Raw genomic sequence first — 461,373 nt, forward strand, 5'->3', positions numbered from 1 at the left:
CAATTGTACGAACATTTGTTTGCGAAGACAGTGTGTTAAATGTTATAGCAGATTTTACCCCAAACATAAGGATATTATGAAAACACCTGATACTGACATGACATCTTTTTTGGACCCTTAAATTGAACTAGCTATAAACATTAAGAAATTTACTAAATAAAAAAAAGAAAAAGATGTCCCGTGGTAGATAGTGTTTACTCTCTAATCCTGCAAATTGGCATATTATACTGTCTTAAACGCTTTAAAAGCGAGTTTTAGCTTATATAGGTAAAAACCTAGAAATGTTGTGAAGACATAAGGTACATATAGTGCAAAAAATTAAACATAAGACATCAACTATGTAATACTTTGTTATTTAATCTGCACAGATTGAAGGTAATTGAATACCTTTAGTACTATGGGGGCCGGCGAGGTTTGTCAAATAATTTTTGCATTTCTATGAGTCACTTAGATGACACCCCCTCATAACATTTGTACAGCTGCATAACCTTTTAGCTATATTATAGATCTTGCTTTAGCCACATATTCATATAGAATTAAAAAAATCAGAGTCATAAATAAAATGTTAACGAGATTCGCCCCAAGCCCAACTGGCTATCTTCATGTGGGAAACGCCCGCACTGCACTCGTTTGCTGGATGTACACACGTAGTCAAAACGGGAAATTTTTACTTCGTTTCGACGACACTGATCTTCAGCGTTCAGACGTTAAACATATAGATAGCATAGTGCAGGATTTGAGATGGATTTGCATAGATTGGGATGTAATTTTTAAGCAATCAGAGCGCTTTAAGCATTATAACGAAGTGTTTCTGCAGTTAATAACAAAAGGGCACATTTATGCATGCTATGAAACAAAAGAAGAATTAGACATTAAACGAAAATTGCAGTTAAAACATGGGCTTCCTCCGGTATATGATAGGAGTGCATTACTTCTCACTGAACAGGAAAAATTTTGTTATGAGCAAGAAGGACGAAAACCACATTTTAGATTTAAGTTGGATAGGAATGAAGTTGTCAAATGGAATGATGAGGTTAAAGGTGAAATAAATATTGCAACCAGCAGTATAAGCGACCCCGTGGTAAAAAGGGAGGATGGAATTTATACATACATGTTACCTTCTGTTATTGATGATGTCGACTTTAATGTAACCCATGTTATACGCGGAGAAGATCATGTAACTAACACTGCAGTTCAGATACAAATGATACAAGCATTAGAAGCAAAAGTTCCTGTGTTTGCTCATCTTCCCCTTCTACATTTTGATGATAGTAAAATATCGAAACGGAAAGGTGGACTGGACATCAAATCCATTAAAGAAAATGAAATTGAACCAATGGCACTCGCTAGTTATTTAATAAAACTTGGAACATCCGATCCAATCGAAGCTTACGTTAACATGCAATCTTTAATTGACTCATTTGACATTAAAAAATTTGGCTCAGCTTCTGCACAATTTAATTTGAGTGAAATACATAAGCTAAATAGTAAAGTCCTGCAACAAATGCCATTTGAAATGGTAAAAGAGCGTTTAAGTCAAATTGGAGTTAACTCTCCAGAGTTTTGGTACTTCATAAGGAACAATATAGAAAAATTTTCGGAAGTGGCTGAGTGGTGGCAAATATGCAAATCTAATATAGAACCTGTGGTTCTTGATAAGGAGTTTATAAAAATCGTACTCGATGCATTGCCTCAAGGTGATTGTAATGAAAACACATTGTCGGAGTGGGTGAAAGCTATTCAACAGACAGTGGATATAAAGTTGAAAGACTTGTTTATGCAGCTGCGTTTAGCCCTAACAGGTGCAAAAACAGGCCCAGAGCTTGCTAAGTTATTAATTTTTATTGGTAAAGAAAATATCATTGCAAGGTTAAAGAAGTATTAGCTAGGCACGTGTGATTCATAGAGGAATCCTAAACTACTATAACTTAAGGTTTCAGGCATAAACCTTGAACTAAAGATTGTTTTTTCGACAAGTAAAGAATGGTGAAAATTGTTTAAGGGATAACCAATAGCAAAAACTATAGAAAAAAATATACGAAATTTTTAAAGCAGCTAAAAGATCATATTACCACAAATCGTTATAAAGCAGCGCTTACAGCAAGCTCATTTACTTTATTATTATACTAGTATAGAAACTTTAAAGTGACAAAAAGAACATGGCTGGAAGCGAAAGTTTTGAATAACTGAGTAAGAATTTGAAGGGTGCATTTCCAGAAATGAAGGATTTTAGTATGAGAAATCTGAAGTATATGCACAAATTTGCTGAAGAATATCTCGATGTTGAATTTGTGCAACAGGTTGCTTGTAGAATTGCCTTAGTTTCATACTGTGGTGATTATGGATAAGATTAAAGAGCCTTACAAGAGAGGCTTTTCTACTTTCAAAGAGCTATAGAGCATTGCTGATCACGCAATATTACAGTGAAGCAGATAGAGTGAGCGCTATATAAAAGGCAGGGAAAGGCTATTATTAACCTTAAAGATAAGCTGTCATCTTTCCAATCAGACCTGGCACACTATACATTAAAAGATCTATATGTTTTTGATTTCTTAAGTATAGGAGATGATGCTCATGAGAGAGAAGTAGAAAAAGGGCTTGTAAAGCATGTTGAAAAGTTCCTACTAGAGCTGGGTAAAGGATTCGCGTTTGTTTGCAGACAAGTTTCACTTAGATGTTGGAGATAAAGACTTTTATATTGATTTATTATTTTACCACTTAAAGTTGTGTTGCTTTGTAGTAATTGAACTCAAAGATAAAGACTTTAAACCAGAATATGCTAGTAAAATGAATTTCTATCTTTCTGTAGTTGATGATTTACTAAAACATGCAACAGATTAATTTTCCATAGGATTAATTTTGTGTAAATCAGAGAATAGTGTGCTTGCTGAATATACACTTCGAGATATAACCAAACCAATATAGAGTTAGCAGAACATCGAATAACTGAAAATTTACCGAAAGACATAAAAACAGTTCTGCCAACGATAGAAGAATTGGAAACCGAGTTATTAAAAATTCCAGATAAGAAAAAGTGATTCTACGAAAATCATTTTTGCGAGTACACAGTTTTGCCGGACACAATAGTGCGTACTACGCGCCCTTTTACTTTGCGTCCGCCAAAAGGAGAATTTTTTGACTTACTAGCAAAGCTGTCAATTTTAATCTCCCACTCGTAATTCAAATCAACTAAAGTTAGGTCTGCAACAAAGTTCTTCTGTACACGACCACGTGGTACGTGTATTATATCTGCAGGCTTGTATGTCAGCTTTGCAAGTATATCAAATAGGTCTATCTGCCCACTGTGGTAAAGTTCAAGTGAAAGGGGTAGCATTGTTTCAAGGCCTACAATACCAAATGCAGCGCTCTCGAGTGGCAGGTCTTTAGAACTACGATCATGCGGCGCGTGGTCGGTTGCAATGCAATCAATCACACCTGTTTTTAAACCTTCAACCATAGCTAAACGATCTTCTTCGGTACGAAGCGGCGGATTCATTTTTGCAATTGCTCCGTGTTGTTTTACTATATCTTCAGTTAAAGTGAAGTGATGAGGAGTTACTTCGCATGTGACGTTCAATCCTAAATCTTTTGCACGTTTAACAGCGTCAAGTGAATCTTTTGAAGAGATATGCAAAATATGATAGTGCACATTCTCTATATCTTTCATGAGCAGTATATCGCGACTTACCATGACTGATTCTGATGCACTTAAGATTCCCTTTACTCCTAATGCTTCAGAAATCTTACCTTCGTTGATTGCACCGCCTGCTGATAAATTCAGGTCTTCAGCATGTTGAGCAATAGGAACATTCAGCATACTTGAATAAAGTAGCGCCTGCCTCATAATCATTGGATTCATGACCGGTATACCATCATCAGTAAACCCAACTGCACCTGCTTCTTTTAAAAGTGCCACTTCAGTTAACTTTTCCTCTGAAGTAGTGATTTTAGCATAAAATTCAATGTTCACATGTGAAGTTTCAAGCGCTCTATATTTTAAATACTTAGCCAAAATAACACTATCTATTGCTGGAGTAGTGTTTGGTTGGCAAACTACAGTTGTAACGCCCCCCGCAGCTGCGGATTTGCTACCTGTATATATAGTTTCTTTGTGCTCCTGGCCAGGCTCACGAAAATGCACGTGAATGTCAACAAGGCCTGGCATTAGAACAAGTCCTTCACAGTTTATCGTCTCATCAACTCCACTTGGCACTCCGTTCGAAAACAATGATTCACCAAAATCGATGATTTTACTCCCTTCAGTCAGCAGTGAACCCTCTATATCAAGTTTAGTTTCTGGGTCGATAATACGAGCATTTATATATGCTACCTTGTAATTTCTCTCCTGCCCTGCTTGCAATAAATTCCAAGTTTGAGTCATAAAATTGTAAGTACTGATTATGAAATTAATCTAAAGTTTTTTTTAACAAAGCACAATCAAATTAAAATGCGGACTACAGCCAAGGTAATCCGAAGATTTTGTTTGTTTATGCTTGTTGGCACGCGAGATACTGCAGCGGTACGACGTAGAGCTAATAGCAGTGGCATGTTTTGCAGAAAATATCAGATCTATTTTAGCTATATTTATTATTTTTTAAGATTAAATGGTTAAAATGGTAGATAAATGCTAAAGTGAGGTTTAACTAATGATGGCAAGTTTTCTAATAAAAACTAATTTTCTGCCTTTTCACCTATATTTCGATTACATATACAACATCTAGCTCAATTTAAAAGTCTAATTCAATAGGTTGTTAGTTTAAGCAAAAGAAGCTCCAGCGCTGACAGCCAAGAAGATACATAGCTTAATAGTGGGATTTTAGTATGAGTATAGATATAACTACACTAACTACTAATACAGATAAATTAGGTGAATGCACAGATAAAAATGAAAAGCGAGAGCAGGATAGAAAGGACGAGCAATTGTATGGTGCTATGGAGAGAAAGGTAAAAAAAGAAGAGCATGAGCGTAAAAAACCAAGAGTTCGAGATGGAATCATCAAGAAGTGTACAAGGTTATTCAAAGAAGGCGCTAGCCCTGAAGTATTAACTACATTGGAAGAATCACTTAGAAAACAAGAAAAATATTATAGGTATTATGTCCAGTGTTTCCTTCTGATATTGAATAGAAAAATACCAAAAGAATTAGACCCTATAAAAAAAGAGAGAATAGGACAAGTAATTTCTGAAATTACTTATAATAGCAAATATTATTTTAATAGTATTACCCACAACCAAAATGGCCATAGGAACAGCGAAGATAATGGAATTGGAAGTGATAGCAATCATAAACGTCAAACTAATGACAAAGAGCCTAAGAATAGGGAAAAAATTCTTAATATATTTACAGATGAGAACATTAATGATCGTTTATTGGAAGCAGCAAAACGAGACAATAAGAAAAAAATTAAGAAACTTGTACAAAAAGGCGCAGACATTAGCACAAAAGATGGTGACGATAACAACACTCTACACTACGTAGTTGCTTTACAGCAAGGAAAGCAAAGAGTTGCATGTTTAAATCTAATATTAGGTTTAGTGAAAAAAGAAAAAATATCTCAAGATAAACTTAGTAAAGCTATAAACCTTAAAGAAGGACAAACACCCTTACAAAAATTGTTATCTAAAAAAATAACTAAGGGAGAGCATAGCTCTGAAAGAGTACTCGGAAAAATTGGAAAATTTCTAAAAAAGCCATTTACGCAATATGATGATCATACGATAGAGTCTGCTATAAGCTTGTTTAAGCTAGGAGCTAACGTCAATAATTTGCAGTTATCTAAAGAGGAATTACAAAACTCAGATAAAAAGTACAGGAAGTATCATTTTAAACTCTTAGAAAAATTAGCAAAGTCAGTAGGGCGATCTACATTAGAGCAGAGAATCAATATAGAAAATAAAATTGAAGACATTACAGCGCGTATTATAAATACTCCAGATGCTAATGGTAATCATCTATTACATTCAATAATTGACAATTATGATAAAAATTTTTTAAAAAAACTATTGCGAAAAGGGGCAGATATTAGCCTAAAAGATGCAAACGGAAATAATATTTTACACCTTGCTGCACTGCTAAAGAAAAAACAAAAACGCAGATCTTTAAATGCCCTAATAGAAGCAATTTCCAAGAAATATCTAGCACAACTTGTTGATAGTGAAAATCAGGATGAAAGAACTCCGCTTCAGGTGGCACTCATTGACAAAATAACAAAAGGGAAATATGGACCCCACACAATCCAAGATAATGATAACACACTTAAGTTTTTTGTTACATTATTAGAGCATGAGGTTAAACCAGATCAGTTAGAATTATCTCAAGAAGCGCTACAAAATTTAAATGAAAAGCAAAAGGTATATTATCTTAATTTCCTAGAAAAATTAGCAGAGTCAGTAAAGAAACCTGAGTTAGAACTAGAGATAAAAACAAAAATTAAAGAAATTATAGCGCGTATTATAAATACTCCAGATGGTAATGATAATTATCTATTACATTCAGCAATTAAAAATAAAGATGAGAAACTTTTTAAGGAACTATTGCAAAAAGGGGCGGATATTAGCATTAAAGGTGCAAGTAACAACAATGCTTTACATCTAATAGTTATAGAATCAAAGAAAGAACAAAAGCTTGAATTTTTAAATATAGTATTAAATATAAGCGAGGAGAAAGGAAAAGAGCAACTTAAAGCACAGTTTAAAAAAGCTGTAGACACTGAAAATACAGCAAAACAAACGCCACTTCATCAAGTACTTCAGCACATACAAGAAAAGAGTAAAAAATCTTCGCTGGGAAACAAAATACAAAATGTAGTTAAAAAAGAATTTAATGCTACTAATAGATATCAAACTCTAGCACTATTCCTACAAAATGGTGCTGATATTAGCAAAAGAGATGGTGAAGGAAACAATGCTTTGCACTATATTGTGTCATTTAAAGGCAAACAAAAAGTTGTATGTTTGGAGTTAATTTCAGATAAAGATGGATTTAGTAATGCTGTAAATACTCCTAACAAAGAAGGGCGAACACCTCTTCATCAATTGCTTCAGTATATAGAAAAAAAAAGTGAAAGCCAGTCGCTTACAGATAAGAAATTTGAAAAAACTAACAGGTATAAAATACTAGAGCTATTCCTACAAAATGGTGCTGATATTACTATTCAGGACAAAGAAGGAAATAATGCTCTGCACTATATTATGTCATCAAAAGGCAAGCAAAAAGTTACATGTTTGGATCTAATATCAGGCAAAAGTGAATTAAGTGAGGCTGAGACAGACACCGACGATAAAGGTACGCTTATACAAGAAGCATTAAAGGGGAGAGCAATGAAAGAAAAATTTGAACACCTTTCTCAACATAAAAAAATTGTTTTCGGAAAGTCCGGTGGTGGCAACACAACAAAATTTTGTGCAATATTATTAAAAGAAGGTGCTAACCCTCATTCTTTATGGTTAGAAGATGAGAAATTTCATACTAAGAAGTACTATCTGGTTCTAAGAAATGCAAAGAATGATAAAACAATACCACAAAAAGCACGGGATAAAGCTAAAGAATTAAAAGAAAAGCTTGAAGCAAAATATGGTGTATGCACCATTTCTAAATGGTTTAATTCTCAAAGTAGAGCTACTGCAGACCGATTAAAAACCACTATGAAAAAAATAGGACATACTTCCAAAGCTGTATGGAAGTGCGTTGATTCTGGCAGGAGAGCTAGTATATTGTTAGCAATTACAGTAGTAACTACCATTAGTATAATGGTAACATTTTCTTGCTTCCAAGGGCAAATTGTAATCGGAGCAGCATTACCTATTATAGCTATTACTGGAATGGTCTGCCTAATATTCACTTTAGGGTTTAATGGTATTAAGAAGTCTACGAAAGAATTTACCACTGATAAACAGGGTGTGCTTAAAAGTAAAGATGATCACCTAGCTGCAGAGCAAGGCAAAGCTCTCAAAAGCACTGTTCAACAGAACGTAGAAAATAAACACAAAAATTCAGAGAAGGAAGAAATACAAGAGTCATCAGACCAATCAAAAGACACTGAAAGCCTTCCTAGTTCTAAAATATATGGTGTATCAATATTTCAAGTTATTAAGAGATTGTTAGGATTCAACGAGCAAATCAATAAACCCTCTTCTCTGGCGCGATGAAATCAATCTCATCACTCAGAGTGTTTTCAGCAACTTTCTTGTAATCAATTCTCGTATTGATTTGCCCTTCCTTTTCCTCGAGCCACGCTATAGTGTGCTTCATCCAGTTCTTGTCATCACGTTCAGGAAAATCTTCACGAGCATGAGCACCTCTGCTTTCCTCGCGATTGGCTGCACACTCCATAGTAATAACCGCTTGTGGAATCATGTTAGCAAGCTCCAACGCTTCAACTAAGTCGCTGTTCCATACCATGCTGCGGTCTTCAATTGCAATATCAGGCATCATTTTTGCTACTCCTTTTATAGCTCTTTTACCTTCTTCTAAAACCTCAGCAACACGGAACACTGATGCATATTTTTGCATAGTGTGCTGCATCTCGCTGCGTATTTTTGATACTCTGAGCCCTCCGGAAGCAAACCGCATTTTATTGAATCTATCTACTATCCAATCTATACAAGCTGAGTTTAATTTTTTGTGTGGCATATTAGGCTTTAGTTTCTTTTTTGCTCTGAGTGCTGCAGCTCTACCAAAAACTACAAGATCAAGAAGTGAGTTAGAACCAAGCCGATTTGCACCATGTACAGATATACACGCTGCTTCTCCGATTGCAAATAATCCTTCTACCACTTCTTCTTTACTTTCCTTCAGTGTAACCACTTCTCCATGATAATTAGTTGGAATACCGCCCATATTGTAATGCACAGTTGGAATAACAGGTATTGGATCTTTAGTAACATCAACCCCTGCAAAGGTCCTTGCAGTTTCGCTAATTCCTGGAAGTCTCAGTTTTATTATTTCCGGATCAAGATGCGCTATAGTTAAATATATGTGGTCTTTTTTCGGTCCTACACCTCTTCCCTCTCTAATTTCAATTGTTATTGCACGACTTACTACATCACGAGAAGCTAAATCTTTTACCTTTGGCGCATAACGCTCCATAAACCTTTCGCCCTGAGAATTAACAAGGTACCCGCCTTCACCACGACATCCTTCTGTCATTAAGCACCCTGAACCATATATTCCTGTTGGATGAAATTGCACAAACTCCATATCTTCAAGTGGTAATCCAGCTCTTACCACCATTCCATTACCATCACCTGTGCAGGTGTGTGCGCTTGTTGCAGAGAAATAAACACGTCCATATCCACCTGTTGCTAATACCACCGAATGTGCACGAAATTTATGTAATGTACCCTCGCATAGCGACCAAGCGAGAACTCCACAGCACGCCCCGGTTTCGTTATCTATGATTAAATCGATTACAAAATATTCGACAAAAAATTCAGTGTTAAATTTAAGACACTGCTGATATAGAGTGTGAAGGATCGCATGCCCAGTTTTGTCTGCTGCTGCACAAGTACGCTGGGCTGATTTTCCTTTGCCAAAATGAGTTGTCATTCCACCAAAGGGACGCTGGTATATTTTACCATTCCCTGTACGAGAAAAAGGTACACCGAAATTTTCAAGTTCAATAACAGCTTTAGCAGCGTTTTTACACATATATTCTATTGCGTCTTGATCACCAAGCCAGTCTGAGCCTTTTATTGTGTCATACGCATGCCAGCGCCAATCATCTTCAGCAATATTACCTAGAGCCGCACTAATTCCACCTTGTGCTGCAACTGTATGACTGCGTGTAGGAAAAATTTTAGAAATGCAAGCAACCGAGAAGTTAGTAGCAGCCATTCCAAGTGTTGCCCTGAGCCCTGCCCCACCTGCACCTACCACCACTACATCATATTCATGTTCTACGATTTCATACGCTGATTTATTCATATGTGCTTATCCATAACTACAGGCTTATGATATCACAGAGGTAGAAAAAATCTATATAAGTTTTCTAACTGTAATGAACCTCGCTAAATAGAGGAGCAAAAAATTTATGGACAGAATTGCGTTACGGAAACTGGATCTCAGTATCATCTATTTAGATGACACCAGTAATTGACATCTGTTTAGCTAGATCTTAAATTAGATAGAAAGAGGTAGTCTTGATAAAATTTACTTGCAGCAAAGCCTTTTCATACTTGGGCTATCAGTTTGCTTTTTTTGTATCCTAGCTTACAGCTTATTGTTTTGTATACCCTATTCATCTCTTTGGAACTAGCTATTGCGACACATAATCCTGTTACTACAGCAAAGGCTAATGTAGTAAATACTAAATTTTGTAAAAAATTCCTTCCACCAATTCTTTTTTCTTGCATACTAGCAGTGTGTATGCTTGTCAGGTTCTTGTCAATATTCATGCCATGCGTGATTGTAGTTTATACATTTTACTTTCCTCCCAGGTTTAACTACTTATCCGGGAAGTACTAAGTAGGTTTTAGTGCAATTATTATTACATTGTATTTTCACAGCCCTTACACGTGAAGCAGTAACAAGCTCAAGTTATACAAAATTATAAACTTATTGTTAATAAGTAATAAATGGAAGACTTGCAACTAGAAAAAATACAGAGTGACGTAGAAGATATTTGGAAAAATAGAAGCAAACTTAGCAATCGTAGCGTGAAAAGAGCAGCAAGAGTAATAATTAAAAAGGTAATTAAGCTCTTAGATAGTGGCAAAATTAGAGTAGCAGAAAGGCTATCAGATGGGAAGTGGATAGTACATACATGGATAAAGCAGGCAATATCGTTATATTTTCTTACTGAAGAGAGCAAAATGATAGATCATACCGGTTGGTGGTTTGATAAAGTCAATAATAAGTTTGACGGATGGAATGAAGAAGAATTTCACCAGTCAAAAATTAGAGCAGTTCCCGGATGCTTTGTTCGCCAATCTGCTTACGTAGGCACAAACGTTGTTCTTATGCCAAGTTTTATTAACGTTGGTGCATATATTAGTTCTGGTACAATGATAGACACCTGGTCAACAATTGGTAGCTGCGCACAAATAGGAAAAAATTGCCATGTTTCCGGAGGAGTAGGAATCGGTGGAGTTTTAGAACCTATTCAGGCCTCTCCAGTTATTATAGAGGATAATTGCTTCATTGGCGCACGCAGCGAAGTAGCTGAAGGCGTTATAATAAGAGAAGGATCTGTTTTAGGCATGGGAGTTTTCATCGGAGCGTCAACAAAGATCATTGATAGAGAAACCAATAAGGTGTTTTACGGCGAAGTGCCACCTTATTCTGTGGTGGTACCAGGATCTACTTTATCTGCAAATAACATTTCAATCTATTGTGCAATTATAGTAAAAAAAGTGGATGAAAAGACAAGACAGAAGACTTCTATAAATGAAATATTGAGAGATTAAGGCTATCTCATTTCTTATTGTCACTTTTTTCTATCATTATTATTAACTACAGTAATGGCATAAGCGCATAACTCTGAAAAGGGAATTCCATTTTCTTGAGATAGCTTATATAACTTCTGCAGGCTTTCTTTGACTTTATTAGGGATATTCCCTCCACGTTCTTTTACAAGCCATAGATCTTGATGATGTATTGGATGAGTATCACTTTTTGGATCCCCTATGTATATTGCAAAAGGTGAGCTTTGTCCTTTGAAATCACACTGCACAGTAAATTTTTTTATAGAATCAGCCATCTAAAGACCTCTGCCTTTCTTTTTGATCGATTTTACAGAAGGTAGAGAAGACAGTTTCTTTATAAAGTCTTGTCTGTGAAGGATACTTTCTTTGCCTTCTAAAGCTCGGCAAACATCAGCTTTGCTCAATTGTGACTCTTTTGCTAGCTTCATTCCATGCTTTGCCATAATATTAGCGTGCGCTAGCACTTTTTTTACCAACTCTAGATCATTATTTAGCATTTGAACTAGCGCTTGAAATACTTCTGCTAAAGTTAGCCCGTCAGAACTTATAACCTTGTTTTCTACAAAATTGACAGCTTCTTCAAGCTTATGTTCAATACTATCATCTTGAAACATAAGGGTAACGTTTTGTTCATCCATAACTGAAGCACTATTATTCATAAGCTTTTAAGTCTATACTATATATATAAATACTCCACTATTTTATATTATGGCACACTATAATTAAACATTTATTAATAATATGCTCACTTATATATACGAATTAATTGATAAAAGCCAAGGATCAATATCCATCAGTGATTTCATGAATGCTGCTCTATACCATAAAGAATATGGCTATTACATGAATAAATTACCGCTTGGCAATGGTGGCGATTTTATCACAGCACCTGAAATTAGTCAATTGTTTGGTGAAATAATTGCAGTTTGGGTAATGCACACATGGAAAAAATTGGGAAAGCCATCAAAATTTTCTCTAGTCGAACTTGGGCCAGGTAGAGGAACACTCATTCATGATATAATAAGAGTCACTAAAAAGTACGGTAGCTTTTTTAGTTCAATGGCCATTCACCTGGTTGAGATAAGTCCTACTTTGCAAAAAATACAAAAAGAAAAGTTAAAGGGTTTAGAAATCAGTTGGCACGAAAATATCGATAGTTTACCAGAACAACCAACCATTTTTCTAGCAAATGAATTCTTCGATGCTCTTCCAATAGACCAGTTTGTATATCGTAATGGGAAGTGGCACGAAAATAGGGTGACAAAGCAGAATGATGGGGCATCATCCCAGTGCCCCTTTCTTGTCACCCCATTGCTTAATACTAGAATCCAGAAAAAAGATCCAAGTAAACTGGCGTTGAAATCCAGAAAAAAGAATGTTGTCACCTCACTGTCCCTTTCTTGTCATCCTAGTGCTCCTTCCTTTTTATCCCATTGCTTGACACTTGGATCCAGAAAAATTGATCGTAAACAAGCACACTATTCAACATTTTCGATGAAATTACAAAAAAACTGGATTCCAGTGTCAAGCAATGGGATGACAGAGGGTTTTGATGGTGCAGTAGTGGAAGTATGTTCAGCTGGGATCGAAGTATTAAAAAAGCTTGAGGATAAGATAATGAATAACGGAGGAGCCGCTTTGATTATAGATTACGGCTATGTATATCCTTCTCACAAGAGCACTTTGCAATCGGTAAGACAACATAAGTATGCTAATTTTCTTGAAAATGTCGGTAATAGTGATATTACCGCGCTTGTAAATTTTCAAGCGTTAAGAGACTCACTAAGATACGTAGACTGTGAGATTTCAACTCAAAGAGAATTTTTATATCTTTTTGGTATAAAAGAAAGAACCCAGGCTTTAATGGAAAATGCAAGTGATGAACAAAAGAATAGGATCTTTAGCGAATTTCTAAGGTTGACTGAAAACATGGGTACTCTTTTTAAAGCAATACTGATTCATCATTCATAGTATTGTGTTGCCTTTACACTAAACTGCTTTAGCTACAAATATTTAAGAAATTTACTAGACAGAAAAAAAGGTAAAAGAAACCCCATGATAGAGTTTACTCTCTAATCCTGCAAATCGGCGGTTTATATTGTCTTAAACGCTTTGTAATCACGTCTCAGCTTATATAGGTAAAAACTTTTAAAGACATACAATGCACATAGTGCAAAAAAATTAAACATAAGACACTAACTATGTGACACTCCATCATTTAATCTGCACAGACTGAAGATAACTTAATACCATCAGTGCTATGGTGGGTTGGCAAGGTTTGTTAAGTAATTTCTTTTATTTCATTTAAACTGCCTGTAACCTCCTTATACATTCATCTTTACCAAGAATTATCATAATATCAATGATTCCTGGTGCATCCATCACCCCAGTTATAGGGGCTCGTAATGAATGGTAAATATCGCTTATTTTAGCACTGTGCAACTTTGAAAACTCCTTGACCTGAGAAGACAAAAAGCCCTTATTCCAGTTTTTATCCCCGATATTCGAGAGAAATGACGCAAGCAACTTGATTATATCAAGGTTAGATTTGACAACTTGCTCAGCTTCTTCGCTCAAATCAAAAGGTGGGTCTTTTATATAAAACTGCGCTAAATCCAGCAACTCGGTCAGGTAATTTGCTCTTTTTTTTAGTTCCGTTAACCCCTGTAATAAATAGTTCTTTTTCTTGTTAGTTAGAGTGCTTTCTCCAAGCATCAGGGTCAGAATATCTTCATTGCTCATATTATTAATATAATGGTTATTCAAATGTTCCAATTTTTTAAAATTAAGCCGTGCGGGCGAACGACCAATGCTTTCTAAATTAAACCACTTTACTGCTTGCTCATTGCTAATAATCTCGTCATTGCCGTGACTCCACCCAAGCCTCAGCAAGTAATTACGCATCGCTTTTGGCAATATCCCCATTTTTTCGTAGTCGCAAACACTTGTTGCACCGTGCCTTTTGGACAGCTTATTCCCATCTCTCCCGTGAATCAGCGGTACATGCGCAAAACGTGGAATATCAAAATCAAGAGCCTGGTATATCAGCACTTGCTTGAAGGTATTAGTGAGGTGGTCAGAACCACGTATTATATCAGTTATTCCTGCATCGTGATCGTCAACTACCACCGCAAAAATATATGTTGGAGTATTGTCAGAGCGTAAGATCACCATATCATCAAGTTGGTCACTATTCACTTTAATGTGACCGTATATTTTATCATCGACAATGATCTCCTGTGAATCTGGTACGTTAAAACGGACAACTGGCTTTGCGTCTGGTATTACACTAGTACATTTGTGCTTATATATTTTCCTTTCCTCTCTCGCTTTTGCCTTCTTTTCTGCAACTTTATCTTCAGGGCAACAACAGCAATATGCCTTACCTTTCTCAACAAGAAGATTTGCAACTTCGATATGCCGTTCTATTCTTTTCGATTGATATACTATTTCTCCATCATAGCTCACACCAAGCCATTTTAGTCCATTTATTATCGCATCAATTGCTTCCTGTGTTGAACGTTTTCTGTCAGTGTCCTCAATCCTGAGCAAAAATCTGCCACCATGGTGCTTTGCATAGAGCCAATTAAATAAGGCAGTACGAGCCCCACCAATGTGCAAAAACCCTGTTGGTGATGGAGCAAATCTGGTAACTATGTTTGGCATATTTGTTTATTATAGCAATGGTAAACGGATGATAGCTAAAATCCATGTCTATAACAATTTAGAATTACTATAAATTATTTATCCTGAAAGATTAATTTGCATTTATTTTTACAAATTGTGGTGTATAGTTCAATATCGGTTAAATATAGCCAGGTATGTTATGGGTGAACTTGAATATATAAAAGGTCTGCTTTCAACCAATACATGTGCACTTGACTGGTGTTATGCAGGTCCGTCCGATAAAGCAAAATTAATAGCGAATGGAGACAATCTCTTGCATTTAGCTGCAAGGACAAGAAATGTTGAAGTTTTTTTATCTATTTTCAAGAAAAGTATTAAAAGTGATGTCCGTTTATTAGGGTACAGCGAAGGCAACATAAATCCATTTCATATAGCAGCAAGAATGCAGATACTACTGAAAGTAATAGAAGGAATATTTGAGCACTTGAATTCAGAAAAAGCTAAATTGCAGTATGATCCAGAAAAGCTAGAAAAGTTCAAAAATTACGTCAGAAATGCGTTAAGTAGCAAATGTGCGTTAACTGACTCCACAAAAAGGACTCCCCTTGATATGGTTAGTAAGGAAGATAAAGACGACATAAGAAAAATTGCAGGCATAAAAGAGAGCTTCTTATGTAATAAGAAATTTCACCTGTGCCTATATATAGTAGGAACTATAGCGTGTATTGCTACCTTATGTTCATCTTTATATTTTCTGTGTCTGTGCTCTCAAGAGCTTGCACTAGCTTCAGTAGCAACAATAGCTTCTGGTGGAGTTGCATGTCTGTCTTTTAAAGCATTTAGCGAGATATACAACTCGAATGACATAAGCACTCTAATGGAGGATATTAGTGCTAAGTGTGCTGCAAAAATAGTAGCACCTGGTACTTATATATGAAGAAAGAAAATTACTTGTAGGCAATGACATAGAAATTATACTTATACGATGACAGAAAAGAAGTACAATAAGATTTTAATAGCAAACAGAGGGGAAATCGCCTGCAGGATTATCAAAACTGCTCGTAGAATGGGTATATCTTGTGTATGCGTGTACTCAGATGCAGATATAAATTCTGTGCATGTAAGGCAAGCAGATGAGTCAAAGTATATCGGTCCTTCGCCTTCTTGCCTTAGTTACTTAAATATTGAAAAAATATGTGAAGTAGCAGTTGAAACAGGTGTACAAGCTGTACACCCAGGTTACGGTTTTTTAGCAGAAAATCCAGATTTTCCATATGCTCTACAAAAATACAATATAGATTTCATTGGGCCAAGTGCAGAAACAATAGAAGTTACAGCTAACAAAATAACAGCAAAAAAAGCCGCAAGAAAGGCTGGGGTCAATATAGTACCAGGATATATGGGCAAGATTAACGATGCTGCCCATGCAGCTCAAGTTGCGGAAGAGATTGGGTTTCCCGTTATGTTAAAGGCAGCTTCGGGTGGTGGTGGCAAAGGTATGCGAATTGTAAATTCCAAAAAGGAAATTGAACTAGCATTTACATCAGCAAAAAATGAAGCGGAGAAGAGTTTTAAGGATGGTAGTATCTTTATAGAGAAATATATAGAGTTACCAAGGCACATCGAAATACAAATCATAGCAGATAAATATGGCAATGTAGTGTGTCTTGGAGAGAGGGAGTGCTCAGTACAAAGGAATAATCAGAAAATAATAGAAGAAACGCCAAGTCCATTCATCAGCGAGAAAGTAAGACAAGAGATGTATGCACAATGTGTTTCCCTGGCAAAGCAAGCTGGCTATTTTTCAGCAGGTACTATTGAGTTTGTTGCGGATAAAGACCAAAACTTCTATTTTCTTGAGGTAAACACGAGATTGCAAGTTGAGCATCCAGTAACAGAATTTGTAACTGGAATAGATATAGTAGAAGAAATGATACGAACTTCCTGCGGAGAAAAATTAAGGTTCGGTCAAGATGATATTAGACTCACCGGTTCCGCAATAGAAAGTAGAACTTGTGCTGAAGACCCATCGAAAAGGTTTTTCCCTTCTAGCGGAAGAATAAAATACTACGATAAACCAAATGAAAATGATCATGTGAGAGTAGATGACGGAGTTGCTGCAGGTTCAGAAATTAGCATGTTTTATGACTCGATGATTGCAAAAGTAATAACATATGGAAAAGATAGAATAGAAGCAATCAGCAGAATGCAAAAAGCATTGTCTGAATGCTATATAGGAGGGGTAACAAATAATATAGAATTTCTAGAATCCATTTTCCACCATCCAAATTTTGTTGCAGCAAAGCTCCATACAAGATTCACTCTAGACCACTACCCCAGTGGGTTTCATGGTGATTTTGTTACAGAAGAATATATTAAAATATTTATTTTCGCTGGGTTATATGTTCATTTAGAAAATAAAGAAAAATATTACGATAAGCCGATCGATGAAGTGTTCGTAGCTAGAATAAATGACAACGAACATCTTGTAAATGCAAAGTACCAAGATAATATTTTAACGACAATATACAATCATAACACGTATTCTGTAAGTGGTAAGTGGAAATCAAGTTATAGGTTGCTATGTATTACAATTAATGATGATACTAATATGACATTTAAAGTAGAAAAACAAGGCAGCAAATACTTCATAAGGCATGCCGGAATGCAAGCTGAGTGCTATATATTTAAACCTCATGTAGCTGAATTAAGTAAGTTAATGTTAAATAACGAAACAGAAAAAGCCTCAGTAGATGCTGTAAAATCTCCAATATCCGGTTTATTAGTTAAATTACACGTAAACGTAGGAGATCAGGTAGAAACAGGACAACCTTTATTTGTTGTGGAAGCAATGAAAATGGAAAATATCATATGTGCTGAAGCAGAAATGGTAATAAAAAACGTTCTCGTTCAAGAAGGAAAAAATGTACAGATTGGTGATGTAGTGTTAGTTCTGCTTTCTTAAATAACATAGGAAACATAAACCTGATCCAAATAAGATAAACGAGAACATTTGGTGAGATATAGCAATAGTTATTGGTATATGCAACAACAAAGTGACCACTCCTAAAATTATCTGGATGATGACGGAGAGTAGCATAACATACACAGATTTTACACTGGCATTTTTTATTGTGAGTACTGTTGTCAGGACCAAGATTAGCAATGCTAGTGTTCGGTGTATAAATTGTACTGTTGCTCTGTTTTCAAAGATATTTAGCCATGTAGGCTGTAAGAAAAATAAATCTTTCGGGATAATGTGTCCACCCATTAGTGGAAAGGTATTGTAAATTAAACCAGCATTTAATCCTGCAACAAAAGCCCCAAAAATTATCTGTACTACAATCAGGATCAGAATTATTCCTACGTAGTGTACAGTGCTACCACTAATCTTAAGTTTAGTTTGCTTTTGCCTAACTTGATAATTAAAAAATTGATATGATAATAATGCAAAAATAACCAATGCTAATAGCAAATGAAGTGTGAGCATATAGTGGCTCACATGTGGCTTAGCTACCAAACCGCTTTTAACCATATACCAACCAGTAAAAGCTTGCAAGACTCCAAATGATAGTGCTATAGATAACCTTATTACTACCTTTTTAGATATTCTTTTTTTTAGTGTAAAATATATAAATGGCAGAATGAAAATCAATCCCGTTAGCCTTGCAAACAATCTATGTACATACTCTATCAAGTATAGAGTACGAAACTCCTCCATGCTCATACCATAGTTAAATGTTTTATATTCAGGTGTAGTCTCATATTTTGATTTTTCTTGTAGCCAGTCTCGTTCGTTAAGTGGTGGAAACGCTCCAGTAATTGGGTTCCACTCTGTAATAGATAGCCCTGCTTTTGAGAGTCTGGTAAATCCACCAATCCCCACCATGAGGACTATCATGATAGAGCAGAGAAATAGCCAAATAGCTACGGATTTTGATTGTTTTTGTTCCATAAACCATGCTGAATTTTGTTCCATTGCTGAGGGCAAGTAATAAATTCCCACAGGGCAAGAAAAGATGCAACACTATGCAGCAGGTTATAGACAGGAGAAAATACCAATGCTACATAAAAGTGAAAAGGCATCTTTTGCTGCTTGATCGCTATTGTCGAAAGAATCAGATTAGTAATGTATACCACTGCAAAGTAGTACAAAAATAATTTATTTAAAATTTGAGTTAATATCAATAAAAGCAATAAAAAAGGAGTAGTGAAAAACATAAAAGCTGTAGAGCCAACAAAAAGATTCAATAGTAAAATTCCTTTGAGTCCAGTATGTTTATAAAGTGACTTCATATTTTTTTAATGAATAATATAAGTTTGCATGTAGCATTTGATCCAACGTGCTCATTTTTTTCTTAATCCAAGAAAACATAGTAGTTGGTAATTCTTCTAATGTTTTCAAATCAATAATTTTAGTTTTATATCCCATTTGTGCAAGTCTCAAAACTATTCAGCATCTTCAGTAATGTTATAAGCATCCCAAAAAAGTACTTTCCATAAAATCTCTACTGAAAAATGGGTACTGCTACCACCCAAAGGTATCTGTATGTTCATTTTTTGGAATCCAGGCAATAAGTACGGAAACAACTCATATATTTCAAAGAAAAGGATTTTGTCAGAAAATTGTGATTGTGATTATAGTAATTTAGTCTTGCCTGCACACAAGATAACTCATCGTTATCCCGGTCAAATTCAATCAGTGTTTTTTTTAACTGTAATGGGTCTAACTTGTCATCTACATCATACATTACTACATACTTTCCCCTTACAAGGCTCATAGCATAATTGTATAACCTGGCCTTTATTTTAGGTAAAAAAAGAGGTACCTTCATTACTTCAAAATATTGTGGTAAAGTATGTTTTTCTATAGCTGTAAGCATTTCCTGATTATTACTTTCTATAAGAAACTCTACTTCTAATTCCGATCTTGGGTAATCCAAACTTTCGATACTTTCAATCAATTGTTCTATTATTGCACTTTTTTCAAAAGTAGGCAATAAAATAGTATGTATAGGAAAATCTTCTCCGTTCATCTTATCATAACTCATTTTTCGGTTGGAGGTTTCATATAAGCTAAAAACCTTAGTTATAAATTTGAACAAATAATTAGAACATCCAACTATAAATATCAACGTCAAAGCAAAATATGTATATTTCTCTGCTAGCATTAAAATTGAAGTTGCAACAAGGAAAGAAGCAAAAAATACTGAGCCTAGTTTAATGTTCTTGACTAAAAAGTCATGGTTTTTATATTACAAATAATTGCTCGCAAATTCTGAAATACCAAAGTGCGAGTTAAAAAAATTTAAAACTTGTTCGCCACTTGCTTTTATTAATACATAGCCATCACCGTAGCTAGTCTTGATCCAATGGCTGATATCTCGACTTGCGTATTCAACCATAAAAAAAGTAGTGTTGCTTAATTTTTGCCAGGGTGCTATATTAAACTCATAGTAAAAGAGTTCTCCTTGCTCCCTACACAAATTGACACCGAACTTATTTTTTCTATGTTACTAGCTTGAAGTATAGGTAATTCCTGCATTAAACCTAATGCAGTTTCTTATTTAGGTTGCGCGAGAACGAAGATATAACCTCACTACTGCGCTTATCATCCTTATGTTCTTGCATTATTTTCTTTACAGCATCAGCAGCTATATTTGCTGTGTTAGCTTGCAAATCTCCAATGGCTTTTTCAACTTGATCAGTAACTTTCTCCAAGTAAGAACGGGCATTGTCATCTAATGTCCGATCTAGCTGCTTTCTATTATGCTTAATGATACTATCAGCCTTATCAAATGCTTCATTCATCATTTTATTAACTTCCTCATCTAATTTTTTGTATTTTTCAGAAGATTTTTTGTAATACTCCAACATATCTCTTCTGAATTTTTCAATCTCTTCATTCGTAAGCTTGCTCTTGTTGCGCTTGTCGTTAAGAGCGTTTTTTATCACTTTCTTTAATAACTTATATGAAAAGATAAAGCCTACAAAAAAAGCAAGACCAACAATTAGTGACGTAGACATAAAAACTCCTAAAATTCTTTAGACACCAAATTAGCAACAAATTCCTTTTTAATTTCAGAATTAGTCAACTTATTGTAATAAATCAAGGCAATATTAGTAGTCATTTGCTTTAACTCATCAGTGTACTCAGACTTAAACTTTGCAACTCCTTCTTCAATGAACTTACTTATTTTTTTGTCTTCCTCTTCTAATATATTCTTCACGTTAGCCTTCATCTTTTCTACCTGGATTAATGCATCATCTATAACTCTTTTTACCTGTATCTCAGCTTGATTCAAAGCTGTATTATATTTAACAGTCTGATTTTCTATGAGCCTTAGAAGACAAATAGAACTATTAAAAGAATCCAATGCCCTTTTACTTCTAGTATTTATTATTCCATCTAACTTTGGCAGAAATAAATAACGTACTACAAAAAACAGTAAAGAAAAAAAAATTAAAAACCAAAAAACTTGAGAAAAGAAAGTTGAAACATCAAGCTGTGGCATGTGTTAAGCAACGAACATCAATAACATTGCAAGAACAAACGCGAGCAACCCCGTAAATTCAACCATACCAGCACCAACATAAACGTAAATTTTCATTTTACCTTCCGATTCAGGGTTTCTTGCAAGCCCACTTAGCATAGTAGAAAATATATTTGCTACACCAAGACCTGCCCCAAGTATGCCAAGTACGCTTAAACCAATCGCTATAAACTTTAAAGCTACTAAATCCATATATCACCTTTAACTATTTCTTTAATGTATTAATTATAAAATATTCTAGAGAAAAGTCAATTACTTTACTGCATCCGATAAATATATACACGTTAATATAGTAAATATATAAGCTTGTAGAATTGCAACAAACACTTCAAATCCTATTAGTGCAATTATAAACAAAAACGGTATAGGGGTTAGAATCAAATGCATATTCATAATAAACCCTGCTACTACTTTGATAATTGTATGACCCGCAATCATGTTTGCAGCAAGCCTTATTGATAAGCTTATAGGCCTTGCCAGGTAAGCAAATAGCTTAATAAAAACCATCATGGGTGCAAGCCATGATGGGATACCTTCCGGTAACAGTATGCGTAAAAAATTTATTCCCTTTTCTTTGAATCCAACAATTGTTGTATAAGTAAAAACTATCATTGATAGGGCAAAAGTAACTATCACATGACTTGTAACTGTAAAACTATAAGGAAGCATACCAACCAAATTACACGACAAAGTAAAAGTAAATACTGTGAATACCAACGGAATGTGCTTTAGGCCTTTGCTTCCAGTATTACTTTCTATTATGGAAGTAATAAAATCATATACGTACTCAACCGCAGCTTGCAAATAGCCTGGTATTACTGCCCCTTTTCTTACCCCCAAGAGCAAGAAAAGTATAACCGATACTACTGAAATCATCATAAAAAGGGATGAGTTGGTAAAATTTATGTCATGCCCAAATAATTTAGGTAACTCTACTATTGTATGTATTTTAAACTGTTCTAGCGGATTTAACGCCATTTTTTGATCCTATAGACTTAGATTATAATAGTAAATAAAGTACTAATTTTATAGGATGAAGTCAAGAGTTAAGATAGTACAGGGCCATATAATACTAAACTTCTTGCAAACCATATAGTTTTTGCCTGGCCATCATTTAGGTAGCTCGAAAAACTACTTGACAAACCTCGCAGCCCCATAGCATTGAAGGTATTTAGTTACCTTCAATCTGTGCAGATTAAATGACAAAGTATTACGTAGTTGGCGTCTTATATTTAATTTTTTACACCATATGTACCTCATGTCTTCACAACTTTTCTAAAGTTTTTACCTATATAAGCTGAAATGCGCTTATAAAGCATTTAAGACAGTATAAAATGCCAATTTGCAGGATTAGAGAGTAAACACTATCTACCACTGGATATCTTTTGCCTTTTTTCCCACTTAGTAAACTCCTTAAATATCTATAGCTAAAGCAATTTAAGAGTAGCAGCGCTATAAAAAACGCCAATATTTAAAATAATAACTATTTGTCTCTTTTTCTAGGTTATGTAAGAAGCCTGTTAGTGATTAGTAAAATGTATACTAGAGTGCTGATTGCAGTTGTGCTGTATTTTAAAATTTAATAACTTTACTAAATTATTAAATAACTTTACTTTACACGTTATCTTATTTATAATTTAATTTTTTAGTAAGATATATCATGAATAAAATAAATTTTATTAATATTAATCAATCTTTAAATTTAGAACAGGAATTTGACAATGGACACATCAAGCTAACGGATAGTTCCTCTAACGAATATATTGGCTATTCCAAAGTGGAAAGTAAAATACTAGTGAAAGCCATGACATAATAGAAAACTTAACTATTGATGGTTACATCTACAATTTCCATGAAGACAATCATAATATAAATCTTGAGTACTATATGGGTATAGATTTAAAAAGTGATATAAACAAAATTCCTTCTCTTTGAAAAGATACATAATCACATATGTAAACTTCTCTATTGTTTCTTGCAATAGAGAAGTCATTTACTACAACAAACTTTAAAAGCATTATATTTTATATTACAATAACTTTTTTGTCTCTTTAAAGATTCATGAGATTTACATTATCTTGGTTACTAGAGCACTTAGAAACGAATGCTAGTTTAGAAGAAATCACTGATAAGTTAACTCATATAGGGTTAGAAGTAAAAGATGTGGTTGACAATACCAAATTAGCTGGATTCATTGTTGCAAAAGTGTTGGAAGTCACACCTCATCCAAATGTTGATAAGTTAAAGCTGTGTAAAGTAGATAATGGAAGTAAAATCTTACAAATAGTCTGTGGGGCAAATAACGTTAGAGAAGGCTTGAAGACTGTACTTGCATCTCTTGGCAGCACATTGCCAGAAAGTAATTTCACAATTAAGCCCACAAAAATACGAGGGGTGCTAAGTGAAGGAATACTCTGTTCCGCTTCTGAGCTTATGCTGGCTCAAGAGAAAAGTAAAGGAATAATTGAACTCTCTGATGATTATAAAGTGGGGAATAAATTTTTCAATTGTGATCCTGTAATCGATATAAATGTCACCACAAATCGTGGAGATTGCCTGAGTGTACATGGAATAGCTCGAGACTTGGCAGCAACTGGAATTGGAACATTAAATTCCTTAATTTATTCTAGCGCCATTCCAGCTCATGATACTGGAATCCAAGATAGATCCAAGTCTGGAATGACAAGGAGCTCTTCTATAAATGTTAAGGTCATCGATGGTGAGAGCTTTATTAGTGGAGTATACATTTCCAATGTGAGAAATAAGGAGAGCCCAAGATGGTTAAAAGATAGGCTGGAATCAGTAGGAATGCGTTCCATTTCTGCAATAGTTGATATTACTAACTATATTATGATGTCCTTTGGTCGCCCGATGCATGCGTATGATGCGAAAAAAATAGAAGGGAAACTCATAGTACGCAAAGCAAACAATGGAGAAAAATTTACTGGTTTAAATGGTAAAGAGTACTTATTAAATAATGATATAAGCGTTATTTCTGATAATAATAATATTCACGCAATTGCTGGAATTATAGGCGGTAAGTGCAGTAAATGTACACTTGAAACTACTGATGTCTTTTTAGAATCTGCTTGGTTTAATCCTATCTCTGTTACTAAATCTTCAAGGCAACTCAATATTTCCACAGACTCAAGTTACAGATTTGCACGTTCAGTTGATCCTGGATTTATTCTTGATGGGCTCCATTTTGCAGCTCAGATGATTGTTGATTTGTGTGGTGGAAAAGCCTCAAACGTAGTGTTTGCTGGCAGTTTGGATGAGGCTGATACCAAGGTGAGTTTTGATTATCAAGATGTAAACAAGTTTGGAAGTGTGTCTGTATTGCCTGACGAGATGTTTGATATCTTAACAAAATTAGGATTTAGCACTGATAAAAAAACTGAGAATAATTGGAATGTAAAAGTACCAAGCTGGAGATCGGATGTTACCATACCTGCTGACCTAGTTGAAGAGGTAGTAAGAATATATGGATATGATAAAATAAAAGAGGAACCACTAATAGACAACGTTGAGGTAGAAATTAATACACACGATAACTTGCGTGTTTTGATGATAAGCAGAGGATTTCATGAAGTGTTCACTTGGTCATTTATGAGTGAATCGATAGCTGAAAAATTTGGCTACTCAAATAAGTTATTTATCATCGACAATCCATTTAATAATAACTTCAATATAATGAGGCCAAGTATCGTTCCAAATTTGTTGCAAGTTACTGCTGACAATATCGTCCATGGAATGTCTGATCTTGCAATTTTTGAGATCGGACCAGTTTACGATAGTCTCGACCAACCTAAGTATTCTTTAAGTGGAATAAGAACAGGCAATAATTTGCCGCGAAACCATTATAATACTGATAGGAAAATAGATGTTTTTGATGCAAAGGCTGATTTAATAGCAGCTTTGGAGCTTTTTAATGTTAGTTATGGAAATTTAACAATAGAAAGAGCAGAAAAAGAATATTACCACCCAGGAAAGTCAGGCACTCTCTCTTTCAAGAATAAAGCAACAGGTTATTTTGGGGAGTTGCATCCTAATATATTAGACCTTTTTGACATCAAACAAAAAGTTGTAGGCTTTGAGATGATATTAGAAAATATGGGAAACCTACCTGTAAGCAGAGAAAAATTTATCGATTATAAGCATCAAAGCGTAAAGCGCGATTTTGCATTTATTGTGAATAGGGATGTAGAAGTTGGTAAAATAATTAACATGGTAAAAAAAAGCTCAGAGCTCATTACGGAAGTTTTCGTATTTGACGTATACCATGGAAATAACATGGAACCGAATAAAATGTCTATAGCATTGTCAGTTACTTTCTGTTCTCCAACTCACACCTTGATTGAAGAGGAAATTCAAAAAGAATCGAGTGCTATAGTCAACTTAGTGCATAAAAATACCGGAGGAATCTTGAGGTATACCTAATTCATACTTGACTAAAGAAGCTAACTATATTTTCTTTCACTTCCATACTATCTGTCATGTTATTTACTCTCACACGAAATTCAGATGAGTTCTTAAACCCGCTACTGTACCAACCTATGTGTTTGCGGGCGATCTTTATTCCTGCATCATTTCCGTAGTACTCAAGAATATTGTCATAATGCTCAAGTATGATGCTCAGTTTCTCTGAAGCTGTTGGCTCAGAAACTTCACTTCCACTTAAAAAGTTTATTGCTTGGTTAATCAGCCAAGGTCTACCATAAGCACCACGACCTATCATAACCCCATCTGCTCTGGATTCTTTAAGTGCATTTTGAATATCATTCAAACTTTTAATATCGCCGTTTACTATTACCGGGATCTTTACTTGCTCTTTAACATTTCTAATAAATTTCCAATCTGCTTGACCATTATAAAGCTGTGCTCTTGTTCTTCCGTGCACAGTTATCATCTTTGCTCCAAGATCCTCTGCAATTTTTGCTAAACGTGGAGCATTACGGTTTTCATTGTTCCATCCGGTACGAATTTTCACCGTAACTGGCACGTTCACTGCCTTGACTACAGCTTCAATTATCTCAGCAGCCTTTTTTTCATTACGCATTAGCGCTGATCCTGCATAACCATTCACAACTTTTTTAACTGGGCAACCAAAATTTATATCTATGATTTTAGCTCCCATATCTTCATTTAATTTTGCAGCTTCCGCCATTATATCTGGTTCGCACCCAGCAAGCTGCACAGCAGTTAATTCATCAACTTTTGCTTTTTGCATACTTTGGCGAGTTTGCATGATCATAGCTCTGCTTGCAATCATCTCTGAAACTAACAAACTTGCACCAAGTTTCTTCACAATGCTTCTGAATGGATAATCAGTAACTCCAGACATTGGAGCTAAGATTACCGGAGAACCAATCATCAAAATTCCTATTTGCAGGGACATGGAGTTAACGGTAATTCCTCATTGTAAACCCATGGTGTACAAGCTTGAACATTTTGCTCTTTTAAAGTAATAGATGTTTGTGTACTTGGCGGAAGATCACATAACAATCCGTATTTTAAATGTTCCTTCCATTCTGTATCATTCATAAGTGCTTCTGCAAATTCTTTTCTTTTCTCTTTCAATTGCTTTGAATCAGGTTTGTATTTCGATAGCTCTGCATCAATTTCATCAAATGACTTATTCTCCTTAAACATTTGTGTAATCTTATGAGCATTTTCTAATGCAAATATTCCGCAGTTATAGCCATCATTTTGCTGCTTAATCGAGGAGCTTCTTATATCATCATTTCCAATTTCTAAGGCTGCTTCCAGTGCACTTACTATACTATCGGTGTTTATTGGAATGTTAATTAGTTCATCTTTCCTTTTCTTACACGTTTGTGCTGTTTTTTGCACATCTTTGCTCATTTCTTTTCTTCCTTGCGTATTTAACGCACAAGCTTGCTTGTTAAGAGGAAGCATTAAATCGTTTTTAATTTCATTTGCATTTTCTATATTACTACGCTGACTACCAGAACGTGGTAGTTTAGCACTAAAAGAATCACAGTAATAGGCTCTAAATTGTCCATTGCCTGGATCATATGCAATAACTAATGTGGTCCAATGACGATTTCCTAAGTTCACCACTGAAGCGAACGTTACTTTTTGATCTTCCTGTTCCACCTTACTTTTGTATTCTATCAGCCTTTCATTCAAAGCTTCAAGATTGCCAGGAATACAGAAAAATACATCATCCGAAGAGCTTTCTGAATATCCATATTTAATCCTTGCAATGTGAGCAATATCATGCTGCTGTAGCCAGTAAGCATACTTACCTCCGTTTGTCTGATGTACAAGGGTTTGTAAATCTTCACTGAATTCTTTACTACCCAAACCACTATCTTTTGAAGCGATGGAAATAGAACTTCTACGACTATCGTCCCTTGAACCATGTTCACTATTAATACCACTATCCTCACTTAGAGTCTTTTGATCTTCTTGATTTGCTCCTCTTCCACTAATATAATCTCTCACTAAGTGGTATAAAGTTCCAATAATTTTATATGCTACTGCAAGAGCTATCCCGATCACAATCCAAACTATAGGACGAGAGTTTAGCATAGCAAGCAGTAAAATTAAGAGGGGAGATCCTATTGCCAATCCTAAACAGCTAATGGTAAACATAACTGCCAGATGTATACCAAAAGCGTAAATAGCAAATTTTCCACCGGCCTTGAGCTTAATAAGATAAGTGCTCTCTTCTATAGAGCCTGACATATTTATTCCGTAAATGCAAGTTAACCAAATTTTAACAAATTCTGAGGGTAAAGTCAACCATGATGATCTTAGCATTCATTCATGTTATGTGTAAAAATATTGAGTATTAAAAGCTTTTAAAGTACAGTAACAATATCAGTAGTAGCGCAATGTATGCATGATATAGAATATATACGCCAAAATTCTGAAGAATTCGAAAAAGCAATGGAAAGTAGGGGAATGAAAGAGTTTTCTGCAGAAGAGATACTAAAAGTTGATCACAAGAAAAGGTTGTTGACCACTAAATTGCAAGATTTAAATAGGCAACGCAACGAAATCACAAAAAAAATAAAAGAGCTTAAAATGAGCAAGAGCCCTTGTGAGAAGCAAATAAAGTCATCAAAAAATATCACAAATGAGATAGAAGCAATCAGCTTAAAAGAGCAAATGGAAAAGGATAAATTAGTTAATATCTTATCTAATTTACCGAATATCCCTGTGCAGGGTGTACCAATAGGTGCAGGCGAGAACTCTAATTTAGAGGTGAGAAGATATCGAGAAAAGAGGCAATTTGATTTCGTGCCAAAGTCTCATTATGAACTCGGAGAAAGGTTAGGTTTAATGGATTTCGAGCAAGCAGCAAAAATTTCTGGGTCAAGATTTGCGATATTAAAAGGGCAGCTAGCTAAGCTTGGACGAGCACTAATAAATTTTATGCTTGAAATGCATGTTAATGAATTTGGCTATACTGAGGTATATCACCCAGTCTTGGTAAAAAATGAGGCTATGTATAATGTTGGTCAGCTACCGAAATTTTCTGATGATTCATATCTAACTACCGACGAATTAAGATTAATCCCCACAGGTGAGGTGGTTTTAACAAATTCGGTTGCTGATAAAATAGTAGAAGAAAAGAAACTGCCTATTCGTTTTACTGCATATTCAGAATGTTTTCGTAAAGAGGCTGGTAGTGCAGGACAAAGCACGAGAGGCATGATAAGGCAACACCAATTTGGTAAAGTAGAGTTGGTAAGTATCACAACTGAAGATCAATCAAATGATGAACTTGAGCGTATGACAGGTGTTGCTGAAGAGATATTAAAAAGATTAGAACTGCCATATAGAGTAATACTATTATGCAGCGGCGATATGGGCTTTGCTGCACAAAAGACCTATGATATAGAGGTGTGGTTACCTGAGCAAAATAGGTATAGAGAAATATCGAGCTGTTCAAATTGTGGTAATTTTCAGGCAAGGAGGATGAACGCTAAATACTCTTTAGAAGCTAATAAAAAGGTAAAAAAATATGTTCACACTTTAAATGGCTCGGCTTTAGCTATAGGAAGAACGATTATTGCCGTAATGGAAAATTATCAAAATCCTGACGGGTCGATTACAATACCAAATGTGTTGCAAAAATACATCAGTAATGGTACTGTTATAAGCAAATAATAGTTTTGAAGTACAAAAGCGAGGAAATGGGGAGATGAAGGTTCTGGTTATAGGTTCTGGTGGACGTGAGCATGCTTTGCTTTGGACTTTAAAGAAGTCTCCTATCTTAACCGAGTTATATATCACTCCTGGCCGCCCAGCTATGGGAAATCTCGGAGTTCTTGTGAATATAAATATTCAAAATTCAATCGATATGACACGATTTTGTAAGAGAGAAAATATAGAATTAGTTATTATTGGTCCAGAACAACCAATAATTGATGGGCTTGCTGACAACTTAGTTGCAGAGGGAATAAATGTTTTTGCTCCAAGTCAAGCAGCTGCAAAACTCGAAGCATCAAAATCCTTTACCAAGGGAATATGTAAGCAATACGGCATACCAACTGCCAAGTACGAGTGTTTTGTTGACGAGAGATTAGCTAAAAGTTTTGTACGTAGTAATAAAATAAAATTTCCACTTGTAGTGAAAGCGAATGGAATTGCAGCAGGGAAAGGTGTAATAGTATGCAATACGGAAAATGAGGCTTTTTCAGCAATAGACTCAATGTTGGTGGAGAAAAAATTTGGTGAATCAGGTGAAGAAATAATCATAGAAGAATTTTTAGTTGGAGAGGAAGTAAGCTTCTTTGCTCTTGTTGATGGGTTAAAAGTAGTAACCCTTGGATGTGCGAAAGATTATAAGAGAGTTGATGAGAATAATGACAGTCGAAATACTGGAGGTATGGGGTCATACTCGTCACCTTCAATTATAAGTAAGGATATGGAACAAAAAATTATCCAAAGAATAATATATCCTACAATTCAAGCATTGGCTAACATGGGAACCCCTTATCGAGGAGTGCTTTTTGCTGGTTTAATAACTTGCAAAGATAGTCCAAAACTTCTTGAGTACAATGTTAGATTTGGTGATCCTGAAGCACAATCCATGTTACCTAGGTTTGATGCAAGTTGTGACTTATTGGAATTAATGTTGTCAGTTGCAAAAGGGAAGTTAAGTGCTAAAACGGTGGAGCTTAATAGCAAAGCTACAGTTTGTGTAGTTGTTGCAAGCAAAGGCTACCCAGGTGATTATCAAAAGGGAGAAATAATTAAAGGACTAGCTAAAATTGAAAGTATTCCTGGTGTACTGGTATTTCATGCTGGTACTAAGTTGGATGAAAGTGGCAATTGGGTTTCCGATGGCGGAAGAGTATTGAATATAGTAGGAGAAGGAAACACTTTAGAAGAAGCTAAAAGTAAAGTGTACTCTGCATTAAATTTTTTAGAATGGCCAGGAGGTTTCTTCAGGTACGACATTGGAAGTTAATATTAGCTGTGCTTAAGGATGTTATCCAAGTGACTCATATAGAAATGCAAAAAACTACTTGATAAACTTTGCCAGCTCTTTATTATGGCATTGGAGCTAATTATTTATCTTTGTAATCTGTGTAGATTAATGGCAAAAAGTTTAGGGTATTTGGTATCTTATGTTTAATTTTTCGCATTACACGTACCGTATGCCTTTATAAGACTTTTATGGTCTTACTTATATAAGCTGAAGTGTGCTTAAAAAGCGTTAAGACAGCAAAAAATGTCAAATTAACAGAAAGAATTTAATATTAGTTACCCTGGGTTTTTCTTACCTTTTTTCCTGCTTAGTAAATTTCTTAATATTAGATTGGTTGCAAAAAACAGCCGAACTGCAGCGTTTAGAATAAAAAACACCTATATTTGAGTACATATAACTAACCACCCACAAGGGTTCTTTTGCTTTTTTTAGGTTGATTGAAATTCTAATCTACTTTCGTTATGAAACTTTTTTGTTTAAGCAAGAGGTCTGGGTCTTTTTTTTTCTAGTGTAAGCTATTTAGATGATACCACAGAGGATTATAAAATGAGATACAAGTTGGTGAAGCAAGAAATCTGTCTTTAAACTCTCATCTTTTACTTTGGTTTCTTGGGTGAATTTTCTAAAAATAGCATATTACATTAAATTAATTTGAACAAGGGAGAGTTATGGCTCCAAAAACATGCGAAGAGGCATTTAAAGTACTAGGATTATTAGAGAGTGCAAGTATAGAAGAGACTAAAAGGCATATCACAAACTTGCATTGGAATGGTACTATAATAAACAGCGGAAAAGACTAAGGAAATAACAATAGCATACGGAATATTAACAAGTCAAGTTGAACAAGAATTCATCAGTAAAAAGTCTAATGATGATTTGGTTAACAGTTTAGCTAAATATTTTAAAAATTAGATAAAAGAATTTCGTAAAGAACGCTATGGTTCACATTCAAGTGAAGAAGAAGTTGATTTATTTGAGGCTCTTGACAATAGAGATCTAGCTAAAACAAAAACTCTGTTAGAAAAAGTTCAAGATACCAACGCACAAACTAAAATTTGTGATATATTTACTGGCAATTCAATATTACACTATATTGTAGAAAACTCTTGTAATAATCCTGAATCGGTTTGGATAGAACTTCTTGAAAAACTTCTATCCAAGTACAGCGCTAATAATTCAATACCAGTTTATAATAGTAGTGTTGATCCATGTCCAAAACTTAACATTAACCCTTAGAGGGATTATTGTGGTACCCTTTACTGCTGCGTGTGCACCAGGTAACCTTGATGTTGTAAATTTGTTTTTTAAGTACGAAGCAGACCATAATATATGTGGTATTTGGGCTTCACCACTTTAATTATACTTTAAAGAAAAATAAAAATGATGTTGCTAAGGCACTATTTGAATACGGTGCTAAAATTGATGTAGACTATGTAGAAGAAAGGTTAATTATCAGCGGTACTACAGAATATAGTCAGAGTACGGTGGAAATACTCTTACCGTATGCATCTATATAGACAAAAAACAGGATGTTACAATCAATTGCCTACAGCTATCATGAGAAAACTGATCACGATATTGAAAAAGCAAAATTACTATTGAAGGGAAGTGCTAACCCTAAATTTTTCGGTGAAATAGAAAAAGGAGAATTAAATACTAGTACATCATATTTGGCCTAGTCAAAAGGAAAAAGTAAGCTTGTGAAACTATTTAATGAACACAAAGAAAATGTAATTAACAACAATTCACATCCAGTAAAAAATAAGGTATTTAGCCACCTATAACAGATCATAACTCTCCATAAAAACGATCTTCAGAAAGAAGATAGATAATTATAGCTCTAGCGTTATTGTTTAGTGCTATAGGAGCCAAACTGGCTATAATAGGAATTATACATAAAATTGCTGCTATTGAAGCAGTTGTAACAGCCGTGTTGTCAGGAATTGCTGATGCTATAGCAGGTGGTGTAACAGGATATCTTATTAATGCAGCAATAAATCAATGCTGTAATAGTCAGAAATGTGCAACTCAGTAGTTCAAAAATGAGACCAATCTGGTAAATAGGCACTTGTAGGAGTAGAAATTATTTTATGGCTTTTCTTTGCTAAGTCTACTAAATACAGTTTAGAACTGCTCTGTGATTCTGTTTTTGTAAAGATATTCCTCTGCCATTTGACAGCCATGCTGGGATTTGATTTATGCTTCTCTGAAAGCAAACGTTCTTCTTTGTCATCTGACTTCATAATTCCTATATAAAAATTTCCTGGTTGAATCTTTGTAAAAACTATAAGACCACGCTTTGGTGACCAAACAGGTGTAGCATATCTCCACTTCCAAAACTAATTCTCTTAGATTCTTTACTTTTTTTTGTAAAATCAATAATGTAAAGTTGCTGACTTCCACTCACATCAGAACCAAAAACCATGTATTTCTGGTCTGGAGAAAAAGATGGGGAAGTACTTATAGCTAAACTTTTAGTAATTTTTCTCGTACGTTTACTGCTTAAACCTAAAGATAATATATTTGTCTCACCACCAAATGAATGAGAAATGAGAAGAGATTTGCAATCAGGAAAAAAACTAGGAGCAGAAATAACACCTTCAAATATACCAACTATTGATTTAGTATTTTTTTTAAACTCTTCCATATCATATAGCTTCTGCCATCCAAATATGAGATATAAACAATACTCTCCTCATTTGGTGAAACCCTAGTATTGACACAAATTTATCGCCGTTTGTTAAGTATTTTATATCGCTTTCATCTTGATTCACAACAGCAATTCTGCGTATGGACTTGTAATTACTATCTCTTTACTTCTGCAATGTACTCTATTTTCGTGTTAAAATGCCCCTTTTCACCAATTAATCTATCATGTACTGCATCCGAAATAAGATTAGTAATTTTTCTCTAGTCTTTTGCAGGAAAAACAACTGACTGGGTAAATAACTCTCCTTTTACAAAAGAATCAAACAAATGAAATGATAGCTCTAAGGCACTACCAGATACTTTGTTTAAACTTACTGTAACTAACATACCGCTCTTCCAAGGTTTTTGAATGACATGATTTTATAGCCCCTACGCCTTGTTCTATATTAAATAAACCGCAATTGGATAAATTTTTCTCAATCATTTTTGTAATGCTTTCACTTAATTCACTTTCCAGCTTTGTCTTGCATGTACATTTGGACACAACAAAGCTGATATTACCAACACTATCCTTTCTTACATCAACTACAAAGCAGCTTTAGTAAAATAAGAAATAAATAACGGAAGAAGTAATATTAGCTGAACAAGTAAATTCATTAGACTTTCTCCCTCCCAGCAAGCGTTTATTTTGAAGGTAAACTGCATACAGATGACGCCATGAAAGTAGCTGATACACGACTGTTCAAATCCTCGTATTACAGCACGTGGCATCAGCTTCTGGTGTTATTCCAGTATATGACACTGGAATTCAGTTTTTTGGTAATTTCATCGAAAATGTTGCGCAGTGCGCTTTTTCACAAGCAATTTTTCTAGATCCCAGTGTCACGCACTGGGATGACACCCTCCTGGTAAACTCAAACACAATGCTTGTACAGCTGTATGCTTGACACAGGTCCTTTGTTTCTAGATTTTAGCGCCACATACTGAAATGACAAGGAGTACATTGTTAACCTCTTACTTAAATAATGGTTAAAAAAAGAGGTTTATTTCATACCTGTTCTATCTGGACCTCAATTATAGGTCTTTTCAGTAAATATTCCTTTAAGATACTAAATATTAAGCTCTCAATCTTATTTCTTACTTTTTTTGTCGACTGTAAATTAAATGCTGACTCAACCGCCTTTATGATCCTTTGTATGATAGCTGCATCTTCTACTGCTTCTAAAACACCAGGCGCAAATACTTTTGGTTTAGCCAGCAATTTATTTCTCTTGTTTACAATTGCTGTCACTACAATAGTTCCAGCATCCCTCATCTTCTTACGCATTCTTATAACATTACTCCCCGGATGACGTAGCAAAATACCATCAACACCAAAATAGTTAACATTAATTGAATCAACTTTCTTTCCGTTCTCCAAGTTAACAATATCACCCGGTGCAATCATTATTGCTTTTTCCACACCACACTCTTTAGCAAATTTTACATGTGCATGCGTATGAATATACTCACCATGGACTGGAATAGACATTTTAGGTTTTATCAAAGAATACATTTCTCTTAGCTCTGCCTTGACTGGATGTCCAGAAGCATGAACACATTCTGTTTTCTCAGTAACAATCTCCACTCCCATTTCAATGAAAGCATTGAATATAACATGTGCACGAGTTTCATTACCAGGAATAATCTTTGACGAAAAAATTACTGTATCACCTTGTTGCATTTTAAATGCATGATGACTCTTATTAGCAAGTTTTGAGATTGCCGCCATTGGCTCGCCTTGGCAACCAGTGCAGATTAATAATAACTTTTCCCTTGGCAAATCTGCCACATCTTTTACTTCACAAAATTCAACAGAATCGGTTAAATACCCACTATTTTGTGCAACTCTTACTATTCTCCACAAGGACCTACCAAGCAAAACCACTTTTCTACCTAGTACCTTTGCAACTTGGCCTATCGTTTCAATCCGTGCCACGTTTGAAGCAAATAACGACACAGCAACTAGTTTTTTAGACCGCCTTATTATATTATAAATATTGTTATAAATTTCACTTTCTGATTCAGGATTATGCTTGCCTAACACATTTGTTGAATCACAAATTGCTGCAAGCAGATTACCTTTATCACCAATTTCTTTTAAACGACTTATATTAGAAGTTAAACCAACAATAGGTTTTTGATCGAATTTCCAATCACCAGTATGAAGCGCGCTGCCCACATCAGTGCTAACTAATATTGAATGTGCTTCAGGAATTGAATGAGTTACATTTATAAACTCAACAGTGAAAGGACTTAAATTTATACTGCCGTTTATATCCACCTCCTTCACAGATACCATACCTTCCAGCCGAAATTCCTTCAGTTTTTCCTTGAGAAAATTAGCTGTGAACTTTGTTGTATATATGGGACATTGTAACTCTTTCCACAAGTAAGGCACTGCACCGCAGTGGTCTTCATGTGCATGCGTAATTATTATTCCAAGCAAATCTTTCTTCCTTTGAGCAATAAAACTTACATCAGCAATTAATAGCTCAATACCTGGCATAGTTTCATCGGCAAAACCAATACCAAGGTCAATCATAATCCACTTGCCTCGGTAATGATACAGGTTAACATTCATCCCAATCCTGCCTACCCCTCCAAGTGGAAGAAATAAAAATTCGTTTTTGTTTATATTCATTAATTTTAAATTATTAAAATGTGAGGATAGCAAAACTTCGGTTTTAAATAAAGGAGTTTGTTACTTTCAATAACCCTAAGGAGAAAAAGAAATCCTCAAGATTTTAGCTACTCTATTTACCAAAACTTATATCCAATGCAAGGTCGATATATACTCAATTTGACCACAAACATTACTTTTAACCACAGTTGACTTTATCTAGTTAATATTCTAAATTGTAAAAAACAGATAGTTTTATGGCAATAAGTCTACTACAAGGCAAAAAGGGATTAATAACTGGAATAATAAACAAGAGATCGATAGCGTACGGTATAGTAAAAACTCTCTCAGAGCATGGTGCAGAATCTGCAGTCACTTACCAGAATGAAATAGTAAAAGAGAGATTATTATCAATAGCAGCTGAATTAAATGTGGAGCTAGTATTAAACTGTGATGTTGCAAATGAAGGAACTATAGATGATGTTTTCAAGTCAATAGAAGAAAAATGGGGTACCCTTGATTTTTTGGTACATGCAATTGCATTCTCTGACAAAAACGAATTAAGCGGCAAGTACGTTAATACTTCACTGAACAATTTCCAAAATGCAATGAATATATCATGCTATTCTTTCACTGCCTTAGCACAGAGGGCTGAAAAAATGATGCCAAATGGCGGCAGTTTACTTACTTTATCTTATTATGGTGCTGAAAAAGTTATGCCAAATTATAACGTCATGGGCTTGTGTAAAGCAGCACTTGAAGCAAGTGTAAAGTATCTAGCATGTGACTTGGGTCCACAAAACATCAGAGTAAATGCCATTTCTGCTGGTCCAATCAGAACTTTAGCGTCTTCTGGAATAAGTGATTTTCACTTCATATCAGAATGGAACAGAAATAATTCTCCTCTTAGACGCAACACTACTCTTGAGGATGTTGGAAAAGCAGCACTATATTTATTAAGTGACCTAAGTAGTGGTACTACCGGAGAAATTTTACATGTTGATTCAGGATATAATGTTGTAGGGATGAAGGCAATTGATTCAAATATAATTAATAGCTACCAAAATTGAAAATCGAGCATAAGAAAAAAGCCTTCTAAAAACTGGTAACATGATTTATAATTACTGTCATAAGCTTTAAATACTTTATGCTCAAGAAACTAGCTTGGTATTGGTCCTTCGTAGAGTTGATCAAAGGATTTATTATTACCCTCAGGTATGCGTTTAAACCGAAGGTTACGCTTAAGTATCCTATGGAAAAGGGTCCACTAAGCCCAAGATTTCGTGGCGAGCATGCATTGCGTAGATACTCAAACGGTGAAGAACGGTGCATAGCTTGTAAACTATGTGAAGTTATCTGCCCCGCCCAAGCAATAGTTATTGAAGCAGAGGAAAGAGAAGATGGTAGCCGCCGCACTACGCGTTATGATATTGATATGACAAAGTGCATATATTGTGGGCTTTGCCAGGAGGCATGTCCTGTTGATGCAATTGTCGAGGGTCCTAATTTTGAGTTTGCAACAGAAACAAGAGAAGAGCTAATGTATAATAAAGAAAAGCTATTGCGTAATGGTGAAATTTGGGAAGAAGCAATAGCACTCAGACTAAAAAAGGATGTATCGTACCACTAATGCTAGAAGTTTACAATATTAGACCTCTGTTATTCCAGCATCCTCTCATGTCATCCCAGTGCTTGACACTGGGATCCAGAAAAAAACGTGGTCACATACTGGCAAATACTGACCTCCGCTTATTACACAAGAGTTCCACTTATGATCAGAATTACTTTTTTAGCAAAACAAAAAGTAGAAGAATATAGTAGTAGAGTTACTGGTTTTGATATACTACAACCAGATATTTCAAAGGAAGCAATTGCCTTAAGGGTAAACGGTGAGTTGTATGATCTCTCACGTGAAATTGAATCTGATACAGAAATAGATGTGATACAACTTAATGATGAAGAGGGTTTGGATATAATAAGGCACGATGCTGCTCATATAATGGCTCAGGCAGTGAAAGAGCTCTTTCCTAATGCCCAGGTTACTATCGGCCCAACAATTCAGGACGGGTTCTACTACGATTTTGCTATAGATCATACTTTTACCACGGACGATCTTGCTGCAATAGAAAAGAAAATGAAAGAAATTATAAAAAGTAACCACAGATTTATTCGAGAAGTTTGGGCCCGTAAGCAAGCAATTAATTTTTTTAGTAGTATAGGTGAAAAATACAAGGTTGATATTATTTCCTCCATACCAGAGAGCGAAGATCTAACTGTTTATAGACAAGGTGATTTTGTTGACTTATGTCGCGGTCCACACTCTCCTTCAACTAGCAGAGTTAAAGCGTTTAAACTCATGAAAGTCGCAGGAGCATATTGGCGTGGCAATGTAAAGGGCCCAATGTTGCAGCGAATATATGGTACTGCATGGCGAAACAAAGACGAACTAAACATTTATCTTAAACGTCTGGAAGAGGCAAAAAAACGTGACCATCGCAGAATCGCTAAGGATATGGACTTGTTTCATATTCAAGAGGAAGCTGTTGGACAAGTTTTTTGGCATGAACAGGGATATACTTTATATAACGTTCTTGAGTCTTACATAAGGAAAAAATTAATAAACAATGGCTATGCTGAGGTAAAAACTCCTATCTTAGTAAGCAAGGAGTTGTGGGAAAAATCAGGGCATTGGGATAAGTTTCGTGAAAACATGTTTATCGTTGACGAATCTGAGAGTAAAAAACTAGCAATAAAACCCATGAATTGCCCTTGCCATGTGCAGATTTTTAACTCTTATACAAGAAGCTATCGTAATTTACCAATACGTATGGCAGAATTCGGCATGTGCCATAGGAATGAAAGCTCAGGTTCATTACATGGACTAATGCGAGTACGCGGTTTTACACAAGATGACGCACACATTTTTTGCATGGAAGAACAAGTTAATTCTGAGACTGTAAAATTCTGTGCTCTTTTAAAAGAAGTATATTCAGAGCTTGGATTCAATGAAATTTCTGTGAAATTCTCAGACCGTCCAAATGTTAGAGCAGGAGACAATGAAGTGTGGGATAGAGCTGAAAAAGCGTTGCTTGAAGCCGTTAAAGAAGCAGGACTCAGTTATGAACTTAACCCGGGTGAAGGTGCATTCTATGGTCCAAAGTTAGAGTTTATTTTGAAAGACGCAATAGGCAGAAGTTGGCAATGTGGAACGCTGCAAGTTGACTTCATTTTACCAGAACGTCTGGGGGCCTTTTACATAGGAGCAGACGGACAAAAATATCACCCTGTTATGTTGCACAGAGCAATCCTTGGAACTTTTGAACGTTTTATTGGAATTTTAATAGAGCACTATGCAGGAAAATTTCCGCTATGGCTCGCTCCAACACAACTTGTTATTTTAACCGTCACAAATGAAGCTGACAATTATGCCACAGAAATTAGTAACGTTTTAAAAGAACAAGGTGTCAGGGTTAAGACCGATTTAACCAATGAGAAAGTTAGTTATAAGATACGCTTGCATAGTTCAAACAAGGTGCCTATATTATGGATTGTAGGCAAAAATGAAGTTGCAAGCAAAACTGTATCAGTGAGAAATTTAGGATCAGAGAAGCAGGAGTCTTCTTCTTGTGAAAAGGCTGTTAAACTGCTATTAAAGAAAGTATTAATTTAAGTTAAGGGAGCTAAAACTTGCAAGTTAAAAAAAATAGAATTAATGAGTTCATTACAGCTAAGGAGGTACGTTTAGTTGACCATAATGGCGAAATGGTTGGAGTTGTATCAATAGGAAGAGCCTTGACATTTGCACAAAACGTCGGTTTAGACTTGGTGGAAGTTGCACCTGATTCAATTCCTCCAGTATGTAAAATACTGGATTATAGCAAACAAAAGTATGATGCAAAAAAGAAGGCAAGTGAGGCGAAAAAGAAACAAAAAACATTAACTATAAAAGAAATTAAACTAGGTCCCAACATTGGTGATCATGACTATGAAACAAAATTGCGTCACGCAAGGGATTTTCTTACACATGGACATAAAATTAAAGTTACAATGAAATTTAAAGGTAGAGAGCTGATAAATACTGAAGTTGGGCTGGAAAAATTAGAACGGCTAATTAGGGACACTGAGGATATTGCAAAAATAGAATCAGCACCTAAACGGGAAGGAAATCAATATTTCTTAGCTCTGACTACCAAGTAGCAGAATTTACTAAATAAAACCTTTGACTAGTTCTTATTTAAATAAACGACTACATTTTATAATTTTTAAGGGCGATCAAGGATTGGCTTTATCTTTCTTAAGCTCTCCATTAATTTAAAACAGATTTTGTTTTAAATTAAAAAGAAAACTGCTTGCATCTTGAAATTTGGTGCAAGTAAGATTGAATATTTGGAAAAAATAGTGTATTACTATTAATACCATTTAAGTTAATTTATTATAGCACTTTCTAAATTCCTTACCAAAATTGGACCTGACTTTCAAGAAGATCTTTGGCACGGAAGAAATAAGAATATTCTTGTCCATTTTTGAGCGATGTTTTAGGGTATACTGAAGTTAATACTATGCAAGAAATAGAATTCATCAGCGTCATTATGAATTCTAAATTTGCTTCTGAGAAACAAAGCATGGTTGGTGTTCTCTGCAAGGATTCTGTTGGTAATAAGTTTGTGGTTGAAGTGGAGCTCACTCGTGACAAGGACTTTGAAAAACGTATTCAATATTACGTTGCCAAAGCTTCTCAAGGCAATCTGGTGGATATCATAATTTACACAAAAGATTTTCTTTATTACAATATCAAATTGTACTTTATTTCCCGATGAGTCCAATTATATATCTAGCCATACCATAAGAGACGATGAAACTAATGAGCATGATTTACAAGATTTTCAATTCGTATTCATTGAACTATCTAAATTTCCTAAAGGTAAAGTAGACCAATTAACAAGCATAGTAGAACGCTGGTGTTTCTTTATTTAAGTATGCAGAAGAAACAACAGATAAAAATTTAAAGAAGATAGCAGGAGAAGTATTAATAATAAATTAAGCATATGATGAGTTAAACAAGTTTCACTGGGATGAAAAGGACCTAAACAGCGTATGAAGAAAGAATAATGGATCTGTACAAAGAGGAAGCTATCCTTGAACAGAAACTTGGAAGGTATAGAAGAAGGAAAAATTGAAGTAGCAAAGGCAATGCTGGCTGATAATGTTGACACCAACACTATTGTCAAGTTTACTGGTCTTTCCATTAGTGAAATTGAAAGGATTGCAAGATCAAGTAGAAATCAGTGACGGTGACAAAAGCTCTTGTTTTAATAAACAGAGAGTTTAGTAATTGCTCTCTCTTCGATAACGTGGCGAAAATGTCTGATTAATCCTTGAATTGGCCAAGCTGCAGCATCACCAAGTGCGCAAATTGTATTGCCTTCTATTTGAGTTGTAAGGTCAAGTAATTTATCTATTTCACCATGCTTAATATTTCCTGTTACCATTCTTTTCATAATTCTCCACATCCATCCAGTACCCTCGCGACATGGTGTGCACTGTCCACATGATTCATGCATATAGAAGTGCGATAACCTCTCTATTGCAGCTATTATATCAGTCGATTTATCCATCACTATTACAGCAGCAGTACCAAGCCCTGACTGTGCTGCTCTTAATGAATCAAAATCCATTTTAATAATATCACATATAGACTTTGGAATTAATGATACTGAAGACCCACCAGGTATTACAGCAAGTAAGTTATCCCAACCTCCTCGTACTCCACCCGCATATTCTTCAATCAACTCACGTAGCGGAATTCCAAGTTCCTCTTCAACATTACACGGGTTATTTACATGCCCTGAAACACAAAAGATCTTAGTACCAGTATTATTTGGTTTGCCAAGAGATGCAAACCACTCCCCTCCACGATACAGAATGTCTGGAACCATAGCTATAGTCTCAACGTTGTTTATCGTGGTTGGGCAGCCAAAAAGTCCAACACCAGCAGGAAATGGAGGCTTCATACGGGGAAAGCCCTTTTTTCCTTCGATCGATTCAAGCTGAGCTGTTTCTTCTCCACATATGTAAGCCCCTGCACCTCTATGGATAAACACGTTAAGATCATAACTTGATTTGCATGCATTTTTTCCTATTAGGCCTTCTTTATACGCTTCTTCAAGTGCTTGTTTTAAAACTAAATATTCATTATAAAATTCACCCCTAATGTAAATATATGCAACAGATGCACTAATTGCTCTGCTAGCCAAGAGAACTCCCTCAAGTAACTTGTGTGGCTCATACCGCAATATATCTCTATCTTTACATGTACCAGGTTCTGATTCATCCGCATTGACTACTAAGTATGTTGGCTGCTCTTTTGAAGGATTCTTGGGCATAAAGCTCCATTTAAGACCAGTAGAAAATCCTGCACCCCCTCGACCTCTTAAGCCAGATTTTCTTACTTCATCAATAATTTTTTCTGACCCTAAATCCAATAATTCTTTTGTTTTTTGCCAACTACCACGTTTTTTTGCACCCTTGAGTAGTGGAGTTTCTTTACCACTCAAATTAGTGAATATTTTGTCCTGTTCTTTCACTATGATTCCCGAGACCTTAGTGATCCCGGCGCGAATCGAACGCGCGACCCACTGATTAAAAGTCAGTTGCTCTACCGGCTGAGCTACGGGATCATTTTATTTTTCAGCTATATTAAACAGTAATACAGATTTTATCCGTTTTAATCAAACTAAAATTTTCATATGTGGTTAAATAAATTATATAATAGAATTTTTGCACTCAAATCAGTTTTTAGCAGCACGCTAAGCGCATAATAACGTGTCTATCCAAAGAAATAGAAAGCCCATTTTACAGGCCTTAAGAACCCTTATATGGGGATGTTTTAGACCTAAAATTTATCCTTAATCTTTATTTAAGTGACAAAAGCACATTATTAAACTAGGTGTGTTATGTTTAATTTTTCTTATATAGACACTCCATGTCTTTATAAATTTTTATCTACGTTAGCTGAATCTCGCTTATTAAGTAATGTAATAAGCGCCAAGTTTTTGAGAGAACAGTAAACAACTCACATTGCATTGTTCTTTTTGTCTTTATTTAAGAATTAGTTCAAAAATCAACTAATCTTCTTTTTTTATAAAGAAATTATTTGAAAAACTTCTGCATTACCCTTATCGTGACGTTATGGATATTTATAATTCCAAGGTTGACTACTTACCAAGCATATAAGACATTAATGTCAAGTTCCTACAAGAGATATCACTAGGGTTTCTTTTGCCCTTTTTCTTCCTAAGAAACTTCTTCAACCAACTCCTCTTGTTGAACCAACATATAACCAAATTCCTGTGCCCTTTTGATCAAATTTTTCACACTTTCTTTTTATAACGTGTTTCATAGTAGCTTATACCTCTTTCCACATATCCTTGTCCACATTTCAACATTTGATAGAAGATACGTGCTAACTTTCTTGTAGTAGCAGTAATTGCCTCTGGGGTTCTTAAAAACTTAAATTAAGGAGCTTCTTCCTGGTTTGACAGATTTCTTCCGTCCGGTGCTACTTGGTAAATTTCTTAACGCTTATAATTTAGACTGATTGCAGTTCAAAAGCAACTGAGTTGCAGTTATTAAGCATTTAGAATAGGAGAATGCCATGTTTCAAAGTTAAATGTAAATAACTAGCCGACCACGGGGATTCTTTTGCCTTTTTTTATTTAGTAAATTTCTTAATGTTTATGGCTAAAGCAATTTAAGAGAGAGGTCGCCCAAACTTGAGATCCAGAAAAAGTAGGGTGTCATTTCAGCATATGACGCTGGGATTTAGAAAAAAACAACCTGATTCCAGTACCAAGCACACAGCTGTACAAACATTACTTATGGAAAAGAATAAAGGTAATAATTGTAGACTTTTTCTGGGTCTCCACCACAATATTCAATGACAGATTTTAAGATTTCGAGCCTAAGTTCATTTATAAACGCTCTCCTTGCAAACTTGTAACTCTTGACTTCACTGCGTTTCTTGTATTTCATTAATAAAACAGAGGTGATGAGAATCATATACAATGTAACAAAAATTGTGTTTTTGCTGTACCTAAGAAAATGCCTGGTATTGAGCTTTTGCTTAATAAATTTGAAAAAAACTTCTATTGACCAGTACTTTTTGTAAAAAGCACAAATTTCCTCAACAGATATTTCGTAAATATTGGTTAAAAATGTGAGAATCTCACCACTTTCTTGGTTTTTTGTTTTAATTGGCCTGATTTCAAACTGCAAAAACGCCGAACCTTTTGCACTAACTGGACTATCATATTTTCTGTCAGTTCAAGCGTTTCCGTTTGTACACCTGTAGTCTTTGCATGAATACGAACCATTTTATTTGTCATTGCCATGATTGATAAAATATACATTTTTCCCTAAAAACTCCTCAAAAGGAGCACGTTTTTATAGCTCACGGTCAAACAGCAAATTGACTCTTGACCGTGATTTAAAATCATTTCCCGGAACGATTTATAATCCGAAAAACTTTCTGCCTGAGTACATAAATCAAACAATTTTCAAACCTCCCATCTGCTGCAACAGTGCACTTTATCACGTCTCTTTACAATATTTCGTGCTTCTGCAGGAAATACCAAGCCGTAGTAATTTACTTGATAGTTGAAGTGTCGTTGAATCTATAATCAGCAACTTTCGTTGATTCCCCCGGGCTACAAAAACTCTACAACATGAATAGAAAAATCCTCTTAAAGTACTCAACAGGTATTGTTTTTAAGCGGCTTGCTACTGATGAATGGCGTGTATCTAAGTTGAACATGCGGCGATAATTTTCCTCCAATTATCCGCAAGCTCATCTCATTTTTCTCTAGTATGCTATACAACAATAAATTGAAAACATTTTCCCCGTAAATTTGCTAACTCTATAATTTACGTCAACAGCCCCATCCATTTTTCCCAGCTCTTCTCTTGGCAATTTTGATATCATTTCTTTGTAGTAGAACATCACATTCCCAAAATTCCTACAATATTTCACTACTTTTACAATGCCTGTATAGCATGCTTTAGGCCTAACGACTGCAGGTAATTTTAAATGTTTATTTCAAAACACAATGTTCACGCAATTTATTCAAGGGATTTACTTAGTGGCAAAACTTGCCCTGATATGCTGCAATCCTCAGAAGCTAGCTCCACAAATTTGTCTGTTAGTTTATTAGGTAATATCAATTCAGATATATCTTTTCCGGGAAATGCTTGCTTATACATTTCACTATCAACAGGCCCTTCTGAATACACAGCATTCACACACAATTTTGTATGTTTTGTCTCAGATGCATATATCTTTACCATGATTTCCAGTGCAGCTTTACTTGCAGCATAAGGTACCCAATATGGATAAGAAGAAGGAGAAAGCGTCACTTCTGAGGTCATGAATATCACTCTTCCAGAATTGGATTTTTTTAGTACTGGATCTAAGTTTTTTAGTAAGTACCAATTGGCAGTAAAATTTGTATTCATTACATTCTGTAGCTCTTCAAGCTCGCAGTCATGAACAAGATTCAATTTACCTAAAATTCCAGTGCATGCAACTAATATATCAAGCGCCCCAGATTCTGATAATTTTAGGCTTTCTATCATATTTGCCAATATCTTTACGTTTTCAAAGTCCAAAAGATCAAGCTGAATTAGCTTAACAGAACCCTCTTTGAATTCATCAAGCTTTTCGATTTCATCATATAGCTGCTTGAGATTATCAATAGACCTCGAAATCAAAATTACATATGCACCTTCCCTCACAAATCTTTTTGCAACGGCTGATCCCATTCCACCTGAAGCCCCGGCAATTAAAGCTATTTTGCCTTCTAACTTACCCATTTCTTTTCCCTTAGCGAGATCCATTAAAACATTTTAGCTGAAAATTAAACTTTGCTCCATATATAAAAATTAAACTCACCATATAAAAAAACAGTAATGACACTACCACGCCACCCAAGCTTCCGTATATTAAATCCAGTTGGTCAAAGGAGGCTCTTAAGTATTGCTTGAAAGCTGAAGCAGAAACTGTCCAAAGCATAACAGCTATATAAGATCCAGGAAATACATCTGACACATTTTGTCTTATGTTGGGCAGCATAAAGTATAGCCAGGAAACTACTATGAAAAGTACGAATTCAATGAGAAGATACCTAGTATAACTTAGCCCATGGTAAGAAAAATCGATTAGCATTGGCACTAATGTAGAAAATACTATAGTTAGAGTTATAATAAACGTAATTATTAAGAATTGTAATATACTTAATATTCTCCTTAATACATAAGGAGGCGAAACCGGAACTTTATAGGCTTTATTTAATATCGTTCTTAACCCTTCAATTGTCGACGAAGCAGTCCAAATAGCACCCACAATTGCTAAAGTTAATAAACTTTGTGGTGGCCCTGATATTATCTCCCTAATGCGCGGCATTAAAGATGCTAAAATGTCCTGTGGCATGTTGTCAATTATAAATGTCCAGCCAATGTTATATTGGTCTAAGAAATTCGCAAATGTTGACGCCAAAGCCATTAAGACAATGAGAAACGGAAATATCGACAACAAGATTAAAAATGATAAATATCCCGCATGTTCCATCCCGTCATTATAAATTGTGTCAATCAAAGCATGATAAAGACAATAAATAATACCGTAAAATTTCTTCAGTAACTTATTCACTATATTACAAATAAACCAAGTAAAATATTCTAAATGAAATAAAATATATCTTTAAGCAAAAAACCCTCTAATGATACTGAGAATTGTTATGTATTGTCATTTTTTTGTCATCCATATTCTCTCTTTCAAACAACACAAAATTCATTTCATTTCAACACATAACCAGAAAAAATACTAGCGTCTACTTACTGAAGATGGTAAGGAGGTAGTGCAAGAAGTTTTATAATGTATGCGATTGATAGAGGTCACAACAACCAGATTAAGCCTAGTCTAGTTTAATTTTTGAGTTCTTAGCAGGTAGTTAAGCTTGGATTTAATAATACTGTATTGGCACCTTCGCTTTCTCCATCAATAAGATAAGCTCGATCGAATACCTTTGTTCCAAGATAATTGTTTTTTTCGTCAAAGAATAAGCTAATGACTTTACAAAGTTGCATTTCTTTTTTTCTAATCTCTTCTTGATCTTCTAAAGATATTCCTAGTAGCTTTTGTTCTAGTTACTCATTTTCTTCTTGTAATTGCTCTAAACTTTTCTTTAACTTTTTTATCTCCAAATTTTTCTCTCGATTTCCTCTTTCAAACTTCTTATTTCCTCACCTTATATCTACTTCTCTATTTTACCTACAGGTAACTTCTTACCTGTATTAGGTTGTTAAAATTCCTCCTCTAAAGCTTTTTTTCACAGTTTATTTAATCCTTCAGCTAATCGTTTTAATCTCTAATCGCTCTTTGTCTAGCTTTGATGAAAGTTCTGCTAAGCGTTGTTTATAATCATCCTTTATGTTTTCGGTCATCTCTTTCACTTCTTTCTCTAGTACATTTAATTGAGCTTTAGCTTCTTTCAATTCTTTCCCATTCTCTCCTTAACTTCTTCACCTTTCTCTAACTTTTCCGTAGCTCTTTGTTAATCTTGTCTGTTGATTAGGCTCTCGTTTTTTTCTTCTTTTAGTTGACTCTTCAATTCTGCTATTCCAGCATTTCTATCCCTTTGACTTTGTTCTAGTATGCCTTCTCTCGTTTTAATCCCTTAATGTCTCAATCCTTCCTAGCTAATTCTTTTATCTTTTTTTTCCAATTCAGCTTTAAACTTTTTAACTTTCTTTTCCAAAATTTGCTTTTCCTTGATTAATCCATTTGTCCTCTCACCACTTTTCTCTGTTATTTTTCCATTATGGCCTTCTAACCCTTTATTTTCCCCTTCAAGATGCTTGTTCTTTTCTTCTAATCTTTTACTCTATTCTCTAATTCATTTCCCCTCGTTCATGCACTTCTCTGTTATTATATGAATCATTCTCATATATTTCATCTTCACTGCTAACCTCGCTATTAATGAAAAAAGAACTTCTGCGCGAAGAAAACGCGGACAGGCTTCCAGGAGAAAAGAATACTCACTGTTATTTTGTGTAGGCAATTGCGGTGATGTAGGTGATTTCATGTAAACGTTTCCTTCTTCGATATTTGCTAATCGTCTACACTCTGGCCCACGTCAGTAAAAGCTTTATACAGAGTTTTTCCACTAATAAAAACTTCTTTATTCTGTTCAACCAACTTTAATATTTCACTTTTTTTCCCTTCTGGTAATGGACTTTTGAACTTCGAAACACCAAACCCACCAGTAGCACTTTGGATACCACCAGATCCTACCTTCACAGTCATGCTACAATTTATGCTATTCCCTTCAGGATCCTTAGCCTGCCAGTTAATGGTCATCTTGCATGGACCAAGCCAGTAAAATCATAGTACCTCTCATTGCCTTTTTCTTGTACGCAGCTATTTGACTGTCTTTTCCTAAAAACATGTGATAAACCTAATCTTCATTGTTAGCTCTTAAAACATCACTGATTTTTATTAATTCTTCTTTATTTTCAAACCTAATGTTAAAGTTATTATCTTTTGTCGAATACGCTAAGAATTTTTGGCTTGGTAAGAATGTTTCAAATTTCTTATGTGTTTTATTTATTGATTTTTTAAATTCTCCTTTCCACTTTAAATTTACCTGTTCTGTAATATTCTCATCTTCTTTCTTGTACAAAAGATCAATAAAATGCTAGACTAAATTTTTTCTTTCTAGTTGCTCTATAGTGCCCTGAAGGCTGCTAGAAGATTGAATAAAACTTAAAATATTATTTTTCTTTCATTCATCTACATCTAAACTCTGACCCTCAATAGATATATTTTCATTTTCTTCCGACATAGACGAAATCTCTGTTCTCCTCTAGCATAATTTTACATTTCTAGAGAATATAGAAAATATTAATATCTTTAACTTAAAAATTAATTAATTACGAGAGTAAATAAAGAAGAAACTTGAGCGCTTGTCCATAATGCTATATAGTAGTTACTCTGAGCAGTATAGTATGGACAATACCATTATAAGAAAATATGATATTAGGGGCGTGGTAGGCAAAGATCTACAGATTAACGATGGATATGAAATAGGCAGAAAGTTTGGCCAGACTGTAGCTAATGTTTGTGTAGGCTATGACAGTAGAATAGATTCACCAAGTATAGAAAAAGAATTAATTAGGGGCTTAACTTTATCCGGAGCAAATGTTATACGCATTGGATTATGCTCTTCACCTATGCTCTACGCTGCAACGCAAATCACACAGGCAGACCTTGGCATTATAATAACCGCCTCCCACAACCCAAGCGACTATAATGGCTTTAAATTTTTCAGTAGTGAAAAAGTTTACTTAGATCAAGAAACAAAGGAAATTATAAGTAGTTCAATTAAAAACAGTACAAAAATTGGAAGTTTAATCAATGTAAATATATATAGCCAATACATTCGCGTATTAAAAAGTGCGGTAAAGAACAATTCTACACAAAAACTAAAGATAGCCTGGGATTGTGGAAATAGTCCAGCAAGTGGAATCTTAAGGTATATTGAAACAATCTTACCTGGCCATACACATATTATAATCAATAACTCTATAGATGGAGTATTTCCATTGCATAATCCAGATCCCATAGAAGAAAAAAATCTTGTTCAACTTATTGATATTGTAAAGCAAGACAAATGTGATCTTGGCATTGCACTCGATGGTGATAGTGATAGGGTACGCTTAATTGATAATAAAGGCAGTATTGTTTCTAATGATCATTTATTTATGATTTTTGTACGTGAAGTATTAGAGGAATGTCCACGCAGCAAAGTTATTGCCAATGTAAAAATGAGTATGAAAGTGCATGATTTCGTTAGCAAGTTAGGGGGGCAGGTGGTTACCTGTGCCACCGGGCACTCACTAGTTAAGAAAAAGATGGTAGAGGAAGGAGCAAAGTTTGCTGGTGAATTAAGTGGGCATTTTTTCTTCTCCGAGCTAGGTTTTGATGATGGACTATATTCTGCTATTAAGGCCATTGACATTTTACTTAAGCAAAGTCAGGGCCTATCTCAGATGATTGAGGATTTACCAAAGCTATATATCACCCATGAAGTGAAGATTGTGGTTAAAGATGAAAAAAAATTTCAAATAATTGAATTAATAAAGAAAACACTAGAGCAACAAAATATTGCATTTTCAGATCTTGATGGTATTAAAGTAACCGGCAACGATAATAAAGGATGGTGGCTCCTTAGGGTATCAAATACACAAAACTGCATTACAGCAAGGTGCGAAGGAGATACCTTGGAAGATTTTGAACTTACTAAAAAGGTCCTGTTTCGTTATATTGATAAAGCAAAGTCTTTAGATTGTAATCTTTCATAAAAACAAAATTAATTTACAAAATTAGCATAACTACTACCTTGAAATATATCAACATAAATGAAAAGAAAATCAGCAATGCACAAGACTGCTTTGAATCAGTAGTTGAAACTGGTTCATAGATCTTGTGCCTAGAATCACCACTAACCTAACTATAACATACACAATTAAAGCCATTGCAGCTTGAACATTTATAATCCCATCGTTCTAGTTCTTTATTACAATTCTTACACTTCCAGCACGGATCAGGCAAAGCTTCTGAGCCCATCTTGCTTAGCCAATAAATTGTCTGATCTTGCTCTTGTAACACAACCTTGAGCTGCACCATAATGAGGTAGATTGACATGTAATTAGCTTTTTTTATAGCAGTATTTAGATATTGACTTGCAAGATCGTATTTACCTGAACTAATTGAGGATGAAGCAAGTAAACAATAACTAAAATAATAATCGGGGCGTAAGTTATATAACCTCTCAGCACCTTCACTATTCAAACTGATGTAAATTTTAGCTGATTGAGGAGTAGGGTTTACTGTGTACTCCGCCTCTAGTACTGCAGAAGCTTTTCTGATCTTTCCAAGCCTAATATACAACTCTGCCTTTAAATAATTGATAGGTTGAAAAGTTACACAATAACTTTGTGCCCTAAATAAAGACTTCACAGCCTCTTTAAAATTTCCTTTACTTTCATATTGTTTTGCCAAAGCACAATAAAAAACTGCAAGCATCTTTTTACAATCAAAGGGAAGAAAAACATTGAACTTAATAGCTTCCTTTAATCTCGAAATTGCATTGACCCAATCTTCTTGCAGTGCACAGTGTTCTATCTGAAAGGGAATAGATAGAATTCTGTCATTAACTGAGCTAGAGCAATACTCTATGAATTTTTGAAAGATTATTCTTTCCTGTTTGAGATGAGCAATCAGCTTATTAGTTAAAAGCAGAGCTAAGTTACGATTTTTACTTGCAATATCTGTTAAACCATTACTGAAAAAGCTGTAATTCCCCGTCTTACCTGAGTTAAAAATCTTTATTAGAGATAACCTATCGGTTTCCTGATTTAGACTTTTAACTAGCTTATGAGCATCTTCTATATTACCTAAATCTATGCTAAAAAATGCCTCAAAAAGAAGCAGTTCTTCTCTGTCTCTTTTTCTATTTCTTATATTGGCAAATATTGACGAAATGGAAGAAAAAAAGCGCGTAAGTGTAACTGATAAAAACAATAAAGCTACACAAGCAAAAATAATAAAACATAGATCAGCACTTATAGTGTAACTCCCTAATTCTAACTTTACTACTTCACCACTCACCTTGGCCCATATACCAAATAAAAATGAGAGGGCAAAAATTATAAAATAAATCATGAGACATATTGTAATAAGTGATGATATATTATTGAAATATTCTTAGAAGCCACAATAAAACTATTCAATCTATTAAGCCATGGTTTGAATTCTGGGTTTATTAAACTGCCTACTGCAGCGGCCACACTTTGCCAATCATTATCGTTTACTAACTTTTCAATTTCTGCAAATTTTGTTCTTAACGGGTCATTTTTATCTCGTATTTTTACCCAGTTTGAAATGATTTTTTGAAACAGTGTACCTTTATTGTAGTTAATAATAGCAATAGTTTTTTCAAAAGATAAATTCAATTCACGTAAAGTATTTATCTCTTCTAAACTTTCTAATTCATTCACTGCATTCTCTATCTCTGGATCATCAAGCTCTGATATCAAAGGTTTCATTGAATTTATATAATTATCAAATTTTGCTTCTTGCAATAATGAATTTTTCATCTTAACTACAAGCAAAAGTAATTTTGCAAGATTCCTATACCTTGCACTACCATTACCTATCTGCTCACATTGAGTATGCAAACTTCTTTTGAAATCAAATATCTTTTTTTCTATTCTTGACTGATTAATTTCAAGCAACGCCCTAAGCTCATCTATCTTTCCGGTCAAAGCCTCTATATTGTTCTCACTCTCCTGTTGATTTACTTTTAAAAACACTATGTTATTTATTGTAATATAACTAGCAAATAATAACGCAATTAAGAACCAGCCTATGCATTTTTGCCAAGTACTATTCATAACGTAGTATCTCCGCAGGGTCTTGCGCAGCTGCCTGTAATGCAGGAGCAACTGTCGCTAGAAATGATAAGAATAATGCAAGTGCAGAAATATTTACTATGTCTTGAGGGACTAATATTACTGGTAAACTTGAAAAAAAGTATACCATAGGATCAAGTAGCTTAACGTTAGTAATGCTTTCTAAAAATACTCTAATATTTTCAATATTAAGAGAAAAAACAACACCTATAATACAACCAAGACAAGTTCCTGTAAACCCAATTAGTAATCCACAAATGCAAAATATGCGCATAATGCTCCCACTTGTTGCACCAAATGTGCGCATAATTGCAATCGCAGATTTTTTTTCTTGCACTATCATCATTAAATTCGAGACAATATTAAATGCCGCTACAATTATAATCAAAGTAAGAATTAAAAACATCACATTTCTTTCAGTCTCCAAAGCATTAAAATAGTGGCTCTGTTGTAATTGCCAACTTCTAGCTTCCATTCCCGTTTCTTTTTCTATAATATTTGCTAGCTCATTAGCCTTAGTAAGGTCACTCACAAATACTTCTATGTTTCTTGCACTATCTCTATAGTGAAAAAAAGCTTGTGCTGATTTTATGGGCATGTATATCAAGGTATTATCATACTCAAACATGCCCATATCAAATATCGCTATGACCTCATATTCTTTCATTCTCGGCACCTCACTAAGCAATGAATCAAACCCCTCAGATGATATAAGCACAATTTTATCTCCATAACCAACGTCCAATACTTCCGCTAAGCGTGCCCCTATTACTACTCCTTTATCAAATTTTCTCACATCACCTACAATTACACTGTTTTTAATAGTAGTATTATTAAGCAAATCTTTAGCTGACACACCCCGCACTACAGCACCAACAATTCTGCTATTTGCTGTAATGATAACTTGATCATTGGTCATAAGGGTTGCTTTTAATACACCTGGAATCTTCTTAACAGATTCTAATACTGTACGGTAATCTGAATTTATGTTTCTATCAAAATAAACATTGATATGGCCATCAATGCCAAGTATTGAGTCAAGCAACCTTGCTCTAAATCCGTTCATTACAGACATCACCACTATTAACGTTGCAACTCCAAGAGCAATACCTATAATAGAGAACAAAGTCATTGCAGAGCAAAATTTGGCATTCTTTGCTCGCAAATAGCGAACAGCCATAGTAATTTCAAAGACAATGGACATTACTTGAGATTAAATATTATATTTTTAAGATTCATATAATCGTAGACTTCCCCTTACTTAAAAACTAGGTCGCCTTTAATCTAGCAGGCTTATAGGGTATATCCAATACTTTAATATTATAATCTTCCATATACATCATCTAATCTAACTATATTATTATTAGACAAAAGCTCACCTACTTGAAATTCAACTATTTCAAGTGAAGCGCTTGTGCTTCTATTTTCAATCCTATGGAAAAATTTCCTTAGAATTTCTATCACATAATCTTCTATTATAGCATGTGTTTTATTGTATAAACTAACATATCCAATTACTGACAGTACTATATGGTACTCATCCCTACAGTGATGGAACTGCCTAGAAATGTAACTTAATGGATTTATAAAAAGGCATTTTACAAGAAAATTCTCGCACATTAAAATTACACTATAAAATCCCCATGGTTTAACTTCTTTTCTTATCGCTTTTCCTTCCTTAACTCTATAATAAACGATATTAGGCTCTCATCTGAAACATTTCGCTGTTTATAAAAGCCTTACCTAGCAAATTTTCTGCATCACTTTCTGTTGTCAAAATCGGTTCTTTTTCTCTAGTTACGTATTGGGATGATACTCTGGTTCTTTATCAAACTTCTTACTTAATCCTAAAACAGAACTCCAAGTTCCAACATCTATCTAATCAAAATTAGCTTCTATTATTGCAATATTTCTTGCTCTTTTCATCACCAAATAATCAATAGAAATGCCTTCAATTTCTACACAATCTCGTTGTTTTAAATACAGCAATCTCTCTTGTAGAGAGAAATGCTTTATACTTGCACAATACAATTATAAAAATGCAGAACATATTTTTTAGTCTCACCTATATAGCGTTTCGCTTTAAATACAAATATGCCAGAGTTCCAGTAATGATAATTACTTAGTTTATGCTCAGGCTTTTTTATGAAATCTTTTACTACATAATATTTCTCTTTCTGATCATACACTACATCGATATAGCCGTATTCAGGATTAAACTCATGAAGTTTCACCCTAGATGTAACCATAGAGTCAGTTCAGAGGCTAGCTGAGATGCTTTCTCAACAGAAGCATAAAAATTATTTAAATCGTCTATAAAATAGATTGAAGGTAGAATTAACATTGTCTCGTTTTTATCGTAAAGAAATGCTAAAATCAGTAGCACCACTGCAGTTCCAATTTTTACTAGCCCGAAAATCACTTTATATTCCTGCAGCACATTTAACTCTTCCATTACCAACGATTCACACTGCATACTTGTGGCAATTATGGGTAGCATATAATCACTTTTTAATTTCAACAAAGTGCTCTGAAACATAGTGCTACAGCTAAACATTTTATGAAACTGCCTTGGGTTAGATAAAGGCCAAAGTCTACTACCACTACCACCACATAGTATTACAGGGCGCATTTAGTAAAAAATAGCTAAATAATTAATAACTTATATTAAAGGTAAAATGTGTGCAAGCTTTTGTTGTAGAACAGTTAAGGTAGAAAGTAAATATTAACTTAAAGTAATAGCAAATCAATTATGGATTTGTGAAACACATTTATCTTGGTCTCGCTCTTCGTTCAATTTACTAACATAATCAATTTTTCTTTGTATTAGGGTTCTTGGCTGCGTTGTGTCTTGCTCTAAGTCTTTTTCTTGTTTCCCAGAATCAGTCATATTTTCATCACCTTTGCTCAATCTGCCTTCCAACTCTTCCTCAATAATCGACCTCTTAGCATCAAGTTCTTTCCATGTACCTGCAACCTCACGTTTAGGGTAATCTTTTTTCTTTAGCTCTGATCTTTTCCCATCTTTAATGACCGAATAATCATTCTTTGCTTCCTGCCAACATTCTTTCAATTGGTATTTCCACATAGTCCAGTAAGCATCACCATACTCTTCTTTATTTGCTACAAATGCACAGATCGGCAACTTTAGCAAGGTAGCCAACATATTTACTGAATTCTTTACTGCCACTGCAGGAGTAAATAAAAAAAAATAACCAAAAAATTTTGCGATTAGACTTTGTTTACCTATTAAATACTCTCCCAACTCCATAGGAATATAGGTCAGTAATTTAGCACAAATCTTAGCTAAGCCCGCAGCAAAAACAATAGGAACAGATATAATGCTCTTGCCTAGTTCTAGGTTATTACTTTGATCTCTAATTTCAAAAAAACTAGTGCTTAGTTTCTTATAATCACTAGTATATAATAATTCTCCATTTCTTTCTTTTTCATCAACAATTTCTTTGACTTCATTGCTTTTCTTATTTTTAGTTTTCTTAGTAGGCACAGAAGAATTGGTGAATTCAAATGAACATGTAGACTTCTTAGTTTTTTGAGCTTCAAAAACTGGCAAATATTTTTCAAGATCTATTTTTAAAAACCCAAATGGCTTATAAAAGCTATGATAATCATTATTATCACACTTACCCTTACTGACCTTGCCCTTATCAACTAAAAATTTAATGGTAAAATAAGACTTGTCACCAATTTCCATAATTTTAGTTAATTCAAAAATTGGCCACCCATCTTTATTTTTATTTCCATATAAAAGCCTATAGGTTGGATTTCTATCCTTATCTAGCACAGAATTTCCATGCATATCCTTATTTTCTATAACTTTACCAGATTCTACAACCTGATCATAATTTTTTGGATATCGGCATTTTCGCCCATCCTTATATATCATTACTTTTCTAAGGTCTTTGACATAAACTTGAGATTCGGATGGAGTAAACAGATCCTTTGTTTTCAGTACAAAATCCGTTCCTACTCTCTTTAACGCCTCTAACATACTGTTAAACCAAGATCACTATAAGCACTATAGTTCAATAATAAAACTAGCACATTAATAATACATTAACATAGAACTAGCAATTTTATAAGAAAACATGCTTATAAAAGAAAAAAATTGTAAAGGCAAGAACTATATAAGTGATGCTTGACAAATACTTTATACATGTAATTGTAAAAATCCTTAGAGGTATACTGTGTATATAATCTTCACACACTACCTGCATTCCAAGAACTGCGTGCCAAAAAATACAAAACAGCAATACAACAAAAAATAGAAGATCTAGGGGGTGATTAATAGCCTGAAATAATTTTTCATTAAAAGATAAAGAATTATTAGCATAAAATGCGTAAGAAAATGAATAGATAAACCAAGGAAGTAAAAATAGTAAAATTACCGCAGAAATACGATGAACCCACCAATAATGTACTGCATTTCCAGATTGATTCATATAAACACAAATAAAAAAGCCATAGTAGAAAGAATTAGCATTACTGTCAGTAGCATAGCACTTTTTAAAACATCAGTAATCTCTAAGTTAAATCCAGCATCCCATAATAAATGACGAATACCATTAAGAAAATGGTATGAAAAACTTATAAAGCATAGAATGCAAACTAATTTAGCAATAAAAGTAGACAATAATACGTTTAAGCATTTTACTATAAATAGTTCAGGAAAATAAACATGTAATGTAAAATACCAAGAAAGCATCACCAACAAAAGGAATAGTAAGATACCAGTTAATCTGTGCATAATAGAGAAGAAATTAGTAACTTGTACTTTATATATCTGTAAATGCGGAGAAAGGGGCCTATCAATCATAAAACTTCATTATCGGGAAATTAAAAAACAAAGTAAAAGTAAAGACAGCAGTATAGTACATAATAGCGCCACTATTAAAAGTGGTGAATCATGCACAAAGCCCAAGGAGGTAATCCAGCTGCAGATTCCCCTACTGCTACCTTGTTACGACTTCACCCCAGTCACTGATCCCACTTTAAATAACTCCCTCCTTACGGTTAGGTCATTAGCTTCGAGTGAAACCAATTCCCATGGCGTGACGGGCAGTGTGTACAAGACCCGAGAACGTATTCACCGTGGCATGCTGATCCACGATTACTAGCGATTCCAACTTCATGCACTCGAGTTGCAGAGTACAATCCGAACTGAGATGGCTTTTAAGGGATTAGCTTGGCCTCGCGACTTTGCAGCCCATTGTAGCCACCATTGTAGCACGTGTGTAGCCCACTCCATAAGGGCCATGATGACTTGACATCATCCCCACCTTCCTCCAGTTTATCACTAGCAGTTTCCTTAAAGTCCCCAGCATTACCTGATGGTAACTAAGGATGAGGGTTACGCTCGTTGCGGGACTTAACCCAACATCTCACGACACGAGCTGACGACAGCCATGCAACACCTGTGTGAAATTCGGCCGAACCGACCCTATTCCTTCGAATAGGAATAATTCCCATGTCAAGGAGTGGTAAGGTTTTTCGCGTTGCATCGAATTAAACCACATGCTCCACCGCTTGTGCGGGTCCCCGTCAATTCCTTTGAGTTTTAATCTTGCGATCGTAGTCCCCAGGCGGAATGTTTAACGCGTTAGCTGTAATACAGAAAGTAAACTTCCCATATTTAACATTCATCGTTTACAGCGTGGACTACCAGGGTATCTAATCCTGTTTGCTCCCCACGCCTTCGCGCCTCAGCGTCAGATTTGAACCAGATAGACGCCTTCGCCACTGGTGTTCCTCCTAATATTTACGAATATCACCTCTACACTAGGAATTCCTCTATCCTCTTTCAACCTCTAGATTAACAGTTTTAAAAGCAATTCCAAAGTTAAGCTTTGGGATTTCACTTTTAACTTACTAATCAGCCTACGCGCCCTTTACGCCCAATAATTCCGAATAACGCTAGCCCTCTCCGTATTACCGCGGCTGCTGGCACGGAGTTAGCCAGGACTTCTTCTGTGAGTACCGTCATTATCTTCCTCACTGAAAGAGCTTTACAACCCAAAGGCCTTCTTCACTCATGCGGCATGGCTGGATCAGGCTTTCGCCCATTGTCCAATATTCCCCACTGCTGCCTCCCGTAGGAGTCTGGACCGTATCTCAGTTCCAGTGTGGCTGATCATCCTCTCAGATCAGCTATAGATTACTGCCTTGGTAGGCCATTACCCTACCAACTAGCTAATCTAATATAGGCTCATCTAATAGCAATAAATCTTTCCCCCGTAGGGCGTATACGGTATTAGTTGCCGTTTCCAACAATTATTCCGTACTACTAGGTAGATTCCTATACATTACTCACCCGTCTGCTACTCAGTTATACTATAACTCGTTATAATATAACTCCGTTCAACTTGCATGTGTTAGGCCTGCCGCCAGCGTTCATTCTGAGCCAGGATCAAACTCTCAAATTTAGACTTTAACCTATAAAAGGTTAAGGGTATATCGGATAAATCCGATAAAAAATAATTTAGCTTATACTGCTGTCTTTATTTCTACTTTAGAAATATTTTAACTTCCAACTATTCAAACAACTTTGAAAACATTATCATGTGATACAATAACTATGTCAATATGTTTTTGCAAATTAAAAAGTATTAAGATACAAATACATATCTATTGAGGATACTACTATGAAAAAATACATCTTTTTACTTGCATTGGTGTTAATATTAGTAGGCATTACATTACACTTATTGCACAATATTGATAACACAAAACAATCTATAACCGCAGGTAATCAGTTTTATGAAATACTATTCTCCAAAAAAGATAATAAGCTACTAGAAGAAACAGATTCAAATTGGAAGCATTTAGCAAACTTTGAAGGTGCATTTAATCATATATCAAATTTAACATTAACAGATGCAGTATCTATTTATAGTAGTATGGCAGATAATAAAGATGTTCCTAATATTTTACGCGAGTTAGCACAATATTTAGAAATAATGAATTTACTTCACCTAAATGGTGAAAAAATAAATGAAAATAAAATTAACAATCTAGAATCAAGCATAGTATACCCCTATTCAAGCCAAGAAGCCATCGCTATAGTAAAGATACATAATAATGATATTAAAGGTGCGATCAAAATATTGCATTTACTATTAAACGATAGAAAATGTCCTACTCTAATAAAGGATAGAGCACAAGAATTACTCCGGATATATGGGAATTAAAATTCATTAGATTTTTTGTATAACCGTACGGTTTTTAGTAGCACACCTGGGCATTCAGTCATCACTTAGGTAGCTGATAGAAACGAAAAAAATTACTTGGCAAGCTTCGTCAGCTTCCTTACTATAGAATTAAAGCTATTTACCTTCACAATTTGTGCAGGTTAATGACAAAAAATCTAGGATATTTTGCATCTTATGTTTAATTTTTTGCACTATGTGCACGTACGTCTTTATAAAACTTCTAAGTTTTTACCTAATATGAGCCAAAATGTGCTTATAAAGAGTTCAAAACAGCAAAGAACTTTAAATCGACAAAGGAGAATTTGAATACTAGCTATCTTAGGTTTTTCTTGCCTTTTTCCTATTTAGTAAATTTCTTAAATATTTTAGCTAAAGCAACTTAAGAGCAGCAAGCGCTACAAAAAAACACCAATATTTAAAACAGTAACTATTTGCCTTTTCTCTGGGATATGCAAGAAGCCTATTCAAATTAAGGCTTAAAAAAAATTTAAGCACTGGCTAGCAACACAAATTTAGAGTACAAAATTTTTATTCCTTCTCAATAAAACATAAAAAGCCCCTTTACCACCATGTTTTTTTGTAGCTTGTTGATAGTATAGAATCATATGCCGAATTTTAGTATCATTCAACCACTTACTTAAATTATTCTTTATAGTATCCGCTTTACCTGTTCCATTACCTTGTCCTGTAATTATCAATAAACCTCTACTCTCTGTTTGATAATTTTTAATAATAAAATCTATCAATTTACAGTAAGCATCTTCTATATTATAACCATGAAGGTCTAGTCTATCGCTTATAAAATATTTACCCTTATTAACTTTTGATTTTGTGTTATAGTCAAGGCAAAATGATAAGCTAATATTGTTGGTACTGAGAAATTTTTCTTGTAAGTCAGAAGTACCTTTATTGACTATAGATTTTGTGCCCACTTTATGGTCAATTTTCAAAGTAACCTTCCCACATTCTATTGGCTTAACGTTTTTTTTCCAATCTAACTCATCGTCTGACATAAACGCATTAATTAAATTGTATAATTTTACAACAATATCTAAGCATAGTAAAATGCTGCTTGTTTTATGGAAACTCGACCTTTAATAATACGATGAAATCATTAAAACTTAATAAGAATTTTTGGTTGTATGGAAAACATACCTGCATGTTAGCACTGAAGAACAAAAATAGGCTATGTATAGAACTGTTGGTAACAGAAAATTCTTATAGAGAATATGAAAAAGAAATTAGACAATGTGTAGATAGTAAGGGTATCAAAGTTCAGCTAGTAAAGAACAAAATACTTAGTGAAGTTCTATCTAAAAGCGCTAATCACCAGGGAATTGCTTTAAAAGTTGCTCCTATTCTTCATAGCTTAAGTATCAAGGAAATAGCTGAAAGCTCGAGCGACAGCTCTACCATAGTCATTTTAGATCAAGTTACTGATACGCACAACATTGGGTCAATTTTAAGAACATCAGCTTGTTTTAATGTCGACGCATTGGTTTTACCATATAACCATTCACCAAGCGAAAATGCATCTATTGCAAAAGCGGCAAGTGGGACATTAGACATTGTCCCGCTAATACATGTCACAAATGTAGTAAAAACTATGGAATATTTAAAAAAAGTCGGTTACTGGTGTTATGGGTTTGATAGCAATGCTAAAGAGAACATAGATGAAATAAAGAGCTTTGGGAAAAAAATAGTAATCATTTTTGGTTCTGAAGGGAAAGGAATGCGGAGGTTAGTTAAAGAAAATTGTGATTATCTTTTAAAAATCCCAATGTCAAATGTAATTGATAGTTTAAACGTTTCAAATGCAGCAGCAATAGGATTATACTCTGTCTATACTAAAACATTGCATATTAATTATAATAAAAAGTGATTTTATGCTTGATAAAAGTGCAGTTTTGTATTACAATATATTATTATAAGGATGAAAGGAGTATATTATGTCTTATATGAAAAATGAGCAAGATATCCGCTCTCAAGGCGTTTACTATAGCGCTGGGCTTAGAAGTTATCTAACTAAAGTATATAATTATATGGCTTTAGCTTTAGGTATAACAGGGCTTATTGCATTTCTAACGGTGTTTTTTGATCTCTTTCAGGTAATTTATTCTAACCCCGTTCTTTCGATTGTGGTAATCCTATCTCCAATTGTACTAGTATTTTACATGTCTCATAGACTTCAATACCTAAGTGCTCAGTCCACAGTCACTGTATTTTTCCTGTTTTCAGTCCTAATGGGGCTCTCCCTATCTTATATCTTTATAGTTTATACTACAGAAAATATAGCAAGAGCATTCTTCATCACATCAATTATGTTTGGTTCTATGGCTTTATACGGCAATAGTACAAAAAAAGATTTAACTAGTATGGGTTCCTTTTTGATTATGGGAATCTGGGGGTTAATTATTGCATCCATAGTTAATTTATTTCTTGGAAGTAGTCCTCTCTACTTTGCAATATCGTTCATATCAGTAATAGTCTTTACCTTAATGACTGCATACGATGCTCAGAGAATTAAAGATGTTTATTATAGATATAATGATGGTTCAGAAGCTGTAACCACTAAGCTAGCTATATTTGGTGCAACTAATCTTTATTTTGATTTTATCAACGTATTCCTCAATTTACTCAGGTTACTTAACTTGTTCAACAATAGGGATTAGATGGTCCCCTCTGTAAGGAGAAGCAGTAAGAGTTCTATAGTTTTCTTTCTAATATCTTTAGTGATATTGATGCTGTGTTTTGCATACGCATCGGTACCACTATATAGCATCTTCTGTAAAGCTACTGGGTACGGCGGTACAACAAGAAAAGTAACCAGTGCGACAACTAACATAGCTAACCAAAAAATTAGAGTTCATTTCAATGCTGATGTAATGCTAGATTTACCATGGAAATTCAATTCAGAAACTAATTATATCGATACAAACATAGGGGAACAAAGTTTAACTTTTTATTACGTAGAAAATCTATCTGATCAGCCCTTGCTTGGAATGGCAGTGTATAACGTTACACCTTTCAAAGCAGGTAAGTATTTCAATAAAGTTGCATGCTTTTGTTTTGAAGAGCAAATATTGCTACCCAAACAAAAAGTAGCTATGCCTGTATCCTTCTACATAGATCCTAACATAATGCTTGATGATAGCACAAAAGATTTAAGTGAAATAACACTATCATATACATTTTTTAAGCTTAAACAGTAGGGAAAGTGAGTTTCTTACTTAAAAAACCACAAATCTCTTATTTCAAAATGTGTGCGTAAATTGTGAACGCATAATCGATAAAAATTATGATCTGTGTAGCGAGTGCAATAAAAAAATTAACTTTTTAACTAAACATTACTGCAACGTTTGCAGTACAGCAATTTCAGACAACATTTATATGTGTGGTAAGTGCATCACTAATCTCTCACCGTTTAAAGTGTTAAAATCAGTTTGTGCTTATGATCAACACAGTAAAAATATGATCATAAATCTTAATTTTTAAGAATTTAAATTATGCAAAAGTCTATATGAAGTGGATATGTCAAGCTAACAAGGATATACTTCGCTTGCAAAGGAATTAAGTAAGTTATCCAACTTGTCTTATACACCACTTTTGCAATAAAACGTCCTCGCCATACCACACTTCAAGCTAGTCTTTGACTTAAATAGCGTAAAAAATTTAGAAAAGGCTTTTAAAACAAGTAATAACAAAATTATCAAAAATAAAATCGTGATATTGGCTGATGATATGGTAACAACTGGAGCACCTGTAAGGTCCTGTTCTCAAGAAATCTCAAATTCTAGTGCAAGGGAGTAAGAGTGTTGTCACCTGCAAAAACGGTGAATGATTAGGCCTCTTACGTAACTACATAAAAAATTAGCAGTCCACTCTTCGGTGTTATCCCAGTGCTTGATACTGGAATCTATTTTTTCTGGACTTAGCGTCACACGCTGGAATGACAGGAGGCAACGCAAGAAGCCCATTTGAAAATCAGTATGTTAAAATTTGATTTTTAATAACCTCAACATCACTAAATTCAAAAGTTTTGTTCCCTATAATTTGAAATTTTTCATGCCCCTTTCCTGCAACAAGCAGAACCATATTCTCGTCATAGGCAATATTTATACCTTTCTTTATAGCTTCTCTTCTATCCCCCACCTCTAGTGCATTGGGACAACATAGTAAAATATCGTAACGAATTTTTGCTGGATCTTCATCACGCGGATTATCATCTGTAACTATCACCTTGTCTGCATACATCTTCGCCATTTTACCCATTTTTGCACGTTTTGCCTGATCACGGTTTCCACCACAACCGAAAACCAGAACTACTTTTTTACTGAAGTGCCATTTTAAAGACAACAGAGCCTGTTTAAGTGCACTTGGAGTGTGAGCGTAATCCACGAATGCAAAAGGTTTAACTTTTTCCATCCTTCCCGGTAAAGAAACAAATTTATCTATACATATCCTCTGATAATCCAGCTTAGATGCAATAACTATACCGATTGCACACAGCAAATTATATGCTTGAAACTGCCCTAAAACTGGATAAAACATACCGTAAACCTCATCACCAATTTTAATCGTAAGGTGTTGACCATCGGGAGTGGGAATCTGCCTTAATAAAGTAATGTCAGAGCCTGTTTTTCCATATGTTATAACTTTGTTGCTACGTTTTTCAGCTATCTTAAGCAATGCATAGTATTCATCTATATCCGAATTTAATACTACCGTTTTTCCTTCTGGTAATACCTCGTAAAATAACCTTTTCTTAGCCTCGAAATATTCATTCACGTCTTTATGATAATCTAAATGATCTTGCGAGAAATTAGTAAAAGCTGCAGCATTTAATTCTAATCCATGGATTCTATACTGATCAATTCCATGGCTCGAAGCCTCCAATGCTAAATGTTCTATATTTTTACTATTTACATCACGCAGTGTAAAATAAAGGTCATCCGCATCTGGAGTAGTAAGATTACTGTTATTATCTTTTCTTTCATTATTAACACATGTTCCAAGCGTTCCCACAGATGCTGCATTACAACCTGCATTTTGCCAGATTTGACGGCAAAATTCTACCACTGAAGTCTTGCCATTCGTACCTGTTACAGCAGCAACACATTTGAGCTGCTTAAATTGATAAAACCTGCTAACTATTTTACCATATATCTCTCGAGGGTTTGGGTAGAAGATATAGATTTCAGCACCCTGCGCTGGGATTGCACTAAAGCTTGCTATTATTGCTGAAGCTTTTATGCCGCCTACACATCTCTCACCTTCCTCTGACACACAAACAAAAAGATAATCCTCTTTGACTTTCTTCGGATTACATGTAACACCCTTAATTTCAATGTTAAAATCAACAGTACAGTTGCCTAGTGTTATTCCAGTGTGTAACGCTAATTGTTGGATTCCAGTGCCAAGCACCGGAATGACAGAAAAATGGCCAATATCATGCAGTAATTCTCTTAGTATCATGTCCTACTTCATCAGCTTGAAAGCCCAAACATGGCAACCGTGCTAGTGCAGCATTCAAATCAGAAATTAAATCTTCAGGGTCTTCTAGTCCACAAAATATTCTTATGAAACTTCCACTATAATCTGAACTCATTACAGATCTTGACACAGATTTACGATCTATTGGCAATATCAAGCTATCACATCCTCCCCAAGAAGCACCAATACTAAAAATTTTCATATGATCAACCATACAGCTTAGTTCCTCACATGAATATTCTCTATCCAGTACTATACTGAATACGCCACTTGCCCCCTTGAAGTAACTTTTCCATAGTTCATGTTGAGGGTGAGAAGGAAGTGCTGGATATAAGACTTTTTTGATTTTTGAATGCTTTTCTAGCCACTTTGCTACTTTCATTGCTGTACTTTGATGCTTCCTCATGCGCGTGCCTAGTGTTCTTAGCCCTCGATGTGCAAGGTAACAGTCGTATGGTTGCACAGTAACTCCGTAATTCTTGCAGATCTCATAAAGCAATTTAAAAACTTCACCTTCAGCAATAATAGCTCCCATCAATAAATCTGAGTGACCGGCTATATATTTCGTAACCCCATACAACGCAACATCAATGCCATAATCAAGTGGCCTAAATAACAAAGGAGTAGCCCACGAATTGTCGCAAACAGTCACGATTTTATGTTCCTTAGCAATTTTTACTATATGTTCTATATTTGAAACCTCAAATGTTACAGAACCAGGAGTCTCAATCATTATTAATCTAGTATTACTCTGAATTAAACTAGCTATATCCTGTGTTGGATCATAGAAGGTTACCTCTACTCTTCTTTTTGGTAGCTCATTTTCGGCGAACCTCCTAAGTCGGTAATAGCTATTATCTTGAATTAAAACATGCGAACCTGCTCTAGCAAAAGTCAGAATAGCAAAAGTGAGTGCAAACAATCCGGAAGGATAGATTAATGCTTGTCCCCTACCCTCAATCTCAGCAAGTGCATTTGAAAAATAATGAACAGTGGGAGTACCAACACTGCCGTAGCTATAATCTCTTGCAATACCATCATTAACCACACCGTATATGTTTTTTCCATCTGCTGCATCTAAGTAGTCCTTGTAAGTAGGAAATAATATAGTAGAAGAATGATAAACTGGCGGGTTCATAGAACCTTTATAGTCCTCAAACTTTCTCCCCGCTTTAACTAATAAGGATTTCTCTTTCACGTTCTGTTATTTATTTTTTAAATTGTATTCGCTTTGTGTATATAAGTGAAGAGAAATTGCATGTATTAGCTCTATCTCACTCTTTAATAACTCATAAATCAACCTGTGCCTTTTGAGACTGTCCATTCCGGCAAAATTGTCAGATATTAGTACTAGCTTGATATGTGAAGGTAGCATTGAAGACGAAGAAAAATAATGATCTGCATGTTTTACGGACTCATCGATAATATCAACATCAATTACATCTATTGAACCACGTATTTTTTCTTCTATTGTCTTAATAATATCCATCCTGTCATTCAAATAGCTAATACTAGTTCTCTTTTCCTAAATTTTAGCACCACGCGCTGACAAAATACACTCTTATTTATTCTCTTCCTTATTATCTATGTCTTGATAATCAGAATCTACTACTTTTTCTTCCTCATTTGTTGTGGATGAACCAGCAGAGCTTTCTTTCCCCTGTTGCTGCTGAGATTCTTTATAAATAGTTTCTCCAAGCTTCATAGATAATTGAGAAAGATTAGTAATTTTCTGTTGTATTGAATCAACATCATCAATGTTATCAGACTTACTAGCCTCTTTTAATTCATTAACTGCATTTTCAATAGCAGATTTATCTTCTGGTGAAACTTTATCGCCATACTCTTTCAGAGACTTTTCCGTAGAATGAACTAAGCTATCTGCTTGGTTCTTCACTTCAACAAATTTTTTACGCTTCTCATCTTCTTGTGCCTTTTCCTCAGCCTCTCTTATCATGCGATTTATTTCACTCTCAGATAAACCACCTGAAGACTGAATACGTATTTTCTGCTCTTTTCCAGTAGCTTTATCTTTTGCAGAAACATGTACTATTCCATTTGCATCTATATCGAATGTCACTTCGATCTGAGGAATTCCACGAGGAGCAGGTGGTATACCCTCCAAACTAAATTGACCAAGCAACTTATTATCAACTGCCAATTTCCTTTCACCTTGATGCACTTTAATTGTCACAGCCGTTTGATTATCTTCTGCAGTTGAAAATACCTGAGATTTTTTAGTAGGAATAGTAGTATTACGCTCAATAAGTGGAGTGAACACCCCCCCTAAAGTTTCAATACCAAGAGAAAGCGGAGTTACATCAAGCAATAACACATCCCTTACATCACCTTGAACGATTCCTGCCTGTATTGCAGCACCAATTGCTACAACTTCATCAGGATTTACTCCTCTATGTGGATCCTTACCAAAGAATTCTTTAACTTTCTCTATTACCCTTGGCATACGAGTCATACCACCAACAAGCACCACTTCACCAATTTGGTTAGCGGATAAACCAGTATCCTCAAGAGCTTTTTTGCAAGGAGTCATAGTCCTTTCGATTAAATCATTTACTAAGCTCTCAAGTTTTGCCCTTGTTAATTTCATATTTAAGTGTTTTGGACCATTTGCATCAGCCGTAATAAATGGCAGATTTATTTCTGTTTCCATTGCACTTGATAATTCAATCTTCGCTTTTTCAGCAGCTTCTTTGATTCTTTGCATAGCCATTGGATCATTTTTTAGACCAATGCCATTACTTTTCTTAAATTCATCTAGTAAGTAACTTACTATTGCATTATCAAAGTCTTCACCTCCAAGATGGGTATCACCATTCGTAGCTTTTACTTCAAAAACTCCATCACCTATTTCAAGTATTGAAACATCAAATGTACCACCACCAAGGTCATATACCACTATTGTATGCCCATGCTTCTTATCAAGACCATAAGCAAGCGCCGCAGCAGTTGGTTCATTAACTATTCTAAGTACATTCAACCCGGCAATTTTTCCTGCATCTTTTGTTGCCTGACGTTGAGAATCGTTGAAGTATGCTGGCACTGTTATTACAGCATCTTTTACTTCTTCCCCAAGATAAGCCTCTGCTGCCTCTTTTAGATTTTGTAGTATAAAAGCACCAATTTGACTAGGGGAGTATTCTTTACCATCTGTTGTTTTAATCCATGCATCACCATTTTTTGCTGCAAACACTTTATACGGCACATTCAGATCTTTCATTTCAGGATCACCATACTGACGGCCTATTAATCTTTTAGTAGCAAAAAAAGTATTACTTGCATTGGTGGTTGCTTGCCTTTTTGCTGGAGCGCCAATTAATCTCTCCCCTGATGAAGTAAATGCAACTACAGATGGAGTAGTTCTTGCTCCTTCTTTATTCTCTATTATCTTGCCTTGTATCGCAACACAAGAATTTGTTGTTCCAAGATCTATACCTATTGCTCTTCCCATAATGAATACTCCCTTATAAATGTTATCTGATATAAGGATATATAAGTATAGGACTCGTCAATTACAAGTCTCTTTTAGGATCTCCAGTTAGCTATTAGAGTTCAAAATGCGTGAAAGCCACTTAGTTAACCAAAAACTGCCTTGTAACTTCTCTGAATTATCAGCCCTTTCATTACTGCTGCTTTCAATTTTGTAACCAGAGTTTTGTAATGGCTTACAATCACTTAAGTTAACTTCATCCCCTCGTTTTAAAACGAACGTATCTACACTCAAACTGCTATCAGCACTAACATTCAACTTAATATTAAACTCTTTTTCAATTGTAGAAACTGTGCCACGTTTGTTATTAAAAATATGTGCTATAATTGCACCATGAGCTACCAAATCAAATGACCTATTTCGATTTCTACTAGCAATGTGCTGCAAGTCTCTCAATATTGATGCAACAATCACCTCATTTGACTTCACCTTCCCAATCCCTTTACAGTGCAAGCACTCTGTAGTGTTAATTTCCTGTATGCTTGGTTTAATCCTTTGCCTTGAAAATACCATTAAACCAAAGTCATTTATGTAGCTAAATTGAACTCTAGCTTTATCATCCTTAAACGCCTGCCTAATAGCAGACTCAACAGCTCTACAATATTGATACCTTAACATGTCAATAAAATCTACTACTATTAATCCCGACAAGCCTCTTAAATTCACCTGTCTTGATATTTCAGGTACTGCTTCCATATTAGTTCTATAAGCTGTCTCCTCTATACTATCCTCTCCCGTCATCTTTCCTGAATTTACATCTATTGAAACAAACGCCTCAGTTAAAGTTATTATCAAAGATCCACCAGACGGCAGTTTTACCCTATTGCTGTATAACTCAGAAATTTGATCTTCGACTCCGTAGTAAGTAAAGATTGGAATAAAACCTCTATACAACCTATAACGTAACTTACTACCTTTTAATGCATTTCTAGCATATTGTCTTACCGTTTCAAAAGCTTCCTTTCCAGATACTATAACTTCCATACCATTGCTACAAAAATCACGAATAGACCTCATAATTAGGTCTGCTTCATTATAAATCAATGATGGAACATTTATAGAGGAAGCATTTTTTTGAATATTCTGCCACAATGAAGATAAATAATTGTAATCCTGCTCAATTTCCTTTTTACTTTTCCCTGAACCAATGGTTCTTATTATCAAACCTGACCTTTTTGGCAAGTCCATTGAACTTAATATATCCTTTAACTGCTTTCTGACATTAACATCTTCAATTCTGCGTGACACTCCACCTTTACTCATGGAATTAGGCATAAAAACACAGTACCTTCCTACTAAAGTTATGTACGTTGTAAACGAAGCTCCCTTGTTGCCTCGCTCTTCCTTAGTTAGTTGAACTAATAGCCTTTGATTTACTGAAATAACATCTTGCAACTTATATCTCTTATATAAAGACACTTCTCTTACAAAACCATTACCGGATTCGTTAACATTCTTATTAGTTAAGGAATCTGAAGAAATATTTGCTGAGGCATTGCCATTTTCCTCTGTACAATCATCATTCAGGCAACCCTCAAAGAAAGTTTCTTTCTCCTTTTCTGGAATATTGAAATAATCTGGAGATATTTCAGAAAAAGACAAAAAACCTTGCTTATTTTTTCCATATTCAATAAACACAGCTTGCAAAGAAGGCTCTACACGTTTTACACAAGCAATATATATATTACCTCTTAATTGTTTTTTTTCTTTGAATTCTTGTTCAAATTCCACAACTCTATTGTCAGCTGATAAAGCAACTCTTACCTCATCAGAACAGATAGAATTTTCTATTAATAGTAACCTCTTACCACTATTTGCCACTTATTTACCGTTTGCCTTGCGTTCTCAAATTAATTTTATGTTACTTAACGTACTGCCGATTGTCAAGAATTTGCAATCTACATTGTTCTAAGGCACAAAGTGATTGACTTTTAGCGCTTTACGTAATAAACTCACACAGGATTTATATTATTATATTAAGTATGGCAAAAAAAAATGCTTCTTTGCTTGTGAAGTTAGTTAGCAGCGCAACAAAAATAACAAGTACAGGTGAAGAAAAGTCAACAGGTTACTTTTACGTAAAAAAGCGCAATCCAAAAAAGCTTACTAGAAAACTGGAGTTTAGAAAGTATGATCCAGTAGTCAGAAGGCACGTATTATTTAAAGAAGAAAAATTAAAGTAATTTTTTCATAAGGAAGTTGTTATCATGCAAAATTCACAATTAAATTATCCTATAACAATAGAGTTGGATGATATAAAAGATACAAAACTGAAATTAATAAAGATTGTTGCACGGTTAATAAATAAGAGGTACAGAACACAGAAAAAAGCAGCAATTGCCCTAAAGATCGACCAACCTAAAGTATCTCAAATTAATAAGTCAAAAATTGAAGGGTTCTCTTTAGAATACTTGCTTAACTTATTAGTTGCATTGGATCAAGATATAAATATGAAAATAAAACATAATTCTCAGCATAACATACAATAAGGCTATACTCATTTTAATTTACAGCGTATGCTGTAATATTATCCACAAAAACTTCAACTGCAAACAATTTAGGGCACATTTCATTTTTTGAACATGGACAAGTACCGCTTCTTCATACTTTTCTTACGAAGAATCTGTCCAGCGTAAAACAGATACATAGACTATATAACATAAAGAGCTACACAGAAGTTACTTAGTTATAGGACCACATATACAAAAAGATTCAGAAAAAATGCAGCGTGCATTGGGTGGAAATGCATGTACACTTGCATATCACTTGCAAAAATACGCTACATTTTTCACTAAAATTTGGTTATTTAAGCCTGTAAACGAAAATAGATCTCAGATCCTAAAACACCTTCCTTGTCAGGGGAATAGAGCTATAAAAATGTGTCAAGCAATTTTTTTTGTTGCGCTGTTTTATCTTTTTCAAAATGCTATATATAGTTGTTTTTGATATTCCATTCACTTTAGCTATTTCCATAATATTTAAAGTTTTTAGCTACTCACATATAATTTGTCATTTTACAGGTAGTTTAGAAACTGTATCTTATATATCAATTTGGGTTATTATTCCAATTTCAGAAAAGTATTTCTTACCAACTATGTTATCCAAAGCAGCGGAATTTATAAATAAAATACAGCTTCACCACCACGCTTCACTCATAAACATTTGCTTATTAGATTAATAGCACAACATTCAGTAACTCGGCTTACGAAAGTTGCAAAATAACTCCTATCTTCTTTATACCTATCGATTGAAGGCCAAATACTATAAAAAATCCCTTGTTCAATATCATTAAGGCTATCATGAGTGAAATAACTGGAGCATTTCAGGCACTTTGCACGATATTTCACTTTTTAACAATTATAGGATCTATTTCTAAGTAATAGCTTTGTGATTCCATTATGCCTCTTTGTAAGTATTAAGATTGAGAATAGTTTAACATTACTAAGCAGGCATGGCATAGCATAAGATGTAGGAAATACATAGTGATAAATTCAGGTATTCTTAGTATAACTTTTAGCTATAAATATTTATAGAAATTTACCAAATAGGAGAAAAGGCAAAAGAATCCCTGATTAATACCTATTTAAAAACATTGCTGTTCTATATTGTCTCAAACGCTTTATAAGTGCGTTCCAGCTTATATAGATAAAAACCAGAAATGTTATAAAGACACAAGGCGCACATAGTGAGAAAAATTAAACACAAGATACCAAACTATGTTAATACTTCTATTGTTTAATTTGCACAGACTGAAGATAACTGAATACCTTCAGTGCTATAATAAGGAAGCTGGTGAAGTTTATCAGGTAGTTTTTTGTATTTTATGTTAGAACTGATAAACCATAAATAAGCTTTTGTTTTTATGAAATTATATCCTCATAAGTAAATTAATGTTATCCTTTTATTGCTAATCTAAAGTTTTTTATGTTCATACACTTGCGTGTTCACAGTGTTTATTCTTTACTTGAAAGTTCGGTCAAAATTGAGGAGCTGATAGGCCTTTGCTTGCGGAACAAAATGCCGGCAGTTGCAATTACTGACTCAGGTAACTTATTTGGCTCACTTGAATTTTCAGAATACGCGGCAAGTAGGGGAATACAGCTAATAACAGGATGCAATATTATAGTCAGATATTCAGAGCAAAATTTACCTATATTATTGCTTACAAAAAATGAGCAAGGATACACTAATCTAGTCACTTTGGTAAGTGAGTCTTTCAGAAAGCGCAAAAATAACAGCGATATTCCTTATGTTGATTTTGATGAGCTATTAAATTTAAGCACAGGTTTGATCACTTTAACCGGTGGATGTGATGGAATATTGGCTCAACTGTTATTTAGGCAAGATAAAGGAATAGTTGAAAAACTGCTTTTAGCATTCAATGGTCATTTGTATGTTGAACTGCAGCGTCATGGATTGAACAAGGAATTAGAACTTGAAGAAACCTTGATAGACTTTGCTTACCAGCATAATATACCACTTGTTGCAACAAACGATGTATTTTTTCCAAATAGATCTGACTATGAAGCTTATGATATATTAACGTGTATATCGGAGGGGAGTTATACTCTGGAGAATAACAGAAAGAAGCTAACTACTGAGCACTATTTTAAATCTGTGGCAGAAATGGAAAAGCTGTTTAGCGACATTCCCGAAGCAATTCATAACACTTTAGTAATAGCTAAGCGTTGCTCTTACATGCCAAGAAGCAGGCAGCCTATTTTGCCTAAATTTCCTTGTCGAGAAAATAAAACTGAGAATGAAGAATTAAAGGAGCAAGCAACTGCGGGATTAGAACTTCGTATTGCAAATAAAATAGACATAGACCTTAAGCAATACTACGATCGGCTGAACTATGAACTAAGTGTAATAACTTCGATGAATTACGCTGGCTACTTTTTGATAGTTTCTGACTTTATTCGCTGGAGCAAAGCAAATGGTATTCCAGTTGGCCCAGGAAGGGGTTCTGGTGCTGGATCAATTGTTGCTTGGGCATTGCAGATTACAGACCTCGATCCAATAAAATTTGGCTTGATCTTTGAAAGATTTTTAAACCCTGATCGTATATCGATGCCTGATTTTGATATCGATTTCTGCCAGGAAAAAAGGGACTTAGTTATTGATTATGTTCAAAAGAAATACGGTTATGTTGCTCAAATAATTACTTTTGGTAAGTTACAGGCAAGAGCCGTGCTGCGTGATGTGGGAAGGGTGCTACAAATGTCTTATACTCAGGTGGATAAGATATCTAAAATGGTTCCATTCAACCCAGTGAATCCTGTAACTTTATCACAAGCAATAGAGTTTGATCAAAACTTACAGAAAGAACGAGATAGTGATGAAGTAATTGCAAAACTCCTTGATATTTCTCTTAAGCTTGAAGGAATATATCGCCACGTTTCAACTCATGCTGCTGGAATTGTGATATGCGATCAAAAATTAGAAAATTTTGTTCCTGTGTACTACGATCCAAACTCGGCTCTGCCAATTACCCAATACAGCATGAAGTATGTTGAGAAAGCTGGGCTGATAAAATTTGATTTTCTTGGACTTGGTACACTAACGCTAATAGATCATGTCTGTCGTTTAATTAATCAAAATGGGAAAAAGATTGATATTGCCTCAGTTTCCTTGAATGACCGCAAAACTTACGAAATGCTCTCAAACGGTGATTCAATTGGAGTATTCCAACTTGAAAGTTCGGGGATGAGGGAAGCTTTAATCAAGTTAAAACCAGATTGCATTGAAGATATCATTGCGTTAATCTCTCTTTATCGTCCAGGACCTATGGATAACATTCCAACTTACATCGCAAGAAAGCATGGACTTGAAAAACCAGATTATATTCATCCATTACTTGAAAGGGTATTAAAAGAAACATTTGGAGTGATAATCTACCAAGAACAGGTGATGGAAATAGCACGTATTCTTTCTGGATATAGTCTCGCAGAAGCAGATTTGCTAAGACGTGCTATGGGTAAGAAAATCAAAGCAGAGATGGATAAACAACGTAAACTTTTTGTTCAAGGAGCAACAAAAAATGGCGTTGATTATGATAGGGCAAGCTACATTTTTGACCTTGTTGCAAAATTTGCTGGCTATGGGTTTAATAAGTCCCACGCAGCCGCATACGCGGTTATATCTTATCAAACAGCTTACCTTAAGGCTAACTATCCGTTAGAATTTTTCACGGCCTTAATGAATCTGAATATCGATGATAGAGATAAATTGAATTTGTTCTATCATGCTGCAAAATTCAGTGGGGTTTCTGTTCTTTTGCCTGATATAAGCAAATCTAAGGCTGAATTCTCAATAGAGGGCAAGCATATACGTTATGGTATTGCTGCTCTGCGCAATGTCGGTTTTTCTATAGCAGAGGGAATAGTGAACACACGTTCAAGCACTTATAAGGATATATGGGAATTCATTCAAAATTCAGGTCATATAACAAATAAAAGGGCACTAGAAAGCCTGATTAAGTCTGGAGCATGTGACAGTGTACATAAGAATAGAAAGCAACTATACGAGTCAATAGACACACTGGTTTACTTTGCAAATAAAAACAGACAGGATAGAGAATCAAATCAAGCTGTTTTGTTTGGTAATTTTAATGTTCTAAAGCCAAAACTTGAGAAGGTAAAAGATTTCAATGAAGAAGAAAAATTAGAGCATGAGTTATTTTCGCTAGGGTTTTACTTAACTAGCCATCCACTTGAAAAATTTAGAACTCTTCTCGAAAAGCTAAATATTGGGTTTATTGGAGAGAATAAGATAGCAAAAACTGCTGGTGTAATATTAAATGTGCGTATGAGAACTTCAGAACGTGGAAGGTTTGTTATACTTACGCTTTCTGATCCTCATAACGTTTCTGAAATAGCATTCTACAATAATGAAATAATAGAGAAGAAAAGAAATTTATTTTCGCCTGGAACATTTGTAGTAGTTGATCTTGAAACTTCGGAGAATACGACAAGATTAGTGGGAAGGGATATATCTGAATTTACAGAAAGGATTACTTCTGTAATGAAAAGTTTAGTTTTAACTACCGGATGTGCTGATTCACAAAAAGCCGCTATAGAATTAAACTCAGTATTGAAAGGCGATGGTAAAACTAAAATAATGCTCAAACTTCTCTTTGAAAAGCATACAGTGAACATCTTGCTACCAGGTGCATATTTGATCACCCCTCAAGTTGTTTATGAAATATCTAACTTAAGCTGGATTAAAGGCATAGAAATTGATACAAATAGCTTGCTTATATAAAAAAGTTTTATATAATGAAATACTTAATCAATATTAAAGGAAAATATAGTGAACCTTTACGAATTTACTTTTATAGCGCAACAGGGGTTATTGCAGCAAGAAGTAGAAGGAATGGCTCAAGAGCTAGGTGTTTCATTAAAAAATATTAAGGCAGATATTATGTTCCAGCAAATTAAGGGTATTCTGGAAAAAGGAAGTGACAAGTTTACAAAACGAGATTCAGAAATGCATGCTAAAGACATTCAAGAAAATCTAATTGCTTACTCTAGTTTCCTGGAAAGTTTTGCGAAAATTTTATGGATTGAATTAGAGGAAGATCTCTCAAATTTGAAAGAAGTGAAATTGAAAATTAGCAAAGAGTTGAAAGACGACCTAAAAGGTTTAGGAATAGCACAAGGTTTTATAAAGCTTCCAGAGGGTGGTAAGCAAATTGCTAAGAATGCATTTATTCACAATGCAGTAAGTGCTTTAAAGGAAGATATTTCAAAGCACCTAATAAAGATCTTTCAAGGAATTTTACAAAATTTTGGAATGGCAGAGCCAAACCAATCAAACAAAACATTGGAAATGCTTCTAGACAATATTGAAGCTTCAGGATTGATAAAATACGAATATTGGGGTTTACTGGATTTTGCGTATCCAATAAACAAGATGAAGAGTGGTCATTATTGTATAATGTGCATAAGTTCTACTTCAAACATTATGGATGAATTTGTGCGTAGAATAAAACTCAACGAGAACATTATCCGCCACTTGTCTGTGCATGTTGATAAATTTTTTGAAGGTAAATCTCATATGATGAATAAACAAGTTGAGGAACAAAGCGCATAATGACAAAGAAACGAAATAATTTTAATGATTCTTACGTATCTGTAAATAATAGAACAGGGTTTAAGCGTTCTAAAGTTTGCCCTCTTGCTACTTCTCAAGATGAAGACATAGATTATAAGAATACGGATTTATTATCCAGGTTTACCTCTGACTATGGTAGAATATTACCTAGAAGATTAACAGGGGTGTGTGCAAAAAAACAAAGAAAATTGCGCTTAGCAATTATAAGAGCACGTTTTTTAGCTCTTGTTCCTTACTGTACTAAAAAAGTTTAGGTAGTTTATGTTGGTAATTTTAAAAGAAAATATCAGAACACTCGGCAAATTAGGTGAAATTGTGAAAGTAAAGCCTGGCTACGCACGTAATTTTCTTTTTCCACAAAGGAAAGCAGTGAAAGCAACCAAGGAAAGCATAGCAAAACTGGAGGAGCAGCGTTCCTTTCTAGAAGAGGAAAATATAAGAAAATTGAATTTGGCAAGTGAGCTAGCAGCTTCTTTTGCTGGTAAGTTTGTAATATTGGTAAAGCAAGCTTCTGAGGATGGTAAAATTTTTGGTTCTGTAACAACAAGAGAAGTTGCAAGATCTTTGTCGCAAGAGTATGAAGTTGATCACCGTAAAATATCTTTTAATGGAGTAAAGATAAGAAATTTAGGTGAGTACCAGGCAAGTATAGAGTTTCATAGTGAAATAGTAGTACAAGTTGCTGTGCATGTTGTGAGGTCAGAAACAGATGCACATGAGTTGAGGCAGGTAAAATCGCAAAGCCAAAAGTCACAACAACAAGAGGCAAAACAGAATGAAGTTGGAGAAGCTACTGATAGTGATAAAGCTGATCAAAAGTGATATCTTATTATAATCGCAAGGAGATATTTTTCATAACTAAGTTGGTGTCATTCCAGTACGTGGCACTGGGGTTTAGTATACTCAGAAACAAAAAGGAGGTCATTCTATGATACCTCGTTATAGCCGTAAAGAAATATCCGCTATTTGGGAGGAAAACAATAAGTTCAACATATGGCTCAAAATAGAAAGGTTAGCATGTGAGGCTCAAGCAAAGTTAGGAGTAATTCCAAGTAATGTTGCTAAAAGGCTCTCTGGTGCTATTACATTTGATGTTGAACGTATCAACGAGATTGAATCCACTGTAAAACATGATGTTATAGCTTTTTTAACATATATCGCTGAAAAAGTGGGAGTTGATGTACGTTACCTTCACTACGGAATGACAAGTTCTGATGTGTTAGATACATGCTTTGCTGTGCAGCTAAAAGAGTCATGTAATATTCTACTTGAGAATCTAAAAAATTTACTTGCAGCATTGAAAAAAAAAGCTGAGGACTATAAAGGTACTATATGTGTTGGGCGCAGTCACGGAATGCATGCAGAGCCAACAACTCTTGGGTTGAAATTTACCAGGTTTTATGCGGAATTTAAACGCAGTTATCAAAGATTAATTAATGCACAAAAAGAAATTTCAATTTGCAAAATATCAGGCGCGGTAGGTAATTTTGCAAATGTCGATCCGTTTGTTGAGGAATATGTAGCAAAAGGGATGGAACTTGTACCTGAAACCATATCATCTCAAGTAATTCCTCGTGATAGACACGCCATGTTTTTTTCAGTTTTAGGAGTAATTGCAAGTTCAATGGAAAATGTTGCTGTTGAAATTCGTCACTTACAAAGAACTGAGATTGCGGAAATTGCCGAATATTTTTCTACTGGACAGAAAGGAAGCTCTGCCATGCCACACAAGTGCAATCCTATTTTAAGTGAGAATTTAACTGGGCTCTCACGTTTAATACGCAGTTACGTATCTCCTGCACTAGAAAATGTTGTGTTGTGGCATGAACGGGACATATCACACTCATCTGTAGAAAGATGTATTGCTCCTGATGCTTGTATATTAATGGATTTTGCTTTAGTGCGATTAACGGATTTGATAGATAAATTAGCAATTAATAAAGAAAACATTGAAAAGAACTTAAATTCTTCAAAAGGTTTAATTTTCTCACAGCGTATATTACTTGAATTAGTAAATAGTGGTTTAACAAGGGAAGAGGCGTATAAAATTATTCAGGGCAATGCAATGAAAGTGAAACAAAACAACAGTGATTTTCTGTTTGAGTTGAAACAAGACAGGTCCTTACTTGAAGTCATTAACTCTGAAAAACTTGAATCTTTATTTGATTTGAAATATTATACGAAATATGTAGACCATATATACAAAAAGGTCTTTGATTAGGCTGAGTAGCTCAGTCGGTAGAGCAGGAGGATCATAATCTCTTGGTCGTGGGTTCGATTCCCTCCTCAGCCACTAATTATATTAATTCCAATATACTACAAGATCAGCAACAATAGCTTGCTTCGATCACCTATACAGGTAATCTTTTGCATTTTAATTATCTGCCCAAATTCTCCTATCCTCTTTTTGTAATCTGTTAACTTTCTACTATCCTTCTCAAAAAGGTACGTACTTTTGCAACTTTGAAAAATAGAGAGTTAATGATTAAATCTTTCATTATACTAGTTTGCATCACATTTCATTAAATTAGAGAAACTATAAACATGTTTCCGCCTTAATCAGTGGGGAAAAGTACTCAGTTCAATAAAATGCTCAAAGAGATTTTAAGAGTAACATTAATTGAAAAAATAAAAGAGCAGTAAAAAAAAGAAATCTTAGACATATATCAAGAGTGACAAGGTGATAGATTATCCATTTAACGTAACACTCACTACACCAGATCGAATTTACATTACTATACATAGCTGCCTGTATTGGTCAACCAGAGATAGTTAAATGTCTTTAAGAGATAAGGGTTGATGCTAATGTAACAAGTAGTTAATTTGACTACACTCCTTTACACTTAGCTGTTGAAGGTCATATTTAGACATAATCAAATATCTTCTTATAGATGAAAAAGAGGTTGACGTTAATGCAAAGAGTAATGAGAGCAATGCTCCTTTGCACTTTGCTACTCAAACTGGTCGGTTGGACATAGTTAAATATCTTATAGATAAAGAGATTTATGCTAATATAAGAATAACAGCAGTGATACTTCTTTAGATGTTGCTGATAAAAATAGTTACTCAGATATAGTTGAGTATTTTAATAAAAAGAAGGTTACTGCTAATGAAAAGGACAAGATTGGTAAAAGTGAGGCAGAAATTATAACAGAAAAAGGAATAAGGTTTACACGGACCTTACAGATGATAGCGGTATAGTATTAATTTTCTATACCAGCCAGGGCGCATTAGAGGTGAGATTGTATACTGGCAAGCAAGATAAAGACCTAATAAAGGTAGAAGTAAAAGATCAAAAGAAGTAGGAATGATTAAAAGATTGCAACAAAAAAATAGGAAAGAATTGCTCACTAGGAGGGCTACCAGTTAATAAAGCCATATAACGAGTTTTTTTGCTAAATCTGGAAAACCAATACATTTTGAGACAATAAGTCAATCTAAAGAACAGAAAAAAAAGATGGGTGGTGGTGAAGGATAAGTAGAGCCTCAAGCCTTGAAGAAATAGGCCGTTTTGCATAGTAAAGATGGGAATTTTCACAAAGCCCTGTGGTGGTATATATTAGCTTAACAATTAGATATTAACATAAATAATGAATAAAATTTATCACGCATTTCTTGATCATCAGTTTTTTTTATGCTCTCTGAAGCAAAAAGAGCTTTATGAATAATAGTAAACAGCTTAGCTGGATACATAAAATCTGCAAGTCTTTACAATTAGCGATGACATAGAAAATGCAAAGCCCATTTTACAGGCCTTAAGAACCCTTATATGGGGATGTTTTAGACCTAAAATTTATCCTTAATCTTTATTTAAGTGACAAAAGCACATTATTAAACTAGGTGTGTTATGTTTAATTTTTCTTATATAGACACTCCATGTCTTTATAAATTTTTATCTACGTTAGCTGAATCTCGCTTATTAAGTAATGTAATAAGCGCCAAGTTTTTGAGAGAACAGTAAACAACTCACATTGCATTGTTCTTTTTGTCTTTATTTAAGAATTAGTTCAAAAATCAACTAATCTTCTTTTTTTATAAAGAAATTATTTGAAAAACTTCTGCATTACCCTTATCGTGACGTTATGGATATTTATAATTCCAAGGTTGACTACTTACCAAGCATATAAGACATTAATGTCAAGTTCCTACAAGAGATATCACTAGGGTTTCTTTTGCTTTTTTTCCTGCTTGGTGAGTTCCTTAATATTTGTGGCTGCCAACATCCCAGCGCGTGATACTAGCTTCTCATACTGGAAAACCATAGAATGATAGAAAATAGTAAATAAATTTACTAAGATTCTAGTGTCACGCACTGGAATGACATCGTTTACCATTAAACATCGATGTTACAATATCCACATACTTGACACTGGAATCTAGTATGATTTAATTAACCAAGAAATAGAGATATTCACATGAAAAAATTATGTAGTGAAGCTGAACGCCAGTGTCAGCTACTTTTATGACACCGAAGAAGGAAATATGGATAAAAAAACTAGAATAGAATCAGATAGTTTAGGGGAAGTAAAAGTACCAAGTGAACATTATTGGGGAGCACAAACGCAGCGTTCTTTGGAGAATTTTAAAATTGGTATGGAAAAAATGCCAGAGCCCATAATTAAAGCATTAGCAATGGTAAAACTTGCAGCAGCGCGTGTAAATGTGAAGCATGGTACTATTGATGAAAAAGTAGGAAATGCAATCTGTGTAGCTGCGAAGGAAATAATAGATGGTAAATTTAACAACGAATTTCCGCTCGTTGTGTGGCAAACTGGGTCTGGAACTCAAACTAACATGAACATAAATGAAGTGATAAGTAATCGCGCAATAGAGATTTTGGGCAGTAATTTGGGTAGTAAATTTCCAGTACATCCAAACGATCATGTGAATTACGGTCAGTCATCAAATGATACTTTTCCAACAGCAATGCACATAGCAGCAGCAAAGCAGATAAACCATTCTCTTATTCCAAATCTTGAAGTGCTGCACAAAGCATTGAATGACAAGGTTCAGGAATTTAAAAATATAATAAAAGTAGGACGTACTCATTTGCAAGATGCAACACCTCTAACACTAGGGCAGGAGTTTTCTGGCTATGCAGTTCAGATTAAAAAGGGAATAGAGAGAATAAAATCAACTCTGAGCAATTTATACGAGCTCGCACAAGGCGGTACTGCAGTTGGTACGGGGTTAAACACTAAAGAAGGTTTTGCTGAGGATTTTGCCAAAGAAGTTGCAGAAATTACCAATCTTCCATTTACTTCAGCAGACAACAAATTTGAAGCATTAGCAGCAAATGATGCTCTAGTTGAATTAAGTGGAACGCTTAATACAGTAGCAGTCAGTTTAATGAAAATTGCAAGTGATATAAGATTGCTCGGTTCTGGTCCAAGGTGTGGAATTGGAGAAATCACATTACCGGAAAATGAGCCTGGTTCTTCAATTATGCCAGGTAAGGTAAATCCAACTCAGTGTGAGGCTGTGACTATGGTATGCGCTCAAGTTATGGGGAATCATGTTGCCGTAACTGTCAGTGGTTCAAATGGCCATTTTGAATTGAATGTGTTTAAACCAGTGATAATTTACAATGTTTTGCAGTCTATAAGACTTTTAGCTGATGCAAGTTTGAATTTTACAGAAAAGTGTGTGATTGGTATTAAGGCAAATGAAAAGAGAATAAAAGATCTACTAAACCAGTCATTGATGTTGGTCACTATATTGAATACACATATAGGATATGACAATGCAGCAAAAATAGCAAAACTTGCTTATAAAGAAAATATCACTCTAAAAGAAGCAGCAGTGAAGCTTAAGCTACTCACTGAGCAAGAATTTGAAAGAATAGTAAAACCAGAAAAATTTATAAATCACTAGTTTTACTGTTAATGTCTAAAGCGGTTTCTTTTATCTCCTTTATTCTCTTACCTCCTAATATTTTTAATTTCTCATCTTATCTGTAATAATTTCTCCTTATAATGCATAGTTCATCTGTAGAATTGTGATTCAATTTAGGGTAATATTCACAGTTGCAGTTTTCTTCGACACACTCGGCATCTGTAGGTAATGCTAATAGTAAAATATAAGTGCAAAGCTTTTCACACTGAATATTTAAGACTAATTGCGTTATAAACCTATTAATAGTAAAGGAGAAGAACTTATCAATTTTCTGTCTTTTGGAGTATATATCTATTTAATTATATTTCGTATTAGAAAACATCCTATTAGTGGAATTACAAGTGGAATGAGCCATAAAATGTAAGTACTAAATTTTACAGGTGGGACAATTATAATTGAATCTCCATAAGAATTTCTTAGCTCTGAAGTTATTTGCTCGTCAGTATATCCATCACTGATTTTTTCACGAATCATTTTGCGCATATTATATGCAACTTGGGACCCGGACTCAGATAACGACTCACCAGAACATATTGGACATTTTATCATTTCAAATAAATTAGTTGCTCGTTTTTCCATATTTTTGTCTCTGAGTTTGTCATCCAAAGTAAAAGCATTTGCGCTTGAGTAGAATATCAATATGAAAAGTAAACTAATTAATATTTTCATTCTTGGTTAGTTTGGTGATTTTACTTAGTTGGTTCATAAAATCAGTGGTGGATAACTTCCCAATAAAACTTGACCCTAAGTTATCATCATATTTTATTGAAAATTGAATGCTGTCATCAGTTGTTTTTTCTGATAAGGAAGATATTAGTTTTTCAAACGCATCTGAAGTTTTTGAGTGATTTTTCTCACCAGCCAAAAGCAAGATTAATTCTTTATAATTGGATACGGCCACATTAACCTTGTTTGTGAATGAAGAGGTAATCAAGTTGTAATTTTGCACTCCACCATCTGCGGTAAGAGAAAAGTTATCACTCTGAATTAAAAATCTTTCTATATTGAAATTAACTCTGGAAGCTGAGATATGACTTATAAACTCATAATCTAATTTAGTATCAATACTAAGATAATGTTCAGGACTTGCAACATTCTTGTATCGGTAGGTATAAAAATCAAATCCTAGCTTAGTGTTTCCGCTAGGTTCTTTATTGAAATGAAATTGAATGTAGTTACTTTTACCACCTGCTTCAGTTATAACACTTTGTTGATTTCCTGAAACATTGCATTTTAATCCATAATCTTCGTAACGAAGTATGTTTACATAGTCTATCATGGTACTATTTTTAGTAAATCGCAACGAAGATGGTAAGTCGTTTAGCTTGATAACAAAATGGTTGTTATTACTTGTGTAGCATTTTATATTCTTTTTCTCATCATCATGAGTAGTAATATTGACTTCATTGCTTGGTATATAGATGTACACCGATTTATCGAATAACCTGTTTTTTATCAGCAAAGCTTCAGACGAAATAGTTAACTGCTCGTTAGAAAATTTTGGGTTTGTCATGTGGAAAGTTAGGCTAGAAGGAAATCCGCTGAAGTCATAGGAAACATCGAATTTTTCATCGTTAGTATATAATATTGTTTCAGCTAAAAGATTTTTTGTCTTCCATACAGAAAAATACCAAAAACCACTGTAAGCTATGGGGACAAACAGAAATAAAGAAATTATTGTATAGATGAAAACCTTACGCATAACTTAATCGTTCCCTTGTTTATCCAGTGATATATTTCTTGTACCCTTTGGTATGGTTACACATAAACCATCGATGTCTTTTGTAATTTTTATTTGGCATCCAAGCCTTGACGTCTCTGTTAAGCTAAAAGCTAGATCTAGCATATCATTTTCTTCATCAGATATAGGATTATGTGTTTCTACAGCATCATAAAAATTTTGATCAATAATTACATGACATGTAGAACAGGCAAGAGAGCCTTCGCATGCACCTTCAAGCAGATCAGGGTCACTTCTGTGAGCTAAATTAAGTAGAGTTTCCCCCTCTGCAGCTTCATAGCTTTTCTTACTTCCATCAGGTAAAATAAAAGTGACAGATGGCATATTACCTTCCTATTAAGATCCTTACTAATTTTCCTATATCTTACAGGTAATAACTAGTATTTGCAAACTCTTTACGTTAAGCCTATTAATAATTTATATGACGCCTTCCTAAAACAAGTAATGCAACTGAGCAAATACAAAAATCAAAGTGTTGCTGTTTTTGGCCTTGGCAAAACTGGTTTGTCTGTCATCAATGTTCTAATAAAGAGTGGTGCAAAAGCGTATGCGTGGGATGATAGTAAAGAACAAATGGCAAATGCAAAAACAATGTACAAAGAGTGTAATTTTATCCATCCAAAAAAATACGATTGGCACGAGATAAAAGCATTGATTTTAAGCCCTGGAGTACCAATTTCATATCCGAAGCCACATTGGATAGTAAAACTTGCAAGAAGTTTTGACTGTAAAATAAAATCGGATATTGAACTATTTCTAGAAGCTAAAGCTAAGAACCAGAAAATTGTAGGCGTCACAGGAACGAATGGCAAATCAACCACTACGTCATTAATAGGTCACATATTAAAATCTGCGGGGAAAAAAGTAGCTATTGGTGGAAATTTAGGTGTTCCTATTTTGGATCTAGAAAAAGATGCGGAAATTTATGTAATTGAAATTTCCTCTTTTCAATTAGAACTAATAAACATGCCTGCCGTTATTCCAGTGCATGACCATACCTTTTTTTCTGGATCACAGTATCGTGCTGCTTGGATGATAAAAAGGGTATCTGAGATGACAAAAAAGATGACCGAGGTGACGAAAAGGATGGCTGGAATGATAAAGGTAGATATTTCAGTATTGCTCAACATTACCCTAGATCATATAGATAGACATGGAAGTATGGAAAATTATATAGCAGTTAAATCAAAGCTAATAGGCGGTAGTAAGGTCGCAGTGATAGGATGTGATAATGAAATTACCGCTGATATATTTAATAAATTTACTGGAAATAAGATTCCAATCTCAGGAGTACGCTCCTTATTGGATGATAAAAAGGGCGCTGAGATCCAGGAAATTTCGTTAAAACTAGAAAATCATAACTTATCAGCAAGTGACGCGAAAATAAACTTAACATCCAATGCAGAAAACATAGCAGCTTCATGTGCTGTGTGTAAGTTGCTTAAAGTAGATAGCAGCACTATTATCGACGGGATCAAATCTTTTTCAGGGTTAAAGCACAGAAATGAACTACTTGGCAAAATAGAAAATGTGCTTTTTGTAAACGATAGCAAAGCAACTAACGCTGAATCGAGCAAAAAGGCGATTTTGTCTTATAAAAACATATATTGGATCGTTGGTGGAAGAAGTAAAGAAGGTGGTATAGAGTCATTAAGCAAGCATTTTGCAAGAATTAGAAAAGCTCTTCTTATTGGAGAATCAACAGAAGTTTTTGCAAGCACTATGGAAAATAAAGTGGATTATGTTAGATGTTGCAATTTAGAAGACGCATTTAGACTGGCTTTTGAAGAGGCTATAAAGAGCAAAGAAAAAACAACAATACTACTTTCTCCTGCATGTGCTTCTTTTGATCAGTGGAGAAATTTTGAAGAGCGTGGTGAAGCATTTTGCAGAATGTTTGAAAAACTCAGGGATTCATTTACAATTACACGTGTTGTTTAATACAATATTGTTGTGGAACAAGATGAAATAAGGTTGATAATAGATGAGCTAATCAGGATTATTCCATTTGAAGGGATAAGCGATAAGACTCTATTAAAAGTGTGCACAGACCTTAATCTAGCCAATAGCTTTTGCAAATTTCAGAATGGAATATATAGTGCTTTGGAGTGCATAGTAGAGGACTTGAATAGTTCAATGGAAGCTGAACTTCGGAATTTTAACTTGGAAGATATGAAAGTGCAGGAGCAAATAAAGTTAGCTGTTCAAATATGCCTATCAAACTATGCTACGCTACCAAATTACAGAGAGTTTTTAAAAAATATTCTATCCTTTTCTGTATTACCAAAAAATATATACTTTTCTAGTAAACTCTTATGCAGAATAGTCGATATGATTTGGTATGGTATTCACGATCAATCAACAGATTTTAATTACTATACAAAACGGGCAATATTGGCTGGGGTATATTTAAGCATAATACTCTTTTTTATTAATGACTATTCAGAAGGTTTTGCAGATACTCTATCATTTCTTGATAGGTGCATTAACAATGTCATGACGTTTCAAAAGTTTAAAATCCATCTAAAAGAAATTGTAGGAAGTTTTCTATAGGCCTTTTATTATATTAGGCTATATTTTAGAGCTACCTTGGTTTTTTTCAATTTTTATGTTAAAATGACTGAATATTCACTAATGGTAAATGAGAGTTATTTATTATACCGATGGTAATATTAAGCTAAAAGAAGGTACGCAACATATAATAAACTTTTTTGGAGTGCTTAAATGTATTAAGGTTAATACGTTTGGTAAAGGTGCACCTAAAAAGCAAGAAAGTAAATTAGTTAAGCATTATTTTGACTATCCTTATTTTTCTAGAATTGTTAATCCAAAATTCTTTGAAGAGGAACTGAAGGATAAAGCAAAAAATTTGTTGCAAGGATAATATCGCTATGGATCATGTTCTGCAATATTATCTACGCTTCTGCTACATTACTATACTTAGTGTATAATAATCAAAGATCAAAAAAGATACTTACTGGGTTAGCTTTTATGTCAATAGTGTTATTAATTTTAGCTACCATATATTTTTTTGTGATTTGCTTATGGATGTTTTTCGACCTTATTAAGGAAAGGTTTGTTGTACATAGAATAAAAAGCTTTTTAGAAAATGAAGTCAGCCCTGAGTAGATAAAGCGTTATGAAAAAGAACTTATAAAAAGTTCAGAAATGGGTACAAAAGCTCACAATCAAGAGTCGGAAAAAGATATAGAGGATATTATAGAGTTCCTTTTAAAAAGAGAAGGTCGTAGCACTATATAACTTTCCAACAAATGGAGAAGAATTAGTTCAAGCTGAAATGGCAATGGGGTAAACATGTTGCCTGTAAATGAGATACATCTAAACAACATAGTTTTAGATATTAACTCTATTGGAGCGAGAATTGCAGCAGAAGTTTTAAAAAGGTTTGAAGATCATGGTATTCATTTGACACTAATTCACAGTAATTCTTATAGTTTGCTTAAAGATGCAACTAATAACTTTCCTCATGGAATAAGGACTTTTTCACAAGGTGGCTTCCTATAAAATCCTTGAATTTTTGGTTTTGGTGTTACAGATTAGATTTTAATCCACGGGAAGTTGTAAAATACAAAATGCTCTGTATTAATTGCTAGTAGGAAAGGCGATAATGTAATTCCAAGGAAGCGCAATTTGTCGATAAACTTAGCGATCAACTAGCTGAAATAGGGTAGCTCAGAAGAAACATAGTGCTTAAACATGACCCTAAAGAAAAAGATTGTAAAAATAAAAATATTCATACCGATCATAAAGGACATTTAATTTATCGTGAGAGTAATAGTGGTATGGCAAATTACAAAGATATAGAAAATGGTATCCATTCAGCGGAGTAGCAAAATAAGATAGACAAGGTAGTATAAAAGATAACGATAGAGCAAAAGTGAGGTAATATGGTAAATCTTTTAGAACTTTACAGAAGTCTGGAGCAGAAAATAGCAAAGTTAGAAACAAAAATAGAAAGATTGGAAAGAGAGAATGAAAGTCTAAAGGCAGAGAACAAGACTTTGAAGATAGAAAATGCTGAGTTAAAGGAAAAGCTCGGTTTAAATTCAAAAAATTCATTATGTGATAAACCATACATCCACCAAGTTGATCTTCCGAAGATCGAGTCTTATGTAATGGAATATCAACTTACCGGAAGGTGTTATACCAGACACATTTAGGCCAAGGGTTAAGTTGATAATTGCAGCATTCAGCAAGTTTTATAAAAATTCGAAATATGGAATAGCGAATATTATAATGACATTTTCAATGTGAACATAAGTGTTGGTAGCATATCAAACAGTGAACATAGAATAGCTTCAAAATGTGAAGAAATGTATTAGCAGATTAAACAAGAAGTAAGTACAAGCAAAGTTCTTTATATTGACGAAACCAGCCATTACAATAAAGGTAAGCTTAGTTAGTGCTGGATGTTTACAAGTAATACGGCAAGTTTTGTAAAGTTGACAGAGTTAAGAGGAATGAAAGTTTAAAAAAATAGTAAATTCTGCAATTGTCATAGCTTAGTAATAACTAACAGGTATGCAGCATACGGTTATTTTACTGATAAAAAGAGACAGATTTGTTGGACTCATTTATCAAGAGATTTTGAAAGATTAGCCTATAGTTGTAACAGAGAAGTCAAAGTTCTCGCCTGTTATTTAAGAAACGTTGCTGCTGAGTTATTTGCACTAAAAGAGCCTTACTAAAGAATGAGATAGATATTTTAAGATTTGTCAGGCGTACCAGAAAATTGTGAAAGTGCACAAGGTATTACTTGAAGGAGATATCCCAGTTACCTAAAACAATTGGAGCCTCTCGAGTTGCAAAAAATATTTTGAAGTTGAAAGGACGATGTGGAAATTTTTGGATGAACCAGGAAACATTCTGCTAACGAACAACCATACTGAACGGCAAACACTGCATTATATCGTTTATACAAAAATCCATATTTTACATAATCGGGACAAAGAAATGCATTTTTTGAATGGGTAATTTCATTATACTTAACATGGAAACAAAAGGAGCTAAATCCTTTCCATAATCTCCTATCTATCGTCTCTCACACCGCTTAGCTGAATGGATACGAATTTACTAGGCAGAAAAAAGGCAAAAAAAACCTTTGTTAGATAGTGTTCACTCTCTAATCCTACAAATTTGGCGCACTATACTGTCTTAAATGGTTTATAAGCGCATTTCAGCTTATATAGATAAAACCTAGATGGTGTAAGACATAAGGTGCACATAGTGCAAAAGATTAAATATTAAGATGCCAAACACATAATAATTTGTCATTTAACCTGCACAGATCAAAGATAACTGAATACTTTTACTACTATAGTAAGAAAGCTGGCAGAGTTTACCAAGCAGTTTTTTCGGGATACTTAAATGACGGCTTGGCAAAAACTACATAGTTTGCAAAAAGTACAATGAACCATGGCTGTCGAAAACCTCATCTTCATTGGTCATAGATAAGGCAGTTTTTGTTCAAGTAATGCTGAAACTCTACGTATATAAAACTATTTTGGCTCTAGTATCTAAACGTTTTGTATTTGCTGTAATGACTTCACTTCCATCTCACTATTCTTTACATATTGAATTGCAAGCACTAATGCTTTACTTCCAGAAGCTGTGGTACTGTAAGCTATATTCTGCAAAATAGCAGTTCTGCGAATATCTCTGCTATCTGAAACTGATTTCACACCTTTTGAGGTATTAATCACTAGATTTATTTTTCCATCTTTAAGCATGTCAACTATGTGGGGTCTGCCTTCTCTCACTTTATTTACAGCTTTCGCAGCAATGCCATTATTATTCAGATATGAAGCTGTACCTTTGGTAGCATATATTCCAAAATTCATCTCTTTCAACATTCGTGCAATTGGCAATATATACTCTTTATCGTCATCTTTTACTGAAATTAGAGCTGTTCCTTTTGTTGGTAACTTATATCCTGCAGCCATGTGCACTTTTGCAAGTGCTGCTTCAAAGGACAAGTCAATTCCCATTACTTCCCCTGTTGACTTCATTTCTGGGCCAAGTAGAGTATCAATCCCTGAAAAACGCGTAAACGGAAAAACAGCAGCTTTAACTGCGAAGTGATTAAGAGATTTTTTTTCTTGGTCTAATTTTTTGCCCAAAATAACCTGAGTAGCAAGCTTTGCAATAGGAACATTAATTACCTTGGAAATAAAAGGAACTGTACGGCTAGCTCTTAGGTTCACTTCAAGTATGTATATATCATTTTCTTGTATGGCAAATTGAATGTTTATCAGACCTCTCACTTTTAATTCAAGAGCTACTCTTTCAGTCTGTAGCTCAATCTCTTTTACGACTTCATCATTTAACGTGTTTGTCGGTATTGAGCAGGTTGAATCACCAGAGTGAATTCCAGCTTCTTCAATATGCTCCATAACTGCCGCAATGAAAACTTTTTCTCCATCACATATAGCGTCAACATCAACCTCAACTGCATTAACTAAGAACTTATCAAGCAGCAGTGGTCCATGTTCAAAAATTTTAGTTTGACCCAGGACATATTCCTTAAAGCTCTCAATATCGTGCTTAATTGACATGGATTGACCACCTAAGACATAGGATGGCCTAACTACTAATGGAAAACCCACTTTTTCTGCGTTAGCCAACGCTTCTTCTACTGAATGACAAATAGAATTTTCAGGTTGTTTTAAATTAAGTTGCAAAGCAAGGTTTTTAAACCTCATACGATCTTCAGCAAGATCTATAGAGTCAAAAGACGTGCCCAGGATATTAAAACCCCTTTTATTCAGTACCTTTGCTAACCTTAAAGGTGTTTGACCACCTATCTGAACTATGGCACCTACTAGTGTACCATTTTCTTGCTCTTTACTTAGTATCTCAAGTACATCCTCTATAGTTAACGGAGCAAAATACAAACGATCAGCAGTATCATAATCAGTTGAAACAGTTTCAGGATTACAGTTAATCATTATTGTTTCGTATCCCATCTCTTTGGCAGCAGAAACTGCATGCACACACGCGTAGTCAAACTCAATACCTTGACCAATACGGTTTGGTCCACTACCCAAAATTACAACCTTTTTTCGATTAGAAACGTCCGCTTCGCATTCTGTCTTATTTACAACGTCTCCCTCATAACAACCATACATATAAGCAGTGCTCGATTCAAATTCAGCCGCACACGTATCTACACATTTATAAACTGGGCTAACACCAAACTTTTTTCTCATTTTTTCAATCTGTTCTATTTGGTCTACAGTGCATGAAGCTGGAATAGATTTATTGCTTAACTTTGCCAACCTTGCATCTGAAAATCCCATCTTTTTTAGTTCTAATATTTCGTACGCGGTTTCAGGTAGGCCAGTTTCTTTAATTTTCTGTTCAGCCAAGATGATTTGCTGTATGTTCTGCAAAAACCATAAGTCATACCCTGTAATTGAATTTATCTCTTCTATGCTAATTCCATGACGCATTGCGTCAGCAGCAATTAATAATCTATTTGGCAACAATTTCGCTAATTGAGATTTTATGTGATCAACATCCGTATCCTCAGGAAACACCTCATCAAGTCCTGTAAGGCCAGTTTCAAGTGAGCGGAAAGCTTTCTGTAGTGACTCATTAAAAGTGCGACCTATAGACATTACTTCTCCTACTGATTTCATGGAAGTTGACAGTTCACAGTCCGTTTCTTTAAATTTTTCGAACTCAAAACGAGGAACCTTAGTGACAACATAATCAACCACTGGTTCAAATGCAGCAGGTATAGTTGGTGCACAATCGTTGCGTATTTCATCAAGTGAATAGCCAATAGCAAGCTTAGTTGCAACTTTTGCTATGGGGTAACCTGTTGCCTTTGAGGCAAGCGCAGAAGAGCGGGAAACTCTTGGATTCATTTCAATTACAACAAGGCTTCCATCTTCTTTAGGATTAACCGCAAATTGAACATTTGCACCACCTGCACTAACATCAATTTCCCTAAGCACTGCTATAGATGCATTTCTCATTTGTTGGTACTCCGCATCACGCAGAGTCAAAGCGGGGGCAACGGTAATGCTATCACCTGTGTGAACTCCCATGGGATCAACATTTTCTATCGAACAGACTATTATACAGTTATCTTTGCAATCGCGAATAACTTCCATTTCATATTCTTTCCAGCCGATAATCGATTCATCTACCTGAACTTCATTTATCGGTGAAACTTTCAAAGCATTCTCCACAATGTTGAAAAACTCCTTCTTATTGTACGCTATGCCGCTACCTGCACCACCAAGAGTAAACGATGAACGGATGATCGCAGGTAACCCTACATAATCGAGAGCTTCCTTTATTTGTTCTCGATTTTTTATAATGATACTTCTAGGGTATTTTAATCCTATTTTATCCATAGATTGGCGAAATAATTCTCTATCCTCTGCTTTTTTAATTGCTTCTCTATTTACGCCAATTAACTTTACGTTATATTTATCCAATACTCCATCATCTGCAAGTTTCATTGCACAGTTCAAAGCAGTTTGCCCGCCCATTGTTGGTAATATTGCATCTGGCTTCTCTTTAATTATGATTTCTTCTATGATTTCAGGCAGTATAGGTTCAATATACGTTGCATCAGAAAACTCAGGATCCGTCATTATAGTCGCAGGATTAGAATTAACCAAAATAACCTTATAATTCTCGTTCTTTAATACCTTGCAACTCTGAGTTCCGGAATAATCGAATTCGCATGCCTGACCTATAATTATCGGACCTGCCCCTATTACTAATATAGATTCTATATCTGTACGTTTTGGCATAATTATAATAATGATCTCTCTAGGTAATGTTACCAATCTTTCCTATATATGTGAATTTTTATTAGACTTATGTGCCAACCACTTCAGGCCCACAACTATACAAACATCGTGATTTGATAACAGGATTCAAGTAGCTCATAAAAATGTAAAGCCCATTTTACAGGCCTTAAGAACCCTTATATGGGGATGTTTTAGACCTAAAATTTATCCTTAATCTTTATTTAAGTGACAAAAGCACATTATTAAACTAGGTGTGTTATGTTTAATTTTTCTTATATAGACACTCCATGTCTTTATAAATTTTTATCTACGTTAGCTGAATCTCGCTTATTAAGTAATGTAATAAGCGCCAAGTTTTTGAGAGAACAGTAAACAACTCACATTGCATTGTTCTTTTTGTCTTTATTTAAGAATTAGTTCAAAAATCAACTAATCTTCTTTTTTTATAAAGAAATTATTTGAAAAACTTCTGCATTACCCTTATCGTGACGTTATGGATATTTATAATTCCAAGGTTGACTACTTACCAAGCATATAAGACATTAATGTCAAGTTCCTACAAGAGATATCACTAGGGTTTCTTTTGCCCTTTTTCTTCCTAAGAAACTTCTTCAACCAACTCCTCTTGTTGAACCAACATATAACCAAATTCCTGTGCCCTTTTGATCAAATTTTTCACACTTTCTTTTTATAACGTGTTTCATAGTAGCTTATACCTCTTTCCACATATCCTTGTCCACATTTCAACATTTGATAGAAGATACGTGCTAACTTTCTTGTAGTAGCAGTAATTGCCTCTGGGGTTCTTAAAAACTTAAATTAAGGAGCTTCTTCCTGGTTTGACAGATTTCTTCCGTCCGGTGCTACTTGGTAAATTTCTTAATATTTATAGCCACCGATAACTGCCGCTTGTCAGCAGCTGAAGGATACCGTGAGTGAATCGCAGTATGACATAGGGGCTGCCGATATCCAGCACGTAAAGCTGGCTTCTCATACTGGAAAATCATGAGGCAACAGAAATAGTAAATAAATTTACCAGATTCCAGTGTCATACACTGGGACGACAGAGGAAAGAGGCACTGGAGCAATAGAGGGTAGCACAAAAAATTTAGTAATTTACATACAAATAATGTTTTCTATTGTAATTTAGAGTATATATTAATTTATTAATAAAATTAACCAATAGACATTATAATATTAATAACTGCAAACTTATCGAAAGATTTCCATGAGTGAAAAAAATGTGTTTTTAAGATAGCAAAAGGTAGCCTAATAGAAACTGATGGCAAAAAGTGTTACAAGGTAAAATTAGTAGAGAAAAATCTTCTCGGAGAGATAGAGCAAGAAGTCACATTCAATGAACATTTGCAGCACATTATAAAAATATATAATATCTGGGTGAGCATGATCCTAATGATGACTATAAAAATCAAATTTTCTGCTATTCTCATTGAAAATGAAACTTGATCGGTGTCCAACATGGTACGTAATGTGGCATATAATCCAATCGTAACTGATATAATATTAAGATTAGAATAGTTAAATACCATTTAAAGCTTGTTAACAAGTGAAATATTAATTTTTATAGGGAGATATAACTCTACCTGACTCGTCGTTAAAATCTCATGTAAATAACCTACAATTAAAAGAATATTATGAAAAGCAGTCTGAGAAGGGAAAAGCTATACTGTATATTGACTATGGTAATCCGGTACTGGCCGTTAGAGATTTACAAAAACAGATTGTTTGTGGACTACATGATAAAGCGTTGCCTGTAACAGATAAAATGAAACCCATGATTTATAGACAAGGATGCCCTAATCCAGGTAAAAAGTAGGAGATTCTAAGTATGTACTGTGATAAAAAATGAACCGGACTTAATGATTCCCTTATCTATTTTTCAAGATAGGAAAAGTACGTTACAAAACTCACAAAGCCCACTTGACATTATATTCCAATCTTGCGAATCTGTAATTATTGAAAATCTGACAGATATCCAAATCCAAAGTTTAGCAGATCAACTAACTAATCATCAATTAAAGATCCTTACAAAAGATCTTAATAGCTACCAACTTCAAGCCCCAGCAGAACACCTAACTGATGGTCAACCATATCTAACAAGAGATTTATCTGACCACCATTTAACCATCCTTTCCAAGGAACTGTAGCATGATCAACTTCAATTCCCAGTTCTACTTTAGAAGAAGATAAATTAAAGAATTTAGTTAACAACTGGATCATGAGAGCTCGCAGCAATAGCTCATGATTTAACCAATCATGTCAGAATCGGAGTTATAATCGATTACCTAACCACTAACCAGAAAAACTTCAGACTTTTGCTAACAGTATATCTGATCAACAATTTGCAGAACTTTTAAACAATCTAAATGCAGAAGATCTAAAAGATGTTCTTCATAAGCTGCCCTATGAGAAAGTCATATCTGTGGTTGTTCAATCAGGCGATAAAAGTCAACTTGATGCTGTTGCTGAGATGTTGATAGAAAAGTTTGAGGAGCAGAACAAAAAAAATAAAAAAGTTATTGAGATACTCAAGCAAATCAAGGAGGATACATCAGGTCTCTTAGAAGCTCAGGATTTTACAATAGCGGAAGAAATAACGATCCAATGCTACTTCCATAGTAGCAATTTATGAGAATTAATTTCTCATAGGAATAACTTATTATGAGTAAAAATAATGCAAAATTATATTCTAGTGAAGAAGTTTCACAGTAAAATAAAATTACAACAACTTCAGAAACCTAAGTTTGACAAACCAAATTTCGTAAACTCAGAAGTAGGGAAAACAATTGATACAAAGACCAGTAAGATATTTGACATAACTCAGGAAATGAAGCAAAAAGATATGGATGATATACCGTGAATGCAAGTGTAAGTGCAAAATACCTAAAAAAGCTTTACGATGGCTTGATGGGAAGTATTCATAAGTATAACGAAGATGCAAGAGCTGAGACTATAAATAAAATAATAAAACACTGTCATCAGCTATAGATAATATAGGGCAAAATACAAGCAAAATAGACAGTGAACTTAGAATATTCAAAATGAAGTTTAAGCAAGCTTCGTGATAAGATGCCAGGTCTTTTAGAAGCTCCCCAATTACCTTATACTATCGGAGAAGAGAATGGATTGTTTCAACAAAAAGTAATAGTCCTCTCTTCCCTTTTATTCTGGCATTGACGCTGAGTTACTTTGATAATAGTGTCATGAAAGTAACTGTTTTTTAATAGAGTATAACGTTTTTAATGATTATGAAAAACTGGATCTCAGTGTCAAGGCACTGGGATGATAAGAGAAGGAGGCACTGGAATAATACCCTTTCTAGCAAATCTAGGTGATAAACCCTTCCTGATTATTTTTCTATACATCTTTATCAACACATTATGTGGAAGTTAAAGGGCGCTTTTGTATATTCAATTGGCTTCCAGTTGCATCCCTCACATGTGTAGTCAAATTTCTCTAAAGACGTTTTTTCCCTGATTCTTTTTACTGCTTCACTCCAAGTCAAAGTTTCTCTAATTTTTATTCTTAAAACCTCATATACCTTCTGTCCAGTTCTAAAACTTTAGCTTGTGTAGTGCATTTATCTTGCTGAGTCTTGGTTTAGACAAGCACTACAGATACTATCAAGATTACCAGTTACTTTAATTTGAGTATTGGGATCAGTGATTACTTTACTGCTATCTTTCTGTAACTTTCTATAAAATCTTGAAGATATCCATATCCTTGCAACGCAAGAGCTTATATGAAATAGTGAGGACTAAATCTTATCATTCCTCAAATATCGTAAAGCTGCTACGAGTAGTAAAATCTTTACCAAACCAGAAAAGATAAACGGTAGCATGCCAACCATTATTGCTTGTTTCAGACCTACGTGAATAGCAAGCCAACTGACACCACAAATAAAGATTACGGCTGTACCAGCCAGGCAGTTCAGAGAATTGCATATAAGTGACTCATATTTAGAATTCAGCGATTCGTTCACTTTACTCATCACTATAACAGCAGCTAAAAAGCCAACTAAGTATCCACCTGTTGGCCTGAGAAAAGTGTGATAGCCACCAAGAAAATCTGCAAAAACAGGTAATCCTGCCGCACCAAGTGATAAATACGTAAGTACAGAAAAAAACGCTGCCCTGCAGTTAAACTTAAGTCCAATAAGCATCACTCCTAAACTTTGCAGTGTAATAGGCACGGGTTTTAATGGTATGTTTATTTGAGCTGTTAGAAATAAGAGCAAAACACAAAAGAAGACCTCGATTAACGCCGATTTACTGCTAGATTGCGTTGTAAACATACTCCTCTAAGTAAAAACATATTAAAGCTAATTATATTTTAGGAGCTTTGCAACTTAAATCTTGCTTTTGTTGCTCATAATTATATTCCTTGTGTGGAACAAAAAGGTTAAACTTTTTTTAATATTCTACTATATATAGTTAATTTTTTTGTTAAGGATTAAAAATGATAAGTAAAGAAGATCTACTGGAGTTGATGAAAATAAGGCACAGCAGACGTTCATATGGTCAAAGTAAATTAGCACATCAGGAAGAAATAAATATGCTGATAGAAACTGCATGGTTATCTCCCTCACGTTATGGTGACGAGCCCTGGAGACAAGTGATATGCAATAGACAAAGCAATCAAGATGCATGGGAAAAATTACTGAGTTGCCCTACTGAACCCAACCAAAAGTGGGCAAAAGATACACAAATACTAATTATATCATTGAGCACTAAAAATTTCCATGATCATACAAAAATAGTAAATTTTTGGGGCAGCCACGATACTGGTATAGCAAATTATACATTTATGCTACAGAGCTACATCTATGAATTTAATGCTCATCAGATGAGTAGATTTGATAGGAATAAAATAGTAAAAAATTCAATATACCAGATGATTTTAATATAATGTAAGTAATAGCGGTTGATTACGAAGAAAAGGGTGCTGAAATCAAGGAAAAGACAAGAAAGCCAATAGAGGAAATGTTTTTATAATGAGTAGCCAAAGTCCTAAAAGAATGTATGGTACTGGTAACAATTTCGTTATCATAGACTCACGCTCGATAAACAACTTGAATTGGAATTATAGAGAAATTGCCAATCAAAATGGCTGTGACCAAATTATAGTAATAACCAACTCCAGTGCAGCTGATTGCTTTATGCACATTTATAATGCTGACGGTGGTGAAGTCGAAATGTGCGGAAACGCAGCACGTTGCGTTGGATATTTAATAATGTCAGAAAAAAGTACTGAGTATGCCACCATCGAGTTAGTAAACAAGCGCATTTTAGAGTGCTTCAAAGTGGGTGGCAGATCCATAAAGGTCAATATGGGCAAACCACTGTTTAAGTGGCATGAAATTCCTCTTTCCGCTAAGTGTGATCCACTTCATTTACCCATAGAGCTTGAGATGCTAAAAGATCCAGTTGCAGTAAATATTGGTAATCCGCACATGGTTTTTTTTGTTGATAACATAAGCGAAATACCGTTGCAAAGCTTAGGACCAAAGCTAGAAAAGCATACATTATTTCCCAAGAAAGTGAATGTTAACATTGCGCAAGTTGAAAAATCTGGGGAAATATCTTTAAGAGTTTGGGAAAGAGGTACAGGTATCACTGCCTCATGTGGTAGTGCAGCCTGTGCAGCACTTATTGCATCCGTGCTTCGTGGATACTTGATTACTCGACAGACCTCAGTGAATTTGCCAGGAGGCAAATTACTAATCGAGTGGCCAGATAACATATTTATGACTGGCGATATAGGATTTCTATAGCCCCAGTTTAGGCAACATGAGCCTTATGCATCACTTCCAAAATTTTTTTGCCAATCATCGCAGGAGTTTCCGCAATTGCAATACCAGCACTGCTCATAACTTCTAGCTTTGCACCAGCACTTCCTCCACTAGAAGAGATAATTGCCCCAGCGTGTCCCATGCGTCTCCCTGGAGGTGCCGTTTGACCAGCTATAAATCCAACAATTGGCTTTTTAGTTTTTTCTGTCTTCACAAAATGTGATACATCCTCTTCCTCATTTCCGCCTATCTCACCAATGACTACAATACCATGAGTATCCTCATCTTTTAAAAATAGTTCCATACAGTCAACGAACGTCATACCATGAATAGGGTCTCCTCCAATTCCAATGCATGTTGACTGACCAGGTCCAACAGCGGTTGTTTGCGCCACTGCTTCATAAGTTAAAGTCCCAGAACGAGACATAATTCCTATATGCCCACGCTTGTGAATATGTCCTGGCATGATTCCTATTTTGCATTCTTCAGGTGTAATAATTCCAGGACAGTTAGGACCAATCAATCGACTTTTTGAACTAATAAGCGCATGCTTAACCCTTACCATATCAAGTATAGGAATACCCTCTGTAATACAAACTATCAACTCTATCTCTGCATCTATTGCCTCGAGTATTGCAGCAGCAGCAAACTTAGCAGGTACATATATAACCGTAGCATTCGCATCAGTTTTTTCTTTAGCTTCTGCTACAGTATTAAAGACTGGTAAATTGAGATGAGAGCTTCCACCCTTTCCAGGGGTTACACCACCAACCATCTTTGTCCCGTAGCTGATAGCTTGCTCTGAATGAAATGTACCCTGTGCACCAGTAAAACCCTGGCATATTAATCTTGTATCTTTGCCTACTAAAACAGACATGCTTTATTCCACCTCTTTTACTATCTTCTGCGCAGCTTCATCGAGTTCATCTGCAGCAATAATATTTAATCCTGATTCTTCCAAGATTCTTTTTCCTTTCTCAAAGTTAGTACCTGATAACCTAACCACTAGGGGAACTTTAATGCTCATTCCTTTTGCAGCTTCAACAATTCCACTTGCAATAATATCACAACGCATTATACCACCAAATATGTTAACTAAAATTCCTTTTACGTTACTATCAGACAATATAATTTTAAACGCTTCGGTGACAGTCTCTTTGCTTGCTCCGCCACCAACATCTAAAAAGTTGGCAGGTTCTGCTCCATAATATTTTATTATATCCATTGTTGCCATAGCAAGACCTGCACCATTTACCATGCAACCAATATTGCCGTCCATTTTTATGTAACTAAGCCCATGCTTTGAAGCTTCTATCTCTTCTTTCACTTCTTCATCATAATCACGGAGTTCCACAATCTCCGGATGGCGGTATAGAGCGTTGTCGTCAAAACTTATTTTAGCATCAAGCGCAATAAAATCTCCAGAATTTGTTTCAACTAGTGGGTTAATCTCGATTTGGTTTGCGTCAGTTGCAATAAATGTGTCATATATATTTTTTGCAACATTTGTTATTTTTTCTATTTGTTCTGGACTTAAGTTAAAAATGTTGCTTAGTTTTCTGCTATCAAAACTTGCGAAATCAGCAGCATAATCAATATCAAGCTTCACAATTTTCGTGGGAAAATTTTTTGCAACTTCCTCAATATCCATTCCACCTTCTGAGGAAAATATGAACGCCGGCCTACTGAGCTTTGGGTCAATTACTATGCTTAAATAATATTCCTTTTTAATGCTAGAGCCTTCTTCAATGTATACCCTTCTTACTTGCTGTCCATTTGGTCCTGTTTGATGAGTAACTAAAGTTATGCCAAGCATACCCTTTACAAACTGTTGAGCCTCTTCAGCCGACTTTGCCAATTTTACGCCACCAGCTTTACCCCTACCACCTGCATGAATTTGAGCTTTGACTACAAGCACATCGGACTTTAATTGATTTATTTTGGTTTCCGCTTCTTCTGCAGACATAGCAACAAAACCCTTTGGCACTGGAACATTAAATTTATGCAAAATCTCTTTTGCCTGATATTCGTGAATATTCATAAAACAACCAATGATAAATTATTAAAAATTACCAACCGTAGCGCTGCCTTCTACTTTCTTGTTGGCGCTTCTTTTTTTTAGCTTCAGCTTTCTTTTTAGCTCTCTTTTCTGACTTTTTTTCATGATATTGTTTTTTCATCTTCATCCCTCTTCCTTCCTTTTGAATTGTTTTTTTCAATACCGGAAAAGCCCTATCTACATTACCATAATGAACTGATACTTCAATCAAACTTTATACCTCCTTCGGTAATCATCTCAAAAGCTTATTTATAAATTAGAAAATTAACATTGTCAATTATTTTATAAACTTAACTGTAACATGGCCAGAATGTGAAGGCTCAAAAGCGTGAAGCTCCCCGCCAAAAATCGGGGCGGAGAGATTTGAACTCCCGACCCTTTGGTCCCAAACCAAATGCGCTACCAGACTGCGCTACGCCCCGACTTCTTTATTCAGAATATCAGTAACTCAGCAAAACGCAAGGGGCATTTATTTAATAAAAAACATTCACAATAAATATGTCCAGTTATTGCCTTTAGACTTGGTAATTCCTCTATTTTGTCATTTTTAGGGGAAACTACCACTTTTTCTTTCTCTTTATTTTTTTTTCATCCATATTATTTTATTAAGGCTGTGATGAAGATCTTTATGAAAGAAAAAATTACTACCTATTTATAACAATAATTGTAATGATGAGCGTTATAGGATTAATGTCTTCAGATATTTACCTATCCGCATTGCCAGTAATGGCAGAGTATTTCCACGTGGAACCACAAGACATACAGACCACTCTAAGTATACATCGCTTAATTTATCTCTTGTACAAATAACTTATGGTTCCTTATCAGATAGGTTTGGACACAGATTATTATTATAATTAGGTGCTGCTATTTATGTTGTATTTTCTGGACTTTGTATAATATCTACTAGCGTTAAAGCCTTGGTAATTTTCGCTCTTTTCAAGCAATAGGAGCATGCTCCGGTATGGTGTTAGGAAGAACAACTGTTGGTGATTTATTTAAATAAAAAAGAAGAAACAGCGCAAATTTTTGAAGTATATTTTCAATTATTGGCCATGTCACCAGCCATATCTCCTATAATTAGAGGACTCCTTGCAGCTTATTTTAACTGGCGGGCTAATTTTCTTTTTTCAGTAATCATTTGAATTATATTGATGGTTATCATAGTCATTCCGTTCAGAGAAACCTTACCCAAAAATAAAAGAATCAGCATATCCATTACAGGCCTTATAACACACCATAAGGAAATGCTATGCAACCGGATCTATTAGCATACAGTACAATTGTATTGTGCGGCTTACTGTACTTACTTCGCCCACTTAGTCAACTTTCCATTTATCTTTAGTAAATTAGAGTTCAATCCAGGTAGCATAGGTTTCTTCTATATTACCATAGCTTTATTATATGTATTAGGCAACGTGTTAAGTAAAAAAATAATAAAAACCAGCACTATAGATAACGCGTTGTTATTAGGTACAATAATCTTTACCATTAGTGGGTCAGTGATGTTTATTTTAGCTTGGAATACAACTAGTAATCCACTAGAAATTATTATTTCTATAACTATTCTAATATCAGGCAATAGATCTTTTTTTTCCACTTGGTGCAGCGAGCGTAATGTCAATCTTTCCTAAGATGGCTAGAACTGCTTCTGGTCTTAATGGGCCTCATGTCACTCAGTGCCGCCTCTATATTATCAGTAGCTGCAGGTCATATCTTAAATGAGTTAATTCTTTTTATTCTAATAATGAAGAATAGGTTGAAGCAAAAGAAAGAATTTTCTACAAAAAATCTTTAACTAGACAGGGTTTTGAAGGAGCCATGCTTCTTGTGATTAATTCAAAAGTAGGAATATTTTAAAGGTGACACTTTATTTACAGTTCTTCATTTGTTAGCTTTGTTTCCTATTGTTGCAATAAGGTCTATAAACTTACATAAATCCAAAACTTTATTTTTAGCGCATACTTCTATTACTATAACCTCCATGAATCATACAGTTAAAGTGATATATCAGTAATTGTATATCTACAACCTCCTACTATTCTATATTCAACATGAACTTATTTTAAAGTTGGGAATTTTAGGGTTCTTTCTTAACCATTTCATTTCTATATCAGAATGTCTAAAATTACAGCCTGTTTCATATTTGTACCTTATTCTTTCTACATTGGTACCAACAATTTTTCTAGTATTAGTCTTTAACTCTTCTTTTTTATTTATCACTGTGTTAGCTTCCAAGGATTTATATTTGTTTATTTTTTCTCTCATTGACTTTTTCTATCTTGCACTAGCCCATGGTAAGTTCCAGAATTAGCTTTTATAAATTTTGCCTGTCTTTCTGATCCTTTTGTAGTAAGATACGCTTTAGCATATGTGGATTCTTGTTGCAATGAATCGTTTGCCTTTTTCTGTGCTTTACACTCTTCTGTGCTGGTGTAGAGCTGGCTTTTACGTTTCCTAACATTAAGAAATTTTAGTGTAAATGTGTTTACTATCTCGTTCTCTTGTTTCTTGTTCTCCAGCAAAACTTGCTTCAGCATATTGTTGTGACAAATCAATTGAACCATCCTGTATTTTGTATTCTCCTGTGCTAGAATAATCACTGTCAAGTGAACTATTATCTCTTCTATAATGAGAGAATTCTTCATAAAAATGTTCACCATCTTGTTCCTTTGCTTCTTGTTTTGCAGTAAGATTCACCGGGATATATACGCGTGACAAATCGACCGTCCTTCTCTGTGCTCTAAGCTCCTTTATGCTAGAGTAGCAACTGTTGAGTGAATCATTATCTCAAAACCATCTATTTTCTCATAAATGTGTTTATTATATGCAAATTGTGTTCCAGCCTTCTGGGAAGACATTTCTTCGTAAGTGTGATTCAATTGCAAAGAATGCCTTACACTCCCCCTTATCATTGAGGCATACTTTCCTTCAATATTCGTACTGCCTGTATTGTAATATTCAGAGCCTCTTACCAACAAAAACTGTACTATAGGATGAGAGATTATTTCCTTTGCAAGTTCTTTGATAGGTCCAACTATAAATTTTAGGGCAGCTAGTCTTTCTCACAGCGTGTGTTATAGCATTTTATCATCTTTGTCTAATGAGTTAACATCAGCCCCTGCATTGATAAGTAATTCTACTATGTTGTAATTGAGATTTTCTATAGCAACGCAAGTGCATCGTTTAAGTGCTGATTATCCTTTCTATTGTTGGTGGATTCCTTTTTTTTAGCAGATCTTTTAGCAGATGAGAAGAGTTTATCTAACGCATTGAAGAGGCATTGAGTAAGTTTTATAATTCCTTTATTGTTGTATTTGGTAGCTTGAATTAATAGGTTGCTTTTGATACCCATTGGTTATACCTCACTGCCCATATTCTTAGAAATATATTATCTTATAGTGGTTAACTTTTCCTTAGCTTTTATAAGATCGTCTAGTCTGTACTGTGAAGTTTTATAAATTTTAGTCTTGCTTCCACCTTGCATATGGGTATTTTCTTACTCACATCCTTCAAATTTGCAGCCATGTTCAATAACTTTAGGTAGAATATTGCAGCATTTTTGAAATCTGATAATTTATCTAGAATAACAGCTAGATTATAGATATAAAAAATATTATTTTGATCAAGGGAAATTACAGTTACCATGTATTCCTTGGCTCCTTTATAGTTTTCCTTTTTCATATAGATCAAACCTAAGTTTGCTAATAAAGGAGCATAATTTTTTTGCATATCATACAATTTCAACATTCCACTTAACACCAGATCAGGATTATACTGTGAAATTATTGTTAGAAAGTTTTCTAATATATAAGAGTTACCAGGATATTCTTTTAAAAGTTTTATGTAGACCTCTATAGCTCTTTATATTCTTTGTTAGTATAATAAATATTTCCTAGCCCACAATTAAAGCATTTTTATGATAAGCAAATCCAACGACTTGACTAGAAGAGAAACAGCTGTCCCACTACCTTCTGACTCAAAGGAGTCCTTTACCCTCTCTAAGATAGAGTGCATACTAAAGCTCTTACCGGAGCTCTGTAAAATTTTAATATTGAATTTGTCACTCTTTTTTTCAATAACGTCAAAGTCTTTACATTTCTTGTCCGCTTTCATATACTTAGCAAAGCTATTAAAGGCTTTTTGTATCTACAAATTTTCGTTAGCATAGACAGCAGAAAATTCTAATAAAATCATGGTACAAATTAATATACAAGCAAGCACAGATCCAAGTATTGCAGCGTTGAGGTTACAATTGGTTCATTCCAGCACGTAACCAGTAAATCTTACTTTCCTGAGCTATACGTAACACAGTATAAATTTATAAATACTAGTCTGCCTATCTCATATAATAATAAAGATATTACTAATAATGGGGTCAAACATGAATTCCGCTATGCTGACTGCTATTTTATAGCATATATATAGTTAATATATTCATTTTATGATATGATATGTTAATGACCATATACTCTGGTAGTTTTTTTTCATCTACCCCAAATTAGTTGGGCAACAAAACCACCCTAAAAATAATTTTAGGTCTTTATTAATATAAAGTTAGCATTAGCACGTTAGCACGAATGTCTATTATTAAAATCTAAGGAGTTTACTTTATAACAAAATTTACATAAAGGACAAATGTTTAAAAGAACTGCCCGAATTTATAGATTCAGCTGCAGTGGAATCACTTGACTTTGCAAAAGCTATTTTAGCTTGTGCAAAATGCTCTTCTAATGAAGCAGAAGAGATAGCTTCTGCACCAGATGTCTTCAATGGTCACAATTAACTTATAGAGGAGTAGAAGATAGTGAAGGAGTAATTGATAATGATGTGATAGATGTAGCAGGCTGTACAGCAAGCACAGATATAATATAAACTACATAGATCAAAAAACACGCATTTACAACTTAATAAACTAAGAAATAATGCATTTTCAACCACAGTGGGGGTTTTTGCACTAGTACAAAAACCCATGCTTTACCCTGTTTACTCTTACCGTACCAGTTGACGACTAACAATTAGGCGTCTGAATCAGTTAACAAATTAAACACTTGGTAAGCATAATTTGGAGCTTCCTGCGTAATGATTATATCATGAGCATGACTCTCTCTTAACCCTGATGCAGTTATAATTACAAACCTGCAGTTTTTCTTCATCTCTTCTATATTCCTATTACCAGTATACCCCATTGCAGCTTGCAACCCACCAATTAATTGATGGATTACTCCCGAAGCTGGACCTTTAAATGGCACTCTTCCTTCCACTCCTTGTGGAACTAACTTGAGTTTTGAGTCTTTATCTTGAAAATAACGGCTAGCAGAACCTTGTTTCATCGCACTAATAGACCCCATTCCTCGATAACCTTTATATGCTCTACCCTTATACATGATAATCTCACCTGGACTTTCATCAGTACCAGCAAAAATTGAACCGATCATCACAGAATCAGCACCAGCTGCAATAGCTTTTGCAATGTCTCCTGAGTATTTTATACCACCATCAGCAATCAATCTTACTTTTCTTGCTTTACACGTTTCTGCAACACTTTGAATTGCAGAAAATTGTGGCACACCCACACCTGTAACTACTCTGGTTGTGCAAATTGATCCAGGTCCTATTCCAACCTTCACTGCATCAACACCTGCATCAATCAATGCTTCAGCAGCTTCCTTTGTTGCAATGTTTCCACCAACTAGCTGCGTATTTGGGTACATCGTTTTTATTTCTTTAATAGTATCAATAACATTTTCGGAATGACCGTGAGCAGTATCCACAATAATCACGTCAATCTCTTCTCCGATCAGAGCTTCACATCTTTCTATACCATCCTTTTTACCAGTACCAACCGCAGCGGCAACTCTAAGCCGCCCCTTACTATCTTTACATGAATTAGGGTATCTATTGTATTTTTCAATGTCTTTAACTGTGATCAAACCTATACAACAGAAGTTTTCATCTATGACCAAAAGCTTCTCTATTCTATTTTCATGCAATAGTTTCATTGCTGAAGCGCTATCTACCTCCTGCTCCCGTATTGTAACTAACTTCTCTTTTGTCATTACCTCGGAGACTTTTATACTCATGTTCTGATCTTCAATAAACCTTATATCTCTGTTAGTTAAAACTCCGACTAACTTGCGTTGATCAACCACAGGAATACCAGAATAATCATGCTTTTTCATTAATGAAATTGCTTCTGCAACTGTTTTATCTGGGGAAATCGTGATTGGATTGTACACAATCCAATTTTCATATTTTTTCACTCTTCTTACTTCTGAAACTTGCTCATCTACTGATAGGTTTTTATGTATGCAACCTATCCCACCATGTTGGGCAATAGTTATCGCAAAATCTGATTCAGTGACAGTATCCATTGCAGAAGATATGAGAGGGATGTTGAGTTCTATACTATTTGTCAAATAAGTTTTTGTGTCTGCATTACAAGGCAATATATTAGAATAAGCTGGCAAAAGGAGTATATCGTCAAACGAGTAACAAGCTTCCATTTTTTTCATAGGCTTTATTTAAAGCTTATACGCCAATTAAGTAAATTGCAATAGGGCATTACAAAAATTAGCTAGGTACATGGTTCCAAGCTGTATGATGGCAAGAGCAGGCTTTGTTGCATAGTTACCGGTCGTTCAAATAGCTCACAGAAATGCAAAAAATTACTTGACATACTTTGCCAGCTTTCTTATCCCAGTAGTGGATCTATTTTATATAACTTCCCAATCTGTACAGATTAAAATGACAAGAAGATCTTGTACCTGATACATTACTGTTTAATCTTTTGCACTACGTGTACCGTAATATCTTTAATAAAATTTCTAGTTCTTACCTATACAAGCTGAAACGTGCTTACAAAGCATTTAAGACATCACCCAACGTCAAATTTTTAAAATAAAGAGTAGTAACTAGCCACTCCTGGTTTTTTTGCCTTTTTTTTACTTAGTAAGTTTTTTAAATATTTGTAGCTGGAGAATATTAGTAACTTATCATTTTCTTTTATAATAAAAACTGTCAATGAATACCTAAATCTGAGTAAAAGAAATTTCACTATCATTCACTAATCCGGTTAAAATTCAAGTATTTCAATACTTTAGCTATTTTGAATAGGATTAAATTTATTAATATAAATAATGAATTACTATTCTTAAATTTGATCAGATTGATTACAAAAAACAAGATTTCCAATAAGTTGTTTATAATCCCAACTATAGTGAACTTTTTACACGTTGCAATGCAACAAAGTCCTGCAGGCATTGCCTCTTACTTAACAGGAAACAACTTAGAGCTAATACCATTAGGACTGGCTTATTTTTAATTATTCATAGAGTTAAAAAAGTCAGAGTTGCTCTTTGTCAAAAGTAGTTTGTCACGTAGAAACTCCATTGCTTCAACAGGTCCCATAGGGCTCAGTATCCTACGCAACACCCATATTTTATTTAATATAGCTTTGTCAATTAACAGCTCTTCTTTTCTAGTTCCAGATTTTGTAATGTCAATAGCTGGGAATATTCGCTTATCGGCAAGTTTTCTATCAAGTATAATCTCAGCATTACCTGTACCTTTAAACTCCTCAAAAATAACCTCATCCATTTTTGAGCCGGTCTCTATAAGAGCAGTAGCAATTATTGTTAAAGAACCACCATTTTCAATATTACGAGCTGCTCCAAAAAAACGTTTTGGTCTTTGTAGTGCATTAGAATCTACACCACCAGTTAGAACTTTTCCAGATGAAGGAATAATTGCATTATAAGCACGTGCAAGACGAGTTATAGAGTCGAGCAAGATTACCACATCTTTTTTATGTTCAACCATCCTTTTAGCTTTTTCTATTACTATTTCAGCAAGCTGTACATGACGGTAAGCAGGTTCATCAAATGTAGAGCTTACTACTTCGCCTTTCACAGAGCGCATCATATCTGTCACTTCTTCAGGTCTTTCATCTATAAGTAATACTATCAATTCTATTTCAGGATGATTTGTAGCTATAGAATGAGCCATTTGCTGAAGTAGTATAGTTTTTCCTGTACGTGGTGGAGCAACTATCAATGCTCTTTGTCCTTTTCCAAGAGGTGCGACTATATCCACAGCACGCATATTTATATCTTTTTTATTATCTCCGCTGCTGTTGTTTTCAAGGATTAAACTTTCCTCAGGATAAAGAGGAAGCAAATTATCAAAATGGACGTACTTTCTTAATTCACTTACTTCAGTAAAGTTTATACCTTGAACCTTAGTTAAAGTAAAATATCTTTCCTTATCACTAGGTGGTCTTATTTCTCCGCATACTATATCTCCTGTGCGCAAATTAAACTTTTTTATTTGTCCATTGGAAATATAAACATCATCAGTGCTTGGAGCATAATTTGCATTTGCTGAGCGTAAAAACCCAAAACCATCAGGTAATATTTCCACTACTCCACTTCCTATAGTAATACCTCCTTCTTCGCTCATTTTCTTCATCAAGTTGAATATCATTTCCTGCTTCAACATTCTGCCATTGCCTTTACCATTAGTTGAAATTTTTCTTTCTTCAGCTAGATTTAATAATTCTTCTGCTGTTTTTTCTCTTAGCTCGCTTAGGTTTAATGTTTTTCTGATTTCCTTTATACCTTCGTTCGTTGTTTGTTTTATCATACCGTTATCGAAAATTTGCTCACTTTTTTCTATTGGCTCAGGTGCAACTACAACCTTTTCCTTTGCTAAAACATCTTTATTGATCGTTACCATAGTCCTCCAAAAATTCTAACTGATGCTTACTAACCTAAAACGTGATTACAAGATAATAAATTAGGCTGAGCTAATCTTCAGGAAGTATCAAACTTAATTATCATTAAGCTACATACTTTACCTAAATACTATACCAATAAATACTGGCAAGTCAAGTTAATTTAATATTAACACAGCATGAAAATAAGTAAATGATTTGAAAAACTTTAATAATTTTTCTTTATATTTTTTAACCTTTCTCGTTTCTCTTCTTTCACTCTTGCCTTTTCCACTTCTGCTTCTAGGTTTTCTTGGCTACATAAGCCGAGTAATATGGGATCTTGAGGTTTTATATTTTGCATATTGTAATGAGATCCATCTCTTACCTGCTCCACCGTATAGCTTGTTGTACTGATTAGTTTAGCTATAACACCATTGTCCAAGATAGGGAATTTTTTTATTAAATAATAAATTGCATCAGGTTTATCTCTACGCCTTGCTGCAGAGGCAAAACCCAAAATATTACCAACTACCTTACTTCTTTTTTTTATATTTTTTGCAATCAAACTTGGAATATGATTTGGGTTTCTTCTACAGTTATCAATTTCTTTTTCAGTTATTATTCCAGAAATAACAGGATTAAACTTTTCTACGTCTATTTCTTCATCAGCTATACCTTGCACTTCTTCGAGAGCTAACCTACAACACTGCGCTATTTGATTAAAAGTTAAAGCAGTATTATCTACTAGCCAAGCAGCAATTTGCATGAAAAACTGTTTATTTCTATCATTATTGCCCTTAGAAAGTTCTGTTGACATCAAAGAAACATCTCCAAAATAAAATCAATTGTCGTTACATAGAGCTAAAATATAAGCTATTAAAATTAAAAAAGCATTAATTTTATCACTAGATGACTTTTTTTGGTTTTAACTTCTTAGGATAATCAAGCAGCCAGATCTATCTTAAGCGACTCAAAAAAATATTTTCTCTCCTTGGGCACGATAACTTAATCAAACGTATATTTTTACTTAAGGATTGGTTAATTTTAAAACCTAGTGTGTTGTAATACTATATACAGTAGTTAAATAATTAATAGATTTACAAAAACTAAATTATCACTATTCTATAATTAACCGCTAATCAACTTTCATTTATGAATGTCAAAAATTTTTTTACTAAAGTAACCGCTGTCATTTTAACTTGTTTGTTAATCTTTACGGGAGTTGGTAACTTTCTCTCGGATGAGAATAAAAAGGAAGAAGTAGCTAGAGTTGGAAAGGAAGTTATAACATTAGGTGAGTACAAATTGCTATATCAAAGTTATGGAAAGCAGATTTCTGGATCTGATATTAGTGAAGAGCAAGTGAAAAGATTGAAATACGATCTACTTAATGCACTCATAGAGCAAAAACTACTGTTTAACTTAATCAGTGATTTGGGGTTAGTAGTTGGGGAAGAATCCATAAAAGACCACATTAGAAATACCAAGTACTTTCAAAACGATAAAGGAAAGTTTGATAAAGAAAAATTTCATGAGGCGCTAAATAGTCTGCACATGACGGAAGGAGAATATGTAGCAAAGCTAGAGAAAATCCTACCTGCAATTATGTTCATAACTTCATTATTTCATGATAATTATCCAGTAACTTTTGGCGAAAAAATCGACGAACAGATATATAAGAACCGCCATCAAACTAGAGTAGTTAATATTGTTAAAATAACTCAAAATGCAGTTACAAACGTTACTGAACCAGATGATCGAGTTTTACTTGACTTGTATGAAAAAAATAAATCCCATTTTTATTACCCTGAATATCGAACTGCACAATATATTTCTTTAGGTCAAAAATACTTTGCAAACCAAATTCAAATTTCAGATAGAGAGGTTGACGATATAATAAAACAACAGGAGCTTAAAGATCAAAGAGATATATTTAACTTAATATTCTATACTAAAGAAGAGGCTGAAACAGCACGGAAAGAATTTGAGGAAGACAAAGTAAGCTTTGAACAGATAGTAGAGAAGTTTGGAAAAACAAAACTTGAGGAAACTAGGATAAATAATATAACTAAGGATTCTTTACCAGAAGACATGAGAGAAAAGGTGTTTGCTCTCAAAGTTGGTGAAGTAAGTGAAGTCTTAGCAAGCAGTTTTGGTTGGCATATAATAAAAGTGGATAGTGCACATCAAATCTCTAATGAGAACTTAGTTGATCTAAAGAAGAATATAAAGTTAGTTTTAACTAATCAGAAGTCCTTTGAAAAGGTCAACGATTTTATAAACCAAGTAAACTATAAGATATATAACGGTGCAACGATTGAAGGAATATCCAGTGAATATAATTTGCCTATGCAAACTATCGGTCCAATAGATGCTAGTGGAAAGGATCAAAGTGGCAATAGCGTGGAAAGCTCTAGTGATCTGGTTTCTTTTATCTTTTCACGAGAAAAAGACCAGAAAGGTTATTTTAAAGGCGTTGGAGATGCCGTTGTTAGTGTAAAGATCGTCAACATTGTTCCACCTAAATTGCAAAGCTTCGAAGAAGGTAAGGCATTAGCAATAGATCTTTGGCGTAATGGGTTTATAAAAGAGAAAATGTTTAAAATTGGACAAGAAGTTGCAGCTCGACTAAAAGAAAAGGCAGATTTAAAAAAAACTCAAGGTATAGAATTGATTAAGGATCAGCAGATACATCGCAATGAAGTAGGTCAGCAAAGTTACCCCTTTTCTTTTATAGAGGAGATTTTTAATATGAAAACGATCGGTTCAGTAACAGACCCTGTTCAACACAATAATGAAGTTATAGTAGGCGTTTTAAAAGAAATGTACTCATCAAGCGGCAAATTAAATACGTTCGATACTGGAAAACGTGTAATGATATCGCTAAAAGAGCAGTTAATTAGCTACTTAGAATCAAAGTATAAAGTTAAGGTTAACCACGCTATACTTGATGATACATAAAAAAAGTCCAATTATTACTATCTGACATAGATAATAAGAGCAGTTATATTGTCCTTGAATGGCAATGTGGCAATTAGTTTGACTAAAACTGCTTAATTATATAAAATTGTAACTAGTATAATAAATAAAGGTTAACATGGCAGTTAAAATAAGGTTGGCAAGATTTGGTGCAAAGAAACGCCCTTTTTACAGAATAGTTGTAGCTGATTCACGTGCACCAAGAGATGGACGTTTTATTGAGAGAATAGGGCAGTATGATCCAATGCTATCAAAAGACAACAAAAATTGTGTCGTGGTAAAAGCCGATAGATTAAAATATTGGCTAAATGTAGGTGCGCAAGCAAGTGAAAGGGTACTATGGTTCATTAAAAAAGGCATAATAACTTTAGAAGCAGAAAAAAAGAAAGTAGAAACAAAGAAAGCAGAGATAAAAAAAGTAAAAGAACAAGAGGTATAAGTCTCATTAATGCTGAACACCGGTTTAACAAATAATGATATATTAGACGATATCGTATCCTCTGACTTATCAGCTATGAAGAATTTTATCTTCAGGGATGTTAACAACGGAGATGTTAAGCTTGCTGCTGATATTATATCTCATCTTGTCAGATCAGGCGGAAAAAAAGTTAGGCCCAAACTTGTCTTTATCATATGTAAAATGCTGAACTATTCCGGAGAGGATAGGGTTAAAGTTGCCGCATCAGTAGAATTTATACATAACGCCACTTTACTTCATGATGATGTGCTTGATGAAAGTGAAGCACGTCATGGAGTTAAAACAGCAAATAAAATTTGGGGAAATAAGTCAAGCATTTTAGTTGGTGATCTGTTATTGACTCTAGCATTCAGATGGCTTATAGAATGTGGAAATTTAAACATTCTCTCCATTTTATCTGGAGCATCGCATTCACTTGTAAATGGCGAAATAAAACAAATGGCAGCACGCTTTAACTCTCACACTATTAGGAAAAACTATTTCGACATCATTGGAAAGAAAACAGCATCTTTATTTTCTGCATGCTGTGAAGCTGCATCTGTAATATCCAACGCTACAAGTAATGAAACAGAGAGGTTGAAAAATTTTGGTCTTAACTTTGGTATGGCATTTCAAATAATTGATGATACGCTTGACTATACTGCTGACCAACGTACTTCTGGAAAGCAAGTAGGAAAGGACTTCTTTGAAGGCAAAGTTACTTTACCTGCTATTATAGCGTACGAAAAAGGCAGTCCAGCAGAACAAAAATTCTGGGAAAAATGTTTTTCTTTGGCTGAGCGCAACTTTGACCAAGCATTACATTATATCAATCATCACAATGCTATTCAGCTTTCTATAGAAAAAGCTAGGCACTATGTTAATATGGCACAAAATAATATTAACACTTTTTCTGATTCTTCTTATAAAATTGCTTTAATTGACTTTTTAAATGCAAGCATAGAACGACAAGCTTAGCTAGTTCTTGATATTTTCAGATTAATTGTTATATATTTATTAGATTTTTAAGGATAATGATATGTCAGATAGTAGTAAAGAAAGAAAGAAGAAATTCACTGGCATGGTGAATAAACAAAAAAGCGAAGACCAACAAAATAATAGTAAACAAGCTGATGATTTAGATGAGCTCAAAACATTAAAAGAACGTGCAGTTCAGCTTGAAGATCATTTACGCCGTGCTGTTGCAGATAACGAAAACGTTAAACGTATAATGCAAAAACAAATTAGCGATGCAAACGACTACGCAGTTACAAAATTTGCCCGTGATATGATCGATTCGTGCGATAATTTAAAAAGAGTAATGGAAATTTTGAAGGACGATGATCCTGTTCATGAGGGAATTAAAGTAGCTTATAAAAAAATTATGAATGATCTCAAAAAGCATGGAATAGAAGAGATAGACCCAATCGGAGAGCTTTTTGATAGTAATTTACATCAAGCTGTTGTAGAAAGAGAGGATAATGAAAAAAAAACTGGCACTATTGTAGAGGTCTTGCAAACCGGTTACACTATCAAAAATAGGTTGCTTCGTCCTGCAATGGTTATCATTTCCAAAAAAAACTGCTAATTGTGGAAGCAGTTAGTAATACATATACAATAAGATAAATATGTAATGACAGGCGTAGTCTTTTCAGGCACTCAACCAAGTGGTGTACTACATTTAGGTAATTATCTTGGTGCAATTAAGCAGTGGGTGACTTTACAAGATAAATACAAATCTATTTTTTGTATAGTTGATTTGTATGCGATCACAGCCAATAAGCTTTCTGCAAGTGAATTAAAAAGTAATATTTTTAAAACAGCAGCAGCTTATATCGCGTGTGGAATAGATCCAGAAAAATCCATTATTTTTAATCAGTCTACAATTAGTAGTCATACAGAACTCAGTTGGCTGCTCGGGTGCTACACACCAGTTGGTTGGCTTAATCGTATGACTCAATTTAAAGATAAGGCTGGAAGTGATAAACAAAAAGCCTCTCTTGGGTTATATAGTTACCCAGTGCTTATGGCTGCAGATATATTGCTATATCGAACTAAATACGTCCCTGTTGGTGATGATCAAAAACAGCACTTGGAGCTCGCACGCGACATTGCATTAGCTTTCAATAATCACTATAAGCTTGGTCATTTCGTTATACCTGAAATCCTAGTTTTAGATCATGCATCGAGGATAATGAGCTTAAGAGATGGTACAAGCAAAATGAGTAAATCTCCCCCTTCAGAATATTCGTGCATTAACCTTGACGACACAGATGACTTGATTGTTAAAAAAGTAGGAAAAGCAAAAACAGATTCAATACTAGGCTTTGATTTTGCTACTTTAAAGTGTCGTCCGGAAATAAGCAATTTGATAAACATTTACTCAGTGCTTAGTAATTTAGATGTAGATAAAGTGTGTGAAGAAATGAATAAGTATGATATGCAGCACTTTAAAGGAGAGTTAGCTGATTTAATCATAAGTGTTATATCACCCATACGTGAAGAAATAAATGATCTTTTAAAAGATCAATCTCACTTATATAGAGTGTTAAAAAAAGGCACAGAAAAAGCAGCGGAAATTGTTGGCCATAACATAAAGGAAATCAAAAATATTATAGGGTTTGTTCAATAAGTTATAGCTATTTCTTTCCATGACTTTTAAATCGTGCAACTATTTCCTTTATACTTACATGTGTGAGAAGAGGTTTTTTGCTAATGGAGATTTAGGACCAGACTTTGCTGTTATAGAGGATTCAATTGCAGATCTTTCGTTCTCTGTTGGAAATAAACGAGATTGAGAAGCAGTTTTTAGTGAGAGTGTAGGATCTTGCTTTACACCAGTATCTACTTGTGCTGCTGGGGTGACTTTGCTTTCAACAGGTCATACACCTGCATTTTCCTTTACTTGATTTCGCTTAAATTTTTCTTTTAACGCTTTGACTTTGCTGTCCGTCTTGTGATTGACCCCTTCATAGTAACCGCTTCTACTTTTGGTATCGCTTTACTAGAAGCTTCCTGCATAGATTGCCTACGATCTTGATTTTTAGTTTTTTTTGACATTTCAGGTTTACTTTCAGCTGATTTTTCAAGAATCACATTCATTATTCCTGGCTTCGTATTTACTTCTTCTTTTTGATCAGCACGGCCTAGATTTTTAGACTTTGGCAGTATTTTAGGTTTATCTTTTCTCGGTTTTTGCCCAATCTTTTGATTAGTAGCGAACGTTTTCTTTAATACTGGCAGTGCTATTGATGGTTTTGGTGGTATTGAAAATTTAGATTGCTGTTTACGTTCTCTTTATTGCTTCTATATGTTTTTTAGAAACCGTTGCATAAATTGCCTCTTTCTCTTGATAATTTGACATTCTTTTATCAGGCTCTTCATCTAACAAACTTCCATAGCCTGAGTCCTTGTAACTATAAGAAAGCTTATTGCTATCTGAGGGTATAATCTCTACTTCTGATTAAAAACGTACCTTCTTCTCAGTAGCAGAAACCTTTTTCCCAGACTCAGGCTTAAGCTCATTTATGGAAAGATTAGCTTCTTCTAATGAGAAAGTTTTCTTTAAATTCGGAGCAGTTATGGGTAGTGGAGGTGCAGTTGTCGGTCGTTTTATTTTTCCCTTTGGCGATTACTACCTAATTCTTCTTTTGGCTGTTCTCCCTTTTATTTTAAAGCTATTTTGCTTTCCACATTTACTTCTTATAATTTATATTTTTCCTGAACTTTTTACCCTGTTCTGAATCCAAAATTTCTTTCAAAACATTGAGTTTTTCTTTAAGGAAATTAATTTTTCTCAAGATATTCGTGTATCTTACTGCTTTTTCTAAAGTAAAATTTGGCAATTTATCTTTAGCAAAATTTCTTATGTTGTCATCTTAATCGGAACATCTTTTCCTAAGATTGTGTTCCATATGTTCTTTAATGTTTCAAAAAGACCTGATGGCTTTTCATCAACCGGTTCTACATAATTATCCAAGTCAGTATACATAATAAACTTAGCCACGTCTTTGCCTTGTTTGTAAAATCTTCTAGTGCTTAAGATAAATTTCTTACTGTTTCAGTATATTGTTTGTCGACTTCCTTTGTATTTCCTAACCTTACAACTTTGACCAGAGAATCAAGTTTTTTTTCATAGTTGTCACTTTTGAATGGGTCACTCACACTAATTACAACTTACTATTTATTAAAATATAGACTTAAAAAATTAAGATCTAGTAAATATCATTTGTATAATCCATGGGATCCAGATTAAGCTCTATTGAGTACGCTTAAACAGTTTGATTTCATTAGCATGCAGACTTTACAATCTAATTGGCAAAGTTCACAATCCTATCTAAAAAGATGCCGAAAAAAAGTAGTAGTCCTATATAGGAATTATTTTTAAATATGGACATGCATTGACTAGAGTTGTCAGGATTAAAATGTTTGTACTGGCGATAAAATATAAATCCTACAGCAAGCAGAGCAATGTAAAAAATGTTGTTCAATGATGATAAAATACCGGCGTATAGCCACACCATGAGAGATATTAAGTAAAACCTTTTTAGCCAAGATTTTGTTTTATCACCAAAATATAATGCAGTTGATTTTATTCCGAGTTTTTCATCATCCTTTTTATCCTGATGGGCGTATATGGGGTCATAACTCAGCGTCCAAAAGATGCATCCTATATAAAAGAGCATGGGTTCTATACTGATCTGGTTCTTCACTGCTGCCCAGCCTATAAGTGATCCCATATTGAAAGTAAACCCTAGAAACAATTGTGGCCACCAAACATAACGCTTCAATAAGGGGTAAATAGTTACCATACACATTGAAATTACTCCAAGTATAAGTGTAGTTTTGTTAGTAAACAGTAGAACGACTAGGGCAATAGATAGTAACAGAAAAAGTAAAATCAAAGCTTGCTTTACGTTTAATTTGCCACTTGCAAGTGGTCTATATTTTGTTCGTTCAACATGCGCATCTATTTTTCTATCGAAAATATCATTGATTATGCAACCTGCAGGTCTCATTAAAAATGCACCTATGGTAAACAAAATAAGGAGAAGAAAAGTCTGCCAAGATAGAGAAGTTGAGGCTAGCACAATACCACTTAAACCAGGAAATAACACAAGCCACAAACCTGTTAAGCTGTGCAACCTCATCAATGAAAAGTAACAATTGAAATGCATTTATTAAGTATAATTACTTAGTATTTTGCTTATGTTAACAAAATTATCGAACGCTAAATCAGCCTTAAAAACTAACTTTGGTATAAATCGCAAATCAACATAACTCAATATGGATTTGCGTATTAACCACGCAGATTGGTTAATTTCATCAACAACAGTATTAATATTATATTTTTTTTTGCTTAATGAGGATAACACAATATATACATCTGCTTTTTTCAAATCTCCACTTAATTTTACATCAGATATTACTACATTTTTATTGAACACCTTACCCTCCATTAAGACTTTGGATATTGCTCTACGCAATACAGATGCTATTTTTAGGTTTCTGATTTCCTTTCTCATATTAAACTACTATAACACCCTTTCTTCTTGTACTAATTGATGAGCTTCAAGAATATCTCCAACTTTTATATCAACGTTACCATCCAGAGATACTCCACATTCAAAGTTTGTACCTACTTCCTTAACGTTATCCTTAAATCTACGTAAAGCTTTCAACTTTCCTTCATATATCAACTTATTATTGCGCATTACCTTAATTAAAGAATCTTTTTTTACAACTCCATCACTTACATAACATCCAATAATATTGCCTACTCTAGATACATTAAATATCTGCCTCACAGATGCAGAGCCAATACGCACTTCTCGTGTCACAGGCTTTAACATTTTAGTCAAATACATTCTCATGTCGTCGATAAGTTCGTATATTATACTATAAGTATGTATTTCTACACCCTTCCTTTTTGCTAAATCCCTTATTTTTGAATCTACTTTGACATTGAACGCTAAAATTACTGCACTTGATGCTTCTGCAAGCAGCACATCTGAATCTGTTATTCCCCCTACTGCTTTGTGTAAGATATTCAATTTTACTTGGTCTTTACCGAGCTTATCAATTGAATTCGATATTGCTTCAATAGAACCAGTTACATCGCACTTTAAAACTACAGATAATTCTTCTACTTCACTATCATTGCGACTGAACATGTCTAAATTATTGTTGCTTAAATCTTCTTTCTTTTCCTTAATTAACTCTAACCTATACTCAGCAATTTCACGTGCCTGCTTTTCAGAACTTACTACAACAAATTTATCTCCAGCATTTGGTATACCATTTAGACCAGTAATCTCAATTGGAGAGGATGGTAGTGCCACCTTTTCTCTTTGCCCAAGGTGATTAACCATACTGCGCACTTTACCATATGCTGTACCAACTACCAACATATCACCAACTTTTAGCGTTCCTTCCTCAACTATCAATGTAGCCGATATTCCCTTGGCTTTATCTATTTTAGATTCTATTACCCACCCAAGTGCCCTACAATCTTCTATTGCTTCTAGCTTCATTAATTCAGCGATCAATAAAATCGCCTCTTCTAGTTTATCCAAATTAATTTTCTTTTTTGCTGATACTGGCACAACTATAACATCGCCACCGAGCTCTTCAGGAATGAGATCATATTGAGGTAAACTACTAATTATCCTCTCTACATCACCAGACTGTGACCTATCAATTTTATTAATAGCAACTATAATAGAAACATTTGCCGCTTTTGCATGATTCATTGCTTCAATTGTTTGTTTCATGACTCCATCATCAGCCGCAACTACTATTACAACTATATTAGTGATGTTAGCGCCACACGCACGCATCGCAGTGAACGCTTCATGTCCCGGCGTGTCAATGAAAGTAATTTTTTTATCTTTTGTAATTATCTGATAAGCACCTATGTGTTGAGTTATTCCGCCTAACTCTCTTTCTGCAACATTAGATTCACGAAATGCATCAAGCAAGGAAGTTTTACCATGATCAACGTGTCCCATAAAGGTGACAATTGGTGGTTTAGGTTTTTTAGGTAAACTTTCTCTCTCTTCTATAAAAAACAAATTCTTTTCCTTGTTAGCACCGCTCACTCGTTTAGCCGTATGATTGAATTTCTCCACTATTTCGCATGCTACTTCTGGATCTACTAAACCATCCACTCCATAATTCTCACCCATTTCTTCTTTCAACATCTTTAGCACACTTTTGCTATCTTCTGCCATGCGAATAGATAATTCCTTAATTGTTATCTCATCTGGTATAATAACTTCCCTTGAGATATTTTTACCCTTAGTGAATTCTGATTTTCTATTTCTTATACCAAATCTTTGCTTAAACACAGAAGGTTGCTCAATTTTGTCATCTATTGATTGTGCAATTATCCGCTTAGAATGCTTGGAATATATATCTTTGTTAGTCTTTAAAGACTTTTTATTATTATCTTCGTTGTCAGTGTTATTCTCTATTAGCTCAACTAAGCTAACATCGTTCAAAACTTCCTTTCCAGTTTCTTTAAATGAAGTGTTCGTGGCGCTATCTCTGTCGTTAGTCTTTTCATTACTATCTTCTTTTACTATACTATCTTTTTTTACTATGGCTTCTTTTTCTTTTAGATTCCTTTCTTTCAGCAAAGCAGCGTTCTGTACAGCATTAATACGAGAAATTTGCTCTTTTTTTGTTAAAGAACCTAATAATTTATTTTCATCTTGTTCTTCTGTGTCATGAGTTTTTCTTCTTCTTTTTTTTACTATTGTAGCTCCCATACTTGGACTTGCTGAAGAGCTCAAATTGAAGTCTAATTTAAGCTTACTAAAGCCTTGGAGTGTTAATTTTTTGCTACTGATATCTTTACTATTCATATTATATTACACCAAGCTTCTTGCGCGCTTCCATGATTATTGAGTTCACTGTGTTTTTTAAGTTTTCTTTATCACTCGCTGAAGAAGAAAGTATACTACAAAATTCATAGCTTGACAAATCTGCTATGTTTTCTAAAGTTTTAATACCATGTTCACTAAGAGCAATTTTATCATCTATTGATAAAGGTAAATTGATCACATCACTTTCCATACCTAAACTTTTTAACTCTTCTATTTTTCTATCATTTTCTGCTTTTAGATATCTATTTGCCCTGTTACGCAGTTCACTTGCAATATCCTCGTTAAAGCCTTCTATTGAAGCAAGCTCTTTAATGGAAGCATTCGATATATCTTCTACACTTGAAAAGCCTTCTGTGACTAACAGTTGACCCATAATCTCCTCTAAGTTTAAAGCTTCAGCGAATAGAGCTGAACACTGACTAAGCTCTCTATTGCGCCTTTCCGATTCTTGTTGAGTGCTTAGTATCTCAATCTTCCACCCAATAAGCTCCGAAGCTAGTCTCACATTTTGACCCTTTTTTCCTATTGCCAAACTCAATTGATCTTCAGCGACTATTAGTTCTACGCAATTTTCACTTTCATCAATAATAACCTTCGATACTTCCGCAGGAGTGATTGCTTTAATAACAAATTGGCCTAAGTCTGAAAAGTAATGCACGACATCAATTTTTTCACCATTTAATTCATGTATGATGGCTTTTATTCTCTCTCCCTTAACTCCAACACATGCACCTACTGGATCAATATTCTTATCGGGAGAGAAAACGGCAACTTTGGACCTTGAACCAGCATCTCTAGCTATACCCTTAACTGTCACTAACCCATCAGCAATCTCCGGTATCTCCTGACTTAGTAATGCCTCCAAAAAGCCTTCACTTGCCCGAGAAAGAATAATTTGACGTCCATCGTCAGAGCGCTTAACAGTTTGTATATAAGCTTTAATCTTATCACCTTCGCGAAATAATTCACCACCGATTAAATTTCGCAATGGAAGATATGCCCTAGTACCATTTATGTCTATAATCAGATCTGAATATTCTACTTGTTTAACAATACCATACCTTATTTCCCCTACTTTGTCCTTAAATTCTTCATATTGCTTCTTTAACTCTTCATATTTAATTACTTGAGCAATCCTTTGCTGGGCAATTCTTGCTGAGGCAAGATCAGTATTAAGAGAGAGCAATTCATTAATAGTGTCTCCAACTTTTGCATCCTCCTTTATTAATTTGGCTTGTGTAAGCGTAATTGACCCATATCCGTTATGCTCTTCTCCATTTGGTTCATCATCAACGACCTTTAATTCTCTGTACGAAATAACCTCACCTGTGCTTCTATCTATATTAACCACAACCTTACTTTTGCTACCATACTTTTGATAAGCTACTGCTTCTATAGCACTTTCTAATGCTTTCATTATAACTTCAAAATCTAGACCTTTCTGAAGTGAAATCTCCCCCGCTGTCTTTATTATATCAAGATTTCCTACTAAGTTATTTTTGTCACTTTTCTGTTTAACACTTCTTTTGCGATCAGCAATCATACAAATAAATCCTATACAATTAGTTATAATTATAGTTTCAACGGGCAAAGAACTCTATTCTCAATATTAAATAATTACTAATTTAAGTCAAGTTTTTTCATGTCTTTGCATTACAAGCAATGCAGGGGAAAAAATAAAGTTAAAACCGTTGCAGTTAATATTCCATTTGCTATAGCCGTTAAAATATCAACCACCACTGGCTTGATGGTGCGTCATATATGATTTGTAAAGCAAAAAAATCGATATTTAACTTAGTAATCACAGGTATCAGCCCAAGGACTGTGGTTTCAACGGTAAGCAATATTGGTCTAATACGAGAAATCGAAGCATTTATTACACATCGCTTAATATCATTTTCATATATCTTGATTTGGCGATGGAAAGCATTGTGTACTAATACCAAGATCATTGATGTAATTGCCAATATAAAAGCCTTTAACAAAAAGGCTTCTGATTTTGTTGATCTTCTTTATCACCTTTAAAGTCAACTTAAACTTCCTTGTTCCAATCTCGAGCAATTGAATTTTGAATGAACTTAACCCTTTCATCAACTAAATAACCAGGGTCAACATCAGCAGAGATTGTCACTGTGCGTAATCCATTAATTCTACTCAGTTTATTTATCTTTTTTTCTGGAGCATATTTTACTACGTTGCCTATAGGGTACAGGCTGTTAGCCATATTAATAAAAAGATTTTCCACAGCCTTCATGTTGCGGTCCTTTTTAGGAAAGTAAAGTACAATGTCGATTTCTCTATTCAGGTTATTTGATCTATATTTTCCAATGAATACTCCATTTGTAATCATTTTTATAAAGTCGCCAATAGCTGCAACACTTACCCCAGAACTTGTAGCCTTATTTTTGTCAATACTCATGTTCCATTCTATTGCAGGTATTGATCTGCTGTCTTGAATCTTTACAAACTCTGATAAAGGCTGGTCCATAATTTTTAGAATTTCTCTGCTACTAAATCCAAGCCAGATACGTTTCCGCTGAGATTAATTTGTATTGGCTTATCAGCCGACGGCCCTAACTTCTCTCCTTGGAGATCAATTATTACTCCTTTCATACCCTGCACACTGCTTCTTATATCATCTAATATAACCTAACTTTGCACCTAAAACGCAATTCACAAGTTCCAATTGAATTCTGGCGACAACACTATCATCAAATAACCCTAACTTAGCATAGAAAACTTTAACTTCCTTCTTCATATTTAAAACACGATCCTCTACTTTTCTAAGTATCAGACCTCGTTCTTTGGTTTATAAGCTTTCTTTTGCTTTAACACTAATATAAGATATTGTCTGAGTCCACCTTCGAAAAAAAACTTTACCCCAAGGGCCAAAGGTAAAATACAACACACTAAACGAAAATAAAATTAATACACAGCACACACAAATTTTTTAGGATGGTCTAAACTTTCTCTAATATGAGTATGTAAGCTCTTATTACAGGTCCAGTATTCTTTATCTCACCACTTTCTATTGCATTCATTTTTTCAACTTCCTCTTTTGAAGCCACTGAAGGCTTGTCAAATATTGCACCAAGTGTTAGTATGAAAACCAAAGCCATAATGAGCGAACCAGTCAGAGTTAGAATTATTGTAATTGGTATACGCTGCATAAATTTACCGACCGCATTAGGCCACAAAAAACACTGCTAATTTTATCAACGTTGATGATAGAACTGGGCAGAATATATTATGGACTGCAGTGTGAAAGGCTTCTACTTTGTCCATTCCACAGATCATCTTTCTACCAGCATATTAGTTGACTACAATTGCATCATCAACTAGCATACCAATCGCCATAATTAAACTAAAAAGTACGATAATATTTAAAGTTATGCTCATAAAGTAAAGGGCTATTATTCCAATAAGAAAAGAGCCAGGTATCGAAAGTGCTACAAGGATAGCAATCCTTGTTCCCATAGAGAATATCATTATGATCAATATCAGCAATACAGTAAATATCATGCAGTTTTCTAGGTTATCCAATACATTACGGACATCTTTCAACTGGTCATTTAAATACACCACTTTTAGATTTTTAGGCAGCTGGTCTCGTACCTTATCCACTAAGTATTTTACTTGATTTACTGTATCTATTATGTTTTTTCCATTACGTTTTGAAATCTCTAATACTATGACAGCCCATTGATACGAGCAAATCCTTTGTGGTCTTCAAATCTAGGGTACACTTTTGCTATATCCTTTATTTTCAAAACTGCATTACCTTAAGACCTGATAAGAATGTTCATAATATCTTCTATGTCTTTTATAACTCTGATATTTTAATCGAGTATTTGCTTGTATCATTGTCAAGTGATCCAGCTCCGACCAGTTTATTATGCTTGATATAACATAAAATATTTTATCTGATTGAATGTTGTATTTTGTTAGGGCTATAGGTTCAACTATTACTTCTATGTTTCCTTACGCTACCTGCCATTTCAACTTTGAGAACATTTGGCAGAGATTCTATTTCTTTTTTCAAATTATGCGCTACCCCAGTTAAAGTCCTCTCTGGTGAATTACCAATTAATCCAACATTTAGTATAGGAAATAAGCTTAAATTTATTTCGCTGATTATCGGAGGCTCTGCTTCAACAAGTAGCTTCGATTTTATGTTTGAAAATTTTGAATGAACTTATCTAGCACTTCCTTATTACTATACTCTGCGCCAAATTTAAGTATTATATGTGCACCATCATTAGTTGCTAGGACTTTTAAGTTCCTTAATTCCTTCTATAGACCTCAGTTCATTTTCTATTGGAATAGCTAATAACTTCTCACTGTCTTCAACGAAAATTCCAGGGAGCCTGACGAACACACTGATTATAGGAATTTATATGTCATGGTTGCTTTCTCTTGGCACTTTTATATAGGCGTATGAACCAAAAATAAAAATTACTATAAGCAACAATATTACCGTCCTATTCCTCTCTACAAGTAAGCTTTTCATATTGATATTTTATTGAACATACATACTCTTGTACAACATTATAGCCGAGGTACATTATATATTAATTAACTCTTACATAATCTTTAAAATATTTACACTAGATATTGAAATCATCAAAAAAAATTGCAATTACAAAAGAAGCTTTGCATAGTAATAGTAGAGTAGTATTTGATGGATTATTATGGTGGCAATTCAAGCATAACAAAAGGCAAAAGTAAAGCAGTTACGTCTGCTTTAGCTGGAGCTCTGTCAGCTTTAATATTTTTAACAGCAATCCATATTGCTGGAAAAACAGCCATTGTTATTTTCGCTGCCATAGTCACTCACTTACTGCTTTCACCAACTCATAAAATAATAGCTAAAAAATTCTAGCCTACTAAAACTTGTACTCCAAAAAAACAAAGTTCTAGAAGATGAGGTTTCAAAAGATGAAGGATATAACAGTGAAGGTGAGAAAAATAACATTGTAGTACCTGTAAAGAGCCCAGAAGAAACTGAAGCTAATTTAAAAGAGAAAATGATAAGAAAAAGGTCAGAGGAAGAAATGAAAAATGGATTACCTAAACATATGGACTACGAAGGTAATGCACTGCCTGAAAATACTGAAGCTAAAACTGATAGTTGCTCTATTAATTATACAAAAACTATATGGTAGTACTTGATAGAATCGTCCTTTATATTCAAGATAGCGAGAAACAAAGTACTAGCCAAGATGACACAGGTCAAACTCAATTTAAAGCAAACTACATGGATTTGATGCAATCTCTTCCTGAACATATAGATGCATGCGGTAATCCACTTTTACTGCTGCAAAGCAAATTTACTTATATGGAGCTTGAATTTGAAAGGTACGCAGGATACAAATCATCACCCCTAAGTCTAATAAATATTCCATCCTATTAAAGAGAAAGACATCTGTGAATCAATCCAAGCACATAAGTTTAGTGTTACCGCCAAATGCTGCAGTGTTTACACTTACAACTTTTTCTGTAGAAAAACGCTGCAAATAATTAGGACCTCCAGCTTTCGGTCCAGTGCCAGATAGTCCTCTACCGCCAAATGGTTGCACGCCAACTGTTGCACCCACCTGATCGCGGTTGATGTACACATTTCCAACTGATATTTTTCTACTTATTGAATCGATTTGATTTTGTATGCGGCTCTGCAAAGAAAAAGTAAGCCCATATCCTGTATTATTTATATCACTTATAACTCCATTTAATTGCGACTTATTAAAACGTATGATATGCAAAATAGGGCCAAACACTTCTTGTTTTAATTGCGAAATCTTTTGTATCTCATAAATATATGGAGAAAAGAAATGACCGTTATGAGAATTTGTATCCATAGGCACCTTGGATAAAAGGCTTGAATCCCTATCTCCTGACATCTTCTCCGTATATTTAGTCAGCATATCAATAGATGCTTTGTCAATTATTGGACCAATATCAGTGCTAAGTTGTATCGGATCACCAACCTTTAACTCTTGAGCCGCATCACATATCATTTTTATCTGTTTTTCTGCTATATCTTCTTGAATAAATAGCACCTTAAGCGCAGAACAGCGTTGGCCAGCGCTGCGAAATGCAGAAAGCAGAACATCTACAGTCACTTGCTCCAAGAGAGCAGAGCTGTCAACAATCATAGCATTTAATCCGCCAGTTTCAGCAATAAATGGCACAATGGGACCATTCCTGCTAGCAAGCATTCTATTAATCATTTGAGCAGTTTGTGTTGAACCAGTAAAAGCTACACCAGAGATTCTATTATCTGGCACTAGTGCTTTACCTAAATATTGACCATCTCCTGGAATAAGATGCAGTACATCTTTTGGTATCCCAGCTTCGTGTAATATCTTAACAGCTTCATAGGCAATAATCGGCGTTTGCTCTGCTGGTTTTGCCAGTACTGCATTACCTGCTGCAAGTGCAGCTGAAACCTGCCCAATGAAGATAGCAAGTGGAAAATTCCACGGTGATATGCATAAGAAAACTCCTCTACCCTCAAAAAAGATGAAGTTATCTTCGCCTGTCGGGCCTTGCAGTTTTTTCCAATTACTCAGTTCATTTCTTGCTATTATTGCATAGTAACGCAAAAAGTCTACTGCTTCTCTTACTTCTGTTATTGCGTCGGATAGAACTTTCCCTGCTTCCACAATTAGAATGTAAATCAATTCTTTCATCTTTTCTTCAAGCAAATCTGCAGCTTTTTCAAGGTACACAGTACGCTTTTCTGCTGAAACATTTTGCCATTTAATAAAAGCACTATGGGCTACTTCAAGAGCATTTAAAGCCTGATCGCTAGTTGTATTTGACACTTCCCCAATTACGTTTTCCAAGTGTGCTGGATTAACCACTTCGATAAATTTAGCACTGTCAAACAGCGACTCTCCATTAATTATTGGTCCAACTTGCCATTTCTTCCCACTTAATTCTTTTATATCATTTGCAAATTGTGAAACTGTAACTGAATCACCAATGTCCATTCCTAAGGAGTTCTTTCTTTCCTCTCCAAAAATATCTTGTGGCAATGGAATGCTTGAGTGAGGTTCATACCCTAAGCTTTTAGCTTTTTCTAATGGATCTGAAATTAACTCTTCAATCTTAACATCAGAACCATTTATTTGATTGACAAATGAGCTATTAGCTCCGTTTTCAAGAAGGCGTCTAATAAGGTATGGCAATAAATCACTATGTTTACCAACCGGTGCATATATACGACAATCGATACTTGTTGCAAGTTCTGACATTGCATAATCATATAAATTCTTACCTATTCCGTGTAAGCGTTGGAACTCAAATCCAGGATGATTTTTATCAGCGAGCTCTACTATAGTAGCAAAAGTATAAGCATTATGAGTTCCAAAGCATGGATAAAAGTGACTTGCCTTACTCAAAAGTTTCCGCGCACAGGCAAGGTAGCATACATCAGTGTAGCTTTTTCTAGTAAACACTGGGTAACTACTTAACCCCAACTCTTGCGTGCGCTTGATTTCTGAGTCCCAATATGCTCCTTTCACAAGTCTTACCATAATTTTATGCTTTGATCGAATAGCAACATCCTCAACAAAGTCAAGAACAGACAAAGCACGTTTTTGATACGCTTGCACAGCTAAGCCAAGTCCTTCCCACTGTGAAAGTGACTCATCAAGACGCAATTGCTCGAATAAAACTAATGACATCTCAAGTCTTTCTGACTCTTCTGCATCTATACATAATGAAATATTGTACTTTTTTGCTTCATGACAAAGTTCCAATACCTTAGTCTTCAGCTCTCCGGCTATATTACCGAATTGACAGAATTCATAACGTGGATGCAACGAAGAAAACTTGATTGAAATTCCATGTGACTTAAAACAATCGCTTGTATCAGTGGATTCACCTATAGCTTTTATTGCATGCATATATGAATTAAAATATTCTTCAGCATTCTCAGCTGTGTGAGCGGCTTCACCAAGTATACTAAAAGAGCATAAAAATTTGCTATGGCTATCCGACCTTATACTCTCCAATGCTTCTTCTATAGTTTCTCCAACAATAAAGTGCTTACCAAGCATCAGCATCGCCTGCTTCACTGCCTTGCGGATTATTGGCTCTCCAAAATTTTTGAGTAGTTTAGAAATTACGTGATAGAATCTCGGACCTTCTTCATTGCCTCTTAATACACTACTTCCTATCATCAAGCTCCACGTAGAAGCATTAACAAACAATGAAGAAGAACGCCCTAAGTGTTTACTCCATTCTTGATTGGCAATTTTATCTTTGATTAGTTCGTCTATCGTATAATCATCTGGTATTCTAAGTAGTGACTCAGCAAGACACATTAGTGCTACTCCTTCGTCACTAGAAAGCGAGTACTGCTGCATAAAAGAATCTATGACATCTAATTTGCTGCCTTTAATTTTTTCAACAACTTGTTTTGCAATATTGTAAATCCTATTTTTCGAATCAGCAGAAAGCTCTATTTTTTCTACAAGATAACGTGCATAGCTTTTTTCATCAGTACGATAAAACCCCTGCAAACGTTTTCTTAATTCGTTAGGTTCTTGTATAGAGCTGATCATATATAATTATCTACAAAACACCCTTTACCATATGTAAGGTAGAATTATACCATAACCTCGCGTAGAATAAATTATTATTTATATAAAGGGCTAGGATCAACTAAAAAAGTCTACTGTCTACTGCGATAACTTCACTAAATCAAGAGGACTGTGCAAGTATGTAACTTAACACTCCACCGCTCATTAAGTATTTCACCTCAGTTGCAGTTTGTACACAGCATTTTAGTTGAATTGATTGCTCCGAATTGTCTTTTCTTTTAATGATACATTCTAGATTCCCACTTGGTACTATTTCACCTTTTATGCTTATAATCTCACTACTATCAAATATCCTTCTGGTCACTCCGCCTTGAAATATAAGCGGAAGAACACCCATGCCGACCAAGTTTGATCTGTGTATGCGTTCGAAGCTTTCTGCAATCACAGCTTTAATTCCTAGCAACAAAGTACCCTTTGCTGCCCAATCTCTGCTTGAACCTGCGCCATACTCTTTCCCTGCAATGACAACTAATGGAACAGCTTCTTCTTTGTAACGCATTGCTGTGTCAAAAATTGACATAGTCTCTTGAGAAGGAATATGTTTTGTATAGCCGCCTTCATTGCTAATCATTTCGTTTTTTATTCTGATATTAGCAAAGGTCCCACGCATCATCACGTTGTGGTTACCACGACGAGACCCATATGAATTGAAATCCTGTGGTTCAATTCCAAGATTTTTTAAATATATACCTGCAGGACTATTTGAGGCAATATTTCCAGCGGGGGAAATGTGGTCTGTGGTTACACTATCACCAAACATTGCTAGTACTCGTGCATTTTTTATATCAATTACATTATCTTTATCATTTCCAGCTAATAAATCATCAAAATAAGGAGGATTTTGTATGTAAGTGCTTTTCGTGTCCCAGTTATAAATTTCACCTCTCTCATACTTTATCTTTTGCCAATGTTCATCACCAGAAAAAACATCCTTATACTTTTGCATGAACATTTCACACGTTACAACACTTCTAACACAGTCCTCGATTTCATTGTTTGTTGGCCATATATCTTTGAGATAGACGTTATTTCCATTTTTGTCTTTGCATATAGAATCTTTTGTTAAGTCAACCTGCACAGTACCTGCAAGTGCGTACACAACAACAAGTGGCGGAGATGCTAAGTAATTAGCCTTGACTAAAGGATGGATCCTCCCTTCAAAATTACGATTACCGGATAAAACCGCAGCAACGGTCAAATTTTTGTTTTTAATATCGTCCTCTATATCTTTATTAAGTGGACCAGAATTTCCAATACAAGTTGTACAACCGTACCCAACCAAATTAAAGCCTAGAGTATTTAGATTTTTCTGTAATCCTGATTTTTCTAAATATTTTGTTACAACCCGTGATCCCGGGGCAAGAGAGGTTTTAACCCAAGGTTTTGATTTTATACCGAATTTTATTGCTTTACGGGCTATAAGACCAGCAGCAATCATCACACTTGGATTTGAGGTATTGGTGCAGCTTGTTATTGCAGCGATAACTACACTTCCGTCTTGAAGCTTATCATTTTCCTTTGATTCATTAACTGAAAATGATGTAGAAAAAGACTCTGCTACTTGTGAGAGAGAAACTTTATCCTGTGGTCTCTTGGGGCCAGCCATTACTGGCTCTACACCTGATAAATCAAGCTCCAATATGTCAAAAAACGCTAATTCTTCACCGCTGCGCCACAGTCCTTGCTCTTTTGCATAGACTTCAACTAATTTGATTAACCCTTCTGGTCTTCCTGTTAAGCTTAAATAGTCTAGTGTTTTCTGATCGATTGGGAAAAATCCACAGGTTGCACCATACTCTGGAGCCATGTTGGCTATAGTTGCTCTATCTGCCAAGGATAGGTAATCTAAACCATCACCATAAAATTCTACAAACTTACCAACAACGCCCTTTGCTCTTAAGATATTTGTGATTGTCAGTACCAGGTCAGTTGCAGTTACTCCCTCTGGAAGCCTTCCCATTAATTTAAATCCTACTATCTCTGGAATTACCATACTAATCGGTTGACCAATCATCACGGACTCAGCTTCTATTCCACCAACGCCCCAACCAAGAACTGATAAACCATTAACCATTGTAGTGTGGCTATCTGTACCTACTAAGGTGTCAGGATACACAACTCCACTTTCGTTACATACAACTTGCGCTAAATATTCGAGGTTCACTTGGTGACAAATTCCTGTACCAGGTGGCACTACTCTAAAATTTGTGAATGATGATTCTCCCCACTTTAAAAATTGATATCTCTCCAAATTTCTTTTTATTTCCAATTCAACGTTTTTACCAAATGCAGAAGTATTTCCATAACTATCTACTTGAACAGAATGGTCGATCACAAGATCAACAGGCACAGATGGATTGATTTTACTTGGATTACCCCCCTTTTTTTTTACATAACTACGCATTGAGGCTAAATCAACAATGGCAGGAACTCCTGTAAAATCCTGCATCAATACCCTTGCTGGTTTATAGCTAATTTCGTGATTGACATGTTTCTTAACACAACCTGCTAGTGTTTTTATGTCATCTAACCTTACGTTCACTTCATCTTCATTACGCAATAAATTTTCAAGCAATACCTTAAGTGAACAAGGCAATTTGGCTAGATCTATTCCTAAAAATTTACTAGCAGCGTTAAGACTGAAGTAGCCGTATGACTTTCCGCTAACGTTTAAAGTTGTTTTTGAATTTAAAGAGTTATTCATCTTACATAATCATTATTTGAGTGAAAAGTATTCATTATCCACAATAATGTCATTCCGGTATCATGTACATAACTATATAAATTCTCCGTGTTACATTAAAATAGCAAGTGTGCAGTGTTAACCACCTTTGACACTGGAATGACAAAAATAGTGTTGTATCAGTTAAAATTTTCATTACTAGCATTGCTTTTTTGTTGTCGACTTTGCTGCTCATACATGGCTTCAAAATCTATAGGATCTAGCATCAGTGGGGGAAATCCACCACTGCTTGTAACTCTTGCGATTACTTCTCGTGCGAAAGGGAAAAGAAAAGTAGGCCCGCCAATAAATAAGGCTCGATTTACCTCTTCTGTACTCAGCTCCGCAAAGTTTTCTACTGAAAAAATACCACAGTATTTTGTTTCACAGATGAAAGCAACACCATCTTTTATGTTTTCATCTTTTATCATCGCTTTAGCTTCTATATGCAAAGTAATCTCATGGAAAGACTTTTCTTCACTTTCCCCTTCTGTACCTTCAGATCCTTCTAATTTCACTGAATTGACATTAACCATTACATCAATATTGGGAACTTCTTTTAGAGAAAGGAATGGTGAATTTGGGTTTTCAAGCGATAGATCTTTAACATATTGATTGTGAATTCTCATTTTTTGTTGTGACATTTCCTACTCTCCCTATAATTAAGTTGAAGCATTTAATACTTTCTTGTACAATAAACCATTTACAAGTTAATAGCAAATCTAATTATAGATTAGTACAGGATAAGCACATCTTCATTAACAATGTTAAGATATTTTGTATACTAAGGAGTTGAGTTACTATGATAGAACTCGTAATATATGCTTTACTAGCTGCATTCGTTTTTTCACGTTTATACAATTCTTTAGGAAGATCAACAAGCCTCAACCTAAAAAAACTGACTAGTGTACTGGATATAAGCCAAGTCAGAGAAGATGTAGTAGAGAATATTGAAGATTACATTGATAGCAACGATAAAGATCCAATAAAAGCTACTTACGAGCAAATATTACAAAAAAACAAAGATTTCTCCATTTCCCATTTTATGGAAGGTTCAGGCGTAGTTTTCGAATTAATAATAAAATATTTTAACCAAGGGAATTTATCTCAGTTAAAACCTCTCTTAGATAAAGACTTATATAATAACTTTGCAGGGAAGATTAAACAACGTAAAGAGATATACGAGTCTATAATTGTCTCTATCGTTTCACAAAAGATTTTAGAAATAAAACTAGTAAAAAATGTAGTATTTATTGCAGTATATTTTCTTTCAGAACAAATTAATTTTGTCAAGAACGACAAGGGGGATGTCATATCAGGTAGCACATCCACTATCAATAAAGTTGAGGATGTATGGCAATTTAAAAAGAATGTTACCTCATCAAACCCAAGCTGGTTGCTTACTTCCATAAATTATAAAAAAGCAGATGATAGTAAAACGAACGGAAAGTATAATTAAATTTTATTTAATATGGAAAATAAATTACGCGAAATAGTACTTGATACTGAAACAACCGGCCTTGACATTGAATCCGGCCATCGCATTATTGAAATAGGATGTGTGGAATTAATCAACCGTATCCCAACAGGCAAGGTATTTCATAAGTATCTTAATCCAGAAAGAGATATACCTTACCATTCATTTAAAATTCATGGCATTAGTGAAGAATTTTTAGAAGATAAACCGTTATTTTCGGATGTTGTATTTGAATTTCTTGATTTCATATCTGGTGATATTTTGATAATTCACAACGCTGAATTTGATATTAAGTTCCTTAACATGGAGTTAGGCAAGTTGAACGCTAGGTTAATTTCTTCAGATAGAGTGCTAGATACATTGCCACTTGCAAGAAAGAAGTTTGTAGGGTCACCCGCTTCTTTAAGTGCATTATGTAAGCGTTTTGATATATCATTAGAGAATAGAGAATTGCACGGAGCACTAACTGATGCTGGATTGCTTGCAAAGGTGTACGTTGAACTTACAGGAGGATTACAAACTTTTCTGTTTGACAATGAATGCAAGCAAGATCATAACTCTGCATTTATTCAGCATAAAGTGCGTAATTTAACTTGCAGAGAACATTCACCAAGTAATGAAGAAATTAATGAACATAGGAAATTGTTAGGTAAAATTGACAATCCACTTTGGAAAGAACGTATTGAATAAATTAATTAATGAAGATATAATCTCATTTTATCCAAGGTGTTCCAATGATAAAGTTTGTAAGGTTATTATCTAGTATATTAGTAGCATTATCAGTCATTTTTCTCGGCTATTGTTATTTCACTAAAAAAGGCATATTTGCTCCAGCAGTAATTCACAACGCAGAAGTTAAAATAGGAGGAGATTTTTCTTTAATCAATCAAGATGGGCAGGTTATACGCAGTAATGATTTTAAAGATAAGTATATGATGATTTTCTTCGGGTTTTCTTCATGTAAAAAGATTTGTCCTATGAATCTTGGGATAATTTCAGAAACACTTGCAAAACTAGATGAGAAAACCAGTGACAAGCTACAAACATTTTTCATAACAGTTGACCCTGAATGCGATAGCACAGAAAAACTCAAAGAATTTCAACAGCAATTTGACTATAGGATACAAATGTTAACTGGTGAAAGAAAAAAAATAGATGAGGTAATTGCAAATTATAAAGTATACACTAGCAAAGTTGGTGGAGAAGAGGGAATCAATCATTCTTCAATAATATATCTCATTGGTCCTGGGGGAAAGTATGTTACACACTTTGCAGCCGATCTAAATTCGGATGAAAGTCAATCAGATAAAATTGCAGCTGAGATTAAAAAATATATAAATGAACTGTAGATTTCTTCCGCCCGGAATAACATCACCTGCAAATCGCAATTTCACGCAGATCAATTAGTGACTTCTTATCTGAGTTGTGCAATTTCGGCTTGAGGAAGATTAGTAGATTCAGTTATTAACTTGATAGATATGCTAGCTTTAAGTAGATTTTTTGCAACTTCAATCTTTCCTTCGTTGAACTCTTGTTCAAGGCAAGAAAGATAATTATCGGCATGTTTCTTAGCTTGATCACACGCAAATTGCTCTTCTTCACTTTAATTATATCTGTTCAATTCATTATAAGCTCTACTAATAATTACATCACTTCCTATTATTCTTTCTAAACTCCCTTCACTGCTCTCGCTTGCATACTTAAAGAAATAACACCGCTTTTCAACTACATTTTCTAATTGGCCCTCTTTTGTTTTTGGAAATTTCAGTAATTCTATGAAAGTAAAACTAAAGTCCTTCAGATCATGTTCATAAGTAATCTGATCAAGAGTAACGTAACCTGATTTGTAGGCTAATTTGTTAGAGAATAGAATAAAATCAGTAATAGCAATAAAGATAACTTCTTTAAGATCTTGATATTGTTTACCTACATCAGCTTGACTTAAATAAGTTTTGGCAGTACAATATCGTGCGCGTTTTTAAAAGCTAGTGATTTTAGTGACCTGCATTTCGCAAATAAATTGAACACCTGTAGAATCCCTGTATAGTACATCGACAATACTCTCTTTTTTAGCAGCAATTCCAGGATTTTGAACGTGACTTAAAAAGTTTACATCCTTTACTTCAGCTTCACCAGTGAGACCTAGAATATCATTAAAAAAATGAATGAGAATATCTCTATTTTTCTTAGTACTAAAGATATGATAGAACGCGAAACCATTTTTCGGATCAAAAAACTTTGAAAAAACCACAGTAAACGCAATTAAGAAAATTATACACTATTCTGCACAAATATTCAACTTCTTTACGTTTGAAATCGTTATCTCATAGCCATTCCCAGAAGATAGGGTGTGCTAAATGGTGAAAAGTAGGCTTTTTTTTAAAGCCTTCATAATGTTTCTTTCTGCTACATTAGAATAGATACAACTTTAAGAAACTTACTAAAGTGAAAAAAAGGCAAAAGATATCCCGTGGTAGATAATATTTACTCTCTAATCCTGCAAATTGGCATATTACACTGTCCTAAACACTTTATAAGCAAGTTTCAACTTATATAGGTAAAAACCTAGATGTTGTGAAGGCATAAGGTACATATAGTGCAAAAAATTAAATATAAGACGCCAACTACGTAATAATTTGTCATTTAACCTGCACAGATTAAAGATAACTGAATACCTTTAGTGCTATAGGGCTGCAAGGTTTGTCAAGTAGTTTTTTTGCATTTCTATGAGCTATTTGGATAACATCATTTTAAGAGTATCTGTAGAACCTAAGCTACTACACCATAAAACTTACTTTGGTGTGAAATTACTCGCGTAAGATTTCGGACGTCTCTTAACATCTTTTGGCATTTCAATTATATATTTAATACCGCACTTTTCTGCATATAATACTGCTTTTTCAAGGTAATCAAATTTTAGCACAATCTGTTTTTTTGGGTTTTTTGAGCCAACCCACCCCATCAGAGGTTCAATATAGTAAGACTCAGGCTCAATTTTTAGATACCAAAAACGCGTATTGCCCAAACCAGACTGTGTTGCAGTTCTTGTTGGTTTATAAATCCTAAAAATTATTTTACCATCAATGCCCATAGTTCTTATTAAATAAACTGAAATATATCTCTAAATAAATCCTCGCACAAGTAATTAGCACGATTTACCTTTCTCTTTATAATTGCATCAATATAGTTTTTACAAATTAAAAAATCAGTGTTAAATAGGAGTACAGATACAAAAAGAAAAGAAATGATTGAACTTAAAGGTCCAGAAATTTGCACAGATAGAAGTAGGGAAAATTTGATTGTTTGTTTACATGGCCGGGGATCAAGTGGCAATAATTTCGTTCATCTCGCTAAAGTTATGAGTAAGTCTTTACCCAATTCATGTTTTGTAGCACCCAATGCTCCGTCTAAAAGAGAAATAGGCAACGGTTACCAATGGTTCAGCTTAGAAGACCGCAGTGAAGAAGTATTATATAATGGAGTAAAGAATGCTGCATCGATAGTAAATCATTTTATTGACACGAAGTTAAAAGAGTTTAGCTTGAAAGATACACAACTTTCTTTAGTTGGATTTTCTCAAGGAGCAATGCTTGCAATACATACAGCCCTTACCCGCCCTCAGTGTTGTGCATCAGTTGTTGCATATTCTGGTAAGTTTCTTTCACCTTCAAGAGTTGCACCTAAGATTAAATCAAGACCTAACGTGTGTGTTATCCATGGCGACGCTGACAATGTGGTACCTTTCTCTTTTTTTGACTTGACGGTAAAAGCCCTAAAAGAAAATGGGGTAAATGTTGAAGGATACCCAATTCGCACACTGGGACATCTTATTAATAAAGAAGGAATAAAATTAGGTGTAGAATTTATTAAGAAAAATTTCAAAAAATAATTTCTATGCACTTATTTTGCTTTGGTTATGGATATGTGGCTAGGTTTCTATCAAAAAAATTACTAAGTTTAAGTTGGAAAGTTAGCGGCACTTCAAGAAATCAAGACGTACATAATACCAATTTTTTTAATTATGATAAAGTAAATAAGGATACGTTTCAAGACGTAACGCATGTTTTAGTTTCTATTCCACCAGATGGTGATGATGCGCTGGAGAGATATGGTCATTACTTTCAAAATACCAAATGGCTTGGCTATTTGTCTGCAGCTAGTGTCTATGGTGATCATGCTGGTAACTGGGTTAAAGAAGAATCTGAAACAAAACCTATAGAAAGCAGAGGGAAAAGCCGCCTTAGAGCCGAAAAAAAGTGGCTGAATAGTAAGTTACCTGTACACATTTTCCGCTTGACTGGAATATACGGTCCTGGTAGAAACGTACTAGTTGATTTACAGCTTAATAAAGCAAGAAATGTACAAAAAGAAGGACATTTTTTTTCTCGTATTCACGTTGAAGACATATCAAATATCCTGTTCTCTTCCATGCAAAATATAAAACCTGGTGAAATATACAATTGTGCAGACGATTTACCTGCTACGCAATCCGAAGTGGTAGCATATGCAGCCGAGCTTTTGAATGTTAGCGTTCCAGAGCCAGTAGAGATTTCTTCCCTGCCTGATCATGCACAGAGTTTTTATTTAGGCTCGAAAAAAGTAAGTAATATTAAAGTCAAAAGAGATCTTGGTATCTCTCTAGTTTACCCTAACTATAAAGTGGGGTTGGAAAATCTAATTTCTAACCAACAAGCTCCTATAGAAAGAGGAGAATAAAAGTCTTTTTTCATCGACATCTTAATACTTTTCAGTTGATGGATGAATAAGAAAGCAAATCCTTTGGTGCATCTCAATAATTGCCATTGATGTTTGTTCTGCCCCTTCCCCTATAACTAAAACAGCAGATGTTGCCAGTGCATCAAGAAGATTGACTTGTATCACCTTAAGTGGTTGATTATAAAGATTCGGGTTGCCTATATAAGAATAAGCGGTTCAAACCTACACCAAACAAGAGCGGTAGCTGTAACTCCACGACGCGTAGGTGTTACGTTACTATCTGTAATCAAGATAACAAGATATTTTATGCAATGTTTTGTCTTGAGATAGTTTTCTATATCAATACAGCCACTTTTTGAACATCTTTTAGATATAGAATGTACATTTCGTCACCATTTGACTCATCAATACCTGCAGATGGAATCAAGATATCATCTTTAATTGTCAGGTAGAGATCGTAAGGATTGTGGTTCACATCTATTAAAACAAGAATTTAACTTGTTACAAGAAAAAACAACAGGGATAAGATCCTTTAATAAACTTTGAGGTACTGTTTCAAATGTCTTTCTTCCCATAACAATGACTTGTTTGTCAGTTACCTGACAAAATGCTTCAACTTATTTGGATAACACCAAGGCAATTCATTATTTACTCCCATCACCCCATTGAGATTAATAGCCATAATACCCATAATTTTTTTAACCATCATCCCTGTAAGGCAGCTTGAGTTACAAAAATCGCATGTGATCATGCACATTATGCACTCAGAGGAAGATCAACCTTGTTTATAACATCGATTATGCAGAAATTGTTTCTAAATCTCGATTAAAGACAGGTTCTGTAGAAAAGGAAGAAATAAATGACTTCCTAGAATGACCACTAAACTTTGCAGCCAAATTTTTGTAATGCCTCTATATTGGGTAAAATTGAGATATTCTGATATAGATATTTTCCAAAACCAATGTCAGGATCAATAATTACCGAACTTTTATCAAAATCTAGAGCCAGTAGTCTTTTAATGCCCTTCTCTGCCCAATTATTTATGGTATCAGCTGGATCATGTCACCTAAAATAATTGTATCCTTATGTAGGTAGTATGGAGAGCGAATGCATAATAACAATACCACATCTACTAGTTAGCAATTGCTTTTAAAGTGTTATCATCTAGATCTCCTTTGATATCATTTATTCAGGTAATGTCGTAGTGTTCCAAAGTATTCAAAATAACATCTAGCCATAAACTACTAATGCTGACTTTAATATTGTCAGCTTTCATATAGTGATAAGCTTATCAAGCACTGGTTTTAAGCATGCATGTTCTGCCTTTGGAGTCTGCATAGGAGATCCAAGTCCTGTTGATTGAGCACCAAATTCAACTATGCTTGCATCATCAAAGTATTAGTTGCAGCGCTTGCTTCGTTGCATAATCTGCATCAAGATAAAGACCACCATCTGAAAATGAATCAGGAGTAACATTGACGATACTTACAAGTTTTAGTAGAAGCATAAAACTCTTTAGAAAGCAGTTTTGAGTATGAGGGATATTATGAGCAATATATTGAATGTTTTGCTAATTACTGGAGCATTACTCCCAGAATTAAGCATTGCTATCAAGTGAAGCAAAAATGGTCTATTCATTAATTCTGGATGAGGGATCTTAAGGTAGGGCGTATCAAGTGTCAAATCATCCCGTAATAAAATATTAAAACCAATAAGACGAGGTTCCCATTTTTCATAGACCTGTAGACGGCCTGTCACACTCAATTTGTCTTAGACCTTTTAATAGCTCTTCAGAAGAAGAACAACTTCCATACAAAACCATGTTTTAAAATGGCTTGTCCCACTCAACTGGAGCACCACTTGGTAGAATATCCTTAATTTCCAGAATAATTAAAAATTTTAGATCCTTAAAACAGCCTTCCTTCAGAAGGAAGCAGCCTTTTGTAAATTAGAAAAGCGATCCCCCTACATTTGAGCCAATAGAAATATAAACATTAGTCTATCTTTTTATTTTTGCAGTATATCACAATAAGTAAAAAGAGAACACCTACATGCACATTTGGAACGGATGGTGCAACTTTGTGAGTAGTCACTCTTACAGAAGAAATAATATGCTTTTTTTACATCAAAGGTTATTAATAATTATATACACACTACAAGTAAAATGCTCGATTAAATTGAACTGCTTGTCCTAAACGAGAGATTAAATATTCTATACTACCTGCAGATAGCAAACAGTATCCTCAAGTCGGTCAGTTGTAAGCCCAAGGAGATTTAAAGGTAAAATCAATATCAATACCAACTAACTGGAGATGAAATTTCTCTTCTGCACCATACCATAAATGAACCTAAAGCCATAAATTTCGGACAAGTAGGTTACACAAAGGTTTCGTATATTTAACTCCATTTCCTTATTTTATAGTTTTAAAACCCATATACCCCTGAAGTTAGCTCATTTGTTTACAAGAAGCCTTCCCTCTTATCAATGTAAAATTTTCAGCAATATGCATGCACGCTTAGAGCATTCCATCAAGAAAATCTCATAAGAGTTTCACACCCTTTCTAGCACTCCGCATAATCTTGTCTTGTTCCTCCTCATCTAAATCAGCAATAAGGTTTGTAGACTCCTCAGAATGCCACTTATCAGAATCCATATGAACAGTAAAAAATTGGAGAAGAACGCCCATCATTTATTAAATAGTGTTTTTTCAGACCTTCAATTTTAGATTTCGAAACCTTTAGAGCTTGACGTTCATAGGCATATAGAGCACCAAGGCCTATTGCAAAGTTTGATCGTACGATATCGAAGTAACCATCGACTAATTTCTTGTCTCCTTGCGTCTTCACGAAAATCAGACTGTGTAACACCAAAACCTTCAGCAAAACGTTGCCATAACTCGGGATGATTCTCATCACTTCGCTCTTCTTATATTAAACTACCAAGTAAAACCTACCGCATTTTAAGATTTGGACACAAAGAATGTATACCACCAATATAACGAGGAAACGCAGCAACATGATGATAATACTCCTTCGCATAGACCGTAAAGCCTCAAAGCTTAAATTTCCCTCATTCCATGATTGATAAAACTGATGTTTTAATAAGTGCAAATTATCTAATTCCTTATTAAATAACCGAATGAGTACCTAGCCCCTCCTTAATTAACACTAAAGTTACTTTAAGCTATTCACAGGCTTTTTAGATGTCAAGAGATATTATACCAGTTCTTACTATTACAAGCTTAAATCTAGCTTGTAATTTCGATAGACATAAAAATAGGTACATAAAAAGTTGACTTTTTAATAAAGATTGACTTTTTTCAAAATTTTATATATTACTAAATTAGTATGATAGGAAGTATGAAACGAAAGCAATAAAAGAAAACACAATAAAAACTAGGAAAGAGTTTATAGAAGTTCAAAACGGGATGTGGATTCAAAAGATAGTGATGTTGAACCCAAAGAGCAATGTAGATAACAGAAAGAAAAAGCATATAGTTTATTTCTCAGAACTTACATATACTTCCGCAAAAGAATCAGACGAAGATAAAAGCGAATTGAATTGAACCGCGTCGAAGCAGGTATGGATGTTCACTTCATTAATTTTCCTGGTTCTGGAAAAAGCAAAGGCCATTCTTTAAATGGGTAGATCGAGTAAATACAGGTATCGAAGTTATTTCAGATCTTTTAAAACGAGGCATTCGTTCAGACAACATAGTGTTATATGGTAGTTGCACTGGAAGACCGACAGCTGCTGAGGTTTATAAAAAGTTTAAAGATGACAATATCCATTTAAGGTGCATTATTAATAAATCCTTCAGCTCACTTAAAAAACTTTTAGTTAATTTATTACACATATCAAAACCTAAATAGCCATTTCCCCCTATAATAGAATTTGTACTTAAGTGTTTTGGGTAGCATTTTAAGCCACACACGACAACTAATGACATTACTCCATACACAATTTGTTCAATTTAGAAAACGACAGACTTATAAGTCAACAGGCAGCTATAGGTGCTAAAATTGCTGATATAGAAAAAAAGACTATCAGAAAAAAGAAAAATTTTGAAGGTTTTGAACAATTACAAAGAGTTTCTCATAGAGAATACTAACTTACCTGAAATACCCAGAGCAAAAAATCCTGAACCTAAAGTTGGAGTAACAAAAAAACGCCGAATAAGTTTTTATCATTACTACCTATTAAAACAACAACATTCACTTTTTTCTAATTACAGAGTTACATTCATCAAATAAACATAACTACACTCTCCCTAAGCTGATTTCACTCTTTTTAGAACTCACAGATAACTATTTTGAAAGGAAGGTTCACTCAATCAAGGGCATGCAAAAGAAAGACTCACACAAGAACAAGAATCCAAAATTTATTCCAAACATATAAACTAGATGTCAGAAGTAAATATTTCAGATTCATCAAAAAAGAACTCATGCGTGACTTCTTACATAACCCAAATTAAAATTTTAAAATTGGCGTTTTTTGTGTGCCCTTGAACTGCTTCAGCTATAAATATTAAGAAATTTATTAAATAAAAAAAGGCAAGAGAACCCCGAGGTAGCTAGTATTCACATTCTCCCTTGTCAATTAAGCATTTTCTACTTTCTTAAACGCTTTATAAGCGCGTTTCGGCTTGTATGGGTAAAAATCAGACATATAAAAGGTATAAGGTGCACATAGTGCAAAAAATTAAATATGATACCCAATACCCTAAGCTTTTTTTCATTAACCTGTACAGATTGCAAAGATAAATGATTAGCCTCAGTATCACGATAAGGGGCTGCGAGGCTTGCCAAGTAGTTTTTTCGTCTTTAATAACGTTGTTATATGCCTAATGCACTACCAAAAACTATGTAAGAGATCTAATGCTAGAGAAGCAGGTCTACCCCCAATAAGAGAACCCTTGTATGATTTATAATGTTGCACTAAACCCTAGAAATAAGATAACAAGTTAATAAAGAGTGCCTATAATCGGCAATTAGCCTTACTTATCTATAGAAATTGATATTAAAACTCGTGTACTACCTAAAAGGTATGGTTATTCGGACACTTCCGAATTTATCATTCTGTACCACTGGTCTTCATTCAAAATTCCTACACCTAATTCCACTGCTTTTTTGTACTTATTTCCTGGTTTTTCTCCTGCAACTAGGTAGTCAATTTTAGCAGAAAGATTTGAGCTGACTTTTGCTCCTAGAGCTTTGGCTCTCACTTTCGCCTCTCCTCTACTCATAGTAAGTAGTTTACCGGTAAACACTATGACTTTATTATTTAAAACAGAATTACTAGAGTTGGAGTTCACAGAAAGGATTTGAAGATAATCAGTAAGATCCTTCAACATTTTGATGTTATGTTCTTTAGAAAAAAAAGATTTCAAAGACTCAGCCACTTTTTCCCCTATGCCATCTATACCTACTAGCTCATCACTAAAAGACTTGGCTATTTTCTTCTCTACGCCACCTACACCCACTTCAGCATCATTTGATAACAGTTTTATCATCGAATTATACCAGTTATTATAAGAAACATAATAATTTGCAAGCAATTCTGCTGCAACTTGGCCAATAAATCTAATACCTAAAGAAAATATAAACCTATCTAGAGTTATTACCCTTCTGTTTTGTATAGCATTTAATAAATTAGCTATTGACCTCTCGCCCCAATCAGGCTGTTCTTTTAGACTAAACTCATTCAACCTTTCTTCTAAGTTAAAAATATCGGGAATTTGTTTTATTAGACCAAGGTCATAAAAAAACTTTATCTGTTTTTCACCAAGGCCAAAAATATCAAATGCACCTTTCGATACAAAATGACTTAATTTTCCTATTATTTGAGCTTTACAGGTTAATTCCTCAGAGCATCTTATTGCCGCTCCTTCAGCTTGCACTTTACCACCACATTCAGGGCATATCTCAGGAAATACAAATCCAGGTGCATCTGCGTGACGAGAACCTTTATCTACTCTAACAATTTGGGGAATCACGTCCCCTGCTCTCTTGATTGTTACAATATCTCCTTCTCTTACGTCTTTACGTTTTATTTCATCTTGGTTATGCAAATTTGCCCTACTTACTAGCACTCCGCCAATATTGACTGGTATTAAATCTGCAACTGGAGTTAATACTCCTGTCCTACCCACCTGTATAAATATTTTGTTCAACTTCGTCTTTGCATAAACTGCAGAAAACTTGTATGCAAGTGCTGAGCGCGGGGCTTTATGGGTACTTCCTAGACGACTTTGTAGTATCAAATCATTTACCTTATAGACTATTCCATCAATATCATAATCCAAACTATAGCGGCAATTATAAACCTTGTTATAAAACTCCAGCATTCCGCTCAGATTGTTCGTTAAGGACCGATGTTCATTTACGCAAAAACCAAGTGACTCAAGCCTATTCAGTACTTCACTTTGACTTTTCTCTTTTCCACCAATCAAAGAATAAGCAAAATATTTCAACGGTCTATTTGCTGTAATGCTTACATCTAATTGCTTTAGAGAACCAGCAGCTGCATTTCGAGGATTGGCAAATTCGTTGTCTTTATTTAATTTTAAAAAGTCACTGTTATTGATGTATATTTCACCTCTTACTTCTAACCTATCTTGTACATCTTGCAAAAATCTGGGAAAGCCTTTTATTGTTGCAACATTGCGTGTGACATCTTCTCCTATAAAACCGTCACCTCGAGTTGCAGCTTTGACAAATCTTCCATCTTCATAAACTGCAGAAAATGATAACCCATCAATCTTTGGCTCACAGAACACCTCTATTTCTTCTTCAATTAAAAACCTCTTTATTCTAGATAAAAATCGCTCTACACCTTGTTCATCATAAGCATTTTCAAGAGAGAGCATAGGTTCTCGATGCTTTATCTTAGAAAACTTCTCATCAGGTGCAGCACCAACACCATCTTGTGTTACACACGCTCCCGGAAGTTGTCCTTCCATTTCAACTAACTTTTGCTTCAGCTTATCATACTCAGCATCAGCGATTTCTGGCTTACTCTTTTGGTGATATAAAACATCATGATAACTGATCTGATCTCGCAGTTTAGTAAACTCTTCTATCATCTTTTCCAAATCAGCCATGCTTAAATTACATTAATATAATACCATGTTAGCTTCATCGTCAAGTTGCGAATTTCCTTTAATTCAGCGTATGATACTTGATAAAGTACTGAGAAACAACAAAAGAAGTTGCAGATATTAAACGGCTTAAGAGTGATATATTTATTTGCAATTGATGACCGGAATTATTTATCATAACTTTGGAACTATACAAAATTTTATATGATTATATTAATAACAAATGATGACGGTTTCGAAAGTGAAGGAATAAAATTACTTAAAGAGGTTGCACGAAATTTCGCATCAGAAATCTGGATAGTGGCACCAGATACTGATAGAAGTGGAGCAGCAAGATCTCTTGATCATCCAGTGAAGCAGTCTATTAGAATAAACCAACACAATGAAAGGGAGTTCAGTGTGTCTGGCACCCCTGCAGATTGTGTAATTATCGCACTAAATAAGATTATGGATAAAAAGCCAGACTTAGTATTATCTGGAGTAAACATTGGGTCAAATGTTGGAGATGATGTTTGTTATTCAGGAACAATCGGCGCTGTAATGGAAGGTGCTGCAAGATCTATACCTTCTATTGCGCTAAGTCAAGCATACCATGGTGGAATAAACTGGTACAATACAAAGATTTTTGCCCCAAAGGTTATTGCTAAACTAGTTAAGGTTGGCTGGCCTAAAAATATAGCGATGAGCATAAATTTTTCCGCTACAGAAAAAGTAAAAGGAGTAGAATTTGCTGAACAAGGTGAATACAACATTGATGGAGACTTAACTTTCACTGAAAATCCGGACGGTTCTTTAAGTTTAAATTGGTCTCGAGAACATTTAGGTAGCGGTAGTGTAGGCAAAATCAAAGAAGGATTTATTACCATTACACCAATAAAATTAGATTTTACAGATTATGATACACTGAATGCTATGAAAAATTCTTATGCAGAGGAATTTTCTTCTATAGTTAATTGAAAAAACATTTGCAAATCTTTTATTAGTTGAATAACATATGGTAGTCAGACATAATAACCTCCTACTTCGCACCTTTTAGGTGCGAATTGAGGCATTTGGCAGGTATAATTAGGTTTTTGAGCAACTAAAGGAAGAAGTATCACAATTTTCTCACTTATTATATAACACCTCACACCCTGGAACCATACACTAAGATTAAACCTTATCCCAAGTTCTACACTGTGAGAAAGTTTTTGCAGTTTCTATAACCTATAACCAGCAAAAATACTTGTCTTTAAAGAAAGTGGAAGATTAATACCAGAGCTTATCTGATAAGCGAAAAAAATATCATTATCTGTAAATTTTTTGTAAGATTGCTTGATTCCAGTAATACCTATTCTAGCAGTAATATATAGAGCGATATCTGTACCTTTAATCTTATAGTTATAATGTAATTTTGCAAGAAATCCCACTTCAGATCCTTTTCTGTAGAATCATAAGCAGAGCATAATGCCTAAGCTCCAATTGAAACTTTAGTGATGCCTGTATAATGATAGACGATATCAGCTACAAAAAAGTCATTATGATATAGAGGCACATCACAGTAGACCCTATCTCTAATCCAATCAACTCCAAAGCATGGCTAGACAAAAAAAGAAGTAAACAATGTATATAAAATAATTAAATTTTCATCCTAATTATAAAATATTAACATATAATAAATATATCATAAACATAAAAACAATACAAGATAAAATTTAACTACTTATTTTGATCTTACCCAGAAAAAGCGGTAAAAAATTAGTAATATTTTTACAAAAAGGGCAATAAACCAAATTACCCAGGAACGTAACAATTAATAGCAGAATACCTACACTGTCTATTAGTAAAAACTCCTATGTATTCAAATATAGCAATATTTCAACACTTGAGTATTTCTATAATCCAGGAAAATCATCTTTTTTATTTTTTATAGGGAAAAAAGTGCACTGCTTCCATTATCGCTTTCAATTGGAATAGTAGGTCGTATTAAAGCAATTTTTATAACTTCATCAATGTTCTTAACAAAAACTACGTTGATCTCTTTTTTAATATTTGCTGGAATTTCTTGCATATCCTTTTCATTTTCGCCAGGTATAATCACAGTCTTGATTGATCCTCTGAGCGCCGCAAGTAACTTTTCTCTCAGACCTCCAATAGCTAAAACTCTACCACGTAATGTTACCTCACCTGTCATAGCAACATTCTTGTTAATCGGTATATTTGTCATAAGAGAAACAATGGATGTACATACTGCACTACCAGCAGAAGGACCATCTTTTGGTACAGCACCCTCAGGTAGATGTAAATGTATATCATTATTTTTGAACTTTTCAGGTTTTATACCAAAAAATAGACAATTTGATCGAACATAACTATATGCAGCCTTTATAGATTCTTGCATAACCTCTCCAAGCTTTCCTGTGTATTTTATTTCCCCCTTGCCTGGAATCAGGACTGATTCTATCATTAAAATATCACCACCTGTTTCAGTATAGGCAAGTCCAGTTACTACCCCTACTAAGCTATCTTTTTCTGCAATACCAAAGGTGTATTTACGCACTCCCAAATAATCTTGTAAGTTATCAACTCCTACAGATATTTTCTTATTTTGACCTGCCAATATTTCTTTAACTGCTTTTCTCATGAGCTTTGCAAGCTCCCTTTCCATACTACGGACACCACTTTCACGTGTATATAAGCGTATTAACTCATATAGTGCATCATTAGTTATGCCCCATTCTCTCTGACGTAAGCCATGCTCTTTTTTTAATTTGGGAATTAGATGATATTTAGCAATATTGATTTTTTCATCCTCAGTATAACCAGACAATTGTATAATCTCCATCCTATCACGCAAAGGGTGTGGCAAATTTAAGCTGTTTGCTGTAGCTACAAACATTACACTCGAAAGATTAAATTCAACTTCTAAGTAATGATCAGTAAAGTGCTTATTGTGTTCAGTATCTAAAACTTCAAGCAATGCAGATGCAGGGTCACCACGCGAATCAGAACCCATCTTATCTATTTCATCAAGCAAAAAAAGCGGGTTACACGAATTAGCTTTTTTCATATGCTGAATGATTTTGCCAGGCATTGAACCAATGTAAGTTTTTCTATGGCCACGTATCTCAGATTCGTCACGTACACCACCAAGAGCTATGCGAACAAAATCTCTACCTACCGCTCTTGCCATAGACTTAGCTAAAGAAGTTTTACCAACACCAGGTGGTCCAACCAAGCAAAGTATAGGACCTTTTATCTCTTTTACTCTCTTTAATACTGCTAAAAACTCTATTATCCTATCTTTTACTTTTTCTATGCCATAATGATTTTCATCTAAGATCTTTTTAGCTGCATTTAAATTAATTTTCGCATCTTTATACTTTCCCCATGGTAGATCAAGCAACCAATATAGATAATTAGATATAACCGTAGCTTCAGGAGAAATGGGATTCATTTTCTTATATCTCTTTAACTCAGTCATAGCTTTTTCCCTTGCTTCCTGGGAAAGCTTTATTTCATTTATCTTTTTTTCAAATTCATTTATTATATTTCCCTCCTCTCCATTCTCAAATTCACCCAATTCTTTCTGTATGGCCTTCAACTGCTCATTAAGGTAGTAAACTTTCTGAGTACTTTCAACTTGTGATTTAATTGTTTTATATAAACGGTTTTGCGCATTCAAAATACTTATTTCTCTTTCAATAAAGGCAAAAGCTTTTTTTAAACGCTCTTCCAAGCTATAAGTTTCAAGTATACTTTGTTTATCTGATGCTTTTATACTTAAATATGAGATTACCGTATCTACAAGCTGATCAATTTTTTTGATCTGCTCGACGGGATTAACAATAATTTCAGGATGATTTTTTTTGTTTAGTTTACACCAGCTATCAAACGCATTTATAACAGCTCGCCTTAAAGCTTCCAGGTCAACATTATCCTCACTTTCCTCATACTCATGATAACTATCTAACTCTACCCTAGCTTGTAGTAAAGCATGAGAGTCAATATACTCTATAACTTTCCCCCTGCTCACTCCTTGGATTACAACTTTTACTGCATTATCAGGTAATTTTATCAAGGGTTGCACAATATTTGCCAACACACCTACTTCATACAGATCTTTTGGCTCTGGGTTATCAATAGAGCCATCTTGCTGTGCTACGAGAAAAATCTCATTTTGACGACTGCGATTATTAATTGCATACTCTAGTGCGCTAATAGATTTTTCCCTGCCTATAAATAAAGGCACCACTATATTTGGAAAAATTACTACATCTCTTAAAGGCAATACTGGCAATGTAGCAAAACCAGAATCTACAGCACATTCAACTTTCATAATACATGTCTCAAATTAATCATTAACTGTTATAACATTGCCCTTGTTATTATGATTAATCACTGCTTTCCCTAATTCTACCATTTCCTTAGTGATTACTATTGTACTACCCTCAAAACCCCCATTTCCAGCTGTATACATAACATCAAGCAAAAGTGATTCTAAAATAGCACGTAACATCCTTGCACCTGTTTTATAACTCATAGCTTTTTCAGCAATAGCTGATATTGCTTCATCTGAAAATTCAAGGTTTACCTTGCTAAAAGCAAGTAACGCCTTGTATTGCTTTATTAGCGCATTTCTTGGCTCTATCAATACATGTACTAGATCTTCATGGTCCAGCTCATCTAAAACAGCAGTTATTGGAACCCGTCCTACAAATTCTGGTATTAAACCAAATTTGATCAAATCTTCAGGTTGAACATCATGCAAAGTATTCTTTTTCTTTTGCTCTTTAGATTGACTTATATCTGCTCCAAAGCCAACTGATGTTCCCTTTTTTCTTGCTTCAATAATTTTATTTAGACCTTCAAAAGCTCCTCCACAAATAAATAGTATGTTATTAGTATCTACTTGTATAAACTCTTGTTGTGGGTGCTTTCGCCCACCCTGTGGTGGAACATAAGCAACTGTGCCCTCCATTATCTTAAGCAAAGCTTGCTGGACTCCCTCACCTGAAACGTCACGTGTTATCGAAGTGCTTTCAGATTTTCTTGTGATCTTGTCTATTTCATCTATAAACACTATACCACGCTGTGCCTTTGCAACATCATAATTTGCAGCTTGCAATAGACGCGACAACACGCTTTCTACATCATCACCTACATAACCTGCCTCGGTCAAAGTTGTCGCATCAGCCATAGCGAATGGTACATCTGAAACTTTAGCAAGCGTTTTAGCTAGTAAAGTTTTACCAGAACCAGTGGGACCAATGAGCATCACATTCGATTTTTCAATTTCGACATCACTTATGGCATTAAACTGTGCCATGGATTGACAATGGTTATACATAGCCACAGACAAAACGTGTTGTGCGTGCTCTTGACCTACAACATGCTTGCTAAGAAAAATTTTTATATCCTCAGGCTTTTTTAGTAATAACTTTACATCAGACATATAATCTGAATTAAAAGATCCACCTTTCTTTTGACTTATTGCTTTATGGGATAACTCTATGCACTCGTTGCAAATAAACACTTTCAAACCATCTGAAGAATTAGTAATCAACTTGTCTACTTCATTTTGTGCCTTGTTGCAAAAAGAACAGTAGTGTAAATCGTCATTGTTGTTATCCATTAACCTACCTTTTGTTCAACTTTAATATTCTCAACCTTAATATCCTTACGCTCAGCTATTACTCTATCAATCAAGCCAATTCTTCTCGCTTCTTCAGGATCCATGAATTTATCTCTTTCCATCATTCCTTCAATTTTCTTCAGTGAATTTCCAGTATGTTTTTCATAAATCTGATTCAGTTTTCTCTTAACCCGCAAAATTTCATTAGCATGTATTTCTATATCAGTTGCTTGACCCTGATAACCACCAGATGGCTGATGTATCATAATTCTTGAATGAGGTAGAGAGTAACGCTTACCTTCTGTGCCAGCTGCAAGTAATAAAGAACCCATAGACGCAGCTTGACCTATACACAAAGTTGAAACATCTGGCTTTATATACTGCATTGTATCATAAATCGACAAACCAGCAGTTACAACACCACCTGGTGAATTAATGTACATATAAATGTCTTTATCAGGGTTTTCCGATTCTAAAAATAAAAGCTGTGCTACTATTACGCTGGCCATGTTATCTTCAACAGGACCAGTTACAAAAATTATCCTCTCTTTTACTAGCCTAGAATATATGTCATAAGCACGCTCACCACGACTAGTTTGCTCAATTACAATTGGTATAAGAGTCATACCTTTTCCTACTAAATATTACCAAACAATTCTTTTAACTCTTTCACAGAAACAATTTGCTCTTCTTTATTAACTTTTTCTATTATGTAACTCGTAACTTTATGCTCTAGAGCTTGCCCTCTAACTAACTCTTGAAATTGTCTGTCTGACTTAAAATGCTTAAATACCCTATCAAATGGCACATCTTTACTGATATACTGATTTACAATAACATTTAAAATATCATTTTGAGTTAACGATATCTTATGCTCTGTACTAAACTTCATAAATAACATTGCAAGTTTTACACGCCTTTCAGCTTCCTTACAAGAGTCATCCTTAGAGCCCAACTCCCTTTCCACTCTCTGTTGCTCCTGTCTTACTACATCTGTAGGTAAATCAAAGCTATAATTAGCATCCAAATAGTCAAATAGCTCCTTCTTAATCAAGAGATCTCTCATTTCTTCACACTGACCACCAATTACTTCTTTTGCATGATTTTTTAGCGAAGAACAATCTCTAAACCCAATTTTCTTAGCCATTTCATCATCACCTCCAAAATCTTCAGCAACTTGAATATCATTAACTCGAACAGAAAAATTAGCCTCTTGTCCCGCAAGGGAAATGGTTTGATAATCCTCAGGAAATTTCAACTTAAAACTTTTTGTTTCTCCTTTTTTCATACCAGTTAATTGATTTTCAAAACCATTAATAAATGTGCCAGACCCTAAAGTAACTTTAAAGTTTTTGTTGCTCCCACCCTGAAAAAGCTTATTTCTAATTCGTCCTTCAAAGTCAATTACCAATTTATCTCCATTCTTTGCCTGATAAGAAGCATCATCAACAGAAACAAAGCTAGGAAATCTTGTTTTTATAGAATCGACAAACCCTTTTATGTCCTCCTCTTCAATCCTTGCTTCAACTTTTTTCAAATTTATTTTATCAAGATCTATTACTGGTACTTCCGGCATTGATTCAAAAGACAGTTTGTATACAAAATTGCTCTTCTCACCCTCTTCATTCAAATTTGGTAATGACATAATATCAACCTTAGGATAAATGTGAGACTTGACTTCAATTTTTTTCATTAAATCACTTGAGCAATAGTCAATCGTACTATTTACTACATATTCCAAAGCTTCGTTCTTATAATTTGTAACAACAAGATCATAGGGCATCTTTCCAGACCTAAATCCAGGCAATTTTGCGTTTTTTGCTATTTCTTGTAGTCTAGAATTCACCTTTTGTTCTATATAATTGCTACCAACCGTGATTTCATACTCATGCTTTAGTTTATCTATACTAAGTTCCTTATAAGTATATATACTACTTAATGTATCTACTTCTACTGCATTTTGAGGTATATTACTAGACATTACAATCCATTTATCAACATTTTAATTTATATTCTAACAGAGTCATTCTATCAGAATTTAAGTTAAATACAATCTTTAAGAACAGGTTTTTTCACACAGCTAAAAGTGTATTCAGTGATTATAAATTTTTTCTTAAAACCTAAGTTACATGATTTCAAGTGCGGATAGAGGGACTTGAACCCCCATGAGCAAGCTCACCAGGACCTAAACCTGGCACGTCTACCAATTCCATCATATCCGCAAAAAATCTTCAGTACTCCATTATAGGTACACTATTAAAATATTCAAGATTTAAAGTCTTACTTAATTTATGGTATTTACACAATCAAAAAAGCTTATTAACATTTCTTAATAAGAGCTCTAAATTCTAAAAACCAATAATGAAATTAATAACAAGTTTATTACTTGCAATTTTTCTGATCACACAGAGTGGCTGCACAACCCTTATAATAGGTGGTGTAGTGGCAACAGCAACAGCAATAACAATGCAAGATAAATCCCTGGGAAATATCGTTGATGACACAACCATGGTCATTAGAATCAACAAGGAACTTTTAAAACATGGGCTATTTTCATCTATTAAGGTTAGAGTAAGTGAAGGAAGAGTATTGCTTATTGGAAACGTTGACACTCCTGAGAAGCAACTCACAGCAGAAAAAATAGCTTGGCAGCAAAAAGAAGTTAAAGAAGTGATAAATGAGACAAGAGTAACACCAATTCAAACTACTTCCATGTTTGATACCACTGTGGATTATATGATAACGGCAGAAATAAGAACAAGACTCCTGGGAAAAAGAAACATCAAATCAATTAACTATAGCATCAATACGGTTGATGGAGTTGTTTATTTGATGGGTATAGCCCAAAATAAAGCAGAATTAAAAGCCGTAATAGCAATTGCAAGAAAAGTAAAGGGAGTAAAACAAGTCGTGAGCTATATACGGTATAGAAATAGCAAGTTACGTCATTAACGGACTTCTTTGAAACTTAGTTTTCAGCAGTAATTTTTATATCAAAAGTGATATGCAAACAAGAGTAGCTTTTCAAATGGATGAAAATATAAACTTTGAAACTGATACTACATTTGCATTAATAAAAGAGGCACAAAGAAGGAAGTACAAAGTTTTTGCCTATGCCCCTAGCAATTTAGCACTAAAGCTAAATCAGCCAATTGCTCTTGCTCAGAAAGTCAGTGTTGATGATTGTAATTTTACCTCTAAAGAAGATGTAGTTATTAACTTGAATGAAATGGATATCATATTTATCAGACAAGACCCACCTTTTGATATGCGTTACATTACAACTACCTATATTTTAGAAAAAACTAGAGCACTGGTAATTAATAATCCAACAGAAATGAGAAATTGTCCTGAAAAATTGATAACTTCATTATTTCCAGAGTTAATTCCTCCAACTTTGATTACTGAAAATATATCAATGATCAGAGATTTTTACCACGATTACAGAGGTATTATTCTGAAGCCATTGTACAGCTATGGAGGAAACGATGTAATAAGAATACAAAATGAAAACAGTATTCAAGTAGTAGTGGAACTTATGATCACAAAATATAAATGTCCTGTAATTGCACAAGCATTTTGTAAAAATGTAAACAAAGATAAAAGAATATTGTTGCTGGATGGTCAACCAATTGGAGTAATGAAACGAGTTCCAAGGGTCAGTGGAGAAATTAGAACAAATTTGCGGCTTGGAGCAAGTTTTGAACCCGTTGAAATGAACGATAGAGACAATGAAATATGTAATAAAATTGGCCCTGAATTAAAGAAAAGAGGGCTAATATTTGTTGGCATTGATATTGTAGATGACTTTCTTCTCGAAATCAACATAACTTCACCCACGGGAGTAGTTTACATCAATAAACTATATAATACATCACTAGAAAAAGACCTATGGAACACATTTGAAGAAAAAGCCAGCAGCCATATTAGTCAACCAAGTTTGTGAATTACTATTCTAATAAACTCAGTAACCCCATTCTTTATCCTTATTTTCTTAGTATTATTAGCCATATCACGTAGTTTTTGAGAATCACCTAACAGATTAACTAGTAACTTCGTTAGATTTTTTTTCACCTCACTATTTTGCTCAACTACTACAGCTGCCCCTGAATCTTTAATATATTCCGCATTATAAAATTGATGATCATCCTTTGAGCAAGGATAAGGAATATATATAGCAGGGCGTCTAGCAAGAGTGATCTCTGCTATTGAAGTTGCACCTGCCCTGCTAATTACCAAATGAGCATCGGTTAATCTGCTTCCCATATCATCAAAAAATTCACTCAACTCACAAATAACCTGTCCTCCTTTGTATAAGCCCTCTACCTTATTCATATTTTTCTTCATGCATTGTTGTACTACTCTAATCTTCTTTCTTATTTCAATAGGCAGGTTACAAATTACGCTACTTACTACATCATCAAAAAAATTTGCACCTTGGCTACCTGCTATGATTAATACAGTTAGGATTTTCTTAGTGCTAGAATGGCTCTTTGCTTTTATATCAACAAAATTTCCTATAAAAACACATTTATTGCCTTTTGCATACTTAGTTTCTGGAAAGCTAGTTGCAATCAATTCTGCACTATTGAAAAAGAATTTATTTACTCTCCCTAAAACCGCATTTTGTTCATGTAAAATTATAGGTATAGAAAGAACTTTTGCTGCAAGAAGAGTTGGAAAAGAAGCATAGCCACCAAAACCAATGACCAGTTTTGGTTTTAACTTTCTTATTTGATATAATGCTAACACACAACTATATATCAACAAGAGAAAAAACCTAAACTTATTGCCACCCGGTTTATTTAGTGGCAGGGTATAGTCCTTCACGTCAGTATTTTTACCTGTTTTTTTATCAGCAAATAATATGCTATCGTATCCTTGCCTTTTTATTGCTCTTGCTAAGGTTATAGCTGGAAAAATGTGTCCACCTGTACCACCTGTTGCTAGAACGATATCCATCTGTGAATAACAAAATGATGCTAGATTATTAACTATAATTTAATAACTTGCACGCAGAATCTTATTAAGCTTTATGATAGTTGAGTTACAATGCCCAAAAGTAGTAATAGCAAAAAAGAATCTAATGTGAAAAAAAAATAAACCTAAAGAACAAAGAGAAAGCAGGAGCGGAGTTTTTTTAAACTGTTAAAAACATAATAAAAGTTCTCCTCAAATCAACTGTTGATCTCCCTTAGCAAGCTCAAAATAAAATGAGAAATACTGATCAACAACAAGGTTTAGATAGCAAAGAAAAAAGCTCAGAAGACCTTAAACCAGAGAAAAAACGTGAAATGAAAGAAGCAGCTGCAGAGTTGAAAGAAGGCATAAAAAAATCTGGTGCTGGCAATCAATCTGTTGGAACTGAAGTATCAAATCAAGCTACTACTCAAGATATTGACAATTCCAAAACAATGGAACATTAACTCAACTGTTTAACGACTCATCATATGCAGCAAGTACTGATTCATGTATCATCTCTGAAATGGTTGGATGAGGGAAGACCACAGACTTTATGTCACAGTCTGTTCCTTCTAGCTGCTTTACAAGGACAAAATTGCTAATTAACTCTGTTACTCCTACTCCTATCATGTGAGCTCCAAGAAGCTCACCTGTTTTTTTATCTATAATCACCTTTACTAACCCTTCGGTTTCACCTAGCGTAATAGATTTACCATTAAAGTTGGAATGAAACTTCCCTATTTTTATATCATACCCATCTTTTATTGCCTGCTCTTCAGTAAGGCCAACACTTGCTATTTGCGGATGAGAGTAAGTGCAATTTGGTATGCATTCTTTTCTTAACGCACGAACATTTTTACCAGCAATTCTTTCAATGCAGATCACGGCTTCGTGGCTTGCTTTATGTGCTAAACATGGCGGACCAGCTATATCACCTATTGCATATACACTTGATTCATCAGTTTCATACCATTCATTCGTTTCAACAAAACCAGAAGCACTTAATTTAACTTTTGTATTTTCTAAACCTATACTTTCAGTGCTTGCCTGAATACCAACTGCAACAATTACCCTATCAAACTCTTTGCTTTCACCACTGCTTAGTTGCACTTTAATAGAGTTCTTACCTTTAGTAAAGGCTTTTACACTATTGTTTGTATATATTCTTATTCCCTTTCTTGTAAATATCTCTTGTGCCAAATTTGAAATATCTTTATCCTCCAGCGGCAAAATAGCGTTCTTTACCTCTATGATTGTTACATCAACTCCCAAAGTACTATAAAAACTCGCAAATTCTATTCCTATAGCACCAGACCCTATAATTAGTAGTGACTTTGGCAATCTATCCGGGGTCATAGCATGCTGTGCATTCCATAATAAATCTCCATCTGCTTCTATCCCATGCAGATTTCGCATTCTCACACCTGTTGCTAAAATAATATGTCTGGAAGAAATTTCTTGTTCCTCCCTACCACTAGAAACTTTTATAGTATGATTACCTGCAAGTTTACCAAAACCTTGGTAGACTTTAATGCCATTTTTTTTCATCAAATACGCAACACCGCTTGACAATTTACCAACAACGTTCCTTGAGGATTTTACTATCGACTGTATATCAAAGCTTGCATCCTTTACTTTTATACCAAATTCCTCCGATCTTTTTATAAGTTCATAGACTTTGGACGCTCTAAGTAGCGATTTAGTTGGTATACACCCCCAATTTAAACATATACCACCTAAACTTTTTTCCTTTTCAATAATTGCAGTTTTAAATCCAAGTTGTGCCGCTCTAATTGCTGCTATATAACCACCAGGACCGCTACCTATAACTACAATATCATACTCACTCACTAGTTTTCTCATATTCAAAAGACTATATATAACAGATGGAATACGTGTAATCAATGACGTTACCTCTTGTTACTTAAATAGTTAAAACTAGCATCTAGATCTTTCTAGCCACACAGAAACAGGACTAAAAAACTACTTGACAAGCTTTATCATTCCTCTTACTACGGAATTTAGTTATTTTATAACTTTCCAATCTGGGCAGGTTAAAATGACAAGAAGATCTTGCATTTAGTGTACTACTGTTTAATTTTTCGCACTATGTGCACCGTTTTATAAAAGCTTTAGATTTTTACCTATACAAGCTGAAACGCGCTTATAAAGCGCTTAAGGTATCACCCAATATCAAATAAAGTAAAGAGTTAATAATTAGCTACTTTGTTTCTTTTGCCTTTTTTCTATTTGGTAAATTTTTTAAATATCTATGGCTAACGTGAAGCCAACTTGTTAAATACAACAAATGATGTCAGTTACTCGCATGATACCTTGAAGATTTGAAAATCGTTATTCCTATAAAGAATGCAACTGATTTTTTGTGAAAAAGCCCTACACTTTCAACATGCAATAAGAACATTTTTATTGTAATTAAGATTTCTAGCATGTATATTAATAAATCTTGTTTTCAATAAGTAATGAAAGTAATAATTGTTATGATAATATTATCGTGTAGCAGCTACACAATGGCAAGTGAACGAATAAGTCTAGTGAATAAAAAATTATCCCAAGGATATGTGGCCCCAGTGCTCACAGAAAATAGTGTTATTCTGGCAGATAAGCATGGCACCTTGTATTCCTTTGATATTGACAACTCAAGGGTTATGAACTGGAAATTACACCTTCCACACAGAAAAAAGATTGGTAACATAAGCCTATCGCGTTATGGAAGAAATGTTTTCTTTGTAGTAGATAACGTTCTACATGCAATAGATGCAAAAACTGGAGAGATTCAATGGGAAAAAGAGCTGAGAGCTCCTGCAAGAGGAAAAGTAGTAGTAATAAATAATAAACTGATAGTTTTGACCATCGATAACTATCTGCATACGTTTGATGTAAAAGACGGCAGTCCTGCTTGGACTTACCAAATGGTATCAATGAGATTCGAGGTTTATACTCCATATCACCAGCAATTTTCAACGATAAAATAATAGCACCATTTTCAAACGGTGAACTAATAGCCTTTAATGAAGATGGTAAAAAATTGTGGAGCCAAAAATTGTTCACAAACCTTTTTGATACACCGCTCACAGATATAACTACCACACCAAGAGTATGTGACAACATTTTAATAGCCAAAAATAACTCTTACATTTATAGTATTGACGTAAAATCAGGAAATATTTTATGGTCCAAGCCACTAAAGGTAAAAAGTGTATCAGACATTGAGTCATATTATAGTCCACTTATCCCTGTAAAGGAACAAAAAACAGGTGGTAGAATTTTTATAGTGACTAAAGACAACAAAGTAATTGGCATCGATATACAAAGCGGAGAAGTAGTCTGGACGTCTGATTTAATAGAAAATACGCAATTATTTGCTCCAGTTATGTATGCTCATACGCTATGGGTTACAAGTAATAAAGGTTCAATGCTTGCTTTCCCTGGGTTTGAAAGTGTAGAAGAAACTATTAAAATACCGGGTAATGTGTTTCATACTCCAGTGTTTACCCATGGCAAGATATACATAACAACTGAAGGAAATGGTGTTTATTCTTTAGAAAATAGGTTCGTTTTTTATGAATAATTATGATCTGATTGTTATAGGTGGCGGTCCAAGTGGTTATAAGTGTGCTATCGCTGCTGCAAAACTTGGATTGAAAGTTGCTTGCATAGATAAAAATAGCATTTTTGGTGGCACATGTTTACGAGTTGGATGTATACCCTCTAAAGCGTTACTTCACTCCTCCTACCAGTATGTCTACACGAAAAATAACCTGCCAAAACTTGGCATAAAAACTAAAGATGTAAACTTCAACCTAAAAGAAATGCTAGGGTACAAGGACGCCAGAGTTCAGGAGCTTGGAAAAGGTATAGATTATCTGTTTAATCTTTACAAAATTACTAAAATCAACGGCCTTGGAAAAATTACTTCTTTTGATCAAGATAGCCTCAAAGTTTCAGTTGAAGACAAGGTGTTGAAGACAAAAAACATAGTAATTGCAACCGGTTCCAACGTCAGTTCTTTACCAGGAATTAATATCGATGAGAAGAATATTATTTCATCCACTGGTGCATTATCTTTAACTGAAGTGCCAAAAAAGCTCGTCGTAATTGGAGCTGGGGCAATAGGGCTTGAAATATCTTCCGTATGGAGCAGACTAGGGTCTGAAGTTATTGTAGTAGAATTTCTTGATAGAATTGCTGCAACAATGGATGGAGAATTAAGTAAGTCTTTGCTTTCCAGTCTACAAAAACAAGGAATAAAATTTATGCTTAGCACTAAAGTTGAGAAAATAAAACAAAATAGTAATTCTTTGAGTGTGAAAGTTTCCTCTATTAAAGATAATCAAACGAATACTATAGAAACAGATAAGGTGCTCATTGCAGTAGGCCGCAAACCATGCACTGAGGATCTTGGTATCGATGAAAAAATAGAGGAAGATAACCGTGGTTTTATTCAAGTCAACAATAGATATGAAACTAATGTGAAAGGAATATTTGCCATTGGTGACGTGATCGGTGGAGCAATGCTTGCTCATAAAGCAGAAGAAGAAGGAGTGGCAGTTGCAGAGATAATAGCTGGGCAGTCCCCTCACGTTGATTATGAAATCATACCGTCGGTCATTTATACTCATCCTGCAGTTTCTTCAATTGGTAAAATTGAAGAGGAATTGAAAAGTGCTGGTCGAAAGTACAAAGTTGGTAAATGCCAATTTGCTGCAAACGGCAGAGCAAAAATCACTGATGATGCTGAAGGGTTCGTGAAAGTGCTAACTTGCAGTACAACAGATACAATATTAGGTGTGCATATCATAGGTGCATATGCTGATACGCTAATTAACGAGGCAGCGGTGGCAATGGCATACGGTGCAGCAGCAGAAGATATATATAGAATTTGTCACTCTCATCCTGACATAAATGAAGCTTTCCGTGATGCGTGCATAGATGCTTTCTTTAAAAAGTAACTATGGACTTAGGTCCAATCATTGAAAATTGGCATGAGTGGCTAAGGTGCTATAGGTCTTATTCATCTAACACTTTAGAATCATACATGAGGGATCTAAAAGATTTTATCAGTTTCCTCAGTGCTCACATTGGTGAAGAAGTAAATGTTGGCTCTTTGGAAAAATTGAGCGTACCTGAGCTCAGGAGTTGGTTTAGTTTTCGCTATGCAAGAGGTATAAACGCAAGATCTAACACTCGTGCATTATCAGTAATCAGAAACTTCTTCAAGTATATAAAAAACAATTATGAAGTAAACAATGAGGCTGTATTTTCCCTGTCAAGGCCAATTCAAAGAAGAACTTTGCCTAAAGCATTATCAATATCTGATATAAAAACTTTAGTAGATTTCTTCTTGCATAACTATTCTTTACAAGAAACTCACTCCTCTTTGTCATTCCAGTATGCGACCAAAAAAAAAGAATCGGTGCTAAGCACACAACTGTACAAACATTGCAATTTCAGCTTGCCAGGATTCCAGTGCTCAGACACCAGAAAATTAATCATAAACAAGCGCACACTTTCGATCAAAAACTGGATTCCAGTGTTAAGCATTGGAACGACAGAAGGCAATACAAAAACTTCAGTGAAAGAAATAAAATTGCTTGATTTAGGCGAACCTTGGATAATAAAAAGAGAAATTGCGATTATTGTCCTGTTATATGGCACAGGTTTAAGAATCAGTGAAGCATTGAATCTTAAAGTCAGTGATATCAGCAATGAAAGTTTAATAGTAACAGGTAAAGGAGATAAACAAAGACAGGTATTTATTCTTCCAGTAGTAAAAATGTTTATACAAGAATACGTAAAAGCTTGCCCTTATCTTAGTGTTAACAATGAAGCACAACATCTCTTTGTGGGAGTAAGAGGAAAAAAATTAGGAAGAACTTATGTCGCTAATCGTTTGCAAAAAATAAGAAGAATGTTAAATTTGCCGGAAATTGTATCTCCACATGCATTCCGTCATAGCTTTGCTACTCATTTGCTTCAAGAAAATGTTGACATAAGATTTATACAACAACTTCTTGGTCATTCAAGCCTCGAAACCACTCAGGTTTATACTCACCTAAATTATCAGGATGTTTTTAATATGTATAAAAATTTCCAACAGAGTCTGGAAAAAGATAAAAAGTTAAAACTCTAAATCATCTTTTAGTCGATTGAGACAGCCTGCAACTTGATCGCGTTTAACATCCCTACTAAGCATTGTGTTAGCTTTAAACAACATTCTGCTGTAAGAAAAACCAATGTAGCCGGCAACAAGCGAAATGCATATTGCTTAAATCAGATATTGTTAAACATGCACCAACAGCGCATATTCCCAAACAACGTAAAAGATGCAAAAGCGTAGTTGCTTTGTTTTCTATTCTGAGCGCTTGCTTCTGAGGTTTTTGGGTTCCACTATTTAAACTTTGGTTTTGAGTACAAAGTTGAGCATTTTCATTAGTAAGCCGAGCTATTTGACTCGTTGATTCACTCTTTCTAGTTCTACTCGTTCCAAGTTTCTTTTTAATTGTGAAATTCTGCTAATTTTAACCGCTTCTTCATGCACAACCCTATTCAGCTTTTGCTCTTCTTCTATAAGTTGAGCTTTTGACTTTCAAGTTCATCTACAAGCTTTCACACAAACTGTTCAAAATCTACCGGTATATCATTTGTACTTGCAAAATGTTGCACTGCACTTGCAGAAAATTCTTCATCTAGATAATTTATAATAGATCCGATTGGATCACTAATATTCCTCAATATAGCAGTAACAATTGCACGATTCATGAAACAATTACCTTCTACCAACTTTTTTTTACATCATCTAAATTTTTCTACTAATAGCATCAGTTAATCGTTCTATAATAGCCAGTTCAATTATTTGCTTCAATTGTACATTAAGCTCTATTGGAGGTGTCGACTTTATTTGACTAAAGTATAGATTTTTATGTTCTAAAAGCTTTATCAATACTTCTTGCTTATCTTGTGTTATTCCTTCTAAACACGATTTGACGATCAGGTCAAGTGGTGTTTCTATTTCTCCATTTGGGCTATTCTTCAGCAATTAGGATTAAGTTTTGTATCCAATAGAACCTTCACTAGATAAACGTTTCTACTATGCAGAGGATTCAATAATTCTTTCCCTTTTTATGCTTTTTCAAATTCTAGTCTTATTGTATCCTCAAATCCTCTTGCAGTACAACCTAGAAGGTTCCTATATTCATAATCTCTAATATAAGTTTTTATCTTGAGGTGTGAGCAACATTTCTACTATATACTTAGCTCCAACCCAGCAAGCAATATGCAAGGCCTTATTTTTTTTCATATTAGAAGTTTCAACAGACTCCACCATATCATTGTATAAGTCACCTAAGTATACACACTCACCTTGATCATTTACACTATTCACAACTTGACCATTATTACAACATCTGTAATAACCTGGCCGTACCTCTGCCACTTTCCAACCACAAAATAAATATATTAGACGCCCAAATTGATCTCTCTTTCGTCTTTACTCACAAACAGATTGCTTACTTTGAGCATTAACATCGATATTTCTGTTTTTTGTATAAGCAACTTAGTCATTTCTTTCAGTGTAGGCTGATTACTGCTAGCTATGTAGGTATTAGCAACAGACATTAAAGGTGTCATACCTTCTTCATCAAACGTATTAACATCAGTACCTTCTGCTATAGCCCGTTCAAAATCTTCTAGGTTCTCATTATCAATAGCCTGAAATAGCTTTTGTGTTGACTCATTAAGTGGTCCAGGAGTTATCCAACTAAATCCGTAACCAGTAGTACTTGTTCTATTACTATGCACATCAAATCTACTTCAATAATTCACTATTACCATACAACAAAAAAAGAAAATAGTGATAAATCCTCCCTTCTTCTTAAAAAAGCAATCTTATACATTCCCTACTTTTTAACTCTTTATTTACTTGTGCATTCTAAAAACTTCTCTGCATCAAGTGCAGCCATGCACCCTGTACCTGCTGCAACCACTGCTTGACGATATACCTTATCTTGAACATCACCTGCAGCAAACACCCCTGCTCTACTAGTTAAAGTTGTTCCAGGTTTTGTAATTATATAACCCTGCTCATCCATTTCAATAAAACTTTTGAAAACACCTGTATTTGGTGCATGCCCAATTGCAATGAATACCCCATTCACTCTCAATTCCTGGATTTCATCAATTTTCGTTGATTTAATTGTAATACCAGTAACTTTCTTTGGATTCTCTTCTCCAAGAACTTGTTCTACAGTATGATTCCATATGACTTTTATTTTATTATTCGCAAAGAGCCTGTCTTGCATTATCTTTTCCGCTCTCAATTTATCGCGCCTATGTATTAATATAACTTCTTTAGCAAAGCGAGTTAAGAATATTGCCTCTTCAACGGCGGTATTTCCTCCACCAATCACGGCTACAATCTTATTCCTAAAAAACGCACCATCACAAGTTGCACATGCTGAAACTCCGTAACCTTGAAATTTCCTTTCACTTTCCAAACCAAGCCACTTCGCTTGTGAACCAGCTGCAATTATAACTGCATTGGAATAGTAGTCATCGTTATTACCAGAAGACCTAAATTTATACTCATTAGAATACTCAAGTTGTTCAACGCTCTTTATTTCATCATTTACTATTTCTGCTCCCACCTTTTCTACATGCAACCTCATTTGTTTCATTAGTTCTGGACCTTGTATTGAAACAAAACCAGGATAATTCTCAACACCCATAGTGATCGTAAGCTGGCCACCAGGCTGCATTCCTGTTACTACAACTGGCTCCAAGTTTGCACGTGCTGCATATATAGCAGCAGCGTAACCTGCTGCCCCAGATCCAATAATAAGAACTTTTGTACCAAATCTATAATTCTTCACTGTATGAGTTTAGATAATCAGTCACTCCTTCATCACTTGCCTGCATTGCTGGCTTGCCTTTCTTCCACCCAGCTGGACACACTTCACCATGCTCTTCATTATGTTTTATTGCATCAACGATTCTAATAAATTCATCCATATTACGCCCTAAAGGCATATCATTTATTGACTGGTGACGCACAATAAATTTATCATCAATAACGAAAGTTGCCCTCAGTGCAATTGAGTCATCATATAACACTCCATAGTCTCTTGATATAGACTTTTTAATATCAGACACCAAAGTGTAGCTAATTTCTCCGATACCACCATTGCTAACTGAAGTTTTTCGCCATTGATAATGCGAGAATTTTGAATCTACACTTATTCCTATTACTTCAACATCACGCTTTGCAAACTCACTTATTCTATTATTCAACGATATCAATTCAGTTGGACAAACAAAGGTAAAATCAAGTGGATAGAAAAGAAGGATAGCATACTTACCTTTTATGTGCTCACTCAGACAGAAGTCATCAACTATTTCCCCATTAGGAAGAACAGCTGGAGCAGTAAAATTGATAGCAGATTTTGTCACAAGATTCATAATTAACCTATTCATTTTAAAACATCTTTAATTTTACACCTTGAGAAATTTACATGCAAGTTTTCTTTAGTTTTACCACCTAAGGATCTTTTCCAATTAGCTGTCTCTACTAGCCTAAAATACACTCAAGCTAACAATGGGCTATCAGGTACATTACCAATTACATTAATCTGATTTAATATCCTATTAGTGGGGTAAAAATAACTTTTTATAAATTCCTTATATATAGCTGTTAATTTGTGTATATCGTTCACTAATACACACTCGTTTACCTGATGTGAGGTTTTATTAATCATCCCAAATTCAATCACTGGACAAACATCTTTAATAAATGCAGCGTCAGATGTGCCACCACTTGTAGCCAGCACAGCATCAATATTGGTAACTTTGTTTATTGCATCAAACATAACATCAGTATTTCTATCGGGAGTAGAAAGAAAAGCACCCCTGCTGCTATGCATAGAGAGTTTATAATCGTTAGTTACACTGAAGCATATTTCATCAATCAACTTATATAAACCATCAGGTGTTTGCATATTGTTGTATCTAATGTTGAAGCCTGCAGTTATTGAATCAAGTATTACATTGTCAGTACTGTTTCCAACATCGATAGTAGTAATTTCGCAATTTGAAGGCTGAAAATATTTATTACCGCCGTCAAAAGTAGTATCTTTTATCCTATTCAATATTGATATCATCTTATATATTGGATTGTCCGCTAGATCCGGATAAGCAACGTGCCCTTGTTTTCCATGGCAAATTAGCTCAAATGTTGCAGAACCTCTTCTGCCTATTTTTATAGTATCACCTAATTTCTCACTACTGGTTGGTTCAGCAACTACACAATAATCTATTTTCTTATGCTTACTCTCCATCCATTTCAAAACCGCCTTTGTTCCATATTCTTCCGTACTTTCTTCAGCACTGGTAATCAACGCACTTATCGAACCGTTGAATCTAAACTTTTCTGCAACTAAATCTACCATAGCAGTAATAAACGCAGCTATCCCGCTTTTCATGTCAGTTGCCCCTCTCCCATACAACAACCCATCCCTAACTTCTGGACTAAACGGGTCAGATATCCAATCTTTTAATTGACCTGGTGGTACAACATCAACATGGCCTGCAAAACACAAATTTTGTACCCCGTTTATATATTTTGCATAAAGATTTTTAACTTTAGTTTTATTATCACCAAACTCTAAAATCTCACAGTCAAAACCACTTTTCTCGAGGATCGCCGCTATATGCTCTATTGCTCCATCGTCCCTTGGTGTTATACTCTTAAAAGAAATTAATTTCTTAGTTAGCTCTACAGGATCAATTTTCATGTCACCTTAAAATACTGATATTACTATATTGTAAACATTTTATGCATTATTTAAAACAAATATTACATCAAACTAAACAAACCTCTATAGTAATAGTAGGTCATCACTTTGTAGACAATATCTATGAAATATGCACACAATACGAAAATGATATTTTTTTAGTTGTAGATAAAAATACAGCAGAGCTTTTAATAAAAACGTACTCAATAAAACTCCCAACTTAATTATTTCTGGCAATTCTACCGCCTCTCTTGACATCACAAATTCAGTCAGAAATAAGGTAGAAGATAGTGGTTTAATAGTTGCGTTCGGTAGCAGCACTGTTAATGATGTCTGTAAGTACGCAAACTACCTAGAAGGCAAAAATTACATATCTTTTCCAACAGCTGCTTCTATGAATGGATATACTTCTGCAAATGCCTCAATATTAGTAGATGGATATAAAAAATCGTTCAAAGCACATCTTCCTAAGCAATATATATCAACATTAATATAACCGCCAATGCACCACCGCGTCTTACACTAAGTGGATCTGCAGATTTCATTTGTCGTTCAACAGTGCAAGCAGACTGTTACTATCTCACCTATTACTTGGCACAGAATACAACGAATCACCCTTTACACTTGTCCGCTACCTGGAGCAAATTTTGCTAAGAGAGTATCTAGCGCTTGTTAAAAGAAGCAAAAAAGTCCTATTACTCATAGAAGCCTTACTGATCTCAGGATTTGGAATGGTAATATCAAAAGGTAGCTATTCTGCAAGCCAAGGAGAGCCATAATAGCTCACGCAAATGGTAACAAAAGATTACTCCTCACTACATGGTGAAAAATTGCCGTTACAACGATTACCATGGCTAATTTGCAGGAAAAAAGATTATTAATACAAAATCCCATCATCAAACCAACTACTCTAGACACAGAACATATAATTAAGTGTTTTGGTAATACTGAATTTACAAAAATTCTAGAACAAAAAAATTCTGCAGCAGAAAATCAAAGAGATCCTTCATAAGGAATGGAGTAATGTTTCCAGTTTAATCAAACAAAATTTATTACCTGCAAAATGTCTGCAGAAAATATTTGAAGATCTGTCAATTCCACATTTACCAGAACACCTCAATTGGAATGAAAGAGCAATATTGCAAAGTGGTAGATCTTGCATTTGCAACAAGAGATAGATTCACCTTTCTTGACTTGGCCAACTGCTTAAAAGAAAGTAAAGTATTGTAGCTAAAACAATAAAAAAAAATCATTGATACTTTATTCCTTGTTGATCGTTCTATTTTGCTTCCCAACTCCAGTTCTAAGAGAGCCATCAAAGCCAAGTTTAGATAACCCACTTATTGAGATGAGCCCATCTATACCAATGGAGACAGAGTTGACATGATTAACTATAACAGATCTTGTTTGTTATAATTTTTCTATTTTTGGTTAACAGGACAATGCTCAATATTAAACAGGCTTTTTTGCCAAGAAGGTAAATTAAACCTCACACTTTCTATTATATCATTAGCAGATTCGATAAGTTTAGCACCTTTCTTATTAGATAACTGCTACCAATAGAGCGCAAATCTAAAAGAAAACCAGAAACCACAAACACTTCCCTTACCTGATCCAAAGCAAAATTTGCTGTTATTAGGGAACCAGAACTTTTCGATGCTTCAATTACCGTTACACTTAGCAATAAATCAGATATAATCCGATTCTTCTGAGAAAAATGCTGAGGTTTTGGTTTAGTAGCAAATGGAAGCTCAGTAATTACTAATCTACCATTTTCAGCGATTTTCTTGTATAGATCAAAATTTTCTCTTGGATACACTACATCAATTCCGCTTGCTGTGACAGCAATAATTAGATGATTTTGTATATTATGCTGTTCACCACAGTGTCTATCCCTCTTACAAGCTCAGAAACAATAACAAAACCAGCTTCGCTTAAATCAAGTGCCAGCTTACTGGCAAAATTTCTTCCATTTACTGAAGAGTTACGTCTACCAATTATTATAATCATCTCACAGCTTAATAATGACACATCACCAAGCGCAGTTATTACAGAGGATAACCCGGTATATTCCCTAAAATGTTGGGGTAATCTAGACCACATTCAGGCATGATTTTAGCCAGAATTTTTCTGTATCATTGATTTCTTTTCGCGCATCCTGAATGCTATATACCTTTTTATCGTTTAGTGAGTTCATCGAAACATTCTAATGCCTCATCCAATGGCCACGTGTTTTTAGCATACTAAAAAACTTTTTCGGTCCCGAGGTTCTGTAGGCTCAGCCATATTTTCAATTTCTCACTGTTCAATTTATTTATCTTCATAAAAGAACGTTTTTCCAATTACTTAAAAGATACCCAATATTTATCAGCATTTAAGCTATAATACAACCAAAAGACTTGAATTTCTTATTAGTTCAGTGTACCTAAAATTATAAATATGTAGTACTTTATGACGCATTTTGTTACAGATAAATGCATAAAATGTAAATATACGGATTGTGTGGAAGTGTGTCCTGTCGACTGTTTCTATGAAGGCAAAAACATGCTCGTAATCAATCCTGATGAATGTATTGATTGCGGAGTGTGCATACCTGAATGTCCAGTAGATGCAATCGTAACCGACGACTCTATAAAAGACATTTTAGAACTAGATGAAGAGTTACTGAGCAATGAACAAAAAACCTTCAAATCATTTTATAACATAAACATAGAATACTCGCAAAAGTGGCCAAATATCACAGCTAAAAAGCAACCTCTCCATACTGCAGAAAAATATAAAGAAAAAAAAGACAAAACAGCTTATTTCAACGAAAATCTAGAGTAATGCTACTGAAGGAAAAAGAAACTTCTTGTACCTCATGGTTTGGTTGCTGATTATAGTTGTGTTATTTATGTTCTTGATAACATACAATATTAACTTGAAAATAGGTTAAGTAATACAGTAATTTTACTACTATTAACTGTTAACAGGTATATTAGACGATCATATGGAGGATAAAAATGGATGTTAAAGTAAACTAGGCGGAAATTACTAAACGTGTTGCAGCGCATATAGTTGACCATACGATATTCCTAATCTTCTATCCATCATCTTTATTAATTTCATTTTTTTATTAATTTCATTTCTATTACCAGAAGAACCTCTTGCTGACTCTTTAAATCATGTCTTTCCTGACACTGATACTGACCTTATATTAGAACGACATGAAATATTAGAAGACTTAAGTATATTAAGAAATTTTATTCTATATAGTATTAGAAGTATTAATGATAACAAGACTTGGCTGGACTTAGGGAAAATTGTTACTTGGTATATATAAAAGATGCAAATACACTTAAAAACACTGCTTTACTGCAAATAGTAGTAAGAAGTACTCTCAAGGTGCTTTTGTTTGTACTCTTCTATATTTCTGAGTGGTTTCTAATTTTATTAATATTAGTTTTAATATTTGCAGCACTTGATAAATACAAGCAGTTCTTTCACGATAAAATTGCAAACACATTAGTAATAGAGTATAAACCCCTGAAGAATATTATTTAAATCTAAGCTATGTGGGAGTAACTAGACGTGTACAGCACATATTATTGACCATCTTATTATTATGGGAATTTCTTCAGTCTGTTTGATTCTTGTAGGAACAATCTCTCACATCGCTGGATCTAAGTCATTCATTACACGTAGTTGCTTATCTTTTTTGCTATCGATAGTATTCGGAGCATTCATGATAAGAAGATTTGGTGGTACTTCAGGGCAATTGTTGTGCAATATTAATTAAAAGATGCAAATACATTTTTAAATATCACTCCAGTGCAAACAATAATTAGGCATGTCTCGTTTGAAGTTATTTACTTTCCTATATTTTTCATGAGAAGGAATTTTTTTATAAGTATATCTCTAATAGTAGTTTGACTCCTCATTAGGTTTAATCTTTATGATCATAATACTAATTTTCATATGTGCATATTTAACCGACGCAAGCAGTTTTTTCATGATAAAATTGCAAGGACAGTGGCAACAACCCATAAATCTTCAAGATAATTTTCTCTTCTATTTACGAAGTTCATGTATGTAGTCATAATTAATATAGTTCTTCTAAAAGTGCTTATGGTCCTAACTATAACAATTTTAAGCGGTGGATTTTCTCGTGAAAGGAAAATATCATTGATGAGTGGAAAAGCAGTAAAGAAGGCGCTTGATAGCCTTTCATATAATGCAATAGAAATAGACGTTAACAGCAACACTGCTGAAAAGCTTAAAAAAATTAATCCTGACCTTGCTTTTATTGCTCTACATGGGCCTTATGGCGAAGATGGCTGCATTCAAGGTTTATTGGAGATCTTAGGTATAAAATATACACACTCTGGAGTTATGGCTTCAGCTATTGCTATGAATAAAGCAATGTCTAAGCATATATTCCGATCCCTTGGTATTGATACTCCAAAAGGGTACATAATCAGTCGAGGAGATATACTAAAAAATAATATTAAAATTGATTATCCATATGTCTTAAAACCCATTAATGAAGGTTCAAGTATTGGAGTGCACATAACTTTCTCGCATGAGGATTATTTAAAATTAAAAAACATGTTTAGTGTCATTCCAGTGCATGACGCTGGAATTGAGGAAGAAGAACCAGTTTGGATAACAAGAGATTTGATGATCATAGAAGAATACATACCAGGTATAGAGTTACACACTGCCGTGTTACTAGATGAAGCAGCTGGCACTATGGAAATAAGACCAAAAAATAAATTCTATGACTATAAAGCAAAATACACAAACGGGTTTGCAGAGCACATATTTCCTGCTGAAATTCCTGACAACATATATGAAATGACCTTGGAACATGCATTGAAAGTTCATCGATTTCTAGGATGTAAAACTATTTCTCGCTCAGATTTTCGCTATAATCCTAAGGATAATACTCTAAAAATGCTTGAGATCAATACACACCCTGGCTTTACTGAATTATCGTTAGTACCAGAAATTGCAAAATTGACAAAAGGAATTGATTTTAATGAATTAGTTAAAATTATTATTGAAGATAGTCTACAGCACAAAAAAATATTAGAGATCAAGTAAATGTTGAGTAATATTACCAGAAGTCAAAGGAGTTTTTTACATAAGTGTGCTTTGGTTATCATAACAGCACTCTTTTTTACGTTAGTATTCTATAGCTCACTTGATAAAATCACAAGTCGATTTAATCATTATCTCACTTGGTGTAATGACTATTTATCTAGTCTACTACTCAGTAGTGGATTTTCAATCGATGAAGTAGTTGTAAATGGCAATAAATTTACAAATGAGAAGGACATTTTAAATCTGGTAAATAAAACGCAGCCAATTATATATATATCACCTTCAAAGCTTGCTGATAGCATACAATCCGTGAGCAAATGGATAAAGCACGTAAGAATTCATAGAATTTTGCCTAACACTCTATACATTAATGTAGATGAACATAAACCGTTTGCTCTATGGAAAGATAATAACAAAACTTCAGTAATTGATTCCGAAGGTAAAGTGATTGTAGATGATTATCCTACAGATAACTTTATCGTAATTACAGGACAAAACGCACTATCAAACCTAAAATTCATTAAAGATATACTAGAAAGCAAAACTCAATTAAGTGATCACATTTCTTCTTGTATTTATGTAGAAAATAGAAGATGGAACATCATACTTGATAACGGCTCCACAGTAAAATTGCCTGAAGATGATCCTCATAGTGCATGGAATTATTTAAATCACTTACAAAATACAACCGATTTTACTTTTAGCGATTGGAGTATAATTGATATGCGTATTATCGATAAAATCTTTATAAAGAGATAATCCTACTCCTTCCTCTTCATCTAAATTTTATGTAATAATGCTTCTATGATGTTATCCCAGCGTTACGCGCTACCATCAGCGGTAGATTTAAATTTACAAACATTAATAAACTTACCAAATAGAAAAAAAAGGCAAAAGACACCACATAGTAGATAGGGTTTACTAGATTAAATAACTAAACACCTTCATTGCTATGATAAGGAGGCTGGAGAAGTTTATCAAGCGGTTTTTTTGTAGCTTTGCTTTCTCATGGCTGTAATATTCATAGCAAAAGACCTAATAACATGTATACTTTATTAAGTAGCTTATGTAGTAAATCATCATGAAACTAGGCATTAATATCGACCACGTTGCAACCCTTCGCAACACACGTGGCCCCCTTATCCAGATCCATTGAAAGCCGCAGAAATAGCCATTAACGCCGGGGCAGATTTTATCACTGTACACTTACGAGAAGATAGAGGCATATCAGAGACGAAGATGTGTTTACCCTGAAAAAAAACACTAATACTGAACTAAACCTTGAAATTGCAGTCACGGAAGAAATGCTTGAAATAGCAAAAAAGTAAAACCTTATTCAATTAACATAGTACCAGAAAAAAGGGAAGAATTAACAACTGAAGGTGGTCTGGATATAATTAACATGTATAGTAAACTTTCTAGTATAATAGAAGAGGTGCATAATTTTGATATAAAGGTTTCATTGTTTATCAATCCAAATATTAATCAACTAAAATATCTTGAAAAGTCAGAAATAAAGCCTGACATAGTAGAAATCCATACAGGTGGTTACTGCAATAATCCATTAGAAAAAAAACTAAAATTAATTACCAATACTGCAGAGTATATTAATGCCATGCAGAGCATGGCATAACTTATAAACACGCTCAAAGAATGAAAGAAATACCCCACATTTCAACTCTGAATATAGGCTACTCTTTAATCAGCGAAGCTATATTTGATGGGTTATACAGCGTAGTAAAAACAATGAAGATGATAATATCTAACTAATTACTTCTTCTTTCTCCTTATTTAAAATACTTAAAAGAGTTTGGCTTGCTTTAAACTTCACTCTTGTCTTTTGAGGAACAGTCATGATTTCACCATTCTGAGGATTACGACATTGCTTCTCCTGGCTTATAGCAGTAGAAAATGTGCCTATTCCATGCAGGCGTATTTCACCTTCCTCATCTAGTTTACCCTTTATTATTTTCATAAGCGCATCAAAAATCTTGCTCAAATCAGACTTTGTTATTTCTACATCTTGACTAGAACAAGCTTGTTTTAATTTATTTATTATGTCTTCTTTACTCATAAATTACCTTAATATTGAAAAAATTACACAAACAGCATATTACGTTCATAACGATAGTCAACTAAATTTATCATGAAAATAGAATATACTATGCATTTTTTTTAACATTTGTATAATATACACAAAAAAAATATCACTACAAAATAATTATCTCTTAGAAAATTGATATTTTGCCCGAGCTCCACGTTGACCATATTTCTTACGTTCTTTAACACACGAGTTTCGTGTTAAATACCCACTCTTACGTAATATAGAATATAAATCTTGGCTTATTTTACTTAAAGCTTTGCTTATTCCATGAGCTAATGCACCTGCTTGACCAGATAGTCCTCCACCTTTTACAGTTGCAAATACATCATATTTATCTAGCGTAGATGTTACAATAAGTGGCATTTTCACTATTTGGCACACTGACTCTCTCTTAAAGTAAGAGAGCAGCTTGTCTTGCTGATTAACGCTGAACTTTCCACTTCCTGATTTTATCCATACTCTTGCCGCAGATTCTTTTCTTCGACCTGTAGCATATAAACAACCAAACAAATCAATTGCTGGCTTAGTTACTTTTTCTGATTGATTTATTACAGAACTTTCCATCTTATTCCATTATTTTTTATTTTTACGATTTAAAGAAGCAAAATCTATCTTTTTAGGCTGCTGCCCTTGATGTTTATGCTCTGGACCAGAATAAACATATAAATTTCCAAAACGTTTACGCGCCATAGGACCATCATCAAGCATTCTTTTCACCGCCATTTTTATTACCCTCTCAGGGAATTTACCATTAAGAACATTATTTGGGGTAGTTTTTTTTAAACCACCAGGATAACCTGTATGCTTGTAGTAAACTTTCTCTTTAAATTTTTTCCCGGTAAAATGCACCTTTTCTGCGTTGATGATAATTATATTATCGCCACAGTCCATATGAGGTGTATACTCAGGTTTATGTTTTCCACGCAACAGTGTTGCTACAAATGCTGCAAGTCTTCCTACTACTAACCCTTCTGCGTTTATAACAAACCATTTTTTATCGATTTGTCCCTCTTTTAGGAAAAAAGTCTTCATCACTCTAACTGAACAATAGTAGGCTATGATACACTTAATTTCTAAGCAGTGTCAACAATATTAGTTATTGATTATTAAAGCAATTTATGCTAGTAACTTAGTTGCACAGCCAATATATATGGGAGTAGAATGTTTCATTTGATTATTACACTTGCGGCTATTTTTAGTACTGTAAATTGCTATGCAATTGATCTTGAAGAAGCTGTAAATAAAGCCATTAAAAATAGTTCAAAGCTCAAGTCTCAATTTTACCAATATAAAATCGCTAAAAAATACTATAAATCTTTAGGAATAGCTGGGTTTTTGCCAGATATTAATCTTCGATACTATTTTGATAGTAATTTTAATATCATCAACAGTATACAAAACCCAGGAGAACTCCTTACATTAAGTCAGAGAATAATAGATGGAGGCGGTACTTTTGCTACATTCAGTCAATCAAATCATCTTCTCAAAGCAGCAAAGACTCAATTTCAAAAGTCAAAGCAAGAGCTTGCACTTAATGCCGTGAAAGTATACGTTGACGTTCTACGAAGTAGGGCAGTATTACAGCTTAAAGAGCATAAAGAACACGTCTCTTTGGAAAATTTATCAGAGGCAAAAAAACGTTTTTCTCTCGGGGAAGTGACCAATGCTGAAGTTTCGCTGGCAAAAGCAAAATTTTCATCTTCAGTATCAGAAAGAGTTGATGCCGAAGGCAAATTAAAATCGGCAAACATTGCTTACTTCCACCTAATTGGGGAAGAACCTGATGAACTTTCTGAAGCTAGTGATAAATTACCTTCTGTTCCAGAATTAAATGAATGTTTACAGTTAGCAAGAACCAATAATCTATCTTTGAAAACAGCAGTTTATCAAAAAAAAGCAGCAGGAATGGGAGTGTTTGCTGAAACTTCTAAGTGGCTACCTTCTCTGCACCTTAGTATAAATAAAATTTTTGACATAAGAAATATCAACATCAAAAAGCCTTTAGAAGGTGCTAGTGTTGCTTTTACTCTCGATATTCCAATTTTTAAAAGAGGAATAAATGCTTTTGGCATTAGTAAAGCTAGAATGGATGCAAAAAAATTTACTTACGATTATTATGAAACAGTGAAAAACATAGAGCAAATGGTTGTAAATGCTTGGAATGATGTGTTGACAGCAAAGGCTATCATTAAAGCAAGTCAAGAAGCTGAAAAAGCAGCAGCTCTAGCGTTGGAAGGGGTTGAACAAGAAGTAAGCTTAAACTTAAAGAGTATAACTGATCTTTTATACACTGAAGACACGTTATTCAAAGCACGTTCGGACTTAGTTGAAGCACAAAGCAATTATGTGATTAGTGTTTATAATTTACTTTTTATAATAAACAGTATAAATCTCTAAATTTGATGGCATTAGTGTTATGAATTATAAACAAAGCAATCAATCTGTAAAAGATATCCTAGAAGATATAAAGAAAGCTATATCTGGTAAAAGCTCAAGTAATGATGCAGTAGAAATAGAAAAGGAGAAGAAGGATGACGATGTTTTGTACCTTGAAGAGGAGTATTTAGAAGATTCAGAAAAAGATAGTAAAGAGCAGAATAACGAAAAACAAGATGTCAACAATGATCATAAGAGCGAGGAAATAGTTTTTAATAATACTCAATTTAACAACCACAGTTATAACTCACAGAGAAGAAAAGGACGTTCCGTTTGCACAATAATACCTCAAACAGATAACAACAAAGGAATAACAGTGGCTTACAAGGGTAAAATAGCGATCACCTAATTTAAAGAGAACATGGAAGAGATTAAAAAGCTACTTGAAAAAATGCAAAACGAACTACAGCACGAACAACAAAAAAAATCAAACCTCACTGTTGAAGAATTAGTTATATCTCTTTTAAAACCTCAGTTGCCGGAGTGGCTGAATAATTACCTCCATACATTGGTAAAAGAAGTAGTCGAAAAAGAGCTCAAAGATATCATCAATAATAAGTGATTTTTACAAGGTGTTAGCAATAAAAACTAGAGTAAAAACAGCTAAAGGTAGAAAACTATCCTCAACAAGGTGGTTGCACCGTCATTTAAATGACCAGTACGTACAAAAAACTAATAAGGATAGTTATAGATCACGCTCAGCATATAAGTTGATAGAAATAGATAATAAATTTAAATTACTCCAAGCAGGGCAAAAAATTGTTGACCTTGGTGCTTCTCCTGGTGGATGGTCACAAGTTGCATCTCAGAAAGGTGTAAAAGTGGTTGCTATTGATATAAAGCCAGTAAACACAATTAGTGGAGTGAAATATATACAATACGATATAAATGAACTTGAAACTTTAAGGGAAAGATTTAAAGATCAAAAATTTGATGTAATTCTATCTGACATGGCCCCAGAATCTTGCGGGTTAAAATCGCTGGACCATATTAGAATCATGCTTTTATGCGAAGCAGCACTGAACTTTGCAAAACATTTCCTAAATTACGGTGGTAAGTTTGTAGTAAAAATTTTTCAAGGAGAATCTGACAAAGACTTTTATAATGAATTAAAAAAAATGTTCAAAATAGTAAAATACTTTAAACCAAAATCAAGTAGATCTGAATCTACAGAAATGTATTTGGTAGGTTTAGGTTTTATCAGCAACAGTTTTCCTATATAGAGTAATGGCAAAAATTTCTAATTCTGCTCTACAGCAAATTTCAATGCCATATGAGTAGCTATAGTACCGTTAACCATTAAAATGGCAAAAATTAAAGCAGTAATAAGTAACATATGAATACTTAAGAACAAACCCTCAAAATGAACTAGTAATTTAAAATACACAAATGTTGGCATTATGATTGGCAAAACAAGAATTTGTGATATTCCCGACGCTAAATTGTTTCGACCAACCACTAATGCATTTCCAGTAGCTGAGATATTAATTATTATCAGCGTATTAAGTAATAAAGATAAGCCTACCACTATTGAGTGTTCAATGTTACTATCCAAAACTACGAAGCTAAATATGGAAGAAATCACTGAGATTGGCAGCCCGAACAATAACCAGTGAACAAAAATTTTATAAGCAACTACAAACCTAGGGGGAAATGGCTGTATAAAGATTTGCTCTAATATTCCATCATGATAATCAAAAACAAATAAATTACTTGTAGAGATTTGCAAAACAAACGTAGCGCATATCCATATTAACGTTAACATGATTTCTTGCTTATTGCTGCTTTCAAGTGCAAATGAAGATAGACTTAACATTATAATAAAAACACATATCGTATAGATAAAATTTTTACTATCTATCGCTAATCTTCCTATTGAGCTAATCATACTAGGTTTTTAAATGTTTATTATAAATTATAGTGTTTAATTTTAGATAGTATAATTTCTTACTCACAAATTATACAAGATTTATTAATTAATTAATAATATAATTATGAAAGAGTCATCAAAAACAAAATTATCAGAAGATTACACTCCTTCAGAAGATGAAGAATATATGAGCGTAAGACAGTTGGAATACTTCAACTTAAAGTTGGAATCAATCCTTGCTGAGCTAGAGAAGCAGGAACTAGAAGATAGTGCATACTATTTTGATGAAGACAGTGGAAATGAAAAATTAATTAAGCGTAGAAAAGATAGAAAAGAAAAAATTAAGGAGGCATTAGAAAAAATAAAATTAGGCACCTACGGCTATTGTGATAGAACAGGGGAAGAAATAGGAATTGCAAGACTTAAAGCTAATCCGCTTGCTGTATATTGCATTGAAGAGCAAGAGAGATTAGAAAAGGAAAAGAACGTATATAAGACTGATGATTAATTGCATATGGTCACCTAAACCCCTGATCTTTTAAGTCTTTCTTTATCTAATATAGAACTTATCTCTTCTACACTCTTATCAATATCATCATTGATTACTACATAATCATATTTATCGCGCTTGCTCATCTCTTTTTGAGCTTCGGCTAACCTGTGTTCTATTTCACTTGCACTGTCACTATTACGTTTTTGCAAACGCAACCTAAGCTCCTCCATTGAAGGGGGAAGTATAAAAACACTTATAACTTTTTCCCTCATAAGCTCAAATAAATGAAATGCTCCTTGCCAATCTATACTTAGTAAAACGCTTATTCCACTGCTCAGGTTCTGTTCTATAAAACTTTTCGGTATGCCATAAAAATTTTCAAAAACTCTGGCGTACTCAAGCATTTGACCAGCTTCACATAACTCATGAAATTCTTTCTTGGTAACAAAAAAATAGTCTTTTCCATTTATTTCGCCTGGGCGAGGTTTGCGTGTAGTCATAGAAACCGATCTAACTAAATTAGTCGATCGCTCAAGTAATCTCTCTAATATAGTAGTTTTGCCAGCTCCAGAAGGAGAAGATAAAACTAATAATACACCTTCATTCTCTACAGCCATTTTTTCTTCTAAGTATAAGTTAACAAGCACACTACAAGGTTCTTCATTTGATTAGGACTTTGCATTTTCTAATATGGCACTTTTTGAATCAGGTTTTAAAAAGCTAGAATGATCTAAATTGGAATCCGATAAATTGGTACCAATAAGAGAAGAATTATCAAAAATAGTATGGCGTAAATCAGCTTTTTTAAGGTTTGCCTTATTTAAATTAACATTTACAAATTTCGCTCTACTCAATATTGAATTGGAGAAATCGGCATTCTCTAGATTCATATTCTTAAATTCAAAGCAAGAATAATTTACATCAAACTTTTCACCCTGTAATATCTTTTCTTGCAAATTCTCAATTGAAGTTATAGCACCTTCTAAGCCAGCAAGTTTCTCCTGCCCTTCATTATCAATCAAAATCGAATGATCAAATTCACAATCTGCTAAATGAGCATCAACAACTGAGCCTTTATATATGCTAGAAGAACGAAAAGACGTACCACTGACCGTTGAATTATTGAAGTTGCTAAGAAAAAAACTGGCTTTCTTAAAGGCACTACCGCGAAGTAAAGAAGATTCAAAGTTACTTTCAACAAAATTTGAACTAGTTACTTTTAGATTAGACCAGATTGAGTTATTCGCTATTAAATTAAAAAAAGTTGAGCTTTCTATTTCACTAGAATCGATGCTATTGTGAAAAAGTCTACTATTATAAACCTGAGAGTCTCTTATTTTTACCCTATACATCGAAGTTGAGGAAAGGTCTGTACTTTCTATCTTCGCAGAGGTAAATAACGAATGGTCAAAAAACGAACCATTCATGTTAGAATGTACAACTCTAGTATTATGAAACTCTCCATGGCGAATATCAGAATCAGAAACATCAACTTGATGCAGCTCGCTAAAACTAAAACCAATATTGGATAAATCAGCATCTTGAAAACTGACTTCAGAAACATATGAATGTTTTATCTTGGAACCATTTAACATAGATTGAACAAAACTTGAATTATCACCATTTACATAGGAAACTCGAGTTTTGCTTAAATTAGCTCCACCAAAGTTGCTGTCAATTATAGCAGAAGAATCAAAGCAAACATTAGAAAGATTGCTGCCTGTGAAGTCTGATTCTTTTATTTCCGTGCCATATATATTAGCATTTTTCAATGAGGAAAATTGTATTTTTAGTTTATATGAATCCACTCCAAAAAAATTTGCATTATCAAGACTGCTTCTTTGCACAACAGTATTGTTTATTTCACTATCACTAAAACTTATATAGCCCACATTTGAGTCTGATAAGCTGGAAAAATTTATTTTTACATCTGAAAAATTAGTATGTAAACCGGTCATACTGTGCATTCTCACTTTTTTGAGGTCAGAGCTGACAAATTCAGCACAACTAACATCAGATTGATCAAGTATAATATCTGTCAAATTTGCAGAAATAAATTTTGCAAAACCCAAATTCGTACCTTTTACTTTTATACCTTGCAAATTAGCATTAGAAAAATTAGCACCACGTAAATCAGAATTAATAAAGGATACACCTGACAAGTCAGTATGAGAAAAATCAGCACCAATTAGACTCACTCCATTAAAAATAGATCCATTGAGGTACAATTTACTGAAATCTGCTCCATTTAAGTTAGAGCCAAAACCTTTTCTAAAATCCTCTTGAATACCTTTTTTGTGGCATTGCACTAGAAATTTAGCAAAGTCTTTTTTACTGTAAGACACATACTTTATCTTATGCAAAGCATCTAAAAAATCACTAACTGGATTTTTCGCATCATTTATTTCATTCCCGTAACACAAATGACCAACTAAAATTAATATCAAAAATCTAATTATTTGCTCAGTCTTCATTGCATTGTAATTCATTATCTTTTTTTGTCTTCACAGCCCAATCATACATTTGGCTTTTCTTATTATCTACTTTCTTATGTTCTAAAAGATGTGGTATCATTTCAGCAATTGCATTTATTATATCAACTTGTTCTCTTTCAATTGCTATATCAATAGGAGATTGAAAATTATTATTAACTACTTTAGGATTAGCACCTTGTAATAAGAGAAAGCGTATTATATCTATCTTACCTTGCTTAACTGCATAAATTAAAGGAGTATCTCCAAGTTTATTTCTAAATTCTAATATCTCTCGAACTGTTAATCCAAATTCTTCCAATTTATTTATTATTCCTCTTAAGCAAACCAAGTTATTCTTTTTAATACAGTAAAAAAGCTGCTTACTGTAGTCATCAATAAATATGATTGTCGGAAGATGCTCATTAAGATTATCGTATTGTCGCTTATATATTGACTTGCTTTGTGCATTTTTATGACACCATTCCTTTATTGGTTCTCTATCTAGCTTTGTCCATTTTTGTAGATTCTCCTTTTCCTCTTGTTTGCTTTCTTCATCTTTCTTAGTGATAGGTTTTTCTCGATTTTTTCCATTAAGGTCCCCAGTTACTTTTTCCACTTTTTCTTTTCCTGCCTGATCTTCTGCCTTTTCTTTTTTTTTCTTCAACAATTGACTTGCATTACTTTCCGAAGGTTTATTTTTCTCTACATCGACCTCTTTATCAACTTGTAGATCTATCTGTTGGTTATTCATATCTTCATTCAAATCAGCGCTTGAAGGCTCTTTTTTTACATCTTTTTTCACTTCCTCACTAGCAACATCCGGTAAACCTTGAGCAGATCTATCTGTACTTTTTTCCGGTGGATTATTACTAAGGTCTAGCAAATCTTTACCAATTTTCTCATCTCCGCTCACAATTTTCTCAACCGGAGGGACTTTATTTTTATCGTGTTGCAATTTTTTTTTATTGGTCGCTCCTTCGAACTTAGTATCCTGTATGCCTTCAGCGTTCAACTTATCAACGTTTGCAGAATCGTTCCTGGAAGATTTTAGTTCGTCTCCCCGTTGGGTCATGTTTTTCAGTAAATCTTGTTTCAGATTTTTCCTCATACCCACATCTTCATATACAGAACCAACTGATTCATCTACATCAAATCTTTTTTCTTTAGCCAGCAAATCTTGTTTTAGATCCTTCTTCACACCTACATTTTCATGTACAGAATCAACTGATTCATCTGCATCAGTTTTTTTTTCTTCAACTTGTTCCACAGCAAATAGGTTTAGTGATCCAAATACGACAAATAACAACGTAAAGTATAAAACACTTCTCATAAATATTCCAAGCATAGGCTTAATTAAGATAATACTATAATCAAATAATTAATCTATAGTAAAAAACGAGCATGAGGAACAAAGAGCGATTAAGAACTTTTATTTTATAGGAGCAGTATGGCCACAGGAAAATATAAGAACTCATCTGAACTCTATAGCTTCACAAAAAATCCAATAAAGTTAGGTATATTGTGTATGTCTAGATTAAGGTGAAAATAGGTTAACACAGTGAATCTTATAATGTGCTAATAACACGCGGAAGGAGAGGGATTCGAACCCTCGATACGACTTTTGATCGTATAACGGTTTAGCAAACCGCCGCCTTCAGCCGCTCAGCCACCCTTCCAAATCTTGAACTTCAAGACAAATACTCTATATAATACTAAGACTTTACAACCTGCCTAACCTTTTAATAATAGTATCTTATACTAAAAATCCTTCAAACCAGTTAATAACTATGACTTTACTATAACACAATAACTAAAATTAACATGCATTAATTTCTACTTTTAATAGCGCTCTCAACAATTTTTTTCGCTTTTTCTGCATCAACCCACTCTCCAACTGTCACTGTTTTCTCTTTCTCTAGGTCTTTATAGTGTAAAAAGAAGTGAGTAATTTTATCCAGTAGGTTTTTAGGCAAATCAGAACAGTTTTTCACATGATCATAATAGCTATCAACACTGGAAACAGGCACAGCTAATACTTTTTCATCTTTTCCCTTCTCATCCTTAGTAAGCAAAGCACCTACCGGACGCACCGATATTAAAACACCAGGCGCTAAGGGAAATTGAGTTAACACCAGAACATCTACGGGATCACCATCACCCGCACAGGTATTTGGCACAAATCCATAATTGCAAGGATAGACCATTGCAGTAGATAAAAACCTGTCAACCCGTAATAATCCGAGTTCTTTATCAAATTCATACTTTACGGGCTCAGCATTTGCACTTATTTCAATAATCACATTTACTGCATCTGATGCTATAGTTATCTTACTCAAATCCATAAATTATCTCTTAATCTTTAAGAGTAAGCATTATACAATAGACTTCTTGAATAATCTAGAAAAAAGGCAATTATTTTAAATATTGGCGTTTTTTATAACGCTGCTGCTTTTAAATTGCTTCAATTATAAATATTTAAGAAATTTATCAAGTGAAAAAAGGTAAAAGAAGCCCTGTAGTGACTAATTATCAACATTTTTCGTTGTCTATTTGACGTTTTTTAATCTCCTGAACGCTTTATAAGCGCGATTCATGATATTAGGTATAACAACCCTGCTATAGAAAAAGTTAAGAAAGAATATAATAAGGATACTCTGGAAATTAAGTACAATGCAATAAAAAATACACAACCCCAGATTTTGGCTTTCAATAGTCTTTAAATTATGAAACAGCTTTATTATTGATAATAATAAAGCTGGCAAAATGCGTCAAGCAATTTTTTTTCGTTTCTATTGAACAACAGTTATTATACGCTAGCGCGTTGCCAAAAACTATACAAAAGGTCTAATATATACTTTCGAGTTGCCATATTTACATAATTTCATCTTTATGAACAAAAAGCCGCCTGAAAATTAGCTAAATCAACTTAGATAAATAAATAGCAACTTTGCAGCCTGTTTTTACAAACGAAGATAAAATATTATAGCCAAGCGCACTTTCAGCGTTGTGTTCAATTGCAATATCTCTGTGTTCTAGCTCCTCATTGCAAAATTTACTTATTATTTCTTTTAATTCCCCATCTTCTAAATATGAAACCTGTTCTCTGTAGTGCTCTCCGATCACCTCCTCAACTGCAGCGGTGCAAGCCATAGCAGCTTTTTTGCCCATAATTGCAGTGATAACACCAAGTGACACTCCTAATACATACCAAACTGGCAATAAAACAGTAGGGCGAACTTTTTGCTCTTTAATTTTTCCGTTAAAATAGTGAAAATGTTTCTTTTCCTGCCCTTCCATTTCGATTATTTTATTGATTATAGAAGATTTCTTAAGAATAAATTTTTGACCGTAATAAATGCAAATAGCACCATATTCCCCAGCATGGTTTACTCTAATTGTTTGATGCAAGAACTTACTGTTGCTATACCTTAAGCTGTTCAGATTTCTTTCCTTCTCCACAATAAATTTTACCTGATAAGAACAGAGCTGCTATAAGATAAATAAGGTTCCATGTTGCTAGGGAAACACCTAAGATATAACGAGGCCTGTCACAAAATGGAGAGTAATCAGGGTTTAATAGATTATGTCTCAGCTCTTCTACGCTAGCGTTACTACTTGCTTGCTCCGCGCAGCCTAAAACATCATGAAATAAGTGGAATTCAAGACCTACATGATAAAAAGATATTACTGCACCTATAAGATAGCTGCAAAACATTGCATAAATTAGAACCTTGTTATTTTTGAGCATATAAACCACTGTAAGTAATCCTGCAACATAATAAATTATCCGCTCGTACATACATAACTTACATGGTAGCATATTGAAAAAATACTCTAGTACGTATGCAAAAACTAGAGCAATAGCACTTGATAATAAAAAGATTGCAGAAACTCTAGAGTTATTACACATAACTTTAAGTGAATTATTATACATACCTCTGAAAGTATAAAGCAGAATTTCATTTTACATAGGGATTTTTATTCTTTTTTAAAAGAAGCCTAACAGGTATACCATCTATAAAGAAATTCTTCCTGAGATCATTAGTTAAATAGCGTTTATAACTCTCATCAACACCTTCAGGCACATTACATGTTAAAGAAAAAGCCGGAGGTTTAGTACCAATTTGAGCAATATATTTCATCCTAATTGCTCTACCTTTTACAAACGGATGAGGATGCCTACCTAAAGCATCAACTAGCCACTTATTCACTTTTGCAGTGCTGATTTTCTTATTCAAGAATTCGTTCACTTCAAGACACTTGTCTATTACATCACTGCAACGAATGCCTTTCAGTGCAGAAATCGTTACAGTTGGCACTTCCAAGAACAACCTAGTTATCTCCTGTTGTCTTACAAATTTTATCAACCTGCTTCTATCATCTTTATTTATTAAGTCCCACTTATTTAAAACAATGATAATCCCCTTCCCTCCTTTGATTGCAGCTTCACCAATTGATAAATCCTGCTGCTTAATGCCAAGTAGAGAGTCTAGCATCAAAACCACCACATGAGAGCGCTTTATTGATTCCATACTTTTTTTAACAAACTTTAATTCTAGATTATCTATAAGATTTGCCCTTCTGCGAATTCCCGCAGTATCGATGAGAGTAATAAGTTTTCCATTATGATTGTATGTAATATCTACGGAGTCACGCGTGGTGCCAGGTTCTGAACTTGTTATTAGCCTATTTTCTGAAAGTAAACTGTTTAAAAAAGTCGACTTTCCAACATTTGGACGGCCAATTATTGCAACCCTAAGCCTATTAGGTTGATTAGATTGATTTTCAGCATGTAACGTTGAAATCTGCTCATTTTTTTCCTGGATCCCAGTTCCAGCTACTTTGATGACAGGCAAGGGTTTTGGAATAACAGAGGAGAAATTTGTAGAAGAATCAATAACGCCAGCCAATGCATTGTAAAGATCAACCATGCCAAGATTATGTTCAGCTGAGATGTATACTGGGCCTATGAAATCAAAAAACTGCAGGTAATCAATATTTTCAGATTTATAACTCTCACATTTGTTTGCTATAAGTATCACAGACTTATTTGTCCTTCTTTTTAACCATTTTGCAAATTCTTTGTTTTGCTCATTTTGCACTTTTGCATCAACAAGAAAGAAAATTATATCTGCACTAAATAAAGAAAATTCTATCTGTTCAACAATCTGAAGGAAGAAATTAGTTTGATCATTCCACCCCCCTGTATCTATAATTTTAAGCTCCAAATCACTAATTCTTCCGACTCCTTCTTGTCTATCCCTTGTTATCCCTGGAATGTTACTAACTACTGCTGCTTTTCTTCCCAATATCCTATTAAATAAGGTTGATTTGCCAGCATTTGGCAGGCCTACTATAGCGATTTTTAACATAGTTTAAAAGCATGTCCTGTATGAAGTAAATTATAACTGAAACTTTTCAACTTAACTATTGACTTTGTAAGATTACATCAATATCCTAAAATTAAGGTATTTTATTTTAACTTTATTATGTAAAGTAGGGGGTGGTTATGTCAGTGTTAGAGAAAATAGAAAGTGCAAGTAGTGAAAGATCAAAACAACTAGGATATTCAGAAGAAATGGGGAATTTGCAATCAAGCAAGACAATTTATGGACATGTTAATGAACATATGGAAGAAAATATTTCAAATACGCTGCGTGAAATATATAATGCTCTTATCTTATATAATGAATCGGAAAACTTACCTAATGATGTAGCCATAGAAAATATGGCAAAGGAATTTCGAAAATCTATAAAAGATGCAAAAAAGAACAAGATCATGTTTAGCGTGCCATGTCATATTGATGTATTTCGAGAAGGAGAAAAGTTATCAGTAATAGATTATTTAATGCTGGTTTTACAACATCTTATGGAAAGCGATGCCAATGTTACTGAGACTGGAAAAAGCAAACTACGGCCTTTTTGGTTAGAAATGTCTGATCTAGTTTCAAAAGGTAACGATATAAGCACAAGAGTCTCGAAAATACTACCAAGCGATATACTGCAAAAGCGTGAAGATTACTTATCAAATCTAAAACAGATTGTACGTGGCGGCATTGAAAAAAACAAAGAAAAAGATGTGATAAAAGGTGTTACGGTAGAAAGAGATAATGGATTTTATTATGTAAGATGTCCAGAAGAAAGTGTTGTGGTTCCTGCAAAGTTTCTGAACAATCCAGAATTTCAAGGTTTAGATGGAGCATTAAAGATTGGGAAAAGAGATAATATAATCCGAATACAAAACGGGCAATATTGTGATATGAAGGGCGTACTTCAGATGACTTTCCCAGTAGGTGAGAAAAAAATTGAAATGATTTTATCTTCTGAAAATACCTCAGGCTTTGGCAAAATAATGGTGTATATAGATGACAAAAATTGTGAAATTTTTTCAAAATATTGTGAAGAATTAGCAAAAGAACCTCGTATAAGCAAGGTTATTGAGGCTGCCAAAGGTTTCGTGCAAGCAAAAAAGAGTGAAGTTAGCCCACCTTCCTTTGCTTTAGAAAAAGTCAGTGAATCACAGCATTCTCAGAGCAATGGACAGGAGTTACCAGGAAATTAACCATTACTATATATACACTGTTGCATACAGCAAAGGTGTATGTGTATAGTTAATGGAGTTTATAAGCTTAATAAGGTTTACAATCAATTTGAAAGCTGTTCTACCACATGCAAGACTTTAAAGCACTGGAAAACTTACAGACCAAAACGTTAGAAGCTGAAAAAGGGGGTGGTCTTGATAGGATTAACAAACAACACGAAAAAGGGAAATTAACTGCTAGAGAAAGGCTTAGTATATTGCTCGACGAAAATTCGTTTGAAGAATACGATAAATTTGTAAAGCGTCATGTAACTGATTTTGGTATGCAAAACGCCAGTTTTTTAGGTGATGGTGTTGTAATTGGCCATGGTACTATTTATGGCAGAAAAGTTTTTGTTTATTCTCAGGATTTCACTGTTTTTGGTGGGTCACTCGGTGCGTCACATGCAAAAAAAATATGTAAAATTATAGATATGGCAATTAATGTAAGAGTTCCCATTATTGGACTAAATGACTCTGGTGGGGCCAGAATTCAGGAAGGAGTAAATTCTCTCGCTGGTTACGGAGAACTCTTTCAAAGAAATGTAAATGCATCAGGCGTGATACCACAAATTTCCTTAATTATGGGTCCATGCGCTGGTGGTGCAGTTTATTCCCCAGCATTGACTGATTTTACCTTCATGGTAAAAAACAGTTCATATATGTTTATAACCGGACCAGATGTAGTAAAAAAAGTTACCTACGAAGACGTAAATCACGAAGATCTCGGCGGAGCAAAAATTCACACAAGTAAGACAGGAGTGGTAGATTTTGCGTTTAATAATGATGTTGAAATGTTGCTAAAAATACGTGAATTCTTTACCTTTCTACCAGCAAATAATCAAGAATTACCGAAATCTGTACCAATCTGTGATGATGTTGATGACATTAATGAATCTTTAAATACCCTCATTCCTCACAATCCTAATACCCCTTATGATATGCATGAACTCATTGAAAAAGTTTGTGATGAAAGGAATTTTTTTGAACTAAAACCTGATTTTGCTCGTAATATTATAATTGGGTTCGGTAGAATTAAAGGAAATACTGTTGGCATTGTTGCAAATCAACCTATGTATCTTGCAGGATGTTTGGATATTGATTCTTCAAGAAAAGCTGCAAGATTTGTAAGGTTTTGTGACGCATTTAACATTCCTATTACTACACTTATTGATGTTCCAGGATTTCTACCAGGTACAAATCAAGAATACAATAATATAATACAACACGGAGCAAAGCTGCTTTATGCCTATGCTGAAGCGACTGTACCAAAGATTAGCCTTATTACCAGAAAAGCGTATGGTGGTGCATACATTGTGATGAATTCTAAACATCTAAAAGGCGATATAAATTATGCTTGGCCAACTGCTGAAATAGCTGTGATGGGCCCAGAAAGTGCAGTTGAAATTATATTTCGGCATGAAAAAGATCAACAAACTTTAATTAAAGAATATAAAGAAAAATTTGCTAATCCATTTTTTGCTGCATCACACGGGTATATCGATGACATAATAGTGCCAAGTAAAACGAGGTATCATCTTTACAAAGCATTAGAGCTACTAAAAAACAAAAAAATAGAAAGAATATGGAAAAAGCATGATAACTTACCTCTGTAACTCTTTTTCAAGTTTTTATTATGGAGCATGCAATACTATAAATACAATCAGCATGCCGTTACCAAGATTCGAACTTGGGACCTCATCATTACCAATGATGTACTCTACCACCTGAGCTATAACGGCAGAATTTATATACAATGATAATGAATAATATAAAAAAGAATAAAGAAAAAAAAGAGGGGAGAAAAAGGTTAGTAAAAGCTCTAAAGCAAAATATTGTAAAAAGAAAAAAACAGCAGCAGGGTAGGCAAGATGCCAGAGCTCCCAGAAGTGGAAATAATCTCTAATTTTCTGTTTGATAAGATTAAAAACAAGCAAATAAGCGGTGTTACAGTTAACAATTGGAATTTGCGTGTACCAATTACACAAAATATCGATGATGTAATAAAGGGTAAAGTAATAAATAATATCAAGCGTAGAGGCAAATATATAATTTGGCACATAGACAATGATATAGTTGTCACCGTACACCTTGGCATGAGTGGAAAGCTCATATATGCTAAAGGCGAGCAAGCACAGAATAAACATGACCATGTGATATTTTCATTTTCTGACAATACTTCAATAATTTTTAATGATCCAAGAAAATTTGGATTAGTCATTATTTTAAATAAAGAACAAGAAGTAAATTTTTTTAATGATTTTGGAATAGAGCCCTTCACAGATGAATTTAATGGAGATTATTTACAGAAGCTACTGAAGAGCAAAAAGGTCAATATCAAGTCAGCATTAATGAATAATAAATTAATAGTTGGTATAGGCAACATATACGCTTCTGAGAGTCTGTTTAGAGCTCGCATATCACCATTAAGATCAGCACAAGATTTGACGTATAAAGAGTGCGAAAAACTTGCTACTGAAATAAAAAATACTCTGAGTGATGCAATCATAGCTGGTGGGTCGACGTTAAAAGATTATGCACAGCCATCTGGATCTGTTGGATACTTTCAAAATAGTTTTTATGTATATGGTAAAGTTCAAAAACCTTGCAAAATTTGCAATAATACTATAACACTTATACGACAAAATGGTCGCAGCACTTATTTTTGCAATGCATGTCAGAACTAAGACTTCACTTTGGGTATGATGTTTTTGCCTGAAAAAGATCCGTTTGATTTGTTTTCAAAATGGTATAAAGTAGTACTTAATTCTCCATATAAACAACCAACTGCAATGATACTAGCAACTTGTAGCAAAGACTGCACTCCATCTGCAAGGGTAGTATTGCTAAAGGAATATAGCGAAGAAGGTTTTGTATTCTTTACTCATTGTAAATAGTAGAAAAGGGAAAGAATTGACCAAGAACTCCAAGGCTGCACTAGTATTTCACTGGATAGAGTTTTTTAGGCAAGTACAAATTGAAGGAGGGGTTAAGCTTCTAGGCAGTGAAAGAGCTGATCAATATTTCTCATCTCGAGCACGCAATAGTCAATTTAGTGCATGGTGTTCAAAACAATCGACGTTTTGAAAAATTGGCAAGACTTCGAGCAAGTTATCGGACTGAAGAAGAAAGAATTTTACAATACACAAGTTCCTCGTCCTGATTTTTGGGTAAGATTCTCCATAATTCCAAAAATAATTGAATTCTGGCAAGAAGGTAAGCACAGAAGACATACTAAGTTTAGGTACACTTTCTTTAAGAGAAAAAACTGGAAAATAGAGCAGTTGTATCCTTAAGTTATGTCATTTAAGATAAGTTCTTGAGTAGATCAGGCAAATTTTTCTGCACATCTCCCACCATTAATATATCACCATTTCCAAGATGTTTTGGCTGTATAAGATTCATTACAATTATCTTCCCTTAGGGTTGTGCTTTTATATAAAGCAAGAAACCCAAATTCATCACTATTTAGCCCAGCTGTAATGATAAAATCAACTTCTTTAATATACTGACCTCTCATATTTTCCTTTAACCAAGAAAAATCCATTTTATCTGCTATATTAGCATAGCATAAAAGTTCCATACCTGAACTCTGGTGAAGTAAGTCAGGGTTCTCAGTTAAGAGTTGCCAATTTTTTAGTAGAACTATATTTCTCACTGTATAATGAGCCGTAGTTGGTTTACCATACAAACAGCCTTCGTTAAAGTCACTTATGGTTTTGATAACCTTATCTGGTTGTACTAGTATCTTACGTATAAATTTGATTATATATTGAGACACATCAACATCACTACTTAGATTATGCAGTAATCTCAGTCGTGACACAAGATTCTGAATTAAAACAGGTAGTCCACTTCATTTCACTTAGAATAGTCTGAACAATTGTTTTATCGATAATTTCTTCAGAAATTTTGGTGGTGCTTTTGCAATAAGATATTTTTTGCATAGCCCAAGTTTGTAGTGCAGATTATAAATAACAATATAAGTAAATGCACCTTTTTTATGTTCAAAATTTTAGTCTTTTTTTAGTATTTAAATCCTGTATACCACCTCAAACATCACTTTTTCGAGATGCAGGTAAAAGTTGCGGAGGTAGGATTTGAACCTACGACCTTCAGGTTATGAGCCTGATGAGCTACCGAACTGCTCCACCCCGCATCGTTGTTTATTTAGTTATTATATATGAATAATAGGAAATAAAAGAATAAAATTACACTCGGTGTATATTTTGCGTATTTGTTAACTTTCCTTGACATAATAGTTAGTTATATACGTAACAGCTTACGCAATGAAAAATATAACTCAATACTGTAGTTTCCTGTTTTTCAGTGTGTGGGAACTTTAATTTACTTCTCTTAAAACTTTGAATCCAGCTTTGTTATACCTATTTTTCTTGCGCTTTTACCTACATTAATTTTGATTGCAACACTGCATAAAAGATATGCAATATTATATACTGCTTTAATTGCAGTGCTCATAGGATTTACAGTCAGCAAGTTAAGAACAGTTTTATAGTAGTTGATACTCAACATTCTTATGAAAGAGAGGTACGTAAAAAATATCGTTGCCACAGCGAAGGATGTTAATGACAGGGAGCTCATATAAACAATTTTGCTTTATGAAAAAAAAACACTAAGTTCAAGTTGAATAACATAAGAATATCAGTTAGAACTAAAGTGGAAGAAAGCATTAAAATAGGTCGATCAGGTAAAATTATCAGCAAAGCTTTTTCCTCCAAATTGCACCTTCAGAGTATGCATATGGTTTTGTAAGAGTAGCATATCATAAGAAAATAAGTGCAACAGGTTTTGCAACAAGTAAAATAGCTCTAGTACAAAAAAGCTAAAGCAAGGAAATTTCAAGAGCATATAGAATCTTTCGCCAATACATTTACGAAAACCCGAAGCAAAATACTTAAAGAACCACATGCAGACATAGTCTCTGCATTAATAATTGGTAAAAAAGATGGAATAGAACAAAAAACTATGAATAGCAATATAAGAATTCAGATATAGCACATTTGTTCGCTATACCTGGTCTATATTTATCACATTCGTTGATGGTCTATTTTTATAGTATTCTGTAATTTATTTGCAATATCTGAGATTTTGACTCTTAAGTACAATACTAAGAAAATATCTTCATTTCTTACCATTTTGCTAACCACGTTTTATTTATTAATCACTGGTATGCAAATTTCCGCTTAGCGTGCATACATTATGGTAATTTTAGTACTTGTTGCAATAATGATAGATAGAAAATATCGAGGGTTAATAGTAATTGCGTTTGCTGCTTCAGTGATACTCATAATAGAACCAGAAGCAATTTTAGAGCCTGGTTTTCAGATATCGTTTTCTGCTGTTTTGGTGCTGGTTACCAGTTATCAGATTAATGCCAACAATATTCAAAATAAAAATAATGAAATATTTTGTGTCAATAATGATTAGCTCAGTAATAGCAAGCTTAGCAACTGTTCTTTACACAATATACAATTTCAACTATTTTTCAATCAGTGGCATTATTACAAATTTAATTGCTATACCAATAGCCACATTGATCATTATTCCATTTGGAATAATTTATGTTTTATCAACTCCTTTAAGTATTGAGTGAATTATAGCGCCACTTATAGAGCGTCCTATTGTATAGCGTTTTGTATATAACAAAAGTAATCGTTAGCCTTCAATATTTAGTTATTCCTATTCGTGTTTTTCCTGCATCATCAATTTTCATCATAATATTTGGATTATTATGGCCGTGCTTATGGGAAAGGAATTGGCGTTTCTTTGGAGTTTTCTTTATTGTGCTGAGTATTTTCTCTAGTGCTATACATAGAACTCCTAACATCTTAGTCAGTTCTGATAATGTTGCAGTAAAGGAGAGCAACAACTTACTATATTCTCTTACCAGAAAAAGCAGAAACTTTGTTGTTAAAACTTGGGCAAAGCAAAATGGGCAGAATTAAATTTTGAATCATACCAAATATAACAATCCAGACAAAAGATTAAAATGCTATAATTATAGTTATATATAACAAGGGAAACGATAAATCAGTGCTGCTAGCTTATAAAAAAAGAAGATATGTTAGAAAATTGTAACAATGTTGGTCTAATAGTTCAATTAAGCAAATTTGACCACCCAGCTTGTAACACTCAAATTATTAAACATGCTGACCTAAGAAACATATAGCACACATTCAATTTAGTTAACAAATTACAACATAAAGATTAATAAAGTGCGTTCTAACCGTGGCCTCGGCATGTGCATTTGAGCCAAAAAGCTCGTTTTTGAAGTGTGCTTCATATACAATTAACCAAATTGAAGTATAAGAAAATTCATGGGTCCAGGCACTACAGAAAGTTTTTTTATCTCAAAGTAGATCACGATATAGCTCAGTTAATGAAGTAGGTTAGTTGCCACAAGATAAAACCTTAAATATCAATAGTGCTGAGAAAAATTAAGATTAGATACCTATATAGCTGAAAAACGCAATATATCATGCAGTAAAGCTCAAAGACTGATACAAAATAAGTAAGTAAAATTACTTAGCGTGCCCATAATTAATAACGATCACGTAGTAAAACTAGGTGAGGAGTATGTAATGCATCTTACTTTTCAACAACAAATCTACATTAATTGAGCCTAATCACAACATAAAACTTGATATCATCTACAAAAATGAGGACATTATAGTTCTCAACAAATAAAGTAGACTAACCGTTCACTCAGGGCTGGAACAAACAATGACACGCTCTTAAATACAATTATCGGCATCTTAGTAAAATCCTATATATTCACATAAGGCCAGGAATTGTTCATAGGTTCGATAAAGATACCAGTAGTGGACTAATGGTAATTGCAAAAAATGAGAAAATCCATGGTTTTCTGTCTGAAATATTATTAAATCGTGAAATAAAGCGCGAATATTGAGCAGTAGTTTGGGGAATATTACTTTTTAACCTGGAAACTATAAAAACCAATATTGCTCCCAACTTGGTAAACAAAGAAATGATGTACGTAACAAAAACAATTGGAAGTTAGCAGTCACCCATTACTCAGTGTAGAAAGTTATAGGGCAAGCAAGCCTAGTTGGATGTGTTTTAGAAACAGATAGAACACACCAAATCGAGTATACATGAGTCACATAGGACATTCCATTATCGGTAAACAAGTTTACGGAAAAAATAGTAGCAAAAGTGTAAAAATACGCCAAAGGCTCCGACTTTATCCGCAAATTCAATGGACAAGCATACATATCTATAAACTAGGTTTATATCATCCAAAAAGTAAAAAATATGTAGAATTTAAATCTGACTTACCAAAAGACATGAGAATTTTAATTGGCGAGTTTGAAGAAATGACAAATAAGTAGTACATAAGAGTCGATGCCTTAACAGTTGCAGTTTATGTCTCTCAATGATAAAATGAGGATTAGTATATAGTTTTAATATCATGATTAGTTTACTGCTTGTTGTACTGTTGTTTTTTTGTGGTGATGACGCATTTGCAAAACAGGAACCACGTTCAATAGCTGCAGATAGTCACATAAAGGTAATAAACTATAATCCACAGGCTATACATAAGTACACTGGTTTTTATGGTTACCAATCCAGTATATTATTTGAACCAGGTGAGACAATACAAAACCTTTCAATGGGTGATCCAACTGGTTGGCAGCTTGTTCCTCAAGGTAACAGGTTGTTTATCAAGCCTATAGATGATATTGCTGACACTAACGCAACTGTAATTACTAATAAAAGAGTCTATTACTTTGAACTTCATGCTGAAGAAGCAACCGGATTGGATGATCCAAGATTAGCATATGAAGTAAGATTTCTTTATCCACTATTTAGCAGTGATGAAATTTACACAACCAACAATGGTGATATCCTTGAACAAGCTAACCCCACCACTATTCCCGATATAAATGATATTGAAGTTGTAAAGAAGGGCATAAATTTTAATTATTCCATCTCACATGTTAAGGGCAGCCAGTCAATAATACCAACTAAAGCCTTCGATGATGGGAGATTTACATATCTGCAATTCAATAAGGTAAATTCTGATTTTCCGGCAGTTTTTATGGTTGATTCTGCAGGGTACGAGTCTCTAGTAAATTTTCGTACAGTCGATGATTACCTTATAATTGAAAGAGTAGGCTCGGTGTTTACCTTAAGAAACGGATCAAGTACAGTCTGTTTATTTAACGAAAACATGCCTTTTGCAAAGGGTAAGCGATAATATAAACTCAAAGTCACATCTATTCAGCAAAGTGGCAAAATAAATGGTGTCACAAGGAAAATAATAAAAGTACATATCGCAGTGATAACTGGTGGTAAAATTAGAAAAACAGGTATTTTTTTAATAAAAAAATTCTTGGAAGATTTTGAGAAAAAAGCGTTGTAAATTATTGGCAAAAAGTACATAGCATTGAGTACAGTGCCTACAGTTAATACTAGAGTGACAAATACAGAAAGCGCTATATTGCCAGAGTTAAAAACAGCTTGAAAAATGAGAAACTTACCCCAGAAAGTTGAAGCAGGTGGCACTCCTATCATAGATAACGCACCTATAGCAAATGCTACCATGGTAACTGGCATACTTCGTCCTATGCCGTGAATTCTATCTATATATTTTTCACCTGTTTTCGTTATTATACTGCCTGCAATGAAAAATAAAGTGATTTTTGCAAATGCGTGACAAACTAATTGGAAAATTGCAACTCTTGCACTGAGGTCGCTAAAAATTGAAGCAAATAGTATAATATATGACAACTGAGAAACAGTAGAGTAAGCAAGCAATCTTTTTAATTCTTTCTGCTTTAACGCAATAAGTGAAGCAGCAATGATGGTAAATCCTGCAGCATATGGAAGCCACCCTCCAGCAAACCAATTTTGTTGTGCAAAGCGCTGCAAATTATCGATACCGAAAGTGTATAATATGACTTTTACGATAATAAAAGCCCCAGATTTTACAACAGCAACAGCATGTAGCAATGCACTTACAGGAGTTGGTGCAACCATCGCTCTTGGTAACCAAAAATGCATTGGCATTAATGCAGCTTTGCCTAAGCCATAAATTAGCATAGTGAAACACACTGCAGTAAAAGTAACGAGTGAGGTATCAAATTCAAATATTCCACTGCTCACAAAGTCTAAAGTATGAAATTCATTATACAAGAGACCAAGAACTGGAAAAAACAGTACTAAGGAAGAAAAAAACAACACACCAAAATAATAACGTCCAGCTATCGTTGACTCATTTGTTGCGTTATAGGTAACAAGAGGGTAAGTACTGATAGTCAAAAGTTCATAAAAAACAAACGTAGTAAGCAAATCGCCGGAAAAAGCAATAAACATTGTACAGCTGATCGATACCAAAAGAAAGCATAGGAAATCTGAGTAATTACTATCAGGATAGTTGTTCTGCATATAATATATTGTGTATATACTGGTTAATATCCATAAAAATGATATTAATAAACTAAACACTACTCCAGTAGACTCTAGCTTTAAACTAACATGCAAATTGTTGCCAAAATTTATGAGGATAAACTGAGAATGATCGCCATATGCCCAATATAAAGTGCATAGACATGTATATACAAATAGAAGCACAGAAGAAGCAACAGTAATGCCATTACTTACCGTAGGCCATTTACCAGTAAAAAGAATAACTACTGCGCTTAAAAGCGGAACCAGTGCAGTAATTAACAAATAATTTTCAGTAATAAAAAATGGTAAGGAAAGAGATGCTAAAATATAGTCCACCAAATAATTCATCTTTTTAATTAGGTAAAGTTAGAATTATACTTAAATCACAGAAAACTGCTATGTTTTTATACTTCATAGTCAACTAACTATACTTCACCAACCCAATTACTTTTCTCCTGATCCAGCCTATCATCTAATATTGCTTGTCTTATCGACTTCATCAATTTATTCATAAAGAAAACATTGTGAATGGTAATGAGAGTATAGGCTAGCAGTTCTTTAGTTTTCAATAAATGATGTATATAAGCTCTCGAATATTTTCTGCAGGTAAAACATAAACAATCACCCTCAATTGGATTACCGTCTAGTTCAAATTGTTGATTTCGCAAATTAATATGCTCTTTGTACCTTGAAGAAATGGTATTTCTATTTTTCACTTTAATAAGTGCACCACCATGTCTTGCCAAGCGGGTTGGATGTACGCAATCAAATGTATCAATTCCAGCCTCTACTGCATAAAAAATATCCACAATTCTACCAATACCAAGTAAATGAGTAGGCCTATCTTTTTTTAAGTGCTCCATAGTAAAGGAAACTACATCATACATCTGTTCTTTACTTCGACCAAGCGATCCACCTATTGCTTGACCAAAAAATGGTAAATTATTAATAAAATAACAGCTTTCTCTACGCAAATCTCGGTATACTCCGCCTTGGCTAATTCCATACAGCGCTTGTTTGCCATTATCATCTTTTCCAAATTCATTCAAAGAACGCTCAGCCCACTTGTGACTCATGAGCATTGATCTTCTTGTGTATTCTTTGCTGACGTGAAACGGAGTGCATTCATCTAAAACTAGAATTAAGTCTGCACCTAATTTCTGCTGAATTTGTATAGATCTCTCAGGAGTTAAACAGTAAGCTTTACCATTAATGTAAGAACGAAAAATTGCCCCATCCTCATCAATTTTAATCAGAGTTTTTTGTTTTTTTCTTATTCCCTTTATCTCTTCCGAAACTGACCCGTGTCCCAAACTAAATATCTGGTATCCACCTGAGTCAGTTAGCATTGGCCCATTCCATCCCATCATCTTGCGCAGACCACCAAGTTTTGCAACAGTATTCTCCCCTGGTTGGAGCATTAGATGATAGGTGTTAGAAAGTATTATTTGAGTACCTGCTTCACTGATCCTTTCGATATCCGCAGCTTTAATTGCAGCTCTTGTTGCACAAAATATAAATGCTGGTGTTTCTATGTTTCCACTCGGAGTTTTAATTGTTCCAGCTCTTGCAGAATTTGATTGTTTAATTATCTTGAATGCAAAGTCTCCTCTCATCTATTTATTAGAAAGTTCTGCTATAATGCTTTCTACTTTTTCAGGAGTAAGATTTTCATAAAAATCATTATTGATCTGCACAACAGGAGCATTGACACACGCACCAAAGCACTCAACTTCTTTTAAAGTGAACAGATTGTCCTTAGTAGTTTCACCTATGTTAATTCCAAGTTTCTTTTTAAAGGTATTTAAAATTTCTTCACTACTGCATAACCAGCAGGGAGTTGTCCTACAAACTCGTATCAGATATTTACCCACTGGTTTTAAATTATACATGGTATAAAAATTTGCCACTTCATATACACGAATATGTGGAATATGCAGCATGTCAGCAACGTAGCACATAGCGGGTTCAGGAACCCATCCACATTGCTCTTGAACAAGATATAGTAAAGGCATAACAGCACTCCCTTCTTTGCCTTTTGGGTACACCTCTATAAATTTTTTTGCTTTTTTGAGATTTTCTGATGTAAAACTAAACTGCTCTTCTTTTCCTTTCATCTGTAAAGCTCATGTAAATCTCAATAGATTATACTTGAAGAGCTAACAATTGCAATTGCTGATTTTTGAGAAACAGCGTTCTATAGCATCATACTATCTGCAGAGTGATATTATTTATTTACCCAGTCTGTGAACTCTTTGTTTCTACTCATTTCTTATATTTCATTTTGCAGATCATGGTAACACTTATAATCTCCTTATGCAGTGCAGTAAAATTGTTTAACAATCGCCTCAGAATGCTGATCATTCAAGTATTTTGATACTATAATCCCTGTTTATTAAGGATTATCATGTGTTTGATCATAATAACCATAATATATATTGTATAAACTTAAGTGTTCGGATTTATAACCTTATCAACCCCTGCTCAAAACGAGACTTACATATAGCTTTTTTCAAGCCCACTATATGTTTTCTCACACGCCATAAAGTCTGCAGTTTCTTTAAAAACTGGTAATTGAAGTTTTGGCGGAAAATCCTCAATTACTGGCTGATAAAACTTAAGAAACTGAATACAATGGGTAAATTCATGAAAAATATGATATTTAACGTAATCACTCTACTGTCATTAAGAAAGAAAGACATATTTGAAGCTGAAGATTTTAAAAGCTCCTTATACTGAAGGTAGTTGTTATTAACTGTCAATCCAGTTCAAGTTTTGGTAGATCAAAGTCATATACTTTTTCAAAACCCAGCAAGTTAGTTCCCATTCTCCAGCATAAAAATAAGGAAACTTACATAATCGTTAACTTGAATATCAAAAAACCTACAGCATCTTTTTAAAGCATTGTTGGTAGTGTCTTCAATATCTTTTAGTTTCTCATCTTTAAGATTTTTATGAAGTACCTTTACTGTTAAATTACTTCTCTCAACATTATAAATATATTTATCAGAAAGAACTTTACTTATTTCAGCTTCAAGTTTATCTCTAGGCCAATAATTTGGCTCACTCTAGGGCTAAAGAATTCTTTAATGCTGCTAAAAAGGCCCATATAACCTCGTACTGCAAGTATACTCATTATAGAATGATACACGATTGCTGTCAAGAAGTATATCTAACTCAAACTATATAACTACCTGCAAAAATTGCGAGTGGTCCAGTAGACTTCTTGCGTAACTCAAACTCAGCAGAAAAAAGGCAATTTACTTATCTGTAGCTAACGCAGACTAGACGTTATACCGCCGCGGCACCAATAAGCAGCTGTTGTCAGTAAATTTTCAGCTACAAATATTTAAGAAATCCACCAAGTAAGAAAAAGACAAAAGAAGCCCTAGTTAATATCTATTTAAAAACACTAGCGTTTTTTTATGTTTTAAATACTTAGTAATCGCGACTTAGTTGTTTTTTATTGCAACTAACCTTTAGTCATAAATGTTTTAGAAATTTACTAGGCAAAAAAAAGGCAAAAGATATATTATGGTGATAGTATTTACTCTCTAATCCTGCAAATTAGTATATTATACTGTCCTAAACGCTTTATAAGCGAGTTTCAACTTATATAGGTAAAAAATTAGAAATATTGTGAAGACATAAGGTACATATAGTGCAAAAAATTAAACATAAGATGCTAACTATATAACACTTTATTATTTTAATCTGCACAGATTGAAGGTAACTTAATACCTCCAGTATCGGGATAAGGGGGCTAGCGAGGTTTGTCAGGTAGTTTTTGCACTTAATCCTTTCTATATATGCTAAAAAAACTAGACACTAGCTAGCCACTTGGATGACAGCTATAATGGTTGTACTTAGATGAGTAGGTAATGCAGGAAGTCTAGCTTCTAATATACTGCCTCAGAATATTGAAATAAGGAATTGATTTATTAATCTTAGTTAGTACTTTTATCGATATTGTTATATTAAAATAGTAATATAATAATTCTTTTTATTAAAAAATTATATAAAACTATATTTATATTAAGAAGTTACTCGAAATTAACTCGAATACACAGAAGTTAAAGAAGCAATAGATTCTAACCCCAAAACGCAGGGTTGATCGAGGATAACGGAGTTGCTTATGGACTTAGCTATCAAGATAACAGCAATGGAAGCAGCAAGGTAAAATTACTTACCAGCCCTTTATCTTAACCAAAAAAATACAAGTGTGATACAAGTATCAACATAGCAAATGAACTCAAAGACCAACTAACCTTACATTAATAGAAGATTCAGCCGAAATAGATAAAGTTGTGGTTATCTTTCTCGAAGAAGGGAAAAAATACATCAAAGGTTTAATGTTGGACACTTACAAAATTAAGCAGTCAACCAATGCTCCTTCAGTTGAAGGTTTAGGTAAAGCTAAACTAAAAAAAATATCAATAGTAGCAGTCTTGCAAATAAAGGCAGTAATTCCTCTAACCAAAGGCAGTTAAGGGTGATAATGCAATATTATTGTAATTGCCCATAATTTAAAGACCAAACTTTAGTCTCTTAGTATTTAAAATCAGACAAGAATGGAAAATTTAAAGTATCAGATAGAAAAAATAAGATTATAGAAAGGAAATTGTTCAAGTTTAACATCCGCGGCGGGGTAAATTGCATTAAACGAAAATACAATGCTCTATTCACAAGTGAGGAAAAGAATTATTGGGAATTAAGAAGTAAGAAAACGCACATTTTTAAATTTAATGTGGCTGAAGTAATTAAGGATCTGAAGGATGAAAAAGGAGTTAACGACTTTTTACTTGGTAATAGAAACGGTCAAATAAATAAAACGTCATCTTTCCCTAGTGAACATGAAATAAGCTTTTTACAGTACGCGAAGCAAACTAAAGACAAAGATCTAGTTGCTTTTCTTGAAAACTACCAATCAACTAACAAGCAGAGGTACGTATAGTAACTATATTTAAAAATGGATCAATATTGAACTTTCTTGATTATGAATTTGAAGATTATGTAGGGCAATTGTACATTAAAGATAGTGGCCAAGACAATTTTACTATAACCGCAATCAGTGGGAAAATATCATAATTTTTAGTCATAAAAACTCTGAAAAACATTAACAAGGTAATAATAATACCAACAAATAGTATTAAAGTTCTCAGCAATTTTGTTAGTATCATTAACGGTCAATTTACGCACAGCATTATTTCCAGCATTACCTTTGCCCCTATAAACTAATACAGAGAAAGTTGAGACTTCTACGAAAACGCCAACCACTGCAATTACTGATACAATAAAAGCTGACGCTGTAGAGGCTACTTAGCCTTCAACAACAGAATTAACAACTTAAACAAGTACTGAAAAGTCTACAACAATGGAACCTATAACAGTAGCTGTTACCTCACAAACAACAACAGTAACTGAACAAGTAACAACGTCAACTCACGTTTCAATAACAAATTTAGAGGAAACTACACAAACATTATTTACTATACCAAGTACTAGAAGAATAAAAGAATCAACAACTCCTATATTTATTACGACTTTATTTCCTTAATCCATCCCTTCTATACAACCGCTTGACGTGTATAGCAGGTAAACCTAATGAGGCAAGTTGGATCTGTATTTGGAGCAGTAAGTTTTATTGGAATAATAAGGAGGATTTATAGTATACAAATACGTAAAAGAATACCGCCATTGCAATACCATTCTTGTATCAGAATTAGCTAATTTGGATTATGAAAATCAATCACATTCAAATAGCAATAAGGAATTTTTTATCAGTAACAGCAGAACAAGCAGTCCTGAAATAGTGCTAAATGGCATATCAGTAGAAAGCAGTAGCCAATTAAGCAGTTCATCACCTGTAAGCAGTAGAAGTTTAGAGTCTAGAAGATTATCTTGTGACAGCAATGATATATCAGGACATCATCTCTAGCTATCGCTTGATGTTTAATAGCATACCATTGACTAGTAGGGAAATTATTTTACTTTCATGATTTTCATGTTAAAATATAATTTCTAGGTGAAATAAGTAGCTGCTGTTGTGTGGTAAACACAGCAGAGGAAAGTCCGGGCTCCAAGGAAAAATAGTGACGGGTAACACCCGCCGGAGGTAACTCCAGTTATAGGACTACAGAAAATTACCGCCTAAATATTCTTAGGTAAGGGTGAAAAGGTGTGGTAAGAGCACACCATAGCAATGGCAACATTGGTAGTCAAGTAACCAACATTAGGAGCAAGATTAAATAAGAGTAGACTTTATGTTTTCTTCATATCTACTCGGGTAAATCGCATGCAGTAAATGGTAACATTTACTCTAGATAAATAGCTACATAAACAGAACTCGGCTTATATTTCACCTAGACATTCATATAAACATAGGTCACGCTATACTTAAAAACATGCAAGCACTTTATGCATTGTCCTTAACCTGTTCTGCTTGATAGTCACTACTATTTTCCCCTACATTAATACTGGAATACTCTTCCTCATCAACATACTCTTTCAGGACATAACCCCTGCCCCAAACGGTTTCTATGTGGCTTTTTCCATCATTTGCACTTTCAAGTTTCTTGCGCAATTTGCACATAAAGACATCAACTATCTTATTATCTGAAGGTTCATCTAAGCCGTTATAAAGATGATCTAAAAACATTTCTTTTGTTAATACTGTTCCTTTACGTAACGCTAGCAATTCTATCATAGAATATTCTTTATTAGTAAGGTGAACTGTTTTACCTTTTACCTCAACAACCCTGTGATCAAAATTGATGTTTATATTACCAATCTTTATCACTGACTCAGGATGGCCTTTAGTACGACGTACTATTGCTTTTATTCGAGCAAGTAGCTCACTCTTATGAAATGGTTTAGTTAAGTAGTCATCAGCACCGTACCCAAGTCCCTTAGCTTTATGATTAACAGCAGATATACATGAAAGTATCAAGACAGGAACTTTAATCTTTGCACTTCTTAACCTTAACAGTATATCATACCCATCAATATCACCAGGTAAGTGTATATCTAGAATAACTAGGTCATAGTGATCTCCATTTGAGGAAACCATATTGTTGTTGTAGTCTTGCGCAGAAGTTACAACATCACAAAAGTGCCCATCAGAAGTCAAAGCGTTAACTACAGTCTTTGCACTGACTTGATCATCTTCAATTAGTAATATACGCATATTTTACACCCCGTAAATAATTTATAATTTTAGTAATATATATAACTAAGGAAAGTAACAAATCAAACTTTTATTGATAAACGGCCAAAATTACTAACAGTAAACATATCATTTCAAAATTATATCAACAGATCTAAAATATAATAGATATAATATATATCATAAAAATAACACTGTTTTTAGTAAACATTGAACTAAAGTTGTTGCTATTAAAAGAATACTTAGGTTAATAAATATTTAACTATCTTATAACCTATATTATATTTTTAATTTACTTATTCTGCTATTCTAAAGTATAAGTAATACTTTCCAGGAACACTGTGTGACAATATCAATTTTAGGTGCTGGTGCATGGGGTACAGCAATTGCAAATTCACTGAGTGGTAAGCAAAATGTAATTCTATGGACTCACAATAAAACCACATTTGAATCAATTAGCAGAACAAGAGAAAGCGACAAATTATTAGGCTGTCAAATTCCTGAAAACGTATCAGTAAAATTGGCTATTAAAGAAACAGTTAACGCTTCAGCAATGATTTTTGCTGTTCCTACTCAGTCTCTTAGGAAAGTATGTCAGCAATTACACGATTGTAACTTAAAAAAAGATGTAGCAATAATTTTAGCCTGTAAAGGGATAGAAAAATCTACATTAAAACTACCAAGTGAAATAGTAAATGAAGTTTTACCTAACAATCCGGTTGCTATTTTTTCAGGTCCAAGTTTCGCTATAGAAGTTGCAAAAAAATTACCATATTCAATGGTTCTTGCATGTCAAGATGACACATTAGGTTCAAAGCTAATATCAGAACTACAGCAGGAAAACATAAAATTGCACTTCAGTAGCGATGTTGTAGGAGTACAGATCTGCGCAGCACTAAAGAACGTTTTTGCTATAGCATGTGGAATTGTTCTGGGTAAAAAACTTGGATTTAATGCCCACGCAGCACTGGTAACAAAAAGCATGAATGAAGTAAAGACCTTATATCTAGCAAAAACAGATAGCGTTAGTATAGACATAGATACGCTACTTGGACCTGCATGTCTGGGTGACCTAATTATGACATGTACATCCTTAAATTCAAGAAACCTGTCCTTTGGGTTTAAAATAGGTAGTAGTAACAATAGCTTTGATGCTCAGCAGACTCTGTCAGAGGGTAAGTCAGTGATTGAAGGTTTTAGTACCGCTCAATCTGCATTTAATTTAGCAGAGAAACTAAAGATAAAAATGCCTATATGTGAAGCAGTATATAGATTATTGTATGAAAGTGCATCTATAGAGGATACTATTTCCGTTTTTGTAGGTTAATTTTATAGTTTTGTGTACTGTGAAATTTTTATATAAATTGATATCAACATGGTGGCTATCTGGGACAGTAAAAAAAATGCCAGGCACTGTAGGCAGCTTAGCTGCTTACCCAATTGTTCTCCTAGTACTAAGTGACAAAATTTTAGGTGCAGCAATTATCCTTTTCTTATTCTTAATCGGATTGTGGTCCACAGATAATTATATAAAACATTACCAGACTTCACATGATCCAAAGGAGGTAGTGATTGATGAAGTAGTTGGTCAATTTCTGACAATATTTCTAATTTCAGTATTGCTAAACCAAGAGGTGAGTTGCCCTTTATTGCTGTTGTGCTTTCTTTTCTTTAGGTTTTTTGATATAATAAAAACGTGGCCTATAAATTTGATTGATAAAAATATCAAAGGTCCTCTAGGCATTATGCTGGATGATATTATAGCTGCAATTTTAGCCTGTGTTCCTATAGGGGCTTTTTATTGTCTATTGTCTGTGTATGCGGGATAAGAAAATTTACTATTCAAGCTTAGTTATTCAAAATCTAAAGGATTATATACTTTATGCAGCAAATTTATCTAAGTGGGAAGTGCATGACAAATTCGATAATGTTACATTCACAATAAATGGTACTAGAGAGTCATTATTCAATTTTGTGTTTTGTGAAGACCAATGTACTGAGCTTTCTGTACAAAAAACTTTAGATTATCTTAGAGCAAGAAATATAGAAGCAACATGGGTAATGAATTCGCATACAAAGACACAGGGCATTTTAGAAAAGTGTGGAATAAAACACGTCAGCACACCAAAAAAAGTTTTACTTAACATGAAAAATTACTTCTTGCCCGCTGATGTTGTTCCAGGCTTAAAGTTGAACGCTGTAACTAGTAGCAACCTCTTAAAACAGCTAGATTCATATACTTCTAAGATTTTTCACCACAGTATTGGAATTGTTAGCACATTTTTTCGCGGATTATCAAATTATGATGATAAAAACTCAGGATTAAGATTTTTTCTTGTAACACTAAACGATGAAATTATTGGAACATGCGGCTTTTATATTCAAGACAGCGTAGCCGGTTTTTACAGTGATGGAGTTTTGCCAATTTATAGAAATCGTGGGATAGGTACACAAATGGTTTTAGATAGAATCAAAATAATTCAGCAGCTTGAATGCAAACATGTAGTAGCACATTGCATGAAACCTTCTGTCAACCTTTATAAGAGATTGGGTTTTCAGATATTAGGCAATCTTTACTTGTACACTTCTTCAGCGTAACTTAACATACCCTTACCAAGAGGTTATAAATTTTTACGTCTGTTTTAAAGGTACTATGTTTTTTCTGTACGAAGTAGTTTTATTGTTAATTTTAATATTATTCTTTCTTTCTTATTCTAAATTGAAAGTGGATAATAAAATTAAGAGCCTACAACACCAAAATATTATAATAAATAATTTAATTGATACTGTAGATGATGGGTTTTACATTTGGGATGCAAAAAAACGCATAGAAAAATTTTCTCCTAACTTATTAATTTTACTTAATACTGTTTTTTACTCATTCAATGAGTTCGTAAACTTTTTTGAGCAATCGGAAAGCTTAATTAAAAATTTCACCGAAGCAAAGGAAATAAATAAATCTTTCACTTTGGATTTAAAGTCAAAAGACGGTGAAGTTTATTGTATGTGTTATGGTAGAAGCATAATAGACGATTTTAACAAAGTGATTGGTGTGCTGTTGTGGATAAGAAATATCTCAGACTACAAGATAAAAGCCAATGCACTTGAGTTAGAAAATAATAAGCTCACACAAGAAATAGAGAATTATAGAAATATTTTCAACTCTTTGCCGTTTCCAATACTAAAATATGATGAAAATAAAAAAGTAAAGTTTCATAATTTGTTTTATGATAAATATATAAACAGTTCTCAGAGATTGGCTGTCATTAGCAGCGTCTACAACACAAAATTAGGAAAGCATGTGATCACTTGTAAAAATGAACGCAAGATCTTTGATTTTATTAAAATTCCAATACGAAGTTCCGGCAGTATGGTAATGTATGGAAAAGATATCAGTGATGCAGAGGGGTTACGTGCTGAATTAGATAGTTATCTAGCTACACAGAAAAATTTACTTGAGGAGCTACCAATTGCTATCGCAATATATAGTAAGAATCAAAAACTAAAGTTTTACAATAACGCTTTTGTAAAAACCTTTCAGTTTGACGCAAAATTTTTAGTATCTTATCCAACTTATTATGAAGTCATGCTTTATCTATTCGAACCTAAAAAGCTTTTAGAAAAAGAAGATTTCCAAACCATTAGTAACCAAAGGCATGAGTTGTTTAAAAAACTATTTGGGCCACATAATGATACGATCCATCTCACAAATGGAAAAGTATTCAGAATACTAACGATACCCTATGCTTCAGAAGGCTTGCTCTTTGCATACAAAGAGTACAAAAGATAAAATTTAAAATCCTTTTCTCTCTACCATAAGCTGTTTTATTTTCGCTATTGCTTTTGCTGGATTAAGCCCTTTAGGGCAGGTTTTTGTGCAACTCATTATTGTATGACAACGATACAACTTAAATGGGTCATTTAAGGCATCAAGTCTTTCATCTGTTTTATTATCACGACTATCAGCAATCCATCTGTAAGCTTGTAATAGTATTGCTGGTCCTAAAAATTTATCATTATTCCACCAATAGTTTGGACAACCAGTCGAGCAGCAAGCACATAATATACAATCAGAAAGGCCATCCAGTTTTTTTCTATCTTCAGGAGATTGCGAATATTCTTGATTTAGCAGGTTAGGCTTATCTGCCTGTAACCAAGGATTAACTGACTTATATTGCTCATAAAATTGGCTCAAGTCTGAAACTAGATCTTTTATTACATACATATGAGGTAATGGATATATTTTTACATCACCCTTTATATCTGGTATAGATTTAGTACATGCAAGAGTATTGGTCCCATCAATATTCATAGCACAAGACCCACATATTCCTTCTCTGCAAGAACGTCTAAAAGTTAAGGTAGGATCTATTTCATCCTTTATTTTTATCAATGCATCAAGCACCATAGAGCCACAATTATCCATATCAATGAAAAACGTGTCTACTCTAGGATTTTTTTTGTCATCAGCAGACCAACGGTAAATTTGAAATCTCCTAACATTTTTCGCTTTAGTAGGAGCAGGGTAAACCTTGCCCTTTTTATTAATTTTAGAATTTTTTGGCAAAAAAAACTGAACCATATTGCTTATCTTTTATCATCTATAGCTAAAAACCCTTTTGCTCTGTAGATAACATATTTTAACATCATCCACTATATTTTTATTAAATCCCTTTTAAATTGCACACATATTGTATCCAAGCGAAGCTAAAATCTTACCTTCCAGATTTTTCATTACAACTTCCTCACCTTTTTTCTGGTGATCATAGCCAAGTAAATGCAATAACCCATGCACTAACATATGTGCAACATGAGCTGGAATGGGTATATGATACTCATCTGATTCTTTTCTTACTGTGTCTATTGAAATAGCTATGTCTCCTAAGTCGCATTCACTAGATAATTGTTCACACGGAAATGATAGCACATTAGTTGGCTTATTCATCTGTCTAAATCTTAAATTAAGTTGATGCAGCAAATTATCATCAGCAAGAGCGATTGATATATTCGGTTTATATTGGTCTATTTTCAACTCTTTGAGAGAGGCATTTATAATGTTCAATGTAAAGCCCTTTGGATCTTCTACAATGCTGTACCACTTCTTATCAAGAATATTCACTTCTAACATGAGTAATATACCAAGAAAGATATTACACACTGGAACGACATCATTTGGAAACTGAAATGACAAGTATTACACATCACTCATTTTTATTATTTCATTCCACTCAACTTCTGAGACTGGAAAAATTAATAAGCGTGTTTGTTTTAAAATGACCATGTTTTTTAAAGCGGATTTCTTTTTATATCGCTTAAAGTTACTTGGTTAAGTAAAGGCTTAGAAAATTTCACATCTATCAACCCAAACCCAGAACCATTAACATGATAGTGTTCTTTAAATACTTCAACTACTCCAAATATCACTTTCTCTTTACCTGTATGATAAAAAAATGCAAAATCACCTAATTTCATAGTTTTCATACAATTTTGATGTTGATAGTTGCATATACCACTTCACCTGACTACCTGCTCTCTTTTCATCTTTGCCATGAATAATTTACTTGGCTTTGACTTAAGTAGCCAAAATTGCATTACTTCTTTCTTCTTAAATAAGCTGGTATATCATAGATATTGCTGCTCCACTTAACTCCTTCACTTACTTGTTCAGCTTGTTTTGCCTCTGGAAGTAGAGTTTGGCTGTAAGACCACTCGAACTTTTTCTCCTCTGAAGTCTCATCTTGATTTACAGATGAAGTTTCTTGCTTGTTATCATGAGTAACGCTACAATCAATGCCAGTTGCAAGAACAGAGACCCTCACTCTTCCTTCCATTGCTTGATCAAAGGTAGCACCAAATATTATATTTGCATTTTCGTCTACTTCTTCGCGCACTCTATTCGCCGCAGCATCAACCTCAAACAGAGTCATATCTCCACCGCCGGTAATATTAATCAATATTCCTTGCGCCCCTTTCATTGACACATTATCAAGCAAAGGATTAGATATCGCAGCTTCTGCAGCACTGATAGCTCTATCTTCTCCCTCTGCCTCCCCAGTACCAATCATTGCTTTACCCATTTCGCTCATTACTGTTTCTATATCAGCAAAATCAAGATTAATGAGCCCTGGCATAACCATTAAGTCAGTCACCCCTCTAATGCCAATATGCAGTACGTTGTCAGCAAGTTTAAACGCATCAGAGAATGTAGTTTTTTCATTAGCAACCCTAAATAAGTTTTGGTTTGGAATGACAATAAGCGTATCTACGTATTTTTGTAATTCTTCAAGCCCAAGTTCCGCAATACGCATACGGCGCACACCTTCAAAGCCAAATGGTTTGGTTACAACTCCAACAGTCAATATCTTTTTTTCTTTTGACGCTTTATCCTTAACTCCAGCTCTTGCCTCTCTTGTTGCTTTTGCAATTACTGGTGCTGCGCCTGTTCCAGTGCCACCACCCATCCCTGCCGTGATGAAAAGCATATGGCTATCTTTTATATGCTCCATAATCTCATCGATTGACTCTTCTGCTGCACCCTTGCCAACATCAGGCAAAGCACCAGCACCAAGACCCTTAGTTAAATTAATACCTAACTGAATTTTCTTATCACATAATGATTTTTCTAGTGCTTGAGCATCGGTATTTGCTACAACAAAATTCACTCCTTGCAAATTAGACTGGATCATGTTGTTTACAGCATTCCCACCAGCACCGCCCACTCCCACAACGGTGATTCTTGGATATAATACGGGTAGCTCTGGCAAACTAAGGTCAATTGACATTTAAATTACTCAAAATTTAGTGAATTCACTTGATAATAAGTTACTACCTTTTTAACAACATGCAAACACTTTTCATCCCTACAGACATAAATAGTAAACGGATTTACTTATTTTTAACATTTATACTAATATTTATAATCAATTAATAAATGGTGAATATTAAACAAGCAGTATTACTCAACAGTCTGCATCTTTTTCTATATAAGATATTATAGCTAAAATAGCTTAGCATAACCTTTAGCTATGAATACTAAGAAACTTACTAAGATGAAAAAAAGGTAAAAAAACTAGAGTAGCTAGTTACTAACTCTTTATTCTAAATTGACATCGAATGATGTCTTACAACACTTTATAAGTGCATCTCAGCTTGTATAGGTAAAAACCTAAAATTTCATAAAGATATAAGGTACACATAGTGCAAAAAATTAAATAATAGTAGACTAAACAGAAGATCTTCCTATCATTTTAATCTGCACAGATTGGGAAATTATATAAAACAGCTTCACTATCGTGGTAAGAGAAATAGCAAAGCTTGTCAAGTAGTTTTTTGCACTTTTATGAGCTACTTGAATTTCTGAAACCCAATGCCTATGCAGTTACTGTATTACCCCAAGTGATGCAAAAAATAGAAAATATTTAGAAGAAAAAGGGACAGAGACCTATCCCTTTTCACTGAAAGTTGCACTAATCTACGCAGGCGTTTTTTCTTCCTCTGTTGAGATTTTAAATATTTCCTTAAGCTCACCTATCTTGCTCGCTGGTTTTTCATCTTTAAGCAACTCGCGTACTTTCTCAATTTGGCTTGCTTTACTGCTGTTCATCCATGCATATATAGGCGCAGCTATTAAAGCCACCACTGAAGCAGCAACGATTAAACCAGTAACTAGTGGATGAGCAACTGCAAGTGCAGGCAATCCAGTAATAGCAGGGTTAACAAGCGTTGCAATTTTTGCTCCAGCTACACCAATAAAAGCTGTATAAGCTGGGCTCAAAAAGTAAGCGGCTGTAAGCGCTACCACTGAAAGTGTACCAAGAATAACCACAGCTGTTTTGTATGGATGATGGCATACGTATTGCCAATTCGCGTCAGCAATTCCTTTAGTTGTACTCCAAAATCCTCTATCAGAATCCTTATATCCTTTTTCATTAGCTTTAATAAAGGAATCATTTTCTAAAATATTTACTGTCATAATTCTACTCCTTAAATAGAATGTTAAATTTTTATTTATAATGGTAATATAATAAGAAAAACCCCCCTGTCAAGTATATTAGCTTGTTAATATACTCTTATTCTATAATTTAGCGCTTCAGCAATATGTGCTCTTTTTACCTTCTCACTTTTCGCAAGACCTACAATGGTTCTTGCAACTCTTAATATGCGTGTGTAGCCTCGATTGGAAATGTAGTTTTCTTTCAGCACGTATTTTAGCAATTCTAGTCCCGCTTGATTCGATTTGGTAAATTTATTTAATGTTTCATTACTTACTTCTGAATTGCAACAAATATTTAACCCACTATAGTGCTCAGGTTGAATTTTCTTACTGCCATTACTTTTTTCTTATACTGTCACAGTACTTTCTCCCCTAGGTAAGTTTTAGGAGAAAGTATGTTAATATTAGAACTTCAATGCACGTATCTATTCTATTAAGCATGGTTTTGATATTCTGTTTTTATAATCCGTGCCGCATTTCGTGGTTCTATTGCATGATCTACTTGTGCTTTCTAAGTAACCACACATATCTGCAGGGGTCCATTGCAGCGATTAGTTAAAAACGCGCTGTATAAGTAATGTGAGCGTTCACCCTTGAAATCTTAGCTTTTCTATCTTCAAGTGGTTGACGTAGAGAGTCGAGCACAAGTCTCAGAAACCCCAGTAATTCGTCAAGGAACAATATTCCATTATGAGTCATGGTGATTTCTCTAGGCTTTGCATTTTTTCCTTCTCTTATCATTGCAGGTATTGAACATGAATGATGAGGTTCACGAAAGGAACTAGTTATTTTTAATATCTCATTATCAACCTGCGTTATGCTAAAAATGATGTTTACATCAATCATCACCTGCTCAGTCAAGTCAGGCAGCAGTCCTATAAACCGTTTAGCAAGTATTGACTTTCCAGTACCGGAAGGTCTAATAAGAAGCATATTGCGCTACCTGCTGCTGCAATTTCAGCTGCCCTTTTTACCACAACTTGGCCTTTGATATCCTTCATATCAGGAATCGATTTCTTTTCTTTTGGTTTACTAAAAATCACTGGTTTAATTAACTGCTCACCCTTAAAATGCCTGATGATATTGGTTAATTTTTCTATAGCCAAAACTGAAACACTCTTTACCCACGAAGCCTCTACTCCATTTCCCCTAGGGCAAATTACTCCTTTATTTTTCCCTTGCATTAATTACCGCCAGCAAAACTCTGAAACTGAGATACCCTTGCCATTAAAGGCAAGCTCACCCATAATGATATAAGACTGAATTTCTTCAACTGGTATAATATACATTATAACAAGCAGTCTAACAGCAATAGTTAAGTTATAGTGACTGCCTTCTTTCAGCAAATCTACATAGGAAAAATTGACTGTGACTCTTTTAGGATATAGCAGTAGATTAATTAATTTAATACTGCTTTGATGTGCTCCTTAAACTCCGCAATGGTTTTATCTGGCAATCAACAATATTAAAGGCAGAAATACCATTTGCCATGGAATTTGCGCATTAACATTTACTACGTTAATCCCCTGAAGCGCGACAGTATTTATATTTGTAATCACAACATATTCTATAAAGTTATTAATATAATCTATTAAAGGAATTATAAAGCAAAGTTCACATATTTTGAACTCACATACTTGGGCTGTCATTAGACTTTTTGCATAGTTTTTGGTAATGCATTGGATGAAACGAGAAACTGACTTGACAAGTGTCAACAACCTTATTACTATAGCACCAAAGGTATTTTTGATCACAATTTGTTTTTGGCCTGCAGGTTCAATAACAAAATTCAGTAAAAAAACTCAGGTGTTTATTGGCGGGTTATATCAAATTATTACAGCTACACGTCCTTTAAATTTTTCTAAACTCAGCCAAGTTGCGTTTAAACTAAGCGTCAGCAAACTATCACAGTGCCAGCTAAAATTATTATAGGGGTCAAAAAAAACTTGTCACCCGTGGGGTTTTTACCTTTTTTCCCATTTCATACAAAATACCAAAAATCATTTATACATTTAAAAATTGACCAGCATTAAAAATGATAACAAATTCCTACCTTCAAAACTGTACATGGTAATACCAACTGTGCCAATTAGATATGGAGCTATCTCATAATCAACACCGATCTTAAGTTTGTATGAGATAACATTCTGCAGCTATTAATTGCAGCGCTCGACTAGCCAGATTCACTCTCACTTGTGTAGATTCATCTTTACCTGTAGATCCATCTCTACTTTTAGAACTAGGATCACTTGCAGATTTAGGCTTGCTTGGACTTAATACCAGATTACCAATGACAAAATTAGGCGCGAGCTGGATATGTCCATCCAAGCTTCCACTAACATATAGTTTAATAGGATTAATATTAAGATCAGTATAAAAACAGTAATTTGCCAATAAGCTAGCTCCTATCATCCTATTTTTATCAGTGATGTTATTAATATGTAGGAGAACCTCAAGTTCAAATTTAGAGTTCTTATCATGATGATAATTAAAAAAAATACTAGGTTTTCATCATAAAGCTATTATCCCAGCTAGCACCAAAGTTTAAGCCATAGTACTGACCTTCTAAATCAGCTACCACAACATTAGCTGCACTCGCTAAAGATAAAGTGAGCAATACAACTAAAACACATAATCTCTTCATTTTTATACAACTCTTCATACAAAAAAAATATATAATGCATAAGTATACATCTCTTATATTAAAAAAGATATAGTCAAGAAATTAAATAAACTATTCAGATTTTTTATGTAACTATATTTACTATCTTATTTGAAACAGCATATACAGCGCGAACTTTACTTTGATCGACCCTATTAGATACAGAATTTATTGCTATTTGCTTCAATTCTTCTTGATGCAAATTAATTGCCACCTCAATTGTTGCACGCAATTTTCCATTAATTTGCACTGCCACAGTCACCACATCATCAATCAGTAGTGACTTGGCAGCTTTTGGCCAAGGTTGCAGATATAGCATACCTTCACCTCCTATTTCCCGCCATAAGCTCTCAGCCAGGTGTGGTATAAACGGTTCAACTACTCTGATTAGTATACATATACCCTCATTGATGAGAGATTTTCCAGTTTTTACATCTATTTCAGCTATTAAATTTGTCATCTCACGAAATTTTGCCACTACACAGTTCAACCTGCAGTTTTCTAAGTCATCTGTAAGTCCGTGTAAGAGCTTATGTATTTTTTTTCTATATCCTAGAAACTTACCTGTAACATTTTTATCTGGTATCATTCCAGCATGTGACAACATGTCTTCTTTCTGGATCTCAGTGTCAGCTACTTGTTTGACGGGGGATTGATTTAGAATGACGACAGGCTTGAATTGCATTACCATACGCCATAATTTATTTATATAGCGAGAACAACCTTCTACGCCGTCATTAGACCATTCCATATCTTTCTCCGGAGGAGTGTCAGACAGCACAAACAAGCGAGCAGTATCAGCACCATACTTCTCTATGATAAAATTTGGGTCAACTGTATTCTTTTTTGATTTACTCATCTTCTCAACTTTTCCGACTTGAATCTTAGCACCTTGTGTTATCAATCTTTTTGCTTCTTCAGGAAACAGCCATTTACCATTCTTGTCTTTGTAAGTTACATGGCAGACCATTCCCTGAGTGATTAAAGTAGAGAAAGGTTCCTTAACATTAAAATAGCCACATTTGGTCAAAGCACGACAGAAAAATCGTGAGTAAAGCAGATGCAAGATCGCATGTTCTATCCCACCTATATAATAATCAACAGGCATAAAACGATTACATGCATTCTTATCGATGGATTTATTTTCACTACAAAATGCAGCAAAATACCATGAAGACTCAAAAAAGGTGTCGAACGTATCAGTTTCACGCTCTGCTTGCTCTTTGCATTTTGGACAATTAACAAACTTCCAAGTTGGATGTTTATCCAGCGGATTACCGCCACTTGTAAAGTCTACATCTGTTGGTAGAGTCACAGGAAGATCTTCTTCTGGCACTGGAACAGTACCACAATTTTTACAATATATAACAGGTATAGGGCATCCCCAATAACGCTGTCTTGAAACTCCCCAATCATGCAAACGATAGTTTATTGTTTTCTTACCTATTCCTTTTTCTTCAAGCTTTTCAACTATTACTTTCCTCGCTTCACTGACCGTTAATCCGTTTAAGAACTCAGAGTTAAACATTATACTATTATTAGTATACTCTTCATTTAGACCATCTGCCATCCTAGTAGCTTGACACTGGGATCCAGTATAAGAACCCTGATCACAAGCTGGAATGATACCCAAACGGGCTGAAGAAATAACCGGAATAATCGGCAAATCATATTCCTGTGCAAATTCAAAATCACGCTGATCATGTGCAGGGCACCCGAAAATCGCGCCTTCTCTATATTCCATCAATACAAAATTCGCTACGTAAAGCGGCAATTCCTTATCAAGAAATGGATGTTTGACGTTTAATCCAGTGTAAATTCCTACTTTTTCGTTATTTTTCCCCTGTATTTTTATGCTACTGATAAGGTCCTGTATTTCTTTGCTCATAAGATCTTGCACAATGGGATGTTCTATTGCCACTGCACAAAAAGAAGCTCCAAATAAAGTATGAGGGCAAGTTGTAAAAACCTTTAACTTCTTATTCAGGCCAACTATTTTAAACTCTATAGTCACTCCTTCAGACTTTCCTATCCAGCGATCTTGCATCATTTTGACTTTTTCTGGCCAATTCTCTAAGCCTTGCAAGCACTCAAGTAAATCTTCGGCAAAATCAGTAATCTTTAAAAACCATTGGGATAACTCACGCTTTTCAACAATTGCACCAGATCTCCACCCTTTTCCATCGACTACCTGTTCATTTGCAAGCACTGTTTGGTCTATTGGATCCCAGTTAACCCACGACTTTTTTCGATAGACAAGTCCCTGTTTTAAAAAATCCAGGAAAAACTTTTGTTCATGCTTGTAATAGTCAGCCTCACATGTAGAAAGTTCACGTTCCCAATTATAAGAAAGACCTATAGATTTCAATTGTGCACGCATATTATCTATATTCTCTTTTGTCCATGCTGCAGGGTTAACATTGTTATCTCTTGCTGCATTTTCAGCTGGTAATCCAAATGCGTCCCAACCAATTGGGTGCAAAACTTCAAATCCACAAGCTCTCTTGTAACGTGCTATCACATCTCCTATTACATAGTTGCGCAGGTGTCCCATATGAATTTTACCAGATGGATATGGGAACATTTCCAATACGTAACATTTCCCTTGTTCATTATTTTTGCCAATAGAAAAATCCCACCTATCTTGATAAAATTTTTCTACGTTTTTAAAGTCATATTTCATACAAACCCAAACCTAATCACAGCTCATATGCATCAAAGGATCGACTGCCTGGCCATTATGTCGTATTGTGAAGCACATCTGCGGGTCTTTATCTTGTGTACTTGACTTACCTGCAGACCCAATCACTTGACCTTGCTTTACTTTATCACCAATTTCAACGTGTATGTTCTTTAAATAGGAGTATACAGTCATGTAATTATCTTTGTGTTCCACTATAATCAAATTCCCATACCACCTCAGCCCTTTCCCTACATATATCACTTTGCCAGAAGCAGAAGCAACCACATTTGTTCCACCTTGAGCAGCGATTTTCACTCCATCTTTACACACCTCATCAGAAGGGGTAGCTGAAATAACAGTACCTTTTATTGGCATTACAAATTTACAACCTACCTTATTAACCGTTATATCCTGCACATTGTTATTATATACCTCACCTATGGCGACTTTTCTACTTCCTTTTTGTACCGAAGGATTAATATCCTCTCTAGTTAAATGATATTCTCTTATACATTCTAGGTCTCTCTTCCCATAAAATTCCTCGCCTTTAAGTAATACAAGTGCAGGTTTTTGTAGGCCACAACTTACTAATATTGCTGATAACACAAAGAACGAGGCTATATGCCACATAAACTTATTTAGACAGCTCAGACTATATTAAATAGCATACTTTTTAAGGTAATAAGATTTTTTTTGTTCACTGATTCTGGGCCACATCTTCATGAATTGGGCCACAAAATAAGCTCACCGCTTTTTGCAGATAAAACATAAACAATCATGCCTGCTTTTGAACTCGCTGCTTGAGTTTTCCCACCTGCTCTAATTCACTATTCAACAAAACTACCCTGCTGGGTATCGCTAATTGCTAAATGATCTATTACACTTACACAAACAAAAAAATTGTCAATATCTTTGGAGAGTGTATAAAGAGTTTTTCACAATCTTCTAATCAACAAGCTTTAGCTAAGATTCTATTGAGTCCATAAACCAGGGTTAAATATTCAATTTCCAGCTATATAAAGGGATTACACATTAAAGAAAGGTTAGTAGAAAAAGATTACGGGGTTCCAAAGAATACGCTGCTTCCAAAGGATCAAAATCATCTCTTCACAGCACTGTTTACCAATTAAAGCTATTGATGCTCTTCTTAAAGTGTAAGATAGACAAGGGATATTCTTTTCACTTAGCTAAAGAAATGGATACAGCGAAAAGTTTAACGATGTGATTTTTCAACATATCAAAGGTAATAAAAAAGTACACCTCTTTATACAAGCGAAACACAAACGAGAGAGAGTAACAGGAAAATTGAAGTAGGGAATTTGCTTATAGAAGATAAAAATGGTGAATTCCGATTAGAAAAGTATTTCGTTCTTCATCTACAAATTAAAAACGATCAAGATTTCACAGATGGTGACCTGGAAGATTTTATTATCTGTACTAATATTAGTTCTGATCTAGATCAGAATACAGTACAAGATATAATCAAAGAAAATGAAAGTGAAAACTTCAGGACCAAGTAAAGGAAGAGAAATTTCTGTTGAAGTAATAAACACTAGCGATGTCTTTTTTAAGGATAACAGTACAAGATATAAGGTTTTTTATGTTAATAAAAATATGATTTTAGTAATGAAACAGATATTAAAAAATGCTGTGGAAGGAACGATAGAAGAATTAGAAAAGGGAATAAAAAGACTTCAAAATAGATCGACCAAGCCCAAGAAAGAAATCGAAAAAAATCAAAGGTGGTAAAGTGAATTTAAGCAACTAATAAAAAAAAGGACAAGTTAGAAGATAATATAAAAGAAACTTTTACTAAATTAGTATTTGCAGTAAATCAACCTAATGAAATAGAACTAACAGAGATCATTTAAAATGAGCTAGGTGAGGAGTTTAATAACATTGATAAGCAGAATGTTTACGTTCATTTCAAGGAAGAAATGCTAAATTAGATAAAAGAAAAATAGGGATGTTTTTTAACACGCGAAAGCAGAGAAGAGTTTTTTAAAAAAGTAAAACAAGAAATTTTGAATCCTGATATTTTACTTGCTATATATGAAATGGCTGTAGTACTCAATTTCCAGGGAAAATATAAAGATGCATCAAAATACTTTGAAGAGGTGCTGATATACAAAGAAAAGAACTCGGAAGACAATTCTATTTCTTGTCGCGTTCTCAACCCAATACATAGGATGGCATAGCATTAAGTTACCAAGAAAAGTATGTGAGGAACGTTAGAAAAGTTCAAGAGGTGCTAGAGGAAAGAGAAAGAATCTTGGGCGATGATCATTGTGACACTGTAGAAACAAAGCGCATAATAGTTGAGATCACAGCTAAACTGCTGTGTAATTCATAGATATTATTCCAACGACAAAATATGTAAAATACACACATGAATAAATCAGAAAAAGCCCATTTAGGCTGGTTAAGTACAAAGGGACACATGACTTCACACAACTATAATGTAGATTGTGTTCAAAAAATGTTGAAGCAAGTATCCAGGTACTATCTCTTATGTTAAACAATTATTTCACTAAATTATGATTGAATAGTTGATTCTTTTTAAGAAGACCAAGAAAATGTGCTTTAAATTCCTCATCAATGCTAAAATTATAACTTTCAAGCACTTTCCCTTATTAGCGAGAAGTTGACAAAATTTTAAAAAGTGAAGATTATGGCTTTTGCCCACTGTAGCTGGCATGCAAAGAGCTTTTTGAACACGCTCAGATCCTATTGTGAAATAATCAGCCTTTTTTGTGCCTGTAATATACTCTAGCGAGCCTTATGATATACTAAACCAATATAATCAGTGGGATTGGTAGGTCTCGAACCTACGACCAATTCGTTATGAGCGAACTGCTCTAACCAACTGAGCTACAATCCCCTTCGTTAACACTTATAATACATACAAAAACAAATTTGTCTATTAGCTTATTTCATCATCAACCCAACTTGACAGATCATTTATGGTACCAATTTTGCGTGCAATTTCTTTACCGTCTTGAAATATGATTAATGTGGGTATAGATTGAATCCCATATTTACTTAACACTTCAGCTCCTCCATCTATATTGAACTTGCAGATTTTGATCTTACCTTTTTTATCTTTAGCCAATTGCTCAACACGCGGCATTAAATTTTTACATGGCCTACACCACTCTGCCCAAAAGTCTACCAGCACAAATCCTTTGTAATCAGCGACCTCAGACTTAAAATTTTGATCACTTACTGATGTAATATCATCACTCATAAAATACCCGATCTAATTTGTAAAATATAGCACATAAATCAGTAATTAATCAACTAAATTCTTACCAAAGAGCTTAAAAAACTGCCCAAGTGCTTTGATAAGTAAAAAACTCTTCACAAATCACTACACTTGGTGATTAAAGATATCCATATCTTCCCATCCCATTAAATCTAATTCAACACGAATAGGAAGAAATTCAAAGCATTTTTGTGCTAACTCCTTTCTGTTTTCACGTTCCAACATTAAATCTAGCTTTTCCTTTATCTTATGAAGATACAAAACATCAGATGCAGCGTAACTTTTTTGCTTGTCTGTCAAATTTTCACTTCCCCAATCAGAAGATTGCTGCTGCTTATTTAATTTAGTATCAAGTAGCTCTAAGCATAACTCTTTCAGGCTATGATTATCTGTATAGGTGCGAACTAAACGTGAAGCTATTTTTGTACAATAGCATGGAAGTGCCCAAGTTTCTAGATAATAACATATTATGCTAACATCAAATCGTGCAAAGTGAAATATTTTAGTTATATTTTTATCCCCCAATATTTTTCTTAAATTTGGAGCTGCATAATCATTTTTGAATTGAATCAGGTGAGCATTCCCATCATTAAAAGAGAGCTGTATAAGGCATAATCTATCTCTAACATGAAGTAACCCCATTGCCTCTGTATCAACAGCTATAGATCTTACATTATCTGGTATTGAACTAGCTGGCAAGTCATCTTTATATACAAATATCCTCATAAGGCTCTGTAGAATAACAAAACGTCAATAATAATTGAAAGTGAGTTTTAAGTATACAAATATATAGACATAGTTCCTCACATTTCGGTATGTATGGGGTTTACAAATTATTACATATACCTATAATTAAGAAGTAAATTTAGGTTAATTGCGGGAGTAGTTCAGTTGGTAGAACGCAACCTTGCCAAGGTTGAAGTCGAGGGTTCGAACCCCTTCTTCCGCTCTCTTTTCCGAGATAATGCCATAAAAAATTACTTTGCTTATCCAATTAACCTAATTACTCTGACAATAGAGAGAGTTTTAAAACTTTGAAGAATATTGTTATTATCAAAATTAGGGAAGTTGTATGGATAAAGATTTAATACTTTTAGGCATAGCATCAGTAATAGGAGCACTTACAGGTTTATGGTTAAGTTTCACAGCTTTATCACATTTAATAATAGGTGGAGTTATTGCCGCCATTCCTGTAATGTTATTGAGTGCATATTATATATGCGATAGTATAAGAAAAGGAAAGTTCTCCAAAAAAGATCTCTTCGAGTCTTACTTGTGCATGCTTCACAAGTGCCACGATTGGAGTTGGTCCTGTTGTAACCGCAACTGCTTTTTTCCTGGTGCAATGATTGGCATAGGTTATGCAACTTTAGCAGGTGGAGCAATAGCACCGATTATAGCGATATTTCCAATGTACAGTATTATAGTACCAATAGCTGAAAAAGTGAATGAATATATTATTTTTCCTATAATTGAGTATTTTTCTCTAAAAGGAAAAGAACATGAGCAAGTTTAAGCTCATCAAAAGAGTTTCTATTTTCTGTTATTCTAGTGTGCAACATTGGAGTAACAGAAGAAGCAACGCTGTATTACTAGTAAAATTTGACATTGATTGTTGATAATTAGAATAATAGTAGAGTAAGAATTACTCAAGAGGGTATGCATAGATATGACGTAGTGGTAGTAGGTGGTGGCCATGCAGGATGCGAAGCAGCTGCGGCTGCAGCTCGCCTTGGTGCAAGTACGTTACTTATAACCCATAAAATTTCAACTATAGGAGAAATGTCTTGCAATCCAGCAATTGGAGGAGTTGCAAAGGGTATTGTAGTCAGAGAAGTTGATGCTCTTGACGGAATAATGGGAAGAGCAATCGATCAAGCAAGCATACATTCAGTCATTTTAAATAGCAGCAGGGGCGCAGCAGTGTGGGGGCCGAGGGCACAGGCAGACCGAAAATTATACAAGAAAGCGATACAGGAAATTATTTTAAATCATGACAATTTGACAGTAAAAGAAGAGTCAGTGGATGATTTTCTGATCGAAAGTAATAGCAATGGAGAACCTTACATTAAAGCTATCATAACAAGCTCAGGAAAACAGATACTAACAAGCAAAGTTGTTTTAACTACGGGAACTTTTCTGCAAGGTATGGTTCATATAGGAGAACAAACAACCCCTTCAGGAAGAATGGGAGATAAATCTGCAGTGGAACTTGCAAATACATTGAAGAAGTATGATTTTAAATTAGGCAGATTGCGTACCGGAACCCCGCCGAGGCTTGATCGTAGTACTATAAACTGGTCAATATTAGAAGAGCAAGTAGGTAATAATCCACCCATGCCGTTCTCTTACCTCACAGAAAAAATTAATCAACCTCAAGTTTCATGTTTCATTACCTATACTAATGAGAATACACACAGAATAATCCAAGCGAATCTTCACAGGTCAGCTTCTTCTTATCTAAATGACATTGTTGCACCAAGATACTGTCCATCAATTGAAGCTAAAGTTAAAAAATTTGCAGAAAAAAATAGTCACCAAATATTTTTAGAACCAGAAGGACTTGATAATATTACTGTGTACCCAAATGGAATTTCAAATTCATTGCCTATCGAAGTGCAGCGTGAAATGATAAACAGTATCAAAGGGCTTGAAAACGCAGAGATATTAAGACCTGGATATGCGGTTGAGTATGATTACATTGACCCACGAGAGCTATTTCATACTCTCGAAACTAAGAAAGTTAAAGGCCTATATTTCGCTGGCCAAATTAATGGTACTACTGGATATGAAGAAGCAGCAGGGCAAGGAATTATCGCCGGAATCAATGCAGCACTCTCTGCATCTCAAAAAAAAGAAAGTTTTGTTCTCCATCGCACAGATTCATATATCGGCGTAATGATAGATGATCTGGTCACTAAAGGAGTGACCGAGCCTTATAGGTTATTTACTTCACGTGCAGAATATAGGCTAGCAATTAGATCAGATAATGCAGATAGAAGATTAACGCAAAAAGGTTATAACATCTCTCTTGTATCATATAAAAGATACTCTGCTTTACAAAATAAACTTAAATCCATTAAGCAGCTTGAAGAGAAGTTAGAAAGTCTGAAAATTACTCCTGAGCAGCTTAGGTTTTGTGGTATTAAAATATCTCATGATGGAATAAGAAAAACAGCATTAGATCTACTTAGCTACCCAAATATCGATTGGAACAAATTACAAGAAATATGGCCAGAGTTAACTAATGTTACACGCTGGAATGACAACAAAGCGGATCAAACTGTCATTCAAGTAGTTGACACTAGAATCCAGAAAAAAAATGCAGATTCTAGTGTCACGCGCTGGAATGACAAAACAGGGTACTGGAATGATAGTAAAACAACGAGCAACACAATTAAAAATGAAATATGTGAAGCAGTTGCAATTGAAGCAAAATACAAACCTTATTTAGTAAGACAAGAAGCAGATATGAAGTTTTTACGAGAGGAAATGAATACTCAAATTCCAACCAATTTCAACTATTCACAAATTAAAGGCCTGTCAAGTGAAGTAATAGAAAAATTGCAGGCAATTAAACCAGCAACGATTGGCATTGCAAAGCAAATACAAGGCATCACTCCAGCAGCAATAGTTAGCATATTGGTGTATTTAAGAAATAGGAAAACGAAGGTAGCTGCTAATTCTGCGTAAGGTATTCTATGTCAAAAATCGAAGAGTTTCGTTCTTTTATGTGTGAAATAAAAGTTGATGCATTTATGTTGCATACCAAAGACGAATATTTAAATGGACATTCAGACGAATTAACTAAATTGTGTGGCTTTACGGGAACACATGGGCTACTTATCGTTACAAAAGACAACAAGTGCCCATTTTTTACGGATGGACGCTATATCACACAAGCTCGCAATCAGCTCGACCAGGACAATTTTCAAGTACATAATATACAAGAAGAGAATCCATACGAATGGGTAAAAGCAAACTTAACATTGACTACCTCACTAGGTTACTACTTGCAATATTTTACCGTAAAAGAGATAAGAAAATATGAAGATATTTGTAAATTGGTACCATATTCAATTAAAAAAGAGATTAGCCGTAGAAAACAAACGATAGTTTCGCATGCAGTTGAGCATTCCGGTGAAAGTAGTAAGAGTAAATGTGAAAAAGTAGCTAAAAGCATAAATAAAGAAGCTGAAGCAGTACTTTTAACTGATTCAAATTCAATTTCATGGTTATTAAATCTAAGAAATGAAAATGCTAAATATACTCCATGTATATTGGGCTGTGCTATATTGTACAAGAACGGCAATGTTGACTTGTTTATTCAAGATAAAGAATACTCGACCATAGAAGCAAATTTAGGTAATCATACAAACATCTTTGATATTAGTAAACTCAAAAGTTCACTATGCAAGATAAATTCAATAATTATAGATCCAAACACAACTCCGATGAGTATTATGGCTATAATAAAAAATAAGCAGATAGTTGAAAGGGAGGACCCTTGCTTGATTTACAAAGCAGTAAAAAACCAAACTGAAATAGCTGGAGCTATAAAAGCACACACCAGAGATGGAATAGCAGTTACAAATTTTCTACATTGGCTTGAAAATAATACCAGTACAGAACTTGAAGCCGAAGAAAAGATTTTAGAATATAGAAAAGAGCAGGATTTGTTCAAACAAGCGAGTTTTCCAACAATCTCCGCATTTAATGAAAATGGAGCAATAATCCACTATCGTGCAAGCAGTGAGACAAACAAAGTCATTCAGAAAGATGGATTATATTTGATTGATTCTGGTGGCGAATACCTTGATGGCACAACCGATGTAACAAGAACTATAGCAATTGGCAATCCAACTAATGAACAAATAACTCACTATACAATAGTATTGAAAGCTCACATCGCTTTAGCAAGTGCAGTCTTTCCTTCCGGCACTACCGGTGGAGAATTAGATACACTGGCACGCATTCACTTATGGAAATTTGGAATAGATTATATGCATGGCACAGGGCATGGGGTAGGAAGCTATTTATCAGTACACGAAGGGCCACAATCAATATCAAAAGGAAATAAAGTAAAACTCATGCCAGGGATGATACTTTCCAATGAACCTGGTTATTACATTCCAGAAAAGTATGGAATAAGAATTGAAAATCTGATGTATGTTGACAAGCAAGAAAATGGTTTTTTAAGCTTTAAACAACTGACCTCCATTCCATATGATAGAGGGCTAATAGATGTGCAAATGCTCACTAAAGATGAAATTGAATGGATAAATAGCTATCACCAATTTGTCTATAAGAGCTTAGAAAATAGTGTTAAAAATAAGGAATGGTTAAAGAAAATATGTGCTTCTTTATAAGCAAAAGAGCAGCTTTTCTATTATTTAATAAAATATTAATACAGTTGTAGTGGGTGTTTTGTATTGCTTTTAATTTAAAAACAATATATAATAGAAAACATATATTTTTAAGTAGGTGTAATCATGATGGATAAAGTACAAGAAGATGAATTTATGAAGCAATATATGGATAGTTGTAAAGAGCAAATAGAAAAATTAGCTAAGGATCCTGAATTACTTAATCAGGCCTTAAAGCCATTTATGCAAATGTCCCAGCAACTTATGGCTGGTGGTATGTTAGATACTTCTACACCTGAGATAGTATCTAATTTAGGTAGTATGGATATTAACAAGATGATTGCTCAGATGAAGGAAATGATTGACTATATAAAAAGTAATTATAAGGAACTCATGAAAAAGGATAGCTTGCAGATTCAAGAGCTTGACGAGTCCAGTAAAAAACTAAGAGGATTGGTTAAGAAATTAATGGAAAAGATCGAAAGTAACAAGTAGGTAGTAGTTGGTAGTTATTAATAGCGTAGCAGCACGGAGCCCCAGGTTAAGCCTGCACCTATTGCAACCAGTATCCCCAAGCTTCCCGGTTTTATTTTCGGTTTTTGTATTGCATAATCAAGTGCTAGTGGAATTGATGCTGCTGAGGTATTTGCATGTTGATCAACTGTATTAATTACTTTCTCCATAAGGAAATTTAATTTCTTTACTACAGCTTCAATAATACGAATGTTTGCTTGATGGGGAACTAACCAGTCAATATCAGTGATCTTCAAATTATTGCATCTTAATGTTTCTTCTATTGAGGCTGTTAACTTATCCACTGCATGCTTAAACACTTCTCTACCATTCATGTATATTTTTCCAGAATCACCAGTTGAGGATATCCCTCCTTTTGTGCATAACACGTCTACATTACCATCAGAATATAAGTTGGTTGATATTATACCTCTTGTGGAATTTTCTGTCATTTCATTACAATGTGCTGTAGATTTCATTATAACTGCACCAGCACCATCACCAAACAGTACACAAGTTGACCTATCTTTCCAATCAACAATTCTAGACATTATTTCAGCACCTATCACTAATGCATACTTAATTCTATCGTTAGATTTTATGAGCGAATCAGCAATTGTAACTGCATATATAAAACCAGAGCATGCTGCCTGTACATCAAAAGAAAATGCGTTTTTACATTTTAACTTATTTTGCGCAATCGTTGCACAGCTAGGCAAAGTTTTATCAGGCGTTGTTGTTGCAACTATGATTAACCCAATTTCATCCACTGAAATTTGAGCTTTTTCTATAGCATTTTTTGCCGAATTAACAGCTAGATCCGACGTTAACTCTGCTTCATCTGCTATATACCTTTGAGTTATTCCTGTTCTCTGTCTAATCCATTCATCACTTGTCTCAACCATTAATGCAATCTCATCGTTGCCCAACTTTTTTTTTGGCAGGTAAGATCCAGTGCTTAATATAAAACTTTTATTCAACTTGATTTACCTCACTAATTATCTTCTGGTTTAAATTTTCATTAATGGAATTTACTGCAAATTTTATAGCATGGGCAAAAGAAACAGCATCAGAATTTCCATGGCTCTTAATGACAATACCATTCAGCCCTAAAAACATAGCTCCACTTCTAATTTTAGGATTAAAACGCATTAATACCTTATTTAGCTTGGATTTTAACAATATACCAACAAGCATTTTTGTTGCCCATGAGTTGAACATTTCCTGTTTTATTAGGTCGATAAAAGTGCTAGCAGTTGCCTCAGCTGTTTTAAGCATCACATTGCCAACAAAACCATCAGCAACAATTACATCTATATTACCCTCTAAAAATTCACTTGCCTCTATATACCCTTTGAAATTAATGTTTGGAGCACTTTTTAGTAGCTTAAAAGCACCACGTACTGAGTCATTACCTTTAACCTCTTCTGTACCAATGTTTAGCAAAGCAACTTCAGGATTGTCAACTTTTAATGCTATTTTTGCAAACATGCTTCCCATTAACGCAAATTGAAATAACGAGTCAACATTGCAATCAACATTTGCACCAAGATCGAGCAATGCAAAGCTCTTTGCCTTAGTTGGACAGACGGATACTATAGCAGGACGATAAACGTTTGGTAATGTTCCTAAAATAAACCTGGAAATTGCCATCAACGCTCCCGTATTACCTGAAGATACCATACCAGAAGCTTTACCTTTTTTCACTGCTTCAATGGCAGCCTTCATACTTGAATCTTTACGATGTCTCAGTGCAAAAGACGGCTTATCATTTGCAAGAACATTATTAGAGTAGTGAGTAAACTCAGAATTATCACTTACTTTTCTATATTTTAAAAGCAAAGGAGATATTTCTTTCTGATCTCCATAAATATGGAAAAAAACCTTTATGCCTGGATCAACAAGATTATCCAAAAAAAAACCAGCACCTTGAATCACCGAGAGAGGTGCAAAATCACCCCCCATAGCGTCAAGTGCAATGACTATGTTATTGTTAACCGTAGGTAACATATCATGATAATTATTCTGCCTGTTGTTTGATGAAAACCCGTTTTCCTTTGTAGCTGCCATCAACTGCTATACTGTGAGGCAGCATAAATTCCCCAGTTGTTGTGCATACTACAATATTCTTAGGCTTAATAGCATGATGAGAACGATGCATATTACGCCTTGACTTTGACTTTTTTCTTTTTGGAACTGCCAAAACTTCCTCCATTCTACTTGAAAACTCACAATTTATTAATAGCATGTTTTTTACAAAAAGTAAACAGTGATAGTAAAATAAGTAAGGTTTGTTTAGACAATTAAACTCCATAAGTTTCAAACTAAAGCATTTTGACCTAAGTGTATTGAACTTAAGGCACGTCTTAGCTATACTCTGCAATGAAGTTAACAAAAATTTTAACAAAATCAATAAAACTAATTTCAGCTGAGACAAATGCAAAGTGAGCTCGTTTGATATAAATGGTATTAGAATAATTGGTAGGTGCTTCATCAAGCTCTTGTTGAGGCTTGGTAGCGCATTCATATTTTTTATTCAATCCCTATATCACTGCTTTGTGCCACCATATTATTTGGGTAATATAGCAAAGCAAATCATAGAAATAGGCTTTTTTTCTCTGCCAATTGTTGGACTCACAGGGATTTTTATAGGGGCAGTGATAGTTTTGCAAAGTAGTCTGAGTGGCCCGTTGATCAGTCCAGAACAAATAATACCTAAACTTGTCACGGTCACCATTATTAAAGAGTTAGGACCAGTTTTAATTAGTTTAATAATGGTAGGAAAGGTCGGATCATCAATTGCTGCAGAAATTGGCACGATGCGTATCACTGAACAAATAGATGCACTTACAACTTTGAATATCAATCCTTTCAAATATTTAATTGCACCAAGGATTTTAGCATCAGTTATAGTATTTCCCATATTCACAATATGCGCAGATCTAATAGGAATATTCGGGGGATACATCACTGCAGTTTTCAAATTTAATCATAACCTAAATATATATATTAAATACACAACTCAATTCTTTAACATGTATAATTTTATCACTGGGTTAATAAAAGCAACTGCTTTTGGCGCTATAATTTCCGTCTCAAGCTGCTATTACGGTTACCATTGCCAGGAAGGAGCCCGAGGAGTTAGTATTGCTACAACATCAACTGTTGTTCTATCATCTATACTGATCATTCTAGCAAACTATATGATTACTTTGATCCATGCATAGCCCCATAATATCAATATCAAATTTGCACCTATCTTTTAATGATAAGATAATACTGAACGACATAAGTCTTGACATATTGAAAGGGGAATCACTAGTTATACTCGGCAGCTCAGGAAGCGGTAAATCTGTACTAACAAAAACGATTATTGGCCTGCTGGCACCGGATTCAGGGTCTATTAAAATAAATAGCAAAAGTAAAAACAAATTTGGGGTTTTATTTCAAAATTCCGCTCTATTTGACTATGTTGCAGTATGGGAAAATATATCTTTTAATTATAGAAAACGTTTCAATATCAGCAAAAAGGAGGCAAAGCAATTAGCAATTGAAAAATTAAATGATGTCGGGTTAGAGAAAAACATAGCAGATATGTTTCCAATAGAGTTATCAGGTGGAATGAAGAAAAGGGTAGCACTTGCAAGAGCAATTGCACACAACCCAGAAATTATTATGTTGGATGAACCAACTTCGGGATTAGATCCTATCATGTCAGATATAGTAAAAGAAACAATAGTAAAGCTGTCTAAAGACCCTAGCCCTACAATTATCACAATCACACACGATATTCATGACGCATTCAAAATAGCTGATAAAATAGCAGTATTATATGAAGGAAGCATTATTTCTCATGGAACTGTTCAAGAAATAAAAAATACTAAGAATGAATACATAAAGAAATTTATTCGCTATGTAGGTACAAAATAATAAAATCCCCTGCCTTATCTCTTACTTTCGAGGCATATAATTCTCGTCATGTTTTGCAAAAACCGTCTCTGCCAAAAAGGTATTGCCATCAAACATTTTACCTTGCACAACAACACCACTTTTTTCTGAGAACATTGGAGGGAGTATTCCCTGATATTTTATCACAATGCTCTTGTTAAAGTCTGTCATTTGAAAGACCACTTCACTCTCACTACGTATTACACTATCCTCAACAACCATTCCACCTATACGGATTGGTTTTTGATTGTTTGATAAAGTTATTGCTTCGCTTACTGTGTAAAAAAATGAGATATTTTCTCTGAGTATTGTTAAAATAAAGAAAACTATGCAATTTAAAAAGAAGAAAATTCCCGAAGCTACAAGTAATCGCTTATGTTTCTTCTTCATTATTATTTTTAAAACCTTCTAAATTCTTTTTACTTTTAATATAGCAAGAAATGGTAAAAATCAGCTCTCCAGCAATCAATGCAAAACTAATAAGGTAAGCAAAAATTACATATGTACTCATAATATATTATTAACAAATAACTCACCTGCATCAAAATAAATTAAGCTTCCATCTTTTTGTTGCAATACTAATCTACCACCTTTATCTATATCAATAAAAATCCCCTCATGCAATTTACTAGCAAACTTTACACTGATTTGTTCATTCATTTTGAATGCCCTTTTCAACCACATTTCTCTTATAGCACAAAACCCATCGAGTATCCACTGCTTTCTTAAATTATTAAAGTTTGTTACTAATTCTTTTAGAATATATATGTTTTGTAGAATCATTCTAGCATGTGACATCGGAACCTGCATCTGTATTTTAGTGTCAGTTACTGGAACAACAGAAGATGAAAGAAGTTTATTAATGCACGTTGCTTCCAAAAGTGGTGCGTGATCAATGTTAATTCCAATTCCTATTACCAGCCAATTTGAATTAGATTTTTTTTCAAGTAATATTCCACTTATTTTTTTTCCATCAACAAAGATATCATTTGGCCATTTATATTGAACGTTACTATCATTTATAAATGATAGTAACGTATTGCCAACAGCAAGAGCAGTAACAAAAGTCAATTCTGTTAATTTGCTTAAACTTTCTCTGTCATTCCAGCACTGGATTTTAGCGTCATGTGCTGGAATAACATCCAAGTGGGCTGCTACAGCTAACCTGCTATCCCAGTGTGTGATACTGGAACCTAGTGATGTAATTTGCAAGAGATTTATGATAAAACTTGCATAAAAATTACCCTCGGGAGAAATCCAATTCTTTCCAGTGCGCCCCCTACCTTCTGTTTGTTTATCAGCAATAATAACAGTTTCATTTGATATTCCTCTATCAATCAAATCCAACGCTTTTCCATTAGTGCTTGAAACTTCTTCATAATGATAAATATGAAAGCCCTCGAATGTTTTAGGGGTCATTTTATAAACTTTTAGTTACTAAATGAATTAGTGAATATAAATCCTCTACGCACATAAAAAGAACAATATTAATTAATGAAGCCACTGAAGTAACAATAAATAGACTCTTAGAATAAATAACTTTACTGTCACTAGGCTTATCGAAATACATAGCTTTTATGATACTTAAATAGTAGTAACATGATATAACACTTGCTACTATGAAAATCAAAGACATACCAATAAAGCCGGAATTCACCAAGCTTTTAAATATAAAAAGTTTAGCAAAAAAACCTGCAAGTGGAGGTATTCCCGCCATCGAAAATAATAGTATAGAAAGATGAAATGCCAAAACCGGACGCTTTTTTCCTATGCCAGATAAATTTGCAACACTGCAATCGTCATCATCAATTTGTATGAAATATGAGAACAATCCTATATTTGTAATGATATATATAACCAAATATATCAAGGAACTATCTGTCCCCATTCGTGTAAAGATAGAAAGTGAAGCAAGTATAAAGCCAATATGACCAATTGAACTGTAAGCTAGAAGCCTCTTTAGATTCCTTTGGCGTAAAGCTCCAAAAGCTGAAATAAGTACGGATAGTGCTGAAATGTATAAAAGAACAGGTTGAAAATACTTTTCTACACCTACTAACTCCTCACCCATAAAAAATCGAATTAAAAACGTCACAAGTGCAGCTTTTGGAACTGTAGAAAAAAATGCAGTTACTATAGTTGGTGCACCTTGATAGACATCTGGAGCCCACATATGAAAAGGAGCAATAGCAAGCTTGAAACATAAACCAATAAGGATAAGTACTAACCCAAAAACTATTCCATAAGTCATCTGATGATTTTCCAAAAATGAACTTAACTCAGAAAAATTGACCAGTCCCGTATATCCATAAAGTAGCGACATTCCATACAGCATGATGCAGGAAGATAACGCACTGAGTGTAAAATATTTTACTCCTGCCTCACATGAATAAACTGAATCCTTATTAAAGCTTGCAAGAACATATAAAGGTATACTCATCAACTCAAAAGATAAATAAAAAGAAATTAAATTATTTGCTGAAACCAGAGTTATCATGCCAAACAGCGTAAAAAGAATTAGTATTGAAAATTCATACTCATAGTCATACTTTGATAAATTTAGCAGTAAAAGTACTAAAATTCCCGCAATAAGGATCAATCCCTGGGCTGACCTAATGTATAGATCGAGTTTCAACAATGAATTAAAGGGAAAAAACCCACTATCTTTCGCTGACAGAATTAAAATAATTAAAGTGATCACTGTGCAGCCAAGCGCCAATAAGTTAATAGTGCGGCGGTTAAATACAATTCCAAGCAGCAGCAATACTAACGAGGAAATAATAGAAAAAGTTTCCGGTAATATCTGTATGTAGCTCATAGGGCATTATACTTGACTAACAAATTTACCATGTATGGCTTTAAATAATTCAGTGCAAGAGTTGGGTAGAATCCAAGCAAAATAACAAGCACTGCAAGCAGAACTAAGATAAAAAATTCTATCCTATCCAAGCGGTTATTTAACAATTTAGAATAGCTAACTCCCCATATTGTTTGCTTACATAAATTCAGCATATAAACTGCGCTCAAAACAGTGCCAAGTGCGATGAACCCTGTAAAAAACCCTATACTCTTAAATATCCCAACCATAGCCAAAAATTCACCTATAAACCCAGACGTTCCAGGTAGCCCTACCGAAGACATTGAAAATAGAATAAACATAAAACCAAATTTTGGCATTGTATTTACTATGCCGAAATACTTCGAAATCTTCAAAGTTCCAGTTCGAGTATATAGCATTCCAACGCACAAAAATAAAGCAGAAGAAATAAGCCCATGACTGATCATTTGAAATATAGCACCAAGCACTCCCTCTTCACAAAATGAAAAGAGGCCAGCAGTAACGATTCCCATATGTGCTATTGAAGAATAAGCTATTAATTTCTTTATATCATCCTGAGCAAATGCAACTAGTGAAGCATATATTACTGCAATCGCGCTTAACACAATAATGAAATTTGCAAAGTGGAAACTTGCCTGAGGAAGCATTGGAATCGAGAATCTTAAAAATCCGTATCCCCCCATTTTAATAAGCAACCCAGCCAAAACCACAGATCCAGAAGTTGGCGATTGCACATGTGCATCAGGAAGCCAAGTATGAAATGGAACCATCGGTACTTTTATTGCAAAAGAAGCAAAAAATGCAATCCATAGCAATGACTGCACTTCAGGATCAAGACTTGGTACTAACGTAGCTAATTTCCTTATATCAAACGTTCCAAAGATATTATGAATATATACTAATCCAAGCAAAAATAACAATGAACTAACCAGTGTATAGAGGAATAACTTAAATGCTGCATATATTCTCTGCTTCCCTCCCCAGACACCAATAATAAAGAATATTGGTACTAAAACAGCTTCAAAAAATACATAAAAGCTTATAGCACTTAGTGAAATAAAGAAACCAACTACAAAACCCTCAAGCAGTAAAAATAATGCCATACATGACTTGAGGGTCGTATAACTCATTTTGCAATTGTAGAGCATACAAATAACAAATAAGAAAGTTGTAAGTAGAAGGAAAAGCAACGATATACCATCCACTCCTATTCCAGCATTTTTAATTGGATAGCTGACAAACTGAAAGTCTGTATTGTTATAATCAAACTTTATACAAACTACAATGCTAAGCAAAAATGGAAGTACAGAAAAAAGTAGAGAGATGAATCTTAGATATATTGATTTACAATCAATCTTGATTAAAGATAAAATCAATGCTCCTATTAGCGGAAGCAAAAATATGCTAAGTAATAACACTGTTTATTTTATTCCAATAATATACAAAGCACTGATTACTAAAGTAACAAACATAACAAATGCATAATCAAATATATAGCCAGTTTGTAACTTTATAGCACCCTTTGAACATTCATCAACTAACCTTACAACACCATTTGGTCCAAATGAATCAATAGCCTTAACATCAAACTTCCATAGGAGCCTAGATACAAACTTCACCGGTGCAACTATAATAAGTCCGTATACTTCATCAAAGTACCATTTATCCTGTAAAAATTTAAGTAAAAATTTACCCTTAATTTGTTTTATTATTTGATAGTGGTAAACCAAATATGCAAATGTTACTCCACTTAGGCTCATTATGGTCGGTAATAATTTTATAAAGAAACTATGAACTGTATGCTCACTAACAACTACTAAACTTGACTTCCAGAATGTACTACTAGTTATGTTCAAAATATTTGTTCCCCACATTCCAGAAAATACTGATCCAAAAGCAAGTATCAGTAGTGGTATAAGCATAATCTTTGGTGCTTCATGTATATTGATTTTACTTTGTCTTTGGCTATGAAATACAAGAAGTAACAACCTCCAAGAGTAAAGCGCTGTAAAGAATGCAATAACTAAGCTTACTACAAAAGCAAAACTATCCACACTATAAGCATGTTCAATTATTAAATCCTTTGAGTAAAAACCTGCAAATGGAAATATTCCAGAAAGTGCAAGAGATCCAATCCACATGAGAGCATAAGTGTAGGGAATTTCCTTCCAGCAATTTCCCATTTTTTGAATGTTTTGCTCATGATGCATTGCATGAATCACATTACCTGCACCAAGAAATAATAGAGCCTTAAAAAAGGCGTGCGTCATTAAATGAAAAATAGCAACATTGTAAGCAGAAAGGCCACACGCCATAAACATATAACCAAGTTGGCTGCAAGTTGAATAAGCAATTATTTTCTTTATATTATTTTGAGTAATTGCAACGGTAGCTGCGAAAAAAGCAGTGAGCGCACCAACAGTAACTATTAACTCTTGCGTTACATTTGATAGCTTAAACAATGGAGAACATTTTGCTACTAAAAATATACCAGCTGTCACCATCGTTGCTGCATGAATAAGCGCAGATACGGGAGTTGGCCCTTCCATCGCATCCGGCAGCCAAATATGTAAGCCAAACTGAGCAGATTTACCCATACAGCCAATAAAAAGTAATACACATATTATATGAATTACTTTAAACTCACAGCAGAATGTCCTGATGTTCTGTGCACCAAAAAGGTCAGCCGTGCTAAAAACTTCAGTAAAATTCAAAGAATGAAACTTATAATAAATAAGAAAAATTCCAATTAATAGCGCAAAGTCTCCTATCCTATTTACAATAAATGCCTTGACTGCAGCATTATTTGCAGAATATTTTTGAAACCAAAATCCTATGAGCAAATAAGAGCATAAGCCAACTCCCTCCCAGCCAAAGAAAAGTTGGACGAAATTGTCGCTTACAACTAGCACAATCATACAAAACGTAAATAGTGATAGGTAAGAAAAGAACCTAGACTTCCCCTTATCATGCTCCATATAACCAACAGAATAGAGATGAACTACCAGCGAAATAGTAGTAATTACAATTAGCATCAAAGATGAAAGAGCATCAATACTAACTGCCCAATCTACTTTCAGGATGCTCAATGAAAGCAGAGGAAATAAAACAACATGATGATTTTTAGAGAAGTTGAGAAAAATATACCAAGACAAAGCTGCAGATATTCCAATCCCTGCAATTGTAATTAACTGGCTAAAAATGTCCCTTCTAAAGAACGCTGCAAATAATGAACCAAAAAGTGGCAAAAATACTATCAATTTTAGTATACCTGTCATACCTTCATTCTTTCATTAAATTTGCTTGCTCAACATCTATGTTGCCACGTCTCCTATAATGCACAACCAGTATTGTAAGTCCTATACCCGACTCTGCTGCAGCAACAGTCAACACAAACATGACAAAAAATTGCCCAACTATATCATGCATAAAGGCAGAAAAAGCAACTAAGTTGATATTAACTGCCAGAAGTAATATTTCCACTGATAACAGTATATTAATTATGCTCTTACGGTTGATAAAAATACCGCACACTCCAATAGTAAACAAAATAGCAGCAACTACCAAGAAATGATTCAATCCTACTTCCATTCCACTCCTTTTCCAAACTTAGCCTTAACCAACTTTACAGACGAAGACTGTGTCAATTGCTTTAATACATTCTGTCTTTTAATTCCCTTCTTCTTGTCCTGCAAAGTAAGAGCAATTGCACCAACAATCGCAACAAGCAGTAAAATACCGGAAAGATGAAAGGCATACATATAGTCAGTATACAACAAATCACCAATAGCTTTCACGTTATTGGCATTATAGTCTATAACACTGCTTATATTCAGTACTGAGCTGCAGATTACAAAGCTGATAACCAGAAAAAACACAACACATAATATAATACTAAAAGTGAAATGCTTTGCAAAACCTTGGTGTATTCTTATATAATCAATATCAAGCATCATAACCACAAAGAGGAATAATACTGCAACCGCACCGATGTACACTATCAATACCATCATAGCAATAAACTCAGCCCCAAGGAGGATAAAAAGTACTGTAGAGCTAACGAAGGTAAAAATCAAAAATAACACTGCATGTACAGGATTCCTTACGCTAATCACACAAACAGCAGATAAAATGCTCAAAATCGAAAAAAAATAAAAGAAAAAAGGCATTAATACTTTAACTGCAATAACAGTTACTAATTTAAAGTAACTATTATTGTAAAGTCAACAAACTTCTCGCACAGCAGCGTATTGAATACATAGAAACTACTTGATAAATTTCAACAACCTCATTATCACAGTACCAATGGTATTTGTGAATTCACAACTTATTTTTGACCTGCAGGTTTAACAATAAAATTCAGTAAAAAAACTCAGGTGTTTATTGGTGGATTACATCAAATTATTGCGGCTGCATGTCTTTTAAGTTTTTCTACATACAGCCAAATCGAGCTTAAGCTAAGCGTCAACATATTACTACAGCGCCAGTTTAAATTACTATAGGAGTCAAAACTCACTACCAGGTTTTTCTGTCTTTTTTTCGATTAGTAAGTTTCTTAGCACTCTCAGTTGCAATCTAAAAGCAAGAATAAAAAACACCAATATTTTGAAGTAAATACAGTCACCACAGGGTTTCTTTTGCTTTTTTTTATGTAAGAAAATTATAGCAAACTAAGTTTTGCTGAAATGTAACTTTTCAAAATTTTACAAAAACCCCCTGACAAAAAGGTTGACCTGCTTTTTTAGTGTTTATAACAGGGCGAGGTTGTCAAATAGCATAGGTGATGCGTAATTTTCTGCAAGCAAAAAAGTATTTAATCTTATTAATCTTTAGTATAAATGTTTGTTATGCAGAAAATGTTTTACTACAAACTCCACAAAAGGTTTCCGCAGAAGATATCGACAGAATAACAGCTAATCAGTCAGTAGTATGTGTTTTACCTAGTAGAACGGAAACAATTACATATGAAATGGTGTTAGAATTTCCGCATAGACCAGGAAACAGCAAACTAGGGTTCCAACTTACCTTTAGTGGTAAAAAATTAATTAAAGAATTAACAAAGCAAGAAAACGTTTTGTTCAGCAATAAAGAAGGATAAAAAAAATTACGAACATGGTTGTGTGGCTAATAGCAAAAAACCAAGTAGTAAAAAGTTAAATAATGCCTCTCGTTTTACTCAATCTTTGTATGTACAAAATACAACCCCAGATAGGATGTTGGTACCACAAATTGCTAAACTCATCAGTGACAAGAATGTAATTTTCTAGACTGGCGCTGAAATATCAGCACCAGTAGTACCAGATGTATCTGAGCTTAACAAACAACTTGGGGTAGCTTCTTACGATCGCAATCTAAAGCAATATGATGCTGTTGCAGCTATCCATAAAATTCTTAAAGAATCAAAGTTTTTAAAATACAGATAATCTTTACAAAACTTATTTTTATGGGATACCAACCACGGTTCATTATGCAGTAAAAAACACAGTTCCACTTAAAAATTGGTAGCTACTAACTGTAAATGTGGATTTACTTCACCAATGTTCAGGGGCTGAGATTTTAGGAAATATGAGTAGCAAAATGAATTTTGATTGGCTAATAAATAACATCAAATCAGAACATTTAAAACAAATTGATTTTGTTGTTACTTGTGGGCTTAGTAGTGACAAAGCTGGGTTTCTTGCTTTGTATAAAAACACAACCCTAAAGGAAAAATAATCGCAATGGACCCAGCGCAACCAAATTATTTAGGGAATGATGACATTTTGGTAGCTGGTTATCTGCAAGAAATTTTGCCTGATCTATTTGAAAATTTGCCTCAGCTTTAATTACGTGAGAATAAAAATTTTACAGAGCACAAACAATAAGGTTAACTTATGTAACTATATTTGTTAGGGCTGCAATGAACGATTATCTCTCACTGCTAAATCCGGAACAACAATCAGCTGTAACTAAAGTAGATGGGCCAGTTTTGATACTGGCTGGGGCTGGAACAGGAAAGACAAGAACGATTACTTCAAGAATAGCACATATAATTCGAAATGGTTACGCTCATTCTGATGAGATATTGGCAGTCACATTCACAAACAAAGCAGCAAATGAAATGGTATCAAGAGTGCTCAAACTCACGGGTACAAATATACTATGGCTTGGCACTTTCCATGCAATTGCAGCAAAAATTTTACGTCGTCACGCTGATATTGTGGGCTTAAACCCCAATTTTACAATTATTGGCGTGGATGACCAACTACAAGTAATAAAAAATATTATTAATGAAGTAAGCCCCAATAATTTGTCAGAAAAACATAGTACCATTATGAACACAATTCAAAAATGGAAAGAAAAGTGCTTACTGCCGTCAGAAGTGGAAGAAACTCAACTATTTAGGCCAATATACATAATTGCATTAAAAGTTTATCACCAATATCAGGAAAGGCTAAAGTTCCTTAACTCCGTTGATTTTGGCGATTTACTACTGTATAATATACAACTCTTCAATCAAAAAACTGAAATTCTGTCCTATTATCAGGGCAAGTTTAAATATATTATGGTAGATGAGTACCAAGATACAAATGTAATACAATATCTTTGGCTAAAATACCTTGCAAAAGAGCACTCAAATATTTGTTGTGTGGGAGATGACGATCAATCGATATATAGCTGGCGTGGTGCAGAGGTTAAAAACATTTTGAAATTTTCCGACGATTTTAAAAATGCAAAAATCATCAAACTAGAGTGTAATTACAGATCAACATCTCATATACTTGCAACTGCGTCATATGTCATCAATCACAATAAAACTCGCTTAGAAAAAAAATTGTGGACAACAAACATCAAAGGGGAAAAGGTAAATTTAATAAAATTATGGGATGGAAAAGCTGAAGCAAGATTCATAAGTGAACAGATATTAAAGCTTAATAAATACAGATTCAGCGACATGGCAGTACTGGTTAGGGCTACTTTCCAAACTAGAGTTCTGGAAGAGTATTTTATAAAATATTCGATTCCCTATAAGATTATAAGTGGCGTAAAATTCTATGAACGTCAAGAAGTCAGGGATGTAATTGCATATTTAAGACTCGTTACAAACAATAATGATGACTTAGCTTTTGAAAGAATAGTGAATCGGCCAAAAAGAAGCATAGGACCTACCACTTTAAAAAAGATATACACGGTTGCTCAAGGTAACAAAACTTCTTTTTTCGAAGCGGCAAAAATATTAGTTAATAGTAATCAGGTAATTGAGAAAATTAAACTTTCACTAAATGATTTTTTTAATAAAATTAAAGCTTGGGAAGAAATGATAAGTGTCAAACCACTACACAAGTTTGTTAAAACTATAGCGAACCAATCGGGATATATTGAAATGCTTGAAAATGAAGAAGTAACAGGCTTAGCACGAATAGAAAATGTCAAGGAGCTCATTTCATCTTTAAAAAATTTTGACAATGCTACAACTTTCTTGGAGCATATAAGCTTAGTTATGGAAGTGGATAATATGAATAATGACGATACCGTACACGTCATGACTCTTCACGCAGCTAAGGGGCTTGAATTTCCATGTGTGTTCTTACCTGGTTGGGAAGAAGGGCTATTTCCCCACCAAAGGTCTTTTGAAGATAAAAGTGGCAAAGCCTTAGAAGAAGAAAGAAGGCTTGCATATGTTGGAATAACTAGAGCAAAGGAAAAGTTAATCATTTCATGTGCAGACAGAAGGGAAATTAATAACCAGTGGCAACCAATGTACGCTTCGCGATTTCTTAAAGAGCTGCCAAGGGAAAATGTTGAAGTAATTAAGAGTAATATTGCCTACTGTTGAAACAGGCAATTTTGCTATGTTTATACAGTTGTAGGCCAAGTTATAGAATGGCAGAAACAAAGCTATAAAAAAATTACTTGATACATTTTCTAGTCTCCTTATTATCGATAATAAGGTTGTTTCACAATTTAAAGCCTATCGAAAGTCAAGACCTAGGGGGTGTATTTTTTAGTATGTTGCACTTAATTTCTAGGGTGTCTTTGCTGCATTCTTCTGAGCTTTTTCTATAACAGGGTTGCTATACCTAATACTATGAATCACGCTTATTAAGTGTTATCAAAAAACGTCAACATTATAAAATGGGTGGTGAATAACTGGCCACTACAGGTTTTCCTTTGCCTTTTTTTATTTAGTAAAATTTCTTAATATTTATAGCTAAAGATTATAATAAAGATATTGTGATGGCATGACAAGAAAATCTAGTCCGTGTTAGTTATAAAATTTAATTTACTTAGAAAACTTTTATAATATTTAACCCACTTACTTTCCTGTTTTCCATATCGTGATGAGCCTTGATTATTTCATCAAATTTATATTTTTTGTTAATCCTTACAGTTAAAAGTTTTTTCTTTACCATCTCAAAGATTTCCATTGCAGTGAGAACTAATGCGAATCTGTCACGCTTGTAATGATATATTGAGGTTCCTGTGGCAAATAAAGAACGTGAACTAAGTAAAGAAAAACTAACCGGAGCAATACCTGATATCTGCCCATAGGAAACATATATACCAAATTTACTCAGAGATTCAAAAGAAAGCCTGCTTGTAGAATAGCCTATCGGATCATACACTGCACCTACTCCTCTGTTTTGTGTAATTTCCATAATTTTAGAAACAAAGTTTTTATCATTATAATTTATTGCATATGTACAGCCATTCTGTAAAGCTACTTCCATTTTTTTGTCAGAACTTACAGAGCCTATAACTACACCCTTTTTATCCTTTGCCCATTGGCATATTATCTGTCCTAAACCGCCATTAGCCCCGTGAACTAGCACAAAAGCGCCAGGCTTTATTTTATAAGATTGATTAATCAAATAGTGAGCCGTCATGCCTTTAAACAGCACCGCAGCTACAACTTCATCTGGTATTTCATCTGGAATTTTTACCAGATATTTCTGGTGTATGACACGTTTTTCACAATATGCTCCAGGTGGTGCCGTACAATATCCAACTCTATCTCCAATCTGTAAACTATCATCTATTTTTTTACCAAGCTTTTCAATAACTCCTACTGCTTCCACTCCAAGCACTGATGGTAAACCTTTAATTTTGCGAACGCCTTTTCTATGCTCCAAGTCATAACGATTTAAGCCTATAGCTGTGTGACGTATTAAAACTTCCTCGCCTTTTGGCTCACCTATACTCTTATCTATAAACTCTAATACTTCTGGTCCTCCAGTTTTTTTAATTTGTACAGCTCCAACCATGATGAATATAAGATAAAAACTTTAATTATGTTACCTAACAACTAACCTCTTGCAAAACTATTTAGAGACTATACTGTAGGATGTATTAATAGTGAGATAAGTTATGACAAATAAAAATTTTTATTATACTCTGTGCAGAGTATCAAATAGCGTAAACAATGATTGTAATTTAAGTGCAACTAATATAATAGAAAAAATGAGAGAAAAGTTAAAAGAGGAGACCAATCGACCTGAACTAGAAGCAAAAAAACTCCGTAGTACCTGGAAAGAAATCTTAATATTGATCACAAATTCAATATAGAAACAGAACTTTGTCATAAATCAAGCAGTTTGCTTGAACAGCTATGGGTTACACTAGCACCTATTCTAAATTCTTCTTTTTGCTAAATGTGGCCAAAGCTTTAACAGAAGCAGGAGTTAACATACAAAATAGAAAAAAATATCTATATGCCTGTGCTTGGTTCGGTTCCACAGACTTATTGGCAGTTTTTCTAAAAGCAGAAGCAAGTAATGGCCAAATGAAGACTGTTGTGAAGAACCACTTTAGATCGTCCTGTTTGCTTATACAATAAAAATAAGTCAATCTAATATGGAATTTGCTGTAGGCTCTTAATTGAGCATGCATTAGAAAAAAATCCTAATGCAAAAATACCGGATCCTATAAAAAAAACGAAGAATCAGTTGAATATTGGAACGTTTGTAAAGCAAACAACGAAGAACGGAATTTGATTGATTTAACGCTAAATACTAAATACATGTAATCAGTCCACAAAAAGTAAATAAGAACTCTTATTCAATTTAATAGTAAATGATATTGGAGTTTAGAAAGTTAAACTCCAGTATAAAGACAGCATTCGTTTGAGAATCAAGATAAAACTTATTATTTTTAATATAAAAGTAAAAATAATAATAATCTCCTCATAACAGTAACTAATGCAATTTTAGCAGTTTTGTCAGAGTTAACCAGACACTGATAAAATGCTTTCATTTTTTTCTGCAACACATAGCAACAAGACAAAATGTAAAAAAGTTGAATATTTATGTAGAGCAGCGTATAATCATTAATATTCTCTAAGTGCTTTGACTATGGCTTTTTCTAAATTTTTAGATCCTAAGTTAAACTTGACATTCAAAAAAATCTTCGGCACTGAAAAAAATAAGAATATCCTTATTTACTTTTTTAATGATGTCTTAGGCTTTACTGGTATTAATACCATACAGAAGTTGAGTTCCTTAGCATTTTATTATGAATCATGAGATCGCTTCTGATAAACAGAGTACCGTTGATGTTTTCTATGTAAGAATTTTCACGGTAACAGATACATTGCAGAAACACATCTCGTTAGAGACAAAGGCTTTTAAAAACGTACTCAACTTTATGCTGTTAAAGTTTACTCAAAGCAATCTGGTAATTATTTGGATTTTAAGGAAGTATTCTTTATTGTTATTTCCAATAATATTCTATTTCCTAAAGAGATTGATTATATTTCCACCCATAATATACATGACATAAAAATCAATGGATATTACTTAAAAGACTTTTAATTTGTCTTTATTAATTTGCCTAAATTTACAAAAGATAAAGATAAGGTAGAACAACTAGAGACTACAATAGAGCGTTAGTATTTTTTCTTTACGCATGCAGAGGAAACAACTGATAAAGATTTAAGAAAAATAGCAGAAAAATTACCAATAATAAAATTAGCATATAATGAATTAGAAAAATTTTATTGGGATGAGAAAGACCTAGTAGCACGTGAAGAAAAGGTAATGGATTTACAGAAAGAAGCTGCTATTTTAGAACAAAAACCCGATGATGCTACTGAAAAAGGCAAAAAAAATCGGCAGAGACGAAGGCACCCAAATCGGACATCAAAAAGGGCAAAGCAGAGGGCGAAAAAACAGGCCAAAATAGCTGTGGCTCAAAATTTACTTAAGGCTGGTGCCTCCATAGAGGTTATAGTTAAAATTACTAGCTTTTCGGTAGATGACATTAAAAAACCCCAAGAGGGAATTACTTAAGATGGTTTCTTTGATTGTTCAAGGCTTTTTTTAATTCGTCATACTTTTCACCTATTTGCCTAATCCATTAGGAGTTACATCCAATCTACTTCTTTTGAGCAAGATCACTGAAATGACACCATTTATTGTGTACATTACCTTAATAAAAGCAAATGTTCATACAGTTATATAACACAGCCATAGATTACATGAACAACCAACTCTAACTTCCTCTTTTTGCTGAATATAGTGAAAACTTTTAAAACTTCAGTGTGAAAATCTTTAATCACTCGTTTCGTAGTACTTCTCAACCAATTTATTGAGTAATCTTACGCCAAAGCCCACTGCTCCTTTTGGAGAAATATCAGTGCCTTTTTCGTGCCAAGCTGTACCTGCAATATCTAAATGTGCCCAGCAAGTATCATTTACAAAACGCTGTAAAAATTGTGCAGCCATTATGCTATCTCCACCAGAACCTGTAGGAGCTATGTTTTGCACATCAGCAATCGGCGAATCGATAATTTTATCGTAAGTTTCATTCATAGGAAAACGCCATAACTTCTCATTTGCTTCATTTCCTGCCTCAACGAGACGATTTGCTAATTCATCATTGTTGGAAAAAAGACCAGCATATTCATTATTCCCAAGTGCAACTACTATAGCACCAGTTAAAGTTGCAAGATCAATCATAAATTCAGGCGCAAATCTGTCCTGCGTATACCATAAAGCGTCTGCAAGTACGAGCCTTCCTTCTGCATCAGTGTTTAACACTTCTATTGTCTGTCCAGACATTGAAGTTACTACATCGCTCGGCCTTTGAGCATTACCATCTATTGCATTTTCTGCAAGTGCAACCACACCGACTGCATTTATCCTCGCTTTTCGCCCAGCTAGAGTGCGCATCACTCCAACCACAGCAGCAGAGCCCGCCATGTCATACTTCATTGACTCCATACCACGTGAAGGTTTAAGCGATACTCCACCAGTATCAAATGTTATACCTTTACCCACAAAAGCTATCGGTTTTTGTTCTTTAGAAGCTCCATTCCATCTTATTACTACCAACTTAGGCTCTTTACTACTTCCTTGTGCTACTCCAAGCAAAGCTCCCATTTTCTTCTTTTCCATCTGCTTTTTATCAAGCACTTCAATTTCAAGACCAAATTTAGTAAGTTCGCTTTTTATACAGTCAGCATAGGACTCTGGGTACAAAACGTTAGGTGGTTCAGTGATGAAAGTACGCGCAAGAAATATGCCTTCACCTTCTTGTCTTAAATGCTCAAACGATTTTTCAGCATCGTTTAACTGCTCATCTTTTGCTAGTACCATAATCTCCTCTACTTCTGTAATTTCTTCATCCTTCTTAGTTTTATACTTATCAAACTTAAAACTACGTAGGAATGCACCATATGCAATATTTTCTGCACTGCCTTCAATTGAAACCGTTGCTTGTTTAATCTTTAATCTGCCTAGCTCACAATATATTTTACCGCCAACACTTAATTCCTTATTTTCATTCCATTCATCTCTCTTACCAAGCCCAACAATTATAACATTCTTACCATCTGATAAAGTAACAGAAAAAAATTCACCAAAGCCTCCATTGAAGTGACTAAATTTCTTGATGCTATTTATAATCTGCTTGTCTTGCAGAACCTTGCCATTACTTACGAGCTCACCATCTTCAAATAAACCTACCACTAGTGTTTCAAAATCAGGTAAAACTTTAGAAATTGTTATTTTCATCATTCATAGCTCCATACTTAATCAGGGTAATATTTACCAGAACGGCCGAAAAATACAAGTTTTATTTCTTACCAGAAAACTTATTATATCCGCTCAAGGTAATGTTAAACGTATAGGTTTTAATGGCCCGGTTGTTATAACCAAATGGTGCTATCAGAAGGCTTGCAAGCCCACTGTCGATAAAACTTTCAAGAACAGAATCAGCACAGTTGTCGCAATTATGGTCAGCAAAAAACATTTGTGTTGCGAATTCTGGAAAATCTGGATGTTGAACCAAAAAGTTGATGTGTGGAGCCCTATCACCAATTTTACCAGGTGCTACTGTAATAAAATTATAATACCCAAGGTTATTCACTATAAACCTGCCTGATCCAGCAAAATTTGGATCAAGTTGATTACCTTCCATATTCTCATCATAATGGTTCACGCCACATGAATTCGCGTGCCATATAGAAACTACAGCATTTTGTATTGGCAAACAGTTTATATCAGTAATCCTACCTACTATATTTATCAATTCCCCTGTTGCACTACTTAGGGAACCAGGCTTTCTTCTTAAATTATTTGAAGAGTTAAAAATTTTTGGCCTCGCATCAAGATCATATACTCCCGGAGTTTCAATACAGTTGAGCAAAATAGGATCAGCTGCAAACAACGGTAAACTGAGTACAGCTTGTGCTAAAAAAGCTAATAAGATACTTCTTATATTCATTTTACTTACAACGCCTTCTCTTGGATTATAGCAATTTTTTCTCTTTTTTTAAAGATGTTACTATTCTATATCAAGAACAACCATGAATTCATTAGGATTTACATAATCCAAAGCACCTTTTGCTTATTTATCAAGCAAATCTAAGCCTTTTTCATATAAGCCAAATACTTCGTTACTCAACATCTCTTTCTTAAAAAAGAGATATTCTTTAACAAAAATTTATTGTACCCTACCTCTTTTTTTTAATTTATTAATACCAATAAGCCATGTCTACCTGTGATTGTACTGATACTAAAATATAGTGCAAGAGAAGAAATGAGTAAAGCTACACTTAAATACAGTAACCTTTTCTTTTTTTGAGGCATACTTCTACACATAAGAAATTGAGAAACACATAACACGAAAAAGGTGAACAAAAAACTAAACCTCCTTCAGGACTCTTTTATAATACCTTTCCAAACCAAGCACTTACACTAGAAAGCACACTAACACCCATATGTAGTATTGTACTTTCCCCTTGCCTCAAGACAACCAACCTTAAGAGCCCTGGCGTGTTTTGCACCTTGGCTTTATTTCATTTATAATATAAATCCTACCGCCCCTTTTTACAACTTTACAATTTTTATCTCTGTTGCGGTGGGATTTTAATGACCCTTTGACTTTCATATCCATTTCAGCACTAAATAACTAATATTATAGTCATCTATAAAAAGTTAGTCAATTGATAAATTACCTACATCCTATTAAAATATTGTATAATTGTTGCTGATACTTCCTCGATTGACTTTTGTGTTACATCAATAATTGGCCAATTATTTTGTTTAAAGAGCTCCTCTGCTTTTTTAATTTCCTTCTCTACTTTCTTAGGATCAGCATATATACTATTATCTTCGTTATTAATTGAAGTAAGCCTATTTTTCCGTATTTCGACTAGCCTATTTACATCTATTGTTAACCCTATTGTTAGTTTGTCTTTTAATTTTGCTAAGTCAAAGTAAAAGGGTATCTCACCAACAAAAGGAATATTTGCAACCTTATAGCCACGATAAGCTAAATACATACTAGTAGGAGATTTTGATGTGCGTGAAACTCCAATCAAGATTATGTCTGATTTATCAATATCTTGAATATTTTGTCCATCATCATGATTAATAGTGTAGTTTATCGCCTCGATGCGCTGAAAATATTCATTATTTATCTCAGTATGCAAGTCGAACTTTTCGTCTTTTTCAATCTCAAGATAGGATGAAATTTCCCTCATAATATGTGATAATATCGCTCTATAGGGAATTTTCAATTTTACACAGTTATCTTTTAGATATTTTCTTAGCTTATCATTAGTAATAGTACATATAACAAAGTTATGCTCATTACTTTTCTTATTAATTTCCTCCAAAATTTTATCAATTTGTTCTTCTTCTTTCACAAAAGACCAAACATATTCGACTGTTTCTATAGAACGAAAGTGTTTCAGAGCTGATTTTGCAACTGATATGACAGTTTCACCGCTTGAGTCGGATACTAAGTGTAGATTGAGCTTTTTAAGAGTCATATTTTTACAGCATCATGTTAAATAATAGTATAGACCTAAGCAACCTACTACTAAAATTACACAAACATATAAAAACAGAGAGTCAAACTAAAAACTGCTTGACAAACTTTGCCAGTTCCCTTATTGTAACATTGAAGCTATTTATTTATCTTTAGTCTATGCAAATTAAATGATAAAAAAACTCAATGTACTTGGTGCTTCATATTTAATTTTTTGCACTATATGCACCGCATGTCTTTATAACTTTTCAAGGTTTTTACTTAATATAAGTTGAAATACGCTTATTAAAGCATTCAATACAGTAAAAAAACGTCAATTTAAAAAATAGATAGTGAATAACTAGCTAACAGTTTTCTTGCCTTTCTTTTGCTTAGTAAGTTTCTTAAATATTTGTAGCTGAAGTAATTTAGGAGTAACCCAAAATAGTATCATTTCAGCGTATGACATCGTAATCCAGATCGGACACTAAGTTGTAACGTAAAAGTAGCTAATCTCATGTTAAAATACAATTTTTAACGGGATTGCGTGAAAGTTGATTGTGCTAATTTGCTGGCCCACATAAACATAGACACTATCCTGTTGATAAAGCTCAAGCTAACTGATAAATTCTTAACACAACTATTCTTGAAGTAAATGTTTTTATTAAAGCCCAAAAATTTCTTTTACTTTGCTAAGAAAGCTTTGCCTTGGCTTGGGGTTATTTGTTTTGCATGTTTTTTAGCCGGAATGTTTTTAGCCTTATTCTTCTCTCCAGAGGATTATAAACAAGGAGAAATTGTACGCATTATGTATCTTCATGTGCCTTCTGCATGGTTTTCTCTCGGAACATATGGATTAATTGCACTACTCAGTTTCATTTCCTTAGTGTGGAGTAATAGCATTGCCAGCGTTTTGGCACACGCTGCTGCTCCTGTAGGGGTGGTCTTCTCTGCAATATGTTTAATCACAGGCAGCATCTGGGGAAAAGGAACCTGGGGTACTTGGTGGGTATGGGATGCAAGGCTCACTTCAATGTTGATTTTATTTTTTCTATACGTTGGATACCTTTCATTGTGGAATGCTTTTGACAATGAAGAAAGAGCCAAAAAATCAGCAGCAGTATTTGCCATCTTTAGTGCTATAAATATCCCTATAGTAAAATTCTCTGTGAATCTGTGGGCTACTCTCCACCAGCCAGCAAGTATTCTCAGAAAAGGTGGAATAGCAATAGAAGGTTCTCTACTGTTGCCATTAATTGCAATGTTTATATTTTGTACCACATTTTTTTTAGTAGTGTGGGCATTGTATTCACTTTACCTGATTAATTTGTATAAGATAAAGAGAGAGATTAGTGTACGTTATTAAACCTACTACAAATGTACATATATAACACTTTCCTTGTGTCATTACCTGACTCAGACAGCTTTATGTAAACACTTTTTTCATTGAAAAATTCAGAAAAATGTTGTACTGTTGTTACAGTATTAGACTTCAGTAAAACTTATGGCAGATTCAGAATTTACATAGCACTCAACCCAAAAATCTCACATCACCTTACTAGACTAGCTGAATTTACTAAGGAAGCTGTTCAAGAGTTGGCAAAAAGGTTAATCACAGAAGGAATCGAATGTAAAATAGAGGGAGATTACATTAGCCGATGTTATTATAAGAAGAGGATATAAATTAGAGCACAGTGCTATCTGAAAGAGCGAGGATATGAACTAAAATATAACATTATCTACTCAAAAAACTTTACTGAAATAGATTTTCTAAATCTTCCAAAAATAACAAGATCAAGAATTACAAAGGTGATAAATGATCGACTCACAACTGATCCAATTAAATTCAGCAAACTATTACGTAGTAGGTTAAAAGAGAATAGAAGATTATCAAAGGAATATAATTTACTTATAATATCTAATGAAAATTTAATATACCTGGCTATAGCTAGGGTTATGATAAAGAGGTGCTTTCCTTAGTTCACTAATTTGTGAACAATTTCTAAGATACATAGATTTGATTTTTTTTGGGATATTAGCATGATACAAATTCGAGAGTATGTAAATACTGGCTTATTCAGTTTAAGGAAGAAAAAAGTAGAATTTTATCTAAATTCATATCGTTGCTTAGAACAGTAAACATCATAAAGGCTATCTGTTATTACATGATTACTTAAGAGAAAATTGTAGAAAAGCAAAAGAATACTCTGAACTAAAGTACAAATTAAGTAAAACCTTCGTTGAAAATAGAGAGGCATACACAGAGGACAAGGCAGGTTTTATAAAAGCCCTATTAATTCAGGCAGAAAGATGGAAGAATTTGAAGGAATAATTATACGTAAGACTTTGAACAATGAAAATGGTGTGAATCTGTTCTTGATCGAACACAAAAAAATCTTCGATATAAATAATAGTCCTTTATGCTATCAACAACACTACACCCTTTCACTGAAACTTTGAAAAATGTAATCTACTTCTATATTCAAATATATCAAGCAGTAATTCAAAAGACTTATTCTCAGCAATTGCACTTTTTGTATTATTGTATGCAAGGTTGAGCAGTTCTCTGTCCTTGTATAAATCAGCAAACTTAAATTCCATGCATCCTGATTGTTTTAGGCCTAGTATATCTCCACTGCCTCTTAGCATCATGTCCTTTTCAGCAATGTAAAATCCATCCTGTGACTCGCACATGATTTTTAATTTTGAAAATGAGCTTTTACTTATGTTATTATATAATAATACACAAAAAGACGGCTTATTTCCTCGCCCTACTCTGCCTCTTAACTGATGTAATTGCGATAGTCCAAATTGCTCTGCATTTTCTATAATCATAATGGTTGCGTCTGGTACGTCTATACCAACCTCTATTACAGTAGTTGCAACGAGAAGAGGAAACTCATTCCTTTTGAAGGAAAACATAACTTGATCTTTTTGAACTTGAGTTAATTTTCCATGTATTATCCCAACTTTATTAAAAAATGTCTTTTGTAATTCCTGAAAGCGCATTTCCGCTGCAGCAATATTTAGCCCTTCATTTCCTCCTATACATGGACAAATCCAATACGCTTTTTCGCCTCTGTTTATAGCACTTTTTAGTTTTTCAATAACTTCTACTAATTTTTTAATGTTCATAGCTACAGTTTTTATTGGTAGCCTGGATTTTGGTTTTTCTCTCAGAATTGAACATTCAACATCACCATATATAGCTTGTTGCAAAGTTCTTGGGATTGGAGTTGCCGTAACAAAAAGTATATCAGCATTTTCTCCTTTACCCACCAAGCAGTTTCTCTGTATCACTCCAAATCGCTGTTGTTCGTCTATAACTGCAAGCCCTAAATTTTTAAATGTAACATTAGCCTGAAATAGTGCATGAGTACCGATTATTATTTTTAAAATACCACTTGCAAGTTCGTTTGTAATAATCTTTCTTTCCTTACGTGTGGTTTTACCAGTAAGCAAAGCAATTTTTATATCGGTATAAGACAATGCCTCCTCGATCCAGTTATAGTGTTGCTCCGCCAAGATAGTAGTTGGTGCCATCAAAGCTGCTTGCATGTTATTTTCTATCACATTTAGCATCGCAAAAAGTGCAACTACAGTTTTGCCACTACCAACATCACCTTGCAGTAAACTTACCATGCGGCATTTGGATTTTTGCCTCTCTGAAATTTCATCTATTGCACGAATTTGATCATTTGTTAATTGAAATGACAATTCATTTAAAACTTGTTCTTTATACTTGTTGGATATTGTAAATTCTCGTCCCCTTTTTCTTACATGATTTTCTCTTGCAAGCTTCAGCGCCATCTGGTATGCAAACAATTCATCATAAGCAAGCCTTCTCCTGCAAATTTCCGCTTCTGCCAATGAGTTCGGTCTATGCAGCTTTATGATGCTTTCCTTCCAACTTAGCCATTTGTTTTGTTTAATTAATGTATCACCTATCCATTCTGGTAAGTCAGGCAATTCTTTTAGATTGGAGTTTATTATGTTCCTAATGCTCTTGTTAGTAATACCACGACATAATTGATAAACTGGTTCTACGCGAGCTATTTCTTCAAACTGATTGGTGTCAAGCAACACGTAATCTGGGTGGGTAACTTGCCAATGCTCAGCAAATTTTTCGAGTTTACCGCTGATGATTACATTGGCTCCAATTGGAAATAATTTATATAAATACTTAATTGAGTAATTAAAAAAAACTATAAATATATACTGACTTTTACTTTCAACGACTATCTTATATGGTCTACCTCTAAAAGTAGGAGGCTGATGCTCATAGATTTTCGCGATAAAAGTTGTAAGTTCCCCAACTCGAGCATCAAGTAGTGACTTACTTCTATCTACATAACTGAGTGGTCTATAAAACAGTAGGTCCATCACTTTGTTCCCACCACAAAGTTTAGATAGTATTCCAAAATGGAATTTAGATATACCTTTCAGATTGCTGTTTAGAAAAGTCAGCACATCTGGTTGCTCGTTGAGATTCATACTGTGTAAAACTGTTTATTAATCTTCTTAAAGTCCTGTCACCCTGTAGTCAAGCTATGCATTGTTTTCTGTCATAAAGTCTATACTAGATAGATCTATTAAATTACTAATAATTTTTATATATTATTGTACTATTATTAGTATATATTAAGATATTAATAATAAACAACCCTACGCCAGATGAAAAGGAAAATCCAGTAGTTACTCTAAAAGCTCAGGCAGAAAAACTTGATTTCAATAAGTTAAGAGTTCCAAAAGGTAATAAAGGAGCAAATTCTGGTGCAATTATGTATGCCGATTTTCGAAAAATGAGATTTGCTATTAATGGCAAAAGTATAGACGGAACTTTAATTGCTACATTAATAAACGGAGCTAAGCAATGTAAATTTGGTAAAGTTTGGAATGACCACCGTGAAGATAAAAAAGTTCCTGACCATAAAAAAACTGATCAATATTTTGAAAGTTTTTACAATATAGGTATAAAATATACTAACCTATTGCCAAAAGAAGATAAAAATAAGAATTACCGTACGTTTGTAAAGGAAATTTTAAAAAAAATGTTTAAAGATGTTGGAGCAAAAGCGCCAAGCGATCATATTCCGGAGGAACTAATCACTAATTATAATCAAGCAGGGTATGAATTTATATGTGCGCCATTTATTTGTGAACTCTCTAATAAGTATGGATTACATATGGATGTTAATAGTAGTAATGTTAATAGAAGAGTACTGATTGATCGTGAAAAAATTCAAATTCTGTAAGAGTTAAATGTAACGCTTCAACAATACCTATAGAAGTGCCAGGGAAAAAAATAGGACAACATATAATATATCGTCCTCAGTAGGATTTACACTTGAATCTCAAGATGGGAAAGACAGTGTGACATAACAAAGATGGTAAATTATCTCCCACTGCCCTAAGAGACTGAAGGATTATAATATAGATAATAAAAGCTTGTTTGATATCACGAAAGAATGTTTCCAGAAATTGTGTGAAAAGCTTGGATTCTTTAAAAACAAAATAGAGCACGGGTTAGGCAATCCGCTAGAAGTGAACAGTTGTGTAAAAAACCCAGATGTAGATCCTTTTAACAATGAATGTGAGACTTTACCTTGATAATAATCAAAATATCTCAAACTCTATCAACTTGTTTGCACAGTCAATTACTTCAGAATTTGGGAATTGATTTTTAAACCAGGTGTACTGACGTTTTGCGTAATGCCTTGTGTTTGTTTGAGCGATTTGTATTGCCTCACTTAAAGTAATCTTACCTTTCAAGTACTTTATGATTTCTGGCACTCCGTGCGCTCTCATAGCTGGCAAGTGTGGAGCTAGGTTCATGTTAAGTAGTTTTTTTACTTCGTCAACTGCCCCACTTTCAATCATTGTAACAAAACGGGAATTTATTTTTCGGTATACATCCTCACGTTTAGGCAAAATCGTATATATCTTAAAATTATCGAATAAAGGGAGCTGCCTACTTTCTTGCCATACGAAAATTGACTTGCCAGTTGCAGTAATAACTTCAAGTGCCCTTGAAAGGCGATGTAAGTCATTTGTGGATATTTTACCTTGAATTTTTGAGTCTTTGCTTAGTACTAATTTGTAGAACTCCTCTTTACTTAGATTTTTCCTGAGTTCACTTACATTTTTTCTTATTTCCTCGCTTACTTTTGGTATTGGCGATAAGCTATTGATTAAACTGCTGATATAAAGCCCACTTCCTCCAGTGATGATAGGCATTCGTGCATTTTCTAATGCGTGATCAACTTCCCCTTTTAGGTCTTCTAACCATAAACCCACAGAATAATTTTCTTTTGCTGGAACACAACCATATAGTCTATAAAATTCTTCTTGCTTTGGTGGCTGAGCAGTAATTATGGGAATTTCTTTGTACACCTGCTTTGAATCACAGTTTACTATACTGATATTTCCATACTTTTTTATCAGGTTATCACATAATTCTGATTTACCTGAAGCTGTGATTCCTGTAATAATTATTATGTTATCTCTCATTCGTATTAATTTAATTAATGTATGATAGGGTGTAGTAAAAATTTGGATTCCACAATCTAAAATTTGGAGATTTTTATGGTAGAAAACAACGACGATAATTTGTTTATTAAGCGTTTTGCAAACAGAACCTCTAGCAGTATAGGAGGAAGTTTTTCTAGTAAATATTCATCTCAAAACACCAAAGCACGTGCACTAGAAGAGAGAGGAAAAATTTCTCAGTTAGCAAGCAAAAAAACTGAACCGAAAGAAGCTTTTTCTGAGAGTGGTAGCATAAAAGGCAAAAGCAGAACTGTCAATGAAAGATCTTTTGCTGATGCAACAAGAAGAAGTAGGTCAGATCTCATATATTTAGTCCGTGGTAAAGACCGCGGAAGATCAGCATGGCACTATGTATTAGTTGATAAAGATAAGAGAGAAATGTTTCTTGCAAAAAGTAGAACTGGTTCTATGGATGTTGCAGACTATGGAGAGGTCTTATATTCAGGATGGGGAGAAGATCCATCACAAGAAATAGTTGATAAAATCAATGAAGAATTTGGGATCTAGCAAATCTGCGGTAAACTTATAATATTCACAACAACTAGAAAGTGCTGGTAAAGTTCAATATAGTAGCTATTCAACTGCTTATGAAAAGGCCTATCTGATTACTACGTTTAGCTATATGGTATCTGAAATAATAAATGCAATACAGAACAATTTGCTAGTGTGTTTTCCAACAGAGACAGTGTATGCTCTTGCTTGTAATGCACTAGATGATGGAGCTATCGAGAAAATATATCAGGTAAAGAAACGTTCTCAAGATAAGCCACTGTCTATATTTGTTAGTGATGTTTGCAGTCTGGTAAAAATAGCAAGGCTAGAGGAAAAATATATTGACTTAATAAATCACTTTTCTCCCGGACCAATTACCTATATTTTACCGCTTAAAAATAACAATATGTTACCAAATAGATTTTTTAAAGGTAGTATAGGCATAAGAATACCTGATCATCCTATTGCAATTTCAATATTAAATAGGTTGAAAATTCCAATAGTTGCAACTAGTATAAATGTTTCGGGAGAAAAAAGTGTGTGCAAGGCAAGCGATATACCTCAATCTATTAAGCAACATTTATCTGCAGTGATTGAAGGTGATGAACTAGTTTCTGGTATAGAATCTACTATTACTGACTTAACTGGGAATAGGATTAAGTTTTTAAGAGAAGGTATAATTTCATTGCAAGTGGTAAATAATATGCTTTTGACTGAGATTTATAGGAAAAAGAATGAAAAAATTAATAGGTCATGATCAAGCAAAAAGAAAACTAATGGACAACTTGTCTGTTCAATCTTGGTTAATCTGCGGTAAAAAAGGTATAGGAAAAGCAACCCTTACAAAATTCTTTTCCAATTGGCTTCTTGTAAAAAACTGTGATGAAGTAGCATTGGACTTACACATTGTTGAAGGTGATACCATTGGAGTAGAAAGAGTGAGAGAGATGAAAAACTTTCTGCACTTAAGTCCTATTCAATCAGAATACAAGATAGCTATAATAGATAGCTTAGAAGCAATGACGAATAACGCTAGAAATGCAATATTAAAAGTATTAGAAGAACCGCCAAAAAACTCCAAGATATTTATAATTAGCCATAGGCCGTACAATATACAAACCACTATTCAATGCAGGTGCTTTCAGCTAAATTTACTATCATTAACTTATGATGAAACGAAGCAAGTTGTTTCATCTCAGTGTGAATTGGACGATAGCACATTTGATGAAGTCATTACTTTATTTCCTGGAATGCCAGGAATGATAATAAACGCAATAAGTAGTGATACCTATGACTCATACAAGTGCTTTTATAAATTCCTTCATAACTTAAAGAATCCTGATATGATTAATAAAGTAATTAATAGCGAAGTTGAACTGGAACTAGCATCATATATAATTCAGGCCTTCATTTTAGAAAGCATAAAGAGAAAGGCTAATAATATTGAAATCCTACTTAGCCAATGGAGAAAAATAGATGAACTTTTTTCTGCTGCTGGGCAATTTCACCTAGATAAAAAGCATGTTTTAGCTAACGCAGTTAATATCGTAGCATCAGTTTACAAAGTATAATGCTTTCAACATCAATTTGTGCTAAAATTCTGTTAGCTTGACATTTGAAGTACGTGGTTTGACTGATAGTAAATTAACTGTGTGGTAATCGATAGAAGTTTTAACAAAAGCATATTGAGCATGCAGAAAGAACTAAACTTAACTAAAAATACAGCTCCAGGCCAGAATGCAACCTTAAGAAAGGGAAAGAGTTATTGAATGGTATTTATGAAGCAAATTTTGAGCTAAACAATGCAATCAATATAGCTACTTTGCCCAAAAATTGGCTATCACACGTTTAATGGTGAGTTAGTTGTACAGCAATCATATTACGAAAGAGGAGGTATAAAAATTCCTAGAGATTTTCATTACCTTAAAGTCGTTAAATTAAATGACGGTGATTATAAATTAACGTTTTGTAATATTTTAGGTAATGAGTCTTTTTGAATATAAAAAATATGATCCACAATATTCTAGCGTTTTAGGATGAATATAAGTTTGCGGATTTTAGTAACGTGAAAAAGACTTATGGTCTAAACTTAAGGAATATGTCGTTCACGCACCTAAGTTTTTTACTGTGGAATAAGCTGTTTAGCCCGAGTCTCAAATCATGCAATCGATTTGTTTGGGCTAATTAAAGGTGGTAGAAGTAGAAAGGTGAGAACTAACGTTGATGAATTTAGTTATTTTAATGACCAAGATAAATTACATCATTATAATTATCACAAAAGTGTAGAAAGTAACACTCATAATCCTAAAAATTTCAGTGTAAAAATGATAAATATGGATATGAGTAAAATCGACAAATTCTATCCTACTGCGGAACAAGGTGATATAATCATTCACCCTGTTTTAGAAAATTTAAATATATTTTAAAATTTTTAGGATTTATTATTGTTATAATAATTCTAGGGCCTTATATTATGGAAGACAAGCTGCTTGAATCAGTAAAAAACAAGAGTTATTTCAATAAAGCAATTGAATGGTACTGTTATAGATATCTGTTTTGTGTAGCAGAAAGGTCTTGGATGGCATTGATAGTATCATGTCTCCTAGTGTGCCTGTGCCTGTTACTATTAAATATATACTTATTGTTTCCTATTAAAAAAGATTTAAACTTCGTGAAGTATGTAAGTCACACAGAGGATGAGTTTTCTGTAATACGTAAGCTTAGTTTTAAAAAAGATGAAGATGAATACACTTCTGCAGCAAGGTACTTAATGAGCAAATATGTTGAAATGCATGAATCTAATAAAGTTGTCGAACCAGGGTACCAGAAAAATTTCATAAAAAATAACTCTACACATAAAATCTATCAAGGTTTTCAGGAGAAAATGAACGATGAGGTTGGTGATTTGCCTTCATCTAAAAGAAAAATTTCCAACATAAATGTAGTAAAATTGTCCATTGACCGATCAATCAAGGATCTAGTCACATTTGTTGGAAATGCTACTGTAATTTCTACAACTGAGCAAAATAAGGAAATGAAGGATCAGACTATTGAGATTAGCTTTACTTTGTCAAATATAAAAGCAACTCTAGCTGGTATAATACCATTCAAATTTATTGTTAATGGTTATGAATATAAGTAATCGCGTTAAAGTAGTGCCCGTTTAGTGGAGTTTAAAATGGGTGCAAAGCTTTTTCTATGATGTTCTGTAACACCATAGAGGTTTATGGCATCTATGTGCCCTTTTGTTCCATATCCTTTATTCTTATACCAGTTATATTCTGGATATTGATTATGCAATTCTTGCATTAGTTGATCTCTTGCAACTTTTGCAACGATTGAAGCTGCTGCAACTGATACGCTTAAACTATCGCCTTTTACTATGGACTTTACTTGCCATTTTACTTTAGGTGGCTGATTACCATCAACTAGCACATAATCTAACTCTATACCTAAGTTTACCAACGCACGTTCCATTGAAAGTTTCGTTGCTTGCAAAATGTTATATGAATTTATTTCTGCTACGCTTGCCATTCCTATACCAAATTTTGCAACGGATATTATTTTTTCATATAGAACTTGCCTATTTTTAGCAGTCAATTTTTTCGAGTCGTTAATTCCTTCAATGATTATATTTCTATTAGTAAACACTACAGCCGCAGACATTACTGGACCAGCTAGTGGACCCCTTCCAACTTCGTCTACTCCTGCTATCACTCCTGATAATTTATTTTCTAATGTAAAATCTGGATATGCCATAAGTTTCTACAACAAGAAAGCAACAGTAAAAACTGAACAGACAATAGTAATTATCAAAAATTTTATAACTATTTCGTTTTCTGACCATCCCTTCTTTTCAAAATGGTGGTGTATTGGTGTCATAAGAAAAATCCTTTTTCCTTTTCCATGCTTAAATCTTGTATATTTGAAGTACAATACCTGAATAACAACAGATAAAGTCTCTATCACAAAGATTACCCCAATAACAGCAAAAAGCACTTCTCTTTTAATTAGAACACTGGTTAATCCTAGAGCTGCACCAATTGATAAACTGCCAATGTCACCCATAAATATCTTTGCTGGATGTGTGTTAAACCACAAGAAACTTAAAGTCGCTCCTATAAACGTGATGCAGAATAGGATAACACTTATATCTGCTCGAGTCATGTATGCAACTAATCCCAAAGAAACAAAAGAAGCGATGATTTGAGTTGCTGCAAGGCCATCTAGGCCATCTGTAAGATTCACAGCGTTAGAAGAGCCGACCACTATAAATGCAGCAAATGGAGCATATAGGTAGCTAAAGTCGATCATTATTCCTTTAAATAGGAAAGTTTTTGTAAAATCTTCAGTAAAGTATAACTTAAATACAGACATACCAACCAGGGCAACAATAAATTGGATGAGTATTTTAGTTTTTGCGCTTAGCCCTCGATAGCTATTCGCTTTTAACTTTAAATAATCATCAATGAACCCAATTAGAGCGAAGGATAGAGTTATAGATACTAGCAATAGAATCTCTGGTGTTGACTGAACCCAAAATAAAATTGGTAATAAAGAAGAAGTCAGTATTACTACCCCACCCATGGTAGGGGTATTTCTTTTTGTAATTAAATGATTTTCTGGACTGCATAACCTGATGGGTTGTCCATTTTTGCTAATTTTTTTTAGAAACTTTATAAAATAAGGAGAAAGAATAAACCCAAAAATAAATGAGGTGAAAAATATTTTTGTAGGTAAGTTCATCTACCTATTTAAATTCACTGATTGAATACTGCATTGGATACTCATAAATATATCATAGTGCAGAGATATTGGTAATCATTCTACCAATATCTCTCTCTTTCCTAAGTAATTTGGAGCGCTAATAATACCTTCTTTTTCCGTTCTTTCAACAATATTTGCAGCTCTGTTGTAGCCTATTCTAAGCTGTCGTTGAATGTAACTAGTTGAAACTTTTTGATCCCTTTGAATAATAGCCACTGCTTGCTTGTATAGATCATTCTCTTCACCCTCTGTTTCACCTTTTAGTTCCGCAGAGGAATTTTCATCTTCTTTGGTGATTTCTTCCATGTAGTTTGGTTCACCTTGCATTTTCAAATGATCAACTATATTTTGCACTTCTTCATCACTCACAAATGGGCCATGAACTCGAATAATCTTACCGCCAGAAGCCATATAAAGCATATCACCCATACCGAGCAACTGTTCAGCCCCTTGTTCACCAAGTATTGTTCTGCTATCTATTTTAGAAGTGACAGCAAAACTGATTCTTGTTGGAAAATTTGCTTTTATTACGCCTGTTATCACATCTACAGATGGACGTTGTGTTGCCATTATAATGTGTATTCCTGCAGCACGAGCCATCTGAGCTAAACGTTGAATAGAACACTCTATTTCCTTACCAGCAACAAGCATCAAGTCTGCCATTTCATCTACAATTACTACAATATATGAAAATGTCTCCATTTTGATTGGCATCTTTTCAAATAAGGGTTTACCTGTTGTTGAGTTAAACCCAACCTGTACAACACGCTCCAGTTCTATCCCGCTATTTATCGCTTCCGTGATTTTTTGGTTATAGTTTATTACATTGCGTACATTCAAATAAGACATCATGCGATAGCGATTTTCCATTTCTTTTACTATCCACTTAAGAGCAATAACAGCCTTTTTTGGCTCTGTTACTACTGGTGTTATTAGGTGTGGTATTGCATCATATATTGAAAGCTCAAGCATCTTTGGGTCGATCATTATCATCTTACACGCGTCAGGACTTAATCGATAAATGAGTGAAAGAATCATAGTGTTAATTGCAACTGATTTACCAGATCCTGTGGTTCCAGCAACAAGCAAGTGAGGCATTTTAGCCAGATCAGCAATAACTGGTTTTCCACTTATTTCTTTACCAAGCGCAATTGGAAGGTTTAAATTTGCATTTTGATATTCTAATGATTCAAGTAAGTCACGCAGCATGACGATTTCTCGTTCCTTGTTTGGTAATTCTATTCCCATAGCGTTTTGTCCACGAATTATTGAAATACGTGCAGATAATGCACTCATTGAACGTGCAATATCGTCTGCAAGGCCAATTACTCTTGCAGACTTTGTGCCAGCTTGTGGTTCAAGTTTGTATAAAGTTACAACTGGTCCATAACATACACTAATAACTTTTCCTTGCACACCGAAATCACTAAGGACCTGCTCCAGCAGAGATAAATTCTTATTACTCTCCATTTCATTCAGCCGCTTTCTCTGCAAAGATTCCTCTGCTTTAGAAAGTAAGTGAATGCTTGGAAACTTAAACTCGCTGGAAGATTCAAAGATCTCTCCAATAACTTTTTTCTGCCTTTCTTTTGGTTGCTGTCTAGTAGTAATTTGAGCTCTGTGTTTTTCTTCCACTACTAATGGTGGAGTCGGATACTCAGCGGCTTTATATAACCTAAAAAACAGAACCTTTGCTAAAAGAGAAGCTACTTTTTTATATAAGAGGAATAGCAAGTAAATTGTCCTCTTCCAACCAATTAGCCCTACAATACCTGTTGACGTTGCTATTATGAATATGTAAAAAGGGCAGTTATTAATTAGTATATTTCCTATTATTCCACTGTGCATATACCTTGCAGTGATACCTAGTGAAAGTTGTGGTAACATAGCGCATATTCCTAAGTTGATTAATACTGAGTAGAGAACTTTCAGTAGCCTTTTTGATGGTCTGAAGATCAAAAAACAAATTATAGTAGTGGCTACTGTAATACTAGTTAATCCAAGAAATTGAACTAATATATCAGCTAAATATGAACCTACTATTCCACCTAAATTCGTCACTTCTTTATCTGTGACTGTATTTAAGGATATATCTTTATAGCTATAGCTAAAAACTGATATATATATATATATTAAAAGTGATAGGTATATTGCTGCTTTTAGATATTTTTTTAGCATCTACTTAAAGTAGTAAGTCATTGTATATTTTACAAAGTGAATTGCTATTAGCAATATCATTATAGATAAATCCAACCCGTTGAGTGGTCGTATATACCTTCTGATAACTTTTAGCGGTGGATAGGTGAGCCGGTTCAAAGTGTGCATTATGTTGCTTACAACTTCGTTATACATGTTTACCACATTAAGCTTGATTAGCCAATCCAGAATAATCCAACATATTAGAATGAAGCTATAAAGATCAAGTAACATGTTGAGTAAGTATATGATTGGATGCATGCGTATCTATTACATGAAAATTATATAAAAGATAAGTATTTAGGAGTTTTAAATCAATCCCCCTTTTCAAATTCAAAATATTTTTATCCTAAGTTAAAAAATGTGCCGGGAAAGTGACTGTATAGAAATATATTTAAAACTTTGGCAGTAAGTCAAACAATCCTACCAGCTTATTTTTTATTTACATATTATATTTTCAAACATCCCACAAATAATTACCTATCATGCAGTTGGTCTATGGATATAATACTACCATTTGATGAGTTTTCAGTACATTTTTCACTTTTATATTCTTTGTCAAAATCGACATTGATTTTGTCAAATATTAAAACATCCCCTGAAATTTTATCATGAAATTCACTAATAGCAAAAAACGGCACGGTGATTTGCTCTTGTTTTCCATGAAAACTTAAACTAACACTAAATTTATCCTCAAAAACTTCCAAACCATAAAATTGATGCTGTAATATAATAAGCATTTGAGTAGGATATGACTTTCTTAAGTAATCTGATATGACAACATCATTAAAATACGTGAAAAATAATATTTCTAAGTTAGGAGTGAAGCTATTACCTGATATAACATCTAAAGCCTTTTTGATAACTTGAAACTTGGCAGAATTGAGTAATTTTTTGTAACCTATCTTATCCATATAAGTTTTAAACACGTGAATTCTGGGGGGAACTTCTGTTACCCGGCGTTCCCTAAGCCGTGCTTATAGTAATGAAGTTATAGTGCTTAAATTAAGCAGCTACCGCAACATCACCTTCAGCAGCAAAATTATCGTTTGCGTTTAAACTATGAACTCTTAGCGGTGGTATCTAACCGAGCAAAGTTACCATCTTTACTATGCATGTCGATTCTTATTCGCCCCCATGTAAATTAAAAACATGGTGGAGGCGCCGAGTACTGCCCTCGGGTCCAATACACCTATTACAAGGTAATTTTATTGCCATAGTGTATAAAATACACATAGTTATTGTATAGTAATATTTAATAAATGTCAAGATATTTTACTTTAAGTTAATCAATAGCTAAAATAAAATTAAGATTTCCAGAAAAAAATTACTTCTCCTGCTACCGATGTGATCATAATTGCAGTAGAGATATTTAGACAGCTAGAAATCTATCTTCGTCCGCAGATCTTTTTCATCTACACCTAAAGTAACTTAGATCTACCAATAATTTGATAAATCGTTGCCCCGTTACTTGTGAGCGGAATCTATGCTAAGCCACGCCAATGTTCACACAGTCATAAACAGTATGCCCGTTTTTGTTAGCTATATTTAATTTGGCTAATTATAACGTGATTCTGCTACACTTTCTTTCTTTCCAGAATGCAAGTGGCAACCATTATCCTCTAACAATTTCTCGTCATAAGCTTCAATATCAAAATATTTTTCATATTTATCCATATTATCACAAAGCGAAAGTGCCCTGACCTTACTCATAATCAAACCTGTACCAGCAGGAATTAATCTTCCTACTATAACATTTTCTTTTAATCCACTTAAAGGGTCTTCTTTTCCACAGAATGCTGCTTCTGTTAGCACTTTCGTTGTTTCCTGGAAAGAGGCAGCAGAAATAAAGGATTTAGTTTCAAGACTTGCTCTAGTAATTCCTTGCAAGATAGGAAGATAACAAGCAGGCCGCTTGCCAGAGTTACTCATAACATCATTTCCCTTATCAACTTCCAACTTGTCAATGCTTTCGCCGACCAAGTACATAGTATCACCAGGATCAGTAATTTCTACTTTCTGCAACATTTGCTTTAATATCACTTCTAAATGCTTGTTGTCTATACGAACACCCTGCAATCTGTAAACTTGCTGTATTTCAGAAATCATATAGTGCGCTAAAGCTTCTAATCCAAGTACACGTAAAATATCATGGAGATCAGGATCACCATCCATTAACAGATCACCTTTACGTACAAAATCACCCTCATTAACTATCACGTGTTTACTTCTTGACACCAAATACTCAATTGGAGAAATCTGTTCATTCAAAGGTTTTATGAGTACGCTACGTTTTCCTCTCCGATCTTTCTCAGAAAATACCACATGACCATCTATCTCACTAACAATGGCATGTTCTCTAGGGCGCCGTGCTTCAAACAACTCTATAACTCTCGGCAAACCCCCAGTAATATCACGGGTTTTAACTGACTCCCTTGGCGTTCTCGTAATAACGTCACCTGCATGAACCTTCTGGCCATCTTGCACATTGAGTACTGCACCAATTGGTATGAAATAACATGCTTCAATACCGCTTGCAAGTGTCATCACTTTACCGTTATCATCAAGTAGCACTATGCGAGGACGTAAATTAGCTCCACCGGAGTACAGTTTCCAATCTTTTACTACTTTACTTGATATTCCCGTAGATTCATCCATAACTTCAGTGATTGACACCCCATCTTTTAAATCTTGATATAACACTGTACCAGTCTTTTCCGTGATAATAGGTAATGTATAAGGATCCCATTCTGCAATCTTATCACCGATTTTTACTGACTTACCTTCATCTACACAAAGTTTAGCACCATAAGGTATACTATGCCTTAACTTCTCACTACCAAGACTATCAATTAACACCACTTCACAAGAACGACTTATTGCAATTTTATCCCCATTTTTGTCTATAATTATGTTACTGTTACTCAATTTTATTTTGGCATTAATAGAAGCTATAATATTTGAAGACTCAACACCTCTAGTCATTACTCCACCTATGTGGAAAGTACGCATCGTTAACTGAGTACCCGGCTCTCCAACAGACTGAGCAGCTATTACACCAACTGCTTCACCTATTGAAACAATTTTACCAGTTGCAAGATCTCTTCCATAACACAAAGAACATACTCCTGGACTTACTTCGCAAGTTAAAGGTGATCTAATTTTTACAGCATCAAGACCTGCAATATTGATTTGCTTTACCTTATCCTCATCAATTAATTCTCCTGCTTTCACCAATAATTCTTTTGTCACTGGATTATATATATCATTTGCAGCTGTTCTGCCCAGCACAACACTTTCTAGAGATGCAACTATAGTGCCTCCTTCAACTGTAGCTCTCACAACAAGACCATTTTTTGTTTTACAGTCATGCTTTGTAACTATACAGTTTTGAGATACATCAACTAAACGACGAGTTAAATATCCAGAATTAGCAGTTTTAAGCGCAGTATCAGCAAGACCCTTACGTGCACCATGAGTAGAATTAAAATACTCAAATACGTTTAATCCTTCACGGAAGTTAGAAATTATAGGTGTTTCTATGATCTCACCAGAAGGTTTAGTCATGAGCCCTCGCATCCCAGCTAGCTGCTTCATCTGTGAAGTAGAACCCCTTGCACCAGAATTAACCATCATGTACACTGAATTATACTTACTATTTCTATCATATACAGATATTGATTTTAACATGTCATTAGCTATCATATCTGTACATTTAGACCATTCGTCTATAACCTTATTATATCTCTCACTTCTAGTTATTAGCCCGTCTTGATATTGCATAGAGAACTTCTTGATTTCACCCCTCGCATGATCAACGTGTTCAGCTTTAGTTTCAGGTATAACCAGATCACAACGGCTAAAAGAAATGCCAGAAAACGTAGCATACTCAAAGCCAAGTACCATTAACCTATCAGAAAATTCCACCGTAGCACTCTGACCACAGTTGCGGTATATCAGATCAACTATACTAGTTACTTCTTTAACTGTCAATACCTGATTTACAAGATCAAAATTTAGATTCTCATGTTTAGGAAAAATCTGCCATAATATTAAGCGACCAGGAGTTGTGCGAATAGTTTTATAGCAAGTTTCGCCTTCGCTATTCGTATACTCTATTCTATATTTTATACTAGAATGAATATGTAAAGTACCATCACTTAAAGAATGCTCAACTTCACCAAAAGTGCCTAAAAATGGCAAATCATCACCTTCTTTATCAGTTTGTTCCTGTAAAGTTAAGTAGTATATACCAAGTATTATGTCTTTACTAGGGACTATAATTGGTCTGCCATTAGAAGGGCTTAAGACATTATTGGTTGACATCATTAGCACCCTTGCTTCAAGTTGAGCTTCCAATGAAATCGGCACATGTACTGCCATTTGATCGCCATCAAAATCTGCGTTAAATGCTGTACAAACAAGTGGATGAAGTTGTATTGCTTTGCCTTCAATAAGGATTGGTTCAAAGGCCTGAATACCAAGCCTATGTAAAGTAGGTGCTCTATTTAGCAAAACAGGATGCTCTTTTATCACTTCTTCTAACATATCCCAAACTTCTGGCTTCTCTGCTCTTATCAATTTACTAGCAAACTTGATAGTTGGAGCCATACCATACAGCTTAAGCTTTGAATAAACAAAAGGCTTAAATAATTCAAGAGCCATTCTTTTTGGTAACCCGCATTGATTCAACTTTAAAGCTGGCCCAACGACTATTACAGAACGTCCAGAATAGTCTACCCTTTTTCCTAAGAGATTTTGGCGGAAACGGCCTTGTTTTCCCTTTAGCATGTCGCTAATAGATTTTTTATATCCAATAGCACCAGCTTTATTTGTTAGAGCATTGCGACGGCTATTATCAAAAAGAGAATCAACTGCTTCTTGTAACATCCTCTTTTCATTACGAATCATAATTTCAGGAGGATTCAAGCTTAATAATTTCCTCAATCTGTTATTTCTATTAATAATAGTCCTATAATGATGATTTAAGTCAGAAACTGCAGGGCGACCACTTTCAAGCGATACTAAAGGACGCAAGTCAGGTGGTAAAATAGGTATAGTTGTAAGTATCATCCACTCAGGTCTGTTTCCAGATTTAATAAAGTTTTCAATAATACGTAATCTCTTTATAATTTTCTTTCTTCTTATTTCAGAAGCAACAGACTCTAATTCCAGTCTTAAATCCTTCCTGATTTGATGTAAATCAAGACAAGTCAGCAACTCTCTTATGGCTTCAACACCCTGCATAGCTACGAAACTATCGATACCATAGTCATCTTTAGCCTCATTATAAATTTTCTCACTAATAATCTCACCCTTTTCAAAAGGAGAAACAAGGGGATCTATCACAATGTAATTATCGCTATACAAAATATTCTCAATATCTCTGAGAGACATGTCTAATAATGCTCCAATTCTTGAAGGGAGTGACTTCAAAAACCATATATGGGCAACAGGGGACGCAAGCTCTATATGACCCATTCTTTCTCTTCTTACTTTAGAAGATGTAACTTCTACTCCACATTTTTCACATATGCGGCCTCTGTGTCTTCTTTTTTTGTATTTTCCACACAAACATTCATCGTCATTGACTGGACCAAAGATCTTAGGACAAAATAATCCACCTTTCTCAACTTTGAATGTACGATAATTTGCAGTTGAGACGTCTTTTACCTCGCCGTAAGACATAGATTTAATATTCTCAGGGCTAGCAATCGATATACCAATCTTATCAAAAGACTGTGCAATGTTAGTGTGAGATATGTCTTCAATAACAACATTATTTTGCTTTAAAGCCACATTTAAACATAAAGAACGTAGTTCTTTTATCATTACATTGAAAGACTCAGGAGTCCCACATTCAAAGTTGCTGTCACCTTTTATTATCGATTCATAAATCTTAACCCTGCCATTAATATCATCAGACTTCACAGTTAGCATTTCCTGTAAAGTATAAGCAGCACCATAGGCTTGCAATGCCCAACACTCCATTTCACCAAAGCGCTGACCGCCAAAATGGGATTTTCCTCCAAGAGGTTGCTGAGTAACCAAACTGTAAGGCCCTACTGAACGCGCATGAATTTTATCATCGACCAGGTGGTGCAGCTTAAGCATGTACATATAACCAACCGTAACCTTACGGTCAAATTTCTCACCAGTGCGGCCATCATATGCCTCAGTTTGTCCAGAAGGATCTAAGCCAGCAAGTGTAAATAATTTTATTATATTTTTATCCTTTGGACCTTCAAAAACAGGTGCAGCAACAGGAATGCCATTACGTAATTTATGTGCAAATTCAATCAAGTTACTATTGCTAATATCACGAATATTATTACAAATAGATACGTCACTACCACAGCTATAAACCTCAATGAGGAAGCTACGTAAGTTGTCGTACGCACTTTTGCAAGAGTTTAAATAATTTTCCACTAATGCGTTTAATTCATCATTTAGTAAGCCTTTATTAGGTATATTAACAAGGGAATCTGTTATTTCATCATCTCTAACCTCTTCAGTTTTTTTATTATCAAAATACACCGCTGCAAATTTCGCAAAGTTATTATCATCAAGAGATCTAATTTCCTTACAGAAATCACTGTTAATCTTGTTAATTTCATCCAGAATGTTGCCTACTCTTTCTCCTAATTTTTTGCAAGCCCAACCTACATGAGTTTCCAATATTTGCCCAACATTCATTCTTGATGGAACACCAAGAGGATTCAGAATAATATCAACAGGGGTACCATCTTCCAAATAAGGCATATCTTCCACTGGTACAACTCGAGAAATTACCCCTTTGTTTCCATGTCTACCAGCCATTTTATCTCCTGGCTGCAGACTATGCTTTACAGCAATGAAAACTTTTACCGACATCAATACACCTTGAGGCAAGTCATAGCCTTCATCTAACTTTTCTACTTTTTGTTTAAACTGTGCTATTGTATTCGATACTTTTTTATCAAAATCTTTTTTTAAATTCTTAACTTGTTCAGAGATAGATCGATTTTTTAATCCTATACCCCACCATTGTTCACGTTCAATAGCGTCGAGTTTTTCTTGATCTTGAGAGCAAGAATGAACAAGAAGTTTTTTCAGTTCGTCATAGAAATATTCACTAGCAACATTGATTATATAATCTCGCTCCTTTTCTAAATCATTCATTTCTTTCTGCTTGATAAGCAGTGCCCTTTCGTTTTCTTCGACCCCTCTACGTGTAAAGACCTGTACATCAATTACTGTTCCTTCAACGTCTGGGGATGTGTATAAAGAGGAGTCTGCACAATCGAATGACTTTTCACCAAAAATCGTCATTAATAATTTTGTTTCAGGAGGCAATAAAAGGGAAGGTTTAGGTGTAATTTTACCTACAAGAATATAGCCTGGACCAACTCTTGTACCAATTTTTACTATACCACTATTATCTAAGTGATATAGATTTTCTTCATTAACGCCAGGTATAGCACGAGTTATTTTCTCTGACCCTAAAGGAGTATCGTGCACAACACATTCGAATTCTTCTATATGTATTGAAGTGAAGAGATCTTTTTTAACAATTTCACTGGAAATAATAATAGAGTCTTCAAAGTTATAACCTTGCCAAGACATAAAAGCGACCAGCAAGTTTTGACCAAGTGCTAGCTCACCACTGTTAATTGCAGGGCCATCAGCTATTACATCACCCTCTTTAACATAATCACCTATACGTACTAGCGGTTTTTGATTAATGCAAGTATTATGGTTAGAGCGTTGAAATTTTTTTAAATGATAAATATCTACGCCAAGATAGTTAACCCTTTCTTCATCAAAAGCACGTATAACTATAGAGTTACTATCAGAACTATCAACTATACCGTCGCGTTTTGCTAAAACTACAGCACCAGAGCCAGAAGCTACAAAAGACTCTATGCCAGTACCCACCAAAGGAGCAGTAGGCTTCAATAAAGGCACAGCTTGACGTTGCATATTTGAACCCATTAATGCCCTATTAGCATCATCATTTTCTAAAAATGGGATCAAAGAGGCTGCAACTGATATTACCTGTTTAGGGGATACGTCAATGTAGCTCACTTGATCACTGCTGACCATGACAAAATTACCAGCATATCTACAGTATAGCATGTCGTCGATAAAACGATTATTATTGTCAAGCTTTGCGCTGGCATCAGCTATATAATATAAACCTTCATCTATGGCAGACAAGTACTCAATTTGATCAGTGGCAACTCTATTAATTACTTTTCTGTAGGGGCTTTCAATAAAACCATATTTGTTAACTCGTGCATATATAGCTAAACTATTGATCAACCCTATATTTTGCCCTTCAGGAGTTTCAATAGGACAAATCCTTCCATAATGAGTTGGATGAACATCTCGCACTTCAAATCCTGCACGATCTCTCGTTAAACCACCAGGACCTAATGCTGACAACCTCCTTTTATGTGTTATTTCAGATAACGGATTAGTCTGATCCATAAACTGAGATAATTGAGAAGAGTTGAAGAAATCCCTTAAGACATTAGTTAACACTTTTGGATTAATGAAGTCAGGTGAAGAAACTTTATCTAAACTAGAAGTAGACATAGAGTCAATTACTGCACGTTCCAGCTTTAATAGCCCAGCTCTAAACTGATTTTCTATAAATTCTCCAACTGACCTTACTCTTCTATTTCCCAGGTGATCAATGTCATCCACAGATCCTTGGCCGTCACGTAGCAATACTATCTTTCTTACAATTTCAATAATATCCTCATGTGTTAAAACAGTTAAATCCTCATCATAATCTAACCCAAGATAAGAGTTAAGTTTCAATCTACCAATGTTAGATAGGTCGTAATACTCAGGGTTAAAGAAAAGATTATGAAAAAACTCTTCTACTATTTCTAACACAGGAACTTCACCAGGACGCAAGACCTTGTATATTTCATACAGCGCGTCCTGATAAGACATGTTTTCGTCTAAGAAAAGCGTGTTTAATATATAAGGACCGACAGACAAATTATCGATGTTTAGTACTGATATTTCACCTATGGACAACAACTCAAGCTTTTTTACATCTTCTATCTTTATAGATTCACCAGCAGATAAAATTTTCGTAGAGCTAACACTATCTATTAAATCTTCTGCAAGGAATAAACCACATATAGAATCAAAAGGTACTAAGTACTCCTTCAATTCGTCATCATGTAGCTTTTTAGCCAATCTTGAGGTAATACGAACATTAGCCTTAAACAACACGTTACCTTCAACATCCATTAAGTCGAAAGGTAATCTAACCCCCTTAAATTTGTCAGGAACAAACGGTACTTTCCAACTATTCTTATATTTTATGTATTTTATCTTTTCATAAAATCTATCGAGTATATCACTATTTGATAAGCCCAATGCTTTTAATAAGACTGAGATTGGTAATTTTCTTTTCCTGTCAATACGAAAATACAAGAGGTCTTTAACATCAAATTCAATATCAAGCCAAGAACCTCTATAAGGAATAACTCTAGCGGAATAGATTAATTTACCAGAGTTGTAGGTTTTTCCCTTATCGCTATCGAAAAATACACCAGGAGACCTATGCATTTGCGAAACGATTACTTTCTCTACACCATTAATGATGAAGGTACCTTTATCGGTCATCATTGGCAACTCACAGAAATGGACCTCTTGTTCCCCTATAAACTTTATAATGGTTGAAAGCTTAGAATGATCTCCACTCCCTTTAATCGATTTATATTCGTCAAGGGAAATACCATCCTGCATAATAACAAGGCGTATAGAAGCAATGACTCGAGCAGAAAAAGTTATACCACGCTTTATACACTCAGACTCATCGTACTTAGGATTATCTATCCTACAACTTATAAATTCAATAGTAGCCCTGTGCAAAGGATCGTTTATCGGAAAAACTGAACGAAAGATAGACTCAAGTCTTTCATTACCATGATTTCCAGGAGTAAACGACTTGTATGACTCTTTTTGAACTTTAACTAAATCCAATAAAGAGTCTTTTAAATCAATTGACCTAGAGTAAGAAATCCTAGGAATAAAAGCATTAGAAGCACACATATAAGAAGAATCAACCATTAAAACACCTCAAATTAACTAAAAGGGGCTATATTAATATAAAATTAATATATTAAATATAAACATCCTATTCGAGTTCCACTTTGGTTGCTCCTGCATCGATGAGCTGTTGCTTTATTTTCTCTGCTTCACCCCTAGGAACACTGGCAGTCAAATCTTTAGGTAAGGATTCGACTAACTCTTTTGCTTCTTTTAAGCCTAATGTAGGATCAATTTTCCTCACTGTTCTAATGATTTCCATTTTTTTGCTTGCATCAATTTCTTTAATCACAACTTTACATTCAGTTTTTTCTTGAGCAACAGAGCTGGCAGCATTATCACTAGTAGGTGCACTAGAACTAACAGCTCCATCAACAAAAGAACCAGCAGGTAACCCTATTTTCTCTTCTAGAACTTTTACAAGCTCAGAGGCCTCTAATAAGTTTAAAGATAATATTTTATCAACTAAATCGTTTGTTACATTACTCATACTACTACCTTACTTGACAATAAATTTATTTTTTAGAACTATAATAACCCAATACTCCCATAAGCCTAATAGAGGGTGAATTAATAGACAACGCTAACCTGGCAGGGATATTATAAGATATTAAACGCATAATTTTAATACGCAACTCATCCAGAGAAGGCAACTTAGCTAGTTTATTAACATCCTCCACTGTAAGCAATTGGTTTAAGTGAGCTGCGCAAATCACAGACATCTTTTCTTTATTAGAATTAGTGAAATCAACTATTAGCTTTGCAGCTTCTACTATACCACTGGAGTATATAACAGCAACGGGACCAGAAAATCTATCTAATAAATAAGAAAATCTACCAGCTCTTTCTAAAGCTAAGCGGGCTAGAGTATTTTTAACTACTAGCATTCCACTCGCTGCAGACTTTAAGCTATCCCTAAGGATTAATGAATCGCTAGCATTTATAGATTTAAAATTTATCAGTATCAAAAAATCATTATTTACAAACACGTTTATTATATTTTGTATAAACTCATCCTTATTCTCACGCTTCACGGTATTACTCCCTAAATTATATCTTCCACTTTACTCATTTTATAAGCCTTACCCATAGTTGAATTTAAAAAAACGCTCTTAAAGTATACTCCTTTTACAGAAATGGGTTTGTTACTTTTAATTACTTTAAGAAAGGCTTTTAAATTTTTCAGCAAATCATCAACGCTAAACTTAATATTCCCTAATTTGCCGTGAATAATACCGTTTTTATCTGTCCTAAATTTTATTTGACCAGACTTGATGGTTTTAATAGCTTCTGCAACGTTGGAAGTCATGGTACCAAATTTAGGATTAGGCATTAACCCTTTAGCACCCAATATTTTTGCAATAGGAGTGATTTTTGCTATGAAATCAGGAGTAGTGATACACCAATCAACATCCAATTTTTTACCCTTTTTTATCTCTTGAACTAAATCTTCTCCCCCTACAATATTAGCACCAGCTTTTTCAGCTTCTAGTAAATGTTTGCCTTGAGTGAAGACAGCTACTTTAATATCTTTCCCAATACCTTTAGGTAAAACTACTGTACCACGCACTTGTTCTTCAGATTTACGCGAATCTATACCTAAATTAACTGCAATGTCAATTGATTCATTAAACTTTGCTGAAGCAGACTTGATAATCTCTTCTAAACATTGCCTGGGACTGTCGCTATGTATATTCATGCTTCTAACCTTCTATAACTTCTATACCCATAGATTTAGCAGTGCCTATAACCATTTTCACTGCTGAATCTTCATTATCCACTTTCATGTCAACCATCTTATATCTTGCTATCTTAATTATAGCAGACATAGGCAATTTAGCTACCAATTCTTTACCAGGGTTGCTAGAACTTTTGCTCAATTTAGCTTCTTGCTTAAGCAAGTAAGCCACAGGTGGGCCACTGACAGTAAAATCGTGAGAGCGGTCATCCTTTATGGAAATCCGCACCGTTACTAAATCACCCACTTTATAATTGGCATTAGCTGTGCTAGTCACTTTGTTGAAAGCCTCGCAGAATTTAGGAACAGGTATGCCGCGCGGACCAAGTACTGAAGCAATCTTTGGCCCAGGAACTGCCTTTCCCGCTTCCATCAGTAAATTAATCTTGGCAATTACAACACTCATAATTAATCCTCTATTTTCTCTACTTGAGCTAGATCAAGCTCTATTATTGTTGGCTTCCCTAGAATTGACACTTCTATATTAATAATTTTCTTTTCATCATTAATCATATCTACCTTACCAGTAAAATTCTGAAAAAGACCATCATTAATTTTTACCTTTTCACCTTTTTCATAACCATGGCTTAATTTTTTCGTTTCTTGAGCATTGTAAAGCGCATTGCACATTGAGTAAATCTCGTCATCTGAAATCACTTTTGGAACACTACCATTTTTTAAGAACCCATAGACTTTAAGAGACTTTGGTATATTATTCACAAAATTTAGTACTTCATCACACAAATCCACATATAAAAAAACATAACCAGGAAAACACTTTCTTCGCATAGCAGCTTTTTTAGATCTTAGTTCCACTTCACTTAGTTCCTCATATGGAATGAAAACTTCCTTAAAATAATCATTAACCCCTAATCTCATAGAATTTTCCAGTACGTGTTGACACACTTTTTCTTCATAATTGGAAGCAACCCTTAAAATATACCATTTATATTTATTGAATTCCTTGCGCTTTAAATTCACCTCTTCATCTAAAACTATTTTAAAATTACTGGAATCACCACTGTGAAATCCAAGCGTTTTGCTTAAAATATCTCTACTCTCATCACATAGATACATACATACATACACTTCACATACTTCTTTTATATCAGACTTCGAGTTACATACTGTCTGATAAGGAATAAATACCTCCTTAAAATAGACAGCATTGCTTACTAATTCAAGTATATTCCTCTCGTGCCCATAATTAACTTTAATGATGTACCATTTATGTTCATATGCCATAGACAATTCCAAATAAAGTCTTAATCGCATAAAGAGACATAAAATCTACAAAGCAAAAGAAAACCGAAAAGCATAATATAACAATTGCTACAACAAATAGAGATGACAACACTTCTTGCTTCCTCACCCAAGCAATTCTTCGTATTTCCTGCTTTATGTTACAAAAAAAGACACTCAAATTTTTTAACATTTCTACCACAATATTAATGCAGGAGTGATAGGAATTGAACCTACAACCTCTGGTTTTGGAGACCAGCGCTCTACCAATTGAGCTACACTCCTATGACTCAAACTCTTTTACTCCAAAATTTCAGAAACAACACCAGAACCAACAGTTCTACCTCCTTCTCTTATTGCAAAGCGCAATCCCTTATCCATCGCTATCGGTACTTGCAATTCTACCTCTATACTTACATTATCTCCAGGCATTACCATCTCTTTCCCTTCTAGCAATTTTATACTTCCCGTCACATCTGTCGTCCTTAAATAAAATTGTGGCTGATAATTCGCAAAAAATGGTGTATGCCTTCCTCCCTCTTCTTTCTTTAATATGTAAACTTCTGCCTTGAACTTCCTGTGCGGCGTTATTGTTCCTGGTTTTGCTAATACTTGTCCCCTCTCTACTTCTTCCCTCTTCGTCCCTCTTAGCAATATCCCCACATTTAACCCTGCACTTCCTTTTTCTAGCAATTTCTTAAACATTTCCACACCAGTGCATGTTGTCTTCTGTGTAGCTTTCAGACCTATTATCTCTATCTCATCACCTATCTTTATCTCCCCTTTTTCTATTCTTCCTGTTACTACCGTTCCACGTCCCGATATCGAAAATACATCTTCAATCGGCAATAGGAACGGTAAATCTACAGATCTTGGTGGCACTTCTACATAGTCATCCAACCTCTCCATCAATTTGTCTATTGACTTCTTCCCATATTCACCGTCATCATCCTCCAGCGCTTTCAATGCAGATCCAATTACCACTGGAACTTCATCACCTGGAAACCCATATTTACTCAGCAATTCTCTCACTTCCATTTCTACCAAACCTATCATATCAGGATCGGATACATCAGCTTTATTTATATATACTACAATATACCCAACACCAACTTGCTTCGCGAGTAATATGTGCTCTCTCGTCTGCGGCATAGGTCCATCAACTCCCGATACTACCAATATCGCCGCATCCATCTGCGCTGCACCTACTATCATGTTCTTCACATAGTCAGCGTGCCCAGGACAATCAACATGTGCATAATGTCTCTTCTCCGTTTGATATTCAACATGTGCTGTTGCAATCGTTATTCCTCTTTTCCTCTCTTCTGGTGCCTTATCTATTTGATCATACGCTACAAAATTTCCATAATGCTTTGTTATTGCTGCTGTCAATGTTGTCTTCCCATGGTCCACATGTCCTATCGTTCCTACATTGACATGCGGCTTCCCAAATGCTTCCACTACTTGTACCATAATTAAAACTTTTCTACCTAAAATACAAATACATCAATAAATAATATATTGATTTTATAAAAATACAAAAAAAAAAAGAGCGGATAGTGGGGTTCGAACCCACTCCACTAGCTTGGAAGGCTAGAGCTCTACCAATTAAGCTATACCCGCACAATGGAGGAGGTAGGATTCGAACCTACGTACGCAACGCGGACAGATTTACAGTCTGTTACCTTTAACCACTCGGTCACTCCTCCAAAAGAATTTGTTAAGAGAGCACTATTCCAGTATTCTAACTTAAGCTTTTATTGCACTTAATATTAAATACCTAAAACCAAAAAATCAAGCAATAAAACCTTGCCTGATTACAATCACGCAGATTTCACTTTATATAACGCAATATTGTCAATAAAACGCCTAAATAAGTAATGTGAATCGTGCGTACCTGGCGCTTCCTCTGGATGGTACTGTACAGAAAAAACTGGGTAATCCTTTGCCATTATTCCCTCTATACTATTATCGAACATAGAAATATGAGTAACCTCAACGTTATTTGGTAGAGATGATGGATCAAAAACAAAGCCATGATTTTGGCTAGTGATCTCAACTTTATCGCTACTTACGTTATAAACCGGATGATTACTTCCTCGGTGACCAACGTTCATCTTGATAGTTTTTGCCCCCAAAGTAATCGCTAGTAATTGATGACCCATGCATATGCCAAGAATTGGTATTTTAGATTTTACAATAACATCTATCTCTGGAGTCACACTCTTTCCTATTTCTTGCGGATCGCCTGGACCATTCGAGAGCACTATACCATCTGGACACATACTTAATATTTTCTGAGCAAAACCTCTATCTGGCTTAATTAACTCAATTGCACAATCAAGTTCTATTAAGCGTGAAACTATACTAGCCTTTATACCAAAATCAACCACCGCAACTTTATATTTTGCATTAAGGTCACTTTTAAAATTGTTATTTAAACTGACCCTATCGGTTATTTCTATTCCATTTACAGGTTTATGTTTCTTTAATTCATCTAATAGACCTTTTATCACCAAAATAGCTTGATCATCATAGGTACAAGTGTTACAAACCGTGGTGACATTAGAGTGGATTAATGGGCATATTATTCCGTTTTGAGGTCCATGTTTTCTCAAATGCCTAGTCAAGGCTCTAGTGTCAACTCCTGATATTCCAACCAAGTTACTTTTTTCTAACCAATCGCTTAAACTCACATATGAAGAAGGATGAGACGCAGGAGAAAGTTCGCGCATAATTACACCACTTGCAAAAATTTTCTTTCCTTCATTATCTTTATCGTTTATTCCAACATTGCCAACATGAGGAAAAGTAAACATTATGATTTGATCAGCAAAAGAAGGATCAGTTATAGTATGCTGATAACCAGTAATACCAGTAGTAAAACAGATCTCACCTATGCATTTGCCTTTCTTACCTATCGACTTTCCCAAAAAGCACTTGCCATCTTGTAAAACTAGAACTGTGTCTTGCACTCAATTCTCTCTAACTGATTTAAAACAATATATAGGAATTTCAAATAATATATAATTCTTTCTAAAATTTTAAACTTAGCCATATAAATTATATAGAGAATAACAGAAAAAAAATTTTATACACCCTTTTAAATATATCATTGACTGCTTTCACATTTCGTATTAAACATAAATAAATTATCAAGTAAAGTGGAGGGTTACAATGTTTGTTAATGGAGGACAACTTAAAAAAATAAATCAGAAGTGGCTAATTATAGGAACTGGCTTGCTATTGTTTATGATGATGTTACCCTCAATTATTCTTCTAGCAAAAATGACTATAGGGCTAGTCATGGTCTTAGTTGTAGCAATAGCGATAAAAATTGCCTCAAAAACAATATCGAATGTTTTAGAGGATAAACAGGCAGATCCAAACCAACTAACATCACAAACAACACAAAGCAGGATTATAAACCTAGCCGTTGGATTAGTATCTATATTTACAGGTGGGCTATCACTGCTTATCATAGCAAAAACTGGTATAGCTGTAATATGTGCAGCTGTAGTTACTTTAGCCATATATGAGTATGCTAAGGATTATAAGTATGCTGAAGATAAAGAAATAGGTAAAAGCATAAACGACAAACTCGATGAAATAGCTAAAAATACAACTAATTTTATTGTTAGTGGCATCGAAAAACTTGTTTCACCACAAGAACAACAGGTATAGCTTATCTTTATGTTTATTTTGTGTATGTTAATTAAGTAGGCTGCATTGTCTGCTTGTGTTTTTTTACCACAGCTATGCAAGGCTCTATTCTATAAACTTTTTTACCATACTAAATTTTAAGCCACGAACGAAATCCTTAATATTGCAAGAATTCCTTCCCTCCATTTGCACAATTTTAGGAATTAAAGTGCCACTTTTCAAACTTATGTGCATATTATCATTAATAATTTTACCTTGTCCTGAAGTTAAAGAAGCATCTACTTCAAAGTCAGCATCGAGTATTCTTACACGCTTATGCTCTATCTTGACAAATGCCTTAGGGTAAAACGCTTTAACTTTTCTATAAGCAACTTCACAAATGTCACTTGCATAAATTTTATAGTCTTCGATCTTATCAGCGTAGCACGCGCCATCATCACTTTGTTCTAGAGGAGGGTGTTTTTCAATTTCATCTATCACTTCCATCAGTAAGTTACTACCTAGCTTAGACAATTTGTCATGTAACGTTTTATAATTGTCATTTTTTTCAACTAGAAATTTTTTCTGTTTTAAAATGGGACCAGAATCCAGCCCCCCATCCAATTGCATAATACTAATTCCAGTTTTTCGGTCTCCCGCTAAAATCGTGTGCTGTATGGGAGCTGCTCCACGCCATCTAGGCAGCAGTGAAGGGTGAATATTAATACAACTATACTTTAGAATATTCAGAATTTCTTTTGGAAGAATCAGTCCATAAGCAGCAACAACTGCAACATCTGGTTTAAATTTTTTAAATTTTTCTTGCTCTACCAAAGGTTTTAGAGAAGTAGGAGTGCATACCTCTATACCACTTTCTTCAGCAATGATATGCACTGGAGATTTTGTTAGCTTTTGTCCACGTCCTGAAGGCTTTGGAGCCTTGGTATATACTGCTACTACCTCATTTTTTGACTTTAATAGTGAATTTAGCGCATTGATAGCAAATTCTGGCGATCCCATAAAAATGACTCTCATGCTGCTAAATACTTTTACTTAAGGAAATCAAGAATTCTCTGCTAGTTTACTACTTACAGTTTCTGCTAATTTTGTGAAATCATCTTTATAGTTAACGGCCATTTCAGCAAGAATCTTTCTATTCAAATCAACTCCAGCAAGTGCAAGACCGTGCATAAATCTACCATAAGTAAGCCCGTGTTCCCTCGCTGCTGCATTAATACGTATTATCCATAAACTGCGAAAATCGCGCTTGCGATTTCTTCTGTCCCTATAAGCATATTGCAATGCTTTTTCAACCCTTTGTAATGCAATTCTATAGCAACTCTTTGCACGCCCTCTATAACCCTTTGCTAAATTCAATATTTTTTTATGACGAGCGTGAGTAGTAACCCCACGTTTTACCCGAGCCATTTTATCTTACCTCCATTTTGTTAAATACCATAAGGTATATAAAGCTTAACTATGCGCGAGTCAGATTTACCAAGAACCGTAGTACCACGCTGATTACGAATATTAGATTTGCTCCTCTTTACCATACCATGCCTTTTACCCGATTGAGCAGAAATAACTTTACCTTTAGCTGTAAGATTAAAACGTTTTTTAACAGAGGATTTGGTTTTCAATTTCATTTTCTTCATATCTCAAATAAGTTTACAAACATTACCGTCAAATTCTTTAGCAGAATAAATAATTATATCAAAGAATCAAATAGCACGCAACTTAAAGTTGTAATACAACCACAACCTGTATATTAAAGGAGCTTAAATGTAATTACACCCAATATATGGGTTATACTTTCTTCATTTCCAAGTGGCAACAATACTTGCCTTATTTTAACACTTTCACTTTCTTCCTCTTCATTGATTAGGCACTTACTATCTACTATAGTATCAAATTTATCAATAACTGCATCTATTTTATATAATCGCAAAAACGGTGCATCAATTACATATTTGCTATCAATGCATATGTTTTTCTCAAAACCATAGAACTCAACAGCCTTTTCTCCTGCATTCTCACAGATATAACCTTGATCATTAACCTCAATAATATAACAATATTGCCATGAATCCATTATTTCAGTAGTATCTATCTCATGTCTTTCTGGCCAGTCTCTATCTGGTCCTTTTATCTCACTCCAGTACTGAGTCACTATATTTGCTATTCTTCTTTCTCTACCTGCATAAATTCTCATTCCAATATTCACATATAAAACACAGATATAAGCTTAATCTACTGTGAATATATTGATTTTTTCTTAACCGCAAGGGTATGTATTACTTAAATTTCCATACTACCTATGTAACTGATACGGGTACTCTTTTTAACCATTCTTTAACGTGAGCCCACACTTTTTTAGTTAACTTTTTAGCTACATATGTTAAATATATTTATGTCATACTTATAATTGTTCATTACTTTTCTCACTATTTATTTTGTTGATTAGATAATCTCTTAAGTCGATAAGTTGTGGTAATAGATTACCAAAATTACAACTGCTTTTTATATTATTATCAAATTCTTTTTGCACTCCTTTTATTGTATATCCTTTATCATATAGCATGTATTTTATCTTCTTTATGACTTCTATACACTTATGATCATATAGCCTTCTTCCCTTACGTTTTATGGGTTTAATTTGACGAAATTGACTCTCCCAGAATCTCAAAACGTGCTGCTCTAAATGCAGCTCTTCAGCTACTTCCCCAATTGTATAAAATAATTTCTCCTTGTTCATTGGTTGTTTATTAACTTTTTTATCACTTTTGAAGGTCTAAAAGAGACTGAATTTCTTGCCTGAATTACTACTTTTTTTGATGTATTTGGTACGTTTCCTGGCCTTTCTTTCTTTTTTTTAATCAAGAATGTTCCAAATGACGATATTTTTACTATGCCATCCTTTACCAAGCTTGCTTTTATCTCATCCAATATATCGTCTATTATTGCAGCAGAGTCTTCTTTTGATAACCCAATTTCTTGGTTTATATCTTCAGCTATTGTTGCCTTAGTTACTGTTATATCCTTTGTTGTAACGTAATCCATAATTTAGTAAGTATTACAGTATGTGAATATAATATAACAATCGACTCAAGATTCAGCTATCTTATTTTTTAGAATACATTTCTTCTATAATACAATTTAAAACGCTAACGGCCGCTAACATTGCAAATACTGCGAAAAGTGCCATTTTATGATCTGTAAAAAGTACTAACGTTGATGCTATAATTCCGCTCACGATAAAACATAAATCCATTAATAATGGATGATGATGCACTGATGTATTTTCGTTTCACAATTTCACTACCAACAGTAAAATTAAGCATATGTCCTCCTCAGCTAAATCGAATATTAACATGCAAAAGTATACAACATGAACAGTTAAGTAGCTGCATAGTAGACAACTGAAGCGTCTTGCAAAAGAGCAAAAGTAGAGATTACATGCTTCCTGTTTTTGAGTAGATTTGAGATTTTATCTGCAATTGGAGTACCAACTGCAAGACCAAGCTATATATTGCAGTAGCTGCACCTGATTACGTTGCACCAAGCTCTAAGTTGCTAAGTAGCTTTAGAGCCCACAAGGTATTAAGTGCTAAAAATATTCCAAAAAATAGCACCCACTATTGAGATTATCCAGGTATCTCTTGATCTTAGCACTGTTAATGCAGAACATATTACTGTCTTTATAGAACTTTTTATTATGTGTTTTTTTGAACTACTTTCCAAAAACGTGTCTGGATGAAAAAACACAAGTGCAAATATTAACACACTAAATAGTACTATACTTACAATCATGTTCTTCCAATATGCACCTTCGGCAGGCGGGCTAGAGGACACCACTTGAATTACCAAATGCAGAAAGGCTCGAAATTGTTTGCACTAATGAGAACATCAGTCAAAACTGGACAATGGGAAAATATATGCTACTTATGTGAACAGCCCAACAAAACTAAACGAAGCTTCGATTGCAATCAACACTTAAGGTAGAATTAAATGGGCAAGATCGTTACTATTAACAAGAATAAAAAAACCCAAGGAACATGATTAATAATCAAAGAAAGAATAAACTTTTTCACTGGAAAAAACATCAAACATTGCCCCTCTAAAAGATTGTAAGATAGCAAAAGTCCAATTACATGCTGAGTTAACTAATGCAACTTATATAATTGTAAGTTCAAGTTCTTTTTCAAGATCTACGCTTATAAAGGCGTAGATTACCTGCATATTGCTAAATATAACAACCAAGTTACTGATCAGCCAAATGACCAAACTTTAGCTCTGCTTTCCATAAGATTTATTTTTATAAGTAATTTATTAATAATTTTATACTAAGTCTTCTTTGAAGCTATTGTTTCATGAGTAAGCATTATAGGCACAACCCCTGATTCTGAAGGTATTGGTGTTAGTTTTTCTTATTCACTGTGCAGGTATTGTATGGTGCTGTCCACTTGGTCATCATGACGGATTCCTGGAAACATTAAAATCTCATACTCAAAATCTTCTAGCCATACTGCTTGATGCAGTAGAAAAACCTTGCCAGACTCTATAGTAGGAACTAATTTAATGAAATCAAGTGAGCTTATCATTATGTGGCATTATTTCGACAATGGCTAAATCACTGCTTACCTTCAGATCTTGTACTAATTGTTGACCACTTGTTTCTGCTTCAATCAAAATTGCATGTGGCATCCATCTTTCTGCTAAGGACAAAACTAAGTTTTGGATATTCAAATTTTGCACGTTATACATCAAGTAAATAGAATTTTTTACCTACTTTTGCCCAGGTAGTGCGGACGCTAAAGTTGCTAGCGTCGCCTATTAAAACTGCAGTATTCTAGCTTTAAGCTATAGGCAAAGAGATCATCAAGAAAACTTCTATAGCGCTTCCAGCCCACTCTTGTTTAATTATATCACTTAAAAGCGACAGAGGGTTTTTGTTGATATTGTACAGCAAAAGCGTAATTCCCAAGTCAATTTTTATCGTTTCAATCTCTTCTTTTCCTCCATCTAGAAGATATAGCAACTGACCTTCTTCCCTCGAGGGTAATATTACGATGGCGTTATTTTAGCACTTGATGCTGTAATTCAGCTCTTGTAATTATTTGTAGTTACTCTGATTACAGGAATAAGAGAAGGAGACATTGGCTTTTCAATTGAATAGATAGACTCCTTATTTTTAGCTATTGTTGGCAAACAAATTTAATGCAACATATTTTTCGGTTTGGAGAGAAGGTGTCAGGCTAAATCTTCCTGATGTAGCCTATGCATCACAAGCACAATTATTCCTTTTTTCTATTGTTGAGCCTAGTTACTAAAGTCTGATCAAACCAGCTTGTGGCACGCTTTCTAAGCGTTTCGCTTAAAGCTTGAGCGGAACTCAGTTGGTCGTTGACAATAATAAAATCACCTTCTTTGCTGGTTAATGTTCCCCCAACAGACGTTGCAATTTTGTATTCTCTCCGCACTGTTTGAAATTTATACTTAGTATTTTGTTCTATGGATAGTTCTACTTCTAGAAATAGCTTTTTATACCAATCAGACTACATTACGCACCTAGTATCGAGCGAGTGCTTTTCGCTGGGAATAGCTCACAATTATTACTCTTACGCATATGGGCTTCTTCGAGCGTGAAGGCATACTAAATATTATTCGTCTCACTGCACCAGTGCCTGCCGCTTCAAGTCTGTTCGCTATGACTTTTATATATTAGTAATCATTATATTCACATCCCGTACTACCGTTTTGAAAGCATAACTCAATGAGTTTGAGAAAGTTTATATTTTCTATGTTAGTGAGCGTTCTTGCTGTTTATTCCACTCCCCTCTTTTTGTCATTCCAGTGCTCCGACATTGGGATTCAACACACTGGAATGGCAATTCCTCATCATACTCCACAGTATCTTTAGATCTCGCTAAGGAACGACGGTAGTTACAAATATTTAAGAAATTTTTTAAATAGAAAAAAAGGCAAAAAAACCCTACAGTAACTAGTTACTAACTCCTTATTTCAAATTTGATGTTGGGTGATGTCTTAAACGCTTCATAAGCGTGCTTCAGCTTATATAGGTAAGAATTTAGAAATTTTGTAAAGACATACGGTGTATATAGTGCGAAAAATTAAATAATAATACGCCAAATACAAGATCTTCTTATCATTTTAATCTGCACAAATTGGGAAGTTATATAAAATAACCCCACTGCTAGGATAAGGCTGGTAAAGCTTGTCAAGTAGCTTTTTGTATTTCTGTGAGCTACTTGGATGACACATTATACTGCTTAATAGTGGTAGCTATTTCTTATTGTTAAGACCTTTCCTCAATCCAAGCTGCTTGAATGGCTTCGAGTATTTTTTCATTACAACGCTTTTCATCATCACTAAACCCCTCTAAATTTAAGACCTTTTCCTTAAGTTTGGTAAATCTAATGTTAACTATATCCTCACCTGGAAATTTTTCTTCCAAAGCTTCTGCGATGTTCTCTATATCAAGCCATTTCATATTTTTTGTGTCTTCCGATAATTAAATTGGTGCCCATGGGGAGACTTGAACTCCCAAGGTCGCAAGACCCACGGATTTTAAGTCCGCTGCGTCTACCGATTCCGCCACACGGGCTCTTTTTATTCATCTAGAGTAGAACTCTACTACTAAATTAACTTCCATGTCTGCTGAGTAAGGAACCTCGGAATATTGAGGTATTCTTAAATACTTTACTGAATACTCTTTACTGTCTGCTTCTAAGTAATCCGGAGCCTTGCGCTCTTGTTTTTGTACAGCTTCTACTATTACAGGGATTTTTGCTGCCCTTTCTCTTATTTTTACTATATCACCTGGTTTTACTCGATAACTTGGTATATTAACAATCTTATCATTAACTGTAACATGTTTATGAGATATGAGCTGTTTTGCTGAATAAATTGTTGGCACGAGGCCAGAGTGGTATAAAACAGAACTTAACCTTGATTCTAAGATGCCAATAAAATTATCAGCTGTATAACCTTTCCTGTTATAAGCATCTAAAAATATACGCCTAAGCTGCTTACTTGAAATTGCATAGTAAAACTTAAACTTCTTATGTGCAGCAAACTGCTTACCAAAATCAGATAACCTTTTAAATCCAAGAATACCACGCTGGCCTGGAGGATATTTCCTTCTGTTTACCGGATCTTTTGCTCTACCCCATAAATTTATACCAAGCCTACGGCTGATTCTATACTTTCTATTGATAACAGTTGTCATATAAAAACTCTCACAATCTAACTCTAGATTATTAAGGATTTTATCATTGGGTGTCAACTTGTTTTTACCAGTATAATTTCTTATACTTCACTTTTAAGTTTTCCTATTAACGTATGAATTATTTACCTTTAGAATCCATGGCAAGTGCCATCCGTTTTTTATCAATCGATGCAGTACAAAAAGCGAGCTCTGGGCACCCAGGCATGCCACTTGGAATGGCAGATGTTGCAACTGTACTATTTGCTCAGTACCTAAATCATAACCCTGATGATCCTAAATGGGTTAATAGAGACCGTTTCGTTCTATCAAACGGCCATGGTTCAATGTTGTTATACTCCATATTATATTTGACAGGTTATATTAGTATAGATGAGCTGAAAAACTTCAGGCAACTCACATCTAAAACTCCAGGTCATCCAGAATTTGGCTTGACTCCTGGGGTAGAAGCAACAACAGGTCCATTAGGGCAGGGGTTTGCTGTCGCTGTTGGCATGGCACTTGCTGAATCGATACTTAAAAATCAGTTTGGAATTAATCACTACACTTATGTAATGCTAGGAGATGGTTGTCTCATGGAAGGAATAAGCCATGAAGCAGCATCACTTGCTGGGCATCTAAAATTGAATAAGTTGATAGCCCTTTTTGACGATAATGACATCTCTATAGATGGTGCTACTCACCTCTCTTGCTCTGATGATGCAGAAAAGCGTTTTTCAGCGTATGGGTGGAATGTTAACAAAATTGATGGCCATGATTTTAATTCTATATCCCTTGCAATAGAACAAGCGCGAAAGTCTGACAAACCTACATTGATTTGCTGCAAGACCATCATTGGAAAGTTCTCAAACCGTGCTGGCGCTTCCTCAGCCCATAGCGGTGCTTTTACGGAGGAAGATGTAAAACAGATGAGGGAGAAATTAAACTGGAATTATGTGCCATTCCATGTGCCAAAAGATGTGAAAAATGCTTGGATGGAAACAGTTGAGAGAGCAAAACAAAATTACAATTCAGTGTCATTCCAGCGCCAAGCACTGGAACCCAGTGAAAATAAAGAACTTCAAAGACGGCTAGATAAACGCTTACCAGATAATATTGATGATGATTTAGCTAACTTAAAGAAACAAATACATGAAACAATGCCAAATGAAGCTACACGGTCTTCTTTTGGCAAGGTAATGGAACTTTTGACTGAGTCTATGCCGGAATTAATTGGCGGATCTGCTGATCTTACTGGATCAAATTGTACTAAATATAAGCATATGAAAGTAATAGATAATAATAACTATAGTGGTTCTTACGTCCATTATGGAGTGAGAGAGCACGCTATGGCAGCTTGTATGAATGGAATGGCTCTTCATGGTGGAATTCTTCCTTATGGTGGCACTTTTTTGGTATTTTCTGACTATTGTCGCCCTGCTATACGTCTTTCAGCTTTAATGAAACAGCAGGTTATATATGTAATGACTCATGATTCAATTGGAGTAGGAGAAGACGGCCCAACTCACCAGCCGATAGAGCATTTAGCTTCTTTACGCACTGTACCAAACTTATATGTCTTTAGGCCAACTGATGCAATTGAAACTCTGGAGTGTATTAGCATTGCATTGAAAAAAAAAGAGTCACCTGCACTGTTTGCGCTTTCAAGGCAAAACTTGGGCTACATGCGCAAATTCCACTTTAATGTTGATCAATCTACCAACCTATCAAAGTCTGGTGCATATGTTGTGTGTGAATACTCAGAGAAGCTAGAAGTGACAATATTTGCAACCGGATCTGAAGTTGAGATTGCAATTGAGACAAGAAAGAAATTGCAGGAAAAAGGTATAGGTACAAGGGTTGTTTCTATGCCATGCTGGAGACTTTTTGATGAGCAAAGCGATGAATACAAAGATGCAATATTAAATAATGACAGCATTAAAGTTGCAATTGAAGCTGGAAGTGAAATAGGTTGGCATAAATACATAGGTTCAAACGGTATATTTATCGGTATGAAAAGCTTTGGAGAATCAGCACCTTATAAAACGCTTTATGAGCATTTTAATATCAATACCGATTATGTAGTAAAATGCGTGTGTGAGAAGCTGTTTATATCTAAACCATGAGGGCTACAAAAAACTACTTGACAAACTTCGCCAGCCTTCTTATTATAGTACTTGAGTTAATTATTTATCTTCTCTGTACAGATTAAATGACAAAAAAACTTAATGTATCTTGCACCTTATGTTTTTTACATTGTTGTCTACATTACCAAAAAAACGCCAACTGATAAAATGTATAGTGAATAAATAGCTGCCGCAGGATTTCTTTTGTCTTTTTTCTTGTTTGGTAAATTTCTTAAATATTTGCAGCTAAACAACAACCGTCATTCTGCTACTTATTAGCGGGATATCTACTGGGATGATAGGGAATACAAGAAAGTATTTATGATTAATTTTTAGATGAAATATAGAACTTCGATAAATTTAACCTTTCTATGAAACTATACAACAATGATAAGTAAACTGAGAGGGAAGGGTTATGGTAATAGAAAAGGAAAAGTTGTTTAAAATCATACAAAAAGCAAGCAAGAGCCAAGATTTGAAATGAGGATAATTTACTTAAAAGAGTAGGAAATGAGTTACATGAAAAAGATGAAGCAGAATATAGTAAGTTTTGCCTTGGCATAGATAAGAATCATTTATTTAGTATACAAACCCCAGAGGAAATTTCAGAAGGTTGGACATTACTACACCTCGCTGTAGAATGTAACAATCTACTAATGGTAAAGCTTTTACTAGACAAGAAAGTAGGTGTTAATATCTGAGTAAAAGACAGATCTAAAGATGGTGTGGACCTACCCATTTGCACATCGTTACTTTGCATGGTAATCATAGAGATAATGCAACGTTACTAAGTGATGATCGAGTAAAACCCTTATTAAAAGATGCTCATGATCAAGTTCCAAGAGAGGTGGCTGGTGATGTACTAAACAGGTATACTATAATAAAAATGTTAGAGGAAGCAGAAAAAAGTTATCGTGCAAAGCCGCAGAAGAAAGCAAAAAATTTAAAATCAAGCTTCAAGGTAGAAGTACCTATCATTTATTATAGAATAAGCATTTATGATAACATCTGTAAACGGAAATTATGTAACTGTTCCAGCAAATGTTACAGATTTTTACTACAAATAGTATGATGATACACGTAGTAATAGTATTAGTGATGATAGTGAAATACATATTTCTCCAGAACAGATATCCATGTATAAAGATGAGAACGGAACGATTCCCTTACTCTCTCTGAAGAGGAAATAAAGAAGCTTGAAGTTCAGCTAAAAAGATCATGTGTTCAACTCAAGAATGAGTAGAAAGAGAATCAATTATTAAAACAAAAAATACGAGATCTAGGAAGTAAAAACATAACACTTAATAGTGAATTAGGCAAAACAAAACCAGCATTCTAAAACAAAAGCGTTGTAAAAAAAGCGCGAAAGTAACTGACAGAATTAAAAAGTAGAGCAAATATTGGCACGAAAAAGAAGAGTGGACTTCTTTACATATTACTGCTATATTCAGTAATGTAGAGATAATAAAGACCAATATTATAATTAGGTAAAATATAACTCAGCGCAATGGATCAAGATAGATGGATTATTTTATTCATGCTACAAACAATTGTCATGCAGACAAAGTAAAATATTTAGAAAAAGGAGCAAATTTTGAAGCACGAGATAAAAATGAAAAGAGCTTTTTGGATCTTGCCACTGACAAATAAAACAATGACATAGTAGAATACTTACAGGAAAAATCAAGAGTAAAACAGATTTTAGTAAGGGTAAAGCAGAAAAAAAAGACTACTGTTTTCAAGAATTATCTATATGAACCTTATAACTACGTCAATAGCAGGTTCTATCTCTTAGTGTTATTTCCAGATTGTTTGCCCCATTAATAATTATAACTTCTATAACATCTGCTTCGATAGCTGGCAGCATTACATACACAATGTTACAACCCTACCACTAAATTGAAAGAAGTGGCTGTCCAAAATCAACAATATGGTGTTTATAAAGCTTAATTTGTAGCAATATCTGCTTTACTCATCCCTGGTAACTTTGATATAGTTATTAGGTTAAGATCTATAAAGTTTATAAATGGTGACCTTGAGTGTAAGAGAAGCTTTATGTACAGCAATTAGAGAAGAAATGCAAAACAATCATGATGTATTTATCATGGGTGAAGAAGTTGCGGAGTATGATGGCGCTTATAAAGTAACAAAAGGGTTGCTGAAAGAGTTTGGAAAAAATAGGGTGGTTGATACACCCATTACTGAACATGGATTTGCTGGTCTTGCTGTTGGAGCAGCATTTGCTGGACTCAGGCCAATAGTTGAATTTATGACTTTTAATTTTTCCATGCAGGCTATTGATCAAATTGTGAATTCCGCAGCAAAAATAAATTATATGTCAGGTGGACAGCTTGGATGTCCCATAGTATTTCGTGGACCAAACGGCGCTGCAGCAAGAGTCGCTGCACAACATTCCCAATGTTTTGCATCTTGGTATTCGCATGTACCAGGATTAAAAGTAATAGCACCTTATTTTGCCTCCGATTGCAGGGGTCTGCTCAAAGCTGCAATTCGTGATCCGGATCCAGTAATATTTCTAGAAAACGAGATCGCTTATGGGCACGAGCATGAAGTTCCTGATTCTGAGCTATCGGACAAAGACTATCTGCTTGAGATAGGTAAAGCTGCTGTTATACGGGAAGGAAAGGATGTAACTATTACTGCTTTCTCATTGAAATTAAAGGATGCTTTAAATGCAGCAGATTTACTTTCAGGTGGAGGCATAGAAGCTGAAGTTATTGACTTAAGAACTTTAAGACCTCTTGATACTGAAACTATTATTAATTCTATCAGGAAAACTAATAGATTAGTTAGCATAGAAGAAGGTTGGCCATTTGCAGGAATAGGAGCAGAGCTTTCAGCTGTTGTTATGGAGCAGGGATTTGACTACCTTGATGCCCCAGTTGTACGCGTAACTGGCAAGGATATTCCCCTTCCCTATGCTGCAAATCTAGAAAAAAAAGCATTACCGCAAGTGGAAGACATAGTTGAAACTGTGCATCAGGTCTGTTTTAGAAAAAAATAAGCCTTAAATTTCCAATACAAAGCAATCCATTGGTAGAAGGATTTATTTCTTTTTATCCACTCCATATCATCCCATTAAAGAAGTATTTTCACCTATATCACCCATTACTTTTGTCACAATAGCTTTAGCACCAAAAAATACAGTATAAAATATACCTAATGCAAAAAGGACCACCAGGGTATTTTACCAAATATCGCAAGTAAAGCTGCACCTATCATTACTGACGGTTATAGGAGGTCCACCTATTCCCCAAACGTAGCCGATAATATTACATATTACTTGAGCAGTTATATCATCATCGGTACCAGATTTATTATCAGTATTTCCAATATAAGAAAAGAAATAAATAATATTATAAAAAGATATCAAAAACTTTCCTAATCATAGGGTTCATCCTCATACCTTAAATTTAGATATCGCAATTGTACCTAAAATAGTAGAATTTTTGGTAAAGTTAGTACAAAGATTAGATAAATTCGCAGTTAAGCATTATATTTTACTAAATTTCCTACTTTCTATGCATCAATCACCTATTTTCAAAGCTTGAATAAAAGCATTATGTGGAATGTCCACGTTTCCTACAGAATATAGTCTTTTCTTGCCTTTCTTTTGCTTTTCTAAAAGCTTCATTTTTCGTGTTACGTCTCCACCATAGAGTTTAGCTGTTACATCCTTTCTATATGGGTTAATCGTTTCTCTTGCAACAATTTTACCGCCCACTGTTGCTTGAATTGCAATTTTATATTGCTGACGTGGTATTAAATCTCTCAAGCGCGCACATATTTCACGTCCTCTTTTCTCAGATCTACTTTTGTGAACAATACAGGCCAATGCATCTACAGGTTCTCCATTAACTAAAAAGCTCAATTTATCTATTTGACTTTCCTGATAATTGGAAATTTCCCAATCCAAACTTGCGTATCCCTTAGAAATCGATTTCAACCTATCATAAAAATCCAAAACAACCTCAGACAGTGGCAACTTATACTTCAACAACGCTGTCATTGTGTTACCAACGTAAGATAAATCCTCCTGTTTTCCTCTCCTTTCATCACATAGAGATAGAATTTCCCCTAAATATTGGTCGGGTACCATTATAGTTGCAGTAATCCATGGCTCTTCTACTATTTTAATCTTTACTGAATCTGGCATATCATTTGGGTTATGAATATTCAGAGTTTCACCACTTTGCGTTGTAACCTCATATATAACACTTGGTGCAGTTGCCGTTAAGTCCAAATCAAATTCTCTTTCGAGCCTTTCTTGGATAACCTCAAGATGTAGCATCCCCAAGAAACCGCAACGAAACCCATAGCCGAGCGCATTTGAAGTTTCAGCTTCGAAGGTAAAACTTGTATCATTCAAATGTAACTTCTCCAGCGCCTCTCTTAAATATTTAAAGCCATCTGTTTTGTTAGGGAAAATACTACAAAACACCACAGGGTGTATCTCTTTAAAGCCCGGCAATGCTTCACCGCAAGGTTTTTTTTCTTCGGTAATAGTGTCCCCTACTTTGCAGTCTGCCATTTTTCTCATCGAAGCAGTTATAAAACCAACTTCACCTGCTGAGAGTTCACTTGTCATTACTTTTTTAGGAGTAAAAATACCGATATTGTCTACTTGATATACAGCATTGTTAGACATCATAACAATCTTCATGCCTTTTTTTAGCACCCCATTTTTAACTCGTACTAAAATTACTACTCCCAAGTAAGGGTCATACCAACTATCAACTAAAATCGCCTGCAGTGGAGCATTTATATTACCCTGTGGAGCTGGAAGTTTTGTTATTATTGCTTCCAATACATCCCTTATTCCAAGTCCAGTTTTTGCCGATATTAAAATTGACTCACTAGAGCCAATGCCAATTATTTCTTCAACCTGAAGTTTTACCCTTTCTGGATCTGAGGCAGGAAGGTCAACTTTGTTGAGCACAACTATTATCTCATGATTATTGTCAATTGCCTTATATACATTCGCAAGAGTTTGAGCTTCAACCCCCTGACTACTATCTATTACTAAGAGCGAACCTTCACATGCAGCTAAGCTTCGACTTACTTCATACGAAAAGTCAACATGACCTGGAGTATCCATAAGGTTTAAACAATATCGATTACCATCATTTGCAGTATAGTTTAGCCTTACCGTCTGTGCTTTGATTGTGATCCCACGTTCGCGTTCTATATCCATCGAGTCGAGCACTTGATTGGTCATTTCTCTTGCCTCAAGACCATTACACTCCTCTATCAAACGGTCAGCAAGTGTTGATTTACCGTGATCTATATGTGCTATTATTGCAAAATTCCTTACATTGTCCATTGATGGCTATTCTACTCATTTAAGTAGAACTATTTTACATTTTAAGTGTTGTAAGGGCAATTGTTTATTAAGAAACTTATTTACTCCTTTAATATAGACGACACTTTTTTTGAGTGAGAAACTACTTTATTAACCATATAACTCTCATGATTGTTATCTATTTTAGATAATTCATACAAATAGTTCACCATTATCCCAGCTGATTGGCCTATACCCTTTTCAGAGGTATCCGCCATCCAGTTTAGTTGTTTTATCGATGCACCATTACTTAAATGAAAATGCGCCACTGGATCATAAGCACTGCCATTGCTGTTTTTAACCTTTAGCAAATAATGCGCACAAAGCTTCAGCAAGCATTGTTTTACTTCACTTTCGCATTCAACGTTAGTTTTCAATTGACCTATATTTCCTAAAATTTCTGCACTAGATTGTTTTATATTCAGTTTGCTTAACAAAGTAATATCCTGGTTTAAATTTTCTTTTAGCCATTTTGCAAAGCCAGGTATTGGAGAAAGAGTTGCGTACACCTTTATGCTTTTAAATTCATGCGATAATTTTTCCACAACCCTTTTGATCAAAAAATTACCAAGACTGATTCCAGACAACCCTGCTTGGGTATTTGATATTGAATAGAATATGGCAGTGCTTGCATTACTTGGATCGCTTGAAGGTATTGACTCATCTAAAAGGTGTTGAATACTATTTGCTATTTCATTCATCAATGCAACCTCTACAAAAATTAAAGGTTCACTTGGTATTTTATAATGAAAAAAAGCAAAACAGAGATGATCAGAATCTAGCCTGTTTTTTAAGTCACCCCACGAAGAAATTTTATGCACAGCTTCATATTTTATAAGTTTTTCCAACAATGATGCAGGTGAATCCCAGGTTATTTGACGAAGATCCAATAGATCAACATCAACCCAAGTACAAAGTATACTTTTTAATTCGTTCTCTAGCGGATTTAGACTTCTATATTGGCTCTTTAGCTTAAGCACATCAGAACGCATGTCAACAATAAACTTAAGACCTTCTGGTAAAGAGATAAACTGTTTCAATATTTTAGAACGTGGCGATTCAAGAATTCTTATTAAGTCCTGTTCAAATTTATAGCTCAATTCGGAATCTTGATTTTTCTTATATCCTTTTATTTTTTCATCTATTTCCGCTTTGCTTGGATTAAATTTTTCTGCCAGGGTTTGTAGAAACTTTATTCTACCTTTCTCTGATAAACTTAAGTACAGATTACCAAGAGATACAGTATTCTTACGCGCCGAGACTTCCCCCCCTTTTGGATTTAAGCACTCGTTCATCTTTAAAATTAAACTATCGATATCGCGACTACTGCTTAAATCCGGACCAATATTGCCAATCCACGATCTTACAGTATCTGCCACTCCACCAAATATCTTAAAAAAGCTTTTTACTGCTTTCTTATCTTCAACTTTCACTACATTAAATTCAACTAATGATTCTTTTACTATAGACTTCTTTTACCGTATATCTATATTAAACCAAAGAAAAATCTTAGTCCACATAACAGGTACCATTACCAAATCATTAGCAATTTCTATAATAGAATTAACTATAGAGTGTTAACAGAGAAAAATGTTATGACAGAAGCAAAAAAAAGTCCAACGGTTACATTAAGGGCCAAGCTGAAAAGTTTGACTCTAGCAAACTAAGGACTACAAAAGACAATAAATTAGCTAATTCTAGCGAAATGATGTACTTAGATCCTCAAAGAATGAATCTTGTCATCAACAGAAAAAAATAAATAAAAACTTTATTATTGCATTGAAAGAAGGAACTAAGAATTATAAAAGTAAACTTTTTAGTAAAAATGATATCTATAATCTCGTGCGTGGAAAAGAAATAGATACTGAGCAGGGCAGAGTTTTTGTTGATTCAGTGTTTAAAGATCTTGAAAAAGAGCTTACGTAAGGCACATTGCGTGAGTTATGGGATGATCACTACAAAAATCCCGAAATTACTGATCATCAAAAAACTGACGTATATAAAAAAGAGTTCTAAAAATTTTATAATGTAGGCCAGAGTCATAAGCACCTATTACTGAAAAAAGGGAATGAAAATTATCGTCCAATTGCAAAAGAAATTTTTAAGGAAATGTTTAAATATACTAAGTAGAAGTTTCAAGCAACTTCATTTTAGAAGAGCTAGTTACTAATTACAATCAAGCAGGGTATGAATTTACTGTAAGCATGCCCATTCTTGAATGGTTCACTTCTGGAGTATGGATTAAAAGGAAAATATAAGCAAGAATAAAACAATGTATATCAATTGTACTGATTCAAGTAGTGCAGAAGTAAAATCTGATATGTCAGTACCTGTAGTAAAATTTGACAATCTAGGTAAAAAAATATGCGAATTAAACAGCTCACTAGAATTCACACTTGAATCTCAAAACGGTAAAAATGGTGTAATAATAAAGACGGTAAATTATCACTCACTGCTCCTAGAGAGTTGGAAAATCATTACACTATTAGTGAAGAAGAGCAGTTACAATCAGATGATACTGTGAAAAAAAGCCTACTTGATATTTATTATCGAATCTTTTTTAAGCTTTATTGAAAAGTTCGTCGGTACAAAACTTAAAAATAAACAGGGTATTTATCATTGAGTAAAAAATGCGATGATACTAAATCGCAGCAACAGCTCAGAGGTAATGGTAATCAAAGATACTGTCACTCTTGAATAAAAATAGAATATAGCTTAGAAGACTAGCTAAAAGTAGACAGTCTCCTGGAAAGTTAGAAACCACCAGTACATTGTAATGTGCATGTCCGTGATAGTAAGGGATTGTAGTTATTGAATTCTCTAACTTTCACCTCCTCATTTAACATATACCAGCATCATCTATCACTTCTAAATAAACCATTGCCAATATACACCACTGAGAACTTCTACAGATATCCTTGCTATTCAAACTAAGATTAAAGCAAGAATTCTTTCCTGGAAAGGTATGGTCACTAAGATGCAGCTCCCATCTTAATCCTTTAGTTGATATTTGTGCTTTGGGTATACCAAGTAAAGATATTTTAGTATTTCGCGGCAAAGAAAAATGAGTAATGCCTTTCTGTAAGGTGTAACCTATCACGGGAGGCAAATGCGTGTAAAAGATGCTGTCTTTATCTAGAAAAATGCTAATATTCTGTAATATGTAATCAGCTGCTTCTCCAGTAACATCTGTTATTATCGATGGCAATAATTTCATTGTCTTTAAGTGAGCTATAGCTTTAGAAAAGTCGCAATAATTTTAATCAGGCAGATATACCGTGTTTAAACTAGTACGCAAATTCGGATTTATACTATCTAAATCTCCTATTACAAGGTCAGGTTGTATACAATTGATATAAAGCTGATTTTTGTCCCTCCATTTACAGCACAATAGGCATGCCTTGTTTAAAGAACAATGAATTAGGGTATCTCTCCACTTAGTACTATAATGAAAGGATATTATTGGTGTGTGCTGCAATATAGTACATAATTATAAAATGTTTTGTGCGGATTTTGCATCGTATTTGAATAATTGATACTGTATTAATTATTATCCAAACTAACCGTTGGTTGTGCATCTTGCTCAGAGATCAAGGCACCAGTAAATTACTTATCAATGGACTTTCTGCTTTCTATTCAATTGTACGCTTTTGTTTTTTTCAAAATGAGCTATATTTTTTCAATAATTCCTATTGCATTTTACACTATATGTTTTCTTGCAGAGGTAATAGCATGTGCTTGTTGACACCTTAACATTGCTTGTGCAATCTCAGATGAATATACCAAATGAGATATCTTCGCTTCTATAATTTCAATTCCCGCAATATCTAATATTTGCTGTAACATTGACCACAATTCACCTAAAATTTTATCAGAATTTTTACGTAAAGATTACTCATCGTCTTCGCCACCATATGGATAATTGCTTGCCAACTCTCTAATTATTGAGTCACTCTGTATAAAAACAAAGTCATAATAATTATTAACATTATAATATGCTTTTGCAAAACTGCTCACTCTTCAAACAATCATTACTGAAATCTCTACTGGACTGCCGTTTTGCATTATTCACTTTTATTTTTTCTGTAAAGTAAGTTCCCATATAATGACCAAGAAATCCTATCACTCTTGCTCCATTAGGGTTATTGATGAAAAACCTTTGAAAAAAAGCCAACATTGAAATAGTAGCAATTCCAAGTGCAATCGCACTATCATATGCTACAAAAGTACCGATAAAATTAATCCTAACACTATTAGTACAGGAAAAATCTGGAGTTAACTTAACTTTCTATCATTTATCGTATTATTATCTATATTATTCTTATATCACTTGACCCCCCTCTATTGATAGTTTCATCTATTTTATTTATAAAATAGTTTTAAAATCCTTTAATTCGTGATCAAACAACCTCACCTCACTTTCATGTGCTATTGTAAGTGGATTAATGTGTTTGCTGTGTATACAACTTCGCAATGTAAATGTGGTCCTGTTACAATACCAGTGCTACCAACATAAGTATAACTTGTCTCTGCTCTATTCTAGAGCCTAACTTCATATCACTACTAAATCCACTCATGTGCGCACAGCAGGTTAAATATCCGTTCTTATGTTTTATTTTGATGTACTTACCGTATCCTCCTTTATTTCCTATGTATTCTATTACACCTTCTGCAGTAGCGAATACGGGTACCAGGTTTAGCTGCATAACCTACTCCTTGTGAAAAGCAATTTTACCACGAATAGGATGCTTTCTATTGCCCAATTGTAAAGATATACGATAATCTCCGTTAAAGGATTTATAAAAGCTTTATCGTCCTTTAAGCTTATCCCTTCTTTACTAAAATACCCTTCTCTGCCGTTTTGCGATTTGTAATGATATAAACTAAATGGTCTTTTTGTTTGTTGTCAGTAAAGTATACAAAATTTTCTCTTCATTCTTCTGACTATTAAGCGACCTCCCAAAAAGAACTTCTAATCTACTTTCTAGTATAATATCTTTTTTTAATCAATACCAAGATCTTTACATATTTCAATTAATTCCATCACTGTATTTGGTGTTAACCCTTATTCAATTCTTATAGCAAAGAAGAAAGATTTTATGTCACTGGATATGAATAACAACTTTCTATCATGCACTAATTTTCCTGTGTTGCTTTCTGTCATTTCAAAACCCTTTCCTGTCATTCCAGTACGTGATACTGGAATCCAGTTTTTATTATATAACTGTTTAGTGTGTCCATTTGTAATTGAATCTTCTGGATCCCAGTGTCTAGGCACTGGAATGACATCTCTTTTGGTAAAAATTATCCTTATATCACAATGTTCGTACAGTTGTTTGTTTGATACTGGCTCTTTTATCCCGATTACGCTCAGGAATGACATCAAAAGACTGTTGATGCCCTATGGGTATGTAATGGTAAGACAAAAAGTAGTATAAGTATAATTAATTTCATAACTTAAGCGACAGGCCAGCAAAAGCAAAATTACCTTCAACGTATTGCACATCATCATTATCTTCCAACTCTTCAACCAATGCAGATAATTTATCGATCAACTTTTTATCACTAATTTCAATCAGGTCCTTTGGCTGCCATGAAAGTCGAGCAAGTTCTGGCTCTCCAAATTTTGCATAAAAAGCATTACGTACCTTGCCAAAATCTTTTACTCTACAGGTTATAACATATAATCCTTCTATGTTATTTTCCTCAACATTCAATACTTCTAATTCGATTCCATGACTAAATAAATCGTCAAAATTTACACTTTCTGCTTTATAAACGATTAAGCCTACATGATCAAAAAGATAACTTACGCTTCCTGTTTCCCCCAAACTTCCATTTTTGCGAGAAAAAATATAACGCACCTCAGAAGCAGCTCGATTACGATTATTCGTCAGAACATGAACAATGAGTGCAGTACCAAAAGGTCCATGGCCTTCATACTGTATTTCTTCATAATTTTCCCCAGCAACATTACCAGCTGCATTTTTTATTGCTGTTTCTATCCTATCTTTTGGCAGATTTTCTTTGCGTGCAGCAAATACAGCAGAGCGAAGACGCGGGTTGAATTCAGGATCAGGTAGCCCTTGCTTTGCAGCAACTGTTATTTCTCTAATGAGTTTTGTAAATCTTTGAGAGCGCTTTGCATCTTGGGCACCTTTCCGATACTTTATATTTGAAAATTGTGAATGACCAGCCATATTCAAATGGTTAAAAATCTAAATTATACACCGAAGCTGGAGAAAGCTAAAGCAAATTTTCAAGTTTACTGTTCTACAGTATTCTCTTTGAGGTTCTCTGCTAATAGACTTTCATACTGCCCAGCTTCTAGATCAAGACCAAGAGCCGAATAAGCTGCTATTAAATAGTTAATAGATCTGGGGAAATAGCTATAATCCTTACTGCTTATTATATTTTGAAAACGCTTAATTGCTGCTAGATATTCACCACGCCTAAAATAGAACTTACCGATAGAATATTCTTTCTTTAGTATATGATCCGTGATTAGTCTTACCTTTTCCTTCATTTCTTCTATATATTCACTCTCTGAAAAAAGATTAACGTACTCTGCAGCTAGTTCTAAAGCCTTATATGCAGTTTGTTGTCCAAGCTGCACCCTATTAATTTGCATATAATAAGATAACACCCTTAAGTAATACACGTACGGTAAATCCTCACCATTTGGATAAATATATATATAATCGTCCATATCACTTGCAGCACTGCTATAGTCATCCATATTGTAGTGAGAAATACCAGACAACAATTTTGCTTTCATTGCCCAATAAGAAAAAGGATACAAATCCTCAATTTTCCGAAATGCTCTGATAGCTTGTTTGTATTTTTTCTGGTCAAAAAGCTCAACTGCTTCCTCATATAGCTCAGTTTCACTCTTCTCAAGATGAACATCATCACTTGCATATGATCGCGTAAAGGAGCAAACTAGAAAAATAAAGCACGTGATTAAAGCCTTATACATAAAGATTTTTTTATCAAAATAAAGTAAAGTATAGATTAAATATCATCTAAATAAACAAATTTCTAGGATTACCATAAAGTTAAAGCGGCATTTTTTGCTTAGGATCACAATTGTATAGACATTGTTACTTGACAAACTGAGGCTCAAGTAGCTTACAGAAACGAAAAGCTACTTAACAAACCTGGCAACTCTCCTTATCATAGCGCTGAAGCTATTCATTTATTTTCAGTCTATGTAGATAAAATGATAAAAAACTTAATGTACTTGGCGTCTTAAATGTTTAATTTTTTGTACCATGCATATCTCATGTCTTTGTAAACTTTTAAGGTTTTTACCTAATATAAGCTAAGGTACACTTGTTAAGCACTCGAGACAGTAAAAAATGCAATTTAAAAAATAGATAGTAAATAACTAGCTAACAGGGGTTTTTTTGCCTTTTTTCTCATTGGTAAATTTCTTAAATATTTATAACTAAAGATTTACCGGCAACTACTGCTTGTTAGCGGGATCTATACCGCAGCGATATGACAACATTAAGCACTGGAATGATATCGTTTACTACGAACATCACATTATATCACATGTTTGTGCAGATATGAATCGAGTCACGATCTACTATATCGATCACACTAGCGCCTGTTATACTTTTTCCACTGACTTTTACATTCTTCAACTCCCTCTTATAAGAATGTGTAATGAGTCCACTTCCTACTATCAAAAGAGCAATAGCTGCTAAACCTAGAGCAGGACTTAATGATGATGCTAATGTTATTAACATTACCCTTCTTATTAACATTACAGAAGAACCAGCAAGCATTAACCCAGCCATAGGTATATTGCTATTATTTTTGCTGAGTTCCTCAGCATGGCTAAGTTTCTCCGTTTCCCTTTCCTTATTTTCTTTATTTTCTTTTTTATAATTATAAAAAGCTATGGCGAAAGAAAGTATACTAGCTGTGAAAAAAAGCGCTTCCTCTGCCACTTTAAGTGGCGACACTTCATCCATTATCTGACCCACAATAACCAACACAGTTGATATTACCTCAATATAAGCCAAACATTGATCTATATCAGGACAGTTGTACTTTTTCTTTTCTATTTCTCTTCCATTTTCAATATTTTCCAACTCTCGTTCTTTTTGTATTATCTTTCTATTATTGTAAATTAGATATAGCATACAAATAAGAGATAGGACTGAAAAAGGCAGTAAAGTATGACCTAGTCCAACACTTATTACAACGAGTAATATCTGATCGCTACATATTTTTTTTAGCTCAATAGCCATGAGTAACGCAAATGGGATCATTGTAGCCAATGATACATATTGCCTATATAACTCTCTTTTTTTTAGTGTTAGTAGTTCTTGTTCGAGCTTTTTCTTTTTTTCCGCTTTTTCTCCTTTCAGCGTTGATAGCTCCAGTTTCTTCCTTTTCTCTGTTTCCTCTTTTAGTGCTAATAACTCCTGTTCAAACCTTTCTTTTTTGACTTCTCCATCAACTGTTGGACAAAAATCTCGAAAAAAATCTTCAGCAGAAAATTTAGTTCCAAAGTTACTAGTCATATAAATCCTATTGACCTATGAACCAACATATTATACAAGATTTTAATTATTCAGTCAATACTAATGAAATATTAACGTATCTTATCTATTAATTAATCTTCAAAAAATTCAGTCAATTTGTTTAATGCCAGCTAGAACATAATTATAACCAGACCACACAGTCATAACAGCTGCAATCCATAAACAAACTGCACCCATATATTGAACTGTCTCATAATCGTTCATTATTAGTGCCACTACAGCAACCATCTGTAAAAATGTTTTGATTTTTCCAGCTTTACTTACAGGTAAGCTAACATTCTTAGCTATTAGAAACTCCCGCAAACCCGAAACTAATATCTCCCGACAAACGACTATAACTGATGGTACTATCGTGTAATCATTGATCTTATGCTTATAAACCAGCATCATTATCGTTGAAACCACTATTAATTTATCAGCAATTGGATCAAATAGCCTGCCAAATTTTGATTGAACTTTCCACGCACGCGCTAGGTAACCATCAAAAAAATCTGTAATGCACGCAAATATAAAGATTGATATTGTTATCAAGTTTGCATATCTATTTTCTATATAAAAACTCAATATTATTGCTGGTATTGCAAGTGCACGGGAAATTGTAAGTGAATTAGGCAGGTTTTTCTTAAACATGTAGTGCAATTTCAATCCAGCATGATAAGCTTATACAGAAGTAGAGCACAATTCACAAGTTAATAGTTTGCAATTGAACATTTACAAAAACCTAGTATACTTAAAAGTTTACTAGCCATGAACTCAAAATATAAGGATGTAATGATGAATGATGATTTAGATAGTACAACAAAACAAGAGGCACTTAAGTATCACATTAGAGGTGGCAATCCTGGTAAAATATCCATCTTGCCAACAAAATCTTTGTCTACTCAGTATGACTTGTCACTTGCCTATTCTCCTGGAGTTGCAGCTCCATGCCTTGAAATAGCCAAAAATCCTGATGTGGTCTATGACTATACGGCAAAAAGCAACTGTGTTGCTGTTATTTCAAACGGCACTGCAGTACTTGGGCTCGGCAATATTGGTCCTCTTGCCTCAAAACCTGTTATGGAAGGCAAAGCTATGCTGTTTAAGCGTTTCGCTGATATTGACGCAGTTGATATAGAAGTCGATACAGAAAATATAGAAGACTTTATCAATGCAGTAAGATACCTTGGGCCAAGCTGGGGAGGAATAAATTTAGAGGATATAAGATCCCCCGATTGTTTTATAATAGAGAAACGTCTGAATGAATTAATGGACATTCCAGTGTTTCACGATGACCAACATGGAACTGCAGTGGTTGTTGCAGCTGGCATAGAAAATGCTCTTGATATTGCTGGAAAGAAATTAGAGGACGTTAAGATCATCATGAATGGTGCTGGAGCAGCCGGTATTGCATGTTTAGAAATACTCAAGTCCATGGGCGCTAAAAATATAGTGCTATGTGATAAACAAGGAGTAATATACAAAGGTAGAAATGAGGACATGAATGAGTGGAAGGAAAAATACGCAACTGATACTAAAGAACGTTCTCTACTTGATGCAATAAAAGACACTGATGTATTTATCGGGCTATCTGCAAAGGATGCATTAAATGAAGAGATGTTAAAAAACATGGGTCAAAACCCAATTATTTTTGCTCTTGCTAATCCTGACCCAGAAGTAAGGCCTGAGCTTGCAAAATCTGTGAGGCCAGACGCAATAATTGCAACTGGTAGATCAGATTATAACAACCAAGTTAACAACGTAATGGGGTTTCCTTATATATTCAGAGGAGCACTCGATGTACATGCAATGACAATAAATAATGAAATGAAAATCGCAGCTGCAGATGCAATAGCAAAGCTCGCTCGTGAACCAGCACCTGACGAGATATCTGCAGTCTATGGTGGCCGTAAAATGAGCTACGGACGTGAATACATAATACCTACCCCTTTTGACCCAAGACTAGTTTCTATAGTATCTCCTGCCGTTGCAAAAGCTGCAGTTTGCTCAGGTGTTGCAAAAAAGGAAATACAAGATTGGAGCAAATATGCAAATCAATTAAAATCTCGTCTTGCTAATGCTCTTAACACGCTGAACCTATTGTCCTCACAATATTAGCAACTTATAACCAATAATTTAATTGCATACAGTTGTTTCAGATTTATAATATAAAGTATTGTAATTTAAAGTAAATGAATGGTTATTGTAATTCATGAATTAGGGGAAATTATCAGACAATTATTTTCTGATGCTGACATAAAGATTAATGATCTTGCTGGAGATGATAGTCATTACTATTTAAAAATAACCTCCAAGCACTTTCTCGAAAAGACAAAAATAGAACAGTACAGAATAGCATATAAGGCCTTAGAAGGTCAGTCTATACATGCATTGCAATTAGAAACTAGTACTTAGAATTAAGGTAATATTTATGAGCAATTTCGAACAAATAAAAAAAGACATAACAGAAAATGATGTGGTGTTATACATGAAAGGTACATCTGATTTTCCTCAATGCGGATTCTCTGGACTTGTTGTATCAATCCTCAAAAAATTGAATGTGAAATTTAAGTACATCAACGTTTTAGAAAATGATGAGATACGTCAGTCCATAAAAAAGTTTTCTAATTGGCCAACAATTCCACAACTATACATAAAAGGAGAGTTTATTGGTGGCTGTGATATTACTCGCGAGATATATGAAAAAGGCGAGTTACAGAGTTTGCTAAAAGAAAAAAAGATTGTTGAATAAAATTTTAAAAAAACTTGGGCTCCTGAAAGCTAAACCCTATACCAGATTTAACAAATGAGTAGCCTAATGCTATTAATTTTATAGGCTTATCTTTATTATTTGCCACTATTCAAACTCCATCGCTCTTACGGTCAATGATTTTTATTGGTGTAAATACTACATAATTATTGTCATCAACGATCTTTACCCCAAGAATACCTTCATCATTTAAGCCAAGAGCCAAAGAAGGAATCTTACATGCAAACTTTTTGCCCAAAAGGCAGCTTTACATTGGCAGTTGGTCCTTGCAAAAACATAATTTCATCATTAATTATCTTCACCTCTACCCTATAAGATCCAGTTTTAGGTTCAACAATTTTACTAACAAAACTTACTTTGCCCTCCAATTTCCTTTCGTCTAGCAAATCAATTTGAGCTGTGCTGCCTAGTTTTACCTTGTTTACTTCACCTTCCGAAAGGTATAACACCACAAGAACTTGATCAAAATTAGCCACGTCAGTTATTTTTTGACCAGCGTTAATAAAATTCCCTTTGTTTATGTGGATTTTATCTACGTAGCCATCAATAGGAGACTTAACTGCAGTACTTCTAAATTCAATTCTAGCCCCTTTAGGTCAGCTTTTGCACTTTTGCAACGCAGTAAAAGCTGCTTCTACTTGTACTTGCGCTTTATAGCCTCTTTTACTAAGCTTGACCAAGGAGTCATATTCAACTTCGCGCTGCTTTAACAAAGCTCTGGCCTTTTCAACTTGTTCAGCTCTGCCATGATCTTCTATTTTCAACACTACATTATCCTTTTTTACCTTCCCACCATCAGATAAATAAATAGCAGCAACTTTACCACTCACTTCCAAGGTAAGGTTGGCCTATGTAAGGGATTTACTGTACCAGAAAAATTCAAATATACAGTGCGATTTCGCGCTTCATTATTTTTGAACTTTTACTGAAAAGCCATTAGTTATATTATTACATAAACCACTTGACCTTTCTTTAAAAACACATTTTTAATAAAAAACAGTAAAATAGGAGCAATACCAGAAATAATGATTACTTTACTTCTCATCTTTAAGTAATAAAATTTGTTGACCAATTTTGTTAAAACGATCGCATAAATTAAATTTTTGAATTAGGAATACTAAGTGAGTATATTGCTTCCATTGCCACTTCACAAATAGTTCTGTAAATAAGCCCACAATGGGACTAGTGCGACTTGAACGCACGACCTTCGGATTAGGAATCCAACGCTCTATCCTACTGAGCTATAGTCCCGTGTTTTCTATTATTTGTGCAAGATTATAGCAAAAATCCTGTATTCTCCTAGATCTCTTGCATAACCAATTTACAACAGCATAAAACATTTTTGTATATTTCTTGAGTACAATGTTATTATACTTAATAACACAGTTTAAGTTGAAAGGTTAATGTTAGTTAACAACATCAGTTATCTTTATAACAATCAAGACGACTTTGCTTTAAATAACATAAACATTAAAGTAAAAAGAGGAAAAGTTGCGTGTCTATTGGGGCATTCAGGCTGCGGCAAGTCAACAATTCTGAAACTAATTGCAGGAATAGAAAATCCAAAATCTGGAACCATTTTTATAAATGATAAGCTAGTTGCAAGCAGTAGCACATCAATTGCCATAGAGCATAGAAATATCGGATTGATCTTTCAGCATTCTGCATTATTTCCTCACAAAACAGTAGTAGAGAACGTAACTTTTGCTATTCGCAGTTCTTCCAAGAAAGAAAAGCATCTCATTGCATTGGAAATTTTGAAACTATTGAACATAGCAAAATATGAAAACATGTATCCTAATGCTTTATCTGGAGGGCAGCAACAATTAGTTGCAATAGCAAGAGTAATGGCACAAAACCCTGATGTTGTTTTGCTCGACGAGCCATTTTCTAACTTAGATATACTATTAAAGTGTCAAATAAGACAACGTATATTATCTCTCTTTAGAAGTAAAAACATTCCTGTGCTAATGGTAACTCACGACCCGCAAGAAGCATTGAAAGTCGCAGATTTTATCTATGTAATGAAAAATGGTAGAATTATTCAGTCGGGAATTTCTAGTGATATATATCACAGGCCTAAAGATGATACGCTAGCAAAGTTCTTCAGTGAACTCTCTTCTACTCTACAGTTAGGTGAGAAGTTTCCACTTGATGGCGCATTTGCTGTAAGAAAATAATCTAGTCTAAAATTATTATAAAATAGAACTAAACATTAAAAAATTTTGATCTATAATTAAATAAAAGGCGATATAATTACTTGACTTCAGTCGGGTTTTAATATCTAAATTAACATCTTAAATGGAGGTACACAATGAGTTTAGGCCCATGGCAATTATTTCTAGTCTTAATAATAATATTAGTTCTGTTTGGCGCAGGTAGGTTACCACAAGTTATGGGTGACTTAGGAAAAGGTATTAAAAACCTTAAACAAGAACTTAAGGACTCAGAGAAACTATCATCTAACGAACCAGATCGTTAGCGTCTTCATACTTCATGATATGCACTTTCAGTGCGTATCATTTGTTAAAAACTTGGTTAGGTTAAAGAATTAAAGAGAGGTGAAATATCAGATTGAAATACGGCGATAATTGTGTTAATTAGAAGGAATAGTTTGTTGAAGGGTAACTGTGCAAAAAAGTGAGAAACTAGCCGAAAATAAAAAATTAGCGTCTGACATTCTAAAAGAAGTTGCAGACACCAATAATGCTAATAACGATAAAGTGACATTGTTTGATGTTAAAGCAGCTTTGCAAGAGCGCGGTTTTGGTATTTTAATAATTATTTTTTCCTTGCCACTATCGGTGCCTATACCAGTTCCACCTGGCTATACAACTATACTTTCTATACCTCTAATCCTATTTGCACTACAGCTTTTGTTTGGTTTCCACTCTCCTTGGATGCCTCACTGGTTGGAAAGGAAATCTTTCCAATGTTCAACGCTAGCTCTTGTGGTAGAAAAAACTTCCCCTGCGTTAAAAAAAATAGAAAAGTTCATGAGACCAAGAATGTCTTTTATTTTCTATGGACCAGGCGAAAAGATTTTAGCATTTATAATGCTGCTCTGCGCATTATCTATAGCCATTCCACTGCCTTTAACTAACTTTATTCCTGCAATCGGCACAACTCTCATTTCACTTGGCATTATGAGTAAAGACGGACTTCTCTCTATCTTGGGAGTCTTAGTATCACTGTGCGGGTTATTACTTACTCTTGTTGTACTAGTCAAAGGACCACAGCTCATACTTGGAGCATTTTCTTTTCTAAAAAGTTTTGTATATGGTTAGGCTTTACAACACTTTAACAAAAAAAAAGAGCTTTTTACACCGATCAATAAAGATCATGTAACAATGTATGTTTGCGGACCAACGGTATATGATACAGCACACATAGGTAATGCACGTTCTATTGTTGTTTACGACGTGTTATTTCAACTGCTTAAATTTTGTTATGGCAAAGCCACTTACGTGCGTAATATAACCGACATTGACGATAAGATAATAAATGCAGCAAATGAGAAAGACAGCAGTATAGAAAGTATCAGCACATATTATACTAGGGCTTTTCACGAAGATATGAGAAGCATAAATTGTGTAGAACCAACACATGAGCCAAAAGCAGCGGAAAATATAAAATACATTATCGAATTAATCGAATATTTATTGCAATCTGGTCACGCTTATGAATCCAATAAACATATATACTTTAGCATAGAGTCTTACCCTGAGTATGGCGCTCTATCAGGAAAAAAAATTGATGAATTGGAGCATGGTAGCAGAGTTGAAGTTGGCGAAAATAAAAAGCATCCAGGAGATTTCGTACTGTGGAAACCTGCAAACGACACTGATTACAAGCTTTCAAGTTACTGGAATAGCCCATGGGGAGAAGGAAGACCAGGATGGCACATAGAATGTTCAGCAATGTCATATGCTTACCTCGGCAAAGATTTTGATATTCATGGTGGTGGTATAGATTTGCAATTTCCTCATCACGAAAATGAAATTGCACAAAATAAATCTGCATTTGCTGGATCAATGTTTGCAAAATATTGGGTACATAATGGTTCTCTTACAGTAAACAAAGAGAAAATGAGCAAATCTTTATTTAATATAGTTAAGGTAAGAGATTTACTGGATAGCGGAATAAAGGGTGAAGTAATACGTTACGCACTGTTCAAAACTCACTACAGAAAACCACTAGATTGGACAGAAAGTGTTATTTCTGAATCGCAAGAAACTTTAAATAAATTTTATCGGTTACTACGTGGCATAGATGTAGCAAGCATCGAAAAGAGTGATGTAGAAGTCTCTAGAGACTTTATAGAAACTTTAAAAAACGACCTAAATATTCCTGAAGCTTTAGCTATATTGCATGAAATGGCTACCAAAATTAATAAAACAAATAATGAGAATGAGAAGCTCAAATTAACTGAAAGTTTTATTAAGAGCGCAAGGTTTATTGGTCTTCTTGAGTCAAGCTATCAAGAGTGGTTCACTGCCGGTATAAGTTATCAAGAAATAAAAAGATTGATAGATTTAAGAAAAGTAGCAAAACAAAATAAAGATTACGATGCTGCAGATAAAATAAGAGATCAATTAAAACAAATGGGAGTTACAATTTCTGACAATGAAGACGGTACAACAACCTGGTAAATTCATATGGAAAATTATCTCCTGCTGTTCACAGATAACCTAGTATCATCGCTGATTTTACCTATACACCAAAGTTTTGTGTTTTATACTATGTTGTATTTCAGGTCATATTATAATCCACTACTTACGTTACTCTTTGGAGTACTGGGATCAAGCGTTGGTGGAATGGTCAATTGGTACTTAGGTAGAATAACAATTTCTATTAGGAAATCATACCACAAATTAGAGAACGAGTATAAAACACCAAGAATCATAAAAAACCTACTGATCTATGCAGTTGCATTACTCTCGTGGGTGCCAGCATTTGGAAGCGTAATACAAGTTTTATCAGGTTATTTTAAATTAAACCTCAGTATCTTTACTTTATTAACCATTTTATCTAATCTTTTTTACTTGTTATGCCTAATCATTACTGTTCAATAGTTATTATCAAGTAGCTGAGCTAGCTATTAGTTTTTAAAACTCTCCCTCTACTTTTCTAAATATTCAATATATCTTCGTGCAGTGCAGTCCAAGATATTCGCTTCTCATATTAGGCATAAGTTTTTGCTTCCAAGTGTTCTTAAATTCTTGAAACCATTGCTTCTCAAAATTTTGAAAATCAGTCAAAATTTTTAACCTAAACTTATCAATCAAATTTGAAACTTCTACAACTTTTTCAGGGCTTACAGTCTTTAAAGACAATACTTCATTCTTTAATATATCCAACTTTACTAAAATATTAGGCTTAAACGGTATATAAAGTGAAGATCTTATATTGTATCTTAGATAAGAGCTGTAATACAGCTTGATATTATACATTAACGTAGCAAAGCATCAGAAGAAATGCTATTTTTATATTGTGCAAGAGAGGACAATAAACACTTGTAATCTATTTTATTTAAAAATGGTGTTTGTAAACTTAACTTAATTCTATCACTCAAAGATGTGAATTTTTGAAAACATAACTGCCATACTCGCTTAAAAGTTCAGGCAAAATATCTTCCTGTCTAGCTTTGGAAGCAACTCTTTTACGATCTCTTTTGGTAATGGCTTATTGAAAACTGATTGATGACCCATGCAAAATTCTCTTCAAACTCTCTGTGTAATCAGTGTTACTATCAGGAAAAATTACATTGTTCTCTTTGTCATTTCAAGGCAATATTTTTTAAAAAAATTTGTTTGACCTTTTTTTTAATTTTAAAATATTCTCACTTTTATCACCGCCTCACACAAAATCTCACTTACTTTTTGCTCCACGTCTTTAGGACTGACCTTATCACCTATATGCAATCCAATGCTATTTTTCTAATAATTTCCAATCAAACAACTTATGTGGATCAGGCTTACGCACCCACGTAGACCTCAATAGCTGAGTTATATACTATAGTGCCTATTTCAGCGTGATTAAATACCATATCTTTCTTAATCTTAAAGCGTTTCATAAGGTATAAAATCAGACCTTTGACAGATTTTATTTATTCTCCTGGGAAAGGTTCAAGTCCTGTGTTCACAATTTCTATGCCTATAGAACAATCATTCAGCTTCTGTAGTTCTTTAATCACACTATCTACTTGAACTCTTGCACAACTGATACCAGCATGCCATGCCCTTTTTTCTAATGGAACCATCAAAATAATGCTACCATTTCTATTAACAATAAGCTGCACTGATATTCTTCTGAAATTTAACGCATCTTTTGTGCTTTTTAATGTCGGGATTCGATATGGTGCACTATCACCATCAATATCTTTCTGTCACTCTACCATCATAATTTAAATTTGGTGCAGGGTCTAAAAATAGCAGACTTTTTAAGGATGATAGATTTTTTTTAATCTTGAAAATCTTCCTCAATGCTATTTGAATAAAATTGTTGCTCAGATACAGTAAGCATTGAAGTCACAACAAGCAACAAAAGCACAGAGGCAAACAGAGCTGATAGATATTTCTTACTATAAACTTCATGCAGTTCTAACATCCCACAAATCGCAGAAACTATCTGTAATATAACTAAATTAATACAGTACATATAAAATGATATTTATTTAACTTTTTTCTAGCCAGTGTGCCTATCAAGGTTTGCTGCAGCTACAATTAGTACTTTTATCATTACATTTTGATGTTAAATCAGGATAGAACGTAAGAATAGCACTATTCTTTCTCACAAATACTGATTGATAACTATAATCTTCCATTTTATATAGCACATTCCATCTTTTTCTAATTTCTCACAAACGCTTTGGTTGTAGAATCTAAGATATCATCAGCATGAGGGTTATATGCATGCTCATCTGGGCACTTAATTTTCACTTTTCCATCCTTACCTAAATATTTTACTTCAAGCATACAAGCCAGCGATTTGGTATCCAATTTATTGCACTGGAATTTATTGTTCCAGATTGCACTTGCCCATTTATCTTCTTGAGCCTCAACCATACCTACTCCAAAATCATACCACCTAATCCTATTTCATCTGGCTCACCATAAAAAATATGCCCAAATCCTATAGTTTCTTTTTTAATTCCACTATTTGTGAACTAAATCTTAGTTAGTTTATCCTTAAATAACTTTAAATCTGCATCCGGTGTAATCACCCGATGATTAAGCTTATCATATATTTTTTCCACTAATTCTTAATGCTGTGAACAATCAAGCAAAATTCTGAAATCCTCCTTACCAGGATGCGACCCCAATCACGCAAACTCTTAACATTTCTCTATCAAAATCAGTCAGCTCTGGAAGCGACGGGATATAGTTTGGACCTGAAGAATCTATTTCGAAAAAATGGTTCAAAGTTAGTTCGTGAATTTGCACCACTAAAACAATGACCCTTAATATAAAAAAGAAATCCTATTATCGGTATTATTAAGCATAAAACTAGTTTATCTCTCTTTAACACAACTGCAATACAACTCCATAAAAAAGTTAGGGTACAAGCAACAATTTAAATTAAAAAAGCTTTAATTTAACATAGATTGCAGCGCAGCAATCCCTGGCATCTTGTCACCGCTAAGCCAACTCAAAAATGCCCCTCCACCAGTTGAAACATATGTAAAATCTTTATCAGTAAGACCTGCAGCATTTATTGCAGATAAACTATCCCCTCCTCCTATTACGCTGGTCAATTTTCCTTTATGTGTTGAGTCACTTACGACTTTCATCACCTCTATTGTACCATTTGCAAAAGCTGAATGTTCAAAAACACCAATAGGTCCATTCCATAGTAGAGCCTTACTGCTTGCTACTATACTACTTATTGTGCTTAAAGTTTGAGGTCCTATATCTAAAATCACATCATTATCCAAAACAGATTCAGTTTTTCTTAAAATGCAAGTGCTATAATCAGAGTTTACTGCAATCAGAACATCTTCAGGTATAACTATTTTGCAATTGTTTTTATCTGCTATTTTAACAACATCATGCAGAAGACTATCAACGCCATTTTGAAAGAAAGATTTGCCTATATTAACTTTATTAAATAATAAAAAATTGTTAGCAATTGCACCACCGAGGACTAGATAATCGACCTTTTCTGCTAATCTTATAAGCATTTTTATTTTAGTTGATATTTTAGCCCCTCCAACTATTGCAGTAATAGGTTTAGCCTCAAATGATACAGCCTTCTCAAGATATCTTAGTTCATCTTGTAAGCAAAATCCTGCATAGGAAGGCAAAAATTCTGTAATGCGTGAAATAGAAGCGTGAGCTCTGTGAGAGCAAGAAAATGCATCATTAACATATACATCCGCTAGAGATGCCAATTGTTTGGCAAAATTTGCGTCATTTTGCTCTTCTTCCTTATAAAATCTCAGATTTTCTAGTAATATTACATCTCTTATAGCTATCGCATTCACTACTTTTTGTACTTTTTTACCAATACAATCATCAACAAATTTTACCTCTTTATTTAATAGCTGTGATAAAGTTTTAACCACATTTTTTAGTGAAAGATTATTGTCTTTGGCCCTTGGGCGTCCAAAGTGTGATATAATAATAACCTTTGCACCTGCATTTACCAAATGCCGAATAGTAGGTAATGACCTCAAAACACGAGTAGCATCGTGCACTTTCCCATTCTTTATAGGAATATTGAAGTCAACTCTAAGTAAGACAGCTTTACCGTGAAGATCACAATTTTCTATATTAGGTATATTCATCATAAAATTAAAGCTATAAAGCCACTATGCAGCAGTTTGACCTAAAGTAAATCGCTTTTTTTTCCACGTACTACCTTTGAAGTTGAATATTGAAAATTAACCGGAGAATTGTGGATCACTTTATATATGTCATAACAAGCCATGGTACTCTCGGCAAAACCATTTAATATCAACTTTAGTTTGCCCAAATAAGCAGCTACATCTCCAATTGCATATATCCTATCTCTACTAGTTCTAAGTGTAGCTTGGTCAACAACTACGCGGCTACGTTCTAACTGTATATCCCAACTGCCTATTGGACCCAAATCCATTGATAGTCCAAAAAACGGCAGTAAGAAATCAGCGGATATTTTTTTTTCTTCCTTAGAGGTAATATTTTTTATTATCACCGCACTCAACTGCCCATCGTTTCCCGTTAGCTTGTGTAGTTGATATGGCACTACAAGTTCTATCCTTCCGCTACTTTCAAGTAATTTTAATTTATTTCTCGTTTCAGAAACGCAACGAAATTCTTTTCTTCGATGTATCACATAAATTTTCTTTGCAACTTTAGAGAGTTCTACGGTCCAATCAGCTGCAGAATCGCCTCCTCCTGCAATCACTATGATTTTGTCCTGAAAATCAGAAATTTTATTCACGTTATAAAATACGGATTTATTTTCATATTCTAATATACCACTAAGGGGTGGACGGTTAGGTTCAAATATTCCATTGCCTGCAGCAATGATAATAGCCTTGCATTTCACCTTCGTACCTGCGCTCGTTACTACAATAAAACTTTGACTGTCATTATTCGCAATTTCTTCCACTCTTTGACTTAAATGGTAAACAGGCTCAAATGGTGAAGCCTGTTCCATTAACTGCTCAATTAATTTTTGAGCAGTAATTACGGGATAGCCAGGTATATCGTATATTGGTTTTTCTGGGTAAAGAGCAGTGCATTGTCCTCCCGCTTGATCTAAAACATCTATTATATGACATCTCATATCAAGCATTCCTGCTTGAAAAGCGGTGAATATTCCAACAGGTCCTGCACCTATTACTACTATATCAGTTTCCATATTCAGGTGGTAATTTACTTAGATATTAGTTGACTTTGTTAATAAGGTCAATTAGTCAAACTACAAAAACGATGCCATGAATTAAATGGCAAAATTACTTGACACATTTTGCTAGACCTCTTACCATAGTACTGAAGATATTAGTTACTTTCAATTTATGCAGATTAAACAACAAGATTATTAACGTAGTTGGCACCTTATATTTAATTTTTTGCACTATGTGTACCTTATGTCTTCACAAGATTTCTAGGGTTTTTATCTATATGAGCTGAAACGCGCTTATAAAGCATTTAAGATAGTATAGCACACCAATTTGCAGGATTAGAGAGTAAGCAACTTCTACCACAGAGTCCCTTTCACCTTTTTTTCCATTTGGTAAGCTTCTTAAATATTTATAGCTCAAGGTTAGTTGCAACTATGAAGCAAAATGTAATCCAGGCTTTTTTAAGCCGTAGAAACAGAGCTATAAAAAAATTACTTCTGCATACTTCAAACCTCATTATAATGATAGCAGAGGTATTTAGAGAGCTTAAAATATACCTCGGCCTACAGATAAAACAACAAAATTCAGTAAAAAGTGTAATGTATCCTCTTTAGGATATACAGATGCACATGGTCATATGTATGCTGCATTTTTCCTAAATCTCAGATGCCTATAGCTGTGTTGTTCTCTACGCTGTGTAGCTTATCGCCCTTATGGTAGTAATAACATATTACCAACTTCACGTGTGAAAAGGTTTTTCATAGTAACAGTAGCAGCATAACATCTGACACTTGACTTTTATTCTTAAGTCAAAAAGCTAACTAGTATATCTATGATTTTTAACATTAGATTGTAAAATAGCAAAGCTTCATATGCTTTAGGTTAATATGTTTTTGCCTTTTCTCACTTAGCAAATTCCTTTGATTATTTACTGTTTTGTACTCCAGTCTTTTTCAAATATTGCAAGCCCCCGGTCGGTAAGTGGATGGTTAAGTAATTGTCTAAGCACTTTTGCTGGCACAGTAATTGAATTAGCACCAAGCCTTGCAGCTTCTATTACATGTGTTGGACTCCTTACCGATGCAACGAGAATTTTAGTATCAAATCCATAATTAGAATATATAGTGCATATATCTTCTATTAGCAACAAGCCATCATAGCTTATATCATCAAGGCGACCAACAAAGGGAGAAATAAAACAAGCACCGGCCTTAGCGGCAAGCAGTGCTTGTCCAGGAGAAAAACATAATGTTATATTAGCAGGTATTTTATGTTCTGTCCACAACTTTTTACAAGAAATTAATCCTTCATATGTAAGAGGCAATTTTACTACAATATTACTAGCAATTTTTGTTAACTTAAGGCCTTCTTTAACCATATCTTCATGGTTACTTGCAACAACTTCAACACTAACAGGCCCTGTTACAATAGAGCATATCTCACTTATTAAACCCTCGTATTTATCTTTACGCCCAGATTTTGCTATTAAAGAAGGATTGGTTGTTATACCATCAATGAACTCTTTCAGTTCTTCAATTTCATTTAAATCAACGCTATCAAGAAAAATTTCCATATTAACCTTCCACGAAAAAAAATATCCCTGTAGAATCTTGCCATCCTACTGCCTGACTTATAACCGTGTGAACTTCCTGAGTTATGGTAGAATAAGACACCAATTTGCTGATGTCACCCAAGCATAACTGTACAAACATCAAGTAAGAGTAATTTGTACCAAGAAGAAAGATGTTATCCAAGTAGCTTAACACATAACTGTACGAACATTGTATTTTGAGAGCAATCCCTACCAGAATGATTTCATGCCAGTGCTCGGACACGCAGCTGTAAGAACTTTCTATGTTGTAGTAGGGTAAATACAAGATATCAAATACTGCTATCACCCCAGTGCTTGACACTAAGATCCAGGAATTCTGGTTGTAAGTAAGCACACCGAGTTGATAAGCATAAAAGCAAGCTGGTTTTACTTGAAATAAACATTTTCGATGAGACTGCATGGAAAGCTGGATCTTAGTGTTATACACTTGGATAACAAGGAAGGAGCACTGGGATAATACCCCATCGGTAGGTCTAAATCGCAATGCTTGTACAGTTGTATGTCTGAGTACTAGGATGATATCATTCTTTTTCCTAAATCCTAGTGTCATACACTTAAATAACAAGGAATGGGCGCTGAGATGACACCCTCCTGGTAAACTCAAACCACAGTGTTCATACAGTTGTGTTTCTGGGCACTGGGATAACAAAAAAAGAGCACCATGAGCAAAAACCTTACAGCTGCTTGAATGATAATCGACTTTTTGCTTAAAATAGCTAAGAAAGAAATTTACCATTAAGATAACTTAAATACATACTAATTCTCTTATTTTTAAGTAGCTCTTCATCATGAATCACATGATCAAAAATCTGAACTTGATTTGTCATAATGTTACAACTATTACCTGCAACTTCCAATATTCCATTATCAATCACAACCTTCTTCTCCTTCTGGATAACAGTTTTAACAGTAATTACACTAGGTAATAAATAAATTAAGTAAGGAGAATGGTGAGCTAAAACCACCAGCTCCCCTTCTAGCCCATTTACCGAAAGAGACACTACCCTCTTGAATGAAATCTGATTATCAGGAGAGAAAAATTGTACTTTCATAACTCTTAACTTTTAGCTCCAACTTTAGTTTCATCCTTGATTAATTCAGCCTTTTTTATCGCTTCATCTATATTCCCTACCATATAAAATGCAGCCTCTGGCAAGTGGTCATACTCGCCTTCAACAATCCCTTTAAAACTGGAAACAGTATCAGAAAGTGAAACAAATTTACCAGGCATACCAGTAAATACTTCCGCAACATGAAAAGGTTGAGAAAAAAACTTCTGAATTTTACGAGCTCTATCAACAGTAATTTTATCCTCATCAGACAGTTCATCCATACCAAGTATGGCAATAATATCTTGCAATGATTTATAAGTTTGCAATATACGTTTTACCTCAGAAGTTACCTTATAATGCTCTTCACCAACAATTTCAGCAGACAAAGATTGAGATGTTGAATCAAGCGGATCAACAGCAGGATATATACCCATTTCAGCTATTTGTCTTGACAATACTGTGGTTGAATCAAGGTGAGAGAATGTAGCTGCTGGAGCCGGATCAGTTAGATCATCTGCAGGAACATATATAGCTTGTACAGAAGTAATAGAGCCTGAAGTAGTCGAAGCTATTCTCTCCTGCATTGCACCCATATCTGTTGCAAGGGTTGGCTGATAACCAACAGCTGAAGGCATTCTTCCAAGCAAAGCAGAAATTTCTGAACCAGCTTGTGTAAAACGGAAGATATTGTCCACAAAAAATAGAACATCTTGGTTTTCATGATCACGAAAATACTCTGCCATAGTTAGTGCTGTCAAAGCAACTCTAGCCCTTGCTCCGGGAGGTTCATTCATCTGACCATAAACCAAAACAGCTTGAGATTTTTCGTGTTCATTGACATTTATTACATTTGAAGTGATCATCTCGTGATAAAGGTCATTACCCTCACGTGTTCTCTCCCCTACCCCGGCAAACACAGAAAATCCTTTATGAGCTTTTGCTATATTATTAATCAACTCCATTATTAGAACTGTTTTACCGACACCAGCTCCACCAAACAAGCCAATTTTTCCTCCTTTAAGGTAAGGAGCAAGAAGATCTATAACTTTTATTCCCGTAACTAAAACTTCTTCCTGTATTTTCTGTTCAGTAAAACTTGGAGGCACTCTGTGTATGGATTCTAAATCATACTTTCCTTTCAGTGGGCCACATTCATCTATAACCTCTCCAACAACATTAAAAATCCTTCCTAAAGTTGAACGCCCAACCGGAACTGATATTGGTGCACCTGTATCAACAAACTCGTCATTTCTTGATACACCATTTGTGCTATCCATAGCAATACAACGGACTATATTGTCACCTATATGCTGTGAAACCTCTAAAATTAGCTCCTTACCTCTATATTCTAGTTTGCTCTTTAAAGCATTAAATATTCTAGGTAGTTCGCCTTCAAATTTTAAATCAACAACTGCTTGAGTTACCTTAACCGTTCTACCTACATTCATTTCTTTACTTTTATCATCTAACACTATAATTTAACAAAAAAAGCCCCTAAAGAACTCTGAAAAAAATAAATTTTATATTATAAATAGAAATTTTGCAACAACATTTGCTAATTACGCTTTATTATAAACAATGCAAAAGCATTCAATAACCAAGTAATAATAAATAGTACTAAACTAAGCACATAAGCAGCAAGAGTTTGTATGCTATTGAAATCCTGATCCCCGGTAAGTAATGTAGCGATTTGTACAGTAATGGTAGTAACTGAATTAAGAGGATTGAAAGTCAAGTTCGAGTTGATTCCCACAGCCATCAGTACTATCATTGTTTCGCCTATTACTCTTGAAATTGATAATAAAATTGCACTTAAAATTGTAGGCATTGCATAAGGTATTGTTATGTGCCATATAGTTTCTGCTGGAGTTGCCCCCAACGCCATAAAGCCATAACGCAAGCTTTTTGGCACAGACCTGATCGCATCCTCTAATAAAGAAATAATAAAAGGTAGAATCATTATCCCTATCGATAAACCAGCAACTAAGGCACTCTCTGAGTGTATATTTAACCCAAAAAAACTTGCTATCTGCTTTACAAAGGAAGATAAAAATACAACCGAGAAATATCCATATACAACCGTAGGAATAGCAGACAAAACTTGCAACGTTGTATTAACAATGTAACGTACTTTCTCACTTGCATATTCACTAATATATATCGCAGAAAATAAACCTAGCGGAACAGCAACTAGCATTGCTACAATAGTTATAACTAATGTACCAACCAAAAGCGGAGTTATACCGAAACACCTTACCTTTTCTTCATTGATAGTTAGTACACTGTGGCCCCATTTTAAGCAAAACAAGAATTCTGAAATAGATACCTTTTTAAAAAATTCAATAGACTGAGTAAGAATAGATAGCATTATAAATAAAGTGATAAAAAACGATATGGCTAGAGCCACAAATAATGAAAATTTGATTACCTTACTTCTTCTACTCTTAAAAATAAAAGCAAACATGAAAAAAAGGAATGCTATGGAAACAGAAGTTATAAAGTAATCGTCACAGAGTATTAACGACCAAGTTAACATCCATACACAACTAAGGCATAAATAAATTTTAACCTTGTCCATCCGCTGAAACTTGCTGAAGGAAAATAAAAGAATCAGTAGTACAGGTATGAAAAGGATCATTGTCAATGAATTCATTTGCTCACATATCGAATCTTATTTTACGAGAATACAATTTTTAAGAGCATTCAATACATATAATGCAACCATCATTTGACAATAAAGTAAAACAATTTAAAATAGCTAATTGTATTTATAAAAACAATGAAAAGAACATTTCAACCAAAAAATTTGATAAGAAAACGTAGGCACGGTTTTCGTTCGCGTATGGCAACAAGAGCTGGAAGGAAAATCCTCAATAGACGTCGTTCATTAGGGTGTAAAAAATTATGTGCATAATCAAGTTATCAAGCATAAAAAAAAAGATTTTTCACTTGCCTTTAAAAACAAACTAGCACTTAGTAATCTTTTTTACCGTGGGCTTTATATATCATTATATGCTATAAAAGAGAGAGCGCCTGAAAAGCATGTTGACATCATCAGGGTAGGTATTGTTATTAGTAAAAAAGCCGGAAAAGCAACAAAAAGAAACAAAATCAAAAGACGATTACGAGTACTTGCTAGAACTAACATTTTAGATATAAGTAATATAGGGTACTACTACATAATATTAACTCATAAAAATATTATGCAAGCAAGTTATAAAAACTTACGGAAAGATATAACTATTTGCTTAAAAAAAATAAAATAAGAAAAAATCTCAATTAAGGTATTTACAACTATATTATTTATGATAACATAGGTAAAATTTTTAAAATTGATTAATAGGTGTGGTGAATGATGGCGCACATAAAAGAGGCAAGTGATACAAACTTTAGTGAGATGTATGGATCTTTATTTCCCTCTAAAGAAAATGGAAAAGGAACATGGATAGATTGGAAGGCAGCATTCAAGCAACAAAAATTATTAGAGGCAGAAAGTAATGTAATGTTATTAGAAATCAGTTATTCTCTTTTAAAAGAAAATCAATTATATAAAGAAGAAGTAGGAACAAAGCTAGACAATATAATAAAAAACAATCAAGGAAATGTAAGAAAAGGCAGGCAAATTTGCTAAAAAGCAGAAATTAAAAAAACAAGGGAATTAAAATAAAAGTATGTTTATCACTTAATTAATAAAGAAATTTTTATAAACTTGGCAGCGACCTACTCTCCCTTTTCAAGTACCATCAGCGCTAAAAAGTTTCACTTCCGAATTCGAGATGGGATCGGGTGTTTCATTTTTGCTAAAACCACCAAGTTAATAAAAACCTCTAATTCAATAAATTCACTTAATATTTAACACTGCATATTCACATATAGAAAACAAATAAATCAATCAGGCTATTAGTACTAGTTAGCTCCACACGTTACCATGCTTCCACACCTAGCCTATCAACGTGGTAGTCTTCCACGGCCTTAATTGGGAAATCTTTTTGAAGAGGGTTTCTTGCTTATATGCTTTCAGCAATTATCCCACCTATACATAGCTACCCAGCAATGCTATTGGCATAACAGCTGGTACACCAGAGGTATATCCATCTCGGTCCTCTCGTACTAGAGTCAGATCTTCTCAAATTTCCTTCACCCACGGCAGATAGAAACCGAACTGTCTCACGACGTTCTAAACCCAACTCACGTATCACTTTAATCGGCGAACAGCCGAACCCTTGGGACCTTCTTCAGCCCCAGGATGTGATGAGTCGACATCGAGGTGCCAAACGGTGTCGTCGATATGAACTCTTGAACACCATCAGCCTGTTATCCCCGGCGTACCTTTTATCCGTTGAGCGATGACCCTTCCATACAGAATCACCGGATCACTATGACCGACTTTCGTCTCTGCTTGGCTTGTCAGCCTCGCAGTCAGGCAAGCTTATGCCATTATACTATCAAGCTGATTTCCGACCAGCTCTAGCTTACCTTCGCACGCCTCCGTTACTCTTTAGGAGGCGACCGCCCCAGTCAAACTACCCACCATACAATGTCCTAGTTTCAGATAATGAAACATAGTTAGGTATCAAAAGTGTAAAGGGTGGTATCTCAAGGTTGACTCCATTATAGCTAGCGCCATAACTTCAAAGTCTCCCACCTATTCTGCACATCACATTTTTAATACCAATGTAAAGCTATAGTAAAGGTGCACGGGGTCTCTTCGTCTAACCGCGGGTACCCCGCATCTGCACGGGGAATTCAATTTCGCTGAATTGATGTTGGAGACAGTGGAGAAATTGTTACGCCATTCGTGCGGGTCGGAACTTACCCGACAAGGAATTTCGCTACCTTAGGACCGTCAGTGTTACGGCCGCCGTTTACTGGGGCTTCAATTTAGAGCTTACACCCCTCTTATTAACCTTCCAGCACCGGGCAGGCGTCAGACCCTATACTTCCACTTACGTGTTTGCAGAGTCCTGTGTTTTTAGTAAACAGTCACTACTCCCTATTTTGTGCCACCTACTTATAGTTGCCTAAAAGCAGGTTACCCTTCTTCCGAAGTTACAGGTACAATTTGCCGAGTTCCTTCAACATCATTCTTTCAACACCTTAGTATACTCTACTCATCCACCAGTGTCGGTTTACGGTACGGCCTCATAAATATAAGTGCTATTTCCTGGAGCTTTTTTTAAGCATAGGTCAATCCAATAAGACCTATACAAATACAAAACCCGTCACACTTAAGAGGTTCAGGAATATTAACCTGATTGCCATCAACTACTCCTTTACGGACTTGCCTTAGGAACCGACTAACCCTACGCAGATTAACTTAACGTAGGAACCCTTAGATTTTTGGTGAGAGTGTTTTTCACACTCTTTTACGCTACTTATGTCAGCATTCTCACTTCTGATATCTCCAGCAGTTTTTACAAACTACCTTCACAGATTTACAGAACGCTCCGCTACCGCACTTATTAACTGCAATCAATAAGTACCTACATCTTCGGTATACAGCTTTAGCCCCGGTACATTTTCAGCGCAGAAAAACTTATTTAGACAAGTGAGCTGTTACGCTTTCTTTAAAGGATAGCTGCTTCCAAGCCAACCTCCTAGCTGTAATGGTTTTTCTACTTCCTTCCCCACTTAGCTGTAATTTTGGGACCTTAGATAGTAATCTGGGCTGTTTCCCTTTCCACCACGGACTTAGCACCCGCAGTGTGTCTGCTGTATAATCAATTATTGGTATTCGGAGTTTAGTTAGATTTGGTAAGACAGTGAGCCCCCCTAGTCTATCAAGTGCTCTACCCCCAACAACATACATACAACGCTCTACCTAAATAGATTTCGCGGAGAACCAGCTATTTCCAAGTTTGATTGGCCTTTCACCCCTAATCACAACTCATCCAATAATGTTGCAACATTAACTGGTTCGATCCTCCAGTGTGTTTTACCACACCTTCAATCTGGTCATGACTAGATCACTTGGTTTCGGGTCTAATCCATAAAACTAAAACGCCATATTCAGACTCGCTTTCGCTATGCCTATACCTAACGGCTTAAGCTTGCTTTATAGATTAACTCGCTGACCCATTATGCAAAAGGTACGCTGTCACTCTAATGTAAATTAGCTACAAGATCGCTCCCATAGCAAAAACATAAAGCTCCAACTGTTTGTAAGCACTCGATTTCAGATTCTATTTCACTCCCCTCCCGGGGTTCTTTTCACCTTTCCCTCACGGTACTTGTTCACTATCGGTCGTCAAGGAGTATTTAGGCTTGGAGGATGGTCCCCCCATGTTCAAACAGGATTTCACGTGCCCCGCTCTACTCGAGGATTTAAAAACTTTCTACCTATACAGGACTATCACCTTCTATGGTTACTCTTTCCAGAGTATTCTAATTCTTATTCTTAAACCACTAGCCTTTCCCGCTTTCGCTCGTCACTACTAACAGAATCTCGGTTGATTTCTTTTCCTTTGGCTACTTAGATATTTCAGTTCACCAAGTTCGCTTTACATATTAATCTAACATGCAATAACTAGCTCAACTAGTTGGGTTTCCCCATTCGGAAATCTGCGGATCAAAACCTGTTGACAATTCCCCGCAGCTTATCGCAGCCTGCCACGTCCTTCATCGCCTCTTAACGCCAAGGCATCCATCAAGTGCTCTTAATAATTTATTTATTCGACTATATGCAGAATATGCAGAGTTAAATATTATTGAAATTGAACTGAGATTAAATTAATCTCTACCATAAAACTTGTCAAACATCTAAAAACTAAATTAACTTCTTATATATTAGAAACCAATAAATAATATGTCAACGCTTTTTTACACAAAATATTTACTTACGTTGGCAAGGATAATATACTGTAATCCTAAGTAGGTAAAATTTTTAACCTAAATAAGTGATAAAGCAGAATTATATACAATGAAAATTAATGAAAAAAATATTTTGTAATATAAAATGCTTTAAAAATCGATTCTGCTCAAAAATGATAATGAACATTAAGGGTATTTTTAAGGTATGAAAAGCAACTTATCCTTCGTAAGTATTATTTTAAATTTTATTTATAAGTTAATCGGTATGTTTAACCTTAAGAAGGCTAAACAATTCGCTGTAAATAAATATAACGCTCTCCATAAGGAAACAACAGCATTTCTTGAAAAACCCAAAAACCTATTAAGCACTAATATTGAAATCGGTTTATATCACTTCTATAAAGGTAACATCTCAGATGCAAAATTACGATTTTGGTTAATCGGCATGTTTTATTCCAATTTACCTATAGTTTGGTACAACATAGGGAGGTGTCATTTTGCAATGGGAAATACCAGTAAAGCTTACACCTATTTAACAAAGACACTAAAACTAGACAGTAATTACGAAGAAGCGTCTTATTACATAAAAAAAATGACAAATCCAGCACCTATTATAAAATTGCCTAAAAATATCATAAAACAATATTTTGATTACACTGGAGAACATTTTGTCGAGCATTGGTTAATCGCTAAACAATATAGAGGTCATGAACTCGTACACACGGTAATTACAAAAATTTTTAACGATTCCACTTCTGAACTCAACGTACTTGACCTTGGTTGTGGAACTGGAATATGCGGTCATTTCTTAAAAATACACAATACTGGGAATCACATAACAGGAATTGACATTTCAAACAGAATGCTAAATATTGCTAGAGGATGCTTTATAAAGGGTAAACCTGTTTATAATGAATTAATACATATAGAAATGACAGAGTTCCTTAAACAAGAGAGAAATCACCTATATGATGTCATTATTTTCGCTGAAGTGCTACATTATTTGCATGATTTTAAAGCAGAACTGGAATTAGCAAAAAAATCTACGAGTAAAAAAGGTGCAATTGTATGTTTAATAAGAAGAAAGGAAGGTAAAGGTATTGACTTTGTAAATAAAGGAGATTACTTCCGTCACTCAGAAAGTTATGTTCAACATGTTGCAAAAGAAATAAATATGCAAATAAGCTATATGAGTTATTGTAAAATATATGGAAGTCAGGTTGATGGTATCTTATTTGCATTACAGTATCCACAAAAAAAATCGAAAAGCCTAACTTAAAGCATTACTATTGCTTAAAACAGTGTCTATGTACAATAAAACAAAGAGGAATTTATGAATAATATTATTATTAATCATGAAAAAAATGGCAAATTGACCGATTTTGGGAAAGCAGTTCTATCAGACAGGTACTTAATAGAAAATGAAAGTTATCAAGATCTCTTCATACGCATTGCCAACTACTATTCTGATAACAAAGAGCATGCACAGCGTCTTTATGATTACATGAGCAATTTGTGGTTCATGCCTTCAACACCAATACTTAGCAATGGTGGCACCAACAGAGGATTGCCTATCTCTTGCTTTCTTAATGAAACCGAAGACAGTCTGCAGGGAATAGTCGATTTATGGAACGAAAATGTCTGGCTCGCCGCACGTGGAGGAGGAATAGGTAGTTACTGGGGAAATTTACGTTCAATTGGCGAAAGTGTAAAAGGCAGTGGTAAAACATCAGGAATCGTACCATTTATTGTGGTGCAAAATGCTCTAACACTCGCAATTAGTCAAGGGTCCTTAAGAAGAGGAAGCTCAGCAGTTTATCTTCCTGTATCCCACCCAGAAATAGAAGAGTTTCTGGATATACGCAAGCCAACAGGAGGAGATCCAAATCGCAAAGCATTAAATATACACCATGCTGTGATAGTAGATGACAGATTCATGCAAGCTGTTGAAAGCGACCTAGAATGGAATTTAATCAGCCCTTATAACAACAAAGTTATCTCAACAATCAAAGCACGTGATATATGGATTAAAATACTAACAGCGAGAATTGAGACTGGAGAACCTTACATTATCTTCCTCGATGCAATAAATAACAATAAGCCAGAGTCTTACAAAAGACTCAATTTAGATATCAAAATGTCAAACCTGTGCAGTGAAATTACTTTAACTACAGGCTACGACCACCTAAACAAATTGCGTACTGCTGTGTGTTGTCTATCGTCAGTAAATCTTGAATACTATAAAGAATGGAGACACAATGAACTCTTCATAGAAGATATAATGCGTTTTCTTGATAACGTACTGGAAGACTTTATAAACAAAGCACCAGACGAAATACAGCGAGCAAAGTATTCTGCAATGAGAGAGCGTAGTATTGGCCTTGGTGTGATGGGCTTTCACTCATTTTTGCAAAGTAAAATGGTTCCTTTCGAGTCAGTAACAGCACAACAGTGGAACAAAAAAATATTTAAGTATTTACGCAAGCAAGCAGATATGGTCTCTAAAAAATTAGCAGAAGAAAAGGGAGCATGCCTTGATGCTAAAGAAATCAATCTAATGGAAAGATTTACACATAAACTTGCTATCGCCCCAACTGCCTCAATTTCTATTATTGCAGGCAATACTTCCCCTGGAATCGAACCATATGCAGCAAACGTATTTACACAAAAGACACTAACAGGTTCATTTGTAGTGCGAAATAAATTCTTGCAAAAACTATTAGCAGAAAAAAATCAAAACAATGATAAAATATGGTCTTCGATTTCGACAAATGAAGGTTCTGTGCAGCACTTAGATTTTCTTAACAAGCATGAAAAATTAACATTTAGAACAGCATATGAACTTGATCAAAGATGGATTATAGAACACGCAAGTGATAGAACCCCATATATTTGTCAATCTCAATCAGTAAACTTGTTTTTACCTGCTAATGTACATAAACGTTACTTGCATAAAATACACATGCTTGCTTGGAAAAAAGGTTTAAAGAGTTTATATTATTGTCGATCACAGTCAATGCAGAGAGCTGACAAGGTTTCTCATGACATATTCAAAGCAAGTGAAATGTTCCAGCAAAGAACAGATATTGATTATAGTGAATGTTTGTCATGCCAATAGATGCTATATAGAGATCCTTATGAATTTCTAAAGTCTATTCCAAAAGACAAATGCATAATGTGTCTTGACATGGGAGAGAAGCAAATAGGCATAGCGTTCAGTGATAAAACTCAGCTCATAGCTACAGCACATAGCGTATACTACAGAAAAAATATAAGCAAAGATTTAGGTTATCTAAACAGAATATTCAAAAAAAATGAAGCTGGATCAATAGTAATCGGGTTACCACTGGAAATAGATGGACAAAAAAGTGAATGGTGTAAAACCATAATCAAATTCGCAAACAAAATGATAAAAAAATACAAGGTAAGCACATATTTACAAGATGAAAGCTTGTCAACGTCTATTGCGGCTCATACACTAAAGATTAGCGGAGTATCAACCACAAAATCAAAAAGAATAGATGATAAAATTTCCGCATGTATTATTTTACAACGGACATTAGATAAGATAAATGTAATTAAATAATTTTTCTTGAGTTGTTGAATTTAAAATGCACAATTGAATAATAAAACTACCTCACAAAATAAGAACTTTTTGTATAAACGTGGCAAATCGCTACAGCGAGAGCATCAGCAGCATGGTGGCATTTTATATTTAAATTTTTAATTATCTGTTTCACCATGAATATAACCTGATCCTTATCAGCATGGCCATTTCCGGTGATGCTTTTTTTTACATAATTTGTATCATATTCATTCATAGTTAACTCTGTTATTTCTAATACTAAAATTACAATCCCTCTCGCATATCCTAAAGTTAGTGAAGATTTTGGATTCTTATTAACAAAAATTTTTTCTATTGCAGCTTCACTTGGAGAATACAGAGAAATTACCTTCTTTAATTGTTCAAAAATTACATGCAAGCGTTCACCCATACCGAGCTTATTACCAGTTGATATAGTGCCACTGCCTAGAAATTCGATATTGCTTCTTTCATCCATATCAATAATAGCCCACCCGGTTTTACTCATTCCCGGATCGAGACCTATTATTCTTGTCACTTAAAAAACACTTAGCCAATAAACAAACACAAACAAAAATATCCAGACTATATCTACAAAGTGCCAATACCAAGAAGCGAATTCAAAGCATAAATGATCCTGAGGTGTAAATTGATCTTTCCGCGCTCTGAACAAACATACTGACAAGAATATTATTCCTATTATAACGTGCGCACAGTGAAAACCGGTAATCATATAAAAATTGGATGCATAGATTCCTGCTTCTTGTAAAGAGAAACTCGTTTCATGATACTCTATTGCCTGTACTATTACAAAAAACACTCCAAGTAATATAGTTATGTACAGCATTTTAATCATGCTCTTTTTATCATCTTTAAATAAAGAGTGATGTGCCCAGGTAATTGTTGTACCAGAGAGTAATAATATTAACGTATTCATGAATGGTAGCGACCATGGATCAGGCAGTAAAATTCCCTCAGGAGGCCATTTAACTTTTTTTGTAGGAGAAAACGTTTCAAACAAAAAAACCGGATCAAGCCAGGCTTTAAAGAATGAACAAAAGAACACTATAAAAAATACAACTTCTGAAAGGATAAATAAGTACATTGCAAACTTGAGTCCATGCTTGACAATTGCAGTATGGCACTTATCATAAATGGCTTCTTTTACTACATCTTTCCACCAATAAAACAACACTCCTGATACTGCAGAGGTTCCTAAAACTAAGCCAAATATCCCAGAAACCTGTTTATGGAGCGTGCCAACTAATCCAAGCACAAGAATAAAAATTGCAGCTGACATGGCAATTGGCCAAGGACTTGAATCCACTAAATGAAAATCATGTTCTTTACTTTTCATACACCATCTTCAAAAACATGTATTAAGCATACAAATTAGCTTAAAATTGTCAACGTTTCTTAGAAACTTGATCGAATTTTGGAAATTTATGCGCTGTCCCAAAAGTTTAATTCAAATTGTGCATTTATCCTAAATAACTCAAGTATTCTGCTTCTCTCATTTCCTCCTACCTTTTTGCAATATTCATCAACAATATCCTCTAAAGCAGTGCATCCATATGCTATTAAATTACTGCTACAAAAACAAACCAGTCTTTTTATCTGTTATTTTTCCTGAATTCACCTTTCATACTATCAATGACAATCTTACATACAAATATACAAGAATATAAAACTGTTATAGTTTCATAGGCATTACTACATGAGAAAGAAAATTGGTAAATTCGAAGCATACAGAAGATTTTTCTACTCTTTATACTATATATAGCAAAACAGTGACTACACAGAAATCTGTTAGCAGCTATTGACCCCTGTGCCACCCTAGCAAGCAGGACTATGTATCATAGTTTTCTATTCTTGATGCCATAACTAATACGATACGAACATAATCATCTAAAAATAATACATCCTGTTGAATACAGAACTTAAAACTCTCTATGTTTAAAGTATTATTCATCAGCCCAACATTTTAAAAGGATGATCTATATTATATCCCTTAAGAGGTTTGACCCACAACAGCTCCTAATTATACCACTAAACATTACAGTACCAACAAGATTAAGTTAATATAGATAATCCACTCCAACATTTCCCCATCATGAGATACTAGAATAATACATCTCATCCTAGAATACCAGCTAAAGTTTTAATCCATTACGAAAGAACTCCTATATATTTTTTCGTTCATCATTGCCGGATTTTTTACATAGATTGTTCATAATTTCAGTTACATCGTCAATCATATTACTCGCCACGTCAGTGTTAAAAAAATCTATCCGCTTTTGATATTTATTGCCAGTAGTGGCGTTACCTCTCACAATGTAATGAACAACTATTTGACATATACAGAAGCATGGGTAAGATGCTGCTAAACCTTCAGCAATAAAATTATGATATGTAATGTACATGAAAAATTCAGTAAGGGCAGAGCAAGATTTTGACTTTTTGTGGTTGTCGGATAAATTACAATCTGCAAAATGTTCCTTATAATAATCTCGTGTAGCAAATGTTCCAATAGCTATATCAGTTAACTTATCCATTATTTCAATATTGTTAGCTTCAGCTGCAATAACCAGTAAAACTCAAGTATAATCTGTTACATATAAAAAATTCTGCTGAAGATAAAATTAAAACTTTTCATAATCTAGCGTACTACTCATTAATTCAATATTAAAAGGATGTTCTCTATCTTTTCAATAAGACCAGATGATTCTCTTATAGCTATATCGTAGAATTCTCCTTCCTGTTTTGTTATACATTTTGTGAGTTTCATAAATATAAAAATTGCTATTAATGTAGTATAATTATTATGAAAAGCTAATTGCGCTTTAACAATAAGTTAGCATACCAGTATTGAACTATAAATTAAAAATCTTAGCAATCTAAAGAAACTTTCCTATTACTTTGCACACTAAATTCTCTAGAAAGATCAAGAGATAAGTTCAAATTTTCCCAAGAAAATCCATCATCCTCTTCTGATTCTTTACCAAAGTGTCCATAACAGGCTGTACGTTTATATATAGGACGGCTAAGTGATAAATGTTTAATAATACCCCTGGTTGATAAATCTATATTACTCTCAATAAGCTTTTTAATTCTTTCTTCATCTACCTTATTTGTACCAAATGTATCAATGTAAAACGAGGTAGGCTTTGACACACCAATTGCATAAGAGAGCTGCACAAGACAGCGCTCGGCTAAATTTGCAAAAACAATATTTTTAGCAAGGTATCTCGCCATATAAGCTGCAGATCTATCAACCTTTGTTGCATCTTTTCCAGAAAATGCTCCCCCACCATGTGGAATATAACCTCCATAAGTATCAACCATAATCTTTCGTCCGGTTAATCCACAATCACTAACCGGTCCACCGATGACAAACCTACCAGTTGGATTGACAAAGAAATTTTCCTCGGCACACATCCACCCTTTAGGTAAAGACGAAACTACGTAAGGGTAAATTATTTCTTTTACTTTTAATTGATCCAAATCTTCAGGATGCTGTATTGAAACGATAATACTTTCAGCACGTACTGGAAGATTACTCTCATACGCCAAAGTAATTTGCGACTTTGCATCCGGACCAAGTTTTGCTTCCTTAACCACACTCATGACGTTTTTCAGAATAGAGTGCGCATAAAAAATGGGTGCTGGCATAAGGCTTTTTGTTTCTATTGTTGCATAGCCATACATTATGCCCTGATCTCCAGCGCCTTGATCCACCCCTATAGCAATGTCGTTTGATTGTTCATGCAGCAACATATTTACTCCGACTTCTCCCCAGTGAAAACCATCGTGCTCGTAACCAATATCTTTTATTGTATTCCTTACAACATTTTCAATTGTGCTATTTGCAACGTTAGGCCCAAATACTTCCCCAGCTATAATAACATTATCTTTGGTAACTAAAGTCTCTATCGCAGTTCGTGAAAAAGGGTCAGTTAAAAGGTATTCATCAAGTACTGCATCCGAAATTTGATCCGCTACTTTATCTGGATGACCAGCTGCAACCGACTCACTGGTTATTAAATTTTTACGTAAACTCATGCTTTAGATCTGCTTATATAATAAAAGTTATTATAAAAAATCTAGCTAGCAACCATCAAATGGTGGGCCTGGGAAGAGTTGAACTTCCGACCTCACGCTTATCAGACGTGCGCTCTAACCACCTGAGCTACAGACCCCTGATTTATTCAAGCTGAAGCTTATACATTATCTACAGGTACAATATCAATAAAAGTCTTTTTATTTACTGACTTTCTAAACCTAATCCAGCCTTCCACTTTAGCAAAAATTGTATGATCTTTACCCATACCAACATTTTTTCCAGGATGAAACTTTGTACCCCTTTGACGGACGATTATGTTACCAGGAATAACTTTTCCGTTCTTTTTTATTCCTAACCTACAACCTGCGGAATCCCTACCATTACAGGAGCCACCACCTGATTTTTTAGTTGCCATATCTTACCCATTATTTTTGAAGATTAATTTCATTGATACGAAGAACAGTTATATACTGCCTATGACCAGTTTTCCTACGGTAATTTTTTCTTCTCTTCTTTTTAAAAATTATAATTTTCTCTCCTCTGCATTGTTCAAGCACTTCAGCCTTAACAGTAGCATCAGTTAAATAAGATAAACCGTTGCCTGAAAGGCAAACTGCCTTATCAATCTCTACCTCCTTTCCTTCCTCAGCTTCTAATTTTTCTACTTTTATTACACTACCTTTTTTTACTAAATACTGCTTCCCACCTGTTTCAATCACTGCAAACATAACAAATATACACTTTCACTGTTAACTTTAATTGTAAAGGACGTCATATATGACGTCAAGACAAATCCTCTCAAGCTATATCAAATACTTTCAGTAGTCACAGAACTGCATTATGAGCTAAAAGCAACTCTACAAGTCCTTGGGATTGCATCCAGCAGCATAGTATAATATTGTTCTACTTTCATTACTTTTAGCGTAACGTCTACGTTGTGTTTTAGTAGTACTTTTGCTATGTCAATCCTCCATCTTATAACAACCTAGTGCAATGGAGCGTTATCATCCTTACCCTTAGCATTAACATCGGCACCTTTTTAATGAGATATTTTGTCATTTCGATGTTTCCATTTCTGGTAGTACGATGTAGCAAAGTTTTGTTGCACTTGTCTTTTATATTAATACCTTTTTCTATAAAAAATTCTACTACTTTTAGTTTTTCACTCTCAATAGCAAAGTGTAATGGAGTCTGATTACCTCTGTTTTTAGCATCAGCAACTTTGTTGATCAGGCATTCCGTTATTCTAAAGCTTCCACATAATGCAGCTATGTGTAAAGGAGTACTGCCTTTTTTGTTTTTAACATTAACGCCAGCACTTTTTTCAACAAAGTATTCTATTGTATCCACGTTATCATTTTGAGCAGCAGAGTATAATAGAGTACTACCATATTCATTTTAAGTGCCAATCCAGCACCTCTACCGATAAGATATTTAATCATATCTAACTTCCACTATAAGCAGTAACATGCAATAGAGTACCATTATACCTATTCTTTATGCTAATACCAGCGCATTTGCTAATAAGGGTACTCTACTATCTTCAGTTTCCTACTCTCAACAGCATAATGTAGTGGAGTTCAGCCATATTTATTTTAAGCATCAATATCAGCGCCTTTACTGACTGCTACTTTATTACTATATCTGATTTTTTACTATATATTACAAAATGTAACAGAGTACCATAGGAAATAGTTCCACAGCATTATCGTTAATGTTAGCACTGTTGTTCACCAAATATTTCATAACATTCAGTTTCCTGCTATGAGCAGCCTCATGCAAAGCAGTGCAACCATATTTATTTTTGTATCAATCCCAGCGCCTTTGTCAAGTAGGTACTTAATAATACCTAACTCTTCATTACCAGTAGCCATTTGCAGTGGACTCCAGACTTCTCTTAGCATTAACATTAGCACCTTTGCTAACCAACCATTCTACCATATTCAATTTTCCATTTCCAGCAGCGATGCATAATGGTGTTTGACCACAATTGTTCTCAGCATTAACAATTTTTCCTATTTTACCCGGAACGCCTTTCTATACGGGTTAGTATAGCCTTATTGCTTTTACAGTCATCACTTTCAGCAAGTAAATGTAAAGGAGTGCTTTTCTTCATAAAAACCTATTCTTTATATGTATACAAGATGAGTTAAAGTAAAAATCACCAATCAGCCTACTATGGTTGCTTGCATATCCCTAAACAGATGTAACATGGCCTGTATTGTTCACTATTCTACCATTATTTATCAATTCTAGAGCTCTTCTTAAAACTTTTCTTCTTTGCCTGCCTTTTGTGTTCTAATCTAGTTATCCCCCGCACCTAGCTCGTGAATATTTGCCACTCCCGCTTCTAAATCAATCACTTAGTATTTTATCAAGTAGCTCAACAGCACCCCCATAGCTTTTCTTTATCATCTGCCATTAATCTGGAAAAATTTCTTCTATATAAATCTTATCATGAGCAAAATAAGCCATGATATCCCAAATTTCTGTAGTTTGCTTTCCACGTCCTCTGTTGCTCTTCATCTTATCACGTGTAATATTCCATATCGTTAACTTCTCGGATATGATTAATGTCACTTTTATAATTTCTTCTTCTTGCAAATAAACATTTTGTTTCTTCAAATGACTTCTTTCTTTGCTGCTTATATTTTTCAAAATAACCACTGAACTTCTTTAATTCGTCCTGCTCATCTTCATTTTAAATATATGCAACCGCTAGTCCCAAAGCTAATGAAAAAGACTTTTCTAGTTTAATCTTTTTTCTCTTCCATCGCAAAAGTCATTCTCTACATCTAGGACTCTCTCAAAAAATTATAAAACCTCTGTTTCCTCGAATTTATCAAACCATATTTCCTCTATCTCTTCTGCTGTTTTACTATTTTCCACTTTTCACTGCAGGAAGTGATAAAAACATAAGGCTTTCCCCAATTAGGACGCTGTGAACACAAAAAGGGTAGTAAAAATTTACTAATACCCTTATATCCTCTAACATTACCAAAAACAAACAGGCTCATTCTTCCTACAAAAAAAGTATATATTTTTTCAACAACATTTTTTATCGCCTTTGTGCTTCTACGTTCATCTGTAGCAGAAACTCCTAGTCTTTATATATCTAGCTAGATCCAAGAAAGACTCTTTTATACTTTTAGGATCCTTAGAATCTATAAATATAACATTGCCATCGTAACATTCCTTATAGTTGTAAGCATATTTCTTGACAAATTCAGTTTTATCTACCCCATCTAGATCTTTAATAACAACCATCTGCCTCGCACTTTTTTGAAATCCACAACGCACAGCATTTAATTCATTACTCTCCCAACAAAATCATCTACTGGGTCCATCACATTATGCCAAATAGGTGTTTTTAAGACTTCTCCTCTTATTTTTTCAAGAAGAGCTTTTACTTGCTCGTGTGATAGAAACTCCTCTTCTTCTTTTTCCATCAAAGTCAGTACTTCTTCCTGATAACCCGCTGCAAAAGTGCTTAGCATCAGTATTGCTGAACTCCTTGCCCAGCTCACCCTTAATAATCTTACTCAGCTCAGTTCCGCTTGACAAAAATCGACTGCAAATACTAATCTATCTTAAAAGTCTTATTTCCTTATTGCTGACTTCTCTAACTACCTTACACCTTATAAAACCCTTATTTTCTGCAAGTATGAGATAATACTATTATCAAATTTATATCTTACACCACTACCTACATCCAGAAACTCATTTTGAGCGTTTACTTTTATAACTGAAATTTCCTTTCCTTTATTCTTCCACTTGACATTATTCTCAGCTTTCTTACTGGACGCAGTAATCAAATCTGTGGAATCAAAATCAGTGTTGTAATAATGACAAAATCTTCTATTTCACCCCCAAATTCTCCATTTACTTTTGATCTTCAAATAAGCAATGAGATAGTTTTATTAAACCAAACGCACCACCCTTTCCCTGCGCTAGTAATTCACCTATTCTGATCTTTTTGTTCCTATCCTTTTTCTGTGCTTGATTTGTATGAGCTTATGTGCTATTCTTCCGTCTTGTTCATAACAAAGAACAATATTATTGAAACCCTTAGCTGACTTTTTCTCTGCAAATAGGAAAAAAGAATACTCCCTATCTACTGCATGTCTAGGAAATAACATTAGCTATCTTGCTTGATACATAATATTAGAAAAGATATGCTTAACCACTGAGTAGGATAATTTTTCAGGTACTCCTCAACCTCACACTATTTTACAAATAGTACCTATAAATGGTAAAAAAGTAATAAATCTATATGTCATGACATGCATATACCATAGTATGGATCTGAGAATATCTACAAGACGTACTGCCAATGCAAATAAAAAGGCGCAACTAACTGCTCAATTTTTCACTCAAAATAAAGTTCACGACATCAGGGCTAGCTTTTCCTTTGGTAAGTTTCATGACTTCGCCAACAAAGAATCCGTATAGTTTTGTTTTACCATTTTGGTATTCTTGAACCTTATCTTGGTTGTCATTGATGATTTTGTCAATAATTTCTGATATTTGACCTTTATCGGTTATTTGCTTCAGGTCCTGCTCTTTTATGATCAAAGATGCTGGCTTGCCAGTTTCAAACATAATATCAAAAACTTGCTTGCCAAGCCTAGCAGAGATCGTTCCATCAACGATAAAATCTAAGAGTTCGGATAAGGCATTTGCTTTAATTGGGGAGCTCACAATATCAATACCCGCTTTATTCAAACGACCGAAAAGCTCTACAGTTAGCCAAGTAACAGCAAGTTTTGAATCGTGCTTTTTTATCAACTCCTCAAAATAGTTAGCAATTGCTTTATCAGAAGTGATGACATCAGCATCGTATTTGTTGATACTTAATTCTCTAATGTATCGTAGCTTTTTTTGATCTGGCAATTCGGGCAAAGATGATCTAATAGAATCAATTTTATCCTGGCTTATCTCAACAGGCAGTAAATCAGGTTCAGGAAAATACCTATAATCACTCGCATCCTCTTTGTTTCGCATTACTTTTGTTTTTCCTAAAGAAACATCAAACAACAAGGTATCTTGACTTATTTTCTCGCCACTTTCCAAAATTTCAATTTGCCTTTGTATTTCATAATCTATAGCTTGCATAATATAACATATTGAGTTTAGGTTTTTTATCTCGCAGCGGGTGCCGAATGTGCTACTGCCTTTTGGGCGAACAGAAACATTTGCATCACAACGAAGCGACCCCTTTTCCATATCACCATCACATGAGCCAATGTAACGCAAAATCTGCCTCAACTTTTTCATGAATTCCGCAGCTTCCTCAGATGAACGAAGATCCGGCTCCGAGACAATTTCCATTAGAGCAACCCCTGCACGATTTAAATCTACATAAGTTTTGCTCTCTTCATGAATGCTTTTTCCTGCATCTTGCTCTAGATGAATTCTTGCGATTCTTACTTCTTTTTTATTATTATTGATAAATATTCTACCATTTTTAACTATTGGCTCAAAAAACTGAGTTATTTGATAACCTTGCGGTAAATCAGGGTAAAAATAATTTTTCCGATCAAAGTAAGAGCTCTTATTAATTTCCGCAGAAAGTGCAAGACCAGTGCGTATTGCCTGCTCTATAGAGTAGTAGTTCAGTATTGGTAGTGTACCTGGCATTGCTGCATCAACCAGAGAAACTTGAGTGTTATGTTCAGCGCCAAACTCAGTTGATGAGCTAGAAAATAGCTTTGTCTTAGAAGAAACTTGAGCGTGCACCTCAAGCCCAATTACCGCTTCCCAATCCCCTTTTGTCATGTATTTGATTCAAATGATAATCCTAATATTCTGCAAAATTAGCACAACAAGTCAAAACAAAACTCACGTTTTTATATTTCATCTTAACTTTTTAACCTAATGTTTAAGCGCAGTGCGTACTAAAAATACAAAAAATTACTTAACAAATCTCACTAGCCCCCATAGTACTAAAGGTATTCAGTTATCTTCAATCTGTGCAGATTAAAATGACAAAGTATTACATAATTGACGTCTATGTTTAATTTTTTACACTATATGTATCTTACGTCTTCATAACATTTCTAGGTTCTTACCTATATAAGCTGAAACTCGCTTATAAAGCGTTTTAGACAGTATATATGTCAATTCGCAGGATTAGAGAGTAAACACTATCTACCACGGAATATCTTTTGCTTTTTTTACTTAGTAAATTTCTTAATAATTTATAACTACCGTTACCTCGCAGCAGGATCCAAAAATACTGCAAAGCATGATGAGAGATTGCCATTTCAGCGTGTTGGATCCAAGTGTCGGGGTACTTAGATGACAGAAAAGGGACTCTGGGATGACACTATCCTTCTAATAGTATACTAGCAACTGTTAGGCCTTACTAAAAAATAAAGAGAAATATGAAAGCCCTATATCTTCTCACATCAAAAGAACTTGCTTTTTGACATGAATAATTATATATTTTTAATAAATTAGAGTTGTATACAAAATGAAGAGCTTAAAGGAATTATCCTTAAGAATTAAGAATATTAGGTCTGTACAGAAAACTACGAAGATAATGCAAATGGTTTCTGCAGCAAAGTTATTACAGAGTCAAAAAAAGTTATCAAATTCAAAACTGTATATATCCAAGCTGCATGACATTATTTCTTCAATAATGTCATCCGCTGACCAGGAATTACTGGCAAAAATTTTCACCACTGGCGATAACGATTCTTATCTAGTGTTTATCATTGCATCTGATCGTGGCTTATGCGGCAGTTTTAATTCCTCTATTGCAAAATCTAGCCAAGAGTATGTAAATAAATTGATTGCGAGTAGCAAAAAAGTAGATATTGTATTTCTTGGTAAAAAAGCTTTTGATATAGGTAAAAATAGATTCGACTCTAAAAGCATTTTAAAAATTGAAAACAGTAAGGGGATCACGCTAAAGCGTGTAGAAGCTTTAGTTGACAGTATGGATCTCAGTAAATATGATAGGATTAAAGTTTTCTATAATAAATTTTACAATACCTTCACACAGAAGCCAATGTTGGAAACGATAAAACCATGGAGTAAAAGCTCATCTTTGATTGATGACTATCTGACCAATTCAACAATAGACTACAACTATAAATATGAACCACAAAATACTGAATTTATCTTACGATCTTTGATTCAAAATTACGTTGTAACTGCCCTTTACTCTGCTTTACTTGAAAGTGCAGCGAGTGAGAATAGTGCTAGAATGGCTGCTATGGAATCGGCTAATAGAAACACTAAGGAAATGCTGAATAAGTTGGCATTGCTTTACAATTGTTCTCGTCAAGCAGCGATTACAACTGACTTGATCGAAGTGATAGGTGGTGCAGAATCTTTGTAGAAATCTCAGGGATAAAAATGAATATATTAAATATCGCAGCAGACATAATTAAACTAATAAAAAAGCAAAACCAAGACGCAGAGGTTGCAATATATGAAACTAACAAAATCTTCGTTTCCCAACGTCTATCAAAAATTGAACAAATATCACAATCTAAGAATTGTACTATAGGAATTAGAGCTATAGCAGGTAAAACCAAAGCTGCGTATATTTCTACAAACGATTTAAATAATCTTAGTGACATGGTAAGCAAAGTAGTAGAAATGGCAAAGAATGCACAAGAGGATCCTTACATTAATTTTGCTATAGATAGAGATAATTGTACCTACTCTACAGGCTTAGGTATCTTAGATAATAATGTTGTAACTATTGATAATCTAAAAGAAATTGTCGAAGTTGCAGAAAACTCAGCTCTTGCGCATAAAAATATTATTAATTCTGAAGGAGCCTCTTCTTCACATGTTTTAGTAAATACAGTATTATCTACTGTTTCTGGTTTTATCGGCTCATTTAGTAAATCAACCTTTGCTAATCAGGTCTCTGTTGTCGCTGGAGAGGGAAGTGAGATGAAGATTGGCTATGACTACGATATAGCATGTAACTTCGGCGATTTAAAATCGCCAGAGTTAATAGGGAAAGAAGCAGCAAAAAGGGCAATTGATCAATTGAATTCACGCACGATTAAAACTGGTAAATTTCCAGTTATTTTTGAAAAAAGAGCAGCAAAAGAGCTAGTAAGAAATTTTGCTTCTGCTATAAACGGTAGCAGCATTGCGAATGACAGCTCTTTCTTGAGAAATAGTTTAAATACTCATATTTTCAACAATAGAATCAACATTATTGATGACCCATTGTTACCAAGGGGCATAGAATCAAGACCATTTGATGGAGAAGGAATAACTAGCAGGAAAAATACGTTTGTAAAAAACGGAATACTACAAAATTGGATTCTGGATCTATACTCGGCTAAAAAGTTAAACTTGGAAACAACTGGAAATGCAACTCGTGCAAGTAATGCTGCAATCATTCCTGCAGCTAGTAACTTCTACGTCGAAAATGGTAATATATCACTTAAAGAATTAATTGAGGAAGTGAAAGAGGGAGTATATATAACTGATTTATTTAGCTTTGGTGTTAATTTAATTAATGGTGATTATAGTCAAGGTGCATCAGGATTTTTTATAGAAAATGGTAAAATAACGTATCCAATACACGAGATTACTGTTGCTAGCAATTTAAAAGACATGTTTAGCAACTTAGTCGTTGCGGACGATTTAACCTTCTGTGGGCAATTTAATTCACCAACGATTAAAGTTAGTGAAATGACAGTTGCAGGCTCGCTTAACAATTAGAAAATTTAGTTGCATCAAGTATAACAATTATGTATTATGGTTATGTAATGTTAATGGTAGACTATGGAATATGGAAGCTTAGTTTTAACAACTGAGCTTCAAGCATTCTTAATTTTAATTTCAAAGTTTTTCACCACATTAGTAGTATTAGTTAATAATTTTAGGAGTTGTTTCAATGGAATTCGGTAATATAAAGTGGTTTAATGCTGAAAAAGGTTATGGCTTTATCAAGCCAGAAGCTAATGGAAATGATATTTTTGTACATATCAGTACGCTAGAACGTTCAGGAATAAGACCTGATTCACTCAGAGGAGAAAACAAGGAAAAGGGAATAAAAGGAGAAAGAGTAAGCTATGAGCTCAAAGAGGAGCGCGGTAGAAATGGAGAAGGAAAAAAATTTGCAATAAATTTGAAATTGTTAGAAGATTAATTCGCATTTTGATGATAAAAGTTCTTAGTAAAGCTGATATATTGTGAACAGCTTTTATGAAATGGGTCTCCCACTATTGCTTGCGCAAGCTCTAGATAAAAATAGTTTTTCTGTTCCAACTCCAGTTCAAGCACAGGCAATTCCCTTAGCTCTAAAGGGTAAAGATATTCTTGGATCTGCCCAAACGGGAACTGGAAAAACTTTGGCATTTGCTATTCCGTTAATTGCTAAGTTATTAGGTGAGCCTAACGCTAGTACAGCTTTGGTTATTGTACCAACCAGAGAGCTTGCGCAGCAGGTAACGAATGAAATAGGGAAGCTTTTGTTAAAAAACTCCGTGCTAAAGATTGCCTTATTGATTGGTGGTGAGCCCATTTTCAGGCAGCTAAATCAGCTTCAGAGAAGGCCACGAATTGTAATAGGTACTCCTGGCCGTATTATAGATCATATTGAGCGTAAAACTTTGATTACTAACAATGTCAGCACTCTTGTACTTGATGAAGTGGATCGTATGTTTGATATGGGTTTCGGAATTCAAATTGAAGGGATCATGAAATATCTCCCAAAAATGCGGCAAAACCTTATGTTTTCTGCAACTCTTCCTGGTGATATAGTTAAGCTTGCTGAGAAGTACTCGAACCAGCCAGAACGTGTTTCTGTTGAGAATGAAGCAACAACTTCTGTAAAAATCAAGCAAGAAATTATTTATGCATCAGAGTCAGAAAAGTATGGAAAGCTTGTTACACAATTATATCAGCGTAAAGGATCGATCATTGTTTTTGTCAGGACAAAGCAAAGAGCAGATCAACTAGCTTACAAATTGCGCAAGGATAACCATAGTGCTTTGGCAATTCATGGTGACTTGAAGCAGCGCAAGCGCAAGAGGGTTATTAACTCTTTTCGTCGTGGTCACAATCAAATTATGGTTGCAACAGATGTTGCTTCTCGAGGTCTTGATATTCCTCACATCCAACATGTTATCAATTATGACGCACCGGAATCGCAAGCTAACTATATTCATCGCACAGGTAGAACTGCACGCGCTGGAGCTGAAGGGTACGCACTGTCCTTTATTACATCTCAGGATAAAAAAAGGCTGCCTACACTGACAGATAAAAAAGGAGAGCTAAATTTTGATTGTAATGTGCAATTTAAGAAATGTAGCAGTAAAAAGGTTTCTAGAAGGCCAAGTGCACTAAAAATTAAGTATGGTAGAAAAAAGACTAGTACTTTTAAAAAGAAAAGCACAGTACTAGAGAAAATATATTAATATATTAACCATCTTTTCCATTCTTAAAAAACCTCAGAGTAAAAAAAATGCTTTAGAAAATTGAGGGACCATAAACCTACCTGCTGGATACTTTGTTACTAAAGAAGAGTTCAAGGAGATAAATCAAAACTCAGTGGCTTTTTCTATAAATCTACTAACTATTGCTCAATGCAATTTTATAACTCGCATTGGTGAAAGTTGGTACAGCAACTATGGCAGTGTCTACTATTAAAATTCTTTTTCCTAAACTTAATTTCTGATAAAATTTATCAGCAAGGTTAAGTTCATCATGTGAAAAACCATTTTCATGATCAACAATAATAGCAATATTCCTTTTGTTTTTTAGAACTTCATTGGAAGATTTTTCCTACCCTGCTTTATCACACAAGATAAAACTTCTATTCGAGAGTCAGGTAAATCATGGAAATTAACAGGAGGTAAAACCTCTGGCACACTTATTCTGCAACATTGTTCTGCAGTTTCGATTGCCTGTAATTTTGCTCTATTCAGATTAATATTCTTTACCACTGTATGTTCCGTTAAAATGAATTGAATACATGTTGCCTCCATTTCACAGTGGCTTGTTTTATTACATTGCTTAGAGTAGTATTTTTTACTATAGCACAATACCTTCTATTGAAGGTTAGTCTACCAGAAAGACTACCATTTGCAAGCTGAAGATTGACCCACACTTAGCTCCTTGAATGACTCTTACGGGATTTGAACCCGTGTTACCACCGTGAAAGGGTGATGTCCTAACCACTAGACGAAAGAGTCAATGTGAATTAACTAAGTTATATTGATTATGCGTAAGAAGTCAATTCAATTATTTTAAAGCACAAACACCCTTTTCTATTCCACATTCAATATTCACGAATTTACTTTAGAATTAGAAGTTTTAGGTTTTATTCTTAATTATTCAACTTTTGTATCAGATTCATAGCTAGAATCATAACTTGAATCCCCGCTTTCATACTTTTGTTTTATTTTTTTTACATTAAAGACAGCTCTCTAGTCTCAATTTTTCGATTACTAGTCTATCACTGATTTATTAGCCTATTAGGACTTTGTTCGTTTAGTTTCATTCATTCTTGCCATTCGTTTACTTTATCTTGCACTATCCCATGATAAGTCTCTGAATTAGTTTTTATATCTCTTGCTTTTCTCTCCGCCCTTTTTTGAACAAATCTACTTCAGCAAATAGGTTCTCTGATCAACTGTCCTAGCTCCTTCTGTTTTAAGCTAGCAGGCTTTTTTGCTCTAAAAGATCATCTACAATGCAATAAGTAGGTTCTTCTAATATACTAAAATAACCGTTGTTTTCCAGTGACAAATTTTCAGTAGATTTTTATATGGATCATATACTTCAGCATAAGTAGACTCTCTTGATGTGTTGAAATAACCATACTTCTCCAATGAATTACTAACCTTAGAGTTATATACCTCAGCATAGATGGGCTATTTCAAAAGCAAAACATCATAGCCAGTGCTCTTTGGCTTGTAGTCAAAAGTTCTCGTGGCTTTAGGTAGTATCACATTACTAACTGAGTTAGCCTTGAGTTTCAACTTCACGGCTTCTTTAAACTTATTAAAATCTCCCTTTCTTCAAAAATCCTCAATATATTTCCCTTCTCTTTGTCATTTTTAGGCATTGCACTCATGCATTATTAATTTACCAAGCATCAAACAACATTTTTCTCTATAGTTTTTGAGGTATTCTTTAGCTTGTACCGATATAGCCTCTTGCTCATAAGTAAGAGCTCTTTACATATTTATAAATTTATATTTCTAATATCATCGCTGCCTATTGCATTAACATTAGCTGCCAGAGTTAATAAGTAATTCCATTACGTCATAATCAAAATTCTTTACTGAGTACTCTAAAGCACGGTTTAAAGCTTGACCGCATTTATGTTAAATAATCCTTGCATTGCTAAAAGGATTGACTTTCGAAAAGAGTTTTTTTTAAGATTATTTGTTACCCTATGAAGGCTTAAAGCTAGTTTAATAATTTTTATGTTACCATTTCTAGCAGATCTAATTAAAAAATTGTTTATTATGTCCATGATTGTACTCTTCTATAAAGGTTCACTATCATTGTACAATTCTAACTATGACGATTTATTTTGTATTAATAGCAGCCCTTTACGTCCAGCAGCTCTCTACATCCACTTAACAAGAGGTGGCATTGACATCATAATTGCATCTGGATTACCATCCGTCATTAAACCAAACTTTGTACCACGGTCATACAACAGATTGAATTCTACATACCTACCGCGTTTTATTAATTGGGTCTCTCGTTGTTCTTTCGTCCAAGGCTTGCGCATATGTTGACGTATAATATGTAAATAAATTTTTAAAAAGGTTTCACCTACTGCTTTTGTAAACTCAAAGTCATTTTCCCATCTACCGGAATTAAGATTATCGTAAAAGATTCCACCAATACCACGTGGCTCTTTTCTATGTTGTAAGAAAAAGTAGTTATCACACTGCTCCTTGAATTTTAGATAGTATTCAGCGTCAAATTTATCACATGTTGTTTTGATTGATTCATGAATGTACTTATAATCTTCCTCGTTTTTATATGTTGGAGTAAAGTCCATTCCTCCACCGAACCATTGTTTTGATGTATATATCAACCTTGTGTTCATATGTGCTGCAGGAACAAGGGGAGATTGCATGTGAGACACTAAAGATATACCACTTGCCCAAAACTCTCCATTACTCTCACTTGCACCAGGAATTTCATTTACAACTGAATCTGCAAATTTTCCATATACCTTTGAAATGTTTACTCCCACTTTTTCAAAGACGTCACCATAGATGATTGTAGATTCCCCACCTCCTCCACCTGGACGATCCCATTTTCTCTTTTCGATTTTTGGATCTGTAGGTGACTGCCCTTCAATTAACAAGAAAGACTCAACAACTCTGTCTCTTAGTGCACGGAACCATTCGAAAGCTTGTATTTTTTGTTCTTTCATAATATTTTGCCACTAGTACCAATTTCAAGAGATTTAAATGGTAATTACCTATCAAAGATGTTAATAAATCTATAATAATTAAACAAATATAATGAAATATTTTTACATGCACAATGAGTAAAAGATATATAGATAGCAAGAAAGAGAACAGGGTTGACTTCATATTGAGGAATCATGGAATGTCAGTTATCATTATGGCAGTTATTATGTTCTTACCTCCAGTAGCAATATCAGTACTCTACTTTTTTGATATATATGATCAGCACACTAATATAGAGATTAATCTATTGGTTAGCACTCTAGTGACTCTCTTTATAGTATATAATGTAAAACATTACAGATACTTGCTTAATATCATAGAATTTCAAAATGCAATATTTGCAAATGCACTAAATCATAATACAGAATTTTGTCTTATTTTACACAAAAATGAAGATGTCGTTTATGCTGATGCGAGGTTCTACGAAAGGTTTAAAGATTACATAGATAATGATGTTACACTAGGCAAGATTCTTGAAGTAGGGGATATTTCAGAAAAAGACAAAAAAGCATTATATCAAGCGCTAAAGAATAACTCTTCTGTACAGGTGCGCATTGTCTTAAGCAAGAAAAGTAGAATATCTAGCTTTCTTTTGCTTTGTGAACCAATACCAGATAATCCACAAATTGCTATAAACAGTAATAAGATCTTAAATTTATCATTAGCACCAATAGCAAGACCACATGGGTATTTCGTATTGAAAGCAACACAAATGAACAAAGAACAGGTATACGAAGAATTAATAGAAAAGCACAATATAGGAACTTATATTGCAAATACTAAGGGAATAATTTTATCTGTAAATAAAAGATTTTTAGACATGTTTGAATTGAAAAAACTTGAAAAAGGCAGTTCAATTAATGATTTCATATTTCAATCTAAGTATAACAATGTAGCAACTGATAATAACATTTTGTTTTTTACTGTAAATGGTGTTCCATTTAAGGCTTATATGAGCACTGCTATGTTTTGCGATAAACATCATCATAGCTATATATATGGCCTTATTACACCAGTTGAATCAAACGTTATTGATTACCAATTACACCCTTGTTTTGCAAATTCATCAATTGCTATTGCACAATGTGATGTAAATGGTAGTTTTATAAAGAAAAATACAGCGCTAATAAAACTTGCAGGGCCAGATAATAGCTCAATATTTACACTGATATCTGATGACTATCATATGAAAATACGTGAATATTTCTTGAGTAACAGGATAAATAATGCGTCCTTTGATGTGCAGCTTAATAACAATGATAACATGAAAATATATTTCAATAAGTTTCTTCATAATAGAATGATGTTTATACTTTGTTATTTTGTTGATAATACTGAGCACAAAAACCTGGAGATAAAGCTTGAACATTATCAAAAAATGCAAGCCATAGGTCAATTAGCAGGTGGTATTGCACATGATTTCAACAATATACTAACTGGAATAATAGGATTTTGCGATTTGCTTTTACTCCAGCATTCAGCTGGCGATCCATCTTTCGGAGATATAATACAAATACAGCAAAATGCAAAACGTGGATCAAATTTAGTTAAGCAATTGCTTGCTTTTTCAAGAAGGCAAACTATGCAACCAAAGATTATTGATGTAAATAGTACAATAGCTAATCTTTGTGAAATGATAAAAAGATTAATAGGTGAAAACATAAAATTTACTACTTATTATGGTAGAGATTTAGGTATGGTTAGGGCTGACCAAGGACAATTAGAGCAAGTTATACTTAACTTAGCAGTCAATGCTAGCGCTGCTATGGAAAAAGGAGGAGAGCTAACTATACGAACTTTTAATAAAAAGATTGATTCATTAAATTCTACACCTCAGGGTATGTTTTCTCCAGACAAGGAAGCGATTGAACATGGAAATTATGTTATGATTGAAGTAATTGATACGGGATGTGGTATGGTGAGTGATACAGTTGAAAAAGTATTTGATCCATTTTTTTCTACCAAAGATATTACCTCTGGTACAGGTCTTGGTCTCTCTACTGTATATGGTATTATTAAACAAACTGAGGGGTATATCTATGTTGCCAGTGAAGTAAATTGTGGAACTAAATTTAGCATATTTTTGCCTATGGTTTACATATCAGATGAGAATCATAGAGAGAAGGGTAGTGAAGAAATAGAGAAACCAGTAGTAAATGAAGTGAAAGATAATGGTATAATTTTATTAATTGAAGATGAAGACTCAGTAAGGGAGTTCATTACTAAGGCACTAAAAAGAAAAGGATTTGATGTAATAGAAGCTAGTATGGGCAGCAAAGCGTTAGAAATAATAAGTAAAAAAAATCAACATATAGATCTAATAATCACCGATGTAATAATGCCAGAAGTCAGCGGTCCAGAGATAGTCAAAGAAGCTCTAATTCACAGGCCGGATATCAACGTTATTTTTATTTCTGGATACACAGAAGATGCGTTTTTGAAAAACGATAACATTAATATAGAAGATTTTCACTTTTTACCAAAGCCATTTACTCTAAGTGAATTAGGAAATAAAGTTCAAAGTGTACTACATAAAGCAAAAAAAGCGGTTTAATTTTAGGCACAAAAAAATTTTCTAATGCAAAAGTTTTTAGCATATATATATAGAGTTATTCTACACATAAGACAAAGGACGTGAGCAAGGTTATTGCAATAGTAAATCAAAAGGGTGGAGTTGGCAAAACTATAACTAGTATAAATTTATCGACAGCTTTTGCTGCTGTAGGAAAAAGTACTTTATTGGTAGATTTTGATCCTTAAGGAAATGCTAATACTAGTTAGTGAATTTCTTATCGTAGTAGAGAAGAGAAAAATATATATAAAATATTACTAAATAGCGAAAATAAACTCATAAGATCAGCAATTTTCAATATAAAGGAAATTCCAAATTCACCGCTAATTTCTTCAGTAATTGATCTACCGGCTGCAGAAATTGAATTATTACAACCTGAACGGGGAAAGTTTATGCTAAAGAATGCATTAGAGAAAATATGCGATGATTATGAGTACACAATTATTGATTACCCTCCATCACTTGGCTTGCTTACTATCAATGCTTTGACGGTTGCTGATTCTATTATTGTTCCTCTTCAGTGTGAATTTTTGCTTTGGAGAGGCTAAGTCATTAGTTAAAACTGTAGAGCTAATAATAAAGAAATAGCCTAAACCCTTTTCTAACATAGAGGAATCTTGCTAACAATGTATAACAGACGTAACAAACTTAGAGGACAGATTAAAGATGACATTTATCAGTACCTAAATAATAAGGTGTATAAAAAACTATTATTCCGTTGTATGAGACTATCATTCTATGCAATGTAAGACTGTTAGAAGCGCACCTTCTCAAAGGAAGCTAGCCATTGTGTATGATCTTAAATGTTTTTGTGCGTAAGCATATATAGGTTTAGCAAAGGAAATTTTGAAAAAGCATGCTAGCAGCTGTAAAGAAAAGAATCTGGTAAGTAAGAATACAGCATGAAGGATGAAAAGAGCTCGGGCAGAGGTCTTGCTGGTCTTACAGGTGACAACTATGACAATAAAGAAGACCGACAAGAGTATTTATCCATTTCATTACTGCACCCAAGCAAGTTTCAGCCAAGGAAATACTTTGATGAAGAATCATTGAAAGAACCTGCAAGTTCAATAGAGGAAAATGGCACAATACAGCCTATCGTGGTACGTAAAGGTTCAAATTTAAAGATAGCTATGAAATAAATAGCTGGGAAATGTTGTTGGTGAGCAGGCAAGATTGCAAATCTCGATAGCGCTTCGGTTATTGTAAAAGATTTGAGTGATAAAGAATGCTTGGAATTATCCATTATTAAGAACATACAGAGGCAAGATATTAACCCTATAGAAAAGGCGATCATATAGAAAATTAATAGGTAAATTTTTCTACACACATGAAGAACTAGCTCTAGCTACAGGCAAAAGCCGCAGTTATATAACCAATATGACTAAGATGTTGTCGCTTCCCAACAGTGTGAAAATGATGATCAACGAAAAAGTTGTCTATGGGTTATGCAAGAGCGCTAACTAATATTGAAAATGCAGGAAGTATCACAGAAAAAATAGTTTCTCAGAGTTTGAGTGTTAGACAAACTAAAAAATTGATAAAAGACTTGCATTGAAATAGCAGCTAAAAAGAACGAAAATACACTTAAAACCAAGACATAGGCAGTAGTAGAGGACGCTATATCTTCTCAGAGCTTGGTTTAAAGATCAAAATTAATAATAATAATTCCAAGGGGAAAGTTATGATACAATAATCCAAATGAATTAGATTTAACACCAAAAATTTTGAATAGAAAACTTGAGGTATAGCTGCCAGCAGAGCAAAATATAATATAGAATACAACTGTTGATGTCACCCAAGCAAGCTCATAGAAATGCAAAAAATACTTAATAAACTTTGCCAGCTCTATTATTATCAATAATAAAGTTGTTTCATAATTTAAAGCCTATCGGAAGTCAAAGTCTAGAGTGGTATATTTTTTAGTGTGTGCACTTAATTTCTAGGGTGTTTTTGTTGTATTCTTTCTGAACTTTTTCTATAGTAAAGTTGTTTGCCTAATGTCATGAATTGTGCCTACTAAGCGCTAAAAAACATTAAAAAATGCTAACATTATAAAACAGATAGTAAATAACCAGCTAACAGGGAATCTTTTGCCTTTTTTTATTTGGTAAGTTTCTTAATATTTATAGCCAGTTGCAATTCATGAAGCCAAGTAGCTCTGTAAAAATAATTTATTTTTGTAAAACACAATAAATAATATAATTTCACTACTTAGCACTGAAATCCAGAAATCTTATCTGTATATCATCTATTTTTGTGGAAATACTATAAACACTGAAAGTGGCTGAATCTGCTACTTTCAAGTGAAAGAAACCTCAACAGAGGTTTATGATGTAATAAAAAATAGTGCTTAAAAGAAGCACTATTTTTTACCCTACTGTCTCAATCATTAGGAATATTGTCCTGCTGCATTACGTTTTGTGCCTCTAATGGTTTCTATGGCTTTACATTACCATTTTCGCAAGTCACACCAGCGTTTGGCATTATTTTTGAAACAACTATAGGAGCACCAAAAAACACAGCAGTAAATGCACCGAGTGCAAAAAGAGCTGGCCACGGCATTCTACCAAATATTGCAAGCAAAGCTGCACCTATTATTACTATTGTTATCATCGGTCCACCTATGCCATGGGCATAGCCTATTATCTTACATATCACTATTGATGTTGTATCATTTGTATCAACAAAATTATTAGTAGAAGGAGGAGCACCTGCATTAAATGCAAAGAAGATGGTCAAAGCCACAAGTAGAAAAAATTTTTTCATTACATCTCCAATAGTTTTTACTTTATCCTACTTTACTTCAATTAAATTTAAGTAAATGATACTAGAAATATCATTTGCCCAAAACTTTTTTGAGGCCTGTCTTTAATTTGCAGAACTTAGAAGTTTCTATTTACATGCTATTGCATTTGTTTTATTGCCTTTACAGCTGTAGGAGCTCTGAAAAATATGGCAGTAAATATACCAAGTGCAAAAAGAGCTAGCCACGGCATTCTATCAAATATTGCAAGCAATGTTGCACCTATTATTACTATTGTTACAATCGGTCTACCTATGCTGTGAGTACAGTCTATTACTTTTTACATATTACTGTTGATGTTTCATCCTTTGGTACAGCAGGAGAAGTGCACGTCATACACTCGTATCAAAAGCAAAGGAGAAAATTAGAGCTATAAACAAAAGAATTTTTCACTATACCTCCAATAATTTTTATACTAGATTTTCTCTTACATTTATTAAATTTTAGCAAAGGTAAGAAGTTAGTAGATTGATCACATTATCAATTTGACTTTGGCGTGCAGTGCTTCATTTTATTTAACCAAATTAATTGAGTCAAGCTATAGAATCTGTTAAAGTTAATTTTATAAAATGCACCCTTAGCTCAGTTGGATTAGAGCATTTGACTACGGATCAAAAGGTCGGGCGTTCAAGTCGCTCAGGGTGCACAAATATCAATACAGATACAGAAAATATGAGTGAGATCTAATCCACCCTCAATTCCTCGGCATGCAAACTGCGTGGCAAAGACTCTAGTTCCTTTGCAACGTTCAATTCTTTGTTTTTTGTATATATACCAAGTTTATTGAATTCTCGGGCAGCAGGAAACACTCTTGTTTCAAGTGAACCAGCAGTTTTATTATAATGATCAACGGCACTCTTTAAGCTCTTGCGTAAATTATCAAAGTTTTCACCCATTGTACAGATTCGCTCATATAAAATGTGGCCTAGCTCACTGATTTTTTTCGCACTTTCAGCTATCATTTCTTGCTTCCACCCGTATGCTATTGCCCTAAGTAGAGCAATTAAAGTGATTGGTGTTGCAATAATCACTTTTTTTTCTACTCCAATCTCTATCAAAGCAGGCTCATACTCTAGTGCTGCACTGAAAACCCCTTCTCCTGTGAGAAAAAGAACTACAAGTTCTGGTGTATTTTCAAATTGATTCCAATACTCTTTTCTACCCAGATCATTTATATGCTTTTTTATTGCCAAGGAATGATCCTTTAATTTTTCCTTTTGTATCCGTAAGTCATTTTGTGATACAGCATCAAGATAAGAATCGAGCGGCACTTTAGCATCTATTATTATTTGCTTTCCAGATGGCATTTTGATTATTAAATCAGGACGCAGTAAATTATCCTTATTTTTATCAATCACTGATGGCTGGGTAAAAAAATCGCAATATTCAACCATTCCTGCCATTTCTACCACTCTTCTTAGCTGTATTTCACCCCATTTCCCTCTAATATGAGGCTTCCCTAAAGCATTAGCAAGGCTAGAAGTTTGGTTCATTAATGCTCCAATTTGCTCTTTTAAACCTTCATAAGCCCCTACTCTCTCTTTTTCCAGTTCGCGTATTTCACTATCAAATTTTTCCAGTTTTTCTTTTATCGGAGTTACAACTTCGTTAATCGTTGCTTGCCTTTTCTTGAAATTACTTTCTGTCTCTTTTAATTTACTATCGATTACTTCCTTCGCCAAGTTCAGAAAATTATTGTTATTTGTCTGCAAAGCATCAAGAGAAAGTGCTTTAAAGGTGTTTGTTAGTCTCTCCTCAGCTTTTGCTAGTAATTCTATTTCCTTTTTCTTCTCCTCACGTTCTTTTTGCAGAGTTACTTCAAGTTCTGCATTGCTCACTTTTAAATCTACTATTTCTTTGTCCTTACCCTGCAAGATCTGTCTTGTTTCTTGAAGCTCACGCTCCAATTTAAATAAATTACCCTCAAGATTTGCCGATTTTATTTTTTCTCCGCTCAGTTTTTTATTCTTTCTTACAATGATGCAGAGAAACAATAATAAAAAGAGGCCAAAAGCGATAGAATTGAAAAGCATCAGAATACAAAAAAAAATCGTACTCACAATACTATCTAATTTTTATGTATATGGAAAAGAAAAAAAGGAGCACTTGAAAGTGTGCTCCTTTTTGAAGTTCATGACTGTTGACCAATAGATAAACCACTGTCAACAACTGGTGTTGCTGCAGGACTATCAGTTTTGAACTTGGTGTGTTGCCATTTGCAGGAACTTTAAGTTCAGAACTTGCAGCTTCAGGCGCAATTGGATATTTAGCGTATATATTGAATTCTTTTATTATATCGCTAAAACCTAACAGTTCTTTCATTCTTTCTGGTTCATTATCACCATAAATCGTACTGTTATCTTGAGTTCCAACTGAATTTATGGACAGATGTATATAACCATTCTCCATTTCTATTTTTGAGTCACAACGACCTGTGATATATAGCTGTTTCTCTCCTTCAAGATTCAAATGGAACTCATCACAAATAACATTATTATCCTTGTTTTTGTATACTTCTTAAAGTATTTGATAGTTATTATGTTTTATATCCAGCCATATTTACCATCAATAACCTTCAGGCAAGCTGTAGGTTCTTGAGCTATCTTAATACTGCTTATTTGGTTTGTTTTATTACTAGACTTTCAAATTGATTAAAATTTTCCTAAAGTTCATGAAATTTCTGTACAACTAGCAATCTACTTAAAAAACTTTTTTATGCTTTTCACATATTCATTCCTTAAATTAATAATAAATTAACTTAGTTATTATATATAAGGCATAACATGTCAACTATTTTAGAAAATGTTTTTAATACTCGCTTGAACTTGCAATCTTTAATAATTTAATAGCACTGGTGTTCACAACTTTTCTACTGACACATTTAGTGACAGAAAACCTCATATAGGGCTCATCCGTATAAGGGTTCCTTAACATTCTCATTCCTCACTATCTACAATTTTTAAGCCCGTTTAAAATCTACCACTACAATTATCGGTAGCCGATTGTCTGGTATAGGCGGCATATCAACGGATTGATATACTAGTATTTCCATTAAGGTATCCAGAGCTTCAAACGATAAACTTGGTTGCCAAAGATATTGACATGTTTGAGACTTAAATAGTCTAACATCTTTTAGTATACTCCTGTTCATTAAAAATGATGCTATCTTGGAATAGTACTCATTCAGAGAATAGCAAGATTTCATTATTGCATTACCATCCAATTTCTCAGCTTCAACTTGCTCTATCTTGTTGTAACTATTTCCATCTTCATAAGATAAGATTCCTTTGGGTTGGAAAGTGCCATCACCTTTAATGAAAGCTTCGCTTTCTTTCGTACTGAAAATCCCAGCAACTTTTTCAACTAACCAACTTTCAACATCAACAAATGTATCATCAAGTAGCTTTTGTGATCAACTATGTTTTTTTAATTTTCATTGATATAATTTTGCAACTTTACCCAATCATGCAGGTAATAAAAACCCATTCGCCATAGGAGTAGAACTTTATGTCAAACAGCTATTGCAACAATTACTGCTTAAGTCACTGCTGTGTAAATTAATGTTGCTTTAAGTCTTACATTACCAATTACTATAATTTTATGCATTAGAGCTGTTATGGCCATCATCTTCTTCTTACCACTTTCAATAGCTTAGAATAGATTACCAAGTACAGACTTTGCAGCAGCCATGGCTGATATAAAGAGCCTTGAACAAACATTACTTCTACCACCTATAATCCTTCGTTAACTAACAGTTTTATTACTTTACCTTATACCAATTTTCACTGTTAATAGGTCAAATAAGTGACATTGCAGAGTTGCTTTATTGCGGAGCGAGAAGGGTAGGTAATAAATTTACATAAAGCGCTCTCAAGCAAAGCAATTGTATTATATACTTTATTACGCAAAATGTTCTGTTTTATATATAACCAAAGTTTTCCAATAGGATGAAGCTCAGGTAAGTACGATGACAGGTATATAATCTTGACATTTTTAGGTATCTTTAAATTTTTTGAATTATACCAATTAGCACAATCTATGACAAGAAAGGCTTCTTGTGTTCTTAAATATTGCAATATTTGTTCAAGAAATATATTCATACAACCAGTGTTGATATTCAGTGCAAATAAGCTAGAACTTTCTTCACTCCTAGGATTAACTGTACTGTAGAGATAAAAATTTTGTCTACCTAACTTTACTTTAACCTGTATTCTAACGCCCTTTTTTAAACCACCAGTGACAACCTTCGAATGTGTGCCCCGCGATTCATCAAAGAAAAATTAGCTCTTATTCATGATATTTGCCAATAGTCTCATTAAAATTTTTAACTATTCCTACCTACCTTTATCTTGTCCATTATGAATTGGTCTTAGCGTAATATACGAAAACCTCATTTTTTGCATATTAAGGTGTACTGTAGTCTTGCTGACATCCAAGCCAAATTTTTCCTGGATTCTATTCTCATTTCTTTAATGGTAATATTAGAGTTTTCTTGTATCCATACTTCAACTTGTTCAAATTGACTCTGATCAATCTAGTTTTTCTGCAACATTGAGGAGTAGCAAACAATTTTTCTTTTCTTCCAAATTTTAGTTACCTTATCCATACAGTCAGTGCTGTTCTTGAAATTCAACACATTTTTGCTACGGCTGTTATACTCTGCTTTCTTGCTACAATTACAGCATTTAGTTTTTTTGCAACATATGTGTTATTTCGTACTTTCTTCAGTATTTCTTTTGCTGATTCTACGACCATTCCATCCAATAATTTTGATTTCAATGCCATTTAAACCTCACTATTTTACTTACTTCAGTATGACTTCTTTTCCATCATTGCCTATCCGTTCCTTGTGCAGTGGGAATTGGTATCACTATATGGTCCTGCCATTCTTTTTCCTTTATCACTAGCCAATCCCTCATTATACCTTCCTTTCTCTTTGAGGAAACTTTATCCGGGTTAGCTACAGTAGGTTTAGGTCTTGAAATGAGAAAGTAAATTTTGTACAAATGAAAAATTAGACAACTGTGATATAAATGATTTAAATTAAATACACTTATGTCACCATAAACTCATATCAAATCTTTTTTAACTTTGAGTATTATTACATTTCGTATTAAAATATGTGCATGAGCTGCCTTATGGACGTAATCTTGACCGCACATGTTATATATCAGTACTCAATGAAAAACGAGGAACATGTAGTATAAAACATGTGCTGATTTATAAGTTAGGTTGCAAATACGAAATCGATGTAGCACTACATTTAGCTGTTTTTATGATGAACAAGTTAAATACGCCAGAAATTTCTTAAGTTTTAAATGAGTATAACTTACTACAGATTTCGGAAATGCATTGTTACCTTCATTATAAAAGTCGGATTTATTGATATAACTTCTCCAGAAAAGAGCATATCACTAGAACTGATAGAGGAAGAGAAAATTGAACCCAAACATCTTGGAACTTACAGCAGAAAAGCACAAACAATTTATCAAGAACTGGTTAATCAACAATTCAAACATATCATACAATATGGAACAAATTTTTTAAATTCGGGAATTATATATAAAACAACTGGAAAGATATGGAAAGTGAAATTATGACCTTACGATCCATTAGTTGGGCTGTGATCACAATAACCATAACGATTTTCACTTCTTTTAGTAGAGTTCTTAACTTAGCAATATATATTGCTAAAACTTAAACAATACAACCACTTCCAGCAATAAGAAAAGGCCCAACCTATTACACTAGCCCATTACTATCATACTCTCCAGAACTATACGCTTTTTTATTTCCTTGATAAAACCTTTAGCTATATATAATTCAACCTTGACTTTACATATGGCTCAAATACCATATATGTATTGTAGTGTGGAGATAATATGGTCGACCAAAATCTGAATAAAGCAGAATCTTACTATACTATGCATAACAAAAATCTTGATTATATGATCTCATATGTGCATCCTAATGTCGACTTTATAGGTCCTCCTTTAACTATGATGGTAGAGAATCAGTAACTGAAGCTGTCAAAAAATTTTCGATGTTTTTCAAGAGTCTTACAATCTGAAAAAGATTTACTTCTGGTAGAAGATTATGCTAGTATTAAATTTTGATTATCCTGATCCTATAGGTACTTTTCGAGGTACTTCATTTTTATCATTTGATGGTGGCTTATTTTCGAATAGAATTGTTCTACGATACTCGCGTTTGAGGGGAAAGAAGATGGAATTTTTACTTAAAATTGAATTAACATTAACCAATTAGAATTTCATCAATAATTTTCCTTTATTTCATAGCTTCTGGGCTGTCCTTATTTTTTAATTAGTGTAGTTGTAACGAGAGCCTTCCATAAAGCACAACCATATGCTCTAGGCCATGTATTTGAATTTAAACATAGATGTGATTTGAAAATTCTCCGACTCTCATTTTTCAAAAAAAATTCCACACAACGACTAGATCACAAGCTGGATCACCAACACCCATACATTCAAAATCAATCACAGCAGCTATACACCCATATTTTATCAAGATATTCCCAATTGCAAAATCACCATGTATCCATACTGAGTTCTTGTTTCATTTTGAGCTTACAGCCTTTTTCAAAACAGATGTTATGGTTTTGTGTCAATAAAAACCTTGCAACTCTATAATTGCCGATTTTTCTGCATTATAGATTGATATGTGGTCACCACGCTAGTAGTTATGAAACCCAGGACTAGGGCCTCCTCTAACATCAATCCTACATAATTCGTTCAAAAACTGTGCAAGTTGAAAAGCAATAACCTGTAAATTCAGATCACCTATAGACACTTTTATTTATGCTTTTCTCCCTTCAATCCACCTGTACATTAACCAATTCTAAGGATAATGTTTCGATGGTTGCCCCACTCCAAGCAGTTCAGGAACAGAAAACGATAAATGCAGTGCAAGTATCTTGAGCCGTTTTTGCTCCTTTAGAACTCGTAGTGCACAATTTTCTGCATTTGGTAGCCCTGATCAATATTTCTTCACATAAGCGAAAGGTTCAATTGTCTATGCGACTGGACTCAACAGGTTTAACCTCTAAATAGCCCACTTTGGAAACTGCTGTACAACAAGTTTGGCAGCAAGTGACAAAGTAATTTCTAAACGACTACTAGTTTTTGATATCATTGCTTGCTCCACCTCAAAACCTCACAGTTCCAAAATAAACTTCCCTTTTACATTCAGTTAATAGTAATTAATTTGAGAATAAAATAAAAGAAAAACTGAGGTACATAAATAAAACCTTCCCATAATTGGTTAACTTTTTAAACTTACACCCTTCATTACTAGGTAGACTAGACTATCATGTTAGCTGCATGGTCCCAGCGTTAAGCACTAGAATGACATTAAGGAATGGCCAATGTTTTTTATGTAAGTAGCAGTCATGCAAGAAGTCTATCACAAAAAAATCAAAAGCTTAACGATTAGCGCTATGACCATAGACCACAGTAAAAAGTAGATTTTTCCATTTGATCTATCTTTAATTTGAATATTCTCTAGTTTCTGATTAGCTATTAGGTTTAATTTTTCTATAAGGTTAAAAATTTCTTGAATTGTCTTTACGGGGTAAGAGCTCTTTATTCTCTCTTTATAGCTTATTTTATTTTTATGTTGATTTTCCGTCCATGCTTCAACCACCTTCCACACATTAATTTCTGGGTAGATTTTTCTACAAGTTCCCTCTAGCAAAATCATAGTTTTTTGCAGAAGTAATAATTGCGTTTGAACTTTCATATCAAAATCACCAGTTATTTTTAACAATTGAGCAAGTAAACTAGCAAAAGAAATTTTCTGTATGGGCTGCCCTATAATAGGTTCACCTATTGCCCTGCACGCTGTAACAAAACTTTTATGCTGCGGCGAAACATAACCAGCTCTAAAGTGCACTTTTGCAACGCGATCATAATCCCGGTTCAAAAAGCCTTTCAGTATCTCTATTACATAGTAACATGTTTCTCGGTCTATTCGGCCCATAATTCCACAATCTAAAGCGACAATACTGTTGTTACTATCGATCATTAGATTGCCAGGATGCATATCCGCGTGAAAGAAACAATCTCTATATACTTGATTACAAAACGACTCTATAAGATTAATAGCTATTTGCTTATGATTATTTAGTTTTTCAACTTCATATACTGGTGTTGCCCCTATCCACTCCAATGTTAAAACCCTTTTTGAAGTTCTACTCCAGTCCACTTCAGGAACATAAAAACCTCTGTCGTTTTTTGTATTTTCCCTAAGCTCCGAAGAGTGAGCAGCTTCAAAGCGTAGATCTAGCTCTAATCGGCAAATTTCAGCAAAAGTTTCAACTAACTCAATTGGTTTTAGCCTCCTTGATTGCTTGCTAAACTTTTCTACAATCCCCGCAAGCCAAAAAAGCATTTTGATATCTTTTGAAAATGTTTTTTCAATATTTGGCCTTAAAATTTTTACAGCAACTTCTTTACCTTCTGTTGTAGTTGCCTTATGAGCTTGAGAAATTGATGCTGCTGCAATTGGTTTTTCAGAAAAACTTGAAAAAATGTCACTTAACTTACAATTAAATTCGCTCTCTATAGTTTTAACTGCTATCTTGTGTGAAAAAGAGGGCAATTTATCACATATCAACAATAAATTATTCGTTATATCCTCATTCAAAATATCAGTACGTGACGAGATAGATTGCCCAAACTTAATAAATACTGGACCTAATTTCTCAAAAGCACATCTTAGTTTATAGCCTCGTATTCTATTTATTGATTTCCTTGATGGAGAAAGTAAATAAGGTGATATGTTATAACGAGTTAGTACTGCAGTTATATACAAAAGGCGCAGAATACTTTGAATCATTTTGCTATGTAACTGCTAAATATCTCGCCTAGAGTTCTATCCTCCATAATCTTACCAGGCTTACCTTGGCAATAGATAGTATGATTTATACAAATAATATAATCTGAACATGGTACAATGGAGCTTAAATCATGAGACGTCATAAGGATCGAAATTAGTCGTTTTTTTGCTATTTCTCCTATAATATCGTAAAACTTAGCACGTGCGTTAATGTCCATCGCACTAACCGGCTCATCTAGAATAATCAAGTCAGGCTCTGCAATTAAACAGTGTGCAAGTAGTAATAATTGCATCTGTCCTGCAGAAATCTCTAATACTTGATTTTTCAAAATACTGCCAATACCAACTAATTCTATCACTTCCGTAATAACCGATTGATTTTTCTTCAATTTTTTTGAAAAACTATTTAAGAGGAAATACTCAACTGTTATTGGCATCAACTTACTAATGCTAAAATTTTGTGGCATGTAGCTAATTTTTATATTATCAGCAAATATAACGCTACCTGTATAATTCTTACTTATACCAGCAACCACCTTCATCAAAGAAGTTTTACCTCCACCATTTGGGCCAAGTATGGTAACTATATCTCCCTTTTCTATTGATATATTAATACCATCGAGAACCTTTTTATTATCGTATGCCAGAGCAAGATTTTCTATTTTTAGGACACTGTCATTGACATTATTTAACTTTTTGACAAAATTTAAATTTTTCTCGATGCTTTCATGAGACATTTACTAGCTTTTTTTCTATTACTTTTATTTACACTATACTATAATATTGCCCTTTCATCCAATTTAAAAATTGTAGCCACAATAAAACCTATACATTCACTTGTAGCCTCTGTTACAGATGGAATTTCAAAACCGTACTTGCTTGCCTACACAACATCCACACATGATCATATATTAAAGCCATTTGATGTGAGCAACTTAGAATCAAGTGATGTTATATTTTATATTGATGATAACTTAGAGACATTTATTAAACCTTTCGCTAAAGATAAAAAAGAACTTGTGCAGTTGTCAAAGACAATTAACTTACTTCCTGCTCGATCACATTCATTCTCCAAACAAATTACCCATACTCAAGATGAAAAAGATCTACATATTTGGCTGAGTCCTGAAAATGCAAAGAGTATGATACTTTCTATAAGTGAAGCACTATCTAACATAGACAAGGAGAATGCCTCCCGGTACAACTACAATGCAATAAAAGCTAAAAAAAAAATAAATCAAGAAGCAGAAAAAATTGCAAAAGAATTAAATGACTTTAAAAATCAAAAATACATAGTCACTCACGATGCTTATCAATATTTTGAAAAATATTTCGGTTTAAATCACCCAAGTGTTATTCTTTCTATAGAAGAGGACTCTTACATAGGCATGAAAAGCTTAATGAAACTAAAAAAGGTGATGGAGGAAGAAAATATTAAATGTATATTTTCTCATTCACTAGAAGATAGCATAAAACCTAAAGTCCTTTCCAATGACGCAAAAATGATAATTCTTGATCCTATTGGGTCAAATATAGAACCTGGAAAAGATGCATATCTTGCTATAATCAATGACATTACACAAAATTTTAAATCTTGTTTTGCTGGGTATCAGTAAAAATCTGAGTAAAATATAGCTATGTTAGCAGGCCTGAAGCTACACCAACTCACACTCAGCAAAAAAGAAAGCTATCTCCTTATGAGCATTTTCTAAACTATCAGAACCGTGGACTCTATTTTCATTAACATCATCAGCAAAGTCACCTCTGATTGTACCCTTATCTGCCTGCTTTGGATCTGTAGCTCCCATGATTTGTCTATATTTACTGATTGCATTTTCACCAACTAAAACTTGAACTATTACAGGACCAGAAGTCATAAATTCCACTAATCCTCCAAAAAAAGGTCTATCTTTATGAATTGCATAAAACAGTTCTGCTTGTTTTTTTGTTAGTAACATCATTTTTTGTGCTATTATCCTTAGCCCAGACTTTTCGATATAGGAATTTATATTACCTATAATATTATTTTTCACCGTATCAGGTTTTAATATCGAAAGTGTCCTCTCAATCGCCATATTTTCTTATGTAAAACCACACACTTACATATTTATCTTATTGCAAATTCCGGTTTTATAAAAGTAGTTTTTTCTTTATAGTTAAGAATAAATCATCAAGTAGGTATTGCATGGATTACTGTCATAAAAAACTAGTAAATAATCTTAAGTCATCAATTTTTTGTGGAACAAAAGGGTTTTTAACTTTTAGTTTGGCCTTTTTAAGTTATTTGGAATATAGCTCACGTCATAATACAAAACTACAAGAAGGTGCTGCTTTCGCAATGAAAAGAAACATTATTCCATTTCTTGAAATGACAATTATAGCACTGTTCGTCTGCTTTGTACTACCAGCTATGGTAGATAATATAAGCTTCATGCTATGTGCATCTATATGTGCTGCGTTGATGATTGCTACATGTTTTGTCGTAAGAACTTTTAATCTGCGTGAGAAGTTACTAGAAAAGATCACCAACCATGGTAGAAAAGAAATAGACGAAGAATTTAAGAAGGATTCTATAAAATTTCCTATTTTTGATCAAAATAGAAAACAAATTGAGTATAATTCACCTAACCAAGAACAATTATCAAACGAAACAGGTAGCACCTCTTTTTTTGTTACGTTCTTAGTTTTTCCTCTGAAGGTTCTTCAAAGCTGCATAATGCTATCTTTAGCCGCCATTGAACTTCTCGAAGCAGTACCAAGTTTTTGTGTTGATTTAGTTTTTGATAGAAGTCCTTTTGCATCTACAAAGAGTAACTTGCAGAGATCTGGCCATTTATTATATGTTAGTGTGAGAAATTTAGTGCCTATATCTATACTTGATGAGTGTGTAGCTGATTTTACAGGCACCCCAAAAGTAACTTGTTGTAGTAGTGCGTAGGTGAAAAAGGCAGTTGTCTTACTTAACCTTGGTGGACCTGACTCACTGAGTGCGGTCCGTCCTTTTTTATTTAATCTTTTTTATGATAAGAGAATAATTAATTTGCCCAATCCTTTTCGGTTCTTTTTAGCAAAATTTATATCCGCAAAACGAGAAAATAATGCACGAAAAATATATGAACAAATTGGAGGCAAATCACCAATCTTAGAAAACACAAAAATGCAAGCTGAAGCACTTGAGCGAGAGCTTAATAGATCTGTCTTTTGTCATCCAAGTAGCGTGACACTGGGGCCTAGAAAAGAAAACTGGATTCCAGTGTCACGCATAGGAATGACATCAAAACTGACCAAAGTTTTCATCTGCATGCGCTACTGGCATCCATTTGCCAATGAAGTTGTTAAAAGTGTAAAGCAGTTTGATCCTGATGAAGTAATTCTGCTGCCGTTATATCCTCAATATTCAACTACTACAACTTTGTCATCCATCGAAAATTGGCAAAAAAATGCTAAACAATATGGCATAAAATGTAACACAAAAATAATTCGCCACCATTATGATAACCAAGATTTTATTGAGGCCCACGCTAACCTGATAACTAAACACTATAAATTAGCTAGTGAAGTTGGTAAACCAAGAGTTCTATTTTCAGCCCATAGCCTGCCTCTCAGTGTTATTAAAAAAGGCGACCCATATGCCTTACAGGTAGAAGAAACAGTAAAACTGATAGTAAAAAAATTACATATTAAAGATCTTGACTGGTCAATATGCTATCAGAGCAAGATCGGCCCTGTAAAATGGCTAGAACCAAGCACTGAAAGCGAGTTATTACGTGCAAAAGCTGATGGCGTACCTGTAGTTTTATTACCAATATCTTTTGTTTCTGAGCATTCAGAAACGCTTGTTGAACTTGACATGGAATATAAAACTATTATCAAGGATGGATATTACTTTCGCATACCAACTCTTAGTACTAACTCCTTGTTTATTAAGTGCCTAGCTGGTTTATGTATAAACCACTCTTAAGGTCTTGATTTATAGTGCTTTTCTTTTAGGACTCCATGTGATAGAATGATAAGAGATTATTATTCTATTAGTTATTTATGCTGAATAAGCCAACAAAAGAATCAAATATGTCCGTAAAAGTGATACATAAGCTTCATGGTCATCATATCAGGAAGATAATCTGTATTACAACAGCTTTAACAATGTTGCTGTGTAAGATCTCACTACAATTCTGCTGTGAGTTTATTAACAATAATAGATCAAATATCTCCTTTACATGGAAGGTTGCCAAGTTAATAAAATTGCCAATATCCATATTATACACTCTCCATTTAGGACTCAATTTAGCTGGATACAAATCTAAAAGTAAATCAAGTAATAAAGATAAACCTAAAGAACTAGTAGAGTTTATAGGTGAATTAGCTCTCTTGATAAGCAGTATCATAGGAGTATCGACACAGATGAAAATCACCCATTTGTTTGCTGCAGGCGCAGTTAGTCATGTGGGGCTTGCATCAACAATTCTATTTCTATTTATTTCAGAACCTATAAACTACTATTATACATATAAACAATATCAAGAGGCATATAAAAAATACCAAGACGTAAGTAAAGAATATCAAGGTAAAAAGGATACTGATGAGCTTACAAAATGTGAAGCTGATCTTGCTAAATGCAATAAGGACCTCATTATCAGCACACTGACTCTGTCATTAGGTTTATTAAATTTTATATTAAAAAGGATAGAAATTGCAACCATACCAATAGACTTGGGTAATGGTATAATCTATAATTTCAATTGGAGCGTAGCAGCCAGCATAATATATAGCACAGCATTTCTGGCAATCCAGCTTGACAAACTGTTTAATCAACCTATCAACAATGATCCTTCTACTGAACTTGGTAATACTACTAATCATAATCATGATCTGCACAATGGCTGCGCTATATAGAAGTAGAAATTAGATATGAAAAGACCTCATTTCTACTGCTAATGCTAGCACTGCTAATTTGCTAACTGTACCCCAAAGTGACAGGGTTTTATTTTCTACAACTTGGCTAACATCATAAAACTTACAGTTAGTAGAATTTAAGCTAGAATATATATCTTTTCTGCTATTGCAACGGTATAAATAGCAAGTTGGAGTATTTCCTATATAGTATATAAGCGGCTCTGCAGGACTACATTCAAATATATCGATAGTAGGTACACCTTCTTGTATAATAACGCTATTGACTTCTATACCTTCTTTTATCTTTTTCATTTTATGACGCTTTTTTTTATTGAGGGTCAATATTTCTTCTCCGCTTGTTGCTGTTATAATGCCCATTCCATATGTTCCATTGCTTGCTTTGATAAAAACATAAGGTTGAGTCTTTATTCCATATTCCTCATACTTTTTTTGCACTAGAGACAATACTTGGTCAACTTTAGTTGCTACTGTTTCTAGCGGTGAATCGTCATTGAAATCTACTTCATCACAGCCCTCTGTAAATGCAGAAATAAGCCATGGATCTATTTTAAATTCGCTACAGAACTCGGACACTAATTTTTTATAAATTTTAAAATATTTAAACTTCTGCCTGCTGTGCCAACCATATAATGGACTCGGTATTATCTCTTGTTTTACATTTTCTAACATATCGGGAATATGACTTGTCATATCCCGGTTTAGTATAATAACATCTGGCATAAATCCTGAAGTTGTCTTGAGCAGAGAGTTTTCTTTCACAATAGTTTCATACGGCTCTATTAAATTGTATGCTTCATTATGAAAGAGACCAATTCTCGTTTCAAAACCTGCTTGTTGTAGTATTACCTCTATAGCAAACACGTTTTCTATATACATTTTATTTCGCGTGTAGTTCTCCGGTATTATGAGAACTCTTTTATGTTGCTTCCCTTCAAAGTAGCTCCTCATTAGCTCTGCTGTTGTTGCCTTTGACATTTCACTTAGATTATTAAATCCTGCAGGAAACAAATTGGCGTCTATTGGGGCAATTTTGTAACCAGAATTTCTAAGATCTATAGAGTTATAAAATGGTAATGTAAGGCTGTTAAACTGTGTCTCAAACCAATTATTTATACTTTTTTCTAAATTTGGATGAATTATATTTTGCATCTACACTTTAAATGTTATAAGGAAGATACTATATTATAAGCTATAGCTAAACATATTTAACTAACGATTACAGTATAATGAAATTACTATTTAAACTGACACAAAAATGATTCAACACGACAGCAGCAAAATGTATGGAACTACCATACTGTCAATTAGGAAAGACAAAAGCGTAATAGTAATAGGTGATGGACAGGTTTCATTAGGACATACTGTTATAAAATCTGGGGCAAAAAAAGTCAGGCGTCTTTCTAGTGATTCCGTTATTGCCGGTTTTGCTGGAGCAACAGCTGATGCATTTACTCTTTTTGAAAGACTAGAATCTAAACTCGATAAACATCCAGGACAATTAATGAGAGCATGCGTTGAACTTGCAAAAGATTGGAGAATGGATAAGTATTTAAGAAAACTGGAAGCTATGATGATAGTTGCAGATAAGTCTATTTCGTTAGTAATCACAGGAACAGGTGATGTTCTTGAACCTGAAGATGGAATTGCAGCAATTGGCTCTGGGGGAAATTTTGCCCTATCTGCAGCAAAAGCTTTGATTGACATCAAAGGAATATCAATAGAGGAGATTGCAAAAAAAGCTATGAAAATAGCAGCCGATATATGTGTTTACACAAATCATAATGTAGTTGTTGAAAAGATAGAGGGATAATATGTCTTTTGATGAACGAAAAATTTTACGTACTAATTTCTCCAATCAACCTATGATCTCAGGAGGGCAATCTTGTAGCAGTGATACTTGCAATAAAAAAAGTGACCTATATAAAGATACTAGAAGTGATTGTGATTCGAATAATAGCAGTGCTCAAGTTAATAATAGCACACAAATTTTATTAGATGATCTGCCACCACAGAAGATAGTTAAAGAGCTAGATAGGTTCATAATCGGGCAAGATGATGCAAAGCGTGCTGTTGCAATTGCACTCAGGAATCGTTGGCGTCGCAACAAAGTTCCTCTTCCTTTGCGTGATGAAATCATACCTAAAAATATACTGATGATTGGTCACACAGGGGTTGGTAAAACTGAAATAGCTCGTCGCTTAGCAAAGCTTGCAGGTGCACCGTTCATAAAAGTTGAGGCAACGAAATTTACCGAGATAGGATATGTTGGACGTGATGTTGACTCAATAACACGTGACTTAGTTGATGCAGCAATAGTTTTAGTTAAGGAAAAAGCTCGCAAAGCCCTAGCTAAAAAAGCTTTGAATTTAGCTGAGAAGATAATAGTCAATTCTATGGTCGGCGAAAATGCAACCGAAGAAAGTAAAAAGACTTACAGAGAAAGATTGAGAAATAAAGAGTTTGAAGATGGGGAAGTTTCCATTAACGTTAGAGAGAGCAAGAGCATGTTACCTACTTTTGATATACCAGGCATGCCAGGTAGGCAAGTTGGTGTAGTGAACGTAACAGAGCTAATGGGTAAAATGTTCAACGGGGGTAAAAAGACAAAAACCATTACAGTTAAGGTAAAAGAAGCGCGTGAAATATTGATTAATGAAGAAAGTGAAAGGTTAATGGATGAAGATAAGATAATCAAAGAAGCCATCGATCTTGTTAGCAATGAAGGCATAGTATTTTTGGATGAAATAGATAAAATTGCAGCGCGCACAGAAGTAAAAGGTGAAGTAAATAGAGAGGGAGTACAACGTGATTTATTACCGTTACTTGAAGGAACAACCGTTTCAACTAAATATGGCTACGTAAAAACAGACTATATATTATTTATTGCATCCGGTGCCTTTCATCTGTCTAAGCCATCCGATCTTTTACCAGAATTGCAAGGTAGGCTACCAATCAGAGTAGAACTTAAAGCACTTACTCAAGAAGATTTAATAAAGATATTAAAAGAACCGGAATCCAGTTTGTTAAAGCAGTACATAGCTTTAATGAAAACAGAAAATGTAACACTTGAGTTCACTGATGATGGAATTGAAACCATAGCTGAAATAGCGTTTACAGTTAATAGGGAAGTGGAAAACATAGGTGCAAGGAGGCTTCATACTATCATGGAGAAGCTTTTGGATGAAATAAGTTTTATCGCTTCTGAAAAAAATGGTGAAAAATTTGTTATAGATAGCAAATATGTGAAAGATAAACTAGAATCGATTTCAAAACAACTAGATTTATCTAGGTTTATACTTTAAAAAAATATGTTAATGATTTTATATATAATATTAATATAGGTATGTCAATAGAACAAAAAGCATGTTAGTACAAGACACTTAAGGTATATTAGACAACAGTAATGAATTTTTTGATGCAGGAGAGCTTCCTAAAGAATACATTGAATTAAAAGAAAAAGCTAAATCTGAATTTAGCACATATATTAAAGATGATATTATTAACAACATATTAATTTACCGAAGTTACCGAAATAATAACAGTAGCTTTCACGCAAGAATAACACTACAAGATAAGGATACGGCTGTAAAGTAAGCGAACTTTTAAATAGTAAATTCTATAAAGGTAACAAAATCACTGATTTTTCAATATTAGATAATGATGACAGAAAAATTACAAATGATTATGTTATTGAGAGTGGTGATGGTAAAAAAGTTAGAGTCAGATGTTATGACTTAGCTAATTCTTCTCTATATGAATGTGAATTCAGTTTAAATGGTACATCAATGGAAAAAAATGCAACATTGCATTGAGTTCTGATAGCAATATTAAAATAGTAGGTAGCAAACCAAGTTATGAAGATTTAGAGAAAGACATAGATGTTAAAATCAAACTTGATGGTAAGGAACTAAGTCTCATTGATGCTATAAAAGAACTAGAATAAAAGAGTAAGCTTAACAAGCTAGAAATAGAAGAAGCTTTATCCATTAAGATTTAAGACAAAGTTAGTTAACTTGTTGTGTAAGTGCTGTCAAGCATAACACCACCTGTCACACAAATTACCTGCAAATTGTAATGTGTCCGTACAGTCTATTAAACATTTCCCTTTGAGGCCTGCCATGGCTGTTGCACTGTTTGTATAAATTTCATAATTAAATAGGATGATGCACTTTTGCCCTCTCTTAGTTTACAAATATACTAATCATTTTTTGAATCAAAGCCTTTTCTACTTTTGCTCATTTCATTCTTTAATTCTTTATACATTTCTTTTAGCACTTTTCTTCCCCCTTGCTTTTATGTCGTTACTTTGCAGTAAAGTTTCAATTTGGTATGCATCATACCTGAGTAAGATCTGTTTTCCTCATATGTAGATTAGCTCTATCTAAAATTTCCTGAAGAGATCTGTATACAAAAGGTTTTGAATTCAAAAAATTACTAGGATCATTACACGTATAATGTATATATTGTTAAAAATGCTTTTGTACTATTTTATCTATTCCTTCTAAATATTTATTGCCAGAGTTACTTGTATCACGGGATTTATTTACAAAACCTAAAATTCCTAAGCCTTTAATCATTCTTAAACCCTTTATCAAGTCCAGCTCTCCATCTAGCTTTAGTTACTCCCCTTAACTGAGATTTTGCTTCCTTTCCTTCAATCTTATGTTTTTTTGACTTTATAAACATAAATAATTTACTATGTTGCTCAGGTTTATCAAATTTCTTTCGCAGATCATTTTGTCTATTCTGTAGAGTTTTAATCTGATCATCAAGACTAACAGTTTGCTCAACTCCTTTTTTAATTTGCTTAGATTTGCTCTTTGTCTGAGGAAGTTTTTCTCAGATGCAGCAGAATTATTTTGCCCTTTAGAAACAGTTGTAATTTCAACTTTTCTTAGCACTCTTTTGCTAAGCACCTTCCTATTACCTTCTAATTCAGCAAATTTTTGCTGACCTGAATTCTGCAATTGTTTTTGAGATATATCATCGTTTATCGCAACCTTTTTTTGAGACTGTCGGCTTTAAGTTAGATAATATTTCACTTTTACTTGATATTAAACCTGTATCAAACGCTTCGCTGTCACCTGTTAAGTTGGAATCGAAAGTTAAGAAAGCATAAGCTTTACTTTCTTTTAGAGGCTTGATTATTTTTAGCCTTTGGCCTAACTTTTATTGGTACTATTTCATTTTTTATTGAAGCGGAATCAGAATAATTGGACTACTAATAGTCTTTACAGTTTGGCTAGCTGATTTCGACTTCTTTGGTTTTTTTGTCTTCTTATTCATTTCGAGCCTTCAACTTTTTAATATAACTCAATTTTAAACGGTAATTATTAACTATGTGTGAATGTCATTTTGTGGCAAAATCTCCTATGATATTTGTAAAGCAAGAAAACAAAGACTTGATTTCTGTAGCTAAATAATGGACTATCAAGGGCACACATAAATATCTCTACAATGCAAAAAAAAACTTTCACAATTATCGATGGTTACGGCTTTCTTTTCGGAGCTTATTACGTTTTGCATCATCTAACTACTACAACTGGTATGCCAATAGGTGCTGTGTACGGATTTCTGAATATGGTTCTAAAGTATATCACCCATTCAGACTACTTAACTATAGCACTTGACTCCGGTAAAAAAAATTTTAGGCACGACTTATACCCTGAATACAAAGCAAACAGAGTAACTCCTCCTGAGGGTTTAATTCCACAGTTCACAATACTGAGGGAAGCAATAGAAGCCTTTAATCTCAGTTATGAAGAGATTGAAGGCTATGAAGCAGATGATATAATTGCAACATTAACTGCAAAATACGCTAACCACCAAGATTTAAAAGTAGTAATAATTTCGTCAGATAAAGACTTATTTCAGCTCTTGAACTACGACGTTTTAATATTTGACCCTATCAAAAACATATACATAGATGAAAAACAAGTAATAGAAAAATTTGGTGTAAATTCAAATAAGCTTCTTGATTTATTTTCTCTAACTGGAGATGTATCTGACAACATTCCTGGCGTTCCAGGAATAGGCCCAAAGACTGCAGCTAAATTGCTGGATAGATTTAATTCGTTGAATAATACCATAGAAAACATCAATAACATCAAACAAACAAGGACACGTAATATTCTCACTGAACATAAAGAAAAAGCGTTAATTTCAAGAAAACTTTTATCACTATGCGAGAAAGTGGATCTTCAGCATGATGTCATAAAATATAAGGTTCTTTCTCCAAATATGGAAAAATTGTTATCTTTTTTAAAGAAGTACGAATTTAATTCTTTGATAGGCAAAGTAGAAAAACTTTTTTCTTATAATGAATCGAGCACAAAAGAGAGAACAGAATATAGTAGTGAAGCATTAGAAAAATTTTTGGAATGCTGTAGATATGAAGGAAAAGTCGCAATTCATTGCCATTTCGAAAATAACGTACTTAGTAAAATTTCCTTATCTTACAATGAGGATAACATTTTTTACATAGATCAAAACCGTTCACAAGATGCACTTATTACAATCAATTCAGCTCTATTTTCAAATGGGATACTCAAAATAATACATGATACCAGAGAAACCAGGAAAACCATTCCTACAATAGAAAAAGTACTGGGCTCAGTTGACGATTTGATGATAATGTCATACAGTCTCGACACAGGAAAACACGATCACAGCATTCCAAACATAATTGCACACAATTTGAGTGAAAATGTAGAGACCTTTTCAGCAAAAACTTTAATAGCAATTCATGAAAAGCTGAAACAAAGGCTATTTAAGGAAAAGCTTTTTACAATTTACGAGCGCTTCGATAAACCGCTTATGAAAGTAATATTCAACATGGAAAAAAATGGAATATTACTAAATATTCATAAACTACAAGAATTGTCTGACAAATTCCAACAGCTAATTGCTGTGCTTGAAAATGACATATATAATTTGGCAGGAGAAAAGTTTAATATTGCTTCGCCAAAACAATTAAGTGATGTTCTATTTAACAAGATGGGGCTTAATAAGAAAAAAAAGTTGAAATCTGGATCGTATAGCACAAACTCCGTAGTACTAGAAGAACTTGAAATAGAAGGAGTTGAAATTGCAAGCAAAATTTTAGATTGGCGACATTTAAGTAAATTAAAAAGTACCTACACTGATGCACTAATAAAGCAAGTTGACCCACTTGATGGCAGAATACACACAAATTTCTCAACAACTGTAACTGCAACTGGAAGGCTCAGCTCAAGCAGTCCTAATTTGCAGAATATTCCTATCAGAAGCAAAGAAGGAAATCTTATTAGACAGACATTTATTGCGCCAAAGGGATACAAGATAATTTCTGCTGATTACTCACAAATAGAACTGAGGCTCCTAGCACACGTTGCAAATGTTACAGCGTTTAAAGAAGCTTTTGCAAATGGAAAGGATATTCATGGCATTACTGCAGGGCAAGTCTTTGGAGTGCAAAAAGATATGGAGGTCGATGAACAATTAAGGCGCAAAGCAAAATCTATTAACTTTGGAATCATGTACGGAATCAGCCAGTTTGGCCTTGCAAAACGGCTTGGAATTACCATTGAGGAAGCTGCTGAATACATTAATTACTACTTTTCCTGTTATCCAGAAATAAAGGTCTATATGGAAAAAGTAGTGTCTACCGCGAGACAGCATGGTTATGTAGAAACTTTGTTTGGCAGAAGATGCTTTGTAAAAGACATAAATAACACAATTCCTTATCTAAGACAATTTGCGGAAAGAGCGGCAATAAATGCACCACTACAAGGAACTGCCGCTGATATAATAAAATGTGCGATGATTCAGCTTTTCGATCAGTTAAAAGCGGGCAAAATAATCCTCCAAGTTCATGATGAGCTACTAGTTGAAGTAGAGAACGAAAAAGTACAAGAAACGGCAAAACTTATGAAGGATGTAATGGAAAATATAGTGAAAATTTCTATACCACTTGAAGTAGAGGTAAAAATTAGTGATAACTGGGGAACAACTACACAAACATTGTGATTTGAGAGATCGGTAGGTGTTATTCAAGCAGCTCATTATATAGAAATGCAAAAATTACTTGACACACTTTATCAGCTTTCTTATCCCGGTAGTGGAGCTATTTTATATAACTTCCCAATCTGTGCAGATTAAAATGACAAGAAGGTCTTGTATTTGGCGTACTACTGTTTAATTTTTCGCACTATGTGCACCATATGTCTTTATAAAATTTCTGGTTCTTACTTATACAAGCCGAAATGCGCTTATGAAGCATCTAAGGCATTATCCAACGTCAAATTTTTAAAATTAAAGAGTTAGCAACTAGCTACTCCGTTTTTTTGCCTTTCTATTTAGTAAATTCCTTAATATTTATAGCTACCGTCATCCTGCCGCTTGCTAGCGGGATCTAGAGATACCGCAAATGAATCGTGGTATTACAAACTGCACCTAGCGTCATACACTGGAATGACACCATCTTGGTGAACTAAAATTTATAACGTTCGTACAGTTGTGCAACTGGGCTTAAATTTTCCTAATTATGATTTAAACAACACTACAAGCTTCTAGAGTACAAACCACTTGAAATAATATAAAAAATATACTACAATTAAGTATAGTAAATGTGAGTAAGTCAGTTATGACAAAAATATCAACTCCACAAATAAAGAATCTGGAATCCTCAAAGCCATCTACTCATAGGGCTAACAAAGATGAGAAAATCTTTGAAAAAGAGAAGCATCAGTTAATCTATCGTGCTTTCCTAGATACTTTAGAGAATCCGGAGAAGCACACACAACAGGAGATAAATAAAATACAAGAGAAGCTGCAAGAAAAACTCTCAGAACAGGAAATACAAAAATTACGGTGTGAGCAGCAGTCACTAGAGGAACTGTTAAACCAACTAAAGAATGGAGATGAAAAGAAGATTTTTACTTTTGTACTTAAGAATAGTGGAAAGATATTCAACGATGTTAGTCCAAAAATAAAACCACTCAGTGAAGAGGATTTTTCCCAGTTTTTACTTTCTGTATTTAAAGAAATTAGAGGAAAAAAATTAGCTAGTGAAGAGAATTTAAAGAACGGTGAAATAGAAAAAGTCGTAGCTGAGTGTGTCAGTAAAGAAGCTTGGCATCAGTTTACTGACTTTACTAAACACCAGATACCTGGTAGAAGATTGTTAAAAAAAATACCAGGCTTTGGAAAAGTTTTAAGTGTTGAAAAAAAAGAAGATGAACCAATGCTTAATGATAAAGAAATGGTGATAACATTCTTACGTAAATCTTTACTACCTATTATTGCTTTAACAGCTACAATATTATTTATCGGCTCAACTTCATTATTCGGTATTCCCTCTTTTGTAACAATAGGGCTTGCTGTTTTTTGTTTTGCTACTGCTGAATATAGTGCGATAAAAAGCCTCTTTTCAAATAACAAACCAGGTACTTTATACAACCCTCACCCACAAGAAGAAGAAAAGAAAAAAGAACAATGGAATAAGAAATTTCTTGATGGCATTAATAAAATTTTAGAACCCCAAGGTAAGGGAGCTGAAAAGAGTGAGCAATCTGCTGTAACAACTGAAGAGCAATCTATTCAAGAAAAAGTGAAAGAAAATGCACCATTTACTAAACTGAAAGGAACTACTATAAATCAACAAAGTAAAGACCAAAGTTCTCAGAATGTGAATGTTCCTAGCTTATAACTCAGTTCCACCTATTGTGATTGAATCAACTTTGAGTGTTGGTTGACCAACACCAACAGGTACATTCTGCCCACCCTTGGAGCATGTGCCAACACCTGGATCCAACTTTAAGTCATTTCCAATCATGGACACTTTTTTCAGCACTGTAGGACCGTCACCAATGAGCGTTGCTCCTTTAACTGGCTGCGCAATTTTGCCATTTTCTATTAAATAAGCTTCTGAAGATGAGAAAACAAACTTCCCTGACGTTATATCAACCTGCCCACCACCAAAATTTACTGCATACAGACCTTTCTTCACGCTAGATATTATTTCTTCTGGCGTATGCTTTCCTGGCAACATATAGGTATTTGTCATGCGTGGCATAGTAACTTCTTTATAATTTTCCCTTCTACCATTACCAGTTGGATTTACACCCATGAGTTTAGCATTCATATGATCATGTATATATCCTTTGAGGATCCCACCCTCTATTAATACATTATAACCAGGCAGAGTACCTTCATCATCTATGCTAATAGAACCACGTAAATTAGGTAAGGTTCCATCATCAACTATAGTGACACCACTAGCTGCCACTTGTTTGCCTATAGAATGCGAAAATGCTGAGACTCCTTTGCGATTAAAATCGCCTTCAAGGCCATGACCTACAGCTTCATGTAACAATATTCCTGGCCAGCCTGGACCGAGAACAACCGTCATCTCTCCAGCTGGAGTTGGAATTGCCTCAAGATTTATTAACGCTTGTTCTAACGCTTGGTTTGCAACTCTTTTCCACCCTTTCTCAGAAATAAACTTACTATAAGAATCTCGTCCTCCGTGCCCTGCAGAACCCCTCTCAATTCGGCCATTTTTCTCTACAATGACTAGCACATTAAAATGCACTAGAGGCCTGACGTCACTTAATCTGTGATCACCCTTTATTATTTGTATAACCTGCCATTCTCCACTTAGGGTTATTTTTACTTGCTTCACGCAGTTATCTTTGGATCTTACATACTCATTAACCTCATTAAGCAGCTTAATCTTTAAATTCAGATCTATTTCATTTATGGGGTTAATTCTCAAGTATAGTTTTTTTGTCCCTTCATTTAAGTTTATTGAATTTGTTTTATTAAAAGACACCGAACTTTTAACAATAGAAGCAGCATTACTAATTTCTTTTTCACTAATCTCAGAAGAACAAACAAAAGACGTACTATCCTTACAAAAGGATCTTAAACCAAACCCTCTTCTGGTATTCAAATCCATGTGTTTTAATATGTTATTATCAAAAACCAAAGACTCTGACTGGCAAAATTCTAAAAATAGCTCACCACCATCACTATTGTTCAAAGCGTTATTGACTATTTTATATATATTATTAATATTAACATTATTCTGAGCAAAAAATATCTGATCTAGGTTTATATTATCTAGCATTACCTTTGAACTAAAAATTGTTTAAGTATATTATTTAATTTTAATATAGCAAACTACAAAAAGCCCGGGTGGCGGAATTGGTAGACGCGCTAGCTTCAGGTGCTAGTAACTTTTCAAGTTGTGGAAGTTCAAGTCTTCTCTCGGGCACCCTTAGTCTTCATATTATTTTTTAAATGAATTAATGCTATAATATAACATATTAATTACGCTTAAATTTATGAGTGGTGAGGAAGAGAAGCTTGCTTACAGAAAGAAAATACGAACTTATTCAAAACGCTTAGTTATTACACTATCCACTACCTTTTTCATTGGATATATAGCGGCACCAGTCTTTAGTATTCCTATCTTAAGTTTATATTTTAGTATTGCTAACACTATATCAAGTGCACTCTCATTTGCCTTAAATATATGGTCATTAAACGACCATTTTCAAAAGCAGGACCTTAATAAGCAATCTGGTGTAAAAAATATTTAGGAACAAAAGAAACTAACAAAGATCCGCCTTGATATTACATCTAATATTTTATTTCTAATAGGGAAAATTATACATATACTGCCTCTCAAATCTTCTATTATCCCTTTTGTTTCCACTACCTTTTTCATTTTAGAATGTGTTATTATGGCAGCCAAATAGTTCTGGCTATAGTTAGTGAGCCACAGGTAGAAAAGGGGCCTGAAAAACAATATTTAGTAGGTAATGCTGCACAGCAGCCTAAATGCTAACAAATTAACCTATTTGATTTATATAGGAATATTAGTTGTTATATTAATAATTTAACAATAAAGGAAGTTAATACCATGGTAGATTTTATAAGTTTTTCCAACTACTATTCAGATTTTTCTGGCGAAAATACTAGTTATACAGTACATGAGCTTAACGAGAAAATCAAGAGCTTACAGACTATAGTACACATATAGTTAAACACAACGAACCAAGTTTCCTGGCAATTATTCAAATTTTTTTGAGAAAAGCACCAGTTATATAGTGTCTAAGCCCAATGAAAATAATTAAGGACCTACAAGTGATTTATATACGGTAGTTAAGCACAGTGAAAATGGTTTGATACTGAAGAATACATCAGAAACACAATTTGGCTCTATGGACAGAGACATAATGCTCAACTTAAAATCCTCACTAATGAAAGAATGGATGGAAGTAAGTAACATAGACGGGTTGCATATAAGTAGCTGTTATGAGATTGAAAAGGTAAATTTGCCTCGGATGAAAAATAATTAGCATTTGTATTCAAGACACTTTTATCTGAATATAGTTCACAAGAATACAAAGTAATTAAAATTAAAAATTTTTAAGCTTACTGGTAAATAGGAGTATTTAGTACTCCTATTTCAATAAGCAAATTTGCAACATACTTTGCTTATTCAATTAATAACAAGTTGGTATAAAGCATATTTTTAAGGCGGTCGACAATGAAAGTAGCATTCAGACAAATAATATTTACTTTAAAGCTACTTGTTTCCCTTTTACAAAAAATTTCTTGTGAAATTTAGCGAACATAATCACCAATGCACTATCTGCAGTAACGTTTGCACCAGCAATAACTGGATTAAGAATCACGCAAATTGCAGTTATTAATGACAACATAATCGGAAAAAACCTCAAATATCCCTCAATAATTCCTAGAATCACAATTATATCACTTCCTGGTCCCACAGTAGTAAATTTCAGTAAAAGAAAATATAACTAAGAAATATACAATGTTCCCATATTGTTAACGATTGAGTACCAAATGACTCTATAATTACCAAAGCTAGAATAATAACACAGAAACAATTGCCAACGGAATTGGTACTTGTAATTATAGGAACCATGGAATCCACTATATTACGTTTTTTTACATCTTTTCTACCTCCCTCTAAAGTAACAGGTATTGTAGCATCACTAGACAATGTTGCAATTGCTGTTACTAGTGCAGTTAGCATATTTTCATGCTACCTAGCTAATCCCTTATTCTAAAGAAATTTATAACTCTATATAACAATACAACACAAATATAGATAATAATTATCATAATAATAAAGATTGCAATACAGCTCTTAAAAAGAGTTAATAATATTTCATCATGCTGCAATTTTAAGAAAAACCTAATATTAATATAGATAAAATAGGAATTAATGCTCTCTTGAGAAGAAAGAATTCATATCTACTAATTCTTTAGTGATAATATCACTCTTTTATGGAATAATTTTATGTACAGTTATCTCAGCAATAAACTCAAGTAAATAGAGCCTAAAAATTTGAGATTAATGTTGGCAATTTAGATTTCCATGAACTGCTCAGCACATTTTGCGGCAGTTCTACACTACAATTAATATGAAATTTTGTATAATAACATAGCCTGTAAGGTAACCAATAAGGCTTGAAAACAAATTTGATAAGAAAATTGCTGCCAATAGTAATATCACGAGCTTAATTGCTGCGTTTTTAGGTTATTAACGCTATTGAATATAAAAGAAAAGATAATAAAAGACATTTTAAAGCTTAAAATTTCTTTAATATTTAAGCTCACCAAGTATAAAAAAAATCTTTACATTAACAGGAACTAAATTTCCAAATAAAAGTGAAGAAATAAAAACAATGAGCAGCAGTAGCAACATATCTAGCGTAATAAATCGATAAAGGCTAGCCTACTTTAAATCTTCATAAATAAGAATGAACATTTGTCTTCTTGCAAAATTTCTGTAAGGCTTAATTACAAAACTTTAATGAAGTCCAGCATTAGTAACAGGAAATATAATCTGTTTAAAAATTTTTATTCAGTAATTTATTTATCAAAGGTATTATTTTTACCTATAGTAAAGTAGATTAGAATGAAGTCTATCTTATTAACAAGGCCTTTATCAGATTCACTAAATACAAGAAGCACGCTAAAGAAATATGGGTACAAAGTATATATAGAACCAGCATTCACAATAAAGCATCTGCAGCCTGACATATCTGCATATAAATTTGATGTGGTAATATCCACAAGCAAGAACAGCGTGAAAGCATTTAGCCAAATATGCAGGGTAGATGATCTTCCAATTATTACAGTTGGTAATTCGACTATGCAAACTGCAAAGGATTCAGGGTTTTCTGATATTATATCAGCAGACAGCAATGTTGAAGGGCTGATATCGTTCGTAAAAAATTACTACTCAAGAGCAGTAAAGTTCTTATATATAAGGGGGCAAGAAGTATCATGTGACTTGAAAAAGAGATTATCTGAAGAAGGTTTTAATGTAAGAGAAGTTATACTCTATAAGACAATTATTAAAAGGGGACTAACTAATAGGTGTAAAAATTTACTGTTAGGTGGTAGAATTAATAGTGTTGCTTTTTTCTCCTCACAGACAGCAAGAATATTCTGTTCTTTAGTTCTAAAAAGTGGTTTATCTAATGTAATGGATAATATAACTGCATATGCTATGAGTAAAAATATTGTTGACAGCTTAAAGCCAATCAAATGGAAAAAAATTATAACATCGAGACTGCCTACTCAAGAGAATTTAATTGACATAATTAATAAGGATTGCTGATGCTAAAAATTGCAACTTGGAATGTAAATTCTATACGCAAGAGGGTTGACCAGCTCTGTAGTTTTATAGTCGATGATCAGATAGATATAATTTTACTGCAAGAGATAAAATGTACGGAAGAGCAATTTCCTTATGTAGAAATAGAGAAGTTGGGATATGAATGCATTGTCTATGGGGAAGTCGCAAGAAACGGCGTTTGCGTTCTATCTAAGCATCCGATACTAGAGAAATTTAAAATTGACATTGTAGAAGGTTATCAGGAAGCTCGCTACATAGAGTGCTTAATAAAACACAATAATCAAAAGATGAGAGTAGTTAGCATATACGTTCCAAATGGTCAAAGCCTGGGCTCTCATGTATTTGAATATAAACTCAAGTTTCTTGATAACCTATATGAAAGAATGGATAATTTGCTAAAGAATGAGGAGTTAATTGTTATAGCTGGCGATTATAATGTTGCACCAGATGAAATTGACGTCTTTGATCCAACTTTATTGAATGGCCAAGTGTGTTTTCATATAAAAGAACGTGAGAAGTTAAAAGCAATCTTGAACCTTGGATTTAAAGATGCATTTAGAATGTCTCATCCAAACTTACAACAGTTTAGCTGGTGGCGCTATCAAGGTAATTCATTAAGAAATAATCAAGGAATGCGAATAGATCATATGCTGTTATCACCACAAGCAGTTGATAAGTTGGGAATATGCTACATAGACGACAGGCTGCGCAAACTGGAAAATCCATCTGATCATACACCTATTGTGTCCATTATGGAGTGGTAATTTCCCTTGAAGAGTAAAAGGCAAGACTTAATCTGACAGACAAGCTATAGCAGAATATAATCTCAGAATACATTATTTCCGGTACTCTTATAAGTTTTTTGCCATAGACAACAGATTCTAGTGCCACATGCTACCATTTATTGTGTGAATTATCTTACAAAGTAAATGTTCGTACAGTTGTGTGCTAACTACTTGGCTTAATGGACTTTAAACTGCAACTAATCTTTAGCCTTAAATATTTAAAAATTTATTAATGAGAAAAAAGGCAAAAGAAATCCCATGTTAGATAGCTTTCACTCTCTAATCCTGCGAATTGGCGTACTATACTGTCTTAAACGCTTTATAAGCGAACTTCAGCTTATATAGGTAAAAACCTAGAAATGTTGTAAAGACATAAGGTACATATAGTGTAAAAAATAAAACATAAGACGCCAACTACGTGATACTTCGTCATTTAATCTGCACAGATTGAAGATAACTGAATACCTTCAGTGCTACGGGGGCTTGAAAAAGCTTGTCAAGTGATTTTTCCGTTTCTATGCACTACTATGCCTCTATAATACAAGTAAAATAAACTGTGTATTTTTTCAATAAATTGACTATGCTAAAGGCATGCAAAAACGTCATATAACCATTTATCTTATACTACTTCTCATAATGAGCATATTATTCTTAGTACGCCCTATGGTTTTTCCGTGTTTAACGTCTATCGTCGTTGCGTATCTATTTAATCCGCTAGTAATAAAGTTTGAAAAGTATGGAATACCAAGGCTTTATTCTGTAATTTTCATAACATTTCTCCTGCTGATGGTTCTCATACTAGCTGTTACATTCATTTTACCTATTATATATGTTGAAATTATCTCAATATTAAATTTTTTAGTAAGTAAAGTATCCTCATTAAATCCTAAAGTTATCCAACCCGTACTAGAACTTCTTAATATAAAGATTGACAATGATTTGTTTGACCACCTATCTAAAAATTTAGCAGAAAATTACAGTGATTATGTATCTTATTTCATAAATGCTTTTAATATTGCCAGTAACTTTATAACCCAGATGCTAAGCTCGAGCTTCAGCTTAATCCACATAGTATCATTAGTAGTGATCACTCCGGTAATGTTCTTCTATATATTGCGCGATTGGCCTCTCATTGTAGAAAAAGTTAATAAATTAATTCCTATTCCTTATAGAAAAAAAGCTGCAGATTACTTTTCAAAAGTGGATTTTATTATGTCTAATTACTTGAAAGGGCAGGCAAATGTGTGCATTGTTATGACAACTTTTTATTCTATAGGCCTTAGTATAATTGGATTGAAACATTCTATTGCTATTGGAATTTTATCAGGGACACTAACATTTATACCTTATATAGGACCATCATTGTATACTATTATTGGATTTTTGAGCGCCGCTACTCAATTTAGTGGGTGGTTTGAAAGTGTTGCTATACTACTATTATTTGGTATCGGGCAGTTAATAGATACAAATATACTAGCTCCTTTATTAGTAGGAAAAAAGGTTCATATACATCCAGCTATAATTATTATCGGAATTACCATATGTGCTTCATATTTGGGACTTATAGGAATATTACTTTTTGTTCCAATAATAGCAATATTTAATGTATCAGTAGGATGTGCAATCGACCAATATCTTAAAAGTGAGTTTTATAAAAGCGGCTAACAGATTTTTCATACAACCAACTCATGATAAGGAGAAATGAACCATAGAATATCTGAGGTACCTGAAAAAGGCGAGCAAATTTTGACACAAAGGTTACTAATCAGAGACACAAGATATTTAACATGCAACTGAATCTATTTAACAATAATCAGGTTGATTATAGTCGGCAAAATTACATCATTTTAGATGAGAATAAGCATATATATAATGCAGTAATTAATGACTTATCTTGGAAGTACCTGTTTCTCTTTGGACCTAAAGGCTCTGGTAAAACTCACCTTGCTCACATTTGGCAGTCAATAAACAATGCAATTTTTATCAATGTGAACAACTTTATAAGTGAGATTAGATATAGCAACGCTTTTATTTTAGAAGATGTACAAGATATTCAAGATGAAGCAACGCTATTACACTGTTACAACTATATGAAAGAAAATAACAAGAGGTTGCTAATTACTTCCTCAACTTCACCAAAAAGACTTAATTTTAAATTGAAAGATTTAAGCTCCCGCATATTATCAACTATTAGCGCAAAAATTCCATCTGCAAGCGAGGAATTATTACGAATTATGTTAATAAAACGATTTTCAGACAAACAGTTGAAAGTTGATCTGAAAGTGATTAATTATATTTTAGCAAGAATAGAGCGTTCTTTTTGTAGCATTAATAGAATTATAGAGAAAATAGATAATGGATCTATGGGATCAAATGTTACCATTCCTTTTGTTAGCACCTTATTAAAAAGGGATACTACATAATTCCTTTTTTTTTGCAAAGCATTCTTTGCATATACCAAAAATTTATTAACATCTGTGACACTGACATCATTAAAATCTCCGCTTATTTATGCCAAGAGTATAAGAATATTATATCATAATAAGTATGGACAGATATGATTAGGGAGCAGCATATTATAGTAGGACTCACTTTGTTAAGATGTTTTCTGCAGATTTGATGTTATAATTAATCATGGTAAGAGCAAGATCGAATCTAAAAAAAAGGCTAAGACGAAGGTTTATTATGCTTATCCTATTGGCAAATACTTTATTTATTTTGTATTTTTTAATAAGGAATACGGGCAACATTTCCAATCAAATAATAGTAAAAGAAATAAATATAGGAGCTGACAATGAAAGATAAGCAGTTACATAATAAAAAAGAAAATCTTTACATCACATATTACATAGATGCTTTAGTGTCAGAAAGGTCCGCTACACAAAATACTTTAGAAAGTTATCGTTCAGATTTACATCAACTTGAAGATTTTCTGCTGAAAAGTGGTACTACTTTGGTTGGTGCAAGCAAAACTAATATTAAAGATTATGTGAAGTCTCTATGCACACAAAAAAAATACAAAAGTAGTTCTATATCAAGAAAAATATCTGCCATGAAAAATTTTTATAAGTGCCTATTTAACGATGGAATAATAGATTCTAACCCAGCTCCAGCTAACGATGACGAATTAAAAAATCCAAAGGTTTTTCGTCCTTTGCCTAAGTATCTAAGCGTTAAAGAAATGCTTTTGCTGATAGATACAGTTAGAAAATCAGCAAACGAACCGAACAAAGAGATAAATAGTAGAAGGTTATGCGCTATTTTAGACATCCTCTACTCTTCTGGCATGCGTATCTCTGAATTAATTAGCATGAAATTATGCGAAGTGTCACATTTATTAAACAGTAGTGACAAAGAATGTTATATAATAATAAAAGGAAAAAGCAGTAAAGAAAGGCAAATCCTCTTTAATGAGCAAGCATTGCAGAGCCTTAGAAATTACTTGTTAGCCCGCGATAATCTGATTTCTGATAGAAAGGAATCTGATTGGTTGTTTCCAGGTAACAAACCTAATAAGCCAATTACAAGACAGAGAATCGGTCAGTTGGTTAAGGAATTAGCGAAAAAATGCAATATTGATGAAAATAAAATCTCCCCACATGTGATTAGACACTCCTTTGCCACTCATCTACTAGATAGTGGAGCAAGCATTATGCTGATACAGAAAATTCTTGGACATACTAACCTTTCTACAACACAAATATACACTCATATTGCTAATAAAAAATTAAAGGATAAATTAGCTAATTCACATCCTATCACTCAGATAATCAATAGTTAAACTTGTTGTTTTTAATTTATAGTAAAGTTAAATTCAAATAAAGTTCATTTGGGAACAGGCTTTTGTGATTTCAAGTTTATTGTTTAACTTCTTTCTTATACTATGGGAAATGCTCTATACTTTGATTGCTCTTCCTGTAATTCTCTTTCCTACACGGGTGATAACTATTTTTCTTGCCTGCTCAGTAAGGGTTGTATTGCTTATGCTTCGTTTACTATGTGAAATTGAATACGAAGTTAGGGGAATGGAAAATATTCCAAAATATCCCTTTGTAATTGCCTCTAAACACCAATCTCCACTTGAAACATTTATCTTTATACTTTTATTTAGAAATGCAGTTTTTATTTTAAAACGCGAACTGAAGTGGATTCCTTTCATTGGCTTGCATCTCATGGCGCTTAGAATGATTTTTATTAACCGTTCAGATGGCATCAATGCCATGCGCCATATTATCAAGCTAGCAAGAATGCGTATAGCAGAAAACAGAAGTATAATAATATTTCCTGAAGGTACCAGAACAGCTGCAAAGCAAAAAACAAAATATCAACCAGGTATTGCTGCTTTGTATAGTGTATTATCTGTTCCTGTATTACCAGTCGCTTTAAATACAGGTTTGTTTTGGCCAAAGAGCATACTTTCTATGAGAAGGAATCCCGGAAAGGCAGTAATAGAGATATTGCCTCCAATATATCATGGGTTAAACAAAAATGAGTTCTTGAAAAATTTAGAAAAAACTATTGAAGAGAGAAGTAACAAACTAACTGCAGAGAAAAACTAGTATTGCAAACCAGTAAGAAGATTTTATAATGAAAGAAGAGTATAGTGTTTTAGGTATTGGTATATGGTAAATCATAAGAATGTTAAGAAAATGATAAAGGCAATAGCAAAGCGCACTTTAATAAATAAAATGCGCAAAAGTAAAACTCGCACTGCTATTAGAAAATTGGTTGATATAATTAAGTCTGGCAATAAAGAAAATGTCACTCCAGCGTTTCGAAGCGCTGAGTCTAATTTACACAAGTGTGTTAGTAAAGGTGTTATCCATAAAAATACTGCTGCACGTAAAATAAGTCGCTTGAATGCAAAAGTAAAAGCATTGATGACTGCTTAACGTGATTAATGCAAAGTTAACCGTTTAATTTGTATGCTTCACACAAAACTCAAGTAGCTTAAACGATGAATAAAAAAGCGTTATTGGAACTAAGCAATGGATTAAAAATTGAGTTACCCGTATTAAGCGGAACAATGGGTTATGATGTATTAAATATTAAAGATTTATATAAGGTCACAGGGTTACTCACCTACGACCCAGGGTTTGTTTCCACGGCTTCATGTTCTTCCGCAATTACATTCATTGATGGAGATGAAGGAGTTCTTAGATATAGAGGACATGATATAGCTGATTTAGCACAAAGCAATGATTTTACTGCTGTAATTTATTTACTACTCTATGGTAAATTACCTAATCTAGAGCAACACAAAAAATTTTTCCTAAAAATACAAGAATTATCTAAAGTACCAGAGCAGGTTGTAAATGTAATAAAAGCATTTCCAAAAACTGCTCACCCTATGTCAATTTTGATTGCGTGTTTTGCAACTTTGTCAGCACTTTACCATGAGAGATATGGTAACAATGTCAGTAATGAAAACCTAGATTTTGGAATCTCTGCAATAGCGCAGGTTCCTGCAATTATTGCAATGGTTTATAGACATACCAATGACCAGGAATTCATAGATACTGACAATGAATTGAACTATAGTAAAAGCTTCTTAAGGATGATGTTTGGTAATGCTCTTGATAACGATAAAAGCACCCTTTTTGCAAAAGCCTTGGACAAAATATTTACTCTTCATGCTGACCATGAGCAGAATGCGTCAACAGCAGCTGTCAGGGTGGTAGGATCGGCTGGTTCTAATTTATTTGCATGCCTTTCTGCAGGAGTTGCTACACTCTGGGGACCTGTGCATGGCGGAGCTAACGAGTCAGTTATAAATATGTTAAAGGAGATAGAACAAAGCGGAAATGTAGACAAATTTATTGAAAAAGCTAAAGATGATAAAGACCCGTTTAAACTGATGGGATTTGGACATCGTGTCTATAAAAATTACGATCCACGCGCACGCATATTAAAAGATGCTTGTGATGAGATTTTAAACAAACTAGAACAAGATAGTAAACTGCTCAAGATTGCAAAAGAACTTGAAAAAATAGCTTTAAAAGACGAGTATTTTGTTGTGCGTAAGTTATACCCAAATGTTGATTTCTATTCAGGTATAATAATGAATGCTATCAATATTCCTCCAAGTATGTTTACACCTATTTTTGCGCTTGCAAGAACTACTGGTTGGGTTACTCAGTGGTATGAAATGATAAATGATAAAGAAACTAAGATTTGCAGACCAAGGCAGCTTTATGTTGGTAAATAGAGCCTTTATTCGCAGTAGTGGTATAACAGAAAAAACTTTAAGTAAGCACAATTATAAAATTAAAGTAGATTAAAAACGTAGCTATAGAATGACAGAAACGGTGTTTGTAAATAAACATAAAGCCCATTTTACAGGCCTTAAGAACCCTTATATGGGGATGTTTTAGACCTAAAATTTATCCTTAATCTTTATTTAAGTGACAAAAGCACATTATTAAACTAGGTGTGTTATGTTTAATTTTTCTTATATAGACACTCCATGTCTTTATAAATTTTTATCTACGTTAGCTGAATCTCGCTTATTAAGTAATGTAATAAGCGCCAAGTTTTTGAGAGAACAGTAAACAACTCACATTGCATTGTTCTTTTTGTCTTTATTTAAGAATTAGTTCAAAAATCAACTAATCTTCTTTTTTTATAAAGAAATTATTTGAAAAACTTCTGCATTACCCTTATCGTGACGTTATGGATATTTATAATTCCAAGGTTGACTACTTACCAAGCATATAAGACATTAATGTCAAGTTCCTACAAGAGATATCACTAGGGTTTCTTTTGCTTTTTTTCCTGCTTGGTGAGTTCCTTAAACATTTACAGCTAAAGCGATTTAAGAGAGAGATCACTCAAATCTGAGATCCAGAAAAAAGTAGGGTTCACTTCAGTGCGTAACGCTGGAGCCTAAAAAAACCTGGATCACAGTGTTACAAACTTGGATGACAGAAGAAGGAAGTATTGGCATGAAAGCCACCTGGTAGACTCAAACCACAACACTTGTGTAGCCGTATTAGTAAATTTAAAATTTTAGCTATATCCTTAACTATTACTCAACAGTAGAGTGATGTGCTGCTATTTCTTGCTTGTCATCCAAGCTTAAGCTAATTATTGAAACACTTTCTTCGTCAAAATCTATATTTTCAATTAACATATCATCAGTAACGTTCAAAAGTTCCGGCGGAGAAATAATAGTTCTATTATTACCCTCTTTCATTCCTATAACCCCAAGCTCCATAGCAAGTGGTACTTTTTTATTGCCAACCTTAAATTGCACTGTTTGATTCTTGATTATATATTCACCATCATGCCCCATTAAGCTATATTTAACTGATACCCTGTCACCGCACTTTACTTGTTTTCCAGTCTTGTTAATTAATTCGTTAAAAATCATCATACTATTCACTGAGTCAGGATATTTATCTTTTACTTCGATTAATTTAATATAATAAGAATTAAAATTCACTTCATTCTTATTAGCAATATTATTTATCGTAACTACACGCTCTCCACCTTCTTTCATACCTATTACCCCTAAACCCACCTCTCTTTGGTTATCTTGACCTATTACCAAAGTAACATCAGAAGTTTGTTTTGGAAGTGGCAGCGGTGTTGCTAAATTATCAGATATTTTATACATTTGTAATACGACTTCCTGACCGCAGAAAGCTCTACTGCCACTGCCTTCTATAATTTCATAAAAATTTATTGAACCTTTTTCTACTTTTTGCTGTATTATTTCTTTCAAATACTCTATCAGCCCATGCTTTTCAATATAGCGATCAAGCGCTGATTCAAGTATTGGCTTCACCAGATAATATGCTATCGTCTGTACCCAACTACTATGCGCAGCATCTATCTCATAAAGCTTGTCCTTCCTCTCTGGTTTACCTTTATTTATACAAACAACAACAAACACAAATGCAGAAGCTAAAGTGAAAATTATCACTATAGAAATAAGCAATTGTAGTATAATTTTTCTAGTCATCTCTTTTTACTTGATTCAATAAATTATATAAATAATTAGTATCTCCTGAAAGCTCACCCAGATTATCCAAAGCCTGTTTAAAGAGATTATCTATATAGTTTTCTATTTCACTTTTACTAAGCATAGACATCAAATTATTCACTTCATCTTGTTTATAGTCTCTAATATCATCCTTAGCCTGAAAGATAAGCCCTAGATTCACTCCATAGTTATATAACGCTCTACGTTGCTTGTCTGTAGCACTCCCTATTATAGCACCTATTTCACATGAGGCCGCAAATAGTTTTGCGGTTTTCATCAAGTGAATTTCTTTTATTTTACTATCTGGAGTTATCTTAGCACATGACCCCAGAGTCCTGTTCTTATTACATAGCTGTCTGGTGTGCTCATTTATAACTGAACTTTCTGGATCTAAGTAGTCATGGTGCTGGATGACATGGAGCGCCGTTTTAATATCTAAAATCTGTCCCCCTACCATTCCCTTGGCTCCTATTGCTTGAGAGAGCGCTTTTATAATTTCACAGCGCTTATTGCTACCCTCATTTAATGAGGATAATATTTCAAAAGCTAAAGTAAGCAGTGCATCTCCTGCAAGTACTGCTGTTGCTTTGTCAAATCTTTTATGACAGCTTAGCTGGCCTCTGCGAGTATCGCTATTGTCCATACATGGCAAATCATCATGAATCAAAGAATAGGTATGAATACATTCAACTGCCATAGCAATCGATATTACCCTCTCAATCTCAACATTAAATACTTGTGACGAAGCTACAACTAAAAATGGACGTATGTGTTTTGCAGGAGCAAGAAGTACATAACGTACAGCTGATATAAGCCTATTTTGACTATCTTCAGGTAAAATTTTATTTATTTCTGTAATAAGCAAATTTTTTGTTGTTTTATCTAGCATCTTTGAGCTTGTTAATTGCTCAGCGTATGATATTAAAGCATACCTCAGCTGAAGCGGTAAGAAACTGTCATAGCTTATCAGTCATATAAAGATATTGCAAACATAAAAATTTTCTATAATATCAAAGAATAAATTATCTTTTGGTAAAAAATGAATAGTGAACTAGCAAAGAGTACTAGAGAAGATATAGAAGCAAAGATAAAAAAGATTGTATTAGAGCATATTAGCAAGGATGTAGAGAAGTTTAACAACTCCTCAAAGCTTTCAGAACATGGCGCAGATAGTTTAGATGCAGTTGAAATAATTATGGCAGCAGAAGAAGAGTTTGGAATAGAAATCCCTGATGAGGATGCACAAAAAATGGAAACTATGGAACAAATAGTTGAGTATGTCAGTAACAAAAAAAACAATAGTTGATATTAAATGAGCAGAAGAGTAGTAGTTACTGGTATTGGCTTAATTACTCCACTGGCAGCAGATGTTGAAAATACTTGGCTTAAGTTAATAAATGGTAAGTCTGGTATAAAGAAAATCAGTAGATTCGATGCTTCTGACCTTAGCTGCAAAGTTGCAGGGCAAGTCCCTTTACAACATGACAACATTGAGCATTGTTTTAACCCATTGAATTACATCTCTGAGAAAGATCTAAAAAGAACAGATCGCTTTATTCATTACGGTATTGCAGCTGCCATTCAGGCAGTAGATGATTCACTAATTTTGGAAAATCAAAGCATTAACCGAGAACGTATTGGTGTGGCCATTGGCTCTGGCATAGGTGGTCTTCCATCAATTCAGGAAAATGTAATTATCATGCAGGAAAAGGGACCCAGACGTGTTAGTCCATTTTTTGTTCCTGCAAGCTTAATAAATTTAATATCTGGCCATGTTTCTATCAAATATGAATTTACAGGTCCAAATGATTCAGCAGTAACTGCATGTGCAACAGGTGCACACGCAATCATAAACTCAGCAAGAGCTATAAAACTTGGTGAAGCAGACGTGATGATTGCAGGTGGATCAGAAAGTGCATTGTGTAGAGTTGGAATTGCAGGTTTTGCATCTATGAAGGCATTATCAACTAAATTTAACGATAAACCTAAAGAAGCTTCAAGACCGTGGAATGAAGGACGCGATGGATTTGTCATGGGGGAAGGAGCAGGTATATTAGTGCTAGAAGAATATGAACATGCAAAAAAAAGAGGTGCAAAAATATATGCAGAACTCACTGGATATGGGCTAACAGGAGATGCATATCATATTACAGCACCACATTTAGAAGGAAGAGGTGCATTAAAAGCAATGCAACTCGCCTTAAAAAGTGCACAAATAAATCCAAATCAAATCGGGTATATCAATGCACATGGAACTTCAACACCTCTTGGAGATAAAATTGAAGTAATAGCGATAAAACAATTATTCGATGACTATGCCTATAAAATACCAATTTCTTCAACTAAATCTTCTATAGGACATTTACTTGGTGCTGCAGGAAGTGTTGAAGCAATATTTAGCATTCTTGTGTTAAACAATGGAATTGTTCCGCCAACTTTAAATTTACATAAACCTTCAGAAGGATGTGATTTAAATTTTATACCGCTTAAAGCTCAAGAGCATGAAATTCAATATGCGCTTTCCAATTCGTTTGGTTTTGGTGGTACTAATGCATCACTTGTTTTTGGAAAGTGTAGTTGATTTCATATCTTGTAGAGCATAAGTTATTTTACTATTATGTGATTTGTCTTTTACTGTCGATTTACTATACTTATTCAGCAAGATCCAGTTTTATTGAATGCATAAAATATTAGTAAGGAGTAACTATAAACCCTTGGTTGGACAAATCAAGATTAATGGTTCGAAGAATGCTATTTTGCCAATAATGGCAGCTAGCCTCTTGAGTAGTTCTTCAGTAGTTCTACATAATGTACCTGATCTAATTGATGTGCACCTGATGTCTGAATTGCTTGAAGGTCTTGGAGCAAAAGTAAACTTTATGCACAACAAAGATCACAAAGCAAATCATACTTTGGAAACTGATTGCAGTAACATCAACAATTACGCGATACAGTATGAAACTGCAAGCAAACTACGAGCTTCTTTTCTAATGTTGGGCCCAATGCTTAGTAGATTTGGCAAAGCGAGAACAGCTTTTCCTGGTGGATGCAATATCGGAAAGCGTCCCGTTGATATGCATATCAAAGCGTTAGAAGAAATGGGAGCTAAAATTGAAATTGATGGCTATAATATAATTGCAACAGTGAAAGGAAAGCTACAAGGAAGAAAAATCACACTTGAGAAAATAAGCGTCGGTGCAACAGAAAATATAATAATGGCAGCAACACTTGCAGAAGGAGTAACAACAATAAATAATGCTGCAACTGAGCCAGAAATTCTTGATTTAATAGAGTTTCTAAAGAAAATAGGTGCTGATATTAAAATCAATAATACGAAGGTTATAATAACAGGAGTTAAAAAATTAAATGGGTGTATCCACAAAATAATATCAGATCGAATAGAAGCCGGTACGTATGCATTAGCTGCTATCATAACTAACGGTAAGCTGGTGTTGGAAGGAATCAATCTATCTGACATCAGATGTATTGCAAATGAGTTGGAAGCTATAGGAGCTATGGTTGAACTGTACGACGGAAGCATTGTCATTTCCAGAAAAAATGGTTCTATTAAGTCTACTAATGTTGCAACAGATCCATACCCCAACTTCCCCAGTGATATGCAACCACAACTGATGTCCGCAATGTGCATCGCTGACGGGATATCAGTAATTGAAGAAAACATTTTTGAAAATAGGTTTTCACATGCAGATGAATTAAGAAAGTTAGGTGCTAATATTAGCATTAAGAAAAACAAAGCTGCTATAAATGGAATAAAAAGCTTATCTGGAGCTAATCTATATGCTACTGACTTAAGATCAACTGCAGCTTTAGTGCTTGCTTCTTTAGTAGCCAGTGGAGAAACCACAATAAATAACTCACATCATTTATGGAGAGGGTATGAAGCAATGCACGAAAAACTTAATTCATGCGGGGCCGATATCTCTATTTCACCTTGAGGACATTTTATGAATGAAGAACGTTATTCAACCAAGAGAATCACAGTAAAAGAGATAGATGAAATTCTATATGAGGAACACAGGGTACTAGATCATGGGTTTATTCGAGTAGTGGATTATATGGGCTCTGATAGCGCCATAGTACAAGCTGCTCGTGTTTCTTATGGCAAAGGAACAAAACAGATAAATCAAGACGAAGTACTTATAAAGTATTTAATGAGATATCATCATACAACTCCATTTGAAATGTGTGAAATTAAGTTTCATGTGAAACTTCCAATTTTTATTGCAAGACAATGGATAAGGCATAGAACTGCAAACGTAAATGAATATTCTGCAAGGTATTCAATCCTTGATCATGAATTCTATATACCAGAACCAGAGCAAGTTGCAAAACAATCCGATAATAATAAACAAGGTAGTGGTGAAGCTTTTGACTTGGATATCTCAAAGGAAATAATAGATTCTCTAATAAATGACTCTAATTTGGTGTATTCTCATTACAACAAATTTATTGAACAAGGACTTACAAGAGAAATTGCCAGGACTAACTTAACACTTAATTATTACACGCAATTTTATTGGAAGGTAGATCTACATAACCTTCTTCATTTTTTAAAGCTTAGAGCTGATAAGCGTGCCCAACATGAAATTAGAGTCTATGCAGAAGTTATATTGGATATAGTAAAGAAGTGGGTACCACTAGTCCACAGCGCCTTTGTTGAATACTGTTTAGAATCAGCCTGCATTTCAAGAACTGGCCTTGGGATAATTCGCAAATTAATTAGAGGAGAAAATGTTACTAGAGAAGAAAGCAATATTGGTAAAAGAGAATGGGAAGAGCTGATGTTTATACTTGATAAACAACCTGAAAGATAAAAGCATGTGCACTAATTTTTTCTGTTAGTTAATTTTCGTCCACCAGATCACATCTTACCCTTCACATCACATTAACTCATCACTTTTGTAGAACATTTCATTGAAATCACTTATAGTTCCAAAATCCTGATCTTTGATAAACAGATGATTATTTGTAACATAAGCTTCAGAAAGAGTAATTGGCTTTCCATCAAGCTTAGAATCTTGTATATAAATTTTATTATACAGAGCTATCATTTGATCATAATTGTATTTTCCAGTAGTATACTGACTACTTAAGTTTTGATAAAAATTATCTATATCTTGATCTTGAACCTGTAGCACCGCCTTATATTTACCAGTTTCAATAAATTCACCTGTCTTTATTTTCAAGGGGTGTTGTAGATAATCTACTTCATTATCCTCCATACTGTCTATAACGCTTGCTATGACGGCTTCTTCTTGTTTATTTTTATCATCTTCTTCTAGCGATCCTTTATCCCTATTTCTTTCCTCATTAGCAGGTTGTTCAGTCTGACTCTCTTGCATATCTGATTCATTTTCATGCCTTAAATGCCCTTCGCCGTTTAACTGAATCTTGACCCAATCTTTAAACTCCTGATTATAGCCCTTCAGCTTAGTTAGAAAATCCTCAAATAATTTATTATCTTGAGGTCTATTTGTACTGTGCATAGAAAGGCTTTTCAAAAAACTATCAAGGAGATCTGGATGTTTATGCTCAAGAAATTTTATTACCTGCTCTGCTTTTGAATAGTAATAATCTCCTTGGTTATTATTACGTAATATCTCGTCAGGTTTTAGAAACTTGCGTTGTATCGTAGAAAGAGCTTCAATATCCTCACGATCATTGACGTGCTTACCGTTTTCCACGCTTGCCATATAGTTAGCAACTCCTTCATGCATAGCTTTAGACAAAACATCGCCCGTACCATAATAAGAATTAATAATAGTCAAAGCGTGCCCCAACTCGTGCTTTAAAGTTTTACATGAGTAATCAAATTGATCCTGTAAGTAAAAATAAACATGAATTTCCGAACCGCGACCTTGGAGTGTTAAACCAGAGTGATCTTTAGCATCAATGTTCAACTCCTTAAGGTAATCTTCATAGTTGCTCCTTGTATTAAATACGAAAATGTTGACCTTACTTGGTATATTGTGCCAAGGCTGAGAATTATTAATGCCAAATGCTGAGTCAAAATCTCTTATGGCACCCTTGACAGTGTCTTTTATATTACTCAGCTTGTCCTGATTTAATTCTTTATTATCATACTTTATGTTTATTTGAAGCTTATGTTCGCTGAGGGTAATAACTTCACTGTCTGGTACAAGATCTGCGGCAACTTTATTACCACCTCCTACATCCATCCACTCCTTAAATTCTCTCTCAATTCCTGAATTATTTAAAAGCTGCTTGAACCTCAACACTGCTTGTTCTTTACCAGAAGATATTTCAGTAAGCAGTTGTTTTATGAATTGAGGATGTTTTTCTTGCAAGAACGTTACTAAGCAATCTGCCATTCTATAACCATTAGCCATATTAGCTATTTTATAAGGTGTGTTGTATCCCGATTCTTGCATCTCATCGTATGTCTCTTTTATATAGTGCATATCATGAGTACTCTTCTTCTTAGCTGCATCATAACTCCACATAAAAAGCTTCACACCAGTACGTAAGACTTCAGGTACTTCATTCAAATTGCCAGTAGCGTACTCAAGAAATGCATCACTCATCTTTTCCATTAAAATTTTAGACTTCGCACAAAATAAACCATTTACATCTCCAATAATGAAAGTCTTTGCTATTGTACCGTCAGCTTCATGTGCCCTTACCGTTCCACCACCCCATAGTTCATTATGGTCTTTGCCACCTGAAAGCTCCTTTATGTAAGCTTTATAATCGTCATAACTTTTCAGCACATAAAGTTGCAATTTCACTGGGCCGCTATTATAGTTTTTCTGTGAATAGAAATTCTCAGACCAAGCCTCATAAGTATCTTTTACAATTTGCTTTATATAATCAGGCGTATAGCTTATTAGTCCACCATATCTCACTTCTACTATAAGCTCATTGCTTATCACTACATCCTCTTTATTTGGAAACAGTTTTTCAATCAGCATTTGTGATTTATCATGCCCAAAATTTGTTTTGAATGCCATATTTACCTCTTAAAAACTTTTACTATAAATAAGCTTTAAAAAAGATCTATTAATTATGGGTTCAATTCTTGATTGACTCACTTATTACCATTTCCTTTTGCACAATTAGATAACTCTATAGACAATTGATCAACACTAAAAAGCTGATTCTTAGTGTTAAAATATTTAGCATAACTGTCAGAATTAAATTCAGATATTGGTAGAAACCAATTTTAAGTTCAGGGTAAGAACTCTTGTTAAGCACAAAAAACAAGTTTTCAAATCAACCAGCATATTACTACCAGGACTAACGAAATTAAAATATTTATCGCCTTCCAATCCTTCATGTGTCGATATTCCACTATATAGTATTTACTCGAATCAAGAATGACTTCCCTCCGCCACGTTGTAAAATTACTGCTGAACGTCCATCAACTATATCATAACCTTTTACCACTTTAAATAAGGTAATATACCTCTTTCTATAAACCCTTTTACTTCCTCATTCTTTCAATCTAACTCTTTTTCCGCTTGTTTTTCTCTCTTACCAAATTCACCTTCTTTCTTAGCATTTTCATTTTGTATCTGCAAAAATATATCTCTTGTATGGTTAAGCCATTTGCATTGCTTAGAAAGTTATCTAGCACATTTGATGCAATGGGTGACAATTCGCCCTGATCATTACATGCTTTTTCCTTTGTCTTATATTGATGATTGGGATTGTAGATTACAGCCAGAGGGTAAAATCCATAATCTACAATTGGCGTTCCATCAGATGATAGTTCTATTGAAAATCCGTTATGATCGAGTGGAAGATTGGAAACTAAATATCTATCATATCACCTCTGATGCATAGCTCACTTCCACCACTGTGTCCGCTATATCTACTATAGTAGATATAAAAATTTTCATAATTAAAATCTAAGTAGTCATTTAGATTATCAAATTGAACTGTATTGCCAAGCTTTTCACGTAAAAGATTTTTGTTCTCATTTGTAAGCTTTACACGCACAGAAAAATAATACCGGTCTTAAGTTCGCCTTTTTCTACTTGAAAGTTCAAAGTAATTGTACCGTTAATCATCAGTAATCCCCACAAATCGTATAAATTTATCAACTACCTTATTTATCAATTATAAGGTGTGTACTACAAAAAATATGTTAAACATTAAGATTTTTTCTATATCCAGACAAGGCAACTACAATTTGTGATTTCAGCGCATAACACTAAAATCCAGAAAAAACATGTTTAGGTTGCTATGTGAACGATATTAACGGTCGTTATACAACTTGTACAGCAGCTCCACTACAATATTTGTTTACTGCTTGTCTGTAGGTATCCTACACACCACCTAATGTTACCTGCAACTCCTGACAACAGCACAGCAGTCGCAATCATTCCGATAGCGGCAATTTTAGGCATAATCCCTATTGCAACTAGCGTAGCTCCTATAGCACCAAACAATAATGCTAAGCCTATTGTCCATCCCCCCGAAAAAGTTCTAGAAGGTTGTTGTTTTTGTGAAGAAATTATGCTTGTGTACTATAAGACAGTTGCTAGGTGCTTTGTTTTCTGTGCAAATTATTATTACTTTCATCACTTGCAGACGTTTTTTGAAATGGAGTTGTACTACCTGTGAACATTTGTGAATCACTATCTATTGATTATTCCTGTTATATAATAGTCTTACTTGTAATCGATTGTTCCAAAATTTGTTCATCATTATTTACATTTTTATCTATTTTTGATTGAAATGACTCTTAAGCACTACACTATAACCTACATTATCAATTGTTGTTTCCAAAGTTGGATCTGGATCTTGATAGTAAGTTATAGTAGCAGTAGATACTTCAGGTTTACCTTTTATCGTTCTTTTTACCAGCTTTTTCTTTTCTATTTTATAAATATTAAACTGATCAGAAAAACTGAAGGCTAATCTATCTTTAAATACCTACTCAAAATCGTTCACAAAGCTGTTTTTATACATACAATGTGCTGTTCTACTACCTGGACTGTACATATCCACAATTCTTATTGTAGTTTTTTGTTTTCTCGAAACTATTAACCTTTTCGTTAGTGAGATACATTATACTTTTAGCTATCGCGGGATCGGTACTGCTAACTAAACTTCTAATATACTCTTTCATCTACTACTATGACTCTAATATAAAATCTCTCACGTCCGTATTCATTATCTATAACAGAACCTATTGTTGTTCTTCCAATTCTATTGTCTAATAACTATGGAACAGTAGATAACCTTTATATGCTTCTCGCACATCCTTATCATTTAAAAGTACTGTTGCCCTTTCTACATGTTATCTAAGCTTCTTTTCTGATACTTATTGAGATACCTTTTACTAAAGTTACCGTGATCACAATTATAACATTTTATCACCATTTCCACATATCGAGATGCATCAAGCAAATATGAACTCCTACTATGCAGTTCAACAGTCGATACTGCATTTTGACTTACTGTATTTGGGCAAAAGGCATGTTCATAAGCTTTGTTTCTAGCTTTCTCAAATGTTAACCACCTTCAACAACAGGTATTCCCCTTATTTTCATTTCATTTTTCGGTAACAATTGGTCATTTGTAAAAGCAAGTGCTGAAAAAAGCGTCCAAGCATTGGTACCATGAGCAGCAAAAGTTCTCTTATCAATAAGGTATTTTCTTTTAAAATTCTCATTCATTTTAAACAACTGCTTTTCCAATTAGATTGGTCTTCTGTTCTTCATAAAGTTCTTATGAAGTTCAGAAAATCCTATTAGTTTCTGTACATGAGACCCTTGCATATTTACCATCTTAGCTAAATAAATTTATATATACTAGTTTAACAAACCAATCCACAAAAATCAACTCAAAACTCTTAAAACAATGCTAAACTCAATTGCTATGGCAAGAACAGTTAATGTACTACTACCACTCCCAATTGACCAATTGTTTTCATATGCAGTTAAGGAAAATACTGACGTTTCAGTTGGAGATTATGTGGTGGTGCCATTTGGCAAAAAACGCTTGATCGGAATAGTTTGGAAGTATAGTAACAAGAACGATCAAGAATTAAAATTCATTGAGCAAAAGATCAATCTACCAAATATTAGACTAAAATTAATTGCATTTGCAGAGTGGGTTGCACAGTACAATGTAATATCTATTGGTATGCTTGCAAAAGTAATAATGGGAGGAGTGTTAAAAGTAAATCACCTAGATAAGCTAGTTCATGTTGAACAAGAGCAGGAAGTAAGTGAGATAAATTACCAACTAAACCCCGAACAGCAGATAGCCAGCAATAAAATAATAAGCAATTTGAATGAGTATTCAGTGACTTTGCTTGACGGTGAGACAGGATCTGGAAAAACGGAAGTTTATCTCTCTGTAATTGCACAATTGATTAAGAACTATAGCAGTACACCTGCCACTCCAAATGCTGCTCGGACTTTATCATTTCAGTGCCCAGATACACAACTGTACAAACATTGCAATTTGGGTCCACCAGTAGGGTATCATCCCAGTACTCTAATATTGGGATCCAGCTTTCCACGCAATCTCATCAAAAACGTTCATTTTAACGTAAGAGCAGCCACTCCCATACCTAGTTTACAAACAAAATTTCTGGATTCCAGTGTTAGCTACTTACATGACATCTTTATGTTTAAGGCAAAACCCACTATAATATTCAACACATTGTCTTCGCCAAGTGCTGGAATGACACCAAAATATGTCGAAACGGCATCAAACAAAGGTAGTATACAAGTTTTAATCCTCCTACCTGAAATTGTTTTAACTTCACAATTGGTAAATCGTATTCGTAGTCAAACATCAAGAAACTTAGCTGAATGGCACTCAGGACTCACTCTAAAAACTCGCAGAAACAATTGGCTCAATACAGCAAATGGAAATGCGCAGATAATTATTGGTGCACGATCAGCACTTTTTTTGCCCTATAAAAACCTAAAATTGATCATCGTTGATGAAGAGCACGATTCATCTTTCAAACAAGAGCAGGGAACTATATATAATGCCCGGGATATGGCAATAATCTTGGCCAAAATCGAAAACATTCCAATAATTTTATCTTCAGCAACTCCATTACTTGAAACTATTTATCATGTTAAAAATGGAAATTACAACTATGTAAAGCTAGCTAAGCGATTCGGTGGCGCAGAATTGCCACTCATTAAAGTAGTGGATACAAGAAACAATAAGCAATGGATTTCCAATGAGCTTTTTGAAGGAATAAAACAGACCATAGAGAAAAAACAGCAGGTTATGCTTTTTTTAAACCGCAGAGGGTATGCACAACTTGCAGTTTGTAAAAAGTGTGGATATAAAATTCCCTGCTCGAACTGCGCTGTTTGGCTCGTATACCACAAGAAAAAAAATGCTCTTTTGTGTCATCATTGTTCTTACCAATTAAAACTTCCAGAGAAATGTTCTAATTGCCAAAGTAAACAGTCATTGTTTCTTTATGGCATAGGAATTGAAAGGTTACTTGAAGAAACAGTCAAGTTAATACCAAACGCAAAAACTGCGATTATAAGTAGCGATCAGAAGTCGGTTAGTAACGTTATTGACTTAGTGTTGAAGGAAGAGTTAAACATTATAATTGGCACGCAGATAATTGCTAAAGGGCACAACTTCCCTAAATTAACTTTGGTTGGTGTGATAAATGCAGATTTGAGTCTTGAAAATGCTGATCTAAGAGCAGCAGAAAAGACGTATCAGTTATTACATCAAGTTGCAGGAAGGTCTGGAAGGTTTAATGAAAAAGGAATGGTAATAGTGCAAACCAATCATCCTGAAAGTTCAGTAATAAAAGCATTGCAGCATCAAAAAAGGGACTCATTTTATGAAATCGAACTTGAGTCAAGGTACAAAGCTAAAATGCCTCCATTTAGTAGACTAATCGCACTTATAATTTGCGGTAAGAATCAGATTGCAACACAAAAAGCAGCAAATGAGATAGCGAGCTTCTTGCATAATCAATGTTTAAGCAAAAAGCTCCCGTCCTCTTCTTCTTTGTCATTCCAGTGCTTGACCCTAAAATCTAGAAAAAAAGAATTTGAAATTCTTGGTCCATCACCGGCAGCAATAAGTTTCTTAAATAATAAGTACCGGTATAGGGTATTGCTAAAAATATATAATAAACATAGTCTATCCGTACAAAAAAAGCTGAAATATTGGATTAAAAATTGTAACTTAAGTCCGAATATTATAGTAACAATAGATGTTGATCCTATAAGTTTTTTTTAATGATCACTTAAAACTAGATTACCTATAGCTAACCCAAGCAAGGTCTTCCTACATCATACTGCGGTTCATTCACGGTATTGTAAGTTAAAAGACTGAACAGCATCTCGGCCGCTAATGTGTAGCAGAACGGTGGTTGTCAGTAAACACTTCAGTTACAAATATTAAGAAATTTACCAAAAGGCAAAAAAACCCAGTGGTGCTGGTTTTGACCCTATAATAATTTAAATTGGCGCTGTAATAATTTGCTGACGCTTAGTCTAAGCGCAATTCGGCTGAATGCAGAAAAAATTCAAAAGACATGCAGACACTATAACTTGACATAATTCGCCAAAAAATACCTCAAGTCTTTTACTGAACTCACGCAGATCAAAAATAAGTTGTGAGTCAGAAATACCCTTATTATTATTATAATGAGGCTTTAAATATGCAGAAGTAATTTTCTCCGTTGGAGTAAAAAATTTTTTTTATAGTTAACCAAAGTAAGATCAAGAGAGATTTACCACTTTCTCTATAAAGGGTTTGATGTTACCATTTACGAACTATACTAAACTTATTGAATGAACATTAACATAAAGAATTTAGTTCATGCTTTTTCCAAATTGCCAAGTCTAGGGCCATCATCATCAAGAAGGTTAGTTATACACTTACTCCAAAACAAGGAGAAAGTCATGCTACCTCTTGCATCTTCGATTAAAGAGCTGGCAGATCTTATAATAGAGTGTAAGGTTTGCGGAAATCTAGATACTCAATCACCTTGTTCTATTTGTACCAACCCAAAGCGTGACACTAAGCTAATGTGCGTAGTAGAAGAATTAGGCGACTTATGGGCATTTGAAAAAGGAAGTATATATTCAGGTATGTACCATGTTTTGGGCGGTAGATTATCAGCAATAAATGGCATAGGTCCAGAAAAACTCAACCTTGATAATATTCCTAAAAGAGTCACAGAGTTTAAAATTGAAGAGGTCATTATCGCAATTAATCCAACATTGGAGGGCCAAGTTACCGTACAGTATATAATTGAATCGCTAAAAAATTTAGATGTGAAAGTATCACGCCTTGCTTGTGGTATACCAATGGGTGGCGAAATTGATTACCTAGATGAAGGAACGTTAAAAGCAGCACTTACTTCAAGACAAGAATATGAGTCGAATATAAAATAGGACATGTACTTAAAAAACTTATATCGCTAATAACCTTCAGAAGAAAAGAAACAGTGCTACCACTCAAGGTGGTGGATTGGGAAAATGACTACCTAAACTATAAGCACTTTTCAGGTAAATTCAACACTATAATAAAAACAACTGGCCAGTTTTTTACAATAATATCTTTAGAAGGATATGCAGATGGGGCAAGACATTTTTTTGAAAGAGTGGGTAAAAGAGTTAAAGCAACAAAATGAAATTGCAGCTTATTGTAGCGCATGGAACACCAATGCATCGGACTAATCACTGCCTTCTTTTTTAAATCTTCTATTCGAAGACTTATTCGCGCCATATGAAGTAAAAAGAAGTGTTATATAACATTTCAAGAACATAAAACAAGAGCTATTTTCTTTAAACACACTAGAAAAGCTAATCAGTAAATCTCCACTTGCTATGCTTTCCATATTGCTTGACCCTACAAAAGAGGCCGATAGAAAAGACATTAGCTCTATACTGAGAGAGTTGAGTATTCTTCAGAGAGAAGAGAAGAAACATTAAGGATTTAAAACACAATTAGCAAGAGTAGTTAATAGAATTAGGAAAGACAAAAACACCTACATAATGGTGGACAACCTTGATATATTCCATCATAAAGGTATTGCTGATTTTCTGGAATCTATAAAGTACATGCTTAACACAGAGAAGGACTTGTTCTCATTATTTCTGTCAGTAGAGATAAGAGTAATGTATATAAGGCTATTAACACAATACTTGGTAAAATTTTGATCTGAGATCTTTTATTGATCTCTTTTTACACTTATCAAAACAACCGATAAAAATTTTACATAAGAACTATTTTAAAATATAAAGTTACCGAAAAATTAAAAAGTTTAATTATAAACAATTTTATATTTTATATAGAAAGTCTACCGCTATTGTTAGAAACAATAAAACACTGCGTAAAAAAAATAAAACTATGTCTTTTAAACTATATAAAGGAAGAATCGCCCGCCCCAAATTTGTTTTCGTTTCTGATAACACTATAATCAATAGGTATCAACGTATATGAGGGACTGGATTACTCATATCAGAAGGCATTAGAAAAAATTGAAAATGAATATAGACCTGCAGTGTTGAACTACATAAATAGCCAGGAAGAATGGGAAAAGCTTAAAACCTTTTTTAAGGCTGCTTTTAAAGAGAAAGGCTCAGAGGCCACAAGCTCATGAAGCAAATATAAGGAACATTCTGTTTTGAAAGTACCCCTGCCTTTGTGCACCAAAAACAGGGGTAACATTTAGTAACCACGGTCACCTTCATTTAGAAACTTCTGACAAAAGCTCTTGTTTATGTGTAGTACTAGATTGCTCTTTATTCATATTGTTAAACAAATTAATCTTCTCTTTTACAGGTATTAAATTTGCACTTGAAGAATTTTTTGATTTCTGAGCAGTATTAGTATTTTTAATAACCTGCTGCATTGTTGGACTAAACCCTCTAACATTGTGCTATCCACTATTTTACCGCTGTCACTAAAAGCGATTGTCGATACTCTACTTCCCTGTAGTTTCAAAGTATGGAGTAGAGCCATTCACCCCTTCAATAACATGCCACAAACAATATTTAACGACACATTTATATGTTTAAATTGTTTACTAAAACTCTTATTCTGAGCATCCTGCTCAAAAATGGAGTAGAGCCATTCACCCCTTCAATAACATGCCACAAACAATATTTAACGACACATTTATATGTTTAAATTGTTTACTAAAACTCTTATTCTGAGCATCCTGCTCAAAAATTGCTTTTATTCCAGCAAATCTAGCTTGATAAGATTTTGGGAGAACAGGTGGAGTAATCTTTCCAAGTTTTATTACTTTTTCTAACTCATTCTACGACTATAACTCAGTTTCTGGCGCTCTTGCGCGGTACCTGCGGAGCAATCATACCTTATTGAGTTAACCTTTCCTTTGTTTTTAGGAAAAACTTTTAGATTATTTTTTTCTACTGTAGTAGTCATTTTTTTACCTCTAAGCCTATCAACCAATAGAATTATAAACTTAAAGATATTAATTTTATAATAACAATGCCGATAGACTAAATATTTACTCTAGCTTCAATAAGCATTGCCAGAGGATTCTCTATATAATGTTTAAAGGCGTTTAAAAATTTTGCTCCTAACACCCCGTCAACTGCTCTGTGGTCAACAGAAAGCGTTACTGTTATTATCTCTACTATCTCTATTTTTTCATCGATAACAATAGGCTGCTTTTTAGATGTACCAATAGCCATAATGCAAGACTGTGGTGGATTGATTATAGCACTAAAAGTTTTTATACTGAACATTCCTAAGTTGGAGATAGTAAATCCGCCTCCTTGAAATTCTTCTGGTCCCAATTTTCCAGACCTCGCTCTGATTACTAGATCTTTCACTTCTTTTGATATAGACAAAATACCTTTTTCATCAGCATTTTTCACTATAGGAGTAATGAGTCCATCTTCAAGTGCTACAGCGATTGAAATATCTATATTTGCATACCTCAGTATTTTATTATCTATCCACGAAGAATTTATATCAGGAAATTTTTTCATGCTGAAAGCCACAGCTTTTATAATTAAGTCATTAATTGTTACTTTATTGTTTTTATCTGCTGAGTTAATCTCATTTTTGAGCGATATTAGCTTATCAACTTGGCACTCCACAGTTAAGTAAAAATGTGGAATATTCTGTTTAGCCTCAATGAGGCGTTGCGCTATCACTTGGCGCATGTTACTTACTTCAAGTATAGTATCTTCATCCGATCTTTCACGATTTTTAATTTGTACACCACTATCTAAAAACCCCAGTACATCAGCTTTAATAATACGGCCATATGGCCCAGTACCCTTTAACCGTCTAACATTGATCCCTTCATTCTGAGCTATTTTTTTAGCTAATGGGCTTACTTTTATCCTACTTTCTGTTGTCTTAGTACCCTCTTCCTTCTTAGATTCCTGTGTCAAGCACTGAGATGACATCGAAGGGTTGGATGATACTGAAGAGGTGGTTACAACTTTCTCCTTAACCTCAATATTGACAGCAGGAACTGAAACATAGTTATCAATCGCACTTTTGTCTTCCCCTTCTTCTAGCATTAGAGCTATCAGCTGATTAACAGGCACGCCGCTTGTTCCTTCCGACACTAAAATTTTCGCTAAAACCCCTCTATCTACAGATTCAAACTCCATTATGGCTTTATCAGTCTCTATTTCAGCAATTACATCACCTACTTCAACTCTATCTTGCTCTTTCTTACACCACTTCACAATCTTTCCCCCAGTTTTACTCATCGTTGGAGAAAGAGCAGGCATTAATATTTCTATAGGCATTTATTATAAGTTTAAAATCTATTCAATTTTTAATTTACTCTTTATCTTGTGTTTGTGTCAATCTAATCGTAAATTATGATGAACAAATTTACCATAAGGTCTGTGACATCAATGAAGACTGTGGGTGGACAAAAATTAGTCTACTTAGCGATAAGCGCTATGCGATGATAAAAGAAAATATTCATGAATATCAAAACAGAGTACAGGCAGTAAGATTACTATGAAAACAGATGAGTCTGTTATAATGAGAATAAAAAAGTACAGTAAAGAATGGTGCCTGCTATCCTCTTCAAAAAGTAAAGCTTGGGTACAAAAAAAGCATATATATGGATTGATTAGGTTAAAAAAGGATCTTGACTGGCAGTAGTTCCTGAATCTTCTGTAGCATGCTCCTTGTATGAAGTAGAAGGTTCTTTACACTCCGGAAAGTTACTCTCCTGTACAGAGTATTACATTGCCCACAGAAACTTCTTAACGTCTCTTCAGCAGATGAATTTAAAATTTGTATAATAGACCTTTCACTTTGTTCTTTTGGTGATTGATCAATCCTAGAAATCAACCCAGAAACCCTACTATCTTCTTTTTCAGCTTCACTTTTTATTTTACTTTTTATACTTGCAATGTTACCTTGGTCGATTTCCTTTTTTGTTATATTGAATGAACTTGCAATACCTTGATACTTGATCTTGCAATCGCCACTACCAACTATACAAAGAGTAATAGAGTCAGATAGCTCACTTGCAGCCTGCTTACGTATGGCGTAAGCCAAATAATTATCATGGTATTCAACGTTAAATTGTTATTCTATTAACTTAGAAATTTTACTTTTTAGAGACATAAAGTACCCCTCCTTATAGCCGCACCTCTCCGTTAAAAAACAGCAATTAAACCTAAACAACAAGCTTATACATGCTTTATTTTAACTAATTATTAAAGCAAGAGGTAGAATCTATACCTTTCAGGTATTTTAGCTATAATTCAGAATCTTTTGGCTATAGCCCTAATAATTTCTTTTTGATTTCTTCCTCTATCTCCCTAGTTATACCGGGATAAAGTTTTTCAATTAAACTGCTAACACTAACATTACTATTCTGGTCCACAAGAGCATTAATTATTTCTTCCACTTTTTTACCATCAATCTGTACAGATTTAATAATAATATAACCAGGAGAGCCTCTGCCATAGGTTTGATTAATGTCATCAATACAGCCACCTGCACCAGGATTACTGCTCCTAAAACCACTGCTACATTTTACCTTTTCATACTTGATTTTACTATCTTTTATATATGCTACTTGATTGTCTTCAGTAAAATTTTTATCTGTTACTATTGTTGGATTTCCTAATATCTTTAAATTACCTAAATTATTATGGATCTTCGTCTTCTTATACTCTTTTCCACCGTACATCCTATATTTACCACCACCTGCAACAGTAATTAAATCTTTACAGTTTGCTTCTGAAGAGTCTTTGCACATTTTTATGAAAGTTGGTCCACCATCCTTATTGGATATATGACTTGTGAGTCTACCACCCCCCTCTGTAGCTTGAGCTCTAATTATAGGATATTCAGGATCAACTTTTAATTGAATTTTGATATAATCTCCTGGCATTCCTGGTCTACTTTCCATAGAGTGAGCTGCATTTTTTACATGACCTGCTTCACCACCTCCCCATGCTTCTATTTCAATATAACCGTATTTTGATAAATCACCTGTATAATTATTATCACCTAAAAAGGTATAAGGTTGCGGCAAATTTTTATTTTTCAGCCGTTTGTTTATTGTATCCAGCACCTTTTTCTTCACACTCTCCAAGTCAAGCTTACATAATTTATCAGCGTAAAAGACCTCTGTTCTGTTTACCTTAATTGGTCGATCTTTTAATTGTGTGCACTTCTGTACTTCATTTTTTTCATTTCTCAATGTTCTGCCATTTTTGTCTTTACAATCCACTTCCTCATATCTTAAGTAAAATGGACTACCATCTTTTTTATTTAAATATTGTTCTAAATCTGTCAATCTATATACTACTTTCAGTCCTTTATTAGATGCAAATGCTTTATCTATTTCATCATTTCTTTCTACACAGTAACTGCACTTTTCTTTCTCCTGTTTATTTTCGTCAGGGAAGAAAACATACCCTTGCTTGTTGAATATCATTTCGTCTAACTGTTTTTGAGGTCTTTTTAACAGGTCAATTATCTCCTTTTCCTTGCTTGGAAGATAATAGAACTGATTTGATTCCTTTGAATAAACAGCATTGTATTTAATATACCTCGCTCCTATTGATTTTAGCGATATTATCTCACCATCTCTCTCAAGAACAAACTCTTCTGGCTCTGGTTTCCAGCCAGAAAGGCAAAGCATTTTACCATTAGAATTTTCTTGATCTTTTACTCTCATATATCTCACTTCTATCTTTGGTCGTCCCATATTATCCAATTCCCACTTAGTAGATCCAATTTCACTGTTTTCCTTGGAATTTGTTATACTGTAGCTCTTACCATCAGGAAACTGGATCCCAATATTAGGAGTAAGCCCATATTTTTCTAAAACTTCAAACTGAGGGTTCTTTCTTAAGATACCTTCTATAACATCAGTGATATTACCTTCATTATTATTACTATTAGTTGTTTTCTTTACTATCCTCGGTTTGACTACTTTCAAAGATAGAGGGCCAATGTTTGTTGAAGAACCAGTATTAACATAGAAAGCATTTGCACCCATCTTCATTTTTACCTCCAGTGTATTTTCATCTACTATCTCTACCCTTTCAGGTTCTGGAGCAGGTGGGGCCGGAAAACAGCTGACAGACTGGAGATTTTCTTTATCCATATTTTGAGTTCCATAGTATTCAGCACAGAGCTGATCCTTTTTTCTATAGGTCTTGAAGTAATAAGTAGTACCCTTACCATCTTCAACCTCGTGTGAAGTTCTTTGGAAATCCAATTCTTTTTTTTCTAATTTACCAATGATTACCCTAACTCTTGGGTTAAAGTAATCATTGTCCTTATTTGTTATAGGGACAATTTTAACCTGTGGAAGTAACATTCCAAGTTGTTCACAGAATGGAGGTGGACCAGGTGCAAGTGGTATAGGAGCACACTTTATCTTTTGCTTTCCTTCATTCCATGATGAACAAGTATCACAAGCTTTTCCCATATTCCCTAGATGGAAAATGTTTTCTCCTGAAAACACTCTAGCACCCCATGAAGAAATTCCTGACATACAAGACCCTTTTTGACTGCAAGCGCATATTTTAGGAGAATTAGAAAATTTTACTTTCTCTTCATCAGTAACATTATCTGCCCATTCCCACTTAAGGCCCTTCGCAATTCCTTCTTTGATCTTTTCACTGTTATCTGTCCTAATCGTCCCATCAGCTAATATTTTATCTCCTTCCCAATCGATAAAAACCGCAGCAGAAACTCCAGCACCTGTACTTTGTGTTCCATATATCTGGCGGCAGGATGTTCCACTAGGTAATATATAACAATTATTTTTTCCTTCGTAATCACAGACCTGAATCTTTGGGTCAAAATAACCATCAGTTCCTTGGTCTTTTACCTGCCTTACTGTAATGTATTGGTATAATCTTTCATCAACCTGAAAACTTCCAGCAGTACCAAAACTAAAAATTTTTATAAAACCCTCTAAAGCTTTTTTACCCCCAGCTTCAAATTTAGTATTATTCTCTACAAAAGGCGGGCAATCAGCATATCCTTGACATGAGAGATAAAATGTCAAAAAGAATATCAATAAAAAATTAAGTTTTACACTTTCCATAGAACACTGGTAACCACTTATTCACTTCTTCTCCTTTTTCTTTTATTGCTTCATACATATATTTTATAGTCTCTCTGTTAGCTGAGAGCACATGTATTTCTTGTATATTCTTCAAATCTAAATTTAAAGTTACTAATCCTTTATACTGCTTTATCAAAAATAAACCTTCTTGAGTTGGTGTTTGCAAAATTATATTCAGCTCCTCTTTTGATAGGGAAAATGCTTTCATATACAACCTATTTGCATTGAAGTTCGGCATTAAAATTCTTGTATCAACATGCTTATCCAAATATTGAGTAAATTCGCTAGCAAATGCTAGGTTTAAGTTCTCAGTACTCAGAATTACCACAACGTTTAATTCTGTCATCCTTTGCATCCAATTATCGAACCCTTCCTCTGTAGGAAAAATACTACTTATCTCCCATGCTTCATCCAAAACAAGTATTGCAGGTGAGCCATCACATTGTGCCTCAAAAGAGTATAAAAAATAGTAAAGTATCACGGACATACATTCTTTGTGCTTTGTGAGGTTTGCAGTGTTGAGAGATATAGTCTTTATTTTCCAGTCAATATCTGATTCATCACTATCCTGGAATAAGTAAGCAAACTCACCATCACCACACCATTTACTTATCTTACCTTTCAAGAGCAAGAGCATCTCAGAAATTCGCGAAATAGAACGCGATTCTCTAGGTATAGCAAATATAGAATCTACAACTTTTTTTATCTTTTCTTTTATACCTACCAAGCTAGTATCGGCCACCATTCTTTTGATCAGTTCAACCAGCATACTACGGTTGGAAGCACTATCTTCAATGTTTAATGGGTTAAATTTTAGGCTTTTATTCTTATATTTCGGATCGATTATATAATACTTACCACTCACTGCTTTGGTAAAAATTATTGATTTTCCGGTGTTATCTAATATGATAATTCTAGGATTAAATTTTCTTGACTCTGATAATAGAAAATTAATCAATGAGGTCCTACCCGAATTTGGAGCTCCAAGTATCGTAGTGTGACCATTGTTTTTCTTTCCATGAAAATTAAAGAAGTAAGGACTCCCCTTTTTTGAAAAAAAGACTGTTACTGCTTCTTTCCACCTTCCACCTTTTAATGTACCTGAAGTAAAATCATGTAGCATAGCAAAACTGCAAGCATATTTTGCTAATATATTTTTCGGTTGTGTAACAAAAGCAAAATTACCTGGAAGTTGTGCCCAAAAATGATTTTCCATATGAAGGTCAGTTCTGAACATCATCAAACCAATTAACGACATCACGGAGGATAAACTACTAATATTCTCGGCCAATCTATTTCTATCATCTGCAAAAATCGTAAAAATAATTTTCTGTTGGCAAAAGTCTATAGTAGAAGTTCCTTCAAGTTCTATTATTTCTTTTATTTCTGAATTCCTAAGCAAGGTATTATCTTCACTGACTTGCAGCATATTAATTTGTTTTTTAAATTCTTTCATCGCTTTGTTATTACTAGTAAATATTATTATTTCTGTAATAATGAGCTCAGAGTCAAGTTGCAAGCACCTGTCTATATTCCCCAGGGGAATTTCACGATATTCCTTTATACAAAAAACAGAACCAAACTTCTGCTGATTTTCAAATATTGTTTGAAACGTGTTAAAACCAAAGGCTATCTTTAAATTTTTAATATATTGCGATAGATCCCTTTCACATATTGGATGATCTTTGTGCGTTAATGTAACAATATAATGGAGAAACTCTATCATTTCAGAATATACTTTATCTCCATTAAACCTCAGAGCCAGCTTTTTGGCCCCAAAAGGTTCTAAGTCACTTTGAATTAAGTCAGTTACCCTCTGTAATTCCTGATGGTTTTCTTGTAAAGATAGCTTATGCTTATTTCTTATCCCACCAAAAAAAAATGAATTATTACTATGCTTATTAAAATCGCTAACCAATATTACAATGTATAACTCGTTTATATATCGTAATTTACTATTAGTGAGTTTATCAAGCCACGTTGAGTGTAGCTTATCAGAAAAGTCTCCAGTTTTATTCCATTTCAAACTCAGTTTATTGCGCTTCCTAACAGTATGAATCCAAACGGTAAAATATAGGCTATCAATATTTTTTGATATGCTTTTTCTAATCTCAGTTCTAAGGTCACTGTAGTTATCAGCAGAGGAGTAATCTTCTAATTTTATTATCTTTAACAACTCCCCCTGTTTTGTCAGTATAGTTTCTTCATCGTAATGACAAGCATAAGGAATAAAATCTAAATCAATACTCTCTATTAATGCTAAGTTGTTCTTTTTTTCAAATTTAGGATTAATTGTTGGTGTTTTTACCTGCATACAATATCATGCGTATTTAATAAAGATATTCTACAAGTGATACTTAATTTTTATCTTTTTTTTACTATCAGGTTGCACTTTTACAAAGTTAAACTTTTCTTTCAAGTAATCCGTTGTCTTTTCTATGCTACCTAACATCATAACCAGTACACCAAACATTATCATAAAAAAGATCAGGCCCCTAAACACTATTGCAAGTACCACTGCAGCTATACATAGCCCTATGATTATTGAAGGACTCATATTTTCTACAGTACCTTTTACTGACAATGAAGAAACAAAATTTTTTACCGTTTCTTGTACATCCTTTAACTCATCGCTCACCGAACCTGCTTCGCTAGAATATGATGAAAAAATAAAGCTTAACAGGGCTATAAAAATCAAAACTTTATTCAATTGAATGTGCATCAACTAAATACCTTCCAAACATCTTCTGATTATAATAACCTTCATATCAATAGGCAAGGGATGAATTTACTTATTCACTATAAGTAAACACATGTTTAATTTTTACCACCTTAAACATGCAGTAGGCTTCTTTCATTATTAATAACAGGACTCGAATTGGTGTACATTAATTTACTTGAAGGAGGGAGAGTTAAATACCATACAGCTACTGCTGCTGTAGCAAACACTACAGCTATAACAGACAATCCTAGAAACAATGCTCTTGATTTTATTACTACTGCCCCAACAAAACACCCAATTGCTAAAAGAGCACAACCTGTTGTAAATATACCGTAAAATTCTCTGTTACTGAGTTGTTCTTTAGGTAGAATATTTTCACCTTTTTTTTCATTCATAGGAAGTTTCTGCATGGTAATATCTTCTACGTTCTTTTTCTTCTTAGGAGGTTGTACTGGACTTACCTTGCTGACCTGGTTTTTGTTTTCTTGCACCTGCAGCTCTTCTCTTGCAGTCTGGTCTAGTTTCATTTGGTTCTCATTTTCTTCTTTTTGTAGATTGTTATCTTCTTCAGCAGAGCTTAATATTGAGCTTACATTGCTCCTTTCACTACCTAACGGTGACTCTAAACCGTCTTCACTTAATCCAGGCAAACTTACTCCACTATCTCCACCACTACCATTATTGAGTTCAGAAGCATTTGTTTCTGGTTCTAAAGTATCCATTTTTGTAAGTAATTTTTCTCCAAAATTAAATTGACTATTATCTCTTAGATTGGGTAAGCTTCTCCAACATTTTAGACTTGTTTCTTCACATGTATTACCTGATTCTGAATTTTCAGCAGTGCAACTAAGGGTATTGTCTGCCCCATTTGCAGATTGTTCATTTGTTTCTGCATTAGAATGACTTTCATTACTGTTCTTGCTAACAGCATCTGAAGTTATTAATTTCATAATTATTTGTTCTATTTTTATTTTTTCTATTAGGTTTAGTTCTTTTGATTTTATTATTTCTCTTTTCAACGCTGGAAGAAAGTGTTGGATATAATTATTATAATATTTCTCTTGTTCTATCAGTAATTCTCCTAATTTAGTTAATACCTCAGGACTAGCTCCTTTCTTGAACAACTTTTTGCATTTCCTGGGAGTCTTATCTTGTCCACTCTCTTGATTTTCTCGATAGTCTTTTTTTGTTACCCTTTTTTTTATAACTTTGCACAATTCTTCTGTTTTTGATGCTGAATAACACTTTACCCCTTCCAAGGCCCGTGAATTTTTAGTAGAATTGTCAAAAGAGTTGTAAGGATTATTCCCTGTTAAATTAAAAACTATCGCTACATTATCATCCACAGTATTCCTTCATATATAACAAAATGTATAGATACTTTTTCAGCGTTAATTTTACATTAAAATCGGATAACTATTCCCTACCGTAGGAAATTATGGCAACTTGTCTACTGGTTAACTACTTGCCTTGCTAATAATCAGGTCTCCTACTTTTACAGATTTACTTTCAATATAATTGCTTGCCTGTTGAATTAAAATATCTATCACTTCTTTTACAGGCTTTTCCTTATCAACCATACCGACACTTTGACCAGCCATTAAAGATCCCGTTTCGATATCTCCTTCAATCACTGCTCCTCTTAAGGCTCCAGCCCAGAATTTCTCTATCTCAAGCTGTCCATCTTCTTTTGAGATCTGTCCCTTGTGATATTTATCAATAATTTCTTTTTGGTATTGCATAAAATCATCACTTGCTTTATTGGCTATGGCTCTTACTGGAATAACAGGAAAATCAGCACTTATCTGTACAGAAGATATTGCATCACGTGCAGCTGATTTAATAAATACTTCCTTAAAATTCTTGTGGGCAATCGATTCATTAGTGCAAACAAATAATGTGCCTATTTGACAGCCACTTGCTCCCATCTCTAGGTAATTTACTATCATTTCTCCCCTTCCTATTCCACCTGCAACAAACACTGGTACTCGCTCATCTTTAAAATAAGGTAATATCTCCTGCGAAAGAACAGAAGTGCTGACTGGACCTATGTGCCCACCTGCTTCCATTCCCTCTATTATCAACGCATCTACCCCCATTTTTACTAACCTCTTTGCAAGGCTCAATGATGGTGCAAAACACATAACTTCAATGCCCACATTTTTGATTTTTTCTATATTAGGCTTTACCGGTAGTCCGCCAGCAAGAACTATATGGCTCACTTTTGTTTCAATACATACATCTATCAGCTCACTCAAGTTTGGGTGCATAGTAATTAGATTTACACCAAATGGCTTGTTGGTTAACTTCTGTGTCTCTATAATTTCTTTTTCCAGTAAGTCTGAAGACATCGCACCACATGCAATTACACCAAAGCCACCAGCGTTTGAGATTGCTGAAACCAAATTTCTCTCTGAAACCCAGCTCATAGCACCACCCATTATTGCAAACTCACTACCAAGAAAATCTGTTCCTTTTTTCCAGAGGTTACTCAACATACAACCTATATAATGCGCTTAAGAATGTTTTGTTTATCTATAAATATGTGCTTTAAAGCACCAAGTATATGTAAGATTATAAAAAACACCGTAAAGTATGCAAGTATCGAGTGTAGCAAATTAGCTGCATTCGCTAGATCTTTGTCTTTATTAATCAACAAAGGAACATGAAAAAGATACTTGATCTTTATGCTAGAGGCAGAAGACATGACATAACCAGATAATGGCATCAATATCATTAAAGAATACAAAATAAAGTGTACTGTCCTACTTACATTAATTACAAATCGAGAAAAACTTGCTGGAAATGTTGGATCACAAGCAAAAATACGAAAAAACATGCGTAATATAATTAATCCAATAACATTAATCCCACAAGCCTTATGAACAGTGTATATGCTGAATTTAATTTCATTACTAACCGGCAAGCTTTTCATGTAAAACCCAGAGCAAAGCATACCAACAATAAAAACAGCCATTAACCAATGAATAATCCTTAACCCTAAGTTATATTTACTATTTCCCATTTGATTGATCTAAAATAGAACCCATATATAGAACTTATATAGTAGAAAAACTATTTTTCAATCAAAACTATTTGTACAAAATCTTGCTGCATTAATTAACATTTATGCAACTGTTGTACATGACGCATAACTATACAAACATTGCAATTTAAAAGACCATATAGCCCATAGAAATGTAAAAACTACTTGACAAACTTCGCTAGCTTCCTTTGTTATAGCACTGAAGGTATTCAGTTATCTTCAATCTGTACAGATTAAATGACGAAGTATCACGTAGCTGGTATCTTATGTTTAATTTTTGCACTATATGTACCTTATGTCCTCACAACATTTCCAGGTTTTTACCTATATAAGCTGAAACTCGCTTATAAAGCATTTAAGACAGTATAGTATGCCAATTTGCAGAATTAGAGAGTAAAGGCTACCTAATATGGGGTTTCTTTTGCCTTTTTTCTCATTGGTAAATTTCTTAAGATTTTATAACTGAGAGTTAGTTGTAATTCATGAAACCAATTTGTTGTGTGAATTATCTTATTAAAGTAAATATTCATGCAATTGTTGTGGGTGATATTTGGATGGCACAACCATGAAAGTTATCTTAATACTATAAGGTTCGTAAGTCGGTATTTTAATTTACCTCTCCTATTCAGCCAATTCCTATTAAAATTAGGAAAAATAATTCTGGCTTTTATAAAAACTACATATGTATATCAATTCTACGATCACAGTACTGGTAGGTAAGTAGAAAGGTGTGTTGCATGTGACAATTTGTTAAAGAAATAGTGATAAAAACAGATACAAGAAATATATCTGTACCAACTTCAATAAAGGCGTTATCGGATAGTGAAACTATTACCTCGGACCATTTTTTAACAGGAATAGAAGAATCAGATAGAGTTTTTGGTGAGAGTATTGTTCAAGGTGCAAGCATTTTTGATTGGTAGTGAACCTGGCATTGGGAAATCTACCCTTTTGCTTAGAACTGCAGCCAATGTTGCACAATTTTAATCCTTCGAATGTCTTTATATACCTGGTAAGGAATCTCTAGAGCAGTGAGCCTAGAACAAAGCATCTTAGAATAAAATGAACGAAAATCAAGTTCTCATCTACAGTATCTTTAGCTAATGTAGTAGTGACAATAGAAAGAAAACAAAAGCATTAGATTTTTAATAATTGATTCCATCAAACAATGTATGATAGTAAAATTACATCAGCACTAGGCACTGTAAATCAGGTACGTACTTGTGTTCATGAATTAACCGTTCTTGTAAAACAATACGGTATTTACTTTTTAATAGTTGGCCATATAACCAAGGACAGACAAATAGCAGGACCAAAAACTTGGAACATATGGTGGATATAGTACTATATTTTGAGGGTGAAAACAGCAATCAATATCATATTTTGCATGTTATAAAAATAGATTTGGCCCTACAAATGAAGTGGTATTTTGAAATGTCTGAAGCTGGATTATTATCTATTGAAAATCCATCATCATTATTTCTAGCAGGTAATACTGACGATAGAGAAGTTGTTGACAGTGCTGTTATTTGTAGGAATTGAGGATTCCAGAAGACCGATTTTGATGGAAGTTCAAGTGTTAACAGCGGAATAGACACGGAAAACTCAAGAAGAGCAGTAATTGGATGAAATATCAACCGATTGGCTATTATCATTGCAGTGCTAAATACTCGTTGCAAAATGTCCCTGCATAAAAAAGAAGTGTATCTGAACATTGTATAAGGATTGAAAATACAAGAACCATCGGTTGATCTTGCCGTTGCTGACTCTCTTATTTCAAGCATAGTAAGTTTACTGCTGCCAACTTCTTCAATAATTTGCAGTAAAGTTGCACTTTTAGGTAAGATTAGACATATCTCATATGCTGATCTGAAGCTAAAGAAGCAAAAAAATTAGGATTTCAAAAAGCAATTATGCTTCTCACAATATCAAAATAATTAAGCTTGGCCACATAAAGGAATTAAATGAGACCTTTAATCACAGCCAAATAGCGCTTTAGCAAATTCTTTACTAGTGAATTCCCTCAAGTCCTCTATACTCTCACCAATTCCTATAGCGTGTAACTTTACTCTATAAGTTTCTGCAAGCCCAATCACTACTCCTCCCTTAGCAGTACCATCTAGTTTTGTTATAATTAATCCTGTAACACTAACCATTTTACTAAATGCCTCTAATTGGCTATAAGCATTTTGACCGGTAGTCGCATCAAGAACCAAAATAACATCATGAGGAGCAGTGCCATCCAATTTCTTTATCGTTCTATATATCTTTGATAACTCCTCCATAAGATTAACATTATTTTGTAGCCTGCCTGCTGTATCAATCAGAACAACATCTACGCTACCTTTTATAGCTTGACTTACAGCTCTATATGCCACACTTGCAGAATCATTGCCATACTCTCCAGTAACAATAAAGCAATCAGAACGTTCTGCCCAGATGTTTAACTGTTCACTAGCAGCAGCTCTAAACGTGTCACACGCAACGAGCATGACGGATTTTCCCATATTCTTATATTTATACGCAAGCTTACCTATAGTTGTGGTTTTACCATTACCATTTACTCCGCATACCATTATTATATGTGGGTTTTTGTCTAAAATTAGTGGTTGCACAACAGGGTTTAATATCGCTTCTATTTCGCTCATTAGCTGCTGTGTGATAATATTATGCTCAACTTCTTTATCAAATTTGATGCTCGCGAGCCTATCAATAATCAACTTGGAAGTTTTATGACCAATATCCATGCTAATGAGCAGTTCCTCTAATTCATCCAAAAGCGATTGATCTAACTTTTTTTTGGCAGAAAAAATACTTTTCACTCCATCACTGAAGCGAGAAGAAGTTTTTAACAAGCCTCTATAAAGGTTACTAAACAAACTCAAGGGAATACTCCTCTTAAAATTACAATATAAAGAATGACATGCACTACGTGTACTTGTAAAGTTAAATACAACGTTTTACGTGCATTCTTAAAGTAAAATGCACGCGAAACTAGTGTTTTCACTTTAATTTTTAACCTAAATATGTTATAATACAGGATGGTAATTTACAGGTAATCTTATGAGTTATAATGAGAAAATTTTGGACCATTATGAAAATCCAAGGAATGTTGGTTCTTTAGACAAAAATGATCCGAGTGTTGGCACTGGTTTAGTTGGTGCACCATCATGCGGTGATGTGATGAAATTGCAAATAAAGGTCAATGACAAAGGTGTTATTGAAGATGCGAAATTTAAAACTTTTGGTTGTGGTTCTGCTATTGCCTCAAGCTCTTTACTAACAGAAATGATCAAAGGCAAAACTATTGAAGATGTAACAAAGATAAAGAACACCCAAATAGTGGAAGAGTTATCTTTGCCCCCAGTGAAGGTACACTGCTCTGTACTTGCTGAAGACGCTATAAAAGCCGCTATTCATGATTATCAAAGTAAACATAGTAAAAATGAAAGCTAAAAAGCTATGAGTGAATATCAAGGAGTAAATACTGTAAAGAAAGATAGAAAACCTATCACCATAACTGCAAATGCAGTGGAGAGGATAAGATATTTATTGGATCAAAAACAGTATACTAACCTTGAGAGATCAGAAGAAGCAATAGGAATAAGAGTCTTAATTAAACAAAAAGGATGTTCTGGTTTAAAATACGATATTGAATATGCGTATGATATACACCCTTTAGAGTCAGTAATTGAAGAAAGCTGTAGTGATGGTCAAAAAGTTAAAGTGTTGATCGATCCAAAATCTGTCATGTTTATTCTCGGCTCTGAAATGGATTATGTAGAAGAAAAATTCTCATCTGGTTTTGTTTTCAAAAACCCTAATGAGAAAGGAAAATGTGGTTGTGGGGAGAGTTTTCATGTCTAGCAATTATTTTGCATTGTTTAAAATTGAACCAGCTTTTAACATCAGCCTTGATGAGCTAGAGAAAAAATATATTGAGCTAAGCAAAACTGATATAAATGAAAGACAGTCCCAAAACATGGAAAATATCAACAAAGCTTATCAGGTGCTAAAGTCACCTCTAAAACGTGCGGAGCATTTGCTGAACCTTTTCGGTGTAAGAAGCCAAGAGGATCAACATAACTTTGAGATATTAAATGAATCAATGGAAATAAGAGAATACTTACTGGATTGCAACAATCTGCAACTTGCAAGTGGTATGATTGATGAAAAAATAAAAGATTGCATTAAAAATCTAACTAATAATTTTGCCGTAAAAAATTTTGATGAAGCGGCAATGCAAGTTTTGAGATTGAAATACTTATATAAGTCATTTGAAGAGATAAAAAATGAGACCAATTCAAATTTCTGAACCAAATTCAAATGAAGTAGTTTTTGGTATAGACCTTGGTACTACCAACTCTTTAATTGCTGTGGTAAATAAAGCTGGCAACGTGGAGATATTTACAGATGAGCAGGGAAGAGAGCTACTGCCTTCTGTTATTTCATATGAAAATAACACATTAAAAACTGGCTATGATGTTGACCAAAACGCTATCTATCCCATAAAACGCCTGATGGGTAAAAGTGTTGAAGATTTAAATAAAGAAGGTATCAATCTCGAAATAGATAATGAAAGTGAGAAAATTATCAGGGTAAAATGCTCGGAGGATAAGTATCTCACTCCTATTGAGATTTCTGCTGAGATATTAAAAGCTTTGTGTGAAAGAGTAAAAAAGTCCACAGGAATGGAAGTAAGAAAAGCGGTGATTACTGTTCCAGCTTACTTTGATGATTCAGCACGTAATGCAACAAAATATGCAGCAAAATTAGCTGGCATAGAGGTTCTTCGCCTCATTAATGAGCCAACCGCAGCAGCACTTTCTTATTCTATTGCAAAGAACAATAACAGTGGAATATATGCAGTTTACGACCTTGGCGGTGGAACATTTGATATTTCGATATTGAAATTACACCAAGGAGTGTTTCAAGTTCTTGCGGTTGGTGGTGACACCAAACTTGGTGGTGATGACTTTGATCACCTTCTAAGTATGATTATATTGGATAAATACAGAAAGAAAGTAGGTAAAGATCTCAATTCTCTTAAGCATTTATCTACAAAATCACGATCTATAAAGGAGCACTTAAGCAAAAACATTTCTAGCACTTTTGAATTCAATATTAATGGTGAATTGTTTAAATGCAAAATTACAAAAGAAGAATTCGAACAGACAATCAGTTCCTTAGTTAATAAGACTATTAATATAGTCACTCATACTATAAGTAACATAGATCTTAAAATTGAAGATATAGAAGGAGTAATTTTAGTCGGTGGTGCAACTAGAGTACCACTAGTTCAAAGTTCACTAGTCAAACTTTTTGGCAATAAAGTTCTAAACGATGTAGATCCGGATAAAGCAGTTGCTATTGGAGCAGCTTTGCAGGCTCATTATTTAACTTCAAACTCAAAAGATAGAAATGTTCTTCTGGATGTTTTACCTTTATCACTTGGCATAGAAACTATGGGAGGAATAGTTGAAAAAATCATACCAAGAAATACACCACTACCAGTTTCAGAAACAAGAGAGTTTACAACCTACATTGATGGACAGACAGCAATAAAAATTCACGTTTGTCAGGGAGAACGTGAAATTATAGAGGATAACAAATCTCTAGCGCAGTTTGAATTAAAAGGTATACCGCAACTGCCTGCAGGTTCTGCAAGAGTTGAAATAGAATTTATAGTTAATGTTGACGGAATATTAACTGTTACTGCAAGAGAAAAAACTACTGGAATCGAGCAGACAGTTGAAATAAATTCAAGCTTTGGCTTAAGTGAAGCCGACATTCAAGACATGGTTAACCAGTCAATAAACAACTTTGATGAAGATATGAAAGCTCGTTCCCTTGCAGAAGCTAAAATTAATGGGAATAAGCTCATACATTTGGTTGAAAGCAATGATAATCTTTCCACTGATAAAAATCTGAAAAATCTGTTACAAAACACAAAAAACGCCTTACAAGGAAATGACTTGAATGAAATTAATAATGCTATCACTGAGCTGGAAAGCTTCTCTTTAGAGTTATGTGAATCAACAAATAAGTAGAGTTATGCAACCTTGTGCAATATCCTGTCTAATCTGAGGGCAATAGGTATTCTGAAGTTAAAAGGCAACCAATCGACCTTCCCTAATTTAAACGATAAACCAACTATGCTTACACGCCCAATTATGTTTTCCATTGGTATAAAACCAACTTCAGGAAACCTACTATCCAAAGAATTATTTCTATTGTCCCCCATAACAAAAAATTGATTATTAGGTACATAATAAACCGGAGTACCATATGACAGCTTATTAGAAACGTTATCTATCAAAATCTCATGTTCCTTGCCATTAGGAAGCGCTTCTATATACCTTGGTATGCTATGGCTTGACTCATAATCAAAAAAACTTTCAATTTGCTTTCGTTCCACTTTTTGATCATTTAGATATAATTCTCCCTCTATCATTTGCACTTTGTCGCCTGGTGTTCCTATTACTCGCTTAACAAATCTGATATTATCATTTCGTGTAGGCTTAAAAACTATTATATCACCACGTTTTGGAGGAGTATAAAAAATCCTGCCGTTAAAGATATTTGGAGAAAACGGAAAGGAGTATTTACTGTAGCCGTACGAATATTTACTAGTAAAAATGTAATCCCCTTCGAGCAGAGTGCTCTTCATTGAACCAGAAGGTATATGAAATGGCTCAAATAAAAAACTACGTATTGACAATGCAGTCAGTAGTAAGAAAAACAATGAAGATAAAAATTTTCCTGTTCTTACTACCTGGTTTTTTCTCGGTTCTTTCAATTCTTCTAACTTTGTTTTTCTGATGAATTGAGTTTATTATAATACATAAATTAATAAAGTAGTAATGTGAAATTTCATTTGTAAATGTTACCTCGCTTCCAAAACTGCTTTGCAAAATATTAACTGCTGGAACCATTTCAGTACCAGCCACTTGGATGGCAATGCAAAAGTTCAACGTGTAAATCTGATACAAAACTTTGATTTCTAGCAAATCTATCACTATTAAAAAATATACAAGAAGCTTTATAAAAACCAACGTAATTTCGCCATAAAAATATCATTCTTAAGTCCTGTATAAAAGCAAATTTTAGCACTGAGCGAATCTTTTTTAATTAATTATGAATTGGGTAACTTAGAAGATAAATTTTATTTACTTTTACAATATCTTAAGATCTAATGTCACTTTATCGGTCAGAAGTATCAGAAGGATTGCAACTTAGATTAATATGTTCTTTACTCTTTTTCTTAAAATACTACCTGTTTATATTACAATACTTATTGGTTATTTTGCAGGAAAATATCTCAAGATTGACAGAAATACTATATCTCAAATACTCTTTTATATAGCCAATCCAATAGTGATCTTATATGGGGTCTCTCATATAGAGGTCAACTTTCAGATAATCTCTCTACCGATTTTAACATGGTTCATAGGTAGTACTATGTCCTTATCAGTGTATTACTTTTCTTCTTTTTTATTTAAGGACAATACGAGGAACATATTGGCATTTAGCTCAGGCAGCACAAGTATGGGTTATTTTGGTCTACCAATTGCCATGGCTTTATTTGATGAGGATTCAGTATCTGTATACGTTGTCTGTTATATAGGAATGGCACTGTTTGAAAATAGTTTAGGATTCTACATAGCTGCGAATGGCATTTATACTGCAAAAGAGTGCATGCTAAAATTGTTTAGAATTCCTTCATCTTATGCGATGATCCTAGGCTTTCTTTTAAGTATATCCGGTATGCAAATACCTAACTTTTTAATGGATATTATGGTAAATATCAGAGGTACATTTGCTACGCTGGGAATGATGCTACTTGGAGTGAGCATTGCAAAAATTGCAAGCTTTAAAGTAGATTGGAAACTTGCTTTAATCACTATTACAGCAAAATACGTACTCTGGCCATTGTTTGTCTTAGGAATTGTCCTTTTAGATAAACATTTTACAGGTATATACGATGAAAATATATATAAAGCATTAATGTTGCTGGCCGTTATTCCAGTTTCTGGATCAAGCATAATGCTTGCTAATATTCTAAACTTTCAACCAGATAAAGCTACTTTATTACTGCTAATTAGTATTACGGTAGGATTATTTTATGTTCCACTAATAATATCACTATTTTTCGCTAAACTTGTTCCTCTTTAAGATTAGAAATTTAAGCGGCGCAGTATTAGAATACTTGCTACTTGTTGAGAGATCTTATACTAAACTAGCTATTCAACTTGATTATCCTACTGCAATTTTGCTCTATTACACTTGCTACATTTAACATTCCAGCTTCATCATAATAGTTTCCGATTACTTGTAAAGCAAGCGGTAAACCCTCATTGGAAAGTCCAACAGGAACAGAGATAGCAGGTAGACCAGCTAAACTTGCCGGCACAGTAAAGACATCATTAATGCACATAATTAGTGGGTCTGGCTTTTCATTCAAGCCAAAAGCTTCTGTTGGAGCAGATGGAACAAGTATATAATCTATTTTTTCAAACGCTTTTATAAAATCATTTCTAATTAACGCCCTAATACATTGCGCTTTTTCATAGTATTCATTGTAGTGACCAGAAGAGAGTGCGTAAGCGCCAATTAAGATTCTTCTTTTTACCTCTTTTCCAAAACCTTCCGCTCTCGTTAGTGAATACATTTCTTCAAGGATATCAGCATTAACCCTGAGTCCATAGCGCACACCATCATAACGAGCAAGATTAGACGAAGCTTCAGCAGAACAAATTAAATAATAGACTGGTATTGCATATTTAGTATGAGGTAAGGTAATATCAACAACTTCAGCACCATTTTCTTTTAAATCAGAAGAAACTTTTTCCCAATGATAGATGATTTCTTCTGAAATTCCATCCATTCTATATTCTTTTGGTATACCAATGCGCCTACCTTTGATATCACCATTTATAAAATTAGAAAATCTAGGTACTGGTCTTTCACTAGATGTTGAATCTTTGTTATCATAACCACAAATCGTTTCCAACATTAGTGCTGAATCAGAAACAGAACGAGTAATGACCCCTGCTTGGTCTAAAGAACTTGCAAATGCGATCATGCCAAAACGCGAGCATCTTCCATAAGTTGGTTTTGCTCCAACTACACCACAATAAGCTGCTGGTTGACGCACAGATCCACCAGTATCACTTCCGAGTGCTCCAGCACATAAGAATCCAGCGACTGATGCTGCAGATCCACCAGATGATCCACCAGGTACAACCTTTTCCCCATCACTTTTTCTAACCCATACATTTTCAACAGGACCAAAATAGCTATTTATGTTTGCAGAGCCCATAGCAAATTCATCCATGTTAAGTTTACCCAGCATGGCTGCTCCACTTTTTAAAAGTAAGTCAGATACCGTAGATTCGTAAGTTGGAATGAAATTTTCTAGCATTTTTGAACATGCTGTCGTTTTTACTCCTTTCGTACAGAACAAATCTTTAACACCAACTGGTATACCCATGAGCGGTGAGATCGTACTATCCTTTTGTTGGGAAAAACGCTCATCCGCAGTTTTTGCAGCTTTTATTGCTATTTCCGGAGTTTTCGTTATGAATGCATTTAGTTTCTCATTTTCTACTGCATTGATATGCACTTCAATAAGTTCAACAGCAGAAAAACTTCTCTGTTTAAGTCCATTATGCATCTGGGCAATACTTAGCTTCCTCAATTCATTCATTAATATTCAATTTTTAGCAAGATATTAATTATAACAACAATAAGATAAAAGATCTATACATTTATAGTAAGAAATGATTAGCATATCTGGAACATTTAGGTTTATTGAAATAGGTTTATGATTAATACACCTTAAATTATCATCCAGTACACATCTGTACGAATATTGTATTCGCAGGTGATAGGTATATCATGTGAGTAGTTAGCACTGCTTCCTACTTAGTCCACGTGTTGCTTTAGTTATAAGATATTTAAGAAAGTTACCAAATGAGAAAAAAGGTAAAAAACCCCTGGAGCAGTTAGTTACTAATTCTTTATTTTAAAAACTTGACGTTAGTAACGTCTTAAACGCTTTTTAAGCACATTTCAGCTTGTACAGGTAAGAACCTAGATTTTATAAAAACATATGGTGCACATAATACACCAAAATATAAGATCTTCTTGTCACTTTAATCTGCAAAAGATTGAGAAGTTATATAAAACAGCTCCAGCTATCGGAGTAAGAGAGCTGGCAAAGTGTGTCAAGTAATTTTTTGCATTTCTATAAGCTACTTGAACCCTGATTTACCAAATCAAAACGTTCGTACAGTTACACATAGCGCTGGAACCTAAACGTTAAGCTATAGGCTGCTTGCTTTTATAATCTTAAACTTAAATATCAACATCATATACGTTGAGTGCATTGTTATTGATAAAATTACGGCGTGGTTCAACTATATCACCCATCAGCACTGAGAATATAGAATCAGCTTCTTCGCAGTCTTTTATTTCAACTTTTAGCAAAGTCCTGGTTTCGGGGTTGAGTGTAGTATCCCACAGCTGATCTGCGTTCATTTCACCAAGACCTTTAAATCTCTGCAAAGTTAAACCTTTTTTACCATAGTCCATCACTATTTTTGCAAGTGCACTAGGAGACCTTATTTTTATTTCAGTTTCTTGCGACTTCAAAAACGAATCACCATTAAATAAGTCAATTACATCATCAAGAGAGCTCAATATATTTCGTATTTCTTTGCTGTCAAGCATACTAAGTGGAAATACATATTTATCTGCTAATCCTTGAAACAATTTAGAAATGTGAACTTCTCTTTCTTCATCTTTTATTTCTACTTCCCAATTATATTCACTATACATTAACTTCAAATATTTTAATATCTCATTAGCAGATGATAGGGCATTCTTTTTGCTTAAAATTAGTAGCGACTCCAATAGATTTTGCGGTATTCCCCTGGAATAATTTTTGCTAATATTTGAAATACTAAGACATTTGCTCAAGATAAAGCGCAAACCTCTGCCTGTACTGTTTAATGTTAACTTTTTAACCGCCAAGTTTACTATATACTTCTCAAAAGTCTCGTCATCTTTAATATAAGTATCTTCAGCATTTTTTGTAACCTTATAAAGAGGTGGCTGCGCTATGTATAAATAGCCCCTTTCAATCACCTCACGCATATACCGGAAAAAGAAAGTTAGAATCAAAGTTCTTATATGTGAACCATCAACGTCTGCATCTGTCATAATGATGATTTTGTGATATCTAGTTTTTTCAATGTCAAAGTGTTCACTTCCTATTCCCGCACCAATTGCAGTGATTAAAGAACCTATTTCTGCAGATGAAAAAATACGATCTAAACTTACACGTTCCACGTTTAGAATTTTCCCCCTTAAGGCAAGTACTGCTTGTGTTTTACGATTACGCCCCTGCTTCGCAGTACCACCTGCAGAATTACCCTCTACTATAAATAATTCCGATAACTCAGGAACTTTTTCCTGACAATCAGCAAGCTTTCCAGGTAGAGTAGAAATATCAATACTGTTTTTATTTTTAACTAACTCCCTTGCTTTTCTTGCAGCTTCTCTTCCTTTAGCTGACCTAATTACTCTTTCCACTATACTTGCTGCCAACTTTGGATCAGTTTCAAGTATTGTACTCAATTTATCAAAAACTATGCTCTCCACAACTGTGCGCGCTTCAGAACTGACTAACTTGTCTTTTGTCTGTGAAGAGAACTTAGGATCAGGCATTTTGAGAGATAAAACACAAGTTAACCCTTCTCTAACATCTTCTCCAGTCAAGCTCACTTTTGCTTTCTTTAAAAACCCCTCGTCAGTTGCATAGTTATTGATACATCTTGTTAATGCGGACCTAAAGCCTGCCAAATGTGTACCACCATCCCGTTGTCTTATATTATTTGTAAAGCATAACATATGCTCGTAGTAGGAGTCATTCCACTCCATTGATATTTCTATGCTGATACCAAGATCTTTTGCATCACCCTTCATGCTGGTAATTTTGGTAACATGCGTTTTATTCTTGTCTAAGTACCGCACGAAATTTGCTGTGCCAAAATTATCTTTAGATTGCTTACTGTCGTTAAAGTGAGACTCTATATAAGGTTTATTACGCAAGTCACGCAAAGTGATGTTGATACTTGAATTTAAAAAAGCTAATTCTCTGATACGATTTTCAAGAGTGGAGTAACTAAAATCAATACTACTAAAAGTCTCTGTTGACGGCATAAATGTTACTCTAGTCCCTCTTTTGTTTGTGTTCTTATTTACTATCTTCAAAGGTTCAATAGACTCACCATCTTCAAAGCGCATAAAGTGTTCCTTCTTATTGCGCCAAATAGTTAATTCCAGCCAGCTTGACAATGCATTTACAACTGAGATTCCAACACCATGTAATCCGCCAGAAACCTTGTAGGTATTGCTGTCAAATTTACCACCTGCGTGCAGTTGGGTCATTATTACCTCTGCTGCTGATATTCCTTCTTCTTTGTGAATATCAGTTGGAATGCCACGACCATTATCGGTTACAGATACTGAGCCATCTTCATTTATGCTAACCTCAATTTTGTCACAATACCCAGCTAACGACTCATCTATCGCATTATCAACAACCTCATATACCATATGATGCAAACCAGACCCATCATCAGTATCCCCAATGTACATACCTGGACGCTTCCTTACAGCATCAAGACCTCTTAAGATTTTTATTGCATCAGCGTTATAGTTACTTTCCATAAAACCGTTTTATTTATAAATATTAATTAATATTATATTAATATATACTGATTAGCAACATCTTTAAACATGAGGAAAACTTTGGTTATGATACACAATTGTACGGACATTGCAATTTGATAAATCAAGGTTCAAATAGCTCATAAAAATGTAAAGCCCATTTTACAGGCCTTAAGAACCCTTATATGGGGATGTTTTAGACCTAAAATTTATCCTTAATCTTTATTTAAGTGACAAAAGCACATTATTAAACTAGGTGTGTTATGTTTAATTTTTCTTATATAGACACTCCATGTCTTTATAAATTTTTATCTACGTTAGCTGAATCTCGCTTATTAAGTAATGTAATAAGCGCCAAGTTTTTGAGAGAACAGTAAACAACTCACATTGCATTGTTCTTTTTGTCTTTATTTAAGAATTAGTTCAAAAATCAACTAATCTTCTTTTTTTATAAAGAAATTATTTGAAAAACTTCTGCATTACCCTTATCGTGACGTTATGGATATTTATAATTCCAAGGTTGACTACTTACCAAGCATATAAGACATTAATGTCAAGTTCCTACAAGAGATATCACTAGGGTTTCTTTTGCTTTTTTTCCTGCTTGGTGAGTTCCTTAAACATTTACAGCTAAAGCGATTTAAGAGAGAGATCACTCAAATCTGAGATCCAGAAAAAAGTAGGGTTCACTTCAGTGCATGATACATAATTATGTATCATGCACTGAGTTTACCTTGTAGCATTGCGTTTATATAACTTAAATCACTTCAAACCCGAATTTCCAAATCCAAGTAGGTATTATTATGTCAAACAACTTCAATTTTAAAGAATTTTTTTTAATTACTATGAAATAAACAGTACACCAGATGATATACAAAGGTGTTGTGTGTTGTAGAAATCAGTAATAGTATAGGCAATGATTAATGCAACAAGTAACTGTAAAAAAAGCAGAAAGTTTGGTAGAAAAACATAAAGCAATTTCTGGTTATCAGACTTTAGTCGAGATTTCATATATACATGTATACTTGCTGATTATGACTAGATATATGTAAAAAACAAAATATAGCCAATTCTAGAAAGCCTTACTAAAAAAATCAGATAAAACTTTCTGTACATACTTAATGGGATTTGCCTTTTTCACTGAAAAAAATACCATGCAACCTTCTATCTATAGCTTCCTCTATATCTTTAATTAATAGCTGCTTTATCATATTTACTTTTCGTTTTGCATCTTGAGAATGATGTTCATCGTTGCAACCATAACGACTGTTACTACTGTAACTGTTCTTACTGCTATAGCTATAACTACTGGCACTTGGTTTACTACTGTAACTTACTCTATTGACCCTTTTACCTATGATTATAAATTTGAGCATTTGTATCACCTTTTCCTTTAAAAAAGACTTCCAGCCTGTGTTAAGAAACAACCTATAGAGAAAGTGCGGAGCAAGAAATCCCACTAACACTCTAAAAGAAACTTCGTAACCCAGATTTTCTCTATTGTCATAATACCACTTGCAATATTGAAACAGATGGAAAAATGCATTTTTTGGAGAGCTAAATTCTACAGCATACCAAAAGCCATTGCTAAGAAATATGAGCATAATGCTGGATGCATAAAGATAAACTGTGAGGAGAGACAGCTTTACAACTATGTCCTTTAAGCTGCCTAATATGTAATTTAATAACCTTAACTTATAGAAAAGCGACATCATTTTACACCACCATTAAATACGGCTGGGGTAGAAGGATTCGAACCTTCGCATGGCGGTATCAAAAACCGCTGCCTTACCACTTGGCTACACCCCAATACTACTCACATCAATAACACTATTAACCCAATTAGCAAAAGATTTATTTACTTTTTCTATAGGTATTATCACAATAGCTGGCTGATCATAAGAATGCATTGCCTCAACTTTTTCTACAATTTTATCAACTTGATCGCTTCTGCTTTTCATAATTGCTATTACTTCACAACTACTATTAATTTCACCTTTCCATAAATAAAGAGAATTCACTTTAGGAAATATATTTACACATATAATTAATTTCTTGTTTAATAATTCTTCAGAAACAGCTTTAGCCTCCTTCACATTTGAAAAAGTCGTATAAACTAAAACTAAACTGTTCATTAGAATCTACATAAACGCATTGCTACTATACTTTACTTAGATTAATCTATCAAGAAAAAATAGAAGAGACTTTTTTTGAAATCTTGTTGTTTCAGTATATAACACTGGAATTTAGAAATTTTTTATGATCAAATCCTTAATCAGAAAAACAAAAAAAGGATGTTACTCGATGAATAACATCCTTTTGCAAAAAGTAGGTATTTTGTTTAGAGATACGACACTTCTGCACCTGATTTTTCAGCCTTAAGTTGACTAAACGTTGTAGCAGGTTTATCTTTTTTGAAGTCTTCTTCTAAGTCTTCACTCACATCTTCTACTGCTGGCGGGGAAGCAGAAGGCTGTTGTTCCACCAGCTTGCCCAAAGAACCTGTGTTTTTCAAGCTTGCACGAGCTTTAGCCAAGTCTTCTGGAGAAAGACTTTGTTTTTCCAACGTAGAAGGACCAGAATCCATTCCACTATCAGAACTTAAGGAGCCCAGAGAAAGACTTTTTGGTACCTGTAGTAGAACAGCTGGAGTAAGCACAGGAGAACCATATAAGCTATTAGGTGAGTTGCTTCTAAAAAGATTAGGGTTGACTGTTACAGTTTTATCAACACCTTCAGCTGGAACAGGAATACCATAAAAAGTTCTCTTTCCTATTTCTCTAGCTAGTATGTCTGATTCAGGAAGAACTTGATACTTAACGTTAGCAGCTTCTTCTGGTGCTTTGCTTACTTTATTCCATGGTAACCACCTTAGGAGCTTACTAGAAGATCGTACTTTTCTATGCCCCTCAGAATTCAACAATTCTGCTACACTATTAACAGTACTGTCAGTTCTTACAGAACTAAGTGAATTGCTTCTTGGTAAACTAGATTGTGTTGAATCTTTTCTGTTTTCATCATGCCTTTTTGCCATTCTATTAAGACTTTCTGAAAAATTATGCTCTGTTTTGTGCTCTTTAACAATTCTCTTAATCTCATCATGGTGTTCAGAGAAAATTTCATAAAGATTGTTGTCACCTTGAGCTAATAGATTTTGCAACTTCTTAGAGCTTAATTTGCTAACAAAATCTGCTTGCTGCCCTAATTGATTGATTAACTGGTCCTTTTTGAACCCTTGTTGACCATCAACAGAGTAAGCTTTTTCTAATACTTTTCCCTTCAATTCAGAGAATATTTTTTTGACTAAAACAGAGCTATCAATAGCTTTGTCTTCAAAAACCTCCTTAACGAACATTTCTTTTATACTATTAAAATTTTTCGTTTTTTCTTCTGTTTTTGAAACAACCATTGAATCTTGCAGCCCTATTGAATACGGGATGCTATCTAAATTAGACATACTCGCACCTAAACCACTTAGCTTATGCCCCATTGTTTTCAACACAGAACTAGTTTCCTCCCTTGCTACTTGTCCTATAGAACTCACAGCTTCTTTTACTGAGTCTTTAGTATGTATAGCACTATCTTTAATTTTTTCCCCAATATATTTTACCCCTTTAATTGTCTTTTCTGCAGCATATCTGAAGCCCGCCTCTACTTGTGCCCTGCATCTATATACAGTTGCACCAAGTGCTACAAGTGCTACAGTTGCAAGTACTCCACCTACTATACTACCAGCAATTATCGGAGCTGCTGCAATGGCAAAACCAGCTCCTACTGTCATGGCTGTTGCTAACGTACCTATAAATAAACCAAGTATTACTCTGTTCGTTACTTCTAACGACTTTATCCTTTTCTCCAATGATTGCATTTGTTGTAATAAACCCTCCGAAGAAGGTGTAATATTATCTACTTGTTGAAGTTTTTGTGCTTCAACAGAATTTGAATTTGCTTCTTGACTAAGTAACATTTTGAACCTCACTATTAATCAAACATATTGATATTGTATGCCTCCAATCCTTAAGTTAGTATTAACTGGGCTGTTAGTGCTCATTCATCTTTAAATAGTTTTGTTTGACGTGTTTTTCTGTGGCGTAGAAATCAGGTTAAAGGCTTTCCGGGCTAAAGTATTTATGTGATGTATAAAAGGGCATTCTTCTTCTTAATTATTGCAGTTTTAACAATAGTTTTATTATCCAATCATTATTCTACCTACATGAAAACGCAGTGCACCTAAGAACAATAATAAGGGATTTAAAATAAGGCCAGAAAGTTCTATAGGGTTAACCATATCACATAGAGAAAAGAAAGTGTAAGATCACGTCTTCCATTCTGATAATTAACTCGTAAATAAAAGTAATTTATGCTTGCATTTTCTTATTAAAGAAGTAATACTAGTGTATTAACTGATAGAATTAATCATTATGTTTGATGAACATAATCCTTGGAACCTGGAAAAAAAAACGGTAGGGAATAAAACTCCTAATAATGAAGATATTTTAAGTAAAGCTATATCTGAGATAAGGTACTTTTTTATTGGTTTAACAAGAAATAGTGGCAAAAAGCCTTATTTCATCATTTTTATTATTTTGTTATTCTATGTCTGTACTGGTTTTTATATTGTCCATCCAAGTGAAGAAGGCATAGAGCTTACATTTGGTAAATATTCCAATACGGAAACACCTGGCTTGCGTTATCACTTCCCTTACCCTATCGGCAAGGTTTTTAAAGTGAACGTTAAGGAAGTAAATCGTGAAGAAATTGGGATAAGTAGCCCTTATGGGCGAGATACAGATCGCGGCGAAGGTGTGATGCTCACTGGAGATGAGAATATAGTTAACGTTAACTTTGAGGTCCAATGGCGCGTTAGGGACGCTAAGGATTATTTATTCAAAGTAAGGGATTATAAACCTGGTTTTAGTGTTAAAAATGCTGCTGAGAGTGCTATGAGAGAAATAATAGGCAAAAACACGATCTCTTTTGCACTCGAAGGTCAAGGTAGAGCTGAAATTTCCAGAGACACTAGAATTTTATTGCAACAAATTCTTGACGGATATCAAATGGGCATAGAAATTTTATCTGTTCAAATGAAAAAAATCGACCCACCAGAAAAAGTAATTAGCTCATTTAGAGATGTACAAAGTGCTCGTGCAGATAAAGAGCGTACTATAAATGAGGCATATGCTTACAGCAATGATATTATACCTCGAGCAAAGGGTGAGGCAATAAAGATAAAACTAGATGCGGAAGCATATGAAAATGAGATAATAAATGAAGCAAAAGGTAATGCAAATCGCTTTTTATCTCTTTATGAGGAATACAAGCAAAATCCTTCTCTCGTAAAAAACCGTATTTATCTTGAAACTATGGAAAATATCTTTAATAAAGTAGATAAAGTTGTTGTCACTGAAGATTTGAAAGGTATGTTTTCTTATTTACCTCTTACAAATTTGGGAAAATAACCATGAGCAGTAACATTAAAATTGCTTTTGTTTCTATATTTGCTATCTTGCTGATTGTTCTATCTAATTCAATATTTGTTGTGCAAGAAACAAAGCAAGCAATAGTTATACAACTGGGTAAAGTTGTAAGAGATATTAGAAAAAGCGGTTTATATTTCAAGTTACCACTTATAAATAACGTAGAATTTCTTGATAAGAGAGTTTTAGATTTAAGTCCTGACAAAACTCCAAGAGAAGTGATAACTGCAGATCAAAAACGTGTCATAGTAGATGCTTATGCAAAATATAAAATAGTAGATCCTATCACTTTTTACCAAACTGTGGGAAATGAATCAGGGTTAGTCAGAAGATTATATCCAATCATGGAAGCTCATATAAGGGAAAATATAGGGAGGTTTTCATTAATTAGTTTATTAAATGAAAAAAGATCAGAAGTCATGCAACTAATCCAGCGTGGAGTTTACTCTGAAGCTGGAAAATTTGGTATAGAAATAATAGATGTCAGGATTAAGAGAGCAGATTTACCAGAGGAAAATAGCTCTGCAATATTTCGGCGTATGCAAACTGAAAGAGAAAAAGAAGCAAAAGAAATTAGAGCAGAAGGAGAACAAGCAGGGCAGGAAATTAGATCAAAAGCTGATAAACTAAAAAGGGAAATTATTGCTAGTGCAGTAAGAGAAGCTTATGAAATAAGAGGTCGTGGTTATGCTGAAGCAACTAGAATTTATAACAGTGCATTTAAAGTTGATGAAGAGTTTTTTAACTTTTATCGCTCTATGAGAGCTTACAGTAAGTCATTTACTGAAAATAACACTAAATTTATACTTTCACTAAATAATAATTTCTTAAATATTTTGAATAAGGGATGGAAATAGTTTATGAAAAGTAAGGTTTTATCTATATTTGCATGTTTTCTGATTTCATTTTCTTCGTATGCTAATATGTTTGATTGGGGTACAAGAAAGGTCTCAGACACTAATACCTATGTATGCAACTGTAATCAAGGGCTTGCTGACCTAGTGGAAGAACTTATTCCTGCAGTTGTAAACATCTCAAGTGAACAAATAATTAAGCAAGAAAATAACAATAGAACTAAAACCCCTTCTTTTGCACCAAGAAATAATTTCTTTGACGATTTTAGAGAGTTCTTTGAGCATTTTGATCAGTTTTTTACAGATAGGAACCCTAGTATCAACAGAGAAGTGGTATTACTTGGATCAGGATTCATTATAGATAAAAGTGGAACTATAGTAACCAATTATCACGTTATTAAAAACGCCCAAGACATCACAGTTACTATGAATGATAACACCTATTTCAAAGCAGAAGTTTTGGGTTACGATGCAAGAACTGACCTCGCTGTGCTTAAGATCAAAGCTGACAAAGACCTTTCCTTTGTAACGTTTAGTAACTCCGATAAAGCAAGGGTTGGTGATACGGTTATGGCAATAGGTAACCCATTTGGTTTAGGTGGTTCTGTAAGTACAGGAATTATATCTGCAAGGTCCAGGGACATTAGTATTGGCACCACGAGTGAGTTTATTCAAACTGATGCTGCAATTAATAGAGGTAACTCTGGAGGTCCATTATTTGATTTAAATGGAAAAGTTATAGGTATTAACACTGCTATTTATTCCCCATCTGAGTCTGGCGGCAATGTGGGTATAGGCTTTGCTATACCATCTAATCTAGCTATATCCATTATTGATACATTAAAAAGTGGTAAAAAAATAAAACACGGTTGGCTTGGCGTACAAGTCCAGCCTATAACAAGAGAATTTGCTGAATCTTTAGGTTTAAAAGACGTAAAAGGTGCACTGGTTGCAAACATAGTGAAGGATAGTCCTGCAGAAAAAGGTGGTATTAAGGTAGGTGACATATTATTAGAATTTGATGGTAAAAAAATTGATAGAATGACACAACTACCTCAAATGGTTTCAAGGACTGAACCTGGGAAAAAAGTGCAAATTAAGTTATTGAGAAAAGGTAAAGAAGTTAATGTTAAAGTTGTTATCGAAGAATCTGTAAATGACAGCAAAGATAGCAATACAGAAGAAAATAGATCAATATCTGACTATATAACTGGTTTAACTGTTTCAAATCTACCAAAAGAGCCAAAAGAAAGTAAAAATGACACGCCTATAAAAGGTGTGATAGTTACCAATGTAGATAGTAATAGTAACGCTACACTGCGTGGTATCAAAAAAGGAGATATCATTATTCAACTAGATGGGGTTGATATAGAAAATACTGAAAATTTTCAAAAACAAGTTGATTTAGCAATAAAGAAAAGCGGTAAAGATTCAATAATGTTGCTTATTTACCGCAATGGAAATCAGTTTTTTACTTCGATAAAGTTGAAGAAGTAATCTCATTACTAAGTCCATAAACGGATTTCAGTTTACCAGAATAGTGTCTTCCAAGTTATCCCCCACCACACAAAAAATGCAAAAATTACTTGACATTACAAGCCCTGCCAATCCTCTTATCATAATGCTGGAGGTATTTAGTTATCTTTATCTGCGCAGATTGAATAGCAGGAGTATAATATGATTAGTGTCTTATTTTTCAATTTTTGCCTATGCGCACCCTATGTCTTCAACAACAGTCTAGGTTTTACTATACAAGTCGAAATGCGCTTATAAAGCTTTAGACTTAAAAAATGTCGATACTGAAAATAGATAGTAGAGTTAGGGCTTCTTTTGCCTTTTTCTGAGTTGGTTAAAAATTTAACCAACTTTTATTATGAGACTTTTTACATATTTGAGCAAGAGGCTACTACTTGATATCATGCAAGTAGTTGAAACTGGGAAAGAATATCAGTAAACAAGAACGTTCAGTAGAATACCTAAACTTTTATAAAAGAAATTTCACTACCATTCAGCTAAAATTCAAGCATTTCAATGCTTTAGCTATTTTGAATAGAATTGAATTTATTAATACAAATAACGAATTACTATTTGATCAGATTGATTGCAAAAAAAATAAGATTTTTAATAGGTTAACTATAATCTTAACTAGAGTTAACTTTTCATAGGTTGCGAGCAACAAAGCTAGCTGGAATCAAGAAATAAAAGACTGTATGCTAATGTTACACACTGGATGACAAGAGAGGATACGGAATGACAGGAAAAGGAGGCTACTTGGATGACACCACACCCCCCTTCCATGGAAATTATCTCAAACCCCAATGTCCATATGGTTATGTCCAAAAGGGCCAGGATTTTACCTCCGACCCTGGTTAAGTGGTTATAGTGAAATAAGATATATTAAATAAATAAACCCAATAGCTTAAAGAATTAAAATAGATTCTTAAAGAAAGCCTTAGCCCCACTTGTACTAATAGAATCCAAATGTGAAGATGGTCGCTTATCTTTAGGTCCCTTGATAGGAGCACTCGGGTTTAAAGATGATAAATCAGTGTCAGTGCATTTACAATGGTACGGCAAATTATTTCCTTTAGAAGGTGATATGTGATACTTGCCAGGTTCAAATGTAAGTTCTAGACCAAGCTTTTTTTTATCAATATCTTTACCTTCATTATACAGTACAGAAGGATCATGTTCTCTATTATAACGCGACACATCAATTGTTTTACTTGGTATAATAGTTTTGCTTGATATGTTACTTGATGCAGAATCACTGCTTGTAGTCGATAAACTACTTACTGATGAAGCGTACTGAAAAGAACCTCGAGGGAATTTACCCTCACCACTAGATTCCACAACGTCAATAACACTCGACCATCGCAAGGAACTTATACCACTATCAATCGTACCACCTGTTTTATTTGTAGATTGTGGTGAACCTGATTTACAAGAAATAGCACTGTCCGTAGAAATAACAGAAATGTTAGACTTATGTCTTTCTCTTATTTGCTCCTCCTGACTAGCAGCTTTACTTATTTTACTGTTAGTATCAGCAGTTGTTGTATGCCGTGGTAACAGAGGAGAAAGCTTTTTTATACCTGGTATTTTACTTAATAGTTCCCAAGGAGATCCACTACCAGCATTTACCTCAGCAGCACTTATAGACCGATCACTACCTTCACCTGAATCTATAGTATTGTGTAGTAGCTCCTTTTCTTTTGGACTATATCTGGGAGACTTTAAGTGTGTTAGCGGCTGTTCATGAAGTGAGCACCACTTTAATTCCAGTTGGTCACTCTGTTCAGGAGAAACATAGAATTCTGAATATAGTTTCTTTCTTTCATAAGACAAAGAAAGAATTGAGTATAGCTTCTCCCTACCTTTAGGAGAAAAGAGAGAGCCTAATATTTCTGTTTTTGATTTCTCATTATTATCAAGAGGTAAACTAAATATAAAACGCTGCAGAATGTATTCTTTTGCTTCATCATCAATCGTAAATGATCTTTTTAAAGGCTTATAAGGGATGGCTAATTCATGATCTTCATTGATTACGGAGTTTTCTATGATTTTATTTATTACACAGTGAGAAATCTCTGGGTTAGAAAAGTTTATACCACATACCCAACTGCTTCCATTTATTGTTAATGCTGCTTGAGTATCACCACTAATATCATCAAACACAGCACCATTAAATGTCTCATTTAGAACTAAAGCTTCTTTACATGTTAATAACCTAGCTCCTTTACAACTTCGTATAACTGGTATAAGAATTGAGGCTTCTTTTCTACCTAGAGGAGAAGCACACATAAAACCAGCTATTATTATTCCCGTTGATTGATAAACAGACTCTATTATCATATCTTTAAATAACTTTACTTTATAGTTATCACTACTGCTAACTCCAAGGTACATCCCTACAAGCCATGCAGTATACCGTGTTATACTATCAACAAACTGAATATCATTAAAAATATCTTTTATATATACATCATTGTCCTTCACTTTCAAAGGTTTCTGAGGAATATTCTCATATCTTTGCTCTATACCTGATAAAAATAAATTTACAAATTCCTCACATAACTTTGTATTAGGAAATTCACCCTGCCACAAATAACCTTCTTTGTTAGGTGCTTTAATAAACATAGTAGAAGCCGGCATATCTACTCGAACATCTTTTGCAAGTGAAGCAGCTAAATGAGACTTTAAATTAAAAATTACACCTGGATCAATAGGCGTTACAAACTCAAGCCTATTATTATCTTCATCTAAATACCACTCTCCTTTACTAAGATCAAATGGAAAAGACTTTATATCAAAAATTAACTCAGCTGTATTTAATATTTCTTTATCATTACCTTTCTCAATATCGTAGAATTCACATATTATCCTTCTTTTTATATCACTTAGGTATCTTCTACACTGATAATCATCCATACCTTTATCAAATGAAACTATAACACAGTCTTTCTTGTCTCTCCTTTGCACAGAAAAATTAGTGTCAATTATACGACGAGCATAATTATTTACATTAAAAGCACTAATCAGTGCACTTACTGTTTTTTTTATATTAGGCATATACCCCCCTATTTCTAAATTAGAATAATTATCTTTTCTGACTGCTACTAGCTCCACTAGAGTAACACCCGCCCATAGAGCTACTAGGCTGATTAGACTGGTGCTCACGTTCTCTTTCTTGTATTCTTCTTGCTACATCGCTATGATCATCATACCTTGCTCCTTTAACTCGTACTACTATTCCACCACCTTCACCTTTTTCATTCCTAAGTTTCCACTCTTCCATTCCTTTAAAACCTTTATCGCCATGCATATCACCTCCTAAATAAAAATATTATGTAATTAGTATATAATAAATAAATCATCAGTGCAAACATTTTTTTATATTTTTTCAAAAATTTTTATTCGTCTTTCTTATATTCCTAGATTCTAACGTTACGCGCTGGAATGATACCCCCTTGCTATCTTGATTGTGCTTCTCCTTGTGCCCTTCCCATTGAGTTTACGTGATTATTAACTTTTACATCATTACACTCACTTGTTGGTTGGGCATTATTCACAGAACTTTGTTGAGCTTCATATTCAGCATTACTCCAAGTACTAAAATCATATTCACTACCAACAACAGAACCTTTCATAGGTTGTCCTGAAGACCCTCTATTAGAAACAGATTTTGTAGCATGTTGAGTTGAAGCTTCCCCGTTAAAAACATATTCCTGAGCTAGTTGTTCTGGAGTCTCTCTACTAAAAACAGAACTTTGAGCAGGTCGCCTTGAAGTATTGTCGTTGGAAACAAATCCTCGATTAGATTGCCTTAAAGTTTTCTTACAAGTATTATTCTTACCTTGACCTTTCATTTCTTTCCAATCACTGTTATCTCTTTGAGTATCCTTCAGTTCCATTGAATTTGTTGCAGGCTGCCCTGAAGCAGTTGGACGTACAGCAATCAATTCTTCCACTTGTTTATTTTCCTCCACTTTTGTCTCTTTTACCTCACAATTTTCCCTATTCACATCATGTTCAGGCCCATGAATCATCTTTTTTAGAGAATCCCGTAAAAGGTTCTGCTCTTCTGGCTTAAGTGGAGGAATAATTAGTCTATTTGACTGACCACGAGCTGGGATTAAGAAAAGAGATATTGGCAAGATTCGCAATTTCTCATCTTCACCTACTTTTATTCCTATTTCTTTACAAACCTCTACTTCTTTTTTCGACGACGTTTTTTCCGCCTTTTTGTCTTCTTCTTTAGCTGTCCCTGTTCCTTCCGCTGCAACCACTAGCTCAACTGCAAAGATCTCAGCAACCATTGCTACAATCCATCCAGCTACTGCCATTTGAAGTTTCAATTTGAGCTCACGCAGGGCTTCTAGCTTTCCCAGTACTGCTACTTCCTCTTCTTTGGAGAAACCACCACTTAGCAACTTTTCTTCTAATTCTTTTATCTCTTTATCGACCCTCTCATCAAAACTTAAATCGCAAGAAAAGACCTTCTCAACTAATTCCTTAAGCTTATCATGCAAAAATTTAATTATCGCAGCAAGCCAGTTTTTCTCCCTTTTTCCATTGATCATCTCGTAGGTTTTTGGGTCTAACTCTATTTCAAATTCACTTAATAAAGATTGAAAAAACTTCCCAAGTTCCGCCAATGTTTCTTCTACTATACCACCATCTGTTGGATTATCATCACCCAGCATTACTGGAGTAAACATTCCTTGTATTTCACTGCTCGCTTCCTTCCCTAACCCTTCATATTCCTGCTTTTGCAGCTCAATCTTCTTAAAAAGCTCCTCGGTTACCCCTTTGAGTTCATTTACTTCCTGAGCCTTATTTAAATCTTCTGGACAGATTTTTCCTTGGAAAATTGAACTGTCGCTTGAATTATTGTTATTAGTGAAATCGTTCATAATGTTAATCTCTTCTGCCATCAAACTTAATAATTTAATTTTATAGTACTAAATATTTAATGTGTATTAATCCTAAACGCATCAATAAAGTTACTTACTTTTTTAAATGATGCACATTATATCACAGATTATTTATCCTTCCAATAATATTTTTGATTTTAGCTGCTTCTTCAAATTCTAAGTTCTTGGCATGTGCTAACATCTGTTTTCTTAAACTGCTTACAGTATCCTTGTTCATACCGATTGTTGTTACCTTCACCACCACTTTTTCTTTTAAAGTATTTGATATAGGTTTTATTATAGTCTTGGGTAAAACATTATGCAAGACACTATATTTCTTTTGTTTTTTTCTTCTCCTTTCAGTTTCTTTTAATGCACGATCCATGGAACCAGTGACTTTATCTGCATATAAAATTGCCCTGCTTTCAGCATTACGTGCAGCACGACCGATCGTTTGAATGAGTGAAGTCTCTGATCGCAAAAATCCTTCTTTATCAGCATCCAGAATTGCAACCAAACCACACTCTGGAATATCAAGACCCTCCCGCAGCAAGTTAACACCGATTAGAACATCAATTTCTTTCGATCTTAATTTGTATACAATGTCAATTCTCTCTAGCGCACTAATATCTGAATGCAAATAACTCACTTTCATATTTAACTCGCTCATATGCTCAGCCAGCTTTTCTGCCATTTTTTTGGTCAATGTAGTAATTAGAACACAAAATCCTCTCTTTATTGTCACTTGCGCCTCGTGAACCACATCGTAAACTTGAGCCTCAGCTGGTTTCACAATGCAGATTGGATCTGTAATTCCTGTTGGACGAATAACTTGCTCTACGAACAAGTTATTCGTCCTTGCCAACTCATATTTTCCGGGAGTGGCTGAAATGTAAATAGTCTGCGGCCGCATTGACTCCCACTCCTTAAACTTTAACGGACGGTTATCGAAAGCAGAAGGAAGCCGGAAGCCGTGGTCGATCAATTTTTTTTTACGTGATTCATTACCATTATACATTGCACCAATCTGAGGAACAGTAACATGACTTTCATCAACAAACAAAATTACATCCTCAGGTAAATATTCAAACAATGTAGGCGGTGCATCTCCAGCTTCCATTCCATAGAGATAACGCGAATAATTTTCAATACCTTTACACGTTCCTGTTGCTACCATCATTTCGATATCAAAATTGGTACGCTGTTCAAGGCGTTGTGCTTCAACAATTTTGTTTTGCGAGTAGTAATAATCCAAGCGTTCATTCAGCTCTTCTCTAATTGGCTGAACCGCACGCAACAGAGTCTCACGTGATGTAATATGATAGCTATTGGGAAAAATGGTGATTTTATCTATGCATTTGATAATATTACCCGTTATAGCATTAATTTCAGAGATCCCTTCTATCTCATTACCAATCAGCAATAAACGCCAAGCTTTGTCTTCATAATAGGCAGGAAATATATCGATAACATCGCCGCGCATTCTAAAATATCCTCTCTCAAATCTGATATCAGAGCGCTTATACTGGAGATTAGCTAAATCATTCAGGAAATCATTAATACGAATTCTATCCCCAGTACTTAAAGTTATGGTCATACTGAGGTAGCTTTCAGGCGAACCAAGACCGTATATGCAGGAAACACTGGCAACTACAATTGTATCCCTGCGCTCTAAAAGGGAGCAAACGGCAGAATAACGCAGCATATCAATTCTTTCATTGATTACAGAATCTTTTTCAATATAAGTGTCAGTTTGTGGCAAATAAGCTTCAGGCTGATAGTAATCATAATAAGAAATGAAGTATTCAACAGCATTATGGGGAAAAAAACCTTTCATTTCCTCATAAAGCTGAGCTGCTAAAGTTTTATTGTGAGCAATGATGAGAGCAGGTCTGTTTGTCCTTGCAATAACATTTGCCATAGTGAAAGTCTTCCCAGAACCAGTAACTCCAAGTAAAACCTGATCTCTTTTATTGTCATTTAGTCCTGCAACTAGACTATCTATTGCCTGCGGTTGATCTCCAGCTGGTTGAAAATGCGTAACTAGTTGAAATTTCATAATTCCTATATTATCATATATTTATTATCTTACTAGAGTAAATAAGGTATGAAAGTGAGTGTCAATGGATACAAAAAAAACTCTATTTTCTCTTTTTATAGAGCTTGCTCCAAATCCTTTTGTTGGTTAGTACAACAAACACCGTTAAGATTATAAAATACGCCACTATTTTAAATCCAAGCTTATGTCGGCGCTCTAGTTCTGGCTCTGCTGCCCACTGTAAAAAATTTACTACATCGTACGCCATATTTTCAACTGTAGCTTGTCTTGCACCATCATATTCTACCATTCCTTCAGATAGCGGTGGTGCCATAGCTAATTTACCTGTTGGGAAATATGGATTAAAATATAAACCATTCTCATCTTGCTCATCGTTTCGATAGCCCGTTAAAAGCGAATAGACATAATTTGCACTATCGTGCCTCGCTTTAATAATGAGTGACAAGTCCGGTGGAATTGCACCATTATTACTTGCTGCAGCTACTTCTTTCGTATCAAAAGGTGCAATAAAATAATCTGAAGGTATTCCAGGTCTATCGAACATTTCACCCAGATCATTTGGACCATCTTTAACTTGGTAAGAAGCTGCAATCTGCTTTACATCATCTTCAGAAAAACCAACATCTTGCAAATCACGAAACGCTATTCTATTCATTGAATGACAAGCAGCACAGACTTCCTTATATACTTTATAACCACGCTGGATTGACTCCCTATCAAAGAATCCAGTAGCTCCATCAAAGCTCCAGTCCATTTTTTTATTTGGCGAAGGTACAAATTCTTCTGCACACACAGAGTTAGTAAGAAGTAATGCACAAGACACAGCTAATATATTCTTAACCAGCATTATTTCATCTCAGGTACAGAATCACTTATGGTTTTTGGTAATTCCTCTGGCTTCTCATACTTACTAAGCAGTGGTAAAACTACCATAAAGTATGCAAAGTAATAAAGAGTAGAAAGCCTACTTAGAGTGATGTAAGGTTCTTTGACTTCCTGTCCCCCAAGCCAAGCAAGAAATGCAAAATTTACTGCAAAAACCAAAAAAAACTTTTTGAATAATGGGCGATAAGCACCACTTTTAACTTTTGCTTTATCAAGCCAAGGCAATAGAAACCACACTAAAATAGACCCAAACATAGTAAGCACACCGGTAAGTTTATCTGGAATTGAGCGCAGCATTGCATAAAAAGGTAAAAAGTACCATTCTGGTACTATATGAACAGGAGTGACCATAGAATCAGCCTCTATATAATTAGAGGGATGACCAAGATAATTGGGAGCATAGAAAACAAACGCAAATAAAACTATAAAAAACAGACCAAAAGTTATGCAATCCTTTACTATATAATAAGGGTAGAGTGGAATGGTATCCTTACCTGATTTCACTTCTACTCCACTTGGGTTACCAGAACCAAATCTATGTAGAGCAATAATATGCAGCATAGCTAAAGCAATAATAACAAAGGGTAAAAGATAATGCAGAGCAAAAAAACGATTAAGTGTTGGGTTATCAACGGAAAAACCACCCCATAACCACATAACTATTTTATTGCCAACTAAGGGTACTGCTGAAAATAAGTTGGTTATAACTGTTGCACCCCAAAAACTCATTTGTCCCCAGGGAAGAACATATCCCATAAATGCTGTTGCCATCATTGCAAAAAATATAAATATACCTATAAACCATACCATTTCTCGTGGCCTTTTATAAGACCCATAATATAACCCGCGCATCATATGAACATAGACTACCATAAAGAAGAGCGACGCTCCAACAGCATGAGTGTAGCGTATCAGCCATCCATAATTTACGTCACGCATTATGCGCTCTACGCTGTTAAATGCATGATCAACATGTGGAGTGTAGTGCATAGCAAGAAATATACCCGTTATTATTTGTAAAATTAGCGCTATACCAGCCAAAGAACCAAAGTTCCAAGCATAATTTAAGTTTTTTGGCACTTGGTAAGAAGCAGTATGTTTTAGAAAAGAAAATATAGGTAATCTATACTCTATCCAGCCCAATATGCCCTTTTCTTCTTCTATCGTTGTTTTTTTATCATCTTGCATAATCAAAGCTTTCTTTACCTTTTACTCGTTTATTGTAGCAGTTTATTCTCTATAAACAATAAAAACTTTAAATCAAGAAATCAGATCTTTTAGCATCAAAAGTTGTAACATAGAGAACTAGTTGCACAGCTACCAGTCCACCAAAGTAACTTATAGAAATGCAAAAACTATTTAACAAACTTCGCCAGCCCCATTATAATGATAAATATTATAATAATACAAAAAATAATATTATAGAATTCAATAAGGTATTCCCTAGGGGTTTATTGTATTCTAAAAAAGGCAAATCTTGTTAACATTGTTTCAATGTAAAAGATAGGCTAAATTTTTATAAGGAAGATATTTTAAATAGTAAAATATCTTTGATTGAGAAAGCACTAAACTTATGAGGTGAACTGGCTCGCTATTTCGACTCAATTAACAAACTTAATGGAAAGGAAAAAACATCACGAAAATGTAAAAAAAATAAGAAAAGCTATTGTTAAAAGATTCAAAGATTGGAAGGGCATCCTGATAACCATTACTGCAGCTGACACAGAGGAATTAAAGACTTCTAATATACCAGAAAACGTTGAGAAAGTTAAAGATAGTTTTAATGTAGAGGAACATGAAAAGACTGCAAATATGACAACAGATGCAGAAACTGATACTCAATTATATAAAAATATCAATATAAATATTAAAGATTTTAAAATTCCTCAATCCATATGTGGAAGTAGAGAAGAGGCATATAATGCTTCAGTAGATATCTCCGTGCAAGAGCCAAATACCTATAATGACACCTCTTTCGCTGAACCATGTAGTGAATCTACAAAGGAAATTCTGCAAAAGAAAAATCATCAAAAAGAGCACATTAATCAATTGTGGCTGGTGTTGTTGGTGCAGTTTCATTGGTAAGTAGTGTTACATCTCATGTGCTAGAAATGCCTATAATAGAAGCGATCGTGGAAATTATTAGATCAGCTTGTACAGGTTTTACGTTGTACAACCTTTTAAAGCCCAATACAAAACTCGAAAAAGTTGAAAATGTGGAACAGCCAATAGTTTCCTTTGAACCCAAGGTTATACTTAGAAATACATAAGCATCAAGAAAGCAAAAAGAGATAACTTCTTTAGAAAAATCCACAAATTATCAATTAATACTATCTACATCAACCATGCTACTACTTTTCCTAATCAGAGCTTATGGCTTTCACAGCACGTATTTTTGAACTTGTCAAAAACTGCACAGATACAATTCATAGGTCGTCTAGAAACTAGTAAAATTGGACACATTTCCTCTTCAAATATAATCTTATTCATAGTAAGATATATGAAATTTTCAGTAGATGTTGTAAGCAAATCGTACTCTTTTGATAGCCTTCTATTCCTAGAGACTTAGGCAAAGGTCCCCTCTACAAACCACCTTCTTGGCTGTATTTTAAATCCCTGTTCTCTTGCTGGTAGCAATGCAGGTGGTATGTCTTTATATATCCAAAACCCACATGGAGGCCTTTTCACAATTTCAATGTCTATCCCATATTTTTCCTTTATATATATCTTTAAATTTTTGCTTTGATATCCCATATCAGCCTACATTTCCTTAACTCCAGTATACTTCTCTCTGTCTTGTTTAATACTACCTTTACTCCATCCCTGTCATTCTCACTGGCAGCTCCCACACAACAACTCAGTATGAAACCCTGAGTATCTATAATCATATACCTTTTTCTACCTTTTACTTTTTTACCCCCATCATAACCTTTGCTCCCTCTTTTTCTGTAGTTCCAACAGACTGGCTGTCTACTATGGAAGCGCTCAGCTGCTCATTTCTTCCTATTTTTCGCTACATTTGGTAATTTCATAACTCATTTTTTCAAAGGTACCCTGCTTTTTTCATTGCATGAATTGCTCATATACAGTTTTCCAGAATGGAAAGTCATTCGGCAGATAACGCTATTGGCACCCTGTACGTAGTACATAGAAAATTGCTTATAATATTTCTTTCTTACTATACTTTGGCGATCTTCCTCCTTTCTTGTACGATACCCTAAAGTATTTTTCTATTCTAGCCCACTCCCCTTCACTTAAGTCTGTTGGATATTTCTCCTTATCTCTTACCTCATTTTATATCTCTTAACGCTATACCCTTATTTTAGTCTCCGGACAATCTCTTATAGCTAACTAAGATAAAGTTTCCCCGATGCTGAAAGACAAAATTGATGATCGAATTGATATCAAGCCAAAAGTTTGGTAGAGTTTTTCTTACGGCATGCTTGATAGCAAACCAAAACTTCTCAACTGGATTTAAGTCAGGTGAGCATGGCAGCAAAACAAAATTTTATATCCAACGGTTTCTATTAATTTTCTCGTCCTTATCAGACTTATGAAAGCTCACATTATCGAGAATAATAGTTTGCCCAGGTTTTAATATCAGAATAAGCACATTTTAACATAAGCTTCAAAAAATTCGCTGTTATAATACCCTTCAATTATCCTGGTGCTTCAACTTTTCCTTCATCGAGTGCTCCAATTATGCACACCCTTTTTTTGTACCCTGTTTTTTCCGCAAACAATCTTTCCCCTATTGCAGCCCACCCATACATATAAAACTCATTATCCTCTATACCTGATTCATCAGTGAATACTAAATTTTCTTCGTTTATTTCTACTATTTTTTTTATGAATTCCTTTCGTTTTTCTTCATCCCTTTCCTGATAGAGAAAAGTTTTTCTTATATATAGTTTACTTTTTTAAGGTAAGTTATACACCATACTTTTGCATATATTACTAAATTTTCCAATTATCTTTTCAATTGCAGTTTCCCGATTTTTACTCAGGAACTTGACAAATTTGTCTATGTCTTTAATCTTATGGTCATATCCCTTTTGGTAGCCTGAAGATGATTTTATACTTCTTGTTTCTTCTCTTCTTTTCCTCCACTAATATATAGTCTTTTCATCAATTTTGAACATCCCGCTTACTGAATTCATAGTCATTTTTTTCTTGTCAACCACTTTTAAAACTCGTTCTCTGAGCCTTCATACCAATTTTCACTGTTAATAGGTCAAATAAGTGACATTGCAGAGTTGCTTTATTGCGGAGCGAGAAGGGTAGGTAATAAATTTACATAAAGCGCTCTCAAGCAAAGCAATTGTATTATATACTTTATTACGCAAAATGTTCTGTTTTATATATAACCAAAGTTTTCCAATAGGATGAAGCTCAGGTAAGTACGATGACAGGTATATAATCTTGACATTTTTAGGTATCTTTAAATTTTTTGAATTATACCAATTAGCACAATCTATGACAAGAAAGGCTTCTTGTGTTCTTAAATATTGCAATATTTGTTCAAGAAATATATTCATACAACCAGTGTTGATATTCAGTGCAAATAAGCTAGAACTTTCTTCACTCCTAGGATTAACTGTACTGTAGAGATAAAAATTTTGTCTACCTAACTTTACTTTAACCTGTATTCTAACGCCCTTTTTTAAACCACCAGTGACAACCTTCGAATGTGTGCCCCGCGATTCATCAAAGAAAAATTAGCTCTTATTCATGATATTTGCCAATAGTCTCATTAAAATTTTTAACTATTCCTACCTACCTTTATCTTGTCCATTATGAATTGGTCTTAGCGTAATATACGAAAACCTCATTTTCATCTCTTCTATATTTCAGAAAGTGACCTTTATTTTTTAAAGTTTCTTCAACCTGCTCAGGCTCGAATTGATTTCCTTCAGTTATAGTAGAATAGTGTGTGGTATAGAGCTATACAGTTTCATGAAAAGACAAAAATATCTATTTAAGAGTGGCAAATGCAACACTTTTTCTTTTACTGCTTTAATCCTTATAAGGCAGCTAGCAATCTTGAAGGTACCGTACAATTTGGTATAAACTTTATTGGCATAGTATTTATATTATATTACTTTTATATTATGCTGACAAAATGCAGACAATGCAACATTTTTAAAATTTTGTTAATGTGCTGCAAGAATTCTTCTTTGCTTATGTTTACCCATCTGTCGATACAAAGCATAGTTCAGTTCTTATAGAAAACAAAAGATAGACATGAGGCCATAAAACTGAAATAATTTGTTAATCAAATTTCTCAAAACTACTTAGTATATGTTAATCAGAATAGGTACCAGAGGAAGCAGTCTTGCAATTGCTCAAGCTTTGGAAGCAAAACAAAAGCTGTTGGACCTTTTTTCTAGTTTATCTGTTGAGATCATTAAAATAAAAACTTCTGGTGACAAATATGCAAATGCGAACCTCGCTGAAATAGGAGGTAAGGGATTGTTTATTAAAGAAATTGAGACTGAATTGATTAAGAGTAATATAGATATGGCAGTTCATTCGCTAAAGGATGTTCCTGCATTTTTTTCAAAAGACTTAACAATTCCTTGTATTCTAGAGAGGTTAAGTCCATACGATACATTTATTTCTAATAAGTATAAGAGCCTTAAGTCTTTGCCACAGCAGGCCATAATTGCAACTTCCTCAATAAGAAGAAAAGTCCAGTTGCTAAATTTTAGACCAGATTTAAATATAGTACCACTGCGTGGAAATGTGACAACTAGACTGCAGAATCAAAGCTTTGATGGAATAATTCTAGCTGAAGCAGGATTAATAAGATTAAAAAAAGATTACTTGATCACAGAGGTACTGTCACCGAAAACTATGTTAAGTGCAGTGGGACAGGGAGCAATTTGCATTCAATGTAGAAAAAATGATATAAAAATTATCGATCTTTTAGAGAAAATTAATAATAATAAGTCTTTTATAAGGGTGAAATCAGAACGCAGCTTTATGAAGACAGTAAATGGTTCATGCTTTACACCACTTGCGGCTCTGGCAAAATATGTGAGTGAAAACGTGCTACATCTTTATTGTATGTTAGCAGACAAGAAAAATATATATTTTACTGAGCGCACTTCGTTTGTAGAAGATGCAGAAAAAATGGGTATGGATGCAGGATTAGAATTGAAATCAAAATGCCTATAAGCTTGCCTAAGGTACGCGGAATCTATCGTTATAGTGTTTTAATGTCTAAAATAACATGGTTGAATGTTGGTGGACAAGCTGATATATTGTTTAAACCACGTGATATTGAAGATTTAATATATTTAATCAAAAATACTAAATTGCCAATTAGCGTTATCGGTGCAACATCCAACATGATAGTGCGTGATAGTGGAATTCGAGGAATAACAGTAAAATTAGGTAAGGAGTTCGCATATATTAAATATAAAAGTAACAACTCTATCATTGCAGGTGGGGCTGCGCTACTTAGCAATCTCGCTTACTTTGCAGGAGAGCAACAAGTTAGTGGACTCGAGTTTCTAGTTGGAATTCCAGGAACGATTGGTGGCGGAATAGAAATGAATGCAGGTGCATATGGTAGTGACGTTGCAAGCGTTGTTCAATCCATAAAGGCGGTGAATCTAAGTGATGGGAATCTATATGAATTTTCCAGCAAAGAAATGGGTTATGTTTATCGTGGACATAGCTTGAAAGGGCAATGGATTTTTATTGAAGCTGAGTTTAAAGGGGTAAGTTCAGGACATGAGGTTATATTGCATAGGTTAAAAGAAATTATCAATAAAAAAAACAAAAGCCAGCCAGTGAGAGGAAAAACTGCTGGGTGTATATTCAAAAATCCAAGAGCCTACCAGGCGTGGAAACTGATTGATGGATCTGGCTGTCGAGGATTAAATAACGGTGGAGCTAAAATTTCTAAGAAACACTGTAATTTTTTACTTAATTACAATAATGCAACTGCGTCTGACTTGGAAAACCTTGGCAACAAGGTAAGAAACACAGTGAAGGACAAGTTTAACATTGAACTTGAGTGGGAAATAAGGGTCTTGGGCAGCCATTAGGCAGTTTTTATAGCTGCTGTATTTACTAGCTGCTCAATACTTCTACTTCAATTTTTAAAGTGTTCTTTATAAATTTGTTAGCCCGGTCTTTGCTCACAAAAACTGCACATTTATTGGGCATTAACATTTTTATAGTAGCCCTATCTTTTTTATCATGCATATGTTTAAGAAGCACATCACTTCCTTTTTCATCTTGACGCGATCTGCAAATATAGCTATGTTTTTTGAGATCTAGAAGCTTAACAAATTCATTATAATCATCTTTATAGCGAAAAACTATATCAACACCCACGGCTTCTTTTTCATTGTATTTAATATTGATCTTTGATTTATAACCATAATTTGCTCCAATAATCTTTCTTATTGAGCGTTCTACTGTTATTGTTTTTACTTCTCGAAGATCACTGTTTTGAAATAGGCATTGGTAACTTATAACTTACAAGAAACAATTTTGGCCTGTATCGTTCATTATGTTTTCTTATTTTAACAAAATACCTTTCATATTTAGTCAATCAATCTTCTCCTTTTTTCTCTATCTTGTCTAGGAATTTCCCCATTGGCCCTTGATTAGTATGAAGTTAGTTTAATATGGCCGGTAGACAATTTCTGCATTTTCTGAAAATAAACCTTCTAATTTTTCACTGCATTGTACAAATTTGCTAATGCCGGTTTATAATGTTCGCTATTGTTGCCTATATAAGTTATTTTACCTTTTTCTACCTTCAAAACAGGACACAAAACTGGTTTACCACCTGCAAGAGTTGAATGACGATGAGCCAATTCACCTTTATTAACATTAATATGCTTATGAGCTACTAACCTTCCATCAAGTGTTATCACATAAGCTACACAATCTTTTTCTTCTTCTTCTTTACTAATTTCACCAGTTGTATCATATAACTTGCCCTTAAAGCCTTTTAACTTATTACTTTCATTTCTGGCATTAAGTCTACATATAATCTTCCTTTATGAGCAATTTTAGTATGCTCTGCCTGCTCTTCTGAAGTGAAACATTTGACTCTTAAACTACTTCCAAAAATTTCTTTTTCTTCAGTTTCTATTTCTAAAAGATAGGCATAACGAGGAAAAAGATGTTTAAACGTGCGTTCTACCCAATGTAAAATCTTATTTGCAACACCAAAATTTTTTTGTTACCTAGATCAATATAAAGTTGTTGTTCTTTTGGTACCACTGAGTGATCAAACCTTGTGCCATCTTTGCCAAATTCTTCAGCAGCATATTTAAATTTTTCTAGCAAATATTTTTTCCGTTCTTCTGATACTGGTTTAAGTTTTCCTAGTAGATATCTCTAAAATCTTTCGAATATTAACATTCTTACCTTACACTAACTATTATTTCATTTTATATCACTCTAGCTAAAAAGTCAACCTTTTTCTTAAAATATTAAGAAAAATAAAAGCAATATTAAAATGATATATATAAATATTAAAAAATGTGAATCTTGCTTGCACTAATCAAATACGAGTCACCTTTTATTATAAAGTTAGTAAAGATTCTAGTTTACTTAAAGTACGTTAATTGCTATTTTTTAAAACGCAATGTTTACTATAGCACCATATGCTTAGGTTTTTTTTTACACTAGTGTTTTTGGGTTCCAGCTTTTTCATCATGCAAGATGCTGAAGCTAAACTTAAAGTGAAGCTTAGTAAAAGGTACATACCTCCTGGTAATCCTGGCGGTACAAACTTTTATGAAGATGAGGATTTCGCTGAGTCATATAAACTGTATGAAAAGCGTAGGGAACTCCTAAAGAAAAAAAAGTTGCAAGATCAAACTAATATTAACATAAACAAAGAAAAACTGGCTAAAAAACTAAAAGAAAAAAAAATTGCTAATCTTGATAGTGAGCTAAGTGATACAGAAGCTTGTGTAATCAATGATGAAGAGGATGCTATGGTAAATCAACATGGCATCAATATTGCGCGCTTAAAGGGTGCTATATTTATAGATCAAGGACCAATTTCTCAACGTGAAGATGAGCAACATGAAAGTGAACGACAAGAAGGAAAAAAAGCTACTTTAACACGGGAGAAAAAAGTTTCTCCTATAAATGTTACTATAAAAGACACTCGATCAAAAAGAACCTGTTCACATGATTCCATTGTCGACTTAAATAACGTCAGTTCGAACGGCTCGGATTCATTTGGAAGTGCAGCTGATGCAGTAAATTAATAACATGTTAAATAAAGATCTGGTAGACCATGACTTGAGTGACGAAGTATGTGAATTATTACCTGCTTCTCGACATAAGACTTATGTTGTAAAGGTCGGACAAGTAAAGATAGGTGGAAATAATCCTATAGTTGTACAATCTATGGCACTTGGTGTACACATAGATTCTGATAATGTAAAAAGCAGTGCTAAGCGATATGCAAAAGAAATAATAGAACTAGCGCATGCAGGTTCAGAGTTGGTGCGGATTGCTTTGAACTCAGAGGAAGTAGCAAGAGCAGTACCTTATATAGTAGAAGAAATAAATAAAGAAGGTTTTGACGGTAAGATATTGGTAGGCTGTGGACAGTATGAGCTAGATAAGTTAGTCCGAAATTACCCAGACAATATCAAAATGCTAGGTAAGATTAGAATCAATCCAGGCAATATAGGCTTTGGCGACAAACATGATGAAAAGTTTGAAAGAGTTATAGAGTATGCAATAACGCATGATATCCCGGTTAGGATTGGAGTAAATTGGGGCAGTCTCGATAAATACCTTTTACAAAAACTGATGGATGAGAACTCTTTATCCAATAATCCAAAATCTTCTGATGTTATACTGCGCAAGGCACTTGTAATGTCAGCTCTTAATAGTGCACAAAAAGCTGAGGAAATTGGCCTTAGTTTGGATAAAATAGTTATCTCGTGTAAAGTTAGTAGAGTGCAAGATTTAATTTCAGTTTACACGGCGCTTGCAAAATCTTCCAATTACGCCTTGCATTTGGGTTTAACTGAAGCTGGTACGGGTAACAAAGGCATGATAAGTACCACAGCAGGGCTTACTTACTTATTACAAAATGGCATTGGAGATACGATACGGGCTTCTTTAACTCAACGCCCTGGTGAACCACGAGTTAATGAGGTAGCAGTATGCCAAGAAATATTGCAGTCCATAGGCTTACGCCACTTTAATCCTCAAGTTAACTCGTGTCCTGGTTGTGGACGCACGAATAGCGATCGTTTTCGTATATTGACCGAAGAAGTAAATGATTATATAAAAATTCGTATGCCAACATGGAAGAAAAAAAATCCAGGTGTAGAGCATATGAATATTGCTGTCATGGGTTGCATCGTAAATGGCCCCGGAGAAAGTAAACACGCTAATTTAGGAATTAGCTTACCTGGATATGGAGAAAAGCCCATTTCAGCAGTTTATAAAGACGGCAAGTACTTTAAAACTCTACAGGGTGATAATATCTTTGAAGAATTTAAGGCAATTATTGATGATTATGTGAAGGAACATTACACATAAAATTGATGATACACAAAAATTGTGTTTTAAGAGCAATTTACATAGCAGGCAGTGTTATCTCAGTATCAAGCACATATCTGTATGAACATTGGATTTGAGAACGATCCCCATTTCCTCCTCAAACTGTGTAAAATGTTAACCACATTATACTGTATTTAGCCATCTCATTCTAACAATTTTGCTATTCAACTGCTCTCTACCGCTCCGCTGACTTGCCTTTTGTGTTACTGATCATTTTCTTGACTTTTTCGGAGCCGTTCATATTTTTCACGAGCTATAGAGATAGCTTTTCTCAACTTCTCCTCAAGAATTTCCTTAGGAGGTAGCTGTGTTAAATATCACGCAACATGAATATTAGATTCTTCAAGCTCCAGATATTCTATGTCTTCTTGATCCTTACCAGCGCATAGAATAATCCCTAGAGGCCTCACTATGACTTGATGACAATTCCACAAAGTTAAGGAAGTATGGATCGTAAAAAGTAAATTTAGGTGTTAACGTATTTTTTTCCCGTAACTTTTCGATACTTTGCTTTATTGAATTCCGCAGTTTTTCTTGCTAGTGCTGTACGTTCATACAATATAGTATTGACTTCACTACGTAGTACTCTAACATTCCATCCTTCAGTACAACATATCCCCAAATAGTAGCTTGCGCTTCAAGTTACCAAAGATTGCAGTAATTTCTACAAAATGTGACCAACTCAATTGTTGCAACAGTGTCACGACAATTTCTTGATCGGGAAAGAATTTGGAAAATTGCACTATCCTAAATAATGGAAGCTCTATCAAATCCACGTCCATATTCAATCTAGAAGTTCTTTTGCAAGTTGGAAGATGGATTCGTTTGCCATAGTCTGCACGCACATTTGTGCTTTAAGACATCTTGATCAATTCTGAAGCTAATTTTTCAAATTTAACAATACTATGGTAGAATTAAAATATCTAGCAAGATGATTCTTTGCTCTATCTATTAAATTATTAATACCCTCTAATAAGCTAGTAGTGATATTCATCAACGCTATTTTCAACAAAGGACCATTATAGCACAAAAACTAACTTTCTTGGATTTAACAATAAGCATGTATTACTTTCACCACGAAAACATCACTACTTCTACTTACTACCTTTAAATCACATGAAACGTACCGTTCAGCCAATGGCACCAACTTAAGAGCTTCCCTTAGTAAACTTCTCTAAAGGCACAATGGGCTTTAGAGAAAAATCTTATATACAATCACTGATATTTTTCCTTAAGTTAACGCCATTAGCTGAACAGATACTACTTGACTTCATAATTGCAACTAAATCTAAGTTATAAATATTTAATGAATTTATCAAATAAAAAAAGGCAAAAGAACTCCCGCAGTGTAAGTTTTAACCCTATAATAATTTTAACTGGCGCTGTAATAATTTGCCGACGCTTAGTTTAAGCGCAATTTGGCTGAATGTAGAAAAATTTTAAAAGACATGCAGCCGCGATAATTTGATGTAACTTGCCAACAAATACCTAAACTTTTCTACTAAATTTTGTCATTGAACCTGCATAGGTTAAAAACAAGCTGCGAGTCAGAAATACCCTTATTGTCAAGGTAACGAGGCTGTTAGAATTTGTCAAGTAATTTTTGCATTTCTATGAGCTACTGGAATGACGCCTACCGTCTCTCAAACTGCAATATTTGTGCAGTTGTAGGTATAATGCTGAAATCTAATAAACCTTACTTACTTTAAGCTAGCACAATTAAGTAAATATAATAATTTTAATGTATTTTATTGATATATTCAACATCTTTTGGTATGATCGATAAAGAGTTATAAGGGGATAAAATATGGTTGGAGTAAAAGGTTTCAGAGATCTACTAAGCAAAATTAGACTTGCATGGGTTAGCTTAATATTAAGCGTAAAAAATTTTTTTTCAAGTAACAAACATACACCGTTAAGCACCTCTATCAAAAAGCAAAACGCTGACAATGGTTGTGACAGCATACAAAAGAAACAAGCGTAGAAAATAAAATAGAAATAAAAGGTAACAAGATTGATTTAGAGATAAGCAGAATATATGACATGATGCTTTAGAAAAACAAGAAGAATTTTTTGATACTGTTGAAAGTTTAGATAAACAAGAAACTGGTAAAAGAAAAGATTATGGGGAGAATAAGTACTACAGCTTACAAGGTAGCTTGCAAGACAAAACTGAATTTGATCATTCAAAGCAAACTCTTGCACTTGCTTTTGAGATTGAACCAGGAAATTTCAATACTGAACTCGGTAAATTTAAAACATGTAAACTTAAGCAAAATGGCAATAAATATATATTTAATCCAGAATATAAGTAAAAAAATCGTATAGAACTACATTCTGAGTATCTTAATATGTATCTCCCTAAATACTTTGAAAAACACAGTAAAAAAAGGACATACATTGAACTTTTTTCTCTAAAAGAAAACAGAATTAATGACGATATCATAATTCCATCAAGTGTACCTAAAGAAATAGACATATTTTTTTGAGAATTCTGTCGAATAAATCCTAAAAGGGCTATACAGAGTAAAATACCAGATTTTCGGAGGGATATATATCTGAAAGATTGCAAAAATGATGTAAAATTCCACCTTAATTCAAATAATACTATATTTCTTTCTGTGACATCAGGGAGGATGTCCTAATTAGAGGCAGGTTTGCTAATAATGTAAATAAGCATATCCACAAGCAACTTGAAGTAAAAGTGGACTCTGATTTTGAATGTGTTGGAATAGTTAAGTTGAGGAAGTAAGCTCGGCTTTAAAATAAGTTAGAGTCACACCAGGTAAGCAAACGCTTCAGAGCAAAGCATAACGTAGAGTACAAGAAGCCATGTCTGCAAATGTACTACCACAATTCTTATACTGTAATAGGTAAACTCACGTAGATTATTACAACTAGTCAAGCCTAAGCTACTTAATAACCTCTACGGATTATCCATGTTACTCTATTCCTCATGAAGTACTTTCTTTACTTTCTATGAGTATGCCAAGCTCTTCTGCTGCATTTTTGACTTCTAAAGTAAAGTTTTAAAGTTCTTTACAACCTTTTTAATTGTTAGTACACTTATGAAAGTTTTACTTTTTATACATTGTTATAAAGATTTTTTAAATTTTTCTTTTTTATTCAATAAAACTTACAATCTGACATATCAGAGTGGTTATTCTTTTTTGCCTATCAAAAAGAGTTTTGTTCTTTTTTGTAAGCACGGTATTTGTCTCTTCCAGTCGTTTGCTTTTTTTCTTTTTTCATAAATTCTTCTTTATGTTCTTGTATTTTTCTCTCCAATTCTGCTGCAGATTTTTCTGTTCTATCTAGATTATTTACTTGCTCTTGCAACTGTTTGTCTATATCATGCAATCTTTCTTAGTTTTCATTAATCTCGTTGATTGTTACTTTTCCCAATTTGTCTTTACATTGCAATATTTCAGCTATATAGTCTATTTTACCTTCCAATTTGTACTCTAAGAATTCTTTTTCCTTGCGAAGAACTGCGTTTTCAGTTCCACATTAGACTTTCCTTGAGCCAAATTCAACTGACTACTTAATTTTTCTGTATTCTTGTTTGAGGCACCCACAATTACAGCTATTTTGTCGTTTAACTCTATTATTTTATTCTCTAGCTTTTTGATTTTACCATCTCTATCATTTAACTCTTTATACAGTATTATCTAACTGTTGTTTTACACTAATTAGCTCTCTACTTTTCTGGTTTAATAGATTCTTCAACTTCTTCATTAGTTTGCTTGCGGCTTTCCCAGTTTCCTTCTCTAGAATTATTTTCTAGTTCTTGCCCTCCTTTAGTAACCTCATCTCTCTCAGTTCTCCTTTTCTTATTACTACTAGTTATTTTATGTGAAAGTGTAGCTGCTAAAACAGACAACATAGCTAAAGTAAAGGCTAGAGGAAGAGGTACACTAGAAAATGCAGCAAATGTTACAGATGCAAGTAACGTAAGAGTAGCTAAAGAACTAGCTACAAGCTAAAATGCGTTAGCTTTGTTAAGTGAATTGCCCAATAACCTCTTTCCACAAACGAAATTTCAACTCCATTGTGCATATATTTATTAAAATTCTCTTTAAATACCTGTATTTTTATTTGCTACCATGTTAATAACATCATGCTGTACTATACCCTATACTTTTACAAGCTTAGGCTATAAAATGAGAGAATTTGTAAAATTGGTGCTGGCAAAAATTTTTCACTGACCTGATTGAAATTCCAATTTTATTTCATAAGTTTACTTTAGTTTTCCTGTTAGTTCTGGGCTTGGTAATACCTTTCATGCAATCACTTGAGATGTATGAAATATGGTAATTTTACTCGTTTAACACAAAGGTTGTGAGAAGAATTTGCTTTCGGTATTATTAGTGCACTATGTTCTTGTCTAGATAGGAAACAGATGCCACACTTGAAATTGATATATGCAATACCTATCTTTAAAAATTAAATACTGAACTGTTATATATGAGTAAAAAAGACTACTATAAGCTGCTGGGGGTAGATAGAAATGCTAGTACTGATGAGATAAAAAAAGCATATAAAAAATTAGCGTTAAAGTATCATCCAGATAGGAATCCTGGCAATAAAGAAGCAGAGGAGAAATTTAAAGAAATAACAGCTGCGTATGAAGTCCTATCTGATTCTGAGAAAAGAGCAGGCTATGATCGTTATGGTCACGAAGGTGCTTCCGGTGGGTTCGACTTTAGCCAAGGTTTTGGCTCTGCAGGAGATTTTAGTGACATATTCAATGACTTCTTTGGTGGGGAATTTGGTAGCTCAAGTAGGTCAAAAGCAAAAAGAAGCACAACGGGAGTACCTGGGGCAGACCTACGCTATGATCTTGAAATTACCTTAGAAGATGCGTTTAAAGGAATACAAGCACCTATACATTATGTCACAAACGTAAAATGTGACATGTGTCAAGGTAGAGGTAGTGAAGGAGCAACCAAACCGGTTCAGTGTCATACATGCCAAGGAAGTGGTAGGATTAGAACACAACAGGGCTTTTTTACAATCGAAAGAACATGTACTACATGCTATGGAGAAGGAGAAATAATACAGAATAAATGTAAGAAATGTAATGGAAGTGGTCGTAGAAGAGATGAAGTAAATATATCAGTTTCAATCCCAAAGGGGATAGAAGAAGGTGCTAAGGTAAGGGTAAGTGGTAAAGGAGAAGCTGGAGCAAAAGGTGGAAAAAGCGGCGATTTATATGTATATGTTAAAATTACTCCACATAAAATCTTTACCAGAAATAAAGCAGATTTACATTGTAAAGTACCTATAAGAATGACACTAGCAGTGCTTGGTGGTGAAATTGATGTTCAGTCTATTGATGGAGCTAAAATAAAAGTAAAAGTTCCAGAAGGTACTCAGACTAGTACCAAATTACGTTGTAAGGAAAAGGGCATGCCTTATATGAACTCATATGCTCGTGGTGATTTATATGTACAGATAATAGTTGAGACTTTAAATCCTAATAATTTAACTAAAAAGCAAATTGAGCTATTAAAAGCACTTGAAGAAGAGGAAAATGCAAGTATACAACAGCAATCTGAAGGGTTCTTTAGTAAAGTAAAAAAAAAGTAAGAAATTTGCTAAATGATGTTAAAAGTAGCTAATTATTACTGGTTTTTTAAGTTATCCTTTATTGTCCAGTACTTGGTATACAACTGCACGAACATTGTGATTTGAAAAGAGGGAGAACGGTACTAAAAAACTACTTGATAAACTTCCCTGCCCCCTACCACGATACTGGAGGTATTCAGTTACCTTCAATCTGTGCAGGTTAAAATGACAAAGTATTACACATAGTTGGCACCTTATATTTAATTTTTTGTACTATGTGCACCTTATGTCTTCATAACATTTCTAGGTTCTTACCTATATAAGCTGAAACTCGTTTATAAAGCGTTTAAGACAGTATAGTACGCCAACTTACAGGATTAGAAAGCAACACTATCTACCACGGGACACCTTTTGTTTTTTTCTGCTTAATAAATTTCTTAGACATTTATGCCTAAAGGTTAGTTGCATTAAAAAACAGCTGAGTCACGATTATTAAGTATTTAAAATATAAAAAAATGCCAATGTTTTTAAATAGATAATAACCAGGGTTTTTTTGCCTTTTTTACCACTTGATAAATTCCTTAAAATTTATAGCTAAGGCAATTTAAGAGTCCAATAAAGATGTCACCCAGATATATGCTTGACACTTGGGTCCAGGAAATTTAGTTATATATAGGGAAATCTTGCTTATGTTGCTACAGTTTGAAATTAAGAAATATTCAAGTGATCATGTTAAAAGAAAAATATAGCTTCAAAGAAGTCGAAAATAAGTATAATATATTATGGGAAGATAGTAGGGTCTATAAATGGGATGGTAAAAAAGAGAACACTTTTACTATAGATACACCTCCACCAACAATATCGGGCAAACTGCATATTGGTCACATATTCAGCTACTGTCACACAGACTTTATTGCAAGATTTCAACGCATGCTTGGAAAAGATATCTTTTATCCAATTGGGTTTGACGATAATGGCCTTCCTACCGAAAGGTTGGTAGAACAAACCTATAAAACCCGTGCAAGAGAAGTTGGGAGAGAAAAATTTATAGAGATGTGCC

The 461,373-nt window shown here is 34.2% G+C and carries 419 protein-coding genes, 19 tRNA genes, 3 rRNA genes, 2 other RNA genes and 29 pseudogenes (1 of these 472 only partly in view); 195 read left to right on the forward strand and 277 right to left on the reverse strand.

All coding sequences use genetic code 11. From position 1 onward, the window contains the following. Positions 1-562 precede the first annotated feature (562 nt). The 3 genes from gltX (WBM_RS02645) to WBM_RS06360 all read left to right on the forward strand — a co-directional run bounded on the left by gltX (WBM_RS02645) (position 563) and on the right by WBM_RS06360 (position 2,841). Positions 563-1,885: a glutamate--tRNA ligase gene (gltX, locus tag WBM_RS02645; protein WP_011256643.1), complete on the forward strand. Its 1,323-nt coding sequence runs from the start codon at positions 563-565 to the stop codon at positions 1,883-1,885. Positions 1,886-2,558: 673 nt separating this feature from the next. Beyond that, positions 2,559-2,687: a PDDEXK nuclease domain-containing protein gene (locus WBM_RS06730; RefSeq protein ID WP_255324098.1), complete on the forward strand. Its 129-nt coding sequence runs from the start codon at positions 2,559-2,561 to the stop codon at positions 2,685-2,687. Then, on the forward strand, positions 2,650-2,841 hold the full coding sequence (locus WBM_RS06360; protein ID WP_255324077.1) for a PDDEXK nuclease domain-containing protein: 192 nt from the start codon (positions 2,650-2,652) through the stop codon (positions 2,839-2,841). The genes WBM_RS06730 and WBM_RS06360 overlap by 38 nt, the downstream gene beginning before the upstream one ends. A 208-nt stretch (positions 2,842-3,049) precedes the next feature. On the opposite strand, the gene WBM_RS02655 is transcribed toward WBM_RS06360, so the two are convergent. Next, positions 3,050-4,381, reverse strand: a complete 1,332-nt coding sequence (locus WBM_RS02655) for a dihydroorotase (protein WP_011256644.1) — start codon at positions 4,379-4,381, stop codon at positions 3,050-3,052. Between the two features lie 440 nt (positions 4,382-4,821). Here WBM_RS02655 and WBM_RS02660 point away from each other — a divergent pair, with 440 nt between their 5' ends. Then, positions 4,822-8,148 carry an ankyrin repeat domain-containing protein gene (locus WBM_RS02660; RefSeq protein ID WP_011256645.1) on the forward strand — a complete coding sequence of 1,109 codons (3,327 nt, stop codon included), beginning with the start codon at positions 4,822-4,824 and terminating at the stop codon, positions 8,146-8,148. On the opposite strand, the gene sdhA is transcribed toward WBM_RS02660, so the two are convergent. Continuing rightward, positions 8,120-9,925: a succinate dehydrogenase flavoprotein subunit gene (sdhA, locus tag WBM_RS02665; RefSeq protein WP_011256646.1), complete on the reverse strand. Its 1,806-nt coding sequence runs from the start codon at positions 9,923-9,925 to the stop codon at positions 8,120-8,122. The genes WBM_RS02660 and sdhA overlap by 29 nt on opposite strands. A 650-nt stretch (positions 9,926-10,575) precedes the next feature. On the opposite strand from sdhA, the gene dapD reads away from it, so the two are divergent. After that, on the forward strand, positions 10,576-11,406 hold the full coding sequence (dapD, locus tag WBM_RS02675; RefSeq protein WP_011256647.1) for a 2,3,4,5-tetrahydropyridine-2,6-dicarboxylate N-succinyltransferase: 831 nt from the start codon (positions 10,576-10,578) through the stop codon (positions 11,404-11,406). Between the two features lie 20 nt (positions 11,407-11,426). Here the strand turns inward: dapD and WBM_RS02680 are convergent, their stop codons facing one another. Together WBM_RS02680 and WBM_RS02685 are read right to left on the reverse strand one after the other, a co-directional pair. After that, positions 11,427-11,699, reverse strand: coding sequence for a DUF2610 domain-containing protein (locus WBM_RS02680; protein WP_011256648.1), 273 nt, complete (start codon positions 11,697-11,699; stop codon positions 11,427-11,429). Continuing rightward, positions 11,700-12,083, reverse strand: a complete 384-nt coding sequence (locus WBM_RS02685) for a hypothetical protein (RefSeq protein ID WP_011256649.1) — start codon at positions 12,081-12,083, stop codon at positions 11,700-11,702. Between the two features lie 82 nt (positions 12,084-12,165). Between WBM_RS02685 and WBM_RS02690 the strand changes: the two genes are divergently transcribed. After that, complete coding sequence (locus WBM_RS02690; protein WP_041571463.1) at positions 12,166-13,395, forward strand: class I SAM-dependent methyltransferase; 1,230 nt, start codon at positions 12,166-12,168, stop codon at positions 13,393-13,395. Positions 13,396-13,728: 333 nt separating this feature from the next. Here the strand turns inward: WBM_RS02690 and gltX (WBM_RS02695) are convergent, their stop codons facing one another. Then, entirely contained in the window at positions 13,729-15,090 is a 1,362-nt protein-coding gene (gene gltX, locus WBM_RS02695; RefSeq protein ID WP_011256651.1) for a glutamate--tRNA ligase, read from the reverse strand. Between the two features lie 160 nt (positions 15,091-15,250). On the opposite strand from gltX (WBM_RS02695), the gene WBM_RS02700 reads away from it, so the two are divergent. After that, a complete protein-coding gene (locus WBM_RS02700) occupies positions 15,251-15,988 on the forward strand; it encodes a hypothetical protein (protein WP_011256652.1) in 738 nt (245 codons plus the stop codon). Positions 15,989-16,036: 48 nt separating this feature from the next. After that, the gene (locus WBM_RS02705; protein WP_011256653.1) at positions 16,037-18,016 is read left to right on the forward strand and encodes a biotin carboxylase N-terminal domain-containing protein; all 1,980 of its coding nucleotides are present in this window, start codon (positions 16,037-16,039) and stop codon (positions 18,014-18,016) included. Here the strand turns inward: WBM_RS02705 and WBM_RS02710 are convergent. The 7 genes from WBM_RS02710 to WBM_RS02735 all read right to left on the reverse strand — a co-directional run bounded on the left by WBM_RS02710 (position 17,999) and on the right by WBM_RS02735 (position 22,583). Beyond that, on the reverse strand, positions 17,999-19,030 hold the full coding sequence (locus WBM_RS02710; protein ID WP_050707669.1) for a COX15/CtaA family protein: 1,032 nt from the start codon (positions 19,028-19,030) through the stop codon (positions 17,999-18,001). The two genes, WBM_RS02705 and WBM_RS02710, sit on opposite strands and share 18 nt — an antisense overlap. After that, a complete protein-coding gene (locus tag WBM_RS06365; protein WP_225416090.1) occupies positions 18,979-19,347 on the reverse strand; it encodes a hypothetical protein in 369 nt (122 codons plus the stop codon). The genes WBM_RS02710 and WBM_RS06365 overlap by 52 nt, the downstream gene beginning before the upstream one ends. A gap of 257 nt (positions 19,348-19,604) precedes the next feature. Then, on the reverse strand, positions 19,605-20,102 hold the full coding sequence (locus WBM_RS06370) for a glycosyltransferase (protein ID WP_233417503.1): 498 nt from the start codon (positions 20,100-20,102) through the stop codon (positions 19,605-19,607). A 499-nt stretch (positions 20,103-20,601) separates the two neighbouring features. Then, on the reverse strand, positions 20,602-21,078 hold the full coding sequence (locus tag WBM_RS02720; RefSeq protein ID WP_011256655.1) for an ATP synthase F0F1 subunit B: 477 nt from the start codon (positions 21,076-21,078) through the stop codon (positions 20,602-20,604). An 8-nt stretch (positions 21,079-21,086) separates the two neighbouring features. Further along, positions 21,087-21,566 carry an ATP synthase F0 subunit B gene (locus WBM_RS02725; protein ID WP_011256656.1) on the reverse strand — a complete coding sequence of 160 codons (480 nt, stop codon included), beginning with the start codon at positions 21,564-21,566 and terminating at the stop codon, positions 21,087-21,089. Between the two features lie 3 nt (positions 21,567-21,569). Continuing rightward, positions 21,570-21,797 carry a F0F1 ATP synthase subunit C gene (locus WBM_RS02730; RefSeq protein ID WP_011256657.1) on the reverse strand — a complete coding sequence of 76 codons (228 nt, stop codon included), beginning with the start codon at positions 21,795-21,797 and terminating at the stop codon, positions 21,570-21,572. A gap of 60 nt (positions 21,798-21,857) precedes the next feature. Further along, entirely contained in the window at positions 21,858-22,583 is a 726-nt protein-coding gene (locus WBM_RS02735; RefSeq protein WP_011256658.1) for a F0F1 ATP synthase subunit A, read from the reverse strand. 1,083 nt (positions 22,584-23,666) lie between these two features. Here WBM_RS02735 and pheT point away from each other — a divergent pair. Next, entirely contained in the window at positions 23,667-26,045 is a 2,379-nt protein-coding gene (gene pheT / locus WBM_RS02740) for a phenylalanine--tRNA ligase subunit beta (RefSeq protein ID WP_011256659.1), read from the forward strand. Position 26,046: 1 nt separating this feature from the next. Here the strand turns inward: pheT and dusB are convergent, their stop codons facing one another. Further along, positions 26,047-27,003 carry a tRNA dihydrouridine synthase DusB gene (gene dusB, locus WBM_RS02745; RefSeq protein ID WP_041571464.1) on the reverse strand — a complete coding sequence of 319 codons (957 nt, stop codon included), beginning with the start codon at positions 27,001-27,003 and terminating at the stop codon, positions 26,047-26,049. Then, the gene (locus WBM_RS02750) at positions 26,988-28,319 is read right to left on the reverse strand and encodes a hypothetical protein (RefSeq protein ID WP_011256661.1); all 1,332 of its coding nucleotides are present in this window, start codon (positions 28,317-28,319) and stop codon (positions 26,988-26,990) included. Before WBM_RS02750 ends, dusB begins: the two co-directional genes overlap by 16 nt. Before the next feature lie 153 nt (positions 28,320-28,472). On the opposite strand from WBM_RS02750, the gene serS reads away from it, so the two are divergent. From serS to WBM_RS02770, 6 genes are all read left to right on the forward strand, one after another. Continuing rightward, entirely contained in the window at positions 28,473-29,750 is a 1,278-nt protein-coding gene (gene serS / locus WBM_RS02755; RefSeq protein ID WP_011256662.1) for a serine--tRNA ligase, read from the forward strand. A 34-nt stretch (positions 29,751-29,784) separates the two neighbouring features. Continuing rightward, a complete protein-coding gene (gene purD, locus WBM_RS02760) occupies positions 29,785-31,056 on the forward strand; it encodes a phosphoribosylamine--glycine ligase (protein ID WP_011256663.1) in 1,272 nt (423 codons plus the stop codon). Between the two features lie 689 nt (positions 31,057-31,745). After that, entirely contained in the window at positions 31,746-31,877 is a 132-nt protein-coding gene (locus WBM_RS06735; protein WP_255324079.1) for a hypothetical protein, read from the forward strand. Between the two features lie 531 nt (positions 31,878-32,408). Further along, positions 32,409-32,594 (forward strand): hypothetical protein, encoded by a 186-nt coding sequence (locus tag WBM_RS02765; protein ID WP_011256664.1) that lies wholly within the window; start codon positions 32,409-32,411, stop codon positions 32,592-32,594. 12 nt (positions 32,595-32,606) lie between these two features. After that, entirely contained in the window at positions 32,607-32,756 is a 150-nt protein-coding gene (locus WBM_RS05770; RefSeq protein WP_158676333.1) for a hypothetical protein, read from the forward strand. A gap of 170 nt (positions 32,757-32,926) precedes the next feature. Next, positions 32,927-33,112 (forward strand): hypothetical protein, encoded by a 186-nt coding sequence (locus WBM_RS02770; RefSeq protein WP_011256665.1) that lies wholly within the window; start codon positions 32,927-32,929, stop codon positions 33,110-33,112. Between the two features lies 1 nt (position 33,113). Here WBM_RS02770 and WBM_RS02775 read toward each other — a convergent pair. Both WBM_RS02775 and WBM_RS02785 read right to left on the reverse strand, forming a co-directional pair. Continuing rightward, positions 33,114-34,383: pseudogene (locus WBM_RS02775) on the reverse strand (protein TolB). Between the two features lie 391 nt (positions 34,384-34,774). Then, entirely contained in the window at positions 34,775-36,409 is a 1,635-nt protein-coding gene (locus WBM_RS02785) for a ribonuclease J (RefSeq protein WP_011256667.1), read from the reverse strand. A 236-nt stretch (positions 36,410-36,645) separates the two neighbouring features. On the opposite strand from WBM_RS02785, the gene WBM_RS02790 reads away from it, so the two are divergent. From WBM_RS02790 to WBM_RS02810, 5 genes and pseudogenes are all read left to right on the forward strand, one after another. Continuing rightward, positions 36,646-37,458, forward strand: coding sequence for an enoyl-ACP reductase FabI (locus WBM_RS02790; protein ID WP_011256668.1), 813 nt, complete (start codon positions 36,646-36,648; stop codon positions 37,456-37,458). Between the two features lie 77 nt (positions 37,459-37,535). Then, on the forward strand, positions 37,536-38,018 hold the full coding sequence (nuoI, locus tag WBM_RS02795) for an NADH-quinone oxidoreductase subunit NuoI (RefSeq protein ID WP_011256669.1): 483 nt from the start codon (positions 37,536-37,538) through the stop codon (positions 38,016-38,018). A gap of 141 nt (positions 38,019-38,159) precedes the next feature. After that, complete coding sequence (gene thrS, locus WBM_RS02800) at positions 38,160-40,058, forward strand: threonine--tRNA ligase (protein WP_011256670.1); 1,899 nt, start codon at positions 38,160-38,162, stop codon at positions 40,056-40,058. Positions 40,059-40,075: 17 nt separating this feature from the next. Further along, complete coding sequence (gene infC, locus WBM_RS02805) at positions 40,076-40,585, forward strand: translation initiation factor IF-3 (protein WP_011256671.1); 510 nt, start codon at positions 40,076-40,078, stop codon at positions 40,583-40,585. Positions 40,586-40,822: 237 nt separating this feature from the next. Next, positions 40,823-41,677 (forward strand): annotated as a pseudogene (locus WBM_RS02810) (Rpn family recombination-promoting nuclease/putative transposase). Between the two features lie 20 nt (positions 41,678-41,697). Here WBM_RS02810 and nuoF read toward each other — a convergent pair. From nuoF to WBM_RS05095, 9 genes are all read right to left on the reverse strand, one after another. Then, positions 41,698-42,975: an NADH-quinone oxidoreductase subunit NuoF gene (nuoF, locus tag WBM_RS02815; RefSeq protein WP_041571573.1), complete on the reverse strand. Its 1,278-nt coding sequence runs from the start codon at positions 42,973-42,975 to the stop codon at positions 41,698-41,700. A gap of 17 nt (positions 42,976-42,992) precedes the next feature. Further along, positions 42,993-43,065 (reverse strand) — tRNA-Lys (locus WBM_RS02820). A gap of 1,198 nt (positions 43,066-44,263) precedes the next feature. After that, positions 44,264-44,662: a transposase gene (locus WBM_RS06950; RefSeq protein WP_041571466.1), complete on the reverse strand. Its 399-nt coding sequence runs from the start codon at positions 44,660-44,662 to the stop codon at positions 44,264-44,266. Positions 44,663-45,505: 843 nt separating this feature from the next. Next, on the reverse strand, positions 45,506-46,279 hold the full coding sequence (locus WBM_RS02830; RefSeq protein WP_011256673.1) for an SDR family NAD(P)-dependent oxidoreductase: 774 nt from the start codon (positions 46,277-46,279) through the stop codon (positions 45,506-45,508). After that, entirely contained in the window at positions 46,266-47,090 is an 825-nt protein-coding gene (locus WBM_RS02835; protein ID WP_011256674.1) for a YihY/virulence factor BrkB family protein, read from the reverse strand. The genes WBM_RS02830 and WBM_RS02835 overlap by 14 nt, the downstream gene beginning before the upstream one ends. A 698-nt stretch (positions 47,091-47,788) precedes the next feature. Continuing rightward, the gene (locus WBM_RS05775; RefSeq protein WP_158676334.1) at positions 47,789-47,935 is read right to left on the reverse strand and encodes a hypothetical protein; all 147 of its coding nucleotides are present in this window, start codon (positions 47,933-47,935) and stop codon (positions 47,789-47,791) included. A gap of 401 nt (positions 47,936-48,336) precedes the next feature. Next, a complete protein-coding gene (locus WBM_RS05780) occupies positions 48,337-48,525 on the reverse strand; it encodes a hypothetical protein (RefSeq protein ID WP_011256675.1) in 189 nt (62 codons plus the stop codon). A gap of 26 nt (positions 48,526-48,551) precedes the next feature. Further along, the gene (locus WBM_RS05090; RefSeq protein ID WP_011256676.1) at positions 48,552-48,800 is read right to left on the reverse strand and encodes a hypothetical protein; all 249 of its coding nucleotides are present in this window, start codon (positions 48,798-48,800) and stop codon (positions 48,552-48,554) included. 97 nt (positions 48,801-48,897) lie between these two features. After that, the gene (locus WBM_RS05095; protein WP_011256677.1) at positions 48,898-49,122 is read right to left on the reverse strand and encodes a hypothetical protein; all 225 of its coding nucleotides are present in this window, start codon (positions 49,120-49,122) and stop codon (positions 48,898-48,900) included. Positions 49,123-49,447: 325 nt separating this feature from the next. Here WBM_RS05095 and WBM_RS02845 point away from each other — a divergent pair, with 325 nt between their 5' ends. After that, complete coding sequence (locus tag WBM_RS02845; RefSeq protein WP_011256678.1) at positions 49,448-50,803, forward strand: phosphomannomutase/phosphoglucomutase; 1,356 nt, start codon at positions 49,448-49,450, stop codon at positions 50,801-50,803. A 145-nt stretch (positions 50,804-50,948) separates the two neighbouring features. Here WBM_RS02845 and WBM_RS02850 read toward each other — a convergent pair whose 3' ends face one another. The 10 genes from WBM_RS02850 to WBM_RS02885 form a co-directional block, all read right to left on the reverse strand. Continuing rightward, the gene (locus tag WBM_RS02850; protein ID WP_041571468.1) at positions 50,949-52,166 is read right to left on the reverse strand and encodes a hypothetical protein; all 1,218 of its coding nucleotides are present in this window, start codon (positions 52,164-52,166) and stop codon (positions 50,949-50,951) included. Continuing rightward, positions 52,163-52,897, reverse strand: a complete 735-nt coding sequence (locus tag WBM_RS02855) for a hypothetical protein (RefSeq protein WP_011256680.1) — start codon at positions 52,895-52,897, stop codon at positions 52,163-52,165. Before WBM_RS02855 ends, WBM_RS02850 begins: the two co-directional genes overlap by 4 nt. After that, the gene (locus tag WBM_RS02860) at positions 52,890-54,119 is read right to left on the reverse strand and encodes a lipoprotein-releasing ABC transporter permease subunit (RefSeq protein WP_041571469.1); all 1,230 of its coding nucleotides are present in this window, start codon (positions 54,117-54,119) and stop codon (positions 52,890-52,892) included. The genes WBM_RS02855 and WBM_RS02860 overlap by 8 nt, the downstream gene beginning before the upstream one ends. Before the next feature lie 116 nt (positions 54,120-54,235). After that, positions 54,236-54,535, reverse strand: a complete 300-nt coding sequence (locus WBM_RS06380) for a hypothetical protein (RefSeq protein ID WP_233417504.1) — start codon at positions 54,533-54,535, stop codon at positions 54,236-54,238. 392 nt (positions 54,536-54,927) lie between these two features. Next, positions 54,928-55,164, reverse strand: coding sequence for a hypothetical protein (locus WBM_RS06385; RefSeq protein WP_225416092.1), 237 nt, complete (start codon positions 55,162-55,164; stop codon positions 54,928-54,930). After that, positions 55,146-55,547 carry a sugar phosphate nucleotidyltransferase gene (locus tag WBM_RS06390; RefSeq protein ID WP_225416093.1) on the reverse strand — a complete coding sequence of 134 codons (402 nt, stop codon included), beginning with the start codon at positions 55,545-55,547 and terminating at the stop codon, positions 55,146-55,148. Before WBM_RS06390 ends, WBM_RS06385 begins: the two co-directional genes overlap by 19 nt. A 114-nt stretch (positions 55,548-55,661) precedes the next feature. Further along, positions 55,662-56,927 (reverse strand): hypothetical protein, encoded by a 1,266-nt coding sequence (locus tag WBM_RS02870; protein ID WP_011256682.1) that lies wholly within the window; start codon positions 56,925-56,927, stop codon positions 55,662-55,664. Between the two features lie 85 nt (positions 56,928-57,012). Continuing rightward, positions 57,013-57,378 (reverse strand): succinate dehydrogenase, hydrophobic membrane anchor protein, encoded by a 366-nt coding sequence (gene sdhD, locus WBM_RS02875; RefSeq protein ID WP_011256683.1) that lies wholly within the window; start codon positions 57,376-57,378, stop codon positions 57,013-57,015. Beyond that, on the reverse strand, positions 57,375-57,752 hold the full coding sequence (sdhC, locus tag WBM_RS02880) for a succinate dehydrogenase, cytochrome b556 subunit (RefSeq protein WP_011256684.1): 378 nt from the start codon (positions 57,750-57,752) through the stop codon (positions 57,375-57,377). The genes sdhD and sdhC overlap by 4 nt, the downstream gene beginning before the upstream one ends. 102 nt (positions 57,753-57,854) lie before the next feature. Continuing rightward, a 16S ribosomal RNA gene (locus tag WBM_RS02885) occupies positions 57,855-59,358 on the reverse strand. Between the two features lie 219 nt (positions 59,359-59,577). Between WBM_RS02885 and WBM_RS02890 the strand changes: the two genes are divergently transcribed. After that, the gene (locus WBM_RS02890) at positions 59,578-60,123 is read left to right on the forward strand and encodes a hypothetical protein (RefSeq protein ID WP_011256685.1); all 546 of its coding nucleotides are present in this window, start codon (positions 59,578-59,580) and stop codon (positions 60,121-60,123) included. 533 nt (positions 60,124-60,656) lie between these two features. Here the strand turns inward: WBM_RS02890 and WBM_RS02895 are convergent. Then, the gene (locus WBM_RS02895) at positions 60,657-61,157 is read right to left on the reverse strand and encodes a Smr/MutS family protein (RefSeq protein ID WP_011256686.1); all 501 of its coding nucleotides are present in this window, start codon (positions 61,155-61,157) and stop codon (positions 60,657-60,659) included. A 92-nt stretch (positions 61,158-61,249) separates the two neighbouring features. Here WBM_RS02895 and rlmB point away from each other — a divergent pair, with 92 nt between their 5' ends. The 4 genes from rlmB (at position 61,250) to WBM_RS06395 (ending at position 63,639) form a co-directional block, all read left to right on the forward strand. Then, positions 61,250-62,026 carry a 23S rRNA (guanosine(2251)-2'-O)-methyltransferase RlmB gene (gene rlmB / locus WBM_RS02900; protein ID WP_011256687.1) on the forward strand — a complete coding sequence of 259 codons (777 nt, stop codon included), beginning with the start codon at positions 61,250-61,252 and terminating at the stop codon, positions 62,024-62,026. 67 nt (positions 62,027-62,093) lie between these two features. Next, a complete protein-coding gene (locus WBM_RS02905; protein ID WP_011256688.1) occupies positions 62,094-62,816 on the forward strand; it encodes a Bax inhibitor-1/YccA family protein in 723 nt (240 codons plus the stop codon). Then, a complete protein-coding gene (locus tag WBM_RS02910; protein ID WP_011256689.1) occupies positions 62,817-63,356 on the forward strand; it encodes a cytochrome c oxidase assembly protein in 540 nt (179 codons plus the stop codon). It begins immediately after the preceding gene. A 49-nt stretch (positions 63,357-63,405) separates the two neighbouring features. Further along, positions 63,406-63,639 carry a double zinc ribbon domain-containing protein gene (locus tag WBM_RS06395; RefSeq protein WP_225416094.1) on the forward strand — a complete coding sequence of 78 codons (234 nt, stop codon included), beginning with the start codon at positions 63,406-63,408 and terminating at the stop codon, positions 63,637-63,639. A 489-nt stretch (positions 63,640-64,128) separates the two neighbouring features. Here the strand turns inward: WBM_RS06395 and WBM_RS02915 are convergent, their stop codons facing one another. The 5 genes from WBM_RS02915 to WBM_RS02935 all read right to left on the reverse strand — a co-directional run bounded on the left by WBM_RS02915 (position 64,129) and on the right by WBM_RS02935 (position 70,966). Continuing rightward, a complete protein-coding gene (locus WBM_RS02915; protein ID WP_011256690.1) occupies positions 64,129-65,619 on the reverse strand; it encodes a Mur ligase family protein in 1,491 nt (496 codons plus the stop codon). Further along, positions 65,594-66,835, reverse strand: a complete 1,242-nt coding sequence (gene metC / locus WBM_RS02920; RefSeq protein WP_011256691.1) for a cystathionine beta-lyase — start codon at positions 66,833-66,835, stop codon at positions 65,594-65,596. Before metC ends, WBM_RS02915 begins: the two co-directional genes overlap by 26 nt. A 6-nt stretch (positions 66,836-66,841) precedes the next feature. Further along, complete coding sequence (locus WBM_RS02925) at positions 66,842-67,126, reverse strand: BolA family protein (protein WP_011256692.1); 285 nt, start codon at positions 67,124-67,126, stop codon at positions 66,842-66,844. 72 nt (positions 67,127-67,198) lie between these two features. After that, on the reverse strand, positions 67,199-69,106 hold the full coding sequence (dnaK, locus tag WBM_RS02930) for a molecular chaperone DnaK (protein WP_011256693.1): 1,908 nt from the start codon (positions 69,104-69,106) through the stop codon (positions 67,199-67,201). Between the two features lie 87 nt (positions 69,107-69,193). Beyond that, complete coding sequence (locus WBM_RS02935) at positions 69,194-70,966, reverse strand: Rne/Rng family ribonuclease (RefSeq protein ID WP_011256694.1); 1,773 nt, start codon at positions 70,964-70,966, stop codon at positions 69,194-69,196. Between the two features lie 161 nt (positions 70,967-71,127). On the opposite strand from WBM_RS02935, the gene rpmG reads away from it, so the two are divergent. From rpmG to fumC, 10 genes are all read left to right on the forward strand, one after another. Further along, on the forward strand, positions 71,128-71,328 hold the full coding sequence (gene rpmG, locus WBM_RS02940; protein WP_011256695.1) for a 50S ribosomal protein L33: 201 nt from the start codon (positions 71,128-71,130) through the stop codon (positions 71,326-71,328). Between the two features lie 24 nt (positions 71,329-71,352). Continuing rightward, the gene (locus WBM_RS02945; protein ID WP_011256696.1) at positions 71,353-71,634 is read left to right on the forward strand and encodes an XRE family transcriptional regulator; all 282 of its coding nucleotides are present in this window, start codon (positions 71,353-71,355) and stop codon (positions 71,632-71,634) included. Positions 71,635-73,069: 1,435 nt separating this feature from the next. Beyond that, on the forward strand, positions 73,070-76,408 hold the full coding sequence (gene dnaE / locus WBM_RS02960; protein WP_011256697.1) for a DNA polymerase III subunit alpha: 3,339 nt from the start codon (positions 73,070-73,072) through the stop codon (positions 76,406-76,408). Between the two features lie 48 nt (positions 76,409-76,456). Further along, positions 76,457-77,239, forward strand: a complete 783-nt coding sequence (gene rpsF, locus WBM_RS06955) for a 30S ribosomal protein S6 (RefSeq protein ID WP_011256698.1) — start codon at positions 76,457-76,459, stop codon at positions 77,237-77,239. Then, entirely contained in the window at positions 77,239-77,514 is a 276-nt protein-coding gene (gene rpsR, locus WBM_RS02970; protein ID WP_011256699.1) for a 30S ribosomal protein S18, read from the forward strand. The genes rpsF and rpsR overlap by 1 nt, the downstream gene beginning before the upstream one ends. Before the next feature lie 7 nt (positions 77,515-77,521). Next, positions 77,522-78,082 (forward strand): 50S ribosomal protein L9, encoded by a 561-nt coding sequence (gene rplI / locus WBM_RS02975; RefSeq protein WP_011256700.1) that lies wholly within the window; start codon positions 77,522-77,524, stop codon positions 78,080-78,082. A 106-nt stretch (positions 78,083-78,188) separates the two neighbouring features. Then, positions 78,189-79,481 (forward strand): adenylosuccinate lyase, encoded by a 1,293-nt coding sequence (purB, locus tag WBM_RS02980; RefSeq protein ID WP_011256701.1) that lies wholly within the window; start codon positions 78,189-78,191, stop codon positions 79,479-79,481. After that, a tRNA-Met gene (locus WBM_RS02985) sits at positions 79,481-79,553 on the forward strand. The genes purB and WBM_RS02985 overlap by 1 nt, the downstream gene beginning before the upstream one ends. 576 nt (positions 79,554-80,129) lie before the next feature. Continuing rightward, the gene (locus WBM_RS06960; RefSeq protein WP_083750420.1) at positions 80,130-80,303 is read left to right on the forward strand and encodes an ankyrin repeat domain-containing protein; all 174 of its coding nucleotides are present in this window, start codon (positions 80,130-80,132) and stop codon (positions 80,301-80,303) included. A 1,439-nt stretch (positions 80,304-81,742) separates the two neighbouring features. After that, positions 81,743-83,134, forward strand: a complete 1,392-nt coding sequence (gene fumC, locus WBM_RS02990) for a class II fumarate hydratase (RefSeq protein ID WP_011256702.1) — start codon at positions 81,743-81,745, stop codon at positions 83,132-83,134. Between the two features lie 312 nt (positions 83,135-83,446). On the opposite strand, the gene WBM_RS02995 is transcribed toward fumC, so the two are convergent. The 3 genes from WBM_RS02995 to WBM_RS03005 are packed head-to-tail and all read right to left on the reverse strand — an operon-like array spanning position 83,447 to position 85,220. Continuing rightward, the gene (locus tag WBM_RS02995; RefSeq protein WP_011256703.1) at positions 83,447-83,824 is read right to left on the reverse strand and encodes a cytochrome c-type biogenesis protein; all 378 of its coding nucleotides are present in this window, start codon (positions 83,822-83,824) and stop codon (positions 83,447-83,449) included. After that, positions 83,808-84,857, reverse strand: coding sequence for a membrane protein (locus WBM_RS03000; RefSeq protein ID WP_011256704.1), 1,050 nt, complete (start codon positions 84,855-84,857; stop codon positions 83,808-83,810). The genes WBM_RS02995 and WBM_RS03000 overlap by 17 nt, the downstream gene beginning before the upstream one ends. A 3-nt stretch (positions 84,858-84,860) precedes the next feature. Next, entirely contained in the window at positions 84,861-85,220 is a 360-nt protein-coding gene (locus tag WBM_RS03005; RefSeq protein WP_011256705.1) for a ferredoxin family 2Fe-2S iron-sulfur cluster binding protein, read from the reverse strand. 120 nt (positions 85,221-85,340) lie between these two features. Here WBM_RS03005 and murD point away from each other — a divergent pair, with 120 nt between their 5' ends. The 6 genes and pseudogenes from murD to WBM_RS03035 all read left to right on the forward strand — a co-directional run bounded on the left by murD (position 85,341) and on the right by WBM_RS03035 (position 89,971). Continuing rightward, positions 85,341-86,837, forward strand: coding sequence for a UDP-N-acetylmuramoyl-L-alanine--D-glutamate ligase (gene murD, locus WBM_RS03010; RefSeq protein ID WP_011256706.1), 1,497 nt, complete (start codon positions 85,341-85,343; stop codon positions 86,835-86,837). 12 nt (positions 86,838-86,849) lie between these two features. Next, positions 86,850-87,449 carry a COQ9 family protein gene (locus tag WBM_RS03015; protein ID WP_011256707.1) on the forward strand — a complete coding sequence of 200 codons (600 nt, stop codon included), beginning with the start codon at positions 86,850-86,852 and terminating at the stop codon, positions 87,447-87,449. 88 nt (positions 87,450-87,537) lie between these two features. Beyond that, positions 87,538-87,780: a hypothetical protein gene (locus tag WBM_RS03020; protein ID WP_011256708.1), complete on the forward strand. Its 243-nt coding sequence runs from the start codon at positions 87,538-87,540 to the stop codon at positions 87,778-87,780. 431 nt (positions 87,781-88,211) lie between these two features. Further along, positions 88,212-88,421 carry a hypothetical protein gene (locus tag WBM_RS03030; protein ID WP_011256709.1) on the forward strand — a complete coding sequence of 70 codons (210 nt, stop codon included), beginning with the start codon at positions 88,212-88,214 and terminating at the stop codon, positions 88,419-88,421. 182 nt (positions 88,422-88,603) lie between these two features. Beyond that, positions 88,604-88,747, forward strand: coding sequence for a hypothetical protein (locus tag WBM_RS05785; RefSeq protein ID WP_158676335.1), 144 nt, complete (start codon positions 88,604-88,606; stop codon positions 88,745-88,747). 57 nt (positions 88,748-88,804) lie between these two features. Then, a pseudogene (locus tag WBM_RS03035) lies at positions 88,805-89,971 on the forward strand (IS66 family transposase). A gap of 462 nt (positions 89,972-90,433) precedes the next feature. Here the strand turns inward: WBM_RS03035 and carB are convergent. Continuing rightward, a complete protein-coding gene (gene carB / locus WBM_RS03040) occupies positions 90,434-93,688 on the reverse strand; it encodes a carbamoyl-phosphate synthase large subunit (protein ID WP_011256710.1) in 3,255 nt (1,084 codons plus the stop codon). Positions 93,689-95,746: 2,058 nt separating this feature from the next. Continuing rightward, complete coding sequence (locus tag WBM_RS05100) at positions 95,747-95,929, reverse strand: hypothetical protein (protein WP_011256711.1); 183 nt, start codon at positions 95,927-95,929, stop codon at positions 95,747-95,749. A 202-nt stretch (positions 95,930-96,131) separates the two neighbouring features. Here WBM_RS05100 and WBM_RS05105 point away from each other — a divergent pair, with 202 nt between their 5' ends. After that, positions 96,132-96,341 (forward strand): hypothetical protein, encoded by a 210-nt coding sequence (locus WBM_RS05105; RefSeq protein WP_011256712.1) that lies wholly within the window; start codon positions 96,132-96,134, stop codon positions 96,339-96,341. A 42-nt stretch (positions 96,342-96,383) separates the two neighbouring features. Beyond that, the gene (locus WBM_RS03050) at positions 96,384-96,569 is read left to right on the forward strand and encodes a hypothetical protein (protein ID WP_011256713.1); all 186 of its coding nucleotides are present in this window, start codon (positions 96,384-96,386) and stop codon (positions 96,567-96,569) included. 510 nt (positions 96,570-97,079) lie between these two features. On the opposite strand, the gene WBM_RS06405 is transcribed toward WBM_RS03050, so the two are convergent. Next, entirely contained in the window at positions 97,080-97,214 is a 135-nt protein-coding gene (locus tag WBM_RS06405) for a DUF1284 domain-containing protein (protein ID WP_233417505.1), read from the reverse strand. 252 nt (positions 97,215-97,466) lie between these two features. Further along, positions 97,467-98,003, reverse strand: coding sequence for a biotin transporter BioY (locus WBM_RS03055; protein WP_011256714.1), 537 nt, complete (start codon positions 98,001-98,003; stop codon positions 97,467-97,469). Positions 98,004-98,167: 164 nt separating this feature from the next. Between WBM_RS03055 and WBM_RS03060 the strand changes: the two genes are divergently transcribed. Then, the gene (locus WBM_RS03060) at positions 98,168-98,617 is read left to right on the forward strand and encodes a nitroreductase family protein (protein WP_011256715.1); all 450 of its coding nucleotides are present in this window, start codon (positions 98,168-98,170) and stop codon (positions 98,615-98,617) included. A gap of 85 nt (positions 98,618-98,702) precedes the next feature. Beyond that, positions 98,703-99,482 carry a diaminopimelate epimerase gene (dapF, locus tag WBM_RS03065; RefSeq protein WP_011256716.1) on the forward strand — a complete coding sequence of 260 codons (780 nt, stop codon included), beginning with the start codon at positions 98,703-98,705 and terminating at the stop codon, positions 99,480-99,482. 7 nt (positions 99,483-99,489) lie between these two features. Here dapF and sucD read toward each other — a convergent pair whose 3' ends face one another. The 13 genes from sucD to WBM_RS03135 all read right to left on the reverse strand — a co-directional run bounded on the left by sucD (position 99,490) and on the right by WBM_RS03135 (position 111,092). After that, complete coding sequence (sucD, locus tag WBM_RS03070; protein WP_011256717.1) at positions 99,490-100,377, reverse strand: succinate--CoA ligase subunit alpha; 888 nt, start codon at positions 100,375-100,377, stop codon at positions 99,490-99,492. 3 nt (positions 100,378-100,380) lie between these two features. Further along, positions 100,381-101,541, reverse strand: coding sequence for an ADP-forming succinate--CoA ligase subunit beta (sucC, locus tag WBM_RS03075; protein ID WP_011256718.1), 1,161 nt, complete (start codon positions 101,539-101,541; stop codon positions 100,381-100,383). 28 nt (positions 101,542-101,569) lie between these two features. Then, positions 101,570-101,770, reverse strand: a complete 201-nt coding sequence (gene rpsU / locus WBM_RS03080) for a 30S ribosomal protein S21 (RefSeq protein WP_011256719.1) — start codon at positions 101,768-101,770, stop codon at positions 101,570-101,572. Between the two features lie 137 nt (positions 101,771-101,907). Further along, positions 101,908-101,981: transfer RNA gene (locus WBM_RS03085), tRNA-Pro, on the reverse strand. Positions 101,982-103,608: 1,627 nt separating this feature from the next. After that, positions 103,609-103,827, reverse strand: coding sequence for a hypothetical protein (locus WBM_RS03095; protein WP_011256720.1), 219 nt, complete (start codon positions 103,825-103,827; stop codon positions 103,609-103,611). Between the two features lie 195 nt (positions 103,828-104,022). Then, on the reverse strand, positions 104,023-104,280 hold the full coding sequence (locus WBM_RS05790; protein WP_160119450.1) for a hypothetical protein: 258 nt from the start codon (positions 104,278-104,280) through the stop codon (positions 104,023-104,025). A gap of 32 nt (positions 104,281-104,312) precedes the next feature. Next, the gene (locus WBM_RS03105) at positions 104,313-104,537 is read right to left on the reverse strand and encodes a hypothetical protein (RefSeq protein WP_011256721.1); all 225 of its coding nucleotides are present in this window, start codon (positions 104,535-104,537) and stop codon (positions 104,313-104,315) included. Positions 104,538-104,722: 185 nt separating this feature from the next. Beyond that, positions 104,723-104,914, reverse strand: a complete 192-nt coding sequence (locus WBM_RS03110) for a hypothetical protein (RefSeq protein WP_011256722.1) — start codon at positions 104,912-104,914, stop codon at positions 104,723-104,725. Positions 104,915-104,994: 80 nt separating this feature from the next. After that, positions 104,995-105,243 carry a tetratricopeptide repeat protein gene (locus tag WBM_RS06410; protein WP_233417506.1) on the reverse strand — a complete coding sequence of 83 codons (249 nt, stop codon included), beginning with the start codon at positions 105,241-105,243 and terminating at the stop codon, positions 104,995-104,997. A gap of 222 nt (positions 105,244-105,465) precedes the next feature. Beyond that, the gene (locus tag WBM_RS06415; RefSeq protein WP_011256724.1) at positions 105,466-105,675 is read right to left on the reverse strand and encodes a hypothetical protein; all 210 of its coding nucleotides are present in this window, start codon (positions 105,673-105,675) and stop codon (positions 105,466-105,468) included. Positions 105,676-106,577: 902 nt separating this feature from the next. Further along, positions 106,578-108,074 carry an IMP dehydrogenase gene (gene guaB, locus WBM_RS03120; protein ID WP_011256725.1) on the reverse strand — a complete coding sequence of 499 codons (1,497 nt, stop codon included), beginning with the start codon at positions 108,072-108,074 and terminating at the stop codon, positions 106,578-106,580. Positions 108,075-108,879: 805 nt separating this feature from the next. After that, positions 108,880-110,295 carry a transcription termination factor Rho gene (rho, locus tag WBM_RS03130; protein ID WP_011256726.1) on the reverse strand — a complete coding sequence of 472 codons (1,416 nt, stop codon included), beginning with the start codon at positions 110,293-110,295 and terminating at the stop codon, positions 108,880-108,882. Positions 110,296-110,501: 206 nt separating this feature from the next. Beyond that, positions 110,502-111,092 (reverse strand): cell cycle transcriptional regulator TrcR, encoded by a 591-nt coding sequence (locus WBM_RS03135; protein ID WP_011256727.1) that lies wholly within the window; start codon positions 111,090-111,092, stop codon positions 110,502-110,504. A 335-nt stretch (positions 111,093-111,427) separates the two neighbouring features. Here WBM_RS03135 and WBM_RS03140 point away from each other — a divergent pair, with 335 nt between their 5' ends. From WBM_RS03140 to trpS, 5 genes are all read left to right on the forward strand, one after another. Then, positions 111,428-113,236 carry a peptidylprolyl isomerase gene (locus tag WBM_RS03140; protein WP_011256728.1) on the forward strand — a complete coding sequence of 603 codons (1,809 nt, stop codon included), beginning with the start codon at positions 111,428-111,430 and terminating at the stop codon, positions 113,234-113,236. Positions 113,237-113,372: 136 nt separating this feature from the next. Further along, positions 113,373-113,693 carry a 30S ribosomal protein S16 gene (gene rpsP, locus WBM_RS03145; protein ID WP_011256729.1) on the forward strand — a complete coding sequence of 107 codons (321 nt, stop codon included), beginning with the start codon at positions 113,373-113,375 and terminating at the stop codon, positions 113,691-113,693. Positions 113,694-113,702: 9 nt separating this feature from the next. Continuing rightward, the gene (locus tag WBM_RS03150; RefSeq protein ID WP_011256730.1) at positions 113,703-114,689 is read left to right on the forward strand and encodes a polyprenyl synthetase family protein; all 987 of its coding nucleotides are present in this window, start codon (positions 113,703-113,705) and stop codon (positions 114,687-114,689) included. Positions 114,690-114,750: 61 nt separating this feature from the next. Next, positions 114,751-115,299: a nucleotide exchange factor GrpE gene (locus tag WBM_RS03155; protein WP_011256731.1), complete on the forward strand. Its 549-nt coding sequence runs from the start codon at positions 114,751-114,753 to the stop codon at positions 115,297-115,299. A 45-nt stretch (positions 115,300-115,344) separates the two neighbouring features. Beyond that, positions 115,345-116,343, forward strand: coding sequence for a tryptophan--tRNA ligase (trpS, locus tag WBM_RS03160; RefSeq protein WP_011256732.1), 999 nt, complete (start codon positions 115,345-115,347; stop codon positions 116,341-116,343). Positions 116,344-116,639: 296 nt separating this feature from the next. Here trpS and WBM_RS06420 read toward each other — a convergent pair whose 3' ends face one another. After that, positions 116,640-116,813, reverse strand: a complete 174-nt coding sequence (locus WBM_RS06420; protein WP_225416095.1) for a hypothetical protein — start codon at positions 116,811-116,813, stop codon at positions 116,640-116,642. Between the two features lie 425 nt (positions 116,814-117,238). Between WBM_RS06420 and WBM_RS06425 the strand changes: the two genes are divergently transcribed. Then, complete coding sequence (locus tag WBM_RS06425) at positions 117,239-117,454, forward strand: hypothetical protein (RefSeq protein ID WP_041571478.1); 216 nt, start codon at positions 117,239-117,241, stop codon at positions 117,452-117,454. Positions 117,455-117,576: 122 nt separating this feature from the next. Here the strand turns inward: WBM_RS06425 and WBM_RS06430 are convergent, their stop codons facing one another. The 10 genes from WBM_RS06430 to WBM_RS06450 form a co-directional block, all read right to left on the reverse strand. Beyond that, complete coding sequence (locus WBM_RS06430) at positions 117,577-117,717, reverse strand: hypothetical protein (RefSeq protein ID WP_225416096.1); 141 nt, start codon at positions 117,715-117,717, stop codon at positions 117,577-117,579. A 304-nt stretch (positions 117,718-118,021) separates the two neighbouring features. Next, complete coding sequence (gene ubiA, locus WBM_RS03175; RefSeq protein WP_011256733.1) at positions 118,022-118,888, reverse strand: 4-hydroxybenzoate octaprenyltransferase; 867 nt, start codon at positions 118,886-118,888, stop codon at positions 118,022-118,024. 3 nt (positions 118,889-118,891) lie between these two features. Further along, positions 118,892-119,236, reverse strand: coding sequence for a ribosome-binding factor A (locus WBM_RS03180; protein WP_011256734.1), 345 nt, complete (start codon positions 119,234-119,236; stop codon positions 118,892-118,894). A 9-nt stretch (positions 119,237-119,245) separates the two neighbouring features. Beyond that, positions 119,246-121,579 carry a translation initiation factor IF-2 gene (gene infB, locus WBM_RS03185; protein WP_011256735.1) on the reverse strand — a complete coding sequence of 778 codons (2,334 nt, stop codon included), beginning with the start codon at positions 121,577-121,579 and terminating at the stop codon, positions 119,246-119,248. 1 nt (position 121,580) lies between these two features. Beyond that, entirely contained in the window at positions 121,581-123,143 is a 1,563-nt protein-coding gene (nusA, locus tag WBM_RS03190) for a transcription termination factor NusA (protein ID WP_011256736.1), read from the reverse strand. A gap of 178 nt (positions 123,144-123,321) precedes the next feature. Beyond that, the gene (locus WBM_RS06435; protein ID WP_225416097.1) at positions 123,322-123,585 is read right to left on the reverse strand and encodes a hypothetical protein; all 264 of its coding nucleotides are present in this window, start codon (positions 123,583-123,585) and stop codon (positions 123,322-123,324) included. 47 nt (positions 123,586-123,632) lie between these two features. Next, positions 123,633-124,088 carry an efflux RND transporter permease subunit gene (locus tag WBM_RS06440; RefSeq protein WP_225416098.1) on the reverse strand — a complete coding sequence of 152 codons (456 nt, stop codon included), beginning with the start codon at positions 124,086-124,088 and terminating at the stop codon, positions 123,633-123,635. Positions 124,089-124,093: 5 nt separating this feature from the next. Continuing rightward, positions 124,094-124,222 (reverse strand): hypothetical protein, encoded by a 129-nt coding sequence (locus WBM_RS06745; RefSeq protein ID WP_255324080.1) that lies wholly within the window; start codon positions 124,220-124,222, stop codon positions 124,094-124,096. A gap of 338 nt (positions 124,223-124,560) precedes the next feature. After that, positions 124,561-124,770 carry a hypothetical protein gene (locus WBM_RS06445; protein WP_225416099.1) on the reverse strand — a complete coding sequence of 70 codons (210 nt, stop codon included), beginning with the start codon at positions 124,768-124,770 and terminating at the stop codon, positions 124,561-124,563. A 142-nt stretch (positions 124,771-124,912) separates the two neighbouring features. Next, complete coding sequence (locus tag WBM_RS06450; RefSeq protein WP_225416170.1) at positions 124,913-125,317, reverse strand: efflux RND transporter permease subunit; 405 nt, start codon at positions 125,315-125,317, stop codon at positions 124,913-124,915. A 964-nt stretch (positions 125,318-126,281) separates the two neighbouring features. Here WBM_RS06450 and WBM_RS05110 point away from each other — a divergent pair. Together WBM_RS05110 and WBM_RS05795 are read left to right on the forward strand one after the other, a co-directional pair. Beyond that, positions 126,282-126,482, forward strand: coding sequence for a hypothetical protein (locus WBM_RS05110; protein WP_050707670.1), 201 nt, complete (start codon positions 126,282-126,284; stop codon positions 126,480-126,482). 145 nt (positions 126,483-126,627) lie between these two features. Beyond that, a complete protein-coding gene (locus WBM_RS05795; protein WP_158676300.1) occupies positions 126,628-126,765 on the forward strand; it encodes a hypothetical protein in 138 nt (45 codons plus the stop codon). Positions 126,766-127,032: 267 nt separating this feature from the next. Here the strand turns inward: WBM_RS05795 and putA are convergent, their stop codons facing one another. From putA to secB, 3 genes are all read right to left on the reverse strand, one after another. Continuing rightward, positions 127,033-130,173 (reverse strand): bifunctional proline dehydrogenase/L-glutamate gamma-semialdehyde dehydrogenase PutA, encoded by a 3,141-nt coding sequence (gene putA, locus WBM_RS03210; protein ID WP_011256737.1) that lies wholly within the window; start codon positions 130,171-130,173, stop codon positions 127,033-127,035. A 139-nt stretch (positions 130,174-130,312) separates the two neighbouring features. After that, entirely contained in the window at positions 130,313-132,916 is a 2,604-nt protein-coding gene (acnA, locus tag WBM_RS03215) for an aconitate hydratase AcnA (protein ID WP_011256738.1), read from the reverse strand. Between the two features lie 158 nt (positions 132,917-133,074). Then, entirely contained in the window at positions 133,075-133,578 is a 504-nt protein-coding gene (gene secB, locus WBM_RS03220; RefSeq protein ID WP_011256739.1) for a protein-export chaperone SecB, read from the reverse strand. Positions 133,579-133,736: 158 nt separating this feature from the next. On the opposite strand from secB, the gene WBM_RS03225 reads away from it, so the two are divergent. Genes WBM_RS03225 through WBM_RS03235 form a run of 3 tightly spaced genes read left to right on the forward strand, consistent with a single transcriptional unit; the run spans position 133,737 to position 135,760 of the window. Continuing rightward, positions 133,737-134,393: a Tim44/TimA family putative adaptor protein gene (locus WBM_RS03225; RefSeq protein WP_011256740.1), complete on the forward strand. Its 657-nt coding sequence runs from the start codon at positions 133,737-133,739 to the stop codon at positions 134,391-134,393. Positions 134,394-134,405: 12 nt separating this feature from the next. Continuing rightward, positions 134,406-135,101 (forward strand): DNA polymerase III subunit epsilon, encoded by a 696-nt coding sequence (gene dnaQ, locus WBM_RS03230; RefSeq protein WP_011256741.1) that lies wholly within the window; start codon positions 134,406-134,408, stop codon positions 135,099-135,101. Between the two features lie 44 nt (positions 135,102-135,145). After that, a complete protein-coding gene (locus WBM_RS03235) occupies positions 135,146-135,760 on the forward strand; it encodes an SCO family protein (RefSeq protein ID WP_011256742.1) in 615 nt (204 codons plus the stop codon). A gap of 65 nt (positions 135,761-135,825) precedes the next feature. On the opposite strand, the pseudogene WBM_RS03240 reads toward WBM_RS03235, so the two are convergent. Both WBM_RS03240 and WBM_RS03245 read right to left on the reverse strand, forming a co-directional pair. Continuing rightward, positions 135,826-136,662 (reverse strand): annotated as a pseudogene (locus WBM_RS03240) (Rpn family recombination-promoting nuclease/putative transposase). 540 nt (positions 136,663-137,202) lie between these two features. After that, entirely contained in the window at positions 137,203-137,502 is a 300-nt protein-coding gene (locus WBM_RS03245) for an ETC complex I subunit (RefSeq protein WP_011256743.1), read from the reverse strand. A 153-nt stretch (positions 137,503-137,655) separates the two neighbouring features. On the opposite strand from WBM_RS03245, the gene WBM_RS03250 reads away from it, so the two are divergent. Together WBM_RS03250 and WBM_RS03255 are read left to right on the forward strand one after the other, a co-directional pair. Continuing rightward, positions 137,656-138,300 (forward strand): alpha/beta hydrolase, encoded by a 645-nt coding sequence (locus tag WBM_RS03250; RefSeq protein WP_041571575.1) that lies wholly within the window; start codon positions 137,656-137,658, stop codon positions 138,298-138,300. A 5-nt stretch (positions 138,301-138,305) separates the two neighbouring features. Then, positions 138,306-139,127 carry an SDR family oxidoreductase gene (locus tag WBM_RS03255; RefSeq protein WP_011256745.1) on the forward strand — a complete coding sequence of 274 codons (822 nt, stop codon included), beginning with the start codon at positions 138,306-138,308 and terminating at the stop codon, positions 139,125-139,127. A gap of 476 nt (positions 139,128-139,603) precedes the next feature. Here WBM_RS03255 and WBM_RS03265 read toward each other — a convergent pair. The 5 genes and pseudogenes from WBM_RS03265 to ligA form a co-directional block, all read right to left on the reverse strand. Then, a pseudogene (locus WBM_RS03265) lies at positions 139,604-139,833 on the reverse strand (dihydrofolate reductase); the annotation flags it as partial. 173 nt (positions 139,834-140,006) lie between these two features. After that, entirely contained in the window at positions 140,007-140,171 is a 165-nt protein-coding gene (locus WBM_RS06455) for a dihydropteroate synthase (RefSeq protein ID WP_225416171.1), read from the reverse strand. A 346-nt stretch (positions 140,172-140,517) separates the two neighbouring features. Further along, positions 140,518-140,634 carry a dihydropteroate synthase gene (locus tag WBM_RS06460; protein ID WP_225416101.1) on the reverse strand — a complete coding sequence of 39 codons (117 nt, stop codon included), beginning with the start codon at positions 140,632-140,634 and terminating at the stop codon, positions 140,518-140,520. A gap of 1,033 nt (positions 140,635-141,667) precedes the next feature. Beyond that, a pseudogene (locus WBM_RS06965) lies at positions 141,668-142,268 on the reverse strand (CADD family putative folate metabolism protein). A 1,910-nt stretch (positions 142,269-144,178) separates the two neighbouring features. Continuing rightward, a complete protein-coding gene (gene ligA, locus WBM_RS03285) occupies positions 144,179-146,230 on the reverse strand; it encodes an NAD-dependent DNA ligase LigA (RefSeq protein WP_011256746.1) in 2,052 nt (683 codons plus the stop codon). A 201-nt stretch (positions 146,231-146,431) separates the two neighbouring features. Here ligA and surE point away from each other — a divergent pair, with 201 nt between their 5' ends. Then, positions 146,432-147,184, forward strand: a complete 753-nt coding sequence (gene surE, locus WBM_RS03290; protein ID WP_011256747.1) for a 5'/3'-nucleotidase SurE — start codon at positions 146,432-146,434, stop codon at positions 147,182-147,184. Between the two features lie 242 nt (positions 147,185-147,426). On the opposite strand, the gene WBM_RS05920 is transcribed toward surE, so the two are convergent. From WBM_RS05920 to WBM_RS03320, 6 genes are all read right to left on the reverse strand, one after another. After that, positions 147,427-147,636, reverse strand: coding sequence for a hypothetical protein (locus WBM_RS05920; RefSeq protein WP_011256748.1), 210 nt, complete (start codon positions 147,634-147,636; stop codon positions 147,427-147,429). A gap of 497 nt (positions 147,637-148,133) precedes the next feature. After that, positions 148,134-150,545, reverse strand: a complete 2,412-nt coding sequence (gene lon / locus WBM_RS03300) for an endopeptidase La (protein ID WP_011256749.1) — start codon at positions 150,543-150,545, stop codon at positions 148,134-148,136. A gap of 15 nt (positions 150,546-150,560) precedes the next feature. Then, on the reverse strand, positions 150,561-151,841 hold the full coding sequence (gene clpX / locus WBM_RS03305) for an ATP-dependent Clp protease ATP-binding subunit ClpX (protein ID WP_011256750.1): 1,281 nt from the start codon (positions 151,839-151,841) through the stop codon (positions 150,561-150,563). Further along, positions 151,841-152,467 carry an ATP-dependent Clp endopeptidase proteolytic subunit ClpP gene (gene clpP / locus WBM_RS03310; RefSeq protein WP_011256751.1) on the reverse strand — a complete coding sequence of 209 codons (627 nt, stop codon included), beginning with the start codon at positions 152,465-152,467 and terminating at the stop codon, positions 151,841-151,843. Before clpP ends, clpX begins: the two co-directional genes overlap by 1 nt. Positions 152,468-152,478: 11 nt before the next feature. Next, positions 152,479-153,822, reverse strand: coding sequence for a trigger factor (tig, locus tag WBM_RS03315; RefSeq protein WP_011256752.1), 1,344 nt, complete (start codon positions 153,820-153,822; stop codon positions 152,479-152,481). 159 nt (positions 153,823-153,981) lie between these two features. Further along, a tRNA-Leu gene (locus WBM_RS03320) sits at positions 153,982-154,063 on the reverse strand. Positions 154,064-154,202: 139 nt separating this feature from the next. On the opposite strand from WBM_RS03320, the gene WBM_RS03325 reads away from it, so the two are divergent. Beyond that, positions 154,203-154,793: a BON domain-containing protein gene (locus WBM_RS03325; RefSeq protein ID WP_011256753.1), complete on the forward strand. Its 591-nt coding sequence runs from the start codon at positions 154,203-154,205 to the stop codon at positions 154,791-154,793. 52 nt (positions 154,794-154,845) lie between these two features. Beyond that, positions 154,846-155,787 carry a glutathione synthase gene (gshB, locus tag WBM_RS03330; protein ID WP_041571480.1) on the forward strand — a complete coding sequence of 314 codons (942 nt, stop codon included), beginning with the start codon at positions 154,846-154,848 and terminating at the stop codon, positions 155,785-155,787. Here gshB and WBM_RS03335 read toward each other — a convergent pair. After that, complete coding sequence (locus WBM_RS03335) at positions 155,772-156,803, reverse strand: UDP-N-acetylglucosamine--N-acetylmuramyl-(pentapeptide) pyrophosphoryl-undecaprenol N-acetylglucosamine transferase (RefSeq protein ID WP_011256755.1); 1,032 nt, start codon at positions 156,801-156,803, stop codon at positions 155,772-155,774. The two genes, gshB and WBM_RS03335, sit on opposite strands and share 16 nt — an antisense overlap. Before the next feature lie 251 nt (positions 156,804-157,054). On the opposite strand from WBM_RS03335, the gene WBM_RS06470 reads away from it, so the two are divergent. Next, entirely contained in the window at positions 157,055-157,267 is a 213-nt protein-coding gene (locus WBM_RS06470) for a hypothetical protein (RefSeq protein ID WP_011256756.1), read from the forward strand. Between the two features lies 1 nt (position 157,268). Here the strand turns inward: WBM_RS06470 and lpdA (WBM_RS03345) are convergent, their stop codons facing one another. Next, positions 157,269-158,654, reverse strand: coding sequence for a dihydrolipoyl dehydrogenase (gene lpdA / locus WBM_RS03345; RefSeq protein WP_041571576.1), 1,386 nt, complete (start codon positions 158,652-158,654; stop codon positions 157,269-157,271). A gap of 629 nt (positions 158,655-159,283) precedes the next feature. On the opposite strand from lpdA (WBM_RS03345), the pseudogene WBM_RS03350 reads away from it, so the two are divergent. The 3 genes and pseudogenes from WBM_RS03350 (at position 159,284) to WBM_RS05965 (ending at position 162,954) form a co-directional block, all read left to right on the forward strand. Then, positions 159,284-160,392 (forward strand): annotated as a pseudogene (locus WBM_RS03350) (PQQ-binding-like beta-propeller repeat protein). Beyond that, entirely contained in the window at positions 160,385-161,773 is a 1,389-nt protein-coding gene (lpdA, locus tag WBM_RS03355) for a dihydrolipoyl dehydrogenase (protein WP_011256759.1), read from the forward strand. Before WBM_RS03350 ends, lpdA (WBM_RS03355) begins: the two are co-directional and overlap by 8 nt. A gap of 2 nt (positions 161,774-161,775) precedes the next feature. Continuing rightward, positions 161,776-162,954 (forward strand): tyrosine-type recombinase/integrase, encoded by a 1,179-nt coding sequence (locus tag WBM_RS05965; RefSeq protein ID WP_011256760.1) that lies wholly within the window; start codon positions 161,776-161,778, stop codon positions 162,952-162,954. A 476-nt stretch (positions 162,955-163,430) separates the two neighbouring features. Here the strand turns inward: WBM_RS05965 and WBM_RS05800 are convergent, their stop codons facing one another. The 7 genes from WBM_RS05800 to dapE all read right to left on the reverse strand — a co-directional run bounded on the left by WBM_RS05800 (position 163,431) and on the right by dapE (position 167,608). Then, positions 163,431-163,583, reverse strand: a complete 153-nt coding sequence (locus tag WBM_RS05800; protein ID WP_160119451.1) for a hypothetical protein — start codon at positions 163,581-163,583, stop codon at positions 163,431-163,433. Between the two features lie 37 nt (positions 163,584-163,620). Then, the gene (locus WBM_RS05115; RefSeq protein WP_011256761.1) at positions 163,621-163,860 is read right to left on the reverse strand and encodes a hypothetical protein; all 240 of its coding nucleotides are present in this window, start codon (positions 163,858-163,860) and stop codon (positions 163,621-163,623) included. A gap of 165 nt (positions 163,861-164,025) precedes the next feature. Continuing rightward, positions 164,026-164,256 carry a hypothetical protein gene (locus WBM_RS03370; protein WP_011256762.1) on the reverse strand — a complete coding sequence of 77 codons (231 nt, stop codon included), beginning with the start codon at positions 164,254-164,256 and terminating at the stop codon, positions 164,026-164,028. Positions 164,257-164,279: 23 nt separating this feature from the next. After that, entirely contained in the window at positions 164,280-164,621 is a 342-nt protein-coding gene (locus WBM_RS05930; protein WP_011256763.1) for an ankyrin repeat domain-containing protein, read from the reverse strand. A 113-nt stretch (positions 164,622-164,734) separates the two neighbouring features. Beyond that, positions 164,735-165,691, reverse strand: coding sequence for a thioredoxin-disulfide reductase (gene trxB / locus WBM_RS03380; protein ID WP_011256764.1), 957 nt, complete (start codon positions 165,689-165,691; stop codon positions 164,735-164,737). Next, positions 165,678-166,277, reverse strand: a complete 600-nt coding sequence (locus WBM_RS03385; protein ID WP_041571578.1) for a peroxiredoxin — start codon at positions 166,275-166,277, stop codon at positions 165,678-165,680. Before WBM_RS03385 ends, trxB begins: the two co-directional genes overlap by 14 nt. 125 nt (positions 166,278-166,402) lie before the next feature. After that, positions 166,403-167,608, reverse strand: coding sequence for a succinyl-diaminopimelate desuccinylase (dapE, locus tag WBM_RS03390; protein ID WP_011256766.1), 1,206 nt, complete (start codon positions 167,606-167,608; stop codon positions 166,403-166,405). 41 nt (positions 167,609-167,649) lie between these two features. Here dapE and WBM_RS06850 point away from each other — a divergent pair. Continuing rightward, positions 167,650-168,838: pseudogene (locus WBM_RS06850) on the forward strand (iron-containing alcohol dehydrogenase). Between the two features lie 271 nt (positions 168,839-169,109). Here the strand turns inward: WBM_RS06850 and WBM_RS06750 are convergent. Together WBM_RS06750 and WBM_RS06755 are read right to left on the reverse strand one after the other, a co-directional pair. Beyond that, positions 169,110-169,427, reverse strand: a complete 318-nt coding sequence (locus tag WBM_RS06750) for a DNA-processing protein DprA (RefSeq protein WP_255324081.1) — start codon at positions 169,425-169,427, stop codon at positions 169,110-169,112. 32 nt (positions 169,428-169,459) lie between these two features. Further along, complete coding sequence (locus WBM_RS06755) at positions 169,460-169,711, reverse strand: DNA-processing protein DprA (protein ID WP_255324082.1); 252 nt, start codon at positions 169,709-169,711, stop codon at positions 169,460-169,462. Positions 169,712-170,059: 348 nt separating this feature from the next. Here WBM_RS06755 and WBM_RS03405 point away from each other — a divergent pair, with 348 nt between their 5' ends. From WBM_RS03405 to WBM_RS03425, 4 genes and pseudogenes are all read left to right on the forward strand, one after another. After that, positions 170,060-170,434, forward strand: coding sequence for a ferredoxin family protein (locus WBM_RS03405; protein WP_011256767.1), 375 nt, complete (start codon positions 170,060-170,062; stop codon positions 170,432-170,434). A 1,275-nt stretch (positions 170,435-171,709) separates the two neighbouring features. Beyond that, positions 171,710-172,704 (forward strand): annotated as a pseudogene (locus tag WBM_RS03415) (D-alanine--D-alanine ligase). Continuing rightward, positions 172,694-173,452, forward strand: coding sequence for a cell division protein FtsQ/DivIB (locus WBM_RS03420; protein WP_011256769.1), 759 nt, complete (start codon positions 172,694-172,696; stop codon positions 173,450-173,452). Before WBM_RS03415 ends, WBM_RS03420 begins: the two are co-directional and overlap by 11 nt. A gap of 322 nt (positions 173,453-173,774) precedes the next feature. Further along, positions 173,775-174,463: pseudogene (locus tag WBM_RS03425) on the forward strand (pyridoxine 5'-phosphate synthase). Here WBM_RS03425 and WBM_RS03430 read toward each other — a convergent pair. The 3 genes from WBM_RS03430 to rplM all read right to left on the reverse strand — a co-directional run bounded on the left by WBM_RS03430 (position 174,456) and on the right by rplM (position 175,829). Then, positions 174,456-174,767: an HU family DNA-binding protein gene (locus WBM_RS03430; RefSeq protein ID WP_011256770.1), complete on the reverse strand. Its 312-nt coding sequence runs from the start codon at positions 174,765-174,767 to the stop codon at positions 174,456-174,458. The pseudogene WBM_RS03425 and the gene WBM_RS03430 sit on opposite strands and share 8 nt — an antisense overlap. 147 nt (positions 174,768-174,914) lie before the next feature. Then, positions 174,915-175,361 carry a 30S ribosomal protein S9 gene (gene rpsI / locus WBM_RS03435; RefSeq protein ID WP_011256771.1) on the reverse strand — a complete coding sequence of 149 codons (447 nt, stop codon included), beginning with the start codon at positions 175,359-175,361 and terminating at the stop codon, positions 174,915-174,917. 9 nt (positions 175,362-175,370) lie between these two features. After that, positions 175,371-175,829, reverse strand: coding sequence for a 50S ribosomal protein L13 (gene rplM / locus WBM_RS03440; protein WP_011256772.1), 459 nt, complete (start codon positions 175,827-175,829; stop codon positions 175,371-175,373). Positions 175,830-175,958: 129 nt separating this feature from the next. Here rplM and WBM_RS03445 point away from each other — a divergent pair, with 129 nt between their 5' ends. From WBM_RS03445 to WBM_RS03455, 4 genes are all read left to right on the forward strand, one after another. Continuing rightward, the gene (locus WBM_RS03445) at positions 175,959-177,194 is read left to right on the forward strand and encodes a TolC family protein (protein WP_011256773.1); all 1,236 of its coding nucleotides are present in this window, start codon (positions 175,959-175,961) and stop codon (positions 177,192-177,194) included. 19 nt (positions 177,195-177,213) lie between these two features. Beyond that, complete coding sequence (locus WBM_RS06490; RefSeq protein ID WP_011256774.1) at positions 177,214-177,582, forward strand: hypothetical protein; 369 nt, start codon at positions 177,214-177,216, stop codon at positions 177,580-177,582. Positions 177,583-177,594: 12 nt separating this feature from the next. Then, positions 177,595-177,795 (forward strand): DUF2497 domain-containing protein, encoded by a 201-nt coding sequence (locus WBM_RS06495; RefSeq protein ID WP_225416104.1) that lies wholly within the window; start codon positions 177,595-177,597, stop codon positions 177,793-177,795. A 73-nt stretch (positions 177,796-177,868) separates the two neighbouring features. Beyond that, positions 177,869-178,456, forward strand: a complete 588-nt coding sequence (locus tag WBM_RS03455) for an RlmE family RNA methyltransferase (protein WP_041571579.1) — start codon at positions 177,869-177,871, stop codon at positions 178,454-178,456. A 17-nt stretch (positions 178,457-178,473) separates the two neighbouring features. Here WBM_RS03455 and WBM_RS03460 read toward each other — a convergent pair whose 3' ends face one another. After that, positions 178,474-179,121: a heme exporter protein CcmB gene (locus WBM_RS03460; protein ID WP_011256776.1), complete on the reverse strand. Its 648-nt coding sequence runs from the start codon at positions 179,119-179,121 to the stop codon at positions 178,474-178,476. Positions 179,122-179,227: 106 nt separating this feature from the next. Between WBM_RS03460 and WBM_RS03465 the strand changes: the two genes are divergently transcribed. Beyond that, positions 179,228-179,611 carry a TraR/DksA family transcriptional regulator gene (locus WBM_RS03465; RefSeq protein ID WP_011256777.1) on the forward strand — a complete coding sequence of 128 codons (384 nt, stop codon included), beginning with the start codon at positions 179,228-179,230 and terminating at the stop codon, positions 179,609-179,611. A 14-nt stretch (positions 179,612-179,625) separates the two neighbouring features. Here WBM_RS03465 and gmk read toward each other — a convergent pair whose 3' ends face one another. The 8 genes from gmk to der form a co-directional block, all read right to left on the reverse strand. Then, positions 179,626-180,213, reverse strand: coding sequence for a guanylate kinase (gene gmk, locus WBM_RS03470; RefSeq protein ID WP_011256778.1), 588 nt, complete (start codon positions 180,211-180,213; stop codon positions 179,626-179,628). A gap of 51 nt (positions 180,214-180,264) precedes the next feature. Beyond that, a complete protein-coding gene (locus WBM_RS03475; RefSeq protein ID WP_011256779.1) occupies positions 180,265-182,085 on the reverse strand; it encodes a pentapeptide repeat-containing protein in 1,821 nt (606 codons plus the stop codon). Then, positions 182,060-183,400 carry an ankyrin repeat domain-containing protein gene (locus WBM_RS03480; protein ID WP_011256780.1) on the reverse strand — a complete coding sequence of 447 codons (1,341 nt, stop codon included), beginning with the start codon at positions 183,398-183,400 and terminating at the stop codon, positions 182,060-182,062. The genes WBM_RS03475 and WBM_RS03480 overlap by 26 nt, the downstream gene beginning before the upstream one ends. 256 nt (positions 183,401-183,656) lie before the next feature. Beyond that, a tRNA-Ser gene (locus WBM_RS03485) sits at positions 183,657-183,746 on the reverse strand. A 150-nt stretch (positions 183,747-183,896) separates the two neighbouring features. Beyond that, the gene (gene ppa / locus WBM_RS03490) at positions 183,897-184,412 is read right to left on the reverse strand and encodes an inorganic diphosphatase (RefSeq protein WP_011256781.1); all 516 of its coding nucleotides are present in this window, start codon (positions 184,410-184,412) and stop codon (positions 183,897-183,899) included. Positions 184,413-184,986: 574 nt separating this feature from the next. Next, positions 184,987-185,529: a demethoxyubiquinone hydroxylase family protein gene (locus WBM_RS03495; protein ID WP_050707672.1), complete on the reverse strand. Its 543-nt coding sequence runs from the start codon at positions 185,527-185,529 to the stop codon at positions 184,987-184,989. Next, entirely contained in the window at positions 185,492-186,004 is a 513-nt protein-coding gene (locus WBM_RS03500; protein ID WP_011256783.1) for a disulfide bond formation protein B, read from the reverse strand. The genes WBM_RS03495 and WBM_RS03500 overlap by 38 nt, the downstream gene beginning before the upstream one ends. Before the next feature lie 25 nt (positions 186,005-186,029). Continuing rightward, positions 186,030-187,442 (reverse strand): ribosome biogenesis GTPase Der, encoded by a 1,413-nt coding sequence (gene der, locus WBM_RS03505; protein ID WP_011256784.1) that lies wholly within the window; start codon positions 187,440-187,442, stop codon positions 186,030-186,032. A gap of 137 nt (positions 187,443-187,579) precedes the next feature. Here der and WBM_RS03515 point away from each other — a divergent pair, with 137 nt between their 5' ends. Continuing rightward, complete coding sequence (locus WBM_RS03515; protein WP_011256785.1) at positions 187,580-188,632, forward strand: hypothetical protein; 1,053 nt, start codon at positions 187,580-187,582, stop codon at positions 188,630-188,632. A 107-nt stretch (positions 188,633-188,739) separates the two neighbouring features. After that, positions 188,740-190,266, forward strand: a complete 1,527-nt coding sequence (locus WBM_RS03520) for an acyl-CoA carboxylase subunit beta (RefSeq protein WP_011256786.1) — start codon at positions 188,740-188,742, stop codon at positions 190,264-190,266. Positions 190,267-190,319: 53 nt separating this feature from the next. Here WBM_RS03520 and WBM_RS03525 read toward each other — a convergent pair. After that, a tRNA-Thr gene (locus tag WBM_RS03525) sits at positions 190,320-190,392 on the reverse strand. Between the two features lie 129 nt (positions 190,393-190,521). Here WBM_RS03525 and mutM point away from each other — a divergent pair. Both mutM and pdxH read left to right on the forward strand, forming a co-directional pair. After that, on the forward strand, positions 190,522-191,337 hold the full coding sequence (mutM, locus tag WBM_RS03530; RefSeq protein ID WP_011256787.1) for a bifunctional DNA-formamidopyrimidine glycosylase/DNA-(apurinic or apyrimidinic site) lyase: 816 nt from the start codon (positions 190,522-190,524) through the stop codon (positions 191,335-191,337). Between the two features lie 15 nt (positions 191,338-191,352). Then, positions 191,353-191,946: pseudogene (gene pdxH, locus WBM_RS03535) on the forward strand (pyridoxamine 5'-phosphate oxidase). Positions 191,947-192,017: 71 nt separating this feature from the next. Here pdxH and WBM_RS03540 read toward each other — a convergent pair. Both WBM_RS03540 and WBM_RS03545 read right to left on the reverse strand, forming a co-directional pair. After that, complete coding sequence (locus tag WBM_RS03540; protein WP_011256788.1) at positions 192,018-192,476, reverse strand: hypothetical protein; 459 nt, start codon at positions 192,474-192,476, stop codon at positions 192,018-192,020. A gap of 259 nt (positions 192,477-192,735) precedes the next feature. After that, a tRNA-Met gene (locus WBM_RS03545) sits at positions 192,736-192,809 on the reverse strand. Between the two features lie 96 nt (positions 192,810-192,905). Between WBM_RS03545 and WBM_RS06970 the strand changes: the two are divergent. The 3 genes and pseudogenes from WBM_RS06970 to virB9 all read left to right on the forward strand — a co-directional run bounded on the left by WBM_RS06970 (position 192,906) and on the right by virB9 (position 196,892). After that, positions 192,906-194,856 (forward strand): annotated as a pseudogene (locus WBM_RS06970) (ComEC/Rec2 family competence protein). Positions 194,857-195,500: 644 nt separating this feature from the next. Next, positions 195,501-195,581, forward strand: coding sequence for a hypothetical protein (locus tag WBM_RS06510; protein WP_233417525.1), 81 nt, complete (start codon positions 195,501-195,503; stop codon positions 195,579-195,581). 522 nt (positions 195,582-196,103) lie between these two features. Further along, complete coding sequence (virB9, locus tag WBM_RS03560) at positions 196,104-196,892, forward strand: P-type conjugative transfer protein VirB9 (protein ID WP_011256789.1); 789 nt, start codon at positions 196,104-196,106, stop codon at positions 196,890-196,892. A 23-nt stretch (positions 196,893-196,915) separates the two neighbouring features. On the opposite strand, the gene WBM_RS03565 is transcribed toward virB9, so the two are convergent. The 3 genes from WBM_RS03565 to nuoE form a co-directional block, all read right to left on the reverse strand. Further along, positions 196,916-198,421: a proton-conducting transporter membrane subunit gene (locus tag WBM_RS03565; protein ID WP_011256790.1), complete on the reverse strand. Its 1,506-nt coding sequence runs from the start codon at positions 198,419-198,421 to the stop codon at positions 196,916-196,918. Between the two features lie 89 nt (positions 198,422-198,510). Then, positions 198,511-199,701 carry a tRNA guanosine(34) transglycosylase Tgt gene (gene tgt / locus WBM_RS03570; RefSeq protein ID WP_011256791.1) on the reverse strand — a complete coding sequence of 397 codons (1,191 nt, stop codon included), beginning with the start codon at positions 199,699-199,701 and terminating at the stop codon, positions 198,511-198,513. After that, positions 199,702-200,202, reverse strand: coding sequence for an NADH-quinone oxidoreductase subunit NuoE (nuoE, locus tag WBM_RS03575; RefSeq protein ID WP_011256792.1), 501 nt, complete (start codon positions 200,200-200,202; stop codon positions 199,702-199,704). 2,504 nt (positions 200,203-202,706) lie between these two features. Between nuoE and WBM_RS05125 the strand changes: the two genes are divergently transcribed. The 4 genes from WBM_RS05125 (at position 202,707) to rnpB (ending at position 204,455) form a co-directional block, all read left to right on the forward strand. Then, complete coding sequence (locus WBM_RS05125; protein ID WP_011256793.1) at positions 202,707-203,039, forward strand: hypothetical protein; 333 nt, start codon at positions 202,707-202,709, stop codon at positions 203,037-203,039. 420 nt (positions 203,040-203,459) lie between these two features. Then, a complete protein-coding gene (locus WBM_RS05810) occupies positions 203,460-203,642 on the forward strand; it encodes a hypothetical protein (protein WP_136132010.1) in 183 nt (60 codons plus the stop codon). Positions 203,643-203,816: 174 nt separating this feature from the next. Then, positions 203,817-204,023, forward strand: coding sequence for a hypothetical protein (locus WBM_RS05135; RefSeq protein ID WP_050707674.1), 207 nt, complete (start codon positions 203,817-203,819; stop codon positions 204,021-204,023). 83 nt (positions 204,024-204,106) lie between these two features. Next, positions 204,107-204,455: RNase P RNA component class A (gene rnpB, locus WBM_RS05200), an RNA gene on the forward strand. Between the two features lie 45 nt (positions 204,456-204,500). Here the strand turns inward: rnpB and WBM_RS03585 are convergent. Continuing rightward, the gene (locus tag WBM_RS03585; RefSeq protein WP_011256794.1) at positions 204,501-205,271 is read right to left on the reverse strand and encodes a response regulator transcription factor; all 771 of its coding nucleotides are present in this window, start codon (positions 205,269-205,271) and stop codon (positions 204,501-204,503) included. A gap of 322 nt (positions 205,272-205,593) precedes the next feature. Between WBM_RS03585 and WBM_RS03590 the strand changes: the two genes are divergently transcribed. Genes WBM_RS03590 through WBM_RS03605 form a run of 4 tightly spaced genes read left to right on the forward strand, consistent with a single transcriptional unit; the run spans position 205,594 to position 209,040 of the window. Continuing rightward, complete coding sequence (locus WBM_RS03590) at positions 205,594-206,577, forward strand: NAD(P)H-dependent glycerol-3-phosphate dehydrogenase (protein WP_011256795.1); 984 nt, start codon at positions 205,594-205,596, stop codon at positions 206,575-206,577. A gap of 19 nt (positions 206,578-206,596) precedes the next feature. Beyond that, a complete protein-coding gene (locus WBM_RS03595; RefSeq protein WP_041571481.1) occupies positions 206,597-207,079 on the forward strand; it encodes a phosphatidylglycerophosphatase A family protein in 483 nt (160 codons plus the stop codon). Further along, entirely contained in the window at positions 207,069-207,848 is a 780-nt protein-coding gene (locus WBM_RS03600; protein ID WP_041571482.1) for a GNAT family N-acetyltransferase, read from the forward strand. The genes WBM_RS03595 and WBM_RS03600 overlap by 11 nt, the downstream gene beginning before the upstream one ends. A 55-nt stretch (positions 207,849-207,903) precedes the next feature. Beyond that, positions 207,904-209,040, forward strand: a complete 1,137-nt coding sequence (locus WBM_RS03605; protein WP_011256797.1) for a hypothetical protein — start codon at positions 207,904-207,906, stop codon at positions 209,038-209,040. A 3-nt stretch (positions 209,041-209,043) separates the two neighbouring features. Here the strand turns inward: WBM_RS03605 and WBM_RS03610 are convergent, their stop codons facing one another. The 13 genes and pseudogenes from WBM_RS03610 to WBM_RS03655 all read right to left on the reverse strand — a co-directional run bounded on the left by WBM_RS03610 (position 209,044) and on the right by WBM_RS03655 (position 219,218). Then, positions 209,044-209,832 (reverse strand): succinate dehydrogenase iron-sulfur subunit, encoded by a 789-nt coding sequence (locus WBM_RS03610; RefSeq protein WP_011256798.1) that lies wholly within the window; start codon positions 209,830-209,832, stop codon positions 209,044-209,046. 93 nt (positions 209,833-209,925) lie between these two features. Then, the gene (ybeY, locus tag WBM_RS03615) at positions 209,926-210,378 is read right to left on the reverse strand and encodes an rRNA maturation RNase YbeY (protein WP_041571483.1); all 453 of its coding nucleotides are present in this window, start codon (positions 210,376-210,378) and stop codon (positions 209,926-209,928) included. A gap of 66 nt (positions 210,379-210,444) precedes the next feature. Next, positions 210,445-210,731 (reverse strand): annotated as a pseudogene (locus WBM_RS06515) (EVE domain-containing protein). A 110-nt stretch (positions 210,732-210,841) separates the two neighbouring features. Then, positions 210,842-212,032, reverse strand: coding sequence for a cell division protein FtsZ (gene ftsZ / locus WBM_RS03625; RefSeq protein ID WP_011256800.1), 1,191 nt, complete (start codon positions 212,030-212,032; stop codon positions 210,842-210,844). A 689-nt stretch (positions 212,033-212,721) separates the two neighbouring features. Then, positions 212,722-213,222, reverse strand: a complete 501-nt coding sequence (locus WBM_RS03630) for a hypothetical protein (protein ID WP_011256801.1) — start codon at positions 213,220-213,222, stop codon at positions 212,722-212,724. Positions 213,223-213,308: 86 nt separating this feature from the next. After that, entirely contained in the window at positions 213,309-213,566 is a 258-nt protein-coding gene (locus WBM_RS06520) for a hypothetical protein (protein ID WP_225416139.1), read from the reverse strand. 232 nt (positions 213,567-213,798) lie between these two features. Beyond that, positions 213,799-214,176 carry an ATP-binding protein gene (locus tag WBM_RS06525; protein ID WP_225416107.1) on the reverse strand — a complete coding sequence of 126 codons (378 nt, stop codon included), beginning with the start codon at positions 214,174-214,176 and terminating at the stop codon, positions 213,799-213,801. Next, positions 214,119-214,427 carry a hypothetical protein gene (locus WBM_RS06530; protein ID WP_167896069.1) on the reverse strand — a complete coding sequence of 103 codons (309 nt, stop codon included), beginning with the start codon at positions 214,425-214,427 and terminating at the stop codon, positions 214,119-214,121. Before WBM_RS06530 ends, WBM_RS06525 begins: the two co-directional genes overlap by 58 nt. A gap of 3 nt (positions 214,428-214,430) precedes the next feature. After that, the gene (locus WBM_RS06975; RefSeq protein ID WP_225416140.1) at positions 214,431-214,652 is read right to left on the reverse strand and encodes a magnesium chelatase domain-containing protein; all 222 of its coding nucleotides are present in this window, start codon (positions 214,650-214,652) and stop codon (positions 214,431-214,433) included. Positions 214,653-215,367: 715 nt separating this feature from the next. Then, complete coding sequence (locus WBM_RS05140; RefSeq protein ID WP_011256802.1) at positions 215,368-215,637, reverse strand: hypothetical protein; 270 nt, start codon at positions 215,635-215,637, stop codon at positions 215,368-215,370. 106 nt (positions 215,638-215,743) lie between these two features. Further along, a complete protein-coding gene (locus WBM_RS05815; RefSeq protein WP_160119452.1) occupies positions 215,744-215,887 on the reverse strand; it encodes a hypothetical protein in 144 nt (47 codons plus the stop codon). A gap of 103 nt (positions 215,888-215,990) precedes the next feature. Beyond that, positions 215,991-218,588, reverse strand: coding sequence for a leucine--tRNA ligase (gene leuS / locus WBM_RS03650; protein WP_011256803.1), 2,598 nt, complete (start codon positions 218,586-218,588; stop codon positions 215,991-215,993). Positions 218,589-218,600: 12 nt separating this feature from the next. Continuing rightward, complete coding sequence (locus tag WBM_RS03655) at positions 218,601-219,218, reverse strand: murein hydrolase activator EnvC family protein (RefSeq protein ID WP_011256804.1); 618 nt, start codon at positions 219,216-219,218, stop codon at positions 218,601-218,603. An 861-nt stretch (positions 219,219-220,079) separates the two neighbouring features. Here WBM_RS03655 and WBM_RS03665 point away from each other — a divergent pair. From WBM_RS03665 to WBM_RS06760, 3 genes are all read left to right on the forward strand, one after another. After that, positions 220,080-220,337: a hypothetical protein gene (locus tag WBM_RS03665; protein ID WP_011256805.1), complete on the forward strand. Its 258-nt coding sequence runs from the start codon at positions 220,080-220,082 to the stop codon at positions 220,335-220,337. Between the two features lie 275 nt (positions 220,338-220,612). Continuing rightward, on the forward strand, positions 220,613-220,786 hold the full coding sequence (locus WBM_RS05820; RefSeq protein WP_136132011.1) for a tetratricopeptide repeat protein: 174 nt from the start codon (positions 220,613-220,615) through the stop codon (positions 220,784-220,786). Positions 220,787-220,809: 23 nt separating this feature from the next. Then, entirely contained in the window at positions 220,810-220,941 is a 132-nt protein-coding gene (locus WBM_RS06760) for a hypothetical protein (protein ID WP_255324083.1), read from the forward strand. A 454-nt stretch (positions 220,942-221,395) separates the two neighbouring features. Here the strand turns inward: WBM_RS06760 and WBM_RS03670 are convergent. The 3 genes from WBM_RS03670 to WBM_RS03680 all read right to left on the reverse strand — a co-directional run bounded on the left by WBM_RS03670 (position 221,396) and on the right by WBM_RS03680 (position 222,579). Continuing rightward, positions 221,396-221,469: transfer RNA gene (locus WBM_RS03670), tRNA-Ile, on the reverse strand. A 42-nt stretch (positions 221,470-221,511) separates the two neighbouring features. Next, the gene (gene trxA, locus WBM_RS03675) at positions 221,512-221,835 is read right to left on the reverse strand and encodes a thioredoxin (protein WP_011256806.1); all 324 of its coding nucleotides are present in this window, start codon (positions 221,833-221,835) and stop codon (positions 221,512-221,514) included. 123 nt (positions 221,836-221,958) lie between these two features. Beyond that, a complete protein-coding gene (locus tag WBM_RS03680) occupies positions 221,959-222,579 on the reverse strand; it encodes a ribonuclease D (RefSeq protein ID WP_011256807.1) in 621 nt (206 codons plus the stop codon). Positions 222,580-222,729: 150 nt separating this feature from the next. Here WBM_RS03680 and WBM_RS03685 point away from each other — a divergent pair. The 5 genes from WBM_RS03685 (at position 222,730) to WBM_RS03705 (ending at position 227,714) form a co-directional block, all read left to right on the forward strand. Further along, positions 222,730-222,802, forward strand: a tRNA-Gly gene (locus WBM_RS03685). A 123-nt stretch (positions 222,803-222,925) separates the two neighbouring features. Then, positions 222,926-223,369 (forward strand): hypothetical protein, encoded by a 444-nt coding sequence (locus WBM_RS03690; RefSeq protein WP_011256808.1) that lies wholly within the window; start codon positions 222,926-222,928, stop codon positions 223,367-223,369. Between the two features lie 143 nt (positions 223,370-223,512). Beyond that, entirely contained in the window at positions 223,513-225,546 is a 2,034-nt protein-coding gene (mnmG, locus tag WBM_RS03695) for a tRNA uridine-5-carboxymethylaminomethyl(34) synthesis enzyme MnmG (RefSeq protein WP_011256809.1), read from the forward strand. An 8-nt stretch (positions 225,547-225,554) separates the two neighbouring features. Further along, positions 225,555-227,222: an aminopeptidase P family protein gene (locus WBM_RS03700; protein WP_011256810.1), complete on the forward strand. Its 1,668-nt coding sequence runs from the start codon at positions 225,555-225,557 to the stop codon at positions 227,220-227,222. A gap of 123 nt (positions 227,223-227,345) precedes the next feature. Beyond that, positions 227,346-227,714 (forward strand): hypothetical protein, encoded by a 369-nt coding sequence (locus WBM_RS03705; RefSeq protein ID WP_011256811.1) that lies wholly within the window; start codon positions 227,346-227,348, stop codon positions 227,712-227,714. A gap of 17 nt (positions 227,715-227,731) precedes the next feature. On the opposite strand, the gene WBM_RS03710 is transcribed toward WBM_RS03705, so the two are convergent. From WBM_RS03710 to rpmF, 3 genes are read right to left on the reverse strand one after another with little or no spacing between them, the layout of a single operon-like run. After that, positions 227,732-228,712, reverse strand: coding sequence for a beta-ketoacyl-ACP synthase III (locus WBM_RS03710; protein ID WP_011256812.1), 981 nt, complete (start codon positions 228,710-228,712; stop codon positions 227,732-227,734). Next, positions 228,705-229,742, reverse strand: coding sequence for a phosphate acyltransferase PlsX (gene plsX / locus WBM_RS03715; RefSeq protein WP_011256813.1), 1,038 nt, complete (start codon positions 229,740-229,742; stop codon positions 228,705-228,707). The genes WBM_RS03710 and plsX overlap by 8 nt, the downstream gene beginning before the upstream one ends. 10 nt (positions 229,743-229,752) lie before the next feature. Continuing rightward, positions 229,753-229,935, reverse strand: coding sequence for a 50S ribosomal protein L32 (gene rpmF, locus WBM_RS03720; protein ID WP_011256814.1), 183 nt, complete (start codon positions 229,933-229,935; stop codon positions 229,753-229,755). A 241-nt stretch (positions 229,936-230,176) separates the two neighbouring features. Here rpmF and WBM_RS03725 point away from each other — a divergent pair, with 241 nt between their 5' ends. Both WBM_RS03725 and WBM_RS03730 read left to right on the forward strand, forming a co-directional pair. Beyond that, positions 230,177-230,959 (forward strand): MlaE family ABC transporter permease, encoded by a 783-nt coding sequence (locus WBM_RS03725; protein ID WP_011256815.1) that lies wholly within the window; start codon positions 230,177-230,179, stop codon positions 230,957-230,959. Continuing rightward, positions 230,952-231,662: an ABC transporter ATP-binding protein gene (locus WBM_RS03730; RefSeq protein ID WP_011256816.1), complete on the forward strand. Its 711-nt coding sequence runs from the start codon at positions 230,952-230,954 to the stop codon at positions 231,660-231,662. The genes WBM_RS03725 and WBM_RS03730 overlap by 8 nt, the downstream gene beginning before the upstream one ends. 21 nt (positions 231,663-231,683) lie before the next feature. Here WBM_RS03730 and ccmE read toward each other — a convergent pair whose 3' ends face one another. From ccmE to WBM_RS03765, 7 genes are all read right to left on the reverse strand, one after another. Further along, positions 231,684-232,070, reverse strand: a complete 387-nt coding sequence (gene ccmE / locus WBM_RS03735) for a cytochrome c maturation protein CcmE (RefSeq protein ID WP_011256817.1) — start codon at positions 232,068-232,070, stop codon at positions 231,684-231,686. 117 nt (positions 232,071-232,187) lie between these two features. Then, the gene (locus tag WBM_RS03740; RefSeq protein ID WP_011256818.1) at positions 232,188-233,099 is read right to left on the reverse strand and encodes a biotin--[acetyl-CoA-carboxylase] ligase; all 912 of its coding nucleotides are present in this window, start codon (positions 233,097-233,099) and stop codon (positions 232,188-232,190) included. A 1-nt stretch (position 233,100) separates the two neighbouring features. Further along, positions 233,101-234,498 carry an NADH-quinone oxidoreductase subunit N gene (locus WBM_RS03745; RefSeq protein ID WP_011256819.1) on the reverse strand — a complete coding sequence of 466 codons (1,398 nt, stop codon included), beginning with the start codon at positions 234,496-234,498 and terminating at the stop codon, positions 233,101-233,103. Then, on the reverse strand, positions 234,495-235,937 hold the full coding sequence (locus tag WBM_RS03750) for a complex I subunit 4 family protein (RefSeq protein ID WP_011256820.1): 1,443 nt from the start codon (positions 235,935-235,937) through the stop codon (positions 234,495-234,497). Before WBM_RS03750 ends, WBM_RS03745 begins: the two co-directional genes overlap by 4 nt. 3 nt (positions 235,938-235,940) lie before the next feature. Further along, entirely contained in the window at positions 235,941-237,797 is a 1,857-nt protein-coding gene (gene nuoL, locus WBM_RS03755) for an NADH-quinone oxidoreductase subunit L (protein ID WP_011256821.1), read from the reverse strand. 4 nt (positions 237,798-237,801) lie between these two features. Beyond that, complete coding sequence (nuoK, locus tag WBM_RS03760; RefSeq protein ID WP_011256822.1) at positions 237,802-238,110, reverse strand: NADH-quinone oxidoreductase subunit NuoK; 309 nt, start codon at positions 238,108-238,110, stop codon at positions 237,802-237,804. Next, positions 238,101-238,688 carry an NADH-quinone oxidoreductase subunit J gene (locus tag WBM_RS03765; protein WP_041571486.1) on the reverse strand — a complete coding sequence of 196 codons (588 nt, stop codon included), beginning with the start codon at positions 238,686-238,688 and terminating at the stop codon, positions 238,101-238,103. Before WBM_RS03765 ends, nuoK begins: the two co-directional genes overlap by 10 nt. 611 nt (positions 238,689-239,299) lie before the next feature. Between WBM_RS03765 and WBM_RS03770 the strand changes: the two genes are divergently transcribed. From WBM_RS03770 to WBM_RS03780, 3 genes are all read left to right on the forward strand, one after another. Further along, positions 239,300-239,617 (forward strand): hypothetical protein, encoded by a 318-nt coding sequence (locus WBM_RS03770; protein WP_011256824.1) that lies wholly within the window; start codon positions 239,300-239,302, stop codon positions 239,615-239,617. Positions 239,618-240,039: 422 nt separating this feature from the next. Continuing rightward, positions 240,040-240,234: a hypothetical protein gene (locus WBM_RS03775; protein WP_011256825.1), complete on the forward strand. Its 195-nt coding sequence runs from the start codon at positions 240,040-240,042 to the stop codon at positions 240,232-240,234. Between the two features lie 184 nt (positions 240,235-240,418). Next, positions 240,419-242,335 carry an ATP-dependent helicase gene (locus WBM_RS03780; protein ID WP_011256826.1) on the forward strand — a complete coding sequence of 639 codons (1,917 nt, stop codon included), beginning with the start codon at positions 240,419-240,421 and terminating at the stop codon, positions 242,333-242,335. A 451-nt stretch (positions 242,336-242,786) separates the two neighbouring features. Here WBM_RS03780 and WBM_RS03785 read toward each other — a convergent pair whose 3' ends face one another. Continuing rightward, entirely contained in the window at positions 242,787-243,764 is a 978-nt protein-coding gene (locus WBM_RS03785; protein ID WP_011256827.1) for a quinone oxidoreductase family protein, read from the reverse strand. 1,086 nt (positions 243,765-244,850) lie between these two features. Here WBM_RS03785 and WBM_RS03800 point away from each other — a divergent pair. Beyond that, positions 244,851-245,786 (forward strand): annotated as a pseudogene (locus WBM_RS03800) (Rpn family recombination-promoting nuclease/putative transposase). A 261-nt stretch (positions 245,787-246,047) separates the two neighbouring features. Here the strand turns inward: WBM_RS03800 and WBM_RS03805 are convergent. From WBM_RS03805 to WBM_RS03820, 4 genes are all read right to left on the reverse strand, one after another. Continuing rightward, positions 246,048-247,511, reverse strand: coding sequence for a leucyl aminopeptidase (locus WBM_RS03805; RefSeq protein WP_041571489.1), 1,464 nt, complete (start codon positions 247,509-247,511; stop codon positions 246,048-246,050). Positions 247,512-247,572: 61 nt separating this feature from the next. Beyond that, on the reverse strand, positions 247,573-248,223 hold the full coding sequence (locus WBM_RS03810; RefSeq protein WP_011256829.1) for a protocatechuate 3,4-dioxygenase: 651 nt from the start codon (positions 248,221-248,223) through the stop codon (positions 247,573-247,575). A 537-nt stretch (positions 248,224-248,760) separates the two neighbouring features. Further along, positions 248,761-248,889, reverse strand: a complete 129-nt coding sequence (gene ykgO / locus WBM_RS03815) for a type B 50S ribosomal protein L36 (RefSeq protein ID WP_011256830.1) — start codon at positions 248,887-248,889, stop codon at positions 248,761-248,763. Between the two features lie 67 nt (positions 248,890-248,956). Beyond that, positions 248,957-249,775, reverse strand: a complete 819-nt coding sequence (locus tag WBM_RS03820) for a pyruvate, water dikinase regulatory protein (RefSeq protein ID WP_011256831.1) — start codon at positions 249,773-249,775, stop codon at positions 248,957-248,959. 633 nt (positions 249,776-250,408) lie between these two features. Between WBM_RS03820 and ccmC the strand changes: the two genes are divergently transcribed. The 4 genes and pseudogenes from ccmC to WBM_RS06980 form a co-directional block, all read left to right on the forward strand. Continuing rightward, positions 250,409-251,119: a heme ABC transporter permease CcmC gene (ccmC, locus tag WBM_RS03825; protein WP_011256832.1), complete on the forward strand. Its 711-nt coding sequence runs from the start codon at positions 250,409-250,411 to the stop codon at positions 251,117-251,119. An 80-nt stretch (positions 251,120-251,199) separates the two neighbouring features. Beyond that, complete coding sequence (locus WBM_RS05935) at positions 251,200-251,436, forward strand: hypothetical protein (RefSeq protein WP_179943605.1); 237 nt, start codon at positions 251,200-251,202, stop codon at positions 251,434-251,436. Positions 251,437-251,622: 186 nt separating this feature from the next. Continuing rightward, positions 251,623-251,733: pseudogene (locus tag WBM_RS06540) on the forward strand (IS5 family transposase); the annotation flags it as partial. A gap of 166 nt (positions 251,734-251,899) precedes the next feature. Further along, a pseudogene (locus WBM_RS06980) lies at positions 251,900-252,085 on the forward strand (GrpB family protein); the annotation flags it as partial. A 113-nt stretch (positions 252,086-252,198) separates the two neighbouring features. Here WBM_RS06980 and WBM_RS03835 read toward each other — a convergent pair. Then, complete coding sequence (locus WBM_RS03835) at positions 252,199-254,247, reverse strand: ATP-dependent DNA helicase RecG (protein WP_011256833.1); 2,049 nt, start codon at positions 254,245-254,247, stop codon at positions 252,199-252,201. Between the two features lie 287 nt (positions 254,248-254,534). Here WBM_RS03835 and WBM_RS03840 point away from each other — a divergent pair, with 287 nt between their 5' ends. Together WBM_RS03840 and WBM_RS05825 are read left to right on the forward strand one after the other, a co-directional pair. Further along, the gene (locus WBM_RS03840; protein ID WP_050707676.1) at positions 254,535-255,008 is read left to right on the forward strand and encodes a hypothetical protein; all 474 of its coding nucleotides are present in this window, start codon (positions 254,535-254,537) and stop codon (positions 255,006-255,008) included. Between the two features lie 193 nt (positions 255,009-255,201). Next, on the forward strand, positions 255,202-255,363 hold the full coding sequence (locus tag WBM_RS05825) for a hypothetical protein (protein ID WP_158676304.1): 162 nt from the start codon (positions 255,202-255,204) through the stop codon (positions 255,361-255,363). Between the two features lie 6 nt (positions 255,364-255,369). Here WBM_RS05825 and miaA read toward each other — a convergent pair whose 3' ends face one another. Continuing rightward, on the reverse strand, positions 255,370-256,263 hold the full coding sequence (miaA, locus tag WBM_RS03845) for a tRNA (adenosine(37)-N6)-dimethylallyltransferase MiaA (RefSeq protein WP_011256834.1): 894 nt from the start codon (positions 256,261-256,263) through the stop codon (positions 255,370-255,372). A gap of 75 nt (positions 256,264-256,338) precedes the next feature. Between miaA and WBM_RS03850 the strand changes: the two genes are divergently transcribed. The 5 genes from WBM_RS03850 (at position 256,339) to WBM_RS03870 (ending at position 259,936) form a co-directional block, all read left to right on the forward strand. Then, positions 256,339-256,809 carry a hypothetical protein gene (locus tag WBM_RS03850; protein ID WP_011256835.1) on the forward strand — a complete coding sequence of 157 codons (471 nt, stop codon included), beginning with the start codon at positions 256,339-256,341 and terminating at the stop codon, positions 256,807-256,809. A 115-nt stretch (positions 256,810-256,924) separates the two neighbouring features. After that, entirely contained in the window at positions 256,925-257,551 is a 627-nt protein-coding gene (locus WBM_RS03855; protein WP_011256836.1) for an L-threonylcarbamoyladenylate synthase, read from the forward strand. After that, a complete protein-coding gene (locus tag WBM_RS03860; RefSeq protein WP_011256837.1) occupies positions 257,529-258,365 on the forward strand; it encodes a DNA polymerase III subunit delta' in 837 nt (278 codons plus the stop codon). Before WBM_RS03855 ends, WBM_RS03860 begins: the two co-directional genes overlap by 23 nt. Positions 258,366-258,965: 600 nt before the next feature. After that, positions 258,966-259,220, forward strand: coding sequence for a hypothetical protein (locus WBM_RS06545; RefSeq protein WP_011256838.1), 255 nt, complete (start codon positions 258,966-258,968; stop codon positions 259,218-259,220). 47 nt (positions 259,221-259,267) lie between these two features. Then, complete coding sequence (locus WBM_RS03870) at positions 259,268-259,936, forward strand: conjugal transfer protein TraJ (protein WP_011256839.1); 669 nt, start codon at positions 259,268-259,270, stop codon at positions 259,934-259,936. A 5-nt stretch (positions 259,937-259,941) separates the two neighbouring features. Here the strand turns inward: WBM_RS03870 and WBM_RS03875 are convergent, their stop codons facing one another. The 18 genes from WBM_RS03875 to carA all read right to left on the reverse strand — a co-directional run bounded on the left by WBM_RS03875 (position 259,942) and on the right by carA (position 279,768). Then, positions 259,942-260,553: a ribonuclease HII gene (locus tag WBM_RS03875; RefSeq protein ID WP_011256840.1), complete on the reverse strand. Its 612-nt coding sequence runs from the start codon at positions 260,551-260,553 to the stop codon at positions 259,942-259,944. Positions 260,554-260,559: 6 nt separating this feature from the next. Then, entirely contained in the window at positions 260,560-261,540 is a 981-nt protein-coding gene (gene mraY / locus WBM_RS03880) for a phospho-N-acetylmuramoyl-pentapeptide-transferase (RefSeq protein ID WP_011256841.1), read from the reverse strand. 75 nt (positions 261,541-261,615) lie between these two features. Beyond that, positions 261,616-263,739, reverse strand: coding sequence for a DNA translocase FtsK (locus WBM_RS03885; RefSeq protein WP_011256842.1), 2,124 nt, complete (start codon positions 263,737-263,739; stop codon positions 261,616-261,618). Next, the gene (locus WBM_RS05525) at positions 263,740-264,018 is read right to left on the reverse strand and encodes a YggT family protein (protein WP_011256843.1); all 279 of its coding nucleotides are present in this window, start codon (positions 264,016-264,018) and stop codon (positions 263,740-263,742) included. Positions 264,019-264,233: 215 nt separating this feature from the next. After that, positions 264,234-264,671, reverse strand: coding sequence for a ClpXP protease specificity-enhancing factor SspB (locus WBM_RS03890; protein WP_011256844.1), 438 nt, complete (start codon positions 264,669-264,671; stop codon positions 264,234-264,236). Positions 264,672-264,694: 23 nt separating this feature from the next. Then, positions 264,695-265,030: a transfer-messenger RNA gene (gene ssrA, locus WBM_RS05530) on the reverse strand. 284 nt (positions 265,031-265,314) lie between these two features. Continuing rightward, positions 265,315-273,834 (reverse strand): DNA-directed RNA polymerase subunit beta/beta', encoded by an 8,520-nt coding sequence (locus WBM_RS05535; RefSeq protein ID WP_011256845.1) that lies wholly within the window; start codon positions 273,832-273,834, stop codon positions 265,315-265,317. A gap of 67 nt (positions 273,835-273,901) precedes the next feature. Beyond that, a complete protein-coding gene (rplL, locus tag WBM_RS03900) occupies positions 273,902-274,303 on the reverse strand; it encodes a 50S ribosomal protein L7/L12 (protein ID WP_011256846.1) in 402 nt (133 codons plus the stop codon). Between the two features lie 25 nt (positions 274,304-274,328). Then, on the reverse strand, positions 274,329-274,847 hold the full coding sequence (gene rplJ / locus WBM_RS03905; RefSeq protein ID WP_011256847.1) for a 50S ribosomal protein L10: 519 nt from the start codon (positions 274,845-274,847) through the stop codon (positions 274,329-274,331). Positions 274,848-274,858: 11 nt separating this feature from the next. Further along, entirely contained in the window at positions 274,859-275,512 is a 654-nt protein-coding gene (gene rplA / locus WBM_RS03910; RefSeq protein ID WP_011256848.1) for a 50S ribosomal protein L1, read from the reverse strand. Between the two features lie 4 nt (positions 275,513-275,516). After that, positions 275,517-275,957 (reverse strand): 50S ribosomal protein L11, encoded by a 441-nt coding sequence (locus WBM_RS03915; RefSeq protein ID WP_011256849.1) that lies wholly within the window; start codon positions 275,955-275,957, stop codon positions 275,517-275,519. A gap of 2 nt (positions 275,958-275,959) precedes the next feature. Further along, the gene (gene nusG, locus WBM_RS03920; RefSeq protein WP_011256850.1) at positions 275,960-276,796 is read right to left on the reverse strand and encodes a transcription termination/antitermination protein NusG; all 837 of its coding nucleotides are present in this window, start codon (positions 276,794-276,796) and stop codon (positions 275,960-275,962) included. Then, on the reverse strand, positions 276,786-276,986 hold the full coding sequence (gene secE / locus WBM_RS03925; RefSeq protein WP_225416108.1) for a preprotein translocase subunit SecE: 201 nt from the start codon (positions 276,984-276,986) through the stop codon (positions 276,786-276,788). Before secE ends, nusG begins: the two co-directional genes overlap by 11 nt. Positions 276,987-277,005: 19 nt before the next feature. Beyond that, a tRNA-Trp gene (locus tag WBM_RS03930) sits at positions 277,006-277,078 on the reverse strand. A gap of 15 nt (positions 277,079-277,093) precedes the next feature. Next, positions 277,094-278,266 carry an elongation factor Tu gene (gene tuf, locus WBM_RS03935; protein WP_011256851.1) on the reverse strand — a complete coding sequence of 391 codons (1,173 nt, stop codon included), beginning with the start codon at positions 278,264-278,266 and terminating at the stop codon, positions 277,094-277,096. 78 nt (positions 278,267-278,344) lie between these two features. Then, positions 278,345-278,416 (reverse strand) — tRNA-Gly (locus tag WBM_RS03940). Positions 278,417-278,420: 4 nt separating this feature from the next. Next, positions 278,421-278,502, reverse strand: a tRNA-Tyr gene (locus tag WBM_RS03945). A 114-nt stretch (positions 278,503-278,616) separates the two neighbouring features. Beyond that, a complete protein-coding gene (gene carA, locus WBM_RS03950; protein WP_011256852.1) occupies positions 278,617-279,768 on the reverse strand; it encodes a glutamine-hydrolyzing carbamoyl-phosphate synthase small subunit in 1,152 nt (383 codons plus the stop codon). A 202-nt stretch (positions 279,769-279,970) separates the two neighbouring features. On the opposite strand from carA, the gene WBM_RS03955 reads away from it, so the two are divergent. Then, positions 279,971-280,477, forward strand: a complete 507-nt coding sequence (locus tag WBM_RS03955) for a hypothetical protein (RefSeq protein ID WP_011256853.1) — start codon at positions 279,971-279,973, stop codon at positions 280,475-280,477. Positions 280,478-280,561: 84 nt separating this feature from the next. On the opposite strand, the gene fmt is transcribed toward WBM_RS03955, so the two are convergent. From fmt to rpsD, 12 genes and pseudogenes are all read right to left on the reverse strand, one after another. Further along, complete coding sequence (gene fmt, locus WBM_RS03960) at positions 280,562-281,470, reverse strand: methionyl-tRNA formyltransferase (RefSeq protein WP_041571490.1); 909 nt, start codon at positions 281,468-281,470, stop codon at positions 280,562-280,564. Positions 281,471-281,497: 27 nt separating this feature from the next. After that, positions 281,498-281,863, reverse strand: a complete 366-nt coding sequence (rplT, locus tag WBM_RS03965) for a 50S ribosomal protein L20 (protein ID WP_011256855.1) — start codon at positions 281,861-281,863, stop codon at positions 281,498-281,500. Positions 281,864-281,883: 20 nt separating this feature from the next. Continuing rightward, positions 281,884-282,090: a 50S ribosomal protein L35 gene (gene rpmI / locus WBM_RS03970; RefSeq protein ID WP_041571491.1), complete on the reverse strand. Its 207-nt coding sequence runs from the start codon at positions 282,088-282,090 to the stop codon at positions 281,884-281,886. A gap of 113 nt (positions 282,091-282,203) precedes the next feature. Further along, on the reverse strand, positions 282,204-282,647 hold the full coding sequence (locus tag WBM_RS03975) for a PAS domain-containing protein (protein ID WP_041571588.1): 444 nt from the start codon (positions 282,645-282,647) through the stop codon (positions 282,204-282,206). 207 nt (positions 282,648-282,854) lie between these two features. Continuing rightward, a complete protein-coding gene (locus tag WBM_RS03980; RefSeq protein ID WP_011256858.1) occupies positions 282,855-283,190 on the reverse strand; it encodes a MerR family transcriptional regulator in 336 nt (111 codons plus the stop codon). After that, positions 283,187-283,495: an integration host factor subunit alpha gene (locus WBM_RS03985; protein ID WP_011256859.1), complete on the reverse strand. Its 309-nt coding sequence runs from the start codon at positions 283,493-283,495 to the stop codon at positions 283,187-283,189. The genes WBM_RS03980 and WBM_RS03985 overlap by 4 nt, the downstream gene beginning before the upstream one ends. Positions 283,496-283,641: 146 nt before the next feature. Beyond that, positions 283,642-283,776, reverse strand: a complete 135-nt coding sequence (locus WBM_RS06765) for a hypothetical protein (protein ID WP_255324084.1) — start codon at positions 283,774-283,776, stop codon at positions 283,642-283,644. 259 nt (positions 283,777-284,035) lie between these two features. Further along, positions 284,036-284,287 (reverse strand): hypothetical protein, encoded by a 252-nt coding sequence (locus WBM_RS06550; protein ID WP_225416109.1) that lies wholly within the window; start codon positions 284,285-284,287, stop codon positions 284,036-284,038. Between the two features lie 575 nt (positions 284,288-284,862). After that, a pseudogene (gene terL, locus WBM_RS06870) lies at positions 284,863-286,228 on the reverse strand (phage terminase large subunit). 523 nt (positions 286,229-286,751) lie between these two features. Next, positions 286,752-286,946, reverse strand: a complete 195-nt coding sequence (gene iscX / locus WBM_RS04010; RefSeq protein WP_011256860.1) for a Fe-S cluster assembly protein IscX — start codon at positions 286,944-286,946, stop codon at positions 286,752-286,754. Positions 286,947-286,973: 27 nt separating this feature from the next. Next, positions 286,974-287,060 (reverse strand) — tRNA-Leu (locus WBM_RS04015). Positions 287,061-287,069: 9 nt separating this feature from the next. After that, positions 287,070-287,684, reverse strand: coding sequence for a 30S ribosomal protein S4 (rpsD, locus tag WBM_RS04020; protein ID WP_011256861.1), 615 nt, complete (start codon positions 287,682-287,684; stop codon positions 287,070-287,072). 113 nt (positions 287,685-287,797) lie between these two features. On the opposite strand from rpsD, the gene tkt reads away from it, so the two are divergent. The 5 genes from tkt (at position 287,798) to WBM_RS04035 (ending at position 292,811) form a co-directional block, all read left to right on the forward strand. Continuing rightward, on the forward strand, positions 287,798-289,786 hold the full coding sequence (gene tkt / locus WBM_RS04025; RefSeq protein WP_041571492.1) for a transketolase: 1,989 nt from the start codon (positions 287,798-287,800) through the stop codon (positions 289,784-289,786). A gap of 602 nt (positions 289,787-290,388) precedes the next feature. Continuing rightward, on the forward strand, positions 290,389-290,487 hold the full coding sequence (locus WBM_RS06985; protein WP_225416141.1) for an ankyrin repeat domain-containing protein: 99 nt from the start codon (positions 290,389-290,391) through the stop codon (positions 290,485-290,487). A 38-nt stretch (positions 290,488-290,525) separates the two neighbouring features. Then, complete coding sequence (locus WBM_RS04030) at positions 290,526-290,858, forward strand: hypothetical protein (RefSeq protein WP_011256863.1); 333 nt, start codon at positions 290,526-290,528, stop codon at positions 290,856-290,858. Positions 290,859-291,307: 449 nt separating this feature from the next. Further along, the gene (locus WBM_RS06770) at positions 291,308-291,436 is read left to right on the forward strand and encodes a hypothetical protein (RefSeq protein WP_255324085.1); all 129 of its coding nucleotides are present in this window, start codon (positions 291,308-291,310) and stop codon (positions 291,434-291,436) included. Positions 291,437-291,812: 376 nt separating this feature from the next. Continuing rightward, on the forward strand, positions 291,813-292,811 hold the full coding sequence (locus tag WBM_RS04035) for a pyruvate dehydrogenase complex E1 component subunit beta (RefSeq protein ID WP_011256864.1): 999 nt from the start codon (positions 291,813-291,815) through the stop codon (positions 292,809-292,811). Between the two features lie 522 nt (positions 292,812-293,333). On the opposite strand, the gene lepA is transcribed toward WBM_RS04035, so the two are convergent. Together lepA and WBM_RS04050 are read right to left on the reverse strand one after the other, a co-directional pair. Next, positions 293,334-295,130, reverse strand: a complete 1,797-nt coding sequence (gene lepA / locus WBM_RS04045; RefSeq protein WP_011256865.1) for a translation elongation factor 4 — start codon at positions 295,128-295,130, stop codon at positions 293,334-293,336. 80 nt (positions 295,131-295,210) lie between these two features. Next, positions 295,211-296,614 carry a malonyl-CoA decarboxylase gene (locus WBM_RS04050; RefSeq protein WP_041571494.1) on the reverse strand — a complete coding sequence of 468 codons (1,404 nt, stop codon included), beginning with the start codon at positions 296,612-296,614 and terminating at the stop codon, positions 295,211-295,213. A 313-nt stretch (positions 296,615-296,927) separates the two neighbouring features. On the opposite strand from WBM_RS04050, the gene WBM_RS05835 reads away from it, so the two are divergent. Next, positions 296,928-297,074 (forward strand): hypothetical protein, encoded by a 147-nt coding sequence (locus tag WBM_RS05835; RefSeq protein WP_158676305.1) that lies wholly within the window; start codon positions 296,928-296,930, stop codon positions 297,072-297,074. A 346-nt stretch (positions 297,075-297,420) separates the two neighbouring features. Then, positions 297,421-297,672 (forward strand): hypothetical protein, encoded by a 252-nt coding sequence (locus tag WBM_RS05560; protein WP_041571495.1) that lies wholly within the window; start codon positions 297,421-297,423, stop codon positions 297,670-297,672. A gap of 315 nt (positions 297,673-297,987) precedes the next feature. Here WBM_RS05560 and WBM_RS06580 read toward each other — a convergent pair whose 3' ends face one another. From WBM_RS06580 to pgsA, 7 genes and pseudogenes are all read right to left on the reverse strand, one after another. Next, complete coding sequence (locus WBM_RS06580; protein WP_225416110.1) at positions 297,988-298,365, reverse strand: hypothetical protein; 378 nt, start codon at positions 298,363-298,365, stop codon at positions 297,988-297,990. Positions 298,366-298,691: 326 nt separating this feature from the next. Then, a pseudogene (locus WBM_RS06875) lies at positions 298,692-299,417 on the reverse strand (SPFH domain-containing protein). 41 nt (positions 299,418-299,458) lie between these two features. Then, a pseudogene (locus WBM_RS06990) lies at positions 299,459-300,279 on the reverse strand (M23 family metallopeptidase); the annotation flags it as partial. 319 nt (positions 300,280-300,598) lie between these two features. After that, positions 300,599-301,348, reverse strand: coding sequence for a YebC/PmpR family DNA-binding transcriptional regulator (locus WBM_RS04080; protein WP_011256868.1), 750 nt, complete (start codon positions 301,346-301,348; stop codon positions 300,599-300,601). Positions 301,349-301,413: 65 nt separating this feature from the next. Beyond that, entirely contained in the window at positions 301,414-302,127 is a 714-nt protein-coding gene (locus tag WBM_RS04085; protein ID WP_011256869.1) for an outer membrane protein assembly factor BamD, read from the reverse strand. A 577-nt stretch (positions 302,128-302,704) separates the two neighbouring features. After that, positions 302,705-303,688, reverse strand: coding sequence for a hypothetical protein (locus WBM_RS04090; protein ID WP_011256870.1), 984 nt, complete (start codon positions 303,686-303,688; stop codon positions 302,705-302,707). Between the two features lie 108 nt (positions 303,689-303,796). After that, a complete protein-coding gene (gene pgsA / locus WBM_RS04095; protein ID WP_011256871.1) occupies positions 303,797-304,339 on the reverse strand; it encodes a CDP-diacylglycerol--glycerol-3-phosphate 3-phosphatidyltransferase in 543 nt (180 codons plus the stop codon). A 144-nt stretch (positions 304,340-304,483) separates the two neighbouring features. On the opposite strand from pgsA, the gene WBM_RS04100 reads away from it, so the two are divergent. The 3 genes from WBM_RS04100 (at position 304,484) to grxD (ending at position 306,440) form a co-directional block, all read left to right on the forward strand. Further along, positions 304,484-305,806: a malic enzyme-like NAD(P)-binding protein gene (locus tag WBM_RS04100; RefSeq protein WP_083750432.1), complete on the forward strand. Its 1,323-nt coding sequence runs from the start codon at positions 304,484-304,486 to the stop codon at positions 305,804-305,806. A gap of 78 nt (positions 305,807-305,884) precedes the next feature. Then, positions 305,885-306,103 (forward strand): BolA/IbaG family iron-sulfur metabolism protein, encoded by a 219-nt coding sequence (locus tag WBM_RS04105; protein ID WP_011256873.1) that lies wholly within the window; start codon positions 305,885-305,887, stop codon positions 306,101-306,103. Between the two features lie 16 nt (positions 306,104-306,119). Further along, positions 306,120-306,440 (forward strand): Grx4 family monothiol glutaredoxin, encoded by a 321-nt coding sequence (gene grxD, locus WBM_RS04110; RefSeq protein ID WP_011256874.1) that lies wholly within the window; start codon positions 306,120-306,122, stop codon positions 306,438-306,440. Positions 306,441-306,549: 109 nt separating this feature from the next. Here the strand turns inward: grxD and WBM_RS06590 are convergent, their stop codons facing one another. The 4 genes from WBM_RS06590 to WBM_RS04120 all read right to left on the reverse strand — a co-directional run bounded on the left by WBM_RS06590 (position 306,550) and on the right by WBM_RS04120 (position 307,709). Then, on the reverse strand, positions 306,550-306,696 hold the full coding sequence (locus WBM_RS06590; protein ID WP_225416111.1) for a hypothetical protein: 147 nt from the start codon (positions 306,694-306,696) through the stop codon (positions 306,550-306,552). After that, on the reverse strand, positions 306,674-307,039 hold the full coding sequence (locus WBM_RS06595) for an efflux RND transporter periplasmic adaptor subunit (RefSeq protein WP_225416143.1): 366 nt from the start codon (positions 307,037-307,039) through the stop codon (positions 306,674-306,676). Before WBM_RS06595 ends, WBM_RS06590 begins: the two co-directional genes overlap by 23 nt. A 15-nt stretch (positions 307,040-307,054) precedes the next feature. Beyond that, positions 307,055-307,288 (reverse strand): hypothetical protein, encoded by a 234-nt coding sequence (locus WBM_RS06600; protein WP_225416112.1) that lies wholly within the window; start codon positions 307,286-307,288, stop codon positions 307,055-307,057. Between the two features lie 347 nt (positions 307,289-307,635). Then, positions 307,636-307,709 (reverse strand) — tRNA-Arg (locus WBM_RS04120). A gap of 152 nt (positions 307,710-307,861) precedes the next feature. On the opposite strand from WBM_RS04120, the gene WBM_RS04125 reads away from it, so the two are divergent. The 5 genes and pseudogenes from WBM_RS04125 to WBM_RS06995 all read left to right on the forward strand — a co-directional run bounded on the left by WBM_RS04125 (position 307,862) and on the right by WBM_RS06995 (position 311,533). Next, on the forward strand, positions 307,862-308,638 hold the full coding sequence (locus WBM_RS04125) for an ABC transporter ATP-binding protein (RefSeq protein WP_011256875.1): 777 nt from the start codon (positions 307,862-307,864) through the stop codon (positions 308,636-308,638). Positions 308,639-308,772: 134 nt separating this feature from the next. Beyond that, positions 308,773-308,940 (forward strand): twin-arginine translocase TatA, encoded by a 168-nt coding sequence (locus WBM_RS04130; RefSeq protein WP_006013840.1) that lies wholly within the window; start codon positions 308,773-308,775, stop codon positions 308,938-308,940. A 148-nt stretch (positions 308,941-309,088) separates the two neighbouring features. Then, on the forward strand, positions 309,089-309,745 hold the full coding sequence (locus tag WBM_RS04135) for an exopolysaccharide biosynthesis protein (protein ID WP_011256876.1): 657 nt from the start codon (positions 309,089-309,091) through the stop codon (positions 309,743-309,745). Further along, positions 309,738-311,110 (forward strand): annotated as a pseudogene (gene cysS / locus WBM_RS04140) (cysteine--tRNA ligase). Before WBM_RS04135 ends, cysS begins: the two are co-directional and overlap by 8 nt. Before the next feature lie 6 nt (positions 311,111-311,116). Then, positions 311,117-311,533, forward strand: a complete 417-nt coding sequence (locus tag WBM_RS06995) for a YqaA family protein (RefSeq protein WP_011256878.1) — start codon at positions 311,117-311,119, stop codon at positions 311,531-311,533. A gap of 63 nt (positions 311,534-311,596) precedes the next feature. On the opposite strand, the gene WBM_RS06605 is transcribed toward WBM_RS06995, so the two are convergent. The 10 genes from WBM_RS06605 to pstC all read right to left on the reverse strand — a co-directional run bounded on the left by WBM_RS06605 (position 311,597) and on the right by pstC (position 321,607). Beyond that, complete coding sequence (locus WBM_RS06605; protein WP_011256879.1) at positions 311,597-311,911, reverse strand: hypothetical protein; 315 nt, start codon at positions 311,909-311,911, stop codon at positions 311,597-311,599. 656 nt (positions 311,912-312,567) lie between these two features. Further along, the gene (locus tag WBM_RS06610) at positions 312,568-312,759 is read right to left on the reverse strand and encodes an N-acetylmuramoyl-L-alanine amidase (protein WP_233417509.1); all 192 of its coding nucleotides are present in this window, start codon (positions 312,757-312,759) and stop codon (positions 312,568-312,570) included. A 161-nt stretch (positions 312,760-312,920) separates the two neighbouring features. Beyond that, positions 312,921-313,118 (reverse strand): hypothetical protein, encoded by a 198-nt coding sequence (locus WBM_RS06615; protein WP_041571496.1) that lies wholly within the window; start codon positions 313,116-313,118, stop codon positions 312,921-312,923. A 191-nt stretch (positions 313,119-313,309) separates the two neighbouring features. After that, positions 313,310-313,525 carry a hypothetical protein gene (locus WBM_RS06620; RefSeq protein WP_011256880.1) on the reverse strand — a complete coding sequence of 72 codons (216 nt, stop codon included), beginning with the start codon at positions 313,523-313,525 and terminating at the stop codon, positions 313,310-313,312. Between the two features lie 524 nt (positions 313,526-314,049). Then, positions 314,050-315,246 (reverse strand): phosphoglycerate kinase, encoded by a 1,197-nt coding sequence (locus WBM_RS04170; RefSeq protein WP_179943613.1) that lies wholly within the window; start codon positions 315,244-315,246, stop codon positions 314,050-314,052. A 41-nt stretch (positions 315,247-315,287) separates the two neighbouring features. Continuing rightward, entirely contained in the window at positions 315,288-316,307 is a 1,020-nt protein-coding gene (locus tag WBM_RS04175; RefSeq protein WP_011256882.1) for an NAD(P)/FAD-dependent oxidoreductase, read from the reverse strand. A 911-nt stretch (positions 316,308-317,218) separates the two neighbouring features. Then, a complete protein-coding gene (gene fsa / locus WBM_RS04185) occupies positions 317,219-317,863 on the reverse strand; it encodes a fructose-6-phosphate aldolase (protein ID WP_011256883.1) in 645 nt (214 codons plus the stop codon). A 755-nt stretch (positions 317,864-318,618) separates the two neighbouring features. Further along, on the reverse strand, positions 318,619-318,954 hold the full coding sequence (locus WBM_RS04195; RefSeq protein WP_011256885.1) for a F0F1 ATP synthase subunit epsilon: 336 nt from the start codon (positions 318,952-318,954) through the stop codon (positions 318,619-318,621). Between the two features lie 5 nt (positions 318,955-318,959). Further along, positions 318,960-320,402 carry a F0F1 ATP synthase subunit beta gene (gene atpD / locus WBM_RS04200; protein ID WP_041571591.1) on the reverse strand — a complete coding sequence of 481 codons (1,443 nt, stop codon included), beginning with the start codon at positions 320,400-320,402 and terminating at the stop codon, positions 318,960-318,962. Positions 320,403-320,509: 107 nt separating this feature from the next. Continuing rightward, positions 320,510-321,607 carry a phosphate ABC transporter permease subunit PstC gene (pstC, locus tag WBM_RS04205; protein WP_179943606.1) on the reverse strand — a complete coding sequence of 366 codons (1,098 nt, stop codon included), beginning with the start codon at positions 321,605-321,607 and terminating at the stop codon, positions 320,510-320,512. A gap of 126 nt (positions 321,608-321,733) precedes the next feature. Here pstC and rpmH point away from each other — a divergent pair, with 126 nt between their 5' ends. The 3 genes from rpmH (at position 321,734) to WBM_RS04215 (ending at position 322,585) form a co-directional block, all read left to right on the forward strand. Further along, on the forward strand, positions 321,734-321,868 hold the full coding sequence (gene rpmH, locus WBM_RS05580) for a 50S ribosomal protein L34 (RefSeq protein ID WP_011256888.1): 135 nt from the start codon (positions 321,734-321,736) through the stop codon (positions 321,866-321,868). Then, positions 321,861-322,220: a ribonuclease P protein component gene (gene rnpA / locus WBM_RS05585; RefSeq protein WP_011256889.1), complete on the forward strand. Its 360-nt coding sequence runs from the start codon at positions 321,861-321,863 to the stop codon at positions 322,218-322,220. The genes rpmH and rnpA overlap by 8 nt, the downstream gene beginning before the upstream one ends. 86 nt (positions 322,221-322,306) lie before the next feature. Beyond that, positions 322,307-322,585: a hypothetical protein gene (locus WBM_RS04215; protein WP_011256890.1), complete on the forward strand. Its 279-nt coding sequence runs from the start codon at positions 322,307-322,309 to the stop codon at positions 322,583-322,585. A gap of 76 nt (positions 322,586-322,661) precedes the next feature. Here the strand turns inward: WBM_RS04215 and rrf are convergent. Together rrf and WBM_RS04225 are read right to left on the reverse strand one after the other, a co-directional pair. Further along, a 5S ribosomal RNA gene (gene rrf, locus WBM_RS04220) occupies positions 322,662-322,768 on the reverse strand. Between the two features lie 65 nt (positions 322,769-322,833). Continuing rightward, positions 322,834-325,624 (reverse strand): 23S ribosomal RNA (locus WBM_RS04225). 345 nt (positions 325,625-325,969) lie between these two features. On the opposite strand from WBM_RS04225, the gene WBM_RS04230 reads away from it, so the two are divergent. Genes WBM_RS04230 through ruvX form a run of 3 tightly spaced genes read left to right on the forward strand, consistent with a single transcriptional unit; the run spans position 325,970 to position 329,350 of the window. Beyond that, complete coding sequence (locus WBM_RS04230; protein WP_041571499.1) at positions 325,970-327,043, forward strand: methyltransferase; 1,074 nt, start codon at positions 325,970-325,972, stop codon at positions 327,041-327,043. Between the two features lie 54 nt (positions 327,044-327,097). Next, on the forward strand, positions 327,098-328,882 hold the full coding sequence (locus tag WBM_RS04235) for a ribonucleoside-diphosphate reductase subunit alpha (RefSeq protein WP_011256892.1): 1,785 nt from the start codon (positions 327,098-327,100) through the stop codon (positions 328,880-328,882). Then, complete coding sequence (gene ruvX / locus WBM_RS04240; RefSeq protein ID WP_011256893.1) at positions 328,883-329,350, forward strand: Holliday junction resolvase RuvX; 468 nt, start codon at positions 328,883-328,885, stop codon at positions 329,348-329,350. A 46-nt stretch (positions 329,351-329,396) separates the two neighbouring features. Here the strand turns inward: ruvX and ruvC are convergent, their stop codons facing one another. From ruvC to gatB, 16 genes and pseudogenes are all read right to left on the reverse strand, one after another. Further along, complete coding sequence (gene ruvC, locus WBM_RS04245) at positions 329,397-329,885, reverse strand: crossover junction endodeoxyribonuclease RuvC (RefSeq protein WP_011256894.1); 489 nt, start codon at positions 329,883-329,885, stop codon at positions 329,397-329,399. After that, positions 329,886-330,704 carry a cytochrome c oxidase subunit 3 gene (locus WBM_RS04250; RefSeq protein WP_011256895.1) on the reverse strand — a complete coding sequence of 273 codons (819 nt, stop codon included), beginning with the start codon at positions 330,702-330,704 and terminating at the stop codon, positions 329,886-329,888. Positions 330,705-331,530: 826 nt separating this feature from the next. After that, positions 331,531-331,902 (reverse strand): hypothetical protein, encoded by a 372-nt coding sequence (locus WBM_RS06625; RefSeq protein WP_225416113.1) that lies wholly within the window; start codon positions 331,900-331,902, stop codon positions 331,531-331,533. 334 nt (positions 331,903-332,236) lie between these two features. Then, positions 332,237-333,409, reverse strand: coding sequence for a methionine adenosyltransferase (metK, locus tag WBM_RS04260; RefSeq protein WP_011256896.1), 1,173 nt, complete (start codon positions 333,407-333,409; stop codon positions 332,237-332,239). Positions 333,410-333,469: 60 nt separating this feature from the next. After that, positions 333,470-333,546 (reverse strand) — tRNA-Ile (locus WBM_RS04265). 21 nt (positions 333,547-333,567) lie between these two features. Further along, complete coding sequence (rpmA, locus tag WBM_RS04270; RefSeq protein ID WP_011256897.1) at positions 333,568-333,825, reverse strand: 50S ribosomal protein L27; 258 nt, start codon at positions 333,823-333,825, stop codon at positions 333,568-333,570. A 10-nt stretch (positions 333,826-333,835) separates the two neighbouring features. Continuing rightward, the gene (gene rplU, locus WBM_RS04275) at positions 333,836-334,138 is read right to left on the reverse strand and encodes a 50S ribosomal protein L21 (protein ID WP_011256898.1); all 303 of its coding nucleotides are present in this window, start codon (positions 334,136-334,138) and stop codon (positions 333,836-333,838) included. 247 nt (positions 334,139-334,385) lie between these two features. Then, positions 334,386-334,790: pseudogene (locus WBM_RS04280) on the reverse strand (ankyrin repeat domain-containing protein); the annotation flags it as partial. A gap of 282 nt (positions 334,791-335,072) precedes the next feature. Next, positions 335,073-335,192 carry a hypothetical protein gene (locus WBM_RS07000; RefSeq protein ID WP_083750422.1) on the reverse strand — a complete coding sequence of 40 codons (120 nt, stop codon included), beginning with the start codon at positions 335,190-335,192 and terminating at the stop codon, positions 335,073-335,075. Further along, a complete protein-coding gene (locus WBM_RS05940; RefSeq protein WP_167895691.1) occupies positions 335,162-335,314 on the reverse strand; it encodes a hypothetical protein in 153 nt (50 codons plus the stop codon). Before WBM_RS05940 ends, WBM_RS07000 begins: the two co-directional genes overlap by 31 nt. After that, complete coding sequence (locus tag WBM_RS07005; protein WP_083750423.1) at positions 335,271-335,429, reverse strand: ankyrin repeat domain-containing protein; 159 nt, start codon at positions 335,427-335,429, stop codon at positions 335,271-335,273. Before WBM_RS07005 ends, WBM_RS05940 begins: the two co-directional genes overlap by 44 nt. Positions 335,430-335,831: 402 nt before the next feature. Further along, positions 335,832-336,077: a hypothetical protein gene (locus WBM_RS04285; RefSeq protein ID WP_011256899.1), complete on the reverse strand. Its 246-nt coding sequence runs from the start codon at positions 336,075-336,077 to the stop codon at positions 335,832-335,834. A 414-nt stretch (positions 336,078-336,491) separates the two neighbouring features. Next, positions 336,492-336,677 (reverse strand): hypothetical protein, encoded by a 186-nt coding sequence (locus tag WBM_RS04290; protein WP_041571501.1) that lies wholly within the window; start codon positions 336,675-336,677, stop codon positions 336,492-336,494. A 38-nt stretch (positions 336,678-336,715) separates the two neighbouring features. Next, a complete protein-coding gene (locus tag WBM_RS04295; protein ID WP_136132019.1) occupies positions 336,716-336,907 on the reverse strand; it encodes a hypothetical protein in 192 nt (63 codons plus the stop codon). A 141-nt stretch (positions 336,908-337,048) separates the two neighbouring features. Continuing rightward, a complete protein-coding gene (locus tag WBM_RS05840) occupies positions 337,049-337,225 on the reverse strand; it encodes a hypothetical protein (protein ID WP_158676306.1) in 177 nt (58 codons plus the stop codon). 538 nt (positions 337,226-337,763) lie between these two features. Further along, entirely contained in the window at positions 337,764-339,188 is a 1,425-nt protein-coding gene (gene gatB / locus WBM_RS04300) for an Asp-tRNA(Asn)/Glu-tRNA(Gln) amidotransferase subunit GatB (protein ID WP_011256901.1), read from the reverse strand. Between the two features lie 697 nt (positions 339,189-339,885). On the opposite strand from gatB, the gene atpG reads away from it, so the two are divergent. The 4 genes from atpG to WBM_RS04320 all read left to right on the forward strand — a co-directional run bounded on the left by atpG (position 339,886) and on the right by WBM_RS04320 (position 343,810). Beyond that, positions 339,886-340,758 (forward strand): ATP synthase F1 subunit gamma, encoded by an 873-nt coding sequence (atpG, locus tag WBM_RS04305; RefSeq protein WP_011256902.1) that lies wholly within the window; start codon positions 339,886-339,888, stop codon positions 340,756-340,758. Between the two features lie 17 nt (positions 340,759-340,775). Then, on the forward strand, positions 340,776-342,110 hold the full coding sequence (locus WBM_RS04310; RefSeq protein WP_011256903.1) for a TldD/PmbA family protein: 1,335 nt from the start codon (positions 340,776-340,778) through the stop codon (positions 342,108-342,110). A gap of 175 nt (positions 342,111-342,285) precedes the next feature. Further along, positions 342,286-342,540: a cold-shock protein gene (locus WBM_RS04315; protein ID WP_011256904.1), complete on the forward strand. Its 255-nt coding sequence runs from the start codon at positions 342,286-342,288 to the stop codon at positions 342,538-342,540. Between the two features lie 43 nt (positions 342,541-342,583). Next, positions 342,584-343,810 carry a DEAD/DEAH box helicase gene (locus tag WBM_RS04320; protein WP_011256905.1) on the forward strand — a complete coding sequence of 409 codons (1,227 nt, stop codon included), beginning with the start codon at positions 342,584-342,586 and terminating at the stop codon, positions 343,808-343,810. 154 nt (positions 343,811-343,964) lie between these two features. On the opposite strand, the gene WBM_RS06890 is transcribed toward WBM_RS04320, so the two are convergent. The 4 genes from WBM_RS06890 to hemF all read right to left on the reverse strand — a co-directional run bounded on the left by WBM_RS06890 (position 343,965) and on the right by hemF (position 346,797). Beyond that, complete coding sequence (locus tag WBM_RS06890; RefSeq protein WP_338062953.1) at positions 343,965-344,138, reverse strand: 16S rRNA (uracil(1498)-N(3))-methyltransferase; 174 nt, start codon at positions 344,136-344,138, stop codon at positions 343,965-343,967. A gap of 14 nt (positions 344,139-344,152) precedes the next feature. After that, complete coding sequence (locus tag WBM_RS06630; RefSeq protein ID WP_233417510.1) at positions 344,153-344,338, reverse strand: 16S rRNA (uracil(1498)-N(3))-methyltransferase; 186 nt, start codon at positions 344,336-344,338, stop codon at positions 344,153-344,155. Between the two features lie 177 nt (positions 344,339-344,515). Beyond that, positions 344,516-344,587, reverse strand: a tRNA-Glu gene (locus WBM_RS04330). Between the two features lie 1,385 nt (positions 344,588-345,972). After that, entirely contained in the window at positions 345,973-346,797 is an 825-nt protein-coding gene (hemF, locus tag WBM_RS04335) for an oxygen-dependent coproporphyrinogen oxidase (RefSeq protein ID WP_011256906.1), read from the reverse strand. Between the two features lie 113 nt (positions 346,798-346,910). Between hemF and WBM_RS04340 the strand changes: the two genes are divergently transcribed. From WBM_RS04340 to WBM_RS06645, 4 genes and pseudogenes are all read left to right on the forward strand, one after another. Continuing rightward, positions 346,911-349,391 (forward strand): response regulator, encoded by a 2,481-nt coding sequence (locus WBM_RS04340; RefSeq protein ID WP_011256907.1) that lies wholly within the window; start codon positions 346,911-346,913, stop codon positions 349,389-349,391. An 80-nt stretch (positions 349,392-349,471) separates the two neighbouring features. Next, positions 349,472-350,315 (forward strand): annotated as a pseudogene (locus WBM_RS07010) (ParA family protein). Continuing rightward, on the forward strand, positions 350,312-350,551 hold the full coding sequence (locus tag WBM_RS06640; RefSeq protein WP_225416114.1) for a ParB N-terminal domain-containing protein: 240 nt from the start codon (positions 350,312-350,314) through the stop codon (positions 350,549-350,551). Before WBM_RS07010 ends, WBM_RS06640 begins: the two are co-directional and overlap by 4 nt. 299 nt (positions 350,552-350,850) lie before the next feature. Continuing rightward, positions 350,851-350,967 carry a hypothetical protein gene (locus tag WBM_RS06645; protein WP_225416115.1) on the forward strand — a complete coding sequence of 39 codons (117 nt, stop codon included), beginning with the start codon at positions 350,851-350,853 and terminating at the stop codon, positions 350,965-350,967. 881 nt (positions 350,968-351,848) lie between these two features. Here WBM_RS06645 and WBM_RS04355 read toward each other — a convergent pair. Both WBM_RS04355 and WBM_RS05610 read right to left on the reverse strand, forming a co-directional pair. Beyond that, on the reverse strand, positions 351,849-352,178 hold the full coding sequence (locus WBM_RS04355; protein ID WP_041571502.1) for a TrbC/VirB2 family protein: 330 nt from the start codon (positions 352,176-352,178) through the stop codon (positions 351,849-351,851). Positions 352,179-352,315: 137 nt separating this feature from the next. Beyond that, positions 352,316-352,601 (reverse strand): annotated as a pseudogene (locus WBM_RS05610) (TrbC/VirB2 family protein). Between the two features lie 185 nt (positions 352,602-352,786). Between WBM_RS05610 and WBM_RS04365 the strand changes: the two are divergent. Continuing rightward, positions 352,787-352,861 (forward strand) — tRNA-Arg (locus tag WBM_RS04365). A gap of 37 nt (positions 352,862-352,898) precedes the next feature. Here WBM_RS04365 and rmuC read toward each other — a convergent pair. The 5 genes and pseudogenes from rmuC to WBM_RS05615 form a co-directional block, all read right to left on the reverse strand. After that, positions 352,899-354,248: a DNA recombination protein RmuC gene (gene rmuC, locus WBM_RS04370; RefSeq protein ID WP_011256908.1), complete on the reverse strand. Its 1,350-nt coding sequence runs from the start codon at positions 354,246-354,248 to the stop codon at positions 352,899-352,901. A gap of 31 nt (positions 354,249-354,279) precedes the next feature. Then, the gene (locus WBM_RS04375) at positions 354,280-354,684 is read right to left on the reverse strand and encodes a hypothetical protein (protein WP_011256909.1); all 405 of its coding nucleotides are present in this window, start codon (positions 354,682-354,684) and stop codon (positions 354,280-354,282) included. 490 nt (positions 354,685-355,174) lie between these two features. Next, positions 355,175-355,567 (reverse strand): annotated as a pseudogene (locus WBM_RS04380) (phage major capsid protein); the annotation flags it as partial. Between the two features lie 185 nt (positions 355,568-355,752). Continuing rightward, a pseudogene (locus WBM_RS06650) lies at positions 355,753-355,959 on the reverse strand (IS110 family transposase); the annotation flags it as partial. Between the two features lie 44 nt (positions 355,960-356,003). After that, positions 356,004-357,000 (reverse strand): annotated as a pseudogene (locus WBM_RS05615) (IS630 family transposase). A gap of 533 nt (positions 357,001-357,533) precedes the next feature. Between WBM_RS05615 and WBM_RS04395 the strand changes: the two are divergent. Both WBM_RS04395 and WBM_RS05845 read left to right on the forward strand, forming a co-directional pair. Further along, positions 357,534-357,815, forward strand: coding sequence for a hypothetical protein (locus tag WBM_RS04395; RefSeq protein WP_011256910.1), 282 nt, complete (start codon positions 357,534-357,536; stop codon positions 357,813-357,815). 496 nt (positions 357,816-358,311) lie between these two features. Continuing rightward, entirely contained in the window at positions 358,312-358,482 is a 171-nt protein-coding gene (locus WBM_RS05845) for a hypothetical protein (RefSeq protein WP_158676307.1), read from the forward strand. Positions 358,483-358,647: 165 nt separating this feature from the next. On the opposite strand, the gene WBM_RS06655 is transcribed toward WBM_RS05845, so the two are convergent. The 3 genes from WBM_RS06655 to WBM_RS04405 form a co-directional block, all read right to left on the reverse strand. Next, positions 358,648-358,746 (reverse strand): phosphotransferase, encoded by a 99-nt coding sequence (locus WBM_RS06655; protein ID WP_233417511.1) that lies wholly within the window; start codon positions 358,744-358,746, stop codon positions 358,648-358,650. Between the two features lie 894 nt (positions 358,747-359,640). Beyond that, positions 359,641-361,074, reverse strand: a complete 1,434-nt coding sequence (ubiB, locus tag WBM_RS04400) for a 2-polyprenylphenol 6-hydroxylase (RefSeq protein ID WP_011256911.1) — start codon at positions 361,072-361,074, stop codon at positions 359,641-359,643. After that, complete coding sequence (locus WBM_RS04405; RefSeq protein ID WP_011256912.1) at positions 361,071-361,811, reverse strand: metal ABC transporter ATP-binding protein; 741 nt, start codon at positions 361,809-361,811, stop codon at positions 361,071-361,073. The genes ubiB and WBM_RS04405 overlap by 4 nt, the downstream gene beginning before the upstream one ends. On the opposite strand from WBM_RS04405, the gene WBM_RS04410 reads away from it, so the two are divergent. Then, complete coding sequence (locus tag WBM_RS04410; protein WP_041571504.1) at positions 361,803-362,690, forward strand: zinc ABC transporter substrate-binding protein; 888 nt, start codon at positions 361,803-361,805, stop codon at positions 362,688-362,690. The genes WBM_RS04405 and WBM_RS04410 overlap by 9 nt on opposite strands. Positions 362,691-362,729: 39 nt before the next feature. Here WBM_RS04410 and ndk read toward each other — a convergent pair whose 3' ends face one another. Beyond that, a complete protein-coding gene (gene ndk, locus WBM_RS04415; RefSeq protein ID WP_011256914.1) occupies positions 362,730-363,149 on the reverse strand; it encodes a nucleoside-diphosphate kinase in 420 nt (139 codons plus the stop codon). A gap of 110 nt (positions 363,150-363,259) precedes the next feature. Here ndk and WBM_RS04420 point away from each other — a divergent pair, with 110 nt between their 5' ends. From WBM_RS04420 to WBM_RS04430, 3 genes are all read left to right on the forward strand, one after another. Further along, on the forward strand, positions 363,260-364,012 hold the full coding sequence (locus tag WBM_RS04420; protein ID WP_011256915.1) for a hypothetical protein: 753 nt from the start codon (positions 363,260-363,262) through the stop codon (positions 364,010-364,012). Then, positions 364,013-365,035: a ferrochelatase gene (hemH, locus tag WBM_RS04425; RefSeq protein ID WP_011256916.1), complete on the forward strand. Its 1,023-nt coding sequence runs from the start codon at positions 364,013-364,015 to the stop codon at positions 365,033-365,035. It abuts the gene before it with no gap. Between the two features lie 77 nt (positions 365,036-365,112). Then, a complete protein-coding gene (locus WBM_RS04430) occupies positions 365,113-365,967 on the forward strand; it encodes a hypothetical protein (protein WP_011256917.1) in 855 nt (284 codons plus the stop codon). Between the two features lie 9 nt (positions 365,968-365,976). Here the strand turns inward: WBM_RS04430 and gshA are convergent, their stop codons facing one another. After that, on the reverse strand, positions 365,977-367,137 hold the full coding sequence (gene gshA, locus WBM_RS04435; protein WP_011256918.1) for a glutamate--cysteine ligase: 1,161 nt from the start codon (positions 367,135-367,137) through the stop codon (positions 365,977-365,979). Between the two features lie 106 nt (positions 367,138-367,243). Here gshA and hslV point away from each other — a divergent pair, with 106 nt between their 5' ends. From hslV to WBM_RS04460, 5 genes are all read left to right on the forward strand, one after another. Next, entirely contained in the window at positions 367,244-367,798 is a 555-nt protein-coding gene (hslV, locus tag WBM_RS04440) for an ATP-dependent protease subunit HslV (RefSeq protein ID WP_041571505.1), read from the forward strand. 1 nt (position 367,799) lies between these two features. Next, positions 367,800-369,290 carry an ATP-dependent protease ATPase subunit HslU gene (gene hslU, locus WBM_RS04445; RefSeq protein WP_011256920.1) on the forward strand — a complete coding sequence of 497 codons (1,491 nt, stop codon included), beginning with the start codon at positions 367,800-367,802 and terminating at the stop codon, positions 369,288-369,290. A gap of 506 nt (positions 369,291-369,796) precedes the next feature. Next, complete coding sequence (locus WBM_RS06780) at positions 369,797-369,931, forward strand: hypothetical protein (RefSeq protein WP_255324087.1); 135 nt, start codon at positions 369,797-369,799, stop codon at positions 369,929-369,931. A gap of 1,514 nt (positions 369,932-371,445) precedes the next feature. After that, positions 371,446-373,995, forward strand: coding sequence for a DNA polymerase I (polA, locus tag WBM_RS04455; protein ID WP_011256922.1), 2,550 nt, complete (start codon positions 371,446-371,448; stop codon positions 373,993-373,995). Between the two features lie 616 nt (positions 373,996-374,611). Next, entirely contained in the window at positions 374,612-375,676 is a 1,065-nt protein-coding gene (locus WBM_RS04460; protein ID WP_160119453.1) for a hypothetical protein, read from the forward strand. Here WBM_RS04460 and tldD read toward each other — a convergent pair. Beyond that, positions 375,671-377,098 (reverse strand): metalloprotease TldD, encoded by a 1,428-nt coding sequence (tldD, locus tag WBM_RS04465; protein ID WP_011256924.1) that lies wholly within the window; start codon positions 377,096-377,098, stop codon positions 375,671-375,673. The genes WBM_RS04460 and tldD overlap by 6 nt on opposite strands. Positions 377,099-377,160: 62 nt before the next feature. Between tldD and WBM_RS04470 the strand changes: the two genes are divergently transcribed. Both WBM_RS04470 and WBM_RS06895 read left to right on the forward strand, forming a co-directional pair. After that, positions 377,161-377,245 (forward strand) — tRNA-Leu (locus WBM_RS04470). Positions 377,246-377,315: 70 nt separating this feature from the next. After that, positions 377,316-377,573, forward strand: coding sequence for a hypothetical protein (locus tag WBM_RS06895; protein WP_338062947.1), 258 nt, complete (start codon positions 377,316-377,318; stop codon positions 377,571-377,573). A gap of 981 nt (positions 377,574-378,554) precedes the next feature. Here the strand turns inward: WBM_RS06895 and WBM_RS05185 are convergent. Then, entirely contained in the window at positions 378,555-378,770 is a 216-nt protein-coding gene (locus WBM_RS05185) for a hypothetical protein (RefSeq protein WP_050707679.1), read from the reverse strand. An 11-nt stretch (positions 378,771-378,781) separates the two neighbouring features. Continuing rightward, entirely contained in the window at positions 378,782-379,039 is a 258-nt protein-coding gene (locus WBM_RS05190; RefSeq protein WP_050707680.1) for a cation:dicarboxylate symporter family transporter, read from the reverse strand. An 888-nt stretch (positions 379,040-379,927) separates the two neighbouring features. On the opposite strand from WBM_RS05190, the gene WBM_RS04485 reads away from it, so the two are divergent. The 8 genes and pseudogenes from WBM_RS04485 to WBM_RS04520 all read left to right on the forward strand — a co-directional run bounded on the left by WBM_RS04485 (position 379,928) and on the right by WBM_RS04520 (position 387,646). Then, positions 379,928-380,635, forward strand: a complete 708-nt coding sequence (locus tag WBM_RS04485) for a uroporphyrinogen-III synthase (RefSeq protein WP_011256925.1) — start codon at positions 379,928-379,930, stop codon at positions 380,633-380,635. Further along, a complete protein-coding gene (locus tag WBM_RS04490) occupies positions 380,635-381,417 on the forward strand; it encodes an exodeoxyribonuclease III (protein ID WP_011256926.1) in 783 nt (260 codons plus the stop codon). Before WBM_RS04485 ends, WBM_RS04490 begins: the two co-directional genes overlap by 1 nt. 612 nt (positions 381,418-382,029) lie before the next feature. Continuing rightward, a complete protein-coding gene (locus WBM_RS04495; protein WP_041571506.1) occupies positions 382,030-383,103 on the forward strand; it encodes an AI-2E family transporter in 1,074 nt (357 codons plus the stop codon). Between the two features lie 122 nt (positions 383,104-383,225). After that, positions 383,226-383,861: a DnaA ATPase domain-containing protein gene (locus WBM_RS04500; RefSeq protein ID WP_011256928.1), complete on the forward strand. Its 636-nt coding sequence runs from the start codon at positions 383,226-383,228 to the stop codon at positions 383,859-383,861. 371 nt (positions 383,862-384,232) lie between these two features. Continuing rightward, positions 384,233-385,219 (forward strand): tyrosine-type recombinase/integrase, encoded by a 987-nt coding sequence (locus WBM_RS04505; protein WP_011256929.1) that lies wholly within the window; start codon positions 384,233-384,235, stop codon positions 385,217-385,219. Between the two features lie 64 nt (positions 385,220-385,283). Then, positions 385,284-386,013: pseudogene (locus tag WBM_RS04510) on the forward strand (lysophospholipid acyltransferase family protein). Between the two features lie 47 nt (positions 386,014-386,060). After that, positions 386,061-386,330, forward strand: coding sequence for a 30S ribosomal protein S20 (gene rpsT, locus WBM_RS04515; protein WP_011256931.1), 270 nt, complete (start codon positions 386,061-386,063; stop codon positions 386,328-386,330). A gap of 65 nt (positions 386,331-386,395) precedes the next feature. Beyond that, positions 386,396-387,646, forward strand: coding sequence for a citrate synthase (locus WBM_RS04520; protein WP_011256932.1), 1,251 nt, complete (start codon positions 386,396-386,398; stop codon positions 387,644-387,646). An 819-nt stretch (positions 387,647-388,465) separates the two neighbouring features. Here the strand turns inward: WBM_RS04520 and WBM_RS04525 are convergent. Further along, a complete protein-coding gene (locus WBM_RS04525) occupies positions 388,466-389,404 on the reverse strand; it encodes an FKBP-type peptidyl-prolyl cis-trans isomerase (protein ID WP_011256933.1) in 939 nt (312 codons plus the stop codon). After that, positions 389,397-390,314, reverse strand: coding sequence for a polyprenyl synthetase family protein (locus WBM_RS04530; protein WP_011256934.1), 918 nt, complete (start codon positions 390,312-390,314; stop codon positions 389,397-389,399). The genes WBM_RS04525 and WBM_RS04530 overlap by 8 nt, the downstream gene beginning before the upstream one ends. A 150-nt stretch (positions 390,315-390,464) precedes the next feature. Between WBM_RS04530 and acpP the strand changes: the two genes are divergently transcribed. The 4 genes from acpP (at position 390,465) to thyX (ending at position 394,260) form a co-directional block, all read left to right on the forward strand. Next, entirely contained in the window at positions 390,465-390,731 is a 267-nt protein-coding gene (acpP, locus tag WBM_RS04535; protein ID WP_011256935.1) for an acyl carrier protein, read from the forward strand. Positions 390,732-390,737: 6 nt separating this feature from the next. After that, positions 390,738-392,006, forward strand: a complete 1,269-nt coding sequence (gene fabF / locus WBM_RS04540) for a beta-ketoacyl-ACP synthase II (protein ID WP_011256936.1) — start codon at positions 390,738-390,740, stop codon at positions 392,004-392,006. A gap of 97 nt (positions 392,007-392,103) precedes the next feature. Beyond that, a complete protein-coding gene (murA, locus tag WBM_RS04545) occupies positions 392,104-393,381 on the forward strand; it encodes a UDP-N-acetylglucosamine 1-carboxyvinyltransferase (protein ID WP_011256937.1) in 1,278 nt (425 codons plus the stop codon). Between the two features lie 9 nt (positions 393,382-393,390). Next, complete coding sequence (gene thyX, locus WBM_RS04550) at positions 393,391-394,260, forward strand: FAD-dependent thymidylate synthase (RefSeq protein ID WP_011256938.1); 870 nt, start codon at positions 393,391-393,393, stop codon at positions 394,258-394,260. A gap of 66 nt (positions 394,261-394,326) precedes the next feature. Here thyX and WBM_RS04555 read toward each other — a convergent pair whose 3' ends face one another. Beyond that, positions 394,327-396,417: a collagenase gene (locus tag WBM_RS04555; protein ID WP_011256939.1), complete on the reverse strand. Its 2,091-nt coding sequence runs from the start codon at positions 396,415-396,417 to the stop codon at positions 394,327-394,329. 1,333 nt (positions 396,418-397,750) lie between these two features. Here WBM_RS04555 and WBM_RS04565 point away from each other — a divergent pair. Continuing rightward, entirely contained in the window at positions 397,751-398,035 is a 285-nt protein-coding gene (locus tag WBM_RS04565) for a hypothetical protein (RefSeq protein WP_011256941.1), read from the forward strand. A gap of 893 nt (positions 398,036-398,928) precedes the next feature. On the opposite strand, the gene WBM_RS05850 is transcribed toward WBM_RS04565, so the two are convergent. Next, positions 398,929-399,093 (reverse strand): hypothetical protein, encoded by a 165-nt coding sequence (locus WBM_RS05850; RefSeq protein WP_158676309.1) that lies wholly within the window; start codon positions 399,091-399,093, stop codon positions 398,929-398,931. Positions 399,094-399,277: 184 nt separating this feature from the next. On the opposite strand from WBM_RS05850, the gene priA reads away from it, so the two are divergent. The 3 genes from priA (at position 399,278) to WBM_RS06660 (ending at position 403,058) form a co-directional block, all read left to right on the forward strand. After that, positions 399,278-401,656, forward strand: coding sequence for a replication restart helicase PriA (priA, locus tag WBM_RS04570; RefSeq protein WP_041571508.1), 2,379 nt, complete (start codon positions 399,278-399,280; stop codon positions 401,654-401,656). A 563-nt stretch (positions 401,657-402,219) separates the two neighbouring features. Further along, positions 402,220-402,819 carry a recombination mediator RecR gene (gene recR / locus WBM_RS04575; protein WP_179943615.1) on the forward strand — a complete coding sequence of 200 codons (600 nt, stop codon included), beginning with the start codon at positions 402,220-402,222 and terminating at the stop codon, positions 402,817-402,819. A gap of 53 nt (positions 402,820-402,872) precedes the next feature. Beyond that, positions 402,873-403,058, forward strand: a complete 186-nt coding sequence (locus tag WBM_RS06660) for a hypothetical protein (RefSeq protein ID WP_225416117.1) — start codon at positions 402,873-402,875, stop codon at positions 403,056-403,058. 1,059 nt (positions 403,059-404,117) lie between these two features. Here the strand turns inward: WBM_RS06660 and WBM_RS05855 are convergent. Continuing rightward, positions 404,118-404,282 (reverse strand): hypothetical protein, encoded by a 165-nt coding sequence (locus tag WBM_RS05855; protein ID WP_158676310.1) that lies wholly within the window; start codon positions 404,280-404,282, stop codon positions 404,118-404,120. A gap of 616 nt (positions 404,283-404,898) precedes the next feature. Continuing rightward, on the reverse strand, positions 404,899-406,170 hold the full coding sequence (locus tag WBM_RS04585; RefSeq protein ID WP_011256944.1) for a pyruvate dehydrogenase complex dihydrolipoamide acetyltransferase: 1,272 nt from the start codon (positions 406,168-406,170) through the stop codon (positions 404,899-404,901). 244 nt (positions 406,171-406,414) lie between these two features. Here WBM_RS04585 and WBM_RS06665 point away from each other — a divergent pair, with 244 nt between their 5' ends. Next, positions 406,415-406,537 carry a hypothetical protein gene (locus tag WBM_RS06665; RefSeq protein WP_233417530.1) on the forward strand — a complete coding sequence of 41 codons (123 nt, stop codon included), beginning with the start codon at positions 406,415-406,417 and terminating at the stop codon, positions 406,535-406,537. On the opposite strand, the gene WBM_RS04595 is transcribed toward WBM_RS06665, so the two are convergent. The 7 genes from WBM_RS04595 to WBM_RS04625 form a co-directional block, all read right to left on the reverse strand. Next, complete coding sequence (locus WBM_RS04595; RefSeq protein ID WP_011256945.1) at positions 406,511-406,939, reverse strand: WBM0748 family T4SS-associated protein; 429 nt, start codon at positions 406,937-406,939, stop codon at positions 406,511-406,513. The genes WBM_RS06665 and WBM_RS04595 overlap by 27 nt on opposite strands. A gap of 223 nt (positions 406,940-407,162) precedes the next feature. Further along, a complete protein-coding gene (locus tag WBM_RS04600) occupies positions 407,163-409,958 on the reverse strand; it encodes a hypothetical protein (RefSeq protein WP_011256946.1) in 2,796 nt (931 codons plus the stop codon). Next, complete coding sequence (locus WBM_RS04605; RefSeq protein ID WP_011256947.1) at positions 409,939-412,293, reverse strand: type VI secretion protein; 2,355 nt, start codon at positions 412,291-412,293, stop codon at positions 409,939-409,941. The genes WBM_RS04600 and WBM_RS04605 overlap by 20 nt, the downstream gene beginning before the upstream one ends. Positions 412,294-412,323: 30 nt before the next feature. Further along, complete coding sequence (locus tag WBM_RS04610) at positions 412,324-412,701, reverse strand: hypothetical protein (protein ID WP_011256948.1); 378 nt, start codon at positions 412,699-412,701, stop codon at positions 412,324-412,326. Positions 412,702-412,811: 110 nt separating this feature from the next. Then, complete coding sequence (locus tag WBM_RS04615; RefSeq protein ID WP_011256949.1) at positions 412,812-414,047, reverse strand: hypothetical protein; 1,236 nt, start codon at positions 414,045-414,047, stop codon at positions 412,812-412,814. Between the two features lie 111 nt (positions 414,048-414,158). Beyond that, positions 414,159-415,199: an NAD(P)H-dependent flavin oxidoreductase gene (locus WBM_RS04620; protein ID WP_011256950.1), complete on the reverse strand. Its 1,041-nt coding sequence runs from the start codon at positions 415,197-415,199 to the stop codon at positions 414,159-414,161. 5 nt (positions 415,200-415,204) lie between these two features. Next, positions 415,205-415,726, reverse strand: coding sequence for a cytochrome b (locus WBM_RS04625; protein WP_041571509.1), 522 nt, complete (start codon positions 415,724-415,726; stop codon positions 415,205-415,207). A 782-nt stretch (positions 415,727-416,508) separates the two neighbouring features. Between WBM_RS04625 and WBM_RS06670 the strand changes: the two genes are divergently transcribed. Both WBM_RS06670 and WBM_RS06675 read left to right on the forward strand, forming a co-directional pair. Then, the gene (locus WBM_RS06670; RefSeq protein WP_225416119.1) at positions 416,509-416,670 is read left to right on the forward strand and encodes a DNA repair protein RadA; all 162 of its coding nucleotides are present in this window, start codon (positions 416,509-416,511) and stop codon (positions 416,668-416,670) included. Between the two features lie 406 nt (positions 416,671-417,076). Continuing rightward, the gene (locus WBM_RS06675) at positions 417,077-417,289 is read left to right on the forward strand and encodes a hypothetical protein (protein ID WP_225416120.1); all 213 of its coding nucleotides are present in this window, start codon (positions 417,077-417,079) and stop codon (positions 417,287-417,289) included. Between the two features lie 431 nt (positions 417,290-417,720). On the opposite strand, the gene ftsY is transcribed toward WBM_RS06675, so the two are convergent. Further along, positions 417,721-418,632: a signal recognition particle-docking protein FtsY gene (gene ftsY / locus WBM_RS04635; RefSeq protein WP_041571510.1), complete on the reverse strand. Its 912-nt coding sequence runs from the start codon at positions 418,630-418,632 to the stop codon at positions 417,721-417,723. A 178-nt stretch (positions 418,633-418,810) separates the two neighbouring features. Between ftsY and iscU the strand changes: the two genes are divergently transcribed. The 4 genes from iscU to hscA are packed head-to-tail and all read left to right on the forward strand — an operon-like array spanning position 418,811 to position 421,797. Next, positions 418,811-419,203 (forward strand): Fe-S cluster assembly scaffold IscU, encoded by a 393-nt coding sequence (iscU, locus tag WBM_RS04640; protein ID WP_011256953.1) that lies wholly within the window; start codon positions 418,811-418,813, stop codon positions 419,201-419,203. A 6-nt stretch (positions 419,204-419,209) separates the two neighbouring features. Then, on the forward strand, positions 419,210-419,614 hold the full coding sequence (locus WBM_RS04645; protein WP_011256954.1) for a HesB/IscA family protein: 405 nt from the start codon (positions 419,210-419,212) through the stop codon (positions 419,612-419,614). After that, positions 419,607-420,062 (forward strand): iron-sulfur cluster co-chaperone HscB C-terminal domain-containing protein, encoded by a 456-nt coding sequence (locus WBM_RS04650; protein ID WP_011256955.1) that lies wholly within the window; start codon positions 419,607-419,609, stop codon positions 420,060-420,062. Before WBM_RS04645 ends, WBM_RS04650 begins: the two co-directional genes overlap by 8 nt. After that, positions 420,040-421,797: a Fe-S protein assembly chaperone HscA gene (hscA, locus tag WBM_RS04655; RefSeq protein ID WP_011256956.1), complete on the forward strand. Its 1,758-nt coding sequence runs from the start codon at positions 420,040-420,042 to the stop codon at positions 421,795-421,797. The genes WBM_RS04650 and hscA overlap by 23 nt, the downstream gene beginning before the upstream one ends. A 2-nt stretch (positions 421,798-421,799) precedes the next feature. Here the strand turns inward: hscA and lepB are convergent, their stop codons facing one another. Then, positions 421,800-422,546: a signal peptidase I gene (lepB, locus tag WBM_RS04660; protein ID WP_050707681.1), complete on the reverse strand. Its 747-nt coding sequence runs from the start codon at positions 422,544-422,546 to the stop codon at positions 421,800-421,802. Positions 422,547-422,992: 446 nt separating this feature from the next. On the opposite strand from lepB, the gene WBM_RS04665 reads away from it, so the two are divergent. Continuing rightward, positions 422,993-423,922 (forward strand): AEC family transporter, encoded by a 930-nt coding sequence (locus WBM_RS04665; RefSeq protein ID WP_011256959.1) that lies wholly within the window; start codon positions 422,993-422,995, stop codon positions 423,920-423,922. A 64-nt stretch (positions 423,923-423,986) separates the two neighbouring features. Here the strand turns inward: WBM_RS04665 and gatA are convergent, their stop codons facing one another. From gatA to WBM_RS04690, 6 genes are all read right to left on the reverse strand, one after another. Then, positions 423,987-425,456, reverse strand: a complete 1,470-nt coding sequence (gene gatA / locus WBM_RS04670; protein ID WP_041571512.1) for an Asp-tRNA(Asn)/Glu-tRNA(Gln) amidotransferase subunit GatA — start codon at positions 425,454-425,456, stop codon at positions 423,987-423,989. 650 nt (positions 425,457-426,106) lie between these two features. Continuing rightward, positions 426,107-428,485, reverse strand: a complete 2,379-nt coding sequence (gyrB, locus tag WBM_RS04675; protein WP_011256961.1) for a DNA topoisomerase (ATP-hydrolyzing) subunit B — start codon at positions 428,483-428,485, stop codon at positions 426,107-426,109. 1,118 nt (positions 428,486-429,603) lie between these two features. Continuing rightward, positions 429,604-430,200: a hypothetical protein gene (locus WBM_RS04680; protein WP_041571513.1), complete on the reverse strand. Its 597-nt coding sequence runs from the start codon at positions 430,198-430,200 to the stop codon at positions 429,604-429,606. A gap of 22 nt (positions 430,201-430,222) precedes the next feature. After that, positions 430,223-430,294 (reverse strand) — tRNA-Gln (locus WBM_RS04685). Further along, on the reverse strand, positions 430,285-430,620 hold the full coding sequence (gene cutA / locus WBM_RS05630; RefSeq protein WP_011256963.1) for a divalent-cation tolerance protein CutA: 336 nt from the start codon (positions 430,618-430,620) through the stop codon (positions 430,285-430,287). Before cutA ends, WBM_RS04685 begins: the two co-directional genes overlap by 10 nt. Positions 430,621-430,826: 206 nt before the next feature. Then, the gene (locus tag WBM_RS04690) at positions 430,827-432,452 is read right to left on the reverse strand and encodes an actin-bundling T4SS effector WalE1 family protein (protein WP_011256964.1); all 1,626 of its coding nucleotides are present in this window, start codon (positions 432,450-432,452) and stop codon (positions 430,827-430,829) included. Positions 432,453-432,906: 454 nt separating this feature from the next. Between WBM_RS04690 and hflK the strand changes: the two genes are divergently transcribed. Genes hflK through WBM_RS04705 form a run of 3 tightly spaced genes read left to right on the forward strand, consistent with a single transcriptional unit; the run spans position 432,907 to position 436,313 of the window. After that, positions 432,907-433,944: an FtsH protease activity modulator HflK gene (gene hflK / locus WBM_RS04695; protein WP_011256965.1), complete on the forward strand. Its 1,038-nt coding sequence runs from the start codon at positions 432,907-432,909 to the stop codon at positions 433,942-433,944. A gap of 2 nt (positions 433,945-433,946) precedes the next feature. Beyond that, positions 433,947-434,819: a protease modulator HflC gene (gene hflC / locus WBM_RS04700; RefSeq protein ID WP_011256966.1), complete on the forward strand. Its 873-nt coding sequence runs from the start codon at positions 433,947-433,949 to the stop codon at positions 434,817-434,819. Positions 434,820-434,822: 3 nt separating this feature from the next. Then, entirely contained in the window at positions 434,823-436,313 is a 1,491-nt protein-coding gene (locus WBM_RS04705) for a DegQ family serine endoprotease (RefSeq protein ID WP_011256967.1), read from the forward strand. Positions 436,314-437,243: 930 nt separating this feature from the next. Here WBM_RS04705 and WBM_RS04710 read toward each other — a convergent pair. The 6 genes from WBM_RS04710 to WBM_RS04735 all read right to left on the reverse strand — a co-directional run bounded on the left by WBM_RS04710 (position 437,244) and on the right by WBM_RS04735 (position 445,364). Further along, positions 437,244-439,388, reverse strand: coding sequence for a hypothetical protein (locus WBM_RS04710; protein WP_041571514.1), 2,145 nt, complete (start codon positions 439,386-439,388; stop codon positions 437,244-437,246). Positions 439,389-439,416: 28 nt separating this feature from the next. Beyond that, entirely contained in the window at positions 439,417-439,641 is a 225-nt protein-coding gene (locus WBM_RS04715) for a hypothetical protein (protein WP_041571515.1), read from the reverse strand. 148 nt (positions 439,642-439,789) lie between these two features. Beyond that, a complete protein-coding gene (locus tag WBM_RS04720) occupies positions 439,790-441,253 on the reverse strand; it encodes a hypothetical protein (RefSeq protein ID WP_011256969.1) in 1,464 nt (487 codons plus the stop codon). A 100-nt stretch (positions 441,254-441,353) separates the two neighbouring features. Next, positions 441,354-443,291 carry an excinuclease ABC subunit UvrB gene (gene uvrB / locus WBM_RS04725; RefSeq protein WP_011256970.1) on the reverse strand — a complete coding sequence of 646 codons (1,938 nt, stop codon included), beginning with the start codon at positions 443,289-443,291 and terminating at the stop codon, positions 441,354-441,356. An 82-nt stretch (positions 443,292-443,373) separates the two neighbouring features. Next, positions 443,374-444,138, reverse strand: coding sequence for a cytochrome c1 (locus tag WBM_RS04730; RefSeq protein ID WP_011256971.1), 765 nt, complete (start codon positions 444,136-444,138; stop codon positions 443,374-443,376). Next, positions 444,138-445,364 (reverse strand): cytochrome b, encoded by a 1,227-nt coding sequence (locus WBM_RS04735; protein ID WP_011256972.1) that lies wholly within the window; start codon positions 445,362-445,364, stop codon positions 444,138-444,140. The genes WBM_RS04730 and WBM_RS04735 overlap by 1 nt, the downstream gene beginning before the upstream one ends. Positions 445,365-445,793: 429 nt before the next feature. On the opposite strand from WBM_RS04735, the gene WBM_RS04740 reads away from it, so the two are divergent. Continuing rightward, complete coding sequence (locus tag WBM_RS04740; protein ID WP_011256973.1) at positions 445,794-446,261, forward strand: hypothetical protein; 468 nt, start codon at positions 445,794-445,796, stop codon at positions 446,259-446,261. 378 nt (positions 446,262-446,639) lie between these two features. Here the strand turns inward: WBM_RS04740 and WBM_RS05635 are convergent. The 3 genes and pseudogenes from WBM_RS05635 to WBM_RS07015 all read right to left on the reverse strand — a co-directional run. Beyond that, positions 446,640-447,410 (reverse strand): annotated as a pseudogene (locus tag WBM_RS05635) (IS5 family transposase); the annotation flags it as partial. 425 nt (positions 447,411-447,835) lie between these two features. Continuing rightward, on the reverse strand, positions 447,836-448,081 hold the full coding sequence (locus tag WBM_RS06900; RefSeq protein WP_338062954.1) for a transposase: 246 nt from the start codon (positions 448,079-448,081) through the stop codon (positions 447,836-447,838). 321 nt (positions 448,082-448,402) lie between these two features. Then, a pseudogene (locus WBM_RS07015) lies at positions 448,403-448,879 on the reverse strand (transposase); the annotation flags it as partial. A 598-nt stretch (positions 448,880-449,477) separates the two neighbouring features. Between WBM_RS07015 and hemC the strand changes: the two are divergent. Next, a complete protein-coding gene (gene hemC, locus WBM_RS04760; RefSeq protein WP_011256974.1) occupies positions 449,478-450,356 on the forward strand; it encodes a hydroxymethylbilane synthase in 879 nt (292 codons plus the stop codon). After that, positions 450,347-451,234, forward strand: a complete 888-nt coding sequence (murB, locus tag WBM_RS04765; RefSeq protein WP_011256975.1) for a UDP-N-acetylmuramate dehydrogenase — start codon at positions 450,347-450,349, stop codon at positions 451,232-451,234. The genes hemC and murB overlap by 10 nt, the downstream gene beginning before the upstream one ends. Positions 451,235-451,259: 25 nt before the next feature. Here the strand turns inward: murB and WBM_RS05950 are convergent, their stop codons facing one another. The 3 genes from WBM_RS05950 to WBM_RS05960 form a co-directional block, all read right to left on the reverse strand. Beyond that, entirely contained in the window at positions 451,260-451,526 is a 267-nt protein-coding gene (locus WBM_RS05950) for a hypothetical protein (RefSeq protein ID WP_011256976.1), read from the reverse strand. Between the two features lie 338 nt (positions 451,527-451,864). After that, positions 451,865-452,074 (reverse strand): hypothetical protein, encoded by a 210-nt coding sequence (locus WBM_RS05955; RefSeq protein WP_011256977.1) that lies wholly within the window; start codon positions 452,072-452,074, stop codon positions 451,865-451,867. A gap of 268 nt (positions 452,075-452,342) precedes the next feature. After that, complete coding sequence (locus WBM_RS05960; RefSeq protein ID WP_167896259.1) at positions 452,343-452,492, reverse strand: hypothetical protein; 150 nt, start codon at positions 452,490-452,492, stop codon at positions 452,343-452,345. 320 nt (positions 452,493-452,812) lie between these two features. Between WBM_RS05960 and WBM_RS04775 the strand changes: the two genes are divergently transcribed. After that, positions 452,813-453,427: a TRP75-related protein gene (locus tag WBM_RS04775; protein WP_041571518.1), complete on the forward strand. Its 615-nt coding sequence runs from the start codon at positions 452,813-452,815 to the stop codon at positions 453,425-453,427. A gap of 4 nt (positions 453,428-453,431) precedes the next feature. Next, a complete protein-coding gene (gene ispG / locus WBM_RS04780; protein ID WP_011256979.1) occupies positions 453,432-454,721 on the forward strand; it encodes a flavodoxin-dependent (E)-4-hydroxy-3-methylbut-2-enyl-diphosphate synthase in 1,290 nt (429 codons plus the stop codon). Positions 454,722-455,208: 487 nt separating this feature from the next. Here the strand turns inward: ispG and WBM_RS06680 are convergent, their stop codons facing one another. Beyond that, positions 455,209-455,364: a hypothetical protein gene (locus WBM_RS06680; RefSeq protein ID WP_225416121.1), complete on the reverse strand. Its 156-nt coding sequence runs from the start codon at positions 455,362-455,364 to the stop codon at positions 455,209-455,211. Between the two features lie 1,537 nt (positions 455,365-456,901). Between WBM_RS06680 and WBM_RS05875 the strand changes: the two genes are divergently transcribed. Continuing rightward, a complete protein-coding gene (locus WBM_RS05875; RefSeq protein ID WP_158676311.1) occupies positions 456,902-457,057 on the forward strand; it encodes a hypothetical protein in 156 nt (51 codons plus the stop codon). Between the two features lie 862 nt (positions 457,058-457,919). Here WBM_RS05875 and WBM_RS04795 read toward each other — a convergent pair. Both WBM_RS04795 and WBM_RS04800 read right to left on the reverse strand, forming a co-directional pair. Continuing rightward, positions 457,920-458,081 carry a hypothetical protein gene (locus WBM_RS04795; RefSeq protein WP_160119454.1) on the reverse strand — a complete coding sequence of 54 codons (162 nt, stop codon included), beginning with the start codon at positions 458,079-458,081 and terminating at the stop codon, positions 457,920-457,922. Between the two features lie 361 nt (positions 458,082-458,442). Beyond that, the gene (locus tag WBM_RS04800) at positions 458,443-458,628 is read right to left on the reverse strand and encodes a hypothetical protein (protein ID WP_041571519.1); all 186 of its coding nucleotides are present in this window, start codon (positions 458,626-458,628) and stop codon (positions 458,443-458,445) included. Positions 458,629-459,209: 581 nt separating this feature from the next. On the opposite strand from WBM_RS04800, the gene dnaJ reads away from it, so the two are divergent. Together dnaJ and WBM_RS04810 are read left to right on the forward strand one after the other, a co-directional pair. Then, positions 459,210-460,334 carry a molecular chaperone DnaJ gene (dnaJ, locus tag WBM_RS04805; RefSeq protein WP_011256982.1) on the forward strand — a complete coding sequence of 375 codons (1,125 nt, stop codon included), beginning with the start codon at positions 459,210-459,212 and terminating at the stop codon, positions 460,332-460,334. A 708-nt stretch (positions 460,335-461,042) separates the two neighbouring features. Further along, positions 461,043-461,373, forward strand: partial view of a valine--tRNA ligase gene (locus WBM_RS04810; protein ID WP_011256983.1) — the 5' end (the start) only. Its footprint extends 2,237 nt past the window's final position; 331 of the gene's 2,568 nt are visible here — the first part of the coding sequence; it begins with the start codon at positions 461,043-461,045; the stop codon falls past the right edge of the window.

This window comes from Wolbachia endosymbiont strain TRS of Brugia malayi (genome assembly GCF_000008385.1).
GTDB lineage: Bacteria > Pseudomonadota > Alphaproteobacteria > Rickettsiales > Anaplasmataceae > Wolbachia.

What these genes read in the sequence shown, in the direction of transcription:
- gltX (WP_011256643.1), top strand. Translation starts at nt 563, where the DNA reads ATGTTAACGAGATTCGCCCCAAGCCCAACTGGCTATCTTCATGTGGGA.
- WBM_RS02655 (WP_011256644.1), bottom strand. Translation starts at nt 4,381, where the DNA reads ATGACTCAAACTTGGAATTTATTGCAAGCAGGGCAGGAGAGAAATTAC.
- WBM_RS02660 (WP_011256645.1), top strand. Translation starts at nt 4,822, where the DNA reads ATGAGTATAGATATAACTACACTAACTACTAATACAGATAAATTAGGT.
- sdhA (WP_011256646.1), bottom strand. Translation starts at nt 9,925, where the DNA reads ATGAATAAATCAGCGTATGAAATCGTAGAACATGAATATGATGTAGTG.
- dapD (WP_011256647.1), top strand. Translation starts at nt 10,576, where the DNA reads ATGGAAGACTTGCAACTAGAAAAAATACAGAGTGACGTAGAAGATATT.
- WBM_RS02680 (WP_011256648.1), bottom strand. Translation starts at nt 11,699, where the DNA reads ATGGCTGATTCTATAAAAAAATTTACTGTGCAGTGTGATTTCAAAGGA.
- WBM_RS02685 (WP_011256649.1), bottom strand. Translation starts at nt 12,083, where the DNA reads ATGAATAATAGTGCTTCAGTTATGGATGAACAAAACGTTACCCTTATG.
- WBM_RS02690 (WP_041571463.1), top strand. Translation starts at nt 12,166, where the DNA reads ATGCTCACTTATATATACGAATTAATTGATAAAAGCCAAGGATCAATA.
- gltX (WP_011256651.1), bottom strand. Translation starts at nt 15,090, where the DNA reads ATGCCAAACATAGTTACCAGATTTGCTCCATCACCAACAGGGTTTTTG.
- WBM_RS02700 (WP_011256652.1), top strand. Translation starts at nt 15,251, where the DNA reads ATGGGTGAACTTGAATATATAAAAGGTCTGCTTTCAACCAATACATGT.
- WBM_RS02705 (WP_011256653.1), top strand. Translation starts at nt 16,037, where the DNA reads ATGACAGAAAAGAAGTACAATAAGATTTTAATAGCAAACAGAGGGGAA.
- WBM_RS02710 (WP_050707669.1), bottom strand. Translation starts at nt 19,030, where the DNA reads ATGGAACAAAATTCAGCATGGTTTATGGAACAAAAACAATCAAAATCC.
- WBM_RS06365 (WP_225416090.1), bottom strand. Translation starts at nt 19,347, where the DNA reads ATGAAGTCACTTTATAAACATACTGGACTCAAAGGAATTTTACTATTG.
- WBM_RS06370 (WP_233417503.1), bottom strand. Translation starts at nt 20,102, where the DNA reads ATGAGTTATGATAAGATGAACGGAGAAGATTTTCCTATACATACTATT.
- WBM_RS02720 (WP_011256655.1), bottom strand. Translation starts at nt 21,078, where the DNA reads ATGTCTACGTCACTAATTGTTGGTCTTGCTTTTTTTGTAGGCTTTATC.
- WBM_RS02725 (WP_011256656.1), bottom strand. Translation starts at nt 21,566, where the DNA reads ATGCCACAGCTTGATGTTTCAACTTTCTTTTCTCAAGTTTTTTGGTTT.
- WBM_RS02730 (WP_011256657.1), bottom strand. Translation starts at nt 21,797, where the DNA reads ATGGATTTAGTAGCTTTAAAGTTTATAGCGATTGGTTTAAGCGTACTT.
- WBM_RS02735 (WP_011256658.1), bottom strand. Translation starts at nt 22,583, where the DNA reads ATGGCGTTAAATCCGCTAGAACAGTTTAAAATACATACAATAGTAGAG.
- pheT (WP_011256659.1), top strand. Translation starts at nt 23,667, where the DNA reads ATGAGATTTACATTATCTTGGTTACTAGAGCACTTAGAAACGAATGCT.
- dusB (WP_041571464.1), bottom strand. Translation starts at nt 27,003, where the DNA reads ATGTCCCTGCAAATAGGAATTTTGATGATTGGTTCTCCGGTAATCTTA.
- WBM_RS02750 (WP_011256661.1), bottom strand. Translation starts at nt 28,319, where the DNA reads ATGTCAGGCTCTATAGAAGAGAGCACTTATCTTATTAAGCTCAAGGCC.
- serS (WP_011256662.1), top strand. Translation starts at nt 28,473, where the DNA reads ATGCATGATATAGAATATATACGCCAAAATTCTGAAGAATTCGAAAAA.
- purD (WP_011256663.1), top strand. Translation starts at nt 29,785, where the DNA reads ATGAAGGTTCTGGTTATAGGTTCTGGTGGACGTGAGCATGCTTTGCTT.
- WBM_RS06735 (WP_255324079.1), top strand. Translation starts at nt 31,746, where the DNA reads ATGGCTCCAAAAACATGCGAAGAGGCATTTAAAGTACTAGGATTATTA.
- WBM_RS05770 (WP_158676333.1), top strand. Translation starts at nt 32,607, where the DNA reads ATGTTACAATCAATTGCCTACAGCTATCATGAGAAAACTGATCACGAT.
- WBM_RS02785 (WP_011256667.1), bottom strand. Translation starts at nt 36,409, where the DNA reads ATGAATATAAACAAAAACGAATTTTTATTTCTTCCACTTGGAGGGGTA.
- WBM_RS02790 (WP_011256668.1), top strand. Translation starts at nt 36,646, where the DNA reads ATGGCAATAAGTCTACTACAAGGCAAAAAGGGATTAATAACTGGAATA.
- nuoI (WP_011256669.1), top strand. Translation starts at nt 37,536, where the DNA reads ATGCTCAAGAAACTAGCTTGGTATTGGTCCTTCGTAGAGTTGATCAAA.
- thrS (WP_011256670.1), top strand. Translation starts at nt 38,160, where the DNA reads ATGATCAGAATTACTTTTTTAGCAAAACAAAAAGTAGAAGAATATAGT.
- WBM_RS02830 (WP_011256673.1), bottom strand. Translation starts at nt 46,279, where the DNA reads ATGGATCTCGCTAAGGGAAAAGAAATGGGTAAGTTAGAAGGCAAAATA.
- WBM_RS05780 (WP_011256675.1), bottom strand. Translation starts at nt 48,525, where the DNA reads ATGAAATCACCTACATCACCGCAATTGCCTACACAAAATAACAGTGAG.
- WBM_RS05090 (WP_011256676.1), bottom strand. Translation starts at nt 48,800, where the DNA reads ATGACCATTAACTGGCAGGCTAAGGATCCTGAAGGGAATAGCATAAAT.
- WBM_RS02845 (WP_011256678.1), top strand. Translation starts at nt 49,448, where the DNA reads ATGGACAATACCATTATAAGAAAATATGATATTAGGGGCGTGGTAGGC.
- WBM_RS02850 (WP_041571468.1), bottom strand. Translation starts at nt 52,166, where the DNA reads ATGATTTATTTTATAATTTTTGCCCTCTCATTTTTATTTGGTATATGG.
- WBM_RS02855 (WP_011256680.1), bottom strand. Translation starts at nt 52,897, where the DNA reads ATGAATAGTACTTGGCAAAAATGCATAGGCTGGTTCTTAATTGCGTTA.
- WBM_RS02860 (WP_041571469.1), bottom strand. Translation starts at nt 54,119, where the DNA reads ATGTCCATTGTCTTTGAAATTACTATGGCTGTTCGCTATTTGCGAGCA.
- WBM_RS06380 (WP_233417504.1), bottom strand. Translation starts at nt 54,535, where the DNA reads ATGTGCGAGAATTTTCTTGTAAAATGCCTTTTTATAAATCCATTAAGT.
- WBM_RS06385 (WP_225416092.1), bottom strand. Translation starts at nt 55,164, where the DNA reads ATGGTTACATCTAGGGTGAAACTTCATGAGTTTAATCCTGAATACGGC.
- WBM_RS06390 (WP_225416093.1), bottom strand. Translation starts at nt 55,547, where the DNA reads ATGCGCCCTGTAATACTATGTGGTGGTAGTGGTAGTAGACTTTGGCCT.
- WBM_RS02870 (WP_011256682.1), bottom strand. Translation starts at nt 56,927, where the DNA reads ATGTTAGAGGCGTTAAAGAGAGTAGGAACGGATTTTGTACTGAAAACA.
- sdhD (WP_011256683.1), bottom strand. Translation starts at nt 57,378, where the DNA reads ATGAATCAATCTGGAAATGCAGTACATTATTGGTGGGTTCATCGTATT.
- sdhC (WP_011256684.1), bottom strand. Translation starts at nt 57,752, where the DNA reads ATGATTGATAGGCCCCTTTCTCCGCATTTACAGATATATAAAGTACAA.
- WBM_RS02890 (WP_011256685.1), top strand. Translation starts at nt 59,578, where the DNA reads ATGAAAAAATACATCTTTTTACTTGCATTGGTGTTAATATTAGTAGGC.
- WBM_RS02895 (WP_011256686.1), bottom strand. Translation starts at nt 61,157, where the DNA reads ATGTCAGACGATGAGTTAGATTGGAAAAAAAACGTTAAGCCAATAGAA.
- rlmB (WP_011256687.1), top strand. Translation starts at nt 61,250, where the DNA reads ATGAAATCATTAAAACTTAATAAGAATTTTTGGTTGTATGGAAAACAT.
- WBM_RS02905 (WP_011256688.1), top strand. Translation starts at nt 62,094, where the DNA reads ATGTCTTATATGAAAAATGAGCAAGATATCCGCTCTCAAGGCGTTTAC.
- WBM_RS02910 (WP_011256689.1), top strand. Translation starts at nt 62,817, where the DNA reads ATGGTCCCCTCTGTAAGGAGAAGCAGTAAGAGTTCTATAGTTTTCTTT.
- WBM_RS02915 (WP_011256690.1), bottom strand. Translation starts at nt 65,619, where the DNA reads ATGATACTAAGAGAATTACTGCATGATATTGGCCATTTTTCTGTCATT.
- WBM_RS02925 (WP_011256692.1), bottom strand. Translation starts at nt 67,126, where the DNA reads ATGGATATTATTAAGACAATAGAAGAAAAAATACGTGGTTCAATAGAT.
- dnaK (WP_011256693.1), bottom strand. Translation starts at nt 69,106, where the DNA reads ATGGGAAGAGCAATAGGTATAGATCTTGGAACAACAAATTCTTGTGTT.
- rpmG (WP_011256695.1), top strand. Translation starts at nt 71,128, where the DNA reads ATGGCAAAAAAAAATGCTTCTTTGCTTGTGAAGTTAGTTAGCAGCGCA.
- WBM_RS02945 (WP_011256696.1), top strand. Translation starts at nt 71,353, where the DNA reads ATGCAAAATTCACAATTAAATTATCCTATAACAATAGAGTTGGATGAT.
- dnaE (WP_011256697.1), top strand. Translation starts at nt 73,070, where the DNA reads ATGTTCATACACTTGCGTGTTCACAGTGTTTATTCTTTACTTGAAAGT.
- rpsR (WP_011256699.1), top strand. Translation starts at nt 77,239, where the DNA reads ATGACAAAGAAACGAAATAATTTTAATGATTCTTACGTATCTGTAAAT.
- rplI (WP_011256700.1), top strand. Translation starts at nt 77,522, where the DNA reads ATGTTGGTAATTTTAAAAGAAAATATCAGAACACTCGGCAAATTAGGT.
- purB (WP_011256701.1), top strand. Translation starts at nt 78,189, where the DNA reads ATGATACCTCGTTATAGCCGTAAAGAAATATCCGCTATTTGGGAGGAA.
- fumC (WP_011256702.1), top strand. Translation starts at nt 81,743, where the DNA reads ATGGATAAAAAAACTAGAATAGAATCAGATAGTTTAGGGGAAGTAAAA.
- WBM_RS02995 (WP_011256703.1), bottom strand. Translation starts at nt 83,824, where the DNA reads ATGAAAATATTAATTAGTTTACTTTTCATATTGATATTCTACTCAAGC.
- WBM_RS03000 (WP_011256704.1), bottom strand. Translation starts at nt 84,857, where the DNA reads ATGCGTAAGGTTTTCATCTATACAATAATTTCTTTATTTCTGTTTGTC.
- WBM_RS03005 (WP_011256705.1), bottom strand. Translation starts at nt 85,220, where the DNA reads ATGCCATCTGTCACTTTTATTTTACCTGATGGAAGTAAGAAAAGCTAT.
- murD (WP_011256706.1), top strand. Translation starts at nt 85,341, where the DNA reads ATGCAACTGAGCAAATACAAAAATCAAAGTGTTGCTGTTTTTGGCCTT.
- WBM_RS03020 (WP_011256708.1), top strand. Translation starts at nt 87,538, where the DNA reads ATGAGAGTTATTTATTATACCGATGGTAATATTAAGCTAAAAGAAGGT.
- WBM_RS03030 (WP_011256709.1), top strand. Translation starts at nt 88,212, where the DNA reads ATGTTGCCTGTAAATGAGATACATCTAAACAACATAGTTTTAGATATT.
- carB (WP_011256710.1), bottom strand. Translation starts at nt 93,688, where the DNA reads ATGCCAAAACGTACAGATATAGAATCTATATTAGTAATAGGGGCAGGT.
- WBM_RS05100 (WP_011256711.1), bottom strand. Translation starts at nt 95,929, where the DNA reads ATGATCCAGTTGTTAACTAAATTCTTTAATTTATCTTCTTCTAAAGTA.
- WBM_RS03050 (WP_011256713.1), top strand. Translation starts at nt 96,384, where the DNA reads ATGCAAAATTATATTCTAGTGAAGAAGTTTCACAGTAAAATAAAATTA.
- WBM_RS03055 (WP_011256714.1), bottom strand. Translation starts at nt 98,003, where the DNA reads ATGTTTACAACGCAATCTAGCAGTAAATCGGCGTTAATCGAGGTCTTC.
- WBM_RS03060 (WP_011256715.1), top strand. Translation starts at nt 98,168, where the DNA reads ATGATAAGTAAAGAAGATCTACTGGAGTTGATGAAAATAAGGCACAGC.
- dapF (WP_011256716.1), top strand. Translation starts at nt 98,703, where the DNA reads ATGAGTAGCCAAAGTCCTAAAAGAATGTATGGTACTGGTAACAATTTC.
- sucD (WP_011256717.1), bottom strand. Translation starts at nt 100,377, where the DNA reads ATGTCTGTTTTAGTAGGCAAAGATACAAGATTAATATGCCAGGGTTTT.
- sucC (WP_011256718.1), bottom strand. Translation starts at nt 101,541, where the DNA reads ATGAATATTCACGAATATCAGGCAAAAGAGATTTTGCATAAATTTAAT.
- WBM_RS03095 (WP_011256720.1), bottom strand. Translation starts at nt 103,827, where the DNA reads ATGAGAGAAAAAATAAACAAATATAAATCCTTGGAAGCTAACACAGTG.
- WBM_RS03110 (WP_011256722.1), bottom strand. Translation starts at nt 104,914, where the DNA reads ATGGGTATCAAAAGCAACCTATTAATTCAAGCTACCAAATACAACAAT.
- WBM_RS06410 (WP_233417506.1), bottom strand. Translation starts at nt 105,243, where the DNA reads ATGAAAAAGGAAAACTATAAAGGAGCCAAGGAATACATGGTAACTGTA.
- WBM_RS06415 (WP_011256724.1), bottom strand. Translation starts at nt 105,675, where the DNA reads ATGAAAGCGGACAAGAAATGTAAAGACTTTGACGTTATTGAAAAAAAG.
- guaB (WP_011256725.1), bottom strand. Translation starts at nt 108,074, where the DNA reads ATGAAAAAAATGGAAGCTTGTTACTCGTTTGACGATATACTCCTTTTG.
- rho (WP_011256726.1), bottom strand. Translation starts at nt 110,295, where the DNA reads ATGGTAACGATCAATAAAGATGTTTTAGCAAAGGAAAAGGTTGTAGTT.
- WBM_RS03135 (WP_011256727.1), bottom strand. Translation starts at nt 111,092, where the DNA reads ATGTCAACAGAACTTTCTAAGGGCAATAATGATAGAAATAAACAGTTT.
- WBM_RS03140 (WP_011256728.1), top strand. Translation starts at nt 111,428, where the DNA reads ATGAATGTCAAAAATTTTTTTACTAAAGTAACCGCTGTCATTTTAACT.
- rpsP (WP_011256729.1), top strand. Translation starts at nt 113,373, where the DNA reads ATGGCAGTTAAAATAAGGTTGGCAAGATTTGGTGCAAAGAAACGCCCT.
- WBM_RS03150 (WP_011256730.1), top strand. Translation starts at nt 113,703, where the DNA reads ATGCTGAACACCGGTTTAACAAATAATGATATATTAGACGATATCGTA.
- WBM_RS03155 (WP_011256731.1), top strand. Translation starts at nt 114,751, where the DNA reads ATGTCAGATAGTAGTAAAGAAAGAAAGAAGAAATTCACTGGCATGGTG.
- trpS (WP_011256732.1), top strand. Translation starts at nt 115,345, where the DNA reads ATGACAGGCGTAGTCTTTTCAGGCACTCAACCAAGTGGTGTACTACAT.
- WBM_RS06420 (WP_225416095.1), bottom strand. Translation starts at nt 116,813, where the DNA reads ATGAATGTGATTCTTGAAAAATCAGCTGAAAGTAAACCTGAAATGTCA.
- WBM_RS06425 (WP_041571478.1), top strand. Translation starts at nt 117,239, where the DNA reads ATGGAAAGATTAGCTTCTTCTAATGAGAAAGTTTTCTTTAAATTCGGA.
- ubiA (WP_011256733.1), bottom strand. Translation starts at nt 118,888, where the DNA reads ATGCATTTCAATTGTTACTTTTCATTGATGAGGTTGCACAGCTTAACA.
- WBM_RS03180 (WP_011256734.1), bottom strand. Translation starts at nt 119,236, where the DNA reads ATGAGAAAGGAAATCAGAAACCTAAAAATAGCATCTGTATTGCGTAGA.
- infB (WP_011256735.1), bottom strand. Translation starts at nt 121,579, where the DNA reads ATGAATAGTAAAGATATCAGTAGCAAAAAATTAACACTCCAAGGCTTT.
- nusA (WP_011256736.1), bottom strand. Translation starts at nt 123,143, where the DNA reads ATGATTGCTGATCGCAAAAGAAGTGTTAAACAGAAAAGTGACAAAAAT.
- WBM_RS06440 (WP_225416098.1), bottom strand. Translation starts at nt 124,088, where the DNA reads ATGGACCAGCCTTTATCAGAGTTTGTAAAGATTCAAGACAGCAGATCA.
- WBM_RS06445 (WP_225416099.1), bottom strand. Translation starts at nt 124,770, where the DNA reads ATGCAGCGTATACCAATTACAATAATTCTAACTCTGACTGGTTCGCTC.
- WBM_RS05110 (WP_050707670.1), top strand. Translation starts at nt 126,282, where the DNA reads ATGGATTATTATGGTGGCAATTCAAGCATAACAAAAGGCAAAAGTAAA.
- WBM_RS05795 (WP_158676300.1), top strand. Translation starts at nt 126,628, where the DNA reads ATGATAAGAAAAAGGTCAGAGGAAGAAATGAAAAATGGATTACCTAAA.
- putA (WP_011256737.1), bottom strand. Translation starts at nt 130,173, where the DNA reads ATGATCAGCTCTATACAAGAACCTAACGAATTAAGAAAACGTTTGCAG.
- acnA (WP_011256738.1), bottom strand. Translation starts at nt 132,916, where the DNA reads ATGAATAACTCTTTAAATTCAAAAACAACTTTAAACGTTAGCGGAAAG.
- secB (WP_011256739.1), bottom strand. Translation starts at nt 133,578, where the DNA reads ATGTCACAACAAAAAATGAGAATTCACAATCAATATGTTAAAGATCTA.
- WBM_RS03225 (WP_011256740.1), top strand. Translation starts at nt 133,737, where the DNA reads ATGATAGAACTCGTAATATATGCTTTACTAGCTGCATTCGTTTTTTCA.
- dnaQ (WP_011256741.1), top strand. Translation starts at nt 134,406, where the DNA reads ATGGAAAATAAATTACGCGAAATAGTACTTGATACTGAAACAACCGGC.
- WBM_RS03235 (WP_011256742.1), top strand. Translation starts at nt 135,146, where the DNA reads ATGATAAAGTTTGTAAGGTTATTATCTAGTATATTAGTAGCATTATCA.
- WBM_RS03245 (WP_011256743.1), bottom strand. Translation starts at nt 137,502, where the DNA reads ATGGGCATTGATGGTAAAATAATTTTTAGGATTTATAAACCAACAAGA.
- WBM_RS03250 (WP_041571575.1), top strand. Translation starts at nt 137,656, where the DNA reads ATGATTGAACTTAAAGGTCCAGAAATTTGCACAGATAGAAGTAGGGAA.
- WBM_RS03255 (WP_011256745.1), top strand. Translation starts at nt 138,306, where the DNA reads ATGCACTTATTTTGCTTTGGTTATGGATATGTGGCTAGGTTTCTATCA.
- WBM_RS06460 (WP_225416101.1), bottom strand. Translation starts at nt 140,634, where the DNA reads ATGCTTCTACTAAAACTTGTAAGTATCGTCAATGTTACTCCTGATTCA.
- ligA (WP_011256746.1), bottom strand. Translation starts at nt 146,230, where the DNA reads ATGGCTGATTTGGAAAAGATGATAGAAGAGTTTACTAAACTGCGAGAT.
- surE (WP_011256747.1), top strand. Translation starts at nt 146,432, where the DNA reads ATGATTATATTAATAACAAATGATGACGGTTTCGAAAGTGAAGGAATA.
- lon (WP_011256749.1), bottom strand. Translation starts at nt 150,545, where the DNA reads ATGAAAGTTGAATGTGCTGTAGATTCTGGTTTTGCTACATTGCCAGTA.
- clpX (WP_011256750.1), bottom strand. Translation starts at nt 151,841, where the DNA reads ATGGATAACAACAATGACGATTTACACTACTGTTCTTTTTGCAACAAG.
- clpP (WP_011256751.1), bottom strand. Translation starts at nt 152,467, where the DNA reads ATGACTCTTATACCAATTGTAATTGAGCAAACTAGTCGTGGTGAGCGT.
- tig (WP_011256752.1), bottom strand. Translation starts at nt 153,822, where the DNA reads ATGTCTAGTAATATACCTCAAAATGCAGTAGAAGTAGATACATTAAGT.
- WBM_RS03325 (WP_011256753.1), top strand. Translation starts at nt 154,203, where the DNA reads ATGAAATTAATAACAAGTTTATTACTTGCAATTTTTCTGATCACACAG.
- gshB (WP_041571480.1), top strand. Translation starts at nt 154,846, where the DNA reads ATGCAAACAAGAGTAGCTTTTCAAATGGATGAAAATATAAACTTTGAA.
- WBM_RS03335 (WP_011256755.1), bottom strand. Translation starts at nt 156,803, where the DNA reads ATGGATATCGTTCTAGCAACAGGTGGTACAGGTGGACACATTTTTCCA.
- WBM_RS06470 (WP_011256756.1), top strand. Translation starts at nt 157,055, where the DNA reads ATGAGAAATACTGATCAACAACAAGGTTTAGATAGCAAAGAAAAAAGC.
- lpdA (WP_011256759.1), top strand. Translation starts at nt 160,385, where the DNA reads ATGAATAATTATGATCTGATTGTTATAGGTGGCGGTCCAAGTGGTTAT.
- WBM_RS05965 (WP_011256760.1), top strand. Translation starts at nt 161,776, where the DNA reads ATGGACTTAGGTCCAATCATTGAAAATTGGCATGAGTGGCTAAGGTGC.
- WBM_RS05800 (WP_160119451.1), bottom strand. Translation starts at nt 163,583, where the DNA reads ATGAATCGTGCAATTGTTACTGCTATATTGAGGAATATTAGTGATCCA.
- WBM_RS03385 (WP_041571578.1), bottom strand. Translation starts at nt 166,277, where the DNA reads ATGAATCTTGTGACAAAATCTGCTATCAATTTTACTGCTCCAGCTGTT.
- dapE (WP_011256766.1), bottom strand. Translation starts at nt 167,608, where the DNA reads ATGAAAATTGATCCTGTAGAGCTAACTAAGAAATTAATTTCTTTTAAG.
- WBM_RS06755 (WP_255324082.1), bottom strand. Translation starts at nt 169,711, where the DNA reads ATGTGGTCTAGATTACCCCAACATTTTAGGGAATATACCGGGTTATCC.
- WBM_RS03405 (WP_011256767.1), top strand. Translation starts at nt 170,060, where the DNA reads ATGACGCATTTTGTTACAGATAAATGCATAAAATGTAAATATACGGAT.
- WBM_RS03420 (WP_011256769.1), top strand. Translation starts at nt 172,694, where the DNA reads ATGTTGAGTAATATTACCAGAAGTCAAAGGAGTTTTTTACATAAGTGT.
- WBM_RS03430 (WP_011256770.1), bottom strand. Translation starts at nt 174,767, where the DNA reads ATGAGTAAAGAAGACATAATAAATAAATTAAAACAAGCTTGTTCTAGT.
- rpsI (WP_011256771.1), bottom strand. Translation starts at nt 175,361, where the DNA reads ATGGAAAGTTCTGTAATAAATCAATCAGAAAAAGTAACTAAGCCAGCA.
- rplM (WP_011256772.1), bottom strand. Translation starts at nt 175,829, where the DNA reads ATGAAGACTTTTTTCCTAAAAGAGGGACAAATCGATAAAAAATGGTTT.
- WBM_RS03445 (WP_011256773.1), top strand. Translation starts at nt 175,959, where the DNA reads ATGTTTCATTTGATTATTACACTTGCGGCTATTTTTAGTACTGTAAAT.
- WBM_RS06490 (WP_011256774.1), top strand. Translation starts at nt 177,214, where the DNA reads ATGAATTATAAACAAAGCAATCAATCTGTAAAAGATATCCTAGAAGAT.
- WBM_RS06495 (WP_225416104.1), top strand. Translation starts at nt 177,595, where the DNA reads ATGGAAGAGATTAAAAAGCTACTTGAAAAAATGCAAAACGAACTACAG.
- WBM_RS03460 (WP_011256776.1), bottom strand. Translation starts at nt 179,121, where the DNA reads ATGATTAGCTCAATAGGAAGATTAGCGATAGATAGTAAAAATTTTATC.
- WBM_RS03465 (WP_011256777.1), top strand. Translation starts at nt 179,228, where the DNA reads ATGAAAGAGTCATCAAAAACAAAATTATCAGAAGATTACACTCCTTCA.
- gmk (WP_011256778.1), bottom strand. Translation starts at nt 180,213, where the DNA reads ATGGCTGTAGAGAATGAAGGTGTATTATTAGTTTTATCTTCTCCTTCT.
- WBM_RS03475 (WP_011256779.1), bottom strand. Translation starts at nt 182,085, where the DNA reads ATGAATTACAATGCAATGAAGACTGAGCAAATAATTAGATTTTTGATA.
- WBM_RS03480 (WP_011256780.1), bottom strand. Translation starts at nt 183,400, where the DNA reads ATGAGAAGTGTTTTATACTTTACGTTGTTATTTGTCGTATTTGGATCA.
- ppa (WP_011256781.1), bottom strand. Translation starts at nt 184,412, where the DNA reads ATGGATTTGAGTAAGATAACTATAGCATCAGATGCAGTAAATGTGATT.
- WBM_RS03500 (WP_011256783.1), bottom strand. Translation starts at nt 186,004, where the DNA reads ATGTATAATAATTCACTTAAAGTTATGTGTAATAACTCTAGAGTTTCT.
- der (WP_011256784.1), bottom strand. Translation starts at nt 187,442, where the DNA reads ATGTTAAAAATCGCTATAGTAGGCCTGCCAAATGCTGGCAAATCAACC.
- WBM_RS03515 (WP_011256785.1), top strand. Translation starts at nt 187,580, where the DNA reads ATGTCAGTGTTAGAGAAAATAGAAAGTGCAAGTAGTGAAAGATCAAAA.
- WBM_RS03520 (WP_011256786.1), top strand. Translation starts at nt 188,740, where the DNA reads ATGCAAGACTTTAAAGCACTGGAAAACTTACAGACCAAAACGTTAGAA.
- mutM (WP_011256787.1), top strand. Translation starts at nt 190,522, where the DNA reads ATGCCAGAGCTCCCAGAAGTGGAAATAATCTCTAATTTTCTGTTTGAT.
- WBM_RS06510 (WP_233417525.1), top strand. Translation starts at nt 195,501, where the DNA reads ATGGTAATTGCAAAAAATGAGAAAATCCATGGTTTTCTGTCTGAAATA.
- virB9 (WP_011256789.1), top strand. Translation starts at nt 196,104, where the DNA reads ATGATTAGTTTACTGCTTGTTGTACTGTTGTTTTTTTGTGGTGATGAC.
- tgt (WP_011256791.1), bottom strand. Translation starts at nt 199,701, where the DNA reads ATGAGAGGAGACTTTGCATTCAAGATAATTAAACAATCAAATTCTGCA.
- nuoE (WP_011256792.1), bottom strand. Translation starts at nt 200,202, where the DNA reads ATGAAAGGAAAAGAAGAGCAGTTTAGTTTTACATCAGAAAATCTCAAA.
- WBM_RS05810 (WP_136132010.1), top strand. Translation starts at nt 203,460, where the DNA reads ATGGAACCTATAACAGTAGCTGTTACCTCACAAACAACAACAGTAACT.
- WBM_RS03585 (WP_011256794.1), bottom strand. Translation starts at nt 205,271, where the DNA reads ATGCGTATATTACTAATTGAAGATGATCAAGTCAGTGCAAAGACTGTA.
- WBM_RS03600 (WP_041571482.1), top strand. Translation starts at nt 207,069, where the DNA reads ATGCGGGATAAGAAAATTTACTATTCAAGCTTAGTTATTCAAAATCTA.
- WBM_RS03605 (WP_011256797.1), top strand. Translation starts at nt 207,904, where the DNA reads ATGTTTTTTCTGTACGAAGTAGTTTTATTGTTAATTTTAATATTATTC.
- WBM_RS03610 (WP_011256798.1), bottom strand. Translation starts at nt 209,832, where the DNA reads ATGGTTCAGTTTTTTTTGCCAAAAAATTCTAAAATTAATAAAAAGGGC.
- ybeY (WP_041571483.1), bottom strand. Translation starts at nt 210,378, where the DNA reads ATGTTAGAAGTGAATATTCTTGATAAGAAGTGGTACAGCATTGTAGAA.
- ftsZ (WP_011256800.1), bottom strand. Translation starts at nt 212,032, where the DNA reads ATGTCAATTGACCTTAGTTTGCCAGAGCTACCCGTATTATATCCAAGA.
- WBM_RS03630 (WP_011256801.1), bottom strand. Translation starts at nt 213,222, where the DNA reads ATGACAGTAAATATTTTAGAAAATGATTCCTTTATTAAAGCTAATGAA.
- WBM_RS06525 (WP_225416107.1), bottom strand. Translation starts at nt 214,176, where the DNA reads ATGCTTCTTATTAGACCTTCCGGTACTGGAAAGTCAATACTTGCTAAA.
- WBM_RS06530 (WP_167896069.1), bottom strand. Translation starts at nt 214,427, where the DNA reads ATGCAAGGGAAAAATAAAGGAGTAATTTGCCCTAGGGGAAATGGAGTA.
- WBM_RS05815 (WP_160119452.1), bottom strand. Translation starts at nt 215,887, where the DNA reads ATGAAGAGATTATGTGTTTTAGTTGTATTGCTCACTTTATCTTTAGCG.
- leuS (WP_011256803.1), bottom strand. Translation starts at nt 218,588, where the DNA reads ATGAAATATGACTTTAAAAACGTAGAAAAATTTTATCAAGATAGGTGG.
- WBM_RS03655 (WP_011256804.1), bottom strand. Translation starts at nt 219,218, where the DNA reads ATGTGGCATATAGCCTCGTTCTTTGTGTTATCAGCAATATTAGTAAGT.
- WBM_RS03665 (WP_011256805.1), top strand. Translation starts at nt 220,080, where the DNA reads ATGAAAGTGAAAACTTCAGGACCAAGTAAAGGAAGAGAAATTTCTGTT.
- trxA (WP_011256806.1), bottom strand. Translation starts at nt 221,835, where the DNA reads ATGAGTGATGATATTACATCAGTAAGTGATCAAAATTTTAAGTCTGAG.
- WBM_RS03680 (WP_011256807.1), bottom strand. Translation starts at nt 222,579, where the DNA reads ATGAGGATATTTGTATATAAAGATGACTTGCCAGCTAGTTCAATACCA.
- WBM_RS03690 (WP_011256808.1), top strand. Translation starts at nt 222,926, where the DNA reads ATGGATAAAGATTTAATACTTTTAGGCATAGCATCAGTAATAGGAGCA.
- mnmG (WP_011256809.1), top strand. Translation starts at nt 223,513, where the DNA reads ATGCATAGATATGACGTAGTGGTAGTAGGTGGTGGCCATGCAGGATGC.
- WBM_RS03700 (WP_011256810.1), top strand. Translation starts at nt 225,555, where the DNA reads ATGTCAAAAATCGAAGAGTTTCGTTCTTTTATGTGTGAAATAAAAGTT.
- WBM_RS03705 (WP_011256811.1), top strand. Translation starts at nt 227,346, where the DNA reads ATGATGGATAAAGTACAAGAAGATGAATTTATGAAGCAATATATGGAT.
- plsX (WP_011256813.1), bottom strand. Translation starts at nt 229,742, where the DNA reads ATGTTACCTACGGTTAACAATAACATAGTCATTGCACTTGACGCTATG.
- WBM_RS03730 (WP_011256816.1), top strand. Translation starts at nt 230,952, where the DNA reads ATGCATAGCCCCATAATATCAATATCAAATTTGCACCTATCTTTTAAT.
- ccmE (WP_011256817.1), bottom strand. Translation starts at nt 232,070, where the DNA reads ATGAAGAAGAAACATAAGCGATTACTTGTAGCTTCGGGAATTTTCTTC.
- WBM_RS03740 (WP_011256818.1), bottom strand. Translation starts at nt 233,099, where the DNA reads ATGACCCCTAAAACATTCGAGGGCTTTCATATTTATCATTATGAAGAA.
- WBM_RS03745 (WP_011256819.1), bottom strand. Translation starts at nt 234,498, where the DNA reads ATGAGCTACATACAGATATTACCGGAAACTTTTTCTATTATTTCCTCG.
- nuoL (WP_011256821.1), bottom strand. Translation starts at nt 237,797, where the DNA reads ATGACAGGTATACTAAAATTGATAGTATTTTTGCCACTTTTTGGTTCA.
- nuoK (WP_011256822.1), bottom strand. Translation starts at nt 238,110, where the DNA reads ATGGAAGTAGGATTGAATCATTTCTTGGTAGTTGCTGCTATTTTGTTT.
- WBM_RS03765 (WP_041571486.1), bottom strand. Translation starts at nt 238,688, where the DNA reads ATGCCTTTTTTCTTTTATTTTTTTTCGATTTTGAGCATTTTATCTGCT.
- WBM_RS03780 (WP_011256826.1), top strand. Translation starts at nt 240,419, where the DNA reads ATGAACGATTATCTCTCACTGCTAAATCCGGAACAACAATCAGCTGTA.
- WBM_RS03785 (WP_011256827.1), bottom strand. Translation starts at nt 243,764, where the DNA reads ATGGTTGGAGCTGTACAAATTAAAAAAACTGGAGGACCAGAAGTATTA.
- WBM_RS03805 (WP_041571489.1), bottom strand. Translation starts at nt 247,511, where the DNA reads ATGAAAATAACAATTTCTAAAGTTTTACCTGATTTTGAAACACTAGTG.
- WBM_RS03810 (WP_011256829.1), bottom strand. Translation starts at nt 248,223, where the DNA reads ATGAATATAAGAAGTATCTTATTAGCTTTTTTAGCACAAGCTGTACTC.
- ykgO (WP_011256830.1), bottom strand. Translation starts at nt 248,889, where the DNA reads ATGAAAGTCAAAGGGTCATTAAAATCCCACCGCAACAGAGATAAAAAT.
- WBM_RS03820 (WP_011256831.1), bottom strand. Translation starts at nt 249,775, where the DNA reads ATGACTCTTAAAAAGCTCAATCTACACTTAGTATCCGACTCAAGCGGT.
- ccmC (WP_011256832.1), top strand. Translation starts at nt 250,409, where the DNA reads ATGTTTTTATTAAAGCCCAAAAATTTCTTTTACTTTGCTAAGAAAGCT.
- WBM_RS03835 (WP_011256833.1), bottom strand. Translation starts at nt 254,247, where the DNA reads ATGAATCTCAACGAGCAACCAGATGTGCTGACTTTTCTAAACAGCAAT.
- WBM_RS03840 (WP_050707676.1), top strand. Translation starts at nt 254,535, where the DNA reads ATGTATGCCGATTTTCGAAAAATGAGATTTGCTATTAATGGCAAAAGT.
- miaA (WP_011256834.1), bottom strand. Translation starts at nt 256,263, where the DNA reads ATGAGAGATAACATAATAATTATTACAGGAATCACAGCTTCAGGTAAA.
- WBM_RS03850 (WP_011256835.1), top strand. Translation starts at nt 256,339, where the DNA reads ATGGTAGAAAACAACGACGATAATTTGTTTATTAAGCGTTTTGCAAAC.
- WBM_RS03855 (WP_011256836.1), top strand. Translation starts at nt 256,925, where the DNA reads ATGGTATCTGAAATAATAAATGCAATACAGAACAATTTGCTAGTGTGT.
- WBM_RS03860 (WP_011256837.1), top strand. Translation starts at nt 257,529, where the DNA reads ATGAAAAAATTAATAGGTCATGATCAAGCAAAAAGAAAACTAATGGAC.
- WBM_RS03870 (WP_011256839.1), top strand. Translation starts at nt 259,268, where the DNA reads ATGGAAGACAAGCTGCTTGAATCAGTAAAAAACAAGAGTTATTTCAAT.
- WBM_RS03875 (WP_011256840.1), bottom strand. Translation starts at nt 260,553, where the DNA reads ATGGCATATCCAGATTTTACATTAGAAAATAAATTATCAGGAGTGATA.
- mraY (WP_011256841.1), bottom strand. Translation starts at nt 261,540, where the DNA reads ATGAACTTACCTACAAAAATATTTTTCACCTCATTTATTTTTGGGTTT.
- WBM_RS03885 (WP_011256842.1), bottom strand. Translation starts at nt 263,739, where the DNA reads ATGCTAAAAAAATATCTAAAAGCAGCAATATACCTATCACTTTTAATA.
- WBM_RS05525 (WP_011256843.1), bottom strand. Translation starts at nt 264,018, where the DNA reads ATGCATCCAATCATATACTTACTCAACATGTTACTTGATCTTTATAGC.
- WBM_RS03890 (WP_011256844.1), bottom strand. Translation starts at nt 264,671, where the DNA reads ATGGATAAGATAGGTTACAAAAAATTACTCAATTCTGCCAAGTTTCAA.
- WBM_RS05535 (WP_011256845.1), bottom strand. Translation starts at nt 273,834, where the DNA reads ATGGTTGATTCTTCTTATATGTGTGCTTCTAATGCTTTTATTCCTAGG.
- rplL (WP_011256846.1), bottom strand. Translation starts at nt 274,303, where the DNA reads ATGAGTAATGTAACAAACGATTTAGTTGATAAAATATTATCTTTAAAC.
- rplA (WP_011256848.1), bottom strand. Translation starts at nt 275,512, where the DNA reads ATGAATATACATAGCGACAGTCCCAGGCAATGTTTAGAAGAGATTATC.
- WBM_RS03915 (WP_011256849.1), bottom strand. Translation starts at nt 275,957, where the DNA reads ATGAGTGTTGTAATTGCCAAGATTAATTTACTGATGGAAGCGGGAAAG.
- nusG (WP_011256850.1), bottom strand. Translation starts at nt 276,796, where the DNA reads ATGGCATATGAACATAAATGGTACATCATTAAAGTTAATTATGGGCAC.
- secE (WP_225416108.1), bottom strand. Translation starts at nt 276,986, where the DNA reads ATGTTAAAAAATTTGAGTGTCTTTTTTTGTAACATAAAGCAGGAAATA.
- tuf (WP_011256851.1), bottom strand. Translation starts at nt 278,266, where the DNA reads ATGGTACAAGTAGTGGAAGCATTTGGGAAGCCGCATGTCAATGTAGGA.
- WBM_RS03955 (WP_011256853.1), top strand. Translation starts at nt 279,971, where the DNA reads ATGTTTGTTAATGGAGGACAACTTAAAAAAATAAATCAGAAGTGGCTA.
- fmt (WP_041571490.1), bottom strand. Translation starts at nt 281,470, where the DNA reads ATGAGAGTCATTTTTATGGGATCGCCAGAATTTGCTATCAATGCGCTA.
- rplT (WP_011256855.1), bottom strand. Translation starts at nt 281,863, where the DNA reads ATGGCTCGGGTAAAACGTGGGGTTACTACTCACGCTCGTCATAAAAAA.
- rpmI (WP_041571491.1), bottom strand. Translation starts at nt 282,090, where the DNA reads ATGAAGAAAATGAAATTGAAAACCAAATCCTCTGTTAAAAAACGTTTT.
- WBM_RS03975 (WP_041571588.1), bottom strand. Translation starts at nt 282,647, where the DNA reads ATGAGAATTTATGCAGGTAGAGAAAGAAGAATAGCAAATATAGTGACT.
- WBM_RS03980 (WP_011256858.1), bottom strand. Translation starts at nt 283,190, where the DNA reads ATGAACAAGGAGAAATTATTTTATACAATTGGGGAAGTAGCTGAAGAG.
- WBM_RS03985 (WP_011256859.1), bottom strand. Translation starts at nt 283,495, where the DNA reads ATGGATTACGTTACAACAAAGGATATAACAGTAACTAAGGCAACAATA.
- WBM_RS06765 (WP_255324084.1), bottom strand. Translation starts at nt 283,776, where the DNA reads ATGCTTAATTTTACTGTTGGTAGTGAAATTGTGAAACGAAAATACATC.
- iscX (WP_011256860.1), bottom strand. Translation starts at nt 286,946, where the DNA reads ATGAAATGGCTTGATATAGAGAACATCGCAGAAGCTTTGGAAGAAAAA.
- rpsD (WP_011256861.1), bottom strand. Translation starts at nt 287,684, where the DNA reads ATGACAACTGTTATCAATAGAAAGTATAGAATCAGCCGTAGGCTTGGT.
- tkt (WP_041571492.1), top strand. Translation starts at nt 287,798, where the DNA reads ATGAATTATTTACCTTTAGAATCCATGGCAAGTGCCATCCGTTTTTTA.
- WBM_RS06770 (WP_255324085.1), top strand. Translation starts at nt 291,308, where the DNA reads ATGGATTATTTTATTCATGCTACAAACAATTGTCATGCAGACAAAGTA.
- WBM_RS04035 (WP_011256864.1), top strand. Translation starts at nt 291,813, where the DNA reads ATGGTGACCTTGAGTGTAAGAGAAGCTTTATGTACAGCAATTAGAGAA.
- lepA (WP_011256865.1), bottom strand. Translation starts at nt 295,130, where the DNA reads ATGGACAATGTAAGGAATTTTGCAATAATAGCACATATAGATCACGGT.
- WBM_RS05560 (WP_041571495.1), top strand. Translation starts at nt 297,421, where the DNA reads ATGTATATCAATTGTACTGATTCAAGTAGTGCAGAAGTAAAATCTGAT.
- WBM_RS06580 (WP_225416110.1), bottom strand. Translation starts at nt 298,365, where the DNA reads ATGAAATTATTGCCATCGATAATAACAGATGTTACTGGAGAAGCAGCT.
- WBM_RS04080 (WP_011256868.1), bottom strand. Translation starts at nt 301,348, where the DNA reads ATGGCTGGTCATTCACAATTTTCAAATATAAAGTATCGGAAAGGTGCC.
- WBM_RS04085 (WP_011256869.1), bottom strand. Translation starts at nt 302,127, where the DNA reads ATGTATAAGGCTTTAATCACGTGCTTTATTTTTCTAGTTTGCTCCTTT.
- WBM_RS04090 (WP_011256870.1), bottom strand. Translation starts at nt 303,688, where the DNA reads ATGACTAGTAACTTTGGAACTAAATTTTCTGCTGAAGATTTTTTTCGA.
- pgsA (WP_011256871.1), bottom strand. Translation starts at nt 304,339, where the DNA reads ATGTTTAAGAAAAACCTGCCTAATTCACTTACAATTTCCCGTGCACTT.
- WBM_RS04100 (WP_083750432.1), top strand. Translation starts at nt 304,484, where the DNA reads ATGAATGATGATTTAGATAGTACAACAAAACAAGAGGCACTTAAGTAT.
- WBM_RS04105 (WP_011256873.1), top strand. Translation starts at nt 305,885, where the DNA reads ATGGTTATTGTAATTCATGAATTAGGGGAAATTATCAGACAATTATTT.
- grxD (WP_011256874.1), top strand. Translation starts at nt 306,120, where the DNA reads ATGAGCAATTTCGAACAAATAAAAAAAGACATAACAGAAAATGATGTG.
- WBM_RS04125 (WP_011256875.1), top strand. Translation starts at nt 307,862, where the DNA reads ATGTTAGTTAACAACATCAGTTATCTTTATAACAATCAAGACGACTTT.
- WBM_RS04130 (WP_006013840.1), top strand. Translation starts at nt 308,773, where the DNA reads ATGAGTTTAGGCCCATGGCAATTATTTCTAGTCTTAATAATAATATTA.
- WBM_RS06995 (WP_011256878.1), top strand. Translation starts at nt 311,117, where the DNA reads ATGGAAAATTATCTCCTGCTGTTCACAGATAACCTAGTATCATCGCTG.
- WBM_RS06605 (WP_011256879.1), bottom strand. Translation starts at nt 311,911, where the DNA reads ATGTATAATATCAAGCTGTATTACAGCTCTTATCTAAGATACAATATA.
- WBM_RS06615 (WP_041571496.1), bottom strand. Translation starts at nt 313,118, where the DNA reads ATGTACTGTATTAATTTAGTTATATTACAGATAGTTTCTGCGATTTGT.
- WBM_RS06620 (WP_011256880.1), bottom strand. Translation starts at nt 313,525, where the DNA reads ATGGTTGAGGCTCAAGAAGATAAATGGGCAAGTGCAATCTGGAACAAT.
- WBM_RS04170 (WP_179943613.1), bottom strand. Translation starts at nt 315,246, where the DNA reads ATGAATATACCTAATATAGAAAATTGTGATCTTCACGGTAAAGCTGTC.
- WBM_RS04175 (WP_011256882.1), bottom strand. Translation starts at nt 316,307, where the DNA reads ATGGAAACTGATATAGTAGTAATAGGTGCAGGACCTGTTGGAATATTC.
- fsa (WP_011256883.1), bottom strand. Translation starts at nt 317,863, where the DNA reads ATGGAAATTTTTCTTGATAGCGTTGATTTAAATGAAATTGAAGAACTG.
- WBM_RS04195 (WP_011256885.1), bottom strand. Translation starts at nt 318,954, where the DNA reads ATGAAAGTACAATTTTTCTCTCCTGATAATCAGATTTCATTCAAGAGG.
- atpD (WP_041571591.1), bottom strand. Translation starts at nt 320,402, where the DNA reads ATGAATGTAGGTAGAACGGTTAAGGTAACTCAAGCAGTTGTTGATTTA.
- pstC (WP_179943606.1), bottom strand. Translation starts at nt 321,607, where the DNA reads ATGAATTCATTGACAATGATCCTTTTCATACCTGTACTACTGATTCTT.
- rpmH (WP_011256888.1), top strand. Translation starts at nt 321,734, where the DNA reads ATGAAAAGAACATTTCAACCAAAAAATTTGATAAGAAAACGTAGGCAC.
- WBM_RS04215 (WP_011256890.1), top strand. Translation starts at nt 322,307, where the DNA reads ATGATGGCGCACATAAAAGAGGCAAGTGATACAAACTTTAGTGAGATG.
- WBM_RS04230 (WP_041571499.1), top strand. Translation starts at nt 325,970, where the DNA reads ATGAAAAGCAACTTATCCTTCGTAAGTATTATTTTAAATTTTATTTAT.
- WBM_RS04235 (WP_011256892.1), top strand. Translation starts at nt 327,098, where the DNA reads ATGAATAATATTATTATTAATCATGAAAAAAATGGCAAATTGACCGAT.
- ruvX (WP_011256893.1), top strand. Translation starts at nt 328,883, where the DNA reads ATGCTATATAGAGATCCTTATGAATTTCTAAAGTCTATTCCAAAAGAC.
- WBM_RS04250 (WP_011256895.1), bottom strand. Translation starts at nt 330,704, where the DNA reads ATGAAAAGTAAAGAACATGATTTTCATTTAGTGGATTCAAGTCCTTGG.
- WBM_RS06625 (WP_225416113.1), bottom strand. Translation starts at nt 331,902, where the DNA reads ATGGATAAGTTAACTGATATAGCTATTGGAACATTTGCTACACGAGAT.
- metK (WP_011256896.1), bottom strand. Translation starts at nt 333,409, where the DNA reads ATGAGTTTACGTAAAAATTTAATAACCAGTGAGTCGGTTGCAGCTGGT.
- rpmA (WP_011256897.1), bottom strand. Translation starts at nt 333,825, where the DNA reads ATGGCAACTAAAAAATCAGGTGGTGGCTCCTGTAATGGTAGGGATTCC.
- rplU (WP_011256898.1), bottom strand. Translation starts at nt 334,138, where the DNA reads ATGTTTGCAGTGATTGAAACAGGTGGGAAGCAGTATTTAGTAAAAAAA.
- WBM_RS05940 (WP_167895691.1), bottom strand. Translation starts at nt 335,314, where the DNA reads ATGCTAAGAGAAGTCTGGAGTCCACTGCAAATGGCTACTGGTAATGAA.
- WBM_RS04290 (WP_041571501.1), bottom strand. Translation starts at nt 336,677, where the DNA reads ATGGTTGTTATTAAAGATCTAGATGGGGTAGATAAAACTGAATTTGTC.
- WBM_RS04295 (WP_136132019.1), bottom strand. Translation starts at nt 336,907, where the DNA reads ATGCTAAGCACTTTTGCAGCGGGTTATCAGGAAGAAGTACTGACTTTG.
- gatB (WP_011256901.1), bottom strand. Translation starts at nt 339,188, where the DNA reads ATGACAAAAGGGGATTGGGAAGCGGTAATTGGGCTTGAGGTGCACGCT.
- atpG (WP_011256902.1), top strand. Translation starts at nt 339,886, where the DNA reads ATGAAGAGCTTAAAGGAATTATCCTTAAGAATTAAGAATATTAGGTCT.
- WBM_RS04310 (WP_011256903.1), top strand. Translation starts at nt 340,776, where the DNA reads ATGAATATATTAAATATCGCAGCAGACATAATTAAACTAATAAAAAAG.
- WBM_RS04315 (WP_011256904.1), top strand. Translation starts at nt 342,286, where the DNA reads ATGGAATTCGGTAATATAAAGTGGTTTAATGCTGAAAAAGGTTATGGC.
- hemF (WP_011256906.1), bottom strand. Translation starts at nt 346,797, where the DNA reads ATGAAAGAACAAAAAATACAAGCTTTCGAATGGTTCCGTGCACTAAGA.
- WBM_RS04340 (WP_011256907.1), top strand. Translation starts at nt 346,911, where the DNA reads ATGAGTAAAAGATATATAGATAGCAAGAAAGAGAACAGGGTTGACTTC.
- WBM_RS06640 (WP_225416114.1), top strand. Translation starts at nt 350,312, where the DNA reads ATGAAGGATGAAAAGAGCTCGGGCAGAGGTCTTGCTGGTCTTACAGGT.
- WBM_RS06645 (WP_225416115.1), top strand. Translation starts at nt 350,851, where the DNA reads ATGGGTTATGCAAGAGCGCTAACTAATATTGAAAATGCAGGAAGTATC.
- WBM_RS04355 (WP_041571502.1), bottom strand. Translation starts at nt 352,178, where the DNA reads ATGAAAAAATTTTTTCTACTTGTGGCTTTGACCATCTTCTTTGCATTT.
- rmuC (WP_011256908.1), bottom strand. Translation starts at nt 354,248, where the DNA reads ATGCTTTTCAATTCTATCGCTTTTGGCCTCTTTTTATTATTGTTTCTC.
- WBM_RS04395 (WP_011256910.1), top strand. Translation starts at nt 357,534, where the DNA reads ATGAGTATAACTTACTACAGATTTCGGAAATGCATTGTTACCTTCATT.
- WBM_RS05845 (WP_158676307.1), top strand. Translation starts at nt 358,312, where the DNA reads ATGCTAGTATTAAATTTTGATTATCCTGATCCTATAGGTACTTTTCGA.
- ubiB (WP_011256911.1), bottom strand. Translation starts at nt 361,074, where the DNA reads ATGATTCAAAGTATTCTGCGCCTTTTGTATATAACTGCAGTACTAACT.
- WBM_RS04410 (WP_041571504.1), top strand. Translation starts at nt 361,803, where the DNA reads ATGAGACATTTACTAGCTTTTTTTCTATTACTTTTATTTACACTATAC.
- WBM_RS04405 (WP_011256912.1), bottom strand. Translation starts at nt 361,811, where the DNA reads ATGTCTCATGAAAGCATCGAGAAAAATTTAAATTTTGTCAAAAAGTTA.
- ndk (WP_011256914.1), bottom strand. Translation starts at nt 363,149, where the DNA reads ATGGCGATTGAGAGGACACTTTCGATATTAAAACCTGATACGGTGAAA.
- WBM_RS04420 (WP_011256915.1), top strand. Translation starts at nt 363,260, where the DNA reads ATGGATTACTGTCATAAAAAACTAGTAAATAATCTTAAGTCATCAATT.
- WBM_RS04430 (WP_011256917.1), top strand. Translation starts at nt 365,113, where the DNA reads ATGCTGAATAAGCCAACAAAAGAATCAAATATGTCCGTAAAAGTGATA.
- gshA (WP_011256918.1), bottom strand. Translation starts at nt 367,137, where the DNA reads ATGCAAAATATAATTCATCCAAATTTAGAAAAAAGTATAAATAATTGG.
- hslV (WP_041571505.1), top strand. Translation starts at nt 367,244, where the DNA reads ATGATTCAACACGACAGCAGCAAAATGTATGGAACTACCATACTGTCA.
- hslU (WP_011256920.1), top strand. Translation starts at nt 367,800, where the DNA reads ATGTCTTTTGATGAACGAAAAATTTTACGTACTAATTTCTCCAATCAA.
- polA (WP_011256922.1), top strand. Translation starts at nt 371,446, where the DNA reads ATGCAAAAAAAAACTTTCACAATTATCGATGGTTACGGCTTTCTTTTC.
- WBM_RS04460 (WP_160119453.1), top strand. Translation starts at nt 374,612, where the DNA reads ATGACAAAAATATCAACTCCACAAATAAAGAATCTGGAATCCTCAAAG.
- tldD (WP_011256924.1), bottom strand. Translation starts at nt 377,098, where the DNA reads ATGCTAGATAATATAAACCTAGATCAGATATTTTTTGCTCAGAATAAT.
- WBM_RS06895 (WP_338062947.1), top strand. Translation starts at nt 377,316, where the DNA reads ATGAGTGGTGAGGAAGAGAAGCTTGCTTACAGAAAGAAAATACGAACT.
- WBM_RS05190 (WP_050707680.1), bottom strand. Translation starts at nt 379,039, where the DNA reads ATGCTAACTGCACTAGTAACAGCAATTGCAACATTGTCTAGTGATGCT.
- WBM_RS04485 (WP_011256925.1), top strand. Translation starts at nt 379,928, where the DNA reads ATGAAGTCTATCTTATTAACAAGGCCTTTATCAGATTCACTAAATACA.
- WBM_RS04490 (WP_011256926.1), top strand. Translation starts at nt 380,635, where the DNA reads ATGCTAAAAATTGCAACTTGGAATGTAAATTCTATACGCAAGAGGGTT.
- WBM_RS04495 (WP_041571506.1), top strand. Translation starts at nt 382,030, where the DNA reads ATGCAAAAACGTCATATAACCATTTATCTTATACTACTTCTCATAATG.
- WBM_RS04500 (WP_011256928.1), top strand. Translation starts at nt 383,226, where the DNA reads ATGCAACTGAATCTATTTAACAATAATCAGGTTGATTATAGTCGGCAA.
- WBM_RS04505 (WP_011256929.1), top strand. Translation starts at nt 384,233, where the DNA reads ATGAAAGATAAGCAGTTACATAATAAAAAAGAAAATCTTTACATCACA.
- rpsT (WP_011256931.1), top strand. Translation starts at nt 386,061, where the DNA reads ATGGTAAATCATAAGAATGTTAAGAAAATGATAAAGGCAATAGCAAAG.
- WBM_RS04520 (WP_011256932.1), top strand. Translation starts at nt 386,396, where the DNA reads ATGAATAAAAAAGCGTTATTGGAACTAAGCAATGGATTAAAAATTGAG.
- WBM_RS04525 (WP_011256933.1), bottom strand. Translation starts at nt 389,404, where the DNA reads ATGACTAGAAAAATTATACTACAATTGCTTATTTCTATAGTGATAATT.
- WBM_RS04530 (WP_011256934.1), bottom strand. Translation starts at nt 390,314, where the DNA reads ATGCTAGATAAAACAACAAAAAATTTGCTTATTACAGAAATAAATAAA.
- acpP (WP_011256935.1), top strand. Translation starts at nt 390,465, where the DNA reads ATGAATAGTGAACTAGCAAAGAGTACTAGAGAAGATATAGAAGCAAAG.
- fabF (WP_011256936.1), top strand. Translation starts at nt 390,738, where the DNA reads ATGAGCAGAAGAGTAGTAGTTACTGGTATTGGCTTAATTACTCCACTG.
- murA (WP_011256937.1), top strand. Translation starts at nt 392,104, where the DNA reads ATGCATAAAATATTAGTAAGGAGTAACTATAAACCCTTGGTTGGACAA.
- thyX (WP_011256938.1), top strand. Translation starts at nt 393,391, where the DNA reads ATGAATGAAGAACGTTATTCAACCAAGAGAATCACAGTAAAAGAGATA.
- WBM_RS04555 (WP_011256939.1), bottom strand. Translation starts at nt 396,417, where the DNA reads ATGGCATTCAAAACAAATTTTGGGCATGATAAATCACAAATGCTGATT.
- WBM_RS04565 (WP_011256941.1), top strand. Translation starts at nt 397,751, where the DNA reads ATGTTACCTGCAACTCCTGACAACAGCACAGCAGTCGCAATCATTCCG.
- WBM_RS05850 (WP_158676309.1), bottom strand. Translation starts at nt 399,093, where the DNA reads ATGAATGAGAATTTTAAAAGAAAATACCTTATTGATAAGAGAACTTTT.
- priA (WP_041571508.1), top strand. Translation starts at nt 399,278, where the DNA reads ATGCTAAACTCAATTGCTATGGCAAGAACAGTTAATGTACTACTACCA.
- WBM_RS05855 (WP_158676310.1), bottom strand. Translation starts at nt 404,282, where the DNA reads ATGCAGCAGGTTATTAAAAATACTAATACTGCTCAGAAATCAAAAAAT.
- WBM_RS04585 (WP_011256944.1), bottom strand. Translation starts at nt 406,170, where the DNA reads ATGCCTATAGAAATATTAATGCCTGCTCTTTCTCCAACGATGAGTAAA.
- WBM_RS06665 (WP_233417530.1), top strand. Translation starts at nt 406,415, where the DNA reads ATGAGAATAAAAAAGTACAGTAAAGAATGGTGCCTGCTATCCTCTTCA.
- WBM_RS04600 (WP_011256946.1), bottom strand. Translation starts at nt 409,958, where the DNA reads ATGGAAAGTGTAAAACTTAATTTTTTATTGATATTCTTTTTGACATTT.
- WBM_RS04605 (WP_011256947.1), bottom strand. Translation starts at nt 412,293, where the DNA reads ATGCAGGTAAAAACACCAACAATTAATCCTAAATTTGAAAAAAAGAAC.
- WBM_RS04610 (WP_011256948.1), bottom strand. Translation starts at nt 412,701, where the DNA reads ATGCACATTCAATTGAATAAAGTTTTGATTTTTATAGCCCTGTTAAGC.
- WBM_RS04620 (WP_011256950.1), bottom strand. Translation starts at nt 415,199, where the DNA reads ATGTTGAGTAACCTCTGGAAAAAAGGAACAGATTTTCTTGGTAGTGAG.
- WBM_RS04625 (WP_041571509.1), bottom strand. Translation starts at nt 415,726, where the DNA reads ATGGGAAATAGTAAATATAACTTAGGGTTAAGGATTATTCATTGGTTA.
- WBM_RS06675 (WP_225416120.1), top strand. Translation starts at nt 417,077, where the DNA reads ATGGTGGATATAGTACTATATTTTGAGGGTGAAAACAGCAATCAATAT.
- iscU (WP_011256953.1), top strand. Translation starts at nt 418,811, where the DNA reads ATGAGTTATAATGAGAAAATTTTGGACCATTATGAAAATCCAAGGAAT.
- WBM_RS04645 (WP_011256954.1), top strand. Translation starts at nt 419,210, where the DNA reads ATGAGTGAATATCAAGGAGTAAATACTGTAAAGAAAGATAGAAAACCT.
- WBM_RS04650 (WP_011256955.1), top strand. Translation starts at nt 419,607, where the DNA reads ATGTCTAGCAATTATTTTGCATTGTTTAAAATTGAACCAGCTTTTAAC.
- hscA (WP_011256956.1), top strand. Translation starts at nt 420,040, where the DNA reads ATGAGACCAATTCAAATTTCTGAACCAAATTCAAATGAAGTAGTTTTT.
- WBM_RS04665 (WP_011256959.1), top strand. Translation starts at nt 422,993, where the DNA reads ATGTTCTTTACTCTTTTTCTTAAAATACTACCTGTTTATATTACAATA.
- gatA (WP_041571512.1), bottom strand. Translation starts at nt 425,456, where the DNA reads ATGAATGAATTGAGGAAGCTAAGTATTGCCCAGATGCATAATGGACTT.
- gyrB (WP_011256961.1), bottom strand. Translation starts at nt 428,485, where the DNA reads ATGGAAAGTAACTATAACGCTGATGCAATAAAAATCTTAAGAGGTCTT.
- WBM_RS04680 (WP_041571513.1), bottom strand. Translation starts at nt 430,200, where the DNA reads ATGATGTCGCTTTTCTATAAGTTAAGGTTATTAAATTACATATTAGGC.
- cutA (WP_011256963.1), bottom strand. Translation starts at nt 430,620, where the DNA reads ATGAACAGTTTAGTTTTAGTTTATACGACTTTTTCAAATGTGAAGGAG.
- WBM_RS04690 (WP_011256964.1), bottom strand. Translation starts at nt 432,452, where the DNA reads ATGTTACTTAGTCAAGAAGCAAATTCAAATTCTGTTGAAGCACAAAAA.
- hflK (WP_011256965.1), top strand. Translation starts at nt 432,907, where the DNA reads ATGTTTGATGAACATAATCCTTGGAACCTGGAAAAAAAAACGGTAGGG.
- hflC (WP_011256966.1), top strand. Translation starts at nt 433,947, where the DNA reads ATGAGCAGTAACATTAAAATTGCTTTTGTTTCTATATTTGCTATCTTG.
- WBM_RS04705 (WP_011256967.1), top strand. Translation starts at nt 434,823, where the DNA reads ATGAAAAGTAAGGTTTTATCTATATTTGCATGTTTTCTGATTTCATTT.
- WBM_RS04710 (WP_041571514.1), bottom strand. Translation starts at nt 439,388, where the DNA reads ATGCCTAATATAAAAAAAACAGTAAGTGCACTGATTAGTGCTTTTAAT.
- WBM_RS04715 (WP_041571515.1), bottom strand. Translation starts at nt 439,641, where the DNA reads ATGCATGGCGATAAAGGTTTTAAAGGAATGGAAGAGTGGAAACTTAGG.
- WBM_RS04720 (WP_011256969.1), bottom strand. Translation starts at nt 441,253, where the DNA reads ATGGCAGAAGAGATTAACATTATGAACGATTTCACTAATAACAATAAT.
- uvrB (WP_011256970.1), bottom strand. Translation starts at nt 443,291, where the DNA reads ATGAAATTTCAACTAGTTACGCATTTTCAACCAGCTGGAGATCAACCG.
- WBM_RS04730 (WP_011256971.1), bottom strand. Translation starts at nt 444,138, where the DNA reads ATGCTGGTTAAGAATATATTAGCTGTGTCTTGTGCATTACTTCTTACT.
- WBM_RS04735 (WP_011256972.1), bottom strand. Translation starts at nt 445,364, where the DNA reads ATGCAAGATGATAAAAAAACAACGATAGAAGAAGAAAAGGGCATATTG.
- WBM_RS04740 (WP_011256973.1), top strand. Translation starts at nt 445,794, where the DNA reads ATGGAAAGGAAAAAACATCACGAAAATGTAAAAAAAATAAGAAAAGCT.
- hemC (WP_011256974.1), top strand. Translation starts at nt 449,478, where the DNA reads ATGTTAATCAGAATAGGTACCAGAGGAAGCAGTCTTGCAATTGCTCAA.
- murB (WP_011256975.1), top strand. Translation starts at nt 450,347, where the DNA reads ATGCCTATAAGCTTGCCTAAGGTACGCGGAATCTATCGTTATAGTGTT.
- WBM_RS04775 (WP_041571518.1), top strand. Translation starts at nt 452,813, where the DNA reads ATGCTTAGGTTTTTTTTTACACTAGTGTTTTTGGGTTCCAGCTTTTTC.
- ispG (WP_011256979.1), top strand. Translation starts at nt 453,432, where the DNA reads ATGTTAAATAAAGATCTGGTAGACCATGACTTGAGTGACGAAGTATGT.
- WBM_RS04800 (WP_041571519.1), bottom strand. Translation starts at nt 458,628, where the DNA reads ATGTTGTCTGTTTTAGCAGCTACACTTTCACATAAAATAACTAGTAGT.
- dnaJ (WP_011256982.1), top strand. Translation starts at nt 459,210, where the DNA reads ATGAGTAAAAAAGACTACTATAAGCTGCTGGGGGTAGATAGAAATGCT.